Below are 461,373 nucleotides of genomic sequence, written 5' to 3'. Positions count from 1 at the left end.
AATCGGGCTGCCTACCGGCGTCATGTTATATCTTACCCGTAAAGGTCAGGTGTTAGAAAATATCAGTTTGAACACCACTGTTTCCATTCTTGTAAACATATTCAGATCTATTCCTTTCATTATTCTGATTGTATGGATGATTCCTTTTACCAGAATGCTGGTAGGGACGTCTATTGGTGTAGAGGCGGCGTTAGTTCCTTTAAGTATTGGTGCAGCGCCTTTCATCGCAAGAATGGTAGAAAATAGTCTGATCGAAGTGCCCGGAGGACTGGTGGAAGCTGCGAGAGCGATGGGAGCGACTCCATTTCAGATTGTAGTTAAAGTTCTTTTGCCTGAAGCCCTGCCTTCACTGATCAATACGGCTTCTATTACACTAATTACATTAGTGGGTTATTCTGCTATGGGCGGTGCCGTGGGTGCTGGTGGATTAGGCCAGATAGGTTATCAGTACGGCTATGTAGGATACGATGTAGTCGTGATGAATACCGTGCTGTTATCCCTGGTTGCACTTGTGTTTTGCATACAATTTGCAGGTGATGCTATTTCTAAACGTGTAGACCACAGGAAATAATCCTGTTTTATTATAATAACAATTCAATGAAATCAAAAATTCAATTATTCGCAGCTATTACTGCTATGATTACCTTGTTTGGCTGCGGCAGAGGTAACAAAACAAACAATCCTGACCATATTAAAGTAGGTGTGGAGGCCGGACCGGAATATGTGGTTGCACAGGCGGCGCAGAAAGTAGCAAAAGAGAAATTCGGACTTGAGGTTGAACTGATTCAGTTTAATGATTATGTGATGCCTAATGAAGCGCTGCATCAGGGAGATATAGATGCGAACGTTTTCCAGAACAAACCATACCTGGATGTACAGGCTAAACAACGCGGGTACCAGTTTTTTATCCAGGGAAATACATTTGTTTATCCTTTGGCAGGTTATTCCAAGAAAATTAAAAGTCTCAGTGAGCTGAAAGACGAAAGCACTGTTATCATTCCTAATGATCCTACAAATGAAGGCAGATCACTGCTCTTATTACAGAAAGCCGGCCTCCTGAAATTAAAAGACGGTGTAGGGCTTCTGCCTACAATAAATGATATTGTAGATAATCCTAAAAAATTGAAAATTGTGGAGCTGGAAGCACCACAGTTACCACGATCACTGGATGACCAGAATGTAACTATTGCTATCATCAACAATACGTTTGCTACCCCTGTGGGATTAATTGCCAACCGTGACGGATTGTTTGTAGAGGACAAAAATTCTCCTTATGTGAATATCATCGTGTCCAGAGAAGACAACAAAAACGAAAGCAAAATCAAAAGGTTCGTTCAGGCATTCCATTCTGATGAAGTAGCCGCCGCTGCTGCAAAAGAATTTAAAGGTGGTGCGGTAAAGGGCTGGTAATCTCAGGAATTTATTTCTTCATAACGGAGTACCCTGTTTTTATACAAGCTGTCTATCTTGAATACATATGCTAAAATGATCAGCAAAGTTACCGGCAGGGTCACATATTCAAAAATGTCAAACTTCCACAAGCCATAACTGAGGAGCAAGATTAATCTTAAGCATTCGAGATAGAAAATCCATTTTCTCTGCTCAAGCAGTGCTCCGCAGTTGATGAGCGTGAGCAGGATGAACAAAGTAATAAATAATTTGTCATCAGTCCCTAATATAGCATAAAGGGAGGTGATCACCGTAAGTAATACAACTGCAGCTATAACCTGCAGGTTCAGATAGGTTTTGAATTTAAATCTGTATCTTGATGAAGACTTGTGCTGGAGATATTTTTGCTCCAGTGCGGGTCTTATCTCCTGATCCAGTGTTGCTGGTCCGCCGAATATTATCTTTGCCTTTTCTTTATATCCTGAAACCCTTTTACAAGCTTCGATGAGCTCAAGATAATAATGAAAGTGCTGCCAAAGGAAACTGTAACTTTTTACAGGATGCGTCAATCCGTATTTGGGACTTTCTTCTTCGCTTTGGAAAGTGCCGAAAATTTTATCCCAGAAAACAAAAACATCCCCGTAATTTTTATCCAGGTATTTTTCATCACTGGCGTGATGTATGCCATGCAGGGAAGGGGTAATCAATACATTTTCCAGCCATTTCACCTGACCAATTAACTGCGTATGGGTAAAGAAGGAATAGGCGCCATGCACAACCAGAATGGTGATGACCATATTAGGATGAAAACCCGCCAATGGCAGCACGCACCAGAAAACATTCCTGATGATGGCCTGAAAAACCGTAATTCTTGCCGATACTGTAAGATTGAACTCTTCACTCTGATGATGTACAATATGTGCTGCCCACAAAAAATTCACTTCATGGCCCAGTCTGTGATACCAGTACCAAACCAGGTCCGTAGCCATAATCAGTAATACCCATACCCACCAGACATTAGGGATATTGAATACCGCGTGATGGCTATAAATCCAATAAAAAAGTGAATAAAAACTACCTGCAATAAATAAGTTGAGCAATCGCTCGGCAATACCAATGCTTACATTAGCGATCGAACTTTCATATTTGAATATATCTGGTCTTTTCAAATGTACGGCGAGCATATATTCTAAATAAAGAAAGATAAAAAATCCTGGGATTGCAAAGGCCAAATAATTAATGTTTAGATTGAGCAGGGTATTCATAATCAATATTTTAGCTATTTTTAATTTCGGACGTTTAATTTATGAGTATCTAAATGATTTCTAACGCCTATGAAGCCTGCAGCTTATATTCATCTCTTTTGTATGCTGACGCAGGAATCATTAGAACGATAGTGGAGGCAAGATAATAAAATCTATAAAAATAGTAGACATTAATTTGTGTTATTATTGTTTATATTGTTTTTCTATTTATATGAAAAAAGAAACAGTAATTGTAATTGGGGCCGGAATAGCAGGTTTAGTTGCTGCAAAGGAATTGTCGGCGTATTTTGATGTAGTTATTTTGGAAGCTTTGTCTCGTTTTGGCGGGAGGATTGACACCATCACAGACAGTGGTTTTTCCCTGCCAGTGGAGTCAGGTGCAGAATTTGTTCATGGCCAGGCCGAAAATTCTATTGAGCTGCTGGAGGAGGCGAAACTGAGTTATCAACCTGTTGAAGGAACGTTTTATAAGATCACTAAAGGCAGATTAATGAAACAGGAAGAAATGGTACAAGGCTGGGATATTTTATTGAGCAAAATGGCTGGCTTAAGGGAAGACATGACTTTGCAACAGTTTCTTTCTACTTATTTTGAAGGAGAAAGAAACGCTGAGATAAGAAAACAGGCTATTGCATTTGCAGAGGGCTTTGATATTGCAGCCATTGAGAAGGTGAGTGTTCAGTCACTCTATAAGGAATGGTCTGATCAGAGCGGAGACAATAGAGTAGATGGCGGGTACAGTAAATTAGTGGAATACCTTGTTGAGGAATGCAGAAAAATGGGATGTACGCTGATTACCAATTCAATTGTTAAGGAGATCGACTGGACCGGAGAACAAGTTTTAGTGAAGACGCTAAATAACATCATATATGGTGGCGAATATTGTGTCGTAACAGCTTCAGTCGGTATTTTACAGTCTGCCACTTCAAAATCGGCGATAACCTTTACACCTGCTCTGCCGGAATATATGAGCGCTTTTCATCAAATCGGTTTCGGTAATGTTGTAAAAGTGGTCCTGGAGTTCACCGAGGTGTTGTGGGATAAGGACGCGGGGTTCTTTTTTAGTGACGAACAATTTCCTACGTGGTGGACTCAACTCCCAATGGAGGTTCCGCTTTTAACAGGATGGGCTGGGGGACCTGCTGCGGATCTGCTCAAGGAGCTGAATGAGGCAGAGCTGCTGGATGTAGCGATCAGGTCTGTATCTTCAATATTTAATTTAAGTATCGAAGACATACAAAAAAAGATAAAGGCAGCTCAGGTTTTTAACTGGCATAACGAGCCATTTACAGCTGGTGCGTATAGTTATCATCTGCCTGAGACACCTGAAGCACTCGATATCCTAACTCTTCCGGTTGGTGGTAAATTGTATTTTGCCGGGGAAGGATTGTATTCAGGGTCGCATCCGGGAACCGTTGAAGCAGCAATAGTTAGTGCTAAAGACGTTGCAGGTCGTTTAAAAAAAGATAAATTCAATTCAATAGCCTCATTCATTTAATATCTGGCATATCCTGAGAATTCAAGTTTCCCGACATTTTAAACCCTATCAGTGAAGTTAAAAAAGGAATCCGGGTTGATAAAATACAGCGGCACAGATGACTGATACAATCAGGACAGGTATGCAGAAGTTTCGATAAAAAGAAAATAATAATCTTAACTTTCGAATACCTGTCATATAGAAGCAAGTGAGCAATTTACCAATTAGATCGATTTTTTAGTCGTGGGGATTTTATATATTTTTTCAGGGTAAATCTCCCAGTCGCCCTCAAGGTCGAGTTGTAGTTTTTTTACAAATGATTCTTTCACATGTAAAAGGGCGGAATGGGGCAGAAGGCTGTCGTCCATGATCCGGGCATGGTGAACAGTCAACACTTCCGTAAGTTTTTCCATATCCGGCTGCTGATCTCCTTTATATTTTAGAATGAAGTTCATTGTTGTAATATAACATTCCTTTCCCCTCAAAGTTTGCGCCAAATCCCATTGGTTTTATATGCAGCGCAAGAAATTTGAGCATCTCCACTGACCTGTCCTGATTTCTTTTCATTTCATAAAAGCCTGGCATGTTCGATAATAACCGGGCTGCCATTCCTGTTGCTGCCGGGCAGGCCATGCTGGTGCCATCCATAATTGCATAATAGTCGTTAGGATAGGTAGATATAATACCTACACCTGGCGCTGTAAGGTCAGTTTCCAAACCTATATTTGAAAAATCTGCAATGAAATTATTTTTGTCGGTACCGAAAGGTTCCTGAACAGCACTTCCTTCTACAGCACCTTCAGGAAAAGTGCCAATCGTGCCCAACGCTGAAATAGCTACAGATAAGCTGTAGGCTGCCGGGAAACTGACCGCACTTCTACTGTCATTTCCATTTGCAGCAAAACAAAGGATGCCTTGGTTATAGGCATCTTTGATATAACTTGTTAAACCTTCATCATCCTCAGCCTCGCCCAAACTCATATTAATCAGGTCGCATTTGTCGGAAATTGCCTGTGCAATAGCCTTCATGATATCAAAGTTAGAAGCCCCCTCACCTTTAGGAAAGACCCGGTAGCTCATGATTTCAACACCTGCAGCAACTCCCTTTATGCCACCAGACGCTCCTATAATACCGGCGACATGCGTGCCGTGACCTTCACCATTATCCTTATAATTGTCCTCATCCTCTCCTTTAACAAGATTTTTGCCACCTAGAACGGCAAGATCTTTATGCGGGCCGACCCCTGTATCTATGATACCCACCCGTATTTTACGGTTTAACTCAGGCCAGTTTGCGGTATCATAAAAATACCGGAGACTGTCTGTATAATCAGTTTTTACCGGTTGCAGCGTAAATTTTAAATTACTGGTGAGTCTTACATTTTCCTGGAAGTAGCCCCAATAACTGTGGTCCGCATAAATATAAATGCGCTCTGCATTGTCTTTATCCAGTTTCAACTTCACCAGACCGTTTTTATCTGTTATACCCGATGCGCCTCTGCTCAAGGCAAAATCTGTAAATACCACTACCGTAATGCCTTCAATTGGCTTTTGTTCCAGGTCATTGATCGTTATCATGATTGGGCTTGCTGCCTGGATATTTTTCACTTTTGCACTAATTCTTTTTCTCTGGCACACTGCCGGACGGTAAAATTTTTCCGGAATGATACGCAGTCCCGGATAGTTGAACTTAAAATCAGGGAGTTTTACAGGATTAATCTGTATAAGTTTAGCACCATCCGTATCAATGGAGTCCAGTACTTTAACTTCTAGGTCCTGTTTTAACTTTAATTCTTTAGCTTTCTGTAATTTAGTGAGGAAATCTGCCACTTTAGGACTGTCCTCTTCATTGATCCTTGTTTTCGATACAGGAAGCAAAATGAAATTTTCTGAGGTCTCGATTTGTCGTTTCATCTCTCTGTCAATTAATCAGTAGATAATTTAAGTTAATCAATTCATGTGAAAAATCAATATCAAAAAGCGCAAACTATAACTTTAACAAGCTGTAGTAAATGTTGTAATTTTCAGCATCCAAACAGACAAATATTACCTTTTCGAGATCGTTTTCCTTTATTAAAAAATCACTTACGCTATGGAAAGCAATCTCGGCAGCTTCCTGTTTTGGGAATCCGTAAACTCCTGTACTGATATTTGGAAAGGCGATCGTCTTTACACCGTTGTGTACCGCCAGTGTTAAACAACTTTTATAGGCAGAACTGAGCAGTCTCACTTCTCCGTGTATTCCTCCGTTCCAATACGGCCCTACGGTATGAATGACAAATTTTGCAGGCAGGTTACCTGCTGTGGTGATCACTGCACGGCCAACATTGCAGCCGCCCTGTTCTCTTCTGATACGGAAACACTCTTCTACTATCGCTTTGCCACCTGCACGATGTATCGCTCTGTTTACATCTCCACCTCCTAATAGTGAAGTATTTGTCGCATTTACAATGGCGTCTGCGTAGACATTAGTAATGTCTCCCTGTAAAAGTTCAATCATATGGGCTGTTTTTCCGGATAACAATAAGTTTCGGTTTTTGATTGTTAACTCAGTTTTATGAGTCAATTGTCCCTGTAGGCCCCTGATTTTTTATCTATTTAATATAGATTTATTACGCTTTGTATACGAAATGAGCAAGAGCCGTTATAAATAAAATATAAGGCATGGATAATATCTAAGTGGAGGTAGCGCTATTTTTAATAAATCAGACTTTGGGCTTAAATCTTTAACAATGGAACCATAATTGTAGTTATTTTTACGACATATACAGAATGATAGCTTAGATGAGTAAAGTATTTACGATTGCTGAAGGACTCGAAAACATGGGTGCATTGCGCACTGGTGGTCAGGGGTCAGTTTATAAAGGAAGAAGATTCGGACCAATTATTACGGCGGTAAAAATACTGCCCACACCTGTACACGTTGAAAGTGAGGATGATAAGAATTTCAAGAGCTTTCAGAACGAGGTAGAAAAGCTGAAAAAAGTGAATGAGGAACCTAACCCAAATGTGGTTAAAATATTAAGTTCTGGTCTCACTGAAAGCGGATCTTTTCCATTTATAGAGATGGAATATATAGATGGACCTGATCTGGAAGAGTTGCTGAAAGAGCCGCACGAAAAAATATTTACCGTCAAAGAGGTGATCAGGGTAGCAGATCATTTGGCAAATGCGTTAGCGCATTGTCATAAAGTCGCGGTGAAACATGGTGATATCAAAAGTAATAATGTAAAGTTTAACATCCATACCGGTAATTATGTATTGCTTGATTTTGGTCTTTCGGCCATGTCAGACGAACAGCGCAGAACGAGTATCAGGCATGCGGGGGCTATAGAATTTATGGCACCGGAGCAGGGAGAAGGAGCAATGTTATTCGAAACCGATATTTATAGTTATGGTGTGATATTGTACGAATTATTGGCTGGCCAGGTTCCTTTTCCACTACTTGACAACGGACAGAAATCACGTAATGATGTCATGTTAGGTCATCTGGAGTTACAGGTGCCGGATATTATTGCATTGCGTAAACAGCATTTGCCGGAGAACTGGCGGGACGCCAAAGCTATCAATGAAATGCAGGTGCCCGGATGGCTACTCGCTATGATAGCCAAATGCCTGGAGAAGGATCCTGCTAAAAGATATGCTGATGGTGTAGCACTGCAGGACGCTATCGTACATAGCAGTACAGCTGATAGCAGCGGTTATGCAGCTGATCTGGCGGGCAATTCTTTGCTGCAGTTAGAAAATGAGCGTTTACAAAATCTGGTTTTGCATTATCAGGAGGCTGGAAGCGGTGAAAAAGTGCCGGATAGAAATGCTGGCTTGGTGGTGATTTCCAAACCTGTCTTTGCAGTGTTGGTTTTAACCGTGGTATTTATGATTGCTTTACTGAGTTATTTTTTGTTATTCAGGGAACCTGAAACTAAACCGGAAAAAGAAAAACCGGCTAATAGCTTCATCGTTCCGGATACAACTGGTCAGAATAAGGATAGGGGATATAGCTGGGATAAAGGTCAGGAGCCCGCTGATACTGTGCCGGAAGCAGATACACCGGTGCAACTGAAGCCGGTGCCCCAACAGCAGCCAGCGGATACGACGGTTATGGATTTAGACACTACTTTGCACTTTTAGGGGTATTAAATATAAGATATGGCAGAGAAATCAACTTTCTGGAAGAAAACGGGTCTGCAGGATCTGTTTCTGCCCAGTACTAAAAATAAAGCAAAAGAAACTCCGGTAAAAAGTTTAACGCCTGATGAAGTTTACAAATATATACTGGAAAAATTCAATGAGTCCATAGGGCAACTTTCTTTTGCCAACAGGATTGTATTTTATCACGAGTATATTATCTGCTTCAATGAGGAAGATTATAAAGAGTTCCTGGCACATAAACAAGGGCTGTTTGGCATCATCGTACATGAATCAGTCAACCAGTTCTATCAACTACTGGCAGCTTACCGTAAAGCGGGTAAAACTGTGGAACCCTCAGGATCAAAATGGGTATTCAGACTGGTGTCACATCCGGATTATCAAAGGGGGGATAAGGGTTTTATTGGCAAACTGCTCCCTGGTACCACGCAGAAAGACGAGAATTTACGGGTTACTTTTATTCCCAGACACACAGGGATAGCGGAAACACTTGATGTAAATAAAGAAATCCTTAATGGGTTTACCTACTATAGCGAAGGTTATTATGAACTGCCTTATACGAATGACTTTACTGAGCAGTCTGTTTCTGCTAATAAAGCGGAGGCTGGCGGGGGACAAAAAACATATGCCAGGTTTGAAACTATTCTGCCTGATCACAGTTTCAGGGGTAAGAAGCTGGAATTCTTAATGAGATCTGAGGAGATTACTATATCCGGGAATGAAGAGGACAGGGTAGCGCCTCATATCTTTACTATCCCCTCAGAGTGGGTCAATACACCTCATTTGAGCATTCGTCACAATCAATCGGATGGTAAAACTTACCTTGCCTCCTATGGGGAGAAAACGATTGTGAATGAGAAAGATGTACCACGCAGCGAGATCAATGCTCCACAATGGATAGAACTTCCTTTTAATTCAAGGATACTGCTCAATGGCATTATCGGCATTAATATTTTTAAACCTTAGTACCATGTCACAAATGTTATCGGTTGCTATGCTTGCTATCGCAATTCTTTTGCTATTCTGGCATTTTGCAGCTATAAAAAAAACTAAAGAATAATGGCAGATCAACTGTGTGGAATTACTCATCCTGGCCAGGTCAGATTGAATAATGAAGATGTCTTTATTGCGCAGAAATCGAATGACGGACAATATATGATTGCCGGCGTGATTGATGGTGTAGGGGGTTACGAGGGTGGAGAGATTGCAGCTGCAATCACAAAGGAAATTGTACTGAATGAACTTTCCGAGATTGGCAAAGATGTGACCGCTCAGCTGGATATCGCCTTTTTGCTGGCCAATGAGGAGATTATAGCTAAAAAAATTGGAAATAGAGATTTGGCGGAAATGGCCTGTGTGGCCACTGTTGCAGTGGTAGATACGGAACAAAATCAATTGTATTATATCCATGTTGGTGATACCCGCTTATATCTTTTCAGGGATAACTCTCTGGTTAAGATTTCTCACGATCAGTCATTTGTAGGGTTTTTAGAGGATTCCGGTCGACTCACAGAGGAAGCTGCCATGCAGCATCCCAAGCGTAATCAGATTGATCAGGCTTTGGGGCTGACCAGTCGTGATGGCATGACGAATCCCTATTTTGAAACAGGATCGTCTCCTTTTCTGCCTGGTGATATGATTCTCGTTTGCAGTGACGGCCTTACGGACCTGGTAAATAAAGAAGCAATAGTTCGTGTGCTCAGTAATACAGACGGTCTGGAAGCTAAAGCAGGTCAGTTGGTAGATCTGGCGAATGCTGCGGGTGGAAAAGATAATATAACAGTTGTTTTGTCAAGGAATGATAAGCCTGTGAAAGTTCATGAAAGTTCCCGCCCGGTTGCGGAGCTGAGTAAACCTATTATTGCGGCGCCACTACAGGTGGAACAGGTGAGTACGAACAGTGCAGCGGTAAAGGAAGAATTTCTACAGCAACCGAAAACCAGCACACATAAAGGCTTGATATTACTTTCGCTCTTATGCCTTATTTTGCTGGCATCCACGATTTTCTTGTTTGTGAACAGGCCAGATGAACCTACTACAGAAGTGAAAAATGCTGTTATACCCGTTATCAATATACAAGAAAAACTTCTTACAGATACGCTTGCCAAATTTACAGGGGATACCTTGTTGCTTTCAGCAGCTATTTTTAAGGAGCCGGTAAGGTTGACAAAGCCTTTGAACTTTACTCAGGATACATTAATTATCAGGACTAAAGGGAAGATTACTTTCGTGAGTGATTCAGCTTATAAAGGCCCGGCAATGGTTTTCGCTCCTGCCTGTAAATATATCTCCATAGATAGTATTGCGTTCGAAAACTTCGAAACGGCGATAGTTTCTTATAATAATGCCCTGGATTTAAACAATACCCGTTTCAATAACTGTAAACATGCATTACAGGTTTTGTTTGAATTTCCTGATCAGTATTTTGTGAACGGAAGGATTTCAAAACGTGCTTACCAGGCAGATTCTACGTCAAAAAAATAAGATGGATAAACAAAATATTAAATCCTCCAGGGGAAGAACACAGGAACGACTGTTTTTGGGATTGATTGCCGTATTACTGCTCATCCTGTTCATCAGACTCTTTGGCGTTCTTCAGGAGAGAATGAAAGACGTAGACCTTCGTTTGAAAGCGGGTACAATTCTTAATCTGAACGCCCCGGACCCGGCTGATGGAATAAAAGCATTATTGAAAAAAGGTTACTATCTGGAAGATCCATTGGATATAGAAGTAATTAGTGAGAGTATAACAGCTCAGCAATCACCGGCTAAAACTTTCAGTAATATCGGAGAGCTGAACAAAAGAAAATACAATGTGCTGGCTGATGATGCTAACCGGAACGGTGGCGTCTCTTTCAAAAAGAGAGTAGCAGTATCCAGAGCATTACTTGGTTTCACGGGAGCTGATGAAGGCCGGTTCAGGGAAGAAAAGAATAGCCCTCCTCCGTATCCTGCGGTGAAAGACGTGGGGATGGGTACAGCTACAATCAGTGGCGTAGTTGCCAATAAAGGAGTTGGGGTAAATGGAGTTCTTGTACGCTTAAGTACAGTTTTGCCAATAGATAGTGTAGAGTCGAAATCATTGACTGCCTATGCCAGAACGGATGCTGAGGGGAAATATGAGTTCATTAATTTGCCTGACCAGGTTGCATACGAGGTTATTCCACTTAAGCCAGGCTCAGAATTTGGCCAGACAAAAGGAGTGGAAGAATTAAAAGGCAGTAAAAATCTGAGCTTTTCGGAACAGCCGCATCAGATCAGATTACTTTCTACACGTGATTTTAATACGCTTAAAGCAGATGGAGCATTGGTCGTGCGTACCCCGGCACAGTTCAATAGCTGGTACTGGTATATCGCGGGCGGTTTCTTCCTGGTATTCCTGGTTCTGCACATTCTCTTGTCTATCCGGTTTCCGCAGGCAGATCAACTGTTGCTGCCCTTGCTGATGCTCCTGACGGGAATATCTTTTCTAACCTTACTCAGTTTACAGGATCCGGTTCGTGATCGTTTTCTGGCGATTGACAGTTTGTTGTTTTTAGTAATCGGCGCCTTGATTTTCAGTATATTACTATTCCTGGATATCAAGCGTTTCAATGCCGATGCTAATTTATACAGGATGTTTATTTTTAAAGACCGTTCTGCGGCGAATGGGTGGCCATGGATAGCACTCGCAATGGTTTTGCTGCTTACCACACTGTTATTCGGTGGCGGTCCGGAAGGAAGCGGTGTAAAAGTAAATCTGTTGGGAATACAGCCAAGTGAAGTTGTCAAATATATTGTAGTGTTATTTCTCGCCGGATTTTTTGCTTTAAATGAGCAATTTATTTCTGCTTATTCCAACTGGAAAAAACGGTGGTCTTTCTTTTCTTTCGCACTGGGTGCGATATTTTTTACGCTTTTATTGTTTCTGATGCTGGGCGACCTCGGGCCTGCTATTGTGATCTGCTTTACTTTTATCATCCTTTTCTCTTTTTCGAGGGGGGACTTTATGGTGATGGCAGGTGCTGTTCTGCTCTATGTTATAGTCGCATGGCTTGTTAAAAATGTTTGGCTGGACGCACTGATTACTTTTGGCGTTTTATTTCTTACAACGGTACTGAGGAAAAAGACATTAAGTGAATCCGCAGTGATGGCTTTACTGGTAATTACCGCTTTTCTTACGATTGATAAAATTCCTTACATCGATAAAATTGTTCCCGGACCTGTACAGCGGCTTAGCGATCGTAAAGCGATATGGCAGGATGCCTGGAACAACGAAGTTTATGGTGGCGATCAGGTGGCAAATGGTCTCTGGGCTATTTCGAGCGGTGGAATAAGCGGACAGGGAACCGGGGAAGGATTTGCTAAAACTATTCCAGAAGCACATACTGATATGATTCTTCCGGCTATCGGGGAAGAATTTGGCTGGACGGGTATTACCTGTATTTTTATCCTCTTTTTAATTTATCTGCACCGGTCAATTATTATCGGCCGGCAGACGGGGACTCCATTCCTGTTTTATATTTGTGCTGGTATTGGCATCTGCACCTTTGTGCAATTTTTATTGATTGCCGGCGGTTCTATCGGGGCGCTGCCCTTATCTGGTGTATCACTGCCATTTGAAAGTTATGGCGGATCATCACTGGTCATCAACTTTGTAGCGGCAGGGTTTCTACTATCTGCTTCATCTGTAAGTGGAACCGAAGTACAAATGAAGTATTTAACTGCTCAGCAGGACAGGAACCTTGTCCCTGCATTGTTGTCTGCCTGTGCTGCAATATTACTCTTAGTGGTCAATATTTCACGTTATAGTTTTACCAATACTGCCTGGATAGTCAAACCTGCATTGGTGGCTGATAAAGGGGGAAGCAGGATGTTCAGCTATAATCCGAGGATAGGTATCCTGATGAAAAAACTGGAAGCAGGGACTATCTACGATAGATCCGGTCTGGTTCTGGCCACCAGTAATCCTGTGCTGATCAGGAAGCAGCTGCAAAAACTAAATGCAGCCGGTGTTCCCGGTTATGATCTTGATTCTGCTGTACATAAACGCGTTAACAGGTATTACCCTTTTGAAGAACAACTGTTTTTCTGGACAGGTGATGCGAATACGGGAGTTTTTAACGGAAGTATAAATGGTTACTTTGCTGAATATGAGCATGCAGCCGAACTGAGGGGTTTTAAAATGCCCTTAACGAGTTATACATTAACCGCGTCGCGCTATAGGGAAGATCGTTTTCTTCCGAGGGGGCCTAAAGAAATGACTGTGCTGAAAAAGGACTACACTGCGTTGGTGCCTTTACTGATTTCAGGATTGGATACGGCTGAAATTGCTGTGTTTAAGAAAAGAAACAGAGATGTTAAACTGACAGTTGATGCTGATCTGCAAACGCATATTCAGTCTGCTTTAGCAGCTGACCCAGCGCTGAAAAAAAGCAGGGTATCTGTGGTCGTGATGGAATCTAATACCGGAGATGTGCTCGCGTCCGCTGTATATCCACTGCCACCAGTTAAAAACTGGGAGCAATTGACGATGAACAGTGCCGATCAAAACAAACTTACAGGGTTTATAACTACTGCTGATGCCGGTTTTACAATTGCAACACAGCCGGGTTCAACCGCAAAACTGCTTACAGCGATGGCTGCGTTTAATAAATCAGGTATGGCTGCTGCGGGTCAGACTTATCTTGTGAGGCCAGATGAAAGGATCCGCACAGGAGGTCCGGAGCCCGATGAAACTGGGCAGATTGATATGGAAAGAGCAATTGTGAAGTCGAATAATGTCTACTTCATTAAGCTTGCAAACCAGCAGCATCTTCAGGAGTATATGGGGAATTTGTACCTTAAAACGGGAATGTTCCTGCGTGGGGTAGGTGGTTATTATTATAACAGAAAATCGGTTAATCAGGACCAGGATGAACGATGGATGGATTTATGGAGAAAAACAGAATTCAAAAGCACTTATAGTGCAGATAATATTTACCGTAACAGGGCGGCAGGCATTTCAGGAATGTCCTGGGGGCAGGGTGAGCTGATTGCTACCCCCGCTGCGGTAGCACGATTGGCTTCCGGGATCGCAAACGATGGGACGTTGTTGCCTAACCGCTATGTATTGAAATTGAATGACTCTTTAGTACAGGTAAAGGAAGGCGTATTACTTGCCGATAAACCCGCCTTTGCAGGATTACTGAAGAAGTATATGATTGAACAAAGTGCTGGTAAAGCCGGGCTGTTGGGTATTGCAGTTGCAGGTAAGACGGGTACTCCTGAACGGATGCTGAAAAAACGAAAAGTAAATGATGGCTGGTATGTTTTCTTTGCACCTGCACCATCCGGTAAAGGTTATACAGTGGTTTGTATCAGAATTGAGGTGACTAAAGGATCTTCAGAAGCAGTCCGGGTAGCCGGAGCAGATGTAATCCCTTACCTCGTTCAGAAAGGTTATATGGAAAGCATTGGCAGGGTAAATTGATAATATTAAAGAAGAACAGGATGTTTGATTTTTTTAAGAAGAATAAGGACGATAAAAATCTGGATGTAAAGGGCCTGCGCGATGAGGTATTACAGTTTATTAAGGAAGAATTACAGCGGTTAGATGGAGGAGAGGGCGAAGGAATTGCTTCTTTGCAGCTTTTTGTAAAGCCCGGGGCTGGTCAGCAGCATCTTTTTGAAACTGCGCTGTATACCAGTAATCCTGCTCAACTTCAGGAAGAAATACAGCGGATAGCCGATAATTTTGCATTGAATTTACCTGGGGAATGGAAAATGGACGTACAGTTTGTGGAAGAAATACCTGGCGGAGCAATCCATAGTATTCATCAGCCTATGGGTTTAATGATCAAAAATGCTGTTGTACAAGTATCTGTTACAGTTTCAGTAACTTGCTATTTAAAGGTGTTGAACGGGCAGGCAGAAGAAAGGATATATCAGCTGGATGCAGGTGCGAAAAGAATAAATATTGGCAGGGAAAAAAATGTGCAAAGCGGCGACGGAGGATTTCGGGTAAATACCATTGCTTTCTTTACTGAAGCACATGAAAGTAATAAATACATCAGCAGGCAGCACGCACATTTGGAATGGGATCCGAAAGCAGGTACATTTCAATTGTATGGCGATGAAGGTGGTGTACCGCCGGCAAATAAAACTAAGGTTCGTTCTGCAGCTGACGAGACATTACACAAATTAAATTCAACGCAGGTAGGTTATCCTCTGCAAAATGGAGATCAGGTTATTTTGGGCGACTCTGCTGTTTTGGAATTTACTTTAATTTTAAAATAGCTAATTCTTAGTCAAATAAAAACAGATATGGGTAAAAAAAAATCTAATTAGGTATTGGGGATATTATTGCCCATTTTTTTAGGTAGTTTAGGCAATATCTTCCGGAACTATGGTTTTAAAAGCTACCTGCCTTTTATCGATTCTTATCTTTATGGCTGTTTTCACAGTCAGCGCCCAGACAAAACATACAGTTAGCGGTTATGTTAAAGATGCTGCTACCGGTGAACAATTAATTGGTGTAACGGTCCGCCTGGAAGGAAATGTCGCGGTAACAACCAGCTCCAATGAATATGGCTTCTTTTCACTTACTACTCAAAGCGGTAATTACAAACTGATAATTGGTTCTGTGGGCTATGCCATTGATAACCGCAGTCTCGTATTGAACAAAAACTTCCAGCTCAAGGTCAGTGTGACGAAACAGGACAACAGCCTTTCGGAGGTCGTTATTTCCAGTACGAGAAATGATGAACATGTGAAATCGGCTAAAATGGGGGTGGAAAAGCTGAGCATGAAAGAAATAGACCACGTACCTGTTATTTTTGGAGAAAGAGACCTGATCAAAGTAGTACAGCTTTTGCCCGGTGTAAAGGCTGCCGGAGAAGGCAACAGTGGTTTCTTTGTGAGGGGCGGGGCGGCAGATCAGAATCTGATTCTATTAGATGAGGCGGTAGTTTATAATCCATCTCACTTGCTGGGATTTTTCTCTACTTTCAATTCTGATGCGATTAAGGATGTGACCTTATACAAGGGCAATACACCCGCACAGTATGGAGGGCGATTGTCTTCAGTAATGGACGTAAGAATGAATGATGGCAATAACCAGAAGTTCAGTGTAAATGGAGGAATAGGAATTATTGCATCAAGACTAACCATTGAGGGGCCGATAGTGAAAAATAAAGGATCATTCCTGATCAGTGCGCGCCGTACTTATGCAGATATCTTCCTGAAAGCAAGCAAGGATACTATTGTTAACAAAAGTGCGCTGTATTTTTACGACATCAATCTGAAAGCAAATTATCAGTTCGGTGAAAATGATAAAGTTTATTTATCCGGCTACCTGGGGAAGGATAAACTGGGACTGGGCGATTTATTTGGCATCAACTGGGGAAATAAGACGGGTACCTTGCGATGGAACCACCAGTTCAGTCCAAAATTATTTTCAAATACATCACTGATCTATAGCGATTATAGCTATAATATTGATTTAAATACTTCTTCCAGCTTCAAGGGCAGTATCATGTCCCGTATCAAAGACTGGAATGCAAAAGAAGAATTCAGCTTTTTTCCGAATTCAAATAATACCTGGAAGATGGGTATCAATTCTATTTACCACACCATCAGGCCGGGAGAGTATACTGGTAACCTGACTTATACCAATCAGGCTTTTAATTATAGCTGGGAGAATGCTTTTTATATCAACAATGAATGGAGAGCGTCTGATAAGCTGAAGGTAGAGTATGGTGTGAGAGTAAGTGCATTTTCTGTTCTGGGCGGACAGAATAACTTTTATACGCTAAATGATCGCGGCGCAATCATAGATACGATGAATTATGCCAGGGGAAAGATCGTTAAAACCTATCTGAATCTTGAACCGAGAATTTCTGCTTCTTATCAAATCAATGCTTTCTCTTCTTTGAAGGCTGCTTATTCCCGCAATACACAGTCATTACACCAGTTATCAAGTTCTGCGACAAGCAGCCCTACAGATAAATGGGTTTCAACAAATAATATTATCAAACCTGAACTGGCCGATCAGGTCTCCCTGGGATATTTCAGAAATCTGGCTGATAACAACTATGAGTTCAGTGCAGAAACCTATTATAAAAAGCTGCAGAACCAGGTTGACTATAAAGATGGAGCCAATATCAGGAGTAATGATCCTATCGAACCACAATTGTTGTTCGGCAGGGGCAGGGCTTATGGTATCGAGTTATTGCTCCGTAAAAAAACGGGCCGGCTTACCGGCTGGATAGGTTACACTTTATCAAAAACTGAAAAACAGATAGATGGCATTAACAATAGCGAATGGTACGCAGCGAGACAGGATCGTACACATGATATTTCTATCGTAGGGATGTATGACCTGAATAAAAAATGGTCGCTCTCAGCAACTTATGTTTACTATACAGGTAATGCGGTGTCTTTCCCAAGTGGAAAATACTATGTAGACAATCAGGTGGTGTTTTTATATACTAAAAGGAATGCCTACAGGATGCCTGCATACCATCGTCTGGATTTGAGTGCTACCCTGAAGTTGAAACAACGCGAGCATTTCTCCTCCGAACTGGCATTGGGACTGTATAATGCATATGGACGTGAAAATGCATACGCAATTACTTTCAGGGATAATCCTGATGATCGTTCACGTACGCAGGCCGTACAAACATCTTTATTCCGGTTTGTACCGTCAATCTCTTATAATTTTAAATTTTAATTTCATGGTTTACAGCAAAAAAAGGTATTTCTGGATGTTTTTAATTGCGGTGATCTGCAGTTCTTGTGAGAAGGTAATTGAGGTGACTTTGGATGATTCGACTTCACAAATTGTGATAGAAGGTGAAGTAACAAACGTTAAAGGTCCTTATACGGTTACCGTTACTGAATCCAAGAATTTTGAAGAAAACAATAGTTTTCCCGGTCGTAATGACGCTGTGGTAACGATTAAAGATATGACATCAGGTATCACGGAAACACTTAAAAGTAAAGGTGCAGGTGCTTATCAGACTGCTGTTTTATTGGGCGTTGCAGGTCGTACTTATGAACTGAAAGTTGTGCTGGATGATAAAACCTATACTGCATCCTCCAGAATCCCTGCTACTGCAGTTAAACTGGACCGCATATTTGCCAAACGTTTCACGCTGGATTCTAAAGATATCTTCATTGTACCTAATTTTAAGGACCCTGTGGGTAAAGGCAATTATTACCGGTTGAGACAGTGGGTGAGAGGTATGCAGGTGAAGGGGTCTTACGTAAGAGATGATGAGGCTTCTGATGGCAGAAATTATGATACTTCGTTGTTTTACGATACCGATCCCAAGGCGGGAAATCCGCTGATCAATAATGAAGATGCAATAATGGTCGAGCTGCAATGTATTGATAAGGGAGTATATGATTTTTACAGAACCTTAAATACAACCATTGCACAAGATGCTGCTACGCCTGCAAATCCAATTAGTAACATTTCCGGTGGTGCTTTGGGTGTATTCAATGCCTGCCGATCTGTTAAATTAACAAGTAAGGCGAAGTTTTAAGAGATAAATTGCCCATTTTTGCAGCAAAAAAAGGATTGATAAATGAACAAGTCGGATGTGGAGCAGGTAATGATCTCAGTGAAATCTGGTAAAGAGGAAGCACTGAGCATTAAAATTTATAAAAACGGAATTATTGCCAGAAGGGGAAGTGGAGGTTTACCGGGAGTAAAGATTTCAGGAATGAGTTTTACGGAGAATTCGCTCTATTTTGATAAGCTCATGCAATCAGTTTCCCAGCAGATTCTTGATGACGGAATCAATCATGAGGAGAAAATTCTCAGTGGTTCCCTCGAATATATTGCGGCGTTTTACGGTGTCAGCAAAAACGAAGATCATGGCGAAAGAGCAGAATGGGCAGAATCAACAGTTATAAGGTTCTTCATGGATGAGGGCACGACGTTCAGGCATAATTTGCTTGGTTTTGTCGATGGTCTTGCCATCGAAGCGATGAAGCTTACCGATTCATGGTATTTTGATATCGTAATGCTCGCATTAGAGAACAGAAAATCAAGTGAGTTGCCAGAACAGACTATAGTCAGCGCCACGGATAAGGAAGAGGATCTGGAGAAAGATTTTCAAAATTATTTTCAGCAGGTGAACAAAAAAGAATTGCCTGTGTTTGCGAAAGACAAGACTTATGCAGATGGAGAAGGAAATGTCTCCCATTTGTCCTTCGAGAGTGACGAGGCTTCTTTAACCTACAAATTTGATCCTGTAGTGCAATTTTAATCTAGCTGAAAAGACCGAGCAGGTCGGTTTTCGAAAGTGATTTCAAAATTGAGGTGTCTGTCTGTATGATATCCCCTACCAGCTCTTTCTTTGTTTCCTGAAGCTTCATGATTTTTTCCTCTATCGTATCCGGGCAAATTAATCGTACTGCCACCACATTTTTTTGCTGTCCGATACGGTACGAGCGGTCTATAGCCTGGTTTTCTACAGCGGGATTCCACCATGGGTCTACGAGGTAAACATAGTCTGCTTCTGTCAGATTCAAACCTGTGCCTCCTGCTTTGAGACTGATGAGGAAAACTCTGATGTTTTCATCATCCTGGAAATTTTTCACTCTTTTTGCCCTGTTGGTCGTTTTCCCTGTAAGATATTCAAATGGTATTTGTTTTTCCTGCAGCTCTTTTTTAATGAGATCCAGCATAGACACAAATTGGGAAAATACGAGAATCTTATGTTGCGGGGAATGACTTTCAATCTCCTCAATCAGCGTATTAATTTTAGATGAGGAAACACCGTGCAGTAAATCGTCTTTCAGGAGTGATGGAGAATTACAGATCTGTCTGAGTTGCGTTAAACCTTTCAATATATGCAGTGCATGTTTTGGCAAATCTTCTTCTTTTTCACCTGAAAGGAATCTCGTATATTCCTCCTTACAGGCATCATAGGCATTTTTCTGTTCCATACCCATTTCACAATAAATCACCATTTCTGTTTTATCAGGAAGTTCTACCGCAACCTGTTTTTTCGTTCTGCGTAAAATGAAAGGACTAACCTTCTTCTTTAGTGCAATGGCCCTGTTATTATCTTTAAAACGATCAATTGGTGTTGAATAATGATCCCTGAAAAACTGTTTAGTACCCAGAAGACCGGGACATGCGAATGAAAGCTGTCCATAGAGATCAAATGTATTGTTTTCTATAGGTGTACCGGTAATTGCGATCTTATTTTTTGACTGCAGCAGTCTCACCGCATGATACCTTAAGGAATCGGGATTTTTGATCGTTTGCGATTCATCAAGAAAAACATAGTTGAATTTATACTTCCTGATCCATCCGATATCATACAACAATGTTCCATATGAGGTGAGAATAACTTCATACCGATCAAAGTCCACCGCTACCTTTGTTCTGTCTGCACCGTAGATCGTGAAGATTTTAATGTCAGGTGCAAACTTGTTCATCTCTGCCTGCCAGTTAAAGATGAGTGTGGTGGGCACGACAATCAGATTTGTATTTTTAACTCCTTTTTCACGTTGTGAAAGTATAAATGCGATGATCGTAATCGTTTTCCCAAGACCCATATCATCCGCAAGGCAGCCGCCAAATCCAAACTCATCCAGAAAATTCAGCCAGTTCAGCGCCTCTTTCTGGTAATCCCGCAGAACACCATTTAAGGCATCAGGTACCTGTACCTTTTTAATATCTTTAAATGCTGCAATGCGGTCTTTGTAAGCAGACAATTCCAATTTTACTGTTTCCGACAGCACGTCCTGTTCATATAACTCAGTTATTGCTGAAAAATTGACCTTAGGCGTTCTGATTGCATCATCATGAATCTCTCCCGCATGGAAATACTTCGTTAACTGATCGATCCACGTTTGAGGCAGGATACCCAATGTGCCATCTCCAAGCTTAATAAATTTATTTTTATTGCGAATGGATTTATGCAGATGTTTAAGTGATACCTTTTGATTACCGAACTTAATATCAAATTCGGTGTCAAACCAATTCAGTCCGCTAACTACCGCAATTTTAATTTTAGCTTTATTTGGATTCAGGTTACTGCCCTTTAAGTCGCTGAAGCCTAAAATAGTAATGTTTTGCTTATTCCATTCCTCAAAAGCATCCAAAAACCAGTTCTCATCCAGAAAGCGTTTTTTATCGAGATAAAAATAACCTTCATTTAACTGTTCTTCGAAATACGGATGCTGACGAATCAGTGTCGTAACCATTGTCAGCTCATCTTCTTTGTTACGCTTCACTAAAAAGGCATTGCCAGCCTGGTCTGTTGCATAGATCTGTTTTCTGGAGAGCACCGGGACTTCCACATTTCCATATCTCATCACAGGATTGATCAAGACATAGTTATCTGAGTTGGACAGATAAATGATTTTTTCGGTCGACTGATCAAATTTTTGTTCAATCAGCTGCTCTTGTGTAGCGGGTTTGACATAGGAGTAATTGATGTTGATTTTGTTTTCCAGCCTGGAGAGAATATCCTCCTGAAATTCGCTGAATTTAGATTCATGTATCACCAGGTGATTATTGTTCTGGCTAAAAAAATCAATCACATTCAATAAGCCGGCATTATCAATTAAGTTGAGCACATCATTATAGTATAAAAAATATTTATACTTAATATTCAGCATTTTCAGGTCGTAAGTCTTATTGTCCAGTAACAGTTCCCCGTATATTGTATAAAAATTATCTTTAAGGTCTACAGACAAGGTGATCTCAATTTCGGTGTTCCTGATTCTTACAGGTACGAGAGAACCTGCCGTGAGGTTAGCTGATTTCTTTGCATCATGAAAATAAACATCCAGGTCTAGCGGGTTCTTAACTAATGCTTTCAATCCATTGATGTCTGCCGGTGATTTTTCCGCTTCGTAACTATTTTGAAATTTTGATACTGCAGTATAAAATTTAATTTCATCCGCATTTTCGGTCGACCAGATCAGGTCTGCCGCACTAACCTCTTTCAGTGGATTTCGTATTTTTCCCGTTGACGTTAACGCGCATTCCAGTAGGTCTGCCTGAAAATGTCCGTAATACCGGTGTTGCTTTAAAACAAGTATAGTCCGGGTGTCCAAACTGTCGCTCATATTTTTTGGCAGCAGGCTTGCCGTCTTTGGCAATAAGAAATCTCTCAGGAAGTTATTCTTTTCCTTACTTACCGGTAATAAGTCTTTGATTACAGGTATGATTTCGAGCTGTTTTTGTACATAGCTGATCATGAAGAAATCATCCGGATTTTCTTCTTTGTCCAGTCCGTAGGGCACAGCAAATATCTTTATTTTTTCATGTCTCAATTTATAGTCAAAGAAAATGCGGATTTCAGTTCTACTCATCAGATTAAAAAGTAGTCTTGACTGGTGTTCACATAATCTTTTTTTTATTGCAGGACAGGTGCAAAAAACTTTTAATTCACCGTTTTCCAGTACCATTCCTCCTTCGGGAAATTTTATCTGACTTTTGTAGTCCCGGAATGTTGCATAATTAAGATGGATTTGTTGTGGTTCAAGATCAAAATAGCCATCTGCTTCTGTATCGACAGCTCCCGCACTATGTTTGAGTATAAATACAGTACTCAGATTTGCAATATTAAAATCTTTTAGGATATAAGTGCTTTCGTGTGATATAATCGTCTCAAAGTTTTTTTTGTTTTCCTGCATGCTACGTAATCGGCTCGCCGTAAATGTCTTATTTTATTCCCGGAAGGGGACAATAAAAATAATTTAAAATAAATACTACTATTTAAGTAGACATTATTATATTTGCTGCTGTTAAGCGCAATACGCTTAAAAATAGTCATGTGGCCGAGTGGTTAGGTGTGGGTCTGCAAAACCCTTTACGGCGGTTCGAATCCGCCCTTGACGTCAGATAATGCGAAGACATTAATAAAGTACTAGATTTTTGGTTAGATCTAAGTTTTGTTTTGTTGATACTCCAGGTTGGATGGCCTGGAGTATTTTTTTGCGATGAACAGAAACTTTAATTACTTCGGACGCTTTACGATCATTATCATTCTTCACTGATGTTCTTCAATGCGTCAACTGGCTGGTCACGGACAGGTTGTTATTTCTGGATAACCTCATCATCTGAAATTTATCATAAGAAGAGGGGAGGAATAATGGGAAGAGTACAGGACGATTTCTAAATCAAATTCTAAAAACTAAACAAAATTGGGCTTTTTTTGGCTTTTCGTGTACGGAAAAGGCACTTTGGTGTAATAAAATTCTATTAACCGTACAAGTTACCTACATTTACATAGAAGCTAAATTTATCAGGTTTATCTAATGTTCCTATATCTAAATTAGCTCTCTAAATTGGTGTGTTTGATATACTGTAGGGGAATCGCATTCCCCTACAGCTATATGCTTTAAGCAATTATTCATTTGGATGCTTCGTTACTATCCTGATTTGGACTATATTGCATAGTCTAAGCTCATGAAAAATGAAAAACATACTTAAATGTGTTATAATAGATGATGAACAGCACGCTGTAGATCTGTTAACAGATTATATTTCGGAGCTGCCTTCACTCTCTCTTTATAAAACTTATATTAATCCGATACTTGCACTGGACGATATTAAAGCTGAAGATGATATCGATATTATCTGGCTGGATATAGATATGCCGGGTATTTCTGGTTTAGAACTTGCCAAATCCCTTCGCCATAAAACAAAAAAACTGATTTTTACCACCGCACATACGCAATACGCTGTCGAGGCATTCGAGGTTAAGGCAGATAATTACCTGCTTAAACCGATTAAGTTAAGCAGATTTGTTTCATTGGTCAGTGAACTCACTGAAACGCTGTCGCAGCCCGAGGTGGTGAAATCCAATTTTTTCTTTATCAAGGGTGATGAAAAGGGTAAACTTATTCGTTTAGATATGGACTCTATCATTATGATTGAAGGGTTGAAGAATTACATTGTGATATATACAAAGACGGAGAGATTTACAACCTATCTCACTATGCTCGAAGCAGAAACAGCATTGCTGAATGATGGAAAATTCATGCGTATTCACAAATCTTTTATAGTGAATTCGGACGAAATAAAGAAGGTTAACGGGAGCACAGTATACCTCACTAATGATATTGAAATTATGCTGGGGACATCTTATAAGGAGAGATTTTACGATTATTTAAATGAAAATACGATTAAAACCGGGCGAAGATAGCCCGGCTTAGAAATTACAGCCCAAGGACTGTGCTTGTACCGGTCGTAGTCGTCGGCGGATTTGTAGGATCGCTCATTAGTAAATCAGTCACGCGTTGCGACGATTTAAAGACAAAAAGGGTTTTCTTTCTGAGTTTTAAGTGGTGTGTTTTCATGGTGTGGGGTTTTAATTCTAAGAAAGATAATTAAAATAAAAAAGTGATGCCAATGATATTACACCAATTTAAAATATATTACACCAATTTAATCCCAGCTTACACCAATTGAATATTTCAGTTTTAAATAGAATTACAGGTTTTATAAGTGCAAACAGGATACATTTCCTTGTTTGGTTTTTATTCATTTTTTATGAGACAATAATAGTGGGTATGTCCTCTGGTTCCTTTGGCAGGCCTGGGAACTATATTGTACATTACTTTTTTAATATCCTATTATTTTATGTGCATGCCCTTATTGTATTACCTGCCGCTTTCGAGAATCCAAAACACAAATTCTGGAAAATTCCGGTGTTGATTTTACTGGAACTATCCATGTTTGTTTTGATTTTATTAATCATTGATTCTTTACTCATCAGATATACCGATTTCATTGAATTTACACTGAATATTCAGTTTTATTATAGAATTGCTTACAGAGGATCTTTTTTCATCGGTATAGGTACCGGCTACTACTACCTGCTAACCTTTTTAAAACAAAAGGAGATTACGGAAGAGTCCGAAAGGAAACATCTCAGCAGTATCATTGCACATCAGGAAACGCAAAATGAATTGAACATCACGGTGAATGCCTATTTGAAAGCACAGATCAATCCTCATTTTTTATTTAATACACTTAATTTCATTTATAATAATGCAAGGAAAACGGCCCCAGCCGCAGCTGAAGCTATTATGACTTTATCAGACATGATGCGATATGCAATTAAAGCCCAGGATGCCGGAGAATTTATCTATTTATTGTCTGAAGCGGAACAGGTGGATAACCTGATACGTTTACATCAGCTACGTCAGAATGACCAGTTGTATATTAAATTTGATTATAGTGAATGTGGTGGGGAAACTAAATTTATTCCTTTGATCCTGATGACATTAGTGGAGAATATATTTAAACATGGAAATTTGAGCAAAGAATCAAAACCTGCGGAGATTATGATCCGTTCTGATGACAATGTGCTTGAGATCCACACAGCTAATCTGGTTAACGAAAATCAAAATAGTACCTCCGATGGTATCGGGCTTGAAAATATTAGTAAAAGACTAAATATTACCTACGGAGAAAGGGTTAAATTCGATTATTTTATCGAAGATAACCTATTTAAGGTCAGGATACTTCTACAAAATAAAAATTCAGTCTGAATTTGTTTAGGAGTTGCTTTATTTGCGTATCAATTTATATACATGTATTATATAATCTGTTTATTTAATAGTACTTAAATGTCACATTTAAATGTTGAGTCATTTGTTTTCTGAAGAATTTCAATTCTAACCAGATTGGTATGCGTTTTGTAAATATTTTTCTATCTAACCTGAAAAATAAAAAACATGAGTACAAACGATTTTAATTGCCAGCTTTATAGTTACAAAGATTCATTACAATCATTTGCCTTCTCTTTTACCAGAGACAATGATGATGCTAACGACCTGGTTCAAGATACCATGTTAAAAGCGATAAACTATGCAGAGCATTTTAAGCCTGGAACCAATTTCAAGGCATGGTTGTATACCATCATGAAAAATACTTTTATTAATAATTATCGCAGGAATACGAGGACAAATTCAATCCTGACTGTTACTGATGAGATCACTTCTGATAAATTGCATTACAGTGCCAGTGTAAATGACAGTGACGGGAAGTTTGTAATGGAAGATATATATAAAGCGTTAGGAAAATTACAGCCAGAGTATTACGTTCCTTTCCTGAAATACTTTGAGGGATACAAGTACTATGAGATTGCTGAACAGCTGGATATCCCTATTGGTACGGTTAAGACAAGAATCCATGTTGCCCGCCAACTACTTAAAAAAAGTTTGAAAATGCATCAGCAAACTGTAATGGATGCCAAAGTAGCTTAGCTATGCATTCATATTTATATATTAAAAATGATTACAATTGTAATCATTTTTAATATATAAATATGAATATTTCAAGACTTGATGCCAATCATAAATTATACTTTTCTTTAGCTATTTCGCTCATCTGTTTGATGCTGACTTACAGTAAACTATCTCCCGCAACAGGTACTATCCTGATCTGGATCTGTTTTTCTGTGACTTATATCAGCCTTTCTCTCATTACAGTCTTTTCGGTACATCCCATTGAAATGAAACAGATAGCCAAACTGGAAGATGGAAGCCGTACTTTTATATTTTTATTTGTACTTTTCGCTGCCGTGGCAAGCCTGTTTGTCGTATTGTTATTACTAAAAACTACCAGTACATTAGCTGGTACCCCCTTATTTCTGCATATTTTATTGTCTGTAGTTGCGGTAGTCAGTTCCTGGGCGATGGTTCATATGGTTTTTGTATTCCGTTACGCTCATCTGTATTATCATGCCTCTGCAAAAAACAATGTCTCATCGAAATATGCTGAAGGGCTGAAATTTCCAGAAGAAGATCAGCCGGACTATCTGGATTTTGTTTATTTTGCTTTTGTGATAGGGATGACCTTTCAGGTTTCGGATGTTGAGATAAGTTCCAAAAGAATCAGAAGACTGGCTTTGATGCACAGTCTGATTTCTTTTGCTTTCAATACAGTAATTGTAGCACTGAGTATCAATATAATTTCGGGACTTTTGGCTAAGTAATGCGACCTCTTGTTGTCAATTATTGAAAACCATTTATAGAGGGCGATGTTTTTCTTAAGTAATAAGAATTCATCCCAATCTATCAGCATATGGAAAATCAAGAATTATCAAAAAATCCGCAGGATAAATATCCAAAACCTCCATTTCCCAGACAAGAACAGGAAGTGCCGGGAAATGAAGATCAATTGAAGCCAAAAGCAGATCATGGAGAACATTCCTATAAAGGATCTGGTAAACTTATTGGAAAAAAGGCAGTGATTACTGGAGGAGATTCCGGCATCGGCCGTGCTGTTGCCATAGCCTTTGCTCGTGAAGGTGCTGATGTTCTAATCAGTTATCTGGATGATGCAGAAGATCATGATGCAGAAAGCACCGCTGAGCTGGTAGAAGATTGTGGCAGAAAAGCTATTTTATTTAAAGGCGACTTAAGGGATGAAGACAATTGTAAGGCTTTAGTCGCGAAAGCTGTTGAATCATTTGGCAGGATTGATATTTTGGTGAACAATGCTGCTTTTCAAATGGGCAGGCAAACTTTAAGGGAAATACCCTCTGAGGAATGGAGGAAAACTTTTGATACTAATATTACGGCAATGTTTTATCTCTGTAAGGCTGCCGAACCTCATATGGAACCGGGGAGCAGTATTATTAATACGACATCAATCAATGCTTATTCTCCTAATTTACAGTTATTACCCTATGCGGCTACAAAAGGCGCTATTCAGAATTTCACCGCCAATTTAAGTCAGCTGCTGTTAAAAGATAAAAAAGGGATCAGGGTGAATGCGGTTGCACCGGGACCTATCTGGACACCCTTGATTACTTCTACGATGCCCGAACCGGAATATTTTGGTGCTGATACGCCAATGGGGCGTCCCGGCCAGCCTGTAGAAGTAGCTGTTGCCTATGTCTTCCTCGCTTCTGATGAGGCAAGTTATATAGCAGGTGCAACTATTCCGGTTACGGGTGGCCGGATTGCGATCTGAGCTAAATTTCTTCAGCCATTGCTGTGGATTGTAATCTTATAATTTCCCGGTGCTCAATATTTCCCTGATCAGAATTGAAGTTTGTATGTAAGTTTAACATTTCTTATGCAGGACAAACGGGTTTTACAGATTTTTGTTTGTATAATTGGTTATTACGTATTAATCATTAAATAAATGGAAAGCACGGCACATAAAATACTTTTTTTTGACATTGGCGGGGTATTACTCACCAATGGATGGGGACATGATTCACGGAAGCTTGCAGCTAAAAAATTCGGGCTGGATTATGATGAAGTAAATACATTACACAATTACATCTTTAACATTTTTGAAATTGGTAACATCACGCTTGACCAGTACCTGGACACGGTGATCTTTAACCATACGCGTGAATTTACAAGGGAAGATTTTAAGGAATTTATGTATTCCTGCTCAAAAGAACTTCCTGGTCTGTTGCAATGGCTTAAAGACTGGAAAAAGAGCTGCGGCTTCAGGATTATATCAATCAATAATGAAGGAAGAGAACTCAATGATTACAGGATAAAGAAATTTAAGCTGCATGATTGTTTTGACGCATTCGTTTCTTCATGTGATGTAAAAATGAGAAAACCGGATCCTGGTATTTTTCAGCTGGCATTGGGAATTGCACAGGCACATCCTTCTCAGTGTTATTATTTCGATGATCGGATTTTTCAGGTAGAAACAGCCATAAGTATGGGGATTCATGCTTTTCATCATACCAGTTACGAAGATACCAAAGCGACTCTTGAAAAGATAAAAGCAGCCATTTAAGCTGCTTTTATTTTAATTTTCCGTTTCGACCAATCCTTTTACCAGGCTTTTCCATTGTGGGTAGGAGAGGCCGATTGCCGCAGTCCAGCCTACGATTCTGTTTCGCCAGTTGTCGCCGGTAGAGGGAGTAGCTGTATTTGGGACTTCATTTCGTCCATGTTCTTCAGCCCATACCTCGTTACCAATTTGCTTTACCTGAAAGGTTGAGGTTGCTGCATCTGTAAAGAAATGAGCGATAGCGCTATCATCACCCGAAGGGTTGACAGCAGGTCTTGCCTGTAAGGAGATCAAACTATTTGTGCCGTCAGATTCTTCAGTTATTTTTTCTATCCTTACCCAGTCGAAGCCATTGCCGGCATCCGTTCCGGGACCGGGAATGTCAATCTTCAAATAATCACCTTCTTTTGCTTCCCTGCAGATAGTTGCCCCTGTATCATCAGTCAATGTAAATACTGATAAAGGTACTTTGCAAATCTCTGCCCAGTTGGAAACATTTAATAGTCTGCTTTTTGCAATACCATAAAACTGCCTGGCTGCTGCTATAGATGGAAAAATGGCTTGTGCTGTGGTATCCATTTTTCTGCCTTCATGCTGTTCGGGAACTTCATTTTTCATAGCTGTGGGTTTTAAACCTTAACCACTATGCTAAGAAAAAGTTTGAAAGGCGAATAGAATTTATTTCAACACCCAATAACCAAGTGCTAGCCAGATCAGACCTTTCACCAGAAAGAACATAAATCCCCAAATCCCGATCCGTTTGAACCATTTGAAAAATATGTCCTTTTTTGACTCCTTATTCTGACTACTCATTTCTTTGATTGTCTAGTTATGTCGGCAATAAAATTAAACATTCTTCTTTAAAAGAACTAAAACATATAAATATTTATCTCTGAAAAGTCTAAAAAATCGTTTTATACATTTTCCTGCGGATTTTTAAAACTTTATGGCACAGCCCTTGTTTTCAAATGAGAAAAAACACCTCCATTACCATGAAAGATCAAAATAAAAATCAAGTTACCAGCCCTAAATCGCAGCAAGACATTATGCTTATCGCAGATTCCCTTCAAAACCTTGATCAGGTAGAAACATCAATGTTTAAAAACAATGAAATGGGTAAAAAAAATGCGCCGGCAGGAATATTGAAGAAAAGTAATCCAAGACTTTTTATTCTCTAATTTTAGCTGTAAGCATCTAAATTATTTCTCAGTCACACGACATATAAAAAAGGAGTTTCCAAAAGATGCTCCTTTTTTTATTGGAAATATTTTCCTCTTGTATCAGATTTCCTGTTTTGATGAGCTCTCGTTATTTTCTATACTTATCAACATCCAGATTTTTTCTTTCGCTACCGCGCTGACGAGTTTTGATCATTTCAAAATGATATTTTTTTTCAACACGGCTGGTTGGGCTGATTCTCCAGATCATTTAAAATCCTGCTAAAATGTTAAATTATCTCTCTTTTTTTTGCAACCTTCTTCATTTGAGAATATTGCAAAAGACTGCTTACTATTTTTACCTAAAAAAAATGGTTTTTCAGTAAGTTATTCGTCATAAAAATATACCTCTTTTCCACCGGTGTTGATAACCTCCAGAATCATTCTAAAGAATATTTCTGCAACTTCGTGCTCCGTCAAAATAATGGTTTGGCGGATATACTCATTAAAAATCCTACGCAATGAAGAGAATTATAAAATTTGAAAAAGACGACTGCAGTCCATGTAATATGGTTTCAGAATACCTGGACAGAAAAGGTATTGTTTATGAAACAATTAACCCGTTTGATCAGCCTGAATTAGCGATGCAGTTCAGGGTGAGATCTGTACCCACGGTAATTTTGCTGGAAAAAGAACAGGAACTTTCGCGGGTAATAGGATTTAAGCCAGAAGAATTATTAGCGCTGGTAGCTGTTTAGGTAAATCATATTTAATGCGGGCTTATGACTTGGATTTATTACGATAGTAAAACAGGAAATGTAGAACGTTTCGTTAACCGCCTTAAGGAGCATCGCAATTGGAACATTCAAAAGATAGATGATTCGCTGCAGCTTATTCATCCGGGGCATCTGATAACTTATACCACCGGAATAGGGGAAGTGCCGGCATCCACATTACGTTTTCTGGAAGTGAACAGCAGTTTTATTGAGACCGTTACCTCCAGCGGAAATAGGAACTGGGGAGCCAACTTTGCGGTAGCGGCAACTAAAATTTCTCAGGAATTTAAGCTTCCCGTGCTGATGCAGTTTGAGCTTTCGGGAACAATGACAGATTTACAAAAATTTATAGATAATATAGAGGGCAATATATATGGTAACTAAAAAATGGATCTTGCTGAACAACGAGATCATGGTAAAAAAAGACGACGAATTCAGCCTTCATAAAGACAAAGATGCAGTACGTTCGTATTTTCTCGATTATGTAAATAAAAATACGGTCTTCTTTTATACATTGAAAGAAAAGATTGACTACCTGATAGAGCAGCAGTATTATATTGATTTCTATCAATGGTATACTTTCGAACAGATGGAAGAAGTTTATGATTTAGTGTATGCTAAAAAATTCAGGTTCCAATCTTTCATGAGTGCATTCAAGTTTTTTCAAAGTTATGCTTTGAGAGATGACAGCGGAGAGAAATTTCTTGAACGTTATGAAGATCGGGTTGTAGCTGTTTCTTTATTCCTGGCAAGAGGAAATGTGGCACAAGCCAAAGACTATGCAGAAATGCTGATCAACCAGGAATATCAGCCTGCAACGCCAACCTTCCTGAATTCAGGTAAAAAACGTTCTGGCGAACTGGTTTCCTGTTTTCTTGATGAAATAGGCGACAACTTAAACGGTATTGGCTATGCGATCGATTCTGCCATGAAATTATCATCTATTGGTGGTGGCGTTTCTTTTAATTTGTCAAAAATACGTGCAAGAGGTGAGTCCATCAAAGATGTTGAAGGGCGTGCCGGGGGAGTTTTGCCTATCATGAAAATTCTGGAGGATACGTTTTCTTATGCAAATCAGTTAGGGCAGCGTCCGGGTGCTGGTGCGGTATACCTGAATGTCTTCCATACGGATATTGAAGAATTTCTGGATTGCAAGAAAATCAATGTAGATGAAAAAGTGAGAATAAAATCACTTTCTATCGGTGTAGTAGTTCCTGATAAGTTTATGGAGCTGGCTGAAAAGGATGAGGCCTGTTATTTATTCTATCCGCATACGGTATTAAAGGCCTATGGCAAATACCTGGATGAGATGGATATGGATGAGATGTATGAGGAACTTGTTACCAATTCTGCAGTTAAAAAGAAAAAGGTGAATGCAAGGCATCTGATGGTGAAAATTGCACAGACACAGAAGGAGAGTGGTTATCCCTATCTGTTCTTTAAAGGGAATGCAAACAGAGGTCACGCATTGAAAGATTTGGGTAACGTTAAGTTTTCAAATCTGTGTACTGAAATTATGCAGATCTCTGACGTTTCTGATATTGAAATTTATGGCAGGGAAGATAAAATTCGCTACGGCATCTCCTGTAACCTGGGTTCTTTGAATATTGCTACAGTGATGGACAATAAAAGAATTAAGGAAGCTGTTAAAACCGCAATGATGTCGCTCACTGTAGTATCTGATATCACTAATATTGCAATGGTACCATCTGTACAGAAAGCAAATAAAGAACTGCATAGTGTTGGTCTGGGTGCAATGAACCTGCATGGTTTCCTGGCGAAAAATTTCATCATGTATGAAAGTAAAGAAGCACTGGATTTCTGTAACGTTTTCTTCATGATGGTCAATTTCTATTCGATTCAAAGTTCGATGGAGATTGCGCGCGACAGAAAAGAGACTTTTGTAGGTTTCGAGCAGTCTGAGTATGCAAATGGAAATTATTTTACGCCTTATCTGGTAAAAGATATTACTCCGGTAAATGATAAAATTGCTGTACTGTTTGAAGGGATGAGCATTCCTACTGCTGCTGACTGGGCTGAATTGATGAGCCAGGTAAAAGAATTTGGTTTGTTTCATGCTTACAGGCTTGCAATAGCGCCAAATCAGTCTACATCTTATATTATGAATGCTACGGCTTCTGTAATGCCGGTGGTAGATGTAATAGAGGTGAGGGAGTACGGTGATAGTACTACTTATTACCCGATGCCATATCTGGATAATGACAATTACTTCTTTTATAAATCCGCCTATGATATGGATCAGAAGAATGTGCTGCGATTGATTTCAGTCATTCAGAAACACGTTGACCAGGGTATTTCTACTATCCTGCATACCAATACGAAAGACAGTACACGGGACATTGCCAAGTATTACATCTATGCACATAAAATGGGACTGAAGTCGCTGTATTACACAAGGACACGCAAAGCTTCTATTGATGAGTGTGTTTCCTGTTCAGTTTAATGAATGATCAATAATTAAAGAAATTAAAATGACTAACTATAAAGCAGTAAACTGGAATACGCCTGAGAATGATTATGCGGGTATGTTCTGGGAGCAAAACCTGCGTCAGTTCTGGATAGATACAGAATATATTCCTTCTAAAGATATTGACAGCTGGAAATCCCTGACGCCTGAGATTCAGGAGGTATATAAAAAGGCATTGGGTGGGTTGACCTTATTAGATACCCTGCAAAGTCACACCGGAATGCCAAAATTGCTGGATCACATAGAGGGATTGCAGAATAAAGCAGTCCTTTCTTTCATGTGCATGATGGAGTCTATTCATGCTAAATCCTACTCTACCATTTTTACAACGGTAAACAGTACACCGGAAATTAATGAATTATTTGAATGGGTAGAAAACAATAAACTTTTACAGTTCAAGGCCGGTACGATAGATAAGTACTACAGACAACTGGATGCACATAAGGTGTCAGATGAAGTGCTTTTTATGGCGCTGGGTGCATCAGTTTTATTGGAAACATTCCTTTTTTATAGTGGTTTCTTTATGCCACTGTGGTTATCAGGGCAGGGGCAAATGGTGGCAAGTGCTGATATCATTAAGAAGATTGTAGCAGATGAATCCATTCATGGTGTATTTGTCGGACTTCTTGCCCAGGATGTGTACAAAAAATTGCCAAATCCGCAGAAAGCAAAAGATGAACTGGTAGAGCTGTTAATGGAGCTTTATGAGAACGAATTAAAATATACTGATGAATTGTATACGGAAGTAGGGTTGACTGCTGAGGTAAAGGAATATCTGCGCTACAATGCGAATAAAGCAATGATGAACCTGGGCTTTGAAGAGCTATTTGAAGTAAAGCCAATCAATTCAATTGTATTGAATGGCTTAAACGGTGAAACTACACAGCATGACTTCTTCTCTAAAAAGTCGACAAATTACGAGAAGAGCACGGAGATGATTTATCTTAGAGATGAAGATTTCCAGATGGATGCCGATCCGGTCTTTTAGTGCGCTAAAAAATAGCTTTTACAAAAGCCCCGCCAGCATCTGTATAGAATGCAGGCGGGGCTTTTTGTCTTTCATTGCTCATCTAGTTGAAGAGTTTGCTCAGGTTTGGTTTTATGCCAAAGGTTATTGGCACAGCGTTGAAAGGTCTGTTCTGTATTTTTCCAAACCCATGCATGTAACTACTTTCTATAAAAAGGTTGGCCCCTCCGATATTATACTCCATTCCTGCCCCGGGTTCAATTATTCCGATATGGTTGGTTCTGTTATTCAGCGTCGCAAAATTATTTGCAGGATCAATCAGTATTCTGGGCGTAAGGATAAACCCTCCGCCTGCACCTACAAATCCGTATAACGCAAATTTGTCCATGATTTTCCTATAGCCTAATGCTACATTAAGCAGGTATGTAGTAGACCTTCCCCTTTGCAAAGAATTGTTATATCCATTCTCCGGAGAGAGCTCGTCATAACCAAAAACATGGAGACTGATTTTTGGATAGAGGAACAGACCTTTGTCGCCTAATCCTAAATTGGCACCGAGTGTTGTTGAAAATTTAGGCCGCATGAAACTGCTGCTTTCTCCGACTGGAATTGAAAACCCGGCCCCGCTCATGGTGTAAAATTTGTCTTTTCTTTTAATCATTTCCTGTGCGTAACAGGTGCTTGTCAGCGCTAAGAAAAGTAGGGCAGTGAGCGAATAAAAATAGGGGTTCTTCATGTAGATTTTTTTGTAATGGTATAACTTGTATGGTGTGATAATTGTTTAAATTGGAGTACTCCCTAAATGTTTAATGCCGGTTACTTCCGGCCGGGCAGGTTATAACTTTTAAGAGGATTTTTTAGTTATTTATATAAAACAGAATATTATTTGGTGATTTTCGGCTACCAAATAATGTATTGTTATGTTTAATATTATTCAGAAAATCAGTGTAATATATTATTTATGGTAAACTAAAGCTTTTTATTAAGTCCTTTTTTATGAGTTTTAATGTCGATTAGTTGATTTATTTCAGAATATAATTCTGAATAGATAGATAAGTATTTGTTTGCTAGTATTTTAGTGTTTGAATATTGATTAATATTGCTGTCTTTGGTAAGCGGCCGAAAAATCGATTCTCATCGTTTTAAACCGCTCTACAACAGTGGCGATAAATGCTTCATCAAGTAGCTGGAAGATCTCATTTGCCCCGCCCCCACTCAGGTCCAGTTCCGATAATTTATAACTTTGTTCCAGCGTACCCTGCTCAAATTTTACAATATACTTTTGGTTCATGTTGAACAAAGTTATCTTACATTCCGGGTGTGGCAATTCTGCTATTACTCTCATATTTCTGGATGTTTTGGATTGTTAATCTCGCTGTAAATTGTCAAACTTAATGAATTTTATTCATTGCTTTTACACCTAAATTGCTTGAAAGCTTATGCTTTTCTTATTTTAGCTGCGTAAATAAATAGAGAAATGGCTGAGGACCTTACAATAATCAAAGGAGAGAGTAAAGAAGAACAATATGATTCGCTTGTGCCGCAGATCCAGGCTTTGCTGGAGGGGGAAGATGACCTCATTGCTAATCTTGGAAATATAGCTGCTGCCTTAAAGGAGCAGTTTGCATGGTTATGGGTAGGTTTTTATCTCGTGAAGGATGAAGAGCTTGTTCTGGGGCCATTTCAGGGGCCCGTTGCATGCACCAGAATCAGAAAAGGCAAGGGGGTATGTGGTGCAGCATGGGCAGAAGCTAAAACATTTATAGTAGATGATGTAGAGGAGTTCCCGGGACATATTGCCTGTAGTTCTGCTTCAAGGTCTGAAATTGTATTGCCAATAATAAAGGATCATATTGTAATTGGGGTATTAGATGTAGACAGCCAGGAACTGGCTCACTTCGATCATATTGATGAGTTGTACCTTAATAAGATAATTGCAATGATCAATGCCTGATCAAACAATTCTTTGATTCGTGATGTTTAATGAAGCAATATATAACATCCTACATATCATGAAAAACGAGAAAAATATCGAAATATTAAAGAGCAAGGTCGAAGAAGTAAGAATCTGTATGTTTACTACTCTGTCAGTTAAAGACGAGTTTTCAAGTCGCCCTATGGCTACAGCTAAAGTTGAAGAAGATGGTAGTATCTGGTTCTTTACCAATGAGTATTCTTTAAAATCTGCTGAAATTTCTAAAGAAAATCAGGTTACGTTAGGTTATAGCAGTCCGTCTGATAATACCTACATATATGTTAATGGTAAAGCAGAACTGGTGGATGACAGGGTGAGAAAAGAAGCATATTTTTCGGCACCGGTTAAAGCCTGGTTCCCTGATGGAATTGATGATCCTGCATTGATATTGATTAAGGTAACCCCTGATTTCGCAGAATACTGGGATGGAAGTTCATCAAAAATGGTTGTAGCATTCAATATGCTGAAAGCCATTGTGACCGGTGAAAAATCAGATCAGGGTAGTCATGACAAGATAAACTTTTAATAAGTTTTAAGCTGAAGAATTCAAAAAGGCAGATAGATTTATTTATCTGCCTTTTTTTATGATATTTGAATTGATGAATTTTGAAAACACTTTAGCATTTGCAACCAAACAGGATGAGCTGGATCCGCTGCGTAAGTTCAGAAATGAGTTTCTATTTCCAAAACATAAAGAAAATGATTTTATCTACCTGTGTGGTAATTCTTTAGGACTTCAGCCGAAGTCTGTGCAGGAAGTGATGAAAGTACAGCTGGACAATTGGCATAACCTTGCTATTGAAGGCTGGTTTGAAGGCGATAGCCCCTGGATGTATTACCATAAGGAACTGAAAGAACTGATGGCACCAATTGTTGGCGCTAGTGCGGTTGAAGTTTGTCCTATGAATACCCTTACAGTAAACCTTCATCTGCTGATGGTAAGTTTTTACCAGCCCAAAGCAAAGAAGTTTAAAATCATTATGGAAGCAGGTGCTTTTCCCTCAGATCAGTATGCGATAGAGAGTCAGGTACGCTTCCATGGATATGATCCAGCAGAAGCGATCATCGAAGTAAGGCCAAGAACAGGAGAATATATCTTAAGAACAGAAGATATTGAGGCTGCTATTGCTGAAAATGGAGAGCAGATCGCGTTAGTTTTATTTGGAGGTGTCAACTACTTCACTGGTCAATTCTTCGATATGGAAGCTATCACTGTTGCTGGTCATGCGGCGGGTGCGGTAGTGGGTTTTGACCTTGCGCATGCGGCAGGAAATGTGCCATTGGCTTTGCATAACTGGAATGTGGATTTTGCGTGCTGGTGTTCTTACAAATATCAGAATGGCGGACCTGGTGGTATCAGTGGCATTTTTGTTCATGATAAGCATTTTGGAGACCTAAAATTAAATCGCTTCGCAGGATGGTGGGGTTATCAGGAAAAACAGCGTTTCAAGATGGACAAGGGTTTTGTGCCTGAGCGTGGCGCAGACGGATGGCAGGTGAGTTGTACGCAGGTAATGCCAATGGCGCTATACCATGCATCACTGAAAATATTTGAGGAAGCAGGATTCATCACCCCGCTAAGAACAAAAAGTGAAGCCTTAACTGGCTATCTGATCTATCTTATCCATGAAGTAAACAACGCTTTAGGTCAGCTACTTTTTGAGGTGATTACTCCGGCTGCTGCTAGTGACCGCGGCGCTCAGGTTTCCATTATTGCTAAGGTAAATCCTAAGCAGATTTTTATGGAATTAGTTGCAAATGATGTGCTTGGTGACTGGAGAGAACCGAATGTAATCAGATTGAGTCCGGTGCCTTTATACAATTCATTTACAGATGTTTTTCGCACAGGTGAATTGTTAATGCGTATCGGAAGGGAGGTGCTGAAATGATAAATTATAATCCCAAAGATTGGTTTACATTTATATTTCATATTCATAAAGCAGATACATTCAGGAAGTTGTGGCCGCTGATGTTAACCGTCTCTATATATTCGGGTATCATTGCATTTCTCGAACTTCACTTTTTTAAATTGTCCGAAAGCAGCTACGTGAAGAACATTGGGATGATGCACAACTTACTTGGATTTGTGATTTCAATGCTGCTGGTATTCCGGACAAATACTTCGTATGACAGGTGGTGGGAGGGGCGGCGACTCCTGGGGTCATTGACCAACGTTAGCCGTAATTTATCGATCAAGCTAAAATCACTGAAACTGGATACTGTGGATAACGAATACTTTATTTATGCGATTCCTAAATATGCTTTCGCGCTTAAAGAACATTTGCGGGAGAAGCTGTATTTCGGTAAAGACAGTTTTCTCATTGAAGTAGACGGAGGTAAACATATTCCGAATCAGGTTGCTGCAAGTATCTCTGCGAGGATCTATGAGTTGCATTCGGACGGAAAAATTACACCTGAACAGCTCATCATTTTAAGCGGCGACATCAACCAGTTCACCGACATCTGCGGGGGCTGTGAAAGAATTAAGAAAACACCGATCCCTTATTCCTATAGTGCATTTATTAAAAAATTCCTGTTCATCTATGTCATTACTCTTCCATTTGGCTGGGTATTTAGCCTCGGTTATTTCGTGGTGCCTATAGTGCCTTTTATCTTATACGTGCTGGCCAGTTTGGAGCTGATCGCGGAAGAGATAGAAGATCCCTTTGGTTATGATGCAAATGATCTGCCTGTAGATGATATATGTAATAATATTGAGAAACATATAGGGGAGATTTTACACTGATGCTAAAGATTGCCTGGCATCCCATATATGCGCATCCTCTGCCGGAAGGCCATCGTTTTCCCATGTTAAAATACGAGCTTATCCCTGAACAACTCCTGCATGAAGGGGTGATCGGGACAGAGAACTTGTTTGCACCGGAGCCATTGGAAGAGGAAATTATTCTGCTGTCTCATGATAAAGGATATTGGACTGAGCTCAGGGATCTCACACTTTCTCCAAAAGCGCAGCGCCGGATTGGTTTTCCGCTTTCTGCACAACTGATAGAAAGAGAGGTAAGGATTGCGAGAGGGACTATTGATGGCGCAATGTATGCTCAGCAATATGGTGTGGCTTTCAATGTAGCGGGAGGAACCCATCATGCAGGTTCAGATTGGGGAGAAGGATTTTGTTTGCTGAACGATCAGGCGATTGCAGCCAACTATCTACTAAACAAAAAAATAGCTGAGCGTATATTAATTATTGATTTAGATGTCCATCAGGGTAATGGTACGGCAGAAATACTTGCTGATGAGCCCCGTGCGTTTACTTTTTCCATGCATGGTGAAAGGAACTTTCCATTCCGAAAAGAGGTTTCAGATTTAGATATTGGCCTGGATGATGGTGTAGGTGACGATGAATATCTTTCGATCTTATCAGATAGTCTGTATCAGGTGCTTAAAAAACATAAGCCGGATTTCGTGTTCTACCTTTCCGGGGTAGATGTGTTAAGCAGTGATCAGCTGGGGAAGCTGGCCATGACAAAGGAGGGGTGCCGGGAGCGGGACAGAATCGTACTGCAATGTTGTAAGGATCACCAGCTACCGGTTCAGGTGAGCATGGGAGGCGGGTATTCACCGATGATCAGGGATATTGTGGATGCGCATTGCAATACCTTTAAAACAGCGTTGGATCTGTTTTTCTAGTCCTTTATCGTTCAGGTCACTAAAATCTGTGCTGACCAATTCTACATTTTTTGCGTGATTACAGATAATTATGATGAAATTTATCGGTTCAACAGGGAAGATATTTAATGAAGATAGTAATTGCAGAAAAGCCCTCCGTTGCACGGGAATTAGCTAAAGTGTTTGGAGCGACGGTGAAAAAAGATGGATATATTGAAGGTAAAGGATATTCGTTTACCTGGGCTTTCGGGCATCTGCTGCAATTGGCACCTCCACAGGAATATGGATTTATAGGATGGCGCCGGCAACATTTACCGATGCTGCCTCCTAAATTCAAACTGGCCATCAGGAAAATCAAAACTAAAGATGGTTTTGTTGAGGATCCCGGAGTACGCAAGCAACTGGATATCATTAAAAAGCTGTTCGATGAATCTACCGAAATCATCGTTGCTACGGATGCCGGGCGTGAAGGTGAACTCATCTTCAGGTATATCTATTACTTCTTAAAATGTAAAAAACCCTTCAAGCGTTTATGGATCTCTTCTCAGACTGATGAAGCTATTAAAGAGGGCTTCAGAAATCTGAAGCCTGGTACTGATTACGATACGCTGTTTAATTCTGCACATTGCAGATCGGAGTCTGACTGGCTGGTGGGTATGAATGCCACACAGGCATTGAGTATCTCTGCCGGTTCCAGGTCGGTTTTGTCTCTGGGCAGGGTGCAGACACCTACGCTGGCCATGATCTGCTCCAGGTATTTGGAAACAAAGAATTTTGTTCCTCAATTGTATTATCAGCTGGGCATTCAGCTTGATAAGGACGGACAGCTATTTAAAGCGGTGTCTACTGTAAATTTTAATGTGAAAGAAGAGGCGCAGGTGCTGTTCGATAAAATTGAAGATGTGCCTTCAGGATTTCCTAATGGCGGAAAGATCATCGATGTGGAAGCCAAACCCAGAAAAGAACCTCCTCCATTATTGCATGACCTGAGCAGTCTGCAGCAGGAAGCGAATAAACGTAAAGGATTTACTGCAGATCAGACACTGAACTTACTACAGAACTTATACGAAAGCAAGCTGGTTTCCTATCCACGTACGGGTAGCAGGTATATTGGTGATGACGTTTTTGCCGGTGTTCCGGCGTTGATTGCGCAGTTGAAACAACACCCTGAATTCGGTAAACAAGCAGAATTTCTGGGGACTGTTCCGCTGAATAAGAGGAGCGTGAATGCTAAAAAGGTAACAGATCACCATGCGGTTTTACCAACAGGCGTTGCGCCATACCACCTGAGCAGCGACAAACAGGCAATCTATGATATGGTGGTAGGCCGTATGCTGGAAGCCTTCCATCAGGAATGTGTGAAAGAGGTAACTAAGATCACTATAACATCCGGGTCAACATTTATCGCAAATGGTACGGTAATTCGTTCGGCCGGATGGCGTTCTGTGTTGAATGATAAAGAGGACGATAAAAAAGAGGAGGATAATCCATCCCTGCCAAAGGTCAAAAAGGGAGAAGAGCTTCCTATCGTCGCCAAGGCATTTCTCGAAAAGCAGACCAAGCCTAAGCCCTTGTATAATGAAGCATCATTGCTGAAAGCCCTCGAAACTTCAGGTAAAGAGATTGAAGATGAAGAACTGCGTTATGCAATGAAAGATAGTGGTTTAGGTACTCCTGCTACGCGTGCGTCTATTATCGAGACACTTATTACAAGGGAGTATATCCTGCGTGAGAAAAGAAACCTTGTGCCTACTTTTAAGGGGCTGGCTGTATACGATGTGGTGAAGGACCAGAAGATTGCCCAGGCAGAACTCACAGGAAGCTGGGAAAAGCGTTTGGAGGAGATTCGCACCGGGGCATCTGTCACAGCATTTAAATCGGAGATCTCAGATTATACCAGGGCCATTACTAACGAACTTCTTGCTGCGGGACTCGGGCTGGCGGAAAAACTGGTGCCGAAGAAAGAAGAAGCGCCTGCGGCGGCTGAATAGGTTTAATGTATTATTATTACTGGTAAAGAAATTATCTTTCTTTTTTTTGTATTTTGCGTTTTATGGATGGCGGTAATGTCATTCATTTAAAACGTTTAAGCTCAGCTTGATCAAAAAAATGAAGATCTACAAACATTACTCATTCGACCTCTGGTTGACTTTAATTAAGTCGAATCCGCAATTCAAGCAGGAGAGGGCAAAACTTTTTCATTCGAAATACAACACGCTCAACAAATCTTTTGATGAAGTTGCAACAATTGTCCGTCAGGTTGATCTAATGGTCAACAGTATGAACGAGAAGACCGGTAAAAATATCGATGCAGATGAAATGTGCCTGATGGTGATCAGTATTATCAATGACTATCATCCGGATTTCGGCGGAATGGATATGGAAAGCCTGTATAGTGAAATGGAAGCACTGTTATTCAATTACATGCCGCTCGTCTATTGTGATCATACTAAAAATACACTGGCCAAACTAAAAGAATCAGGAAGTTCTACGCTAAGTATCCTCAGCAATACAGGATTTATCAGGGGAAAGACGTTAAGGAAAGTATTAACGGCACTGGAGATCGCTCCTTTGCTTGACTTTCAGTTATATTCTGACGAGGTAAAACTGTCCAAACCTAATAAAGCATTTTTCCAACTGATGCTTGATACCATAGACCGTAAAAAACATACTGATATTGAACTGCACGAAATCGTTCATATCGGAGACAATCCCGTAGCTGATATCCTGGGTGCGACTTCCGCCGGAATTAAAAGTGTGCTTATCAATTCAAATCAACAAACTATATCCTGCCTCATATGAGTTTACATAAATCATACGCGCTGCATAAAATCAGCAGTACAGAGGAATTCGGATTTGATCCGGATGACTACAGCCGTTTCAAATTTGGTGATGACCTGGTAGCGAAAGACTTTGGTGAACAGCTTGCGGATGGTTTTATTTCAGATTATCTGGAACAAAATTTCGTGGAACAGCAAATGGTAGTTATCTCCAGTCCCTATTCTTTTATTCCTACAGCTACTTTTGCCATGAAAAACTATTTTATGCACCAGCTCAACCGCTGGCTGGTAGAAAATGGTGGTCTGGTAGTGCAGGAGGCAAAGGTACACCGCACCATTACCTACAAGGAAGATTATGGGGAATTATCTGCAGAAGACCGCTTAAAACTGATCGGTAATGATTCTTTTCACATTGATAAACATTTTCTGGAAGGAAAAACGTTATTGTTTCTGGATGATATCAGGATTACGGGAAGCCATGAGCGCATGATTCTAAAGATGGCGGGGGAATATGGCCTGGACAATGATATGCATATGATTTATTTTGCTGAGCTGATCAATAAAAATATTCATCCCAATGTGGAGAATGCACTTAATTATCACCAGGTAAAGTCGGTATTTGATCTGGATGATATTATTAAAGGAGGGTTCTTCTGCTTCAATACACGTATTGTGAAATACATTCTGAATGCTGATTTCAATAGTTTCTCTATATTTATAAAGAATCAAACAGATGAATTCATTAATATGTTATATAATCTGTCTCTTGGTAATGGTTATCATATGATTGATGCCTATGCGGAGAACTTAAACTTTATTAAATCACATATTAAAATAAAAATTATAAACTGATATAACATGGCTATTAACTTGCAAAAGGGGCAACGTGAAAACATTGATGCTCCTAAATTTACAATCGGTCTGGGCTGGGACACAAATAGTTCTTCTACAGGTAGTGCGTTCGACTTAGATGCTTCCTTATTTATTTTAGGTGATAATAAAAAAATCATTACTGATGAACACTTTATCTTTTATAATAACCTCGTTTCTCCGGATGGCGCTGTAGAGCATACCGGCGATAATCTTACCGGTGACGGGGATGGTGATGATGAGCAGGTAAAAATCGACCTGTCCAGAATTGACGCTAAAGTGAGTGAGATCTGTGTGGTGGTTACCATACATGAAGCTGAGGCAAGAAGACAAAATTTTGGACAGGTAAGAAATTCATTCATCCGTATTTTTGATACCGTGTCGAATCAGGAGATCCTGAAATATGAATTGGAAGAGGATTTCTCAATAGAAACTGCTGTGGAATTCGGAAGAATCTACAAGCGTGAAGGTAAGTGGAAATTTGAAGCTGTAGGTGTAGGAATGAAAGGTGGCTTACAGGATTATTTAAATAAATATCAATAAGAAATTATATGGCAATTAATCTTCAAAAAGGACAGCGTATCAGTCTCGAGAAAAGTAATGGTACTAAACTGCAAAATGTTTGTGTAGGTATAAACTGGGGTGCTATTGAGAAAAAGGGACTTTTTGGTTTCGGAAGTAGTAAAGAGGCTGTTGATCTGGATGCAAGTTGTGCAGTATATAATGCAAATAAACAACTGATAGAAGTAGTTTATTTCGGTAATCTGGGTTCAAAAGATGGAGCAGTAAAACATAGTGGTGATGACAGGACAGGCGATACCGGCGGTGATGATGGCTTGGATAATGAAGTGATTACGCTTGATTTTTCACGGTTAACTCCTGGCGCAGAGTACGTAGCTTTTGTACTGAACAGCTTTCAGGGCCAGGACTTTGCTACTATTCCTTTTGCTTCTATTCGCATCTATGAAGGTACGCCTAAGCGTGTAAATGAAGTTTTTGCTACTTATGATATTGCTAACGGTTCTGGTTTCGCAGGCCATGTATCGATGGTGCTCGGTGTATTCTATAAGAAAAACGGGGAGTGGAAATTCAATGCAATCGGAGAGCCTACAAAAGATAGAAAGCTGGAGCAAACGGTTCAGACAGTAACCCAAAATTATTTATAAATTCTGTCATTATGGAAACTAACGCTGAAAATAATAACCTTACACCGGTAAAACTGGATAAGGAGGGAAATGTTGATCTGACGACGATCTCTGATCAGGAGAAGCAAAAATATAGTGAAATCGGTAAGTCACTTGAACCGGGTGACGTAAATTCTATTCTGAATTATGGTGTGGAAGCACAAAATTCAATGGAAAAGTACAGTAATGATTTCCTTACCTCTGTACGAACTTACAATAGCGGTGAAGTGGGCGGTCTGATCAATGAATTGCTGACTGAGCTGAATTATATTAATGTTGATGAACTAAACCAAAGTAAGTTTACTTCATTTGTATCGAGTATTCCTTTCCTCAAGAATTTTGTTGTCGACGTAAAAAAACTGTTCCAGAAATATGATGTTGTTGTGAATAATATTGACAAAATCACAAATAAGATCAAAGCAGGCCGGTTAAATTCCATTAAGGATAACAGCTCCCTGCAAACTATGTTTGATAACAATGTCGGTTACATCAAACAGATGGAGGAACTCATTATTTCCGGCCAGCTGAAGTATGAAGAGTTAAGTGTTAAACTTGCAGAAATGGAAGGCAGGCCTGCGGATTATGAAGACTATCAGATAGCCGATCTGAGGGACTTTGTGAGCAGGCTGGACAAAAGACTGGCTGACATGAAGATTGTTCGTTTTATCATGCTGCAGTCGCTCGCCCAGATACGTGTAGTGCAGAACAACAATACTTCAATCGCTGAGAAAGCACAGTCAATCATTTCCACAACCATTCCTGTCTGGAAGAATCAGCTTACTATTGCTGTTGCATTGCAAAGACAGAAGGCTAATGTGGAGATGCAGAAGAAGATTTCTGATACAACGAATACTATTTTGCAGAAGAATGCGGAAATGCTGAAACAGAATAGTATTGATGTAGCGAAAGAAAACGAGAAAACGGTCGTTTCTATTGATACATTGAAGAAAACCACACAATCGCTGATAGAGACACTGAATGAAGTGAAGAAAATTCACGAAGAGGGAGATAAGAGCAGAAGAGTGCTTGATGGTGAACTAAAAACCCTGGAAGCCGAATTAAAGAAAAACGTTACTCGGGTTAATTAATTTTAACTATGGATGAGCATGTTGCCAGTGTGTTAGGGGAATCAAAAAAGATAATCAGTCGTTTACAACTTCTTTCGGTATTTTTTCAGGAAGAAGTTGTTTACAAGATTTATCTGCGGAGTCAGGTGATTCATCAGTTGTTCGAGAATAATAGTGAGCTGCCTATTGATAAACTGGAGCTTTTCCATATGCAATTTACGGCCAGTGTGATTGACTTGCTGAAAAAGATCAAGAAAAACAATGAAAAAAACGTGACGCTCATTTATGATGAGATCGCGTTGAACAGGGAAGTGATCGCTCAGCTGAATTCCACGGCACTTAATGAAGCGAATTTCATGGAAGGAAAAAAAAGTCAGTCGCTCAAAATCAACATTTCTCTTAGAAACTTGTATGAGGTATTATCTGATCATTCTGTCGATTTCCCCTTTGTAAAGAATGTCACCAGGCTCAGTGCACGTTATGCGAAAGATTTCTATTATACCATTACTGAGGAGCAGCTGGGCCGGCTGATTGAATACAAGGAAGCTGAAGTATATGAAATCAGTTATGCAGTAATAGAGCGAAAACTGATGGGAATGCTTTGTAAACACGATTTTAAGACCGAGTTTGTGTATGGTTTAAAATCGGGAATGCTGATTATTGAGATTTACAGGTTTTTGTCTTTGGACCAGTATTTTCTTTTTTTTCCGAGCAGAAACTTATTCCTGTTTTGCACGTTAGATGATTTAGCAGGTATAGATCTGAACAGTAATCTTTCCGAAAAGTCCCGCATTATCCAGGAACTCTCTTATAATAATGATAAGCTGGAAAGTAAGGCGGCAACGGCTAAGACATTTATTCCTGCGGAGATTATTAATTTGCTTGACGAAAATTATAATAAGATATCAGATCTTAACTTCTTGAATGAACTCAATAATTTTGATGTTCAGGCTAATATACTGAAGGCGATGCTGAATACTGACATGATGTAATAACCAAAAATAAAGGAATACCGTATGGATAACATGATTTACCACCCCGGACTGATTATCAGTTTTGCTATTATCGTTACAGTGATGCTTTTATTGGATCTTGGCGTATTCAACAGGAAAAGTCACGCTGTATCAAGCAAAGAAGCAGCGATATGGTCGATAGTCTGGATTTCCTTATCCATGGCTTTTAGTGGAGTAATCTATTACTTTGCAGGGTTTGAAAAGTTTACGCAGTTTCAGTCGGCCTATTGGATAGAAAAAGCCTTGTCAGTAGATAACCTCTTTGTTTTTATTTTGGTATTTGGCTTTTTTAAAGTACCCAAGGAGTTACATCATAAGGTCCTCTTCTGGGGTATCATCGGTGCGTTGATATTCAGAGCCATCTTTATATTTTCGGGCGTAGGTTTGATCAATCTGACCTACCTGCCTGAAATGGAGCTGTTCGGTAAAATTGTTAAGATCAATGCGGTTTTACTGGCCTTTGGTATATTCCTGATATATGCAGGAATAAAATCGGGATTTGGTAACGATGATGATGAAGAAAACAAAGACTTTACGAAAAGTGCAGGGGCGAGACTTGTGTACCGGTTTTTTAAAGTGAGCAAAGATTTTGATGGTGATAAGTTTTTCACGATTGAAAATGGTATCAAACTCGCTACGCCTTTATTGGTGGTGGTTGGTGTGATAGAGTTCACTGATTTGCTCTTCGCAGTAGATTCTATCCCTGCTATTTTCGCAATTGCGCCAGATGATCCATTGATTTTATATACCTCCAATATATTTGCCATTCTGGGATTGAGAGCCTTATATTTTCTGTTGGCGAATTTTATACATATGTTCAGTTATCTGAAATATGGTCTTGCCATTATTTTAACTTTCATAGGTATTAAAATGGTGATTACGCCCATTTTTCATATCTCTTCGCCTGCTTCATTATCGGTAGTGGGAGGGGTACTGATATTATCAGTTATTGTTTCTATCCTGTTTGCTCCTAAAAAAGACGAGGAGGCGAAACCCGAAAATACTTTTAAAAGTTAAGCGGATCAAATCGTAAGTCCAACATATTAAGCTTGCTTCCTGACTTGGTTAAGCAGTAAGCTGGCGAGTTGTTGAGTGATGAGTCCTGGTTTGCCTTGGGAAAGGTGTTTCCCATCTATGCTGACTACAGGCATGATGTGTTTTGTCGTGCTGGTGATAAAAGCCTCTTTCGCATTTTGAAGATCTGCCATGGTAAAATCACGTTCGCTGATGGTGAAATCCGGATGAGCCAGTTTAAGGATGTTTTTGCGGATAACCCCCTTCAGGACATTGCTCTTTGCGGTAATGATTTCATTCTCTTTTGTGATGATAAAGAAGTTAGCCCTGGGACATTCCTTGACCAGGTCATTATGATGGTACAAGACATCATCAGCATGCTGTTCTTTAATAAATGGCTGCAGCCATATGGCCATCAGATAATCCAGCGTTTTTATTTCCGGCAGTTGACGTTGATGCGCATAAGTGACCAGACTAATCCCTTTTTGATCCATGGATAGCTTAATGTCTAACGGCTGTTGTGTGATCAATAAATTAGGTTTGCCTATCATATATCCATCAGGAGAATAACCACCGGTGAGTGTAATCTTAATTCCTGAGTCGCCCATATTGTTCTTTTCAATCAGTCTCATCAGGATAGCTTCAAGTTCTGTAGCACTATAGCCGGGATCCAGGTGCATTTTCGACGCCGAATGAAAAAAACGCTCCAGATGATCATAAAGAAATACAGGTTTATTGCCTATAGTTTTACAAAAATCAAAAATACCATAACCGCGCTGAATAGCAAGATCTGTAATGAACAATGAGGCTTGCGCGGCCTCAACATACCTATCGTTAATAAAAACATAATTCGTATCCATAGTGCTACAGCTTATTCTGCAATAATACTGAAATTCCTGTTCAGACTGTAATCTGTGATTGCCTATATTCGCCCGATATTTAGTTTTGTCAGGTAAACAATAGCCTTATCCGAATGTTATAGCTATTGACTAAATTAATTAAAGATGATCAAGACAGACCTTATTGAAATTTTCCAGACTATCAGGGCAACTTTACAGCCCTACGCCACTTTAGGTTTTAATAACAGGGTGAACAGCGAGCAGGAGTATGATTTATGGGCAGACAAAAATGTAAGGATTAAAGGTGAGGAGCGGACAGAGGTTTTCTTTGTAAATCTTAAGATTGAAAATACAGTGGTCTCACTCAACATCCTTCCCGATTATCTGAGTGAGCATGAATCTCCTTTACTCATCAGGGAACTGGATGATGTTGCGCTGAACCAGATTGAAGGCCGGATTGCTGCGGGCTATAAAATATTTAAAGAAAACGAGTGGGTATAAAAGAATTTAGCTGGGAAGATGAATTGATCACGGCATTAAGTCATATCGGAGCAGAGACTGAATTTTTACCTTCTGCTACCTACAGACTGCTAAAGTTTAAGGATTCAGACCAGCTGATTATTCATCTGATATCTATTCATCATCCATATTCACCTGAAGCATTGGTTGCCCTTGCACAAAATCAAGATGAAAATAGAGCGCAGGTGATCCATTTATGGGAGGATATCTGGCGTACCAGATCAGCACAGGTATTGAGCCGCATCACTTCTATCCTTGGCAAAAATGTAACTGTATATGGACGCAAGACTAAAATAGTTGAGGTTACACAGCCGGAGGCTGATGAATTTTATAACAGGTATCATCTGCAGGGGACAGCCGGATGTAAATACAGATATGCACTGGTCAACGGGGAGGGTATAATTGCTATCGCTGGTTTCAGTGCTAAACGCAGAATGACACAGCAGCCGGGAGAATATTACTCGGTGGAGTTGATCAGGTTTGCGACAATAAATGGTATTACGGTCACCGGCGGTTTGAGTAAGCTGATCAGGCATTTCATTAAAGTCGTGCAACCAAATGATGTGATGAGCTACGCAGATCTGGATTGGTCACGCGGTAAAGGATACTTAAAACTAGGTTTTACGCAAGTATCAGTTTTGCCTCCCATGCAGATTTTTCTAAATTTGCATACGCTTGAACGTTTCTTTCTGCAAAGACTGCCCCGGGAGATTAAGGCTGAAATGATGACGTTACAAGATTCAGAACGGGATGTTTATCTTAGGCAATTAAATTATATCCCTATTTATAATACCGGGAACCTCAAATACATCTTATACCTATAATGAATAGAAATCCTTTATTAATCATTTTGGGGCCAACTGCCTCCGGAAAGACAAAGCTTGCTGTAGGCCTGGCAGATCAGCTGAATGCTGAAATCATCAGTGCGGATAGCAGGCAGCTGTTTAAGGGGATGGATATTGGTACCGGAAAAGACCTGAAGGAATACAATATAAATGACAGAACCATCCCTTATCATTTAATTGATATCAAAGAAGCAGGCGAGCAGTATAACGTTAATGAATTTAAGGAGGACTTTTACAGCATTTTCGAAAGACTAACCGCTGAGGGTACTTTACCCATCCTTTGCGGCGGGACGGGGATGTATATTCATAGTATTTTGCAAAACCAGCAATATACGGCAATCCCCTCGGATCAGGAATTCAGGGCAACACTTCCGATACATAATATTGACCATTTAAGGAATAAACTATTTTTATATCCGGCAGCATTTACCGCACATGCGGATCTGTCTTCGTCCAAGAGACTTGTCCGCGCTATTGAAATTGCGGAATGGTTATCCAAAAACAAGCTGGCGGAAAAACAATGGCCTGAGCTCCATCCATTAGTCATAGGACTTACAAGTGATGTTACGCTGAGAAGGGAAAAAATCTTTAAAAGATTAGATGAACGTTTTGATGCGGGGCTTATAGCTGAGGTGGAGCAGCTCCTTTTGCAAGGAGTAAGTACTGAAATGCTGACCTTCTATGGATTGGAATATAAATTCATAGCTGCTTACCTTAATAAAGAGCATACTTTACCAGAATTGAAAGAAAAACTGTTCATTGCAATTTGTCAGTTCGCCAAAAGGCAGATGACTTTTTTCAGGAAAATGGAGAAAGACGGTGTGAAAATAAATTGGTTTAATACTGATCAGGATCCGGCTCAGATGAAAAAAGATATACTAAAACTATGGGGCTCATCTTTCTCGCCTGAAATAGCCTAATTCCCTGTAAATAAAGTAACTAACAGGTCTGATGACAAGGGTGCCACATTTCTTCAATTAAATAATTGTTTGTATGATTTTACAAAATATTAATCCTCTCCTAATGTTTTTTTAACATTATTATGTTGAAATAACAGAATTGTATTTTCAGTAATGGCATGCAATTTGTAAATGACCACATAATTAAAACACAAATATTTAACAAATGAAAAAATCTACTAAATTTTTTGCTTCCGCAGTAGCTGCAGTAGCAATATTCTTTACCACTAATGCAAGTGCACAAAAAATAGGTATCGGCGCTAACTTAGGTATACCAACAAGTGATTCATACAGTTTTGCTGCTGGTATTGATGCAAGAATTCAATTTGATGTAACAAAACAATTATCAGTTCCCGTTGCTACTGGTTATACTCACTTTTTTGCAAAAGATAATGTTGGCTATTTACCAGGAGAAAACCTTCCTGATTATGGATATATCCCTGTGAAAACTGGTTTGAAATATTTCTTCGATCCAAGTGGTTCAGGTATATATGCAATGGGTGAAATAGGTGCGGCTATAGGTGTATCTGATCACGCTAAAACTACATTTTTATATGCGCCTACATTAGGTTATTCATGGAGTAATGGTTTAGACCTTGGCGTTAAATATGAAAATACAGGTAAAAGTGTAGATTTCAGAGGAAGTAACACTGGTCAGGTTGCGTTACGTATTGCATACGGTTTTAAATTATAATATATCACAATATAATTTAATTGTGAAAATTTGAAAAAAGCCCCCGAATTATCGGGGGCTTTTTTATTTATTTAAAATTAAAATGGTATTTTGAGCAAAAAACGAAATTCATGAAGAAATATCTAGGAATAGCAATTTTATCCACAATGATCGCCTGTACTAATTCAGCGCATAAAGGTGAAAGTGCCACAGACAGTACCGCCAGTACTGAAAAAACTGATGCAAGTGTTAAAGTTGAACTTGCAGATCCGAAAATTGAAAAAATATACGCCAGTTATATCACGGTAAAGAATGAACTTGTTGCTGCAAATGCAAAAGCAACACAGGGTGCCGCGGCTGAATTGTCTACTGCGCTCAAAGCTTTTGAAGGATGTGAAAATACCGCTCTAATTTCAGATAAGATCGCTGCTACTGCCGATATTAAAGTTCAGCGTAAAGAGTTTACTGCATTAAGTTCAGATGTAATTGCTTTATTCAAACATGCCGAAGTTAAAAATGGAGCAATCTATGTTCAGCATTGTCCGATGGCCAATAACGGCGATGGGGGTGACTGGTTATCATCTGATAAAAAAATCAGAAATCCATATTACGGCGACGAAATGCTGGAATGCGGCGCAGTCCTGGAGGAGCTTACTGCAAAGAAATAGGTTCGATCCTGGAGATTATGACCCGCACTTAACAATAATTTAACAGCTTTGTTATGTTTGTTTGGATGCTATTAGAGTTAGAATAGTTATTTTTGTTATTTATAAATTAGAAGATATATGTCAGATATTGCAGAAATTAAGATTGATGGTAAAGTATACGAATTTCCCATTGTAACTGGTACTGAAGGAGAAAAGTCAATTGATATTTCGAAATTAAGAGAATTAACAGGCCACATTACGCTGGATTTTGGATATAAAAATACAGGATCAACAAAAAGCGCAATTACCTTTTTAGACGGAGAAAAAGGTATATTAAAATACAGAGGATACGCTATAGAGGAACTTGCCGAAAAATCTTCATTTCTTGAAGTTGCTTATTTGCTTATTTACGGAGATTTACCAAAAGAAAAACAACTGGTTGATTTTCAGTCTCAGATTACAAAGCATACGCTGATCCATGAGGATATGAAAAAATTCCTGGACGGATATCCTTCCAAGTCTCATCCAATGGCACAGCTGGCTTCACTGGTATGTTCATTATCTACATTCTATCCTGAATCCATTGATGCAAATTCTTCTCCGGAAACGATGAATCATGAGATGATTAAACTGCTGGCTAAATTCCCAACAATTGTATCATTTATTTATAAAAAGTCTTTAGGTCATCCACTAATCTATCCGAAAAACAAATATGATTACGTTAGCAATTACCTGAACATGACTTTCGGTCAGCGTACTGAAGAGATTGAAATCGATCCGGTAGTTGTTAAGGCGATGAATACTTTATTGATTCTTCATGCTGATCATGAGCAAAACTGTTCTGCATCTACTGTCAGAATGGTCGGCTCGTCTGACTGTAACATCTATGCTTCGGTTTCTGCTGGTATTGCTGCCTTATGGGGCCCGCTTCACGGTGGTGCTAATCAGGCAGTGATTGAAATGCTGGAGCGTATCAAAGAAGATGGCGGAGATACGGAGAAATGGATTAATAAAGCGAAAGATAAAAATGATCCTTTCCGTATGATGGGCTTTGGACACAGGGTTTACAAAAACTTTGATCCACGTGCTAAAATCATCAAAAAGGCATGTGACGATATCCTTGAAAAATTAGGTATCAATGATCCTGTTTTAGAGATTGCTAAAAAACTGGAAGAGGCTGCTTTAAGTGATCCTTATTTTGTGGAACGTAAATTATATCCAAACGTAGATTTCTATTCAGGTATTATTTATAGAGCATTGGGCTTCCCAACTGATATGTTTACTGTATTATTTGCACTGGGACGTTTACCAGGTTGGATTGCACAATGGAAAGAAATGCATGAAAACAAAGAACCAATTGGTCGCCCTCGTCAGATTTATGTTGGGCACACCAACAGAACGTTTGTTGAAGTAGAAAAACGATAGTAAAACATGTCTTACGCATATAAAAAAGGCTTCTGGAGATTTCCAGAAGCCTTTTTTATGAAATTACATCTTCGGAAAAACCAGGAGATGTGATCCTTCCGGATAAATATTACATTAGTATTCCCGCTATTGATGCCGACAGATAAGAAGCAAGTGTTCCGCACATCAATGCTTTCAATCCTAGTTTGGCCAGATCAGCACGGCGTTCCGGCGCAAGCTCTCCAATACCGCCAATCTGCATACCCACACTACTGAAATTCGCAAATCCACAGATTGCTATACTGATGATCAGCACACCTTTTTCAGTTACGATAGGCACAGCTTTAGTCGTCAGGTTCTTGAAAGCTAAGAATTCATTAACAGTTAATTTCTGACCCAATAGGGTTGCTGCATTGCTTACATCAGTGTCAGGAATACCCATAGCCCATGCAAACGGGTAAAACAATTTACCGAAAATCCAGTCGAGGGACAAAGTAAAATCAGGATTTGCAATATGACCTATATGTATCAGCGTATAATCAACCAATGCGATTAACGCGATAAATCCAATCAGCATCGCGATGACATTCATGGCGATTTTGAAACCTTCACCAGCACCATGAGAAATGGCGTCAATCAGGTTGGTATACTCACTTTTAACTTCCAGTTTTACCTTTCCCATTGTCTGAGATACTTCCGTTTCAGGAAAAACAATTTTTGAAATAATCAAAGCCCCAGGAGCAGCCATCAAACTGGCCATAATAAGCTTCGGTGCGAGATTTAAACCTGCCTGAGCACCCATATTCGCATAAACGATCAGGATTCCACCGGCGATACAGGCAAGGCTTCCACTCATAGAAGCCAGCAACTCACTTTTTGTCATTCCCTTCAGGTAAGGCTTGATCATTACCTGTGCTTCAACCTGCCCTACAAAAGCGCTGGCTACATTGCTTAGTGCTTCAGCACCGCTTACACGCATTACGAAGTTCATACCTTTGGCAATTACGGCCACAATACGCTGCATAATTCCGAAGTGATAAAATATCGCAACCAGCACGCAAACCAGGATGATTGTTGCGGTTACATTAAATGCGAATACAAAATTTTCTGGTGCATTATAATTATGCGGCTGTCCATCAAAACCGATTACTGCCACACCACCGTATACAAAATCGACACCTTTTTTAGCGAACTGCTCAATCTTCTGCATTCCTTTTCCAAGAAATTCGAAGAAATGTTGTACGGGTGCTACACGTAATACTAAAATTGCGATCAGGAACTGAAGCGTGAGGCCACTCAAAACGAGTCTGTAATTAATCTTTTTCTTATTGTTTGAAAATAGATAAGCAAGGCCAAGTATAAACAGGATGCCTATGATTCCGTGAAAACGCTCCATAAAAATTATTCAGGTAAAGAGTTGATATAAATAAAGGTGTATTAAAATTTAATAAAAAGCTATTGGGACGAGTTTCTTTTGTTCAGCTCATCTCTGATACGTGCTGCTTTTTCATAAGCTTCTTCAGCAATAGCTTCCTGCAATTTCTGATTCAACTCTTCTAAGCTGAGTGCTCCATAATTAGATCCCGGAATAGAAGTATCAATATCTTCCTGTCCATGTTCTTTACTGAGGTTATCCATATTTTCGAGGAAGAGGAAGTCGTTACCTTCTATCACTATTCCCGCAGAAGACAGGATAAACTCATAAGTGTATATTGTTGCGCTAAAACGTACTGCCAATGCGATAGCATCAGATGTTCTCGCGTCGATTTCTTCTGTTTGTTCGCCATTTGTACAAATTAACTTAGCGAAAAACACACCGTCTACCAGATTGTAGATCAGGATCTCCTTAATATCAATTTTATAGGTCTGGGCAAACGTCTTAAACAGGTCGTGCGTCAGCGGTCTGCTAGGCGTCATTTTCTCTATCTCTATGGCAATGGCCTGAGCTTCGAACGCACCGATGATGATAGGCAAACGTCTTCTGCCGTTTACTTCTCCAAGCACCAAAGCATAAGCTCCGGATTGGGTTTGACTATAGGATAGACCTACGATATCTAGTTTTACTTTTTTCATATGAAAGAATACCAGGCCTGACTTACATCAGGCCCAATATTATATTAAGCCTGATGTGCTTTTAAAGCTTCTATTAATTTTGGAACCACCTCAAAGGCATCTCCAACAATACCATAATCTGCAACCTTAAAGAACGGAGCTTCCGGATCTTTGTTGATGACAACGATGACTTTTGATGAGCTTACTCCAGCTAAATGCTGAATTGCTCCTGAAATACCTATTGCAATGTATAAGTTTGGACTGATAGCGATACCCGTTTGGCCAACGTGCTCTGAATGCGGTCTCCAGTCAGCATCTGACACTGGTTTTGAACATGCTGTCGCAGCGCCTAACAAACCAGCAAGCTCTTCAATCATACCCCAATTTTCCGGACCTTTTAATCCTCTGCCTGCAGATACAACCAATTCTGCGTCAGGTAATGAAACTTTATCAGTGGCCCTGATGATATCTTTCACGATAGCAAGCAGATCCGTTGATTTAACAGCCGGGCTGAAGCTTTCTATACTGACTTCAACAGGTATATCTTTAACGCCAAAGGCATTCGGATTTAATGCGATTACTTTAACTGCTGAAGTTAATTCTGTAGTTGCGAACGCTTTTCCGGAGAAAGCAGTTTTTTTAACCGTGAATTTTCCGCCATCTAACTGTGGAAGCTCAGTAGCACCATCAATTAATCCGGCTTTCAACTTAACCGCTACACGTGGTGCCAGACCTTTTCCTGAAAAGGAGTTAGACAAAACCACTACGTCAGCACTTTCTTTGGTTGCTGCTTCTGCAATCACTGCAGCATAAGCCTGGTTCACAAAGTTTTTCAACTCTTCAGCCGCTACGTTCAATACTTTTGAAGCACCATAATTACCAAGTGCATTCAGCTCACTATCCGCTACATTCCCGATAGAAATAGCGGTAAGCGTAGTTCCCAGTTTATCTGCGATGGCTTTAGCGTAAGAAACTGCCTCAAAAACAGACTTCTTGAACTTGCCTTCTACTTGCTCTACATATACTAAAACTGACATAAATTCTTTTCTTAGATTTAAATAATTGGACAGGAACGGCTTAGATTACTTTTGCTTCTTCATGCAGCAAACCAATAAGCTGAGCTGCATCTTCCGCCGGAATTAACTTAACGGCACCACGTGGGGCAGGGGTTTCAAACTGAATTACTTTCGCTAATTCCTCAGTAGCTACAGCTTCGATCACCTGTAAAGGTTTTGTTCTGGCTGACATGATACCTCTCATGGTTGGAATCTTAGGTTCTGAAACACCTTCTGCACAACTGGCTACGAATTTACCAGTTACAGAAACAACTTCCTTACCACCTTCAATTTCACGTTCTATTGTAGCCGTTGTACCATCATAATCCAATTTCTTAATAATGGAAATAGAAGGGATGTCCAACAATTCACCGATCATGGCTGCCACCTGTGCACCATTATAATCAATAGACTCACGTCCGCAGAGAATCATATCGAAATCTGTCGTTTTTGCGTATTCAGCAATTTGGAATGCCGTAAAATAGGCATCGCGCGGGACAGCATTAATTCTCACTGCATCGTCTGCACCAATAGCCAGTGCCTTTCTTACCGTAGGATCTGTTGCACTTTCGCCCACATTTACTACCGTTACTGTGCCTTTACCACCTTCACAAAGTTCTATAGCTTTCGATAAGGCAATTTCATCATAAGGGTTAACAATATATAAAACTCCTGATGTATTGAATTGTGTATTATCGTTAGTAAAAGTTATTTTTGTCGTTGTGTCGGGCACATTACTGATACAAACTAATATTTTCATAAAAATTGTCTTTTTGCAAATCTAATTAAAAAAGCAGGGATTTAAAATGCAAAGTACCCGATTGACCAAGTTATTAGCGTTTTTAACAACCGAACCTAACGATCCATTTATATTATATGCTTTAGCTACCGAATATAACACTTTGAATGATACCGAACAGGCATTTTATTACTATTTAAAGCTTGTTGAAGAACATCCCGGTTATGTGGGTACCTATTATCATCTTGGCAAACTGTATGAAAAACATCAGCAGTCGGAAAAAGCCATCGAAATTTATCAGTTGGGTATGGAAAATGCACGTCAGAAAGGTAACAGACACGCATTTTCAGAATTACAGGGCGCTTATAACCACGCAACCGGTTTAGACTACGAGGACGATTAGGGAAGAATGGCAAAGCGACAGTTATTATTTATCAAAGATGTTTTCCTGTTTACCCTCACTGCTTTTGGCGGTGCGCAGGCACATATATCATTACTGCTGAAATTCTTTGTAAAGAACAATCATTATATTTCAGAAGAAGAACTACTGGAATTGAATGCTTTGGCGCAGGTACTGCCCGGGCCGGCTTCTACGCAAACATTAGTGGGAATCGCCTATAAAGTAGGAGGGATCAGGCTTTCTATCCTGACCTTTCTGATCTGGATCATTCCTTCTGCAGCGGTGATGACTTTCGCTGCCATCAGCTTTGCGGCGCTGGATCAGAAAGAAAAATTTATTGTGATACTAAAGTATATACAACCTATCGCATTGGGTATCGTAGCTTTTGGTGCTTATAATCTCTCCAGAAAGGTATTGGTTTCGCAGGTAGCTGTTTTTTTAGCTGTAGCAGCAGTTATAGCCACTTTAGTATTAAGGAATGCCTATGTTTTTCCTCTTGCCATATTAATTGGTGGGATGATCTCTTCTGCTCTGGAAACGCCCAGGGAGGAAAGCGATATCAGGGTCAGGTTATTCTCGAATGTGAATCCGAGGAAACTGATTTATTTTATCGGACTCCTGTTATTACTGGCTTTGCTCGGTGCAATTATCAACAGAACTTCACCATTCAGCCTGCCGATCCGTCTGTTTGAGAATTTTTACAGGAACGGGATCCTGATCTTTGGCGGGGGACAGGTGCTGGTGCCTTTGATGTTTACCGAATTTGTACAGATGAAACATTACCTTACGGCTCCGGAATTTCTTTCCGGATTTGCCTTACAGCAGGCATTACCCGGACCAACATTTTCATTTACCAGCTATCTTGGTACTTTAAGTATGAAGAACTTTGGTTACGGTATTTATGGACAGCTAGTGGGGGGGATTGTGGGCGTAATCGGTATTAACCTGCCAGGACTGATTTTGGTCTTGTTTATCGTCCCTTTCTGGGAAGACCTGAAAAAAATAACCCGGATAAAGCATTCCTTATCCGGGATTAATGCGGTAAGCGTAGGTTTCATCATTGCGGCATTTATACTGCTGATGAAACCTGTAGGTTTAGATATTTTATCAGTAACCATTATCGCTGTTACTTTTCTTGTGCTTAATTTCACTAAAATTAGTCCGCCTTTTATTGTGCTTGCGGGAATTCTTTTAGGGTATTTTATCTGATAAGGTAGCTAAAGCAATTTCAATTAAAAAGGAGCATCATCGTCATGCATATCATCCATGCGCGATGGTTTAATGATTACATTTCCTGCCGGTCTGTCAAAATCAGCAGAGGGCATCATGCCGGCACTCGGGCTGTCCATTGAGAAGGAACTAGGCGGCATAAAATCCTCTTCAAGGTCAGTAAACTTAACATACTTACCGATAAAGCGCAATGGAACAATACCTGTTTCACCATTCCTGTGTTTCGCAATAATTACTTCACCAACACCAGCCTGTGAACGACCGTTCTCATCTTCTGTGATTCCATAATATTCAGGACGGTACAGGAAGAGCACCATATCCGCATCCTGCTCAATGGAACCAGATTCCCTTAAATCGGATAGTAATGGTCTTTTACCGTTTACCCCGGGTCTTGTTTCTACCGCACGACTCAACTGTGATAGTGCGAGTACAGGAACGTTTAATTCCTTCGCCACAGATTTCAGTGCACGGGAGATACTACCGATCTCCTGCTCCCGGTTACCACCACCACTCTGGCCTTCACCTTTACCATGCATCAACTGCAGGTAATCGATAATAATCATTTGTATATCGTATTGAGATTTTAACCTTCTGCATTTTGCCCTGAACTCAAAGATATTCAATGCCGGCGTATCATCAATCAACAGGGGGGCTTCAGTCAGCGTGCTAATCTTGCTGTGCAGCTGTTGCCATTCCCAATCTGCTAAATTTCCTTTTCTTATTTTTTCCTGTTCAATTTCAGTTTCTCCTGATATCAAACGATTCACCAATTGCACAGATGACATCTCCAGGGAAAATACAACTGTCGGCTTTTTAAAATCCACTGAAGCATTCCGTGCGCAGGTTAATACAAAAGCTGTTTTACCCATCGCAGGACGGGCCGCGATAATCACCAAATCTGAAGGTTGCCATCCGCCTGTTATCCTGTCCAATGCCGTAAATCCGGAAGGTACACCCGTTAAACCATCAGACTTTGTTCTCAACTCTTCCAGCGTAGCCAAAGATTGTTTAATGATCTCGTCCATTTTCTGGGTGTCCCTGCGCAGATTGTTCTGCGCAATGTCAAACAGTCCTTTTTCAGCAGTATCCAGCAAATCGAAAATATCCGTAGTGTCTTCATAAGCATTCTGGATAATTTCTGAAGAAATCCTGATCAGTTCCCGCTGAATATATTTCTGTGAGATAATACGTGCATGGTATTCGATATTTGCAGCTGAAGCCACACGGTTGGTCAGATTGGTTACATAATAAGCTCCCCCAACCATTTCCAGTGTGCCTAATGTTCTTAATTCAGAAGTTACCGTTAATATATCTACCGGTTTAGACTTCTGGAACAACAATGCAATGGCTTCAAATATCTTTTTATGTGCCTCATGATAAAATACATCAGGCTTAAGAATATCAATTACAGTTGATAGTGCATCCTTTTCCAGCATCAGTGCGCCAAGAACAGCTTCCTCCAGATCAATTGCCTGCGGGGGAATCTTGCCTCCCATGTTCATTGTCGGATTGTTTAACCTGTTTTTTCTTGAAGATGTGAAATTTTGCCTGTCTTGTCCCTGTGTGCCGTTATCCATATTCATAGGTGCAAAAATAAAGAAAAATTTACTCCTGTCAGGATTTCTTTATACACATTTTGCAGCATGATGAAGCTGTCATTTCAGCCGGATGCTTAAATTTCCGATATTTCATCTATTTTTGCAGGCTAATTAGAATCAATGGAAAACTTTAGAAGGTCATCCAGACCTAAAGAAAATAACGAGTTTGTATTCGGTATCAGAGCTGTAATAGAAGCAATTAAAGCTGGTAAGGATATTGAAAGTATATATATTCAGAGAGGGTTAACAGGAGATATCATTCCAGAGTTAAAAGGCCTTATAAAGACCATAGATGTTCCGGTACACAATGTTCCCGTAGAAAAGCTGAACAGAATGACCCTTAAAAATCATCAGGGTGTCATTGCCGTTATTTCTGCGATTACCTTCCAGAAGATAGAGGATATCATTCCTGCAATTTATGAAAAAGGGGAGACGCCGCTGGTGCTGATTTTGGATGGCATTACTGACGTTAGAAATATGGGTGCTATTGCAAGGACTGCTGCCTGTACAGGTGTTCATGCCATTATAGTGCCGACTAAAAACTCTGCACAAATCAATGCGGATGCGATCAAAACATCGGCAGGCGCCTTATTTACCATACCGGTTTGCCGACATGAAAACCTGCATAAAACGGCATTGTTTTTACAGGAATGCGGATTGCAGATTGTAGCATGTACCGAAAAAACAAGCGACCTGATTTATGCACCTGATTATACTGTACCTACAGCGATAGTAATGGGTGCAGAAGATGAAGGAATCTCGAATGAAATTATGCGGATGGCCAACCACTTAGCAAAGATCCCAATGTTTGGTGAGATAGGTTCGCTAAATGTGTCGGTTTCCACTGGTGTGATTTTGTACGAAGCCATCAGACAACGCACAAACGGTTAAATAAACTTATTTCCGAAATTAGACTTTACATCTGCCACAATCTGTTTAACACTCTGCTCTTCTGTTCTCGGGCAAATCAACAGGGTGTTATTAGATTCCACTACAATATAGTCGTGTAAACCCTGAAGGATAACCAGTTTATCCTCAGGTACATTTACCATACAGTTCGAGGAATTGAACATCATTACCTGTTCTGAGGGAATCACTGCATTGCCTACATAATCTTTCTCTGCCATATCATAGATAGAAGCCCAGGTGCCTAAATCTGACCAGCCGAAGTCGGTAGGCAACACATATACATTATCTGCCTTTTCCATAATTGCGAAATCAATAGATATGTTAGTGCATTGCAAATAAGCATTATTGATAAACCCTTTTTCTTCTGCCGTATTGTATACAGAACTGCCTAAATGGAAAATATCATACATATCCGGCAGGTGTTTACTGAATGCATTGTTAATTGCGGCGGCCGACCAGATAAAGATTCCCGCATTCCAGAGAAAGTCACCGCTCTGTACAAATGACTTTGCCAGTTCCAGGTTAGGTTTTTCTGTGAAAATCTTTACCTTATGGATTTGCTGATCAGCGGGGAGCGTATTTTCCATATACTGGATATAACCATAACCTGTATCCGGTCTGCTTGGTTTGATACCCAATGTGATCAGGCAGTCGTTTTCAGATGCTGCCTGCAACGATTGCTCAATCGCGGCTACAAAACCGTCGATATCAGAAATCGTATGGTCAGATGGCGCAACAACAATATTTGCATTGGGGTTGATCTCGGCAATTTTCATAGATCCATAAGCAATACAAGGTGCTGTATTCCTCATAATGGGTTCAGCCAGAATTTGGTTATCATCCAGATTTGGCAACTGCTTTTTGATCAGGTCCGTATAGATTTCATTGGTTACAATGAATATATTTTCAGGTGGGCATATTCTTAAAAAACGTTCGTATGTACTTTGGATAAGTGTTTTTCCAACACCAAAAAAGTCTATGAACTGTTTTGGATGTTCTACTCTGCTTACCGGCCAAAAGCGGCTTCCAACGCCACCGGCCATGATTAATGCAAAATTGTCTTTATTCATTTTAGAATTAGAGATAAATTAAATTAAACCTTCCTGTAAAAGGTCATGTAAATGTACGATACCAACGTATCCATCAGCATCAGTAACCAGTAATTGTGTAATGTTGAATTGCCTGATCATCTCGAAGGCAGTGGCGGCTAAAATGTCCTTGTCTACAGTCTTAGGATTTTTATTCATAATATCATTAGCTGTGATGCCGGTTAAGCTGGGATGGTTTTCCAGCATTCTCCGGATATCGCCATCCGTAATGATTCCCATCACATGATTCCCATCAGTAACAACTACAGCACCCAAACGGTTTTTGCTAATTGCGATAATTACATCTTTGACCGAAGCATCTGCTGAGATGACTGGTTTTGGATTCCGCTCAGCCAGTTCCCAAACCTTCAAATACAGTTTTTTGCCCAATGAACCACCCGGGTGGAAGCGTGCAAAATCTTCGGAGTTAAATTCACGTGCATGTAAAAGGGCTACAGCCAATGCATCACCCATAGCAAGCTGTGCGGTAGTACTTGTTGTCGGGGCCAGATTATTTGGGCAGGCTTCTTTGTCTACTGTAGTATTGAGGATAAGATCTGCCTGTTTCGCCAGTTCAGATTCGAGCTGGCCCACCATGCCGATCAGCAGGTTGCCGGACTGTTTTAAATGCGGAGCAAGAACCTTGATTTCAGGGGTATTTCCACTCTTGGAAATGCAAATAATGATATCACTTTTCTGGATCATTCCAAGGTCGCCATGAACAGCATCTGAGGCATGCATATAGCTTGCCGGCGTGCCAGTAGAATTGAAAGTTGCCGCTATTTTCTGCGCGATAATGGCGCTTTTACCTATTCCGGTGATAATCACACGACCTTTTCCAGCTATAATATGGTCTACAATAGCAGCAAAATCATCATTTATGTGCGGCAGCAGACCTAGAATTGCCTGCGCTTCCAACTGTAAAGTGTTGATTCCAGCCTCTATAATCGATTTTTTACTTTTCAAAGAGAATTTTTTAGTATATTAATGCTTTAATTAATGCAAAATTATGTTATTTTGAATGAAAAATAGCACTGAATATTTTATACACAAAATGGACGTGAAAAAGTCGTTGTTTGACAACTTGCAAACCTTTTTTGGGTTTGACAATTTTAAAGGTGATCAGGAATCTATCATAACTAATATTCTTGAGCGTAAAAACACCTTCGTAATTATGCCGACAGGGGGAGGGAAATCCATATGTTATCAACTACCTGCATTGATGAACGAGGGCACAGCTATCGTTATTTCTCCGCTGATTGCCCTGATGAAAAATCAGGTTGATCAGCTGCGTGCATTTGGCGGTAATGATAGTATTGCACACTTTATGAATTCTTCCCTTAATAAATCCGAAATCACCCAGGTGAAGAGTGATTTGTTAAGCGGGCAGACTAAATTATTATATGTAGCACCAGAGTCTTTGTCTAAAGCAGACAATATTGAATTTCTGAAGCTCATAAATATTTCTTTTGTAGCGGTTGATGAGGCGCACTGTATCTCTGAATGGGGGCACGATTTCCGTCCGGAGTACCGTAAAATTCGTCAGGTGATCAGTGGTCTTGGCGCTGACATACCTATTATCGCCCTAACGGCTACTGCAACGCCAAAAGTTCAGCAGGATATCATTAAGAACCTGCAAATGTCTGATGCTACTTTATATAAATCTTCATTTAACAGGCCAAACCTGTTTTATGAGATCCGTCCAAAAAGGGACGTGCTTAAAGAGATCATCAGGTATATCAAGTATAATACGGGTAAATCAGGCATCATTTACTGCCTGAGCAGAAAAAAGGTAGAAGAAGTTGCAGAAGCATTGAATCTGAATGGGATCAAAGCGCTGCCTTATCATGCCGGTCTGGAACCGAAAGTGAGGGCCGATACGCAGGATAAATTCCTGATGGAAGATGTAGAAGTTATTGTTGCTACTATTGCTTTTGGAATGGGAATTGACAAACCTGATGTAAGATTTGTAATTCACCACGATATCCCAAAAAGTATGGAAGGTTACTATCAGGAGACCGGGAGAGCCGGAAGAGATGGTGGTGAAGGTGTTTGTATAGCTTTTTACGCGCAAAAAGATGTTGAGAAGTTAGCGAAGTTCATGAAGGATAAGCCTGTGGCCGAGCGTGAAATCGGAACGCAGATCCTGAAAGAGGTAATAGACTATGCGGAGTCGGGTGTTTGCCGAAGGAAGCAGATCCTGCATTATTTTGGTGAAAACTTCAATGAAACAGGATGTAATTGTATGTGTGACAATTGCAAAAAGCCTAAGAAATTATTTGAAGCAGAAGAGCACCTGAAGACTGTTCTAGCACTGATTAGAAATATAGGGGAGAAGTTTGACGATACACATATCCTGAATATCCTGATGGGTATGGAAACCGCGCAGACAATTGCTTATGAACATAGTAAACTTTCAGAATTCGGGCATGGTAAGGTTGAAGGAGAAAACCTCTGGAAATCGCTGATCAGGCAGGCGGTACTCAATAACTTTTTATCAAAAGATATTGATAATTATGGCTTGCTGCGCTTAACCAATTCCGGGAACGATTACATTGATAATTCCTATGCACTGAAGTTCATTCTTAATGAACCTATTGAGAGCGCGGCCGATGATGATGAGGACGATGTGAAACATGGTTCAGGAACACTGGATAACCAGTTACTGCTGCTGCTAAAAGATTTACGTAAGAAGATTGCTAAACAGAAGAATGTACCTCCATTCGTTGTTTTTCAGGATCCTTCGCTGGAAGAGATGTGCACGCACTATCCTATAGCTATGGATGAGCTGAAACAGATTTCTGGTGTAGGTAATGGGAAAGCACTTAAATTTGGTGGTCCTTTTATTGAGCTGATCAAGAAATATGTGGCTGATAACGATATAGAGCGACCAATTGATCTGATTATCAAAACTCAGGCAAATAAATCGCAGTTGAAGGTTTCGATTATCCAGAATGTAGACAGGCAGATTGGTCTGGAAGACATTGCGAAATCAAAAGGGATCACTTATTTTGAGATCCTGAAGGAAATTGAGGCAATCGTAAATTCGGGAACAAAGCTTAATCTGAATTATTTTGTGGATGAAATGTTAGATGATGACCGTCAGGATGAGGTATTTGATTACTTCCGCTCTGCAGAAAATGATTCTATTGATGAAGCACTGAAAGATTTAGGAGAAACCGATTATACCCGTGAAGAGATACAATTAATGAGAATCAAGTTCATGTCTGAACTTGGAAACTAAAATATAGAATGATCAATTTCGAACTAGATAAATTAAAACATACAACATCGGGTAATTTCTTTTTAATGGCTGGTCCCTGTGCTATAGAGGGTGAAGAAATCGCGATGAGAATTGCAGAGAAGATTATCACCATTACAGATAAGCTGGAAATACCTTTGATCTTTAAAGGTTCTTACCGAAAAGCAAATCGGTCTAAAGGCGATTCTTTTACTGGAATAGGAGATGAAAAAGCGTTGAAAATATTGGAAAAGGTTGGTCACACTTTTGGCGTTCCTACAGTAACAGACATTCACGAAAGCGATGAAGCTGCCATGGCTGCAGCTTATGTTGATGTATTGCAGATTCCTGCTTTTTTATGCAGACAGACGGACCTGCTGATTGCTGCGGCAAATACAGGTAAGGTAGTTAACATTAAAAAGGGACAGTTTTTGTCTGCCGGTTCCATGCGGTTTGCCGTAGAAAAAGTTCAGGAAGCCGGAAACAATAAAGTGATCCTGACGGATCGCGGAAATACATTCGGTTATCAGGACCTGATTGTAGACTACAGAGGTCTGCCAGAGATGCAGGGATTCGGTGTGCCGGTTGTGATGGATGTAACACATTCACTTCAGCAGCCAAATCAAAGCAGTGGTGTAACCGGTGGTAAACCACAACTGATTGAAACCATCTCCAAAGCTGCAATTGCAGTAGGCGCAGATGGGCTATTCATAGAAACACATCCTGATCCTGCTAATGCAAAATCTGATGGTGCAAACATGCTCCACCTCGATTTGCTGGAGGATCTGCTGGTAAAGCTGATAAGAGTTAGAAAAGCGGTGATTTAATCACCGCTTTTTTTATGGATCTTTAAACGGCTAAAACACTATTGTTCTATTAAATCCTGGTAATTATAAATGAGGTCCTGCGGTTCTGCTTACGACCGGCTTCAGTTGCATTTGGGGCAATTGGTTTGGAAGAACCAAATCCTTTGAAGCTTAAACGATCCACATTGATTTTATTGCCGGCTAAATAAGTATAAACTGCCTGCGCCCTTTGCAGCGAAAGTTTCTGGTTATCTGCTATATTTCCAACGTTATCTGTATGTCCCTGAATTTCGATGGCGACAGCAGCATTGTTCTGCATCATCTCTAAAAGGCTGGTTAGCTCTGTAACCGATGAGGGCAGCAGTTCAAATTTATTGGTATCAAAGAAGATGTTTTTCAATACTACATTAGCACCTGGCTTTAACTTTTGCAGGTTAATTTCCAGAAGGTATGGCTGATCACTTTTCACATTGTTAAGTTCAAAGTTATCCGAATAAAAAAGATATCCGTCAGCTACGGCATTAAAGGAGTAAGTACTGCCCATAGGCATTACTGCCAGAAATTCCCCCGTCTCGGGAGAGGTATGATCACTGAACTTATTTTCTTTGGTTTTTAGGTTGACCACCTGGACTTTCGCTTCCAGGAATTCACGCGTTACAGCATCCCGCACTATGCCCTTCACATAAGTAATAGGTAAAGGTTTGGCTGATGAAGGCATCAGGAAACTATAAATATCCATGTCCCCGAAACCATCTTTCAGGACGGAAGAGAACAGACCCTGCGTTCCATCTGGTGTCACAATTAAACCTGTCTCTTCATTAAATGTGTTGATGGGATAACCGATATTTACCGGTTGAGCCCATTTTCCACTATCAGCTCTGCGGGTAAAGAAAATATCCATATTGCCCATTCCCGGCCATCCGTTAGAAGAGAAATACAAGGTTTTTCCATCAGGATGCATAAATGGTGTATTCTCATCATATGCTGTATTTACTTCCGCACCTAAATTTTCTGGTTTACTCCAGTCTCCATCAGTACTCAATACCGTCTTCCAGATATCATAACCTCCCAATCCGCCAGGGCGGTTACTCACAAAATATAAGGTATTTCCATCCGGACTAATTGCTGGTTGTGAATCCCATGAAGATGAATTTATTCCCGGACCCAGGTTAAAAGGTGTATCCCATTCTTTGCCAATTTTATGGCTCACATACAAATCACAGCTTCCCATCCCATCTTCACGGTTACAGCCGGTGAAGAAGAGGTACATGCCGTCAGGAGAAATAGACTGCGCACCTTCATTGAATTTAGTATTGATTTTTTTGCTGAGCGGCACAGCTGGTTTCCAGGCTTTATTTACCAGCTGAGAGATGTAAAAGTCTTCGTTCCCGTTCACTGTCCTGCTGAATATTAAACTGGATCCATCAGCTGTCAGGGCTGGAAAATATTCTCTGTCTTTGGTATTAATGGCTTCGCCCAAATTGAGGGGGATATATTTTTCTGGCTTGCTCAATGCGAGTACCGCATAGTCACAGTCCTTTATATATTTATCAGCTCTTCCGAGAATAACCTGGTCTTTTCCCTTGTATTTTTGTTTAAACAATATAAAGTTGGATTTCGCAGCAGCATAGTCGCCCGTGTTTAATAATACATCCGCAAGCGAGTAGTATGTTCTTGCATCCGCAGACACTGTTGTAACAGCAATTGCCTTAAGATAAAATGGTTTTGCACGGTCATACTCTCTTTTGTATCTATATACATCACCAAGCTGCACATAGGCCAGTTGAAATTGGGAATCGGCCGAAACTGCATCTTCCAGAAATTTAACAGCCGCAGTATAATCCTTATCCTGCAGAGCGCGCTGAGCGTATTCGAAATTCTGCTGCGCTTTTTTATTAGTAGATTCCTGCGCGCTGGTTAGCGTAAAACTGAAAAGACACAAAAACAATAGAACTATATTTTTCATAATTGTCCGCTATAAGGGAAGGGTAATCTGACCGGATAAACTTAATAAAAAAAAGCTATACCTTATTCGGCCACCATACGTTTTGTTCAAAAGAATGGTGGCCGAATAAGGTATAGCTATTATTCAGGAGTTCACTACTCCTGAAGGGATCGCTCAGGCGATTAAGGAATGTTCAGATATTTATGTGTCTGCAATGAAATTTCCCATTTTGGGTTGGCCATTACATAATCAATAATCATTGGAGTAATCTCTTTTGATTTAGACCATTCCGGCTGCAGATAAAGTTTACAAGCAGGAGAAACTGTCTCTGCGTATTTCTCCGCCCATTCAAAATCACTTTTGTTGAATACGATTACCTTCAGCTCATTAGCAAAAGGAGTGATGTCCGGACGAGGCGCTTTAAACTTTTTTGGTGAAAGACAGATCCAGTCCCAGTCGCCCGACAATGGATAGGCACCAGACGTTTCTATAAAGGTGAGTATATTCCTCTCATGCAGCTTTTTTGTCAGGTAGTCCATATTGTAGATCAATGGCTCACCACCAGTAATCACAACAGCTTTACCTGGAAAAGTATCCGCTTTTGCGGCAATATCATCAGCAAGTGTTAACGGGTGAAGTTCTGCGTCCCAGCTTTCTTTCACATCGCACCAGTGGCAACCCACATCACAACCTCCAAGCCGAATAAAATAAGCTGCTTTGCCTGTGTTAAAACCTTCACCTTGTATCGTGTAAAACTCTTCCATTAAAGGAAGCAATGTGCCGTCTGCGGGAATATTGTGTGCCATATATTAATTGGCAAAGTTAAATAAAATATGAACGGGAAAAGGGAATATCTGTATATTCGATTGGTTTAAATGACCAAGTTATGAATAAAGCAGGCACTAAGGATAATTTGCGGTGGTATAAAATCGAAGAAAAACTGCCAGAGGGTGACTTTGTGATGCAGGTACAGGTAGGCGGTAAAAAACGCTGTTTACTCCGGCATGAAGGACAGCTTCATCTGATACAAAATTATTGTCCCCATGCGGGTGCGGTGCTTAGTGGGGGATGGTGTAAAGATAAAATGATTATCTGTCCAGTTCACCGGTATGCTTATCATCTTGACGATGGGAGGGGAGCTGAGGGACAGGGAGACTACATTGAACTCTATGCAGTGCGTGAAACGTCAGATGGTATTTACGCAGGCTTTAAGCAAAGCCTGTTTAGCCGCCTTTTCGGTAAAAGCTATTTCTGACCGCATAAAATAAACACCTTAAAAATAAAAAGCCGGCAAAACAATTTTGCCGGCTTCATTATGTTTTAATAAATTAGGCGTAGATCTCTTTCTTCGCAGAGGCTAAAGTGTTTTTCAATAAGCCAACGATCGTCATCAATCCAACTCCACCCGGAACAGGAGTGATCCAGGAAGACAATGGTGCTACGTTTTCAAAATCTACATCTCCATATAATTTATATCCGGATTTCGTAGTTTCGGAAGTTTCCCTGTTGATACCCACGTCAATAATTACTGCACCTGGCTTAACCATGTCTGCCGTTACAAAGTTTTTCTTACCGATAGCTGCAACAATAATGTCTGCCTGAAGGGCAATCTCTTTCAGATTGGCTGTTTTACTGTGCGTCAGGGTTACTGTACAGTTACCAGGGTTTGCATTCCGCGCCATCAGGATACTCATCGGGCTGCCTACTATGTTACTACGGCCTACTACAACGCAGTGTTTACCAGTGGTATCGATCTCGTAAGCCTTTAATAATAATAAAATCCCATAAGGCGTAGCAGGAATAAAACAAGGGAGGTTACGCATCATCCTGCCCAGATTTACCGGGTGGAAACCATCAACATCCTTCCGGTAGTCAATCGCTTCAGTAACTTTTTCCGGATCTATGTGTTTCGGCAAAGGAAGTTGTACAATAATGCCGTCAACGCCGGCATCACTATTGATCTCTGCTATTTTTTGCAATAACTCATCTTCAGTAACCGTAACGTCATAACGGATCAGGGAAGACTGAAAGCCTACCTTTTCGCAGTTCTTCATTTTACTGGCTACATAAGTTTCGCTGCCACCATCATTTCCTACTAAAATAGCGAGTAAATGTGGTTTGCGACCGCTTGATGCTAAAAAGTCAGCAGCCTCAGCGGCGATCTCTAATTTTATTTTTTCTGATGCGAATTTTCCGTCCAGTAATTGCATATCAATTGTATTATCTATTGCTAATCTAATTTTAAAACTGCCATAAAAGCAGTCTGTGGAATTTCAACATTACCTACCTGGCGCATGCGTTTCTTTCCTTTTTTCTGTTTTTCCAGTAATTTACGCTTACGGGAAATATCACCACCATAACATTTAGCAGTAACGTCTTTACGCAAAGCTTTAACTGTTTCCCTTGCAATAATTTTTGCACCTATAGAAGCCTGGATAACAATCTCAAACTGCTGGCGGGGAATCAATTCTCTTAATTTCTCGCAAATCCTTTTTCCGAAGTCATATGAATTACTGCGGTGAATCAGGGAAGAAAGTGCATCAACTGGCTCTGCATTTAATAAAATATCCAGCCTTACCAGGTCAGATTTGCGGTAACCGATCTGATGGTAGTCAAATGAAGCATAACCTTTGGAAATTGTTTTCAGCCGGTCATAGAAATCAAATACAATCTCACCCATAGGCATCTCAAATACCAGCTCAACGCGGTCAGATGTTAAATATGATTGGTTAGCAATAATTCCTCTTTTCTGAATACAAAGCGACATTACTGGTCCGACGAACTCAGATTTAGTAATGATGTTTGCTTTAATGTAGGGTTCCTCCACATATTCCATTTTACTTGGATCCGGAAGATCAGAAGGATTATTGACGATGATCAGCTCGCCTTTGGTTGACATTGCCTGGTAAGACACATTGGGTACAGTAGTGATTACCGTCATGTCAAACTCGCGCTCTAAACGCTCCTGAATAATCTCCATGTGCAGCATGCCCAGGAATCCGCAACGGAAACCAAAACCAAGCGCGGCAGAAGATTCCGGCTCAAAAACAATCGAAGCATCATTCAGCTGCAATTTGTGCATTGCCTCTCTGAGATCCTCAAATTCATCTGTGTCTACCGGGTAAATTCCGGCAAATACCATCGGTTTAACCTCTTCAAAACCTTTAATAGGCTCCAAACTCGGTCTGTCTTTATGTGTGATTGTATCACCCACTTTAACTTCTCTGGCTTCTTTGATACCGGATATGATATAACCTACATCACCTGTTTTGATGACATCTTTAGGAGATTGTTTAAGTTTCAATGTACCTACTTCCTCCGCAATATATTCTTTTCCGGTAGCTACAAATTTCACTTTATCTTTTTTACGGATTTCTCCGTTTAGTACCTTGAAATAAGCTACGATTCCACGGAAAGAATCAAATACAGAGTCAAAGATCAAAGCTTGCAGCTCACCTTCAGGATTTCCTACAGGTGCAGGAACGCGTTCTACAATAGCCCGAAGGATATCATGTACACCCAATCCGGTTTTACCAGATGCAGGAATAATTTCTTCTCTCTTACAGCCGATTAGTTCAATGATCTGATCTTTTACTTCCTCAGGCATTGCACCCGGCAAATCCATTTTATTGAGGATAGGAATGATTTCCAGATCATGCTCTAAAGCGAGATAAAGATTGGATATTGTCTGTGCCTGAATACCTTGTGAAGCATCTACAATCAGTAATGCGCCTTCACAGGCAGCGATAGAACGGGAAACTTCGTAAGAGAAATCTACGTGTCCCGGAGTATCAATAAGGTTAAAGATATATTTCTGACCATCTTGTTCGTAATCCATCTGGATAGCGTGACTTTTGATGGTAATACCACGCTCACGCTCTAAATCCATGTCATCCAGCAGCTGAGCTTGCGACTCACGCTGGGTGATTGTATTAGTGTATTCTAATAAACGGTCGGCTAAAGTGCTCTTACCGTGGTCAATATGTGCAATTATGCAAAAATTACGTATGTGCTTCATCAGTGCCGCAAATATAGAATTTTACCCCGACTATTTAGCAAGTTCGGCCAGTTCAAGTAAATTTTTGACCAGATCACTGTTTGTAAGCGAATAACTGTATTCATCAGCATCTGCTCCCATATTCAGATTTTCGTTGCGGAACAGCATTTTACCAGCAACAGGCAACCTTGCGGAAGCATGGAAAACCCGGGCACCCGTCAACCTGATTAAGGCAGTCACATTAGCTGTATTCACACCTGCACCTGGCATGATCTCGATACGGCCGCGCGACTGTACAATTAGACCTGCAATCACCTCAGCGCCTTCAAGTGCTGAAGCTTTACCACCAGAAGTGAGGACTCTGATCACACCTAAAGAAATGATATCTTCAAGTGCTTCCTTCAGATCAGCAGTCATATCAAATGCCCGATGAAAAGAAACATCCATTGGATGGGCTAGTTTGATCAGTTCAGCGCAACGTGCCTTGTCGATTTTTCCTTCAGCTGTTAATACACCAATTACAACCCCTTCACAATTTAACTCTTTACAAATGCGGATATCTTCCTTCATTGATTCAAACTCAATGTCCGAATATAAAAAATCACCACCTCTGGGTCTGATGATAGGGAAGACCTCGATTGTCAGCAGTTTTTTTGCCAGAGCAATTTGAGAATAACTGGGAGTTGTACCCCCTTCTGTTAAACTGGCACACAATTCAATACGTTTAGCGCCGCCTTTCTGTGCCTCTATTCCAGAGCTCACAGAATTAGCGCAAACTTCCATATTTATCATATCTGCTAATAATAACTTTGTCCCGGAATCAGCAAATCCTGATTTTCGGCATTACAAACTGCGTAACTAAACCCTTTTTGTATAGCATAGGCACCATATTCTCCTTTTTTGTTGAGTGCCAAAAATCCTACCTGTATATTTTTAGCGATGTCTGGTTTCTTTTTAATAATACGCATTACCGCTTCCTTACAAGCTGCCTCAGGTGCATATCCCTGGCGCATCAGTTCGACAACAAGAAAGCTTCCTACATTGCGGATCACTTCTTCACCAACACCGGTGGAGGTGGCACCGCCCACTTCATTATCTACATATAATCCTGCACCGATAATAGGACTGTCGCCCACACGGCCATGTAATTTAAATGCCATACCGCTTGTGGTACAGGCACCAGATAAATTGCCCCTGGCATCTAATGCCAGCATACCTATGGTATCGTGATTATATTGATTGCCCGGTAATTTTGTAGGTGCGGCTTTATCATATAATTTATTTTCTATATTCATCACCGGCTCATATTTAGCCGTTTTCAGCCATTCCTTCCAGGCTTTTTCACTTTCAGGAGTCAGCAGGTTGGTTTTTTTGAAGCCATTCTCCAGCGCAAACTGTAAAGCTCCGTCGCCAACAAGCATCACGTGAGGAGTTTTTTCCATCACCATTCTGGCTACGGAAATTGGATGTACGATATGCTCCAGTCCTGCAACTGATCCACAATTACCCAGATCATCCATTATACAGGCATCCAAAGTTACCTTGCCATCTCTGTCCGGCAAACCTCCATAACCTACGGATTGGTTTTTAGGATCAGCTTCGGGCACCTGAACGCCTTTTTCTACTGCATCTAAGGATCTGCCTCCAGCGGACAATACTTTCCATGCATCATGGTTTGCTGCAATTCCAAAGTCCCATGTAGAAATTACAATAGGTTTTGCAGCAGCGGAATTTAAGGGAGTAGAGGGAAGCACAGCGGCGATCCCGGATTTATCAATAGCCAGCAGGGAAGCTGACAGGGCAGAGGCTTTTAAAAATTTCCGACGGTCGAGCATATTTTGTTTTAGTTGTTTATAGTAAAGTCATCAGCATCTTTAAGGAAGGGAAAACCCTGGCGGACTTTCACCAATTCTTCGTAACTGATACTGAAAGTATATAAATCTTCATCTTCTGGTTTGTAATATACCGTATTACCAAATGCATCTATACACATGGAATGGCCGCTATAATACACTTCATTGCCATCATGACCCACGCGGTTAGCTGCAATCACATAACTTTGATTTTCTATTGCACGTGCAGGAATTAATGCTTTCCAATGCGGAATACGCCTATCCGGCCAACTAGCTATTACAAGTAGAATATCATAAGCGGCGTCAGTATTTCGCAGCCACACAGGGAAACGCAGATCATAACAGATGGCCAATCTAATTTTCCATCCTTTGAGTTCTACAATGATCTGATCACTTCCGGCAGTGTAGGTTTGATCTTCCTGACCCATACCGAAAAGGTGTCTTTTATCATAGTATTGAAATTCACCGCCAGGCAGCATCCAGATCATCCGGTTATAATAAGCATCGTTTTCTTTAATGATCAGACTACCAGTAATGACACAGTTGTATTTTGCGGCAGAGTCCTTCATCCAGGTCATTGTTTTACCATTCATTTCTTCAGCAAGTGCTTCGGCATTCATGCTGAAGCCTGTATTAAACATTTCCGGCAATACAATAAGATCTGTTTTTTCCTTTACCCCGGAAGATAACCTTAGTGTTAAATTCTGCAGGTTTTTATCAATATTTTCCCAAAATAAATAAGCCTGAAAAATAGTAATTTTTAGATTATTGATTTTGAGGTAATTCGGACTTTCCATATGATAATATTAACGTAAGGGCATGTAAATTAAAGTTTCATTAATCTTTCAACGGCTTTTTCAAGCGTATCTTGCTTCTTGGCAAAACAAAAACGAAGCACCTGATGGTCTGTGTTTCTGATGTAGAATGCTGATACCGGGATGCTTGCAACTCCATAGTCTGTGATTAACCGCTTCGCGATTACGGTATCCGCTTCGTCACTGAAATGCGAATAGGTAACGCATTGAAAATAAGAACCGTTACAAGGTAATAATTTAAATTTGGTTTGACCGATCAGAGAGCGGAATAAATCACGCTTTTCCTGAAAAAAACCGGCTAAATCCATATATACAGCAGGATCTTTAAGATAATGGGCAATTCCCACCTGCATTGGCGTGTTGACACTGAAGACATTAAACTGATGAACCTTTCTGAATTCTTTCATCAGGTTTTCCGGCGCAAGGCAATAACCTGTTTTCCAGCCTGTGGCATGAAGCAGTTTACCGAAAGAGGCAACAATGAAAGCACGTTCACGCAGTTCCGGGTACATGGCAATAGATTTATGTTGCTGACCATCATAAATCAGATGTTCATACACCTCATCGCTGAGTATCAAAATGTCCGTATCCTTTGTGAGTTTGATGAGTGCCTCTATATCTTTATCACGCAGAACAGCACCTGTTGGATTATGGGGACTATTCAGAATGATCATTTTCGTATTTGCTGTAAATAGTTTTTTAACCATTTCCCAGTCGATATCATAATCCGGGGGAGCCAGCTCATATGGTTTTACTAACCCACCCAGCATTTTTATAGTCGGTGCATAAGAATCATAAGCCGGCTCGAAAATGATGACCTCATCACCTGCTGTAATATAGGCGCTCAGTGCGGTAAATATAGCCTGCGTACCTCCTGCGGTTACGGTAACTTCTGTATCGGGATTGTAATCGGCACCATAAAGGTGATTCACTTTATCTGCAATTAATTCCCGCAAAGCCGGAATACCTGTCATGGGCGCATATTGATTATGTCCATCTTTCATTGCATCAGCCACGAGATTCACCAGCTTAGGGTCAATATCATAATCAGGAAATCCCTGCGAAAGATTAATTGCTTTGTGTTCTGCTGCTAATTGGGACATCACTGTGAAAATTGTAGTAGATGTACCCGGAAGTTTAGAGTATGTAGATATCATGTGTTGACGAAAATAGAAAATATTTCAAAACTTATATTATTCCGAATATATTTAATAATTTCATCAGCTATGACTTTTAAAACAAAAGAGAGCAAATTGCTGCTCGTTCTAGGGGCATTTTTTGTGGCCAATGCGATACTTTCTGAATTTATAGGAGTTAAAATATTCAGTGTTGAAGGTACACTGGGGTTGAAGCATTTTGATATCAATTTGCTTGGCGTCCCTAACTTATCTTTTAATATGTCTGCCGGTGTAGTGACCTGGCCTGTTATATTTATCATGACTGATATCATCAATGAATACTTTGGAGTGAAACAGGTTCGTTTTCTATCGATCCTGACTTCTGTTTTGATTGCTTATGCATTTCTGGTCATCTGGGGTACAATGCATCTGACAGCTTCAGATTTCTGGGTCAATCAAACCATTAATGGTCAGCCGGTAAATATGAACAATGCCTTTACAGGAATTTTTGGACAAGGAATGTGGATCATCGTTGGCTCTATAGTCGCATTTTTGGTCGGTCAGATTGCAGACGTATTTATTTTTCATAAGATAAAAAAGGTAACAGGAGAAAGGGCATTATGGCTACGGTCTACGGGTTCAACCTTAGTTTCACAACTGATAGATAGTTTTGTGGTTATCTTTATTGCCTTTTACTTGAATCCGCAATACCATTGGAGCTGGCAGATGGTTGCTGCCATTGGTCTGGTTAATTATACCTATAAATTTGTGGTGGCCATACTGATGACACCAATATTATACGTTGTACATGCTGTTATTGATAAATATTTGGGCAAGGAGTTAGCTGAAAAGCTCACCAGTCTCGCCAGCAGGGGATAGGTTAATGGTATCGCTGTAGTAAGTTATTAAAACAACAAAAGGCCGTAAAGGCCTTTTGTTGTTTTAATAACTACAAATACTGTTGCCTATTTAAGCGTTACATCAACAGATGCCCTGGTTTCATCATAAAATAGTTTCAAAGCTTTAGGTTTTGCGCCCGCTGGTAAACGGTAAGTTATATTTTCAGATTCCTTAGTAGATTCTGCTTCTGCGCTTACGTAACTGCCATTTTGTTGAGATATCGAGCTGTTATTATCAAGTAGCAACCTGAAATCACTAGGACTTATTCCTACCGTATTTCCGCCAATTTTATTCTTGTTTGTCAAGCTAAGTTTAAAAGTCATTTCAATGCCTTCCGCTTTGCCATCAGGATCGCTCAGTTCTGTTGCCGTTCCAGAAAGAACTTTAATTGCAGCCTCCTGGCTTTTACCCAAAACGGCACTATCAGGAGTAAAGGTGACGATATAAGTTTTAGGCGCATTGCCTACAGGCTCAGTCGTTTTAGCTGTAGTTTCAGTTGTAGTTGCTGCTGCTGTGCTATCAGATGCTGCTGCATCCCCGCTTTTCTCGGATTTTGACTTGCAGGAGAACAGTAGGGCAACCGCCATTACGCCTACTAAATAGATCTTTTTCATATAGATGTTTTTGATTTAAGAAAATCCTAAATTATATATTTTATTTATATATTTCCAAATCAAGTTTTTTTTAAAAGGAAAGGGAATAGTAGAAGGAATTTCAAAATATTTAAACCGTACTTCTTAAAGAATGGTCAACACAAGTCAGGTCTATAAATCGCACTCTGGATGTGCTATAGATGTACTCGGGAAGCACTCGGGAATAATCCGTAGCTGAGGCGAGGTAGCAAAGTGGCAGGAGCATGCCATTTCGACTAGTTAGTTTATCACGCTCCTACCACGGAGTTTCCACGGTATTACCACGGACTTACTATTAGTACGTGTCGAGCGTATATAGAGCGCATATTGGGCAGTGTCTTCACCTGATATAGGATGAATAGCCAAATTGACGAGTTTTCTTCATAGGATAAATTTAAACAATTTTTAATGTGCGGCTGTTATACAGAGGAATAGAAAAATAAACGCTCTTAATCAAATCATTTATGAACAGTGCTGAACAGCTTTTAAAAGCTGAAAACATTTTTATTGGAGAAGAAATTATCGGGGGTATACCTTGCCAGATAGGATATATTAAAAAATTCAAATGGAGCTGGTTTGCTACTCAGCTGAACCTGTTCGTCATCATTGGACAGACAGAAAAAGCGGTTGACCGGCAAATGATAGAAACTTTTTCAAAAAACTGCTTTGATTATTCTATTAAAAATAACCGTGGTTGGTTCAGAGGTTTGCAATCAGGCGTTGGATCTATCTCGATGCTGCAGGCTAGTAAATTTGATGAAGGAGCTATAGATTTCTGTGAGAAATTATCAAAATCACATTGGTCGGCCTTTGAAATTCCAGTATTATATGATACATCAGCGAGAGAATTAATCCGCTATAAAAAGAACCCGCTGTGGGGAATGATATATTTCCCGTTCTTTAGTAAAACCATTGATCATATAGCAGCCAGATTATAAAAGGTTTTCATACGGGATGAAATATTTGGCATATACCTGAGGCCCGGTGCTCATTTTGTTATTTTTTTCCATAAATTTAAACCTTGTTGATTCAGGCAAATTATTGAAAGAACCTCCGGGTGCTGTATAAATGGAAAATAATAAAATACCAACTATAAAGGAGATTGCTAAGAAACTCAATATATCACCCTCCACTGTTTCCAGAGCATTAAATCACCATAAAAGTATTGGTGCGGTGACCACTATGCGGGTGCATAAAGTGGCACAGGAATTAGGTTACGAGGTGAATAAATCAGCATTATTTTTCAAACAACAAAAAACGCACACCATAGGAGTAATCATCCCGAATCTTGCTGAACCGTTCTTTTCTTCGGCACTGACAGGAGTGGAAGATTTTGCAGATAACCTTAATTATACAGTAATCATCGGGCAGTCGCTTGATAGTTTGGAACGTGAAAAACGTATCATAGACAATATGAAGAATCATCGTGTAGATGGTATCCTCGTGTCACTTACTAAGGATACCAGTACGTACGACCATTTTGAAAGTCTCAAAAAATATAAAATACCAATTGTCTTTTTTGATAGAGTACCTAAACGAAAAGATATCCACTATGTCGCAGGTAATCTATATTCGGGAATGCTGCAGTCCGTCACAAAACTCTGTGACTTAGGACATCGTAAAATCGGATTGATCAATGGGCCCGCCAACCTGGCTGCAACACTCCAGCGTTTGGAGATTTACCTGAAATGTCTGCGAATAAAAAGCTTGGACGTGGACTATGACAGTATTGTCTCCACTTCGCTCACTAAAGAAGACAATAAAAATGCTATGCTCCAGCTACTCCGTCTGGAAGAAAAACCAACAGCAGTAATCGTATTTAACGATTATGTTTTGCTCGACTGTATAACCACTATTAAAGCGGAAAATCTTATTGTTAATAAGGATATCAGCTTTATTAGTTTTGCGAATTTACCACTGTGGGAATATATGGATACTATGCCGATCGCCTCAATTGAACAATTCCCTTACGAACAGGCGTCAAAAGCCACAGAATTTTTGTTTAAATTGATTGAAGAAAGAAATTCTGCCAAAGAAGGCAATGCAGAATACCTGCAATGCATCATTGATTCTGAAATGATAAGTTATACTTCCTGATTCTTTGGTTTTTTATTGCAGATCTATTTCATTCTATTATAAACCTTCCACAATATTCGTTCTTTTCCAATAATCTTCTTCCTTTTTTACGCTTTTCATAAAAATACAACAAACGTTTGCGTAGGCTAATCAAACGTTTGCACGGCATTTTGATAAATATGTACCTGTCAACAGGTTTCTTTTATCAGTTTTTTATTTCAATTTAGAATTAACAATCAACAAACCGAATCTTACTAACCACCTAAACAACCTTATGAAAAAAGTTGTACTTCTCTGTTGTTGCCTTTTATTTAGTATTGCAGGGTTTAGTCAGACCGCTGCAGTAAAGGGCATAATTAGTTCAGGCACTGATAAAAGACCTATCATCGGTGCAGCAATTTCAGTAAAGGGAACCAAATTGAGCACGGTCACAGCCAATGACGGAACTTTCTCCATTACTATTCCCGGGCAAACGGCAACACTTATTTTTCGCTCAATTGGATTTCTTACCAAAGAGATACAGGTAACTGCAAATCAAAGCGTTGATATTGTGCTCATGGAAGATGTCAGTCAGCTGAATGATGTTGTGGTAGTGGGTTACAGCAGCAAGAAACAAAGCGAGCTGACCAGCGCTGTAGCTGTGGTATCCGCAGAAAAACTGAAAGATGTAACGGCAAATAATGTCGGTACCATGTTACAGGGTAAGGTGGCTGGTTTGCAGGTGGTAAACAGTTCTGGTGCGCCAGGCTCGGCACCAGAAATCAGGCTTCGCGGTGTATCTTCAGTGAACGCTAACCAAAGTCCTTTGATTGTTGTTGACGGTGTAATCGGAGGGAATTATGACCCGAACGATGTAGAAAGTATTACTGTTTTAAAGGATGCGGGAGCAACTTCATTATATGGTTCACAGGCTAATGCAGGTGTAATTATCGTGACAACAAAAAGTGCTAAGCCGGGAAATACAAAATTTGAATTTAAAGCCACGTCAGGATTTAGAACGGCCGACTTTGGAAAGATGAACCTGATGAACAGCAATGAATTGTATGATTATCAAAAAGAGTTTTACAGAGACTATATTGTAGGGGCAACTGATAATTCTTATAAAATCGATCTGATCAAATTTTATGCAGAGCGCCCGCTTGATTTGCGGAATCAGGACTACGACTGGTCGAAAGAGTCCTTTAAACCGGCTGCGATAAATAATTTCTATTTGTCAGCCAGTGGGGCAACAGAAAAAAACAATTATTATATTGGCGCTTCTTATTACAACGAAAAAGGTACGTTTCTGAATACAGGATTCCAGCGGATAAATCTTCGGGCAAACTCTACTTATCATTTCTCTAAAAAATTGAGTGTAACCAACAACATCAATTTAAGTGCTTCGACAGGTAAAAGCTACGACTATAATGATATCTACTACGCGTTTTTAAACCTGCCGTGGGATAATCCTTACGATGAGAACGGTGGTGCGGTATATGTAGATGGTAATTCTGCGTTCAAGTGGTGGTCACGTGATAAGGTGAACCCAATACACACTGTTCAAAATTCCGAACATCCGTATAAAGGTTTTGATGTAAACTATGATTTTGCACTAAACTATAATATCACAAACTGGCTTACTTTTTCCAGTACCAACCGTGTGTCTGCCGCTTTTAATAAAGCCACTAACTTTTTCTCTCCCTTAGTTGCAGGCACGTATCATAATACTGGTTATATTGATGAATTAAATACGCTTAACTATGGAGGTATCTCCAATAACCTCTTGAAATTCAATTTCAAATTCGGCGATCATTCAGTTAGCGGACTTGCCGGGGTAGCGTTTGAGGGTGGACAAACCGAATATTCAGGTGGTTCAGGTAAAGGTCTTCCGGAAGGATTGAAAGTGCTGAATGTTGTTTCAAATAGTCAGCTTGTTAACGGATACAACGACAAAAGATATTTACAATCCTTGTTGTCTCAGGTGAACTATAATTATAAAAGTCGCTATTTCTTATCAGGATCGTTTCGTGTAGACGGATCATCTGCATTTCCCGAAGAGAACCGTTACGCACCTTTTCCTTCAGTATCAGGCGCATGGCTGATGAGTAATGAAGACTTCATGAAAGACAGCAGAGTGATCGATAACCTGAAATTTAGATTAAGCTACGGAATTACAGGAACACAGGACATAGGGTCATCAAGGTATTTAGGTCTCTACTCGCTGACTACACAGTACAATTCACTGATTGGAGCTGTTCCTTATCAGCTGGCTAGTCCGCAGTTAACCTGGGAAAGCAAACACCAGATCAATGCAGGGGTAGACATTGGCTTGTTTAAACGCTTAAACCTAACTTTAGATGTTTACCGAAACAATACCAAAGATTTGCTCTTACAGGTTTCTCAGCCTTTATCGGTTGGATTTGAAACCAAATGGGAAAATGCAGGTAACGTAGTCAATAAAGGAATTGAGTTGGGCTTGAATTCTACCAATATTAAAACTACAGATTTTGAATGGAGTAGTGACTTTACTATCAATTTTAACAGCAACAAGCTCTATGGTTTACCTTCAGATATTGTCAAAACAGGTGCATGGAGTATTTCGCAGATTTACCGGAATGGGGGAGATCTTTATGAATTCTACATGCCGAAATGGCTGGGTGTAAACAGTCAGACGGGGGCACCATTATGGGAAAAACAGAATAAAGATAACCAGGGAAATATTGTCTCTACAGAAGCGACGTCAAACTACGCAGAGGCCACGATACAGGAATCGGGTTCGGCGCTTCCTAAATATCAGGGAGGTTTCAACAACAGCTTTAAATATAAAAATTTTGGCTTGCGCGTAAGTACCTATTTCAATTATGGCAATAAAGTATATAGTAATAACCTCCGTTTCATGATGAATGACGGTCATGAACCATATTACAACCAGATCAGATTGCCTGATGACGCCAAAATATGGAGTCAGCCAGGAGATACTGAGGCCACCGAACCTAGCCCTCAGAATTCTGCGAACTCAACAGAAACCTCAACCCGTTATTTAAGAGATGGCAGTTATTTCACCATCAGAAATATCGCCCTGAACTATTCTCTTCCTACTGCATTTGTCAACAGGATGCATTTCCAGGCCATCACGGTGGGGATTACCGCAGACAATGTAGTTACTTTCTCTAAATTTCTGGGTCAGGATCCGCAGACTACGATTACTGCAGGAAGTTTTGCCACACCGGGTGTTTCAGATTTCAAATATCCTAATAACAGGCAATATCTGTTAACTGTTAATTTCAACTTTTAAAGACATGAAAAAATCGATATCCACTATATTCATTCTCCTGCTGATTTCGGCCAGCAGTTGCAAAAACCTTAACGTTGAACCTAGTGATGCCATCAGCACCAATACATTGGTCACTACGCTCGATGGTTTAACTAATGCATTAAACGGCTCTTATGCATTAATGAAAGATCATATCAGTTTCAATGGATCTATTGATCAGAACAATATGTACCTGCGCCAGTTCTTTCAGCTGTCAGATTTTGCCAGTGATGACATTGTTTGCGGACAAATTACCGAAGACCCTTTTTTCGCCAGTTTTAGTCTTGATCATTCTCCTGCGCAGGCTAATACAAGATATTACTGGTATGTTTCTTATAAAATCATAAATGGGTTGAATACGGTAATTGATGCTGTAGAAAAATCGGGAGCCACAGATGCTAAGCGGCAGCAACTTCTGGGAGAATGTTATTTCCTGCGTGCTTTTTGCCACTTTAATTTGGTCAGGTTATTTGGTAAACCATATAGTGCAGATCCGGCTTCACCAGGAATTATCCTGCGCACATCTGTTACAGAAGAATCTAAAAAAGCGAGGGCTACAGTTGCAGAGGTCTATGCTTCGGTGCTGACAGACGCGGAAAAAGCGGCAAGTTTGATGACGATTTCCAGAGGCGTGCAATATGCATCCAAAGAAGCAGCATGGGCTTTATTGTCACGGGTAAACCTATATAAGGAAGATAATCAGAAAGCAATTGATTATGCTAATCTGGTGATTAATTCGGGCAAGTTTACTTTAGAAACAGCAAGCACTTATCCATCTTTGTTTGCAAATGCGCAGACTGCTAAGGAGACTATTTTTTGTGTAGCATTTACAGAGGTAGACGACTATGGTAAATTCGGTTCAATAGCTTCAATGATCTATTCCGATGGAAATTCGGGCTGGGGGGAAGAGTACGCTTCTTCTTCACTTCGTGGTTTGATGGCGAGTCACCCGGAGGACGTTCGATGGTCTTATATCGTGCCGCTTAAAGACGGAAGTGGTACTGTACAAAAGAAAAATGGTATCGAAGTATATTATATCAGCAAGTTTTCCTTTCAGGCAGGAAGACCAAATCTGAGTTCACCAATCATGTTCCGTCTGTCGGAAATGTACCTGAATAAAGCAGAAGCAGAGGCGAAGATGAACAATGCCGGCCTTGCGCTTGACGATGTAGATATGATCCGTAAAAATCGGGGACTCGAAACTGCTCTGTACAATAAAGTGGTTCCTTCCGGTTCTACTGCTCTTGATGCTGTACTCAACGAAAGAAGAATGGAACTTGCTTTTGAAGGCCACCGTACCTACGATGTTTTCAGAAATAAAAGACAGCTCAATAAAACGTATTGGGGTTATCATTTGAGGGGATTGAAAGAGACGGATGTGGATCTTTCTAAATCACCTTCAGGTTATCCTAACATGGTTGTTGACTATACCAATCCAAGGGTGATCTATTATCTGCCGGTTGATGAGGTTTTAAGTAATCCATTGGCCATCCAGAATCCATAATGATTATTTATCTTAAAATCAATTTCATGAAAAATATAAAAACATTGATCTGCTGCTGCCTCGTAATGTTATCTACCTTGTTTAATTCCTGTAAAAAGGATAAAAATGAAGCATTAACCGATTTGGTTTATGAAGTAGCAGTGGACGGTAACCAGGTTACTTTTACCACTAAAACAACAGGCATATCAAATTATAGCTGGGATTTCGGCGATGGAGGGAGTTCTACGGATCAAAATCCTGTACATACTTATGCAGGTAAAGGGAAATATGTACCCACACTTTCTGCTACCATTAACGGAAAAGTAGTCGAAGCTTCAACAGTATTAAGAATAGCGAAGGCTTCTCCGGTTAAAATAAATGATAACTCATTGGCTGACTGGGATAACGTGACCGCTAATGTGATTACGTCCGGGCCAAAAGGCGGTATTTTCAGAAAAGTGAAATTCGATTATGATGGTAATTACATCTATGTATATTTCGAGATGGCTTCCGCAAAGGCTAATGATGATATATTAGACTTCTATATTGATTCCGATAATAATGCTGCCACGGGTTTATCGAGTCCATTTCCTGATGGCGGATATGATATTCTGCTGGAAGGACACTTGCTGACCACAGGATTAGATATTTTCTACCATACCGGCGCGCAGACGAGTTTTACTTTTGATCAGCAATCCATCTCAGAAGCGTATCAGGTAGGCACAATTGTGGAAACAGGGGGAATACTCAAATACGAAATGAGAATAGCGCGTGGAAAGTTGAAAGGCCTTACAGGTACAGGGATGCGCATTGGTTTCGTGGCGACTAAAAGCGATTGGTCAGTTACGCTTGGCTATGCGCCAGACGAAGGAGCATCCTCGTTTTTACTGGACATGAATGAATAATCAGACGCTGAGCAAATGGAAAAAACAATAAACCAGGCTAATCCTGGCCGATTGCTGTCTCTGGATGTCATGCGGGGCATGATCATGATCCTGCTTTGTGCAGAAAGCTGCTTGTTATTTGTCGCGTTAAAGGACTTAAACCCCGCTCCGCCTGTCGGGAGTCTGGTAGACCAGTTCTTTCACCATCCATGGCACGGCCTGCATTTCTGGGATCTTGTGCAGCCGGCATTTATGTTTATGGCGGGTGCGGCACTTTATATTTCCTATAGCCGTAAACTCGAAAAAGGCATTACGTGGAAGAACAATTTGCGTCACATCCTGATCAGGAGTCTAAAACTTCTGGCCTGTGGCGTCGGTTTACATTGTGTTTACGCAGGTAAACCGGTATGGGAATTGTGGAATGTACTATCGCAGTTAGCTTTTACTACTTTAGTCGCCTATCTGATCATCCAGTGGTCTGTGAGCTGGCAGATTACATTTTCTATCTTGCTGCTGTTACTTACAGAGCTATTATACAGGTACAGTTCAATACCAGGTTTTGATCAGCCATTTGTACAGTCTCATAACTTCGGTGCTTATGCGGATACTCTCCTTATGGGAAAAATTAATACCGATGGCTGGGTGGCAATTAATGCTATTCCCACTGCTGCACATACCATCTGGGGAGTACTTGCAGGGAAGCTGCTCATTTCTAAACACAGCGCTGCGTATAAAATTAAGACCTTAATTGTGGCAGGGATTATTTTGTTGATCATAGGATTTGCACTCGATATTTTACACCTCACACCAATTATAAAAAGAATCAGTACCAGCGCTTTTGTTTTTGCTTCGGGAGGATGGATACTGATAATCCTTGTCTTAATTTACTGGCTGGTGGATGTGAAACAAAATATCAGGCATGTATGGATTTTTACCGTGATAGGAATGAATGCAATTTTCATCTACCTTTTCTTTGAAACTGCAGGTATGGAATGGCTCAATGAAACCGTGGCCATTTTTACCGGCGATATGCTGCATCAGTTTCTGAACGCCGGCTTAAAAACTGCGCACCTGATTTCCGCAATATGTACCTGGGTATTGGAATGGGCGCTATGCTACTGGCTATACAAACACAAAATATTTTTCAAATTATAAAATCAATTCATTTCTAAACTAGTATACTTTGCGAACTGTAGAAAACATATCAGAGATAGTCTCTAATTTCAATTGTGTGGTCGATATTGATTCTCTGAAAACTTATGGTTCAGGCCATATTAATGATACATATTTTATAAAAAATATGAATTCCTCAGGCTGTGACTATTTATTGCAGCGTATTAATCACCATATTTTTAAGGATGTTCCGCAACTATCCTCAAATATGTGTAAGGTGATAGATCATCTGAAGGACAAGTTGCTTTTATCCGGCTCGGGAAATCCTGAAAAGGAAGTAATGACTTTAGTTCCGGCAAAAGACGGGCGCTATTTTTACCAGGATATCAATGGCGACTACTGGCGACTGAGTTACTTCCTGAAAAACACCAAATCATACGATGTTGTCGAAACGGAAAAACAGGCTTATGAAGGTGGAAAAGCCTTCGGAAAGTTTCAAGCCATGTTAGCTGATTTACCAACGGGTATCCTATATGAAGTCATTCCAGATTTTCATCACATCGGCAGAAGGTTAGAACAATTAAATGATGCAATTGCGAAAGATGCAGCAGACAGATTGGTATCAGTGGCTGCAGAACTGGATATTATAAAGGCATATGCAGACTCTATGTCGTATTTTCAGCAACCCGAACAAATTATAGGATTACCAAAAAGGGTAATACACAATGATACTAAATTCAATAATGTATTACTGAATATGAAGGATGAAGCGCAGTGTGTGATTGATCTGGATACGGTTATGGATGGTTATATAGCCTATGATTTTGGTGATGCTGTGCGCACAATTATCAATACGACTGTTGAAGATGAAAAAGATCTTTCAAAAATCAGGCTCAACATTCCTCTTTTCAATGCGTATACCAAAGGCTATCTGAAAGAAGCAGGCCAGTTTATCACCAATACAGAGTTAAACTCGCTTTTCAAAGGCGTTTTGTTGTTACCCTATATGCAGTCCGTCAGGTTCCTCACAGATTATCTTAATGGAGACCAATATTTTAAGATCAAGTTTGAAGGTCACAACTTGCAACGGACCCGTGCACAATTACAGCTGTTGAAGATGCTCGACCAGAGCAGCGAAATGCTGCAGCATACCATTCTTAGCGAAATGGAAAAAACAGAAGGGTAAAATCGCATTAACAAATAAAAATATCAATTTTTACATAATTAATAACCAAAAACTATAAACTATGGATCGCAGACATTTTGTTAGAAACGCCGCTGTGGGAGTCGCAGGGCTAACAATTTTGCCTTCAGGATTACTATTCGCAAAAAATGCAGATAAGATAAGATTGGGTTATATCGGTGTAGGCTTACGTGGCCGTAATCATATTGGCGAGGGCTTGCTCCGGTCGGATGTGGAGATTGTAGCCATCTGCGATACTCAGGAAAGCTCCCTGAAATATTGCAGGGCACAATTTGTAAAAGCGGGAAAAAAATTGCCTGTGGAGTATACAGGCGGTCTGGACGCATACAAAAAACTGCTTGACCGAAAAGATATAGACGGCGTGGTCATCGCAACGCCCTGGCAGTTTCACAAAGAGCAGTCAATAGCTGCCATGCGTGCAGGCAAATATGTAGGTTGTGAAGTCATTGCTGGTATAACAGTAGATGATCATTGGGATATTCTAAAGGTATACGAAGAAACTAAAGTTCCGTACATGACGCTTGAAAATGTGTGTTACCGCAGAGATGTGATGGCAGTACTGAATATGGTAAGGCAAAATGTTTTTGGCGAAATTGTTCATCTGGAAGGCGGTTATCAGCATGATTTGCGCCAAGTATTATTTAATGATGGTAAGCGCTTTGATGGTAAGGGTGCTGAATTCGGACCTCATACAGTAGGAGAGGCACAATGGAGAACTCAGTTCAATGCGGATCGCAATGGGGATATTTACCCGACACATGGTGCTGGTCCGGTAATGAATTATATCGATATCAACAGGGGTAATCAATTCACTAACCTGGTATCATTCGCGTCAAAATCTCCGGGCTTAAATAAATACATAGAAAAAGTATCACCCGGTAATAAAAATGCGGCTATTAAATTCAAAAATGGTGATATCGTTACTACCATGCTCAACTGCGCTAATGGCGAAACAGTTACGCTCACACATGATACCCATTTACCGAGACCCTATTCCTTAGGCTTCAGAGTTCAGGGGACTGAAGGAATCTGGATGGATGTGGCAGAATCCGTATATATAGAAGGGAAATCGAAATCATATGATGAATGGGACAGTGCAAAAATCTGGACGGAAAAGTACGATCATCCACTTTGGAAAAAATATCAGCATCAGGCAGACGGGGCAGGTCATGGAGGGATGGACTGGTTTGTATTCAATGCTTTTGTAGAGTCTGTCAAACAGCGTAAACAAACACCGATTGATATTTATGATTCACTTACTATGAGCGTAATTACACCACTGTCTGAAAAATCAATCGAAGAGGGAAATATGCCACAAAAATTTCCTGATTTCACCAGAGGAAAATGGAAAGAGCGTAAGAATACCTTTGCGTTGGGGGATAGTGGTTTTTAGCAAATCATTCAGTTATATCATGATATCAGGCTTGCTGATATCATGATATTTTAATTCTTCTATTGCGTATTCTTCTCGAAATTAACCATCCAGTAAATGCCATATTTATCTTTGAAGCTGCCAAAATAAGCACCCCAAAATGTATCTTCCAAAGGCATTTCTACTTTTCCTCCAGCAGAGAGTCCATTAAACAAATATTCCGTTTCTTCGCGGCTCTCCGGATGAAGTGATATCTGCATGTTATTACCTTCCGCAAGCACATGTCCATATGACGGCATAATATCAGATGCCATCAGCGTGGTGTGCTCATTAACAGGTAATGAGATATGCATGATGTGATTTTTTTCATTTTCAGGTATATTCTCTCCACCGGGCATTTCACCCATCCGGTGGACTGCGCTGAATTCGCCACCAAAGACAGATTTATAAAAGTTAAACGCTTCTTCGGCCTTGCCGTCAAAGTTGAGGTATGGGTTCATTTTAGCCATTATAATTATTGTTTTATTTCTTCATGTAATCAAATGCACCTTTTCGGAGGTTGATGCCGTATTCTGTATATGCCTTCAGGCAGGCGAGGAAATTTGCCCAGCCCTGAGTATTTCCCTTGAGCCACTCTATATCCGGAACCGTATTTTTTGAATCCTTTTCAGTAATGACTACGATAGTATCATTGCCAGGAGCAGGTTTAAATGTGATTTCTACTAAGTGGCTATATCCATTAACGTCCCAGCTATAGCAGATCACCTCGTCCTTTACTACCTTACCTAACCGGATTTTGAACTCATCATCAAATTCCGGGAACTTCCATACCAGCTCTTTTTCTTCTTCCATACGTCCTGAACTTTCTGAGATAAAATAATTTGTCATTTTATCAGGGTCGGCGATGGCTTCAAAAACTTCACTGACAGGTTTCTGTATCTGAATGGCCACTTTGATCTCTAACAGTTGATTTTCCATGAGCTTTGTTGATTTATAAATAAAATTACTTAAACCATATTTTTAGAAAGGTGTGTGAATACGACAATGAACGGGGTAGTTCGTGACAACATTTATCTGACTATATTGACCTGACAGAAGAAATTTAAAAATGATAGTAGATGCAAAATTCAATAAAATATTTTGCTATAATTTGAATCCGGAAATACCTAATTAGTTTTTTTTAGTTTTTGTATGCCCTTGTTAGGCTCAATATTGTTGTTTATTTGAAATTCGCAAATAATGGATTGATCAGCGCAAACAAGGGAATTGATTTTGCAGGCATATTTGTATTACAAAAAATAAAAATATATGTCAACAACGAATAAAATTGTACTGATCACCGGCGGAAGCAGAGGCTTAGGTAAAAACATGGCTTTAAACCTGGCTAAAGAAGGACTCGATGTAGTCCTTACTTATCACAGTAAAAAAGAAGAGGCATTAGCTGTAGTAGCAGAGATTGAGCAGTCCGGACAAAAAGCCGCTGCGCTGCAATTAAATACTGCTGATGTAAAAAGTTTTGGTGATTTTTTCCGTGAGCTTTCGATCTTGCTAAAAAACACTTTTAAAAGTGGTACTATTGACTTCCTGGTAAATAATGCAGGTATAGGTATCAATGCTGCCTTCGCGGAAACGTCTGAAGAGGTTTTTGATGAGTTGCTTAATATTCACTTTAAAGGTGTCTTTTTTCTAACACAGGCTGCTTTACCGATATTAAGCGATGGTGGCGGAATTGTAAATATTTCTACTGGTCTTGCCCGTTTTGCTACCCCGGGCTACGCTGCCTATGCAAGTATGAAAGGAGCAATAGAAACCTTAACCAAGTATCAGGCAGCGGAATTAGGTAGCCGTGGAATCAGGGTGAATATAGTTGCACCGGGTGCCATCGAAACTGATTTTGGTGGCGGAGTTGTGAGAGATAATGATCAGGTAAACAAACACATTGCCAGCGTAACAGCTTTAGGTCGTGTGGGTCGTCCTGATGATATTGGCAGCGTAGTAGCATTTTTGTGTACCGACCAGGCTAAGTGGATCAATGCACAAAGAATTGAAGTATCTGGTGGCATGAACCTGTAAGTCATTAATTTTGTCAACCGTTAAGCGGATCCTTCTTTACGGTTGACAAACTTATTGAGAACAATTGATTATAATTGAATTTTATAAATAAAGCAATGGAAATTATCTCCCTGGAAGAGTTCTATCAAAATACTGCGGGTTTTGTGCCTTCGGATATCAATAAAGAGATTGGTCATTTCAACGTATTTAAGTCGGATGAGTTCAATGCAAGAATGCGTAAGACCGATACCATGTTGTATAACCGCAGAGCTTATTATAAGATCAGTTTTATCAGTGGGAGGAATAAAGCCGAATATGCCGATAAGGAAATCAATATTGAGAAAAATGCTTTGTTGTTTGCTACGCCGAAGATCCCATACAACTGGACACCCCTGGATGAAAAACAGTTTGGTTATTTCTGTATTTTTACAACCGAATTTTTAATCCAGTCTAAAAGTGGAGTTATTTTGGACGATCTGCCTATATTTCAGCCGGGAGGATATCCAGTCTTCCAGGTTACTGATGAGGAAGCACTGTCAATTGAGAGCATTTTCAAAAAGATGTACAACGAACTGAACTCAGATTACGCCTATAAATATGATTTATTGCGAAATTATGTGCTGGAATTAATTCATTATGGTCAGAAACTTCAACCCGCGGTGCTGACCCATCCTTTACATACTGCCTCTGCAAGGGTATTATCTTTATTTGTAGAATTACTGGAGCGTCAGTTTCCAATAAGCTCACCTCATCATAAATTGAATCTTCGCACGGCAAAGGATTATGCAGACAGATTATCTATTCATGTGAATCACCTTAATAAGGTTCTGAAGGATAATACCGGTAAAACCACAACAGCTATGATTAGCGGCCGCATCGTTCAGGAGGCTAAAATTATGCTAAAGCAAACTGACTGGAATATTTCCGAAATTTCCAACTGCCTCGGATTTGAGCAGGTTGCTCACTTCTCCAATTTCTTTAAAAAACAGACCAGTACATCACCGCTGAATTACAGGTTGTGAAACGCAAATCTATTTAATTAAGTTTTTGCCATAGTAGTCACTTCCATCTGCAACTTTCTCCTTTACAAAATCTCCATAGGTATAATTTGCTTTTTTATTTCTGCGTTTTGCAGCAATATAATCTCCGTAATAACCAAAACCGCCTCCCATAAAGTATTTATATAATAATGGGTAATTGTTACTTACGACATGTAGCGAGCTTGAAATAGTCTTTACCCCATTATAAGAAGTAGTCCCGTTTACTTCAAGAAAATAAGTAACCTCCTTATTTTCCCATATACGGAAGCTCATTCCATCGTGTTTATAGTGAAATTGTGTCTTTCCTAATTTTTTGTCCAAAGCTTTTTCCAGTTTCGCTGTTTCATCTGTAGTCTTTATATCCAGTTGATACGCTTCCGCTTTGTTTGTCTTTTTATCGATAAAAAATATTACCTGATTGGCCAGATAAGAGGTATTCGGACTGTTATTGATACTCCCGTATAAGGATTCTCCTTCGAAATACAACGCTTTTTTCTCCAGCGATGTAAACCTTTCGGCATCTCCGATAGACATTTTATCATCTTCAAGGGGAATTTTGGCTAATAAAAGGTCTTTACTGATGGGAAGGCTGATTTTTGCCAGATCAAAATCGGGCGGCGCGCAGGCCTGTAAGATGAATGCTAAACTAAGTGTTGTAAATATAGTAGTCAAAACAGATTTTGTGGTCATATCAGGTTTAGGCTTAAATGTTATTTAATGGTTGCGTCTTTCATCTCCTTTTGCCTGGCGATATTGAAATTGAAAAGATCTTCAGTGTTCACTAATTTTCTAGTACATTTTTCGATATCCGTACCTTCTTCGCTCCACAAATAAGGGTGGAAACTATACGATTTGTTACCATCAAGATTTGCAATAAACTGATTCCATGTAGACCATCTCAGACCTTTATAAAAAGTAGAAAGATCGCTGTCAAAACAGAAAAGGATAAATTCTCCGTAACCGATATTCAACGGTTCCCAGTTCAGGCTGTTTGGAGCGAGATAATAAATGTTTTTCAAATCCTCACCAAATGCGCCATAATTGATAGCAAAAAAGCCACCTACAGCATCATCTGCCACCAATAGATAAGCAGGCTTATCTCCGTATTCATTGATAGTTTTTCCTTTGTTCCAGTCAGACACAGAACGTGTAAGTCGTGTACTTCCTGAGCCCAGGATCCTCAGCCAGCCATTGTCGACCATAATTCCGCCAGTATTATAAATTACGGCTCCTAAGGTAGAGTAAGTGGAAACCTGCGTGTTATACAATACTTCTTTACCTTTTACAGAATCAATTTCCAGTATTTCAATTTTGTTTTTCGCAGAATCAATCCATTTTTGAACAAGCGGCCATGCCGGGTCTGTTTTATTAATTAATTCATCCAGGCTTTGCATCTTATTTTGTGCAGACGTAGTTAAGGAAAGAAGGCTTAAACCTAATATAGCAAGGGTTTTAATTGCACTTTTCATGAAATGGTATTATGTAGTGCAAAGATAGAATGATAAATTGATCATTCTATCTTTATAACTAATATTTCAGCTATTGATCAGCTTCGGGTGCTGTAGCCCACCAGTGAGATTCTGGCATAATGCTATCCAGGATTACCTGCTCTCCGATAAGAGGGGTAATAACTTTTAGATCCAGTTCTTTAGCTTTTTTCAATACACGCCCGATGGATTCGTCCCAGGTATGGGTAGCGAGTGCAAATTTTCCCCAATGCACCGGAAGCAGCACCTTTGCTTTCAGGTCGCGTGCTGCCATAGCAGTCTCCTCCGGCATCATATGAATATTGGCCCAGAAAGCGTTATACTGGCCGTCTTCTAAAATAGCAAGATCAAACGGGCCATAGTTTTCACCAATTTTAGTGAAGTGTTTATCATAACCTGAATCGCCACCAAGGTAAATACTATATCCACTTGTTTTAAATATGAAAGAAGACCAGAGGGTTTTGTTTCTGATGAAGCCCCTGCCAGAAAAATGCCTTGCGGGAGCTGCGGTAAACTGAGTTTCTGCATTGATAGAGGTAGATTCCCACCAGTCTAATTCTCTTATTTTGTCTTTTTGAACACCCCAGTATTCAAGGTGTGCACCAACGCCCAATGAGGTTACAAAAAGACCTACCTTATCTTTTAATTTTTTAATTGTTTCATAGTCAAGATGGTCGTAGTGATCATGTGTGATGACCATTACATCTATCGCCGGCATATTCTCAGCCTTATAAACATCAGCACCATTAAAAGCTTTGGTGCCCGCATAACTCACAGGAGAAGTACGACCACTAAATACCGGATCCACTAAAATATTAAGGCCATTGATCTGTAGCAGATAAGAAGAATGGCCAAACCAGGTAATTTCTGGTTTTAAAGAAGGTTTCAGTGTCAGATCGCGCACCACAGATGGCAGGTTATAATCAGGAGATTTACGCTCGTGTTTACCGAATATGAAATCAGACATTACAGATAAGAACGTGCCGCCGCCTGTAAAGGTGGGAGTGGGCGATTGATTCTGGAATGCACCATCATTATATTGGGGAGATTTTTTGATACGCTCCAGTCTGGCTCCTGAAGGAGATTTCCCAAAGGATGCCTGTTGCATAAATAAAAAAACGATCAGGGCGGATATGCCGATAATTAAGAACAGAGCTATCATAGTTTTTTTTAGTATTCTTTTCAATTTCATTCTAAAGAATGACTGGTCAGTGGCCAGACATTATGTTCAAAAGTACACTATTTTTCTACACGTTATTTTGTTTAAAAGCTCTTTTTTGTTTGTTACATGGCTCATGTATCTGATAAATAAAAATTACAGATTTTATATGAATTACTCAAATGATATATTCTTCGGGATAACTGGTATATTTGTCATAATTATGGGTTACGCAAAAGAAAGAGGAAAGCTTGAAAAGCTAATGAAGATCGTTGGTCTGAATGTTTATAATGAGAAAAATTTAGCAATTATGGTGGATAGTCATGAGAAATATTCTCATACCATCAGAATTTTAAAAAATAAAGAACCTGAAGCATTTACTGTAATGTATACAAATGATTTGCAGGAAGTCAAAGATGGTAGAAAAGCTGTTAAAGAAAGTGAGACAGATGAAATACGCCAGAGTAACTTTATCATTTATCGGGATGTTCTGCTGCGCGCCCTGGAGAAAGCAATAAAAGCTACACAGGAATTTGTATAAAAAAAATTATTAAATGATAGTTGTCTGATCAGATTGCTATCATTTAATAAAAGATCAATTTTATTTTCTTTATAAGGATCCAGGCCCTGATGCCTGCAAATGCTGGTTCTGTTTTGCAACTATGCTGATTAAATAACTTCTTCAACTAGCCCCATCAGATGGATTTTTTGCAAGTTGTAAATAGCAAGAAACGGATTTGCTGTCAACAAAATTTTTTGATATTTGCAGGGGTGATTACTTATTCCCTTTAGCTATAAATTTATGACCGGTGTGATCACCGCAATCAATTTGAATATGGATCTTTTTAATGATGAACCTGCTGAAAATAAAAATCTATTGCCTTCTGATGGTATCGTAAATTATTATGGACCAGTGATGACGCCGGTAGAGGCCGACTACTATTTTGATCGTTTAATAAACGCAATTGAATGGAAGAATGATGAAGCAGTAATTTTTGGTAAACATCTTTTTACCAAGAGAAAAGTGGCCTGGTATGGTGATACGAATTTTGAATATACCTATTCAAATATCACAAAAAGAGCATTGGCCTGGACGCCCGAATTAATGGCATTAAGAGAAATTGCAGAGCATAAAACGGGGGAGAAGTTTAATTCTTGTTTGTTAAACCTGTATCACAATGGTGATGAAGGGATGGCATGGCACAGTGATGCAGAGAAAGATTTAAAAAGAGATGGAGCTATAGGTTCTATGAGTTTTGGTGCCGTCCGCAAGTTTGCTTTCAAACATAAGATAACGAAAGAAACCATCTCTATCATGTTGCAGCATGGTAGTTTACTCGTCATGAAGGGGGCGACTCAAACAAACTGGCTTCACCGGTTGCCACCAACCAAACTTGTTAGCAAAGCAAGGATCAATTTAACATTCAGAACAGTAATCAGCTAATTCCCCCTTTGATTTTAATAGTATTAAAGGCATTAAGTCAATTTCAATGCTAAATGCTACATTTGGCAATAAATTGCCCATCTGGCAACCCTTTATCCATGGCACATAGAATCTATTTATATAATTTCAATTATGCTCAGGTGGCAGATGCCGCTCCAAACGAAAAAAGCGTAAGTAATCTGGGGGGCATTTTAGCTGGTATTGGTACCACGGACAAAGAAAATCTGACAATGGTAGAATGGAATTATGAGTTCCCTATTTTTCTGCATTCCTTACTGATTGACAATCCTTTCATCAGTACACCTCTGTATAACGGTGATGAAGGTGGTATCTATGCACCTGCACCTGAAGGTAAAGTGCAGCTGAAGAAGTTCTATAATTTTATTGAGCGCCATGCAGCTGTTTTAATTGATGATCAACAGGCATTTCTAAAAGCCAGGCAGAAGATATTCGAATTCCTGGATCAGCGTGTAATACATAATTTCTTTCACCTGGATGCATGGGACGTATTCAATATGGATGATGATCACCATGAAGATCAGGCGGTTGATCTACTGGAAGATATCGAAGTCAGCAATGCCATAATTACTGAAGCTATAGCTAATGACGATCCCAAATTACTTGATAGACATCCTGATTATGATCCTGGCCAAAGTAGCTTCCAAAGCTTTAGAGAGCAGCTCAACTTTGAGGGTTACAACTATGGCTGGCGGGTAATTCAGTCGGGCGTATATGATGATATTGATGACGAAGCTCAATATTTTATTATAGAAGAAAATGAGCTGTTAGGAATTGAAAATTTTGCAGAAGAGCTCATTCTTCCAATTGCCTATACCAGTATTGAGGAAGTTGATGATCTTGGATTTGTGATCATGCAGAATGACAGATTTGGATTTTTTATCCCTGAAGAGGGAATAGTTCAGGAATGTGATATACCTACTGCAGAGGAAATGGAGGAATGGATAGAAAATTACAGAATTGCGGCTGCGGCTAAAGCTTTTGAAACCTATGGAGGCTCACTCAAAGAACCCGAAGCTGCGGATCTCCATAATATGGCGATAGATGCAGTAGAAGAGGGGGATATGGAAACCGCATTTCATTATTATGAACTGGCCGCAGAACTTGGTCAGCCGGAATCAATGAATGACCTGGGCTGGTATTATTCTACACCGGATTATTTTAATGAGAACAAAAGCTATTACTGGTATCGGAAGGGGGCAAAAGCGGGATTTCCAATGGCAATGACAGGTTTCGGCCTGTGTCACATTGATGGGATAGGTATACAGCAAAATACGGAAAAGGGAATAGAGTGGTTGCTTAAGGCTGCCGATTTGGGTGAAGCAGAAGCATATAAGACCTTGATCAGTATATATCGTACTGACCCTGCTTTTAAAGATGAAATTAAAGTTACCGAGATGATTGAGCTGGCAAAAAAAGCAGGAATAGAATTGAAGGATTAAGTTTTAATCCTCTTAATTTTCTTCAAAATTGTCAAAATAGCTAAAGTCTTTTGTAATTAGTCCATTTTCTATAGTGAAAATTGTACAAATCGGTAATTCAAATTTGGAATGATCAGGAGCGGTTCCGGTCGAAATAAATTCTACTATAATATTTTTCTCACCAGAAGGGTAAATGCTTACAATCCTGTCATTAATATCCGGAAAAACTTGATTCAGTTCGGTGTATTTTTTAATGATCTGGGATCTTGTCTGTTGGACCATTCGCGTTCCCAATGAAGGATCTTTAAAATCAGCATTCTCCATATACATTCCGGCCATCTTTTCCCATTGATGATGATTAAAGTAGGTGAAATATTGCTTCACCACTTTTTCGTTATTACTTGTTTCCATATTTTTAGGTGTCTGATTAGTGCAGGACAGTATTACAAGGCTTAATAACAAAATGATTGTAAGCTGTTTCATCGCTATTTTATTTAGGCGTTAAACTACTAATATAATAATTTATGTTTATTTCTTCTATCTTTAATCCATGAGTCACAGTAATATACCGTTTCAAAGCATAGACTGGTCATTAATTCCCAAAACTGAACATCTGGGGGAGACTGGAATTGCCTACTGGCGAACCAAACAATACAAAGGGCTAAGAATAAGAATAGTCGAATATTCTGCAGGATATATTGCCGATCACTGGTGTCAGAAAGGTCATATTGTACATTGTCTGGAAGGGGAATTTATTTCGGAACTCCAGGACAGGGAATGTTTTGTGCTTACTGCGGGAATGACTTATATCGTGTCTGATGATTTGAGCTCACATCGATCAGTTACTAAAGAAGGAGTAAAACTGATGATTATAGATGGTGATTTTTTGAAATAGGTATTTTTAGTCAATAAAAATGCCCCTAAATTTGTCAAAATTTTGAGGGTTTTCCATATTAGGGGCATTATGGTTTACGGGATATTCTTAAAGATGTATTATCCGCCTTTTCTAACATATTTAGTGAGGATCACGATCAGTTGTCCTTCAACTCTCCCCTCTATCTGATCCGAATTATCTTCTACTAAACGAATATTTTTCACCACAGTACCCAACTTCGCACTGATAGATGACCCTTTTACATCCAATGTCTTTGTAATTACAACCGTATCACCTGTCTGCAGTAAGTTTCCGTTGCAGTCCTTGTGTATTTCTACGATTGCTTCTTCTTCATCTTCTCCGGCAGCTTTGGCCCAGGTAAGTGTTTCATCATCCAGATACATCATATCCAGGTTATCCATTGCCCATCCTTCACTGCTCAGTCGGTTCAGCATTCTCCACGAAACTACCTGTACTGCAGGTACATCGCTCCACATACTTGTAGAAAGACAACGCCACATATTTTTGTCCAGTTCTTCTCTTTTTTCAATTTGCGCAAGACAAGCTTCACTGATCATGATACAATTTTCCTCGGTTTTTGCTGACTGGGGAGGTACGGCATACATTACCAGAGGTCCTTCTGCCTGACTTAATTCACATTTGTTTCCGCTCCTTGCTAGCAGTTGTTCTTCGAGTTTCATATCTAATTTTTTAATAATTCGCGAAGATAATTATTTTACAATTGGTTTAGGTAGCGGAAAGAGGAAGAGTTTACACAAATACTTGTTTTTGCCTACTTTATTTGACTAAATTAGAAGCTTATAGATTTTTATGAAGTATTTAATATCTGCCTTTCTGCTTTTTACGTCACCCATATTCCCCTTATCGGCACAACAAACACAAAAACCCGTACTGCATGGGCGAAACTGGATGGCCATTACTGGTAAACCACTGGCAGCTACAGCCGGGGCAATGACCTTCCAAAAAGGGGGAAATGCTGTAGACGCAGCATGTGCAATGCTGGCTGCAACCTGTACTATGTGGGATACCCTGAGCTGGGGTGGAGAAACGCAGGTACTGATCTATAATCCTACAACAAAAAAAGTAATTGCCATCAATGCGATGGGCGTTGCACCAACAGGGGCAACGGCTGACTTCTTTAAAAAGAAAGGATATAATTTTCCTCCTGAATATGGTCCCTTAGCAGCTACCACTCCAGGCACACCCGGCGGATTAATCTATATGCTGATTAATTATGGTACGATGAGTCTGGGACAAGTGCTGGCGCCTGCTATGGAGCTGGCAGCCGGATATCCTATCGAAGCGCAGGCCGCTAATAGTATGGAGCGTGGTAAGACCCAGATTAACCAATGGCCATATAGCAAAAAAGTCTTTTTTACACATCCTGGTGAGAAGAGAGAGGCGCCCGAAGCAGGAGAGATCTTTGTACAAAAAGATTTGCTGGAGACATTAACCAAAATGGTGGAGGCAGAAACAATTGCATTAAAGTCAGGAAAGAATCGTAAGCAGGCCTTAATGGCCGCATATGATCGTTTTTATAAAGGAGATATCGCTAAAGAATTTGTACGTGGTTGTCAGGAACAAGGCGGACTAATTACCATGCAGGACCTGGCTAACTGGAAGCCTCTGGAAGAAGAACCCTTGATGGTCAATTATAAAGGTATTGATGTTTACAAAATGCAGCAATGGACACAAGGTCCGGTGTTATTACAGGCGCTGAATATCCTGGAGAACTTTGACCTGAAAAGCATGGGCTATAATAGTCCTAAATATATTCATACGGTTTATCAGGCCATGAACCTTGCTTTTGCTGACCGTGATTTTTATTATGGTGATCCATATTTTGCGCCTTTAGAGCCCATGAAAGGGCTGTTGAGCAAAGATTATGCGAAACAGCGCGCAAAGCTGATTAAATATGACAGAAATAATCCCGATATCGGGCCCGGTAATCCCTATCCTTTTGAGGGGAAGAAAAACCCCTACACCGATCTGTTAAAAACAAGAGGCTTTGAACTGGACACGAGTAAAAGGAACTTTGCACCTAAACATGATTTAGGTTACAATACATCTCCGGCTGAGCTTTATCAGGACAGACTCTGGCGCGGCACTACGTCTGTAGAAGCAGCGGATAAGGAAGGATGGGTAGTTTCTATTACACCCAGCGGTGGCTGGCTACCAGCTTGTATTGCTGGTCATACAGGTGTCGGGATGAGTCAGCGTATGCAAAGTTTCGTATTAGATTCTGCTATTAATCCATTTAACTTGGTAGCGCCGGGAAAAAGACCAAGGGTAACCTTATCCCCATCTCTGGCATTAAAAGATGGTAAGCCATTTGTAGCTTCAGCGGTACAGGGAGGTGATACACAAGATCAGAACCTTTTGCAATTTTTTCTTAATATGACTGAATTTGGAATGAATGTGCAGCAATCTGCAGAAGCTGCAAATTTCAACACGAATCAGTTATGGCTCTCATTGGGCGGGACTAAAACAGACGATCGTAAGCCTAAACCAGGACAAATCCTGCTGAACAGTAATACATCGGAAAATACGCGTGAGGAGCTTAAAAAGTTGGGGTATACGCTAAGTTTTGGTGACCGGACAAGTGGCCCTATCAATGCCATCTATTTCGACTGGAAACACAATAGTCTGTGGGGTGGATCCAGTAACCATGGTGAGGATTATGGAATAGGCTGGTAGCACTTCGGATAAATATTCAGAACCTTTTATGACTTCGGCTGTTTTTGTGGAAATATAAATCATATACCTATGAACAGCATTAACAACAATCAGCCAGAAGACAATCATGAAGATTTAAACAGAGAAGATGCGCTGAAAAAGATTAAAGAATTAATAGCACAATCAGACACGTGTTTTTTCTGTACTGAAGACGGTACGGGACCCTCAAAAGGGGTGAGGCCGATGAGTATTCAGGAAGTGGATGAGGCCGGATTCCTTTGGGTGCTGTTAGCGAATGACAGCCATACTTATGAGGAAGTTACTGCAGATCCTAATGTGCAACTGTATTTCCAGGGCTCCAAACATTCCGACTATTTGTACCTGACTGCAGCAGCGGCTGTCGTAGACGATAAAGCTAAGATCAAGGAATTATGGAATCCAATTCTGAAAACCTGGTTCACTGAAGGGGAGGATGATCCAAGGATCGCCTTATTGAAAATTACTCCCTCAGAAGGTTATTACTGGGATAATAAACATGGTAACCTCGTCGCAGGAATTAAGATGATGGTGGGCGCCGCAATAGGCAAAACACTGGATGATTCCATTGAAGGCAAAATCAATCCTGCCGTTTAAAATAATTGCAAATTTACTGTCTGCTGAGTCTCCGAAGACTTAGCAGGCTTTACCTGCAATTTATGCTTATTGATCCATGCTGTATAATCCTGAGGTCTTACAGCTTCTTTTAGTAATCCAGAAGCAAACTCCATCAGATAAATTCTGTGTTCTATCACTTGCCTGTATTTTTGAAACAGGTGCTGTATCTGTTGCTGAACTTTGTTTTTGGGTTTTACACGAATGTTTTTATTCAGGGGATTGATCAGTAATACAGTAATTTCTTTTTTAAAATAATCGCGGGCAGACTCTATCCGGGCCTGCAATGCGGCCTGATCTTTAAAGCCGGTTTGTTTATGCAGATTTTTTACCTGATTCTGAAAACGGTCAGATAGCGTTATCAGGTCGTTCACCGCTTTGTTAAACTGCGCAAATAACGATTTAAACTCTGGAAGATTAGCTTTAACAATTTCAGGATAGGTTACAATGCTGTCCAGTCCTGAAAGCAACCTGTTGAAAGCGAAATGATCAAGTACTAATTGTAAGATGAACTTTTCCTGTTCAGTAACTAAGATCTGATCCAGCTCGGCCTCATCTGCAGGTTTCATATAACTAATTACTTCCGTATTTGATCTCAGGCTTTCTGTGCTGATTTTTGATTTTAAGATCAACCCGTTCAGTGTTCTTACGCGACTCAGAGCAACATAAACCTGTCCGGCAATAAATGATTTTCCGGCGTCAATGATTGCTGTGTCAAACGTTAGACCCTGACTTTTATGTATGGTTACTGCCCAGGCCAGCTTAACTGGATATTGTGAAAACTCTCCCACCTGCTGCTGCACGATCACTTCTTCCGGATTTGTTTTATATTCAAAAGATTGCCAAGAAGATTTTTCCAGCAACAGGTCTTCTTCCTGCGGGAATGATATGTATATCTGACCATCTTTTATCGACTTGATCTTACCGATCTTCCCATTGTAGAATTTCCGGTTTTCTCCGCTATCATTCTTGATGAACATAATTTGAGCACCTTCTTTCAGTTTAAGACTTTGCTCTGCCTGTACACCAGCTTCTCTGAACTCTCCGCTGATTTCGCCGTCAAAAGTATATTCAGTACCCGGTAATTCATCCAGTTTCCCTTTGTTAATCGTATTTGCTTCCGCATTATGGGAAGTAATGATAATAGGGTTTAGCTCATCAGATGAACTAAATAGCGGATCATATCTTTTGTTTAATAAAGTGAGGCTGCTATCACTGATCTGATTGTTTCTGATGCTATTCAGGATATCTATAAATTCTGGTTCTGTTTGACGGAATACCGTTGTCAGCTCAATTTGTAACACGGGATTCCTGCGGATCACATAGGCTTCAAAAAAGTAAGGAGAAGCATAGGCTCTGCTTAAAAAAGTCCATTCTTCTCTTTTCGTAACCGGAGGCAGCTGAAATAAATCTCCAATCAGCAGTAATTGCACGCCTCCGAAGGGGCTGCTGTTTTTCCTTACTGAACGGAATATAGCGTCAATTACATCAAGTAAGTCACACCGTACCATTGATATCTCATCAATAATCAGCAGCTCCAGCTCATTCAGCAGGTTCTGTTTTTCCTTGCTATAACTTAAATCTGACACCAGGGATTGTATAGATACTATACCAGACTGCAGATTTTCAAGACTGATATCTCCAGGAAAAAAGGAACCGGTAGGTAACTGGAAAAAGGAATTAATGGTTGTGCCTTTTGCATTCATAGCCGCAACCCCGGTAGGAGCTACCACTACCATCTTTTTTGAAGACTCTTCTTTAATTCTTTTGAGCAGTGTTGTCTTTCCCGTTCCAGCCTTTCCGGTAAGAAAAATATTCTGGTTGGTAAAGTCTATAAAGGATAAGATTTTGTCGAAAATTGAATGAGCAGGGGCACCGTTAGTCATGATGCAAATTTAACCGTTTTTTTTAAGCGCTTTCCAGGTCCTTGATAATTAATTTTTTCATTTTCATTAGTGCTTCCATTACCCGCTGCGCCCTTGCCGGATCTTTTATCAGCTGAGTCAGTGATTTCGGTATAATCTGCCAGCTGATACCAAATTTATCCACCAGCCATCCACAAGCCACTTCTTTTCCTCCAGCGGAGGTCAGCGTATCCCAATAACGATCTATCTCATCCTGTGACTCACATTCTACAACCAGCGAAACTGCGTCGTTGAAACTGGAATTGTGTGCTGCGGAACTATCCATAGCCATCATAATGAAATCATAAATCTTGAATTGTGCATGTTTAATAAATTCAGGGCTGTCACCTTCTCCTTCATTGTATCTTAATTTCCCTACGACGCTGGATTTTGGGAATAATCCGGTATAAAAATCTATTGCATCTTCCGCTTTACCAACATTTACGCCCGTAAACATTAAAGTAGGGCAGAACTTTTGCGGCGTATCTGCCCGACTACCTGTAATGATTTGCCACGACACACCATATTTGTCTTCTACCCATCCATACCTGCTGCTCCAATCATAACTGTCTAATGGCATCATGATTTTGCCATCCTCAATGAGTTTATTCCAGTATAGTTCCGTTTCTTCTACTGTTTCACTAATCACCATAAATGAAATAGCGATATTGGGAGAGGAACTCGGTCCTTCATTAAGGAGCATAAATTTTTGTCCGCTCAATTCAATTTGGATTACATATGGTGAAGTTTGAGTAATTCTTCCGTCGCCAAATGTGCTGATGTAAAAATCTGCCGCCTCGGTAACTTTACCCTTAAGCGTGAGACATGGATAGATCGTATGATGCATACAGGTTTGAATTATGTTTAATATTGTTGTTTATAAATGGTAAGGTGAATATACAAATTATTGTTTTTTTATAAAAAATCATTAAAATGTTTAGGCGAAGCAAATGCTGGAAAGATGTCGTGTTTGCCAATTTTATTTGTCACGAATACACTCCATTTATCTAATTAACTATTCTATTTTTATCACACCTTAACATTCAAACAGATGAGCAGAGAAAAGATAGCAGACCAGGATTTAGTTACTGAACTTATAAAAAATCTGTCGCCGGATTTTATGGAAATCATCACCTCTTTAAGAGAAGTCATTCTTTCTGCAGATGAGCATATCAGCGAACATGTTAAATGGAATTCTCCGGCATTTTATTATAACGGGCCAATGCAACCATTTAATCCCAAAGAATATAGCAGAGATATTGCGGTTATACATGTGCGCAAAGCAAATATCCTCATCGTGTTTCCCACAGGAGCTAAGGTTGAGGATACGACCGGCTTGCTCCAAGGAAATTATACCGACGGCAGGAGAATTGCAACTTTTAAAGATCTGGATGATGTTCACGCAAAAGCTGAGGATTTGAAAAAAGTAATCAGGCAATGGCTCAGCCTGGTAAACAAATGAAAAACGATGCCTGCAATTTACAGGTGTGAATCCTTATCTTCGCAGTTGATTTACACAAAACCTTATGCAAAGAGTGCCGGGATATTTACAGGTTTTTTTTAAAGTAGTGCTTCAAATTATAAAAAATGAGTATTTCTCCGATGCCCTCCGCACTACTTTAAGTATTATCGTCCCTTTTGCCGCGCTATATTACTTTACAGATCCGCATATTGCAATTACTGTGGGTGTAGGTGCACTTTTAGTGAGCCTTACAGATTCTCCCGGTACGCTCGGCGATAAAGTTCTGATGTCCGTGAGCAGTTTGTGCCTGTTTTTTTTCATTGCTATCATTACGGCATTATTAATCAAAAAGGTGATGCTGTCAGGAATGCTGATTTTGGTGTTCTGTATGATTTTTGGTTTGTTTACTGCATTTGGAAAGCGATGGTCGTTATTAGGTACAATGGCATTGATACTGATGACCTTTGTGCAGGGATTAAGACCAGTAGATCCATTGTCATTCAGCCTTTACATCGTCGCAGGTGGCGTGTTTTATTATCTGGTCAGCCTCGTGCAAACAAGCCTATGGCCTTTAAGTTCTGTGAAACATGCTCTGGGAGAATGTATTATCTCGACTTCTGATTTCTTACGAGCTAAAGCTGCATTTTATGATGCGGGAAGCAATCTGCAACAAAATTATCTGCAACTGATTAAACTCCACAACAAAGTACACGACAAGCAGGAGCAGGTAAGAGATCTGTTGCTCAGAAATAAGTCGTTGATGCGCAACGGGCATGAGCAGGGGCAAAGGTATCTATTGGCCCTAACGCAGGTTATTGATTTATATGAACGTATCGGTGCTATACAGTATGATTATGAGCTACTAAGAGAAAGTCTGAAAGATACCGGACTGCTCGATGCTGTTACACGAGTAATTGGCTGTCTGGCAAATGACCTGCAATTGATAGGAAACGCTTTATATGGTAAATCTAAAATAAAATCTATAGATACAAGTGCTGCGGATATACAGTTTGTAAAACAGCAGATTGCGAAGCTGAGCGCAACCGATAATAACACCCGTATTTTAAATAAACTGGAGATCAATATCGATGAGATTTATACCTTGCTGAGGAAGATCAGTACCACACTTACATTTAAATTCGATCAGATAGATTTTCCTGCAGATTTACCCGCTTATCAGTTTTTTATTTCAGCTGAACTCATTACTTTCTCTGTGCTCAAAACACAGCTCAACTTCCGGTCGCCCGTATTCAGATTCGCATGCAGGTTATCAGCAGCCTGTCTGGTTGCCTTCAGCTTTACTTTACTGCCTGTAGGTTATTACAGTTACTGGATTTTGTTAACCGTTATTGTAGTTATTAAACCCGGTTTCGGACTTACTAATAAAAGAAATTTACAGCGATTAAAAGGCAGTTTGCTTGGCGTAGCAATAGGTATGATTTTGTTGTTACTGATTGGGAATATAACAGTAAAACTGATGCTGGCCGGCTTATTTTTATTGGGATACTTTGCCTATCTGCGCATCAATTATATGTTAAGCATTGTGTCATTAACACCTATGATCATTATCTGTTTAAATATATATACCGGCAATCAGTCCATTGTGCTGGAAAGAGTTGTAGATACCCTTTTAGGATGTGCAATAGCTTTCGGCGCTTCCTATTTGTTCCCATCCTGGGAGATCAGGAAACATAGCATGTATATCGGGGATGTAGTGCGGGCTAACTTGAGTTACCTGAAAAAGCTACATGACCAGACTGCCGGTATTCCATCCGACATCACTTCATTTAAGCTGGCCAGAAAAGAGGTTTATACAAAACTAACCATCCTTTCTTCAGGGATACAAAACATGTTGCTGGAGCCTAAACGCGCGCAAAGTCAGGTAAAACATCTTTACGAATTTGAAGTGTTGAGTCATCAGTTATCTTCTACCATAGCCTCTTTCTTTCCTTTCTCCAATGTGCAATTGGTTGAGGTAACTCAGCAGCTCAATCGTGCGATGGAGATACTGAAAGAGACATTAATGATTGTCGATGACAGTACAAATGAAAGTAAGGCTACAGTACCTGCTATTTCATACAATCAGCTTGATCTTAACCATCCAGACCATGTGGAACAGCATAAAGTGCAGCAGATTCTGAGGATTGCAGAAGCAATCAGGCAGCAAGTTTATCAATATAGTTGTTGCAAATAAATTGATCTCTCTATAATTATGGATATTTTTGCATACAAATAAGACACCATTTTGAGAACTGATCTTTTCCTCATTACGCCACCTTTTACTCAACTGAATACCCCGTATCCTGCAACTGCATATATTAAAGGTTTTTTGAACACCAAGAATATCTCCTCCACTCAGGCAGATTTAGGTATTGAAGTGATTTTAGCGTTGTTTTCTAAAAAAGGTTTGGCCGATCTATTTCTTTACGCAGAGGAGCTGGGCCAGCCAAAAAGCTTAAATGCGAAGCGAATTTTTGCATTGAAAAACGAATATATTAAGACGATAGATGCTGTTATTGCTTTTTTGCAAGGCAAAAACCCAACCCTGGCATTGCAGATTTGCCAGGAAGATTATTTACCTGAAGCTTCCAGATTTACGCAGTTGGATGAATTGGACTGGGCCTTTGGTACAATGGGAACGCAGGATAAGGGTAAACATTTGGCGACTTTGTACCTCGAGGATATTTCGGATTTTATTATTGAATGTATTGACCAGAATTTCGGTTTTAGTCGTTATGCCGAAAGGTTAGGCAGAAGCGCAAATTCTTTTGATGAGCTTTATGGAGCTTTAAATCAGGAGTATACCTATATGGATAAAATCCTGATGGAAATTCTGGAAGAAAAGATCTCCGTTGTTCAACCTAAGCTTTTCTTAATATCTGTTCCTTTTCCGGGAAATTTATATGCAGCATTCCGATGTGCGCAGTATGTGAAAATAAATTATCCTGAGATTAAAATATCAATGGGCGGCGGTTTTGCCAATACAGAGTTACGTTCTCTTTCTGATGAAAGGGTATTTGAATTTTTTGACTTTATTTCATTAGATGACGGGGAATTACCCGTTGAGCTGATCTATAATTCAATCATAAACGCCGGGGAGCTGAATTTGTATAAGAGAACCTTTTTATTGGAAAATGGAATTGTTACTTATAAAAATGATACCCTGAGAAGGGATTACAAACAGGCTGAAGTCGGTACACCAGATTATAGTGATCTGGAACTGGATAAATATATTTCAGTTATAGAAATCGTAAATCCGATGCACCGCATGTGGAGTGATGGTCGCTGGAACAAATTGACAATGGCACATGGATGTTATTGGGGTAAATGCACTTTCTGTGATATTTCTTTGGATTACATTAAGGTTTATGAACCGGTCGCGGCTAAATTAATTGTAGACCGGATCGAAGAACTGATTGAAAAAACAGGTCAGAATGGATTTCACTTCGTAGATGAGGCTGCCCCACCAGCCCTGATGAGGGAAGTTGCCCTGGAAATTTTAAGAAGGAATATTACAGTCAGCTGGTGGACTAACGTACGATTTGAGAAGAGCTTTACCGGAAATTTATGTCTTTTACTGAAGGCCTCAGGCTGTATAGCCATATCAGGCGGCTTAGAAGTAGCTTCCGACAGGTTGTTGCAGCTAATTGATAAAGGTGTATCGGTTGAACAGGTCGCTCAGGTTACCCGAAACTTTACGGAAGCAGGAATACTGGTGCATGCTTATTTGATGTATGGTTATCCCACGCAGACCATTCAGGAGACGGTAGACAGTCTGGAAATGGTTCGACAATTGTTTGCAGCAGGTGTTTTACAATCTGGCTTCTGGCATCAGTTTGCAATGACCGCACATAGCCCTGTCGGTATGTATCCGGAAAGATTTGGAGTAGTAAAAGAGACTGAAACTATAGGGCGTTTTGCCAATAATGATATCAACTATATTGACAAAACAGGAATAGATCATGATAAATTTAGCTTCGGCTTAAAGAAGTCACTTTTTAATTTCATGCACGGCATTTGTTTAGATTACAAATTACAGGATTGGTTTGATTTTAAAATTCCAAAAGTGACGGTTCCTTCGGATTTTATTGAGAAAGCGTTAAGGGAAGAAAGCAAGTTTAATACTAAGCCAGCAGCTAAGATAGTTTGGCTGGGAGGGAAGCCTGATATGGAGAGTTTTTCCAAATATAAGAAGGGTAAGCCTTTGGAAATGATGCTGCTGACTTTCTATGATAAAAAAGAGACTTTCACTGTTCAGCTAAACAAAAGTGAGGGGGAATGGTTAAGCACAATTTTGCAGAAGATATCGGTTTCCCAGGGAAAAGTTTATACTTTTCAGGAGCTTAAAGCTGATTTTGAGACGACGATGGAGCACTTTGAGCTTTTATGGTATTCACAACCTATTTATGATTTGAGGGACTTCGGGTTATTGGTTTTGTAGCCATTTTATTCAACAACAAAGCCCTGCAGATCGATCTGCAGGGCTTTGTTGTATTCCGGAAAATTTACCAGGCGTAATTTTGTACCAGGTTCGGATCTTTATCTATCTCAGATTGCGGAATAGGCATCAGGTAATGTTTGTCTGTAAATACCCGGTTTTGCAGCGTTACCGTTTTGTAGAAAACTGCTACACCCGCAGCCTCTGAAGATACATCCAGACCAGTATTTGCAAGTTCTGCTGCAGAAGGGCGGGCATTAAGACCAAGGGCCGGTACATTATCCACGGTTTTTGCAATCAGCCATCTCCTCACATCCCAAAAGCGGTGACTTTCAAATGCCAGCTCCACCCGGCGCTCATTTTGAATACGACTGCGCATTCCGGCTTTCGTATTGTCATCAGGTAAAATTGGCAGGCGAGGCATTGAAACACGGCTTCTTACCATATTAAGATATTGATAAACTGATTGATCCGGCGCTTCCAGGTACTCATTCATCGCTTCAGCATAACTCAAATACATTTCGGCCAGGCGAAAGATGGGGAAGTTGCGTGTACCCGTGCCCGAATTTGCGTTCCGGTCATATCCAGGTGCTAAAAACTTACGGACGTTATAGCCCCATGGATTGGTTCCCGGCTTTCCTGTGGCCCAGCCATCGGTTATTCCATTGCCTGCACCAAACCAGGCCAGTCGTACAGGTCTTTTGGTTGCATCCAAGCGCCAAACATCGTACTGGAAAAATACACTGGCATAAAAGCGGGGATCGCGGTCTTTATACATATTCGAGATATTGCTGACGTTTTGAAACTTCAGTCCATCCCATAATTGTCCATTCCAGACGCCGCTATTGGTATAGCCCGAGCCCTGAGTGTTTATCGGATAACCGTTCTTCATTTCATAAGCATCTACAAACTGCTGCAGGGGAGTCAGTTTCCCGTTCCCTTTAAATGGAGAGCCATTAGGCAGGTAATTGCCATCTATATCTGTGGAGTTACCAATTATCCTTGGCATGATGGTTTCTGTATAATCACGGGTATAGAACTGAGCGGCATAATTCTGTACGGGATTGTCGGGAAAGGGACTGTATAGCCTGTAAATTCCCATGTCTATCACCGCCTTTGCAGCATCGGCAGCTCTTTTCCATTTTTCCTTGTCATAAGCACGGCTGAAAAGTCCTTTACCATCTTTGTTCTGTACACCGGCATACAAAGGGTTTCCATTAAATAAAGGGCTAGCAGCATATAGTAGTGTACGTGCCTTTAGTGCTAGTGCTGCACCTTTGGTGATTCGTCCGGTTTGCGCATCTTCTTGTGTTAAGGGCAAAGTATTTGCTATTTCATCACATTCTGTAGCGATAAAGTTCACCACCTCATCAACTGAATTCCGGGCAACCTGGGTGTCTTCCAGATTGTCTGGATTTACATCATTGGCACTGGTGATCAAAGGTACCGCCCCGTAGCGTTTAAAAAGTTCAAAGTAGAAAAATGCACGTAAAAAGCGGGCTTCTCCTTTGTAACGTGGCTTCCAGATCGTATAATAACTTTCGCGGTCTAACGGTACCGGTACATTGTCTATACGATTGATAAAAATATTGGCCCGCCTGATGTCCTGGTATCTGCCCGACCAGTTTCCGTAGGGATTGTCATTTGTGCTCCAGCTGCCCAGGTTGTATTTGTAGGCATCAATTGCTTCGCCATTGTCAAACCAATGATGGTAGGTTTCATCTGTGGCAGCGGTCAATGGCGAGGTCAGTTCGTTCGGCATCGCGTTGTATAAACGTGCGAGGGCCTGCTCAGTGAGGTTGATATTTTTATAAACATCATCTTCACTTGAATATTCTGCGGGTACAACATCCAGGTATTTCTTGCAGGATGTGCTGCTGATCAGGAGTACTGCCAACAGCAGTTTATATATATTTTTCATTTTATTACAGTGAAGCATTTAATCCAAAATTTATAACACGCATTTGCGGATAGTCGCCAAATCCATTCGTTCTTTCAGGATCGAAAATTTTCATTTTAGTCCAGGTGTAGAGATTCGAGGCGGTGACGAAAGTCCGGATATTGGTCATGCCAATCTTTCTGATCCAGGTTTTAGGTAGTGTGTAGCCAATCTCTGCGTTCTTCAACCGGATATAATCGGATGACCTGAGCCAGAACGTTGAGTTTTGATTGTTATTCACATTGTTAGATGAAGATAACCTTGGCCATACTGCATTAGGATCGGGATTTTCGGTAGTCCAGCGTCCCTCCATATAATCAGCCAGCACAGAGCTGTTACTGGAGAAAGCCCATGCTGAAGTACCAGTTAACCATAGTTTGCCACCAGTGGCGCCCTGAAAGAGCACATTAAGATCAAAATTCTTATAGGTATAGGAAATGGTTAAACCGATAATAGATTTCGGAGTGGTGACTTTTCCCAGATATCCTTCATCCTGACTATTGATCACGCCATCGCCATTACGGTCAAAATATTTAATATCTCCCGGTCGTACTGCGCCAAATTGCTGGATCGGGCTTGCCGCAATATCTGCATCGTCTTTAAATAAACCGAGTGCAGTAAGACCATATGCTTCATTGATCTGGGTTCCCTTTCTTGCACGATAGGCCAGATTGAATACAGGTTCTGCGGCATACTGGATCCGGTTTGTAGCATAAGAATACGATCCCCTGATCATCAGGTTATGGTTTCCACTACGTTTGCGCCAGGTGAGTTCGCCCTCAAAACCTTTATTATCTACAATCCCCGCGTTTATGGCCGGCAAGTTCTGCACCCCAGTTACATCAGGGATGATGGTAGCTGTTGTCAGAATCTGCGAGCGTTTTTCACTAAATACATCAGCTGTAAAAGCAATCTCGCTTTTAAATAATTCCAGGTCCAATCCGATGTTGGTTTTTTTTGATTTCTCCCAGGTAAGGAACGAATTTCCCGTAGCACTTTCCTGTGCACCAGCATAACCATCACCGTCGGCGGCCAAACCAAAACGGTAGCCACTGCCGTTTCCTGTTTGCCAGGTACTGAGGTAAGCAAAACGGCCTGCACTGTTATCTACGCCCACTATGCCGTATGATCCTCTCAGTTTTAACAGATTTACAAACTTTGAATTTTTCAGGAACGCTTCGTTAGATATCACCCAACCCGCGGAAGCTGCAGGGAAGAAACCCATACGCCTGCCTGCCATAAAGTTTTCGGAACCATTATATCCGGCATCAAATTCCAATACATAGCGCCTGTCGTACGCATAGTTAACCCTTCCTACTAAACCCAGTTGTTTATAAGGCAGGGCAGCTATTGCACCATCATCGTTTGAAGTAGCCAGAAAACTTTGTGACTGGTTATACCTCAGCATGCCGGAGACTGCATGTTTCTGCGCAAAGGTGTGGTCATAATTCAGGTAACTTTCAAAGGTAGATTTCCGGCTTCCATTAGCATTGATTTCAAAACCCAGCAGACCGTCGCCGGTACTTAATTCTTCATATCTGCCTTTGCTCAGATCAGGTTCGTTTTCATCGGTGATGAACCTGTAGGTAGAATAATTGCGCTTTCGGCTGATGTTACGAAAGTTCTGCGCGTCATAAGCGAAACGCGTTCTGAAGCTCAACCCTTCTGTGACGAAAGGTAATTTAAGTGTAAAGCCCACAATTGAACTAAGCGTGTTCTCGAAAAATCGTCCGTATCCGAATTGTGTAAGTCGCCCGTAAGGACTGGCCGGTGAATCCTTTTGTCCGGGTACCGAACCGTCAGGATTAGTTAAGGGATACAAATAGGAGGGAGTGTTACGTATTTGGGCCCAGAACGCGCCCGAGGTTTCCGTTGGATAATTTCTGTCGCGGACAATGTCTGACAGGTTGAGCTCCAGTTTTAAGATGGGTGTAAGGTCTATATCAATGTTGCTGCGGAAATTGTACTTGTTCATGGAGGCATTGATATTGTAGGCATTCAGATCATCATATTTATATAGGCCATCCTGTTTCAGATACGCCATAGATACAAAATACCGGGCCGTTGATGAACCTCCGTTCACATTCAGGTTGGCCTGGTTCATCATTGAGGAAGGTTTAATCAGCTCTTTTGTCCAGTTCACATTTGGATAGAGATACTGATAAGTAGGGTTGCTGCGATCACGAAATTTATTGAGATAGGCATCTGTGTACAAGTTGGCATTGAGACCGTCGTTGTTAAGTGCTTCCCTGAACAACGTCAAAGCATCAAATGAATCCAGATATTCAGGCATGTTAAAAGGCCGCTGTTGAGCCGACTGCATGGTGAGTGATATAACAGGTTTGCCTGTTTTACCCCTTTTGGTAGTCACCAGTACAACACCATTGGCACCTTTCATCCCGTAAACTGCAGTAGCAGCAGCATCTTTCAGTATACTTACGGTTTCCACGTCATTCGCATCTATACCGTCAATGCTGTTTTCAATTCCGTCGACCAGTATCAGGGGACTCTTACCCTGATAGGTACCAAAACCACGTATGTACAGTTCTGATCCGTCGGCACCGGGTTCACCGCTGCTCTGTATGGTTAACAGACCAGGGAGCCGGCCGGCCAGGCTGTTGGTAAGACTGGCAGTTGGCGTTCTCAGCAGCTCTTTGGAAGTTACTGAGGTGAGCGCTCCGGTCACGTTATTTTTTTGCTGCGTGCCATATCCTACCACCACCACATTGTCCAGCATCTCAAAGTTCTGGCGGAGCTTTACTGCAATAAATCCGCGCGAGTTTACCGCTACATCCTGCTTGATGAATCCAACCATACTGAAGACCAGCGTGGCTTCTTCGGGTACAGTGATCCGATAGCTTCCATTCACATCCGTCACTGCGCCAAATCCGCTGCGACCTTTAACGGATACAACAACGCCTGGTAAGCCAACTCCACTGGTATCGGTCACGGTGCCCCGCACTTCAATATCCTTAAAAGCTATTATTCGTGGCACCGCACCGGGCGTGGATACCGCTATGTTACCCGTATGGGCAAACGCCGGCATACTGCATATCATCATGATGATGAACAAAGCATTACAAAGGATAACCCCAAAAGAAGTTCCTGCTTTATTGTAGTATAAAAGTTTTCTCATAATTGTTTTGTTGACTATTTAAATAATTGGTTGGCTGAAATTTTTCATGTTAAGTTTTTGAGTATTTATAATCGCATCTATTAGATCGCATCGTCAAAAAATCGCGCATAGTTATCCATTCCTGCCCTTTTGAGGGCACAGTAGCACAGGAAATGCTTTTCGCTATAGCTTATTGTTCACTGATAGGACAGGGAATATTTACTCCGATACTGATGGGAATGCCGAAGTTAGGCGAACCATCGGTGTTCCAACTGAGTTTTTGCATCCTGGATGTTCTTGCCTGGTTTGGTTCATTTGGCGTATTGCGCGCGTGGTAGATAAACCAAAATTCAGCTACTGCATTGCCTTTATCATTCGTTCCGGCGCTGGTGAAAAAGCCATTGTGGCCCGGACCGTACACCGCATTTTTCTCACTCTTTACAAATGCCTGTTTCTTATTGATCCAGCTTCCTGCGAGTGCGGGATTGCTATTGGCTTTGAGCTCAATCTGACCAAGACAATAGTTATCACTACTATAGCGGCTTGCGGAAAAAATCAGAAATATCGGGCTTTTTGAATCCCGTTGCAGTACAATGGGCGCCTCATTCACCCCCGCACCAAGAAAGCCGGGTTCCCATTTTTCCCAATCATTGGTGGGAGAAGATATTTTTACCCTGGGCCCGCTCAGTGTCCATGGATCAGACATCTCTGCGATGTAGATATATTGTTTATATTTTTCGGTTTCATTTTCCCAGCCAGACCAAACAAAGTAATTTTTGCCCCCTGCGGCAAGGATAGAACCATCTATTGCCCATTGATCATTAGCAGGGTCGGCTATTTTACCTTTAAAGATCCAGGTTCCCTGAGTAGGATCGGGGTTATTGTTTTCCAATACGAACATGCGGTTGCTATCATTTACACCTGTTTGAGCTGCAGCGAAATAGACGTACCATTTACCGTCAAAAAAATGTAATTCTGGTGCCCATAAATCTGAGGAGTGATCTGTATTTACAGGAGGGGTCCATATCGTTTTTTCTGTAGCAGCAGATAACTGTGACATGGAATTAGTTTTTGTGATGGCAATCCGGTTTCCTTTTGTAGAAAGGAAATAATAATTTCCGTCTCTATACGTCACGAAGGGGTCCGCCTGATCGCCCTTTATGATGGGGTTTTGAAAGTACTTTACATTTCTTCCGCTTGTATCAACATGAGTGATAGTGATGTCCTGCGTTTCTTTTTGACAGGCGAGGGAAAAAAGGGGTGCCAAAGTTACCAGCAACAAGAGTAATTTGTTTTTCATACAGGTTTTCTAAATGGTTTTATAATTGGTTGATCAAATGTAGCTAACAATAAAGTGCCTGATATAAAACATCACCATACCGAATTCAAAATCAAAACTCGTGAAAATGTAAATAATTGATTATCTGAATATTGAAAATATATTTAGTATGCAAAATCTAAGATTTGATGGCGTTTTCTGCAAATTTTAAGCTCCTGTACTGACTCAGTAGAATGTTGTGCGTCCAGCTATTTATGGGGGAGCATATTTTATTGTATGTTTATGGTAGATGCAAATTAAGGCTTATAGATTACCAGATGAAACCTGCATGATTTGCGGAACCACAGCGGGTAAATCATGACAGCTTCAGCAGAAATGAAGACCAATTTAAACGGATGAAAAAAAATATTTTAGTGTTTATTGTTTCGCTTGTAAGCATCGTTTCAGCTTATGGGCAGAAGGTGAAGGTTGACAGTTTGTGGCAGGTACTGAAAGAGGAGCTGGCAAAAGAAGGCCGCTATATTAAACATAAAGAAAAACACATCCTGTCCGTAAAACGCCGGTTGCAGGCGGTTGATCAACATCAGACTGACATGCGTTATCAATTGTTATCTGACTTGTTTAAGGAATATTCCTCGTTTCGTTTCGATTCTGCAATTACAGTGGGGCACGAATTGATCGACCTTTCCCGACAATTAGATGAAAAAAAATATCTGATCAAAGCACAAATGGGCCTCGCTACTGTTTTGCTTAAATCGGGTTTTTATAAAGAGGCTTTTGAAACAGTCGGGGAGATAGATACTACACACCTGACCACAAAATTTCGCTACGACTATCTGACTTTACGTGGATTGTTAAACGCCGAAATAAGTGCCTATAACAATGATGCCTATTTTGCCAAGCGCTATCATAAGGCTGCACAAGCCGATTTTAACAATGCCGGACGTATGATTGATCCGGATGAACTTGAAAAAACGATTAACCTTGCTTTTTTACCCGAAGCTGAGAAAAAAAAGAAGCCCGCTGCAGTTTTTTTCTATCATTACCTTTTGTCTCATCAGCTTTCTGAGCACCAGATTGCCATATGCGCGACCAGGATCAGCCATGCCTACGCCGGCGATGATAAGCTCCTGCTTTTAACCCTTGCCGCTATCAATGATATCCGCTCTGCAACAAAAGAAACATTCGCCATATTTTTATTAGGACAAGAGTTATTCAAAAATAACAAGAACGACGATGCCTATATCTGTATGCAGGAAGCCCTCAATAACGCTGCATTTTATGGTACCAGAAACCGTGCAGCACAGATTGAATCAGTCTTACCGCTTATTGCAAGCCGGCTGATTGAAGAAAAACAGCATGAGAAAGATATGCTGTGGATAGGGATTATCATCTTTATACTCGTAGCATTAGTACTCCTTTTCCAGCTGGTGCTTATTCGTAAACAGGTTATGCTGATTAAAATTAATGATAAAATCATTGTAGGGAAAAATAGTGAACTGGAGCAGGTAAACAATAGACTGTGGGAATCTTCCAGGATAAAAGAAGAACTGATTGGCTTATTCTTTAAAACCTGTTCCTCCTATATAGAAACGCTGGACAAAGTAAAACGTAAAGCGCAGCACAATATCAAACTAGGTAAATATAGCGATGCTACACAGGTGCTCGGTAACGTACAGATACAGCAGGAGAAAACACAGCTTTACAACACGCTTGATAATGTCTTTTTAACGCTTTTCCCGAATTTTGTGGATTCTTTCAATGCGTTGCTGAGAGAGGGGGAGCAAATTACATTGAAAGAGGGAGAAATGCTCACGGCTTCATTACGTATTTTTGCGCTGATTCGTTTAGGCGTCAATGATACAGAGACGATTGCCAAAATACTGGATTATTCTTTAACTACTGTTTATACCTATAAAGCACGTATCAAGGCCAAGGCCCTGGTTACACCTGATCAGTTTGAGCAAAAAATTATGGAGATCAAATTTACCGATGAGTATTAATGCGGACGTTAGTGTGTTTCATGGTATCTACCAGCAAAAGAAGCATCATGGAGTTTTTTCTGCTCCATGATGATCAGCTTATATTATTTTTTAGTTGTTTTTCAATTGGTCGAGCTGTTCTTCAAACCATTTCACATTGTCTTTATTCGTGGTTTCTATAATTGCCTGTGACAGGTTGCTGAACTGACTTTCAAAGTAGCGCAGGTTTTTATAGAACTGCGAAGGATAATAAGACAAACTTCGGTTGGTTTCTTCGCAGCGTCCTACAAGCTCCGGTAAAATAATATCTGCGTCTTTGAACTTTAGGGCAGTGACAGTTTTGCTCAGCTGACGGAACTTTTTTACCAGGCCGGTATTTACATCGATTTTATCATTTTCATCATATTGAACGGTGATGCGTTGCTGCCGGGCGCAATTTGTTTCAGGTAATGAGATTTCTACAGACAAATCTTTACCATTGTAATTCCATGTATTTATACCCGGTTCAACAGCATAGTTCATTTTTTTATTGTTTACTAAAATAGAACGCGGCATTTCTGCACCTAACAAACGCACTACATATGTTCTTTCCAGGGGCATATTCGGGTAAGTACCTTTACGCGGCCTGATCGTAATCTCCTGCTTTCTGCCCGACAGGTACTTAGATATAATTGATGTTGATGCATACTCCGTTGCATATTTTTTTGAATTACCAGCATCTTCATAAACATTAGCAGATCCATCTGCGCCAGGGAAAATAGCTATCACTGATTTATCTGGCTGAACTGACAGGTTTTTGGTCTGCTTGTAGGCAGGAACCACAGCTCCGGCTTTTACATAGATCGGATACTCTTCTAAAGAGAAACTGCGTTTAACCTTTTGTCCGCCTTTTAACAAAGTGCCTGTGTGCCATTCAAACCAGTTATTTCCCTCAGGAAGCCAGACTTTAAGTTTTGATTGTCCTTTGTCCATCGCCTCAACAATAGGTGCAATCAGCATATCATCTCCAAACATGTATTCTGACTGGAATTGATATGCCTCTTCATCTTCCGGATAATCATAATAGAGTGGTCGGCAGATTGAAATACCTGTTTCGTAAGTTTTGCGAGCCATGGTATAAATGTATGGTGCCAGTTCATATCTCAGATTGATTGCATTTTTCAGGGCGTCATAGTATTGGCCGCTAAAATTCCAGACTTCCTTGTTCAGATTTGCATTTTTGGAGGAATGCGAGCGAAAGATTGGACTGAGCGCACCATATTGCATCCAGCGTACGTACAATTCAGGGTCAAGTTTTTGATCTGAACCTGGTCCAAACTGGTGCCCGCCGATATCATGGCTCCAGTATCCGTAAAGCACATTCGATGCGCTGCTGGTAAAATAAGGCTGAAAGGCCAACGACTTCCATGAAATTACGGCATCTCCGGAAAAACCTAACTGATAACGGTGATTGCCCAGTCCACCCCAACGGTGATACAACAGCGGACGCGTGGTATTCCTGCGTTCCATATCAGTAAAGAACACATAGTTGAGCCACCAGGTATTGTTGAGTTCAGGAATTTTTTTATCATTAGCCCATTGTTGCCAGTCGAGCCACCAGAAGCTTACACCTGTTTTTTCCATCGGGTGCAATACCTGATCAAACAGGGAAGACATAAATTTTTTATTTGAGCCTTCATAAGGGATATTCGCCCTGGTGCTGGTATCAAAGTTCAGCGCTCTGGCCATTCTTTGGTACGGCTCTTCAAAAGGGGCAATGCCCGATGCAGGGTGCAGGTTAAGTGTCACCTTCAGATCTTTTGTTTTCATCCAGCTCAACGCATTCGCAGGATCCGGGAAGAGACGCTTGTTCCAGGTCCAGCCGGTCCAGTGTTTCGTTTGGTCGAACACATCATATTTTGTACGCAGACTATCAGTCTGGTGCCAGTCCATATCAATCACAAACACATCCAGCGGCACATTGTGGGATTTAAAGTTTTCTACCACATCCCGCATTTCATTGTCAGAGTAACTCCAGTAGCGCGACCACCAGTAGCCAAAGGCATAACGAGGGGGCAGGGGTACACGTCCCGCAATCTGTGTATAATCGTACAAAGCTTTTTTGTATTGGTGACCGTAACCAAAGAAGTAAAAATCCTGATAATCTTTAGCAGGATGGTTAGTTACCCATGGCCATTCAGAATTATCAAAAAGAAGCTTTTGAGCATCATCAATCACTGTCCATCCGTCGGTAGCCAACAGACCATCTTCCAGTTCCATCTTCTTTTTATCCCAGATGTGATAGTCGCCGTCATAATTATCCAGTGTTCTGGAAGTCCCCTTTAAGTTGCCTTTTTGGGCCTTGCCTGGCGACCAGCTAAAGAAATGAGGTGGAGTTAAAGCCTTGACCACTAAATTATCTGCGTTGAACTTCCCTGATCCGGTTTTATAGCGTAACTCGAGCTCCTCAGTGCGGATGACCAGATCATTATTCTCCACACTGGAGCTGAACTTTGGTACAGGTAAGTTCCTGTTGATAACGGTTAAGGTAGGCTTGTCCATAAATGGCGCAGTAGACGTCCACTCCATGCGGATTAGACGGGGGGTCAGTACTGTGAACCGAGCCTGTCCCGATTGTATCACTGCCTTTGCATTGGCCAGCGGATGCATCGTTGTTTGTGCACAGGTTATACTCATTTGTACGGAGGGCAGTAACAGCAGCAATGCTATTTTGAATAAATAAGTACTATTTACATTAAAGCGGAACATATTGTAATGATATTTGATGAGATTATTTTATATTGATGCGAACGCCATGCTGAAGGTCGCCATTACCTATAAATTGCTTACCGTCCTGAATGACAAAGACCTTAACTGATCGGATTTCCTTCGCAATAGGATAGCTGCCTGCGTCTGTAAGAAGCGAAATAGCAACGATGTCATTTTCAAGTTTGGCATGAAGCTTCAGCAGCTTATAATCTCCTTTTCTGAAAGCCCATCCTTCTCCGGCATCCCAGTATAATTCCCCGCTTGCAGTTCCTTTATGATCCAGGTTGATATATAAGGAAAGATTAGCAATCGAGTTCTCCAGGGTATGCTGAATTACCTCTCCGGCCGGGATGATGGCGCCACTCTTGAGCAGTAATTTAGCCTGGTATTTATCATGCTCTTCGCCTTCTACCAGGTGTAGTTCTTCCCATTTACCCTTGGGTAAATGTGTATTTTTTGCAAAAGCAGGCACTACCATGAGATTTTTGCCCAATAAAAACGCCTGTTCCTCATTTCGCAGGGTGGTGTCTTTCGGATTATCAAAAAATAATGGCTGCATAACCGGCATACCTGTCTGATGCGCCTGATAAAACAAAGTATACAGATAAGGTAATAGGCGGTAACGACGGTTTAAAGCAATTCTGGAAGTTTGCTCCATTTCAGGTCCGAATGCCCAGGGTTCTTTATCGTTTGTGCCTGCACAGGCGTGCCCCCTGGTAAAGGGCAGAAAGACCCCAAAACCCAGCCACTGGCCCCAAAGATCGGCAGAGGTGTTGCCCAGGAAACCACCAATGTCAGGGCCGCTGAAGGGTTGTCCGGATAAGCCAAGGGTTAGGGACATAGGTACAGATAACTTCATGAAACGTTCATCCGCGTAATTATCACCCGTCCAGGTAGCTGCATAACGCTGTCCGCCTAATAAGTTAGCTCTTGTTAATACAAAGGGACGCTTTTCCGGATTCACCGCCAGCACTCCGTCCCTCGTTGCCTCAACCATTAGTCGTCCGTAAGCGTTGTGATAAAGCAGGTGAGGTCCTGCAGGCAGATTTCCGCCACCGCGATGCGGTGTGTTGTAAGGCATAGTGCCGAGTTGTAAATCTTTTGCAAATTCACTGTCGTTCACAGCCGGCTCATTCATATCATTCCATACTCCATCAATACCGGTGGCTAAAAAGTCTTTATATAATCCGGCCCACCATTTTCGTGTTTTGGGCATCGTAAAATCCGGGAAAGCGCAATCACCCGGCCACACCTTGCCATGATATTCTTTTCCAGATTGATCTTTTACCCATATATCATTGGCAGAACCGGATTTGTAGACTGAATAGGAGGGATCAGCTTTTACCCCGGGATCAATCATAAATACTGATTTGAAACCTTTTGAATGAAGGTCTGCATTTAACTGTTTTGGATTGGGAAAGTTTTGCTGATTAAATGTAAATACCCGATAACCTTCCATATAATCGATATCCATCCAGATCACATCACATGGCAGCATCCTGGTGCGGAAGGTGTTTGCAATTTCTTTGACGCGGGTTTCTGATGTATAAGAAAATCGACATTGCTGATACCCTAATGCCCACCTTGGCGGCATCTCCATTGTGCCGGTCAGTTCTGCAAGGCCTTTTACTACTTCCTGCGGCGAGTTTCTGTCGATTACAAAAATACGAAATACAGGACCTTCGCTTTCAAATTCCACCCTGTCATTTTCGGTAGTCATTTCAGCTTTCCAATAACTATCGAAGAGAATGCCGAAGGCACTTCCATCTGCTCTTACTCCCATTACCCAGGGATGCGTTTGATACAATCTTGAGCCTTCATCAACACCATAAGCACCACTATCAGTATTCCAGAGTTTGATTTTTTTGCCATTGCGCAATAGCGGTCCGGTTACTTCGCCGCCACCATACAGACTAATGTTTCCACTAAACATCACTGTTGCATTGGTTTTGCCATTTGCCACCGTAAATTCCGGCCTGATTTTCCAGGTCGGAGGTACAGGTCCTGATATGGCGCGTTCTTTTTTCAGCATTAGAGTTGGTGTCTTTTGCTGATCGTAGCCCTGAGGGATGAAAACTGCTATGCCCTTACCTACAATACCAGATTTACTGATGGGTACATTAATAGCGAATAAAGGGCTGGAGCAGATTATAGTAAGAATAATAAATAGATATAAGTATCTGGCATATGGTTTGAATCTAAAAGATTGCTTTTGTAAATGAAATTCAGACTTAGACTGCATGGTTGTAAATTTGGTTAAGCGTATTTAAACGTTGTCACAAAGTAAAAGAACAGCTAACGTTTTTAAGCCATGAAGATATCAGAGGAAAAGAAAATCAAATTGATATTATCTTCATCTAATTATAAATCAATGGAATGCGTTGTTTTTAGATATTGAAAATCAAACACGGAATAAATTAGCTTTGTTCATGTCTCTACTGTCAGTCCAGTCTTTTTTTTGCAAAAAGAGATCATGTACAATTCTGGAAATCCTTAAAAAACAAAAACCCTGCTAATCGTGTGATTGCAGGGTGATATGTTGTGATAGTCTTAGATGTGATCCCGCTGGGATTCGAACCCAGGACCACTACATTAAAAGTGTAATGCTCTACCAGCTGAGCTACGGAATCATTTTCCTTGTTTAAGGAGGTGCGAAGATAGAAAAATAAATCATGTTGTCACAACTTATTCTAATAAAAATCGGATTGAAATCAGGGTTTATGCTTAATGTATAGTATATCAATAGGTTAAAATAAATTAATCTTTATTTTTTTTCACTGCAACCAATTGGCTATTTGTATCATCTTTAACAGATGAAACATCTCATAATAATTTTCTTTACCACAATTCTTTTCTCTTTTAACCTCTCTGCTCAAAATCGACCAGTAAAAATGGCTGACAGCGTAAAAGTATTTATCGATAAGAGTTTAGCGCTGATTCAGGCGAATTCAATAAATAGAGATAAAATAGACTGGCAGATGCTGAAAAAAGATGTTTACGACAAAGCTGATGGCGCAGATGATTACGCAGCTGTAGCAGCTATATTTCCTTATATATTCGAGCATATTGACGACCATCATGGAGTACTGAAATATAAGGACAAGTCCTATTACTGGAAAAGCAATGAACCTTATCTCAACAAAGTTGTGATTAATGCCATAAAACGGTATGATACGCTGGTAGTTAAGTTGCTGGATAAACACACCGGATATATCCTGCTGCCAGGCAATAATGATTTTAGTGGTAAAAATATTAATAAAGAAGCGCAGGCAATTCGCAGAGCGATTGCAGCAGTGAACACCAGGCAGATCCGGGGATGGGTATTGGATCTGAGACTAAATACAGGGGGGAGTATGTTTCAGATGCTCGCGGGTTTGTCCGAATTAATAGGGGAAGGGAAAATCGGCAGCTTTGTGAATCAGCATGGTGAAGAGGATGGAGAATGGATACTAAAGGGAGGAAATATTTATCTGGATCAGCAGCAGGTATCTACACTGCCCTCAACCGGATTACAAAAGAATGAACTGATTCCACTTGCAGTATTGATTAGTGGCAGAACAGCCAGTTCTGGTGAAGTTGTGGCAATCAGCACCATTGGCCGGAAACGTTCCATTTTAATCGGTGAAAATACTGCAGGATATACTACAGCAAATGAAGGTTTCAAGATTAATAGTCTTGCCGGTTTAAATCTGGCTGTAGATTACGATGCAGATAGAAATGGCAAAATATATAAAAAGTATATTTCGCCGGATGTACTGATTAATGGTGAGGATAATTTTGAAGATATCAATCTGGATATGAAAGTTAATCAGGCTTTAAAATGGCTCAAAAAACAGCAATAATCCTTGTTTGTAAGTCAGATAATAAATTAGCGCATGCGTTTAATTAGGATTGTGTACCAAAGATAGAGCTGCTGATAAATACACGAAGAATAAAGCTATTTTGTCATGTTATTCAAGAACAGATCAAATGAAATATAAAAAACTTGTATTGAAAAATACATGTATAATAGCAGTATGTTGCGTCTTTTTATCCCTTGAGGGAAAGAGCCAGGACACAGGTATTTATAAACCATCAGAAAATGAAAAATTAAGCACCATTGCTTATGATGTCTTTAAAACGAATAAGTTCCTGAATTTCAAGGATGTAGATACTTTGAAGGAATATGTAAGTGGTATAGCATTTAAATCAACGGGACTTGATACTTTTTTTGACCGAAAAAAAGACTGGGAAAAAATCAGCGATGAAGACACTTCATCTTATCGGAGCAATGCTGAAAAATACAGCTATCAGTATACGGATTCTTCGATGACAGAAGAGTATAGCAAATACGGTTCATATGGCGTACACCGGGAATTTAAAACGGTTTACAATCCAAAAGGATTTATTATTTACCTTGAAGAACAGGTTTTTTTGAATGATAATTTGACGGAAACCAGGAGCACGAGGAATACTTTTGATCAGGATTACCGTGTGATAAAAATTATCAAAAGTATCAGGAAGAGAGGGGGAAAAGATATTTCAGGTGACATTATTACGGTATCCTATAACGGGAACTCCGTTCTAATCAAAAGTCAGAAAAATGGTGCCGTTCAATGCATGTTCATTAATAAGCGTAATAGATAGGCAAGATTAACACTGCAGCAAACAAATTAAATCGCTGGTAGAGTTCAGCTAGCGAAGATGTGCAGTTGTAACGGGTATAATGAGTATTACAGTTGTCCCTTCATTCCTCTTACTTTTAATAGAAATGCCGGCAGGTAATCCACTCTCTTTAGCGATTATGCTCAAACGCTCTTTACTAATGGTAGTAGAAAGAGATTTATGAGATTTATCACTTTTGTGATCGTCTATCCCCTTACCATTATCCGTAATGCTTACTTTGATCATCTTTTCACTAAGGTCAAAATCAATATCGATCCTTCCATTTTTACTACCCTGATCAAAACCATGTAATATTGAATTTTCAACAAATGGTTGTATCAGCATAGGAGGGAGGTAAATACTTTCAGTATCTTCATCTTCCTGGATATTAATTGAATAGCTAAAAGCATTGTCATAACGCATCTGCTGCAGACTGAGGTAGTTTTCCAGGGCGGATATTTCTTCGCTTAAAGGAACCTGACTTTCTCTTGAAAGCTCAAGACTGCTGCGCAGCAGTTTGCCAAACTGATTAAGATATTTTAGCGTTTTCTCTTTTTCGTCAAAACGCACAAAACTCTGTAAAGCGGAAAGTATATTGAAGATAAAATGAGGCTCCATCTGCGTTCTTAACAGGCGCTGCTCTAATTGTATCCTTTCTGTTTCGTTTTTTTGCTTACGCTGTTTCTGAAAGTAATACAGTAAAAAGAGTACACTAATGGACAACAGGGCAGCTAAGGTGGTAATCAACAGCCACAATCTATTACTTTGTAGTCTGCTCCTAGTCTCACCAACGGTTTCATTGAGTGTATGGATAGATTTATCTTTTGCAATTAATTGATAGACTGTCGCCATTTCTGCCACTGTTGCAGCATTTTCATTTTCATAGAGGGACTTATATTGTTGCATCAATAGGTTTTGCTGCTTTTCTGCACCTGCATAATCTTTACTAGCGAACAGATAATTAATCAGGTTTTGCCTATATACAATAAAGTTTCCTTCATCTGCTTTTCCAGGATATTTGAGTTCAAATTTTTCACATAAATCCAGGTATTTTCCTGCACTGTCTACCTGGTTGTTTCTCAAAAAAGAAGCTGCAAGATCTGCATAGCTGGTATATAAATTCGCTGTTTGCACACAGCCTGCCATCTTACCTAATCTGGACTCTTCTTCTTCATCTATCATAAGCGCTTTTTTACGGTAAAAAATTGCCTGGGTACTTTGATTCACCTGATCAAAATACACCGCTTTTCTATCATACAAAAAGCGGGCTTTTGCTTCGTCTGGTTCCTGTTTATAGATGCGCTCCATCTTTTGGAGGTAATGCAAAAGGGAATCCGGATGGTTTTGTATGTGACTAAAACAACTTGCCATTTGACTGTAAGCTCTGAATTTTGCGGGACGGTCATCAGGAATCTGTGATAAAAGTTCCATTGCCCTGTAATTCCATGCAAAAGCATTATCAAATTGTTTAAGGTGATCACAGGATTGTGCAGCAGAAAAATAGATACCTACTTTTTGCCTTTTCGCCAGACCCACCGCAGTATCTGCATTCAGCATCTGTGCAGCCTGGTTGTAATAATAATTCTCCTGATGTAATTTCTCCTCCATATGAGCTACATTACCTAATCCAGAATTAAGTAATACCTTGATTTCATCATATCCTGCTTCTCCTTCCATAAGCTCCCAGGCAATTTCCATATGTGTTTTAAGGGAATCAATTTCATTCATCGCATAATATACACCCGCCATATTGTAGTGAATCTTGGATAAGATCACCTGATCCCTGACGTATTTTGGATTTAGGAGCTGTTTTTTCCAAAAGATGAGCTTCGGTAGTGGCGACGAACTCTTCATGAGTTCCTCATTTGCCATTTTCAAAGTATGCAGCATTTCCTTTGTATCAGTCTTTACTTTTTCCTGATTTTGCTGCTTGCATGACAAAAAACACAGCATAACTGAAGTGATGAATAAAAGAGGAGCAGTTTCTCTCATTATTTAATCATCATCATTCGCTGCATAATATATTCTTTCCTGCGTGTAGATACAGGTATCTCCTTTTTGTTTTTAAGAATTAAGTCGCCAACTTTCATGTATTTATCAACGTAGATGATGTTCACCAGATAAGATTGATGTGGCCTCAAAAACCATTCTTCCGGCAGCAGTTCATCATAAAACTTAAGTGGTTTTGAAATCAGTATTTTCTCGCCACTTACTAAATAGAACCAGGTATAACCCCCGTCACTCTGACAATACACAATATCTTTAAGCTGTATCACCTGTAATGATTCCTGTGTGGCCAGGATCATCCTGCTTTCCAGGTTGCTTTCATCAGGCTGATTTTGGCTGGCAGCGATTGATAGCTTTTGTTGCTGAGTATACAGGTCGTCATCCTGCTTAATTACTATACTTTGCATCACTGCTTTAAGCTCTGATTCGTCCAGGGGCTTCAGCAAATAGTCTAATGATCCATATTTGATCGCTTTAATTGCAAAGTGATTATAGGCAGTAATGAAAATGATTTTGAAGGTAACCTCATTCAGCTGATCCAGAATGTCGAATGCTGTTCCGTCGGTCAGCTGAATATCCATCAATACCAGGTCAGGTTGCGTATCGCCAATTAGTCTTAGTGCATCTTTCACGCTTGCTGCTGTTCCCAGTAGCTTGAAATTAGTTTGCTGGTTGACCAGGTATTCTATTTCCTTACGGATTGCTGGCTCATCCTCTATAATCAGTGTACGAATCATCGATGTTATTTTGTGGGTGAAATATACAAATAGTAAGTTTCTTTTGCGCTTATGCCAGTGCCTTGATTTTATTCAAAATTGAGGTTACTTTCTCTTCCTGTATAATAGGCATTAAAAAACTACCCAGGGAATTTGGAATATAAGGCGCAAGTACAAATTTGTAAGTATTGCCATTTTTTAGCTCAATCACATGTTTAGCCATTATATTTTTTTTGAAAGACACGATCTCATCTCTGGTAAAAAAAATGCGCTCACCTAACTGCCAGTTCCCGTTTTCGTTATCATCATGAAGGGTGAACAAGACAAACTTATCAAAACTATCATTGTAGGCCAAAACGTAATTATGCCATACGGTTATAATCAGCAGCTTTTTTGTCTGGTTATAACCGTAGATAAAATTATTATACTCTGCTGGATTTTGTACTGAAGTAGCAACCAGGTTTTTTAAGATCTCGTTGTGTTTATCACTGTCTTGTTGTTTTGGTTTAAACATAATGTAGATGATTTAAGGTTTATGAGTAGTATACAATTTTATTTTTCCCTCTTCTTTTCGCAACTGATTGTAAGGAGTACTGACTTCTTTTCCATTAATTTTCCTGAAGCCGGTACTTTCACAGAAACAACTCCCAACCGGTCCAAACATTCCCCAATTATGAGATGCAATAAAATCAATCCCATTTAACAGGTATAAGCGATTATTAATAGATACGGTGATGGTATCATTTTTTAAAAAGCTGTTAAAGGGAATGGTAACGTTCTCGTTTTTTCTGATCATTTTTGGCATAATACCAATTAATTTTTCCTGCCTTACTTTTCCATTCCTAATAAGCTGAAATAGTATCGTTTTTACTTCATTTGGCTTGAAGCCTGTGGGCTGAACAGCAAATCCATCGGTAATTGTTTTAATGGTATCACATACTCCTTTTTGATAAGCGATGGCCTCCCTTTTCTTGGAATAACGGCCGTAATTTACAATTCCCCAAAATATCAGTATAAACAATACAACAGCAATGACGCCGGCAATTGTAATCATTCCTAATGTCTTTAATATTTTGACTATCATCGGTTGTTATTATGGTGAGGCTGGTTAATCTTGTCTTAAGATATTACTTTTTAAAGGAATACCGCTGATAAACGTCAATATCTGCTACTTTACCGAAAACAGGTCCTTTACTGCTCAATAGTTGTTGTGCTTCCACGCAAATATCATCCAGATCAAAACCTTGTACCGTACGTCCCAGTAAAAAGGATACGGTGTAGTCTGTCCAGTCTTTTCCTATTTCGGCCGCTTTTTCTGCTGCTGCATCAATTAGTGACCAGGCTTCTTTTTCGGTGAAGTAACCAACCCAGTAACACCATTTTGTTAAAGAAACGGCTCTGCAGAGATCCCAAGCGTAAGCAGATTTTGTTTGAAGGACAATATTTATGGGGATTTGCAGCTCCTTGCCGATCTGCCTTTGTATTTTATTAAGCTCAAGAGAAGGATGCTCAATTAATGGAATGAATTCAGTACTTCGTTTCAGTGCAATTAGTTCAGTTACGGTTTCTTTAGCCTCTGACGGGTTGTTAATTTCCCACTGATTTCTCAACCCTTCTATATATTCATAAATGTTATTTGAAGGCGAAAATCCAAGTATTTCTTCGTCTCTGTAGTAAAATAACATTGCGCCAAATGTCAATGCTCTTTTCTGGTCTTCGTTAAGTAACGCTGGTGTAGTTTGGGGCACATTTGGAGAAGGCTCGAAATTAGTTTTTTTGTTCATCATTTTATATATTGAATAGATGATGTAAATTAGAATTGCCGCCCCAGCGGCCATGTAAACGTATGTCTTTACCATTTTTATACAGTTAATAGCGATTGATCAATCCAAAATAACTCATTGGTAGCTCTTATAATATCAGATTGATTATTTGCTTGATTTCAAAACCTATCTGCTGCTGTTAATTGATTATTTGTATGTTGTTATTTGGCTAAAAGAACATTAACTTCGGTATAAATCATTCTAAATTATCTTATGAAGAAACTACAACTTTTGCTGCTATTGCTTTTTACAGGCATTAGTTTAGCTAATGCTCAGGAAAAATCATTTATTGTCAACAAAAGTTTCGAAAAAACTATCAGTTTAGTGAGCGATTTTCAAAGTAGTCTCATGAAAGATGAGGGTGGTTTTGACGCATCTATGGGAGATAATTCATTCAAAACAGACCTCATCATCAGAAAGGAAAAATATTCTTCACGCACTGGTAATAACTACCTGATTGTCAAGAATCAAAGTAATAAAGCTGATGTTATTTTATCCAGTACCTGGGATGTTACCATTGAAAAACTTGAGGCAAATAAAAGTAAAGTTTCCCTGTCGCTCCTAAAAATAGATTCAGAGGGTAAATCGCATATTGATGTTAATAAAACTGTTTCCAGCGGAAAACTAGAAAAACAACTCAAGGGATATATTACATCTAAGAAATAATCAGGAATAGTGCATTAGATTTCATGAAATTAAATAGATGGGGGAACAGCTGGACGATAGTGTGACGAATATAGGACGATGGTATATTAAGCCGTACTGTAGGCGATTTGACTCCGACGTAACTCCGACCATTTTTAACTAGTTAAATCACATGGAGTAGCGACGGGGCTGATATGACGCCAAGTCGTAGTAATTTACCAGCGTCTTACTATCAATAACATTTCTATCCTGACCCGATTTGATCTGCTTCAACCGGAGAGTCCTGCCTGAGCCACTGGTCTCCATTTTTATCATCAGTATTACACCTTTATTTGTGTACAAATTTTGATTATATTTAACTATGCGTACCGCGGTATACAATAAACAGTCATTATTATCTCTATTTCCACAACAAAAAAGCTATGATACTTTTATGGATTTGTTATTCTTTATTGAAGACCTGTTAGGAAGAGAGTTGAAGTGGTCACCCCCCGCAATGTGTCACTAAATACAATGACCTGCATATTTTAAAACAAGCTGAAAATGTTTGCATCTAATGTTGAATTGCTAACGCAGATTTTGTAATTATTGAAATAGTTACAAAAAGCTATCTTATAGATGTAAGCAGCAATTTCTATTTATCAGACTTAATGAGATCTCCGCGTGGATGGTATATTCGATCAATTCTTTGATTTTTTTCTAACGCAAAATGCCCCAGATTTCTCTGAGGCATTTCGTGATCCCGCTGGGATTCGAACCCAGGACCACTACATTAAAAGTGTAATGCTCTACCAGCTGAGCTACGGAATCATTTCCTTTGTTTAAGGAGGTGCGAATATAGAAAAAATTATATTATGTTGTTATAAATAATATAATAAATTATATAAAATTCATAAAATGATCTTTTTACAAATAATACCTGTTGATTATTTGTAGTGATAAACCCATACGTAATCAATATACATACCCGGCCGGTAGTTTATTTTCAGTGACGATCTGACCAGGAAGAATACCACCAACCGCTAAATTTAAGATGGTGAAAAATGGCTTTTGAAACTCATCCTTACTGCTGATTATGGAGCTATTATAACTACATTTTTCATAAGGGATATTTTCGCTCTCTAATTTATCCTGTAAATTTTGGTCTTTCCAATATGCAATGCGTGTTTGATTTCCGGATCTCCTTTATAGCCGATCTTCGAATCACCAAATGAAGTAATCTTAATCAGATCTGCAGCATTCAGCTGGAGTTGTGATTCACCGTAAAGTGTTGCCTTTGTAATATTATTATTTATGGCCAGTGCATTGACTTTACTCTCTCCATAGGCAACGAACTTTTGCTCGGTAATATCGCCCGACTTCATTTCTAAATAGCTTTCACCATAAACTGTAGTATGCATATTTTTAAGCAGAACTTCATCCATATACATTTTGCAGGTGCCATACATCGTCAAACCAAAACGATCCTGCTCCAATTTTCCTTTAAATAATATCTTTTCTTCTCCTCTTACAGAAAGATCCTGAATAGTTTTATAGGTAATGATAACGGTCAGTATAGTTCCATCATATAGCGGGCGTTTCGCATTTCCGCCATACTCACTGTCTTTCTCATTTTTCGTTACTTCTTTGGCACCATCAAGATAAACCCTTAAAGTTTTACCCTTCAATATGATATTCACCTTGCCGGTGTCTACTTCACAATTTTCAATGGCAACACTTTCTGTATTACCTTTTACAAAGGTAACCTTCACATGCGGACTAATGATTACCTTATCAAATGATTCAATAGCCTTAACTTGCTGGGCTATACTATTCTTTAATAGGGTAAAGGTAAACAAGACAGTAAAAAGTAGAAATTTGTTCATGGTGATCTGCATAGCTATGTTTTTTTTAATTCTTTTTTTTATTACCAATAGCAAGCCAATTAAGAGTTATTACTTAATGTATTGATTATTAATGTAGTAAACAAATATAGTTTTTATTCATTGTACAATACCGATATAGGCGTTCAGAAGCGGACGGATGTTTATTGAAAACAAGAGGGTAAAAATCAGAGCGGATCGGAAATCCGGTTGTTTATTCTATTTCTTCAGTTTCTTTGACCTTCGTCAATGCCCGTTCAGCAATTTTTCTCTTAGCTGTTGTAATCTGTTTGGGTAGTGCAGGTAAAGCGAATTTTCTGGGCGACTGACCTTCCTGATAGTATTCAATTGCACGCATTTCATGTGATATGAGCACCTTTTTACCAGGAATTCCTTTTTCACAGGGTTGATCATATGTTTTTCTTTCTACCCAGTTGCCCATTTGATCATAAATGTACTCAAAGTGATCAATTGAGGAAGGACTGCCGGTATAGTCGACACTCTGCTGGAAAATCAGATCATCGTATTGATTGTATCTCCTGGTTGTCTTCAATGACTTTTCTGTTCCCTTCATATGATATAGCTGTTCAATTCTTTCCTTGTAATCTGGAGCATATGCATAGGTCGTCTGGTTTTCAAGAACACCCTCTGGCTTATGCCAAATTTCGGAAATGATAAAGCCCTTACTATCATATTTAAAATCTACGTATCTGTCATCAAATATAAATCCGCGGGTCTCTACAGGTTTATAATTACCATTGAAAAGTTCAAACTTTTGAAAATGAGATTGATATTGAGGCAGATCTTTTGTTATGGATGAAGGGGTGAAAATATAAGTTTGTAGAGGACTTGCGATCGAATCACTATCATATTCCGTTACAGCGATCTTTGTCCGGTTCTTCAGGTATTCAATGTTATATTTTATATAAGTCTGAATGTTAAAATTATTTTTCTGATCCGCGCTATAATCAAATTCTTCTATCAGGTTTTCTTTGGCATCATAAAACAGCCAGTTATAATAAAACACTTTATTGTTTTCATTCACTTCATAAAGCCTCAGGTGTTTTAGCCCGGCATCATAATGATATTTTTCGATACGTTGTGTCTTCTCGTAATTATAACGTTCATAAAGCTTCCTTCCATCTGGCAGGTATTCAGTATGAGTATCCAGATAAAATGTCTTTCCTCTAAAAACTTTGGTCTGCTGGTTTGAGTTTGCCTTTTTAATAGTGCTGTAGTGCTGAACTGTGTAAATATTTCTGGTTCTGAAATTGACGGTGTCTTCATACGACTTTGTAATCTTGTAATTGTTCAGATTAGCATTGATATCCGTATTCTTCTCCTGCGCATGAGCGTATGAAGTAAAAAATGATATTATTAAAATCCAGCAGTTTTTGGTTGATTGAGGCATATTCATTGATTAGCTATTCATCACGACATCTAATATACCATAGTTCATCTATAAATAAGGAATTGTCTTTTATCCGCTGGTTAGATTCTGTTATTCGGGCCTGATATTAAAGTCTCACAAATTTATGGAAGAATAATTTTTATGGTCTTTTTTATAATTATTAGATTTTAGTTTTGGGAAAAATCTAGGCTTTTTCACTAGATTCGGCTCCCTGGATGATTAGCGTAATAAGCCAGCTGGAAATATTAACCATTTGCCCCTCATGAGATCAATTTTTATCAGTATAGTACTAGTCATTTGCCTGTTTTCGGTTAAGGCTCAGGATAGCAGTGAATTGAAGCAGAAAGGAAAAAGTACTCATCCTTCAGGATTTCACTTAATTAACTCTAAAAATGATAAGATTAAGGGGACAATTATGTTACTCCCTAGGGCCGGTGCAGATGGGAATGTAATGAAGAATGCAGAAATAATAACCATCAAATTCTTCAACAAAGAAGGTTTCAACGTGGCTATGGTGGATCGTGATCAACAAAATAGCAACAATCAGCATAGGTTAAAGGAGTTACTAAGTATTTACCGCGTTTTAAAAGCGGAACACTTAAAAAATAACAGAGCTGGTAAACGTTTTGATGTGGCGGGTTTTCAAACAGGGGCTGTTTTTGCAGCAAGATTAATAGAAAGGCTGGAAGAAAGTGAACAGCCGGATAATGTCCTTTTAATCGCACCATCTTCATTCAATGAAACTGTTCCAGGTACTGTAATTCCTCAGATTGTTCCTCCTGTATATCCAAAAGCGAAGTTGTATGCGCTTTTTGCCGGAACGAATAAAACCTGGAATGAAGCCGGTATAGATTATGTGAAAAAGTATAAAGGTTTTGACGGAAATACGCAGTTCAAAGTGATGCCGGAAGTAAATACGTTCACAATGGAAATTGTAAAATCTGCTTTTCCGGAATTCTTTAGCAGTAAACTGGAGATGGACATCAGGAAATCAGATATCCCCAACCCTGCTGCAATCGCTGCTGAAGGATATAGCAGAGCTCGGCATGACGAAAAACTTGTATTGGTGGCCAAAGAAAAATTCGGACTGATTATGATGGGCAACTCCATTACGAACAATTTTGAGAAGCCCGAGTACCAGCCGGTATGGAATCAATTTTTTGCACCAAGAAAAGCAATTAATTTAGGTTTTAGCGGATATCGTACCGAGAATCTGCTATGGAATATAGCGCATGGAGAATTAGAAGGACAATCGCCAAAAGTACTGGTGCTCGAGATTGGCACAAATAACGTGGATGAGAAAAATTATCCATTGAGACATACAGCAGGCCAGCTTGCTGGTGGGATAGCAGCTATTGTAAAGCTTGTCCGCCAGAAACTACCTGATACGAAAATCATTTTGCTGCGCTGTTTTCCTGGAAGTTATGATGGTGCAAATCCTACCTCACACCGGGCTATTCTGGAGAAGGCTTCAGACATCGTGTCGAAACTTGCTGATGAGAAAGATGTTTTTTACTGCGACGTAAATCATGTTTTTCTTAATCTGGATGGTAGTATTAATCATCAGATGATGGGCGATTACCTGCATCCAACACCTGCCGGAGCGAAAGCCTGGGCACAAGCCATGGAACCATTACTTTCAAAGCTAATGGGAGACCAATCGCTTGATACAGCTCTTCCAGTTAATACGGCGATTGTGCCAGCTGGTAAACTTGAAAATGATAGTTACGATTGGTATAAGCGTCATGCTGAGGTTCTTGCTGTCAAAGATTCAATCAATCCGGAGATTATATTGATTGGAAATTCTATCACCCATTTTTGGGGCGGTGTTCCGGCAGTGAGATATGCCGACGAAAAATTCAGAATACCGAATGGACCACAGTCTTACGCAAATCTATTTGGATCTTATCGTGTGTTAAATATGGGTTTCGGCTGGGATCGTACACAGAACGTTCTGTGGCGTCTTGACCATGGCGAACTTGACGGACTGCATCCACGTCTGGTTGTCATTAACATTGGTACAAATAATACAAGCGAAACTGAAAATGCAAGGATAAATACCGCTTCAGAAATAGTAGAAGGAATTGAAGCTGTCTGCAGGCGCGTTCGGTCCAAAATACCGAATACAAAGATTTTGGTAATGGCTATTTTCCCAAGAGAAAAAGATCCTGCAGCTTCCAGAAGGATCCTTATCAATGAAATTAATAAACGATTGGTGAATTTTACCACGACACAAAAAATATCATTCCTGGATGCCGGACCAAAAATGCTGAATGCTGATGGAACTTTTGTGGAAGGAATGATGCTTGATTTTACACATCCAAGTGAGAAAGGATACACTATTTGGGCAGATGCCCTGCGTCCGGTTATTCAGACCGAATTACTCAAATAGTGCTCCTTCATTATTTGGGCAATTTTTTATTGTCAATGCTGACTTTGTGTGTTTCATAAAAATCTCCTTTAACCCATTGCATTTTACCAATGTTCATTACTTCGGGGGCAATAATATATGCTCCTGTTTCACTATCTAAAATAACAATACCTTTTTCGCCAATAACAGTTCGGAATTTACCACTATCTGCTTCATGCCTGTCTTTAAAGCTGATTGTTGAAAATATAATACCTGCACTCAATAAGCCGATTATTACTGATTTAATGTCTAATGTGATTTTCATGATAATATCTATTATTTTTAAAGGTTAAATGTATAATTTATCATGAGTTTTTTTGTTACTGTTTCCAGGTGCCGAGCTCATGATGGTCTCATATTTGAATTCAGCTCGCATAGATATACACTTTATAGCTTTCGATTTTGTCTTTCAATCTGTTTTCAAGGTAACTATTTCCACCTTTCAATTCCTTTAGCAGAAAAGTGGCTTCCTCCCTGTAGGCTATCTTTTTAGCAGTTTCCCAATGTGCGGGCGGCACCTGGAGATTTGTTATCCTGTCTGCTAATTTCACTGCCCATACTTCTTTTTGCAACCTTTTAATACGTTGAATGCTATCATTCATTTTATCAGTTTTTGGCAGATGATCATTTTTAGTCAATGCAAGCACAGCAAGCGCGATGTCATTACCAAAGCCTTGAGAAATCTCTTCCAAAGTAGCATTTGTATCTTCCATGGTATCGTGCAATAAGGCTACCTTCAGCGCAAAATCTAAGTTGAACTCAGCAGAGTGTTGAGCGGCAATCATAATTTCCATAGCCACATTACTTAAATGAACCACATATGGCAGATTTGTTCCCGGTATAGTCTGGTTAATTTCTGCATGCTTTGCTGCCGCAAATCTGATCGTTTCCTGGTATATAGATTGTATCTCCATTTGTTCAATAGTCATTAAGCTAAATTTGTGGTATCTGTCTGTCTGATCTTTCAGTCAATCAGCAATTATTTTTTTACTGTTAATCATTAAACGACAAAATTCAATTAATTGTCTCCGATATCTTTCTTTATGCATTCTGTTTTGATTCCATCATTATTTTAACGTACATTAAATCGTCATTAGCTAATGATTGCTCAAACAGCATATCTTTAGATATATTGATGGTAAAACGTTAAACCAAATATTCCTTATGTATTATTTTTTAACTAGCTGCTGATTATGGATAACAATACGTATGACGCAATTGTAGTAGGTTCCGGCATCAGCGGAGGCTGGGCAGCAAAAGAGCTTTGTGAAAAAGGCCTAAAAGTATTAATGTTAGAGCGTGGAGGGCCGTATGATCATATCAAAGATTATAAAATGGCTTCAAAAAATCCCTGGGAGTTTGAACACAGAGGAAATACAACTGCCGAGCAAAGAAAGAAATATCCTGTTATTCACCGTGGGTGGGCAGCTTCAGAAGCGGTGATGGATGGATGGGTTAACGAAGAAGACTGTCCTTATACCGAAACGAAACCTTTTACCTGGTGGCGCAGCTATCGAATGGGTGGCCGTTCCATTTTATGGGGCAGGCAATCTTATCGCTGGAGCCAGATGGACTTTGAAGCAAATGACAAAGATGGTATTGCCGTTGCATGGCCTATTGGTTATGATGACCTTGCTCCCTGGTATGACCATGTGGAGAAATTCGCAGGTATCAGCGGTGCTAAAGATCATCTCGCCCATTTACCAGACGGTCATTTCCTGCCACCAATGGAACTCAATTGCGTAGAAAAGGATGTAGCAGCAAGGATTAAAAAAGCATACGGCGAAAAGAGACATCTGATTATCGGGAGAACGGCAAACTTAACTGCCGAAATCCCCGGCAGAACGAAATGCCAGTTCAGAAACAGATGCTGGGAAGGATGCCCTTTTGGTGGTTACTTCAGTACGCAATCTTCTACTTTACCAGCAGCCATGGAAACCGGCAATCTTACGGTCAGACCATATTCTCTGGTTAAAGAGGTATTGTACGATAAAAACACAAAAAAAGCGACAGGGGTGGAGGTACTGGATACAGAAACGAACCAGACCATTGAGTTTAAGAGTAAGATCGTCTTTTTATGCGCTTCTACTTTAAATACCGCCTGGGTGTTGTTTAATTCCGCGACTGATGTCTGGCCCGGTGGTCTGGGCAGCAGCAGTGGTGAATTGGGGCACAATGTGATGGACCATCATTATAATCTGGGTGCTTCCGGAACTGTAGAAGGATATGAAGATCAGTATGTTTACGGCAGAAGGGCCAATGGGTTTTATATTCCGCGGTTTGTGAACCTTGGGGGAGACAAACGGAACTATCTGCGTGGCTTTGGTTATCAGGGGAGTGCAAGCAGACAGGGATGGAGCAGAGAAATAGCAGAGCTGAATATAGGTGGTGATTTTAAGGATGCCCTCACTGAACCGGGTGGCTGGAGCATAGGCGCTACCGCTTTCGGCGAGATCCTTCCTTACCATGAAAATATGGTTTCATTGAACAAGAATAAAAAAGATAAGTGGGGACTTCCTGTCCTGGCGATGGATGCAGAGATGAAAGAAAATGAGTTTAAAATGCGTAAGGACATGACCGAGGAGATGAAAGCTATGTTTGACGCGGTAGGTATAAAAAATGTTCAGACCTGGGACAGTGGTCATGCTTTGGGTCATGGTATACATGAAATGGGAACGGCCAGGATGGGTAAAGATCCGAAGACCTCAGTATTAAATAAATGGAACCAGGTATGGGATTGTATGAATGTATTTGTTACTGACGGTGCTTGTATGACCTCATCGGCTTGCCAGAATCCATCACTTACTTATATGGCACTCACTGCGAGGGCGGTTGATTATGCTGTGGCTGAATTAAAGAAAAATAATATCTGATCATGGAAAGAAGAGAACTTTTGAAAATGATTGCCGTGCTCACTGGTGGCGTGATGATCGGCGGCAATGCTTTGCTTGTAGGTTGCAGGGAAGGCAAAAAAAATAGCGAGGTAACATTTAGTAAAGAAGATCATGATTTTCTGAACGAGGTGGCAGATACCATATTACCAGCCACTAAAAGTCCCGGGGCTAAAGCTGCGCATGTTGGTTCTTTTATGGCATTGATGGTGAACGACTGTTACGAAGAAAAAGATCAGCAAACTTTTAGGGAGGGAATCGAAAAAATCAATGCAGCGTCTGAAAAAATGCATGGCACCGGATTCATGAAAGTTACGCCTGAACAAAGACACAACTTATTAGTTGTACTGGATAAAGAAGCGAAAGACTACCAGTCCAGGAAAGCTGGCCTGGAAGATATTGAGCGTAAGAAAGATAAAAACTTCCAAGGCCTGCCTGATCATTATTTCACGATGATGAAACAGCTTACGCTTTTAGGATATTTTACTTCCGAAGCCGGATGTAAAGAGGCATTGCGTTATATTGCTATTCCCGGAAGGTATGAAGGATCTGTTCCATATAAAAAAGGGGATAAGGCCTGGGCTTAACATAAGGTTAAGCTCAATCTTCAATTTTATTGATCAAATATTTTTTAAAACCATTCTCGATTCCTACATAGTCTTCCTCATACGTTATATAATAGATTTCATCATGTAGCTTGATGAATAGTGGTGCATTCATACGTTCGTAATTAATTTTAGTCAATCCGATCTTGTTTTTATATGTAAGCTCATAATAAATCAGATATACCGGGGAATACTGATATCCCCAGGGATGATTTGCACCTCCGGTAATATTGCCATCAGAAGCAGTGATGGCCGATGAAAAACGATGGAAATAGTCAAGGTTTTCCACTTGTTCCTGTGGTCTTGATTGCCAGGATTTAAAATCAACAGGGGTTTCTGAAGGATCCCTATGTAGTCCTTCAACTTCATCAAACTTTTCATAGTTCGTTTTTATCAGGTATTTCCTTTTTCCGGCAGTAACGTTATGATCTTCATCAACACTCAGGTTAATGTCGAAATCACCGTCTGACCATCTGATATGTTTTTTAACAAGATCCTTATTCGTTATAATGATTAGGTCGACAGTGTAGTTATCATTCAAAACAATTTCGGGAAATTCAGTATCAGCAAAAAAGGTCATAATGTATAATGCGTCATCTTTAATCACATACTTGAAATAATAGTCCTTCTCTTTATATCTTACTGTTTTACCTAGTGTAATTTTGATGGTGGATATATTTTTGGATTGGAACACCCGATCTTTAAATTCGGGGAAATCAGGAATTTCTGGATGTTCATCCTTCTCGGTCTGAACATTGTCCCCACAAGAATTTAGAAGCAGTAAAATGGCCAGACATATGGTTTGAAGTTTTCGCATGATCTAAAAGCTGGGTGAAAAATATTGAGTGATTAACAAAGTATGTTGATCAAAACTAAAACAATATCTGGTTATAAAGCTATAATTTATTTTCATGCAATTTACCTTTTACCTGGCTTTTTAATTTTTCTAATGTCTGTTGGTCGAAAAATTACAGGAGTTGGTCGGCTGTTACAGCGTAGTGGTATAATACGGGATAATTTCCTGAAACGTTTGTGGGGTGTTGACGTCTTATATACAAACAATTAAGAAAAAGACATTTATAAAAACCTCAAACAAAAGATATGAAAACTTTATTCAACACCGTATTAAAATCAGGTTCAATTGCTATCATTTTATTAGCTTCAGTATTTAGCCTTACTGCAACAGCGGCAACCTTTACAGCAGAAATGGGAATTAACAATCAAGACATTAAAAAGGTAATCATAACCGGTAACACAAAAGTAATTTTAATACAAGGTCCTAAAGAGCATGTTACTATGGATGAACTTGATCTGGAGAAGGTATCGCTGAAACAAGTTGGCAATACTTTAACCATCAGCTCTAATGAAAGCAGCCCGGTAACAGTATTCGTATACGTTAAAGATATCTATCGTATAGATGCTTCAGATAATTCGAGCGTCAGAACTTCAGGTAATTTCAATTTAGAAAATCTTCAGGTGATGCTGAAAGATGATGCAAGTGCACGTGTGAAAGCAACTACTGGTAGTTTATATACTACAATTAATGACCGTGCTAAATTAGAATTAATCGGTACTTCAGAAAGCCACGTATCCAGATTGGCTGGTGTAGCAAAAATGGATATTGATCAATTCGCAGCAGTCAACACTGATTATGTTGCTGTTTCTGATGAAGTTATTGCATTCAATTCACCAAAAAAATAGTTCTCATTCTCAAGCTTAACTTGATGGCGGTATTTATACTGCCATCACCTCATCCGCCATTAGAAGAGCCACTATCATCCACTGCCCACATACCAATCGGGCTTGTAGTCTGCCTCACTAAATATAGCTGCAAATTTTTTACCCCATGCATTTTCCACATCAAGTGCAATAACATAGAGTAGAAACCTTTCAAATAGTGCTGGAGTGAGTTAGTGTCCATTTACTACTCGTAACTACCCGGGGGAATGATAATATTCTGGTTACCAATATAAATGGTATTACTTGCGGCACCAGCCTCATTAATCCAATTTAAGATTTTACCCAGATGCTGGTATCCGGATTTTTAATGAAACTTGATCCGCTGTTCATTTCTGCTATTGTTTTTACAGATGGATCTATAGTTGCCAATTGCGCTAATGTAATAATTACCGCCTCTTCCATTTCGGCTTCATCATTACTCAGTGCCTCGATGTCACCCTCATTATCAATCACTATACTAATCAGGGGAGAATATTTTTCAGTAACAAACGTTGTAGTCACAACAGGCTTGTCTGCAGGATAGTCGGTAAATCTCATGTTTAACTTTTTTTAAATAATTAGAATATGTCTAAATGATATCTTTAGTTTCCATAATTGTTTGTTCTTAAGAACATTTTATGAAATGCTGGAAGTATAACAGCGACTAGCTGGAAAAGGTTGTCAAATCCCTTATTATTTAAACACTAAATATTTGTTCATTAATTCTGAGAACCAATTTTAAATATTGATCAATACCATGTCACAACAAGATCCCTGGCCAAAAGGAAAAGATACGATCCCCGAATTGGAGCACAAACCGGGTGAATGTATGTGGCGGCTAACTGTAATGGCTGGTCGTATGGACATAGATATTCAGGAAGCCTTCGAAAAATTTCTGGTAAAGACGGAAAAGTTATTAGACAAATAAAAGCTTGCATTTAGTCGTAATCAAATAATTTATAATAGAGAAAGATTGACGCATTTCCGGATGAGCAAATAGTCGATTTATAATTGTAAGATTGTAGATTAGTATTAATTAATATAATGCATTTACTTAAAAAAATCCGCAAGGCAATTTTATATCTGGCAGCATCGCTTTGTGCTTTTATCTTGCTTTATGCGGGTCTGACTTACCTCTTGTTTTTTATCCCCGTAAATCGTGATGCTGCACAACATGGTGCTAAAGAAATTTCTATTTATGTGATGACCAATGGCGTACATACCGATATTGTAGTTCCGGTAAAGAATGAGATCATGGACTGGAGTAAAGTAACCCGATTCGAAAATACGCAATCAAAAGATACAACTTTTAACTATGTTGCATTCGGTTGGGGCGATAAAGGTTTCTATCTGCAAACCCCGGAGTGGTCTGATCTCAAATTTAGTGTGGCCTTTAATGCGATGTTTCATCTGGGGAGCACGGCTATGCATGTAGATTTTATTCACGGCATGCGCCAGAATCAGCATTGTAAAGAAATCAGGATCAGTAAAAGCCAGTACCAGCAATTGGTCGGCTATATTAAAGACAGTTTCAGGTACAACGAAGAGGGACAGGTGATTCAGATAGCGCATATCCATGCCGGTTACGGTCCGGATGATGCATTTTATGAAGCAAAGGGTGCCTACGATCTATTTAATACGTGTAATACCTGGGCTAATGGCGCATTGAAAGCTTGCGATCAGAAAGCCTGTTGGTGGACACAGGTAGATAAAGGTATTTTTCGCCAGTACAAATAATGAAAAATCAAAGAAACTATCAATTTAAATAAGCTTAATTTAGATATGAATGCAACTATCATGTCTTTCCTGTGTCTTATTGTAATGATGGCTTCGGCTGATAAATCCGGACCAGCTATATACTCGTCATTTAATCAGGAATCATGAAAACTAAACTACTGTTATTTATCATTCTTTCCATGTTAAGGAGTCAGGTCGCATTTGCCTGCACTGTAATTTCCTGCTCACTAAAAGGTGAGGTCTTTGCAGCGGCAAATGAAGACGATTACATAGGTTTTGCACGGATGTGGTTTAATCCGCCTACTGCAGAGCGATATGGTTCAGTCTGTTTCGGCTTACCTGATTTACAGGCACAGGCGGCAATGAATGAATACGGATTATTTTATGATTTTACTGCACAGAATATTGATCCTTCAAAATACCACTTTAAGAATACGTTTAAAGGTGATCTGTTTTTTGAGCTACTGGGTAAATGCAAAACAGTAAATGAAGCACTTAAATTTTTAGAGAAATATGATTATTCCAATAGTGCCCAGGTACTTATTGCTGATGCTCAGGGAAATTCTGTAATCATTAATGCGAGAACAAAGGTCCTAAAAAAGGGTAATTATCAGATCAATACGAACTTTGATATCTCGAAGGTCAAAACAGGCGATTATTCCTGCAGAAGATATGATATTTCTAAGGATGCACTGAAAGATGTAAAAACATTGGATGTGCCATTTTTCAGGGACATGCTCAGCCTTACCAGGCAGGAAGGAAAATTATCCACTATCTACTCTAATATTTATGACCTTAAGAGAGGTATAATCTATGTATACAACTTCCATGACTTCAATAAACCTTATATCATAGACCTGAAGAAGGAACTTACCAAAGGGTATAGATTAGATAAAATAAGTAATCATTTTCCCATGAGCTTCGCTTATGAGAGTTTTTTAAAGCTTGATCCTGCTATGTATCATAAAGAAATGATATTAGATGAAATAGATAATAAAGGATTGAATGTTACGCTGGATCGCTACATCAACAACAGGAAAGACACTTTGATAAAAGACAATAAGATGAATTCGGTCCTGCTCGAAGTGGGGATTCAATTGGTAAAGGATGCTTATAATCGCCATGCAGGTGGAGGATTATGGGAATACTGGTTCAGTCTGCCTGGAGGATTTAAAAATGAATATTTTAAAGACCAACGTCTGGCAGGAGCAGCGCGTATTCTTGAATTCCTCAAAGAACAGAGTGATACCGACCAAAAAACAAAAAACTTCATCTATGAGCTCCTCGCTTATGTGAACATGTTGGAGCAAAACAAAGATGTAGCCATGAATTATTATCAGCAGGCGAGTGCTGATCGTGAAAATACGTGGCCTGTTTCTTATAACAGGTCGCAAAAAATGCTAACCCTATTAGCTGGTAAATAACATCATAGATTGTTTTTTTATAAAAAATCTCTGTGAATGTACTACGCACAGGGATTTCTTCTTTTTACCAACAGAAAGTTATACCAAATGCTTTTTTTATCAAATGATTATTGAGTTTTATCTTAAATCTGAAATTTGCGTTACAGTAAAACAAATTCACTGTAAAAATTGTAATTATTTTATCAGACTTTAAGATATGACAGAACCTTCGGAAGATACTAAAAACAAAGCTGCCTTATTTGTCTCCCAGAATAGAAAACTGGAAGCTGTTAAATTAATTTATGAAGCTACCAAATGTGGTTTAAAGGAAGCTAAAGACTATGTCGATAATTTGGAAACTGTTTATGTTTCAAGCAATATTGACGAGTTAAATTCTGACTATAAAGATTTGGATTCGGGTTTAATGTCTTTAATGGCGCAGGGAAAAAAGCTGGAAGCAGTGAAATTATATAAAGATATAACCGGAGCCGGACTTGCAGAAAGTAAAGATTATGTGGAAGATTTGTATGAGAATCGTGCAGCAGCAGATAATACCAGAACGGCTGAACCCTTGAGAAGCAGGGAAACTGAAATAGACAAGATTTTAACTGAACAGCATTTTAAACCAGGAAACAAGAATGCTCAGGCAAATGGTTCTTCAGGATTTTCTTTTCTCAAACTGCTGATTATCATTCTGACTGGTATAGGCTTTCTGCTTTTTGTATTTACTATATTTAAATAAGCTTCACGCTATCTTAAGGCTGAACATTAAGCACTCTGGAATATATGTATAACGAGATAGGCGTAGAAAAAGCAATTAACCGTGGAAAATGGCTGGTTAACATCACATCAATGGGGATTGTAGTTTTTGCTTTAGTACTGTTCGTGATGTTTCCCTTGTTGAACATCAATATCATGTTCATATCGTTTGCAATACCAGTGGGCATATTAATTGCAATCATTTATCGTGGATTTATGGTTACATACTGGAGATTATGGGCATTTGAACGCGTGAGGAATGTACATGAACTGAAACATAGAGCTGAGCAGGTATCGATCATATTAGGCACCGGGGAAAGAAACCTCGGGAAGATGGAATTCCGTACCAGTGCTCAGAATGCCAGATGGGACGAATTGCTTCCAAAATTTAAAACTTCTGATCTTCTTGTCGACGATCCTGATCTCGCTGATGAGCATAGGATCCACTTTTCCCAACTTAAAAAGGTTCTCATCATGTTAATGAGCATCTTGTGCATAGGATTTGGACTGGCACTCATTTTTATGCCGCAGAAAGAGCCTTTTAGCTTTAGTGCAATATGGGGATATGTTTTTGGCACTTTTATAGTATTTGGGATGTGCTGGCTTTTTTACGATTCCTTAAAGGGATTGCGCAATCGAGCCCCTCAGATCATCTTGAATAACAATGGCTTGCAAACCTCAGACACCCATTTTTACAGTTGGGCAGAGATCTCGGATGAAAAGGTAATCAGCAGGGGAACAGGAAAATCAAGGAGCTCCTATTTGATTTATGATATTCAGGCTGGCAGAAAAGAATTTTATATTGATGACTTTGATCTCAGCGCTGGCAGGATAGACCGTTTACTGAGAGCTTACCGGTCAAGATATGAACACAGGAACGGTGGGAAAAAGAGAATTACTAATATCATTCGCTACGGCAATTTTTTTACTTTGCTGTTCGTCATTATCATATTAGACATAACGACTGGCCTGGCGCAAGGACAGCCACTCAAAATAAGCCCGAAGCCTGTTCCGGGAGCCTTTCCTCTCATCACATCCGGGAAAGTGGCTACCATTGTCACTGATGACGATGGGGTTGAAGTAACCGGAATTGCCGCCAGGGCATTAAAAAACGATCTGATGTTATTGTGTGGATTAAATGCCGATATCGTAAGTCGCATTCAGGGAAAACACATGCCGGTGGTAATCGGTACGCTGGGTAAATCAAAGATTATTGATCAGCTGGCATCAAAAAAGTTAATTCCTGCAACGCAGATCAAGGATAAATGGGAAACTTTTTGTTTAACGGTTATTAAAAACCCAAAGGATCCCGGCTCCAATATGCTCGTAATCTTCGGTAGTGATCCGCGTGGTACGGCTTTCGGGGTTTTCGAATTTTCTAAAATGCTGGGAGTATCACCGTGGGTATGGTGGGCGGATGTGAAACCACAGCCAGTTCAGCAGATTTTCGTAACCGCCGGGAAAAGTATTGTTGGTCCTCCATCAGTAAAATACCGTGGGTTTTTTATCAATGATGAGGACTGGGGTATACGTCCCTGGGCGGCAAAAAATATGGATAAGGACCTGAAGGATATCGGTCCGCGTACCTATGAGAAAGTGTTTGAATTGATGTTACGCTTAAAGGCCAATTATCTGTGGCCAGCCATGCATCCTGGTACCAAAGCCTTTTGGTATTATAAAGAAAATCCCGTGTTAGCCAGGAAATATGGAATTATTATGGGATCCTCTCACCATGAACCTATGCTGAGAGATACCGAGTTTGAGTGGAATGAGAATTTCAGGGAAGAATATGGTAAAGACCATGGTGAATGGCGTTACGATACGAATAAGGATGAAATCTATCGTTTTTTTGATGACCGTGTAAAGCAGTCTGTAAACAACGAGGCTATTTATACGATCGGAATGCGTGCAACCAAAGACGGGAGTATGGAAGGGGCTGGAGGCATGCAGGGTAAAATTAAAATATTAGAGGAGGTAATTCGTGATCAGCGGCAAATTTTGCAGCATCGTTTGGAAAAACCGGCCAACCAGGTTCCGCAGGTATTTTGTCCTTACAAAGAAGTGCTGGAAATGTACCAGGCCGGCCTTAAGGTTCCGGAAGATGTAACGATCACCTGGGTGGATGATAACCATGGTTATATCCGTCAGTTACCGAATCCGCAGGAACAGAAAAGGATAGGAGGGGGAGGCGTATATTACCATTTTTCTTACTGGGGATTACCTCAGGATTATCTCTGGTTATCTTCTACTTCTCCGGTGCTCACCTCTTTCGAAATGAGTAAAGCTTATGCTTTGAATGCCAGGAAAATCTGGATGTTTAATGCAGGTGACATCAAACCTGCTGAGCTTGAACTGGAATTTGGAATGGACCTTGCCTGGAATGTTAACTTCTGGACACCTGAAAAGGCTTATCGATATGCCGCGCATTGGGCAGGACGGACCTTCGGACAGCAGTTTGGCAAACGCATAGGAGATATCAAATCAAGATATTATCTGCTGGCAGCTTCAGGAAAACCGGAACATCTGAGCGGAACAGATTTCACTCCTGAAGAAATAGCGGCCCGCTTAAAGGAATACAGTAGTCTCGTGCAGGAGAGTAGGTTGGTGGCAAAATTAATTCCTGAACGCTTGCAGGATGCCTATTTTCAATTGGTTAGTTATCCTGTGGAAGCGGCATGTAGTATGAATGAGAAAATATTCTATTCCAACGAAAGCATGCGCCTCACCAGAGCAGGTAATCCGCAAGGTCTTGTGGCAGCACAAAAGGCGAAGGCTGCTTATGCCAATATTGCCCGGCTGAGTGCAAGATATAATCATGAGATTGCCGGCGGGAAATGGGACGGGATGATGGACGATCATCCACGGGGACGTGATATTTTTAATATGCCAGATCTGGCAAAAGTTGCACCGGTAGAAAAGACCACTATGGATGCCGGACTTCAAATTAGGCATCGCGTCATAATTTCCGCTGATAGTTATCAATCTTCAGGTAATGACAATGGAAAATTCAAGATCATCAATGGTTTAGGTAGCAGTGGAAAGGGACTTACTATACTGCCAATGGAGATCAAAACGTTTTCAGCGAAAGATATTAATCGTGCACCCTTTGTAGCATACCAAATTCCTGTTAAGAGGGGTAAGAACTATATACAAGTTAAATGTCTGCCTACTTTTCCAATCTATAAGGGTATGCAATTACGTTATGCTATTTCCATCAATGGCTCTAAACCAGTATTTATGGATATCGCTAGTTTAGCAGAAACCAAAATATGGTCATTGAACGTACTTCGAGGCTTCGCAATGGGTGAATCAACGTATGATAGCAAGGTTGATAAAAAGGTTACAGTAAGAATTTATTTTCCCGATCCGGGTCTGGTGCTTAACGCTGTTTCAGTTGAAAGCTCTCGCCGATAAATCACTTATTGCCGATGCGGAATCACTACTTTTTGTTAATCTTAAACAGCACTCTTCTCAATTGTATCATACCGTTCGTTAACTTCCGTTTTTTACCAACTATCGGAATGCTCAGCACCGCAAGCAGCGAGATACAGGCTGAAGTGCCCAATGCACCTCCATAGCCATTGAAAAATCTGCTGGTATGCAGAAAGATCAGACAGAAAATAATGCCGGCAACCCCAATCAGCAGATAGCTGGACACTAATCTGGCAGATACCATCCCTATAAAAGAGGCACCAATGAATACCAGAGGGATATTTTTTGCAAGGTAACTGTCCATCGCTCCTGCATAATAATGAAAATAAACAGCCACAATCAAAGAAAGAATAGCGGATGAACGCACAGGGCCTTGTTTCAGCTCTTCGTTTACATAAAAGGTGAGCATGGCACTGATAAAGCTTACGATGATCAGGATGATCGTATTATACATAAGAGGAAATCAGAAAGTATACAAATGAAGTGATGACCACACCAGCAAAGGCCATAGTTCCCAATTTACCGCCAACACCTGCAAACAGATTTTTGGATAATATAAGTAGTATGGCGGTGAAAAAGCTGGCAGTGAGCACAAATGAAATACCGGGTGCCACACCTGTGCTGGACATACCGATGAACGCACCGCAGTAGATTGCAGCGGGGAGCTGCTTCAGGTAATGTGATCTCTTATTAAAACCGGGAATAAAAGAGGCAGTGCTGCCCACTGCGGCAGCCGAAATAACGGGGCCGAAATGTAAAAAATGATTCAGATAAAATGAGGCGACCGCACCGATAGGGATCCAAAGTACAACTAAGATATGTTCGTATTCGTGGTCTTCATGGTGGAGCTGTCCCTTTAAATAAGTCACCAGAATGAGTATACAGAGGATAAACATGGATGCAATGGTCCACCAGGATTGTAAGTTCTCCCTGAATATGGCAAACAAAAAAACTACCTGAATAATTAACAGAAAGACAATGAAAAATTTTCTTATAGTGCTATTCCGGTTCATGACGTTTTTCCATCTCTCAGCTTTTTTGCAAAGTTAGACGAAGCACTATCAAAATAAAATTTAATTGTTCTTGTGACGTTTTAATGAAATGACTGTACCATCTGATCTGTTATCAGGCTTGTGGGTTGGTTATCGTGGTATTAGTGGTTATGTAGAATAAGTCCCTGATCATCGCGCATTCTTTGCATCAGTTTTTCCAGATAAGTCTTTATACTAACCGGCAGTTTTGCAAAATCCTTATCCCGGGATAAAGTGCGGCAGTCATCCAATACACATTCTGTCGCACGAATAGCATATTTTTTACCTTTATACACCGTGATTATTCTAATTCTCTGATAGTTATCTCCATCCTCTGGTGAGGATGCTGATGCGTACACAATTACGGGGTCAATCCTTTTATCGCCATCAAGATCAGTTGCCGTACAGTATCTTGTCCAGAAGACGAGGCTGATTTCTCCGGATGATTTATCAATGTAATCATTGATATCCCATTTAACCAGGTTTCCACCATGATCCTCCATGAAACAGATAGCCCTGATACTGTTATGTAAGGTGTCTTTACCATTGATCTTACTGATTTTTTCCATTAAAGCCAATTGATAATCGCCACTCGCATCGCTCAGATAATACACCCTGCGTATGTCTTTTGGATTTTCTTCCAGTTGGGTTGCAATAGCTGTATGTTCACTTTTCTGTAATATCGAACTGCTACTGCTCTGTGCAAATGATATTTTGAAAGTGCAAAGCAACATAAGGAATATAAAAAGGAATTTTTTTGAGTTCAATATCAAATGAATAGGAGAGTCCATGTTAAGTCAGGTTTTATAATTTGGCGTTAAATTAAGTATTCGGCTCTAATTTTTTTAACAAATCCTAAAATAGGATTGTAAAAACTATAATCTTAATCAGAAAAATAACGGATGAACTGTCCTCATCAGTTCGGTGAATTAAATGAAGCCCTGAATTCCAGCGGTGATACACTGGTTTTGTTCTTAAACAGCTTGCTGAATGACTGCGGATGTTCAAATCCCAAATCATATGCAATTTCACTAACAGATAGGCTTGTTGTAGATAGTTTCTCTTTCGCTGTTTCTATAAGCTTTTGATGGATATGCTGCTGGGCATTTAGTCCGGTCAGCACTTTTAGTGAACTCCCCAAATAATTGGATGATACGTTTAATTCTTCGGCAATTTGTGCAACGGTTGGCAATCCTTGTTTAGCAAGGATATCACTTTTAAAATAGTTGGCAAGAATATCTTCCAGCCGATCAAGCAGTTGATGGTTAGCCTTTTTACGTGTCAGAAACTGACGGTGGTAAAATCTTTCTGAATAGCTCAGCAGCAGTTCTATTTGCCTGATAATGATATCCTGACTAAAAGCGTCAATATTAGAATGGTATTCCTGTGTGATGTTTTGTACAATACTATTCAGTATTCCCTCTTCCTTGTCTGAAATAAATAAGGCTTCATAGACCGAATAGCTAAAAAACTCATACTGTTTGATCGCTTTTGCCAGCGGTGTATTCCATAAAAAGTCGGGATGAACCAATAACATCCATCCCGACTGATTAATTAATGCATCTGTTTCAAATTCAAGTTTTAGCAACTGGCCGGGCGACATGAAAAACATGACTCCCTCATCAAAATCATAAGATTGCTGTCCGTACTTCACCTTATAATTCATATTCTTTTTCAATGAAATGGAATAAAAATCCTTGATCATATTGATCTCCTTACCCGGCGAATGTTTTACCGTCTCCAAATCGATCACACTGATCAATGGATGCTCAGGTTTTGGTAAGTGACGGTACTGATGAAATTCGCTGATTGTTTTAAAACGGTGGGGTTGAACAGTTGCCATAGTACAAGATAAACAAATTATAATGTGAAGTAATCACCATTTTCCAGGTCGGCAATCAAACCGCGTTGCACGGGTTGCCATCCCAGTTTTTCCTGCGTCTGACTGCTTGAAGCAGGGCAGTCTAATCCGGCAAAATGTGCAAACCAGCCAAAATGAGCATCAGCATCTACAGTTGATTTGCCGGCAACAGGAATATGCAGTCCCTCGCCAATAGCTGTGGCTATTTCATGAAAAGCAATACCTTCTTCAGCTACCGCATGAAAATAGGTTCCGCCGGCCAGATTTTTTTCCAGTGCCAGTCTGAATAATAATGCAGCATCCAGCCTGTGTACTGCCGGCCATCTGTTCAGCCCTTCTTCTTTGTATACCGAAATTCCTTTTTCACGTGCTATGCCGATCAGCATGGGCACAAAGCCATGATCACCATGATCATGCACCGTAGGCGGAAGTCTAACTACCGAAACATGCACACCTTTTTCAGCAAGGGCATCTGCTGCCTGTTCTGTAGCGATACGGGGAACAGGGCTGGAAGGCGAATACTTGTCTCCTTCTGCTATCAGGCTACCTGATTTTGCAGCGATGGCGATACCTGAAGTGATCACAATAGGTCGCTCGGAACCTATCAAAACTGATCCCATCGCTTCAATAGCGCGCCTGTCTTTTTCACAACTTTCTTTATAATTAGAGAAATCGTGAATAAAGCCAGTATGAATTACGCCATCTGAGGCAGCGACCCCACTTTTCAGACTTTCCAGATCTTCCAGGTCACCCCGATGAACTGCTGCACCTGCCGAGGCAAGCGCTTTCGCACCTTCATCTGAACGGGTAAGACCCAGTACTTCATGCCCTGCTTTGATTAATTCCTGAACTACGGCTGAGCCGACGAAGCCTGTGGCTCCTGTAACGAATACACGCATATGATTTAATTTAGGTTTTTATTACTTGTTTATACAAATGTCCGCAACAACTAAATAATGCCTGTAGCCAAATTCATTATTGTTGTAGTCAAAATAACTTATCTTAGGCTCGGAATAACAAAACAACTATGCTGATTTCTACACCATTAAAAACTATTTACGTTCTATTGCTGATCACTACCTTATTTTCCTGTAATAACACTCAGAAAACTGAGCAAGAAGCAACTGCGAAGGAGGAAAAGCAGGGAATTAATTCAACTGACACTGTAAATGTAAAGGCAGAAAGTAATCCGGTCACCTGGATAGACGATTTCAAAAGCTTCCGTGATGCTGCTTATTATAATGATGTTACCAAGCTCAAAGGTTATTTCAACTTTCCGGTAAACACGGATTCTGCTAAACTATTTTTCGGCGTAGCCCTATCTGACGAGAAGGCAAGGGAAGCGATACGTAATTTGAAATTCTTTACCGAAGCAGATTTAAAGCGCTATCATAAAAACTTATTTCATCCTGCGTTCATGAAAAGCCTGCTTAAAATAAAATCTGCGGAACTTTTTAAGAACGGAGAAAGCTCAAGTCCAAAGTTCAGCGATAAGGATGGGGACTATCAGATGTATGTCACTTATAACAGGGATAACCATACACTCACATTAAATCTTGCTTATTCTAACGGAGCGGATGAAAACGGAGAATATGTTAGTGAAGGCGAGTACAATTTAATTTATGAGTTTGATGTGTTAGATGATAAATACATACGGTTTAAAAAAGTGGATATGGCAGGATAACACTACAACAGGGGGCTTCGTAAATCCGAATAATTTACTTATTCTTACAGGCGGATAACTACACCTAAACCATGCACGAATATAGTCGTTTAACCGATTTTGAATTGGCAGATATGCTAAAGAAAGGGGAGGAAAAGGCTTTCAGGGAGATATATAACCGTTACTGGGATCGTGCATATATCAAGTCATATAAACGTATCAACGATGCTTTGGAAGCTGAAGAGATTGTTCAGGACATTTTTTGTAATCTATGGCGTAAGAGAGATACCTTTAGTTTAGTAAAAGGTTTTGATAATTATTTTGCCGGAGCGGTAAAATTCGAAGTGATTAACCGTTTTGCAAAACAGGCAAGGCAGGCTAAGCTTAAAAATCAAGCCATGTCCTCTTTTTCCGAAATAGACAATTCTACAATTAATGATATCGATTTAAAGGAGTTTCAGCATCAGCTGCAGCAATCTATTCTAGAATTGCCCGACAAATGCGGTCAGGTTTTCAGGCTGAAATTTGAAAAAGACTATACTCAGCAACAGATCGCCGAGGAATTGCAGATTTCTGAAAAAACCGTAGAGGCTCATTTGTCAAAGGCCCGCAAACTGCTTAAATCTAAATTCGGTCGCTTATTAAACCTGCTCATCTGTTTTCTGTAGCACATTCTTTAATCATCAGCCAATAAGTAAGCATTTTCTTTCCATGAAGCGTACAAGAGTTTATTCCCCTAAAGAATACAAATTAAAAATAATTTGGGCAGGACTAAGGGATTTTTATTTGATGTTTGGCTATCTATAAAATAACCAAATATAAGCTAACAGCATGCAGGAGCAGAATACGAACTGGCAGATGAAAGAACTGGCCAGAAAATGGCAGGAGGGGACAATCAACGAAGCGGAAAAAGAGCTGTTCAATCAATGGTATCATTCTTTTGATGATACCCCCATCGAAGCCATCACTACAGAAAATCCTGCGCAGTTAAAAACGCGTTTGTATAACAACATCATCCAAAGAGAAGAGATTCCACTGCCGCGCACATGGTTCAGCAAAAATATATCCTACATTTATGCTGCTGCAGCAATGACACTTATTTTTTCCATCGCTGGTTATTCATTTTATAGCAGGAACAATGTTCAGCAGAAAGAACAGGCAGCAAGGCTGGCAAAAAATACTATTCTTCCTGGTAGCAATAAAGCGGTGCTTACGCTGGCTGATGGATCAGATGTTATACTGGATCAAACCAGCAATGGTATTTTAGGTAGTCAGGGCAATGTCTCTATCAAAAAGAGTATAGACGGTAAAGTGAGTTATGAGGCAGCTCAGAACAATACTTATACCGGTAATGCCATAGCCTATAACAAAATAGCTACCCCCCGCGGTGGTCAGTATCAGGTCGATCTGGCCGATGGTACAAAAGTATGGCTAAATGCGGCATCTACACTTAAATTTCCGGTAACTTTTAGCAAAGCTCAAAGAGTAGTGGAGTTAACCGGTGAAGCGTATTTCGAGGTGAACCCTGAACCTGTTGCAGGGAACAGGAAAGTCAGAATTCCTTTTCTTGTTAAAACCAGAAATCAGGTGGTGGAAGTATTAGGCACACATTTCAATGTAAACGCTTATGATGATGAGCCTGATATCAAGACAACACTTCTTAAAGGTTCAGTTAGGGTAGTGCAGTCGGCAGCCCGTCAATCAGTCTTACTGAAACCCGGTCAGCAGTCTGCCGTAGCCGGAAATATTGCAGTCGCCGATGTCGATGCTTCCCAGGCCATAGAATGGCAGAAAGGCTATTTCCTGTTTGATAACGAAACAGTGGAGAGCATGATGAGAAAGATTTCCCGCTGGTACAATATTGAAGTGGAATTTAAGGGGAATATCCGTTACAGGAAGTTCGCCGGGAAAATATCAAAGTTCGGGAACATTGTACAAATTCTGCAGGTGATGGAAAAGACACAAGTGATTCATTTCGAAATAGAAGGAAGGAGGGTGATCGTTATGCCATAGTATCTACCCATTCAGCAAAATCATCCGGCAGGGATTCAAACTGTCATATATAACCAAATATAATTAAATCTGAGATTGATGAACAAAAACTACATTAGATTAGTGTGCAGTTTAAAAGACTGTATGCCTTTCAAATTTCTTCTCTCCGTGAAACTGACCTCTGTCATACTCCTGGCCACTCTCCTCCAGGTGCAGGCCAGTGGATATGCTCAGCGGATCACCATTACAGCACGCAACATCAGGCTGGAGCAGGTATTTAAGGAGATTAAAAAACAAACCGATTATAACTTCTTTTACGACCAGGAAATGGTCCAGGTGGCACCGCCAGTAAGTATTTCCGTAAAAAATGCAACTGTTGAAAAGGTGCTGGAGCAATGTTTTGCGGGTCAGTTCCTGACCTACGAAATCGAAAAAAATACCATTACCATTAAGAGGAAAGCAAATGCCGCCTCATTGCTTAAAGCGTTAAATCAGGGCGTAGTGATTACCGGAAAGGTGACTGACGCAGCAGACGGAGGTCCGGTACCCAACGTAAGTATCCGGATCAAAGGCGCAACCGGAGGAGCAAGTACAGACAATGATGGAAAATTCAGCATCACTGCACCAGATGCAAATGCTGTACTGGTTTTCACTTTCGTTGGTTATGTAACGAAGGAAGTACCGCTGAACGGGCAGAAAGTTATCGCTGTGCAGCTTTCAGCAGATCAGCGTGCATTGGATGAGGTCGTGGTGGTTGCCTATGGTACTCAGCGCAGAGCAAGCGTAGTAGGGGCGATAGACCAGGTCAAGGCGAGTCAGGTGGCAGACCGGCCGGTGGGTAATTTAACGCAAGCCCTGCAGGGAACATCTCCAAGTATTGTTATTCAGCAGCGCAGTATGAATCCGAACGACAATTCAATGAATATCAACCTGAGAGGGATTGGCACCTTCGGTAATAACTCTCCACTACTGGTCATTGATGGTGTAATCAGTAATGATATCAGTAATTTAAATAACCTGAATCCCAATGATGTGGAAAGTATCTCTGTACTTAAGGATGCTGGTAGTGCCGCTATTTATGGTTCACGTTCGGCAAACGGCGTTATTTTGGTGACTACCAAACAGGGACAGCTGAATATGAAACCAGTGATCCGATTTTCGGGTTTGCTGGGTGTTCAAACACCGGAAGTGCTGGTACATCCCCTTAAGGGATATCAAAACGCTTTGTTAAGAAATGATTCCTATGTAAATTCAGGGGCAAACCCGATCTATTCTTCTGCACAGATTGACCAGTTTGCAACGGGCGACAGTGAATATTTCCTGAAAGGCATTCTGAAAGATGGGTTGCAGCAGAATTACGATGTAAACGTACAGGGCGGATCCAGCAATTCTACCTACATGATATCCCTTGGCTATTATGATCAGAAGAGCAATTTCAAAGGGCCTGATTACGGGCTAAAACGTTATAATTTCCGTTCTAACCTGACTACCAATATTGGAAGGTTAAAACTGAATACTATTTTATGGTATGACAGAAATGAGGGCAATGCCTATCAGGGCGATACAGGTTTCCTTATCGCTGATGCTTCAAGGCTGCCTGTATACAATAACTATGTGCTGAAAGATGAGAACGGTCGCTATTATAGCAACGATGTACTCACCGGAGGTAATCCGCTCGCTTCACTGGAACAGGGTGGTTACACAAAAACCAATAACGATCATTTCCAGGGGAGTTTGAATGGAGAACTGAGACTGTTCGACGGATTGAAAGCTAAAGGCCTGGTGGGCTTTGACCTTCGTCCGGAAAACAGGCTGATCAGGAGATTTTACTGGCCTGTTTATAATCTATCTGGAGATCCAACACCGATCAATGCGAGCAGTTCGAAAAACTATAGTATAGAAGATTACACGGGAAAATCAACCTTAATGAACTTGCAGGGTTTGCTGGATTACAATAAAACCTTTGGAAGGCTCCATAATGTCTCTGCCCTGGTAGGATATTCTAATGAATCTTACCGCCAGACCCGTCAGGAACTCAAAAAGAACTTTGTAGATCCCGTACTTGGTATACCCATTGAAGGTACGATCATAGACCCTACCAGCTACAATACCGTAGGTGGGACTACCGAAAGAAGTATCAATTCATACTTTGGCCGTGCTGGTTATTCTTTTGCTGATAAATATTATGCGGAGGCAAGTTTTCGCTACGATGGATCGTCAAAATTTGCGAAAGACAACCGATGGGGATTTTTTCCTTCAGCTTCACTGGGCTGGCGGATCACCGAAGAGGATTTCTTTAAATTCTGGAAAAACAAGGTGGGCGACATGAAGATCAGGGGCTCGTATGGTCAGTTAGGGAATCAGAATATCGACGATTACCAGACTTTTACTACCTATGATATTTATCCGAATCAATATGGATTTAACAACGTGGCTTTACCTGGAACAGGTTATACTTTTGGTAATCCAGATCTGAAATGGGAAACAACTACTTCTTTTAACATTGGTGCAGATGCAACATTTTTTAAGAACAGGCTGAGAGCTACATTCGACTATTTTCACAAAACCACTAAAGACATCCTCTTAACGCCACAAACTCCACTCGTGCTTGGCGGAGCAGTGCCGAAAGCGAATCTGGGAGAAATGGCTAATCAGGGCTGGGAGCTGAGTATCAACTACGACTTCAATCACGGTGATTTTCACCATAGCGTCGGCTTTAATGTAGGTGATTCCTGGAACAAGGTCACCAAGTTTGAAGGAAACGAGCAAATCAGCAAGTCGGACGAGATTGAACGGATCATCCGTGTGGGCCTGCCATTATATAGTTATTACGGGTATAAAACTGCAGGTTTATTCAGGAATGAAGACGACATTAAAGATTCGGCATTGCCTATCGGGGTAAAACCACAACCCGGTGATGTGAAGTATGTTGACCGTAACGGCGATGGTATCATAGACGACAATGACCGTTTCGTATTGGGGCATGCCTTTCCACGACTAAACTTCGGTTTTACTTATGCACTGAGCTGGAAGGGTTTCGATATGAACATGTTATGGCAGGGTGTAGGTAAACGTGATATGGCATTGCGCGGTGAAACCATCGAACCTTTCCATGGCGGATATTCTTTTGTGATGTTTGAGCACCAGCTCGATTACTGGACACCCTCAAATCCGGATGCACAATGGCCTAGACTGACTGCACCGGGAACGGCCTCTACCATCAATAACTATGGTAAAGGATCCGACCGGAATATCTTTAATGCAGCGTATCTGCGTTTAAAAAATATTCAGATTGGTTATACACTGTCACCCACCCTCAGCAAAAAGATCGGTATGAGTAAATTACGTGTTTTTGTGAGCGGGCAAAACCTGCTTACGTTCAGTAAAAACTCATTCATTGATCCGGAATCTACGGAGTTTGGTGGAAGTATGAACGCCAGCGGTGCCAACAGTGCACGTAATTATCCGCTGCTGAAATATATAGGCGGTGGTTTCAACGTGGAGTTTTAATGTATATAAAAGGGGAATCATGAAAAGGAAATTTATACTATTTAGCCATCTGCTGTTGATGATGGCAGGCTTATTTGTCGCTGGCTGCGTTAAAATGGATGTAACGCCTACCAATAAGTTTACAGATGAAACATACTGGCAGTCAGAAGATAAAGCCAATTCTGTTTTAAATATGGCTTACCGCCAGATGTTTAGCAGTGACTATCTGCTGGCAAATGAGATACTGAGTGATAATGTCTACAATGGATACGGTACTACCAATGAGAAAGTGATTTCTAACGGACTCGCAGATGCGTCAAACGGCCGTTTTGAAGGAGAATGGGGTAACTGTTACGGGGGCATAAAAACCTGTCACACTTTCCTGGCCAATGTAGACAGGGTAACAGCTATGGATCCGGCCCTGAGGGAAAAAAGAAAAGCTGAAATACGTTTTATCCGTGCTTCACTTTATCTGGAACTTACTACCTGGTATGGAGATATTCCGCATTTCACACAGGATATCAGTCTGGACGAATCTAAAAGCATTACCCGTAAACCACAGGCAGAAGTACTGGCATGGATACACCAGGAACTGGATGAAGTTGCTGCTATTTTACCCACCCGGGAACAATATGCTGCGGCTGATAATGGCAGGATTACAAACGGTGCGGCTGTAGCACTGAATGCCAGGGCTTATTTATATGAAAATAACTGGGCAAAAGTAGCTGAGTACTGCGAGAAGCTGATCAATAGTTCTACATATGGCGCATACAGCTTATTTCCAAATTACGAACAGTTATTCTGGGTGAGGAATGAATACAATAGCGAGATCATATTGAGTATGCAGTATGTTCCCGACCTGAGAACCTGGGGTAATCTGGTAGATTATGCACCGATTTCGGCTAATGCAAGACTTTGCCTGGCGGGACCAACACAAGGATTGGTAGATACTTACCTGATGAAAAATGGGAAGAAGTGGACTACTGCAGATCCGGATTATGCCGATCGCGATCCGCGTATGAATGCCACCATTGTTTACGATGGCTCAAAATGGACAGACCGTACTGGTTTGCAATATACTGTGGTTATCCATCCTGATGGTACGCCAACACCCGGCAAGCCATCTGATAAATATACAGGTGCAGGTACTGCACAGACACCAACCGGCTATTACTATCGTAAATACGCTGATCCTTCTCCTGCAGCTTATACAGGAGGCAGCTGGGACTCTAATCTTAACCTTCCGCTGATCCGTTTCGCCGATGTACTGCTCATGTATGCAGAAGCAAAAAATGAGCTGCAGCAGATGAACAGCAGCGTGTGGGACCTCACTATCAGGAAACTGAGACAGCGGGCTGGTTTTGATGATACGGGCGAAGCATTAAATCTTCCCGCTGGTGATCAGGCTTCATGGCGTGAACTGATTCGCAATGAACGTCGTACTGAACTGGCATTGGAAGGATTAAGGATATTCGATATCCGCCGCTGGAAGACAGCCGAGACCGTACTCACACAGGCGCCCAGAGGTGCAAAGTTTGATAAAAGCAGCGGTTCATATGACTATATCAAACTACCAGCGGGCAACTTCAGCAGGAACCGTGATTATCTGTGGGCAATACCCAGAAAGGAACGCCTTTTAAATCCAGGTCTCACACAAAATCCAGGTTATTAAACATTTTTTAACAGAACAACGATGAAAACAAATATAATTAAAGCATCACTTTCCATTCTTGTCTTATTTGCCTTCACCGGCTGCAAAAAGGATAAAGAATTTAAACAGGTTAACGTAACGGAGGTAAGTACACTTTATGCTCCGGACGACGCCAGAAATATTGTACTGCAAAATTCTTCTACAGCCAGTCTGTTTTTTGAATGGGAAAAATCTATAGCAGAAGATAATGGTCTTGTTTATTACGATGTCCTGTTTGATAAAGAGGATGGTGATTTTTCCAAACCGCTTTACAGCGTTTCCGCTGATAACAATGGCATCAGTACCAGTGCGAGTGTTACGCATAAAGTCCTCAATAGAATTGGCGCCCTTGCGGGTTATAAAGCTACGCAGGAAGGTGTGCTGAAATGGACTGTGGTGGCTTCCCGTGGACTGGTCAAAGTAAAATCTCCGCAAGTGCGTAAAATCAACATCACGATGTTAAGCGGAATAGAGGCACCTGTGTCCCTTTATCTCACAGGAGAGGCTACTGAAGGAGGCGCAGATTTGTCTAAGGCAATGGCAGTCAAAGCACTGGCAGGCGGTAATGAATTTGAGATCTATACCCGCCTGACAGCAGGTAAAACCTACACTTTTGTCGATTCAAAAACTAAGGTATCCAGAACATTCTCTGTAGATGCCGGTGGTACAACTTTTAAAGAAAATGCAACAGGTGGAACGGTACAAAAGGATGGTATCTATAGAGTAAAACTGGATTTCAGTGCTTCTTCTGTTACGGTTAACGAGATTACCAAACTGGATTTCTTCATGTGTACTCCACAGAAAAGGAATACGCTAACATACCAGGGTGCAGGTATATGGAGAGTTGATAATGTGGTGCCGGACTTCACCACTAACTTTGGAGATGACAGGTACTTTTTCTGGATGACGATAGGTGGAACAGAACAAAAACTGGGCAGTGTAAATAAAGATAATCAACCACCATCGGTTAAAACTGGTGCGTATTTCAATCTGGTTTTCTATCCAACAGACAAAAACCAGTGGGACTATTCTTTCAAATTCCCTAACAGAAATATTAAGACCTGCAGTATCATCGTAAACATGAGTAGCGATAGTGAAAAAAATACACATGAAATAGTTTTTTAATTGAGGATGAGCAGGAATATAAATCAATCACTTATGAAGATATCAACTTTGATGATCGCGGCTGCACTGATTAGTACTTCATGTGGCAAAATAGAAGATGAGTATGTTGACAGGAGCGTTAAGTATAATATCAACTGGACAACGGCAGCAGATAGTAGCAGCACAGCTTTTGCGAATGTCTACTGGAACTCTACAAAACACCATTTTAACGATGATAACCTGGGCACAATCAGTCAGTTTGATTACTGGCCGGAAGCGCATGGCCTTGATGTGTTGGTAGATGCTTATCAAAGAACGAAGAGTGAAGTCTATAAACAACGCATCTATGATTTTTACGAGGGGGTAAAAGCTAAGAATGGCGGTCGTTTTTACAACAATTACTATGACGATATGGGTTGGCATGGTATGGCACATTTACGTGCGCTTGAAGCAACAGGTGATGTCCGTTATGAGGAATCGGCCAGAGAATTGTGGAAAGATATTGTCGCAGGCTGGAACCTGGATGATGGGGGAGGAATACCCTGGAATCACGAGAACAATGCACAGGGAAAAAGTAAGGGCATTCCTTCCAACGGTCCGGCAGCAATTATTGCTGCCAGACGCTGGCAAAAATATAAAGAAGCGGAAGTCGTAAATGGTCATAATGACCTGGAATGGCTCTCAATGATTTATAGCTGGATGAAAGAGAATCGCGTAGTGCAGCAGTCGGGCAGGGTATTTGAAAATATCAATGACAAAAACGGCGACTGGACATATAATGCTGGTACGTATATCGGCGCTGCTATAGAGTATTATAAAATCACTGGCAACAAAGTTTATCTAAATGATGCGATTAAAACCGCAGACTGGACAACCAGTACACTAGTAAATTCTAATAATAAGGTGCTGAGCGATTGGGCTGAGCAGGAAAACCATGATGTTAATTTATTCAAAGGTATTTTTGTCCGCTATCTCACAGAACTGATCAGGCTGAAAGATTTACCGGAATCATCCAGAAAAAGGTACGTGAATTTCCTTAAAAACAGTGGTCAGATTTTGTGGTCAACCGGTACTACCAAAAGTCCTTTTGTGTTATTCGGCTATCATTGGTGGGAAGCTCCACTGAGTGGAAAAGCAGGATTGCGTGCTGAATTAAGTGGCGCAATGCTAATGGAAGCAATGGCAACGCTCAATAATGAAGGATATTTAAAATAAGTTTTTCGAGAAAACAGGTACCCGGTTCCAGGTACCTGTTTTCTCGAATTATTTTGCACGCATCCATATTTTAGTTTAAAAGCCCTATTTCAACCTCTTCCTGATATAATTCAACACAGGATCATTCCCTGTTGCAATATCCTTTTGTCTCGTTTTAATCTTAATATCAGGAACAATCCCTTCGTCAGTTCTTGACATGAGCGGTGCCTGATACACGATGGGGATGTCAATTTCAATTCCGGTATTCGGTAGTTTGAGAAAGAAAAATTGCCCTCCGTTAATCCCCTGCTTTGTTCCGCCGGTCGTTTCCCCAATCAAAACAGCTGCCTTTGTCTGCTGAAGGATATCAGCCATGAAGAATGAGCTGGAACTGTTTATTGCTGCAGTAAGAAGATAAATCTGACCTTCAAAATGATTGGCTTTTGGTTGTATGGTATCTGCAGGATGGATATTCTTCTTGTAAAACAGACCATCGTTATTCTTTATATAATCAGTTGCAGTTTTAGGCTTTTTAAATGACTCATCCCAGGTATCTAAGTAGGGCAGTAGACTATCCCTTACGGAGAGAAACCGGTAGTATCTTTTTATCGGATAACCGAATGGCCTTTCTAATAGATAACTCAGCACTTCATTTCTCACCTCATCATCTCCACCTTCATTATTCCGGATGTCGACAATAAGTGTGGAAGCCTGATGCGTACGAAGAACATTAAATGTACTGTCCAGATACTGTTTGTAGGCAGATTTCCAGCCCTGTTGACTAAATTGCTCAATCTTTAAATAGCCGCATCGCTCTGTAAACCAATTAAATGTAGCAGTAGGTTGTGCGTATTCGGCTAAATAACGCTGCTTAAAAATTGCCTGCCTTGTTAGCTTCGAAACTGCAGGTATCTTCACCAGTTTTTTTTCACCCCGAAAGGGTTTAATGATCAGTTGATATGCGTTATCCTGCCCCGGGTTTGAAAAGAATAAAGGGAAATAGATATCAAACAGCGCATATTGTTTTGCATCAGCAAAGTAGGGTGAAATAGATATATTATCCAATTGTTTATTCCGTCCGTGCATGCCATCAGCTCTGCTCACCGTCAATAAAGAGTCTATAATTTTTTTGGTGCCGATACCATTGATACTCACAATTTCATCACCTTTTTTCAGGCTTATGTTCTCAGAAAGGTTATGCGTGATAATAAACTCATCGTTAATCGTCTGGAATAGGATTGGCATGACCCGATCGGCAAATACCTGCTTAACAATTGTTTTTTTCTGATTGTAGGGATTTACATAAGTGTGGCCGCAGTGGAGTTTTACACTTAACTGCGAAAGGCTGATGTAAAACTGAGTCAGGGGCAATGGTTGCGCTGTGATGTGCATTATCTCCTCAAAATACTGGTCCAGCTGAACTGGCGTAGTGTAGCGGTAAACACCAGGATGGAGTTGTTTATACGCTGCTTTTAAAATAGCCAGATCTTTATGCATTTGGTTTACTGTGAGCACCTGTCCACTTTGTGCATGGGCAGTTAAATACCATAGGAAGCAGACTGACAATAGTAATTTTTTCATCATAGCAGCAAAGGAAGTGTAAATGACTATTTCAATCGCTGCAAATGATAATATGAGACCTATTCTTTATGTGCTATATATTGTTTTGGAGTTTTACCGGTATGTTTTTTAAAAGCTCTGTTAAACGTAGCCTTAGAATTGAAGCCGCTTTCGAGCGCAATACCCAGTAGTGTAATATTCAGCTGATCTTTTGCCGTTAAACGCTTTATCACTTCCTGCGTTCTGTAGCCATTAATGAAATCATTAAAATTCAACCCGAAACCATCATTGATCACTTTCGACAATATCGAAGTATTGGTTCCTATCATTTTGGCCAGCTGCCCGGAAGTAATGTCGCATTGCAAAAAAGGTTTTTCCTGCGCCATCAAAACCCTCAACTTGTCCACCCATACTTTCAGATCAGGCAGTTTAGCCTGGTCAGTAGCTCCGATCTCAGCTGAAATGAATACTTCCTGTTCAAAATGTAATGCAGGTCTGGAAACCATTTGTATCTGATAACCTTTGATACTGATATAATAAATAAGGATACCCAAAAACAGGTAACTGTACCAGTCCGTTTTATAAGACAGGGGACTAATCCAGCTGACGAACTGGTAGATAAATAGTATACCAATACTTGCTGCAATAGCATATATCACCCTACGTATCCATCTGAAATCAATATTCTCCAGCGTAGAGAAGTGCTGGTCGGCATATTCACGGTAGTTCCCGTAAGCGGCAAGAGTGAGCCAAAGGTAGTATACAAAAGATAAATAAGAGATCACATTGAACATCATTGTTTTATCTAATTCTGCCCATGGCCCCCTGGTGCCGAACTGATAAGCTGGCGTTTGCAGAAAAGGATAATAACCAGCAAAGTCAATTATCGGCTTTCCAATCATCACTATCAGCCAGCCTATCGGTAACCACAAGTGAGCAATTTGTTTTTTCGAAAATTTGAAATCTTCATTCGTAATTGCTAAGAAATAAAAGTAGAGCAGGGGTCCTATCAGCAGCGTAACGTTAAATGGAAAATAAAACATCAAACTTGTCAGCCAGTTGTGTGAGTCATACCATCCTGCAAAGCCCAGCATCCAGTAAGCCACCTTAATACATAGCAGGATTAAGATGATGCCAAGGATACCATTAGCAGTACCATTTCTTTTCTGAGTTCCGGCGAGCAGCAGCATACCAAACAACAATCCTTGTAAAAAAGGCGGTATCAAAAGTGAGCTGTAAATATTAAACTGGAAGAGCATATAGGCTGAATATATTAAAATCAGTTGATTTATTTTTATTTGCGGCCAGGGGCCTTGTCATAATATGATTTTTATGCGGGGAGGTACCCGCATATTTTACTGTATAAATCAGCAACCTGTTCATTGTCGTCCATGAAAAATAGCAGTTTGATCTTCTTACCAATTTTAGGGATTAAATAGATAGCGTTGCCTTCCCAGTAAGATTCCTTAAGTTCTGCGGAGGATAGTTCATTGTAGGGGGTAAAACGCCAATCATCGGTAAAATAAACTGATAAGGCATTCATTGTTGACTCTCTGTCGCGTCTTCCCCGGCTATACCATTTAATAGGTTTATGGTAAATGCCTTTTGGTGTAATTTTCAGTTGCAGTATTGATTTTCTCTTCACAAAAAATACCACACTTTGATATACCAGCATACAACCGGTTAAGATAAAAACTAATGCTCCTGCTTTCGGGAAAAAACCGCTGAGCGAAAAAGCCAATATTCCGATTCCCGAAGTAACAACCCCGATAAAAATGAATACGAAACTCAAAGTTATTACCCTGGCAGGTGTTACATATACTTTGAAAACCTCCAGTTCATTTATGGCGTCATTGACCAATGCCTTGTTTTTCCTGTTCTTCCAATAGAAAATAAAAAAAACAATCAGTATTGACAGGAAGATAAGGATTGGAGCAGCAAGAGAAGTATCCATTGTAATCTATTATAATGGTAAGGTAATGTTTAAGGGTAATATTTTATATGATAAATTACTAAACAACAGATAACCGATGAATCTAAAACCTTAACATGTTATATTAGGCTCACAAGAAAAATGAATTGCTTTCGGAACAACAGCTATTATGGAAATAAGTAAGTATAGTAAAGTCAGAAAAATTATTCTCATTGCGGGACTCGTCATTGGTTTAATCAACCTGTGTATTGTTTTTCCTGGAGAATACGCCAAATCTTCATATATAACCGATTTTGTCTTAACATATATATGTCTTGCTATATCAGTCTTTTTCGTCCTTTACGGTTTTACCGGCCGGAAATTCTTCAACTATTTACTATTCATGCTTTTAAGTGCTATCATAGGCGCAGTGTGCTGGTTCTTTGTTTTTTACGGCGAGTTGTGGCAAACGTTATTAATGGTTTGGATTGGTATCCCCACAGGGCTTCTTACCGCATTGTTATTTTTTCCTCTGCGCTACTACATTTTTTGTCGTAACAGCATGCTTCCTATTGAAAAAGGTAAAAAGAGGATGCGCTATTTAAAACAGGCTATACTGTACTTTATCCTGCTATTTGTCGTGTCCATACTCTTTTTCTACGGAGGAGATTGGATAGATGCACTTTTAACGATGAATTGAATTCCGGGACTTCTTCGCCAGTCTATCAGATCAGGTTCATTCTTTCCGCAATGCGGCAGGCTTCCAGGGAATTACTCACCCGCAGTTTTTCCAAGATATTTTGCCGGTGCCTGTTCACCGTATTTAAACTGATGTATAACAGATCGGCAATCTCCTTACTCATTTTGCCCCTTCGGATCAGTTGCAGGATCTCTTTTTCACGGGCAGATAATAACTTACTGCAGTCTTCCTTATCGGGAATGATCTTAACGCCGGTTGCAGAATTTAAAATTACACCAGCTGATGGCCCGGCTGTAACTTCGTTAGATGACAGATTATAAAGACATAGTGCCAGCCAGAAGCTGCCCTTTGATCCACTGCTGATGTAAAACATACGGTGTTCTATAGCGATGTACCTGCCGGTTTTGTTTAGCATACGGATATTGCTTTTAACATAATAATCAGCTCTCTCGTCAATAGGAACAGCTTTCAGCATAGTGAAAAACTGCAGTTCCAGTAAGTGTTTCTCTACAAGGTCATCCGGATGGATTTTATTAAATATATCTTCTTCCCAGATAGAGTTGATCTCTTCCAGACTATCATTTGTAGCAAAGCCCAGTTCCCTTGCTACCCCTCCGTTATAGATATAACTTTTGTTAGCCTTCATGTCACTCAATACAGCGATAGAATTTTCTATCCTGGCATACATCAAAGCCATATAACGGTATTGTGTGAGGTTTAAAGGTTGATGTGGATCGGCATCAAAGGCTTGTTTTAATAGTTTATCATTTAGTGTAAGGGCGATATTTTCTTCATTATGGTTATTAATCAGTATTGCTGAGCCATTCATGTGATTCTACATTTGTAATTCAATCTAACGTATGGTTATTTACTCAAAACAGCAAATGAAGACAATAATTTTAGGCATCTCCAGCTTATTCATCGCACAAACAGGTTTTTCACAGCGACTGGAAAAGATGACCTGGTTCAATGAGCCGCAAAAATGGGAAATTAAGGATAAGACCCTGACGATGTTCGTGACCCCTCAGAGCGACTACTGGCGGATTTCACATTATGGTTTTACCGTTGACGATGCTCCATTTTATTACAGTACCTATGGGGGAGAGTTTGAAGTGAAAGTAAAAATCACTGGGGCCTATCAGGCACGTTTCGATCAGATGGGCTTAATGCTGCGTACTGATCATGAGAATTATATTAAGGCGGGTATTGAATTTGTGGATGGTAAATATAACCTGAGCACGGTGGTTACACATAAAACGAGCGACTGGAGTGTAACCACCCTGGATAAAGTACCCGAATTTGTATGGATCAAAGCAGTGAGAAGACTGGATGCAGTGGAGATATTTTATTCTTTCGATGATAAAATATATACCATGATGCGCAATGCCTACCTGCAGGATAACCGCCCGGTAATGGTGGGGTTCATGGCTGCTAGCCCGGATGGAAAGGGATTTAATGCTAAATTTGAAGGTTTTGCAGTAAAACAGCTGCCAGATCAGCGCAGACTGGAGTGGCTGAAGAAAAATTCGGAAAACGAATAGTCAGGTAGCTGCAAGTGTTTTTTTATATCTTTGCTGGATCAACCAGACAAATGTTAAAAGAAGAACGCTTCAGTTATATTCTTAACGCCTTAAAAAAGAAGGGAAAGGTTGCTTTCGGCACTTTATCCAAAGAGCTGAAAGTGTCTGAAGATACCATCAGGAGAGACATAGAGTCACTGCATAATAATGGTCTGTTGATAAGAGTGCGTGGCGGAGCAATCTCTCCTTCAAAGAACCCGCTCAACTTTCAGGACAGAACGGCTTATTTTTCTGAAGAGAAGAACATTATCGGCCTGAAAGCACAGCAGCTCATCAAAAACGGGCAGACCATATTTATGGATGGCGGTACTACCATTTGTTCCATTGCACAAAATTTACCAGCAAATCCCAGTTTTAGGTTAATCACCAACAACCTTGCTGTAGTTCCCGTTATATCCAAATTTAAGGGGATAGAGCTGATTATACTGGGCGGAACTTATGACAGGAAAACCGAGATCAATACCGGCTTTCAGGCTTGTGTTGAAATAGATAATTATGTGGCAGATCTTTATTTCATGGGTACCTGTGCATTGCACAGGGATTTCGGCATCACAGCCGCCTTTCAATCCGACGGTGAACTCAAACAAAAAATGCTTAAAAATGCGGTTAAAACTTTCGCGCTTGGAAACGGTGCTAAATTAAATTTAACAGAACATTATAAGGTTTGTGAATTGACTGAAGTTCACGGACTGATTACCGATCTTTCTGTAGCTGATGCGGCGCTTGATCAATTCAGAGACCTTGGTTTGTTACTTATTTAGCCTCTTTTCTGAAACTGTAGGTAATACCCACCAGTAACAGCAGAAACCCTGTAACTCCCAAGGCAGCCGGAAGGGAGGCCTGATGAGCAATAAACCCTAAAGTCGCCGGTCCGGCCAACTGCCCGGCATAACCTAAGGTCGAAATTGCAGTAATGGCAACTGTAGAAGATACATCTTTTAAACGGCCACCCTCGCTAAAAAATACAGGGACAATATTCGCCGCGCCTATACCCAATAATACAAAACCCAGTAATGACGTTAACAGCCAGGGCGTTAAAACAACTGTAAAAAGACCAGCTGCTGCGATCAGACTTCCATAAACAACAACCTTTTTACCACTAAATTGCGAAACTATTTTGTCGCCCAAAAGGCGCATAGTGGCCATCGCGACAGAGAAAGCAGCATACCCTAGTCCGGCGAGTGCTACATCAACGCCTCTGTTTTCCTTCAAAAACACAGCGCTCCAATCCAGCATAGCACCTTCAGATAAAAATACGACAAAACACATCAACCCTAGGTAGATTACACTTCCTTTTAACCAATGTTTTCCTGCGCCGGATTTATCGCCCGATTCCATGTTGCCCTCAAATTTTTCACTCAGCTCTTTTTCATAGCTGGCTGTTAGTAAGGATCCGTATTGTACACCCACGATCAGCAGTAACAGCGCCGCAATACTAACTGCTGCAACTACGGGCGACAAACCCAGTTTGATCAGGAAACCCAATCCCAGCGAACCTAATAATCCGCCAGCACTAAACAAGCCGTGTAACGATGACATGATCGGTTTGCCATACAAGTTTTGAACCTGCACGCCATGTGCATTCATCGCAACATCCACTGTACCTATTGCAGAACCAAATACAAACAGGACCACGCCTAGAGAAATCACTGTATTCATCAGCATGAGCAGGGGCAGGGTAATCGCCACCAGGATTGACGCGATCAAAATGACTAACCGGCTCCCAAACTTATGAATCAGCACGCCGCTTACAGGCATCGTGGAGATTGCTCCTGCACCTAATAAAAGTAACAGCAAACCTAAACTCCCATCATTCAGCCCCAGTCTGTCTTTTGCAAAAGGTACCATGATTGCCCAGCTGGAAATGCCGACACCACAGATAAAAAAAATAGCCTGAGTTGCCCTTTTAGGTAATTGGGTATTTATAGGATTGATATCTTTCATGTTGATCTTTATGCAATAATATGCAAATTTGCATGTTGTTGCAATAGGCAGTGCTTAATCTTTATCATTTGTCAATTTACGAACCTAATATTTGCCATTTCCTAGCACTCTATCTTTTCACCGTTCACCGGATTTTCAAGGATTCTCCTGTCGGCCCATTGTCTTAGGGTGTCAATGATCGGGATCAGCTCTAAACCGGCGGGGGTGAGGGCGTATTCTACTTTAGGAGGCACCTCCAGATAAACCTTTCTGGAAACTAAGCCATCCTGTTCCAGCTCCCTTAACGTTTGCGTCAGCATTTTTGTCGTGATTCCTTTAAGCAGGCGCTTAAGTTCTCCATAGCGGAGTACTTTATCTTCATTTAAATACCATAATGTTCTGCCCCGGTATTTCCCGCCAATGCGCTGGAAGGCAAAATCTACAGCACAGTAAGCTTTATTCTCGTCGTTTTTCATTGGATTTATTTGTCAAAAGTTATGGAAGCTACCAAAAGCCTCGTTTATAGGCACCATGCCAGAGCCGATGTAATTAATAAAAAAATAATCTACTGATAATCAGCATTAGATTATAAAAGGTATGTAGGTTACCTATAAGTACATACTTGATGCAAATATACCATTAGCCTAGTTTTGAAAGAAAAAAATATGAACAGAAGAACAGCTATCAAACAATCTGCATTAGTCGCCATGTTAGGCCTTACTGATATCAGGAGTTTATTTGCCGCAACAGCAACAACAGGTCGTGGAAAAGAAGTCAGGGGATTTCACAGGTTCATGTTGGGAAAATTAGAGCTTACGGTAGTAACCGACGGGCATATTCTCATGAAACCTGTCCAGCCTAACTTTGCTCCCGGTATAGCCGCAGCTAAAGTAGAACAAGTATTAAAAGATAACTTCGCTTCCAGGTCTGAGGTAGATCTTGGGATCAATATTCTCCTGGTAAGATCGGCCGACAAGTTGATTATGATCGATAGTGGGTGTGGCTCAAATTTCGGAAAAGACTCCGGTTGGTTGATACAAAATCTGGCGAACGCAGGTATTAAAGCAACAGAGATTACCGACGTGGTGATTAGTCATGCTCATCCCGACCATATCGGGGGACTCACTGATCAGGATGGAAAGGTGGTATTCCCAAATGCCGATATTTACCTCTCCAGAATTGAGCATGATTTCTGGATGTCTCCTTCGCCTGATTTTTCAAGAAGTAAGCTGAAGGATGAAGCACTCAAAAAGCTGGTGGTAGAGGTAGCCAGAAAGAATATCCTTGCCATCAGACCACACCTTCATTTAGTAGATGATGGAGAGGAAATTCTCGATTGCATAAAAATGCAGCTTGCTGCCGGCCATACACCTGGTCATTGTATTATACATGTGTTTTCCGGCGCAGAACGTCTTTGTCATATCGCAGACCTTGTTCATTCAGCAGTACTTGTTATTGAACATCCCGAATGGGGATTTGAGGGGGATACCGATTTTGACCTTGCTGTAAAATCCAGAAAAACCGTTATGGAAGCACTTGCGGCATCAAGGACCACGATATTTTCTTACCATCTTCCCTGGCCGGGGATTGGACACGTCAGAAGAAAGGGAGAGGGCTTAGAATGGGTACAACAGCCATCTGCATTACCATATCCATAATTAATATAAATAATTATCATAGATCAAGTTCAATATCAAATTACAATCCTATTTTTGTTTTAAATAAATAAACAAAATTATGAAATTAAAAATCACTTCCATCTTTGCAGTAGTAGCTATACTTGCATTATCAGCCTTCAAAAACGGCAGCAAACCAGTTACTTATACTGTTGATGCAGCTAAATCAACTATTACCTGGGTAGGTAAAAAGGTATCAGGTTCTCATAACGGAACTATCGCTTTAAAATCAGGAACGTTAAACGTTGACGGTAAAAAAGTAACAGGCGGTACATTTGTGATGGATATGACTGCAATTAAAGATGCAGATGGCAGCGAGAAATTAGAAGGACACCTAAAAGCTGATGATTTCTTCGGTTCAGCTAAATACCCAACTTCAACTTTCGTGATCACTAAAGTTGCTGGAGCAGGTGCTAAGGTAGTTGTTTCAGGTAACCTTACTATCAAAGGTATTACTAAACCTTTAAGCTTCCCGGCTACTGTAACTGTTAATGCAGACGGTACGGTTTCTGCGCTTGCAGGTAAAATCTTAGTTGACAGAACTAAATATGACATCAGATACGGTTCAAAATCATTCTTTGACAGCATTGGCGACAAAGCTATTGATGATAACTTTGAAATCGGTGTGAATCTGGTAGCTAAAAAATAATCCATTTAACGGATTGAAATTTAATGTAGTCCCGGTCATTGTACCGGGACTATTTGTTTTATATCCTATCGATTTCGTCAGGATCGCTTTACAGCATCTTTTTCATCATGATATCGGTCTGCTCATCATCACCAAACATAAAGCTGTGTTTGTCAAACTCAACGAAACCGTTTTTTTTGTAGAAACTAATGGCTCTTGGGTTTTCTTCCCATACGCCCAGCCAAACATAATCAGCAGATAGCTCCACTGCAGTGTCAATGGCTTTTGCATAAAGCAATTGCCCCACTTTTTTACCGTGATATTCCTGCAGGACATAAATCCTTTCTATTTCAAGCGCTTTATCATCTTTCATTTCTGTTTGAGACTGACCTGAGTTCAATTTCAAATAACCAATTACTTTGCCTTCTAAAACTGCAAAGTAAAATTCCGAATCTTCATTACGGAGTTCAGTACTTAGTTTTTCAGCAGAGAAGCTTTTTTCCATATACTTGTTCATATTATCATCATTGTAATCTGATGAAAATGTTTTCGCAAAAGTATCCCTGCTGATTTGCTGAAGGTTTTTAAGGTCGTCTATAGTTGCTTTTATGATCTCAATATTTTCCATTAATTTATAATTTGCAGCGTGTTTTGGTCTTCAAAATGTCTTCTGATTGATTTAGTGAGTTGTCGCTCAAAGCAATCAATACATGTTTTTCCTGGTACAAAAGTATTGAAGAGGATTAGATTTAAATTTTACAAATGTTAAAAAATTACTTCCTCAGTCATACAGGTAATGAGCATTTAGGCTAATGGTGAGAAGAAGTAAAAGCGCTTTAGCGCTAATATATTAGCTTCTGATTTATTTGTTGTATTTTCGACTCATGAAATTAACGTTAACTCTTCTTTTATTACTTGCAGCAAGCACTTCTGTTTTTTCTCAGGAAATCCAGAAATTAGAATTCTGCCATTGTGTGGATAAGGTGGATCAGGTTTCTCCTGTTCTCAATGGCAAATATGAGCGGACCTGCAACGGAAAAGTCAATGAAACTGGTACGTTCAAAGATGGTTACAAGGATGGGGAGTGGATAACCTATAGTGCTAAAGGCGGATTGATTAAGAAGATTAATTATGCTGATGGCAAGTTGAATGGTAAGATTGAACTTTTCTACTTCGATGGAAAAACAAAACTTATAGCAACTTTTAAAGATGGAAATCCCGATAGTGACTGGATTTTTTACAGCAGTAATGGGAGCATACTCATTGAAGGTCAATACGATAATGGCAAGCCAATAAATAAATGGAATATTTATAATAAAAGCAAAGTTGCGATAGCGTATGATTTTACCACATCTGAATATATCATGCAAGGCAAACCTAAATTGCAAAAATCTGGTTACTTTATGCGTAATGATAATTCAGGTGGGTATTTCTTTTTTTATTTTCCTGAAGAAGAAGCTATTGGTAAAACAGCACCATTAGGTGGGCATCAGTTTGCTATTAATATGCTTTTGGATTTATATGAGATGCCGGCCGACTATTGGGACACTTGTGTGCGTTATGAATATTTGGCAACGGTCTCACTATCGCCTGATCATCACAGTACTTTCTCATTAAGGCGTCTCGAAGGAGAGCTGAAAGAACTAAAAAAGGAAGTTGCCTACCCATTTTTGGTGAAAACAAATCCCGATTCTAAAATCACAAAGATAGATCATACCGAGTTATCGAGGAAGTTATTAGATTTCAAGATCCAGGAGAGTTTTAGTTTCTTACCCCCGTGGATCTTTGCCGGAGATGCTGAGGTCAAAATCCGTTTACCTTATGTCATTAATGGATTAATTGATTTTAGCAAGCCACCAGTACGGGAATATAATTAATCGGAATTGCCATTTTAGCTTATATTTAATTACTCTGATTTTATGTCCTTGCTCATGTTTGTTCGACGCTCTTCCCTCTTTATCTCCTTACTGTTTCTTTTCATCAATGCCTCTGCCCAGGATATTCAATTCAATATCCATGATAAAAATATGCGCGAATTCATTGATCTTGAGCAAAAATTGGGTGGTAAATTATTTGTGGGGAAAGATGACTTCGTTATACCAGAAGGAATGTCAGCCCCATTAACTTATAAAAGAAAGGAAAGTGGTATTCCTGATTTAGTCGTTACTTACACCTTTACCAGTAAAGACTCTTTAATTGATGGGATCAGTTATGAATGGGAATTGAGCAATTTTGAACAGCTGCCTAAAAAGCAATTGCTGGGCTTACAGCAAGCGATGATCAAAAAACACCAGGTGCTTGCTGATCAATTGCATCAGAGAATAGGTGAAGGCAGAAAGAGCGGAAACCTAAACGATCTCCATAAAATGAATGTGAAAGGCGGGTTAAGGAGCAGTGAGTACTGGAAGCCGAATGATACCTTAATGGTTGATCTTTTTGCCTTATTTAGTAACTACAAGGATGAGGAGCCACCAATCTTTGCAGGTCCGAAGAATACTATCAGTGTTTTTGTGTCGAAATCCGCAAAGCCGGTAAATCCTGTAACAGGAGCTGCAGCACTCGATAAAGCAATGAAAAATTTCAACGAATTTGTCGTAAAACTGAGCCAAGGAGATGAAGACGGTGCTAAAACATTGATTTCTTTGCAAATCCGGGATAGGATGACTGCACCTATGTTGAAAACGATCAAGTCATTAATCAAATCTGAACCTTTTAACCTTTATGATTACGATGCAGTACTCCTTAATAAAGTCAGTTATCTGATCATTGATTATGCCTATGCCAATGATAATGCAGAGCCTGCACAAGTGGTGAGGGCTACATTTGACAACACCGGTTTGATCATTGCAATGCAATTGAGAACCCGGCAGAAATAAATGTATTCAGCATAGATGGGCAATAAAGGTGTGTTTCTAGTCTTTTCTGGTAATACATTTCCTGTGTGTTTCACCCCATTCTCCTAGTGTGATGATGACCGGTTCAATGGATTTACCGTATTTGGTCAATTCGTAGGTCACAGTGATTGGCTGCGTGTCAGAAACAATCCTGTCAACCAACAGATTAGTCTCCATTTCTTTCAGTTCCCTGCTTAACATCTTGCCGGATATTCCCACTACATCCCGAAGTATCTCGGAATACCTTCTTGGTCCAAACAGCAGAGATGCTACAATTGAGATTTTCCATTTTCCGCCCAATACATACATCGCATCATGCACGGCTTGAATAGATTTTTTACATTCCTGAGTGGGATGTTTCGTGATTTGTGCCATAGGTGGTTACCTGTATGTTACCATTACTTTTTGTTTCTTAGTGACAAAAGTAAACTAATATTCAGAACTTTGATCATCATAAAAGAAATATAAAAATGAATTTAATAGAAAGTCTCAACTGGCGTTATGCCACCAAGAAATACAGCGACCGCAAAGTATCTGCCGATGATCTGAACAAAATTATAGCAGCCACAAACCTATCTGCATCTTCTGCCGGATTGCAACCTTACCGCCTTTTTATTGTAGAGAACCAGGAACTGAGAAATAAACTTGGAGAAGGTTCTTTCAATGGACAAATTGCAGATTCATCTCATCTATTGGTATTTGCTGCTTTTGAGAAAATAACCGAAGAACATATTGAAACCTATATTAATCATATCGCGAGTGAGCGAGGTCTTCCTGTTGAAGCTTTAGCCGATTTTAAGGCTGCATTAGTCAATGGTATCTTGAATCGAACCGATGAGGTTAATTTCACATGGGCGGCGAGACAAGCATACATCGGGCTCGGAACAGCACTTATTGCGGCTGCGGATCTACAGATAGACAGCACCCCAATGGAGGGCTTTGATGCGGATAAATTTGACGAGTTGCTGAACCTGAAAGAGAAAGGGTTAAAGTCCGTAGTTACTTTGGCTTTAGGTTACCGTGATGAGGAGCAGGACATGTATGCGAAGTTCAAGAAGGTGAGATTGGCTAAGGACGATTTTGCAAGTGTAATCAGTTAGCTTACCATAAATGACCAGGCCTGCTTCGTTAAGATGCAGGCTATTCTTTTTTTTCTAATCTATTCTATCAGACTATCTGATTGAATTTGGGTAGCGGATCCTTAAAATTAACCGCGGTCAAATTGAAAAGTGCAATAACTAATTAGCTTACCATCGAAATCAATTTTATATTTATTCCTGTTGAAGTCTGTTAATGCAATATGGTCACTCTCTAATTTAAAAGGATCCTCATTATCTATAGAAACAAAAATATCAGCGCCACCAAAGCTCCAGATAATATTTCCTTCTCTATCAAGCCTTGATATTGTAAGTTCTCCGTAAACTATATAGTCGTTTTCCAATTGATGAATAGTAAAACAAGTCGCCTCATCAGCCATCGTTTGCCATTTAAGTTCAAGATTGCTCAGCGACAAACAGAAAACTGTATTACAACAACATACTAAAACTTCATCACAATTGACAATTGTGGAGTTATCGTAAATCCCCGTTCCACCTCCAGATCCAATAACAATGCAATCATTTATAAGTACGCCTTCACTATAGATTTTAATACCATGTTTTGAGGTTTGATATTCAGGGGCACCACCCCCGTAATAACATTTCGAATATTGGAATACATTATCAGTGGAGCCAGAGGTAAACAATGGGTCATTGAGAATTTCAATAACCAGGTTCTTGTATTCGTATCTGTTCATTACACTTTTTTATTCAGTTGATTCCAATTATGTATTCTGTCATTTCAGTAATATAGCTCAAAGTTATCACGAATTCCATTACTCTTCTTTATAAACGTACGTTATTTTAGCAGCCGACTTCTGTTTTAAAGCTATACGTTTGATGTGTTCCTGAAACGTCCCAAATTCTGCCTGACTTATTGCGACTTGCATAGCCTTTTCATAATGCTGTTTTGCAGTATTAAAGTCCTGTTGTTGTTCTGCATTACTCCCGAGTAGCTCATAGAGTTCTACTAATGGTACTCCCGGTGTCAGCTTTGCTTTTTCAGCAATCTGAGCGATAGTTTTATGCATTTTGAGCGTAACTAAAAGTCTCAAATAATCAATGTAGCTATCAGGAAATGCCGGCTCCAGCTCAATACATTTTTTAAAATGATATCCAGCCGTTTGATAATTTTTAAATTCATAGAAATAACAATAGCCTAACTGATAATGTGCCCTGGCATAATTAGGATCAGTGTCTATTATTTCGTTAAATAAATGAAGCGCTTTAGGCAGTTCGCCAAAAGTCAGTTCATGTACTGCTTGCAGATATTTCTCATCTACAGTGTATAAGATCTCCATAAGGATATGTTGTATTCGCAAGGCAAAAAAAGACCTTACAAATGATTATTAATAATTAATAAATATTGATGCGGGTGAAACCCCTGTTGACTAATAATTCTGGTATTATTTCATACCAGAAACCGCTGGCAACGATAAGTCGCAGATGGGGTGGAGTGCTATATGTATGATAGATAACATAGTAGTATTTTTTTACAAAGATATAAAAGAAAATGGAAAATGCTGTTTTCTACTGATTCCCGGTTTAAATGACCACATCAATATAAGTCAACAGCATAGCAAAATACAATCTTCAGCAGCTTAAACCGATAAAAATTTTTAATCCCGCAGATTGCTCATCGCGTCTAACAGTTAATGAAAGTTAAATGAAATTCCTTTATTGTTACGATTGACATTTTGATGGTTCGGTTAATTTGTTAAATTTGATTAACCAACTATATACCTTATGCCCAAATCTTTGCCGGACCTAGATGATTTGAAAACTCATATAGCCTTGTACGATAGCGAGAGTGCATATCAGCAACTTTTTAAATACCTGTTTCCTTCGTTGTACCGGTTTTGTTATTGCATCCTAAAATCAAGGGAGCTGGCCGAAGAAGCTGCAAGTGATGTGATGATTACCTTGTGGCGCAACCGTTTAAAGATGCTGGAGATCAATAATATCAAAGTATATGCTCTGGTTATTGCCAGGAATGTATCGTTAAATATCCTCAACCGGAATAATAAAGAAGAATTGATATCACTGGATGACATTCAGATCGATATTCTCCTGGATGCGCACAATCCGGAACAGCTGCTGATTAATGACGAGCTGAAGAAAAAACTGGAAAGTGCTACCAAAAGCCTCCCCAATAAATGTAAGCTGGTTTTTAAGCTGATCAAGGAAGATGGCCTGAGTTATAAGGAAACAGCTACCATTCTCAATATTTCTGTGAAAACGGTAGATGCACACCTGGTTACTGCAGTGAAAAAGCTAAGTACGATCCTCAAAGCTGAATTCAATTTGATGTAAGGCTAAATTGTTTTTTCAAAAAGACTAGGGAGTTTTTCAAATTATGGTGTCCTATCTGTACAACCAGGTATAAATAGAACGGACATCTGTATGGATAAAAGTCTAATCATCGCATTGCTCAGCAAGAAAATGGCTGCTGAAGCTACTCAGGAAGAGCTTGAGCAGTTAAGGCTGCTTATGGAAAAGTATCCTGATGCGATTTATTACGAGGAATTTTTACAGGAACTGTGGGAAAATAATTCCGGCGGTCAGGTGCCGCAGTCCGATCTTGCCCAAATCTATGCCTCGCACCGGCAGAAATACAAAAATGATTTTACGAGTAACCCCGCAGAAGAGATTTATGTAGACACACATACTTCTCTGCGCCTGTCCGGTATACTGCTCGGGATTGTTGTTTTGGCTTTATTATGCTTCGGCCTCTGGCAGAAAAATGATCAATTGCCTGATCATCCCACTCACATCGTTTCCGGTAAGGGTATCCGCAAAAAAGTTGTCCTTCCAGATGGCACACTCGTTTGGCTCAATGCCGGCAGTAAACTGTCTTATGATACCGGATTTAACCAGCAAAAAATCCGTCAGGTATTTTTAACAGGAGAAGCATTTTTCGATGTGGCCCACCGCAAATCACAACCTTTTATTGTGCATACAGAAAAGATTTCTGTGAAGGTATTGGGCACTGCTTTTAACATCCAGGCCTATCCCGGAGAGCAAAAATCCGAAGCTACACTGATCAGGGGGTCTATCGAATTGTCGGTCAACGACCAATCCGGACAAAAAATCACCTTAAACCCCTCAGAGAAGTTTGCCTTCAGCACCGAAAAAAAGACGATGGTAATCAACCACGTGGAACCTGTGAAAATTGGTAACGATGAATATATTGAGGAAACTTCCTGGAAAGATAACCAGCTGGTTTTTCAAAATGAAACCCTGGAAGACCTGAAACCCAGACTGGAACGCTGGTTCAACATCCAGATCAGTATCCGTTCCGAACAACCAAAGCATTATCGCTTCACGGGCGTGTTTAAAAATGAGACCATCAATGAAGCCCTGGTAGCGATGCAATTAATCAAACCATTCACCTTTAAACTGACAAGATATGACGTGATCATTTACTAATATAAAGGGGAGAATGCGGCAAACATTCTTCCCCTTTATCCTTCCTACGGTAGCATAACACTACCATTATCAGATTTTTAACTTGAAATTGACAAATCTATGAAAAAAAAAGGATTGTACAAGGAGCTTCCTTGTGCCTGCTTTTCTAAAAAAACGATAGTATTAATGTTGAACTGGATCTTCATTTTATCATTTATCGGCTGCCTGCAGGTCTCTGCTGCGGGTTATTCTCAGTTTAAAAAAGTTGACCTCGAACTCAGGCAGGTCAGGCTGAAGGATGCGCTGCTGATCCTGGGCGACAAAGGAGGCTTTCGCCTGCTGTATAGCGAGGAAGACCTGCCACTGAATAAAATGATTACGCTGGTGGAGCATAATATCATGACCTCTGAGGCATTGGAAATGATGTTAAAAGATACCGGACTGCAATACCAGTCGCTCAATGATAACCTGGTAGTACTGCGCCCTAAGCTCAGTTATGCAGATATTGTGATCAAAGGGCAGGTAACCGATGCCAAAGGTGCCGGCTTGCCGGGTGTAAGTGTGAAAGTAAAAAATACGACTATAGGTGCCAGTACGGATGCCGATGGACGATATAGTTTAAAGGTTCCTGACAATGGAACCCTCGTCTTTTCTTTCCTGGGTTATGTAAGCCAGGAAGTGCCGGTCGGTGGGCGAACCACCATCAATATCAAACTCCTGGAAAATAGCCAGGCACTCTCAGAGATCCTGGTCGTAGGCTACGGCACGCAAAAAAGGGCTGTCGTTTCCGGCGCAGTAGCTTCTGTGAAAGGGTCAGAACTTGCCAAAACACCTACGGCTAATCTTTCCAATTCCCTCGCTGGTCGCCTGCCCGGCGTAACGGCCGTGCAGGCTGGCGGGGAACCTGGCTATGACGGTTCGACCATCCGGATCCGTGGGGTAAACTCACTCGGAAATAACAATGCGCTGATCGTTATCGATGGGGTGCCCAACAGGGCAGGGGGACTGGAAAGGATCAATCCCAATGATATAGAAAGTGTATCGGTGTTGAAAGATGCCTCTGCCGCTATTTATGGTTCAAGGGCGGCAAACGGGGTCATCCTCATCACCACCAAACAGGGTAAAACGGGTAAACCAGTGTTATCATACGATTTTAGTTATGGTTTGCAGCAGCCCACAAGAACACCTAAAATGTCTACCTCACCACAGTATGCAGAAATCCTGAATGAACTGAAAATCTTCGGGGCGGGTCTGCCTACCAACCAGTGGAATGCGGCCTGGCAGGATTTTAAAAATACAGGGGCTTATCTGCGGACGGACAATGGCGAAACGGTGAATGCCGCTTACCGCCCGGATGAAGTGCAGAAGTTCGTTGACGGTTCCGATCCGCTCCGTTATCCCAATACAGACTGGTTCGGTACTACCCTAAAAACATGGTCGCCGCAACAGCGCCACAATATGCAGATCAATGGCGGTGCAGAAAATATCAAATACCTGATCTCGATGGGTTACCTGGATCAGGACGGTTATTATGAAAAATCCGCGACAGGGTATAAACAGTATGATCTGCGGGTCAACCTCGAGGCCAAAATCAGTAAATACGTCACCACCAGCCTGGGGATTACCGGCAGGGAAGAATCACGTAATTACCCTACAGTAGCCGCTACAGATATTTTCAGGATGCTGATGCGGGGGAAACCTACCGAGCAGGAAGTATGGCCTAATGGTTTACCGGGACGAGATATTGAGTATGGATTTAATCCTTATGTGATCACGACCGACCTGACCGGCTATAACCGTGATACGAGGGATTATTTTCAGTCGACGGGCAAAGTGGAAATCCTGGTGCCGGGTGTAGAAGGATTGAAATTAACTGGTACAGCGGCTATAGATAAGTTTTCGGGACGACAAAAGAACTGGCAAACACCCTGGACCTTGTACGACTGGGATAAGAAGACCTTTGAGGCAGACGGGGTAACGCCGGTACTGGTAGGTTCTGTGCGTTCTCAGCGTACCGATGCCAGCCTTTCTGAAACGGCAGGTGGACAACTGGCCATCAACTTAACGGGACTAATCAATTACGACAAAAAAGTAGGGAACCATACCCTCAACCTGATGGCGGGTGTAACTAAGGAAAAGGTTGATAATGATGCTTTCTCTGCTTCACGGCGATATTTCCTTTCTACGGCCCTGCAGGAGCTCATTGCGGGAAGCGACAGGGAGCAGACGATCACCAATCCTACTACCGAGCCTTACAGCTTATTTAAACGTGCACGCCTGAGTTATTTCGGCAGGGTAGGCTACAACTACAAAGAGAAGTACCTGGCAGAGTTCCTCTGGCGGGCAGACGGATCTTATATATTTCCGGAAGACAAACGTTTTGGTTTCTTCCCCGGGGTTTCTGCGGGATGGAGACTGTCTGAAGAGGATTTCTTTAAAGACAATGTAAAATTCGTGAACAACCTGAAATTGAGGGCTTCGTGGGGTCAGATGGGTGCTGAAGCCTATTTTGGCGATGCCCTCGCAGAGTACCAGTACTTAAGTACAGTGGGTTTTGGCAATTATGTCATCAACGACCAGCTGGGACAAACCTTATTTGAAAGCCGTGTGCCCAACCTCAGCTTTGGCTGGGAAGTCGCCAACAATGCCAACTTTGGTCTGGATGCTGCCTTTCTGGACAGCCGGTTAAGCCTGGAGCTGGATTATTTTTATAATAAACGTACCAAAATTCTGATCAGTCAGGCCAACTCCGTTCCGGGAAGTTCTGGTATTACGGACAAACTTCCGCCGGTAAACTTAGGGAAAGTAAACAATAAAGGGTTTGAGTTCAAGCTGAGCTATAACGATAAAGTAGGAGAGCTGAATTATGGAATCAGCGTGAATGGGGGTTATTCTAAGAACAATATCGTGTTTTGGGATGAAACGCCGGGTGCGCCCGAATGGCAACGCTCTACGGGGATGCCGACAGGCACAGAGCTGGCCTACCAATATACAGGGGTATTCAGAGATCAGGCGGAGATTGATGCGAACAGGATCGACTATAGCGCTTTTACAGGAAAGCTGTTGCCCGGTGACATGAAGTTTGAGGATGTTAACGGCGATGGTAAACTGAATGGCGATGATCAGATCAGGCTGGACAAGACCAGCACACCGAGATTTACGGGGGGCTTTAACCTGAACCTGCAATACAAGGGTTTTGATTTGTCTGCCCTGATACAAGGCGCTGCGGGTGGTGTACAAAGTGTGGGGTTAACTGAGTCGGGCGATATCGGGAACTTCCTGGAATGGTCCTACACCAACAGGTGGACGATTGAAAACCCCAGCTCAGAATTCCCAAGATTGTCCAACCGCGGTCAAACCTATTTTACTGATCTCAACATTGCCGGCCGTAATACGTACTGGATCCGCAGTAACAATTATATCCGCTTAAAGAATGTAGAACTGGGTTATACCCTGGCACCAGAGCTGTGTAAAAAGATAGGTCTATCTGTTTTGCGTGTTTATGTTAACGGACTTAACTTATTGACGCTGGATAAAATAAAGATATGGGATCCGGAGTCAACCAATGCCAGTGCGCAGTATTATCCGCAGGCAAGGGTGATCAATACAGGTATCAAAGCAACATTTTAAACAGCATTGTAAAGCGTTAAATATTATGAAACCAATCATCAACTCTATATACATCTTCAGCTTGTCTTGTCTGGTGCTGCTGGCCACAGGCTGTAAAAAAGACTTCCTTGCGGTAGATCCGCCAACACAAATCCCGGCAGAAATGGTGTGGAAAGATCCGGCACTGGCACAGGCTTTTGTGAGCGATATCTACAATGGCCTAGGGGTAGGCGGCTTCGGCGAGCAGATGTTATCATCTGTGTCTGACGAATCTTTGTTTACGCACCCCAACCGGGGGATCGACCTGGTGAATGCAGGTACCATCAATCCGACAACCCTGGGCTGGGTGGACGATACCTGGGGATATAACCCGATGTACATCAAAATCCGGGCCTGTAACCTCACTATAGAAAAGCTTTCCGGTACAGACAATGGCATTACGGATCAGGGCCTGAAAGACCAGTTGCTGGGCCAGGCACATTTTCTAAGGGGCTACTTTTACCAGCAGCTGCTGCGTTATTATGGGGGCGTTCCGCTGGTGGATAAAGCCTATGCTTTGGCAGATAATTTTGCGGTTAAACGTTCCACTTATGAGGAGTGCGTCAACTTTATCGTCAAAGATTGTGATGCTGCAATTACCTTACTGACCGGCAAGAGTCTGGAGAAAGGCCGTACTTCCGCACTGGCTGCGATGGCCTTGAAATCGCGCGTATTGCTCTATGCGGCGAGCGACCTGCATGATATCCCGACCGTCAAGGGGAAGTCGGCCGTCATCACAGGTTTTGCACAGCCGGAGTTGCTGGGTTATTTAACGGGCGACCGTAACGCGCGCTGGTTAGCGGCGCAGGCTGCAGCTAAAGCTGTGGTTGATATGGGAACTGGTTATAAACTGAATTTGAGTGCTCAGGTAACTCCTGAAGAAGGGCGGTTGAATTATAAAAGTATTGCCATGGGTGGTGGAAGTAAGGCACCGGGTATCGATGCCAGTGCCGCCTCCGAACTGATACTGGCGCGTTATTTTGTCAGCCTTAATGATATGCGTTATGGTCGTTTCAACGGACCAAATGGTTACCATAACTGGGCAGGAAATACACCGATCGGCCTGCTGGTGGATGATTATGAAATGCTGGACGGTACTAAATTCAGCTGGAGTAATCCAGCTGAAAAGGCGGCACCTTATGTGAACCGCGACCCGCGAATGTATGCCACTATTCTATTTGACGGTGCCGCATGGAAACCAAGAGATAAGGTCTCCGGCAATGTAGATCCTGCCAACCAGATCCAGACAGGGGAGTACGATCTGCAGGAAGGCAGCAGCGTGATTACATTTAAGGGTTTGGATACCCGCGGCAGTTCTATCGAGAACTGGAACGGCAGCTGGACAGGTTATTATACCCAAAAGTTTATAGATCCGGATCCGGCGATTGCAGATGCCAATATGCCACAGTTTGTACCCTGGCCTTTCTTCAGGTATACCGAAGCGGTCATGAATTACATTGAGGCGAGTATAGAGCTGGGACAGTTGGATCAGGCTGTATTATGGCTCAACAGGATCCGGTTCAGGTCGGGAATGCCAGCGTTGACAGTCACCGGTCAGGCAGAACTGCGGGAAGCCTACCGCCAGGAACGAAGAATCGAAATGGTTTATGAAGAACAGCGTTACCATGATACCCGCCGCTGGATGATTGCCCCGGCAGTATTGGGACGTAAAACCACCTATATCAGGATTTCCGGTAAGTTTAAACCCGGTAAAACCATGTCGGCACCTTACCATTATGACCCTTCGGTGTATGATTACACCTATACACCAACAACAGAGACGGCTCAGGAAGACCGGAGATGGGATGACAAAATCTATTTCCGCCCTTTTAGTCGCGACGAAATCAACAGAAACAATTTACTCACACAAAACCCAGGTTATTAAATGAAGATCAAATGGTTCTCTATCCTTAAGGTCCTGCTCCTTGTCCCGGTCATTGTCGGGGCGCAGCAGAAAAACGTTGCAGCTCAGCAGCAGCAGTTTCGCGCTTACAAGCAGGACATCACCGGTACTGCTTTAAGTTTCACCATGGAGGCTATTCCTGCCGCCGAGTTCCTGATGGGGAGCGCCAGCGGCAAGGCAGATGAAAAACCTGTACACCGCGTTAAACTGGATGCCTTCTGGATGGCGAGTTATGAGCTGACCTGGGATTTGTATGAACCATTCCTTTATAAGGACTTTGAATTGAGCCACAGTACCAGTCCCGTAACGGCGGAGGTGGATGCCGTAACAAGACCCACCAAACCCTACCTGGATATGACCTTCGGGATGGGCAAAGAAAACCATCCCGCACTGGCGATGACGCATTACAATGCCATTCAATACTGCAAATGGCTGTATAAACGGACGGGCGTATTTTACCGTTTACCTACAGAGGCCGAATGGGAATATGCCTGCCGGGCAGGAAGTACCGGCAACTATGCTTTTGGCGATCAGGAGCAACAGCTCGGAGAATTTGCCTGGTTCAGCCAGAACAGCGGCGGTAAAACCCATCCGGTAGGGCAGAAGAAGCCCAACAAATGGGGCTTGTACGATATGTATGGCAATGTAGCAGAGTGGACTTACGATCAGTATATTCCTGATTTTTATGCGCGTCTAAAAGCAGGCGCTGTGAACCCTGTGGCTACACCAGATAAGCTCTACGCTCATGTGATCAGGGGTGGTTCCTATGAAGATAAGGCCGGCGACCTAAGATCAGCCGCTAGAGCGGCTTCAGATCCTTCCTGGAAACAACTCGATCCGCAGATCCCCAAAAGTAACTGGTGGTTCCCGGAGGCTCCCTTTGTCGGAATGCGACTCGTCAGGCCGCTTAAGGTGCCAACAGCTGCGGAAATCACTGCCTATTATGACCAACCTTTTATACCTGACTATTAATCATTAAAAATTGACTATGAACACGAACGATTTGCGCGAAAAGCGCCGTGAATTTATCAAAAACTCTGCTTTGCTGGCAGGGGGTGTACTCTTAAGCCAGGTTGCCTTTGCAACAGGACATTCCGGGGCAGACGATACGATTAAGATTGCCCTGATCGGCTGCGGCGACCGTGGCACAGGCGCAGCTTTCCAGGCTTTAAGCACCACTGCAAATGTGAAGCTGGTGGCTATGGCAGATGCTTTCCAGGATCGCCTGGACGGCAGTTATAAAGTGCTGTCCGATAAATTTAAAAACAAGGTAGACGTCCCAAAAGACCATCAGTTTGTGGGATTTGATGCCTACCAAAAAGCCATGGCACTGGCCGATGTGGTGTTATTGACCACGCCGCCGGGATTCCGTCCCATCCATTTTGAGGAAGCTGTAAAACAGGGCAAGCAAATCTTTATGGAAAAACCGGTAGCTGTAGATGCACCCGGCATCCGTAAAGTACTTGCAGCCGCTGAAATAGCTAAACAGAAGAAATTAAACGTGGTAGTCGGCTTACAGCGCCGCTACCAAGCCAATTACCGCGAAGCACTGAAAAGAATACAGGACGGTGCCATAGGAGATATTTTCGCTGGTCAGGTGTACTGGAACAGTGGGGGAGTCTGGGTAAAACAACGTCAGGCCAGCCAATCCGAAATGGAATACCAGATGCGCAACTGGTACTATTTTAACTGGTTATGCGGCGATCATATCGTAGAACAGCACGTCCACAACATTGACATTGCCAACTGGGTTAAAAATGCCTATCCCGTAAGTGTACAGGGAACCGGCAGCCGCGCCTGGAGAACCGGTAAAGATTATGGAGAGATCTATGATAACCATTCTGTAGAACTCACCTATGCAGATGGCTCCGTGATCCATAGCCAGTGCCGTCATTTTGAAGGTACCGCTAATCGTGTAGATGAAAGCTTTCAGGGAACGAAAGGTCGCACTTATTTATCAGGTGGCAACCAGGCCGTACTCTGGGACCATACCGGCAAAGCGCTCTATAACCATCCCTCCAAAGGCAATGCAAATCCATACCAGACAGAGCACGATGAACTCTTTGCAGCGGTAGCAAAAGGGGAGTATAAATTCAGCGATGCAGAACGTGCGGCGAAGAGCTGTTTCACTGCCATCATTGGTCGTTATGCTACCTACTCGGGACAGACAATCCAGTGGGATGAAGCACTAAAAGCAGACAATAGTTTGATGCCGGAAACACTCAGCTGGACGGCACAGCCGAAGGTGCTGCCAGATGCAAATGGATTGTATCCGATTCCGACTCCGGGAAAAACTAAGGTGATTTAAAAACATAAATTCAGCGAAAAAGTGTTGATCAGGACCGTCCTTTTATGCTTCAGTTTGCTGCTGGCTCTTCTTGTAAAAGAGGAGCCGCAGCAGCAATTTGTGCTTCGTGGTTTTGCGCAGGGAACGGAATATTCTATCAGGTACTTTGCTGTAAAGCTCAAGGTGTCTGAAGGTGAAATAGACAGCCTTTTGTCGTTGGTAGATTCTTCTATGTCACTATATAAATCTTATTCTCAAATCAATACATTTAATCACTCAACAAAAGGTTTAATGATCGATCGGCATTTTAAAGCTGTAATGGAACGCTCATTTGAGATTTCAAAAGACACCCGTGGCAAATTTGATGTGACCGTTGCACCGCTGGTAAGGGCCTGGGGATTCGGTCCCGATGGTCTGCAGCAATTTCCAGACAGTGCTGCAGTGAAGGGATTGTTAGAGAACGTCGGGATGGAGCATTTACAGCTGACAGGAATGCAATTGAACAAGCTGAAGCCGGAGGTAACGGTCGACCTTAACGGGATTGCCCAGGGATACACTGTTGATCTCCTTGCTGATTTTTTAGCACGTAAAGGCATCAGTTCTTTTGTCGTGGAAATTGGTGGGGAGCTCCGGGTAAGGGGTGTAAAACCGGATGGCAATATGTTCCGGATTGGGATAGAAGGACCACTGGAAAATGACGCATCCGGAGTAAAGATCAAACACGTCATCGGCTTTACAAATGCGGCGCTGACCACCTCTGGTAACTACCAGAAATACCTGCAGTTTGGTGGCAGAAAAATCTCTCACCTGATTGATCCGAAGACAGGTTTTCCACTGGATACCGAAATGATCAGCGTGACTGTTTTTGCGAAAGATGCCATCACTGCTGATGGCTACGACAATGCCCTGATGGCGATGACTGTGCCAGAAGCACTGGCTTTTGTAAAGGCCAGAAAAGATATGGAAGCCTATATGATCTATCAGCGGAAAGGTCAGGCAATAAAAGACACGATGACCGTGGGATTTAAAAAAATGCTGGTAAATTAGACCGGCGAACAATTAATAAAATTAGATATGAACAGGATAGATTTTCTAAAACATAGTTTGATTGCAACCGGTACTGTACTGGCAGCTCCGGCGCTGGCTGGTACTCACCCTGCAGGCCTGGTTAGTCAGGATGCCCTGAGAAATCAAGACGCAGGTACAGCAGCCGGTAAAACCTTCAACATGGATTATGCCCCTCATGAGGGGATGTTCGCCGGTCATGCCGGCAAAAACTTCCTCGACCAGATCAGGTTTATGTATGATCAGGGTTTCCGCTCCATTGAAGACAATGGTTACCTCGGTCGTGCTAAAGATGAACAGGAAAAAATAGGAAACCTGCTCGCTAAGCTTGGTATGCGCATGGGGGTGTTCGTTGTGGATGGAGGCGACAACTGGAAAACTTCACTCACTACCGGAAAAAAGGAGTTCAAAGATAAATTTATAGCCACCTGTAAAAACTCCGTAGAGGCCGCCAAACGCTGTAACGCCAAGTGGCTGACAGTTGTACCCGGCTTTTATGAAAGGAAGCTGCCATACGGTCTGCAAATGGCTAATGTGGTAGATGCCATGCGTGCTGGTGCCGAAATCTTTGAGCCTCATGGCCTGATCATGGTATTGGAGACCTTAAGTGATACACCAGAGTTATTCTTACAACAGACGCATGAAACTTACAGTTTGTGTAAAGCCGTCAACAGCCCTTCCTGTAAAATCCTGTATGACATTTACCATATGCAAAAAACAGAAGGTAACCTGATGGTCAATATCGACCGCTGCTGGGATGAAATTGCCTATATACAGATTGGTGATAATCCGGGCAGAAAGGAACCTACCACCGGAGAGATCAACTATAAAAACTTGTTCAAGCACCTCTATGAGAAAGGTTACAAAGGGGTAATGGGGATGGAGCACGGCAATTCATTAGCTGGTAAAGCCGGAGAACTGCGCGTGATTCAGGCCTATAGGGAAGAAGACAGCTTCATGTAGGATCAGATCGCTTTATTTGAGTAGAAAGTAAGGCATTTAAGATGATGCGAAAATACTATTTAAGCTTTTCTTTCAGTGTTTTAAGCATTTTCTCCTATAGATGCCAGGTAGAAACTGTCAATCTGAGCAATATATCCTGTCTCATAATCCGTTAAACCATCCACGAAGCTTGCTTTCTCCATTCTTTCGTAACTCAGTCTGCTTCCAAGCCGGTCTTGCAAATTTTTGATGGCATCAGTAAATGCCAGTTCTGAATAGTTCATCTTGAAGAGTTTAATACGCTAAATTACGGTTAATTCTTATGTTTTGTAATGCATACTAACGATCTCCATTTACAATTGCCAATAATTGCAAAACAATCGAACATTTGCATCTTTAAAATGTCTGGTTAGCAAAAATATCAAAGAACAGTTTTCGTTTCTATTTAGATTTTCATTAAATTTACTCTTATGAATATACAGGCAGAGAAACTTAATGTTTTGCAGCAGATTATCAATTCTAATGATGTTAATCTTATCAAAGATATTAAATCACTTATTAATAGCAGAGACATGGATTGGTTTGATGGCTTAAGTAAGGGTCAGCAGAATGATGTTACAGAAGGATTGAATCAGCTTGACAACGGAAATTTTTTTAGTCACGAAGAGGCAAAGAAAAGATTTGGATATAAATAATGACAATCATTTGGTCCCAAAAGGCTGGTGAAACTTTTCAGCGAAATATCGATTATCTCAGAAATAATTGGACTCAGACTGAAGTTGACAAGTTTGTTGCTAAAGTATTCCAATATCTCGACATTTTGGGTGCTGAACCTTTTATTGCTCGCAGAACCTACAAAACTAAAAATACTTATATTGGTGTAATTATTCCCCATATTTCGGTAATTTACCGGATAAAACCTAAGAAAGGTTTGCTTGAACTAGTGACTTTTATCGATAACAGGCAAAGTTTGAAGAAGAATAGGCGTTTTCTTTAATACTACCATCTATGCCAACAATATATCTAACTACATTTATTCATGCAAAACCAGAGATCTTATTTGATCTTTCCAGAAACATCGATTTACACCAGATTTCTACACAGCATACCCATGAAAAAGTTGTGGCCGGTAGAATGTCTGGATTGATAGAACTTGGTGAATCTGTTACCTGGCGCGCTAAACATTTCGGCTTTTTTCAGGAGCTGACGTCCAGGATTACTACGTTCGATAAACCAAATTCGTTTACTGATGAGATGGTTAAAGGTGCATTCAAATCATTCCAGCACGTACATCAATTCGAACCCGCAGGTAACGGAACAAATATGATTGATATTTTCTCTTATACATCGCCGTTAGGAATTCTGGGGAAGATTGCTGATTACCTTTTTCTTAAGAAATATATGAAAGAGCTGCTGATCAATCGTAATACCATCATAAAGGAGTATGCAGAAAATCAGAATAATAAAATTCTTCCTTGAAATGTTGTATTTCAATCCTATGGCTTGATGATTTTATTCTACTCTTCAGCTTTACAACAAATTCAGGTGCATAACACATAACTTCACAATAGCTTAACAAGCAATCTCTATTTTTGCATTTTATAAATTACTAAAATGCCAAAAACAGTATTGACCAGTATAGGCTGGCTGGGGGCTCTATTATGTACCTTAGGTTATCTTTTAGTAAGTGCCAAGATGATCAGTGCAGAATCTCTGGCTTTCCAGCTACTGAATATCTTCGGTGGATTTTGCCTCAGCGTCACCGCTATAGACGCCAGCGATCTTCCCAATGCAGCAGCGAACTTACTTTGGATGTTTATCGGCATCTTCACATTAGGCAGATTGTTCTGGAACAGGAGAGGTAGCAAACAGTAGGTGTGCAATACCTAAAGTTTCATACGCCTTTTGCTTGTAATAATCCAGTCGTTCTGCATAGGCTACTTTATCACTTTCGAGCGACAGGTAAAAATAGGCACCGTCTACCATCACAAAAATATAATCAGCGGTAGTTTGCGGATCTGCTATTGTTGTTAATCCCCCGGCATTACACTGTTCAATCATTGTCGCCAAACCTGCCCGCAGCGAATCCAGGATCACTTTATATTTGGATTTTATTCTTTTTTCACGGAAACACAGGGCATAGAAAGTGTAGAACAGACCATCATCAAAAAGCAGATTCCATTTTTTTGAAAACAACATCTCTATCGTATGCTGTAAGTCCTCCAGCGTTACCTGCTCCCGGTGTTTGATCGTATAAATCAACAGGTACCTGTCCAGTATATGATCAATCAGGGCGTAAGTTAAATCTTCCTTGGTCTCAAAGTAGTGTATAATCAGGCTGGGATTAATATCCATCACTTTGGCAATCTTCGCTATGGAGGTATTTTCATAACCTTCCTTTTTCGCAACCTTATAGAATATCTTGATAATCTCCTGTTGTCTTGTTTCCTTAAGACTTTTTCTCCCCATTTCGTTCCGTTATTATTTGGATTCGACAAACTACTGAAAAGAAATCTGCAAATCCAAATAATAATAGATTGACTGTATGTTCAATTAATCTTTTAATTTTTTGGTAACCTCCCATTAACATGATATAGGCAATTTTACTGCCGTTAAAAGACATGTCAAATCAAAAGCCAATCATTTGCACACACCAATATCACACCTCCGGAAGCTTGAAAAAGCTTCATGACCCTAAAAAAAATGAATCATTATGAAAAGAAAACTACTTTGGATGCTCTTCCTCCTGTTCACCTCAGCATCTGTCTTTGCCCAGGGCATCGCCGTAAAAGGCGTGGTCTCTGATGAAAAAACAGGAGAGACTATCCCTGCCGTAAACATAAATGTAAAAGGAACCAATGTGCGCCTTGCTACCAACATCGATGGCGCATACACCATCAGTGATCTGAAATCAACCTCGGTTCTGGTGTTTTCCTATATGGGCTATAAACAGCAGGAAATTACCGTAGGCACCCGTACAACAATTAATGTAAAGATGGCATCCGACTATGCGAACCTTGACGAGGTAGTGGTGGTCGGTTTTGGTACCAAGAAAAAAATAAACATCGCAGGTGCAGTCGACCAGATCTCTGGAAAACAGCTGGAATCCAGACCCCTGGTTAGTGCTGCCGCTGGTTTGCAGGGGATAAGTCCCGGTTTGAACATCACCTATGCTGGTGGGGGACCGGGAGCTGTGCCCAATATCAATATCCGGGGTTTTACCTCCATCAACGGCGGATCACCACTCATTGTGATTGATGGAATCCCTGCAACAAGTAACGACGATATGCTAAGGTTAACGCCTTCAGATATTACTTCATTTACAGTATTACGGGATGCCGCATCGGCAGCTATCTATGGTGCAAGGGCTTCATTTGGCGTTATCCTCATTACTACAAGGCAAGGGCTGGCCGGCCACAATGTAGTCAGTTATAATACTTTCACTTCATTCGGAAGACCAACTTTGCTTCCAAAACCAGTAACAGATCCATATATTTTCTCGCGGGTACTGGAAACATCTACCGATAATACGCCCTGGGATTATGTAAATTATTCAGACGAATACTATCGCTGGGCAAAAGAACGCTCTGATAACCCTGCTATTCCTGATACAAGGATCAATCCCAATGATCCTACTAAATGGGACTATATGGGCAGTAACAACTGGTATGATTACTTCCTAAACAACTCCAGTATGTCTACCAGTCATACCTTAACCCTGTCTGGCGGAGCCACCATCAATGAAAAACCTTTAACCTATTACCTGTCTGCAGATTATAGCAAAGACAACGGTTTGAATAAATTAACCGATGATTACTTTGCCCGTCACGGGCTGAGATCACGCGTAGGTTTCTCGCCTGTTTCCTGGTTGAAATTAGACAATAACACCAACGTATACGAAACGAAAAGAGCGCTGCCGAACTCGAACTTAACGGATATCTATTACCTGAGGCCTACAGATGTGGTGAAAAACCCTGATGGCACCTGGGCTAACAATACCACAGGCCGGCTTGCAGCCAAATTGGTAGATGGCGGAATTAATCTCCAGAATATGGTGGGATTCCAGAACATTACCAGCGCTACTGCACTGTTTTTAAACGGCGACCTGCAGGTAAATGCTGATGCATCTTTCAAGCGTGAATTATGGAAAACGCATATGGACGCCCGGAAATATAAAATAGGTTACGGTCCCAATGATGTGCGGGAAGAAGGAGGCATAGGTTCCGTGAGTGAAAGCAATAGTTACCTGTATAATAATGCTTTCAACGTATATACTACCTACAGGAAAACGATCGGCGATCATGCCTTCAGTGCGATGGTTGGTTTTAATAGCGAAGATTACAGTTATGCTACGGCTACTGCGGCTAAAGACGGTCTGATTTCATCTCTATTGCCATACTTATCCTTAGCCAGCGGCGCTGCAACGGCAAATGGCGATTACGCAGCTTACGCTACCAATTCTGCATTTTCAAGATTAAATTATACCTTCAAAGACAGGTATATCCTGGAAGCGACAGGTCGTTATGACGGTTCATCACGCTTCCCTGTACAAAACCGCTGGGGATTCTTCCCGTCCGGATCAGCTGCGTGGATAGCCAGCCAGGAAGAGTTTTTCAAACCCCTGGCACCAGTACTGTCCACTTTCAAATTAAGAGCTTCCTATGGTGAACTGGGGAACCAGAACGTGGGCAACTTTAACTATATTCAATCGCTGGCAACAGGAACGTCACCGTACCTGATTGGTGGGGCCGGACAAAATCAGGTCATCACCGGAGCTCCCGGATTAACTGTAGATCCGCAAACTTATACCTGGGAGCGCGTATCTACCTGGAATATGGGTACTGATATCGGCTTGCTGAATGACAAGCTTTCTTTCACTTTTGATTACTTTATTCGTGATACCAAAGGCATGCTGACCGCTGGTCAGGAGTTACCTGGAGTATTGGGTACGGGTGTACCTAAGCAAAATTCGGCCGATTTACGGACAAAGGGATGGGAGCTTTCGGTAAGCTATAAAGACAGGTTCAACCTGGGTGATAAACCCTTCAGTTTTGATGCGAAAGTGTTTGTTTCCGATTCAAAATCGAAGATTACACGTTTTAAAAACGAACAGCAGCTGTTTTCCGGATTCCGTGAAGGACAAACTATCGGAGAAATCTGGGGACTTGAAAATGATGGACTGTTTCAAAATGCCGCAGAAATTGCGGCGCTTGATCAGAGCGCAATTGTTCCCTGGGGTGCATTATCAATCGTAAATGGCTGGCCGAAATATAAAGACCTGAATGGCGATGGTAAGATAGAGAAAGGGCTGAGTGCCAACGATCCTAAAGATATGAAAGTGATAGGTAACAGTACCGACCGCTATACGGTGGGTGCTAACCTGAATATGGACTGGAGAGGATTTGACCTTTCAGTTTTCCTGCAAGGCGTATTAAAGCGTGACTTCTATCCGCATAATTATTTGTTCTGGGGACCATACCAGCAGCCTTATGCCAATGTGTATCCATGGAACCTGGACTACTACCGTGCAGTGGCCGACTCGCCGGAGCAACGTGCCAAGCATTCGGCTTCCTATATCGCTGCCGGCCTGGCCGATGCCAATACTGATTCTTATTACCCCGTATTACAATCGTGGCTTGCGGATGCCAATTATGGGTCCGGACTGGACATCCCGCAGACCAAATATCTGTTGAATGGCGCCTACCTGCGTATCAAAAACGTTTCCCTGGGTTATACCTTTCCTTCACAATGGACCAAAAAGTTCAGCATCTCCCGCCTTCGTTTGTTCGCAACGGCTGAAAATTTATATGAATTCTCTGCCATCAAGAAATTTGTTGATCCGGAATCAATTAACAAAGGAGCAGATGCTGCGGCTTACCCGTACCAGCGCCGTTATGCTTTTGGTTTAAACCTGGACTTTAATTCATAACCCTATCATTCAAAACATATCAAATGAAGAATTATATATATATCCTGGGCCTTGCCGCATTAAGTATCGTTGCAGCCTGTAAAAAAGGTGGTCTGGACCGTTACCCGCAAACATCCATTTCACCGACCCTGTTTTTTAATACGGAGGATGATCTTACCTTATACATTAACGGCTTATTGTCGCAGCCGGACCGGAATTCGTATGCAAATGATCAGAATACAGATAACGCAGCAACTACCGGGGCTGTGGAAGTCAAGAACATCATGCTGGGAAATATCACTGCGATGAACATTGACTCAGCCGGCTGGGGCTGGAGCAGGTTACGCAACATCAACTACTTTCTGGAAAACTACCAGAAGGCTGATGTAAATGCCGCCTCAAAAAATCATTATGCCGGCCTCGCAAAATACTATCGTGCCATGTTTTACCTGGATAAAGTTAAACGCTATTCTGATGTGCCATGGTTTTCCGGCACATTAGGGCCTAACAGTCCGGATCTGAAGAAAGGTCGTGATCCACGCACACTCATTGTAGACAGCATTATGGCAGATCTGGATTTCGCTTATAAAAATGTACGTGAAACAGTTCCTCTAGGTACTCCGGGAAAATGGGCAGTTGCGGTTTTTTATGCACGAGCAGCCTTATATGAAGGAACGTTCCGTAAATATCACGATGAACTGAACCTGACTGCTACAGCAAATACCTATCTGCAAACTGCCTCCAGAATAGCAGGAGAGATGATAGACGCAAAAAAGTTTAGTATTTACACTACCGGTAAGCCTGAAGAGGATTACGGCACTTTGTTTAATAGTCAGGATTTGACCGCTAATCCCGAGGTGATCCTGGTGAATATCTTCGACCTGACCAAAGGTAAAGGCCAGGATGTGCAAAGGGCTGTGTTTGGTGATTATGAACAGGGGCCTTCGAAAGACCTGCTGCAGACTTACCTGATGAAGGACGGAACCCGGTTTACCAGTTTGCCCGACTACGCACAAATGACTTTTGTTGAAGAGTTTAAAAATCGTGATCCCCGCATGGCACAGAGCATTGTGTATCCTGGCTGGGTAAGTGTACCGGACCCGACGCCATATATCCAGCGCTTAAATAAAAATTTTACGGGTTATCATCAGCTGAAAGGGTATGTAAACAGTACAGACAACAATACCATCAATGGTGTAGATTTTCCGGTGTACCGCTATGCGGAAGTCTTGCTTACCTATGCCGAAGCATTAGCCGAGTTAGGTACGCTAACACAAGCACAGCTGGATCAGTCGGTCAATTTGCTGAGACGCCGTGCAGGTATTCCCGATCTGAACCTTGTTGTGGCTAACGGAAACATCGATCCGCTATTACAGCAGCAATATCCCAATGTGACTTCCAATACAGGTGTCATTCTCGAGATCAGACGCGAGCGCCGGATAGAATTCGCTTTTGAGAACACCCGCTTTGATGACCTGATGCGCTGGAAAGCAGGTAAATTGTTAACCAGGATCCCAGAGGGAATGTATTTTAAAGGATTAGGGAAATATGACATGACCGGAGACGGTGTTGAAGATATTATCCTGATAGACCGATCGGCAACAATTCCTGCAGAGGAAGCCAAGGAGAAAAATTCACTGGGCAAAGTATTGATCTATTACCGCGCCGGAACAATTGGCAGTGATGCTACAGTGTACCTTAAAAATGGAAACAGCGGGGGAAATATAGTGACCGAAAGTACCGTCCGTACTTTTGCAGAACCCAAGTATTATTACAGACCGATCCCGCAGCAGCAGGTTATCTTAAACCCGAACCTCAAACAAAACTTTGGCTGGTAATTGTATGGAGATCAAAAGAAGAACCCCGCCCGGCTATGCCATCCTCCAACTCTATGCGGACGGAACAATTGAAAATCAATATATCCCACATTCTTTTTAACTTTAAAACAAGAAAATCAAGATGATCAAAATAATTATTTCTGCCGCTTGTATGGCCTTAGCCTTAAATGTTTCGGCACAACAGCGTACCAAAAAAGTAGTTTACATTATTGCCGATGGTATCGCGGCAGATGCATTTGAACGTGAAAACCTCCCTAATTTTAAGAAGATTATACAAGCTGGATCGTACTCACGCATGCATGTTGGCGGAGATAAAGGTACCTATAATGAAACCCCAACCATCTCCGCAGTAGGTTACAATAGCTTGCTCACAGGAACCTGGGTGAACAAACACAATGTGCCTGATAATGACATCAAGGATCCAAATTATAATTATCCAACCATTTTCAGGTTGTTTAAAGAACAATACCCTGCCAAAAAAACAGCCATTTTTTCCAGCTGGACAGATAACCGTACGAAGCTATTAGGTGCTGATTTGCCTGAAACCGGTCACTTCAAGCCAGACTATGCCTTTGATGGTTATGAACTCGATACCGTACGTTTCAAACACGACAAGCTTTCGGCCTATATGCACCAGATTGATGAAGAAGTAGTTAAACAGGCTGCAAATACCATACATACAAACGCACCTGATCTGTCCTGGGTATATCTTGAATATACGGACGATATGGGACACCGCTATGGTGATAGCCCGGAGTATTCCAAAGCAATTGCCATGCTGGATCTACAAATGGGCAAGATCTGGGATGCAATCAGCTACAGGGAGAAAAATTTCAAGGAAGACTGGCTGATTGTGATCACTACTGATCATGGCAGGGATGAAAAATCCGGTCGCGGGCACGGCGGACAGTCAGACCGCCAACGTTCCACCTGGATGGTGAGCAACTATAAAAACCTGAACACCTATGGTCAGTATTTCGACCTTGGTATTGTTGACATCATGCCATCCATCGCACAGTACCTGAACGTCAAATTTCCGACGCCTGTAGCAAGGGAAGTGGACGGTACTACCTTTATAGGACCGGTTTCAATCACTGGTTTAAAGACTATTTATACCCAGGGCCTGATAGATATCAGCTGGAAAGCGCTGGAGAAAAGTGGAAAGGCGAAGATCTGGATCGCGAAAACAAACAACGTTAAATCAGGAGGAAAGGATGATTACCGACTTTTAGGCGAAGTTGATTTAGCGCAACAGCATTACCTTGCTGATGTTAAACAATATCCATCCGCATTTTATAAGGTGGTGGTTGAAGCACCGAATAATAGCGTCAATCAGTGGATGATCATTAAATAGCGTTTTTTTTAGATATGCGACCCGCTTTAATTTATTAAAGCGGGTTTTTTTTTGATTTTAAAGGATCACTTATTGGGTCATCTAACACATTTCTATCCCTTGATTATCAGTATATTAATATCAATAAATTGTATGCTAAATATTTAACCGCACTCAAATGAATATTAAAAGAAGGGATTTTATCAGAAACTCATTTATATTGACAGGTGGATTCTGCTTACCATCAAGTTTGGCAGCTCTTGGTTTCAATACACCCGGGCAACTACTCCGAATCCGTAAAGACGTCAACACACTTGGCCCTGCTGATCCGGATTTGCTTGCCTACAGAAACGCTGTCGAGGTGATGAAGGCAAGACCCGCCAGCGATCCTACCAGCTGGGCTTTTCAAGCTACTATACATAACCAGTTTTGTCCACATCAAAATTGGTTTTTCTTACCATGGCACCGCGCTTATATTTTGAAATTTGAGGAAATCTGCCGTCAGGCCTCCGGAGTTCCATCTTTCAACCTTCCCTACTGGGATTGGACGTTAAACCCAACAATCCCGCAACCCTTTAAAGATACGTCAAGCCCCTTATATGAAAGTTCCAGAAGGGCAGCCGCGAATGGTAATGGTTCTGCTCTGGCAGAATTTGTGGGCCAAAACGCAATTAATTCCATATTGAATACATCTCCCTTCCAGGACTTTGCAAGTGCCAAGACCAGTATACAAAAGAAGCGGGTTGCTTCAGGAAGACTGGAGGGCGGTCCACACAACCATATCCATAATTTTGTGGGGGGTAAAATGGCTGATGCAAAAACCGCAGCGCTCGACCCGCTTTTCTGGCTTCATCATGCCAATATAGACCGTTTATGGAATGCATGGAACATCTTGGGGCATTTAAATTCCGTTGATACTGTTTACACCAATCATTTATTTCAAGCCAACTTTTACGGCGCGGATGGGCTTCCGGTTGATTTTACCGTTAGCTCGCTTTCTTCGGTGGCAGCACTTGGCTACACCTATGAAGGGCAGTCTGCTCCTGTGGCGCCTGCAAGAACAGTCCCTGGTACCTTTGCTCTCCTGGATAATTCTTCGATAAAAAGCAATGAGGTTGCCAGGCTACAAAAATTCCAGTCAGCCTCTTTGGGTGTGGAGGGCTTCAGCCAGCTTTTTGAAAAGGCATTTGTTAGCCCTACGTCCAGGTGGAAGCCAAAGTCCAGGTGTGTAACGGCAATTATTAGTGGTGTGCCTACAAATGAAGAGGATTTTTATGTGCGGGTATTTATCAATGGAAAACACATTACAAAAGATACGCCGATTACGGATCCACATTATCTGGGGAGCTTTTCATTTTTCGCATCAAATCATGACCACGGGGACGGAGAAATGATGGAACATCACGAAAAACAGAGACTGTATTTCTCTTTCGATATCACTTCAAAACTAAAAGAACTTTATGGTGTTGGCCGGAAAACCAGCAGTCAGAAAAAAGCTATGGATAGGATTAATTTTCAACTGCTCACTATACCCTATATAGATGGAGGCAAAGCGGAATTTTTGGATGCACAAGTGGAAATTGTTGTTACGCAACAGGCATAAGGTTTTTCAATTCCTTTTGCTGGCAGTAGGATTCATTCTGGCTGGAAAAGTGCGGACACAGGTGCCTGGCAACAGGCGACCTGTAGTGATTTCTATTCCATACCGGGATTTGACAACCGCCAATGGCCACTATAAACAACTGATTCTGGAATTTAACGGCGGAGTTAAAAGAGCCTGTCCCCACGCATTTCGCGTTTTTTTGCTGAAACCCGGACAATCTCCGGACTATAGCACGCGCTCAGTTCAGTATGCAGGCAGCTATGCAGTTGGTCAGGACGATTGTCATGAACGGTTTCTGGTTGATTATCCAAAAAAAACAAATGATATCATCATTCACATTGTTCCAATAGATATCCGTGGACGGGAGATCAATATTGATCTTAGCAAAAACTTCCGCTATTTTTTAAAGCCCTGAATTGCTTTCCATCGATGATTCAACCCATTCCTTCAATACATTAGTTCAGCTAATATAGGATTTTAGGATTTGCACGATAGCTGACCTGATAATAGTTTTCTTATCGTTTATTGTTAATTTAGAGTACTTAAAAAAATAAAAACTATAGCTAGCGCATTTATGAAAGTCAACAATGAAATTACCTTAGCACTATTTGCAGATTATTTTCAGTTTTATATTCAGGATGAGGGAGCGGAAGGTGATTTAAGTGCTCAGTGGACAACGGAAGCAGTAGACCGGCTTTTAGCAATAGCAGATGGAACCATAGGCATTGGAACGGTAAGGAATGTTACTGTTCCAGTTATAGTGAAGATATTTGAAAGTGAACCGCCTGTTTACACTAACAATGAAAACGTAATTAGCCAGATCAATGAATGCGATATTGAAGTTAGTTCGGGAAAAATTGTAATTGCAGGATGCACGGACTATTTTCCAGAAGCCAAAAGGATTGAACTTAAGAATGGAATTTACAGAGCAAGGATTTATTATTTCAATCTTGATCAAATAAGTGATGATGGGCTCGACGGTTCGGACTTTTATGAAATCCATTTGTGGTTGACAGATAAAAAGCAGGACATAATGATCAGAAAAATGTATTAACACTCAAACTGCATCGCATCAAACAATGAGTTATTTGAAAATGTTAATCCTATTTGATCACATATCATGAAATACCTCATTACTATACTTATCATCGCTACGTTTCTCTCTTGTCAGTCTGGAAGAGCCCGGGAATATAATAGCCTTCTTGATTCAACAGACCGTAAAGTTTTCCGCGTACTCGTCGCTGACAGTTTGGAGAGCAATCGTCTGGAGGCCCTGGTGGCCAGAAAACCTGAGTTAGCACTTTCTATAGGAAAAAAACAGGCCAGTAGACTGGAAAGCATTATCCAGGAAGTTGATCACACAAATGTGATGGGCATAGACGATGCAGATCGACTAAAGAAAAGCACAACAAGTTACTATAAAAACATACTTTCACTCAAGGAACTTGATATACTGGAAGCTCAGTTGATGACCATCACCCTTCAAAAGGATACTGCAAAAGCTAAAAAAGCAGCAATGGATATCTCAGACTTGCCACGCAAACGCCTGACCTTACATAAGGCCATCAGTGACAGCGATCAGGCAAGGCAAAAAGCAAGGTCAACATTTTTGCAAGTGAATCATATCCATTAGCAAACCCCAGCTCTGTATCTTTCTTTACTATATTACGCGTTATGCCAACCAAATTTCCCTTTATGAAAAAAACGATTAAAATTTGTCTTCTTTTAGCTTCATTCAGTGCTGCTTCCTGCCATTCTCAAGATCAAAAATTTGTTGATTTAACACAAATATCGAATGATTTCGATGTCTCCGCATTTTATCATAACAAAGTGAAAAAGACCAATGAAACTATTGCCACAGACCCTAAAAGTTTGGATAAAAAAAAAGCATTGGCGCTTTTAGATGATCCATTTTTTATGAAAGACACTTTAGGTTATTTTAAAACGGATGGAAGATTACCTGCAGATTTATCGCTGGAGCCAACAAATGACTGGATGGTAAGAAATAAAAACCCAACAGAAATATTTGGTTACCGTTATAAGACAGTTGCATACAATACGGAAAAAGACACGCTGGCTATATTAAATACAGTCCCATTCCCTAAAATGGATATGGTCGAAGACCGAAAAGGAAACCTGATGTATCTGGAAGTGGGCAAAACTTCGAAAAATATCGCCGAATTCAACAAAATTAAAGATTATATCAGTAAGGTCGGTAAGAAAATTGCGGTTGATGACAGCACTCCAAATGCTTCTTATTGGGAAGGGGAATTATTCTATTATATGTTGTCTAAGAGAGACAATAAAGAGGAAGAAATAGCTTACGATTCACAGGGAAACAGGATAGCTAAATCGATGTATGTTACAGAAATAACATTAGCAATGTATGATAAGTCATATATAAAAAAGATGGAAAAGCTTCATATTTATTCAGCAGGGAATCAATTTTGGAAAAAGCAGCTATAGTAAAAATGATAACTACCTTTGCTAAGCATAGATCTCACAACAGTGCAATTAGCTGATGAAAGGCCATTAATGGCTTATTAAGGATGCCTAAATTAGAAAGCATGAATTTATTCAGAGTTCTTTAAAAGGAGTATGACGGAAATTAATAAATTTTATGATCAGTATGTACACGGCATCCACCCAACAGAAGACGGTTTCCTGGGGCACTTCGATTTCCTGTTATGGAAAAATCTGCAGAAAGACCTGTCAGCCTGCGAGCGGCTCCAAAGGAAACCCTTTTACAAAATAGCGCTTGTCAGGGGGAGTGCCATGTACGAATCAAAATCCCTTAAGATCAATATCTCCGGTTATAACATTATTTTTAGTGATCCATTAGCCAGATTTGCTTTTACTACTGACGACAAACAATTTGATGGAAAATACTGTGTTTGCAGCGAGACGTTTCTTCGCGGGATGAGTCCGCTTAGTTTTGCCACGCTTCCTATTTTTCAAAAGCGGGATATCTATGTGAAGTCCTTAGCTGAAGTGCAATACAATGACTTGATGCTGCTGTTTGATCAGGTTGAAAATGAATATCTGTCACCTTATCCCTATAAAGAACAATTGATCAGGAACCGGATTTTTGATATTATTCATTATGTGCAAAAGCTGGATGAGCAATTCTATCATACGCTGCCTGCCGCAGAGGGAAGTCTCGAAGAACGCTTTTTCAAAACGCTGGAAGATGCATTCTCCAGGATTAGTAACAGTACAATACTCGAAAGCAAATCGCCCGCTTATTATGCAGCGCTGCTCAGTACAACAGTAGATCATCTGAATAAGGTACTAAAAGCTTCAATGGGCAAAACTACCCAAACCATCATACAGGAAAGGATAATAGAGGAAGCAAATATACTGTTAAAACATACTGCTCTCAGTGTCAAAGAAATTGCCTGGTGCCTCCATTTTCAGGAAACTCCTCATTTCCAAAACTTCTATAAAAAACTCACGGGAGCTACGCCTGCCAAATACAGAAACGGATAGTTGTTTTGCAACTATTAACGGTTTGTTTGTACCTGAACATCAATTTCATCACTATAATTTTGCATTAAAATTTATTATAGTTATGGAAAAATCATTTTTAGTTATTGGTACCGGTGAAGTGGGCATTGCTATGCTTGACAGTCTTTATAAATACAGGGAAGCGAATAGTCAGCACTTTAAGATAGGAGCATTGGTTCAACCTTTGCATGCCGTAATTGGAAGCGGCCCGGATTTGAGGTTTGCTGATCTTACTATTGAAGCGGTAGACCTGGTTGCGGAAAGTATTGAAAACCTTGCAAACGTTTTTAGAAAGTATGACACTGTGATCTGTTGCAGTGGATTTTCAATCGGAGCAGGTATGCAGTTAAAGATTACCAAAGCAGTCCTGGAAGCCGGTGTAAGAAGGTATGTGCCATGGCAATTTGGAGCCGATTATGATAAAATTGGCCGCGGAAGTGCACAGCCGGTATTTGATGAGCAACTGGATGTCAGAGATCTGCTTCGGGCACAAAGTAAAACACACTGGATTATTGTTTCTACAGGTATGATCACAAGCTTCCTGTTTCGTGAAGATTTCGGTGTGATAAATCTGTCACAGCAGGTCATCCATGCGCTGGGAGACTGGCAAAATTCTTTAACCTTAACAGCTTGTGAAGATATTGGCGCCCTTACTGTTGAGGTGTTATTTCATCAGCCAGAAATACTGGATCAAGTGGTATTTGTTTCCGGAGATACCGTAACATTTGAAGAAATAGCAGATAAAATGGAAGAGGTGTTCGATGTTAAATTTGAGCGGGTTTTATGGGATTATCAATTCCTTGAAAAAAAGTTGAACGATGAGCCAGATAATATATTTAACAAGTACCGGCTGGTATTCACGCATCCTGGCGTAACCTGGCCTATGGAAGTAACATTTAATGACCTCAATAACATTCCGACAACGGGAATTGTAGAATGGGCTAAAGCGCATGTGACAAGTTAGTAGATCCGATTAATCTGCACTTTTGGATTAAGCAAGAAGAGAATCTAAATTGTAAGCGCTATCAGCATACCACTTATGGTCCAGATACTGCAGGCAAGCCCAAATAACAAGCAGTACAATACAATATCTGCTTCCTTTCTCAGCTTAATCCAAAATACAGCAATAAACATCAGCGGGCAGGTTGCCAGAAAGATAAAAATAATGCTCGCTATGGTCTCAAAGATATCAGGGCTGTACTTGATGAACAAGACGTTCAAACCGAAGTAGGAGAGCCAGACAAAAATTGGAGCAATCAGGCACAATAACCATTTCCAATACTGCTTCAGCACAAGATGCTCAGGGTAAGTCTTGCGGTAATTTCGGCGTAATACCAGGATAATGCCGGCCATGCACATAACCAGCATTCCGATCTTGATATAGATATTCCTGATGCTGTCCGCGCGGGTATTGATACCTGTTGACGAAACCAGCTTACCATTCCGGAATTCATCAACCCTGGTGCGCTCCCCATTCACAATGGTCTCCTTAGTCATCATATTGCTGCTATTCCTAAAGGTCCAGATGGAGTCTTCAATGCCCATCTTGTAGAAACCTTCCATAATCAACTGGCCATTTTTCTTCCTGCTGAACCTGCCGTCCAGACGCCCGCCCTTAAACCTTAAAGCATCTTTTCCCTGTGCGTTTTCTATAGTCAAAGCAGTGATTACTCCCGGCGGCATCAGGCTTACGCTGTCAGCTAGTCGCTGCTGGGTACTGATATCAAGGTCTACCAGGGAACGATTTTTATTGTAATCATCATCCATCACAGGGCGGCTAATGTATTGATGGTTGATCTTTACCACCAGCAAAGAGTCCTTCCTATAAAACTGAAATTCATCATAAAGTGTGCTATCCGGCGTTACGTCAGATCGCAAAAGCACATATTGTGGATGGTCAAAAGATTGGATATACCGTTGCTGGCTGGTGGCACAGAAGGAGAAAATCGTAGCGAGTCCAATAAACGAAGTGCCCAATCGGGCCAGCAGTGGGTTGCTGATGACGAGCTGCGTTTTGCCTTTGACATATAGCCAGCCCAGCAACAATACAGGTAAGGCCAGCAAATCGGTAGGGTCAACAGTCCGCGCGACAGGAAATACGGTATTCATTAACTCAATCAGTCCGGAAGCATACTCACTTTTCCAGAAAACGAACAGTATGCCGCTAAGGATAAATACCCATGATTTAAATTTAGGAAAGATGGCCGACCAAAAAACAGGGAAAATAAATAGCCCGCATACATCAGAGATTTTGCCCGTAAGCACATTGTGGAAAGCAGCTTTCAGCAGCAAATCGTTGACGATCAGGAGCACGAGGCAAAAGATGAAAGGCGGCGACAAGAGATTTTTCAAACGGTTATACATGCTTCCTGAGGTTGGTTTATCTATTAATACGAATCAGGCTGTTTGGTAACCTTGTAGCAACCCCATTAGTTCATACCATTGCGATACGGGCAAGGACTATCTATCAATTAGAATCCATGTCCGAATACCAATCCTCAGAAATTCTTGTATATTCGGTTGTTAACTATTAAATCTCTCAGACACCCTGGAGTTACCTGTAATTTATGACAGCAGCCTTTCCTAAGAAAACAACAGTATTTTTTGTAATCAGTTTAATTTCTATACTGGGAATTATAGTTTCCTCAGTCATTATGATCAACCAAAATGGAATGAATCAAAGACTGCAGGGGTGGGTAAACTTGCTCTGGTTGCCTCTGCCAACTGTGATACTAATTATTGACCGAATTTGTGTTCGGAAATTTGAAGTGAAAGATGTGAACAGAATTCAGTTCTACATTTTTGGAACGTTAATTTTTCTTTTTATTATTAATGTGATTAGATTGCAGCTACAGTAAAAATTGAATAGTATTTCACCTGCCTCATTCCCGCAGGAGAAAATTATTGATATTATAAAACACGGATGAATAAACTCAAAAAGAATGCAACTCACATTCGCAGAGGTCTTTGCTTCTCTGTAATGGTTGGTTTGGTCTTCCTGGTAGTTTCAGGCTGTAATTCAGGTCGCCATGATGATCCGAAAGTTAGTCTGACCGATACGGCTGAGACCAGGAAAGATTCCATCCCGAAAAAGGTTGAAAATTCGCCCGACACCATAAAAAGGGGGGCCTATGTTCCGCCTGAAATCAGCGAGGAAGCTATGCAGAGAGCTGTGATTTCAAAACGTGACAGTATTTTTCATGTGCAAAGCAATATCCGCGCTGACTATCGGATTATAGGGTACCAATCTCCTGATACCAATGCCAGGAAGATGGTCTTATTTTCTGTTTTTACTTCCGATGTCAAAGACAATCCTTTTAACTGTCCATACGGATCTTATTATGATTCTGCGCAGCGGGATGAGTTGATCATTAAATATGTTGGTGAGCAGGAATCTTTTATCGAAGCCAACATCAGTGGTAACGGTAAGAAACCTGCGACGGTTTATTTCGAGAAAAAATGGGTAGAGTTTGATGAATAAAGTAAAGTGCAAACGTGCAAGTGTCCTATCTTCGAATGCTTGGTCAATCTACCTGTTAAGTGGAATGCTCTGCTTACTGATAGTTTCTTGTGGTGGCGATGCTGATCAATCTTTGAAGGATGCGGCACAAAAGAGAAATAGGGCAGTGCAGGTAAGCGACAGCCCAAAATCGCAGACTTTGAAGATTTCGGGAAATAAAGCAAAAAGGGATACTGCAATAGAAGTGCTGGATGAAAAAGAAATCCGCTTTAATGGCAGATTAAAACGTTATTTCTCTTATAGTGAATTCCGTTCTGTCCTGGGCGAGCCGGATAGCACTAAACTATTGAGCGATGAAGAACCTTGCACTAACATTTTTCAGGAAGCCGATGGTTCAGTTGATCCTGATGCCCGATATTTATATAAAAATGGATCGCGCTTTGAATGTTCCCGGGGAAAGGTGGCTATCGATGAGGTCAGGTTCAGCGACGGCGATTTCATTGTTTTTCATAAGTTAACCCTTAATAAGTACACCACGCTCGCTGAGCTGAAAAGCTTATTTCCCAATGCAACTGAACACGTGGGTGATATGGATGTAGCAGGGGAAGGCGTGGTTCAGGTAGTCAATTGAGAGAAGATAAAGACAATATTTCTGAGGGACACGTCAACATTTTCATCAAGAACGGTAAATTATATTCGCTACACTGGTGGTTTCCATGTTAGCAACAAAACCGTCTGGGTTTAGACATTACGAAACGACATGAGGTAGCTGGCATATCTGTCATTTAAAAGGTATTTAAAGCAGAACAGAATGGTAATAAGGTCTCTTATCAAACAATACAGTTGTCGAAACCAATTATACTGCTTTTTATCATCCAGCCCAGTCTCATGATACGGTTGGATCCATGAGTAAATATTATCAGGCTTATACTTTTAGTGAAAGTTTGATCCAAATGGCTTAAAAAAAAATGAAAAGAATTAGATTTATTTTAATGATGTCTATATCGTTGCTTTTTTCATGTTTCGGTAATGAATTTGAAAAGGAAAAGATAATCGGTAATTATTATTTAACAACTACTGATAATTATCACAGGGATATTTATATTGACTTTAAATTGGAAACCGGAGATTTTGTTGGCGTGGTTTCGTCAACAATTTTTTCTTTCGGATATAACAATAAATACATTGTAGCTAAACAGCATCCGTTTGATTATCCAGCGAAAGTTGACAGTATCAGAACAACATACTATATAATTCCTATATATAATTCAACCTTTTCGCCTGAAAAGGGGGTGCTTGGGCCTTTGACCCAAGTAGAATTTGAACTTAAAAAAGCAGAATTGGGAATATTAGATATTAAATTTAATAGGAATATTGAATAACGGCAGACCTGTGGAATGAGAACATTTACGCCATGTAATTATTTCACTGGCAGGAGCGAGTCTAGAAATAGTTATAGGTAGTAGTAAACATACTGCAGTTACTGCAGTAAATGAAGCAATTTATGATGAAATTGCATGAATACCAGATAAAAGACAAAAGAAATCATATGAATTTTAAACATTTTTTTACTGGATTCATTTTTTTTAATAGCGCACTATCTAATCTATCGAACTGTTAAAAATGAAAAACATTAATGAGAAAGAAAATAAGCCATAAAGGTTATTTGGTATTTACATATAATAACTTGATTCTTTTAACAATATTATTGTGGAGCTCTTGTAATCAGCAAGTAAAGTTTGATAAGAATAAATGGAACGAGCAGATAGACCCACTTTTTCCATCTCGATACCGGGCTAAAATGCTTAATGATCTCACCGTCCATAATAAGTTAGTCGGCTTAAATTATCGTCAATTGATTGAAAGTTTGGGCACACCGGATAATAAAGATAGTAATGTCGCAAGTTATAAAATTGTAGTTGAATATGGTAGTGATATTGATCCTGTTTATACAAAGCAATTAATGTTATCGTATTCGAAGGACTCAGCAATAACTTCATTCAAGATAGTAGAATGGAAAAATAACTTAAAGTAAGTAATTTATTATGTATAGATTTAGCTTATGGAGCTAGGTTCTATGATCCGGCAAGAAGCCCTTTTAATACCAATAGACCCGCTATCTAAAATTGCTGGAAGAAATAGCTCCTAGAGCTTTGCGCCTAATAATCCCATACTTTTCAGGCTATTCCTGATACTTTAACAATGCAATAAATGTGATAATACAGTCTTACATAATGAGGAATTTTATTATTGGAAGATGGAAAGATGACCTCATAAAAACGCATGCTAAAAAAATGGAAAACAGAGTATTGAGAACTAAATATAGAATAACCAGTCCTTTAAATGATCTTACGTTTATCCGAGATCTTTCAAAGATCTCGGATAAACTCGAAATATATGACGATTTTGAACTGGAACCTTTTGCAACCTTCTCTTTAGAATTTCAAGCCGAATATTGGTATCTAAAATATGTTTTATTACGAGACAAACAGATTTTGATTACGGATGAATTTAAAGTCTTCTTTACTGAAAACAACCTAAATATCATATGTCTTAAATTGACTGATAGAAAATCATTTGTTTGCGAATTTATTGACGGAACAGGGTTTGTTAGTTTTATCAGCGAGAATATTCAAACGAGATTGTATTTTGAGACGTTAGCTCTGGTGGAAATTTAACCGTCTTTAATCTTATGACATTTATCGAAATATATGGGCTAATAGAATGGAATTTAATATTGAAAATTTAGTAGAGATAATCAAAGAGCAAGTGCAGATGTTTTTGCTGGATTCTGGTGAGTTTTATCCCTTTGGAACTTGTGTTGATGGTGAAATCATATCATTCCTATATCCGCATGAAGAAGATACAAATTATGATGCTATTGCTCATTGAGTCGAGTGAAAAAAGATCCTGCATTTGGTTCTTATCGAAAGCAGATAATTACTTTACATAGGTTAAATTCTCTAATCAATAGAAGGCCTTTATAACAATTATAATTTGGTGATGACAAGTTCTTTATCTGGCATAAAGGTAACATCATGTGGTCGGCTGCTCTGCTTATACTTAAATTTCCCTTTCCTAGAATTCCAAAGCTTCCAATTCTGTAGCTGTAGGCAAAATTGTATTGTATTTCAACCAGAAATCCGGAGAGAATTTATTGCCATTATTGTAAATATTGTACTTTTTGTACACGGCAGGTACAACCTTTGGATTCTCTGTCAGTACTACCGGACTTAATTCGCTATTGCTCGCCAGAATTTCAGCAACAGAGCCTAATAATCCTTTTTTGCTACCTAACTTAAAACGAATGTCCTGTTCTATTCGGCAATACCTTAAATAGGGAATAGACCCTTCACTATAAATCGCTGTCATGTTATCCTTCTCGCAAGAGTAAGCCATAAAAATCAGGTTCACCTTCGGCATATACTTCAAATTTGAGATATAACCATACTTTACTTTTAGAATTCTGTTGCTGACCGTGTTAAAATAAATAATAGCATTTGGAAGATATTGTTTAAGATCAGGTTTTGGATCTACGCTAATCTTTGTGACTGGACCTGAAGTTTCCATTTTGTAATTGAATTTGTCTGTATTTTTAGGGTTAACCAGTTTACTCAGATAATCCAGATTGTAATAAGACTTCATCGCCTTATCAGATTTAATTAATGACTCAATGTCCGATTTCCACTTGTTTTCATTTGTTAATGAATCTTTCTTAATGCGTGATTCAATAACCTGCATTTCTACTTTGGTCTTTTTGTTTTTATTGTCAACAGTGTACACCACGGCTGCGTCTGCGAACTTAAACAGCTCCTGATCCAGGTAAGCAAATTCTTTATAGTAAGCATTTAGTCGATTTTCGGGCTTGATAAGCTTTTCCGTAGTGTCGATCGCTTCCTTCAAAATCGCAACAAGCGACAAAGGCTTAATGACAACTTCGTCCAGCACAAATACCTCCGGCTCTAAATAAATTGTCTGACTTTGATCAGATGTGAATCGACCAGCACGTTCTACTACTGATTGGTAACCCACGCAGCTGATCAGGATGCTGTCTGCATCAGCGATATTGTTTTTAAGCAACATAAACTTTCCTTCCATATTTGATACTGTACCTATCTGTTTATGAAGAACAGTCAATGATACCTCTGCGAGAACCTTCTGCGTTGAATGATCTGTAACAGTACCGGTTAGGTAGGTTTGTTGTGCAGAAAGACGACTAATTGAAAGACAAAAAAGTAAGGTTATTAATATTTTCACGGAGCTGATTTAATGACATAGTTACTTAAATTAATCTGTAGTTTCAATCCTTTAGAAAAATTGATTCAAACATTTGATCAGTTCACTGAGGTCTAAAAATAAAAAGAGGTGCTATACAAGCTTCTGTTAAAATTTGACCTAAAGAAGGCAGTGATATTAAAGGCAATGGCTTAGCTTGTGAATTGAAAAGGGATTTAAGGATCACCAACAATATCGGGTCTAACTCAATATTTTACAAGACCGGGATATTTCAAACAACTAATTTTGTTGTATATAAAAAGAAAAATATGCCATTTGTAAATATCTACTTACCTGAGGTTTTCCCCAGGGAATTAAAAAATAAAATATCTCTTTCAGTGCATGAAAGCCTGATGGAGATATTCAATATTCCTGAAGATGATTACTTTCAGGTCATTCATCAGGTATCGTCAGAAGATCTTATTTTTCCTGATTGCTATCTGGGTATTCCTCATACCCCTAACCTGATGTATATCCAGATCATTTGCGGTCCCGGTCGTACGGCAGAAATGAAGAAATCACTTTATTCAGTTATTTCAACGAAAATAAGTGAACGAACACACGTGCTCTCCAATGATATCATCATCGTTTTAAATGAAACGTCATTGGAAAATTGGTCATTCGGCCAGGGGAAAGCGCAAATGATAAAATAAGAGATACAATTCATGAAAAAGACAGATCATAAAGAAACCGTCACCTTACCCGCGCCTCAGAAATATATTCGGGGAGCAGTATGGATTAACAGTTTGGTCAATGAACCTAACGCGGGCTGCACTTTATCCAGCGTCACATTTGAACCTGGAGCTATCACACACTGGCACTATCATCCCACAGTACAAATCTTAATGGCAGAAAAAGGTACCGGCTATGTACAGAAACGCAATGAGATCAAACAATTAATGCGGCCGGGAGACGTGGTGGTGATTTATGCAGGTGAAGAGCACTGGCATGGGGCAACGCCGGAAAGCATGTTTTCCCACCTGGCAATACAGATGGAAAAAGACGAAGGGATTGTCATAGACAAGGTGACAGATGAAGAATATTTCACATTCTAATCTTAATGAAAATAGTTATACTTTTGAATTCCTATAGGGCAAAGGTTAAATGATGAAGAGCTGGAGAAGTTTGCATTTAGATAATATTAGTTTTACAAGCGCTGATAATTTTACACATAATTTTCCTGATCATTTTCATGAAGAGTATACCATAGGTGTATCTGTTAAAGGAATTCAAAAGTTCGATGTACAAGGTAAGAGCCTTGTCGTTGAACCTTATTCCATTTTCCTTATCAAACCGCAATTGATGCATGCCCATTATCCGATAGCTGATCTGGGCTGGAGTTTTAAAAGTCTTTATCTCAGTACAGATTTGATGAAATATCTGCTAAAAGATACTGCAATGAAGAAAATGAATGATCATCCTATTTTGATAAAAGACAGGGATTTGTATCAGCAATATATTCACATTCATACAAATAAGCTCATGACGGATGACGCATTACTTGCAGATTTTATCCGGCAATTATCGAACACAGCTATTCAAATGGAGAATAATACTGCAAATGTTCTGCCCGAAAAGATTATAGCTATAAAGCAGCATTTATATGAACACTTTAATCAAAAACTTGCGCTGAAGAATATAGCCAAAATCTACCAGATCGATAAATATCAAATGATCAGACAATTTAAGCAATACTTAGGAGTAAACCCAAACACCTATTTAACGATCATTAGAATTCAAAAAGCAACAAAAATGCTCAATAATGGATATCCTATTGTTGAAGCAGCGTTGGAGGCTGGATTTTACGATCAGAGCCATTTTCACCATAGCTTTCTGTATTACACAGGTGTGACACCCGGTAACTTTAATAAACGTTACTGAAATGAATTACAATAATGCAGCCCACTTCCTCAATACATTAGCTCTAAATTCTTCTATGTCTTCCGCTAAAATATAGAGCACAAACCCGATTTCCTTCAGGTAATTTATCACTTCATCTGCAAAACAGGGTCATACTTTTGTGCTCCTGGGTCGATAACCACATTCTCACCGGCGGTTAATAGCCATTTTCCTTTTTGTTTTACAAATACCAGCAATGCGATGTTATCACTGCCCGGCATTTTCTGCCCGGAGGGAGTCGTAAACTCGCTGACGAAACTTGTAAAGTGTACCAGGGCCGTAGATGGGTTGAGCAAACGAACAGCAACTCCTTTTTTTTTCATGGTGGTATGCTTAAACATATTGTTATGATAGAACTGATGGCTGTATTCTACTTCCTTTCGGTTCTTCCATACCATGCCTACTATATTAACCCAGCTGCAATCCTCCGTAGCATAGGTTTTCATATCACTGTAGTCGTGTTTGTTCCAACTGCCAACCATTGCGTCAACCTGCTTTTCAATTGCCGTGACGGCAGCATTTTCTGTTTGCGCCCTGGAGGGTAGTCCTAATAAAATAAATCCTAATAATGCGAGTGTGTATTTCATAACTATGTTTTTCTGTAAAACTAGTTCAATGCAACAGGCATAAATAGTAAGAAAACGACATCTTAGATCCGCAGATGTTCCTGTAACAGCGCAGGTGCCTTATTGATCTGTTTGGCTACTGTTCCGGGAAGTGCATTAGTAAAATCCTTAAAATCCCTGATCAAATGCATCTGGTCGAATATCCGCAACTATGGGCAATACTTGTCCAGTTCAACCGGGGTTGCTGCTCTTTTAGCCGGTACGCTTTGGAAAAACGAACAAGCCTGGAAAAGATCTTTGGTGAATATCCCATAATTTCTTTCGTCCTCCGTTCATATTGCCGGAGACTGAGGCAGGCTAAGGAAGCTGCACTTTCTATGGTCATACTTCCTTGTAGTTGCGCTTTCAAAGCATGTTCCCAAGGCAGCAGCGAAGAGTGATCTAGTTTGTACATAAAAAAATGCTCCACCACATTTTTCATTTCCAATGCAGTTTGTGCTTCCTGTAACCGTTCGTTCACCTCGGCGATTTCGCGGCCTAATAACAGGGTCGCATCAAAAGGTTCATCATACAGTTCATGCATAGGCATCTTTAGCAACCTGTGCATACCACCAGGCATGAATGCTACAGAAACAATAATGTGATGCATGCCCATTGCAATATTCACCTGACTTACCTGCGGCCCTACAATGATACTCCCCGGGTGTTTTTGAAGCCCGTTTTTATCATTAAAAACGGTAACCGCATCTCTTGGGTAAAAATGTATGGCATGCTGAGGCGTTGGCGGAAAAGGACTGAAATTGAGTATAGCCTGATCAGACTTAGCTTCAACAACCATAATATGACTGATATGGTTTCTTAACACAGGATGAGGAACGTAAAACGTTGGTACCATGTTCATTAGTTCAAGGTACGAAACGAAATCTAAAATGGCAATAATAGTTATACGTCTGAATCAGCAGTCGAACGGGATCACGACCAAGCCCAAAATTTGATCCCTTTGATCAAATTGGTGATACTAATCCGCAGCTGTATTCGTTTTTTTATATAACTAAGCATTAAATACTAACGTATGGCTCAGCATGCTATAGAGGATCTTGTAGAAGATACTGTTTTTCTGATTGATTCGGCAGACCTGCCCAAATTAACAAAGCGTGACTATCTGGCTGCGGTCTACCGCATTCAAAACCTTTTTGACACCGGGTATACGCATTTTAGGGTAATCGATATCCTTTTGAAATATAACTTTGTGTATCGTATTGCTTCCAACGACTATCCCGGATATGCAAATAAAGCAGGGGCTAGGACAGGATGGATAGAAAATGAAAAAACCGGTGAACTTGCTTATGCCGAACTGGAAGAGGGCCAAATCTATCTCTATATTGATGCGGGAAGTACAAGCTGGGAAAAGCTATGTTCGGAAAAGATATTGGCTGGTACGGATTGCAAACCCGTATCGGCTATTTCATTGCCACAGCTCATAGACAGCTTGTTGCAGGAGGCAGAAAAGCAAAACCAATACATATTGCTGACCCAATGGTATGGCTTGCTGGTGAACGGATACCTTGGCGGAAGTTTTGGTAGAGAGGATGTGTTAGCCGATAACTTCACTGGTCTGCTCCAAAACCCGGATCTACTCTCTATTAGAGCAACTGCACAACGTAATCAGGTAAAGCGGCTGCGTAACGCTGATGAAAGTATTGCACTGCCTTTACTCGCTGACGAAGTACGGCTGGCCGGGGGGATAGAAAAAGAGTTTGCCGCCCGCTTTTTTTTAGATCTTAAAAAGTCGCCTGAAAAATTGAAAGCAGCCTATACCAAGGCGATTAAAGTAATGTCGGGTGCCGGCAAATTAATTGAGGATCTAATTGATGGTCAGTTAGCTGAAGGTTTGACCGTTCAGGGATGGACTATGATCCAGAATCAGGAAGCAAACGCCTGGCACTGGTATAAGGATACGCCATCGGGCCGGAGATTTTTATGGATAGTCCTTGAAAAGGAAGATAAGTTTTTGATGTGCCATCTGGGCATACAGCACCGTGTGCTCTTGGACTGGCAGCAAAGAGCAGCTAATACAAGGCTGGCCGATGTCCACTTTTATCAGATGGCCATCGCATCTCTTCCGGAAAGCAGGCTGGAGAACAAAACGATCATTCATCCATACGGTGGGTGGAAGTTCGACCTTAAAAGTCCCAGGAAAACCCTAACAGCCCAGATCGGAAATTTGATCGAAGACATTCGGACGGCTGAAACTAATTATTTCAGCTCTATCGAAGATGAGTTTCCGGAGGATTTTTTTAAGCGTAACCCTGAACAATTGTTATACCTTATAGAAGAAGGGGAGGAGGGCACAGGCATCGTTCCCAATTACGTATTGTTTGACAGTCCTTACACTATATTGTTAAGTTTCGCTTTCCATTACCACAAGCAAGGCGACAGCACAAAAGCAGCTTCAATGCTTAATATCATCAGGGAGAAACTAAATAGCAAATCGAAATTATCTGCTTATGATGACCGTTATTTAGTGCCATTTCTTTCGGCAGCAAATGAAAGTGTTTTTAATCTTGCCATGCCGCCTGTTTATCATTACTTACTTGTGCAAGATTTGAAGGTAGTAAGTCAAATATAACACACAGAAGAACAATGCATTATCAAAAAATAGTAACTCAGATCATTTCTTTGATATGAAACTGGCAAGGCGCTAACAATAGATTAGCGCCTTTTAACATTAGTGTTTATATATTTTATAGCATTCGATCTTTTTCATCAATGGCCAGATCATTGATGCTTGCGAACCGTTTCTCCATTAGTCCGAATTTATCAAATTCCCAAAGCTCATTCCCAAAGCTGCGGAACCATTGCCCTTGATGGTCACGCCATTCATATTCAAAGCGAACTGCTATACGGTTGTCATTAAATGTCCACAGTTCTTTTTTAAGCTTGTAGTCAAGTTCTTTCTCCCATTTGTTTGCTAAAAATACTTTGACTTCTTCACGGCCAGAGATAAATTCCGACCGATTGCGCCATTCTGTATTCAGGGTATACGCCATGCATACTACTTCAGGATTGCGGCTATTCCATGCTTGCTCTGCAAGCATCACTTTCTTCACCGCTGAATCGTAGTTAAACGGTGGTACTGGGTTTTTAATTTCCATCATTTCATCTGATTTATTTGTTATTTGCGAAAAGACCGGCTAACCATCCTCTCCAACCTCCCAACTCCAAATCCAGAGGCTTAACATTTAAGCATTATTACAGCCAAAAACCTTATTTTGGAAGGGTGGAGAGAAATTTGAGTATGTCATTTCCTATCTCTTGTACATGCGTTTCTAACGCAAAGTGGCCGGTATTATAAAACTTTACTGTTGCGTCAGGAATATCTTTTTTATAGGCCTCAGCTCCGGCTGGAAGAAAAAATGGATCTTTATCTCCCCATACAGCAAGCAATTTCGGTTTATTGGTTCTAAAATACTTCTGAAAGGATGGATACAGCTCAACATTTGTTTTATAATCTTTCAAAAGGTCAAGCTGAATTTCTGCAGATTCCGGCCTATCCAGAAAATGCTGATCCAAAATATAAGCTTCGGGGGCTATAAGCGATGAATCGGTCACACCAGTAAAGTACTGGAATGCTGTTCCCTCTTTACTATAAAAAGACCTTAGCGCATCTCTGTTTTCCTGGGTGTCATTTTCCCAATATTTCTGAATTGGATTCCACCCCGTACTCAATCCTTCTACATAGGCATTGCCATTCTGCGAAATAATCCCCGTAATTTTCTCTGGATTTGCAAGTGCCAGACGAAATCCCGTTGGCGCACCATAATCGAATACATAAATTGCAAACGTTTTTAAACCTAATTCATCTATAAAACCCTGCATTGTTTTGGCCAGATTTTCAAAAGTATAGGTATAAGTTTTACGATCTGGCAAATCAGTATTTCCAAATCCAGGAAGATCAGGGGCTATCACGTGATATTTTTTGTTCAACATCGGTATCAGATTGCGGAACATATGCGATGATGTTGGGTAACCATGTAATAATAATATGATGGGCGCTCCAGCCGGGCCAGACTCTCTGTAAAATACGCCAAGTCCGTTTACATTTACTTTGCGGTGATGAACAACTCCAACTTCTAAAGCAGGACTTGTTTTAACTGTAGTTGATTGTGCCATGATTTCTGTTCTCCCTAATAAGCCAGTCAAGATGATCGTGAAGGCTATGTTTAGTCTTTTCATTTTTCTTTTTATTATTCAAAAGTAAACCTGATATTTAATCTTTCAAAATGATTTATAAAGATACCATGTATCTCAATTTAAGATGTATGAATGCAAATGACCTTAATTTATTTGAAGCCGTTGCGCATTATGGCAGTTTTACCAAGGCTGCTGAAGCAATGTTTACAGTTCAATCAAATGTAACTACCCGTATAAAAAATTTGGAAGAGGAGTTTGGCGCACTGCTTTTTACCAGAAACAACCGCAAGGTCGAATTAACTCCGGAAGGCGAAAAACTTATTCGCTATGCCAAGCAAATCAACCATATTTTGGATGAGGCAAAAAGGTCTATTGGTAAAAGTGACATCGTAAAGGGTCAGATTAAAATTGGATTTTTGGAAACCATGATGACCCTCAAAGGGCCTGAACTTGTCAATGAACTTGCTGTTAAATTCCCTTTTGTTGACCTGGATTTTAGATCCGCGATGAGAGCCAGCTTAATCAGTGATGTGTTGAATTATAAACTGGATGCAGCATTTATCCCTGCTCCACTTGACATACCTGAGCTTGAACAAATTAAAATAAAGGACGAACAGGTGGTAATTGTTACTCCGGCAGCTTGTGAAAACCCGGACATTCTACTTAAAAATAATCCGCTTAAAACAATAGTTTTCGATCAGGGCTGCGTCTTTAGAGCTAAACTTGACTCCTGGCTGGTGAGCAAAGGTATTGCCCAATATCATAAAACAGTAATGAATTCCATCGAAGGCGTTGTAAATTTCATTGAGTCCGGCATTGGATTTAGTGTGATGCCAGAAGAAATCATCAGTACGTTTTATAGTAATAGAAATATAAAAACGTTCCCGCTGCCAAAGGAGTTGGGCCTGATGACAACCATTTTGGTCTACAGAAAAGATGTGCCACTTTCCCCTGCTTTAAAAGCCTTTATCAGCATCAGTGGCGGAACAAAACCAGATGACTAGCGGTTGTGATCAAGTCTATCCAATTCGCTCCCGATATTCCTTCGGTGTAAGACCAATCACTTTTTTCACATAGCGGGTGAAGAACGAACGGCTCGAAAAATCCATTTCATCGGCTATTTCCGAGATATTAAGGTTCTTATTTTGCAATAGAATAATAATCCGCTCTTTTACGTTACGCTGTATCCATTCAGAGGCGGTTATTAAGGTATTGACTTTGCAGATATAGTTGAGGTATTTAGGCGTAATATTTAGCTGTTCACTGTAAAAACGCACTTCCCGCTGTTTCATGCAATGTTCCTGTACCAACTGTATAAACCTTTCGTACAAGGTTCCGCTTTGCAGACTTCGTTTTCTTCTGTCGAGCTCGTCTTCAAAAATGTGCCACATCTCCAATAAGAAAATTTGCATTTGGAGTTTAAGCGCTTCCTCATAAAACCGATGGTTTGTTTCCTGTGACATACCGTACAGCAAATGAAAATTTTTCAGGATTTTCTCTTTGTCTTTTCTATCCGGATGCAAAATCGGATATTCTTTGGAATGTATAATGCTATCGATACTCGCGGTGGCACTCGGCAAACTTGCGGTCAGCAGATCATTGTCAACAAACAAAACTGTCGCTTTAAAATTGTTTGAAAAAGACAACTCAGAAACCTGCAGCCCCGCCAACCAAAATATAAACTCGCCTTTGTTACTTTGATAGTGCTGGCCATTAAAAACAAATTTTAAGCTCCCACTTTGACAATAAATATGTGTATGAAACCGGTTACTAAAATCCCCTGGAAATTCCGTTCCAGATACCACTTTGCAGAATATAACTTTTTGATTTGCTGACATATCAGGTAAAAATAGAACAAATAATTAATAATAGGTGATATGTGACATTAATTGAGAAATAAATGTAATATAACACCTTTGAAATCCTTTTACCTTTGTGCTTATAAAATTATGACCATGAACACAAAAGATATTTTCCAGAGGTTACGCAATGGGGAAACCATTTCAGCAGATGACCCCGAAGCATACAGAATGCGTGAAGAATCGTTTGTCACCAAAAAACTGGTAGTTGAAATGAACAACACACCAGATCCTGATGAAATAAGAAATTTTTTAGGCCAGATAACAGGTTCGGAAATTGATCAAACTGTGGTGGTTTTTACTCCTTTACACATCAATTACGGTAAGCATACCAAAATCGGTAAAAATGTATTTATCAACTTCGATTGTGTGTTCCTGGATATGGGCGGAATTACCATTGAGGACAATGTGTTTATTGCTCCCAAAGTAAGTCTATTATCCGAAGGACATCCAACCTCAATCGAAGACCGGCATTCGCTTGTACCCAAAGCTATCCATATCAAAAAAAATGCCTGGATCGGTGCGGGGGCAACCATACTTCCGGGAGTAACGGTTGGAGAAAATGCCGTCGTTGCCGCTGGAGCAGTCGTTTCCAGGAACGTTGCCCCAAATACAATTGCAGGAGGAGTTCCGGCAAAATTCATCAAAAACATTTAGTATGAAAAAATTAATTTTTATTGCACTGACTGCGATCTTTTTTTATGGTACAGCCCACGCACAATCCACATCAAATCTTTTTCAAATGAAAGAAATATCAGCGAAGGACTATACCACGTTTAAGGTAAGTGACAAGGTCGCCCTCTATGCCGTAAGTTTCAAAAACCAATATAACCTGCAGGTGGCCGGACATCTTTTTATACCCAAAAACATGGATAGGAAAGCAAAAAATGCGGCCATAATTATTGGCCATCCAATGGGCGCTGTAAAGGAACAGAGTGCGGATGTCTATGCTTCAAATATGGCTGACAGGGGCTTTATCGCCCTGGCAATCGATCTTTCTTTTTGGGGCGAAAGTGAGGGTTCACCTCGTAATGCCGTACTTCCGGATATCTATGCCGAAGATTTCAGTGCTGCTGTTGATTTCCTGGGTACCCGTGAATTTGTGGACAGGGAGCGTATAGGCGTGCTTGGTGTATGCGGAAGCGGGAGCTTTGTGATCAGTGCGGCAAAGATAGACCCGAGGATGAAGGCCATTGCTACGGTGAGCATGTACGACATGGGCTCCGCCAACCGCAATGCACTTCACCACTCGCAGAGCCTTGCGCAAAGGAAAAAAATCGAGGCTGAAGCGGCAGAGCAACGTTATGCCGAATTTTTGGGTGGCGAAACCAAATATACAGGAGGCACTACCCATCAACTGGATGCAAACACCCATCCGATACAGCGTGAGTTCTTTGAGTTCTATCGCACGCCCAGAGGGGAATATACGCCTAAAGGTGGCTCGCCAAAAACCACCACTCACCCTACACTCAGCAGTAATACCAAGTTCAATAACTTTTATCCGTTCAATGATATTGAAACCATTTCTCCCCGACCTATGTTGTTTATTACCGGAGATGAGGCTCACTCCAGGGAATTCAGCGAAGATGCATACAAACGTGCAGGGCAGCCAAAAGAACTGGTTATTGTTCCAAATGCCGGCCATGTGGATCTTTACGACAAGACCGACCTGATTCCATTCGATAAGCTGGAGGCCTTCTTTATCAAACACCTGAAGGAACAGAAATAGTCAGACCCAATACCAAAACATATGGAAGTATTAACAATAACCGTAATTGCTAATTTAGCATCAAATAGATGTGTTGTTATTATAACCTAAATCTGCCAGTCAAATGGTTTTGTACAAGGGTCGCATTCAAATTTTAATACTTTACCTAAGCTTCGCGCTTTTTTACCTTTTTTCACAAATACATAGGCAAGGTCTACATATTCTTCAACATCCTTCCCACTTTCATCCTTACCCTTTAATATGACCGAATAATACTTTCCATCACTATCTTTTTTATAAAACACTTCGTTAACGGTGATTTTTTTAGGTGTTTCATTATCGCAACAGCTGCACCACAATATAATAACAGGTTCTTTTTTAAGGTATGTAACAGCAGCCTCAGCCTGTGCTTGTGTTAAAGCCTGTAGTTGATCTGCTTTTGAGAAAAGAGCAGTACAGAGCAATACAAAAAGTAAAATGGTCTTTTTCATATGAAATAATTTAAGTTTTAAAGAATTCGACGAGCAAATACTATGCCTTCATCCCACACCTTATATCCGATTTTAAGTCTATCATACTGGCTGCATTTAATTGTCGGAATGCAACAAAGGAATTCAAGGAAAAGATTCGGGTCATAACGTTTTTCATGAGAATTTGTAATCAGCACATTATTTTGTTCATTTATTACAAAGGGCATTTAATTTATATATTTACCCTCCTAATACATGGAAGTTCTATTGGAAAGCTATTCGCATTGTTTACTGGTAACTGGAAGCAAATTGGAAACTAAACCACAAATTTATATTGATGAAAAAATACTCCATTCTTTTAACGAGCATTATACTGATGACGTTTGTCTCCTGCAGAAACCTTGGCAGATTAGTGGACCAGAAAAAATCGGAGTCTTATTTTATCACTTCAGACCAGCAAATACTTTTTTGTCAAAATGGTAATTGGTTTGAGCTGGGTGTTGATACATTGCAAGCAGATGCAAAAACTTTTAGGATTTTATCCAGCAATATTGCAGCGGATAAGAACTTCGTATTTTTTAAAGGTCAACCACAAAAACATGTTCAACGTAACTCTTTTTATATCGACAATAAAATACCAAAAGATCAATTACACGCTTACTACATAGATGAGGTATTGGGTTTCATCATTATAAAAAATGCGGATCCAAAAACTTATGAAAATTTAAAAGGCAACGGACGTTGGGCACGAGACAAAAATCACTATTTCCTTGATTGGAAAATGATAAACGTTGACCGTAAAACGTTTGCTTTCATAAACACCGTGTTTTCCGAAGACAAAGATTCCATTTACATTAGCCCTGATTTCCGCAATTTTCGATCAGTCATGCCAAATCCCGGGGATCCTAAATCCATAAACGATCAATATATAAAAATAGGGAAAAACATATACTTCGTTTACGTCCATCCTGACCCGAAACTCATGACCAGTACTTTTGATACCATTCGTCAGGTTCGCAGTATAAATCAGAATGTCATCTGCGTGAACAATAAGACGATCATCTCCTACGGTGAAAAATTTAAGTACGAGCAGGTCGATATCAGTTCTTTTCAGCTATTTAAGCCCCTTAAAGAGGATGATCAGCAATTCTATTTCTTAAACGACAGATATTCAAATGATAAGAACAATGTTTACTATGACGGTGAGTTAGTCTCCAAAGCCGATGTGAATACATACACTCCACTTAAATATGGTTTTGGAAAAGATGGTAAAAATGCTTTCTACAAAACAGCCCCACTAGTAGGGGTCGACGTTCAGAGTTTTGCAGAGTCAGACACCTTATACCAGGATAAACTTGGTAATAGGTATAACTATAAAACAGGCCAGAAAATGTAATTGTCGTTTATCCGGCACAAGCAAAGATGGGCATCGGACCATCCAAAGGTGAATCATCCAGAATCATTACTCCGTCTGAAATTTTGCATGCATCGGACGTTTGATCGATCTGTAAAACATGCGGTTGATTGAGAGCATCATATTGCGTGGATTTGGTGAACTTGTATAGATAATTGGTATTGTTCTTTGTCCGCGAAGAGACTGGTCTCCATTCCTTCTAATATTGCGAAATAACCCTCATCTATTTGCACGGATGTTCATGGTCGAGCAAATTGGTTCGGGCATCAGCAGAATGAACAAACTAATGAATGAAGCAGCATTACCTTTACCAGAATATAGGATTAAAGGAATATTTACAGTAAACTTCAGGCGACCGGTAAAAACTGGGGTAAAATTTGATGATACTGTGGTAAAAACAGAGGAGAACACGAGAAATGTCAGAAGCTACAAGCCATACTCTCAGAGGCATTAAATACCAACTTAATAAGTTAAAGAATTCAGGTAAGATTGAAAGAGTCGGCCCTACAAATGGAGGGTATTGGCGATTACATGATTTCACTAGTGATAGTACTTGATATTGGAAATACTATGCATTTTAATATAAATAAAATTCATCACTAAATAATATATGTCATCTCTATCATTTATTCAGATGTTTATATGTTAAAAAATGTAAAAACATTACATAGTAAATTATAATATTCCCCATAAATCCATATAATTCTCATGAGAAAACAAGAATATTCTGAGATTTCTCATCCAAATTTACAGATTTTTATGTAATATTTTTATTACAAATGCATTATTTTTAGGTGTCTGGTTAAGATTTTTTACTCATTATTTAGCTAAAATCGACATCATTTTCATAAATATTTTTCGTGAAGTTCAACTATCTAAAAAATGCCTTTTTTGATACCATAAAACCAGTTTTCGACTGTGTTTGCCCTAGTTTAGACCCACATTTGAAGTTTTTTAAAACCCCCTTTAAAGCCGGTTCAATGCCCTTTTTTAGCCTGATGGGTATAGCAACCCTATAGAAACCCCTCGGAAAGACGCTAGAAGGAGGGATGGAGCCAAGATCTAAGGTAGGTTCAGTTAAGAATTGTCTAGTATGAAATCTTAAAATAAATTATTAAATTAGAATTATAATCTACCTATTAAAATACTATCTCATGGCAATACTAAAGGGATATGATGACAACTTCAGAGGTAAGCTCAATGGCTGTACTATCTATGATCTGAATGGTCAGGTTGTCAAACGCAGTAACGGCGTAAGAGTTAAACCATTTTCTGATTTGCAGAAGGCCAATCAAAAAGCATTGGCTGATATGACTGCAGTATTAAAGCCTGTGAAGGAATTCTTAGAAGTCGGTTTTGAGAACGCAGGGAAAGCTGCTCGTCAATCTGCTTATAACACGGCTTATTCCGTAAATTACCATCAGGCCTTTACCGGAGAACATCCTGATAAGATCATTGATTTTAAAAAATTACTGTTCAGTAAAGGTAAGATGCCCGAAACAGAAGATTTGTTTGCGGAGAGGGTGGAGAAAGGAATACTTTTTACCTGGAACCCTGCCTTGACTTCAGCAATATTCAAGACCAGTGACCAGGCGATGTTTATGGTATATTTTCCGCAGCGGCAGTTCGGTATTTATCAGTTGAGTGGTGCAAGAAGAACCCAGGGTAAAGAGCTGCTCATGCTACCTGAATCAAACAGACCCCTTGTTGCGGAGACATACATCTCATTCATCTCGGCTAATCATAAAGCTATATCAGATAGCAAGTATGTAGGACAATTTATCTGGCAATCTATATAAATAGACCTGGTTATGCTTGCAGAGATCTCTCACTGGATAATGGAACTCGTAAAGAAAATCGACTACCTGATACTTTGTTTAGGTTTTCCGGCTTATGGTGCGAAACCCCACGAGGTTGAAGAAAAATTTTATTCACGGAAGGAAGCAGCCTACCTGCTTAATATCAGTGTCAAGACTTTAAGAAGACGTGTCCTGGATGGAAGTCTTAAAGAGGATAAAAATAGTTTAGGCATCATTTACTACCAGAGCTCCATAGATGATTTTAAAAAATCAGTAAGAGAACCACGTAAAAGAAAATCATAACAGCACACCACAATTATATCTGATCTGGCTGTAGATCAATTTTAGACACATGCGATTTAACAACCGCATGTGTTTTTTTTTTGCCCTGAATGCAACAGATAATTTTATTTCGGGATTAATGCAGATGAGAATTTGCAGAATTATCCATGATCAGTACTTAGATCAGGAAAAGTAATTATTTTCTTGAAAGGACAAATAGGGACAGCATAGCGACGTAATTGTGCTGTGATAAATCTACAGTGGACAAATAGGGACAACTCATTTAATTCGTTATTTTATTGTGAATAAGCTACTTATATTCGTTCAATGAGTGAGAGGTAACCGGTGACCAGACCACTCGAAATAACAGAATAATTAATCTTTAAATTTAAAATCATGTCTAAAATTAAGCCAGGCCAGATCGGCCGTTTCAATGGTAAAATCGGAGATTTAGTTGTCTCCAAATTTCGTAAGATGATCATTGGTAGAAGTACTCCAAGTCCATCTTCTAAACTTCCAACTGCTAAACAAAAGCAGATACGTGCAATATTTGCCCTGATCACTACTTTTATAAGCAAGTTTGCGGATTACATAGCAATTGGTTTTCCTAAAGCTGTGGGGAATCAGGGAGGAAGAAACCTAGCCACCAAATATCATATTGAAAATGCTGTGGTTATTACTCCTGATGGTTATGAAGTAGACTACGAAAAAGTGGTACTCAGCAAAGGCAATTTAGTAGCTGTTTACGACGTGGTGGTAACCAGTTTACCTAATCGTGAACTATCAGTTGCATGGAAGATGGAAACCTTCGTGGACGATAAAAATAAAGCGACCGATACGGTAGCATTTGTTGCTTATTCCCCGGATCTGGGTTTCAGCATAGGATCCACTAATCTGGCGAAAAGGAGTGACTTGGAAGGGAGCTTGACTTTGATGAGGGCCTTTGCAGGTAAAAAAGTGCATGTATACATGTTTTTAGTCGGTACCGATGGCGAGAATACCTCTCCAAGCGAATACCTGGGTGAGTATACCATCCTGTAGTAATTGTTGGAGCCGGCTGGAATGAACCAGCCGGTTCTTTATCTCTTTTAATTCTAATCCTACTAACATGATTACTTTAGAAAAAATACTGGATGGAACTGCTGGGGTTCAGCGTCCAGAAAATAAAACTCACAAAGGTGGTTTTATCCCGAAAATGATAAAGTGGCAGCCGGTATTGCTGTTCATCGCTTTAGTATTGCTATGGATACTAAGTCCGGTATGGCTGCGTCAAATTGATGCTACTACAGCAGGTATTGATCAGTCTATATGGCTACTGATTATTTTAAGTCTCACTGCATTTCTGCTCATATCAGCCATGTGCTGGTGGTTATTGCAGCTATTCTGGCTGATGGCTGGTTTGACTCCCTTAAAAATTATGGTTTCACAATTTCATACTTTATCGCTATGGCAACAATTAAGCTTTTATTTGGCATCTTTCTCTTTACTGTTAGTGGTAGCATCGGTATGCTTAAGCGCAATTTGTTAGGAGCGGGTTTGACTATTCCTGTTGCTATTTCCAGTATGGAAAGCGTGCATAGAAATCGGCTGGTTGCCTTGGCAATGGCTGAGGTAGGAGTGAGGGAAGCCACAGGCGAGAATGACGGCAAACGTGTTGAAGAATATTTAGCTGTTGCCGGTTTGAAAAAGGGTTTGCCCTGGTGCGCCGCTTTTGTAAGCTGGGTCTATGCGAAAGAAGGTTTTAAAAAACCAAGAACGGGTTGGTCGCCTGATCTCTTTCCGGCCTCCAGATTAGCAAGATCAGCTTTACCCGGCGATGTGCTCGGGATCTATTTTCAGGAGTATAAGCGGATCGCACATGTTGGCCTTGTAGAAAAAGTGGAGGGCGACTGGTGTTTTAGTTACGAGGGCAATACGAATAACAATGGCAGCAGGAATGGCGATGGTGTTTATTACAGGCGAAGACATGTCAAGACTATCTATAGAATATCTAACTGGATTAAGGAAGGAGGAACCTCGAAATGATAAAATGTTTTGTAGCTGCAGGATTGGTTGTTTTTTTTGCCTCCTGCAGTGTTTTAAAAAACACAGATAGTAGTTATCGCAAATCTGACCAGGAATCATCTTATCAAATCAACAAGAGCTTATTGGAAAAGCGAGACTGGTTAAATAAACGCAGCGGGATAACTCTTTATGCAGACTCCAGCAATCAGGATTATACCATACAGCTATGGCCGAAAGGCAGGTTTAGTTATTCTGCAGAAACAGGTTTTACAGGGGAAGCAGATCAAGTACTGATCAGCGGTAGATCTAAAAGCGGTTCATCATCATTAGTGAAGGTTGATGCCGAAGAATCAGATCAGGGTAAAACAGAAATTCAGACCAATTTGAAAGAAGGGGCAAGCAGTTCCCAAAAAGACAAATTAAAGAAAAGCTCGGTTTCCTGGAAAGTGGTACTGGCCTTCACTGTGCTGATTTTGATTGCAGCCTGGGCTGCCTATAGAAAAATAACAAAAGTCATTAAAACTTAAATTTTAAAATCATGAAAAGAATAAACAGAATATCCCATCAGTTCTTTCCATTTGGAGTATTCAAGTACAAAAGGAAACGTGGCCCATCCCAGAAGCCGCCAACAATTGCACAGTTGGAGCAACGGAAAAAGTTTGGTATTGCTGCAAAATTTCTAATGCATGTAAGATCCGCAATTCCTGCGATTACCTGTAAGAGAAAGAGACGCGATTATGATAGCTATCTGGCCAAAATGGTTCATGGCTGTGGTTTCACTGGCGTTTTTCCAGACTATGAGCTTGATTATACAAATTTGAACCTCACATCTTCCAGACTGGAAGCTGCGATATACGAGGCGATATGGTGTGCGGAAGGGGTAGTACAAATCAGTTGGGAAATGTGGCAATTTCAGGATAATGACGATGTTTTTCTTTTTGCCTACAATGCTACTGCTGAAAGATCTTACACTTTATGTAAGATAGCTGTGAGATGCGATTTAAAAGTGCAGGTAGAAATTCCAGGTTATTGCGTAGGGGATATTGTTCATCTATGGGTGTTTTTTAAATCGACTGATAATCGATCTTCATCCGAAAGCGTGTATTTTAAAATGGATACATAAAGCACAAGATGCTTCTCTTTACCGTAGGTCTGTTTAGGGTCTACGGTAAAATCAACAAAATTTCAAGCTTAATATTTAAAATTATGGGAAAAAGCCGTAAAATGGAATCGCTATGGCCAATTGTATACGCTGGTCGGCGAAAATGTGACACATCTTCAATAATCAGAACTGTTTCACAAAAGGAGCAGCGGGCTAAGTTTGCCGCTGCAGTTCAGTTTTACTACCATGTAAGGTCTGTAAATTCCATGATCACATGTAAGGGTGAAATACCAGATTCTGCAGCAACACTTTTCTGGTATATTTATGATTGTGGTTTCACCGGAACATATCCTGATTATGAGATTGATTATGAAAAATTTCTCCTCACTGCAGGCGAATTAGTTAATACGTTGTGGAAGGTGAAGTGGATGAGAAAAGGAATGATAGATATCGATTGGGAGTATGAAAATGATAAGATGTTTGGCTGTGGAGAAGACGAATTGTGTGTGTTTATTTATAATTCCACTACCAAGCGATCTTTTAGCTTTAACAGGATAGCCAAAAGGCGAAATCACTATGGGCGTATAGAAATTCCGGGACGAGATGAACGTGATAAAGTGCATGGCTGGATGTTTTTTAAATCGAAGGATAACAGAAGGTGTTCCTTTAGCAGATATTTCAAATTGGATGGGGATGGAAGTGTGATCCCTCCACGGGTGAATAAGATGGATCAGTTTTTAAGGAATTGGAAGAAAAGTCTATAGAAGAAAGAGTTTTGGTTGGGCTCAAATTAGATTTATCGAATTAAGATTATTCCTAATTCTTGACCTGCTAATAATATCGACTTGGATTTAAAGAATAGTTTTTCTGAAAGTCATGGATACCCGAAGGCCTCTATTAACACGTACTCCATCAATCTCATCGGCAAGGCGGGCTGGAATTCCGTGCGACCACTGATAACGGGACTGTTCTGATATGGCTACAACACTGCGAGGGTGGAGGATGAATTCCTGTTTGGTTTTACTGGATAACTCTATAAAATTCATTGCGCAGGCTGATCCCAAGCTTAGGGAAATAATTGTATTGCCAAAACAAGGCTCACAGTCAACATGATTAGCTATGCCCTGACCTGGTTTATATTCATTGATGATAACCTGATCTGGTTCTTCCTGTATGAGCTTCTCCTGAACAAGCTTTTCTGCAATAAATTTGATCCATGCCGGTAAAGGCCCTAGGTACATGTCATAATTCAGGGTACGGGCGCGATAATCATATTTCCATCCATAATGCTGTACCCTGCGTTTAAGGTCGCCAAGCCAAGGCTGTTCAGCTATACTGGACAACAGAGCTAACTCCTGATCGACAGTAATAAAACCACTTCTGTACTCCAGACCAGGAATCAGTACAGGAATTGGCAGGGTGCTTTCCGCTACGACACTATGGTACTCTGGTGCTGGATTAAATAGATCAAAAGGCGGGAGGTTTTCCATAATCTCTTTTTCAAAGGTAATGAATGCAGTTGAAATGCAAGGCTCATTTAATGTTAATCAAATATACTAAAAATATTAGTAATTAGCAAATAGTTTGTTTTTTTTTAAAAGAGCTACTCAATTAGGGATTCTGGATTTAAATTTTACTTTTGTATTAAGACTTTGACGTACAGCTAAATTTGTTAGGTCGAAGCGAAATTTTTAACGCCTCAAAAAAAGATCCAATGCCGGAATTTAAATTTAACCTGCCAGCCATCACTGCGCTCAACGATGACCAGCAGCTTGCCTATGACCCCAGGATTTCCATGCTTATCACCGGTGGACCGGGTAGCGGAAAAACCGTAGTTACTATATACCGCTTCTTAAGGGCGGTGCAAGAAAAGAAACATTTAATGCTTTTCACCTATAACCGGGCACTGATTTACTCTATAAAAGGAACTTTAAGGGACCGAGCTGAAGAGCTCTTCGGCGGGTTTAACGAGGAAGAGGTCAATAAAGTTGTGGATGAGCAGCTATCCACATTTTACAACTGGCACTATCAACAAATCAAATATTTCGATGCGGAGGCCAAGGAGGAGGAGGTGAAAAAAAATTTCAAGTCATATGCGGAGGAGAATATGCGCTTCGACGAAATTCTTTTCGACGAAGGTCAGGATTTGCCTCGTACCGTTTATCAGAATGCCTTCATTCTTGGTGAATGTATTTCCGTTGGCGCAGACCGTGCACAGAACTACCGCGGACACTATATTTCCGAAGAGCTAGAGGATACCATATTTGAAGGGCTGAAAAAACAAAATACAGATACCGAGCGCCAGTACCTGGAGGCGAATTATCGGAACACAAAGGAGATTTTTCAATTTGCCAAAGCTTTTGTACCCGAGGATCCTAGGGTGCAGCAGATGGATACTGAACATTTGCGTCGGGGGAACAATCCCGAGGTCAGGGATGGGCTGGCCGTGGATGCGCAGTTGGAAGTACTCAAGGAAATTATTGAGGCCAACCTAAACAGTAATATCGGTATCCTTGTTCATTCCCCTGAAGAAATTACGACCATACGGCTCTTTCTGCAGAAGCATGAGTATTCTTGCAGTGAAAATGCACCATTAGATCGCTCTTTTTCTTATTATTATCACAAGATGAGTATTTCTGATGAAAAAGCGATGCAGAAGCGTTTAAGTTCGCCATTCATTACTACATTTGAGTCTTGTAAAGGACTGGAGTTTGATGTGGTAATTTTGCCATTTTTCGAACGGTCGGACATTGCAACGAGTACAAAAAATGATGACGGTCGTTTCAAAGCAACACCGAGCCACTATTATGTGGCAGTTACCAGGGCAAGGAATGATTTTATTGTTCTTTGTAATAAAAAACCACTGGTATTATCCTTTTATGTACCACCAGCAAAATCCGGCGAAGATGATGACCTTCCATTTTAAAAATTATTATGGCTAAAAGCAGTAAGAAAGATAACCAAGGAACAGAAGAAACGCCGTCTGATGGTCACTTGTTTAGTTCACAAGATTTGGATAAACTGATACACCAGCAGGGGAGTCCATCTGAGCAATCCGATCAGGAAAAAAGGCAAAAAGGTAAGATGGGAGTGGCAAAGTCTGCAGATAGAAAAGGAGGGAAAGCCTATACAAAAGCCCTCCAGCAGAATCCAAAGGACATTCCTCTCGAGTTTGCGGGAGAAAATACCAGCGGAGAATCGATATCGGGAGCATTTGCAGCGGAGCCTGTTCAGTTCTCGCGGGAAGAAAACGCAGCAGGAAAATCGGCTGGATTGCATATAGATATCGAGGATGAAACTCAACGAGAAGCTCAGGCATCGGAATGGACTTTTCCGCGTAATTCGATTTCATCGATCGAGGCACCGGCCAATGAAATCCGTAATGAAAATCATGCCACTACCTCTTTAAAAATCCCCGAAGTGAAAGATGAGTTACGAGGGAGTATAGAGACCCCTAATGCTGAGGGCTTCGATCCAGATAAACCCATTTATCTGGAAATTCACAGAGCGAATATTTACCATTATTTTTCCAGGGGAATGCTCTTGCCCTCATGTTATTTTTCCAACCGAGCTTTTTCAGATCTTCAGTCTGTTGATTCCCATCAGCTTATACTGGCTAACAGTGCCTCGACTGGAGATACTGAAATGGTGCTGATGGAAGTATTGCTCCAAGCGCAGCAGCTTTCGCAGTTAAGTCTAAATGGTCGCATTGCCTTGATGGATTTTCCGCTTCCCATTACCAATGTTAAGACCATTATTACCCGGGATGAAAAAGTGAAAGCAACTATTTTAAGTGATGCAGGACTGTTTGACGGCGGATTTATCCCTGAAAACCTCATTTCCATTGCCCAAGTGCAGGTAGGGAAGCTAGATTTTGAAAACCTGAAGAGTAGCAAAAAAGCTGAGGATTACAGCCGCAGAATTGATAAATTCGACCGGATCCTTGGGCTTCTAGCCTACATTAAAAACTACAGTTACCTTACTTCATCATCAACTGGAATATATAAATCCATTGCAGACCATTTCTTTTTGGCGATGCAGGCTATTGAACCGGCATTCGGTTCATCCATAGTATCTAACCCAAATCTATCGGAATTCTACAGTTTCTTATTTAATGAAAACTGTCCAGATGATAAACCGCTACTAAAATGGCTATTTTCAAGGATACAGACTGATGAAAACTTTAATGACAGAGATGTGAAGGAATTCATGGGAATTCTGGCCAATATCAAAGATGAAGCGATTCCACAAGATCGCCTAAGGGAAGTCAACAGTAATCTGAGAGATGCAATTAAAAGAAAAACTGCAATCCGCCTGGTGGAGGGAATCACCGCAAAATCGACTTCAATTTTACCACTCTATATCTTTGCCTACCTACGCAATTATGCTCAGCAGAGCAATCTGCTTATTGCTAGGCGCGATATCACCGGACAGCATTCTAGTGCCTATGGTGAATATGCTTTCGGACTTTTAGGCTATTTTTACGGCTACGCGGCACAAAGCAACAGTGAAGAGCGTCTCTCGACTATTAGTGCTGCTGCTGCTCAAGCGGTGACTGTAAAGCGAAAACCAGAAATCAAATTCAGAGACAATACATTTGACAGGGCGGTTATCGATATTGTTTTCAATTATGTTTTTCCCATCGCCATAACCAATCAGGAAAACCTCAATGGTGTCTTGATTGAGGAAAAACACATGAACTCGGCTGACAGGGAAAAAGAGATAGCGATACGCATCGTAGAAATCCTCAGCGAAACCTACGAAATGATCCAGGTTAAATCGATAGTTTCTGAACTTGATACCCTTATTGCCCAGATTTCTAAGGCAGAGGTGTGGATCAGGTATCACTCTGAACTTGGTTTTCTGTGCCAGAAACTTTTGATGGTGCCCGAATTCTCAGCCAATGCAGCTAGACGTTTATTGAGTCAGGGTCTGACGGAAGCCCTCACAGAACTACGTTTTTCCAAGGCAGAACTTATAGAGAAGTTAAAACAACCGACGATGAAAATCAAAACCGAGGAACTTCGTATCAGAATTTCACTCGCTAGAGAAAACAAAGAGCTATAGCATGGATATTGAGGATCTCTTAGCCCATTTCGTACTGCTTTCAACGGAAGAAATTATAGATTTCGTTTCTAATCACCGACGCGAACTTCAGCTCCTTTTTATTCAGGCGGATGCTGAGTCCATTCAAATAAGCCAGTTTCGCAGGCTGCTCAGACACCTTTCTCAGACAAATGTAACGGCCAGCGATATTCAGAAAGCTTCTGTTCATATTCAGTTCCTTTACGGGCAGCTTGGACTGTTCTTTAAAAGAGCAAACAACCGTTCTGGGGTCTCCAATTGCATTGGTAAAATCAATCCCTCTGTTTTGCGAAATCGGCTGGATGCCTGGATGCACTACCGTTTATACAATGATTATCGCCATCATATCAGTTCACTGCCAAAATATCTCCAGAAAATTTCCACTGTATTGTATGAAGGAGACGAAAGCTATGAAAATGAGGTTATCCGAGATATTCACAGCTACTATGAATATGCCTGCCAAGCGATACGGAATTTCGGAAAGTTGGTGGAGCTCGAGGAATTTACCGCCCTGTTTTCTTCTGAGGCTCTTGCCCAAGATTATCCAATCCTGATCTTTTATAGGGAGAATCTCGACCAGTTTGAAATCAATCTTGAACCTAACGCTCATGTAGAAAAGATAGCAGAACCAAGCTTATGGGCTGAAAATTTATTCCGGGAAAAGATAATAAATCCTATTAAAGGACATCCCAAGACATGCTGGGTTGAGCTTCTAATGGGTTATTCCTTTGATGAAGTCAAGCGAGAAATTATCAACTTTGGTCAAACGAATTTTGATAAGCCAGTTGACGGACTCTCGGGTCTGGATATGGTCCGTCTATATGCATATTGCAACATGAGGATGCATTTCTTCGCAGCTCAATACCTGTTTGAGCGTGCTGATTTATTTTTGACACTCTACAAGAGTCCTGGCACAGTAAAATTTATCGATATCGGCTGCGGTCCGGCGACAAGTGCCCTGGCTTTCATCGACCACATTCACCAGCATACCGGCGAGCCGGTGGAATTTGACTATATTGGCATAGATTACTTTGGTAGCATGAGAAACGGTGCAGAATATTTCATGAATAACGATCTTTTCAATCCGAAAAAACATGCTATATACTTAGAAACGCTGGAGGCATTGGATTTTGAAGTCATGGATAAAGCAAACAGTATCTTGATCAATGCTAGTTACCTGTTTTCCAGCCCATATCTGGATCCGGTAGCGCTGGCACAAGCGGTGCTCAATATCCGGAAAAGCCAGCCTGAATGTCCGTGCTTTTTTGTTTTTCAGAATGCCATTGGCAGCCATCGCAATGCCAAATATGATGAATTCAGAAAGCACCTTGGCAGCTATCAAACCATCTATAACGAAACCAGAAATATACCTTACTCCAATTATCGAAACAGCTTTTCTTCGACAAATCAGCAGGTATACCAGCAAATTCTCAAACTCAGCTAATCGGACTCTGCCGCTTCAGCACACATTAGTAGATACTGACATTCCCAGCTTGCTTATGGCGCCTTGCTAAGTTAGTACTTGAATTGTTCAGCACTTTGAAAACTTTCAACTTTGCATGAGATGTATTGAATACCTACCGTATATTTAGCAGACAGATTTCTGTCATTTCATTTTTTCCTTTCCTTCCCCTATCATATTTTCACCTAATTTTTGGGATCAGAAAGATTAAGATGCCCAATTAATCCCGGCGTTCAAAACAATATTTGTATACTTCAAAACACCTATTATGTAAATAATTTTTATTTGGAGATAACCGTCAATTAGAAATCTAAGGGCTTAGGGCTGTCTTCATCACTTGGGATATTCATCTCAACTCTTGGTTTCAGTATAAAGTTTCCATCCTTCTCCGAGAATTGCTCCACGATATACTTTGTGAATTCTTCAGGAAACTTTCCGTAACCGGTTGTCAGAATTACCTGAAAGTCTTTGATATTACCTTCCTGATCAGCACCTAGTGCAATGGCATCTTCCAAAAGTAAGAGGTTGAGATTAAGGTGATCGGCATCGATTCCTGAGTCTTCAGGAGTATCAATTAGCAAGAACCGAGGATGCTTCACTGAATTCATCTTTAGAGCTAAGCTTAATATCGTAAAATAGTACATCAAACGCTTAGGAACGTCGCTACTGTTAGCTTTGTATTCACGGTTGTCAATAGAGGGCATATAGTTGTCGTCGATATACGCTTCTTTACTCTTATAAGATGATTTTGCCAAAAGAGCGCTATAAACTTTATTGAAAGAAGAGATGGTATCAGCGTTGTTTTTTTCATGGGCTTCCATAGCTCTGTTTAGACTTCCTTGGGTAAGCCCAAATATTCTATTCTTCTCGATGAAGTCCGCTTGTAGCCTTAAATATTGATCACTGTTTTTCATACCATAATTTATTTGAAGTAGTTCTTCTTTAACCTTAAAGATGCGGTCATTGAGATCGTCGATTACAGTATTGTTTCCAGCGTACTGTGCTGTGTTTATAATATTCCTAAGTTTGAGTGTATATTCGTCAATTTTATCATTCGTAGTGGCTAGTCTATCAGAAATTTTCTTCACATCGCTACGGTAGGCAAGGTCGGCAACAGTGATCGCTTCGATCCCTTTCTGTTTTCGTGTCAGAATATCTTTATATTCATTTGAATTGTAAACGAACTTTTCGTAATCATCATCGTTGAACGGCGAGCCACATATGCAAAAACCTTGCTTAACGTCCTTTCTGGCCATACAGAATGGACAAACCTCCATCGCAAAAAGATCCAATTTATCATGGGTAAAAATAATCTTCTCGATCTGCGCAATTTCCTCAACCAACCCCTGATGTAGCGCAGATACTTTATGCTGTTCATTGGAAATATTAGCTAGCATGACCCTATCCTGAGAGGCTTTCAGCTGAAAATCAACGAGTTTGGCCTGTACGTCTGCCAATTCTCCTACCTTGTCGTCAACTGTCGTATTCTTTTTGAGCTCGCTGTTTCTCTTTTCTTCTAATTCGGCCAAGTTTTTCGAAGATTCAAGCTTTCTGGAAGTTAGTTTTTCGAAATCATCGGAAATTTCATGATTATCCTTAAAATTTTCGAATAGCCCCTTTGCAACGTCACGAGCTTTCATAGCGGCCCTAGCCTCATCTTGCTTTTTAAAAAACTCTACGGAAGAAATCCCCAAAAGTATTTCAAAGATAGATTTTCTTATCACAATTGAATCCGCGATAAAATTTTCTGCGACAGGTTCTTTGTATATTTTTCTAGTTTCAGTATTCTGGTCATAATTTAGTAGACGAAAGAGGTCGTTGAAATTAAAAAACCAGTGTGTTGCTCCAAGGTATAGTTCAAACACTGCAATCCCTAACTTGTCCAGTAGCCAATCGGAAAAAATGTACTTAGCAGACTTTCTATCTAATGCAAATGTATCGACATGCCCTCCATGTTCAATAAATATATCTTGGGAGTTAATGAATCGTTTGAGCGAATAAGGAACCTGGTCGATTAAAATTTCAAGTTGCACATAGTTGTTCGTGTCATTAAGTATGAGCGAATATCTTGCATCAACATCATCGTTCATGAAAGGTTTAACTTTTCCTCCAAAGCCGTATTCGATAAAATAACTAAAAGTACTTTTTCCAGAACCATTGTCCCCTAAAATGATATTGATGCCAGTATTCAGTTCAGGAGAATTATAAACATAATTTTCCCCAGCATAGATTATTTTTTTGACAATTAGACTTCCCATGTCAACACATTATTTTGTTTAAATATTTTGTCCGATAGCGTTTTCATCGTAAAACCCTTGAAAGTTCCAAGTGTACTTTTTAATGAATTAATATTCGAAATCTCTCTACTAAAAAACTCAGCATTAAGAAAATCCTCAGGAACTGATTCCTTGTTCAACCATAGATCGATTGTCTTTGTGGAGCCGTTGACCGAAACACCAATAAGTTTTCTGTTCTTAAGAATGATCAATAAATGGTGCAAGAGCTTCTTTTTAATCTGTGCACGTTGGTATATTCTGGATAGTTCGGATTGGTCGAATGATTCTGGATTCCCACCCTCATTTATAAAGTCGATAAGGTATGCAATTTTCCTGAAATCTTTAAATTTCCGTGTTTCAGAGGTGCAGCCTAGAACGTCCAATAAAAGGATAGTGTTGTAGGCTAAGAAGTTGTAGTCCTCCTTTTGGATGAACATCAGCCTTTTTTTTGCCGCATTTTTATTCTGCATAAATTCCCTCTTCGTCAAATGAAATATAACATTCGTTGATCAAATCCAGAACTATTTTCTGCATCAGGTCATCATCGATCACTGGATACTTATAACTCTGTGATTTAACCTTTACGATGTTTATGGCACGTTTGGTGAACCGGCCTATCATTTCGGCAATCGTATCATTGGACATCTGATCATTTTCACTCTGATCTAAAAATTCGATTAATTCTGTCTGGCACTCTTCGAATACCCTATATTTTATCGCACTTAGGTCGCGTTGATCGATATTTGAGAGTTCGGACTTCCCTAGTGCAAGGTCCCTGCAATATCGCTGAATACGTCGATCTGACATCAAGCTATTGACAGCCTTGATTTTTTCTATTAGGTTCCTTGAATCTGTGATCTCAATAGCTCCAAACTGTTCACTGGCCCAACCATCACCAAAGGTTTCTGTTGATATATCGAAAGCATTAATACCGATCTTCTCAGCAATATCAACCATTGGGCAACATTTGACATCATTGTTGGATGCCTCATCCCCATGTACACTTTTAAGAATTCCTGCTAGATACAACTTACCGTCGTTGACAATAAATGCCCCACTGCCCGAAAGTCCCTTCGCATCATCGACACCCGCCTTGAAGCTGTCCTGACCTGACAATGTAATCCTGAACTCATTGTTAGACGTTGCATTTAAAACACGTCCCTTAAATGGCCTCGCCTGATCGCGGTTGATCGATTGAAATCCCATGAAACCAATTGGGGTTTCCGCTTTGAAGTTATTGCAAACCAAGATATCTGGATAGGTACAGTCAATGTCATCATAGTTTACCTTTAATAAGGTCCAATCTGCATTCTCGTCAAAGGCTATAATTTCCGTACATCTAATTCGTTGGAAAGGCGAATTAAAACTATCCTGCTTATCGATAGCTATGGTAGTAAGATCAAGGCTTTCAGGCTTGCTATCTCCTAAATGTACGCAATGGTAGGCGGTGACGATAAAGAAACCATCAGCACCCTTGATCATCGTGCCACTTCCATGGCTAACCTTCTTGCCATTGACAATGACAGATACTCTAACGCAAGGTTTGGTTAATAATTGCTCACTCATGCTGAAATATATTTGTTTTGTCCCTCAACTCCCAATTCCCAGTTTTAAAATCGTTATCCTCTACGAATATGCCTGCCCTACCTTCAATTGATTCGATGGGATAATTGAGATAGATTTTTCTTGTTTTCTCATATCCATAGTTGACTCGATAAGGGTGATGAACAACTCTGGCAATTGTTTCTCTGTCCGGATGGGTGTGATCTGAACTTCCACCGTTGGTGGAGATGATATAGCGATCACAATCCAAAACATCCAAAATGCAATTCATTGTATTGTTCTTGCTTCCATGATGGGATATTTTTACCAAATCGACAGAAAGTTTGTTTGTTATGGAATAGGTCTTATCCAGTTCTAGCATGATCTGATGGGGATGCGAATCCCCAAGAAAGAGAATTTTGAGATCGAAAGTTCTAAGAACAAACGCTATGGACGAGCTATTAAAGACATCGGCCAGGATTGTTTTTTCAGGTGTATCGTCCGCGTTAGCTAGTTGCAGCAATTCACCTCTAGGAATTTGGGAAGGCTTTGACTCGGAAATCTGCCTAGTTTCAAGTTTCGCTTCATATTCGTCGGACAATCCTAGCCATTTCTCTTGGAGCTTGTCCAATATCACCGACGTTGGAGATAACAACTCGATCTCTATGCCATCTGGCAATACTGGCACACTCCCAACATAGATATCTGTTTTGATTTTTTCAAGCGGCACTTCATTGTCAATCAATAGTTCCTCCAATGTCTTTGCCTGCCCATAGCTAATATTACCACCATCTTCGACAAAATGAAGATTTTTAGAATTGAACCAAAACTGCCCCACCTTTTCATGATCAAAACTTGAGCTCTTGATGTATTTTATAAGTCCACCGATATGGTCCGAATCGATGTGCGTTAGTACTATCACATCGATATGTTCCAATTGCCTAATCTCCCTTTTAAGGCGAGCATCAAAAGTTGCCGCTGTACCACCATCTATTAGCATAATGAACGGATTGCCAGATCGATCAAATGTTTTCATAATTAGGCAATCTCCATTGAAAGCTGGAAGCACCAGTAACTGGCTTTTGTTATTTTGGTTTTTGTCTTCTTTCAAGTATTTATTTTCGAGAATGTTAATCTATGTTTTCAGTATAAAGCTATATAAATTTAGCTTAAAAACCAAAATATTAAAAATATGAACATTTTTTATCTCACTTCCATCGGCGCATGACCATTGTCAATGCGCTTATTCAGTATGTTACCGAGTTTATTGATGGAACTACAAAAAACGTAATTAAATTGGGTGATATCGAGTAGATGTGTGAATAGCTTGGGATTGCTAAGCTTGAAGGTAGTAAACATGTTACAGAGTATTTTCTAAAAAATCCTAAGAATTGCTTGTTGATGAGAGAAATATTTTCCTAATTGATGTGTCGCACGTATCTATGGTCTGAACTGATATCATCTAATTTAAGGACGCGTTTGAAGACTTACAATGAGGATGTTAACTTAACATTGCGGTAGACAATTCATCTATGCCCAAGAGAAATCTGGATAACAGCGCAAATTTTACATCTGCTGAACTGAAAGTAAGTTGATCCTCTTTTTAAAGGGGAGGTTTACACTTACTCGTTTAAAATTGATCAGCAACAATATATATTTTTTTTTGTGCAATTTTAATTGTTACAATAATTTATCGTTGAATCTAAAACGATTTGTAAATAGAAGCAGTTAAAGGAGATAATGATAAGTCGCTAATTACGATCAAAATATTGGCTCATCAATATTGGCGTGAATGGTTATCTTCTCTATAAAGGTGTTAAAATGAAAGAGAATATTTCAAAGCTTGATAATAAAATCGCGTCTCTTGTATTCATTATTCCTTGTATTTTTCCAGTTGCATTTTTCATCTATTCAATTTATACTGGCCCAAGTACAGTTGAGCTAATATTAAGAGATACATTGGCTGAAAATGTACATGGTAAAGTCGATAGTTTATATTTTGATATAAAGAATCACAATGTCAAATATGCTGTATTGAAAAACAATGAGAAATTCTCAATATTTAGAAATTGGGAGCGATATATAGATGTCGGAGATTCATTATCTAAGAATAAGAATTCATTTTTATTAATGATTTATAAGAAAAACAAAGCCTTAATGACTTTGAATTATAAAGATAATTACAAGAAAACCAAATAATAAGTTAGCAGATGTCTCTTTTATATCGCTCTTTGCTAAAATACCACTTCAAAGGATCTCAGCTGCGTTCCCATACCATTTCTTTTTTTGCATCGACTGTAGACCATTCAATTTTGAAGATTTTAGCCCGGGAGTTGACGAGATTTAAGATGTTTGGTATCTTTTTTATTGTAGATCAGAAATTCAAACGTATTTGATGAGTCATGTATAACTGCAAATCTAAGCATCGTGCCAATCTACTTATAGGATCACTCACATTTCATAAGGTAGGGCGTGAAAGATGCAATTCCGTTTTAAAACAAAAACCTGCTAATCTTTCGATTTGCAGGTTTCTGATAAGGCTTTGATAACCTTGGCGGAGAGTGGGGGATTCGAACCCGCGGACCCTGTTACAAGTCAACAGTTTTCAAGACTGCCGCAATCGACCACTCTGCCAACTCTCCGCGACAAAAGTACAAATACTGCTTGATTCTGCAAATAATGATGTTGATTTTTTAACGGTTAATTTATAACTGATTAACACAGAGACAGAAAAACTTTTATTTCCTGATATTATTGCCCTCTAAAGGCGCTTTTTTGAACAAATTGAAAGGCTGTTTGATGATTTTAACACTCCTTTTAGAGAGGTCAACGCTGGCATTCAGCTCAAATCCGAGTAAAAGTATAAAAGAATTGAGGTACAACCAGATCATCACGACGATCAAAGTGCCAATAGAGCCGTATACTTTATTATAAGATCCGAAGTGGTTAATGTAGAAGGAAAATCCCCAGATGGTCAGGAAGGCGAGGATAGTGGCCAGCCATGACCCCGCACTAAAGAACCGCCACTTTTTGGTATTGGCCGGACCATAACGGTAAAGAATGGAAATGGTCACGAAATAGAGGATGCCTAATAATCCCCATCTGGACAGGTCTATAATAAAAGTGGTAAAATAACCTTTGATGTGCAGGGTGGTATTCACATGGCGCAACATGCGCTCGCCGATATACATGGCAGCGATTGTCACGATTAGAGAGCAGGCAATCACAAAGGTAAGCACCAGCGCAATAAAACGCTGTTTTAACCAACTGCGGGTTTCTACGATTAATGACGACTTATTAAAGGCCCTCATCAGGTTATGCACGCCATTGGTGGCAAAAAAGACAGAGAGGAAGATACCGAAGGAGAGTAACTTTCCGTTTTGGATCTTCACGATCTCTATTAAGGTAGCTTCAAAGGCTTCAAATGCCTGTGAGGGCAGGATGAGCTTAAATAAAACCATCAGCTGATCCTGGAAGCCGATACGCTTCGGGATAAAGGGTATAAGGGTAAAGAGGAAGATGATTCCGGGAAAGATAGCGAGCATGAAGTTATAGGCGAGGGAAGAAGCCTTATTCACGAGTGAATCTTTACCGATCTCCTGAAAAAAGAAGGATGCAATGGTATATAACGGTAAAGGGCTAAAGCCCGGCAGCACGTAGACTTTAGTCCAGTCTATAAATAAAGAATAGAGTTTTAGCTTTAATAATTGATGATGTACCCAATTCATTTACCAAATATACACTAAACATAGTATTGTAGGATTCTATCCATAAAATAGGCAGGGGGCTGGCAGGGTCTTTTCTTCTCCATATCGAAAAACACCAGGGTAGTGGAACCGATATTGATCAGCTCCTCGGCTTCGTTAAAGATCTCATAGTCAAAGATAATCCTTACGCCGGGTAAATCTTTAACCGTGGTTTTGATGGTCAGCTCCTGGTCGTATAAGGCCGGTTTGATAAACTTACATTTCAGTTCGAGTAAGGGCATCATCACACCGTATTCTTCCATACCGCCATAAGTCATCCCAAGGCTGCGCAGCATTTCTACGCGGCCTACTTCATAGTACTGGGCATAGTTACCGTTATAAACGTAACCCATCTGATCTGTCTCGCTGTATCTTACTCTTATTTTGGTACTGTGTGTATGCATCTTATCTGAATATATTGCGCTTGTTTAAAGCGGCGCGGTATCTGTTAGCATTTTTCTCATGCTCAGCTTTAGTCTCTGCAAAGGCATGGTAGCCTGAAAAGTCTTCTTTAGCGCACATGTAGATATAGTTGTTGTCGTTTTTGTTCAGTACGGCATCAATGGCATTAATACTGGGCATCATGATCGGTCCCGGAGGCAGGCCTGCGTATTTATAGGTGTTGTATTTAGACTCTGTTCTCAGCAGGGCATTGGTTACCCTTTTTACGGTAAAGTCGTCATTAGCGAAGATTACTGTAGGATCTGCCTGTAAAAGAATGCCCCTGTTTAAACGGTTAAGGTACAGACCGGCAATGATAGGCATTTCTTTATCATAGATGGCTTCACCGTCTACGATAGAAGCCAGAATGGTCACTTGCTGTGGTGTCAGGTTTAAAGCGGCTGCTTTTTGTTTACGTTCAGCGTTCCAGAATTTGGTATATTCTTTTTGCATCCTGTCGAAAAATTCAATAGGGGTGGTAGTCCAGTACATCTCGTAAGTGTTGGGCACAAACATGGTGTAGATATTATCGGTAGTGAAACCGTATTTCTCTACGAGTGCAGCAGAATCCAAGACTTTTAAAAAGCTTAAAGAATCTGCTTCCAGGCTTTTGGATAAATAACCGGCAAAGTTTTCTTTTTTCCTGATGTTCTGGAATTTCAGTTTCACAGGATCCTGATTACCGGATTTGATGGTATTGATCAGGGTTCTGTTGTTCATATTTTTAGTGAGTTTATAACGACCGGGTTTAAGGCGTTGGTTCACGAGATCCATTTTTGCTGCAGCCTCCACAAAACTGCCCTCATCTTTGAGCAGGTCTTTCGTCTTGATCTCATGCATCAGATCATCCATCGTACCGCCGGTTTTGATATACAGGTATTTCTCTTTGCCTGTAATGTTAGGGGAGAAGAACAGTTTATAGAAACTGAAGCCATAAAAGCCCCCACCGATAAGGAGGACTAATAAAATGATCAATACAATTTTAGTGGTTGGTTTTTTTTTGCTGGTCGTGTTTTCGGTAGTCATGAGATTGGTCGGAATCTAGTTTATTTTTTTATTTGAGAGGGTGATATTTACTGCAGTACCTATTTTTACAGTAGCTACCGTATCCGAAAGCACGGGACTCTGTGCTACAATAACGGCATTTGCGGTATCGGTAATATCTCCATCATAAGTAATTTCGCCTAATTTCAGGTTAGAGCCTCTTAAAGAGAAGGCAGCCTCATCTTTGGTAAAGCCAAGCAGGTTAGGGATTTCTACTTCCTCATTTCCGCCACCATCGCCCAATAACAGGTCTATCTTACTGCCTTTAGGGATAATGTCTCCTGGTTTGACAGGTTGACCGCCAAAGGATACATCCAATACCACATCTCTGCTCACATCTGCTTTATAAACGGTATCGCCTACTTTTAAGCCGAAACTGCTAATGATAGACTGTGCTTCAATAAATGATTTAAATTGTATATCTGGAAATTTAACGGTAGGTGCAGTAGCACGGTTAATGGTTAAATAGATTGTTCTGTTATCTTTTACAAAGGTATCGGCTTCGGGATCCTGATCTATCACAGTACCTGGGGGCATATCCATAATATAGGCAGAATCTACTTCGTATCGCAGGCCAAGCTCTTCGAGTTTAGCTACAGCCTGACTAAATGCAAGACCTTTTACTGCAGGAACATTCAATCCCTGGCCATGTTTGGTATAATATCTTAAGCTGAAGAATGCAGTAATGAGCAAGACTACAACAGTGATAATGGCGACGAAAAGGTTGTTTCTGAAGGATTTAGTCCGTAAGTAGGTGATGAAATTAGCCATTTATTGATTTGATGTGTTAGGTATTTTTGTTCAAATTTAGATTAAAAAAATATTTTATCGGAATTTAAATCATATCTGACTGAACTATTTAATATTTTTGGGGCATATCTTATATATATTCTGATGAAGAAAACAATAGCCTTATTAACTGGTGGTACTACGGGAGAATGGGTAATATCGATAAAAAGTGCTGCAACAATTGCGCATAACCTTGATACTGACAAGTTTGATGTTTACAAAATAATGCTGACAGATCTGACCTGGTATCATGAACCTGTAGACTCTATGAAAATAGAGGTGGACAGAAATGATTTTTCAGTGACGATCAAAGGGCGCAAGATCACGTTTGATGGGGTGTTTATCGCGATCCACGGTTCGCCGGGAGAAGATGGTAAACTACAGGGCTATTTTGATATGATTGGTCTGCCTTATACGACTTGTGATGCGCTGACTTCAGCAGTAACCATGAACAAGGGTTATACAAAGTCGATTGTACAGGATATCCCTAATCTGTTTGTGGCTAAGTCTATGCAGATTTTTAAGAATGGTAAATACAGTCTGGCGGAAATTAAGGACACACTGCAGTTCCCTTATTTTGTGAAGCCGAACAATGGTGGCAGCAGCATTGGTATGAGCAAGGTGAAAAATCCTTACGACTTGCAGTCGGCATTGGACAAAGCGTTTAAGGAGGACAAACAAATCCTGATTGAAGAGTTTATCGAAGGTCGTGAGTTCACGGTAGGGGTGGTGAAGCTGGATGGAAAAGTGACTGTTTTACCGGCGACAGAGGTAGAGACGGCTAAGGAGTTTTTCGATTTTGAGGCGAAATACACACCGGGGGTAGCTACAGAAACTACGCCTGCACCGATCAGACCGGAAACGAAAAAACGTGTGGAAGAAATTGCTACGGCGATTTATATGAAACTGAACTGCAGGGGAGTGGTGCGTATTGATTTTATCCTGACGGGTGATGAAGAAGATTTCTATTTTATTGAGATCAATACGATACCGGGTCAGACAGCTACGAGCTTTATTCCTCAGCAGGTAGCTGCTTCGGGCATGAAGCTGAATGACTTTTATACAAAACTGGTGAAAGAAACGATTGGCTAATTGTTCTTGCCCTAAGGGTGATAGCGGATGTAGTTTGACCTGTTAAATAAATAAGGCCTGCAAGATTGATTTCTTGCAGGCCTTATTTATTTTAATCTTTAGCTTACAGCTAAGGAAATTCTCCGACAGCTGATGGAATGATCAGATTGATCAGGAAATGTTTCCTCTGGGTTTTAGAATCTGAAGCCTAGGTTAAGACCAGCTCTGGCACCTGCCCATGGACCTTTAAAGTCGATATTAGCACCATTGCCATCTACGTTATAAGTGGCTTTAACAATCGGAAGATCGTCTACAAAATCGCCAATCTGCTTTCTGAGTTCTTGTTGCTCTAAAGCATTCAATGATTTCTGTGTAGCTATTCCTCCTTTAGAGAAACCATAACTCGGACCAAGGATCCACCAGTCCAGGTAAACGAGTTTGCTCAATTTCCATTGTGCACCAATTAGCACACCGCCTGTGTAAGTATTTACACCACCTTTAAAGAATACCGATTGAGTGAAGGTTTGTGTATTGGTACCATTCGTTAAGGTAACGTCAAAATCAAAGGGTCCTTCGGCGTTGTATTTTGCATAGCGTAAGAAGGGCGCCAGGTAAAATCCTTGAAATACACCTTTGCCCATATAAAATCTTACCTCAGGGGTAATGGCAATGTTAGAAGTTTTAAAGGTTTCAATTGTATTTTTAGTCTGCTCATCGTCTACCAGATCTTTGATACCTCCTTTAAAGGGAATGTCTCCTTTAGGCATGAAACGGAAGCCCATGGCCACTGACATTTTGTTTCCTATGGCACGTTCATACTGGAAAGAGAAGTTTTTCAATGCCAGTGCAGCAACGTTCATCTTTACCAGGTTGTTTCCGTCTGGTACGTAATCAGGACCCTCAGCAGAAACCTGCGCGTGCAATTGCAAAGAAGTTCCTAATAAAACTACAACTGATAAGGCAGTCAGTTTTTGAGTAAGCGTTTTCGTCATAAATTATTTGATTTTAGGGTTTTGTAGCGTAAAAGTATCTTATTTTTCCGCTCCAGCGTTAAGTATGATTAATATTTTTTTTCCGTCAGCGTTGTCAAATCGCCCATCTTGCCTACTTTTGATCCATGTTCAGTAAATATCTAGCAGATCATCATTTTAAAACGAGTCGCCATAAAAAGGGAGAGGTGATTTATGAACCGGGACATCAGCCGAGGTATGTATACTTTATCGTGACTGGCGAAGTGCGGATGGTCACGGTAAATGAGGAAGGGAAGGAGTTTATCCAGGGCATCTTTAAGGCAAAGCAATATTTTGGTGAGCCGGCCTTACTACTGGATCGCCCTTATCTGGCTTATACGATTGTGTCTAAAGACTGTGAGCTGGTGATGGTGGACAAAGGAGGTTTCCTGAAATTCCTGGAAGAGGACCGGGATTTTAGCATGAACCTGATCCATACTTTGAGCAATCGCTTGTTTTATAAATCGATGATGCTGGAGGAACTGGCGAATGAACAGGCAGACCATCGTCTGCGTACGCTGATCACTTACCTGTGCCGCGACCTGGAAAAAGATGCAGTGCTGAAGATGACGCGGCAGGCGCTGGCGGATATGAGCGGACTAAGGGTGGAGACGGTGATCAGGACGATCAAAAAACTGGCAGAGGCAGGGGAGATCAAACTTATCCGGGGTAAGATTGTTAAAAAATGAATATGACATAGGTCATAAATTTGGGTGCAACTATAGTGTACCTTTGTATTGTAAATACGAACACCATGAAACCGATCTCAAAATTCGAAGCCGTAGTAAAATGTAAATGTCCACGATGCAGACAGGGTGATATCTTCACCGGGAATATGTATTCACTTTCTTTTAAGGGGCAGATTACAAATGAATACTGTCCGCACTGCGGACTGCGTTTTGAAAGAGAACCGGGATTCTTTTATGTATCGATGTTTATCAGCTATGCGATGAATGTAGCGGAGATGATTACGGCGAGCGTGGCTACCTATATTCTGGGGCTACCACTGGTTTATGATAACTTATGGTATTATGTAGGCATCCTGCTGCTGACAGTTTTTGTCTTTGCCCCGTTTAACTACAGGTATTCCAGGGTTTTCCTGTTACACTGGTTAACACCGGGACTGGGATATATCCCGGGCAGCGGTGATAAAGTGGCTTAGATAGAATAAGCTTTTATCATCTCTTCGTTAACTTTACAGCCTTTACCGGAATTGATGTCGATCAGGACATAATCAAAATAACCGTCTGACGCAATTTTTCCGGTACGTACAGCTTCAATTTCGAACTGAACCCTGCAGCCTTTTTCATTGATAGTGAGGATACCGGTGCGTACTTTAATGACATCGCCGAGAAGGAGGGGACGTTTGAAATCTACATGTGCGGTGCGTACTACCCAGCCAAAACCACTTTCAAGGAAGCTTTCCATAGGCATTTTGTAAAAGGCTTCCATCTGATCGTAACGGGCAGCGAGTACATAGTCGAAGTATTTACTGTTATGGACATGGTTAAACATATCTATATCATCTGGTCTCACTTTCAGCTCGCTCTCGAATATGCTGTATGCATTCTTTTCCATTCTGCAAATGTAAAAGAATTCTCATTTGTATATACTGAAAAATACGCTATCTTTGCGCTCAATTATTAATCCATACACTTTAGTATAATTCAAGAATGTATTTAAGTAAAGAAGTAAAAGCCGAAATTTTCATTAAACACGGCGAAGTAGAAACCAACACTGGTTCTGCAGAAGGTCAGGTAGCGTTATTCACATACCGTATTGCGCATTTGACAGAACACTTAAAGAAAAATCGTAAAGATTTCTCTACTCAGTTATCACTTCAAAAATTAGTAGGTAAACGCCGTGGTATCCTGGCTTATCTATTTAAAAAAGATATCAACCGCTACCGTGCTATTATCAAATCTTTAGGCTTGAGAGATATTATCAAACCAATTGGTACGACAAGAGACAGCAAATAAGCGTTACAATATCAGGAAAAGCCATTCTTAGGGATGGCTTTTTTAATTGCTAAAATAAAATATAACTATATAAATCAGGTGTGTAGAAAGAGGAAAACACACCACAACAAATTGTAAATGAATGTAATAAAAAAATCGTTCGACCTGGGAGATGGTAGAATAATTGAAATTGAAACAGGTAAATTAGCTAAACAGGCTGATGGTTCTGTAGTAGTAAGAATGGGTGATACCATGTTATTAGCTACTGTAGTTTCTTCGGTAGGTGCAAAATCAGGTGTTGATTTTTTACCTTTATCTGTTGATTATCAGGAGAAATATGCTGCTGCGGGACGTATTCCGGGTGGATTTCTTCGTCGCGAGGCAAGATTATCTGACTATGAGGTTTTAATCTCACGTTTGGTAGACCGTGCTTTACGCCCGATGTTCCCTGAAGATTATCACTCTGATACGCAGGTAATGATCACTTTGATCTCATCTGACAAAAATATAATGCCGGATTCACTGGCTGGTTTAGCTGCTTCTGCGGCTATCGCGGTTTCTGATATCCCTTTTAATGGCCCGATCTCTGAAGTTCGTGTTGCTAAAATTGACGGTAAACTAATTATCAACCCTTACGTAAGTGATTTAGAGCGTGCAACAATGGAATTCCTTGTAGCAGGTACGGAGAACGACATCGTAATGGTGGAAGGTGAAGCTGACGAGATTTCTGAAGAGGAAATGGTAGAAGCGATTGAATTTGCACACAAAGCAATCGTAATCCAGGTTCAGGCACAGAAAGAACTGGCTGAATTAGTGGGTAAAACGGTAAAACGTACCTATTCTCATGAAGACAGCAACCCTGAGCTGAAAGAGCAGGTATATGCTGCAACTTATGATAAAGTATATGCAGTAGCAAAAAGTCAGACTTCAAAAGGCGAGCGTGGTGATGCTTTCGGTGCAATCTTAATGGATTTCATCGCAACATTGGGCGAAGGCATTGATGATGTAACTGGTTTCCTGTCTAAAAAATATTTCCACGATGTACAGTACGATGCCATTCGTAACCTGGTACTGGATGAAGGCATGCGTTTAGACGGTCGTGATGTACGTACGGTACGTCCTATCTGGTCTGAAGTATCTTACCTGCCATCTGCGCACGGTTCAGCAGTATTTACACGTGGTGAAACTCAATCGTTAACGACTGTTACTTTAGGTTCTAAGGATGATGAGCAAATGATTGATGGTGCTTTCATCAATGGTTACAACAAATTTTTATTGCATTACAATTTCCCTGGTTTCTCCACTGGTGAAGTTCGCCCTAACAGGGGTGCTGGTCGTCGTGAAATTGGTCACGGTAACCTGGCTATGCGTTCATTAAGAAAAGTATTACCCGGATTAGAAGAAAACCCATACACCATCCGTATCGTTTCTGATATCCTGGAATCTAACGGTTCTTCATCTATGGCGACTGTTTGTGCGGGTACATTGGCACTGATGGATGCCGGTATTAAAATCAAAGCGCCTGTATCGGGTATCGCGATGGGATTAATTACTGATGAGAAAACTGGTAAATATGCAATCCTTACGGATATCCTGGGTGATGAAGATCATTTAGGTGATATGGACTTTAAGGTTACTGGTACTGAAAAAGGTATCGTGGCTTGTCAGATGGACTTAAAAATCAATGGTTTGAAATGGGAAGTGTTAACTGCTGCCCTGAAACAAGCTAATGAGGCACGTTTACACATCTTAAATGAGATGAAGAAAACGATCTCTGCTCCACGTGAAGATTACAAGGATCACGCTCCGCGTATCGTATCCCTGAGTATTGACAAGGAATTTATAGGTGCTGTAATTGGTCCGGGCGGTAAAATTATCCAGGAAATGCAACGTGAAACTGGTGCTTCTATCTCTATCGAGGAAGTTGGCAACAAAGGTATCGTTGAAATTTTCGCAGATAATAAGGCTGCAATTGATGCTGCTGTGAAACGTATCAACGCAATTGCTGCTAAACCGGACATAGGTGCTACTTACGATGGTAAAGTGAAATCAATCATGCCATTTGGTGCATTTGTTGAAATCATGCCGGGTAAAGATGGTTTACTGCACATCTCTGAGATTTCTCATGAGCGTTTGGAAACTATGGATGGCGTGCTGAAAGAAGGCGACAAAATCCAGGTTAAACTACTGGACATCGATAAACAAGGAAAAATGAAGCTTTCAAGAAAAGCTTTACTTCCACGCCCCGCTAAACCGGAAGGCACGCAGGAAAACAAACCTGCTTAATATATGACAACGAAACCCCGCAATTTGCGGGGTTTTTTGTTTTAGAAATAACTTTATTTTTTAACTTTACCAGATGAAGCACCTGATTGCCCCTTCTGTACTGGCTGCAGATTTTGCCAATTTACAACGCGATATTGAAATGATTAATGCCAGTGATGCAGACTGGTTTCATGTAGATATAATGGATGGTGTGTTTGTACCTAATATCTCTTTTGGTTTTCCGGTCATGGAAGCGATCAGCCGCTATGCAGCGAAGCCGCTGGACGTACACCTGATGATCATCAATCCGGATCATTACATCGAGCGCTTTGTTGCCGCAGGTGCAGCAAGTATCACGGTACACTATGAAGCCTGTACGCATTTACATAAAACGATTCAAACGATACATGCCGCAGGAGCAAAAGCTTGTGTAGCACTGAACCCGCATACACCGGTAGCACTGCTGAAAGATATTTTGCATGACCTGGACATGGTGCTCATCATGTCGGTTAACCCGGGTTTCGGTGGACAACAGTTTATCGCGAATACCTACCGTAAAATCCAGGAGCTGCGTAGCATGGCTGCCTCGCTGAATCCCGGCCTGCTGATTGAAGTGGACGGGGGAGTGAGTCTGCACAATGCAGCTGAGCTGATTGCCGCTGGTGCCAACGTGCTGGTAGCGGGAAATGCTGTATTCGCAGCTCCCTCGCCGCAGGGGATGATCACGTCGATGAAGCAGATTTCGGCAGGCATTACAGGTTAGTATACAACATCTACGATCTTAGTAGATAATTGCTAAAATCTGATCATTATTTCGATAAAACAATTACATTTACAACCAATAAATAGCATATAAAATGAGACATAATTTTGGAGCAGGTCCCTGCATTTTACCTCAGGAAGTATTTAAACAGGCGTCACAGGCTGTTTTGGATTTTAAGGACGGTTTATCGATCCTTGAAATGTCGCACCGTTCCCCTGAGTTCGAGGCAGTTATGGAGGAAGCTGTTAAACTAGTGAAAGAATTGTTAAATGTGCCTGAAGGTTACTCCGTTTTATTTTTACAAGGTGGTGCAAGTCTGCAGTTTGCAATGGTTCCAATGAACTTATTGAATGCAGGTGAAACTGCAAGTTACCTTGAAACGGGTGTTTGGGCTAACAAGGCAATTAAAGAGGTTAAGAATTTTGGTACGGCTAATATTGTAGCTTCTTCAAAGGAAGCTAACTTCACTTATATTCCTAAGGATTATGTGGTGCCGGCAGACAGTGTTTATTTCCATTGCACGTCTAATAATACGATTTACGGTACTGAAATGTTTGCTTTACCTGAAACTGAAGTGCCTATTGTTTGTGACATGTCGTCTGACATCATGAGCAGGGTAATTGATGTATCCAAATATGACCTGATCTATGCTGGTGCACAGAAAAACATTGGTCCGGCTGGTGCAACGGTAGTGATTGTAAAAGATTCGATTTTAGGTAAAACAACGAATAAAATCCCTTCTATGCTGGACTACAAACAACATATTGATGGCGGATCGATGTACAATACACCTCCTGTATTCGCGATCTATGTGGCGATGCTGAACCTGAGATGGTTAAAATCTAAGGGTGGAGTTGCTGAAATCGAAAAAGAAAATATCGCTAAAGCGAATGCACTATATAAAGAGATCGACAGAAATCCTTTATTCAAAGGTACCTGTGCGGTGGAAGACCGTTCAAGAATGAACGTGTGTTTCGTTATGGAGAACCCTGAACTGGAAAAACCATTCCTTAAATATGCGGAGGAAAATGGAATGGAAGGCATCAAAGGACACAGAAGTGTAGGTGGTTTCAGAGCATCGATTTACAATGCTTTGCCGATTACGAGCGTACACAGATTAGTGGAATTAATGCAGGATTTTGAAGAAAATAACAAAAACAAGAATTAATGATTAAGATACTTGCCAACGACGGGATTGATCCTATCGGAAAGAAATTATTAGAAGAAGCCGGTTTTATTGTGGATACGGAAACTGTTGCACAGGATAAATTAGTGGAAGCATTACAGCATTACGATGCGATCACGGTGAGAAGTGCAACTAAAGTGCGTAAGGAACTGATTGATGCAGTGCCTAATTTGAAATTAATTGGACGTGGTGGAGTTGGAATGGATAATATTGATGTAGAATATGCCCGTGAAAAAGGCCTGGCTGTAATCAATACACCTGCTGCATCTTCATTGTCTGTAGCTGAACTGGTATTTGCTCACTTATTTACGGGTATTCGTTTCCTGCAGGATGCGAACAGAAAAATGCCTGTTGAAGGGGATACCAATTTCAATGCTTTGAAAAAGGCATATGCTAAAGGAACTGAACTGAGAGGTAAAACTTTAGGGATCATCGGTTTCGGCAGAATAGGCAGAGAAACAGCTACACTGGCTTTAGGTCTGGGTATGAATGTGCTGGCTTATGATCTTTATCCTTTTGATGGTCAGCTGACCCTGAAATTCCAGGGTGATCTTTCTCTGGATGTACCGGTGAAAACAGTGGCACTGGAAGAAGTCATTGCGAACAGTGATTTTATTACTTTACATACGCCTTTTGCAGACCGTCCTATTTTAGGCGCTGCGGAGTTTGACCAGATGAAACCGGGTGTAGGTATTGTAAACTGCTCAAGAGGGGGTACAATTGATGAACAGGCATTGATCAATGCACTGGACAGCGCTAAGGTTGCTTTTGCTGGTTTGGACGTGTTTGACAATGAGCCAACACCTTTACAGGCGATTTTAAAACACCCTAAAATTTCATTGACACCGCATATTGGTGCGGCTACAAATGAAGCACAGGAGCGTATTGGTGAAGAATTAGCTTCACTGATCATCGCATTTTTTAAGAAATAAGTTAAATGGTTAGGGATTTGATTATATTGAGTCCCTAACCAAATGACAATTTTTCATGCCGCTAATCAAGCCCTTTAAAGCGCTTATTCCAGCTGCACATCTGCAGCGTGACGTGGTAACATGGCCACTCGAAAATTACAGTACCGGAGAGGCAAAACTCATTGCGTCTGAAAACAGCTTTAGTTTTCTCCACCTCATTAACCCTGCTTTAGAACATCCTTATCTACGGGGGAGTCGCCAGGACCTGATTTATAAAAAAATTCAGGAAAATTTAGAAGATTTCCTTCATTTAGATGTGCTGGTGCAAGTTTCGCAGCCAGCTTACTATATCTATCAGATCAGTTGTAATGGTTTGGTACAGCATGGGATATGGGCCTTAAGCGAGGTGAGCAGCTATCTGGACGGAAGCATCAAAAAACATGAGCTGACGGTAGAGCGGAGAGAAAAGCAGCTGAGTGATTATATGCAGCAAACGGGACTGGATGCGAATCCTGTGCTGATCACTTACCGGCCGGATCAGGTGATTGACGGACTGACGAAAGAATATATGGAAACTCAGCCTGTAGTTGATTTTGTGCTGAAGGACAAAAGTCTGCACCGCGTCTGGGTAGTGGATGAGGAAGCGGACATCGATCTGATCACTTCAGCATTCCGGAATATGGATGCTGTGTATATCGCAGATGGCCATCACCGGGCAGCGGCGATGGCAAAAATGGATTGTTTTTCTACGGTATATATGAGTACGGAAGAGGTGAGGATTCTGCAGTATAACCGGCTGGTGAAGGACCTGAGCGGCCTGGGAAAAGCGGGGTTTCTGAAGCTGCTGGAGGAGGATTTTGAAGTGGAAAAATCACCGGGCAGGGTAGAGCCCGACGCGTTGCATGTGATAGGGATGTACCTGGAAAATGAATGGTATTATGTGCGACCAAGAGCCGGACTGTTTGATGAGCAGGACGCGGTTGCTTCGCTGGATGTCAGTATTTTACAGGAACATATTTTGGAGCCGCTGCTGAAAATTAAAGATCCCCGGACAGACACCAGGATTTCCTTTGAAGGAGCTGTGGTAGCGGTGGAAAAATTGCAGGAAATGGTAGACAATGGTTTGTATGTGATCGCGTTCACGCTGCACGCAGTCACAGTGGATCAGCTGATGAAAGTAGCTGATGAGCATAAAGTAATGCCGCCTAAATCTACCTGGATAGAGCCCAAGTTTTTAGTGGGATTGCTGACGAACAGGATTACTTAAGCGAGTTGGTCAGTGCCCAGTACCTGTAGCCGATTATGGCTTTCTGGAGGTTGCTGAGTTTGGAAAGGTCATGGTCATAATAGCTTGGTAAAATGGCTTTATTGAGTCTGACCAGGATCTTGAAGAATGATTTTTTCATACGCTTGGCTTCAGTTTGGTATAGAAAAAAATCCCTCCGCCAACAATAATCAGGGATAAAAGGATGATGATGTAGGTGGAAGTATTGGTTTTTGCTTCTACTTTATCGGCGCGTTCTTTTAACATCTCATTTTGTTCCTGCAGGTTTTTGATCGATAGCATATAACCTGCGATACGTTTCTTTGTGCTGCTCGCAGTGCTCTGTACTTGCTGTACCTGCTGGTCTTTATAATTCATCAGGATCTTCAGCTCCCTGAAAATATTATTGTCGTTCAGAATAATGGCCCTCAGGATCTCGTTTGAATTTTTCAGATCCTGTTTGGTCTGCAGGCCAAATATGCCCGTTCTGGCATTCAGGCTCAGGTCGTATTGTCCGAATCTCGCACTACGGTCTGCAAGTAAGGAATTGATTTTGAGTCGCTGGGTCAGGTAAGCACTTGTGTCATTCGACTGTGCAACAGCCCCGTAACTGAAAGTCAGACAAAATAATAAAAGGAAAATTCTGATCATGTCGCTTTTTATTTTAATCAAAGCAAACTCCATGCCTCAGCTGAGGTGAATGCAGCAGGAAGCTTAAGGATGGAACTGGATCCGGACGATATCGTTGAGGTGCAGACCGAGCAAACCGCTGGCCTTGCCCTTATTGATCGCAATTTCCAGGTGATTACTGATCCCGAATAAACAGAGTTTTTCCCCTTCAGGAACTTCGTTATAATGCCAGCTGAGCTGTGTGATGGTTTCGCTTTTACGGAAAAACAAGGTGAAATCCCTGTTGCGCTGGATCTTGGTGAACAGTTCTTTGGTAATATTGGTAATGACATTGCAGAAAGTATCGATATAAATCACGCTGCCGCGGATCATATCTTTTTCAATCACCGGATTCAGGAGCATACGTTCCTCGATGCTGTCGGTCGGCAATCCGATATCTTTCAGCTTGCCGCCTTTGGCGAGATGGATAGCTGCCTTTACAAAAATGTCTACCAGCGGGAAGTGAAGATACTTCAGGTCCTGCATAATATTGAGCTCTACAATTTCATCGGGCTTGCCATCAAAGAGCAGGGAAAAGATCCCGTTATCGGCCCCCACAAAAAAGTGGTCGTTATGTTTGAGTCCCACGTATTTGGTGTTTTCGCTGAACACGGAATCTATACCGATCAGGTGGACAGTACCTTTAGGAAAATAAGGATATACGTTTTTGAGCACGAATGCCGCATAAGAAATGTCGAACGAAGGAACCTCATGGGTGATATCAACAATATTAGCTGTAGGCAAGATCGTCAGTATACTGCCTTTGAGGGCAGCCTGATAAAAATCTTTGGAACCTAAATCTGTTGTTAAAGTGATAATGGCCATTAAAAATTGAATATTTATTCTTATTCTTGCGTAAGCGGCAAATCGCCTACAAATATTCAACTTTTATATCAAAATATACACCTCTATCTAAAAAACAATATTTTGAACGAACTGAAATTAATATTAGAAACAGTAGATCCGGCACAATTCTGGGGTGCAAATAATGAAAATTATGAGCTCATCAAACGTGCTTTCCCGAAGCTTAAGATAGTTGCCAGAGGCAATGAGGTTAAGGTGTTAGGTGACGAAAGTGAACAAAAAATCTTTGACGCGAAGTTCAGTATGCTGATTGAACAACTGGACAAATACGGCTCCCTGAATTCGGGTGAAGTAGAATCTATTCTGAGTGTCAAAAAAACTGCTGAGCCAAATGGTACAGCTGCCCCCACTGCTGAAAAGGTAAACGGAGGTGGTGGTGAGGTGATCGTATTTGGCAACAACGGGATGATGATCAAAGCCCGGACTGCCAATCAGCGCAGGATGGTAGACAGCATTGTGAAAAATGACGTGGTGTTTGCGATTGGTCCTGCAGGTACGGGTAAAACCTATACGGCAGTAGCCATGGCAGTACGTGCGCTGAAAAATAAAGAGATCAAAAGGATTATCCTGACGAGACCTGCGGTGGAAGCGGGGGAAAGTTTAGGCTTCCTGCCGGGTGATCTGAAGGAAAAGGTGGATCCTTACCTGCGACCGCTTTATGATGCGCTGGACGACATGATTCCGGCAGAAAAACTGAAGCTTTACCTGGAGAACAGAACAATAGAAATTGCCCCTCTTGCTTTTATGCGGGGAAGGACACTGGACAACTGTTTCGTGATCTTGGATGAGGCACAGAACTCGACAGATCTGCAGCTGAAAATGTTCCTGACAAGGATGGGGCCAACGGCGAAATTTATTGTAACGGGCGACGTAACGCAGATCGATTTACCGAAAAAACAAATGTCAGGTCTCTTCAATGCCTTGCGCATTCTGGATGATATACCTGGAATAGAAATTATTTATCTGACAGGGGAGGACGTGGTTCGCCATAAACTGGTGAAAAGAATATTAAAGGCATACGGAGATATACAGTAATTTTTAACAATAATTGATGTGATACATCAACAACATGAAAGCAATAAGAGAAACAAATTTTAATTTTCCAAAACAGAGCAATTTTTATAAGGGTAAGGTACGTGATGTATATACCATAGACCACCGTTTAATGGCGATGGTGGTAACGGACAGGATTTCTGCGTTTGATGTAGTCCTGCCAGAGGCAATTCCTTTTAAAGGACAGGTGCTGAACCAGATTGCAGCAAAGTTTTTAAAGGCTACGGCTGACATTGTACCCAACTGGGTGCTGGCCGTACCTGATGAGATGGTGACCATAGGCAGGATTTGTGAGCCTTTCAAGGTAGAAATGGTGATCCGCGGCTATTTAGCTGGTCATGCATGGCGTGAATACAGCGCTGGTAAACGTAGTGTTTGCGGTGTGAGTCTGCCAGAAGGACTGAAGGAAAATGATAAATTACCTGAGCCGATCATTACGCCAACTACCAAGGCACATGTTGGACATGATGAAGATATCTCCAGGGCGGATATTCTTGCTAAGGGTATTGTTTCGATGGTGGACTATGATAAACTGGAAGAGTTTACGCAGGCACTGTATAAAAGAGGAACTGAGATTGCTGCAGAACGCGGACTGATCCTGGTAGATACCAAATATGAATTTGGTAAGGTAGGGGATGAAATTTTCCTGATTGATGAGATTCACACACCGGATTCTTCGCGTTATTTTTATGCTGAAGGTTACCAGGAAAGACAGGATGCTGATGAGCCGCAAAAACAGCTTTCCAAAGAGTTTGTACGCAAGTGGTTAATTGAGAACGGATTTCAGGGTAAGGACGGACAGGTAGTGCCGGTAATGACGCCAGATATAGTCGCATCAATTTCTGACAGGTATATTGAGCTGTATGAGCAGATTACGGGTGATACTTTTGTGAAAAATGATCATGATAACATCCCTCAGCGCATAGAACAAAATGTTTTAAAGAGTTTGAATACGCTTTAATTCAAATAAAATACTTAATTTGTTACCATCTAATAAATGTAATTATGAAGTTTTCAGTAGATAAACACGAAAAGTATGTGGTGATCAAACTTGATGAAAACAAGTTTACGAATGACAATGCACCCAGATTGAAATCGGAATTCATTCTGTTAAATGCAGAGGGCTACTGTAATATTGTACTTGATTTATCGATGGTTACTGAATGTATTGATTCACAGGACCTGAGTTGTTTGCTGGTAGGGGACAGACTCTGCAAAAAAGCAAACGGCTTATTTATTATAACAGATATTGCCCCTTGTATCCATCAGCTGCTGGAAATGTCCAGTCTGGACCAGTCGCTGAACATAGTGGGCAATCTGAGTGAGGCAGAAGACCTGATCTTTATGGAAGAAATTGAAAAGGAGTTGCTGGGAAGTTTTGATCAGAGTAATTAATGAAGTTTGAAGTCACTATTTTAGGGAGTAGTTCCGCTACTCCTGTTTTTAACAGAAATCCTACCGCACAGCTGCTAAATTCCAATGAGAAGTTCTATCTGATTGACTGCGGTGAAGGTACACAGCAGCAACTGATCAGATTCGGTATCAAAGCGAGTAAAATTGATATGGTTTTTATCAGTCACCTCCATGGTGATCATTACTTTGGTTTGATTGGTCTGCTGTCTACAATGCATTTGAATGGCCGGATCAAGCCCTTCCTGATCTTTGCACCGGCAGCGCTGAAGGATATCCTGGAGATACAGTTTAAGTATTCAGAGACTCACCTGAAGTATGAGCTGGAATTCTATGCAATTGACGCGGATGAGCCTAAACTGATTTACGAAAATACAGACCTGACGGTAGAAACAATTGTGTTGAACCACCGTATACCCTGCACCGGATTCAGGTTCACGCAGAAGAAACGTTTGCGGAGGGTAATTGTGGAGAAACTGGAAGCAGAACAGATCCAGACGGAATATTATCCAATGCTGAAAAGAGGACTGGACATTACGATGCCGGACGGAAGAGTGCTGTTGAATGAAGAATATACGATAGATTCTGACGCACCAAGGTCTTATTGTTACTGTTCGGATACCTTAGCGGATGGTACTTATGAGCATATGCTGAACGGATGTACCACGCTGTATCATGAAGCCACGTTTATGGATGATATGCTGGAGCGTGCGAATATCACACATCACAGTACGGCATTACAGGCAGCGCAGATTGCAAAGAGAAATAACGTAAGGAATCTGATCATTGGTCATTTTTCATCAAGGTATAAGTCGTTGGCACCCTTACTGGAAGAAGCGAGGACGGTCTTTCCGGAGGTGGAATTGGCGATCGAAGGGGAAACATACACCATTTAAAGAGCTGTCTAAAAATAATTGATCCTTGTATTTCTGACTCAACATTTTGCGAAATGCAAAATCTTGCAGGTCAGAAATACAAGGATCAATTATTTTAAGGACGTTTCTGTAAAGGTTCCTTCATCCGGGCAGGGTGCATATCCCTCATTGCGGTTACCTTTGAAGATTTTTAGCTCCTGGCTTTTTAACCTTTCAGGTGTTTATCCCTGCGGGATACTCTGGGCAGGGTGCGTATCCTCATTGCGGTTAACTGTTAAGATTTTTATCTATTCTACTGGCTTGTTAACCTTTCGGGTGTTTGTCCCTGCGGGATACAGTATTATCCGGGCAGGGTGCGTATCCCTCAGTTTACATATTGTTCAGGATGTGTATTCAATGTTTGTAGCTGGGGTGATATACTTTTGACCGAAATCATTTGAATAGGTTACAGGCAAGTCTGAATGCTTTTTCTTTGTTGTTTTCCGATCTGCTTTTATCTCTGTAATGTCTGTATTGGTTCCGTGAAAATAGTCTCCACCAAAAAATTGTCAGTGTTCTCATATGCGCTGTATCTTGCTTTTACCGATTATCCCCTGCTCAAATGTGTTGTATGCGGAAAGATACAATACATGTTTTCCATCTGTTTCTTATTTTATTAATTAACTAAAAAGGCGTGGCATATGTTTTAGCATTTTTCAGTATACCGAATATAATGTTTTCAGCCTGATTAGCCTTGTTATATTTTACTACGAGAATTTAGGTTTCAGGGTTTTCTTTTTTGATGTTTTTTTTGCTGTATAAGTTTAAACAGCTGATTTTTGCGCGGTATTGGCCGGCTGATAGGACTGGCCTGTCTTGTTTACAGACAATAATTTGTGTTCTAAATGGCAATATACTTTTGCAGGCGGAGATTATTTTAAATAAAATAGTGTATTATTGTGGTGTACAACTATTAACGCTATGAAAAAATACCTTTCTCTCCTCGCATTTAGTTTGATGCTGTTTTCCGCCTGTAAGAAAACAGAATTATCCAAATCTCCTATAGCTCTGCTCACAGCCAAGCCCTGGAAATATGCTAAAACCGACAGAACACCAGAAAAAAATCCTGCTAACAGCATCATCTATCCGGCACAGGATTGTGATGCAGATGACGTTTTCCAATACACCACTTCCGGCAAGATTCACCTTGACCGCGGCGCTGTGCAATGTGATACCGATGAGGAAAAAACTGAAGTTGTAGATTACAAAGTCAACGAGGATGGTAACAAGATCACGATAGAAGGCGAGACCTTTGACATTCTTGAACTGTCTGCTACGCAATTAAAATACTATGCACCAGTTAGCATCATCATAGATGAAAATACCACCAATACCGGCGTATTCATCGTAGTGGTTTTTGAACACTAGTTCAAATCAACTGAATAACAAACAAAAAAAGCGATGCCGGAGGTTATACCGGTATCGCTTTTTCTTTTTATAAATATATTTTGTTTATGTATCGTACTATAAAAACCTGCAATATGCACCTCGCTGCTAATAATGGGGTTATTTGCAATCTGTGTTATTTGTAGTCTGTGTTATTTGTAAGCTGAAATATGCATCCGCTTAAGATCCTGCTACAGGCATCTTCAAAGGTTTGCATCATGCTAAACGGACCATCTCTCAGAGTACGTCAATAAAAAGGAAGGTAATTTCTGACCTGCAAGATTTTGCCCTTCAGCAAAATCTTGCAGGTCAGAAATTACCTTCCTTTTTATTGATTACTTATCCTTACCACCTCCCCCGAATACCGAGAAGTGTACATAACGTTTTGGATTTTCTTTCAGGTCTATAATCAGATTATCCAGGTTCTTAGAAGCATTATTCAGGTTATCATACATTTTCGTATCGTTAACCAGTAATCCTAAAGTACCCTGTCCATTATTTACTTTGCTTACGATACCCTGCAAATCAGCCACAGCTTTATTGGCATTGTCTATCGTTTGTTTAAAGTTCGCAGCAGCCACCTGATCAGTAATGGTGTTGATATTGGTCAGGATTGCATTGATCTTCTGATTGTTGTTTTTAAGGTTAAGCGATATCGCCTCTGCATTGGCAAGGATAGCGGAGATCCTTTTACCTTCGGTACCTACTAAACCATCAACTTTTTTGGATGTGCCTTCTAAAGAGGTTAGGGTAGCAGCAATACTGTTAAAGCTTTTATTTACGTTTTTCTGGAAGTCCGGATTAAGGATTGAGTTTACACTTGTTAAAATAGAATCCATCTTTCCGATAATCAGCTCTGCTTTTTTCTGCACCGGCTCAACAGCTTCCATCAGGTTTTTCTCTACGTTGGCATTCAGCGTATCGCCATCAAGTGCGAAATCTCTCCCGGTTCCCAAGGCCATGACGATGGCTTTGCTACCTAAAAGATCGGTACTTTCCAGGCGTGCGATACTGTTCTTAGGGATATCATATTTGCCTTTGATTTTCAGGGTAGCCAGGATAGTACCATCTGGCTGCAGTTGTAACTTGTCGACCCTTCCGATCTGGTAGCCATTAATCAGCACTGGTTTGGAAACGGCAAGACCATCTACATGCGAATAGCGGGCATACAATAAGGTTTCACTTGAAAAGATAGCGTTTCCTTTAAGGAAGTTATATCCGATGATTAATAGGGCGATGGAAAAGGCTGCTAGTATGCCTACTTTGGTTTCGTTTGTTATTTTCACTTAGTGCGTGGTTTACTTAATTAACTTCTGTTTCTCTTTTATAAGTTTTTACAGCCTTGAAAATTGCGTTCACAATTTCCGACTGTCCGCTTGCAGAGTTCAGGTAATCTTCTTCCGTAGGATTTGAAATAAACCCTATCTCTGTTAAGACTGCGGGCATCCCACATCTTTGTAAGATCAGTATTCCCTGCTCTTTTACCCCTCTGTCTACTCGCTGGTTATCTCTTGCGTAATTGTTCTGGATCAGTCTGGCTAATTTCAGACTCTTGTCCCTGTATGTATTCTTAAACAAAGATAGTATAATAAATGTTTCGGGATCCTTCGGATCATATCCATCATAGTTCTTTTTGTAGTCCTTCTCCAGGGCAATATCGGCATTTTCCCTTATTGCGGCATCCTGTTCATGTAAACGGTGACTACCAGCGACGAATGTTTCTGTCCCCCTTGTGGTCTTGTTTTTCACATAACCATACTTAGCAATTCTTTTGCCACCTTTTTTGGTATAGCCCACTACAACCCGGTTATCGGGCATGGAATTGCAGTGAATAGAAATGAAAATATCGGCTTTTGCATCATTGGCAATTGCAGCTCTCCGGAAAAAGGCGACATCAATATCTGTTTTCCTGGTATAGCGGATTTTTACTTCAGGCATGTCCTCTTCAAATTTCCGCCCCAGTTTTAAGGCAACCTGGAGGGCTACATTCTTTTCTACTGAATAACTCCCTGCTGCACCGGGCTTATCTCCGCCGTGTCCTGCGTCAATAACAATCGTTTTTACTCTATATCCCTGTGAAAATAATGTGGTTGAACTAAAAATTAATAAAGTAGCTAACAGGAATATATTTCTTGATAATCTCATTCGTTTTATTTTGTTGTATCCAAATTAATTTGTGGCGGCCAACAGGCTTTAGCTAAATCTGAAAATGATGAAATGGCCTTAATCACCACAAAGATAGTATAATAAAAATTTCACACCTCAAATTTGGAGCCGGAATGCCATATCACAGTACAAAGGATGCATTTTATTGCATGTTAAGGGCTTGTTATTTCTGGGCGTAGCGGATGTTAAATAATGTGAAGATATGATTTATTAGTGCATATAAAACGTTGTTTATCAGTGTTATAGGTGAGATGCTTTATTTTATTCCCTGCAAAAGCGAATTTGCCGTCAGCAATGCTATATTTTTCATTAATTTTGAACGTTTTGGGTTAAATGCTTTGCTATTGTTACATTCACACACAGATTTGAAATTTTTACGGATTATATTTTTATTGAGCACTATCTTTCTGCTGACGGTGGCTGGTCATACTGCGTTTGCATTTTCCGGATTTGCGATGCGCCAGGTATTGCAACAGCAGGACACTTCGGGAAGGGATACGCTGAAAACGCGTACAAATCCGGGGGGAAAAAACAGCGTGGGTAAAGGACCCGATTCCAAAATAGAGTATTCTGCGGTCGATTCCACCAAATACAGTAAAGACAAAAGTATCATTTACCTGTATGGTAAGGCAAGGGTAATTTATCAGTCTTTCGAGCTTGATGCCGATTATATTACTTATAACTCAAAAACGAATACAGTTTTTGCCAGCGGCAGAAAAGATGCCAAAGGTAAATATGTAGGCAAGCCGATCTTTAAAATGGAACAGCAGGGATCTTCTGTAGCAGATTCACTGTTTTATAATACGAGAACCAGCAAGGGAACAGTTTTTAATACGTTTACGGAGCAGGAGGGTGGATTCTTTTCGGGGGGACAAAGTAAGCGGCAGCCTGATAATGAGATTCACGTAAAGGGGATGACTTACAGTACTTGTAATTTGCCACACCCGCATTTTGGCTTGTATATTACTAAAGGTATTGTAACTGATAAACAAATTATCACCGGACCGGTTTACCTGAAGATTGAGGATATCCCATTGCCGCTTGGATTGCCCTTTGCATTTTTCCCCAAGCCAAACAACCGTACTTCCGGGATCATTATGCCGAGTATAGGGGATGATGCCACAAGGGGTTTCTTTTTAAGGGATGGTGGTTATTACTTAAATCTGAATGATTACTGGGATGCTAAAATACTGGCAACGGTTTATACATACGGTTCTTATAGTGCGTCCTTAAATACAAATTATACAAAACGTTATAAATATAACGGGAGCATCAGGCTGGATTATGCAAATAACCGTTATGGTGTAGAAGGAACGCCGGAATATGCGCCTAAAAAGGATTATAGTATCCAATGGTCACATTCGCAAAATGCAAATGCAAACCCGGGAACCAGTTTCGGCGCGAGTGTAAATATCAAAACAAGTACTTACAATAATAACACGGCCGGATCGAATACTTATAATGCGTATGCGATTACGGAGAATTACCTGAATTCAAATATTACTTATGGTAAGGTATTTGGCGACGGACTGTTTAATTTAAGTGCGGGTGCTTCACATTCACAGGACACAAGAACGAGATTGGTTTCCATTTCATTGCCTACGGCTTCATTGAATATGTCGACCATTAGCCCGTTCGACTCCAAGAAACGTCTGGGCGAGCAAAAATGGTATCAGAAGTTAACGGTAGGTTATAGTTTACTGACCGCGAATTCAATCAATACGCCGGACAGTCTTTTGTTCCGGAGAGAATCTTTGAATAAGTTAAGTAATGGTTTTAGTCATTCCGTACCCGTAAGTATCAACTTCACGGCACTGAAATACTTCAACTTTAACGCCGGCGGGACTTATCTGGAGAAATGGCATTTTCAATCCACGCGCCAGACCGCTGTGAGAGGTGGGTTACTGGATGGTGTGGTGCAACCTTATACGGTGATCAGAGATACCGTAAACGGATTTAACAGGTCGGGCGAATACAGCTTTAACATGGGGGTATCTACCAAGATCTACAATACGGCGCAGTTCAATAACCTGGGAAATCTGAAAGCATTACGTTTGGTGATGACACCTACGGTAAGTTTCAATTACCGTCCTGATTTTTCAGATCCTTCGAAAGGCAATTACAAAATTTTGCAGTATCAGGATGGTGCAACGGTTTGGGATCCTGTATATAACCGGGCTAAACGTTATTCTATTCACGATGGTTTACTTTACGGTGGTCCGGGTGAGGGAAGAAGTGCAACGATCAATTTCGGTCTGGACAATACACTGGAAGCGAAAGTTTTCTCAGCAAAAGATACGACAGGTACAGGCATGAAAAAGGTGCCAATCATCCAGGGGCTGGCATTTAATGGTACTTACGACTTTCTGAAACCGGTTAATAAGTTATCTGAACTGAGCTTTAGCGGCCGTTCTCAGTTCACGGATAAATTCGGGATTACCTATGACGGTTCATTTAACCCGTATTTTGTGCGTGACTCTGTGTTGAATAATGTGAGGGGCAGGGCCCTGACCAATAATTATACGCTTCCCCAGTTAACGAGGTTCAGTTTATCATTTGGCTATAGTCTGAATGCTGACGCTTTCAAAAAGCGTAATGAGAACCTGGACGATGCAGCAAAACAGGCACAACAAACGGGGATGACGGCAGAACAGGCAGCTCAGCTGGCATTGGTCAGCAGTGATCCGAATGCCTTTGTCGATTTTAAAATTCCATGGAACTTCACCTTCTCTTATCGTTTTGACTATAGTAAGGCACCCACAGCTTTTGTGTCTACTTTAACCAATACGCTGAACTTTAACGGCGATTTCAATGTGACGCCACTGTGGAAAGTACAGTTTACGTCAGGATACGATTTCCAGAGTAAGGGACTTTCACCTACATCCTTCTCTATTTACAGGGATTTGCATTGCTGGGACATGAGTATCCACTGGATTCCTGTCGGACCATACAGAAGTTATAACCTGACGATTAAAGTGAAGGCTTCGATCCTGCAGGATTTAAAACTAAGCAAGCAACAGGCTTATTATACACGTTTTTAATAGAAATTTATGTTAGCTGAAATCATAACCATCGGTGATGAAATCCTGATTGGCCAGATCGTAGATACCAATTCTGCCTGGATGGCAAAATCGCTGAATGCGATAGGTATTCAAGTAAAACAAATCACTTCTGTATCTGATGATGCAGATCATATTATGGAAGCCATCGCCCAGGCAGAAAAGCGGGCAAAGATTATCCTCATTACCGGGGGACTGGGGCCGACCAAAGATGATATCACCAAGTTCACACTGGCGCGTTATTTCAATATGGGGATGCGTCGTGATCAGGCCACGCTGGATCATGTCACAGAGATTTTCAGAAAGTATAAACGTCCGATGATAGACGTAAATATTCGTCAGGCAGATGTGCCGGATGGCTGTGAGGTGATCCAGAACAAAAATGGGACAGCACCATGTATGTGGTTTGACCGCGGCGAACATATTATCGTGTCTATGCCCGGTGTGCCATTTGAAATGATGTACCTGATGGATGAAGAAATTCTTCCACGGCTTAAAAAATCATTTGACCTCCCTTTTATTTACCATAAAACCATATTAACAGCCAATATTGGCGAGTCTTTCCTGGCACAGGAAATCGCTGGAATTGAAGACAGTCTGCCGGCGGGGATCAAACTGGCTTATCTGCCTAAACTGGGACAGGTAAGACTGCGTTTGAGCGCGTCGGGCACGGATGAGCAGCAATTGAAACAGGAAGTGGATTACTGGTCTAAGCAGATTGTAGCACAGATTAAACCATTTGTAGTGGCAGAGGATGATATCGCCCTGGAAAAAGCGGTACTGGATATCATGAAAGCACGTCAGCTGACCTTATCAACGGCGGAGAGCTGCACGGGCGGATATATTGCGCACCTGATTACGCAGCATGCGGGTTGCTCTGCAGTTTATGATGGAGGAGCGGTTACTTATTCCTACGATTTGAAACAGTCTGTTTTAGGGGTGAGTGAGGAAACGCTGAATCAATTTGGTGCGGTCAGCGAGCAAACGGTAAAGGAAATGGCGCTTGGTGCAATTGCTCATTTTAAAACGGATTATAGTGTGGCGGTAAGCGGAATTGCTGGTCCTGATGGTGGCACGGAAGACAAACCTGTCGGAACTGTCTGGATAGCAGTGGCAACCAAAAATGGGGTGGTAGCGAAGCTCCATACTTTCGGGAATAAAAGGATTCAGAATATAGAGCGATCTGCCACAGCAGCCCTTACCATGATTTTAAATCAGTTGAATCTGGATGCCAATTAACTATAAAAAAGCCTTACTTTTGTGCGTGACACCAAATTTATTGTAAACTAAATGGCTCAATACGAATTATTATTACCTAAAATGGGTGAAAGTGTTGCAGAAGCAACTGTGATCAAATGGTTAAAACAACCAGGTGATATGATCAGTTTGGATGATACACTGCTGGAAATTGCAACGGATAAGGTAGATTCAGAAGTACCTTCTCCTGTAGCCGGAAAATTGATTAAACAATTATTTGGCGAGGATGAAGTCGTACAGGTAGGTGCTGTCATTGCACTGATCGAAACAGAAGCAACGGCAAGTAATACTGTTGCAGTTGCTGAAGAGCAGGTTGTGCCTGTTGTTGAAGCAGCAGCTGCACCTGTGCCGGAAGAAAATATTCCTGGTACAGCTTTATTAAATGAGAAAGTTACCACGTCTGAGAAGGAAACGCTAACAGATGCAGACCGCTTTTATTCACCACTGGTGAGAAGCATTGCTGCACAGGAGAAAATCAGCACGGATGAACTGAAAGGCATCAGTGGAAGCGGAGCTGAAGGGCGGCTGACGAAGGATGATCTTTTAAATTATATACAAAACAACAGAAAAGGTAACGCTCCTGTTCAGGAGGCTACCGCTGGCTCACCTGTAGTGAGTAAAGCTGCGGCACCGATTGCTGCGGCTGCACCGGTGATCAGCGCACCAGCGGTTAGTGTGAGTGGCGGCGACGAAATCGTGGAGATGGACAGGATGGGCAAGCTCATTTCAGACCATATGGTGATGAGTAAACATACTTCTGCACATGTGACTTCATTTGTGGAAGCGGATGTGACGAATATGGTACTTTGGCGCGAAAAAGTAAAAAAGAACTTTGAGAAAAGGGAAAATGAAAAGATCACTTTTACACCCATCTTTATAGAGGCGGTCACGAAAGCAATCAAGGATTACCCGCTGATCAATGTTTCGGTAAACGGAACGCAGATCATCAAAAGGAAAGATATCAATATCGGTATGGCTGCTGCCCTGCCAAGTGGTAACCTGATTGTTCCTGTAATTAAAAGGGCTGATCAGCTTAACCTTGTGGGCCTGACCAAAGCAGTGAATGATCTGGCCAACAGGGCAAGAGCTTCGAAGCTTAAACCGGATGAAACGCAGAGCGGAACCTTCACCTTAACTAATGTGGGTTCTTTTGGTAATGTAATGGGTACACCAATTATCAATCAGCCACAGGTCGCTATACTCGCAGTAGGGGCAATTAAAAAGAAACCTGCAGTATTGGAGACAGAATACGGTGATGTGATTGCGATCCGTCATATGATGTTCCTGTCGCTTTCTTATGACCATAGGGTAGTGAATGGCGCGCTGGGTGGCATGTTTGTACGTCGCGTAGCGGATTACCTGGAGAACTGGGATGTGAACCGCGAGATTTAAGAAAAAGAATCATCAGCTAAGGATAGCATCCAAAGCAGAGACAGCTTGATAATATCAAAATATACTATATGCAAAAGGCCGGATAATTATCCGGCCTTTTGCATATCAAAACAAAAATTAAAAGGGATTAGTTAAATAAAACTTCCTCGCCTGCAATCACCTGGATCTGCTGATCTGTATAGGTAAATCTGCCGGTATGGGCAATGAAAACATCTTTTTGTACGAGCAAGTCTTTATTTGCAATCAGCGATTTCAGGCTGACACTACCGATCACGTATTTGTAGTCGTCGCGCGAAAAACGTTCTACTATATTTTCTATTTTCAGCTTTTCAACAGTATACTCGTGTACATATCTCAGGTAAACTTCAATGTTTACATTGTCTGTATGGATTAAGCCGTTTTGCTGATGGTACTTTTTATATTCATATCTGTAGCCATAACGTAAAGCCGCAATGTCTGATAATACAGCTGCACCGGTAGGGTGACCGCCAGCACCTTTTCCAAAGAAAAACTGTTTGTCTGCAAAGGCTGCCTGCACGGTTACGCCATTGTACTCATTCTCTACGTTAAACAGAAAATCGTCTGATTTTACAAACTTAGGGAGCACATAGGTCACTACCTGTTTGGTGCTGATCTTACGCGCTGTAGGTACCAGTTTAATCTTGAAATTCTTCTCCCTGGCATATCTGATATCATGCTCTGAGAGGTTCTGGATACCCACGTTCAGGATCTTGTCCGGATTGATAAACAAACCATAAGCATGTGCCGTTGCGATAGCAAGCTTGAACTTCGGATCGTAGCCGCCTACGTCCATGATCGGGTCAGTCTCCGCAAAACCAAGGTCTTGCGCTTGTTTAAGGGCTACTGCATAAGGAAGGTCTTCGTTGAAGATCTTGGAAAGAATGTAGTTGGATGAACCATTGAAGATACCGCTGATTCCGTGCAGCAACTCATTGTCATAGTACTCTTCCAGGTTTCTGATGATGGGAATACTTCCGCATACCGCACCTTCATAAAGGAGAGAAGTGCCGTGTGCTGCCTGTAATTCCACCAGTTCTGCCAGGTGATTGGCAATCATTTTTTTATTGGCAGAAACGACATGTTTGCCACTGGTTAAAGCTCTTTTAGCAATGTCGAAAGCTGCATCTGCATCATCAATTAATTCTACAATCGTATTGATCTCCGGATTATTCAGGATCTCATTATGATCGGTCGTAAACAGTTTGGCATCCAGGCTCCTTTTTTTATCAGGGTTTTTAATCGCTATTTTAATGATCTCCAGATTAAGGTCCTGTCCCTGAATGATGTCATGTAATCCCTGACCTACTACTCCAAAACCAAATATTCCAATTTTTAGTCGCTTACTCATTATGCTGTTTTATGCAGTTTTATAATCTTTTTATTTACGCTTTCTTTTAAAAAATTACCAATGATATTGGTAAGGATGTCCGTCTCAATCAGGAAACCATCATGTCCGTAGGCAGATTTGATACTATGGAACGCTGCACCCGGAATGTGATCGCCCAGGTATTTCTGCTCAGCAATAGGGAAGAGGAAGTCGTTCTCAATTCCTATCACCAGTGTGTTGGATTTAATCGCAGCCAGTGCATCAATGACACTTTTCCTTCCGCGGCCAACATTATGGCTGTCCATCGCTTTGCTGAGGTACCAGTAGCTGTAGGCATTGAAACGCTTACATAATTTTTCCCCCTGGTAATTCTGGTAGGAGGAAGCTCTGAAACCACCTGTTTTGTCATTTACGCTTTCTACCTGCGTTGCTCCATACGCTTCATAGGTACGGTAAGAAAGCAGGGCTATGCTTCTTGCTACTTTTAAACCCTTGATGCCGCCATCTGGCTGCTGAGCGTAAAAGGTACGGTCGGCCGTAATGGCTAAACGCTGACTCTCATTAAATGCAATTCCCCATGGCGAATGAAAGGCATTGGTAGCTACGAGGATCAGGTTTTGTATTTTATTGCTTTCTGCAATGGCCCATTCTGATGCTTGCTGTCCGCCTAAAGAACCACCAATCAATACCCTGATCTCTTCTACACCCAGATGTGCCGCCAGTAACTGGTGTGCGCTCACGAAATCCCTGATGGTAAACTCAGGAAAAGCCAGGTAATAAGGCTGTCCTGTGACAGGATTAATGCTGAGCGGATTGGTCGTTCCATAATTGGAACCCAGTACATTGGCACAGATGATATAGTGATCTTCAGGATTAAATAAAGCATTCTGTCCGAAAAGGCCGCTCCACCAGTCCAGCACATCAGCATTTGCCGTCAGTGCGTGACAAGCCCAGATTACATTGTCTTTTTTGGCATTGAGCTTCCCGTAAGTATGGTAGGCAATTTGTAACCCGCGCAGTTTCTTTCCGTTTTCTAATTTAAATACTTTAGGATATTGATATATATTCGTTGATGGCATTGTTGTAATCTTAAAATAGCGTTGTCTTAATTTCCTGCTGACTGAATTTTTGCAAATGCCTGCTCCAGGTCTGCCTTGATATCATCAATATGCTCTATTCCTACAGATATGCGCAGCAGTTGCGGTGTTACCCCGGCCGCTAATTGTTCTGTTTCGCTCAACTGCTGATGTGTGGTAGCTGCAGGCTGGATAATCAGCGTTTTCGCATCGCCAACATTGGCCAGGTGACTGATGAGCTGCAGCTCATTGACCAGCTGTGTTGCGTTTTCTTTGCCACCATGCAATTCAAAGGATAAGACAGCACCGAAGCCGTTCTTCAGGTATTTTTTTGCATTCTGATGATAAGGGCTGCTTTCCAGACCCGGATAAAGTACAGTTTTTACGGCTTCATGGTTTTGCAGCCAGGTGGCCAGTGCCAGTGCGTTGTCCACATGACGCTGTACCCGTAGCGATAGCGTTTCGAGACCCTGTATCAGGAGAAACGAATTGAAAGGGGCAAGGGAGGGACCGAAGTCGCGCAAGCCCTCTACACGTGCTCGGATGATGAACTGGATATTGCCAAAGTCGCTGTTAATACCAAAGACATCACTGAAGACCAATCCATGGTAACCTTCCGAAGGCTCAGTGAATTGTTTAAACTTGCCGTTTCCCCAGTTGTAATTTCCGCCGTCTACGATGATCCCGCCAATACTTGTACCATGACCGCCGATCCATTTGGTGGCCGACTGTACTACGATATGGGCACCATGCTCCAGTGGTTTGAATAAATATCCTGCTGCACCAAAAGTATTGTCTACAATTAATGGCAGGTCATGTTTCTGGGCAATCAATGCGATATTTTCAAAGTCAGGGATGCTGAAAGAAGGATTACCAATCGTTTCCAGGTAGAGTGCTTTTGTATTTGCGTCGATCAGCGACTCTAAAGCCGCCAAATCATCAGGATCTGCGAATCTGACTTCGATTCCCAGACGTTTAAATGCAACTTTAAACTGGTTGTAACTCCCACCATACAGGTGAGAAGAGGAGATAAAGTTATCACCCGCTTCGAGGATATTATTCAATGCAATAAACTGTGCGGCTTGTCCGGATGCTACAGCAAGTCCGGCGACTCCACCTTCCAAAGCGGCTACACGTTTTTCGAAAACGTCTGTAGTAGGATTCATGATCCTGGTATAGATATTACCGAACTCCTTTAACGCAAACAGGTTCGCACCATGTTCTGAGCTTTTGAACCCGTAGGAAGTAGTCTGGTAAATAGGTACAGCTCTGGATCCTGTTGTGGGATCAATTTCCTGACCTGCATGCAATTGTAATGTTTCGAATTTATAGTTGGCTGACATAATATTTGTGTTTGTTGTGAGAATGATGCATAAGTATTTACGTACCTCTTAAAAGAGGCCTTCCGTCTGATTAGAAAATGAGGAGGGAAGATTTTTAAACTAGCCTATACAACAACACATACAAACGCATGCAGCCTGCTGAGGATTAAAAGTGTTAGCCGAAATGATTTCGCCAGATAGCGATTGGTTGATTGTTTTCATTTTGTTTTAATTTATCTTTCCAGGAAGCAATAGGCTAACTGGTCAGGAATTGGCACCTTCTCCTTTCGGGAGGGTTGCCAGTGGGTCTTAGAGCCTGTCTCTCGCCACTTCTTTATAAATCAAAGCCTCTAAAGAGAGGTGTTGACTTTAACAGCTTTCGCTATTATGTTACAAATGTAGATTTATTCTGTGAATCTCCAAAATAATATTCTGAAAATTAGTCAAATGTCTGTAGATGAATGGTATAAAATCAAATTTATACCATTCAATTTACTGTGCTGTTAAAGATTATACACGCAGCGCCTGCTCAAAATCCTGAATAAGGTCGTCTATATGTTCCAGTCCCACAGATATCCGAATTAAATTCTGCGGGGTTTTGGTGTCTGGTCCTTCTACAGATGCCCTGTGTTCTATTAAACTTTCCACAGCGCCCAGACTGGTGGCCTGAGCGAATAATTTCACCGTATTCACCACCTTTTTTGCACGTGCTCCATCACCCTTTACCAGAACAGATAACATTCCGCTGAAACCGGTCATCTGCTTTTTGGCAATTTCGTACTGCGGATGGGAGGGCAGGCCCGGATAATATACAGCTTCAATCTCAGGGTGATTTTCGAGGTAAAGCGCCAGCGCCATGCCGTTTTCATGATGGCCTTTCATCCTGTAGGGCAAAGTTTTGATGCTGCGCAGTAACAGGAAACAATCGAAGGGAGAAGGCACAGCCCCGCCAATTTGCTGGATATTTCTGATCTTTTCCCATAACTCTGTATGTGCTGCAGTAATCAGTACGCCGCCCAGCACATCGCTATGGCCACCAATATATTTGGTAGAAGAATGCATGACCAGGTCGGCCCCATATTCAATAGGATGCTGGAAACAGGGAGAGGCAAAGGTACTATCGCATGCCAGCGTAAGTCCGTGCTGTTTCGTTATAGCAGCGACAGCAGCAATATCGGTAACCTTTAATAATGGATTAGAAGGAGTTTCGATCCAGATCATGACCGTATTCTCCCGGATATAAGCAGCTATGTTGCTGACATCGGTGAGGTCAACGAAATCAATCTCCAGTGTACCTTTAAAAATAGAGAGCAGTTGTTTTTTGAATCCCCAGTACATATCATCCGGCGCAATGATGTGGCTGCCCGGCAGTAAAGCCTGGAAAACTGCCATGCCAGCGGTATTACCAGACGAGAAAGCGCAGGCATCTGCACCTTTATCCAGCGCCGTGAGTACTTTTTCCAATGCAGAACGGTTGGGATTACTGACACGGCTGTACATATGTCCGCCAGGATAACCGCCATTTTCATCTCTGAAAAATGTGGTGGATAAACTGATAGGTTGTGTAACATCGCCTGTTACACTGCGAGTTAAATTTCCGGCATGTATTGCAATAGTTTCGGTCTGCATAGAATTTTGTATTTTAATATTTTTGGCAGGATTTATGTAAGTTGTATTCGAAAATACAAGTATATGAAAAGAATATTAGTTATAGCTGCCATTTTATGTAGTTCATTAATGGTGTTACAAAGTTGCTCATCTACAAAAAATGCATCAGCAACAACAAGTTTAAGAAGGGGTAATGTATCTGGTAACTGGGTTTTAAACGATATTACGTTTGAAGGCGTACCCGCCGGAGCAGTAAAATCACTTTTTAGCGAAGCTTCTTACAAATGTTTTATTGGAAGTACCTGGAATTTAACAAATAGCGGAAACGGAACTTATGTTTTACCCGGAACAACTGACTGTCCGACAAGAACACAAAGTATTTTCTGGTCGGTAAGCACTGCTGACGAAACTTTCCAGTTTAAAAAATTGTATGAAGGTGATAAAGCTAAAAATGTAACGGAAGGATACAGATTGATTCTTTCTTCTGCTACGGGCGACAATATGGTGTTGAAATCTCCGGTAGATTACGGAAGCTCACCAGCTTATATTGTGATGAACTTCTCTAAAGCAGTAAAATAATTTAACAAATACACATTGAAACTATAGAAGCCAGCTTAGCGCTGGCTTTTTTTATTGGTAAAATTGGCGTTAGGTAGCTGTTTTTATCCCGGAGTATGATATATAATTGGTATTTTCATGGCCTTGCTGTCAGGAATACAAATCTTTTTTGATGCAAAGAATCTTTTTATGGCTAAAATTTCAATAATTGGTAGTGGTTTTTCGGGACTGGCAGCATCATGTTTTATGGCGCAGGCCGGGCATGAAGTGAAGGTGATTGAAAAAAATGAGGGTATCGGCGGAAGGGCAAGAATGTACAAAGCTGATGGTTTTACATTTGATATGGGGCCCAGTTGGTACTGGATGCCGGATGTGTTTGAGAACTTCTTCAGGCAGTTTGGGAAGTCGGCGGCCGACTATTACGAGCTGCAACAGCTTGATCCGGGATTTCAGATGATATTTGAGGGGAATGAAGTGGTGGAAATTCCAGCGCGCCTGGAGGAGCTGTATCAGACTTTTGAGCAGATCGAAAAGGGCAGTGCTGAGGCTTTGAGAAAATTCCTGAAGGAAGCGGAATTCAAATATACTGTAGGGATGCAGGACATGGTGTATAAACCTGCATTTTCCTGGCTGGAATATGCCAATATTGATGTGGTGAAGGGGATGTTGAATGCCAATCTGTTCAGCTCAGTAAGCAGTTATGTACGCAGTTATTTTAAAGATGAACGCCTGATAGCACTCATGGAGTTTCCTGTCCTGTTTTTAGGGGCAATGGCGAATAAGATTCCTGCCTTATATACCATGATGAACTATTCAGCACTGGTGCAGGGTACCTGGTATCCTAAAGGTGGAATGTACCAGATTGTGAATGGAATGAAGGAACTGGCAGGCTCTCTGGGAGTGGACTTCCATACGGGCGTACAGGTTGATCAAATAAAGATAGCTGGTCAGCTCGTTACGGGACTGGATACCAGTATGGGACATATCACTGCGGATGGCATCATTGCCGCTGCGGATTACAACCATGTGGAGCAGCAGCTGCTGGAAGAAAAGTATAGAAATTATGATGCTAAATACTGGGAGAAAAAAACTTTTGCACCTTCCTGCCTGATCTATTACGTAGGGGTAAGTAAAAAACTGAAGAAACTGTTGCACCACAATTTATTTTTCGATGCAGATTTGAATAAACATGCTGAGCAGATTTATAACGACCCGCAATGGCCTGAGCATCCGCTCTTCTATGTTTGCTGTCCTTCAAAGACAGACGATACGGTAGCGCCTGATGGTATGGAAAACATATTTATCCTGGTGCCCGTTGCTACAGGGCTTATTGACACAGCAGCTGTCAGGGATAGCTATTTTGACGGTCTGATCAAAAGGATGGAAAGCTTTTGCGGAGAAAGTTTTGCAGCCGAGATTGTCTACAAAAGAACGTATTGCATCAATGATTTCGTAGAGGATTACCATGCGTTTAAAGGAAATGCCTATGGATTGGCTAATACGCTGAGTCAGACCGCTGTGTTAAAACCATCTTTACGAAACAAGAAGGTAAATAACCTGTTTTATGCAGGTCAGCTTACCGTTCCCGGCCCTGGCGTACCTCCCGCATTGATTTCGGGACAGGTTGCTGCGGCAGAACTGAATAAATACCTACATAAAAAATAAGATGAAACAACTGTTTGATCAGATCTCTATCACCACAAGTAAAATCGTGACAAAAACTTACAGTACAAGTTTTTCGCTCGGTATTGGCTGCCTTCACAAAAAATTCCATGATGCGATATATAGTATTTACGGTTTTGTGCGTTTAGCTGATGAAATTGTTGATTCTTTTCATGGTTATGATAAGAAAGAGTTATTGGTTGAATTTAAAGCTGCTACCTATAAATCTATAACACAGGGGATCAGCCTGAATCCGATATTGAATAGTTTTCAGCATGTAGTGAATGATTATGGAATTGACTTGGAGCTGATTGATTGTTTCCTGGCGAGTATGGAAATGGATCTGCAGGAAACCTGTCATACTTCGGGCTCTTATGATACCTATATTTTAGGCTCGGCGGAAGTAGTCGGATTAATGTGCTTGCGGGTGTTTACTGAAAATGATAGCACTATGTATCAGGAACTGAAACCTGCAGCGATGAAATTAGGTGCTGCTTTTCAGAAGGTGAATTTTCTGAGGGATATGAAAAATGACTATGAAGTATTGGGAAGAACGTATTTCCCGGCAGTTGACTTTACGGTATTTTCTGAGGCGGAGAAAAAGGAGATTGAACATGATATACAACAGGACTTTGATGCTGCACTGAAAGGTATAAAAGCTTTGCCGCGTTCGTCAAGATTTGGGGTGTATGTAGCTTATATCTATTATAAAAGCCTGTTTAACAAAATCAAGTCGGTCTCTTCTTCCAACATACTCTCCCAGCGGATCAGGATTCCAAACGCACAGAAAATAGGCTTGCTGGCCGGTTCTTATGTGAAACATAGTTTTAGAATGATATGAGATTGATCTTACTGTTTTTATTTTCTTATAGTGTTTCTTTGCCTGATACAAAAGAATGCAGGGAGCTGATGGACGCTTCAGTAGAAAATAAGGCTGTGGCTCAGAAATTTTATGATCGGCTGAAAACGGTGAAGGAAACTGATCTGCCCGTATTGGTCGGCTTCCGGGCAATGTCAGAATTTCTGTTGTGTAAACATGTGGTTAATCCTTTCAGTAAGTTATCACATTTTAACAAGGGCAGGGATTTACTGGAGAATGTGATCAAAAAGGATAGTGCCAATCCGGAGTTACGTTTATTCCGGCTAAGCACACAAAGTAATGTGCCTGCACTATTGAAATACAATGACGCGATCGCCAGGGATAAAAAGGCACTGATCAGCTGGCTGGCGCATAATAAAAGTAAAGACACTGCAGATGTGGTGCTGCATAAAAGAATAAAGACTTATCTGCTAATTAATAAATATTGTACTGCGGGCGAGAAAACACTGATAAAAACATTATAGAATGATAGAATATGTCTTGCTGGTAGACGAAGAGGATAATGAAATTGGAATTATGGAAAAGCTGCAGGCGCATCAGGAGGCTGTTCTGCACCGGGCAATATCTATTTTTGTTTTCAATGATCAACATGAGCTGCTGCTACAGCAGCGGGCGGCAGAAAAATACCATTCGCCTCTGCAGTGGACTAATACTTGCTGTACCCATCCCCGAAAGGATGAAAATGTGATGGAAGCGGCTGTGCGGCGTTTACAGGAAGAAATGAATATGTCCTGTGAACTGATTTACCAGTACAGGTTTATTTATAAAGCTGTTTTAGCCGATGGCCTGACCGAGCATGAACTGGACCACGTCTTTTTTGGACGGAGTAATGTATTGCCGGTGCCGAATGCGGAGGAGGTAGCCGGATGGAAGTATATGAGTTTAGAAAATATTGAAGCGGATATTGCTGTACATCCGGAAAATTATACAGAATGGTTTAAATTAATGTTGAATAGAATTAAACAGATACGTGATGAACATATTGATTAATATTGGCATAGTATTGCTGACTTTTTGTTTAATGGAATGTGTAACATGGCTTACGCATAAATATATTATGCACGGACTTTTCTGGAACCTGCATGAGGATCACCATAATAAATCAGATCACTTCTTTGAAAAGAATGACTATTTTTTTGTCATCTTCGCCTTCATCTCGATGACTTTTTTTGTGACCGGTACCTTTGTGACTGACCTTGGGTTTATGTTTTATATCGGCATAGGCATTACACTTTATGGTTTCGCTTATTTCTTTGTGCATGATATCTTTATCCATCAGCGCTTTAAACTTTTCACGCGCACTGATAACTTCTATTTCAGGGCTTTAAGAAAAGCGCATAAAGTACATCACAAACATTTGAATAAGGAAGAAGGGGAATGCTTCGGTATGTTATTTGTGCCGTTGCGGTATTTCAGGGAAGCGATTAAGATGAAAAAACCGCAGAAGCAGGATTTACCTTTGACATAACCCTGACAGCTTAAATGTATTGTTTCACGGTCTTCTGTTGATTTTATCTTACTTTTGGAGTATAATAAATCATAGATGGATACTACTGCAAAATTGGATTTTATTTTGAACGATACGGGCCTTGCTCAGTCGTTGAAGGATATTGCCCTTAAAGTTCAAAATCAACAGAGAATAACTTTTGATGAAGGTGTTTATTTATATGAACATGCCGAACTTGGTTATCTTGGTGTTTTAGCAAATTATATCAGAGAACAAAAACACGGGGACAAAACTTATTTTAACCGTAATTTTCATATTGAACCTACTAATTTATGTGTTTACAGTTGTAATTTCTGTTCTTACTCACGTTTGATCAGGGACAGGGAAGATGGCTGGGAAATGAGCGTGGATGGTATGATCGACATCCTGAAGAAATATGACAACGAGCCGGTAACGGAAGTGCATATTACCGGTGGGGTAGTACCAAAACAGAACCTGGAGTTTTATGCTGATTTTTTCCGTAAAGTGAAAGCTCACCGTCCTGACCTACACATCAAGGCCTTAACGCCTGTTGAATACTACTATATTTTTAAGAAGGCAAAACTGAGCCACTACGATGGAATGAAATATTTCAAAGAAGCTGGTCTGGATTCTATGCCGGGCGGTGGTGCGGAAATTTTTCACCCTGAAGTGAGAGAAAAGATTGCGCATGATAAATGTAATGCTGAACAATGGCTTGATATCCATGAGCAGGCGCATAAATTAGGCATGCGTACGAATGCAACGATGTTATATGGCCATATTGAACAGTTTTGGCACAGGGTAGACCATATGGAACGCCTGCGTCAGCAACAGGACAAAAGCGGTGGCTTCCAGGCCTTTATTCCATTGAAATTCAGAAACCAGAACAACCAGATGGACAACGTTCCTGAGGTATCTGTAATTGAAGATCTGAGAAACTATGCCATTGCAAGGATCTATCTGGATAATTTCGACCATATCAAAGCGTATTGGGCCATGATTAGTCGCCAGACTGCCCAGTTATCTTTAAACTTTGGTGTAGATGATATTGACGGTACGCTGGATGATACGACTAAAATCTATTCGATGGCTGGTGCTGAAGAACAAACTCCCGGCATGAGCACCAAAGAATTGGTGGAGCTCATTAAGCAGGTGGGCCGCAAACCTATAGAAAGAGACACTTTATATAATGTAGTTACGGATTACTCGGATTTCATTTTTGAAGAGCAAGCTAAACCCCAGTTTTATAAGTTACCGGTAATCAATTAATGGATAAAGAATTATATATCATTCGTCATGGCGAAACAGATCTAAACAAACAGGGAATTATACAGGGCAGGGGAATTGACAGCGATCTGAACGATACCGGTCGCGCCCAGGCTGCCGGGTTTTATGAAATGTATAAGGATATCCCTTTTGAAAAAGTATATACATCAGAACTGAAACGGACACAGCAGACCGTGCAGCGATTTATTGATGCTGGTATTCCATGGGAGAAACAGGCTGGTCTGGATGAGCTTGCCTGGGGAGAATGGGAAGGGAAGCAGACCAGTGAACTTGCCATTGGCGCTTTCAAAGACATCACTGAAAAGTGGCAGGCGGGCGATTATGATGCCCATTTCAAAGGCGGCGAAAGTCCGAATGACGTAGCCATCAGGTTAAAAGAAACCATGGAGCTGATTAAAAGCAGAACAGGTGAGAAACTGATTCTGATTTGTATGCATGGTCGCGCCTTGCGTTTACTCATGTGCCTGTTAACAAATAAACCACTCTCTGATATGTATGACTTTCCGCATCAGAATACGGGCTTGTACAAATTACAGCTTAGCGGTGACCAGTTCACCATTTTAGAGACAAACAATACCAACCATATAAAATAGCCATTGCCTTGGATAAGATTAAGATTTCTGCTGTTGCCTATACCAATACCAAGCCCTTTATTTACGGAATCAGTCATTCAGCAGTGCTGGATCAAATCGATTTGAGTTTAGATATCCCATCAGACTGTGCCGCTAAGCTGATAGACGGAACGGTAGATGTAGGATTAATTCCGGTAGCCGCAATTCCCGGTGTAACAGATGCGCATATTATTTCTGATTATTGCATCGGCTCTGTAGGTGCAGTGAATTCTGTTTTTATTTTTAGTAATGTACCGGTTACGGAGATCAGATCTGTGCGATTGGATAGCCATTCCCGCACTTCGAATAACCTGGCTAAGGTATTGCTGAAGTTTCATTTCAAACAGGAAGTTACCTTTACCACCGATGCGGATGCAGTTACTGATGCGATTGTGCTGATTGGTGACCGTACATTTGGTAAAAAAGATGATTATGCTTTTTGGTATGACATGGGGGAAGAGTGGATGAAATTTACCGGTTTACCTTTTGTATATGCTGCATGGGTGGCCAATAAACCAATTCCGGAAGCGTTTGTAACTGAATTTAATGCCGCTTTAAAAATGGGTTTAGCATCACGCGCGACAGTGATTGCAGCATTGCCGGAGCATCCGCATTTTGATGTGGCTGACTATCTGATGCATAAACTTGATTTTGACCTTACGGAAAAAAAACGCGAGGCACTTACTTTGTTTTTATCCCTTATCAAGCAGTTATAGGCTTATAAATTTTAAAAAAATAACCAAAGCTATACGCATTGGTAGTATATTTACAATTTGTAACATAAATATATTTTGGCTAAAGATAATACGAAGGCAACACCATTAATGCAGCAGTACAATGCGATCAAAGCAAAGTATCCGGGCACATTATTACTGTTCAGGGTAGGGGATTTTTACGAGACTTTTGGCGACGATGCCATCAAAACATCTCAGATATTAGGCATTGTTTTAACGCGGAGGGGAAATGTTGCTTCCGAAAATAGTGAGCTTGCCGGTTTCCCGCACCATTCATTAGAAAATTACCTGTCTAAACTGGTCCGTGCCGGACAAAGGGTGGCCATCTGCGATCAGTTAGAGGATCCAAAATCTACCAAAACCATTGTAAAACGCGGCGTAACTGAACTGGTTACACCGGGAGTGGCTTACAATGATAATATACTGAGCCAAAAATCCAATAATTACCTCGCTGCTATTTATTTCGAGAAGAACATGTTAGGCGTGTCTTTTCTGGATATTTCTACTGGTGAATTTCATGTAGCACAGGGTAACGCAGAATATATTGATAAATTGTTACAGGGTTTTAAACCCAATGAAGTGATCTTCCAGAAGAGTAAAAGGCAGGAATTTGTGGAGCTGTTTGGCGATCGGTTTTATACTTTTCCGCTGGATGACTGGGCTTTTACGGGCGACTATGCAAATGAGATCCTGACTAAACATTTCGAAGTAACTTCGTTGAAGGGCTTTGGGGTGGATAAAATTCAGGTTGGGATTGTAGCTGCAGGGATCGTATTGCATTACCTGGGAGAAACGGAACACCGGAATTTAAAACACATCAGCACCATCTCCCGCCTAGAAGAAGACAACTGTATGTGGCTGGACAGGTTTACGATCCGTAACCTGGAACTGGTAGGCTCAGCAAATGAAAATGCAACGACCCTTTTTCAGGTGCTTGACATGACTTCCACGCCTATGGGTGCCAGGATGCTGCACAAATGGATTATCATGCCGCTGAAGGACCTCAAGCCCATCCAGGAACGTTTGGGGATGGTGGAATACTTCACGGAGCATGAAGATTTGCTGGAAGAATTTTTAACACATATTAAACAGATCGGTGATTTAGAGCGACTGATTTCAAAGGTTGGCTTGCAAAAATGCGGACCAAGGGAACTTTGTCAGCTGAAAAAATCATTGTATCATATCGAAAGCATCAAAGAAATCTCCCTTGCATCCGGAAATCAGTTTTTAATGCAGCTGGCAGAAAATCTTGACGTTTGTCTGAGTATCCGTGAGAAGCTGGAAAGAGAGTTGCAGCAGGATCCGCCGGCTTTACTGATCAAAGGAAATGTAATTGCTGCGGGAATTCATGCAGAACTGGATGAACTGCGTGGTATCTCAGGAAATGGTAAGGATTTCTTACTGGAGATACAGAAACGTGAAGCTGCGGCTACGGGCATTCCTTCTTTAAAGGTAGCTTATAATAATGTTCACGGCTATTATCTGGAGGTAACTAATACGCATAAGGATAAAGTTCCGGAAAGCTGGATCAGAAAGCAAACGCTGGTGAACGCTGAAAGATATATTACACAGGAGCTGAAAGAGTACGAGGAAAAGATTTTAGGTGCTGAAGATAAGATCCAGCAGATAGAATTTAAACTCTATGAAGAACTGATCCATCAGGTCATCATATATATCAAACCGATACAGCGCAATGCATTTATTACTGCCCAGCTGGATGTGTTATTGTGTTTTGCGCAGCTGGCGGTGAAAAACCATTATGTAAAACCTGAGCTGAACAAATCTAAGGTATTGGATATCAAAGGTGGCAGACACCCTGTGATTGAAAAAAGACTGCCTGTTGGTGAAGAATATATTACGAATGACGTGTTTCTGGATAGCGATAACCAGCAGATCATTATTATTACCGGTCCGAATATGTCGGGTAAGTCCGCCATATTAAGACAGACCGGCCTGATCGTGCTGATGGCCCAGATGGGATGTTTCGTGCCTGCTAAGGCAGCTACTATCGGTATAGTAGATAAAATATTTACCAGGGTAGGCGCCTCAGATAACTTATCCTCAGGAGAAAGTACCTTCATGGTGGAGATGAATGAAACTGCCAGTATCCTGAACAATATTTCAGACAATAGTCTGATTTTACTGGATGAAATTGGTCGCGGTACAAGTACCTATGATGGTATTTCCATTGCCTGGGCAATCGCAGAGTTCCTGCATACGCATCCCACATCAAGACCCAAAACCTTATTCGCCACGCATTACCATGAACTGAACGAACTGGCCAATACCATGGGCAGAATCAGGAACTTCAACGTGTCTATAAAAGAAATTGGAAACAAAGTAATTTTCCTGCGTAAGCTGATTCCCGGTGGGAGCGAGCATAGTTTTGGTATACATGTAGCAAAGATGGCCGGAATGCCACCAAAACTGATTTCGAGAGCTAATGAAATCCTGAAGAAACTGGAAATTGACCGGACTGAAGGACAAAGTATAAAAGACAGTATCAAGAAAGTACAGAACCAGGCTTATCAGCTGCATATGTTTGCAGTGGAAGACCCGGTGCTTGTACAGATCAGGGATATGCTCAATAATCTGGACGTGAATGTGTTAACGCCTGTTGAAGCCTTGCTGAAATTGGATGAAATACAAAGAATAATCAAAAATTAATATGAAAAGCAACCATCAACGCCATCATAAATTTGTTCTGCTGATCATGGTTTGTGCGCTGATTTTGTTATCGTCCTGCGGGTCAAGAAAGCCGGCCTATACTTCTTCCACCAAGGCGGCCAAAGCGGCTGAGGCGATGGCAAACCTAAATAATAAAGCATTATACCGTTTTATTACGGATTGGACAGGGGTGAAGTACAGACTGGGTGGTCTGGACAAACGCGGTATTGATTGTTCCGGTTTCGCCTTGCTGTTAAACAAAGAGATTTATGGTTTGAATTTACCCAGACGCTCAGTGGAGCAGGCGGGTGTAATTAAAGAGAAAAGTCAGGCCCAGCTTAAAGAAGGGGACCTGGTATTCTTTTCTTTTGGAGGCCATGGTGTTGATCATGTAGGCGTTTATCTGAACCATGGTTTTTTTGTTCATGCCTCTACAACCAGGGGTGTAATTGTGGATGATTTGAATTTACCTGCCTATCAGCAGGTGCTGGTAAAATCAGGTACGGTGAACTAGCTATAATTAAATGATGAAGCGAAGATGAAAAACCCCGATAAAGACATGTCCTTTTGGACAAAATATAAAAAATTCGCATCTACTGAAATATTGATGTATCTTATAATGATCATTGGTATTACATTAGGTATTATATTCCTGAGTTAAAACAAACCCTGAGGGGTTCAAAAATTTATAAATAGAGATGAAATTAAATCTAATTCGCCCACTTGCTTTTTTCGATCTGGAAACGACTGGTGTTAATGTTGGTTCAGACCGGATTGTGGAAATTGCAATTTTGAAGGCTATGCCGGACGGTTCTGAAGAGATCAAAACTATGCGTATCCATCCTGAGATGCCCATCCCGCTGCAATCTTCATTGATTCATGGTATTTATGATGAGCATATTGCTGAAGCACCAAAATTTAAAGATGTTGCTGCGGAAATTGCTGCATTTATCGGCGACGCTGATTTGGCAGGATATAACTCTAACAGGTTTGATATCCCTGTTTTACTGGAAGAATTTCTGCGGGCAGGAGTTGATTTTGATATGTCTGACAGGAAGTTTGTGGATGTACAGAATATTTTCCACCAGATGGAACAACGTACCCTACGTGCTGCTTACAAGTTTTATTGCGAAAAAGATATCGTTAACGCGCATTCTGCAGAAGCAGATATCACTGCTACCTACCATGTGCTGCTGGCACAGCTGGACCGTTACGAAGGTGCTGATTTCGAGGATAAACAAGGTAATATCACACAGCCGGTTAAAAATGATGTTGAAGCATTGCATGCTTTTACCAACATGAATAAACCTGTGGATTTTGCCGGAAGAATGGTATTCAATGAAAACGGTGAGGAAGTATTTAATTTCGGTAAGCATAAAAATAAAACGGTAGAACAGGTATTTGATACGGAGCCGAGTTATTATGCATGGATGAAACAGGGAGATTTCCCCTTGTATACGAAGAAAAAGCTGGAAGAAATCTGGACCAGGTGGAACAAGAAAAAAGCACCAAAAGCGGCTGCTCCTGCCAGGCCAAACCCTGTAAAACCAGCACAGCCTGCTCCGGCAGCGCCATCACAGCCGAGAAAGCCTTATCAGCAGAACCAGCCTAAAAAAGAGGTGCCTGCGGAAAATGTGACGTCGGACATGCTGGAGCAGCTGAAAATGAAATTCGGTAAATAACCATATTCTTTATGAAAAGATTAGCGGTTTTATCGATGTTGTCGGTCATGTCACTGGGTGCCGTTGCACAACATACATTACCTGTTGCAGCGGAGTTTCAGCGTGCATACAAAAACAATACACGTGCTTTAAGCGGAGCGCCTGGTACAAAATACTGGCAGAATACAGCCGATTATGAATTGAAGGTGGACTTTAGTCCGGCTTCCAGGATCATCAAGGGAACAGTGGACATTGTCTACAAAAATAATAGTCCGGATGCACTTGATGAGATCTGGTTTAAATTATATCCTAACCTGTATAAAAAGGGGACACCGAGGGTGTCTAAAATTTCGGAAAGTGATCTGAATGAGGGGGTGAAAATTACCGGGATAACAGTGAATGATAAAGCGGTAACTGAAGGCAGCTGGGTAATTGATGGCACTAACATGCATCTGCCTGTTGCTGCATTGGCACCGGGTAAGAGCATGAAGCTGAAGCTGACTTACGCGTATGTACTGAATGAAGGATCACATGTCAGAACAGGGCAGGTGGATAAAGGCTCCTATTTTGTAGCTTACTTTTTCCCGCGTATTGCTGTTTATGATGATGTGGACGGATGGAACAAATACCCTTACCTGGGCGATGCTGAGTTCTACAATGATTTTTGTAATTTCAAAGCAGAGATTACTGTGCCCAAAGGTTATGTATTATGGGCGACAGGAGATCTGCTGAATGCGAAAACGGTGTTAAACAAAACGATTGCAGAACGCATTAGCCTGGCAGAACGAGTAGATAGCGTGGTCAATGTAATTACGGACGCAGACCTGAAAAAACAGGAGATCACGAAAGACCAGCCTTTTAATACCTGGAAATTCGATGCCCGCAATGTAGCTGACTTCGTCTTTGCAACGAGCAATCATTATTTATGGAAATCGTCAAGCCTTGAGGTTGACCCGAAAACAAAAAGACGTACAAGGGTTGATGCTGCTTTTAATCCGAAGCATAAGGATTATTATGAGGTGATCGACTTCGCACGTAAATCTGTGCATTCCATGAGTTACGATTTCCCAAAATGGCCTTTCCCTTATGCGCATGAGACCGTTTTTGATGGCCTTGATCAGATGGAATATCCAATGATGGTCAATGATAATCCGGTTGATAAACGGGAAGATGCCATTACGCTTACGGTTCATGAGATCTTCCATACGATGTTCCCTTTTTATATGGGAATCAACGAAACGAAATATGGCTGGATGGATGAAGGATGGGCCACAATCGGCGAGTGGTTAAATTCACCCTTGATTGATACCACCATGGTGGATGAATATGGCGTGCAGCCTACGGCCTCATCATCGGGTTCGAAAAATGATACACCTATTATGACCTTCACGCCGGACCTGAAGGGCTCGGGTTCTTTCACCAATTCTTATCCTAAACCTGCTTTGGGTTACCTGTTTGTTAAAGATTACCTGGGAGATGAACTGTTTACTAAAGCGCTGCATCACTATATTGAAAGCTGGAAGGGAAAACATCCGGTGCCATATGACTACTTCTATAGTATGAATGAAGGTTCGGGAAAGAACATGGACTGGTTTTGGAAAAGGTGGTTTTTTGAGGAAGGAGTGACTGATATGGGCATTGTAGCGGTAGATGCCGCTGCCGATGGCTATGTGGTAAAGATTGAAAACAAGAGCAACAAACCGATGCCGGTATACCTCACATTGAATTACAATGACGGATCAACAGCGCAGCTGCATGAAACGATCGGTGTGTGGGAAAAAGGGGATAAACAGATTTCATTGACGGTGAAAACGAACAAGAAGCTGAAAAAAGTTATTCTGGGCGGGACTTACGTGCCTGATAGAAATACGGCTGACAATAGCTTTTCTGTAAAATAAAGATATATAGGCAGATCTGATCTGCCTGATGGATGACAAGATAACAACCGGTTAGACGCAGCGTTTAATCGGTTGTTATGCGTTTAATGAAATCTATATTCCTGACGAGACCTTTGAATTTTGTGCGTTTAACGGCAGAATTTTTAAAGATCTGTTTGAAAACATCTTCTGTGATATCCATCCAGTCGTCTTTTTTCATTTGCAGCAGATTTTCATGCGGTTTAAAGGCCGGTTCTGTATGCGGCACGGAAAACCTGTTCCAGGGACAAACATCCTGGCAAATATCACAGCCAAACATCCAGTTCTCCATTTTTTCATCGAAGGATTTCGGAATTTCCTCCCGCAGTTCGATGGTGAGATAGGAAATACATTTTTTCGCATCAATGATAAATGGGTTCAGAATGGCATCAGTAGGGCAGGCGTCTATACATTTGGTGCAGGTGCCGCAATGATCTGTGGCAAAAGGGGTATCGTATTCCAGCTCAAGATCAATGATCAGCTCTGCCAGAAAAAAGAAAGATCCGCTTTTTTTACTGATGATATTGCTGTTTTTTCCTACCCAGCCGATTCCCGCACGTTTTGCCCAGGCCCTGTCCAGTACCGGCGCGGAATCTACAAAAGCACGACCACTGACTGCACCGATATGCTCTTCAATAAAACTAAGTAACTGGAACAGTTTATCTTTGATGACCAGGTGATAATCCGTTCCATAGGCATATTTTGAAATCTTTGGCGAATCGGGATCAGTCTGGAATTCTTCAGGGAAGTAGTTTAAGGTAAGCGAGATAACCGATTTCGAATCTTCTACCAGCAGGCGCGGATCGAGGCGTTTATCAAAATGGTTTTCCATATAGGCCATCTGCCCGTGGTGTTCATTTTTGAGCCATGTTTCCAGTCGCGGTGCCTCTTCTTCCAGGAACCCTGCCTGCGCAATACCACATTGCATGAAGCCCAGTCGCATGGCCTCATCTTTAATCATCTGGCTGTATTTTGCAGGGTTATTGTACATCAGCTTTGCAAAGGTAAGCTTTAGTCATCAAACCTTTTGTCAATTCTTTTGTTCTCTAGTGATAAACACCAAATTATAAGACCATGGAAAATACAGATCCTAGACATCAGGAAAATCCAGAAAAAACACCAAAACCCGTAGAAACAGATTATGCTCACCATGAACAGGATCCGGGGCCATCGCCTCAGGCCGTGAATGAAGATAATAATAACGGGGCAGGTCCGGTAATGAAATGGATTATTCCAATAATTATTGTGGTAATGCTCATCTACTGGTTTCTGATCAGAAAATAATTAAACGCAAATAAGGCCCTTAAGAGGCCTTATTTGAATATATTATGATCTATGTTAATGCAGATTATTTCAATAATCTAACCTCATAAAGATCGCTTCGGCGGTCTTTTAATATTTTAACGGTTCCGAAGTGGTGCAGCTCATCCAGCAAATGCAGATCTACATCCACTACCAGCATCATTTCTGTATTTGGTGTCGTTTCTGCTTTGACCGCATTGGTAGGGAAGGCAAAGTCGGACGGCGTGAAAACAGCCGACTGTGCAAACTGTATATCCATGTTGTTAACTTTAGGTAAGTTACCTACACATCCTGCGATAGCCACATAACATTCATTCTCAATCGCCCTGGCCTGTGCACATCTTCTTACACGGGTATAACCATTCTGCGTATCTGTAAGGAAAGGAACAAAAAGAATCTGCATTCCCTGATCGGCATAAATCCTGCTCAGTTCAGGAAACTCTACATCGTAACAGATCAGGATGCCAATTTTACCACAGTCCGTATCAAATACCTTGATCTTGTCGCCACCGACCATACCGTAATATTTCTGCTCATTCGGAGTGATGTGAATTTTTCTGTATTCCTCCGTTTTTCCGCTTCTATGACATAAATAGGTAGCATTATACAATTTATTGTTTTCCAGGATAGGCATACTGCCTGAAATGATATTTACATTGTAGGATACCGCGTATTCCTGTATTTTATGCACAATATCTGCCGTCAGTTCTGCCAGTTTGCGCATGGCTTCCATCTCCGGAAGGTGATTGTAAGGCTGTAACAGGGGCGTATTAAAAAATTCAGGGAACATGATAAAGTCCGATTTGTATCCACTCACCGCGTCTACAAAAAACTCCACCTGCTCATAAAAGGTTTCCATATCAGGGAATAACCTCATCTGCCATTGCACCAGTCCGATGCGTATGGTCTTTGCAGAACGTGCAGATGCATCAATGCCCTGGTAATAGATATTATTCCACTCTATTAAGGTAGCAAAGTCCTTCGACTCATGGTCGCCCGGCAAATAGTTTTTCAATACTTTCCTGACGTGGAAATCATTGGAAATCTGAAAGGTAAGGGTAGGGTCGTACAGTTCTTTTGCTTTAACTTTATCAATGTATTGCCTTGGACTTAAGGTTTCTGCATGTGAGTGGTAACCCGGAATGCGTCCCCCGGCAATAATGCTTTTCAGATTGAGACTTTCGCAAAGCTCTTTTCTGGCTTCATATAAACGGCGTCCTAAACGTAAGCCGCGGTACTCCGGAGAAACGAAAATTTCAATTCCATATAAGGTATCGCCGTTAGGGTCATGCGTTGAAAAAGTATAGGCACCGGTGATCATTTCATAAGTGTGTTTATCACCATACTCATCATAATCTACGATGATTGCTAAAGAACAAGCTACCACTTTATCATCCACGGCTATACATAACTGGCCTTCAGGAAATAGCTTTAATAACTTCGCAATTGTTTGCTTGCTCCATATAGATCCACCTAAGGTATCATATGCTTGTTCCATTGATTCCTTAAGGTCGTCATAATCCTCAAGCGTCAGTTTTCTTGTTTCAATATTCATGTGTATGCGTTATTATTTAACTAATTATCTATGTCCTTACACACAAATAGTGCCTAAAAGGCGGGTATTAAAATAACCTTCCCGACTGGGCAAGGTAGTCTCTTTTCAAATGTCTGTAAGCGGCTTCTGTAACTTCCCTGCCCCTGGAGGTGCGCATCAGGTATCCTTCCTGAATCAGGAAAGGTTCATACACTTCCTCAATGGTGCCTTCATCTTCTCCTACTGCAGTGGCAATAGTTTTGAGTCCGACCGGGCCGCCTTTAAATTTATCAATAATGGTGATCAGGATTTTATTGTCCATCTCATCCAGGCCATGTTCATCCACGTTTAAAGCGGTGAGGGCAAACCTGGCAATAGCGGTATCAATAGTTCCGTTACCCTTGATCTGCGCAAAATCACGTGTTCTCCGAAGCAGGGCATTGGCGATCCTTGGCGTACCGCGACTCCGGCGGGCAATTTCATAGGCGCCTTCTTCAGTAATGGGGGTATGGAGAATCTGTGATGAGCGCAATACAATGGTGGTCAGAACTTTAGCGTCATAGTAAGCCAGTCTGGAATTGATCCCGAATCTGGCCCTTAACGGTGCAGTGAGCAAGCCTGATCGTGTGGTTGCACCTACCAGCGTAAAAGGGTTCAAAGTAATTTGTACCGAGCGTGCATTAGGGCCACTCTCAAGCATAATATCGATTTTGAAGTCCTCCATTGCCGAATACAAATATTCTTCTACCAGGGGACTCAAACGGTGAATCTCGTCAATAAACAGTACATCGCCTGTCTCCAGATTCGTTAACAAACCGGCAAGGTCGCCGGGTTTATCGAGTACCGGTCCGGAGGTCACCTTTATGCCTACGCCCATTTCATTGGCAATGATGTAGGAAAGCGTAGTTTTACCCAGTCCCGGAGGCCCGTGTAATAAAACATGGTCTAAAGGCTCTCCGCGCATTTTTGCTGCTTCAACGAAGATCTTCAGGTTCTCCATTATTTTCTCCTGACCTGTAAAGTCTTCAAATTCCTGCGGGCGGAGGACTTTCTCTATATCCCGCTCTAAGGGCGAAAGGTTTTCTGAAGAAGGATCAAGGTTGTCATTCATATGGTAAAGATAATTATAAAAACTTAGCTGCTACTGTAGCCTCTTTAGGCCCATTCGCATAATTGTAAAAGCCTTCGCCGGATTTGATTCCTTTTTTGCCCGCCATGACCATATTGACGAGGAGCGGGCATGGTGCATATTTGGGCTGCCCAAAGCCATCCTGCAAAACTTTCAGTATAGCCAGACAAACGTCAAGTCCGATAAAGTCGGCCAGCTGCAAAGGTCCCATCGGATGGGCCATCCCTAATTTCATCACGGTATCGATTTCAGTTACTCCGGCAACACCTTCATATAAAGTATAGATAGCTTCATTGATCATGGGCATCAGGATACGGTTGGCGACGAAGCCCGGGTAATCATTTACCTCCACCGGAACTTTATCCAATTTTTTGGAGAGGCTCATTACCAGTTCCGTAGTTTCATCTGATGTACAATATCCGCGGATGACTTCTACCAGTTTCATCACCGGAACAGGGTTCATAAAATGCATTCCTATTACATTTTCTCCACGTTGTGTAACGGAAGCAATCTGGGTAATAGAAATAGATGAGGTATTACTGGCGAGGATAGCGTCTGCTTTAGCATAAGCATCCAGATCTCTGAAGATTTTTAACTTCAGTTCCAGGTTTTCGGTAGCGGCTTCAACAATCAGGTCAGCCTGGGCGACACCTTCTTTTAGCTCTGTATGCAGGGAAATCAGCTGCAATGTATCTGCTTTCTGATCTGCTGTTAACGTTCCCCTGACCACCTGACGATCCAGGTTTTTATCGATCGTATCTAAGCCTTTGTTCAGGGCTTCATGGTTAATATCAATCAGGTTTACGCGGTAGCCAAACTGTGCAAAGGTATGCGCAATACCATTACCCATGGTTCCGGAACCGATTACTGCGATTATATTCATTTTCAATTGATTAAGGTGCTAACCTGTTAATGATCCATGCGCCATCCACTGCTTTATAATTTATGCGGTCATGCAGTCTGCTTGAGCGTCCCTGCCAGAATTCTATGAGGTCAGGTTTTAATCTGTATCCTCCCCAGTTTGTCGGGCGTGGTACTTCTTTCTCGCTGAACTCTTCTGTTAATACCGTTACGCGGTCTTCCAGCACTTCACGGTTGGGAATGACGCTGCTTTGCGGAGAGGCGGTAGCACCGATCTGGCTGCCTTTTGGTCGTGAATGGAAGTAGGCCGTAGATTCTTCTGCATCTAATTTGGTAATCGTTCCTTCAATACGCACCTGGCGTTCCAGATCTCCCCAGAAAAATACCATGGCTGCCTGTGGGTTTTCTGCCAGTTCTTTTCCTTTTTTGCTGTCATAGTTGGTAAAAAACACAAAGCCATTTTCATCAAATCCTTTTAAAAGGAGAATTCTTGCAGAGGGTCTGCCCGCAAGATCTGCTGTGGCGAATGTCATTACATTTGGCTCAAAAAGCCGGGCATTTACCGCTTCTTTAAACCATTTTTCGAATTGAATAAAGGGATTCTGATCTACATCGCTTTCTGCAAGCGAAGCACTGCGGTAATCCTGTCTCAGATTTTGAATATATTCTTTTGTCAGCTCCATTTTACAAAAATAGGTTTTAGTTTATTCAAAATTATCAGTAATTTACCTAAATGCTAACCCGACTAGAACCCTCAGCAGGTAAACTGCTTATTTCAGAACCTTTTATGAAAGATCCTAATTTTACACGGTCTGTTGTATTTTTAACAGAGTACGGAGATAACGGTACACTGGGTTTTGTAATTAACCAGCCTGGTAGTGTGATACTGAAAGACTTAGTGCCGGAGTTTGGAGATGCAGACTTCCCTGTGTATTATGGCGGCCCCGTGGCTACTGATACTTTGCATTTTATTCATCGCTGTTATGATAAGATGAACGACGGTGAGGAAATTGCAAAAGGTATTTACTGGGGTGGCAATTTTGAGACGCTGAAAGTGCTGATCGGCAGCGGAGCTATTGCTGAAGATGAGATCAAATTTTTTATCGGTTATTCGGGCTGGGGACCCGAGCAGATCAAAGAAGAGATGAAAGAAAATACCTGGATCGTATCAGATCAATACCATCCAGATACCATATTTTCAAATAGTGAAGAGCAGATGTGGAGGGATGTAATTGTTAACCTGGGCCCTAAATATGCGCATGTGAGTAACTTCCCTCAAAATCCGAATCTGAATTAGCTGTTCTCTAACTCTTCAGCTGTTTCTTCTACTTTTTTACGTAAATCATCTTTGTAAGCCTGCATTTTTACCGCCAGATCCGCATGAGCTGTAGAAAGAATCTGCACAGCCAGTAAACCAGCATTTTTTGCTGCATTCAATGCCACAGTAGCCACCGGGATACCATTTGGCATTTGCAGGATAGAAAGGATAGAATCCCAGCCATCAATAGAATTAGATGATTTTACCGGTACGCCGATAACCGGCAAAACGGTGATGGAAGCGACCATGCCTGGTAAATGTGCAGCACCACCAGCGCCCGCAATAATCACTTTCAGTCCCCGTGCTGCTGCTTCCTTAGCATAACTAAACATCCTGTCGGGTGTACGGTGTGCGGAAACAACCGTCATTTCGAATTCAACCCCAAATTCCCTTAAAATATCAGCAGCATCATTCATGATGTTTAAATCAGACTTGCTGCCCATAATTATGCCTACCTGTGCGCTCATTAAGATATTACTTTTAGTGTGTTTTTAATCAAATTAGCTTTTTCAATTGCTCCTTCACGGTTCTGGTCCACGATAGTAATGTGGCCCATCTTACGGAAAGGCTTAGTATATTTTTTACCATAAAGGTGAACATATACACCGTCTATGGCCATGATTTTTTCCAGTCCCTGGTAAACAGCAACACCATCGTGTCCTTTTTCACCCAGGAGGTTAATCATCACTGCATTATTGATAGCCCTGGTATCGCCCAGTGGCAAATTGAAGATAGAACGTAAATGCTGCTCAAACTGAGATACATAATTCCCTTCTATGGTATGATGACCGCTATTGTGTGGTCTTGGAGCTAATTCGTTCACAAGGATATCACCATTTTTGGTAATAAACATTTCAACCGCAAGTAATCCGGTTACATTTAATGCTGCTGCAATATTTTTTGCAATGACTTCCGCTCTTTCCTGTACACTTTCAGGATAAGTGGAAGGAGAAATCAGGAATTCTACCAGGTTAGCTTCTGCATTGAATTCCATTTCTACCATAGGGAAGGTTTTAACCTCTCCCTTTGAATTACGGGAAACGATGACAGCAATTTCTTTTTCGAAATCTACCAGTTCTTCCACTAAACAGGGACTGTCAAATGCCTTATCCAAGTCGGCCACAGCATTAATCCGCATCACGCCCTTACCATCATAACCATCTTTCCTTTGTTTCAGCATATAAGGAAAAGGGAAATTTGAATTGAGCAGGTCTTCCTTGGTATTCACCAGCTGAAATGGTGCAGTAGGGATATCATTTTCTTTGAAAAATTGTTTCTGAACACCTTTATCCTGAATCAGCCTGATTACTCTGGCCTGAGGAAAAACCATTTTTCCGTCTTTTTCCAGCTGTTCTAATGCTTCAATATTTACTTTCTCTATTTCAATTGTAATTACATCTGCTTTTTTGCCAAACTTATAAACGGTGTCGAAATCAGTAATAGAGCCGCATTCAAAATAATTAGCGATGTTTTTACAAGGAGCATCTGCATCCGGATCCAGCACCAGGGTAGCGAGATTGTAATTGATTGCTTCCTGAATTAACATTCTGCCCAATTGTCCCCCTCCTAAAATGCCCAATTTTAAATCACTTATCTGTTTTGCCATATCGATATGAAAAAGTATTGCTTATTTTGCACAAAAATAACAATATAAACGGATTTGATGGATGCAGATGCTATAATAATTGGGGCAGGGGCTTGTGGGTTGATGTGTGCAGTGCAGGCTGGATACCTGGGAAAGAAGGTGATATTGCTGGAAAAGGGGAATAAAGCGGGAGCTAAAATATTGATTTCCGGTGGGGGAAGATGTAATTATACCAACCTTGGGGCGACTGACGAACAGTTCATTTCTACGAATAGACATTTTATTAAATCTGCATTTACACAGTGGACTGTAGAGGATACTATCAGTTTTTTTGAAACGTATGGGATAAATGGCAGGGAAAAAACTTTAGGACAGCTCTTTCCTGAAGACAAAGATGCCAGAGCAATTGTAGAAGTATTTACCAGCATTTGTGCTGACTTCGGACAGGAAATAAGGTGTGATGCAGAGGTGACGGACATTGTTTTACAAAATGATTCATGCCTGGTCAGCTATATAAAAAATGGTAAGACTGTGCAGTTAACTGCACCAAAACTGGTAATCGCAACGGGTGGTTTACCTATTCCAAAGATGGGGGCAACAGACTTCGCATTGCGTTTCGCCAGAAAACATGATCTTAAAATTATTGAAACTGCACCGGCGCTTGTTCCTTTAACCATTACTGGCAAGGATGAGGACTGGTATGCTGCCTTATCTGGTAACGCCGTATTTGTGGAAGTCAGTAATGAAAGGATCTCATTTGAAGAAAACCTGCTTTTTACTCATTGGGGATTAAGCGGTCCGGCTATATTACAGCTATCTTCTTACTGGAGGCCGGGAGAAAGTATCAATATTGACCTGCTGCCCCATCAGGATATTACTCAACTCATAGCGGAGGAACGCCAGCATAATGGTAAAATGGTATTGTCATCGCTGTTCAACAGATTATATACGAAGAAATTTACCGATGCCATGCGCAAGTTCATGCCTATGGATAAAACGGTTGCCGACTTAAATAAAGCAGAACTGGAAAGTATCCACCAGTATATTCATTTGTTTAAGGTTAAACCGGCTGGCGATAAGGGTTATGACAAAGCTGAGGTAATGCGTGGTGGTATAGATACCAATGAACTCTCTTCAAAAACGCTGGAATGTAAAAAGCTGCCCGGAGTTTATTTTGGAGGGGAATGTGTGGACGTAACGGGATGGCTTGGGGGCTATAATTTCCAATGGGCCTGGGCCTCTGGTTTTGTAATTGCGCAGGGAATATGAACGAAATTGAGGTGTTGAAACACTATTGGGGATTTAATTCTTTCAGGCCTTTGCAGGAAGAAATTATCCAGTCTGTTTTAAGTGGACAGGATACCCTTGCGCTATTGCCGACGGGTGGAGGGAAATCGCTGTGTTTCCAGATCCCGGCATTGGTGAAGGAGGGAATATGTATTGTTGTATCGCCATTAGTTGCCCTGATGAAAGATCAGGTAGAGAATTTAAAGAGTAAAGGGATCAATGCGGTGGCCATTTATGCCGGTATGGGCAAAAGGGAAATAGACATTCTGCTGGATAACTGTATTTATGGAAAGATCAAATTCCTTTATATTTCTCCGGAGAGATTAATGTCTGAATTAGTCAGGGTAAGAATCTCTTATATGAATGTAAACCTGATTGCAATTGATGAAGCACATTGTATTTCTCAGTGGGGTTACGATTTCAGACCACCTTACCTGAAAATCAGTGAGCTGCGGGAAATCCTTCCGGAGGTTCCGGTTATTGCGCTGACCGCGACTGCCACCGCTTTTGTGCGGGAGGACATTGTAGAAAAGCTGGCATTTAAAAATCCAAAGGTCTTTGTACAGAGTTTTTCTCGTAAAAACCTGAGTTACGTGGTGTTTGATCTTGATGATAAGTATAAAAAACTGATGGATATAGTGACCAATGTACGCGGGAGCGGATTGGTTTATGTGCGTAACAGAAGAGAAGCAAGTGAGGTTGCCCTCTTTCTGCAGCGAAATGGGATTGCTGCCGACTTCTATCACGCAGGTCTTGAACGTGATGAACGTTCCAGAAAACAGGAGGAGTGGAAACGTAATCAAATCCGGGTGATGGTTGCGACCAATGCTTTTGGAATGGGAATCGATAAACCTGATGTGCGTTTTGTTGTTCACCTGGATTTACCGGAAAGTCTGGAAGCCTATTACCAGGAAGCAGGCCGGGGGGGAAGGGATGAACATCGTGCGTTCGCTGTTTTACTGGCGAATCAATCAGATCAGCTGGCTTTGCGGGCAAAATACACAGACAGTTTCCCGGCTGTGGAAGAAATCAAAAAAACATACCATTACCTGGGCAGTTATTTTCAGCTGGCATACGGGGCAGGGGAAGGACTTAACTTTAATTTTGACCTGGCCGATTTCTGCAAGCGTTTTAAACTGGGCGTCATCAAGACGATTGCTGCGTTGAAATTTCTGGAACATGATGAATATATCACACTATCTGAAAACATATTCCTGCCGTCGAGAGTAATGTTTACTGCCGGAAATGAGGATGTATATCGTTTCCAGATCGAGAATGCGGGTTACGATCCCCTGATTAAAACCATATTAAGGTCTTATGGCGGTATGTTCGACCATTACGCGAATATTGTTGAGAGCGATATTGCGAAAAGATTGAGTATCTCATATAATGATGTGGTGCGGATGTTAACGAATCTGCAGGAGATGGGCTTGTTATCTTATCTGCAGCAAACAGATCAGCCCCAGCTGCAATTTATACGTGCGAGGGTTGACTTACAGCACTTTGATATTGATGTGAAATACATTGAATTAAGAAAAAAGATCCAGCTGGAACAGATCAATGCGGTATTGGCATATGCAGAAACACCTTTATGTCGCAGTATCCAGTTACTGGCTTATTTTGATGAACCCAATGCGGATAAATGCGGGGTTTGTGATATCTGTCTGGCAGAAAAGAAAAATGAAGACCTTGCCGAACTGAATGATAAGATAGATTTTGAAATTGCCACACTTTTACAAACGGGGCCTCATGCGCTGGACGAACTGGTGACTGCGATTAAAACCGGGAGCGATAATGAGAAACTCAACCAGATCAGGGAATTGCTGGATGCAGGGAAAATTAAAACTGATGGTAAAAACTATTATCTTTGATTATATGTTGATCTAATATGATAAAGAAATTTGCCCTCTATGTTTTTGCAGCCCCGTTGGTGTTTGCTGCATGCCAGTCTAAATGCGTGGAAGATCTTGGGATCCACACCACAAGGGATCAGGTGGTAAAACCCTATGATGAAATTAAGGTCAGCGGCCCTATTAAACTGATTCTTCGTCAGGATAGCTCGTTCAAACTGAATGTGGCTGCCGATTCGAGTGTGATAGACCTGGTTAAAACGGAGGTAAGCGGACATGAATTATCGGTAAAACTCGACCCGTCGAAATACTGCGGTAAAGATTCTGTCATGGTAACTGCCAGTATAGGCGATCTTCGCAAGATCACTGCCTCTGAGGCGGTTAAGATTTATTCCTCTTCAAAAATAAATCTGAATGATATTACCCTGAAATTGTCGGGTGCCACAGTGGTTAACCTCGACCTGAATGCAGGCAAACTTACGCTGGATAATGATGGTTCTACAAATATCAATTTGATAGGACAGTCGGGTAGTTATGACCTGAACAGCAAAGGTTCTATCAATCTGAATGCATTTGATTTTGTAACCGGCATTTACGATATTGATATCGAAGGAGCTGGTAAGTCCAGAATAAATGTGTTAAATGAGCTTAAAGTTAAAACCAGCGGTGCTACAGAAATCTTCTATAAAGGGAACCCTAAGAAAGTTGACGAAAAGAAAACTGGTATAGCAAAACTGGAGAAGGTAAATTAGACCGCTTTTTTTCTTACTTTCGTTTCCTCATTCAAGACATGGAACAGAAAAACGACAAAAAGATTATCCGCTCTTGGGCATTCTTCGACTGGGCAAATTCGGCTTATAATCTGGTCATTACTTCAACAATATTCCCCACTTACTATGCTGTTATCACCGCTGATAAAGATGACAATACCATAGATTATGTGACATTCCTGGGCAGAAAATTCATCAATTCTGCCCTGTACAATTATGCATTGGCTTTTGCCTTTCTGGTGATCGCCCTGCTTTCTCCCGTGTTATCCTCTATTGCTGACAGCAGGGGAAACAAAAAAGTATTCATGCAGTTGTTTACTTATCTGGGAGCGCTTTCCTGCTGCGGACTTTACTTTTTTGAAATCGAAACATTGCAGCTTAGTATCTTCTTATTTGTGCTGGCGGCTATAGGGTTCTGGGGAAGTCTGGTTTTCTATAATTCATATTTGCCGGAAATCGCGACGCTGGACCAGCAGGACCGTGTGAGTGCCAAAGGTTATACCTATGGTTATATCGGGAGTATTATCCTGCAGCTGATCTGTTTTGTATTTGTATTCTTTCCGCATGTTTTCGGACTTTCAGGGGAGGGACAGGCTTCCAGGCTGTCTTTTCTGCTGGTTGGCGTATGGTGGATTGCTTTTGCACAGATTCCCTTTAAATACCTCCCTAAAGGTGTTGCGGCACAACCTAAAGTGAATACCAATGTACTCACCGAAGGATTTAAAGAACTGAACAAGGTTTGGCAGCAGGTAAAAAATATGCCTTACCTGAAAAGATTTCTGATGGCTTTTTTCTTTTATTCTATGGGCGTGCAGACCGTGATGCTGGTCGCCACCATCTTCGGAGAAAAGATTCTGCATCTGCCTACATCTAAACTGATTGCTACTATATTGTTATTGCAGATTGTGGCTATTCCGGGTGCCATGCTGATGTCCTGGTTATCCAGGAAACATTTCGGTAACGTACGTGTTTTAATCGGCGTTGTACTCATCTGGGTACTTGCCTGTATTGCGGCATACTTTGTGTATACTGAATTACAGTTTTACTTTTTAGCAGCAACTGTTGGATTGATCATGGGAGGAATACAATCACTTTCCCGATCTACCTATTCAAAGTTTTTACCGCAGGAGAGTCCGGATCATACTTCGTTTTTCAGCTTTTATGATGTTACGGAGAAAGTTGCCCTGGTTATCGGAATGTTCAGCTTTGGATATATTGAGGAGTTTACCGGCAGTATGCGGAACTCATTGATTGTGCTTGCTGCCTTTTTCGTGCTTGGGCTGATCTTTTTGTTTTCGCTTAAGCGCGTTGAGCCGAAGTCTGTACAGGCCGGAGCGGAGTAAAAAACAATTTATATACACGAAGAATCAGATACATTAATGAAGATAGAATTATTTATTCCCTGCTTTGTAGACCAGCTATATCCTGATACAGCATTCAATACAATAAAGCTTTTAGAGAAAGCGGGATGTGAGATCATATATAATCCTAACCAGACCTGCTGCGGTCAGCCTGCCTATAATGCCGGCTACTGGGAACAGGCTAAAGATACAGGTACCAAATTTCTGAGTGATTTTTCTGAAGCGAACTATATTGTTGCACCTTCTGCCTCCTGTGTGGGCATGGTGAAAAATGGCTTTAATGATCTGTTCACCAATACAACGGTACATAATAAATGCCGTACCATCCAATCTAATATATTCGAACTTTCTGATTTTCTCATCAATGTTCTAAAAAGGGACTATTTTGGTGCAGAACTGGAAGGAAAGGCGGTTTATCATGATTCATGCAGTGGACTCAGGGAGTGTAAAATCAAAGAGGAGCCGCGTCAGCTTTTGTCTAAAGTACATGGACTGGAAATGCTGGAGATGAAGGACACCGATATGTGCTGCGGATTCGGGGGAACTTTTGCAGTGAAATTTGACGCGATTTCATCTGCGATGGCCGAGCAGAAGGTGAACCATGCGCTTGATCAGGATGCTGATTATATCATTTCTACCGATCTTTCCTGCCTGATGCATTTACAGGGATATATAGACAAAAACAAACTTTCTATCAAAACAATGCACCTGGCTGATGTACTTTCCAATGGCTGGCTGGATTATTGATGTTTTTTTATTTTTAAGTACTAAATACAATTATTGACCAATGAAGACCTTATTGATTTCTTTTTTTGCTTTAGCTGTTGCTTCAGTGCATGGTATTGCACAACCTAAAAAATCTGGCGCTATTCAGTTTCAAAGTAATTTTGATCCGGCAGCAATGGCTGCAGCTAACGGAATCAAATTAAGTGATGATATCATTGCGAGAATGCCGAAAAGTTCAGCTACCAGTTTTGAATTGCTGTTCAACTTAACAAATGCCAGTTACATGCGTGTAGAGGACATAGAAGATAGTAACGAAGGTGGCGGTAATGGAGGTGGAATGCGCTTCGGTGGTTTTGGCGGCGGAAATAAAGATTACTATTATAATTTTGCTGATCATCAGCTGACTGAAGTTTTCGACCTGAACGATACGACTTATTTTTTACAAAGTAAACTTGGGGAAGCGGCTGTTAATGGATTGATGAATCCGCAGACTCCGCCGGTAGTGGAATATATTAAAACTGATGAGACAAAAAAGATCATTGGTCTGGAGTGCAAAAAAGTCATTATAAAAGTCACCAGCAAACGCAGGATCAAGGATGAAGAGAAGGAGATTACCGATCAGAGCAGCGTCTGGTATACCGATCAGCTGGGTTTTGATTTCTCTCCTGTACCCTCGTTATGGACAGCAGGAACGGTACTGGCAATTGAAGGAAAAGGTACCAGCATAATTGCGAAGAGCATAGAATACCGTAATGTGAGTTCAAGAGATGTTAACCTGCCAAAAAAAGGCACACCTATTACAGCAGAAGCCTATAGAATTAAAATGGAACAACGCATGAAAATGCGGGGTAACAGGACTCGTGGTCAGGTGAGAACCATGACGATCAATTAAAATATTTTAGGTCAGGGTCCTTGATCTTAATTTGAAAAGCGCGCAGGTGGCTGATTTTCATTGCAAAAGAAGAGCAGCACCGGACATAAATCGGCTTCAAACGAAAATACAAATAACACAATTCCCTTTTTTTTGTAATACGACGGCAATAAACAAAGTAATCACTATGTTTATTGCCGTTGTTGCTTATCTTTGTACCAGGCTTATTCTTACAGGCGTTTGTCGCCCCGAAGAATAATTTCATAAATTGAACAAAGATGGAAAAAGATGATGAAATGCTGGAACAACTGGCAAACCGCGAATACGAGTTTGGCTTTGTTACAGATATTGATATGGATATTTCAGAAATCGGGCTTAATGAAGACACTGTCCGGTTTATATCTGCAAAGAAAGACGAGCCACAATGGCTGCTTGACTGGAGGATGAAAGGTTATCATGCCTTTATGAAACAGGAAATGCCCGAATGGCAGAACTTCAAAATGCCTGAGATCGACTTTCAAACTATATCGTATTATGCAGCACCAAAACAGCAGGCTAAGTATGCTTCACTGGATGAGGTAGACCCTGAATTGCTGCGTACTTTTGAAAAACTGGGTATTCCCATGTCAGAGCAAAAGCAGCTGGCAGGTGTGGCCATGGATGTCGTATTTGATAGTGTATCTGTTACGACTACTTACAAAAAGCATTTAAACGAACTGGGAATCATATTTTGCTCTATGAGCGAGGCAGTAAGGGAACATCCTGAACTGGTTCAGAAATATCTTGGTTCTGTGGTACCGCATACAGACAACGTTTTTGCTTCTTTAAATACCGCCGTATTCTCTGACGGATCTTTTGTTTATATCCCTAAAGGTGTACGTTGCCCGATGGAATTATCAACTTATTTCAGGATCAATGCAGAAAATACCGGTCAGTTTGAACGTACACTGATTATTGCTGATGAAGGTAGTTATGTAAGTTACCTGGAAGGCTGTACTGCGCCTATGCGTGATGAGAATCAATTACACGCAGCTGTAGTAGAGCTCATTGTGATGAAAGATGCTGAAATTAAATATTCTACAGTTCAGAACTGGTATCCGGGCGATAAAGACGGTAAGGGTGGTATCTTCAATTTTGTAACTAAACGTGGTGCATGCCGCGGTGAAAACTCCAAGCTTTCATGGACACAGGTGGAGACTGGTTCTGCGATTACCTGGAAATACCCTAGTATTTTATTGCAGGGAGATCGTTCTGCCGGAGAATTTTACTCTGTAGCGGTAACCAACAACAAGCAGATTGCTGATACAGGTACTAAAATGCACCATATTGGCGCAAATACCAAAAGCCGGATTATTTCCAAAGGTATTTCTGCCGGCGAAGGTCAGAACAGTTACCGTGGTTTAGTACAAATGGGAGCCAAGGCTAAGAATGCACGTAACTTTACACAGTGTGATTCATTGCTGATCGGTGATCAGTGCGGGGCACATACTTTCCCTTATATAGAGTCTAAAAATAACTCAGCTACAATTGAGCATGAGGCCACAACGTCGAAGATTGGAGAGGATCAGGTATTTTATCTGAATCAGCGTGGTATTGATTCCGAGCAGGCTATTGCGCTGATTGTGAATGGATATGCTAAGGATGTTCTGAACCAGTTACCAATGGAATTTGCTGTTGAAGCGCAAAAGTTACTTTCTCTTACGCTAGAAGGTAGTGTAGGATAAATCATAAAATAACCAGAAAATATAATATGTTATCAATAAGAAATCTTCATGCTAATATTGAAGGAAAAGAAATATTAAAAGGTATAAATTTAGAAGTAAATGCTGGCGAAGTTCACGCCATCATGGGTCCTAACGGATCTGGTAAAAGCTCATTGGCATCTGTTTTAGCAGGCCGTGAGAATTATGAAGTAACAGAAGGAGAAGTTTGGCTGGATGGCAAAAACTTATTGGATATGAAACCTGAAGAACGCGCAAGAGAAGGTGTGTTTCTTGCTTTTCAGTATCCTGTGGAAATTCCTGGTGTATCTAACATCAACTTTTTGAGAACTGCTTTAAGTGAAATCAGAACGCATCGTAATTTACCTGCGCTTACGGCAAAGGAATTTTTGAAAATGACCAAAGAAAAACAGGAACTGGTAGAGTTTGAAGCTAAATTAGCTAACCGCTCATTAAATCAGGGTTTTTCTGGAGGAGAGAAAAAAAGGAATGAAGTATTCCAGTTGGCAATGCTTGATCCTAAAGTATCTATCCTTGACGAAACTGATTCTGGTCTTGATATTGACGCTTTACGTATCGTTTCCAATGGTATCAACAAATTACGTTCTCCGGATAATGCATTTGTGCTGATTACGCACTATCAGCGTTTACTGGAATATATCGTGCCTGATTTCGTGCATGTATTGTATAATGGTCAGATTGTCCGTTCAGGAACCAAAGAACTAGCGCTGGAACTGGAAGAAAAAGGATACGACTGGTTAAAAGAAATTCATAACAGTGAATCAATTAAAGGATAATGGGTATGTTAAATCAACTTACATCGCCATTGTACCAGAAACTGGTTTCGGAATTTGAAGGCTCCGGAAATTATGTAAACGGTGATTTATCAGCGTTAAGAAAAGATGCTTTTGAATTGTTCAAATCAAAAGGTTTTCCTACACAAAGAGATGAGGAGTGGAAGTTTACTAATCTTACCCCTTTCCTTACTCAGGATTATGGTTTCCAGCAAACTGAGCTTACGGAAGATCACTTGCGTGAAGCAGTGCAAAATGCGCTGATACCCGATCTTGATGCTTATACACTGGTATTATTGAACGGTAAAATTCAGGCAGGACTTTCTGTACTTCCTGATGCTGGCCAGGTTACTGTTGATGCACTGGATAAGATCACAGGCACTGCAATTTATAACGAATATGTAACCCTTGGCGAATCTGACAAAAATGCTATGCTTGCCCTTAACACCGCAATGTTTAAGGATGGCTACTTTTTCGAAGTGAAAAAGGGTGTTGTTTTGGATAAACCGGTACAGGTAATCAGCATTTTTACGGCTGATGATCATGCTATTTTCCAGCCACGTAACCTGGTTATTGTAAACGAGTTTGCAAATGCAGAACTGATAGAAACATCGGTTGTATTGCATGAGGCGAATCACTTATTCGTTAATAGTGTCTCTACAATGGTTGTGAAAGAAAATGCACAACTGGTTCAGTACAAAATACAGAACAATGAGACTTCTGAAAGATTGTTAAGCTACAATCAGATTTTTCAGTCGCAAAACAGCAGGTATGATAACTTTACTTTCTGCCTTCCGGGAGCGGAACTGATCCGTAATAACCTGCATGTAGTGCTTAACGGGACGGCTACTGAAACACACCTGATGGGATTGTATCTGGTTGGTGATCATCAATTAACGGATAATCATACTGCTATACACCATAAATTCCCGCATTGTGAGAGCAACGAGGTATATAAAGGAGTATTGCTAAATAATGGTAAAGCCGTATTTAATGGTAAGGTTTTCGTGGAGCGCGCTGCGCAGAAAACAAATGCCTTCCAGCAAAACAACAATTTATTGCTGAGTGATAAAGCTCAGGTATTTGCTAAGCCACAGTTGGAAATATTTGCAGATGATGTGAAATGTAGCCATGGTTGTACTGTAGGCCAGTTTGATCCTGAATCTTTATTCTATTTACGCTCAAGAGGAATTAGTGAAGCTTCTTCGAGAAAATTATTAGTAGAAGCATTTATGTTCGATGTAACTGAAAAAATCAGTAATGAAGCATTGAAACAATATGTACAGAATTTGATTTACAGCAAAATGGAAAACTCATTTATTTCCATTGCTTAAAATATAGAGATATGGGCAGTTTATTAGATATTGCAAAAGTAAGAGCAGATTTTCCATTGCTGGACACAAAAGTTTATGGAAAAAACCTGGTTTACCTTGACAACGGTGCAACTACGCAAAAACCATTGTCAGTTTTAGCTGCGGTGGAGGAATATTATACCGAATATAATAGTAATGTGCACCGTGGAGTTCACTTATTAAGTCAGAAGGCAACTTCCGCTTATGAAGAATCACGCAAGAAAGTAGCTGCTTATATCAATGCTGCCCATAGTTACGAAGTTATTTTTACCAAAGGTACTACTGATGCCATCAATCTGGTTGCATCATCTTTTGGCAGGAAATACCTGAATGCCGGAGACAGTATCCTTATTTCTGCAATGGAACACCATTCCAACATTGTTCCATGGCAAATGATTTGTGAAGAGCGGGGAGCTACGCTGAAAGTAATTCCAATGGATAAAAACGGTGTGCTGCAACTGGATTTGCTTCCATCTCTGCTGGATGACAAAGTAAAGCTTGTTTCTTTTACTTATGTATCAAATTCACTTGGCACCATCAATCCTGTTAAAGAGGTCATCAGACAGGCGCACGGGAAAAATATTCCTGTAATGATTGATGCCGCACAGGCTATCCAGCATATCCCTGTGGATGTACAGGCGCTTGATGTTGATTTCATTGCTTTTTCTGGTCATAAAATCTACGGCCCTATGGGGATTGGTGTTTTATATGGCAAGGAAAAATGGCTGAATGCTATGCCGCCTTATCAGGGTGGGGGCGACATGATCAAAACTGTTACTTTCGAGAAAACAATTTACAATGAACTGCCCTACAAATTTGAAGCGGGTACACCTGATGTATCTGGTGCAATCGGACTGGGCGCAGCAATTGATTATGTAAACAGTATAGGCCTGGATGCCATCCAGATTGCAGAACATGAGCTGCTGAGTTATGGTTTGGAAAAACTGGCGGAAATAGAGGGTATACAGTTTATTGGGAATGCTGAAGAACGTTCGGGTGTGATTTCCTTCCTGCTGGAGGGTATACATCCTTATGATCTGGGAGAACTGCTGGATAAACAGGGGATAGCGATACGTACAGGGCACCATTGTACTGAGCCTGTAATGCATTTCTTCGGGATTCCGGGAACGTGCCGCGCTTCTTTCGCTTTCTATAATACCAAAGAAGAGATTGATCTGTTAGTAGCAGGTATTAAAAGGGCAGCTGCCATACTTATTTAATAAACACATGACTATTAACCAAGAACAGGACGAAATTATTGAGGAGTTTGAATTGTTTTCTGACTGGATGGATAAATATGAAAATATCATCGAGATTGGAAAGGAACTCCCTCTAATTGATCCCAAATATAAAATACCTGAGAACCTGATCAAAGGCTGTCAGTCTAATGTATGGTTGCATCCCGAATTTGAAGATGGTAAGATATTTTTTACCGCGGATAGTGATGCAATCATCACCAAGGGATTGATCAGCATGATGATTAAAGTATTATCAGGTCATACGCCGACAGATATCGTAAATGCCGAGCTGTATTTCATTGATACCATAGGCCTGCAAAATCATTTGTCGCCCAACCGTTCTAACGGACTGCTTTCCATGCTGAAACAGATGAAAATGTATGCGGCGGCTTTTCAAACACAGGAATCAAAATAAGGAAATTATGACTGAGCTATCATTAAGAGATAAAATCGAGGCAGCCTTACATACGATCTATGATCCTGAGATCCCGGTTGATATTTTTGAACTGGGTCTGATCTACAAGATTCAGATGATGGAAAATGACGGTGTGCATATCTATATGACACTGACAGCACCGGCATGCCCTGCAGCGGGAGAAATCCTGAATGAAGTGGAGACTAAAGTAAAGGCTATTGACGGCATAGGTGAGGTAGAAGTACGTCTTACTTTTGATCCGCCATGGGATAGAGAGATGATGAGTGACGAGGCCAGACTGGAATTAGGTTGGTTGTAATGGACAGTAAACAGCGGCCATTTAAAGAACGTGCGGTCGACATGCTGAAGGCAAGCGGGCCACAGCCTTTGTCTGCACTGGCTGGTGAACTAAAGGTTACTGTAGAAGGTGCCCGTTCTCAAATGCTTAAACTGGCTAAAGAGGGACTTGTGACTTCGACAGTTTCGGTCATAGGCAGAGGCAGGCCCCAACAAGTATGGTCATTGACCGATCTCGGCCATATGCGTTTCCCGGATACACATGCTGCCCTGACGGTAAGGCTGATGGAAGTAATGAAAGAAACGCTTGGCGAACTTGCTGTTGCACAGGTAATCAGTGCTAATGGTGATAAAGGTACCAATAAGTATCTTCAGGAAATGACGGGTGTAACAGATCTGGAAGGCAGGATCAGCAAATTTGTTGCGATCAGAAGCAGGGAAGGATATATGGCCCAGTATATTAAAGATGAAGATGGTTTTATTCTGATTGAAAACCATTGTCCAATTTGTGCAGCCGCACAGGCCAACAGGGAAATCTGCCAGGCTGAATTAAAAACACTGCAGTCTGTATTTTCCGATACGATTATCCGCAGGATTGAGTACATCATTGAAGGAGGCAGAAGATGTGCCTACCGGATCAATGAGAAACTGAGCAATTAAGCTGAATTGCCTCTGCATATCTTCCTTCCGCTTAAAAATCTGATGATGCCAAAATAACTTAATGATTGGATAAAATTATAAGTAAAGTCACTGAAGAATACCTTTTCTTTGGCTAACCAAATAGGTTTATCTACTTAAAAATGCCAATTACACAGTTTATACAAATTCACCCGAAGGACAATGTTCTGGTCGCCCTCACCGATTTGCCACAGGGATATATAGTCAATTTTGCCAGTCAGTCTTTTACATTAGCTACTGCGGTTTCTGCCAAACATAAGTTTACCATGCAGGATTTACATCCTGATGAGGAAATTTTTATGTACGGCGTACTTGTAGGAAAAGCAGCTTCCGCAATTGCACAGGGGTCTGCCATTACGGTAGATAATGTTTACCACGCCGCAGAAGGCTACCAGCTGTCTGAACGTAAAACAGCGTGGCAGCAACCGGACGTTTCCGCATTTAAAGACAGAACTTTCATGGGTTTTCACCGATCAGATAATACTGTCGGAACAGCTAACTACTGGATTGTAATTCCGCTGGTATTCTGTGAAAACAGAAATGTGGAAGTTTTAAAAGAGGCACTGACAAGCAAGCTTGGTTTTAAGAAAGCCAAAAGCTATGAAAATGAGGTGGAGAGTCTGATTGAACTTTATCAGACCGGTAAAAGTATTGAAGATATCTTGTCGGCCGACCTGCAGCATACCGCTGAAGCGGCCCAGGCCAATAAATTATTTAAGAATATTGACGGGATAAAATTCCTGACACACGATATGGGATGCGGGGGTACGAGGATGGATTCTGATACACTTTGCGGATTATTAGCAGGGTATATTACCCATCCGAATGTAGCAGGTGCAACGGTATTAAGCCTCGGTTGCCAGCATGCTCAGGTAAGCATCCTGCAGGATGAAATTACCAAGCGGGACCCTCAGTTTAATAAACCTCTGGTTATACTGGAACAACAGAAGACCGGTACCGAGAGCATCCTTTTACAAGAGGCATTGAAACAAACCTTCGCAGGACTGATCAGGGCAAATGAGCAGGAGCGCAGCCCGGCAACATTAGATAAATTGTGTATCGGACTGGAGTGTGGTGGTTCGGACGGTTTTTCCGGTATTTCTGCTAATCCTGCTTTAGGCCATGTATCAGATATTCTGGTTACCCTGGGCGGTAGTGTAGTGCTCGCTGAGTTTCCTGAACTCTGCGGTGTTGAACAGGAGCTGAGCGACAGGTGTGTGGACGAACAGACTGCAAATGAATTCATGCAGCTCATGCACAGGTATAATGAACTGGCAGAAGCCACAGGGTCAGGTTTTTATGCCAACCCTTCGCCGGGAAATATCAAGGACGGTCTGATCACAGATGCCATAAAATCAGCCGGGGCGGCAAAAAAAGGTGGAAATTCGCCTGTAACTGCAGTGCTGGATTATCCAGAAAAAATCACTAAACCCGGATTAAATTTATTGTGCACCCCGGGGAGTGATGTAGAGAGCACGACTGCCGAAGTGGCTTCTGGTGCAAATATAGTATTATTTACTACCGGCTTGGGGACGCCTACAGGAAACCCGGTTGCACCCGTAATCAAGATCTCTACCAATACCAATCTATTTCATAAAATGCCTGATATTATCGATATCAATTGTGGTACGATCATCGAAGGTGTAGAATCAATTGAGGAGGCGGGAGAAAGAATTTTAAATTATGTTATTGAAGTTGCCAGTGGAAAAATTAAACCTAAAGCTGTACTTTTAGGTCAGGATGATTTCATTCCCTGGAAAAGAGGTGTATCATTATAAAATTAAATATGTTTAGTTTAAAAGGAAAAATAGCTGTTATTACAGGTGGTGGAAGTGGTATTGGAAAAGCAATATCCCTGCTTTTTGCGAGACAGGGAGCTACTGTTCATATCATAGAATTGAATGCCGAAGCAGCAAACCAAACGGTGGATGAGGTGACACAAGAAGGTGGCAAAGCCTTTGGACATGGTTGTGACGTTAGTAAACAGTCGCAGGTCATACATACCTTCCAGGCGATCGGTGCAATAGACATCCTGGTAAATAATGCCGGAATAGCACATATTGGTAAAGCAGATACGACCAGTGAAGAGGATTTTACTAAAGTATTTGACGTGAATGTGAAAGGTGCTTACAATTGTCTGTTCGCAGCAATACCTGTTTTCAGAGAAAGGGGTGGGGGTGTAATCTTAAATATGGCTTCCATTGCTGCGATTGTGGGTATAACAGATCGCTTTGCGTATTCGATGAGCAAAGGTGCAATTTTTGCGATGACACTGTCTGTAGCGCGTGATTATATCAGCGAAAATATCAGATGTAACAGTATCTCACCTGCGAGGGTGCATACCCCTTTTGTAGATGGGTTTATTGCAAAAAATTATGCAGGTAAAGAAGAGGAGATTTTTGAGAAGCTGAGTAAAAGTCAGCCAGTTGGCCGTATGGGCAAACCTGAGGAAGTTGCCGCTCTGGCACTGTATCTGTGTTCTGATGAAGCCGGTTTCGTTACTGGTAACGATTACCCGCTGGATGGAGGTTTTATAAAATTAAATAACTAAAAAAAAGAGAATGAAATTAATAAGATGGGGTGCTGAAGGAAAAGAGAAAACTGGTGTAATTATAAATGATATCTGGTATGATACTTCTGCTTTCGGAGGCGATTACAACGAACAGTTTTTTGAAGATAACGGACTGGAAAGATTAGCTGAGTTTGTAAAAGCAAATGAAGGTAAACTTATTCCCGTACCTGAAGGTTCCCGTTTAGGATCTCCTGTAGCGAGACCTTCAAAACTGATCTGTATTGGTTTAAATTATGCTGACCATGCGAAGGAAACCAATGCACCACTTCCACCGGAGCCGGTTATTTTTATGAAGTCTACCACGGCTTTAACAGGTCCGTTTGATCAGATTACCATACCTAAAAATTCTGTTAAGACTGACTGGGAGGTTGAACTGGCGGTGGTTATCAGTAAAAAAGCATCTTATGTTGAAGAAGCCGATGCCCTGAATTATGTAGCAGGATATGTTTTGCACAATGATGTTTCTGAGCGTGAGTTCCAGATTGAACGCAACGGTACCTGGGATAAGGGAAAAGGTTGTGATACATTTGCACCTTTAGGTCCGTTTCTGGCTACTCAGGATGAGATTAAAGATGTAGATAATCTTCGTTTATGGCTAAGCGTGAATGGTAAAATAATGCAGGATGGAAATACATCCAATTTTATATTTAATGTGCCTTTCGTTATTTCGTATGTGAGCCAGTTCATGACACTGTTGCCTGGTGATGTGATTTCAACAGGAACCCCGGCAGGCGTAGGGCTTGGTTTCAAACCTCCTGTTTATCTTAAAGCAGGCGATGTGGTAGAATTGGGTATTGATGGTCTGGGTGTTTCCAGACAGGAAGTATTTGATTATGTGAAATTAGCAGATTAATAATGGATCTTCAGTTAAAGAATAAAGTAATCATCGTTACCGGTGGTGCAAAGGGGATAGGTGAAGGTATTGTTAAGGTACTGGCAGCCGAAGGTGCGGTTCCGGTCATCATTGGCAGGAATGAAACAGATAACATGAAGCTGGTGAACGAGCTTAAAGGCCAGGGATTGAAAGCGCATCAGCTGGTGGCTGAGCTCACTGATCCTGCCGCTGCAGAGCGCACAGTGCAGGCGGTGTTGCAAGAGTTCGGACAGATAGACGGGCTGGTAAATAACGCAGGAGTAAATGATAATGTGGGATTGGAAAGTGGAAACTATACATCTTTTATGGAGAGTCTCCATAAAAATGTGGTGCATTATTATTTGATGGCACAAAGCGTATTGCCTTCACTTAAGCTGTCGAAAGGTTCGATTGTTAATATTGGCTCAAAAGTAGCAGATACAGGTCAGGGTGGCACTTCCGCCTATGCGGCTTCGAACGGAGCAAGAAATGCGTTGACCAGGGAATGGGCTGTTGAATTGCTTCCATATGGCATCAGGGTAAATGCTGTTATTGTTGCGGAATGTTTTACCCCGCTTTATCAAAGCTGGATCAGCTCTTTACCAGATGCTGAAGTGAAACTGGCAGGAATTATCGGCAAGATCCCCTTGGGAAACAGGATGACTACTGCAGAGGAAATTGCTAACGCAGTAGTATTTTTACTGTCACCGCGCTCCAGCCATACTACCGCGCAGCTGGTGTATGTGGACGGCGGTTATGTGCATTTGGACCGTGCGATAGATGCCGTGAAAAAATAACTTCCCTTTTTTTATCATCTCATTATCTTTTCTTGTTTAAAAACAAAGATTGGCTTTTTATTTGTTTGATGTATTGTAATGACTGTTATGACGTTAATGCTAACAGTTATTACAACACAAAAAATAATAAAATCTGATTATGAAAACGATGAATTTTTTAAAAGCCAGTACTGCTTTCCTTTTATGTGCAGGCATACTATTATCTGGAACTGTAAATGCACAGGAGAAAGAGCAAAAGAAAATTGAGGCTGCTACCACGGTCCTTTCTGATTTTAGTAAGATGAAGGAATCGATTCCTTCGGAATTGCTTGCCGTAACACAGGGAATTATCGTTGTCCCGAAACTGATCAATGCTGGATTTGTAGTTGGTGGAAAGCGTGGTAAAGGGCTGGCCATGGTTAAAAAAGCTGATGGAACCTGGAGCAACCCGGTTTTTGTTACGATTACAGGTGGTAGTATAGGTGCGCAGATAGGTGTGCAGTCGGTAGACCTGGTATTGATATTCAAGAACAGCAAAAGTCTGACAGAAATTAATAAAAGCAGTTTTACCTTAGGCGGTGACCTTTCTGTTGCAGCAGGTCCGCTTGGCAGGAACTCCACAGCAAACACAGATTATAAGCTGGAAGCTGAAGTATATTCATACTCACGCAGTAAAGGTCTTTTTGCAGGAATCTCTTTAAACGGTGCTTCTCTGGCAATTGATGCCGCTGCAAATACAGATTTTTATGGAAGTGCGATGAGTGCAAATACAATATTTAAAGCCTCAGCAAGTTCATCAGCGGAAGTGAAACAACTAAAATCTACCTTAGTATCGATGAAATAAATCGGTTCTTTTGAAATAGCAGCGGCCGTATCATTCTTCATGATGCGGCCGTTGTTTTTTAGGTTATATTTTTATATCCAACATTTTTTTCGCAGGTGGTAAACATTTAGTTTCGTCGCAAGTCTGATAAAATAATCCGCACCTGATGACCGAACCTGGTTTGCTGTCCTGATAGTATACTTTGATCTTAAACGATGCCTTATCTTCGAAGATAAACACCCCTTTGTTTCCCGGATAGGGGCTTGCCGCTGAAATTTCCCAGTCCTTATCGGCATGCGCTCCTTCTGGTAATTCCAGCAAAGGTTCTGTTTGTATAAAGGGACTATCTTTATCCACATACGCATACATATGCCATCCTTTCAGAATTGAAGCCCTGATTATCAGATCTCCGGATTTTTTTCCTTTTAGAGGAATAAACTGAGCAGAGATTACAACAGGTTCATCTGCTGTAGGTTCAGGTATTACGCTATGGTCATTCACTCCCGGCCCCTCAACTTCAACGGTTTTAGCCATTTCTTTTTTGCCAAAAGTATTCACGATAAACTTGAATCCGCCCGCTTCAGTATAAAAAAGACTGGTTTTATTCAGTTCATACCAGTTTCTCCATTCTGCCGCGGTGGTATAGTTCATCATAGTATACCTTTCCAATAATCGCTGTGCCATCGCTGTTTCTTTCCCGCTTTCCAGGAGTTGAATACACTTTTCAAGTAATGCTGCTTTCCTGTTACTGAGTCCTAAATGCTGTGCATCTTCATCCAATTGGAGTGCATATCCATCTAAAGGGTAGAAGTATTCATAATTATCATGGAAATATTTACGGTATAACTTCGTATCCGTGCCAAATTTTGTAAATAAAGCTGTTCCTGCCTGATTTTTAAGGTAACTCTCAAAGCTCTCCACGTCATTGGTTACGGGCATCTTTAAGAACATTTCATTGCTTCTGCCAATATCTTCGCCGGCGGCTTTTCTTTTTAAAAGGTCCGACTGCAGTTTTAACATGCGTACATTTCCTTCACGGCGGGAGAGAATAGCCTTTTTATATAGCTGCTCATCTATCCGGTATACCTGTTCATCTATGCTACTGCGCGTGGCTATCTGTGTTTTCTTGACGATAGCGGGCATATGATCATATTTTTTAATATAAGATACTACATTGACGAATACTTCTTTTGCCTCATCGGTCATATAATCCGGAGAAGCAGAAAAACCCCACATAAAATAATTGCCCTGTCTGCCCAGCGCTACTGCCTCTGCATTTTTCAGGCACACGCCTCCGGAAATAGATTCTGCATCTGGTGAATCGTTAAAACCTTCACCATGAGCAACCATGCCAATAATATACTTGCCATTTGCTGAAGCACCCGATTTTACCACGCGCCACATCGGCATCTCTTTTGGTGTGGTCAGTCCTTCATGACCATTAAAGAATGAAGCGGGGGTAGCTTGTTTTACCATCGTTAGCTTCACCTTATTCGGCACGTTGAATATCTCATGTTTGGTATTGATATTTAAGGCTTCATCTTCAAGACACTGACAGTACCAGTCAAATTTTAAGCCTATGGGCAGGCCAACGTTTGGTGCCATTGCATGCATCAGGATCATAGGGCGGTCGAAATCTGCGGGAAGTTTCACAGGACCGGCATCCATGATGGTCACATCAGCGGCGTCTGACAATGCAGGGCTATAATCTCTGACATCTATTACTTTCACCTCTTCAAAATGACTTTCCAGGAACACCTTAAAATCGGCCATTCTGGCCTGATAAACTTTTGCAACTACTGCCGGAGCAGTGCTGTAATAAACCACATCTGCCGGCATTTGTCTTTCTGGGTTATATCCTACGTATAACACTTTCAACGGAAGCTTTTCTTTTTTTGAAAAAGCTCCGGCATGGAGTGCGTATATCAGCAGCAGGACGGAAAAGATCGTTTTCATATTAAAGGATTTCAGCTAATTTCTTGTTAAGCGATTCTCCCCGAAGGCCCATTCCAATGATTTTCCCATCCGGGCTCACGAGGAAACTTGCCGGAACAGCTCTTACACCGTACATGCGCCCAACCTGGTTATTCCATCCTTTCAGGTCAGAGACGTGCAGCCATGGCAAACCGTCTTTTGCGATCGCATCAGCCCACTTCGCCTTGTCGCTATCTAAAGAGACAGCAAGTACCTCGAATCCTTTTTCTTTGTATAAATGGTATTGTTTTACCAGATTTGGATTCTCTGCACGGCAAGGGCCACACCAGCTTGCCCAGAATTCTACCAATACGGTTTTACCTTTCAGATCGGCCAATGAAACTGGTTTGCCATTGATATCAGCCTGCGTAAACACAGGTGCAACAGCACCCATTGCAATTGTACGGGCAGCCTTCATTCGCTGATTCAGTTCCTTTCCGGTATCCGAATTTCGAAGTTCTTCACTTAAGGAATTGAATACAGGTTCAATTTTAGCCACATCGAATTTACTGCCTGCTGACTCAGAGAGGGCAACAACAGCAAAATAAGAAGAGGGATGTTCTTTAGCGAACTGAAACTGGCGATCTGCCCGATCGGCAATTTTTTTACGGTATCTCGTGTCTACTGCTTTTATGTAAACAGTATCTTTTTGCTGTGCTGCAGTACCACTGGCGAAATCCAGGTTGACAGCTTTGGTCAGCTCCATTATTGTTCCACCAATGACCTTATTGTAGGCCTGGTATTCATCGTATACTTTTGATCCCTCAAATGTTGCATTACTTAGTGAATCTTTAGCGTTGATACTGAACTGCTCTTTACCGAAATAAAAATAAATTACATCTCCGGTATATACTGCGCGTTGTTTACCGTCCCCTTTAGGAGCTAAAGCCATTCGCGCATAGGCATTGCCATTGATATGGCCACTAAATTTGAATACACCATTGACCAGTGCAGTAGAGTCTTCATGACTTACACCATTATCCATGTAGTCAATATAAACCATCGCAGGGGCACTTAGTGATCCTATTTTGCCGGTCATCGTAAAGTTGTTGGACTGTGCTGTCCCCATAAAGGGGATCAGGGCAGTCATTAGTAGCAGGTTGAGTTTCATATTTAATATTTTTTATTCCGGCTGAATTACCGGATGATGAGGTGAGAATTTATTTGCCTGAACTGGGTGGACTGGTATAGGTAACATTTGGAAAATCTTTCTGCGCTTTGACGAACGCGGCTTCCAGTTCGTCAGTCCAGCCAAAGGCAATGGTAGCCTGTTCTTTCAGGTTCACGCCGGCAGCACCGCTCCAGAAATGTATAAATTCGCCCCAGTTCATGTCCCGCGTATAGGTTTTATTGACCTGAGGAAAATTTTTAGAGAGCAGCACAAAATACCTGCTCAATACAGCTCCTTTCCCATATTTGGAGTAAATGGGATAAAACCAGTTTTTAAACCATGCTGTACCTGCGCGGGGAAAAATATCTGTACCGGCCATGCACTCGTCATATGCTCTTGCTGCTTCATCCTCCCTGCCAATATTCATCAGCACATCGTAGTTGAAAATTTCCATAATCTTACTATCACCCCAGATCGGGAATGAGGGTGATCCATGAACGCCGTTATTGGCACCTTCAACGATATGACCAATTTCGTGAATACAGATACCGATCGGCTCACCAGTAGGGTAGGTCCAGTTACCCAGGCCAACGTCTATTGCATTGTGAAAATCATGGCTGGCATCAAGATAGGTTGCGGGGTGACCACCACCACCGGGGATGGAGAAGTCGACTACCCTGTGCAGGATCGCGTAGAGGCGACCATCATCACCGAATGCGCCATAATTTTTCTTCACATAGATCCATGAGTCCGCCAGCGTTTTATTGACCCAGGTAACGGATCTCAGCATGTCATTATCATAGTATACCACAAGATTATCATCGTAAAAAGTACGTGTCACCAGCATATCATGGTTTGGCCAGTGTTCCTGCCAGGTTTTTGCCGGCGCACCTGGAGGGTCAGCCGGTTCTTGGTCCACAGATTTGGATTTACTGCATGATAATGTTAACAGCGCGAGCGAGCAGCTTAGCGCTAATATGATATGTTTTATTGATTTCATAATTGTTGGTAGGTAATTTTACTTCTTAATGAATATATCGATAGGTGATCCTGGAATGCCTGTAACAGTTTTCGTGATTACGCCGTTAATGCCTACGGAAACATCTACAGTGATCACAGCGCCTTCCACACCTGCCGTAATGGTATCATTATCGGCATTGAGCTGTATCATAGTTACTTTTTTACCGCCAAAATCTGCATTTAATGCACGGAGATCCTCGTTGAGCGGATTGTAACGGTAGATCTTATCATTTGATGTAAAATAAAACACATCTGCCGGTGATTTTTGCCATTTTGTATCTGGCTGAACCAGCGAGGATCCTTTAAACAAGCGCTTATATTTCGGTGTGATTTCTTTTTTGTTGATATAATCAGTCATATCAATGCCAAACGATAATTCATAGATCGCACCGGCAGCATCTTTAAAGAAGGCATAAGAGGTACCCGGAACAGCCTTCATATAAATCAGATCTGTCATGCCAATATTTTTTGGATTGAAAGCATCACCTGTTACGATATAATTTGCTCCGGAATAATCTCCGCCGCTATTGAAAGAAACAAAGCCGGTAGATTTTTTGTCGAATCCAAAATAGAACTGAGGGGTATTGGAGTAGAACTTAGATAACACATAATCTCCTGCCTGCGGATTAGAAAACTTGCCATAATCTGGTGCAAAAGGTGCTGTAGAGGTCACTGCGATATATAATTTACCATTGATTATTCCTGTTGCAAAACCTTTTGCAGATTCAAAACCTTCTGCAACGAGTGAGGCTGGGGGATTAAAAAAGTGTTCAGGGAAGTATTTCTTTCTTAACATGGTATTTCCATCTATGATTACGCTTTTCTGCGTAGGATCCGGACTGATTACCCAATAATCCTCTGCCACCGTAGGCTGATAAGGGCTCGGGCGACCAAATAACTGAACTGCATTTGCTGGCAGATCTTCTCCATTTAATGACTTATACAAATCAGCAAGTACAGTTTTGTTATCAGGTTTAATAAACGATAATTTAGTGATACCATTTTCAACACTCAACACTGTCTGTCCGAGAGCGAACTGCGTACCTCCCTGAATTTTGAAAGAGATAAAATACTTCATTCCTGTTTTGTTATTGCTGACTGTTAATTTAGCAGTACGCAAACCCGGGGCAAGGTTATAAACAATCTTCAAAGGATAGCCGGTATATTTATCCACTCTCGTTTCTTCAATCACCAGTATTTCCCAGTCAAATTTGAGGTCTTGCATCGCAACACCATCCGGAAGATCTATATAGGGGCGGACAACCAAGGTGTCTCCGACAGTAGCTTTGAAAGTAGCGTTTTCGAGGTTAACTACGGTCGGTTCAGCAATTGGAGTATAGTCATAATTACCTATATCTTTTTTACAGGAAAAAAGCGAAAAGATAATCAGCGTGTATAGTAGTATATTTTTTAATTTCATTGTCTTCGGGTATAAGCATTATAAAATAATCTGACCATTATTCTCATCGAGGAATATGTACTTGTCTGCCTGTTTGAAATATTTCAGGTGAAATTTCTGGCCAGGGGACTTGGCATTATAGAAATCGTAATCACCTGTGCCGTCTGTCCGCATTGTCAGCACATATCCTTTTTCCGGATGATCCTTTACCCATTCAAAGGGACGGTTTAAAAATGACCTTGTATTTTCAATATAGTACAATGTTCTAGGTATCTCCAGGTACCAGTTTGGATTCGTTCTTACCGGAAGGTCTACTGTGCCGGAGCTGATCAGGAACAGCTGATGTTTCACTCTTGTGTAAGCTCCCATTTCTGCCCAATACTGCCACCATATCGGCAATTCTAACCGATTAGAAAATAAAATCTTTTTACTCCTGATCGTGTCTGGCAGGTTACTGTTAAAATCGCTGCCGCCAGAGACACGCAGTGTGAGGTACACTGATTTATTTTGAAGTTCAGGATCTGTATTTTTCAGAATCAGGGGAACATGGATCAAGCCTGAGTCGCCCGGCAATGTATAAAAAGGTTTTAATGGCTCATAGTGCAAGCCTTCCGTTGCTGTAGTTCCGGATTTCACAATGTCCATCACAAAATTCCGGTCTTTATCTGTTCGTTTTCCGGAAACTTTTACCGGAATCCACAGCGTGTCTTTTTCTACTCCAATACTGTAAGCAAAAGTGTAGATCAGACTGTCTATATTGCTGTAATTCAGGTAAATGTTGTCCGTTGAGTCATAGGTGAGTTTATCATCCTTTTTACAGGCTAATACTACACAGCAGAGCACAAAGGCAAAAAATATATTTTGTTTCATAATTTGTCGGATTAATTATTTCTATAAGCTTCCTCATCCACCGGGAGAGGAAAAACGAACACTTTGTCGGAGGCTGGCGTGACTTGTGTTGCTGAAATCCTAACAGGATGGTTCAATCTCTTATACATGAAGAAAAGCTGGCTCTCTCCGTAAAATTCTTTTCTTGCTTCGGTAATCAGCAACTCTATAAATTCTTGTTTATCCGTCACATTGGACACATCATCTCCTATACCACGATTTCTCCTCACGATGTTAAAATACTCCATTGCCATCGCAGGATCTGTATCGAAAGTCGCTTCTGCAGCGATATAATAGATTTCGCTTAAACGTAAAGCTGGCGCAACCAGCGGATGACGATTAGGTATGGGTGAAACATTAGACAGGTATTTTTGTAAAATAGCTCTTCTTGGTCCGCTCAATGCAGTCCGGTCTATAAACCATTGTTTAAATCTCAAATCGTCGGCACCAACTTCGGCCTTTTCGTATATTTCTTCAATTTGTGGCAGGGTAGGACTATAAGCAGGATTATCCTTGGTAAACAAGTCTATGAGTGATTGCCTTTCTTTGGGGATAGCCCAGCATGCGAGTAGCTCTTTGTAAAAAATCCTGTCTTTTTTTGTCACATCCGTTTCCAGGAAATCGGCCGAATTTGTCCATGGAAACTTATTAGTGAGCATAATTAATTCCGCATTTAACAAGGCATTTGCCATGTCATTTTTATACAAATAAACTCTCGCCAGTTCTCCTGTAACAGCTAAATAATTGAGTCTGTGTCTCCTGTTCTGCAGGAACAAATCTGGTGTATTTACTTCCGGATTGCCGTTATCTCCGGGATAACCTACGGCGTAATCCTGAGAAAGAATGGGATCTGACGTTCTGAGCAATACTTTTGCTTCGTTGAGATCAAGCAGCGTTTTATCCAGTACCTCGGTTACAGTTGAAAATGGAGTACTGGTTGTGGTGACTGTAGTCACATATGGGATAGCTCTTGCTGTGGGAGAACTTTTAAAAGAAGGAGCAAACATGCGCAGCAAGTCAAAATGCAGGTATGCCCGCAAAGCGAGGGCCTCTCCTTTAATAAGGTCATGATTCTTGCTGGTCAAAATACCTTTTTTCTCATCAATTACCGCTAGTATATTATTGCAGTTAGCAATTGCGCGATAAGCAGATGACCAGATCTCATTGTTCTTATCCACCACATCAATAAAGGCATAGTTAAAATTCGCAATTTTCTGATACCCGGCGTCACTAAACTGATAATTCTGCGCCAGGATATCCAGGTTGCTGAAAGTCAGGTTTCCACCATATAATTTCGGCGAGGCACAAAGTGTGTAAATACCATTCAGCGCTTCCCTGAATCCTTCTTCTGTAGTAAATAACTCATTTTTGTCAATCTGTGATTCTGGTTTTACATCCAGAAACTTCTTGCATGATGTCAGTGCCATCAGCAATACGATCATATATAAATATTTCTTCATCTTTTAATGTTTAAAATGTGGCCAGTAGAGAAAAAGTTAAGCTGCGTGCAAAAGGGTAGGTGATCCCTCTTTCCACCTCTATACTAGATGTGCGAAAGATATCATTAGCTGTTATAGCGGTTCTGAGCGACTGGCAACCGAATCGCTTTGCGACGTTCTTTTTGAGGTCGTACGACAAATAGACAGATCTTAGCTCTATCAGGTTATCTTTTTGTATAAAACGGGAAGAGGCAAAGCTCTTGTCCGTACTCATGATATTTTTATAAAAGGTAACATCACCCGGATTGATCCACTTCTCCTCTAAGGCACGTGAATCAACATTAAATCTCGGATCGGCATTTTCTACACGGTCTACTAATGTCTGGTTGTAGATATCACCGCCAAATCTGTAAAAGAAACTAAAGCTCAGCAGAAATTGCTTATAGTTGATGCTACTGCCAAAACTGCCTTCAGCTTTAGGTGTGGTGTTTCCGACTGGCTGTGTATCAGCAATATCGTACTCATAAGTAAGCGATCCATCTCTTTTTACATAAATCTCTTTGCCATTTTCAGGATCAATGCCCAGTGATTTCACTGCATAGATCGTATTCATGGATTGTCCTTCCATGTAACGGGGCAGAGGAGTAGATTTAAGGTTGTTTTTTTCATTCGCCTGAGTAGTGTCCACCCTGTTGTTATAGGCTTTTAAAGAGTTGGAAATCTTAACGATCTTATTCTTATTGTGGGCAACATTAGCAGTAACGTTGATGTTGAGGTCTTTGGATTTATAGGCTGTGGCCATTAAAAAGACTTCAAAACCTTTATTGGTAATATCGCCGAGGTTGGCTTTATAGGTCGTAAAACCAGTCGAAGGCGCAATATTGATATCAGTCAGAATACCTTTTGTCAATTTGGAATAATACCTTGGGTTGATCATCAGTCTGTTATCAAATAATCCCAGATCCAGCGCATAATCATAACTGATCGTTTTCTGCCATTGCAAATCTTCATTACCGTAACCGTCAACAGTAGCACCTATTCCGGTAGAATACCAGTTAGCGGTTTGGTAAGTATAAATAGATTTCGCAAGATTGGCTGGAAATTCCACTGAGCCGGTTTGTCCGGAAGTAGCGGTTAATTTAAACCGGGATACTGCGGGAAGCGCCTTCATGAACGCCTCGTTATGTACGTTCCATCCTATGCCGGCCGACCAAAACGGGGCGAAACGCCTGTCGCTTCCAAATTTCGAAGAGCCGTCTACACGAAATGAGGCATCCAGGAGGTATTTATTCTGGAAGGAATAATTGCCCGTAAAAAATGAACCTACCAGTCTGTCCAATGCGATGCCACTGATAGGGGCTGCATCCTCTTTATAACTTCTGGCAAAACCTATATTCGTAAATCTGTCGTTTGTAAAACCGATAGCCTGAAAGGTTTTGATATCACTTTTTTTGGAAGTAACGTTGGCACCTGCAACCACATTAAAGATATGACTGCCCAGTTGTTTATTGTATTGCAGCGTCACATTTCCATCGATATTCAGCAGATCATCACTGCCATAATCATAACTTCCGCGGTTCTGAATCTCATCTAATGGCCCTTCAATAAAAGTATTGCTGAGGGGTGAAACAAATCTGTCCGTTACTGCTTTTGTTTTATTCAAACTCACCAATCCCCTTAACCGCAAATCTGGTAAAATCTTCCAGTCGGCAGAAAAAGCATCGATAAACTCCAGGTAATTGTTTTTGCTGAAATTACCCAGACTCGCTTCATAAAGCGGATTGTACACAGGAACATTTTTGTATTGATCTGCCCCCTGCGCATGTGTGTCAATTTTCCAATTGGCAATTTCCCTGATCAGGTTGCCGGATGCGTCTGTTTTTGGGTAATACGGGTTCATGTAGACATAAGTCTCAAAATCGCCATAATTGGAATTCACTGCGTTCACCTGTGTGATGGTGATTTCATTTTTAAATAATAAACGGCGATTCGGATTATAATTAAAACTCATACCAGCACTATACCTGTCGCGGGAAGAGCCTTTCATTACGCCCGGGGAAGTCTGATAACGGAGGTCCAGCCCATATCTGAAAGTCGAGTCACCTCCCTGTGCATATAATGAATGCTTTTGACCATAGGTATTTCTTAGTGGCTGTGCTAACCAATAGGTATTTACCCCGCTTGCCACATTCTTCAGTTTTGCATAATACTGTTTGTCCAGCTCTTCCTGAGTTGCTGCGGTAGAATTACCGGTGACATACAGACCGGCTAGTTTTTCATATTCCAGTTTCTGCGCTCCATTCAATACATGGTAATCTGATAAATCAGGTGCTGTGAAGTTGAGCTCATAATTATACGAGAGCTGTAGCTTACCCGGAATCGGTGCTTTGGTGGTAATGACCAATACGCCATTGGCGGCTCTGGATCCATATACTGCAGTTGCGGCGGCATCTTTCAGTAAGGTAATGCTCTCTATTCTGTTGATATCCAAATCTGATACTTTCTGAAGCGGAACCTCGAAACCATCCATGATAAATACTGGCAGGTTGTATGCACTTGACAGGTTATTACGATCCAGAATATCGTCATTTATCGAGGGAAGAGCAGTTGCACCCCTTACATTAATTTTTGGCAATGCATTGGGATCTGATCCCAGAAGATTGTTATCAATCATTCTGAATGAAGGATCGAAAGACTGGATACTTTTTAAGATATTTTGAGGATTTAAACGTTTTAGCTCTTCGCCCTTAATAATGACGGCACTTCCCGTATAGTTATCTTTTTTAATAGATTGATAACCTGTGATTACTACATCTGTCATGGAGTTTACCTGTGCATCAAGTCTGATTGTTAAGTATTTAGCACCGTTAACTGAGATTTCCTTCGGTTTGAAGCCAATGTAAGTGAATACAAGTACATCACCTTCTTCTGCTTCCAGTTGAAATTCTCCTCTGGCATTACTTTGCGTTCGTAAATTCTTGCTGCCTTTTATCGTAATATTTACACCAGGAATAGGTTCTCCCTTGTCATTATCCAGAATTTTCCCTGTGATGGTGAGACTTTTATCTGCTGATAAGGCTGTGTTTTGAGCGCTATTGACCTTATTTCTGATCACAATTGTATTATTAACAATGTTATAGGTCAGATTATTATTTGCCAGGCATACCGCAAGGGCCTCGTTCAATGGCACATTTTTTAATTCAACATTGAGGAGCTGACTGGTAGTATTTACCTTTCCGTTATAAAAAAACAAATAACCGGTTTGCTTTTTAATGTCTTTAAAGACGGTTTCCAGAGTGGTATTTCTTCGGGAGATCGTTACGTTCTGCGAATAAACGGCAGCTGATAAATGCATTGCGCCGAACAGGAGTAATATAGCAGTCAACTTCATGACTAAAAGGAATTTAGACTTTACCCTCCGGATTTGACATACGGGGTTGTAAAGAAAAGTTAATTTCATACTTTTGGGATAAGATTAGGTGAATAAAATGCAGTCCTGTTTTCAAAGAGGGGACTGCCGACCTTTTGTGCCGGGAGTGGTGAGACACTTCCGGTTTTTGATCTGTCGTGGTTCTAGCGGCTGAGTAGATTTTTGATCATCATAAAGGGGTTTGGTTTCAAAATTTAGTTGATTGTATTTACTGTTTAACAGGAGATCCGTGGTTAGGGGATACCTTTATTGTCTTACCTTCTACATCGAAATGCACATTATTGAGCTCAAGGATTTCAAATACTTCGCCCAGTTTACTGTTTTTGGAAATCTCACCATAGTATTTTTCATCCGATGAGACACCTGTATAAATAACTTCTACATTATACCAGCGTGATATCTGACGCATAACCGATTTCAAGTCTTCATTTTCAAAGGAGAAAACACCGTTTTTCCAGGCAATAACCTTATCTGTGTTTACTTCCGTAATAACGATTTTATCTGCAGTATTTTTGTTTAAAATAGCTTGCTGCCCTGGTTTGATTACTTGTGTAATCATTCCTGCTGATATTTTTACAGCACCTTCTAAAAGCGTTGTTCTGATAGCACCCTCGTCAGCATAAGCATTGACATTAAAATGTGTCCCCAGCACTTCTACTGTTTGCTGTCCTGATTTTACTCTGAAAGGAAGGAGTTTATTTTTCGCTACTTCAAAATAGGCTTCACCGTTCAGCTCTACTAAGCGTTCCTTATCCTGAAATGCGGTGGGATAGCTTAATGTTGAAGCCGCATTCAGGTATACCTTTGTGCCATCAGGCAGTATCAACTGATATTGTCCGCCTTTGGGCGTAGAAATTGTGTTTTGAGCTACTGGTATGGCATTATCACCCTTTACTGCGGTATAAACGAGCTGGCCATTACCGCTTTTGGTGATCCTGATGCCTGCTTGTTGTGCAATTTCTCCGTTCGCAACATCATCAAGCGATATTTTCTGACCATTGGAAAGTGTAAGGGTTGCCTTGTTTGTGCCAGGAAGAATATGGCTGTATTCCTGGCCAGGAGTATCCACGTGGTCAGAACTGGTTGTGAAATAATATGCAGTAATGGAAACAGCTAGAAAGATAACTGCAGCTACCATATATCTGGTCCGTGAAGGAGTTAAGCGAAAAGTTTTTTGGGGTAAGATGATCTGCTGATCTATATTATTTTTGATGAGCTGTTTTACCGGTGCAAACTCATGTTGGTTCTCCACAGTAATCAGTTCTTCATTGGTTTCGAATACGTTATAGTAGGCTTCAAGGAACGCAATTTCTTGCTGTGTAGCATTGCCTAACCTGTATTGCTTCAAAATTTCAATAAAATATTCTCTTTGAGCGTCCTTCATGTCTGTGCTTTATACATACATGAGTCAGAATTTTCAAAATAGCCCATGCAATTTGAAAATATTTTTAATTTTCTTTTCTAAGTCGTATTTAAGTACGCGGAATTGCTTTTTTTTTGATGGTGAAAGGAGAATATAGATAGGAATAAAAGAAATTATCTAAACTTTTCCAGTAATTACAAGCTGTCCTTTTCAATCAGATCATATTTAACAGGAAATATAGAAAAAGCGATGATCTTAATTTACTTAGTGCTTTTCCAAGTTGATTGCGTACTGTTTTTGGAGATATTTCCAGCAAATCCGCAATTTGCTGACTATTCAGGTCTTCTTCAAAGCGCATTTTGAAAATAATGCGCTGCTGTGCGGGAAGTGCATCGACCAGTTCATTAAATGCCTTTAGAAATTCTTCATGCAATAAATCTGCATCTGCTCTGTCTAAAGGATCTTCGAGTTGTTCTGCTGTTTCAGGTAATGCGGAGTATTTGCCTTCTTTTTCCAGGTGTTTGAAGACACTATTCCTGGCTGCAACAAATAAATAGGCGGGCAAATTCTCTATCGGAGATTGATTACCCCTGATCCATAACTGCACAAAAACATCCTGCGCAATATCTTGTGCCTGCTCAGATTTATTTATACGTTTATAGGCAGCATTATATACCTGTTGCCAATATTTATCATATAAAATATCAAAAGCGTGTTTGCTTCCCTCGCTCAATTGTAGCAGAAGTGTGGTGTCTTCTGCGGAATGAAAACTATCCTGATACATGCTAACCCTTATAAATCAAATCTATAAATAATATGGATAGATATTGGATTAAAATGGATATTAATTTGATTTAAGTATATGCTTTAGCCCTTTATCATAAAAAAATGAAACACTATAACAATGGCTTTGTTTAATCTTCTGTTTCAAACTAACTCATTATAAAATGGCCAGGTATTCAAAAAAAGCGGGAGAGAAAGTAGAAGAAGTGATGCATGAAATGAAAGAAGGAAAACTGAAATCAGGTAGCGGAAAGAAAGTAACTTCTAAAAAACAGGCAATAGCAATCGGACTTTCGGAAGCGAAGAAAGAAGGGGCTAAGGTTCCTAAAAAGAAATCTTAAAACGGGGCTTTTTTTTAACATGATGTCCTATCTTTGCCGGCATGTCCAGGAGCGTTATTGCTTATTTTTTAATTCTAGCCACAATTGTTGCAAATAGCAGTCAGCTTTTTGTATATGCCGGCTTTGAACTGAACCAGAAATATATCGTTTCCGAGTTATGCGTTAACAGAGACAAGCCACAACTGCACTGTAACGGTAAATGTTACCTGATGCGTAAACTCAAACAAGCGGAAGAAAAAGAAAAAAGTCGCGAACGTGAAAACCAGAGAGGCTTTTTCCAGCAAGCTATAATTACAGCGTCTTTATCACTTAAACCTCATTCCTTTGATTTTGTTAAGGGATATCCTGCTGAATCCTCCTTTTGTTTATCTCAGCATATTGCTGATATCTTTCAGCCACCAAAGGCCTGATCATTTTTTATTAAGGCAAGCGGCGATGCCGCTACCATTTTCTTAATACAGCATCCATTTTTGTACGCATAGATGGGCTGATATTTATAATCAGGATTTTTACTATTTAAATATAATAATGAAGTTATTCAGCTATTTTATGCTGTCTGTTATCTGCGTGTTTTTATTTCATGCAGCACAGGCACAATATATACCTGTAAAAGGTATGATATACGATTCACAGACTAAACAGGCATTAGGCGGTGCAAGCATTAAGACTATCGACGACCAGACTTTAACGGTGTCAGACAAAAAGGGTTATTTTGAATTGCCAGCAAACGATACCAGTCAGGAACTAAAAATTGTGCTGATAGGTTTTAAAACGCAAGTTATCAGTTATAAAAAACAAAACGGGCTGCTCAACATTCAGCTGGATGCTGATGAGGCAAACCTCAATGAGGTGCGGGTAACAGGTTTTGCCGGAAACAGGACAAAAAAAGAAACCGCCGGTTCCATTGCACTGATCACAGGAAAAGATATCAACCGTGGGAGTGGAGTCTCTTTTCAGGCAGCATTGAATGCTGTTCCGGGTGTAAGAATGGACCAGAGTACACTCTCTGAAGCAAGGATCTCCATCCGCGGAAATGGTGTGCGCTCTTCTTTTGGCATCAGAAATATTAAAATATACTTAAATGATATTCCAGTAACGGAGGCAGATGGTACCACCCGTATCGAAGCCTTGGATGTAAATAGTATCGGCAGGGCAGAAGTAATCAAAGGACCGGCATCGAGTATATATGGGGCGGGCACCGGTGGAGTAATCAATTTTCAACTTCAGCGCTCTCCTTACCAGGAACAGAGTCTTGAAGCAGTAGGTCTGGCAGGTAGTTATGGATTACATAAACTGGCCATGACCTACCGGAATGGTGGTGATAAAATCAACAGTTATGTTTCTTATGGATGGCAGGAATATGATGGTTACAGAGATCGTAGTAATGACAGCAGAAGATTTCTGTCCGGTAATTTCCAGCTGTTTCCAGATAAAAAAAGGATTATTACGTTATTGTTAAACCGCACCACTCAAAACTCACAGATCCCGGGAGCTCTGACCGCAGATCAGGTGGCAGTAAATCCGGAACAGGCTAACGCCAGTAATCTTGATAAACAGGCCGGACGTTACCAGACATGGACAAGGATAGGATTAGGTCAGCAATACCAGATCAATGATCAGTTTTCAAATAGTACAAGTGTATTTACCTATTCTTATGATCTAAACCATCCTTTGCCTTACGCATATCTTCGTAATTTTTACCAGAGTTATGGTGGTCGTAGCCGATTTAGTTATAATCCGGGTTTCTCCGTATTACCAACACAATTTATTATAGGTGGGGAATTTAATGAGGGATTGACGAAAGGCACGCAATATGTTAACAATAAAGGTGCAGAAGGTGCTATCATAGCAAATATAGATTACCGGAATACACTTTATTCCCTATTTTATCAATCTGAGACCAAACTGGATGACAAAACGTTACTCACCTTTGGTATTAGTTATAACAGCTTGAAGTATGATGTTTCAAATTATATCTTACCTGCACAAAGTGGAATAAAAAGGTTTAAACCGCAGGCAACGCCCAGAGTTGCGATTAGTCATAACTTCGCGGAGGCATTGACTTTACATGCAAGTGTAAGTTCTGGTTTCTCTCCGCCCTCCAGTTCGGAAGTGAAAAATGTGGACGGTTCGATCAACCCCTTATTACAGGCGGAGAAAGGAATTAATTATGAGATCAATGCCAAAGGGAATGTTCCTGGCTCAAGGTTGAGTTATGATCTGGCAGTATTTAAAATGGACATGAAGGGAGAACTGATCGGACAGTCGGTTCAGCAGGGGATTACCATCTACAATAATGCAGGTAAAACTACACATGATGGTGCAGAACTGGCAGTGTCATGGCAGATTTTGAGACCGGAAGACAATAACCAGGTTTTAAGTTTAAGACCTTTTGTTGCGCTAACTTACTCGGATTTCAAGTTCAAAGATTATAAAATATTGAATGCCAATAATGAGGTAACCGCAAATTTTGATGGTAATGAGCTGACCGGTGTATCGCCATGGGTGTTTAACGGCGGGATCGATTTTGAAACGCAATATGGCATATATATCTATATGAATTATTATTTCAATGATAAAATGCCGCTAAATGATGGAAACACAGCATATAACCCTTCATACCAGTTGCTTAATTCAAAGCTAGGCTACAAGAAAAGGCTGGGTAAGTCTTTCGAACTGAATATCTATGGGGGGATAGACAATATTTTTAATGAAGCTTATAGTTCCATAGTCTCATTAAATGCGGTGGGATTTGCTGGTGCACAACCAGCCTATTTCAATCCCTCACCAAAGCGCAATGGTTATGCTGGTTTTGGTTTTAAGTATCTATTTTAATAAGACGTAATCAAATAAATCATAGCGCTTCTACTGTGGTAAAGGCGCTATGATTTTATTGATGAATATAACTTTCCAGCTGGGAAATAATTTGCTTTTGGTCTTCAATGATGAATTTTACAATATCTCCGATAGATACCATGGCAATTATTTTCTTTCCTTCGACAACCGGCAGGTGCCTGATATGTTTGTTGGTCATCAGCGTCATGCAATAATCAATAGAATCAGCGGCCGTTATAGTGACAGGATCTGGAGTCATTACCTCCCGGATTAACGCTGATTTGGAAGACTTACCCTGAAGAATTACTTTTCTCGCGTAATCCCTCTCTGTAAAAATTCCGGTCAGTTCTTCATTGTCTATAATGAGTAATGCACTGATGTTTTTATCCATCATCATTGTGAGTGCATCAAAGACAGATGTTATTGAGGCTACAGCATATATTTCTGCTGATTTTGAAGCGATAATTTGTTGTACTGTTTTCATAATGAAATATTTGGCTTATTGAAGATACCATATATTTCCGAATAAAAAAAGGGCCGCTCTTCCGAAGAAGCCGACCCTTTTTGTTATATATGAGCTATTAGTTATGTACGATCTGTGTTACGTTGATGTTGGCAGTGGTAGAACCTGTGACATAAACAGTGTAAATTTTTCCAGCCGTAAAAGCAGAAAGATCGAAGTTAGCAATGCTGGTAGGACTTCCTGTTGCGGTAACTTGTAATCTGAGAATACCAGGTGCAACATTTAAGTAAGCACTTGAATTATCACGGGCAAGATTAACAGCAAGGTTCTCACCAGCACCGTTTTTGATATCAATATTGGCTGGTGCTGCGTCGCTCAGGTGAATGAATTTCACTTTTGCCTGTCCGCTTGGCGGAGCTGAAAGGTCATCTTCAAAAAGTTTAACTCTCGAATTTTGTCCGTCTCCTGCTAAATATACCGTGTAATAATGTCCATTGTCTAAGTCAAATTTTCCTGTTCCATAGGCTGTTGTTGTTCCTGCGTTTCTGAATTGTGCTTCAAGGTTATTTCCTGAGTTCGCTGCAATATAAGCAGTCGCATCTCCGAAATCAAGACCACCATCTACCACCGTATTGTTAGCCAGAAAAAAACTTTGTGCTGAAGAATTCGGTGCTGCATTCACTACTTTTAAATTAGCTGAGCCCGATTCATCCACGTCATTCTTTTTACATGAAGAAATAAGCGTTGCAAATGTTAAAATTGCCGTTCCCGTTAAAAGTGTTTTAAAAATTGATTTTGTTTTCATGGTAATGATTTTTTTTTATAGGTATGTGCGATGATGTTATCGTACAATGTCTTTTTACAATAACTAAACCATTGCAGCAGCAAAAAATCAATATTTGAACATCATATATGCTTATGTAATAGATTGCCAGTGTGTTATCCTGCTGTTAAAGCATCCGGATTTTCCTCAAAATTATTCCCTATAGTTGTATAGATTTTAGTACATATCGGAAAGGTGATATGGCTGTTCCCTTGATATTCTATATGATTTTGATGTTAAAAAAACGTATATTTAATGTAACCAAATTATCAGGCCATGAGCAGGCTAAAACATCTACTTTTATCATTAGTATTTTTATTTCCATTTCTTTCGGCTAAAACACAGTCCAAAGAGCTGCGGGTAGATTTTTTTACAGCTATTTTTGAGATCCAAGTGGATTCAACACTATTGATCCGCTTTCCATCACAGGTAAGTGATGTTGCTTTGCACGATGGCTATGAGCAATTGAACACTGCTAACTTTCATCCCTTGCTAGATTCTTTATTGTTTTATAAAAAGCAGCATGAACTCAATGACTGGTTATATTATCAGCTGGTGCGAAGGGTAGCACAGGAACTTTGTCCTAAAGAAGTGAATTATGCGGCATATACACTTTACAAGTGGTTTATACTGGTTAAATCAGGTTACGACGCGCGACTGGCCTTATCGCACCAGAAGATTATTTTTTATGTTTTTAATGACGAGGATATAGAAGATATTCCGTTTTTTATGATCGGGGATAAAAAATACATGTGTTTGAATTACCACGACTATGCCAGGGTAGATTTGAATGATGATCCTCCTGTTCCTGTTAACATGAACGTAGCAAATGCAGATCAGGCTTTCTCCTACAAAGTTACCCGCATGCCTGATTTTAAACCTGCGCAGGATATTGAAAAGAAACTTGAATTTGTCTACGACCGTAAAGCTTATCATTTTAGTATCAAGCTGAATACAAATATTCGGGCGGTATTTGCAAATTATCCCGGCGTGGACTTCGAAAGTTACTTTAACATCCCGATGACGAGAGAAACTTATAGCTCTTTGATTCCGCTACTTAAAAAAAATGTAGCCCGGATGAGTGAGAAAAAAGGGGTGGATTACCTGATGCGTTTTACACGCTATGCATTTTTATATGAGAACGACCAGGAGAATTTCGGAAAAGAAAGGCGCATGTCACCCCAGGAAACGTTAATGTCAGCTTATAGTGATTGTGATGACCGTGCAGCACTATTTTTTTATCTCGTAAAAGAAATCTATAATCTTCCTATGATCGCTCTTTTATACCCAACACATATCACAATGGCAGTGGAGTTCAGTAAACCGGTAGGTGAGCCGATTGTATACAAAGGAAAGGTTTATTCACTATGTGAACCTACGCCCGAACTGGAAGATCTGGGCATAGGTCAAATTTCAGCTCAATTGAAAAATATACCTTACCGTATTGTATACCAATACGAACCGCATTAAATTTATTCCCTTATTACAACGAAGCCCGGTTAATCCGTATTGGAAACAACTTCCCATCCACTGAGGCGGAAACATTCATATATAAATGATATCGACGATAGTTTGATTGATATTTTACCTGACGGTCCTGTTAATCTTCAAATTGATGACAGGTACATATGAGCTATCGTTTACAGATATCTGTAACTGCAACCCTCTATGCTGAAAAAAATAATGAAATGCTGGATTCAGCTCTTGTCTGCTTTAAGATAAAAACGTATGATTGCACAAGATGGAAAATCAGCAACAAATGCGGCCGGTGATGTTTGTAGGCACCTCTTCTGATGTAGGCAAAAGTGTAATCACAGCCGGCTTCTGCAGAATTTTTAAACAGGATGGCTATGCTCCGGCACCATTTAAAGCGCAGAACATGTCGCTCAATAGTTATGCAACGCCAGAGGGACTCGAAATAGGAAGGGCCCAGGCCGTACAGGCAGAAGCGGCCGGGATTCCCTGTCATACAGATATGAACCCGGTACTGTTAAAACCAACCACTGATCAATCTTCCCAGGTGATACTCAATGGTAAGTCGATCGGTAACCAGTCGGCCGCAGCCTATTTTATGTCGGACGACCGTGCTATTTTATTTGAAGAGGTGAAGCTTGCGTTCAATCGGCTTTCTTCACGTTACTCACCTATAGTAATGGAGGGGGCCGGCAGTATTTCGGAACTGAATTTAAAAAAAAGGGATATTACCAATATGCGGATGGCCATAGCTGCGGGTGCTGCGACCTATTTAATTGCTGATATTGATAAAGGGGGAGTTTTCGGCAGTCTGTATGGTACGCTATTATTGCTTGAACCCGAAGAAAGAGCTTGTATAAAAGGCATTATCATTAATAAATTCAGAGGAGATGCACGTTTGTTTGATGATGGCAGAAGAATAATTGAAGAACTGTGCGGAGTACCGGTGATTGGAGTGGTTCCATATTTCAGGGACATTTTTATTGAGGAAGAAGATGCTGTTGCTTTACAGCAAAAGCAGCGTAATTCAGTTGATGGCAAGGTTAATATTGCCGTGGTTCTGCTGGGGCGGATGTCTAACTTCACGGATTTTGATCGTTTGGAAAAAGATCCCAGGGTGAATTTATATTATACTGCTACCAGCGAAGGACTGAAAAATGCGGATATCATTATTTTACCAGGCAGCAAAAATACGATAGAAGATCTGATCACACTAAAGAATAATGGATTAGCGGCAGCTATTACCAGCGCTTTTAAAAAGGGGAAAACGGTAATAGGTATTTGTGGCGGCTACCAGATGTTAGGCGAGTCAGTCAGTGATCCGCTACAGATAGAATCTGCTATTACCGAGGTAGCCGGATTGGGGATCCTGCCCGTTAAGACTGTATTATTAGCGGAAAAAATTACAAGACAGTGCAGCTTTAGCTATCGTAACCGTGAGGAATGCTGCAAAGGTTATGAAATACATATGGGAGAGAGCACAGCACTCACCGTTATGCAGCCGCTTAATTATTTTGAAGATGGTAAAACCGATGGCTATTTGCTGTCTGATAAATGCTGGGGAACTTATTTACATGGTATTTTAGATAATCAGCTGGTTATTGACGACCTCATTGCGCCCTATACGGATGTGCGAATAGAAGCAACCGATTACGAGGAATTTAAAGCGCATCAATACGATCAGCTCGCCGCATTATTGCGGGCCAATCTGGATATTGACCAGGTATATCAATCTATAAAATATTAAGGTCATGTTGAACGGGCACGGAGATGATGGATACAGGCACAATAAGCAAATTGTGGCCGATTTTAGTACGAATGTTTGGTATGGTGGTTCTCCTGACGGATTGAAGAGCCATCTTTTTGCTAATTGGGATAAAATTCATAAATATCCTGAGGTAACAGGAGAATCCCTTACTGATAAGATTGCTGCACATTATGGCATGAATAGCGATCAGTTTCTGGTTGCGAATGGAAGTACGGAGAGTATTTATTTAATAGCACAGACTTTTAAGGGAAAAAAATCTGCTATTGTGATTCCCGCATTTGCTGAATACGAAGATGCCTGTGTGATGCATGAGCATCAGGTCAGTTATATCGCATGGGAAGATTTGAGACCCGATATGGCGTTGGAGACCGATGTGCTCTTTATTTGTAACCCTAATAATCCAACAGGGGCTGCGATCGACTGGCTTCCTGATTTGATCATTGGGAATCCGGAGACGGTTTTCGTGGTAGATGAAGCTTTTATCGAGTTTACTGTGCTGGTTGAATCGGTTGTAAGGCTCACGAAAAATTATAACAACCTGATCGTGATGCGTTCCATGACCAAAGCTTATGCCATTCCAGGGTTGAGATTGGGGTATATCGTTTCCTCAACAGAGCTCATTCAGCATTTAAAAAGATTGAAATTACCCTGGACAGTGAATGTGCCGGCACTTGAAGCGGGACATTTTATCTTTGATCACTATGATAAACTTCAGCTCCCTATAGAAAGCTTATTGCAGGATAAAGAAGCGTTCATCAAAGGCCTGTCGGCTGTAGACACTTTAAAGATTACAGCAAGTAAGACCCATTTTTTTATCGCTGAAACCACGATCAGGAATGCTCCTATGCTCAAACTGTTTTTATTGAAAGAATTCAATATACTGATCAGGGATGCAAGTAATTTCCGGGGATTGGGCACCGGATGCATACGTTTAGCGACTTTGGATAAGGTGAAAAATGAATTACTGATCAAAGCTTTGTTGCAATGGAAATAAAGTATATCCTGTTGATCCCTTTGCTTGCAGGTTATCTGTTGGATCTGATTATTGGAGATCCACAGAAGATGCCCCATCCGGTCAGGTTTTTTGGAACATTGATAGGTAAAGCAGAAAAAACGCTGAATAAGGAGCCTTATCGTTTATGGAAAGGCGGATTGATGGTGTTAGTTTTATGTGCCGCTACCTATGTTTTTTTTGCCGCTGCACTCCATTTGCTGTTAAAGACCAGCTTACCAGTTTATCTGATCTTTTGCAGTGTTTTCGTTTGTTACGGACTGGCGAACAAGAGTTTGATTACCGAAGGTAAAAAGGTTTTTGATGTGTTGAATGCTGAGGGGCTGGAAGCAGGGCGGGACCGGCTATCCTGGATTGTTGGCCGTGATACTTCGGCTTTAAACCATCAGCAGATTCGCAAGGCTGTTTTTGAAACCATGTCAGAAAACTTAAGTGATGGGGTAGTAGCCCCCTTGTTTTATTATCTGATTGCTGGATTGCCCGGAATGATGACCTACAAGATGATCAATACAATGGATTCTATGGTCGGTTACAGAAATGACAGGTACGAATGGTTTGGCAAATGTGCTGCGCGGCTGGATGATATTGTTAATTTCATTCCATCACGTTTAACGGCATTGCTGATGGTGATCGTGACTTTAAGCTATAAAGGTCTTAAATTTATATTTCTTTACGGTCATTTGCATAAAAGTCCAAATTCAGGTTACCCGGAGGCGGCCCTTGCAGGTATTATCAACGTTAGGTTTGGCGGTCCGAATACCTATCATGGCATAGTGGTAGATAAACCTTTTATCGGAATAAATGACAGAGATATTGCTCATCACGAATTTGCAACCATCAGCCGTATCAATCAGCTGACCTGTCTGGTGATGGTACTGTTGATCAGCTCTTTATTTCTGGTTGATTTTAAAGGAATTTTTATATGACTGATCCTGTAAGATATATTATTTCGGGTGGTCCGGGTTCGGGGAAAACAACACTTATTGATGCATTGAAACAGTCAGGTTATGACTGCTCACCTGAAGTGTCGCGAAGGGTTATCATGGAGGAAGTAGTCGGGGGGTCTGACTGTTTACCATGGAAAGATATTGTCTGTTTTTCTGATAAAGTGCTGGCTGGTATGCAGGATGCACTTGAGCTATCGGTTTCTTCACCCCTTACTTTTTTTGATCGTGGCATTCCTGATATCATCGCTTATCTCCGCATTGCGGGATTGCCTGTACATGATAAATTTATAGAAGCGATGAAAAAAAATCCCTACCAGCCACGGGTATTTATTCTGCCTCCATGGAATGCTATCTATATTAATGATCCTGAGCGCTGGCAATCTTTTGCGGAAGCTACAACTATTTATCACGGTATCCGGGAATCATATAGCAGTTTCGGATTTGAGCTGATTGAGGTGCCGGAGGGGGCTCTTGCCGGTCGGATGGCCTTCGTACTCGATAATTGTAAATAAAAAATAATTTCTAATAGGTCATTCTTTATTTTTTTCTGTTAGGTTTGCACCTGCAAGGTCGTATTTCTAAGGAAATACTTTAATAGGGAATACCGGTGAAAATCCGGAACAGTCTCCGCTGCTGTAAACCTCTTTGAAAAAGCTGCTCTTTTTACGCCACTTTCCGAAAGGATGGGAAGGCTGCAGCTTGAGGAAGTCAGAATACCTGCCTGCAAAAATATTGCTAATGCTTTCGGAAGAAAGGCTGACTCTATGATGAAAACAAAAAAACGCCGTTCAGCAACAAGGTTAATGCCCTGTTTGTTAATTTTCGGTTTGCTCATTGCTTCCTGCGGGCAGCGTACAGCCGAGAAAAAACAGCATGACCTGAAAACAGGTAGTGCTGAAATAAAATATGCCAAAGGTTTTAATATCGATTATTATAATGGATATAAGCTGGTCAGTATTTATTCGGGCTCCGGTACAAAAAAGGACACTATTCAATATGTATTGCTGGGGGAAGGGAAGACTCCTCCATCCGGATACAAAAAATCGCAGCTTATCCATATTCCGCTTAAAAAACTGGTAGCAATGTCATCCATGCATGTTGCCCTGGCAGATTTTGCCGGTTCCGCGGATGCAATCGTTGGATTGGGCAGTCTCAAATACGTTTCTTCACCTATTGTGCGGGCAAATATTAAAGCTGGTAAAGTTAAAGAGGTGGGGATAGACGGAACCATGAATGATGAGGTGCTGATCAGCATGAAGCCTGACCTGCTGATGGTGATGGGAAATCCTGATGCTAAATTCAGTAAATATGAAACCCTGAGCGGAGCAGGAGTTCCGGTAATGCTCAATTCGGAGTGGCTGGAAACTACACCTTTGGGAAGAGCAGAGTGGGTGAAGTTGATGGCTGCGCTGATGAACAAAGAATCACAGGTCAACGCTAAGTTTGCTGCTGTAGAAAAAGATTATAACAACTTGGCGGAAGTTGGACGCAAGGCAGTGAATAAACCTGTTGTGATTTCCGGAATGCCCTATAAAGGTACCTGGTATGTGCCTGACGGCGATAGTTATATGGTGGCCTTTTTGAAAGACGCAGGTACTACTTATAAATGGGGGAATGTGCATGGAACAGGAAGTTTGGCACTGAATTTCGAAACTGTGGCACCGGAGGCACTGAAAGCTGACTTTTGGTTAAATATAGGTTATGTGGACTCAAAAAAAGATATTAAGGCGCAGGATGCCAGGTATGCTGCCTTTAAGCCTTTCAAAACAGGAAAACTATACAATTATAATAAGCGGGTTAATGATATTGGCTCAAATGACTACTGGGAATCAGGCGCTGTTAGTCCGCATATGATTTTGGCTGATTTAATCAGGATATTACATCCGGAATTATTGCCTGATCATCAGCTGGTTTACTATAAACAGTTAAACTAATTTAAAAGACTTGAACAAGATAAAAGTTTCGGTATTGCTTGCGCTTTTAGTGTTTGCATTCTTGCTGGATGTTGCCCTGGGATCCATTCATATCCCATTTAAAGCGGTATTGGGAATACTGATCTCTCCCGATACGGCAGATACGACCTGGTTATATATCATTCAGCAAATCAGATTGCCTAAAGCATTGACAGCTGTTGTAGTTGGATGCGGTCTTTCAGTAAGTGGTCTGCAGATGCAGACCCTTTTCCGCAATCCGCTGGCTGGCCCTTCTGTTTTAGGAATTACTGCAGGTGCAAGTTTAGGCGTAGCGCTGGTCATGCTTTCAGCAGGAACAATTACAAGCTTATATTCGATTAAGGAGCTGGGGATCTCCGGAAGCTGGCTGATTATCCTTGCGTCGTCAATTGGTGCAGCGATGGTCATGTTACTGGTTGTAACGATATCTTCCTCACTAAAAGATAATGTGATTGTACTGATTGTAGGCGTAATGATAGGAAATATTACTTTTTCAATTATTAGTATCTGGCAGTATTTTAGTGCGCCGGAGCTGATCAAGGATTACCTGATCTGGACTTTCGGGTCACTGGGAGGAGTGACGGGCGACCAGCTCCTGATTCTTACTATTGTGGTAATCATAGGTACCGCGATCTCTTTTGTATCCTCAAAACTATTAGATGCATTGTTGCTGGGAGATAACTATGCACGCAGTATGGGGGTCACCGTGAAACGTGCAAGACTGCTGATTATCGGCAGTACCAGTATCCTCGCAGGCGGTATCACAGCATTCTGCGGCCCGATTGGTTTTATTGGCATTGCAGTTCCGCATTTAACACGGGCATTGTTTAATACGTCCAATCATAGAATACTCATTCCGGGCTGTTGTCTGGTAGGTACATTGCTGATGCTGGTTTGTGATATAGTAGCACAACTTCCGGGGAGTCAGACAGTATTACCTATTAATGTAATTACTGCTCTGGTAGGTTCTCCTGTAGTCATCTGGATCATAGTGGGTCGTAATAAATTAAAGGGATTCTGATGGAACAGTTAAAAACGACCGCTGAAGCGGAGCGAAAACTTTTATTACAGACTACAGGACTAAGTATAGGCTACAAACAAGGCAGAAATAACTTGAAGGAAGTAGCAACAGGACTAAATCTGGAAATGTTTGCGGGTGAAGTGATCTGCCTGTTGGGGCCCAATGGTTGTGGTAAATCAACTTTATTGCGTACCATTGCCGGTTTGCAGGAAACTGTCCTCGGGACGGTGGAGATTGAGGGAACTGAACTTGGGCAACTGAAACCGGCACTGCTGGCGAAAAAGATCAGCATGGTGTTAACAGATAATGTGCGTTCCGGCGATCTGGATGTATATTCGCTGATCGCTCTGGGCAGGTATCCGCATTCCGGCTGGCTGGGAAGACTGACTACGGAGGACAAGTCGGTGATCGATCAGGCTATTCTATCTACAGCTACCGGCGAATTTGTTGACCGTAAACTGGCTACCTTAAGTGATGGAGAAAGCCAGAAAGTGATGCTGGCAAGAGCGATTGCACAGGATACGCCGATAATCATTTTGGATGAGCCAACGGCACATCTTGACCTGCCGAGCAGAATTCAGCTGATGCGTTTATTACACCGTTTAGCAAAGGATACAAAAAAAGCGATTTTGATTTCTACACATGAGCTGGATCTCGCACTTCAGGTAGCTGATCAAATCTGGCTGATGCAGGCAGGCGGACATATGGCCACTGGCTTGCCTGAAGAATTGGTGCTGAACGGATCTTTTGCGGAGGCTTTCAATAAGGATGGGATAATGTTCGATCCGGCTACGGGCAGTTTTAATATGCACGCCTCTGGTGTAAAAAGTATTACTGTAAATGGCGATGGTACCGCTGCGTTCTGGACCAGAAAAGCTTTGTTAAGGAAAGGCTTCCATATTTCAGGGGCACAAAAAGAGTCGCTGGCAGTTACTGTGCTGGAGAATGCAGGTCAGCCAAGATGGACATTGGAAAAAGATAGGAAAATAACTACTTATCATACTTTGCGTGACTTTCTGAAAAATGTAAACCTTATAGAACCTACCTAGAGAATTGTGAGACGCTTTTCTTTTATCAACTCAAATCATACGAATATTATATAATTTAATACAATACATGAAGAAAAAGCTACAATTTTTATCTTTTCAGCACTTGCTGATCGGAACTGTTTTATTCAGCAGTCCCGCATTAGCACAAAAGAAAAGACCTGATTCCTTAAAAAATAACTCGCTGGAGGAAGTGGTCGTAACTTCTTTGCGCACAGACACGAAGCGGCGCAATGTTCCACAAAGCATGACGGTAATTGGAAAATCTGCGATTGAACTGACACCTGCTCAGGAAGTAACAGACCTGTTAAAGAAAAACGCGAGTGTAAATATTATTCAATACCCGGGATTATCTGCTGGAGTAGGAATAAGAGGATTCAGACCGCAGTTTAATGGTTTAAATCAACGTTCTTTGTTGCTGGTGGACGGTCGCCCGGCCGGAACTGCAAACATTGCGACAATCAATCCGGCAGATATCGAACGCATAGAAGTTCTGAAAGGACCAGCATCCGCACAATATGGCTCATCTGCAATGGGTGGCGTAATCAACATCATTACGAAAAAATCACGGGGAGCAATTCATGGGAATGTTTATGCTGAATATGGCTCCTACGAAACAGTTAAGCTTGGCGCCGCTGCCGGGGGAAATATCACTGATAAACTTGATTTTGATATCTCTTATTTGTCGTTCGATAGGGGAAAGGATATGAAGTTAGGTAAGGGGAATGTTTTCAGAAAGTGGTTTGACGGAGACATGGCGACTAAAAACTATACTGATGGCGCAATACAGGTCGATGATGCACGTTCTGATGGCTTGAGACGTACTTATACAAAACTAAATTATAATACCGGAAGTCTGCGATTAGGTTATCAGTTAAATGATAACTGGAGGATAGATGTTAGGGGCGAACGCTTTGTTGCCAATAATGTAGAATCGCCTAGTGATATCTTTTTTGGCAACGGACAACCAAGCACAAAGGATATTGAAAGGCATAATGAAGAGGTAACGATCTCTGGCAAAATTTTGAAGCATGCCTTATCAATAAAAGGATATACATCGGAGGAAAACAATGCAAATAAAACACTGAATACGAATGGAATTGCTATTGTTCCTTATGTCTCTTACGAAAGTTCGGCAAGCTGGAAAGGTATTCAGGCAAAGGACGCATTTACTTTAGGTCAGCATACGCTTATCTTTGGTCTGGATTATAATCATGCGGGCATTACCACACATTCATATAATGCAAATAGTACTGAAAAAGCCCCGTTCTCACCGAATTATAACCTTTCTACAGGAGCGGCTTATCTGCAAGGACAATTTAATTTTCTGGATAGCAAATTGATTATTAATCCAGGCGCACGTTTGGACCTGATTACTTACGATGTGAAAGAAACACCACTGCTGACTACATATGCCGCTGGCAAACAGACCAATCCATTTTTTAGTCCAAGTCTGGCTGTGCAGTACAGCCTGAGTAAAACATTAACTGTACATGCGACCACTGGGCGTGCTTTTGTGAATCCTGACGCATATAATGTTGCAGGTTATTCAGAAGTATTAACTTCGAATGGTAAGGCAACCGTAACACAAGGAAATGCAGACCTTAAAAATGAGAACAGTATTTCATGGGACGCAGGTATCAGATTTGCTAAAACTGAAGCAGGATTGACCTTTGATGTTACTTATTTCAATACTTATGTAAGAGACAGGATTACCACCCAGCGTACCGTACCAACTGCGGTAGAAATGACGCCGAGCGGTAAAGAGGTGGCCACCAGGATAACTTATATCAACGCAAACAAAGCTAATATCAATGGTTTTGAAGCTGAACTGGCCTGGGATTATGGTACATTTGCCGCGAAGGATTACTCGCTTCGTTTATTTGCGAATGCAACGAGGACATCAAAAGCTGAAGAGGTTACAGTTGGTAATGATGGTGCGAAAACTTATAAGGATATCTTAAATGTGGCAGATTTTACATCCACCTATGGTGTAGAGTTTAACAATTTAAAGGGCATCGATTTAAGGCTGAGTGGTCGTTATGTGGGTAACCGAAAGGATACGGATTTCAATGATGACAGATCGCCTGAAATTGTATACCCTGAATTTATGGTGGTTGATTTTGCTGCAAGTTATACTTATCAGCAAAAACATACGCTGAGCTTTTTGATGAATAATTTGACGGATGAGAATTATTATGAGAAGAGAGGGTATAACCTTGCAGGAAGAAACTTTTCTCTGCGTTATATGCTTCGCTTCTAAAAAAAACAGGCAATCCTTTTACTACTCAATCTTTGCTGAAGAGCAAATATTGGAAGGTAGTAAAAGGATTGCCTGTTTTTTTACATTTTGCTCTGGTATATCCAAGAGAAAAGATATTACCATGGAAGGTTAATTTGGGGAGGGATCCGGGTGCTGAAGAGGACATATTGGAAGGTAGTAAAAGGGTTGCCTGTTTTTTTACATTTTGCTTTGGTATATTCAGTAGAAAAGGTGTTAACATGGAAGGTTAATTTGGGGAGGGATCCGGGTGCTGAAGAGCAAATATTGGAAGGTAGTAAAAGGGTTGCCTGTTTTTTTACATTCTGCTTTGGTATATTCAGTAGAAAAGGTGTTAACATGGAAGGTTAACTGGGGGGAACGGTCTGTTTCGCAGATTGGCTTTCAGGAGAAATTTGGCTGGGTATGTTTCGGTGTTGCTATTTTAGTATTTTAGGAGAATTGTTTTTAAATATATTTTGATGAAGATTTATACAAAAAAAGGAGATAAAGGTACTACTGGTCTTTTCGGTGGTAGAAGGGTTGACAAGGATGATGTGAGGGTAGAATGTGTGGGTACACTTGATGAAGTGAATTCTACGATAGGTTTGCTGCGGGTGAAACTGGGAGAGCAGCATGATTGGCAGGCTAATCTTCATAAAATTCAAAAGGATTTGATGGATATGATGTCACATTTGGCACGACCTTCGGATGCTGTAAAGATAAATACGAACCCTATGCCATTAGATGGCGCGGAATTCTGTGAGCTCTGGATTGATGAACTGGAGGGTGCAATGACACATCCTTCGGATTACTTTATATTGCCGGGCGGAAATGAAGTTTCCGCACTTTGTCATATGGTGAGAACGCAGATGAGGAGGGGTGAAAGAAGATTAGTGACTTTAAGAAAAGCGGATGAAGTTCATGAGGCAATACCGGCTTATATCAATCGTTTATCTGATTTGTTCTTTACGCTTTCGCGTGCAGAGATGGATAAGGCAGGTGTGGCAGAAGAGAAATGGCAATTGTTTTTGTATAAACGGTTCAAGAAAACAGAGCCTGAGGTTAAACCGTAATTATAGTAGGAATGCTGATTTTCGTGACGGGTGGAGTAAGAAGTGGTAAAAGTAGTTATGCACAGCGGAGAGCAAAGGAATTGTCGGATGCCCCAATATATGTGGCTACGGCTAAGATATGGGATGATGATTTTCTAGAGCGTATAAAAAGACATCAGGAAGATCGCGGTCCTGAATGGACTACCTATGAGTCTTATCATGATTTACACCTGCTGCCGATCGAAGACAGGGTAGTGGTAATTGATTGCGTCACTTTGTGGCTGACCAATTTTTTTATGGATCATGATAGTAATGTGTCTTTATGCCTTTCCTCTTTTAAAAAGGAAATTGATCAGCTGTTGCGGCTGAAAGGTAAATTTATCATTATTTCGAACGAGCTTGGTATGGGATTACATGCCGATACAGAGTTAGGGCGCAAGTTTGCGGATCTTCAGGGTTGGGCCAATCAGTATGTTGCTGAAAAGGCAGAGGAAGTAGTGTTTATAGTTTCTGGCCTTCCTTTACATTTAAAGAAAGCTGAAATATAAACAGACCAGTTACTGTTAACTGGTTCGATACTATATTTATTGGTGTTACTCTTTTTTAGAATATATGATTGATAAAGAATTAAAATATAAGATAGACCACAAGACTAAGCCTTTAGGGGCATTAGGGATATTGGAAGATTTGGCATTACGGATAGGAATGGTGCTTGGTACTACTTCACCTGAATTGCATTTGCCGCACCTCATCGTTTTTGCTGCGGATCATGGTATTGCGCTTGAGGGTGTGAGTGCCTATCCACAGGAAGTAACGAGACAGATGGTTCTTAATTTTCTGGCTGGCGGAGCGGCAATAAATGTTTTTTGCAGGCAGCATGACATTGCGCTACTGATTGTTGATGCAGGGGTTAATTTTGACTTTGAAGAAGGACTTAAGTTAATCGACAGCAAAATAGGCATGGGCACAGACTCCTTTTTAAATGGTCCGGCAATGTCGCCTGAACAGGCAGAATTATGCTTGAAGTACGGATCGGACATGGTGAATAAAGTTGCTGATGAAGGCTGTAACGTGATCGGATTTGGTGAGATGGGCATTGGTAATACATCCAGTGCAGCGGTGCTGATGAGTGTTTTATGTGATCTGCCTCTGGTGGATTGTATCGGCAGGGGAACGGGATTGAATGATGAACAGCTGAAAGAAAAACAACGGGTTCTGGAAGCCGCATTGAATCATTATTCCGGAAATTATGATGTACTTGATTTAATGGCTCATTTTGGCGGATTCGAAATTCTGCAGATAGCTGGTGCTATGCTCACTGCGGCACAACGTGGTATGATAGTGATGGTTGATGGATTTATTGCTTCCGTTGCTTATTTATGTGCTTTCAAAATCAATCCCGGAGTAAAGAATAATGCCGTGTTCACACATCAGTCGGATGAAAAAGGGCATTCCTCATTATTGGCACATCTGTCTGCCACTCCACTATTACATCTTGGCTTAAGGTTAGGTGAAGGAACAGGTTGTGCTTTGGCTTATCCTTTATTGCAAAGTGCTGTTGCTTTTCTAAAAGAAATGGCCAGTTTTGAAAGTGCCGCCGTTAGTCAGAAATCGTGATGAAGCGGCAATTACACCTGATGTTATCAGCCTTGTCTTTTTACACCAGGTGCCCCGTACCCCAGGGCATACATGATCATAACGCAAGGTTGTTACCGGATGCAATAAGATATCTGCCTGTTGTGGGATGGATCTCCGGTGCTATTTCGGCTATGGTTTATCTGGCAGCTGCTTGCCTGTTTGGTTCTGCCATTGGAACTATAATGGCTTTAATAGGCGGGATATTATTTACGGGTGCTTTTCACGAGGACGGATTTGCTGATGTGTGTGATGGCTTTGGTGGTGGATATACAAAAGAGCGGATCCTTGAAATCATGAAAGACAGCCACCTGGGTACTTACGGAGTGATGGGACTGCTGTTGTTATTGGGCTTGAAGTTTGCAGCATTACAGCAGGTGCTGGAGCGAATATATAAACCATCTTTCTTGAATTGGGCTGCGATTTCTACTGTTTTATTACTGTTTATTGTAGCACATTCGTTAAGCAGGTTCGCCGCGGTTACACTTGTTTTTAGCCATAATTACGTCCGGGTTACCGGGAGTAAGGTCAGTAGTGCTGTGGAAAAGGGGAGAGTTAAAAATCTTTTACTTGCCGCGCTGTTTACGTTGTTACCTTTAGCATTGTTAGTGTTACAAACCGATACTCCACTTTTTTCAACAATAATTATTCCGGTGTTTTTGGTTGCTTTAGTGGCGGGCAGCTATTTTAAAAAACACATAGACGGCTATACAGGCGACTGTTTGGGGGCGATGCAACAAATTGCTGAAGTGATAATTTACCTTTCTTTTATAGCGATATGGACGTTTATCTGATTCGGCATACTACCCCGCTCATTGAAAAAGGCTTCATCTATGGCAGGACAGATGTGTCATTAACAGTTGATTTTCCTGAAGAAAAAGCCTTGGTGTTAAAACAACTTCCTGCGACTGTTGACAGGGTATATTCTAGTCCTTCGGACAGGTGTTTACAGTTGGCAAAGGCGATTGCGACTGACTGTAAAGTAGAGCGCGATCTATATGAACTGGATTTTGGTGAATGGGAGGGAAAGACCTGGGATACGGTTGACCGGGCAGTTAGCGAGGTCTGGATGAATGATTTCGTCAATTTGTCGCCGCCTAATGGGGAAAGTATGCTGCAGATGCAATCGCGCGTGATGAAATTCTGGAACTCGCTGGCGGAACAACCGCATCGGTCGGTCGCCATTGTAACCCATGGCGGTGTGATCCGTATTATTCTTGCGCATCACCGGTTGATAGCATTAAAGGATGTTTTTGATATTAAGGTGAGCTTTGCAGAAGTTTTTAAGCTTCAGCTTTCCAGACCGTAACGTACAGCTGGTCACCTGTATGAACCATACCTGCTCCCTTATGGATCAGATTTTGTCCGAACATTACTTTTTTATTAATCGTGCGGTATCCTGCTAAAGTTTTTAAAGGCTCGGCAGTTCTTTCGGCTGTTTGCTGATCTACGGTAGTCAGCACACACCTTGCACAAGGTTTAACAGCACTGAACTGAACATCGCCTAATATGAATGTATCAAACTGATCTTCGAGGTGTGCATGACCCCCGGTAAAGACAAAATTGGGCCTGAATCTGTCCATTGGAACCGGCTGGGAGAGCCGTTCATTTAACCCATTCAATGCGGCCTGACCAATAATGAGAAAAGGATAACCGTCAGAAAATCCAACCAGCTCTTCATTTTTAGCATACCTGGGATCCACCACTCTTCTCTCATTTTCAGGCATGATGACCAGTCTGACACTTTTACCCATGAATGCAGAGAACCACTCGCTAACCTCCGGACTGACTTCAATTCCTGTCGATAGATCATCCCAGATCGTAACGGGTATCGTTTCGCCATTATTTTCTGCAATAGGGAAAGAAATCTTATTGGCAGGATCATGTTTGTGTTGCACTGTCAATTGATTTTCAATTAACATTACGTCCAGTAAAGCCAGTATGGCATATTTTCTTTGGGTAATAAAAATGCCTTCATCATCTATAAGCATCCATCTGCGATCAAATTCTAAACCTTTTGATGTTACTTTTGATTGTTCAAGGCTGATTCCGCCAAGTGATTTTATCGGGTAAATATAGATTTCGGAAAGCCTGAGGTCATTCATGTTTTAAAGATAAAAAACTTATTTTATTTATGGTGGTGTAGAGTAACAGTTGTGTTGCTGTTCATGTCTTAAGTGTTGCTATTTTGTATATTTGTATAAAGTTAATTTTGAGGCAATTTCGGGTCAGGAATTATGATATCAGATGAGATGCCGGCTGGATTAAATCATCACAGCTGCTGAATGGTTCTTTTTCAGGAAAGAGTTCTCAATTTTTAATAAAACGAGCGGGAGCTTTAGCAAGCTTCATTTATGATCAACAAACCAAAATATATTAAAATGAGCAATTTATTTAATGGAATTCTGGCGGGTGCTGTGCTGATGACAGTATCCTTCTCTGCTTCGGCACAGAAAATCGATGAGCGTGAACTTAAAGTGAATGTGGAGGAAATTTCAAACTCTGCAACAAAACTGACAATGTTAAAGCCAGTTACGTTTCAGTATGACTTGAAAAGATATCCGGGTTTAAAGCTGGCGGAAGGTAAACAGTATGGATTTATGGCCAGTGATGTGAAAACACAGTTCCCGGACTTTGTATATGAGTCTGCCAACAGTGTGGCCGCTGGTAAAAACAATAGCCGTATTGTTAAACATGATGAAGTACAGTACGACAAATTAATCCCGTTATTGGTTCAGGCTTTAAAAGAGCAGCAGGAAGAAATTAACGATCTTAAAAGAGCTATCAAAGAGATGAAGTCTGTTTCAGCAGAATAAATATACTTCTTGTGGTTGCATTATTGGCAGGATGTCTCTGTTTGACTTGATAAGTGTGATTATAAATACCTATTTTTGATTCATTATCAAGCTAGCTATAATATAAAGAGAATGGGTTTATTCGATATTTTTAAGAAGAAGGAAACTGTAACTGATGCACCAGCCCCGAAATCGGTGGAGGAAAGTGTTAAAGCTGGTAAAGGCATTGCTCCTGACACGACTATAGTTAATGAGATTCCTGCTGATGCAAGTACTGAAAGTAGTAACGAGCAGCAAGATGGTTACTTTGGCGACCTGGAAAAAACAGCGCAATTGCATACACTGGTGCTTGTGCCGAGAGAAGAGCGGGATGAACAGTGGGTAAGAGAGTTTCTTGCTCATCTGCCATTGGCAAGTATGATTTGTGGTACGCCGCAAGTTATTGCAGGACCGGATGGTTTTCCTTATTTTAAGCTGTCGTTACCCAAACCCAATGAAGTATTTCAATGCTTTGTAATTGATCACATGACAGATGATTTTCTGTTGGAAAGGGGATATGGGGTGGTAATCAACGCAGATGAGGGGCAGCCTGACTGGGTACTTTCCTATGGTGATATACTTAATTATCATTTGACAGGCGACTTTTTTATCCCTGATGCATTATTAAGTAATCAAAGTGAACAGGATGAAGTAATTGCCGGCGAGGAGCAGGTAATGATAGGTCAGCCTTCTGAGACTTACCTGCCTGTGGAAACCAGGAAATTGCTGAGAGAGTTTTTTCAGCTGAATGGTATTCCTGATCCTAAAGTATTACTGATGATGCGCACACAACAGGAAGAGGCGTCTCAGGAGCTGGTGTTTAATATTACTCCGACACAGTTTGACGATGAGGAACAATTCAGAAACATGATGCGTACAGTTACCTGGTATTTACCAAGACATTACATTATCACAGGTATGAACGAAGGCGCTGTTAATGGCTTTCTGCCGCTTTAGTAGTTATCCAGTTTTTCCCTTCCGTAAAACGTGTGATCAGCATCGAAGCTACGGTATCACCGGTCGAGTTGAGTAGTGTAGCCATCGGATCTACCAAAGTACCGATAATCATTGCAGGAGGTAAAGCTTCTGGCGGGAAACCATAGGCGGAAATAAACAATAGTTCTCCTACATATCCGCCATTGGGAATTCCTCCTTCAACAATACTGACGAGCACAGTCATTCCTAAAGCAAGGGCTACAGTATCTATGCTGTCGAAACTTTTTCCAAACAATGCAAAGACAACAGCCATTTTAACTATGGACGAGATGCTGGAACCGTCTTTATGTAAGGTGGCACCCAACGGAATGGTTACATTGGCAATATATTCCGGGATGTTCATTTTTTTTGCCGCATCCAGATTAGCCGGGATATTCGCAATACTGCTGCAGGTACCGATCGCCGTAGCTGTAGGAATAATATTGTTCTGCCAGTATTTTTTTATTCCGGTATATCCTCCTGCAACAAAAGCATAGAGACTGAAAAATACAATAAAGTAAAAGGCACCCACTCCGTAATAAAGACCTAGTGATCTGGCATAGGTGCCGAATAACTGGGGACCAAAAACGCCGACCTGATAGGCAAAATAGGCTCCTAATCCTATAGGCGCCATTTTCATGATGAGAATAAAAACATTTTTGAAAACCTCATTTCCTGCATTCAGAAATTTGGCAAAGCCAAGTCCCATCTCACCTGATCTTAATGTTGCGAAACCAATAAGCACAGAAAAGATGATCATAGCGAGCATGCTCTTTCTGGAAAGCAGTTCATAAAATTCTCCTGTAGTCACTAATTGCGTAATCTGGTCTCCAAAAGGTTTTTTAACTATAGTTTCGGTTAAGGTAGCTGTGCCCAGCTGTTCATGTATGGGAAATAGCTTAACAGCAGCGATGGTCAGCAAAGCAGAAATCAGTACCGTCAGGAGGAAAACGGCAGACATTACACCCATCATCCTGCTCAGCTTGTTGGTTGTTTTTAACCCACCAATAGCTGAAGAAATAGAGAAGAAAACCAACGGTATGACTGCCGTAAACAGAAAGTTGAGAAAAATATCGCCAATAGGCTTCAGCACCTGAACACGTTCTCCAAAAAATAAACCGGCAATACTGCCCGCAATGATCCCTGCTATTAACCAGATAATGCCTTTATAATGCTGATAGAAATTGCCCATAAGCGAATATAATTTAAAAACACTAATTAGCAACCTGGTAATCAGCTTAATTTTATACGAGGTAGTCACGTTTATGAATTAAACGTTTTAGGAATTGATATATCTATTTGTATTTATAGTTTTGTGGGATAAAATTATGCATTATGCTATTTATTAAACCGATAAAGTTGTATGCCAGTATTATTTCTGTATGGATAGCAGGAATGCTTCATTATCCTGCCTGTGCTCAGGGAAATTTATTCAATCAGGATAGCCTGAAACTGATTTTAAAGGACTTTGAATTTACAGAAGGTCCGGCTGTAGACAAAAAAGGAAATGTATTTTTTACAGACCAGCCGAATAATAAGATCTGGAAATACAGTATTGACGGAAAAGTTTCCTTATTCATGGATAAAGCTGGTCGTTCTAATGGTTTATACTTTGATAAACGCGGTAATCTGATCGCTTGTGCGGACGAGCAAAATCAGCTTTGGTCCATTTCCCCAGAGAAAAGAGTTAAGGTTTTAGTCGGACTCGTTAATGAAAAAAAGCTAAATGGGCCTAACGATTTATGGATTGATCCTAAAGGTGGTATTTATTTTACGGATCCGTTTTATCAGCGCGACTATTGGACCAGGCAGGGACAGGAAATGGATGGGCAGAAAGTTTACTATCTTCCGGCAGGCAAAAGCAGGAAAGTTATCCTTGTTGCGGCTGATATGATCAAGCCTAATGGGATTGTAGGAACGCCGGATGGTAAATATTTATATGTCGCCGATATTACTGGTAATAAAACTTATCGTTATTCAATCACTAAAGACGGTATGCTTATTGATCAGAAAGTTATCATCAATCAGGGTGCAGATGGAATTACACTTGACAGTGATGGAAATATCTACCTGAGTGGCAAAGGTGTTTTTATCTTTAGTCCTGAAGGTGTGCTGAAAGGACATATTGAAGTGAATGAACCCTGGACTGCGAATCTTTGTTTCGGCGGTAAGGACCGTTCGGATTTATTTATTACAGCTTCAAAAGCAATATATACAATCCCTATGCATGTTAAGGGAGTAGAATAACCAAGGAATGAAAAGAAGATCTTTTGTACAAAAGGCGGGAATACTTACGGCGGGTTTATTGTCAGGCCGGTTAATGGCACTGGCGGCCGATCCGGAATTTCCATTGGTCAGAAAACCTTTAGCTATGCGGCGCTTCAATAGCCGTTCAGTAGAAAATGCAATCACTGAGTTTAATGCAAAGGTGAAAAATAAAGAATTGGGTTGGTTATTTAACAATTGTTTCCCTAATACACTAGATACAACAGTAACTTTTACGCAGATAGATGGTAAACCGGATACGTATATCGCATCTGGAGAAACTGATGCGATGTGGTTGCGGGACAGCAGCGCACAGGTATGGTCATACCTGCCTTTTTTAAGGAGAGACCGCGCCCTGCGTGATATGGTTGCAGGCGTAATCAACCGGCAGGTAAAAAATATATTAAAAGACCCTTACGCAAACGCATTTTATAATGACCCTCTGAAAGTAGGCGAATGGAAAGAGGATTTGACAAGCATGCTGCCGGGGATTCATGAGCGTAAGTGGGAGATAGATTCACTTTGTTACCCGATCAGGCTATCTTACCGTTACTGGCAGCAGACAAAAGATACAAGTCCTTTTGATAACGGCTGGCAGGATGCAGTCAAACTAATTCTGAAAACGTTTAAAGAGCAGCAGCGTAAGGAAAACAACGGGCCTTATCATTTCCAGCGTACTACCGCATGGGCTACAGATAATTTGCCGATGCAGGGATTTGGTTACCCTGTTAAACCTGTCGGGTTAATTTGTTCTGCCTTCAGGCCAAGTGATGATGCCACCATTTATTCCTTCCTGGTGCCGTCCAATTTCTTTGCAGTAATTAGCCTGAGGCAGGCGGCAGAATTATTCAGACTGATAAAAGCGGATAGCAAGGTAGCTGATGAATTAGAGGAACTTGCTATGGAAGTGAGGCAGGCCTTGCAGAAACATGCAATAATAGATCATCCGGTGCACGGTAAAATTTATGCCTACGAAGTCAATGGTATGGGTAGTTATAACCTGATGGATGATGCAAATATCCCGGGACTGCTTGCCCTGCCTTATTTGGGTGCAGTTTCGATGACCGATCCGGTATACCTGAACACAAGAAAAATGATTCATAGTGATGACAATCCTTTTTATTATAAAGGAAAAGCTGCTGAGGGGATAGGGGGACCACATATTGGAAAAGATATGATCTGGCCGCTAAGTATCATTGCCCGCGCATTAACCAGTACGGACGACGATGAAATCAAAATGTGTATTGATGTTTTGCGGAAGACTCATGCTGATACTGGTTTTATTCACGAGTCCTTTCATAAGGATAATCCAAAACAATTTACCCGTGCCTGGTTTCCCTGGGGCAATACCATCTTCGGCGAGTTGTTATGGAAAACTTATCAGGAAAGACCTCATTTGTTAGTCTGATATCATTATTTCTGATATTCTATGGAATTACTAGAGTATTGTTTAGTTTTGGTTTTTATAAAGAATTGATATCAAATGACCACGGGCATTCCGCTTAAAAAAGGTTGAGATGATCGCAGCAGCTTTATATAAGATAAAAAACAAATGCTCATATGAAAACATACTTAAGTATACTGTCATTGCTTGCGTGCACGGCGGCTACCTTTGCACAGGGAAATAAAAACTTTGAATTGAATGGCCATATAAATGGTTTGTCTGCTGGTAAAGTTTACCTTCAGCGTTTTGATAACAAGGCCTTCATCACTATAGATTCTGCTGAAATAACAGGAGGGAATTATCAGTTTAAAACCAGGTTGAAGCTCCCGGAACTGTATGGTTTAACTATTGATCAAAATACCAGTCCTGTTTACATATTTCTGGAAGACAGGAAGATTACAGTAACTTCTGACACTTCTTCATTTAATAAATCTACTCAGGTAACAGGGTCTGCATCTAATGACCTCTTTTATAGTTATAAAAAACAAAAAGACGTGAATATTAAGGATTTTATTACTGCTAATCCTTCCTCTATCGCATCTGCCTATATTCTTTACAGAGACTATTCTTATCTGCTGAATTCGCAGGAACTCCTGGCAGACGTTAAACTATTGGCACCATCTCTGCAAAATTCAAGTTATGTTACTGCTTTGAAAGAACTCGCAGAAACCAAAAGTAAAGTAGAACCCGGACATAAGGCATTAGATTTTGAATCTACCGATCCTGATGGCAAAAGGGTGAAGCTTTCCGATAATTATGGGAAGTATCTTCTGGTTAGCTTTTGGGCTGCATGGTGCCCGGATTGCCGAAGGGAAAATCCTGAACTGGTAAAAACTTATCAGAAGTATCATGATAAAGGCTTTGATGTGCTTGGTGTATCGCTGGATAAAGATAAGGCGACCTGGTTAAAAGGAATTAAGAATGATAACCTGACCTGGAAACATGTATCAGATCTGGCTTACTGGAATAGTTCTGCGGCGAAGCTTTATGGTGTAAGATGGATTCCGTCAAACTTTTTGATTAGTCCGGATGGCACTATCGTAGCACAGAATTTGCAAGGTGATGAGCTTAATCAGCAGCTTGAAGAGCTCCTTAACAGCAGTACAGCCGCTAAATCAGGCAAAAAATAGCAATTTGTCATGATAATGAAATTAAGATGCTTTCTTAACGTTAATTTAACATTGGGATAGCATCTTTGCAATATGTTTTTAACAACACTCGCTGGCGTATTTTACTTGTTTACATTAATTGCTGCTTTTAAAATGGAAACGCCTTTAAAGGGATTTCTTTTTATTCTGGCTGTAGCTGGTGTAAGTGGCCTTTTGTACCTGTTTATCTTATTTCCTGGAATCTCAGGTATCGCTGTTGCATTGATGCTGGGTGCCTTTATTCTGAGACAAGGCAACAGATAAAAAAAAGCCACCTGGATTTTTAGGTCCGGGCGGCTCTGAAATATTTAGGTAGTTAATAAATCCTGATTAATGCATGTCTACTTTAATAGCTAACTTTTGCGCGTCAACTGTTGTGGTAGATAAACCCTTTGCCCAAACTGTATAGAATCTGTTCTGATCAATCTGCACATCCGCTAGAGTAGCAACAGGCGTGCCAGTTATTCTGTTTTTAAGTGTGAGGGTATACTTTTTAGCCGGCACACTTTTGAAGGCTGTACGTCCTTTAAAAGCAATATTGTTGAAGGTTGTTGTATCTGTTTCAAACACAAGGTCTAAAGCCGGAGAGTCTGAGGATAAATTCATAAATCTTACTTTTGCCTTTCCTGTTTCTGTCTGTGTGAACTCATCCCTCAGGAATACATAAGAAAGTGTATCTTTCTGTGTTGTTGCGTTTTTCTGACTAATTATATACAAGGAGTGGTAATAGCCTTCGGTGATCTCGAATTTCTTGCTGTAGGCGTCTGCAGTTGTTCCTGTAAATCTAACTTCACCGGTTCTTGAACCAGGATAAGTACGGAAATAAATAGTTTTTGAACCGAAAGTCAATGCACCATTGTTTACTTGTTTACTATCAATAAGAAAGTCGACAGACGATGGGGATGCATTTGTCACCGCAAGCATGCCAATCGCCTCTGGCTCTATCACTTCATTTTTACAGGCAGTAAATGCAACAGCTATACCAAACACTGCAGCTGCCAATGTTGTTCTTCTCGCCAGTTTTGAAAAAATAGTAGGATTAGTTTTCATTCTTTTAGTTTTAAATAATAATTATAAATTGTTTTAATAACTGTAAAACGCAACAGAAATGCAGAACGCTACACTCGTTTTTATTAATTTCGTAAATGATTCTTTCGAATGATTTTTATAGAATTAATTTGACAAGGCTGTAGCGTTTTGTAAATGAGATGCGTTTACGTCTTTATCGGGATATTCCTGAACGGAAGAAAACACGTCTGCGTTTTACGAACAACATAAAGACATACATTGATTGATCAGTTAGGCTCAGAGAAGCGTGGGTAATAAAAGTATACTATTCCAGGAGATCATTGCGGGCTTAGATGCGCGTGATGAACGTATACAAGAACGTATATATATACACTATTGGGGTTACCTGATGGGGGTGGCTACACGATATATCAAAGACAGGAATATTTCGAGAGAGGTGGTCAACGATAGTTTTATGAAGGCATTTAAAACAATGTATGATTTCCGTCACGATAATGATCTGGTCGCTTTTGAGAAAACGTTTAAATCCTGGCTCGCTACCATCACTGTGCGTACTTCGCTGGACAGGATAAGGGCGCAAAAATCTACACTGGTATTGGTGGAGGAATATGAAGATGGTCCTGTCAGTTATGTGGAGGTAGAAGACAAATTATATGCCGAGGATATTATGAAACTTTTATATGAACTGCCGGATCTGCACAGAACTGTTTTCAATTTATATGAAATTGAAGGATACAGCCACGATGAAATTGCTTCACTCATGAATATTCCGGTAAGCTCCAGCAGAACATACCTCACCAGGGCAAAACATAAGCTTAGGGAACTCTATAAAAACAGTATTGAAATTAATTGATGGAACCAGCTAAAAAAGAATTAATCAAAGAAATTAAAGATCTTTTCGAAGATTATGAGGAGGCCTACGTTCCGGGGGAATGGGAAGCATTTTCAAAAACGAAAAGCAAAAAGCGCGTGCTCTTTCCTCAATGGTTAAAAATTGCTGCGGTGCTGTTCATGATTGCTGCGGCATTACCTTTTGCAGTTGGTGAGTTTTTTAAGGATAAAACATTCCGGGAAACTGTCAGCGTGAAAAGAAGTGCAGTAAATAAAGCCGAAAACAAGGCTGAAGACAGGATAGTCCCAAATCCTTTGAAAGCATCCGGAGACCTGGCTAAGGAGAAGTCCGCTGAAGTAGCGAAAGGTACTTCCGGCGCTATTGGTGTGTCTAAAAATGCAGGTATTTCTGAACGAATTGTACAAAATAGAACGGGGCAAAAAGATGAGTCCGGGGCGGACCAGCCGGGTATAGCTTTAACATCCGGACCTCAAGCTACTGATGTGATTACAGCAACGTCAGGCAATTCAACAGCTACCATACAAAAGGGGGAAATAACAAGAGCATCGGCCAATGTTCCCGGCACTGAGGTAAATACAGTACCTGGAAAGCAGGAACAAAGTACAATGGACTTTTTATTAGCAGAAGCTAAATCTGGCAGAACGGCAGATATAAAGAAAAAAGTAAAAACGGACAAATGGAATTTCGGTCTGGAAGTAATGCCTACTGTGATGAAATCAAATGTTAACATAGGTGCAGGAATTACTACGGCATACCGTTTGTCTGAGAACTTTTCAATCAGTTCTGGTATTTCAATGGTGAAATTAGAAAGCGGCGCAGTGTTGCCGCAACAGACTCCAAATAGTCAGGCTGCTCCAGGCAATCAGGTTTCATTTGCAAGTCAGTCTTCCAGGACGCTGGTCTCAGTAGATGCCAATATCAGTGCAATAGATATTCCTATTGGCATAGTATATAATGTAAGCAAGAGTTTTTATACAAGTGTTGGTATTTCTTATTTTAATATCCTTAGGGATAAGCGGAGCAATACTTATGAAACGACTTCTTCTTTTTACAGGATGGATACTGATCCGTCTACAGGATTTTCAGAGAATTATCAGGCAGTGAAAAGCGAGGCTATTGCCGAGCCCGCAGTTGAGGCGCCCATGAAAGGTAACAGTTATCTGGGATTTTTCAATTTATCGATAGGAAGAGATCAGCGTATCTTTAAACAGTACCATATTATGGTAGAGCCGTTCATCAAAATCCCTGTGGGAAAATTATCAGCCGAAGACCTTAACCTGATGAACAGCGGTGTTAAATTCAGACTGGCCTTTTAATAAATATTCATTAGAATATTTAAATTTTTAGATTCCTATCACAAAAATCTGACGTCAATCAGGAATTTCAGGGCTTCTCCAGCCCTTTTTACACGCTGTTTTCGACTATTTCCAGCCAAAAATAAGTTATGTTTTGTCAAAATTTGGTAGTTTCCTTAATAATTCATTTTTTTTAATTCTTTAAGGGATGATGCAATTAATGGCTTTAATATGCTTTTAAGGCACTTAAAAAGCCTTTTAAGGTAATTAATTAATAAGATCCAATCAGTATTGATAAAGAAATAACATTATTTAACATTTTATGAAATAATAATATAAAAGTATTGTTAAATAATTCTTAATTTTATTTCAAACAAATCCACACCAATAAAATATTATAAAATGAAAACATTAGGACAGAAATTCAAAATCCTTCGTCAGAAAAAAGGGGTTAATCAGAAAACTATGGCTGATCTTTTAGAGGTATCTATTCCGGCTTATTCAAAATTGGAAACTGGAATTACAGACCCTAATTTCAGCAGACTGAATCAGATTGCTGAAGTGCATGGACTTAATATCAGACAACTGCTGAATGTTGGAGAAGATGAAAAGACCGAACAGGCTGAAGAGCTTGAAGGTTTAAGAGCAAAAGTAGAAACACTGGAGCTTTCAGTTATTCGTTTGCAATCGAAACTTATCGATTTGTATGACAGAGAAGACCAGAGACTGAAAGCAGCCAAATAAATATCAGGCATGTACTCTTACCTTTATTTAACTGTAATTGCTTAATCGAATCTGCTTCACGTTAATTTAACATGAATATCATCTGATTGTCGAAAAATCTGCAGAATGATAGTATTCAACTTATTTGTAATACTTTTGGACCGGATTTGGATTCTGGTCTGCTTATTTGTATGTTGAATGGAAAAAGATGAAATTGTAATTGGGGAGATATTGTCAGGGGCGAAAAAGCTTTTTGGAAAACATGGATTGAAAAAAACAACCATGGAAGAAATTGCTACAGCCGCTGGTAAAGGTAAGAGTACATTATATTATTATTTTCCCAGTAAAAACGAAATCTTCGAAGCTGTTGTTGAAGATGAAATGAAGAATGTAGTGAAACGGATCCGAGAGGCCGTAAACACTTCATTAACTGCAAAAGATAAACTTAAGGCTTTTCTAAAAAGCCAGATTACGTCTATTATTGGTTTTAACAGCTTTCGGGAGGTATTATTCGATGATATGGTGGAAAGCATGAGAATGCTGATCTGTATCAAAACTCAATACGAACAGATTCAGATAGATATGATCAGAGAGATTCTTCTGGGCGGCAGCCAGTCTGGTGAGTTTAAAGAAATGACTGTAGAACGTATGAATAAAATGTCGTTTATCATTGTAACCTTTTTTCGCGGTTTGCATTTTCCCCTGACTAAGGATCTGGCGGAGTTACAGACAAATGAATATTTTGATGAGATGATAGATATCCTTATCGAGGGGATTGGCAATAGCATTGGAGGAAAAAGATTGGACTAAAAAACGGAACTGATCGGATATTTATAGTAAATTCGTCCCGGTACTTTGAGTAATTAATATAAATTCGATTGTAACATTAATATTTGACAATAATATTATAGACTGAAATACGATTATGGTCTAGGAATAAATTACTTTTGTCTTATCTTAAAATTAACATATTTTTAATATATTAGATCATATTTCATAGCTGTATTCTAATAATAATACGTATATGAAGAAAATAAAATTTATGAATCTATCTGAAGTAAACATTATACAATTCAGGCATGCGTAAAAAATTGGGTGATAGGATTGCAGCATTTAAAGATGCTAATGCAATTAAGGAAAAAGGATTATATCCATATTTCAGATCTATTGAGTCCGCACAGGACACAGAAGTGATGATAGGGGGTAAAAAAGTGTTGATGTTCGGATCAAATTCGTATCTGGGATTAACAAATCATCCGAAAATAAAAGAGGCTGCCAAGATCGCTGTTGATAAATATGGAACTGGTTGTGCCGGATCAAGGTTTTTGAACGGGACACTTGATATTCATCTCGAATTGGAAAGAAGGCTTGCTGCCTTTGTAGGTAAAGAATCTGCCGTACTTTTTAGTACAGGTTTTCAGGTTAATCTGGGTGTGATTTCCTGCTTGCTGGAACGCAATGACTACCTGATACTGGATGAGTATGACCACGCTTCTATCATTGATGGTAGCCGTTTGTCATTCTCACGCTCTATTAAATATGCACACAATGATATGGAGGATCTGCGTAAGAAATTAAGCAGGTTACCTGAAGATGCTGCGAAGCTGATTGTGGCAGATGGAATTTTTAGTATGGAAGGCGACATTGTTAAGCTTCCTGAAATCGTTAAGATTGCAGAAGAGTTCGGTGCAAATATCATGATGGATGATGCCCACAGTTTGGGTGTGATCGGCTTTAATGGTGCAGGCGTATCTTCTCACTTTAACCTGACGGATAAGGTTGATCTCATCATGGGTACTTTCAGTAAATCACTTGCCTCACTGGGCGGTTTTATTGCAGCGAATGAGGAGACGATTGAATTTATTAAACACAGGGCAAGATCGCTGATGTTCAGCGCAAGTATGCCACCGGCTTCCGTAGCTAGTGTAATCGCAGCACTTGATATTATTGAAACGGAACCAGAGCGCATTGATAAACTTTGGGATAACACAAACTATGCAAAAAAGCTACTTCTAGAAGCAGGATTTGATATCGGTCACACAGACAGTCCTATCATTCCTGTATATATCAGAGATAATGAAAAAACATTCCTGATTACTAATATTTTACATAACAACGGAATTTTTGTAAATCCGGTTGTTTCACCTGCTGTACCTTCAGATTCATCACTGATCAGATTTTCACTGATGGCAACGCATACTTTTGCGCAAATCGAAGAAGCGGTTGAAAAATTATCTGCTGCTTCGAAAGAAGTACAGCTCAGTCCGGTTAAGGTTAGTATATAATGTTATACTAAATCTGGTATGAAAAAGAGAGTATTGATTACCGGGGCGAGTGGTTTCGTTGGATATCATTTGATTACTGCAGCGGTAGCTTCCAATCTGGAAGTTTTCGCTGCAGTAAGGCCTGGTAGTAAGATTCAGCATCTTAAAGAGTTTGATATCAAGTATGTTCACCTGGACTTTAGTGATATCACACTTTTAGAAAAGGAGCTGAGGGATAAACAATACCATTATATCATTCATGCCTCTGGTATTACTAAAGCAAAAACCAAAGACGAATACAATCTTGTAAATGCGACCTATACCAGAAATCTTGCGCTGGCTGCAAAATCGGCCATTGTCAATCTGGAGAAATTTGTATTTGTCAGTAGTCTGGCTGCAGTAGGTCCGCTCACAGATTTATCTTCTGTGATAGGGGATGACAGTCCTGCTCATCCGGTAACAAATTACGGCGCAAGTAAGTTACTGGCAGAAGAATACCTGGCAGATATCACCAGCCTGCCTTTATTAATTATCCGGCCAACCGCAGTATATGGGCCAAGAGAGAAAGATATTTTTATTTTACTGCAAACAATCAATAAGGGATTAGAACCCCATATCGGTAAATTTAGTCAGCAGATCAGTTTTGTTTACGTGAAAGATCTTGCGCAGATTATTGTCAGTTCACTCTCTTCAGCTGTAACAAATAAGAGTTATAATGTGTCTGATGGTCATATTTACAACCGTTATGCACTTGCAAACGGGGTAAAAAAGGTACTTAATAAAAGGACATTGAAATTTCACCTGCCGGTTTTTATAGTCTCAGGACTGGCCGGCTTAATGGAAGTGTTATACAAGAATTCAAAAAATACTCCGGCATTGAATATGGAGAAAATGAATGAGCTCACCGCTGTAAACTGGGCATGTGATATCACTAATGTAAGTGAAGATTTAAAATATGTACCGGTCTACAATCTTGAAAAAGGATTGAATGAAACTATAAACTGGTATAAAGAGAATAAGTGGTTATAACAACAGGATAATAAAATATAAAAGATCATGTTATTTCATAAGATTACATCAACTAGCTTCGGAATAGGCTATATCGGAAAGGGTGCCGGAACTGCTGCTGCAGTGGCTACCTGCGTGGTATGGTACTATGCGCATGCTGATGGATTTAATTTTATGCCAGCTGTTGCTGCTACTATTCTGATTACGGCTTTAGGGATCTGGTCGGGAAATGTAGTTGAATCAATCTGGGGAAAAGATCATAATCGGGTAGTGATTGATGAGGTGGCAGGTATGTGCATCACCTTATTATGGATACCGGTAACGCCCCTGAACATTCTGCTCGGGTTAATCCTGTTCCGTTTTTTTGACATTGTAAAGCCATTGTTCATCAGAAAGCTGGAAGATTTACCAGGTGGATGGGGAGTGATGTTTGATGATGTTCTTGCAGGTGTTTATGCAAACATCCTGCTACAGTTAATTGTAAGATTTATTATTATATAAAATGGCGACTTTTGTAAAAGCACAGGTCGCGTCTTTGTCGGCCTCAATTATTGACTTTCTTACCACATTAGTCTGTACTCAGGTATTTCATCTGTGGTATGTATTTGGAAGTGTGGCTGGTACAACCGCCGGAGGAATCGTCAATTTTATGATGGGCCGTAACTGGGTGTTCGATTCTAAACAAAGAAATGTTACTTTACAGATCTTCAAATATATTTTAGTTTGGGCAGGGAATCTGGCATTGACCACAGGGGGAGTATATCTTGTTACTCATTATCTGCATGTCAATTACATTTTGTCAAAAATATTGGTTTCCCTGACAGTTGGAACAAGTTATAACTTTTTGATGCAGAAGAAATTCGTATTCGTATAAAAATCAGGAGAACATTAATGCGGATTAACTATAAATGATCACTTAATGATAACCCTTAGCCGGTAAAAATTAAATAGATAAGATGAACAATCAATTTAAAAAAATTATATATATCTGTACCTTCCTGTTGCCATTTGCATTTCAGGGTTCAGCACAGACTCCAGTAGCACGTACTATTATAACGGGGGTAGTGACTGACGCCGCAGATAAAGATCCGCTGCCCTATGTAACTGTTCTTTTCAAGGGGACAGGAATTATTACCAAGACTGACGTAGATGGTAAATATACGCTGGTAACTTCGGAGACACATCCTCAGGTGCAGTTTAGTTATGTAGGTTATAAATCTGCTTATGCAGATATAAAACCTGGACAAACTCAGGTGGTGAATATGAGTTTGCAGTCGGAATCTCAAAGTTTGACAGAGGTGGTGATCAGCACAAATAAAAGGCCTAAATACAGGAATAAGGACAATCCTGCTGTTGAACTGATCCGTAGGGTTATTGATAATAAATCAAAGAACCAGGGACAGACCTATAATAATATTGAGTATCAGCAATACGAACAAATGGTATTCTCTTTGAGTAACCTTTCTGATAAATTCAAAAACAGAAGGATTTTTAAAAATTACCAGTTTTTATTTGAAACACAGGATTCTACGAAAATAGGAGGTAAGCTTACACTTCCTGTTTATATGGAGGAAAAGGTCTCACAGAATTATTTGCAGAAATCTCCTGAGAAAAAGAAAACCATTCTTGTAGGTGATAAACATGTGAATTATGACAGCAAATTTATTGACACTAAAGGACTGAGCAAGTACTTCGAAAGAATGTACGCAGATGTGAACATATACAATAATAATATTTCTTTGGTTAGTAACCAGTTTTTGAGTCCCATTGCTGATGCTGCGCCAACATTCTACAAGTTTTTTATTACAGATACCATAAAAACACATAGCCCTCAGTTAATAGAGCTGTCATTTATTCCCCGTAATAATACAGATTTGTTATTTGAAGGTAAGATCTATGTAACTATGGATGGAAATTACGCTGTTCAGGATGCATTTCTTACCGTGAATAAAAACATCAACCTGAATTTTGTACGTGCTCTGGAAGCGAAACTGGATTTTGATAAAAATCCGGATGGCAGATATCATTTGTCAAAAACAAACCTGATTATCGATTTCGGGTTGAATCAAAATAAAGGCGGAGGTTTTACAGGACAGCGTACCGTAATTATCAAAGATTACCAGGTGAATAAACAACAGCCAGACACCCTCTTTAATGGTCCGGCCCTGGCTGTATCTCCCCAGGCAGAAACCCAATCGGAACAGTTCTGGACAGGTCAGCGTCAGGATACACTGGTAAAGGCAAATCTGAATATTTACAGAAATATCGATACCTTGCAGACTATACCGTCCTTTAAAAGGACAGCAGATCTGGTTACGCTGCTATTTGCGGGGTATAAAAACTTTGGTCCCTTTGAAGTAGGTCCGGTAAATACATTTTATAGCTTTAACAATACAGAGGGATTCAGATTACGTTTAGGCGGACGTACCACGCCCGAGCTGAGCAAAAGATATTATTTTGAGACCTATGCTGCTTATGGTTTTAAGGATGAAAAATGGAAATATTTCCTGAGCGCTACTTACTCACTGAATAATAAATCTATCTACGCCTTTCCTCAGAATTATATCAGGGGAAGTTTCCAGAGAGATACTAAAATTCCTGGTCAGGAATTACAGTTTGTTCAGGAAGATAACTTCTTGTTATCCTTCAAACGTGGTCAGAATAATATGCTCTTATATAATGATTACTACAAGATAGATTATGTGAAGGAGTTTGAAAACCATTTTTCTTACGGTGTCACCCTGCGTAAATGGACGCAGACACCTGGTGGATCTTTAACATATAATAATTTTGAGAACAATACACTAAACCCGGTCAATCAATTGACAACGTCTGACGTAAGTGTGAATTTACGCTATGCACCAAATGAGAAGTTTTACCAGGGAAAAATATACAGAGTACCCATCATTGATAAGTATCCTATCTTTAATTTAAGATATACCCAGGCTTTTAAAGGTGCATTCGGTGGTCAGTACAGCTACCAGAACATTATGGGAAGCATCGACAAAAGGTTTTATTTATCCCAACTGGGTTATTCTGACGTAACTGTTGAAGGTGGTTATATTTTCGGAAAGGTTCCTTTCCCTTTGCTGACCATTCATAGGGCAAATCAGACCTATTCCTACCAGCTTGCTTCTTATAATTTGATGAACTTTCTGGAATTTGTAAGTGATCATTATGCAAGCTTAAATATTGATCATAATTTTAACGGATTCTTCTTTAATAAAATACCTTTGATAAAAAGATTGAAATTAAGAGAAGCTGTATCATTTAAATTGCTTTATGGTGCTTTACGTGATGAGAACAATCCGGATAAAGATCCATCTTTACTTCAGTTTCCAAGAAATGGGGCAGGTGTAGCTACAACTAATGCCCTGGGCAATGAGCCTTATATGGAAGGAAGTGTGGGAGTTGGAAACATTTTCAAGGTATTGCGTGTAGATGTGGTGAAACGTTTCAATTACCTGGATAATCCGGAGGTCTCTGAGTATGGTATCAGAGCCAGAGTTAAATTTGATTTTTAATAATAGTATAGAATATATTTATGAAAGCTTTATCATTTCGGGATCGTTTACAGCAAATGATTTACAAGGTCATTAACCCATTCGTTAAAGGCCTGATCAAAATCGGGCTTACGCCCAATGCAGTAACCACTATCGGATTAATATTGAATATTGGCGTAGCTGTTATCTTTATTTTCGGTGCCGAAAAGACAAATAGGGGCGACCTGTCATTTGTCGGATGGGCTGGTGCCCTGGTTCTCTTCGCCGGATTATTTGATATGCTGGATGGACAGGTCGCACGTTTAGGTAACATGAGTTCTACTTTTGGTGCATTATACGACTCTGTACTGGACCGTTATAGTGAACTGGTCATGTTTCTGGGTATCTGTTATTACCTGGTTTCACACCATTATTTTTTAAGTTCTCTGTTTGCGTTTATCGCCTTAATGGGCTCAATGATGGTAAGTTATACAAGAGCAAGAGCTGAAGGGTTGGGGATTGAATCTAAAGGAGGCTTAATGCAAAGACCTGAGCGTGTGGTAACGATTGGAATCTGTGCAATGGCGAGCGGTATTGCTGGTCATTATATTGGTGGTGACTACAAAATTTTTATTCCTGGGGTATCCTTCCATATATTTGAGACGATCTCTATCTTCACCATTCCGATTACTATCATGGCCATCATGACCAATATTACGGCTGTGAACAGGTTAAGAGGTGCAAAAAAAGCTTTAGAGGCAAAAGATTTTCAGGCAAAAAATAAGGCTGCCTCATTGGTCGTAACAGGTACTGTACTCATGGTGTTGTTATTTGGTGCTGTAAATCCTTTATCTTCCTATGCACAGGCGAAAGATGTAAGTAATCCTTCGCCATTAAAATTCCCTACGCCAAAAGGAATTGCTAATCAATTATTTTATCTGCAGCGCGATCCAAATACGAACACTATTATTTGTGCGCTGAACCAGGATAGTAAAGGAGTGATTGACAAGGATGAACCAGTTAATGTTTACTGGATTCGTTATGCTGATGAAGGCGAAAAAAAAGAACTGGGCTATGTTCAACGTAAGTTTGCTTATGGCATTGAATCCAAAGCGCTGGGCAAAGATCAGTACGAACTAAGATTTGTATCGCACAAGAAATTGCCTATGTACCTGACTAAATCAGAAGATGATAAAAAATATCATGTTTACGTGACAGTCAATAATAAGAAAATTCAAATAGAACGCATATTTTTGCGCATAGAAGGCGGGTCGTTCTGGCTGCCGAATGTTAAGTATGTTGATATTAAAGGAATCAACACTTCTACAAATGAATTAACTACAGAACGTATTAAAATTTAAACAAACATGAGCAGGAATTTCGTTTCTAATTCTTCTGAATCTATCAGAATGTTCAAAAACGGACTTTTGGAAAGTCTGTCTAAAGTTCATTATTTTGTACCCCTGATCGTTTATGTTCCGGTAATCCTATTTTTAGGCTGGATATCTTTTTCTGATGCGCACATGGACCTCCTTTCTTTTATTGGCTGGTTTGCGGGTGGATTATTTGTATGGTCATTCTCTGAGTATGTGATGCACAGGTACGTTTTTCATTTTTACCCAAAGTCTAAAATCGGTAAAAGAATTCATTTTATTTTTCATGGGGTACACCATGATTATCCAAATGATGCAAAGCGACTGGTAATGCCTTTATCGGCTAGTATTCCTATGGCTTCAGCATTATATTTTCTATTCCTGTTTCTCCTGCCGGCCGGTACTATTTATGCTTTCTTTTGCGGATTTCTCCTGGGCTATCTGGTGTATGATATGATGCATTACGCATTGCACCATGCCAACTTTAAAAGCGCTTTCTGGAAAAAATTGAAAAAACACCATATGTTACATCACTATTCAGATTCCACAAAGGGATACGGTGTGAGTTCTACGATATGGGATAAAGTATTAGGTTCAGATTTTATGAAAAAGAATGATGCCGGATAAAAAAGATATTATTGCTGCCACGACCGTATCTTTATTTTATCTTCTTTTATCTTATTTTGTAGTCGGGTTTAAATCTGATCAGCTTGTGCTGATTTTAATTTTCAATAGCCTTTTTTACGCGTCTTCTATCACCAGGAAGTTTATATTGGGTTTTTCTATTTTCATTGTATACTGGATTTTGTTCGATTACATGAAGGCATTTCCTAATTATAACTTTGGCAAAGTGCATATTGCTGAATTATATCATTTGGAAAAATACCTGTTTGGTATCCATTCGAACGGGCATATCCTCACACCAAATGAATTCTGGAGAATACATGGTACCACTTTTACAGATGTGGCCACGGGTATTTTTTACCTGATGTGGATTCCCGTACCGTTGGCATTTGCGGGTTATATGTTCTTCAGGAACAGAAAACAATTCCTTTATTTTTCACTGACCTTTGTACTGGTTAACCTGATCGGATTCGTGGTTTATTATATTTATCCCGCTGCTCCGCCCTGGTATGTGCAATATCATGGATTCGTATTTCATGCACATACACCTGGAAATACTGGCGGGCTGATTAAATTCGATCGTTTCTTTAATACACCTGTATTTCAATCTATTTACAGTAAAGGCTCTAATGTCTTCGCTGCAATGCCTTCGTTACACTCGTCTTATCCGGTAATAGTAGTATATTATGGAATCAAAAACAGACTTGGATTGGTTAATGTTTTCTTCGCAGTGGTGATGTTAGGTATTTGGTTCACTGCAGTTTATGCCAGTCACCATTACGTTTTAGATGTTATTTTTGGTATTCTTACCGCAATCGTAGGTATTAATCTTTTCAACTTGCTCATCAGAAAAACTTCATTAAATCTTCTGGTGGAAAAATACGCTGCCGTCATCCGTTAAACTCCTGTTTGTTTTTGATCAGCAGGAATTTGATTTAGAATGCCTAAATTACCATAAATAAAAATTGAGTATTGACACCGCAGGCATCTATTAAACTATCAGAGCTTACTGGCCACATCAGCAGCGTCATCAGTGACGTATTTGGTGCTAAAACCTATTGGGTAATTGCAGATATCACCAATTATACTTTTAAGGCCCAATCCAACTATCATTATTTTGAACTGGTAGAAAAGGAGAAGTCTTCGGCCAGGATTCTTGCAAAAATCGCAGGTCGCGCCTGGGGCAACGCATCTGTCAACATCGCTAACTTTGAACGCGTAACTGGTCAGCAGTTCAAAAATGATATTAACGTCTTGGTTCAGGTCAGTGTCCAGTATACGCCTTCTTTCGGCTTACAGCTCAATCTGCTGGATATTGATACAACTTTTACGCTGGGTAAATTTGAGCAGCAACGGAAGGAAACATTGGATAAATTGCTGCGTGATAATCCCTCGTTTATTCAGTTGGTTAACGGACAGTATATCACGAGAAACAGCCAGTTGCCGCTAAATAGAGTCCTGCAGCGCATTGCCGTGATATCTTCTGATACCTCTGCCGGTTATCTGGATTTTAAACATACACTGGAAAATAACGCTTTTGGTTATAATTTTGAGATCGACGATTATTTTGCGCTTGTTCAGGGGGAGGGGAATGCAAAACAATTTTTAACGAAACTGATTGCTGTTTTTGAATCCGGTATCGCTTACGATGCGCTGATTATTATTCGCGGAGGTGGTGCACAGCTGGATTTCCTGATTTTCGATAATTACGAATTGAACCGGGCTATTGCCAAGTTCCCCATTCCTGTCATTACCGGGATTGGTCACCAGAAAAATGAAACCATTGCCGATCTGATGGCACATACATCCACCAAAACACCTACAAAAGCTGCGGAGATGCTGATTGCGCATAACAGGAATTTCGAGGAATCAATTTTATCAGCACAGCAACAGATGCTGATCAAAACTTTTCAGTTATTGTCACACCATAAAGAGCAGCTGGGATGGCTGAATCAGGTAACCATCAACTCCGTAAAAAATCAGCTGAACAGCCAGCACCGGAGGATTGTGGCGCTTTCCGGAATGATCCTGACCAATCCGAAAATGAGCTTGTCCAATAAGGCAAAGGATCTTAGTAATATAGTGGCGAATATGAAGTCCTTTAACAGGATGTATTTTGCCAATAAACGCGTATATATTGGCCATTTTGAATCGGTAGTCAGATTGATGAGTCCGCAGAATATTTTGAATAAAGGTTTTGCAATCATAAAAGTTAACGGTACTATTGTGAGCAACGGCGAAGAATTGTCGCCCGGAACTGAGATGACCATCAGCATGGCTTCTACAGAAATTAAAGCAAAAGTTTTATCTAAACTACAGAAAAATGGAAAAGAATTTGAACTATGAGGCTGCTTATAATGAGCTGGCACTGATTGCACAGGAAATTGAGACAGAAGCGGTGTCTGTAGACGTACTTGCTGAAAAGGTGAAACGCGCGTCGGAGCTGATTTCCTTTTGTCAGACCAAATTAAGGTCGACCGAAAACGAAGTCAACAAGATCATAAAACAGATGGAAAACCAGTCCATATAACTATATTCGCGAATGTCACAACAACTCATATACACACCAGAACAGGAAGAGGTTTTTTTTGATCAGATCGATCAGGTCTATGCACTTGCAGAAGATTTAAAATTTGAAGAAGCAGAGCAGCTTTTGCTGGAGATTGAAGATTCTATTCTTGATCCGAAAGAGAATTGCAGTGTTGGCGGCATTTTACTGGACAGTATCTTTGCATTCTATGAACAAGCTGGTCAGGTAGAAAAGGCTTTGCCTTATTTTATTAAAGAGACTGACTACCTGCAGGAGAAGATAAAAACGGAGTCCATCAAAAGTATCAGCCACTTTATCACCACAGGTGCAATTTATTATGCGCTTGCAGATTTGGAGCTGGCAAGAAAGTATTTTAAGCTAGCACATAAATCAGGGAAATCAGGTGATTTTCAGGATTATAATCCTGACTTTTTACATATAGCACTGATTTCTGATGCGGAATTTATTGAATTCAGCAGGGATTTTGTCCCTCAGACCAATATGGACCAGGAAGATCTTTCCGAGGAACAGCAGGAACTGATTGACGATTATAGTGAGAAAGGAAACCTGGCAATGGACAATGGAGAATATACCGTGGCTATCAGCTGGTTTACGAAAGCAATGGAAGTTTTACCTGAACCGGCGGGCGACTGGGAAGCATCAGGATGGCTTTCTGCCTCTATCGGTGATGCTTACTTTAGCGCAGGAAAATACAAACAGGCACTGGAAAACCTTCATTCAGCGCTCCAGATTTATGGAGAGGGGGAAGATGCAAATCCATTTGTTTTGCTGAGGTTAGGTGAAACTTATTTCGAGCTGAACGACCACAAAAAGGCTACTGATTATCTTTTGATGGCTTATAAAATGGAAGGTGAAGCCATTTTTGAGGAAGAGAAAAAATACCTTAATTTTCTGAAAAAACAAACAAAATTATAGGTGCCTACGCTGAGATCAGCTGTTCCTGAATTGCCGAAACCAGATGAGAAAGGTCGAATGGTTTCGGCACTACTTCATCTGCGCAAATTTCTTTGATTATATGAGCCTTAGGATGGGTAGAGAGCACCACTACCGGAATATGTGACGTATCCTCCGCTGCTTTTATTGCTTCGCATAAGGCGGTGCCTTCCGCTGTTGGATTAATCACATCCAGCAAAATTATGTCCGGCTGAAAAGATTTGATTTCCTGAAATACGAGTTCATTTCTTGATAAAAGAAGAACTTCGTAACCTTCTTCCGTAAGTAGCAGGTTGATCAGTTCAAGGATATCCTTGTTTTTCTCTAGTACAAGTACTTTTTTCTTCATGACTTACAAATAATCCCTGTAAGGCCTGAGGACTTACAGCGTATAAATGTAGCTATAAAATTGTTCTTTTCTAAAAACAAGAGGATCAATATTATTATAATGACAATTGTTTGGTTACTACAGCCAGAAATACATTTATGTCGAAGGGTTTACTGATGAAATCTTCTGCACAGGCTTCTTCCAAAACAGATTTTTCTGCTGCATGTGCCGACATGATGATTACAGGGATTGTACTTTTTTGCGGATTTTCTTTGAGATTTCTGCATAGCTCAATCCCATTTCCATCTGGCAGCATTACATCCATTAGAATAAGATCTGGCTCTGCTGAAGTGATATAGTTCAGAAATTCCTTAGCCGTACCCGATTCAGTAACGGTGTATCCGCTGTCGGTCAAAATGTAATAAATAATAAAACGAATATCCTCGTCGTCTTCAACTATATGTATCCGTTTCCCCATGTATGCATTTTTGTGTTATGACAGTGATTAAACGAGCAGGATTAATAAAAGGTTTTGAAAAGATTATAATTTCTGATTAATTCGCAATTTAATGCAGGTTATGTTTGTTTTTTTCCTAAAAGTGATATATTTGGGAGCTAATAAAAATTTAAACATGGAAAAATTTACAAAATTAAAAGAACTGCTATCTTCGGTAGAGGCTGATGCAGAGAAATTTTACAATGCTGGCAACAGTGCTGCTGGTACGAGAGTACGTAAAGCAATGCAGGATTTAAAAGTTCTTGCTCAGGACATCCGTACTGAAGTAACTGAAAAGAAAAATTCAGGTAAATAGTATTTCAACCTAACCAAGAAGAAGGCATGTCAGATCTCATTTGATATGCCTCTTTTTATTTAAACCATTCCTATGAATTATATTGCCAGTGCTAATCGTTATAAAGAAATGACCTATCGCCGCTGTGGTAACAGTGGATTAAAATTATCGGCTGTCTCTCTTGGCTTATGGCATAATTTCGGACACGTAGATCAGCTGGAAAATTCCAGGAATATTATCAGGCTGGCTTTCGATAGCGGAATTACGCATTTTGACCTTGCTAATAATTACGGGCCTCCTCCGGGTTCCGCTGAAGAAAATTTCGGACGTATTTTAAAACAGGACTTCCAGTCATACCGTGACGAACTGATTATTTCATCAAAAGCGGGATACACCATGTGGGATGGACCATATGGAGATTGGGGATCTAAAAAATACCTGGTATCCAGTTTAGACCAGAGTCTTAAACGGATGGGCCTGGATTATGTTGATATTTTTTATCACCACAGACCAGATCCTGAAACTCCGCTGGAAGAAACGATGGCAGCACTGGATCTGATTGTGCGTCAGGGAAAAGCTTTATATGCCGGGATCTCCAATTATGCAGCGCCTGAGGCAGCAAAGGCGATTGCGATACTTAAAGATCTGGGAACACCTTGTTTAATCCATCAGCCCAAATATTCCATGTTTGAAAGATGGGTAGAAAATGGTTTACTGGATCTTCTGGGTAAGGAGGGGGTAGGATGTATTCCTTTTTCTCCGCTTGCACAGGGACTGCTGACTGATAAATACTTACATGGCGTTCCTGCAGATTCCAGAGCGGCAAAATCTCATGGTGCCCTGCAGGAAAATCAGATCACTGAAAAAGTATTACAGCAACTGAATGCCTTAAATGCAATAGCTGTTGAACGTGGTCAGACTCTCGCACAAATGGCGCTGTCATGGGTTTTACGCCATGAAACCGTAACGTCAGTACTTGTTGGTGCGAGCAGGCCAGACCAGTTAGCAGATTCGATAAAATGCCTGGACCGTCTTTTATTTACTACTGAAGAGCTTCAGGATATAGAACAGATCCTTAAAAAATAAGATATCTTTGTAACCTCAAAGCAGGCGGGCACCCAATGTTCCGCCTGCTTTTTTTTAAACGATATCCTTATTTGTAAAATGACAGTAGAAGAAAAGATCAAAGCGTCTGAGACCCGTATTTTTAAAGCCGTATTCCCTAATACGACAAATCATTATGACACACTTTTTGGAGGCACAGCAATGATGCTGATGGATGAGGTTGCATTTATTACAGCAACGAGGTTCAGCAGGCAGCGTATGGTGACCGTAAGTAGTGACAGAATAGATTTTAATCATCCTATTCCGGCAGGTACAATTGTAGAGCTGATAGGTAGTATCAGTCATATCGGGACGACAAGCATGAAGGTGAGAGTGGAGATTTTTGTGGAGCAGATGTATTCTGAGGATAGAGAGAAGGCGGTTAGTGGGGAGTTCTCCTTCGTCGCAATTGACGAGCATAAAAAACCAACTAAGATTTTAAAATAGATAGTACTGATAAAAAAACAGGTCTGCTATTTTTCGCCTGCCTATCTTTTGCTGCGCAAAACATAGAAGGTCGAAAAATAGCAGACCTGTTTTTTTATGCGTATGCTGATTGGGTGGAGACTGGGTTGCTTTGTCAGGAGAATCGCTATTTCAACTCAGTCGTGGGGAGAAAAGCCGGTAAACATACAATTTACCGGCTTGTTGATTCGCATCTGTATAGCTGTTTGCCTAGAGGCCTAGTTTTTTGCTGATAGCTGAAGGGATACCGCCTTTGTTTAGCAGGAAGGCGGTTGTTTTATATTTTACATAGTTTTTAGTGACGTACAGGTAGCCTTTGTAATCGTTTGTTGCACCCCATGAGTTTTTTACAATGTAATATTCTTTACCATTTTGGTCTTTTGCAAGTCCAACGATGTGCATACCATGATCGTCTGTGGTCTGATAGTTATCAAATGCAAGCTGACGGTTTGCTGCTGTAATTTCCATTTCTGGTTGCGGATCACTGAACAGGTTAGCGGTTTCCTGGGGAGTCATTTCATCGAATGGTTTTGCCGGTACGAAAGCTACTCCGTTTTTATAAGAGAATGATTTTTCACTTACATCTGTCGCCCATGCTACGGAGTATCCTTTTTTAAGTGCGTTGTCAATGATGTCGGTAATTTCATTTACCTGTACATTGTATACCTGATCAAATGACCAGTTGTCTGGTACCAGCAGGGTGAATTTGCTATAGTAAGGGTGATCGTTAAATGAGGAAAGCTCTACATATTCGTCCGGATTGATGCCCACAACATCTTTAGCAAATGACTGTGGTGTGTAGCTTTTGCCTTTATAGTCGAAATTTTTTGGCACTTCACCCAGGTAAGAGTCGAGGATAGCCGTGTAGGCTTTTAACCAGTTTGGCGTAAGTGTTCCATTTGGGTTTTTGACGATTGCTTCAAGGAAACCACTGGTCAGGCCGCCCATTTCAGCGAATTTGTTTGTTTTTGTACCGTAGTTTAGTCCGGTATAGTTGATTTGCGGCATTGCACCGTATAGTCTGAACATATTGATCACATCATGCAGTGCACCACCGTCGCCCAAAGTTACGGCGCCATGCATGCGCACATAGTTTTTACCTTTTTCCACATAGGCATTGCGTGCGGAAAATATTTCAGATAAAGCTACCGGCTCCTTACCCATACGGATCATTTCAGATTCCAGGAAAGAATTGGTAGAATAACTCCAGCAGGTTCCTGAAGAGCCCTGATTTTTTACAGGTGTGTTTTCAAGGTTAATCAGCTCTGTGAATTTAAATCCCGCGGTACTGTTAGCAGACTGATTGTTTTTAAGGGAGTTAACCAGGTTGTCCTGGGCATAGCCAAAAGTAACAGTCATCATTAGTCCTGAGGCAAGGACCAATGGTTTCAAGAATTGTTTAGTCATTTTGTGTGTTAATTAATATTCAAACATAATAAAATATTCGCAACAGTATTGCATTTGCTTATATTTGCTGGGCAATCTACGGTATTTGTACAATTTTTAAAAAAAATATACCGGGAAATTTTATAATGGAAGAAGGCTGCACAGCATTAAAACTGATCAATCTTGCTAATTTTATATGGAGTATAAGTGTGCGCAAATCAAAAAATATATGAAGGCCAAAGAAGTAACATTGCTCACCGGATTTCTGGGCGCAGGAAAAACAACAATATTAAATGCGATGATTGCGGGGAAAAAAGATACCCGGTTTGCCATCATTGAAAACGAGATTGGTGAGGAGAGTATCGATGCCGGATTGATCATTAAAGGTGAGGATGATATCATGGAGCTCAATAACGGATGTTTATGCTGTACGCTGAATGATAACCTTTATGATTTGCTGAATAGTTTATGGGAGAGAAGGGATTCCTGGGATCATCTGATTATTGAGGCAACAGGTATTGCGGATCCTGCCAATATTGCACATCCATTTTTGACGAGTGACCAGGTAAAGCGCGGCTTTCAGTTGAAACGGGTAATTTGTATTGTTGATGCGGAGCTCATCGAAGATCAGTTAAAAGAGCGTCCTGAAGCCATTCAGCAAATCGCTTTCAGCGATATTATTCTGCTGAATAAAGTAGAGCAGGTGAGTGCCGCCTATGTTACAGAAGTGCAGGCAGTGCTGAAAACGATCAATCCTTTTGCAGAAACGCTGATTGGTACGCAACAGGATTTCCAGATCAGAAAAATGTTCGCCAGGGAACGTTTCGCTAATTTCTACAGTAATCCGAAGCCCGTAGTTACACCAAAAGGCGTGTTCAGCTTAAGTAACCATACAGATGAAACGCGAACCATCATTGCTTCATCGTCTTCACATCATCGCCACGAGCATAGCGATATTGAAACTATTCTGCTAAAGTATAAAGAGAGTATGGATATACAGGAACTGGAATACCGTATGATGGTTTTCCTGATTGCGCAATCGGCTAATGTATATCGTGTGAAGGGGATTATTTACAGTCATGAGTTCCAAAGTCGTATCGTATTGCAGACCGTCGGTAAATCGCTGGCCATTACCATAGGCGAAACCTGGCTGCCGGATGAAATCAGGGAGACTAAAATTGTAGTGATCGGCAAGAAATTGAAGGTATATGGATTTGACAAGATGTTCCGCACCTGCCTTTATCCTGATCAGCTGAATCCCCTGATTTAAGGGTGATCCATACAGCTTTAATTCCTCCGCTTGGAACAACAATATCCTCCGCAGGGAATCCCGGATCTGCTGATTTTAGTGGCCATCATTCAACAGCAACGGCAGGGTCATCTCAATCTTACAGGTGGCATCGTCGCAGTTTTCAAAGTTAAACAGTACGGTGCTGCCATACAGATCGATATAATCTTGTCCATATTGTTTGAGGTCAGCCACCAATGCCTCGCCTGCGGTTTTGTCATAGCGGATCGTCAACAGTAAGGTCGCTGTTAAAATCTGTATGCTGAGCTTTAAGTCGGCCGCCTCATCGGGAATAACTTTACAGAAAGGTTCCAGTACATTGATTAGTGCCAGTGCTGCAACATCTTTGCCGGCAGGATCACCAGTTATCTGCAAATCTGCTTTTAGGTTATTGTGTAACTGATCGTAATTAATAAAATTGATGAATGTTTTTAAAGCTTCAATTTCTTCACTAAGAGGTGTTTGCTGTTGTTTACCCCGGTATAAACGGTAGCGCAGCAATTCAGAAAATGTAATTATTGATTCCGGCGTATAGGGTTCAGGAACGGTCGCTGCCCTTTTTAACTGTGATAAAGAGCGCATCATAAAATCCGGACTGATATTTGTTTTGAGCAGGTCAAGTTTGACCAGTTCTATTGCTTTTTTCTCCTGCTCCAGCTCCACCACCAAATTATTTTCTTCATTTTTCTCCATGAAAAAGAGCATCATACTAAAGAGCATGAAATTGCCTAAGTAGAGATAAGTTGTATTCAGATAGGCCGGCCAGAAATCTGTAGGTAAGCGCTCATCTGCCGGCATGTAGTTATTGAGATAAGTTAAATTAAAAAATGTATCTGAAACAGGTAACAGAAAGAAAATGAGGAGCAACAACAACCAGAATTGTGTGTTTTTGTTCCTTTTAAAAAAATAGGGGATCAGGTAAAGACAATATAGGTAGAAAAATACAGCAATATGCAGATTGGCCAGGAAAAAGTTTACAAAGATTACTGATGGCGTAATTGGTTGTTCTAATCGCCCAAGAGTACCGAAAAACAAAACCCAGGCCCAGTATAGGGCATGAGCAATCCATCGGCCTCTGGTAAAATAAACCCATCGGTTTCTGTTGTTGATTTCCTGTTGTACGAAAGTGCTCACGCTTAAAAGTCTATCATTAAATTCACCTCAAATCTATCCTTCATATTTTTTACCTCCAGTTCATGTTTACCAGGGTACAGGATTTCCAGCCTTCTTTTCACGTTTTTAAGTCCGATTCCTCCCTTATATTCTGAGATAGGCTGATTCGTGGAGATATGTAATGGCTTGCTGTTCTGCAGGTTGAAATGCATCGATTCCGAATTTACACTCACCGCCATATTAATCCATGATTTACCGAAACTTGTTTTCGTCCCATGTTTAAAAGCATTTTCAATGAAATTAATCAGTAATAATGGCGCAATATATTGATAGTTAACATCTCCTGTAATGTTCACATTCACTACACACTGGTCCTCTCTGTGGCGCAGCTTTTCCAGCGCAATATAGCTGTTGGTAAAGGTAAATTCATCTGCTAAAAGCACAGTGTCAGCTTTACATTCGTATAACATATAGTGAAGTAAGGATTCCAGCCGGTCTATGATGACGGGTGTCTGATCTGATTTTTTCAGACTTAATGCATAAATATTATTTAAGGTGTTGAATAAAAAGTGCGGATTTACCTGCGATTTCAGAAAGCTGCTCTCCAATGCAATTTTTTCTGTTTTGAACTGTGAGAGTAACTGAATCTGCCTTTGCCGTTCGTAGATATCCAGAAAGTAGCAAAAAGCGATAAAAGTGCCAAATAAGGCGATAAAGGTAAACAGATAACGCTGAGCCATCCCCCATATACTCATGTCCACCGACTGGCTGCTGATTGGGTAATGGAGATTAACCAGTTGTAATCCTGCAATCTGTATCGCATATCCGATCAGCATGAGAAGTATCGTCTTCCACCAGAAACCGAACTTGGTTTGATGGTAGACAGGCATTACAAAAAATGAAAAAGTATAGGATAACAGAAATATGGTCAGTAATCGGGTTGATCCTGCTAAAATTGAACGTTCCAGCGGATAGTTTAACGAATTCGCACTACTGATCAGCGTGTAAAAAAGAATAATGCCGATAATTACCCAGAATGCCATATGAAAGAGCCACTTATAGCCTTTAAAATTAGAGTCAAACTGATTTTTTAGTGTCGTGGGATTCAATTCCGGATTGTATTTTTATTTATGCTTTAGCAAATATGGTATTTTTTAGCGAAATCTCATTAAATTGGCAACATGGTTCATCTGCAAAAATTACTGCTTTTATCTTTTTTTTTCCTGGTCTCCTGTGCATCACATAAAATAAATACTGATCCGGGATTAGAGAAAGGCGTGAGTCTCAAATTAGCGGTTTCGCGTAAAGCCTTACTTTCAGCTATCAATTATACGCTGGATTTTGATATCCCCGCAGAAAGGAATAAGCCAGTTCCGGCAAACGAGATTTTGACGTTTGAGCTGAGTGCCACAGTACTGCCTTTACTACTTGACTTTAAAGAAGATCCCGCCAAAATTAAAAGCCTGCTGGTGAATGGAATAAAGGTGCCGGTTACGCACAAAGAAGAACATCTCATCCTCCCTCCTGAATTTTTAAAAAAAGGAAGAAATGAAGTGCGGATAGCTTTCGAAGCAGGAGAGGGTGCTTTAAACAGAAATGCAGATTATTTATATACGCTGTTTGTGCCCGATAGAGCAAGAACTGTTTTTCCTTGTTTTGATCAGCCTGACCTGAAGGCTACCTATTTGCTGAGCCTCCGGATTCCGTCCGACTGGTCGGCATTAGCGAATGCAGACCTGATGGACAAAACGGCGGAAAAAAACGCGACTACTTACCGATTTAAAAACTCTGATCTGTTGAGTACCTATTTATTTGCTTTTGCAGCTGGTAAATTCCAGGAAGTAACAGGTCTCGTAAACGATAAAAAATCTGAATTTCTGTACCGGGAGACAGATACTGCCAAAATCAGGCATAGCATTAAAGATATTTTTGCCATACATACCACTTCACTGCAATATTATGAGCGCTGGACAGGCATTCCTTATCCATTTCAGAAATTCGGATTTGTTGCTATCCCGGACTTTCAGTTCGGAGGGATGGAACACCCGGGTACGATCCAGTATAAAGCGGCTACACTGTTTTTGGATGGCGGGGCAACAAAAGATCAGGTAAATGCGCGGAACAACCTCATCGCACATGAATCTGCCCATATGTGGTTCGGCGACCTGGTCACCATGAGCTGGTTTTCTGATGTATGGATGAAAGAAGTTTTCGCTAATTTCATGGCTGATAAAAGTACAGGTGCTGCAGGTAGTCAGGAAGCATATGATTTAAAGTTTCTTGTAGACCACTTTCCTGCAGCCTATGCGGTGGATCGGACTAGCGGTGCAAACCCCATCCGTCAGTCGCTCGCCAACCTCAAAGATGCCGGCTCGCTATATGGTAATATCATTTATCACAAAGCGCCTGTCATGATGCAGCAGCTGGAACAATTAATGGGGAAAGACAAATTTCAGGCAGGGGTACGCGAATATCTGGGTAAATTTGCAAACAGCAATGCTTCATGGCCCGACCTCATCAGGATCCTCGACCGTTATACGGAGGCCGATCTTCAGCAATGGAACAAGGTCTGGGTAAATGAAACCGGCAGACCGGTGATCGATTACCACATCAGTTATGAGCAGGGGAAAATCACCAGATTCACTTTCCTTCAGCAAGCAGAATATGGCAAAAATCGCATCTGGCCACAATTTTTTGATATTACCCTTTTTTACCCTGATGCTACCAAAGTTGTTCACATTGACCTGCATGCAGCTAAACAAGATGCGGAGCAGGCTAAAGGTTTAGATAAACCCCTGTTTGTTCTCTTTAATTCCTCCGGGAACGGTTATGCACAATGGCCGGTGGATCCGGCATTGCCCGATCATCTGTTCACGATGAAAAGCCCTTTACATCGCGCAACAGCCTATATTTCATTGTATGAACGTGTACTCAGTGCGAAGACGATGCAGCCGCCAGCGTTGTTAAAATTGTTCAGCGAGGGACTGGCGCAGGAGCAGGAGGAGTTAAATATCAAACTGCTGACTGGATATATCAGCTCCTTATACTGGCAGTTTATCAATGCTGGTCAGCGCCAGACAATTGCTGCTGAACTGGAAACGGTATTATGGAAGGCGATGCTGCTGCAAAAGAGCGCTAACAACAGGAAGCTGTTATTTAAAAGCCTGCAGGATATTTTTCTCAGCAAGGCTGCGCGGGATCGTTTGTATACCATCTGGAAAACGCAGAAGGCGCCTGAAGGAATTAAACTCACCGAAGATGATTTTACCAGTCTCGCCCTTTCACTGGCAGTCAGGGATGATGCGGATAAAAGTATTTTAATTTTGCAAAAGGGTCGTATTACAAATCCTGACCGTAAACAGCGCTTTGAATTTATAATGCCGGCCGTATCAACTGATCCGCTGCAGCGGGATCAGTTTTTCAGCAGCCTTAGTCAGCAGTCAAACCGTACAAAGGAATCTAACGTACTGGCAGCCTTATATTATCTCCACCATCCTTTAAGGCAGCAGGAATCCGTTCGTTACCTGGCAAAGAGTCTCGCTTTACTGGAAGAGATACAGGTAACGGGCGATATCTTTTTTCCGCAATCCTGGTTGCAGACTACATTTGGCGCCTATCAGAGTAAGACAGCGGCAGCTATAGTAAGGGAGTTTATTAAAACTCATCCCGGTTATAATCCTAAACTCAAAGCCAAAATACTGCAGGCAGCAGATAATTTATTCCGGGCAGAAAATATTTGAGAATAATTTCGATATCGATATTGAAATTATTCGTATATTAGTATTTTAAAATCAGGTATTATGGCTATTCAACCAGTATTACTTTCAGATAAAAGGACAGAGACACTCCATATTAAGTTTAACGCGATAGATGTGAGCGATGATATGAAGGTCTTTCAATATGCCAGGCAGGGCTTAAAACCAGGTTTGTTTTATGATTTTGCTGAAGCGATCAATATTTCTAATAAATCATTAGCAGATCTGCTGAATATCTCCTCCCGTACCATCAGCAATTATAAAGAGCAAAAAAAACTACTGGAACCCGTTTATGGGGAGCATCTCCTAAAACTGATCGGTTTATACAAAAAAGGTGTAGGGCTGTTTGGCACCGTAGACGAGTTTAGCTACTGGCTGAATAAACCGTTCTGGAATTCAAAAGAACGGCCTATGGATTGGTTGAGCACCCCGGGAGGTGTAGACCTTGTTGCTGATGAATTAATGAAAATCGCCTATGGCGATGCAATGTAGTCAGCGCAATGATTGCATTTAGAATCGGACACAAAAATTATGCAGCTGCACTGGTGGCTTCCGGCGTAAACGGCAGATGGGCCTCTGCAGGGAAACATGTAATATATTGTGCAGAAAATATCCCGCTGGCATTTCTGGAAAGCATGATCAGGCGACAGGGCGTTGGTTTTAACGATGATTTCAAAACGGTATTCATAGACATACCTGATGACCTGCACATCGAAGCCGTGGATGAAAACGCGCTGGATCCCGACTGGCGGAACGCCTACAATTACAGCCATTGTCAGCCCACAGGAAATAAATGGTTTGACGATATGCGGGTACCTGTATTGAAAGTCCCCTCAGCGGTAATGCCGGGTTGTTATAACTACGTGATCAACACACTCCATCCAGATTTCAAACATATCAAAATAATTGCCGTTACGGCATTGGTTCCTGATGACAGGATCGAAGAAATACTTAAAAAATAAATATGAGCACAACGAACAAAATAGGGTGGATAGGCTTGGGAAACATGGGCAATCCTATGGTTAAAAACCTGGTGAAAGCTGGTTTTGAGGTCACCGTATATAATCGTAATCCGGAAAAATCAAAAGCATTGCAGGCTGAAGTAAAGGTGGAAATTGCAGCTTCCCTTGCAGAACTTGCAGGGAGCTCAGATTTCATCTTCACGATGCTGAGTGATGATGCTGCGCTGAAAGAGGTTTACCAGAGTGAAACCGGTCTGCTGGCCGCCGTACAATCGCATAAGTTCATCGCTATAGACATGAGTACGGTCTCTCCCGAAACCACAAAAATATTAGCTGCGCTTTGCCGCGAAAAAGGTATAGATTACCTGGATGCGCCTGTGTCAGGTAGCGTAAAACCTGCAGAAGAAGCACAACTGATTATCCTTGCCGGGGGAGAAGAAGCGGTATACGAAAAGGCAAAGCCAATGTTTGCTGCCATGGGCAAACTATCTACCTTACTTGGTCCTAACGGGGCTGGAAATGTGGCTAAACTGGCAATCAACCTGTTTCTGGGAATTACGGCCCAGGGATTGGCCGAAGCGGTAATATTTGCAGAAAAAAATGGAATTCAATCCTCGGCACTGCTCCCTTTAATCAATGCCGGCGCAGTAGGCAGCGGTCTGACCAAATTGAAAACAGAAAACATTGTCAGCAACAACTATAAGGCGGCATTTGCACTTAAGCTGCTCGCTAAAGATATCAGGCTGGCCACAGCAAACGGAATGGATACACCTATTGGCGGGGCATTAAGCCAAACCCTTGCCGGAGCGGTGGAAAAAGGTTTTGGTGAAGAGGATATGATTGCCGTGCTCAGGTATTTAAAAGCATAAATAATTTCCTTCCTCAGCAACAGGCATAATGGGATTAAAATTCATCAGGTTTATATTTTTCGGAAACTATTTCATAGGCCTGCTCGCTGTAGCATTAACTATAGAGTCTACCTTACAGCTCAGAATTCCCTTTAATTCCCTCAGCTATTATGCTTTGTTATTTGTTGCGCCCATCGTATACTATACCTATGCCTATATGGGTGCAACAAATAGTCAGGCACAAAACCCACGTACACAGTGGTACGCCAAACATAAAACATTCATCAAATGGAGCCAGCTATTATTGAGTATAACCACTGTTCTGCTGGTCTTGTATCTGGCCATAGCTAACTGTCAGGGGATCTTTCATCTTCCCCTGAAATACTGGTTGATCGTGCTCACCATGCTTGGGATGGCTGTACTGTATTATGGACTCGTTCCGGTGTTCTTCTTTAACCTCAACTTAAGGAACACCGGCTGGTTGAAGCCTTTTATTATTGGTTTTGTATGGGCTACGACAGCTAATTTGCTGCCTATTATATTATTAAAGATAGAAAGCGGTGTTGATGTACCTGAATCCACCCTTTGGGGATTCCTGTTTGTGAAGAACTGGATGTTCTGCACAGTTAACGCCATCATGTTTGATATGAAGGATTATGCAATAGACTCCAACAGACAGCTCAAAACTTTTGTCGTCAGAATAGGACTAAAAAAAACAATATTCTACGTTCTCCTGCCATTACTATTCACGGGAATGCTTTCTTTATTGTTGTTTTTTTCCCTGAATCACTTTCCTTTACAGCGGATTTTACTGAATCTTTTCCCCTTTTTGCTCACTGCAGTCGTGGCCTATTCCATGAATAAAAGGAAGAATATATTTTACTATCTCATCGTGATTGATGGGTTGATCCTGGTTAAAGCCCTCTGTGGTATCTGCGGAATGCTGCTGATTTAATCCTGCTCCTTATGCCTAATAATTACGATCCTATAGCCAGCGTTTATGATACCTTAAGCAGGATGGTTTTCTTCCGTTCACAGGTGAAAGCGCAGCTCCACCAGCTGCATTATCTTTCAGCAGGCCAAAGAATTCTGATCGTTGGCGGGGGCACAGGCTGGATTTTAGAAGAGATTTCCAAAGTACACCGTACCGGATTAACCATTACTTATGTAGAAGTTTCTGCAAAGATGCTGGAGTTATCGAAAAAAAGAAATACAGCAAATCATGCAGTCACCTTTATTCATTCCCCCATAGAAGAATTCAGCATCGGGGGGATGTACGACGTGGTAATCACCGCATTCCTGTTTGATAATTTTATGGAAAAAAAGGTGGTTCAGGTATTTCATCAGTTGCATACACAACTCAACAGCAAGGGATTCTGGCTATTCACTGATTTTTATTATACAAAAAGATCAGGCAGAATATGGCAGCTGTACCTGCTTAAATTGATGTACTGGTTTTTCAGACAGGTGTCTGATGTGGAAGCAAAAGCACTGATCCATACAGAAGGGTATTTTGTTGACAAGGGATACCGGGTTCTGCAGGAGCAATACTATTATGGTAAATTTATTCAGTCTATCGTTTACCAAAAACCGTAAAACGAACTGGTACAGGAATCAGTACGGGTATATTGGTTTTTTTATTTATCCAGCCCAGCTCATTGAACCATTGTGCAACAGGTAGTTCTTTACTTAATAATTTGGTAGTTTTCAAAAATTGCGGAGTAAACAACTTATTTACTGCTGAACTGGTAGCCATTAAAATATATTGATATAATTTCATATGCTTATTGAACCATCATAGTAGATATTCATGATGCAGCTTGCAATTATCGATCCAAGACTTGTATTTCGCACTCCTGTCCTGCTGTTTATATCAACGCTCATATGATTTAGCTTTAATCTCATTTTAATGTGGATTATTTGATTTTAATAATAATTGATTTGAAAAGAATATTTTCTTAGACCTGTTACCGCATAAATTTGCTGTGTACAACAAACACGAACCCACATACACACAAATTAATTTAACAAGATTGAAGATGTCCAAAATATCTTTCTCTACGCTTGCCTTTTCTTTCTTCTTTTATCATTCGCTGTCAGCGCAAACGCTGAATATGAAGGAAGCCATAAATACTGCCCTGACCAATTATGGTACGCTAAAAGCAAAAAGTAATTATGTAAATGCATCCAAAGAAAGCCTGAAGCAGAGTAAACGTGAATATTTGCCTAACCTAACCCTGTCCGCACAACAGGATTATGGTACTATTAATGGTGTAAACGGTCCATTGGGTGCAATAGGTGGCGGTTTAAGTACAGCCTCCTCCGGCCCGGCGCTGGCGCAGCAAAACTGGAGCGCTGCTTTCGGCGCCTTATATCTCAGCAATATCAACTGGGATTTCTATACATTCGGCAGAATCCGTGAGCGGATCAATGTGTCAAAAGCAGTGCTGAAAAGGGATGAAAACGATCTGGGACAGGAAATTTTCCAGCATGAAATCCGTGTTTCATCCGCTTATCTTAACCTGCTCGCGGCACAACGGCTGACCAGGTCGCAGCAAAAAAATCTGGAGCGGGCCATTATCTTTAAAAATAACGCAGCGATACGTGCTGCAAACGGATTGATCGCTGGTGTCGATTCATCTTTGGCGAATGCAGAAGTTTCCAGTGCAAAGATTGCATTAACCAAGGCCATTGATCTGCAGCAGGAGCAGGCCAATAAATTGGGCATATTGATGGGGCTGAGTTCCACCAGTTTTACAGTAGATACTGCGTCGATTAACCATGTTCCCCAATCGATACTGGTTAATGATACTGCTGCCAATCTGAGTACGCACCCGCTGTTGCAGTTTTACAGGAACAGGGTAGATGTCAGCAACCAGCAAATCAACTATTACAAAAAACTGGCTTATCCTACCTTGTCACTGATCGGGGTAATGCAGGGCAGGGGTTCTGGTTTCAGTTCAGAATATATCAATAATCAGCATGCATTTACACAAAATTATAGCGACGGTATTAACCCCACACGCGGTAACTACCTTATTGGTGTGGGCCTGACCTGGAACCTGACCACTATCTTGCGCAATGCGCCGCAGGTACGTGCGCAACGTTATACTACTGCGGGGCTGCAAAATGAATATGAGCAGGCAGATCAGCAACTGCATGCACAGCTCGTACTGGCAGAAAGTAAAATCAGGAATGCGATGGACAATTATAACGAGGCTCCGGTGCAGGTAAAAGCTGCCAGTCAGGCCTATCTCCAGAAAAGTACGCTGTACAAAAATGGTTTAACCACTATTGTAGATCTCACTCAGGCATTGTATGCGCTCAACAGGGCAGAAACCGACCGTGATATTGCCTATACGAACGTTTGGCAGGCTTTATTACTTAAAGCCGCCGCAACTGGAGATTACAACATTTTTATTAACGAATTTTAAGCCGCCCATCCATGAATTTAATACGTTTCGCACTCCGCAAGCCCATATCCATAATGGTGTTCGTCGCGGGCCTGCTGTTTTTCGGTATCAGCGCGATGAGAACCATCAAAGTCGATATCCTGCCGCAGATGAATCTTCCGGTAATTTACATTGCACACCCCTTTGGTGGTTATACACCAACACAAATGGAATCGTATTTTGCTAAAAACTATATCAATATCCTGCTTTTTGCCAATGGTATCAAAAGCATTGAAACCAAAAATACCCAGGGATTGATGCTGATGAAGCTCACTTATTATGAGGGAACCAATATGGCCCAGGCCGCCTCAGAGTTAAGTGCTTTGTCCAATCGTGCCCAGGCAATTTTCCCTCCGGGATCCCAGCCGCCTTTTGTAATCCGTTTTGATGCTTCTTCATTGCCGGTCGGACAACTGGTGCTGAGCAGCCCCATCCGCACAAATAATGAACTGCAGGATTTAGCGAATACCTATGTGCGTTCCTCCTTCACGGCAATTCCCGGATTACTCGCGCCGGCACCTTTTGGTGGCAGTCCGAGGACAATAGAGATTAACGTAGATCCGGGTCTGATGCGTTCGCATAACCTGACGGTCGACCAGATCGTGGAGGCCATCAAGGTAAATAACCAGACTGCGCCTCCGGGAAATGTGCGTATCGGTGATAAAAACTACCTCACGCCAACTAACTATACCATCCAGAAAGTCAAAGATTTCGAGAATATCCCTTTGTTTAAAGGTGGTGTCCAAAACCTGTATCTCCATGATGTGGCAACGGTAAAAGACGGTGCAGATGCGACCGCCGGTTATGCGCTGATCAACGGAAAACGGTCCGTTTACCTCAGTATCGCGAAATCAGGAGATGCTTCCACCTGGGAAGTAGTTAAAAAATTGAAAGAGAACCTGCCTGTTATACAAAACTCGCTTCCGGAAGATGTAAAACTATCTTACGAATTTGACCAGTCAGTTTATGTCATCAATGCCGTAAAAAGTCTCATCAGTGAAGGTGCCATCGGTGCAATCCTTACGGGATTAATGGTCTTGTTATTCTTAGGGGATAAAAGAGCAGCTTTTATTGTGATCTTGACAATTCCTACCTCAATTATAGCAGGTGTACTTTTCCTCAAATTATTCGGACAGACCATCAACATTATGTCGCTCAGCGGCCTGGCACTCGCCATCGGTATTCTCGTGGATGAGTCGACCGTAACGATAGAGAACATTCACCAGCATTTTGATATGGGTAAACCGAAGGCACTCGCCATCTGGGATGCCTGTAAGGAAATTGCCTTTCCCAAACTCCTTATCCTGCTGTGTATCCTGGCGGTGTTTGCGCCTGCATTTACAATGACGGGTATCCCAGGGGCCCTGTTCCTTCCATTGGCACTGGCCATCGGTTTCTCCATGATTGTGTCCTTCCTGTTGTCGCAGACTTTTGTACCTGTGCTGGCCAACTGGCTGATGGTCGCTCATCCTGCCAAACATGTGAAGACGGATCCTGCGATCACAGATGACGAAGATGCTTTCAATCAGACGGGACTTACACTGGAATCTGAGCAGGCTACATTGAACCAGAAAAAGATCCTGGTAGAGCGTAATGATTTTAATAACGATGGTAAGATTACTTTATTTGACAGGTTCAGAACAGGTTTTATGAAAATGCTGGACCGTCTGTTTGTCTTCCGCAAAGCGGCAGTGATTATCTATGTGGTTGTTATTATCGGCGCTGCGGCTTTATTACTGCTCAATATCGGTCGTGATGTACTGCCTAAAGTAAATTCCAGCCAGTTTCAGCTGCGCTTAAGACTGCCCGACGGAACCAGGCTGGAGCGTACTGAAGAGAAAGCAAATGAGGTGCTGGCAGAACTGAAAAAAATGGTAGGACCAGAGCATGTAGGCATTTCCTCCGTCTACGTCGGTCAGCATCCCGCCTTGTTCTCCGTGAACCCGATCTATTTATTCATGGGCGGTCCGCATGAGGCAGTATTTCAGGTCTCACTGAAAGATTACCATGCCAATATGGACGAGTTCAAAGATGAATTGCGTGCGCATATCAGGAAAATAATGCCCGAAGTGAAGCTGTCATTCGAACCGATCGAGCTGACAGATAAAGTACTGAGTCAGGGATCGCCAACGCCTGTCGAGGTCCGGATTGCCGGAAAAAACAAAAAGCTGAACGAAGAATACGCCGCTAAGATCATGGCAAAACTGAAGGAGGTCGACTATATGCGTGACGTACAACTGGCACAGCCGATCAAGTACCCCTCACTAAACATTAATATCGACCGTATCAAGGCAGCACAGCTTGGGGTTGACCTTAACGATATCTCCCGGTCACTGATTGCTTCCACCTCGTCGTCCCGCTATACAGATAAAAATAACTGGGTAGATGAAAAAATCGGTCTTTCTTACAGTGTACAGGTGCAGGTGCCCTTCAACCAGATGTCCAGCATAGCGGATATGGGAGAGATACCTGTCTCGAGAAATAACAGCAGGCCTACACTGAGTGATGTGGCCACGATCACGCCAGACACAACATATGGTGAAAATGATAACGTAGGTGCAATGCCTTATCTTTCCGTTACCGCCAACCTGAATCAAAAAGATTTAGGTGCTGCAAATAAGGATGTGGCTGCAGCGATAAAATCTATTGGCGAACTGCCGAGAGGATTAACGATCAGCCAGATCGGACTGGGAAAAGTGCTGGATGAGACACTGGACAGCCTGCAAACAGGATTACTCATCGCCATCGTCGTGATTTTCCTGATGCTATCAGCTAACTTCCAGTCTTTCAGGGTACCACTGGTGATCCTGGCGACAGTCCCTGCGGTAGTGCTGGGCTCTTTAATTCTGCTCAGCTTAACAGGATCTACGCTTAACCTCCAGTCTTATATGGGGATTATCATGTCAGTCGGCGTTTCCATTGCAAACGCGGTACTGCTCATTACCAATGCTGAAGAACTCCGGAAGGTGAATGGCAATGCATTGGAATCTGCCAGGGAAGCTGCAGGGTTAAGATTACGACCGATTATCATGACCAGTGTGGCAATGGTAATGGGGATGCTCCCTATGGCTATCGGCCATGGAGAGGGGGGCGACCAGGTATCACCACTGGGTCGTGCGGTAATCGGCGGACTGATCTTTTCAACTTTCGCCGTATTGATTATATTACCGCTGGTATTCGCGTGGATCCAGGGGAATGTAGGCACCAGCTCACCTTCATTAGATCCTGAAGATGAAGAAAGCACCCATTTTATAAACGGTTTATCAGCACATAAATAAGATTTTAAGCACATATCACAAGATGAAGACAATACTATTCCGAAGCGCAGCCATCATATCCATCAGTACAGCGGCTCTGTTCATGAGCAGCTGTGGACATGACGAGAAAAAAGAAGCCACCGCTGTAGAAAAAACACCAGAGATAAAGACTTTTACACTCCAGAGTCAGAGAATGGCGACTGCACTGCAAATGCCGGGTGAGCTCATTGCTTATCAGCAGGTGGATTTATATGCGAAAGTGAGCAGCTTTGTAAAATCGCTGAAAGCGGATATTGGTACAGAAGTAAATAAAGGTCAGTTGCTGATGACCCTGGAGGCTCCCGAGCTGACTTCACAACTGGCCGCGGCAGAGTCGCGTCTGAAATCCCAGGAAGCAGTTTATACGGCGAGTAAAGCCAATTATGACCGTTTATTTGAAACCAGTAAAACTCCGGGTACGATCTCCAGGAACGATCTGGACCAGGCTATCGCAAAAAGGAACTCAGATCAGGCTCAGCTGAGTGCAGCCAGGGCATCGTATAAAGAAGTGGGCAGTATCCGGAACTACCTCGAAATCCGTGCACCTTTCAGTGGTATTATTTCTGCCAGAAATGTGAATTTGGGCGCATTTGTTGGTCCTACCGGAAAAGGGTCCGAATTGCCGCTGTTTACTTTACAGGAGCAGAAACACCTGCGACTGGCGATATCCATTCCTGAATTATATACGGGCTACCTTAAAGCAGGAGATGCCATCACCTTCACCGTCAAATCAAAACCATCAGCCTTGTTCACTGCGAAAGTCAAACGTTTATCAGGTGCGCTTGATGCACGTTTACGTGCTGAGCGGGTGGAGATGGACGTGCCCAACCTGACAAAAGAGCTTTTACCGGGAATGATTGCTGAGGTATCTGTTCCGCTACCTGCAAATGCCGGTACATTTGTTGTCCCTAAGTCCGCCATTGTAGAAAGTGCCGAAGGAATCTATGTCATCAGGTCAGAAAATAACAAAGCTGCGAAGGTTACAGTCAAAAAGGGCAGAGAAAATGGAGATAAAATCGAAATATTCGGCGATTTAAAAGAGGGAGACCTGCTTGTAACCGAAGCAAACGAGGAAATTCATCCGGGAATGGTAATCAAACCATAATATTACAATAAAAAATAAAACACGTCTTAGAATTTTTGCAATTTTAAGGCGTGAAAAAAAGCATGTCTCTGTTAGAATTTTATGAAATGTTCTCGACCAACAGGCCGGATGTTACTATTCCAAGCCTGAATGGAGTGACCAACACGGGGCATTTCAATGTTTTTAAACGTTTCGGTTATTGTTCACTCAATCCTTCTCCCTATAACAGGAGAGATTTTTACAAAATTTCCCTAATCATTGGAAAAGGGGTTTTACACTATCCCAACCAACGGATTGAAGTGGACGGCACGGCGCTTTTATTCAATAATGCAACGATTCCCTATTCATGGGAAACGACTTCAGAATTTCAAAGCGGATATTTCTGCCTGTTTACGGAGAACTTTATGCGGCAACGGGCAGCGCCTTTTCACGAATCTATCTTATCAAAGATCCAGGATAATCCTGTGCTTTTTGTGAACAGGGAACAGGAGCAGCATATCAGCAAGATTTTCGAAAGAATGCTGACGGAGATTAATTCCGACTATATATATAAATACGACCTGATTCGTAATTATGTCAATCTGCTCATCCATGAGGCCATAAAAATCCGTCCTGCAGAGGGCCAGGTGAAACTGGTAAATGCCTCCTCGCGCATTGCCTCGCTGTTTTTTGAATTGCTGGAAAGACAGTTTCCCATTTATTCTGCAGACCACGTGCTGGAACTGCGAACGGCGAACGACTTTGCGGAGAAGCTGTCTATCCATGTGAATCACCTTAACCATGCGGTAAAAGAAGTGACCGGAAAAACTACATCAGAACATATTTCAAGCCGTATCGCCAATGAGGCTATTGCATTACTGAAACATACGGAGTGGAATATTGCTGAGATAGGCTATAGCCTCGGTTTCGAATATCCTGCTAATTTCAATACCTTTTTCAAGCGCCATACCCTGACCATTCCAAAGTCATTCCGCGAAAAAAATGTGCTTGTCCGCCAGGAAAAAAACTAATTCATACGTTTTAACGTTAATTAACAACAAAATGTGTAATTATTTTGTTTAATTAGCGTTGTTGTCGCACATTACAATTTAAAAAGACTTAGGGTTAGGCGTTTTCCATTATGATTGATATTCAAAAGAAGTCTTTTTACTCATTAGCTGCATTATTATTTATCTTTTCCACCAAAGCTGCAGCACAGCATACAGTGGTTTCAGGTATCGTGACTGATGCTAAAGATAAAAGTACATTGCCATATGTTACCGTTTCGTATAAGGGTTCAAAGATTGCTGCGAAAACCGATGCCGAAGGTAAATATAAACTAAGCAGTGCTGCTCCTTATAACCAGATCCAGGTCAATTACGTGGGATATAAATCACTCGTGCTCGCTGTAGTACCGGGAAAAACCCAGGTCCTGAATATCAAACTCCAGGAAGAGGCACAAAGTCTCCATGAAGTCAGTATCAGCTCGGCTAAAAAAGCACGTTATAAAAATAAAGACAATCCTGCGGTGGAGCTGATTCATAAAGTGATTGCGCATAAACCATTGAACAGGATGCAGAGTGATCTTGCTGTACAATACCAGCAGTATGACTGGATGCAGTTTTCCCTCAGTAATCTCTCGGATAAATTCAAGAACAAAAAGGTCTTTCGTAAATACCAGTTCCTCTTTGATGAGCAGGACTCTACACAGGTAGGTGGTAAAACCATTTTGCCTGTTTACCTGAGGGAGCGGCTTTCGCAGAATTATTACCGGAAAAATCCGGAGAAGACAAAGGTTATCATGCTGGCGGATAAACATGTGAATTTCGACGCTAACCTGGTCGACAATAACGCATTGGGCAATTACTTCGAAAGGATGTATGCTGATGTGGATATCTACAAAAACAATATCGTATTTACCAATAGCCAGTTCCTGAGTCCCATTGCTGACGGTGCACCTGCTTTTTATAAATTTTTCATTACAGATACCATCAAAACGCATTCACCGCAGCTGATAGAACTATCTTTTATTCCCAGGAATGAAAACGCACTCTTGTTTGAAGGCAAGATTTACATCACAATGGATGGAAATTATGCCGTACAGGATGCTTTCCTGAAGATCGGAAAAAATGTCAACATGAACTTTATCAGGGCACTGGAAGTGAAGTTGAACTTTGAGCAGGACTCTTCCAAAAAGTATCATTTGAATAAAAGTCATTTACTGATGGACTTTGGTCTTGGTGCCGAAAAGGGCAGGGGCTTTGTCGGCGAAAGATCGGTGGTCATCAAAGATTACCAGACCAATGTGCCGCAGCCGGATACTTTATATAAAGGTGAAGCGCTGGTTGTTGCTCCTGATGCAGAAAAACGTTCCGATCAGTTCTGGGCCGCAAACCGGCTGGATACGGCAGCAAATGTAAAGCTGAAGATTTACGGCAATATCGATAGTCTCGGACAAATGAAGTCATTCAAAAGAATGATGGACGTGGTCTCCATATTATTCATCGGTTATAAAAAATTCGGACCTGTAGAAGTAGGTCCTTTCTACAGCTTTTACAGTTTCAACAAAGTAGAAGGTTTCAGAATGCGACTCGGCGGCCGTACGACAACAGATTTCAGTACGCGTTTTTATTTGGAGGGTTATGGTGCCTACGGATTTAAGGATGAAAAATGGAAAGGTTTATTCAGTGGGGCGTATGCATTCAACAATAAATCGATCTATACCTTTCCGCAAAGTTTTGTCCGTGCCACTGTACAGCGGGATATAGATGAGCCCGGCGACCAGTCCAAAACATTGGTGCCGGAAGACAATTTTGTTTCCTCATTTACGCGTGGACAGAACAACCGGTTTTTGTACAATGACTTCTATAAGGTGGAATACATGCAGGAATATGCGAACCACTTCTCTTTCAATGCAGGTTTCAGAAAGTGGACCCAGCGACCAGCAGGGGTGCTGACTTATTCCAATCTGGTCAACGGTCAGGAAAATGGTATAGAGCAGATTACCAGCTCAGAATTAAACCTCGAATTGCGTTTCGCACCAAAGGAGCGGTTTTACCAGGGTAAGCGGTTCCGTGAGCGACTCGTGGAAAAATATCCTGTATTTGAACTGAATTACAGCCGGGGTTTCAAAGGATTTTTCGGGGGTGAATATAACTTCCATAACCTGGTCGGGACAATCGATAAACGTTTTTATTTATCTCAGCTGGGCCGTTCGGACGTTAGGGTAGAAGGCGGATATGTATCCGGTAAAGTGCCTTTCCCTTTGCTGACTATCCATCCGGCCAATCTGACTTATGCTTACCAGGTATATGCTTATAACATGATGAACTTCCAGGAGTTTGTGAGTGATCATTACGTAAGTCTCAATATAGACCATAATTTCAATGGCCTGATCTTTAACAGGATTCCATTGTTCAGGAAATTAAAGTGGAGAGAGTATCTCACCTTTAAAGGTCTTTATGGCGGTTTAAGGGAGGAGAACAATCCTTATAAAAATCCGGAACTGTTACAGTTCCCGGTTAATGAAAACGGTGTGCCTATTACCTATTCACTGGGCAAAAAGCCATATATGGAAGCCAGTGCCGGGGTTGGTAACATCTTTAAGGTTTTACGTTTTGATGTGGTCAGACGCTTCAATTACCTGGAAAACCCAGATGTTTCGAAATGGGGTTTGCGGGCAAAGGTACAGTTCGAATTCTAGAAAACTTCGTTGAGTCCCACGAATACGCCTTTAGAATGGTAATTGCCAAATCCGTAGTCCAGGCAGAGATTGGTACGTGTGCTTTTGTTAAAGAGTATCCTTAAACCCGCGCCCATTCCGGGCTCCAGGTGTTGGAAGAGCTTTGTGCCCGACTGGTCGCTGGCCGTCTCTGCATTGAAAAACGCCACACCGCTGATTAATTTATTGCGGGTAAGCGGATAACGGTATTCTACTTCATTGATCATAAAAGACGGCCCTTTGAAACGCCCTATCGTATAACCTCGACCCGTACGCTGATCGTTGTCGCTTCCCGTTCCGGGCAACTCCAGGTAGGGAATCGATCCATTCAAAAGATAAGAGCCCCATAACCAGTACGCCAGCACATGCTCCGGATTTTTAGCAGAAAGGCTCCAGTATTTCCGCAGTTCCGTCCGCAGCTGTACGGCGTTCCTTTCACTGCCCATCCAGGTCCGGTTGCTGCGCAGCAGGACATTCAGATAGATTCCCTTATAGGGGCGGTAGGGCTGGTCGCGCGTATTGTACTGGAAGTTCAGCAACATCCCATTGGCAAAATAACTATCTGGCGAATAACTATTTTTAAGGCTGTAGGCAGCATTGAAACTTTCGGGATGAGTGCTGTCCTGCGACTGATTATCTATTTTTGTATAATAATTGAAAGAGATACCCACACCTGCATAAAAATGATCAAACAGTTCCTTGTAAGCATTCTCATTCAGGTTCAGAAATCTGTAGCGTAAAGTGAAAAGTCCCGGGTCAGTACCGGTTGTACCAATCCCGTGATCCAGCATGACCGTTTTCCCCAGGTTCCAGTTTCCCTGTAAGTTCCATGTGTTCCCTGAAGAATAAATGTTGTGTTTGATCTGCAGAATCGCCATGCCACCGGTAGATAGTGCCGCATAGGCATCAAAAACTGAAAGGGTAGTCGTTTCCGGATTTCCAAAATAACGTGTGCCGGATACGTCGGCACCAAACTGAAAGCCCGTACTGGGCGTATAGCCTATGGTGGGCAATAAAACCAGGCTGCCCGCCGGTTTTGCCGTTGTATCTGCAGGTTTTTTTCTCTTCAAAACCCTGTTAAAAACATCAGCTATATCTGTCTGTCCCCGGACAGTGCCGGCAGTCAGCACCATGGATAAGAAAATCAGCGCTGACAATGTTATTTTTACGTAATGCTGTAGTCTCAAAATAAGCGCATATTGAGCGATAAAACTACAAAAATACTTTACAATCCTGTAACTTTAGGCCATGCTTTTCAACCCGTCTCTATATCCCGGATTCTTTTTAATCGCGCTCGGTGTTATTTTCAGTATCTGGAAACAGAAATTAACGCCTGCTGCTGCGATTACTGGTGCCTGCTGCGGACTCATTATTTACGCGGGCAGTGGCTACACGGGCTTATTATTGCTCACCGCCTTTTTTATGATGGGAACCCTGGCCACAGGTATAGGCAGGGCAGACAAGCAAAGTTTTGAACGCAGGGAAGATCAGGTACAACGGAATCCTGCACAGGTACTCGCCAATGCAGGAATGGCAACACTGCTGGCTTTGCTGGCATTCCTGTTCCCCGTACATGCGGCTGTATTCCAGCTGATGCTCGCAGCAAGTATCGCCTCTGCCACGGCGGATACCTTGTCTTCAGAATTGGGTATGTTATATGGCAGATCATTTTATAACTGTATCACCTGGAGAAAGGAATCGCGGGGCCTTGATGGTGCCGTCAGCCTGGAAGGGACCATGCTCGGCATTGCAGGGGCAATAGTCATTGCGATCATGTACAGTATTGGTTTCGGCTGGGATATCAGTAATTTTATGATCATTGTGCTTGCTGCAGTGGTTGGAAATTTTGCAGATTCACTATTAGGCGCGCTGCTTGAACGACGGAGATATCTGGGTAATGATGCCGTCAATTTTCTGAGCACCCTGGTCGCGTCGATTTTCTGCCTGTTAATCAACTATATGATCACTGTGTAATTAAATTTTGACTTTAATCGTCATCTTAAATCTATATCTTGCCGCAATTGTGAAAATCATTCCTTAAATTAAGCTTAAAAAGCACGGTTGGGTGTTTTTTTAAGCTGGTTCTTCCCGGATATGAGATAAAAACAAGGTAAACTTTATTAAATGAAACATACACTAAAAATAGGATTAGATTCTGCCGCTCCCTTTCCTATGCACAGCGATTATAATTCTGATTTATTTGAAGGGTTCGAGGTAGATCTGATCAAAGAATTGTCAGCATTGCTGGATCTTGAATTACATTATGAAGTTTCATTGTGGGCAGATATACTGGAAAAGCTTTATAAAGGAGAGCTTGACATGATCTGTTCCGCCGTTACCATGACCACATCGCGCCAGATGATCCTGGAATTCAGTAAACCTTATCTGGCTTTCCAACTCTGTGCGGTCATCAAAAAAGGAAATATTTTAACGGATATCAAAAGCTTTCAGGGCAAAAAGATAGGCATCAGGACAGCTACTGAAGCAGAAAAGTATGTGATGGCACAATTTCCGGGAAATGTAACCGTTCATGCTGAAACAAATAACGAATTATACCAGAAATTACTGGCAGGCAGGATAGATGTACTGATAGATGATTCGCCAATTGCAGGAGGTTTCCTGAAAAAACATCCCTCACTTCACATAGGTATGTTTATGCCCGAAACGGAGTCGAATTATGCAATTGCGATGAAAAAAGGGGATGTTGAACTGAAAAATGAAATTAATGCTAAACTGGAGCTGCTGATGGCGAATGGAACGTACCAGACCATCCATGATAAATGGTTTAAGCAGATTCAATTAGTGATCTGATGATCACTAAATAAAAAATAAGAGCGTGGGAAATAAATCGGGAGATAAGAAGAAGTCGAAACACGACGATAAGTCTAAAAAGAAAAAGACTTGCTGTGAAAAGTACAAAAGGGGTAAGCGATGTAAAAATTGTCCGCTTGGCTAGGAACTACAACGCCCTAATTTCTTACTTTCGAATCCTTAATCGCGCCAAACACAATTGCGTTCAGCTGTACCATGTTATCCAGCTGCGCTTCTGCAACCCATAAAAAGTTATTCATCACGACGTCAAAGATAGCTGCTCTCGGACCGTGTCCCGGACCTAACCGGTCAAAATAATTGTAGCATTCCAATACAGAATGGCATCTGTAAAACCATTCCTGGTCTAATTTACTGTTGATGTTTATGGCTAAGTATCTCATCATATTTATAAATTTGGTGATGGTATTAAAGTTATAGCATGGTATTTCAATAAAAAAATATTTTACACGAAGGGCCTGTTTCATTACACGAACGTATAGGATTAGGAGGACGAACGCTTATTTTCACAGGGCTAAAATTCAACTGATTACCGGCGAAATGTACAGATCCCGCAAACAAAGAGACCCCTTTTCTGCTTATATGGATGTTATTTAACATTTATATACAATGGAAAAAATGATTCAGGCTTTGTTTCTCAATGAAACAGATGCATTTAAAGGGTTAAAGGCAATTCAGGAATTAGCAGCCGGGCAGGATATCTCTCTGGGCGAAACATATGTCTTAAGCAAAGATGCCAGCGGCAGTGTGGCTATTCGCTCTGCTAAAGACCAGGCGGAAGGTTATAGTGCAATCGGGGGAGGTATTATTGGTGGTCTGATTGGTCTGCTGGCCGGACCATTGGGTTTCCTGGTGGGTATCGGAGCGGGAATGGTTGCCGGTGCTGCGGGAGATACAGTCAGGGCAGAAGGAGTTTCAGACTACCTGGACCGGGTTTCTGAAAATATCCCTGCTGGCGGATCTGTTCTGGTGGCGCATGTTTGGGAAGATTGGGAAACACCTGTAGATACAGCGTTGCAGCCGTTTACGACTGATATATACCGGATGCCGATTAATGATGATGTATTTGTTCATGCACAGTCAGAACTTGACCAGGTAAATGCGGAAATTGTTGATGCGGAGACCGGATATCTGGGAGCGGACGAGAATGATAAATCTGCATGGAATGAGAAGTTGCTGCTGTTAAAGATTAAAAGGGAGTCATTACTGGATAAGTTTAATGGTAAGAATGAACACCAGGAGCGTCAGTATACGGAGTGGGTGGATCAGCATCACCATCATCTGGATCGCGGTGTAGATAAGGTGTTGCATGATAAAGAGAAGCATGACAGGCTGGAAAGTCGTATAGCAGAACAAAAAGCCAGGTTAGCACAGTTGAAGGAGAACAGGTAATAATTTATTGTAAGCTGCTTGCTGACGATTAAGAATAAAAAAAGGCTTGTGTTAAATTTCGTCTCAACATTTTGCTGAAGGGCAAAATCTTGCAGGTCGAAATTTAACACAAGCCTTTTTTTGCGTATTGCATACCTGTACAGTGCCAGGTTTTAGAGGGCCAGGCATGCATAATTATCATAAAATAATTACCTGTGGTAATGATGCATCCGGGTCTGTGTAACCAGACATTTTATACGTATTTCATATTAATACTACTTATTTAGTAGAATTAATTGTATGTTCTTAATTATTCTTCTATATTTGGTTCCAGAACCACGGTTTAGCGGGATGTACCGCCAGATCAAATTGTAATCATTACCCTTTGAACCACTATGGAAGCACAATTACTTAAGCTTAATGTTACGCTCTTTCAACACAGATCTGTGTACTGTTGTTGTTCTTTTTGTTGTTGCTGATGTTCTTCAGCATAGGTATCTCCAGATAGGTATCATTACTATTTTTCTGTTTATGGTTTAGCGCTGAAATAGCGGAGTGCAGGGCTATGTCCTGATTTTATCAGCATGCCATCAAACAGGTCAAATCAACAACAGAAATTACGGCAGGGATTACAGCAGGTGATCCATTAATCAATATTGAAATGGCAACAATAGATCAGCCTGAGCTTACAGGCGCTGAATGGAAGGGATGGCAAAAAGTACTTTTCAGGATAAGTTTTATCTATTTCTTTTTACAGGCGGTACCGCTGGACTGGAAATATTACCGGCACCTGCTGGGGATAGACTGGCTCCACCTGAGCTTCAGGGATATTTTCAATATCGCTAAGTATACACCACAATTTACGAGTTCAGATTATGCTGCGCAGGATTGGAGACAGGCGGGTTTTGCCGACTGGGGTTTTATCTTTTTACTGGCCCTCGTGGGCGGCTTAGTGTGGTCGTTGAGGGATAAACAGCGTGTTAATTATGCAAGGCTTTATTATTATTTGCTTGTTTTGGTGCGCTACCGGCTGGCGGTTGCGGTGATCGCTTACGGATGGCTGAAATTGTTCGCACTGCAGGCACCTTATCCTTCTGTCAGCAGTTTAAATACACCTTATGGTGATTTCACCAGCTGGAGGCTTTTTTCGCTGAGTCTGGGTATTGTTCCGGGCTATCAATCCTTTCTGGGAGCAATAGAATTACTGGCAGGTCTGTTCCTGCTGTTCAGGAAAACAGCTCCGGTTGGTGCAATTATTATCGTCTTCTTTACGGGCAATGTTTTCATGTCAAATCTGGCCTATGAGGGTGGAGACGTGGTATATAGCTTTTATCTCGTGATACTGGCTTTGTTTATTGTTGCGTATTATGCAGAACAAATTATCAACCTGCTCATCTTAGCTAAACCAGTTGCACCGGTAGTCGTTCCTGTTCAGTGGAGCGGCAGGGCGAAAAAACTGCGTTTGGGCCTCAAATCCATTGTAGTCCTGGTTTTTGTAGTTTTTTATGGCATTGGCGTTTACCGTTCAGCGGTAAGGGGCAATTATCATTTCAGCACATCACCCGGACTGAAAGGACTGGCTGGATTGTATACGGTTAATAGTTTTAGTGTGGATGGACGTGTTTTACCTGCTTCTTTGATCGATACCATTTGGCAGGATGTGGTTTTTGAAAAATGGGCTACACTCAGTATTAAGATCAATACCTATTATTCGCCTGTAAATGATAACAGGGAAGGGATTCCTGCGCAGGATGGAGGGGACGCTTTTGAGTCGACCGCCACAACAGGCCGCCACTATTACAGCTATCAGGCTGATACCGTTAAAAAGGTGCTGATCCTGAAGGATCTGACCCATTCCGGGGAAAATGCCGGCCAGCTGTCTTATGCACTTCAGCCAGATTCGACCGTCATTCTTAAAGGTAATGTGAATGGTAAAGCAGTAGCAGCGATCCTTCAAAAGAACCATAAGATATATTTACTCAAGGCTTCCGAAAAGGGGCGCAGAGGTAGTTTGAAACTTTAATTTTTTTATAAGATGTCTGCCACAAACATAACGGCTGATGCGTACAGCCAGCCACCTTTGATCTGGAAGCCTTATCAAAAGGTATTGTTCCGTATCTCTTTTATATTTTTTATCCTGATGTCCATCCCCGAAAATCCGGGCTGGTATACACAGGTGTTTACGTTCGACTGGACAAGTCTGCATTACAGAGATTTATATGATATTGCCCGTTTTCAGCCTTCACTCACCCGGGGGGCTGGTTATTACGGTTATGCCGACTGGCTGATTCTCCTTGTGGCAGCGATTATCGGTGGCACTATCTGGTCGCTGGCCGATAAAAAGAGGAACGAGTATAATGTATTATATTACTGGTTAACGGTCATCATCAGGTACAGGGCGGCTATCGGGATCATTGGTTTTGCCTTTACAAAGGTATTGCCGGTACAAATGCCCTATCCGTCGACGGGTATATTAAATACCAATTTTGGTGATCTGACCGCACAGAAAATTTACTGGCTTTCGATCAGTATTGTGCCATGGTACCAGGTATTTGCAGGAGTTGTGGAGCTTAGCGCAGGAGTTTTACTCTTTTTCCGCAAAACGGCTACGCTGGGTGCAATTATCTTATTCGGCGCATTGGGCGATATTGTGTATGTGAATTTCGCTTATGATGGCGGTGTACATGTTTACAGTTCCTATTTTGTGCTCTTTGCGGCATTCCTGATTGCGAAGGACATTCCTAAAATTTATAACCTGTTGATCAGGGAACGTTATACTATTCCTGTTAATTTTAATATTCAGCTTCAGCAACGCTGGCTGCAACTTACGCGCATCTTTCTCAAAACGGGTGTCATTGTTTTATTCCTTTTTGTATTTTTCTATGTCCAGCTCAACAACTTTATTTATGACCCCTACAAACAGCCGGCAGCAAAAGGTATTGCTAAGCTGAGGGGGTATTACCAGGTGAAAGAATTCAGGCTCAACAATGTCAGCATACCTTATAGTCCGCAGGACAGTCTCAGGTGGCAGGATGTAACCTTTGAAAAATGGACCACCCTCAGCTTTAAGCAGCATAAGCCTGTGGTGCTCGACCTTTCCAACGGTGGCGGTTCGCCAATGCGGGATATTAACCGTACGTTCGAACTGGCAGGAGTTGCCGGTGGCAGACGGGTTTTTTATTATGAAGCAGATACGGTCAACCAGGTATTGTATCTCCAGGATAAAAACAGGGGAGCGAATGAATTTGCGCTGGCAGCTAAGACTTCGTTGAAAAAGAAGAAAAGTACCTATAAAAACTTTTTATCAGATCAGCAGGAATATGAACTGCTGGAGCCTGATGGACTCACCGGCAGGAGAAAGAAAGGGATTACGAGTGAACGTGCCCAGGAAACGGACAGGAATACGATGGTATTGAACTATAGGACAACAGATGGTAAAGAAGTTGTACTCAGTGGAGTGGATGAGCATAAGGACTCGGTATACGTTGTGCTCCGGCGTCTGGATAAAAAATATGCCTTAAAACCTGGTCAACTGAACGCAGGAAAATATTAAATGGGAACAGCGAAATAATGGGAGCAGGACAGAAAGAATTTGATGCGGTGATTGTAGGATCAGGACCGAACGGACTGGCAGCAGCGATTACGATGCAGCAGGCGGGGCTGAGCGTGTTACTGATCGAGGGCAAAGCAGAGATTGGTGGTGGTTTAAGAACTGCCGAACTCACTTTGCCCGGCTTCAGACATGATATCTGCTCAGCAGTTCATCCTATGGCGGTGGCATCTCCATTTTTTCAGTCTTTACCGCTTGCTGCACAGGGACTGGAATTTATACAGCCTGGCTTTGCCGCAGCACATCCTTTTGATGATGGTACTGCAGCGGTATTATCCAGATCGCTCGCACAAACGGCAAAATCTTTAGGGGCCGACGAGCAGGTTTACCTGGATCTGATTGGCCCGCTCACGGAACATTGGGACAAGCTGGTGGCTGATATTCTTTCTCCGCTGACGATACCGTCCCATCCTTTACTGATGGCTCAGTTCGGATGCAAAGCACTGCGCTCCGCCGAAAGTATTTCCCGAAAATTCAGCACCAGAAAGGCAAAAGGTTTATGGGCGGGGATGACTGCACATGCGATACAACCCCTCAGCAACCTGACGACCGCTGCGATTGGGATGGTACTTTCTGCTGTCGGACATGTGCATGGCTGGCCTATTCCAAAAGGCGGTTCTTCATCAGTGGCAGCTGCTTTAGGTGCACATTTCATTTCCCTGGGCGGAAAGATCCAGACAGGCCTGATGGTCAAAACACTGGATGAATTACCTGCTGCGCATGCCGTACTGCTTGACGTGACCCCTAAACAGCTGCTGGAAATCGCAGGAGATAAATTATCATGGCTGTATCAGCGCCAGTTGCGTAAGTATGATTATGGGATGGGTGTTTTTAAAGTCGACTGGGCTTTGTCTGATCCTATACCTTTTACGGCGGAAGAGACCAGGCAGGCGGGAACCGTTCATATCGGCAATACTTTCGGGGAGATTGCACATGGAGAAAAGCTGTCTTCAGCCAATATTCATCCTGAACAGCCATTTGTATTGCTCGCTCAGCCCAGCGTATTTGATGCCTCCAGGGCACCTGAGGATAAACATACGGCCTGGGCTTACTGTCATGTACCCAATGGTTCTTATGAAGATATGACGGCAGCCATAGAAAACCAGGTGGAGAGGTTTGCACCAGGTTTTAAGGACGTGATATTGGATAAACATGTAATGAACACCCGGCAGATAGAAGCCTATAATCCCAATTATATTGGCGGTGATATCAATGGGGGCATTATCAACCTTGCCCAGCTGTATACCCGTCCCGCCCTGCGGATCTCGCCTTACCGGACTTCAGCTAAAGGAATTTATATCTGTTCTTCATCCACACCGCCCGGAGGAGGGGTACACGGCATGTGTGGTTACCACAGCGCGCGACAGGCATTAGCGGATGTCTTTCATATGAAAATTCCTCATTTACCGCAGAAAATTGAATAAAATAGCACACCAATACCTAAAAAAATGACCACAAAAAACAAATCTTTCCAACTCCATGAGGATTGGGCCGTAGTTATCCTCGGCGCACTAGTCATCGTGCTGGCCCTTTTTCTCTACGTAGTGCCTGTTCCGGTTTACAAATGGAGCAGCAGTGCAGAATTGAGCGCTAATGTGTTCAATGGTAAAAACCTCCGGGTACTGCTGATCCAATTCCTGTTCACCCTCACTATAGGGGCAATCGGGGCATGGCTCACAGGTAAATCTGTACGTAATTTCATGCTGGGCTTTCCGGCAGTGTATTTACTGACTATTTTTGCCCTCGTTCTTGCAGGCAATACATTCATCAAATCCATCAACCTGGAAGCGGTGATTTTCAGTCTGGTGATCGGACTCCTGATCGGTAACTTTTTTAAGCTTCCCCAATGGTTCCGCGATACTTTGTCGACCGAATTGTTTGTTAAAATCGGATTAGTCCTGCTGGGTACCACGGTGATCTTCTCGGATATTCTTAAAGCAGGTTCACTCGGACTCATTCAGGCACTGGTTGTGGTACTCTCAGTCTGGTATTTCGCTTTCTGGCTGTGTAAAAAGCTGAAAGTGGATGATGAACTGACCATGATGATCTCCAGCGCGGTATCTATCTGTGGCGTTTCTGCAGCAATTGCCACATCAGGCGCCATCAAAGGCGATGCGAAAAAGCTGTCTTACGTCATCTCCATGGTGCTGATCACAGCGATCCCGATGATGATCTTCATGCCTTATATCGCTGCGTACTTTAATTTTCCGCAGCAGGTAACCGGTGCATGGCTGGGTGGTAGTATTGATACAACCGGTGCTGTTGTGGCATCCGGCAGTCTGGTGGGCGAAGAAGCACTGAAAATCAGTACCATCGTTAAGTTTTCTCAAAATGTACTGCTCGGTATTGCGGCTTTTGCCATCAGTATCTACTGGTCCTATAAAAAAACGGAGGCGGGCGACGAAAGTCGGGAGAAACCAACCTTAAAAGTGATCTGGGAACGCTTTCCAAAGTTTGTACTTGCCTTTTTAGCCGCATCTGTTTTGTTTTCATTCTTCCTGCCTGATACCCAGGTGGCACAGGTGAAGGATAGTTTAAAAAACCTGCAGAATGCCTGGTTTACTTTGGCATTTACCAGTATCGGACTGGAAACCAATTTCAGGGACCTGTTCAAAAACGAAAATAAAAAGCCCTTATATGCATTTCTGCTGGCGCAGCTGTTCAATGTCATTGTCACACTGATCATCGCCTGGTTATTATTTGGAAGATAGGGAAAGCTGTCGGCTATACCGAGGTATCAGAATAAGAAGAGTGGATATCACATCATAACTCAAAGGTTTATAAACAGATCTTAGCATCTCCCGGAGGTGGCGAAATGATCAGCATAAAGAGGAGGATATAAAAAGAGAGATTTACAATAAAGGTCGTTGAGCGGAGCAGTTCAGCACCTGCAAACAAACGACAAAGAACAAAAGAAAACAAGGGGAATACCAAGTATCCCCCCAGGGTTTAAATTAAAGAAGCAGGATTTCGCTTGGACCCGACGCCTGCCTCCATCCATAAATTATTCCATCTGTAAAAGTATGCAAAGTTTCAGAATAACAAAACTGACAGCGAAGGTCAGCGGCTTGTTCATCTTATACCTGTTTGTGCCCCTGATATTGGCTGCACAGACAAAGCCCCTCATCAATTCTACACTCAACGGGAGAGTGCTTGACGCGAAAGCAAGAACACCACTTCCCGGCGCAAGGGTGCATATCAAAGGCACCACACATGAAGTATCCGCAGATGCGGATGGTAAATTCAGCTTCGTCACCGGGCAGAAATTCCCTTATACGCTGATCATCAGTTTCGTTGGTTATCAGCAAAGGGAAGTGACCGCAAATGGTGCCTACATTGATGTAGAGCTCAAAGAGTTGCAGAATGACCTGAACGACGTTGTTGTTGTCGGTTACGTCACCCAGCAGCGCAAAAATATGATCGGCTCCATCACTAAGGTCGACCTTGCTGATACCAAATCCATTCCCGCGGGCAGTTTCGACGCGCAGTTACAGGGTAAGGTAGCGGGTGTACAAATCTCTTCCAATACGGGTGTTCCCGGCGAAGCAATCAATGTCCGTGTACGTGGGGCTACTTCTATCAATGCAGGAAACGGGCCTTTGTATGTCCTGGATGGTGTGTTCATGAACAGCCGTAGTCTCCAGACAATCGGGACAGGCGGTAAGGCAACCTCACCCATATCAGATATCAACCCGGAAGATATCGCTTCAGTAGAAGTCCTGAAAGATGCGGATGCAACAGCATTGTATGGCTCACGTGGCGCAAACGGGGTGATCCTCATCACCACGAAAAGAGGGAAATTCAACCAGAAGCCGAAAATCAATTTCAATACCTCTTTCGGCTGGTCAAAGGCAGAGAAATTATGGGAGCTGACCACTGGTCCGCAACATGCTGCGCTGGTCAACGAAAACTGGATAAATACAGGTAATCCTTTTGCTACGCGACCTTTTCGTCCTGTTGCGGAAGGTGGACGAGGTTTGCCTGAAGAGCAGCAGACTTACGACAGGCTGGATCAGGTTTTCAAAACAGCCGGCCTCCAGAATTATGACCTTTCCTTATCGGGCGGTTCTGCCGAAACAAAATATTACATCGCTGCCGGTTATAACAAACAGGAATCCATACTGAGTCCCATTACGTTCGACCGTGCCAGTTTTAAGGTAAACCTCGATCAGAAGATCAATGATAAAGTTACCATCGGTGTCAGCAATACTTTCGGCCGTACACACCGGAACCAGGCCAGGGCAGGTGATGGTCCCGCAGGTGGTCTGCTCCAGGCAGCACTGCATACGCCAACCTACCTTTCACCGGTAAATGAGCTGGGGGTATCTGTAGGCCGTGCAGGTTTCGATAACGTGGATCTGCTGCTTAAATATTACGATGTCAACTCAACGAGTTTACGTTATATCGGGAACCTGTATGGGGAGGTTAAATTTTCGCCGAACCTGAGTTTCCGTTCCAGCGTTGGGGTAGATTACAACAATTACAATGAGTCAGAATACTGGAATACATTTTTGATTTCCGGCAGTCCTAATGGTCTGGCTACCTCAACAATAAGCCAGTCTACCTCACTTATTAATGAACAAACACTGACCTATAGAAAGACCGCCGGAAAACACGGTTTCGGCTTACTGGTGGGTAATACTTTGCAAAGTGATGTGGCCACTTTCACCGGTGCCACAGGGAGAGGTTTTGCGAATAATTCGTTCAAACAAATCTCTTCTGCTTCTACGACAACGAGTAGCCAGGGATGGTCAAAAAATACCCTGGCTTCCTTCTTTTCCAAAGCAGATTACAGTTTTGATGGAAAATACCTGTTTGATTTAATTATCAGGGCAGATGGTTCGTCCCGCTTTGGCGACAATAACCGTTGGGGATATTTTCCTTCTGCGGGTGCGGCATGGCGACTAAAGAAAGAGAACTTTTTGAAAGATGTGGCTTTTATCAGCGACTTTAAAATCCGTACCAGTTACGGAATTACCGGGAACCAGAATGGCCTGGGCGACTTTGCTACGCTCGGACTCTGGAACGGCGGAAGTTCCTATCAGGATAATCCGGGTATTGCGCCACAGCAGCTGGCCAATCCGGACCTGAAATGGGAGCGTACCAAACAGTTTAATATAGGAACTGATCTGTCGCTGTTCAACGACCGTATAGGGATTGAATTCAATTATTACCGAAAATATACCGACAACGGCCTGCTGCAGGTAGCACTGCCGGCTACTACAGGTTTTGGTACCTACACCAGCAATGCTGCGGAAATCAGTAACAAGGGTTTTGAGTTGAATATCAGTGCTGTTAATATTAAAACAGATGATTTCAGCTGGAGCACTTCCTTCAATGTTGCGCAAAACAAGAACAATATTGAAAAACTCAGCACAGCACTGAAATACGGCAGTCGTGATCTCATCCTGCAGCAGCAGGGCTCGCCTTTATATTCCTTCTGGCTGTACAAAGAATTGTATGTGGATCCTCAGACGGGTAATTCGGTTTACGAGGATGTCAATAATGATGGAAAGATTACCGTGGCAGACAGACAGATTTATGGTAATATCTGGCCTAAATTTTTTGGGGGGCTCACCAATAGTTTTACTTATAAAGGGTTCGACGCCAACCTGTTTTTCTCTTTCTCTTATGGCAATAAGATTTATAACCATAACCGCTTTTTTGGTGAAGGCGGAGGGGCGAGGGATGCGGCAAGGGTGATTTTTGCCAGTAACCTGGACAGGTGGCAGCAGCCGGGTGATGTGACTGATACCCCTCGTCCGGATGGTATCAATATCAATAACTACAAAGACGGTGGCAGCCGGTGGCTGGAAGACGGTTCATTCCTTCGTTTAAAATCGCTCACCTTCGGTTATACCTTACCAAAGTATGTCACACAAAAGGTTAAAATTGAAGGCCTGCGCTTTTTCGTGATTGGTACCAACCTGCTCACCATGACCAATTATACCGGTCTTGATCCGGAATCCAGTGTCTCCAGTAATCAGAATGAACAGGGAATAGATCTTGGCACACCTCCGCAACCCAGGGGAATACAGATCGGGCTTAACGTTACTTTATAAATGAGGCGACATCAACATCATTTGTTCAATAAAATTATAACATCATGAAATTAACCTATATCATTCCCATAGTACTGCTCATCGCTACCAGCTCCTGCAAGAAATTTCTGGAGGTAGAACCACGCGCATCTATATCCGATGAGGCGACTATCACCGATAAAACATCCGCCGAAACTGCGGTGAGGGGAGTATACAATGCGGCAAGAAATTATTACAGCATCAGCTTCCAGTCTATCGCCTATTTGTCGGGCGACAATGTGCAGTGGACCGGATCACAATCCCAGATCCAGGAATTCATCAACCATAAAGTCAGCCCCGAAAATTCTACAATAGACTCCGTATGGCGCGGTGCATACGTCAGCATCAACAGAGCCAATAACGTACTCAGCAAAGTGCCTGCCGTGACTGATCCTTTGCTTACTGATGTGCTTAAAAATCAATATCTTGGTGAGGCTTACTTCATTAGGGCATTGAATTACTTTGACCTTGCCCGTATCTGGGGTGGCGTACCTTTGATCACCAGATCAACCCTCAGTGCAAATGATAACCGGGGCATTGCGCGCAGCAGTCAGGAGGCCACCTATGCACAGGTATTGGCAGATCTTGAAGCGGCCGAGCCCTTATTGCAGGAAACTACAGACCGTTTCCGGGCCACGCGCAAAACCGTCTGGGCATTAAAGGCAAGGTTTTACCTGTATCAGAAAAACTGGGCTAAAGCGGAAGAGTATGCCACTAAACTGATCGGTGACAATGCCGCTTATCAATTGCTGAAACCCTATAACGCTTTCTATTTTCCGGCGGATAAACGTGGTACCAATGAATCAATTTTTGAGTTCTTCTACAGTACAAATGAGACCAATGGACACCGTAATCAATGGCAGCCGCAGCAGAATGGCGGTACCAGGCAATGGGCACCAAACGATGCTTTTGTCGCGCTCGTCAACAATCCTTTGATCGGTGGTACCAGAAGTGCATTGGTGGCACTGGACAATCAGAATCGCTGGTACGGCACCCTTTATTACAGGAGTCCGGCTACTGATCCTACTTATGTATTCAGGATCGCCGAACAATACCTGATCCGTGCAGAAGCAAGGGCACAGCTCAACAATACTGCAGGCGCAATTACCGATCTGAACGCCGTGCGCGATCGTGCCGGGCTCACCGGGACAACCGCTGCTACAGTTCCGGAGGTATTGCTGGCTATCGAAAATGAAAGAAGGCTTGAATTTGCTTTTGAAGCACACCGTTGGTTTGACCTGGTTCGTACCGGTCGTGCTGCCGCGGTGTTGAACATTACCGACCAGACAAAATTACTTCTGCCTATACCTATTGCACAATTACAACTGGATAATGCGTTAGTTCAAAACCCTGGATATTAATATGTTTAAGTCCGTCAAAATAAATATTTACTTTATTTATGGACTGGCCTTCCTGATAGGAGGCGGACTGCTTTATGGCGTCGGCCTCCTGCTGGAAAAAGACAAAGTGCAACCTGCCCGTTTCGGGTTTGGCAGAGCAGCCAGACCGGAAGAAATTACGGCATGGGATATCGATGTGATGCCTGATGGAAGGGGACTCCCCGCCGGAACCGGTCGTATTAAAACCGGTCTGCTGATCTACCAGTCGAAATGTACTTCCTGCCATGGTCATGGTGATAAAGCGAGCCTTGAGCTTCCGGGTGGCCCGTTATTTCTGGATCATCCAACAGAAAAAACAAAAACGATAGGTACTTACTGGCCTTACGCGACCACCATATTTGATTATGTGAGAAGAGCAATGCCTTACAATGCACCAGGCTCCCTCAGCAATCAGGAAGTATATGACCTCACCGCATTTTTATTATTTGCCAATAAGGTGATTCCCGAAAACGCGGTCATTAATCAGCAGAGCCTCCCAAAAATCGTCATGCCCGCTAAAAAGCGTTACGTAACAGACAACAGGCGGGGCGGTAATGAGATCAGATAATATCAAATTCAGAACTTATTCATTAACACAATGGAAGACGATAAGGATTATAAAATAAGTCGCAGGTCACTTTTAGGTGTTGCAGCCACTGCTGCGGTCGTACTGGTTCAAACCTCAGTGGGTAAAGTGGTACAGGCTGCCGTGCCGCAACCGCTCATTATACCTCCCGATCCCACCAAAATCACCGGAGCAGGTCCCTCATTATCGGGACAGGTTTCAACATTTGAAAAGTCAGCGCGACTCACCTCTGCTACTGCTTCAAGAACACCTTTGCAAGATCTTTATGGTACAATCACACCTTCAGCATTACATTTCGAACGGCATCATGGTGGTATTCCAATCATTGACCCGCAGAAATATGAACTGCTGATTCACGGGATGGTAGATCGCCCGCTGGTATTCAGCCTGGCCGACCTCAAACGTTTTCCGTCAGTTACCCGTACCTGCTTCATCGAATGTTCCGGCAACTTCAGAAACGGCAGGGAAGAGATGACGCCACAGGAGATTTGTGGTCTCACCAGCTCAAGTGAATGGACAGGAGTGATGCTATCCACCATTTTCAGGGAAGTGGGCATAAAGCCTAAAGCAAGCTGGTTCCTGGCCGAAGGTGGTGATGCCGCAGTAATGACGCGCAGTATTCCTGTCAGCAAGGGCTGGGACGATGCCATGATCGTATATGCGCAGAATGGCGAAGCCATCCGTCCTGAGCAGGGATATCCCGCCAGACTGTTACTCCCCGGATGGGAAGGGAATACCTGTATCAAGTGGATCAGAAGGATTGAGGTGTCAGACGCACCTTTTATGACGCGGGAGGAAACATCGAAGTACACGGAAACCGTCAAGGGTATGGTCAGGCAGTTCAGTTTTGTGATGGACGCAAGGTCCATCATCACATTTCCGGCTTATCCGGTGAGATTGGAAAGAGGCTGGATAGAAATCCGCGGCATTGCCTGGAGTGGGCGCGGGAAGATAATGAAGGTCGAAATCAGCGTGGATAATGGCAGGTCATGGTCGCAGGCCGATTTGCAGGGACCAGTGCTGGATAAGGCACATACCGGTTTCAGGTATTTGTGGGAGTGGAAAGGGAATGAAACCGGAATTATGAGTCGTGCGGTTGATGAAACAGGTTATGTGCAACCGCTATATGAAGATCTTTGCAAGGCGAGGGGAAGTAAGGGAGGATATCATTTTAATCCGGTGACGCAGTGGAGGGTGGCTAAAAGTGGTGAGGTGTTGCTGGGCAACACATAAAAAAAGATTGTATTGTATTCCTCCTCAACATTTTGCTGAAGGGCAAAATCTTGCATGTCGTCACACAACACAATCTTTTTTTATCCAAACCTCCAGCTGGGAGGTGATCCGGTATGGAGGTTAGTTTTTTGCTGAAGGGCAAAATCTTGCATGTCGTTATACAACACAATCTTTTTTTATCGACATGCTCCAGTAGGGAGGTGGTCCGGTATGGAGTTTTTTTTTACCTTAAATGCAAAAGCAAACCTTTTTCAGGTTTGCATGCCGAAAATTAGTGCGGATTTATTTCGCAAAAACAACCCGCATGCTGGTTACCTGTTTGATGCAGCGGGCAGGTTTCTTTTCATCCTGAACAATGATTCTGAAGGGACCGTCGGCAGGTGGAAGAGGTTTGTTATCCATTTTGTCCGCCAGAATGATTAGACGATCGGTGAAGCTTTTATCCAGTTCTGCAAGAGCGAACATCACCTGATAGCCGTCACTTGCCTCTACGAGCAGATATTTGCTGAGGTTTTCTCCTTTCAGCTGCGGGCCCACGGTGGCACCTGCTTTTTGCAGGATCTCAGCCAGTATTACTCCGGAAAAATTATGGTCATTGCCATCTTTATCTTTCCTCACTACCGTTGTCTGATTGAATTTTTGTAGTTCCTTAAGGTTGATTTCCAGGGGGCTGGTCACTTCTCCGGTAATTTTTACGGTAGCTTCACGCGCAATTGTCTGGGCCTTTGCAGAGAGCGGTTTAATCGTATGGAGAGTGATTATGGCGAAAAGGAGAATGAGTAATTTTGTTTTCATCGGTTTATTGTTGGAGCTGCAAATTTAGGATTATTTATAAAAGCACTATCGGTTAACATTTTTAAAAAGGCGATCAGTTCCGATTTTTCCTGCGGGAGTAAATTTAAGTTGTTTTGAAGGAAGCCACTCCATGCGGGTGAATTTTTGATTGCACTAAAAAGTCCCGTCAATAGATAAGCTCTGCCAGTAAATCGCTTTCTCCCCATTGTCTTCAAATCAGATCATATCAAACTATACCGCTAATATCAATCATCATGGCGATATAGCTTCATAAATTTTCCTTACACCCGACACCAAGCCCTGGATGAAGCAGCATTGATGACGTAAAATAGCTGTAATAGGATTCCGCTCAATCCAATTGCAAAGGGCCTATGAAAGAGCTTAACACACCCTGCCGGTTAGAATTCGTTAAAAACATGGGAATGTTTTTCTGACATGCAGGATTTTGCCCTTCAGCAAAATGCTGAGGAAGAAAAATGTTCCCATGTTTTTAAACCAGCGCTTCTGCTGGAGCGTTAAACTCTTTCTCGCTCTTCGCAATAACTATTGTAGCAACCCCATTGCCGATAATGTTCGTAATCGCCCTTGCTTCACTCATAAATTTATCAACTCCCAGCAAAAACGCCAATCCCTCTACCGGAATTTTATGAATCGCCGTCAGTGTACTCGCCAGGATGATGAACCCACTGCCCGTAACCCCTGCAGCACCTTTAGACGTCACCATCAGGATGCCAATAATGCTTGCCATTTCACCGAGACTCAGCTGTACATTGTATAACTGCGCTAAAAATATGATGGCCATGGACAAATAAATAGAGGTGCCATCAAGATTAAAAGAATAACCTGTGGGTACCACGAGGCCGACTACCGATTTACTGCAACCCATCTTCTCGAGTTTATTCATAATAGAAGGTAATGCCGATTCAGAAGAAGAAGTACCCAGTACCAGCAGCAATTCCTCTTTTATATATTTCAGGAACCTGAATATACTCATCTTATAAAATCGCAGTATCGCACCAAGCACCACAAAAACAAATAAGAACATGGTCAGGTAAACTGTTCCCATCAGCTTCGCCAGGGGAATTAAGGTATGGAGGCCGAACTTTCCGATCGTATAAGCCATGCCGCCAAAAGCACCCAGCGGCGCCAGGTACATCACATACTTCAAACCTGTAAATACTATTTTCGATGCCTTGCCAAGCAGAACTATTGTTTTCTCCCGGTGTTTAGAGAAATTCAGGATGATTCCCGTAATAATGGCTACAATCAGCACCTGTAAGGTGAAGTTGGATAAAAAGAAGGCTGTCCAGCTGAATCCGGAGGTTTCGGCCGACTGTACATATTTCGATGGATCTTCCACCTCGAGACCGGTTTTGCTGATTTTTCCGGGTTCAATGATGACCGCTACCAGGATCCCTATGGCCAGGGCAAAGGTTGTCAGTACCTCAAAATAGATCAGCGATTTGAGACCAATCCGGCCTACCTTTTTCAGGTCACCCATACCACTGATCCCCAGCACAATCGTCAGGAAGATAATCGGGCCGATGAAAAGCTTGATGATGTCAACAAATGTTTTACCTGCAACTTCCATTTTTACGGCAGTAGCAGGGAAGTAATGACCCAGCAGGATACCGGCAATAATAGCGATGAGCACCCAGAAGGTGAGGTTTTTCAAAACAGCTTTCATTCGGAGATTTTAGATACGAAATCCGTAATTATACAGATAATTTTAAAGTTTTTATCACAACAACGTGGTATTTGCACAAATATCGGCCATATCGAAGGTCGCTTTTCGCGTAAAAAGCATAATTATCCTGAAACTACTGCTGTGAAATAATTTATACATTTGAAACATGAACCGAATAGACCGCTTGTCCGCCATACTTATTCAGCTGCAATCGCGGAAAATTGTCAGAGCCGCTGATATCGCCCTGCGTTTCGACATTAGTCTCCGGACTGTTTACCGCGACATCCGTTCGCTGGAAGAGGCGGGCATCCCGATTATCGGGGAAGCAGGATTGGGCTATTCCCTGATGGATGGTTACCGTTTGCCACCCGTGATGTTTACCAGGGAAGAGGCTACCGCATTTATTACCGCAGAGAAACTGGTGGCCACCCTCACAGATTCCGTTAACGGCACCAGTTACAGCAGTGCATTATATAAAATCAAGGCCGTATTGCGTAATGCGGATAAGGATTATCTCGAGAGCCTCGAGGAGCGGATTCATGTGGTGAAAGCAAACCGTTCCTTACCTTACCAGGCCAATCTTAATCCCTTGCAGCTGATTCTCAAAGGTATTGCGGAAAAACTGGTACTGAAGCTCGATTATTTCTCCTATTACCGGCAGGAACAGACCAGCAGGTGCATCGAACCGATTGGCGTATTTTATATGGATAATTACTGGCATCTCATTGCCTGGTGCAGGGAGCGCAAAGCCTGTCGCGATTTCAGGTTTGACAGGATCACCGGAATAGATTGCTGCGATGAAACCTTTGAGGATGTTCATCTTACCATGAAGGACTACCTTAAAGATTTTTATAAAGAAATGAAACTGCATGAGGTGACCATTCATGTGAAACAGCAGGCCTATCTGAACCTCGGGGAACAGAAATATTACCACGGTTACCATGCTGAAGAGGAATGCGAGGGGGGATATGAGATGCATTTTCTCACCATGTCGCTCGAAGGTTTTGCCCGCTGGTTCATGACTTTCGCCGATTATGCCCATGTGGTTAAACCCGCAGAACTGGATACGCGCGTAAAAGAAATTTATTTTGCTATCGGTCAGTCCCTGCTGACATAGGGCTGTCATTCGGCTATGTTACTTTTGAATCAAATCAAAACAAACAAAAGATGACAATTCTTCAAAACTTTTTACAGGAACTCGCAGCGGAAACAGTGACTACGCGCAAAATGCTTTCACGGATTCCTGAGGACCAATACGATTATCGCCCGCATGAAAAAAGCATGCGTCTGCAAGACCTTGCCGGCCATATTGCAGAGTTACCGGGCTGGGTTTCCATGGCTTTTGCCACTACAGAAATGGATTTCGCGACCAGTCCTTATTCGCCGCCGGTATGGCATAACAATGCTGAGCTGCTTGACATCCTCGAAAAATCTGTAGCAGGGGCAGAAGCTGCACTCAAAAATGCGGCGGAAGAAGATTTATCACCCGAATGGATCCTGAGAAATGGTGACCAGGTGCTGATGAAAACCACAAAAGCCGGTTTGGTGCGTGTAGCCCTGAGTCAGACGATCCACCACCGCGCACAATTAGGCGTTTACCTTCGTTTACTGAATGTGCCTATACCGGGGAGTTACGGACCAAGCGCAGATGAGCAGGGCTTTTGATCAGCGCATTCAACAACGCAGCAGATTTTTAAAATGAAGATCAGCTGATCATTAATAAAAATCCTGTTATAAAAAGATAGGTTTGCTTGAGGCATACCTGTCTTTTTATTAACTTTGGACGCATGACGATAGAAGAATTAGAAGGTTATTTTACCGGTATTGAACTGCCCGACCAGATTGAGCTGGAGACGGGTGTAGTAATTGTAGATGTGCCGCTTTTTCTCCAGTCTCATTTCGAGTATATCAAAGATAATCCCACCCTGAAATCCATCGATGTGTTTATCCTGCGCCTGCACAAGGCAATGGATGTGATAGAGGCTAAAAATCAGGCATAAAAAAACCTGCAGGAATCCCCTTTCCTGCAAGCTGAAAAATAAACTATTAAAAATCAATCAAACCTGATTCGAAAACAAGAAGGAAATGACCCGCATCCACGGGGCATTTCCAGATTAAAACAACAATTAACATTATGAGGGTTCTTATTACGTGAATAAGCTCTTGATATGCCGCCTTACAATTCCATCAGCAGCACACCCACAAGTGCTACCAGTGTAAGGCAGATATTTACTTTAAAATGTTTGCGCCATCCCAGGCGACCAAATAAACCACCGCAGGCACAGGGATACCGTTCATAGATATGGAAAACTGCGCCACCCACATAGAGTGTAAACAGCCCCATCAGGAAGAAAGAAACATACATGCCCAGCAATCTTGTCTGGTCAAATACCAGCAGGCCCACAATGGCCAGTTCTCCTACGGGCAGTAAATAGGTCAGTATTTTCCCCATCCATCTCGGGAATACCTGCGTTAACATTGCTTGTTTAAAGCGTTGCATCGCCAGTAATTTTGACAGCGATGAATAAATCCACAGGATACTTAGTAATCCGCTAACGATGATTATAAAAGGATGTGTATTCATAAAAATTATCATTAAAGGGGTAAAGATTTCACAGGAACATAGTACCAAGTTACAGCAGGTTTTTGAAAAAGAAAAGGGCCATTTGACCCAAATAGATATTGGTAAATGGCCCTTTCAGGGGATTTTTTGCTGTTTAGGTAAGGGCGTAGATGGCCCTGCCGGAAATTAATGCCGGCTTGACTGTTCGTAGATATGGATTATAAAATCGGGGAAAGAGCTAATAACGAAGAGAGCGGGAATGGCAGTTAATTTCTCAGATTTTTCGCTCTGATACGATTCAGTGTTTTCCGGGAAATTCCCAGATAGGCAGCAATACTTTCTACAGATGCTTTTCTGAATAAAGCAGGCGTAGTTTTCATCAGCATCCGGTAATGTTCTTCAGCAGAGCAGGCAAGCGCTAAAATACGCTGTTCGCTTTTTTTCTGGTAGTCTTCCAGGATCGACTGAATATAACCATTGGTTTCCGGAAATCTGTCCACCAGCTGCATCACATACTCATGTGATATAGACAGCAGGATACTGGGCTCCAGTAATTCTATATAGGTTTCTGACGGTGCCTGTTTAAAAAAGCTGTGTACATTCAGTACGATGTCGCTTTCATTCCAGAACCAGTAAGGCACTTTTTTGTCATCCTTGTAAACGTAACCCATTGCGGCTCCCTTTTCAATAAACCATGTCCGGTTAGATACCTGACCAGGACTCAAAATAATTTGATTTTTAGCGTATACCTCCCGTTTGATCATCCCATCAAGCGTTTCCTTCAATTCGAGTCGCAATGGGGTATTACCGGCTAGTAATTTAAATAAATCCTCATTTCTCATCAGTAGATAATTATTTAGCTGTTATAAAGCTACCACGGCCATCGTACTATTATATTTGGCGCATATGTTCGCGGCGGTTTTATCTTTAAATTTTTAAATTAGACAATTCATAATGATCGTTTGATTCAGTGAAGCTTCCTGCTCCGCTGTAAATCAACTCAAAATAACTTAATACTTTTTTTCAGGGTTGTTTGCTGTCATTTTTTCCATAGATATCTGATTAATTTAATTATCAACAAAATACAAAAAATCTGTCCTCAATAGTTGCAGGACGAGTACATAATATTAACATTCCTTCATTTATTCCGAGGCTGGTTTTATCATTTTAATTAAAGAAACGGCTGTCGTACCTGTTTTAAAAATTAATAAATAGTCTGCAAATTGTTGTTTACTATTCTCATAAAACTGAAAAAACCATTTCAATGCTATTACTTATTAAAAGTATTTAAAATTAATTTGTTATCAAAGAAATATTTAAAATTGTTTTGATATAAATAGTTGGTAGTCATACCTAAACAAAAATTTCATACTTTACATTCTCGTTTACGTCATCAAAAGCCCTTTTTTGGTATCTTGAGAGTTAAACTGTTTCGCCGGAATCTGCCCCCAAATGTGGATAACACTTAACAGCTAAAGGTCAAATTTCTGCTTTCCACCGTGTATTCTGACCGTTTTATCCTTCCAGATCAGTTCACCACTCAGCGGCAGGGGCAGGGTAATGTCCACGCCCAATACATCATTCGGCTTCTTTTTAAACCAGACCACAATTTCGCCCGAAGGGTGTGGCATTGTGCACCGCACCTCATCCAAATTTCCCATCGCAGGCCGGATCAGTACCTTCCTGAATCCTGGTGCATCAGGCATAATCCCGCAGATCGTGGCCAGGAAATCGTAATTCGGGCTCGCACTCCAGGCATGACAGTCAGAACGTGTAGGCTCCGGCTTCTCCGCGAAGGTGGTCAGCCCCATCTTCAGCATTTCCCGCCAGGGTGTAAGCTCCTTATAATACTGATCAGCCATACCGGCTTTTTTCATTGCCTGGGTCAGGTAAAAGCGGTAGAAAAAGGTAACCTGACCAATGGATTTATCCTCCAGCATCTTTTTCATCATATCACTGGCTTCCTTCGCGTTAACCGCATCACTCAATATGGCCCATATGCCCGCATGCTGACTGTAACTTGTCTTTTCCGGCGTATCTGCCATCAGTTGTTTATCCTCATCATAACAACGCAGGTAGGTATGGTTGCACACCTTTTTGGCCAGTTCCCGGTAACGGTCCGCCATATCTTCCTGTTCAAAATGGGCAAAAAGATCTGCTGCCTGTCTGAGTGTATAGGCATACTGCAGCGAGATAATTGCTGAATTGCCCGTTTCTGCGCCCGGCGCCGTTCCCCAGTCGTTAAAATTGTCCCAGTCAATAAAATTCCACCAGGTGAGCGGCCCCAGCATCTTCATCCGCTGATCTATCCGGTTTTCATACCAGGTCATTACCTCATGAATTGCCGGCAGAAATTGTTTCACAAATTCCTCATCTCTTTTATGCATCCAGTAGTCGTGCACCATAGACACCCAAAACAGTGAGAAGGTGGGGATGATCTGCAGGCGGTTACTCGGATACCTTCCCTGCGTCAGGCCTTCCGGTGTGCGCGAATGGTAAAAATCAAGAATTGACTTCCGCATCAGCCGGTCATCACCCGTAGTATACAAGGAAATCAATGCCTGAATCCTGCTGTCGCCCGTATACTGCAGCTGTTCATAATAAGGGGTGTCATAATAGGCTTCTCCCGCACAGTTTTGTGCTGTTCGCCAGCCTACTTTCCAGATGTCTTCCAGAGAGGCATCACTCGAGCTGAAGGTTGCTTTCAGGTCGAGCGGATAACCCGTTTGTATGCCACGCAGGCCTTCAATAATCAATGGTCTGTCCTGTGTGGTAATATCCAGCTGTACATAACGGTAGGCGCGGATCCACAGTGGACGGAAGGTCCGGTTTTCACCGCCGTCGGTAACAAAGACATCATAATTTCCTTTTATTTTTTTTCCTTCCGTCTCGTTCCTGTTCCCTTTATTTCCGGCGGAGTCAAACAGCGCTTCTGCATAAGTCATTTTTACTTCGGCCCCTTTCCCTTTACTCAGTACAAGTTCCGGGTAAGCGACTGTGTGGTAAGACTGATCCAGGAGGATACTCAGCCTGCGGTTTGCCGGGATGGCCAGTGTTTCCTTTCCCGTCAGAAATCCCGGGTCAATCTTCAATCCGCCATCCTTCCTGACCGCGCTGAAAAAAATTCTTTTTTCTTCCAGCAGAGGGATGCTCCGCGGCGCCAGGGTCCATAAATTATCTGTTCCGTAACCTACCGGCTGCGGTTTGCAGATCACCTTCGCATTTTTCCAGAGATGATCGTCAAATCCTGCTTTTTCCCAGTTCCAGAGATATAATTTCCCCTCCACGGCATCTCCGGGGCCGACTACCATATAGGCTTTCAGCCGCTCCATATTGTCCAGCGCGCAAGGCTGATAGGCCATGTTCTGCACTACTTTCCAGGAAGGATCGGTATCTGCTATTTTCTCTTCCCTGGTATCGCCCTGCAGCAGAAAGCCTGTCTGATTGGAAATTTGTCCCACCGGTGCCAGGTCACCCATATTCCATACCTGTGCAGCGAGCGTATTTTCGCCTTCCCTCAGGTAAGGGGCAATGTCAATGCTTTCGTAAAACCAGTTGAATAAATCCCCCCGGGCCGGACCAGCGCAAACCGGGCTTCCATTGACAAACAGGCGATAGCGGTTATCGGCCGTTACATGGATCCAGAATTTTGCGGGGGGGTGACTCAGGTTGAATGTTTTCCGGAAATGGTAGATCCCGTATTCCCTTTGTTTTGCGTCGGGGCTCGTGACCCAGGAGGCCGACCACGCCCGGTTGAGCAGTTGTTTATTGATCACGACTTCCTGGGTTTTCCCCAGGAAAATGCCGCTGAATACCATACTCATAGTAAATAGTAGTTTAATCCTCATCCAAAAGATGTGTTATAACAGTTAATTATATTTGGTTATAACAAAATTAAATAAAACTTTGTAATTAATACTGATAATCAAACAAAATTATTTATATTTAATATAAACTGACAGGAATTATGAAAAGTTTTTACTCTTTTTTGGAGTATTAAAAGCTTTTAGCTGATATGGGAGATTGGTATGTAAAACAACACTATGAATTTGGGTAAAACCGGAAAAAAAACCTTTTCGTAGATACCCGATATTTAAAGATTACACCTAAACATTATGTTATCAAAACAGGCAGCTTACCGTTCCTATGAAGATGAGGAACTAGTTAACAGGATGATGACAGGCGACAAACTTGCATTCGACGAAATTTACAACAGGTACTGGAAGAAATTGTATGATGATACCTACAAGCGACTCAAAAGGGCGGAGCAGGTAGAGGAAATTATCCAGGATGTATTTGCCGACCTCTGGGTCAAGCGTGCCGGAAAGGAGATTCTCAAACTTTATCCTTACCTGCTGATGTCTGTCCGTTACCATGTCTTTGCCATTTACCGGAAAGGGAAAACTGCTCCGCAATTCGAAGAACCACTCGAGAACATGGCATTTTCCACCCTCCAGGCAGATTCCCTGCTCAATGAAAAAGAACTGAAAGGATGTATCACCATCTGGCTCTCCATGCAACCCCTGAAGCGTGGAGAAATTTTCAAGATGAAATACGTTGATGAGATGAGTACCCGCGAAATCAGTGAGCTGCTGGGTATTGCACAAAAAACGGTGCAGAATCAGCTGCTGACCGCTTTTGCGAGTCTCCGGGAATTCGTCACTAAAATGATGATGATTTTTTGTCTCACTTAGGACAATTGTTTATTTTAATACACTATACGATAATATGACGAAGAAAGAAGAATTTTTAAAACTGATAGATGCCGTTAATAACCATACCGCTACGCCTCAGCAGAAGGCTGAATTAAAAGCATATTTAGTGGATGCCGATCAGAATGAGTTGAGCTATATTTCCACGCTGAGCCCCGCGCAGGTGGACGAACTGGAGATCAGCATGCGGAACGGGATTAACCAGCGTATTAGCGAAAGGGAAAATGAGGAAGAAATTTTAAGCACTCCACTGTACAAAAAATATCGGGCATATGCCGCGGCTGCGGCAATACTGGTCACGCTTTCTGTCGGCCTCTATTTATTTAAGCCAGAAAAGCAAAAACGTTTTGCAGGCACAGGAGCGAAGGTGAGCCGGGATCTGGCTCCGGGCGGAAACAAGGCGATCCTGACTTTGGCTAACGGTGCAGTCATTTCACTGACCGATGCCGCAAATGGTAAAATCGCGAGTCAGTCGGGCGCCACGATCAACAAAGCTAAAGCCGGACAATTGGTCTATACCGATAATGGTGTAGTTACAGCTGCAGATGAATACAATAGCATTGCCACACCAAAAGGGGGACAATACCAGCTCATCCTGCCCGATGGAACCAGGGTTTGGCTGAATGCAGCTTCTTCTCTAAAATATCCGGTAGCCTTTACCGGCACGGCGCGAAAAGTGGAGCTGACCGGCGAAGCTTATTTCGAGGTGGCCAAAAACAAAGCTAAACCATTTATGATCCATACCGCGAAACAGGACGTGACTGTTTTGGGTACGCACTTCAATATCAACGCTTATGCAGATGAGCCCAATACCAGGACTTCTTTACTGGAAGGCAGTGTTAAAGTGGCGAAACTGAATGACGCGGCTTCCGTGATCATTAAACCCGGACAGGCTGCTTTGGTGGGTGATGCAAGCAGTGCCGCCAAAATAAGGATTGCTGCCATAGATACTGATGAGGCAGTCGCCTGGAAAAATGGCTATTTTATGTTCGACAGTGAAAACCTGGAAAGTATCTTACGTAAGGTAGCTCGCTGGTACGATGTAGACATTACCTGGCAATCGAAAAACAGTGCGCAGAAAGAATTCAGCGGCACCATCTCCAAATACAGCAATGCCTCCCAGGTGCTCAAAAAACTGGAGCTGACCGAGGCGGTGCATTTCAAAATAGAAGGAAGAAAAATTATTGTACTTCCTTAACCATTATTTAAAAATAATCACAAAAAAAGATAGGACATCCAATTTTTTAAGACACTATTACACAAATAGATGTAATAACTATTGCCTATGGAATCGTATCTCAGAAATTTTTTATTCAGACTTCTTGTTAAGCTATTTTTAGAAAATAAGTGTAATGAGACAGCCAACAGGTTACTGGACCGTTATTTTGAACTCTTCGATGATGAAGCGGGAGATTTTTTCGCCAATATGTCACCCGAAGCAGTACAGGAAATGGAAACACGGATCTTAGCTAAGATCCATGAAATTATTGACCGCTTAGATTAACCTGCTGGTATTTATCGATCACCTCCAGCAACTGATCCAGATCGCGGTCAGTATTGTAAAAGTGGAAAGACACCCGTGTACCTTTACCACGGGCCACACAAGAAATTCGTGCTTCAAGCAGTTTTTCAACTAATTCCGGATCCGTCTTCAGGTTAAAAATCGACGAGTGTTTTCTTCCCGGGATCAGGTGCTCCAGTAATCCCCTTGCAGCAAATGCTTCCTGCGCCCGGGTTGCGAGCGACTCAATCCGCTGCTCAATCATTTCCATCCCGAATTCTTCCAGTAATAAGATTGACTGGTTCAGGCTGCCCAGCGACAGTGTATCCTGATGTCCCGGTTCAAAGCTGAGCGGCAGCAAATCATTTTTCATCTCATCTTTCATTAAGACAAAACCATTCCCGTATCCGCCCAGCATCCATTTATAGCCGCTGGCAATCAATACATCTATGCCCGAATTTTCAAAATCAAAGCGTTCTGTCCCGCAAAACTGGGTGCCGTCTGCAATAATGAGCAGCTGTGGATACATATTTTTGATTTTTCTGATAAATTCCAGGTCCATCCGGTAACCGGTAATATATTGTACCAGGCTAAAGGCAAACACATCCGGTCGGTAAGCTTTCAGGTTTTGCAGGATATTTTCCTCCAGCTGTGCATCAATCTCCTGGTACATGCAGTTAAACCTTCTCCTTTCCACCGCCACATTTACTGAAGGATAATCCTCCTTCAGCAATAAAAAACGTTTGTCCGTTCCCAGGCTGTTCAGATAGGTATTGAAACCATATGAAAAATTCGGCACCAGGAAAACGTTGCCTGCCTTTGCATTAAAAAACCGCGACAGCGATGTTTTCAGTTCCAAGGGTAAACCCACCTGGGCCGCGCGGAATTCACTCCCTTGTTCGAAGAACTCTAAATCGTGCTGCCTCCGCCATTTCAGCAGTGTAGTCGATAGAATAGAAGAGGAAGCGGTGTTCAGGTAAGTACAGGAATCAAGGATCGGAAAATGCTTTGCGAAGTTCATCGGACTAAAATCGTTAAAATATACTTATCGGTCAATAGTTTTATCCATCAGATGCGCCGGCAACTCCATATGGATACTTGATTCATCTGGCAGCGCTGTGAGTCTTCTTGTTTCCAGCGGGATAATGCCCGACCAGATCGGGAGTTCTTTGTCCTCCGCCTCATCATTAGGCATGCCGGTACGAATTTTAGCCGATGCCTGATCCAGTTCAAATGCCAGTACTGTTGTCTTCCTGATTTCACTTTTTGTTACCGGGCGTAAATAATCCCAGCTGTCCGGAACGGTTTTGTTCGTCAGCCATTCAAATGCTGCGGTTTTATCTTCCTCGCTTTCTATTTTTATCGCCTGTGCAAAGATCACTACGGAGCGGTAGTTTACATTATGACTAAAGGCTGATTTCGCAATCACCAGCGCATCCATCAGGGTAATGGAAATACAAACCGGAATGCCTTTTTCGATTTCGCGGATAAAGTGGCTGCCGACCGACCCATGGATATAAATCCTGTCCTCATAACGCACAAAGGCGGTCGGGATGGAAAATGGTCTGTTTTCAAAAACATAACTTACGGTGCAGTAAAAGGCTTCATCCAGAATAGGATAGATGCTTGCTGCATCAAAATGTGCACGTTTTGCCGCGCGGCTGGGGATCAGTTCTTTGTTCGGGACTTTCATAACGGGTGTTTTCATTTCAGGTTTTTGTTGATCATTTTTTTACAAATTTGTATCTTTACCGGACTATTCTAATCATCCGGTTTTTACAAATGCAGTAGTCCAATTTCCTGCAATACCTTTAAGCTATGCCATATCTTTACTCCAATCTCACAATTGACAAAACATCCGCTGTCCCGGTTTACCAGCAATTGAGTAATCAGGTCATTGCATTGATTAAAGCGAATCAACTGCATGGGGGACAAAGATTGCCCGGCAGCAGGCAACTGGCCGAAAATCTGCACCTTCACCGTAAAACGGTGATCAGGGCCTATGATGAACTCATTGCCCAGGGCTGGCTGGAAAGTCGTCCGGGCAGTGGTACCTATATTGCCGGGCATATTCCTAAAGCAGAATTGCAGCAGCTAAGCCGGAACAATCCTTCATCTTTGCCAGATCCATTAAGCACAGCGGGGTATCAACTGAAAGCATTCAGTCATCTCCAGCCCGAATTTGTGCCGGCACAAGCCTCACTCTATTTAGACGATGGTTTTCCAGACGCGCGGCTGGCACCTTTAAAAGATTTATCAAGGGCTTATCGTACACAGCTGCTTTTGGGGAATCCCTATGCCAGATTAGGTTATGCAGACCCTAAAGGATCAGCAAAGCTCAGGAATGAACTGTCCGCTTATCTCAATGAAACCAGAGGACTGAATACTACCGCGCGTAATATCCTGATTGTAAGGGGCTCAACCATGGGTGTTTATCTGGCCAGTATAGCATTATTAGGCGCGGGCGACGCTGTCGCGCTCGGCGAATCTTCCTGGTCGGGCGCCAGGCTTAATTTTATACAAGCAGGAGCGAAGGTAATTCCTGTTGCGGTCGACCAGTACGGTCTGGACCTCGAAGCGCTGGAAAAAATCTGTCGCAAACAAGCTTTGCGGCTGGTGTATATCACTTCCCATCACCATTATCCTACTACCGTTTCTTTGCGTGCCGACCGCCGTTTGCAATTGCTCCGGCTTTCGCAGAAATATGGGTTTATCATTTTTGAGGACGATTACGATTTTGACTTTCACTACGAGAATAAACCTATTTTACCACTCGCCAGTGCAGATGCCGCAGGGATGGTCCTGTATTCCGGTTCCTTCACCAAAATTATTTCCCCGGCGTTTCGCGTCGGGTATATCGTCGGTCCCGAAAATGTGATCAGTCAGCTCAGTCGCCTGCGCCGGATGGTCGACCGCCAGGGAGACACCATGCTCGAAAACGCAATAGCAGAATTGCTGCAGCAGGGAATTATTCAGCGGCATTTACGGAAATCCTTACGTTTGTACAGGCAGCGCAGAGATCTGGCCTGCCAGTTATTGTCGGCCGCCCTTCCGGATCAGCTCAGTTTCAAAATTCCTGAAGGCGGTATGGCCATCTGGGCACAATTTGATCCTGCGATTGATCTTACTGTCCTTTCCCAAAAAGCCTTAAAAAAAGGCCTGTACTTTTCCAGCGGTATTTCCCATAATCCACATGGCCAAACCCTCAATGCAACGCGACTCGGTTTTGCCTCCTCCACACCAGCAGAACTCGGGCAGTCGATCGAGATCATCAAAAAGCTCATTTAAAGAATCCTTACATTTGCAGTTCATTCAAGTTTATACAATGAAAAAATCACTCCTGTTTTTTGCCCTATTATTTACAGCCCATACTTTCACTTTTGCGAAGCAAATTCCGCTGAAAACGCAGCTCAAAACCATCATTCAGTCTAAAAATGCAACCATTGGTATTGCCGTTCAGGGTCCGGGCGATAAAAATGCTATCATCATCAATGGCGATCACCGTTTCCCTATGCAGAGTGTCTATAAATTTCCTTTGGCACTGGTAGTCCTTAAAAAAGTAGACGAAGGCAAACTGGCCTTAAACCAGAAAATCAAGATTACAAAAGCCGATTTACTTCCTACCTACAGTCCGATGCGTGATAAATATCCCCAAGGAGGTGTGGAGCTTAGTCTCGCAGAAGTTATTGGTTACAGCGTATCTCTGAGTGATAACAATGCCTGCGATATTCTTTTCCGTCTTATCGGAGGTACTGCTGTTGCTGATCAATATGTGAAAAGCCTCGGTGTAAAAAACATGTCAATTGCCACTACAGAGGAAGAAGCCGGAAAAGCCTGGGAGGTTCAATACAGCAATTACAGTACACCCGGTGCGATGCTGCAAGTAGTGGAATTGTTCAGGCAGGGCAAATTGCTGAGCGCGGCCAGCACTGCTTTTTTGAACAAGCTGATGACCGCTACTTCTACAGGTAAAAAGCGATTGAAAGGGCAGCTTCCAGCCCGGGCGGTTGTTGCCCATAAAACCGGAACTTCCGGAACCAACAAAGAAAAACTAAGCCCCGCAACGAATGATGCCGGTATTGTATACGGATCCGATCAGCGTAGTTTTTCTATCGTTGTCTATGTTTCTGACTCCAGAGAAAACGGTGATACCAATGAGGCTGTCATTGCTGAGATCTCCAAATGCGTATGGGATTATTATAAAATGAAATAGTTATATAAAAATAAAATAGTTTATTTATAGGCATTGATTGTATAACCCTGCTTGCGGAGCTCGCTGAAAAGATTGTATTCAGGACTCATTACATTTGTAATATCTATTGAGATTATCACAGCCCCTTTTTGCGTCGCCAGAACAATCTTTTCAGTCAGCATCGCTATTCTTTTATTTTCCAGCTCCTTATTTTTGAATCTCGAGTTCAGAAAGAAAGTTGATCCGTATAATTTTTGAATCCCCGCAATTTCCTCATCCGCATATAAGCTGGCTTTCGTTTTCAGCACCTCTTTGATCTTTTCCTCGTTTTCGACAATATCTTCAATACCCTGCACATAATAATCATTCCCATAGGCAGTAATAAAACTAAAAGCTTCCTCCAGCAGAAACAGGGATTTGACTTCATATTTACGCTGTAATGCATATGAACGGAAAGTCTCTTCTGTCTGGTTTACTTTATTACATTCGGGGGTGATCGATCTGGACAGGATATTGAAGATCATGAAAGGAGTGAAGCTGATCATTGCCTTTTCATCTACCTTCATTGCGGCAAGTTTAGTTTTTACTTTTTCATAAGATGCAGCCGGCAGTAAATCTGCTATATTTTTATCCCCCTGACCAACAAATGCAAATTTCTGTGCCTCCTTGCTGTTTTCAGGATCGTTTACATTCGATTCTGTATAATAGACATTTATTTTATCTGCTATTCCTGCTACTTTCTTTAATAAGGATACCTGTGTTTCACAAGTGTTTGAAGTCGTGAGCACAATGTAAGAGCTATTATTCATTCCTTTGCCAGACAATTCCCATACCAGCGAATTGTCCGATAGCTGAAGTTCCTGCGCCTGGCTATATGTCAAACATAAAAGAGAGAAGATTGTGCTGAATACTGTTTTTCTGATCATCATATTTTATCAATTAATTATTCAAATCTGCCGTTATTGTTCCAGGTGAATATCAATTCACGGTGCAGGATATATTTAGCGTACCTGGCATATTCCTGGTCATCAGAAAATCGTAAAACGATGTTTTTACCTTTTTCAGGCAGGGTGAAGGTCAGTGCTGCAAACTTGATATCGTCCTTCATCTTTTTCGTTGTTCCGGGTTTACACAGCTGCGTCACCAGTTGATCCATCATGCTATTAAAATCCGGCGAATACGTTTTGAATACTTTATCCTGAACAGCAATGAGTTTATTACCAGAAGAATTGAAAAAAGTCAGTTCGTTTTGAAAATAGCCTCCGTTGCTTCCTCCAATAGCAGCAAATCCTACCAGCTGTTTCTTGTTATAATTCCAGATACATACTTCAAAGCGCTGGTATCCCGATTGCCCGGCAGTATAAGACTGGTTAACCCTTATGAAGCCGGAAGTTTTTGCAATTTCTATCGTATATTCCATATCTTCTTTAATCAACGATCCTTCGCTAACCAGTTTTTTTCTTTCAGTGGTGCTCAAATCGTCAATTAGTTTAGCAGGTAGCTGATAAAACACGTCAATCACCGATTGTGAAAAGGCAAAGTTGGCGCTTAGCAGGAGTGTCAGGAGGGAGAGTTTGAATTTCATGTATATTTCAGATCGATTACGCTGTTTTACAAGTAAAGGAAAAAATATAATAAACGAATGCTGGTTGTATAAATACACCCTCTTTAAGAATCAATTTATTCATTATTTTTCGGAAAAAGATTTTTCAGGATGATTAACATCATTCCGATCACATTAATTGAAGTTGTAGTCAGTAATACAATCAAAACCTGATCTGAAATATTAAGCCCTAAAAGGTATTTATTAAAAAATAACGCTGAAATAACTGAGGCTAGCCAAAGAAAAATGACCAATGAAAAGATATAAGTTAAATGTGTTCTTAGCTTAGTATCCATTTCAAATCGATTTAATTTAGCATCCCCTAATTTATCTTCTAGTAAGTCAGTTTGTTCCCTGGCAACTAGAATATCTTCTACTTGTTGTTCTTCGACAGATGAAATTGAAGAGCGATCTAAATTATCTGATATTGTAGACATAAAATTTAGTTAGTGGTCTTTGGTTTTAATTTCTCATTATAATGCTCAAAAGTATCATCGTCTGATATAGCCGCATTAGTACCTTTTTTATATACTTTTTTCCAGGGGGTTCCATCTTTGTGCGTTAAAGCACTTAAATAAATTCCATCAAACCGGCCAAATAGATTCCAGATTTTATCTAAAAACTTTTTATCATCAGCGCTGATGGAATCGTCGCCCACGCGATTGGGAATTTTGTCTTTAATTATACTTCTTCCATAACCTTTCAGGCTTTCGTATAAGGAAGGAAACACCGGGCCAAAATCCCAGGCGAATGGTAATTCATCTGTGAGTCTTTCTTTTTTATTTGTTAAAGCTAAATACAAGCCATAAGCAATATAGGTAAGTTTAATTAACTTCATGGGCGTGAGATTTCCGTTGTCAGCATATTTTCTGATAAAATAATTAGCGATGGTTGTGGGATTATAAGCCATATGATTCTCAATAAGGAAATTTTACTAAATCAAATATACAATAGAAAATAATATAAAACAACAAATTAAATCTAAATAGTAGAATAAAATTAACTGATAAAGTTGGTGTTGTTTTTTTTGGCTTATTGATGATGTGATCTATGTTATTTACCGATTGATTGATAGGGCGGAATGCTCAAGTATGGCCTGATTTTTATTACCTTATACAAAAGCATCCGATACCAATGAGAATAGCCACATATAATGTTAACGGTGTAAATGGCAGGCTTCCTGTATTACTGCGCTGGCTCGAAGAAACCAAACCAGATGTGGTTTGTCTGCAGGAACTAAAAGCACCACAGGAGAAATTTCCCGAGCAGGCTTTGCTTGATGCCGGTTACAATGCCATTTGGCAGGGGCAGAAAAGCTGGAATGGGGTGGCTATCCTGGCGCGCGATATGGAAATTAAGGAAACCCGTCGTGGTTTACCCGGTGAAGAAGAAGACGAGCATAGCCGTTATATTGAGGCATTTATTAATGGTGTGGTCATCGGTTGTCTTTATCTACCTAATGGTAATCCTGCACCCGGACCTAAACTGGAATACAAATTACGCTGGCTTTCGCGATTAAATGCACATGCTGCGGAACTTCTCAAATTCGGTCTGCCAGTCGTGTTAACCGGAGATTATAACGTGATTCCTACCGACTTTGATGTGTATAAACCAGAGCGCTGGGTAGATGATGCGCTGTTCCGTCCGGAGGTCCGTGCTGCATTTCATGAAATCATTGCACAAGGGTGGACCGACGCGATCAGGAAGCTGTATCCCGAAGAAAAGATTTATACGTTCTGGGATTATTTCCGTAACGCCTACGGTCGTGATGCCGGTTTACGGATCGACCATTTTCTGCTGAGTCCGAATCTGGTGGACCGGCTTAAACAGGCAGGAGTAGACCGTCACGTGCGCGGTTGGGAGAAATCTAGTGATCATGGGCCCGTATGGATTGAATTGACATGAAATCCCTGAGTTAAATCAATTTTTTTGCACTTCATCATTAAAATTTTCCTTCCATTGTCCCTGCAGTAATGCAAGCTGCAGCGCAAACTGCTGCGAGGCCAGTATATTCTCACCAATTTCCAATCGTTCCAGCAGATCCAAACTTTGATCACCCGGACTAAACAAGGCTGCTTTCTGTCGTTCAGTCAGGTTGAAGGTAAAAAACTCCATGGAGGAGACCTTCCAGTATCTCTTTATTCCGCCCAGAATTCCGAAGGTGAGGTAGGCCGGATCTCTTTCGATAGCCATATACCTATCCAGATCGATGCCTATTGCCTTTGCCACTTCTTCAGGAGAAAGTCCGGCAGACTCCCTGATTTGTTTGATGATGATATTGATAATGTTCATATTCTTTTGCTGGAAAACAAACGTGAATACCTGCAGAGATGCCCCATACGGGTGGGCCTGTCAAAGCAAAACGAGCAGCATATTTTTGTTCAGGTTTTTTTATGATTTGGTTAACTAAAAATACAAACAAAATTTATATCTGCGTACAATTATTTGAATATTAGTCGATTAATGGTTTTAGCTCGGTAGTATCCCTGTGAAAAATTACACAGTACAATTCATTGAAAATTCACATAGGATGATTGTCTTTTTTACTACACTATTATGTTTTAACACCTGATAACAATCACAAAAATTGAACAAAAATAGTCAGTCAGCACCCAAAAGGTATACCGAGCTGGAAACGGCAGTAGTAGTTCTTATGCTCGATGAACTCTTTGATCACGACGAGTTTCTTCAGCTTTGTTCCATTGTAGGCGTTGAGTATCGCGCATTAGCCGGTAATGAAAAGAAAATAAAAGTGATAGATCTGGTCAGGTATTGCGAGGAGCATATGCTGACCGACATATTGGAAGAACAACTTCAAGCCCTGAAAAACCATGATAAAAAAGAGTCTCATTAACCATGATCTGCTGAATTTCTGTGCAGATAATGACCTTGTGCTAACCCGCTCGTCCGTTAAAGGTGTGATCAGCTATGTGCTGGAGCATGAAAGATGGGATTTATGCAGCTGGCATCCACAAGGATTTTTGAAAATTAAACTTGGTCAGGCCATGTTGAACGGCATTATCACTGAAGTTCAGGTGAATATATGGAGTGCTAAAAACAGGTATCCTCAAACAGATCCTTCGGTTTGTCATAGCCACAATGGCCGGCTCAGAAGTTACATTCTTTATGGGGAAATAGACAATCGTCAGTATCGTGTGCAGGAGAAGAGCAATCAGCGCTATGCCCTGTACAAGGTGAATTATGAGAAAAGTTCATCAAAATCCAAAAATACCAACCAGCAGGTATCTTGTGTATTGGTCGACTCTGATATCCATGTTGCAGGAGAAAAATACAGCGTGGATTCAGGAGAATTTCACTCTACCCATGTACAGGAAGGTACACTGGCCTGTACGCTGGTTTACAGACACAGGAATTTGGACTATGCTGCCTACAATGTGAGGAAAATTGGCAAAGAGGAGGTCTATACATTTGACAGACAGATTTTAGATAAACAAAAACTGATAGCTGTGCTTTACGAAGTGATAAATACTATCATTCCGTATAAGCCAATTATACATAATCCTTTTTAATGGTTTTTAGTTTACAGAATTCCTTAAACTCTTTACTAATTTTATTGGAACTTGTATAAATTCAGCGATTTGTTCATCATTTAATTTTTTCTTCGAGAGGAGATCTAAAACTTGTTTCTTTTGTAATTCCTTTTTACCTTCAACTTTGCCTTTTGATTTCCCTTCTTTAAAACTTAAAATCTTCTCATATTTGACCAATTCTTCCACAACGCCCATAACCTTAGTGTTTTTAGTTAATACTGCTAATTCATCGTCAAATATAGCTGATGTTTCTGAAAATTCAAAACTGATATAATTTAATATGAAATAAAGTATATCAATGAATTTATTATTATCGGGATTGAGCTTCATCACTTTCTTAATAAGTGCTATTTTTAAATCCTTAAGGTGCAAATCACGTAATTCAGATTTTCCAATGTTTTTGACACTATGATTTGCCCTAGCTGCCAATATGATAATTGCAAATGGGTTTTCACTGCATGTGAGCTCATGATCAGAAGCTGTTGAAATTTTATAGGTATTGAATTTATAGGACACTTCTGTTCCATGAAAGGAACTGGTAAATCGGTTAGGTCTTTGCTTCGTTGATGCTTCTGTAAAAATTGCGTATGCCGCTACGCTGCGTTTGTATTTATTCTTCAGCAGGTAATAGTACTGAAACATCCGCTCGCTAAAGTTAGCGCTATATCTTCCTTGTACTTCGATATGAAGTAAAATATAATCATCCTTACCTTCTTTGGTATAAACTTTTACCAAATGGTCTACAATTCGCTGCCCATATTTTCCATCTGTAAGTTGATCTGCCTGTTGTAGCTCCTTATCTAAGAATTCACATTCCCTGTCCAGATCTAACACATGTTCAATTTCCGGGTGTACTAACCGCATGAAATCCGGGAATAATTTGCTGACGATCCCTTTCCACAAATAATCTTGTTTCTGCATTACGCTGCTAACGTAATATCAATCCGCGGACTAATGGTAACAAATTTTAAAATAGTTAACTGTGTAATTCTTTAAACTAATTGCTCACTGTTATACAATCGTATTTCCCCGACGATGTTGGTTAATAAATTCATTAAATTAAGGTCATAAGGCTTTTGCCTGTCTACCTGTAAAAATGAAATTATGCCTCTAACTAAAAATTGGGAAGCAACAGCTTTCTCCGGTATCACTGGTAATGAAATTAAAGTGCAGGGTGAAGTTACTGATAGTCCTTCACCTGCCGTTCCACATTTGAGAAAACGAACACCGCAGGGATTTATAACGACCATTCTTCAGCTGGACCTGCTCAATGCCGGTGCTGCTGATCAGGAGAATTTCAGGAAAGTGAGCTATGCTGAAAAAATAGGCGACATCAGTACCTATACCCATGTTGAGATCTTTCTTGATAATGACAAGATTGAAGGTGTGCCTGTACAAATTGTAGGTAACTAATATGAATTAATCTGTCGGGCGATAGCATCACATAGCCGCCATTGACCCATTCCCGGATCAGCTCGCCCTGATCTCAATGCATCATTTTGTCCCATTTGTCCCAAAATGGGATTATCGTAGTGACAAATTTCCCTGAATGATGTTAATCTCAATTTTAATCGTAAAATTTATTCCTTAATGTGAAAATGCAAAGTAACAGCATGCTGCAAAACATGCTGTGCTGCGGTGGTGCCGGTATTATAATTATTATTAATCTGTTTGTGAAGTTAACGCGCTGCTTTTTTTTTCTTGCTAACAAATCACTTATCTATCTTTCAATGATTTCGACGATTAAAAAGGACAAAGAACTAACCAAAAGGAGGCTGATCAATGCGGTCGGCGACATTATCAGAGAACAGGGCTACCTGGGTTTAGGGGTCAATAAGATTGCGCGGCGTGCAGGGGTGGATAAACGGCTGATCTATCGTTATTTCACTAACGTGGATGGCCTGATTGAAACTTACGTAATGGAAAAGGACTACTGGATAAAAATCTTTTCCAGGCCACAGAAAGCAGAGCAGCCTGTCAATGAGGATTTGGACGCCTATATCGGTCGACTCATCACGGAGCAGCTGGATCACTTTTACGGAGAAAAAGAGATGCAGGGGCTGATTCACTGGGAAATCAGTCAGCATTATGACCTGTTGGACAGTATTGCTACGGCGCGAGAGCTGATGGGGAGCGACCTGCTTTCTAAAGTTGATGACCATGCCCCTCAACAGGCTGAAAATTTCAGATGTGTCAGTGCAATCATCATTGCAGGTATCTACTATCTTGTACTGCATGGAAAGGTAAACAAGAGCACATTGTGTGAAATCGATATCCATAATCCTGAAGACAGGGAACGTCTGAGTACAACAATCAAACATATGATCACCTGGTCCCTAAAAGGCCAGATTTAATCCGATATAGCCTATGTTTTACCTTCGTTTTTGTAGAAAGTTTGTTTTTCTGCTATTCCTCGTTCATACACTATTGCCTGCAAAAGGTCAGGAAATGAATTCTTTTATTCAGGCTTTAGCTCAAAAAGCCGTTGAGCTTGACCCTTCATTTCTAACCGGTCGGCCGACTGACATTCAGCAGCAGCAATCCTGGTCGAGAAAAATTGATATCGGTGATTTCAGTATCCTCGCAATAGGGGAACAGTCTCACGGAACGCATGAGTTTTTTAAAGCCCGCATTTCCCTGATCAGGCTGCTTGTCAAACAACAGCCTGTCACCAAAATTGGACTGGAGGCACCAATGGCCGAGGTGGAAAATTTAAATACCTACCTGCTCAGTGATAGCGGCGACCTGAAAATGATCCTGAAATCGTTTCAGTTGTATAGTTATGAATGTGAAGAATTTGTTGATCTTGTAGAAACGGTCAAAATCATCAATGCGCAGCACGGTAAAAAGATCAGTTTCTTTGGATTTGATTTTCAAAGTCCGTATCAGGTGTTAAATAATTTGAAACGCTATGGTAAGAACCATGAACTGGCCCAAACAGTAGATGCCCTGGTGTCCGATTATACGCAGCTCAATGCCTATGTGTCGCAGCATGCCATTAGTCCTGATGATTTCAGGTCGCTGGACTCCCTGAGTCAGCTGGTCATCAAACCTTTGGAGACTAATGCCAAAAGCAGCAGGATCAAAGATGGATTCCTTGAAAAAAACCTGATCCAGTACCAACAGTTCCTAAGCTTAAATGATCCTGAAAAAAATCGGGCTGATGTGCAGGTCATGTCGCAGATGAGGGATTCACTCATGGCACAGAATGTCCTGCGCGAATATAGCTCAGGACAGAAAATGATCTTACTGGCACATAATGCGCACGTACAGAAAACTGCTGATGCCTATTCCCGGACAATGGGACAGTTCCTGCTGCAAGCAATAGGAGCGATGCAATACCGCTGTATAGGATTAACCACGTCAAGAGGATTTTTTACAGCCTATAATCCGCAGCAGCAGAAAATAACTGCGACCAATAGCGTCATCCCTCCGCACAGCGATGCCTTCGAGTTTTACTTTTCAAAAATTGCTAAGCCAATATTTTTTCTCCCTACTTCGGGAATGACAGCGTTGAACCCGGATTCGGGACCCGATAAATACCGGCTGTTACCCTATGGCGTACCGAAAAATCAATTTATCCGGGGCAATCTGTTACAGGCTTTCGACTATATCATCCATATAGAAAACACGACAGGGAACAAGAGTTTCTACCTGCATTAACGGCAAAAGTAAAATATTATCGCATGTCACCACCAACTCCACTTATTAGCAATAAGTTTAAAAAGCCGGAATGTGAAGGCGCAGCAGGTGATGTCGACAGCCCGATGTGAATTTCAGTTAACAAGTCTTACATCCCCGGGATGAAGACTCCGGCAGGACAAAAATTAATTGATGTTTAACCAAAAGAATCATTATGAAAAAGTTAAAAAAGCTTTCTGTAAGCAAAGATGTGATCGAAACACTGGACAAAAAAATCATGAAAAATGTGATTGGTGGTATCACAGGAACCTGTAGCTCTGGATGTGCTACTGCTGCCTCTACTATTACTTTATGCAGTGGTAATCCTACTGGCTGCGGTACCTGTAGTAGCGGTTGCCCATGTTAAACTGAATTGGAATCAGGATGGCCTTGATCTATGGCCATCCTTTCCTGAAAACCGCTGGTCATACCAAATCATAGCCGAATGAAAGCAGAAAAAATACAACAATACGCGGAATCAATCGCAGCACATATTGAGGAACATGAATCTTTAATCAATAGACCGGGACTCTTCCTGGGCAGGTACGGGCAGCTTTTATTGTATGCTTACCTCTACGAGTTTTACCAAAAAGAAGCCTATGCAGAAAAGGTATATACGCTGATCGCCATTAGCCTGGAGGAGCTGGAGGACAGTATCAGCCGGCACGAAGCGATCGACATGACGCTGGGCAGCGGCCTGTCGGGATTTCTCTGGGTACTGCATCACCTGATTAGCAATCATATGCTGGACGAATCACTGGATGAACTCATTGATGAAAACCTGCAGAAATTGGTATTAAAGTCTACCGAAGTCGATATGGGGGATCACAATTATGACCCGCTGTACGGATATATCGGCAAATGTGCATTTCTGTTACAGCAAAAAGACAAAGACTTTGGCAGGAAAGGGCTGGAGCAACTCATCGCCAGTCTCCATGACACCAAAGTGCTGGATGAAAAGGGTAATTATACCTGGGTAGATGTACGCCGCCAGGACCGGAGCAGTATAAACTATTCCAGGCATATCATGTATGACTGCGGACTGGCACATGGCGTAGCGGGGATTATTTCCTTTTGCTGCGATATTTACCAGCAGGTGGAGGATGTAACACTGCGCGGACAGACGGAAGATCTGATCAGGAAAGCTTCCTTATGGTTGCTGGATCAGGAAAATCCCGAGGGTGATTTCAGGTTTCCCTATGCAAAATTCCAGGATGCAAAACAGCCAGAAAATGACCGGTATTATGCACGACTCGGCTGGTGTTATGGCGACATCTGTGTGGCCTTCACATTGTCCAAGGCAGGTAAAACGCTTTCTTCTGCTGACTTTACTGATCATGCATTGAGGATAGCCCTCAGCTCCACCGCCATTAAAAAGGAGATGTCAGGCGTTGTCAAAGAGGACCTGAGTGTAGATCCTTCTTTTTGTCACGGTACCTGCGGCATTGCTTATATTTATCTGAAGCTGTATGAGTCCCTGGCAGACGAAAGGCTCCACAAAGCCTATACCTACTGGAAAGAAATCACTGAAGAAGAAATGGACTATTGTCTGGAAAATCATAGCCTGCACAGTAATCTCTCTATGGCTCAGGAAGATTTTGGATTCCTGTATGGATATGTCGGACTGGGGCTGGTCAACCTCTCGCTGGAGCAGGAAAAAAGTGCTGCATGGGATAAATTATTGCTCCTGTAATGCAAATGCAGGGAATGAAACTGGGCCTGCTGGAGCTGGGCGATGTAACCATGGATACATACGATTATGGCGGATTGCTGGAGTATGTAAAAGCTGCTGATCGCCTCGGTTACCACCGGATGTGGTTTGGAGAACACTATACGGCAAACATACATTTCAATAATCCTGAGCCTCTTTTACCCCTATTTCTAAGCTTAACGCAACACATCAGAATTGGTCCCGGCGGCGTCCTGCTCAAATACCATTCACCTTACAGAATCGCTTCCTATTACAAAATTTTAGCTGCACTGTTTCCCGGGAGGGTAGAGCTGGGCATATGCCGCCCTTTCATTCCCTCCTATATGGGGCAGATCATCGCTGGTCACACTTATCAGCAGGATCCGGATTTCAGGGACCGGCTGCAGGAGCTGCTGGATTGTCTTTATGGAGGAAAGCGCGAGCAAAATCCGGCATATATATCCCCTCCGCCGCTGGCGAAGATCACTTTACCAGCACTATGGATGCTGAGCTCAACTTTTCAGGATATACAAACCTACCCGCATAGCGGAATGCATTATTGCCGTTCATTATTTCATTCCAGTTACGCCCTGGATCAGGAGGAGATCGGTATGTTAAGGTCGGCCGACAAAAAAACTTCCCTTGCCGTGGCAATAGCGGTCTATTGTGAAGCAAGTAAAGCAAAAAGAAATGCATTCCTGAAGATGATGCAGATGAGGGCAACCGCCGGTGCTAAAGTAATTTGCTGCAGGCCGGAAGAGTTTCCTGACATCGTTGGGGAGCGGCTGGCACATACCCATATCAAAGACATCATCATCGCCAATATGGGCAATACTTATGCAGAGAAAATCAAAATTATCCATTCATTAAAACAACAATATGACTGATATGCACACTTACGGGAAAGCCATGTTAAGGATCTCTGCTTTGCCTGTATCGCTTTTGCCTGAACTGGAAAAACAAATTATCAATGAAATCCCACTGGATGAAACGGTGCTTGCCATTTTAATGGAGGCCATCTATACTGCTTCGCCCGGCTTTTATGCCCTGCTGGTTAAAGCAGGTGCATTAAATGGCATTTTCCCCGGGGAGAAGCTAAAAATCAGCGTACTGAAATACCTGAACAGGATTTGTCAGCGCGGTACACCCTTCAGCACCATGTCGGCCGTTTCACTGATCCCGCTCGGCGAAGAGACGACCAGCATTGCACCAGCTTCTGCTCCGCTGCAGAAAATAGCACGCCTGGATGCCGCTGTGGCCAATGCGCTGATTAATAAGTTACAGTCAGGGTATAATTTTGACGATTCAGTCTTGCTCTATGCCAACAATTCGGTCTACCAGATTGATGGCAGATTAAGGTATATTGAATCGGTAGAAGAGCAGGGACTGCGAAAATTCAGGTTGTCGGCCGTCGATATCGATGAAGTCATTTTAGCAGTGCTGAATTATTGCAAATCAGGTCGGACTAAGCTGGCAGTGATCGCACTGCTCATCAGCGATGATGATGAGCTGGATCCTGCCGATGTAGCGGAGTATATTGATGACTTGCTGCAAAACGGGATACTGCTTTCTTCGCTTTCGCTGAAGAGCAGTGATGTTGCTATTTTGCCACAGCTGATCGCATTACCTTCAGGTGGTGCAGAATTCCCCGAGGTCCGGGAGCGACTTAAAGCGCTTCATGCAGCCATAGGGCATATTAAAGATACTACGCCTGCACAGACGATACCGCAGATACAAAAGATAACCACCATGCTTGGCGAACTGCTGGGTGAGCCGGGGTCTGAATCCTCCGTACTTCAAATTGATAGCTACAAAAACTTAGCCTGTGTACTCAACCGGCAGGTCGCACAACAGCTCGGAAAAGTGCTGCTCTCCATGAGCCGTATCATACCCGATTATGAATCACCTGATCTGAATGCTTTTAAGGAAGAATTTTCCCGGCGCTATGACCAGCAGGCCATACCCTTGCTGACCTGCCTGGATCCTGATCTGGGCATTGGTTATCCTGTCGGTAAGCGCATCACTTTCCCGGAGAATGATGAACTGCTTTCCCTGCTGGAAGTTAAGGGTGCGGCTGCTTCAGCCGGCCATAAAGTACAGTATTTTTGTAACGACTGGTTCAGGTTCCTGATTGATAAATACAAGCAGGCCAGGGTGCTGGGACTGAATGAAATCAACATCAGCCTGAAAGAAATGAAACCTTTCGAGCGTGAAAATGCGGCAAATGTACCACCATCCTTAACTGTTCTGGCTAAACTCAGCGCTGCCAGTGCAGCGGCAGTTGACAGGGGAGCATACCTGCTCTATCCCTTTGACCTTCACGCACCCTCCGCAGCCAATGTATATGCCAGGTTTTCACCTCTCCATCCTGAAATCAAGGATTTTATCGGCGAAATACTGGACAAGGAAGAAGAATACCATGAGGGGGCATTGCTGGTGGAACTGGAACATACCGGGCAGCTTAAAACTGCAAATGTGAACCTGAAGGATTTCAACAGGTCATGGCGATTGAACATTGCCGATGCGCCCGCTGGCACCGACTCCGGGTGTTACCTGGAACTGTCCGACCTCTATCTAAGGGTATTAAACAATAAAATTGTGCTCTTCTCCAAAAAAATGAGGAAACAGGTGATCCCTTTCATGACCACGGCGTATAACTACAGAATCGATGAGCTGCCGGTTATCAGTTTTCTGGGCGACCTGCAAAATCAGGGTAACCAGAACAGTCTTTTATGGGACTGGGGACTGCTGAGGGAATTTAACTATCTGCCCAGGGTGACGATTGAGCACAATATTGTCATCTCTCCGGCACAATGGAATGTAAAAAAAAGTCTGCTCCATACCGGCTCGTTTGAACTCTTCCGGGTCAGTCTCCGGGAAATCTGCAGAAAGGAAGCTATTCCCCAGCGGGTTTTTTACGGTGACGCAGATAACCTGCTGCTGCTTGACCTGCACCAGGACCTGTACCTTAAAATCCTGTATAAGGATCTCAAAACGAAGGATGACCTGCTTTTTCAGGAACACCTCAATGCGACAGAGAACCGTTATGTGTCTGACGGTGATAACAATTATGACAGCCAGCTGCTGTTTTCCTATTACCGTACAAAAGATCCTGCAGCCGCAACCGCCGATGGTCAGGCTTATACCGTTGTACCCTCCCTGACTTATCTGCCCGGCGAGGAATGGATATACCTGAAACTTTATTTCAATTCTTTCCAGGCGGAAGAAACCATTCTGCGCCAGCTACACGACCTGTTACCCCTGATCAGGCAGGAGGTGCAGTCGCTCGAAAGATGGTTTTTTATCCGCTTTACGGATCCTGAACCTCACCTGCGCCTCCGGTTTAAAATTGGTGATCCCGAAGACATTTCCACCCTGATCATTCATTTAAATAAGGCTTTCAAAGCACTTGTGCACAGCGGATTGATTCACCGTATTCATTACGATAGCTACCAGCCGGAAATAGAAAGGTACGGAGTGCAGCAGTTGCCATCCGTAGAAGAGATTTTCAGCGCCGACGCTGAGGCGATACTGGCCCTGAGAATAGCACTGTCCGGGAATTTTAAAGCCGATCAAATGAACTGGCTGATCGGGGTATATAATCTTGACTGGTACCTTTCTCTTTTTTATACCGGGGAGGAACATCACCTTAAAATGGCCTATGTCAAACAAATCAGCAAAAGTCTCAAACAGGAATTCAATTTTTCCGGTCAGGATTTTAAAAAGCTCAACAGCTTTTTTCAGCGCAATAAACCACTCATCACTGCCTTTCTGGAAGATCCGGATCAAAGGTACCATCAGCTGCACCTGATTTTTGCGCAGCGTGACCAGCAGTTACGTCGGTTTGCTGGTCAGCTGCAGCTCAGTACTGAATTGATTTTCAGTATCATACATATGTCCATGAACAGGCTCTTTCCTGTTGATCCCCGGAAAAAAGAGGCCCTTTGTTACGATCTGTACCCATCTGTTTTCCGTAAAAAACACCAGCATGCTTAAACAACCTATCCCCGTTTACGCCATCAATCTGAAAAAGAGGTGCGACAGAAAAGCGCATATTCTTGCGCAGTTCAGCTCCCGTTCGGAATTCGACTTATCCCTCGTTCAGGCTGAAGAAGATCCTTCAGGTGCCGTAGGTCTATGGAAAAGTATCCGTAAAATTATTCAGCGCGCGATTACTGCTGACCAGGAGCTGGTCATTATCTGTGAAGATGATCACTTATTTACCGATGCCTATCAGCCGGAAAAATTTATTCGGTACATCCGGGAATCACAGGAAAAAAATGCAGATCTGCTTTCCGGTGGGCTAAGCTGGTTCGACTCCGCAGTGCAGGTCGCCCCTGGTTTATTCTGGCTCAACCAGTTACGTGCCACGCAGTTTATGGTCGTTTTTCGTTCTTTTTATCAAAAAATAATGAATGCTGATTTTCTGCCCACCGACAGCGCAGATACCAAACTTTCCTCACTCACCAGTGCTTCCTTTGTCATTTTTCCCTTCATCTCTTACCAGGAGGAGTTCGGCTATTCCGATACGCTTGTCGCCGAAGCCTCGAGTCAGCGTGTAGTGACCGATTTGTTCAGAAAAACGGAATTGAAATTAGCCCAGCTGGTTAGCGTTAATACATTTTATCCGGTGCAGCAGCCCGCAGAAAACATCGATCGCAATACGCAAGAAAAGGACAGCTACGATGATTTTGTGCTTCCGGTTTATATCATCACTCACCATGCAGCTGTACCAGAAGCATTTACCAGCAGGCCGGAATTCACTATACAATTAGTTGCACCCGGTGATGGAGACCCGGAGGCGGCCATGAGCTGGGAAACCATTCTCCGGATTATCCGTATGGCAGGGGCTCGTGAAGATGAGGAGGTGATAATGATTTGCCACGATGACCTGCAGTTCAGTCCCCATTATTCAAAAAACAACCTATTTGAACAGATTATCCATGCTGGCAAAAAAGGAGCCGGGTTGCTGCTGGGACATGTCGCCGGATTTGATCAGGCCGTTGAGCTGCAACAGGGCCTGTTCTGGATCGATAGTTTTTACCGGCCCGGATTCCTGATTTTCTTTCGCAGCAGTTTTGATACCCTTCTGAATGCCTGTTTTGTGGCTCCTGCGTCGGTAGATTCTCAGCTGTGTGCCTTACTCAATGCCATCATGCTCGTGGATCCCGCCTTAAGCCTTGTCCTCAGCTCGCCGGAGGATCAGTTCGGGCATTCGGAATACCTCAGCCAGGTGACGGCAACCAGGCTGCAGCTTATCCATGCCGCTGCAGCGAAATATGGAACGCCACTTCAGTCGTCCGCTCCCTCGGAAACCATAGCACCCTCACCCGGAATAGATGATCTGATGCAGCTTTATTTTCGGGATTACCCTAAATATGTCCGGGCCATCAGTTATTACCAGGCACTTGACCTTCGCCTTTCTGCACAGCACTGACCCCCTTGAACCAATTTAAACCAGACCAAATGAGAAAATTTCCTTTTTTTAAGCAGCTCGACCAAATGGATTGCGGACCAACCTGTCTCAAAATGGTGGCGAAATTTTACGGCAGGAACTATAAAAATCAGCGTCTCCGCACTATTTCAAATATCAACAGGGAAGGGGTATCCCTGCTGGGGATCAGTGAGGCCGCAGAAAAAATCGGCTTCAGAACTACCGGGGCCAATATCAGTCTTGGCCAGCTTTCACAAATAGATTTACCCTGTATCCTGCATTGGACACAGAATCATTTCGTTGTGCTCTTTAAAATTGCCTCCGGTTTCCGCCAGCAGTCCGAATACCTCATTGCAGATCCTGCCAAAGGCATCATCAGGTATAACCAGCAGGAGTTTTTGGGCCACTGGGCTAATTCCGGCGATCCTGAAAATGCCAAAGGCATATTGCTCATTCTATCGCCCCGACCTGATTTTTACCTCCAGGAAGGAGATGCCGAAGAGGGACTTGACCTCAGTTATTTCCTGGGTTACCTCTTCAGGTTCAAAGGCATGCTTATGCAGCTCGTCACCGGTCTCGCTGTAGGCAGTCTGCTCCAGCTGGTCTTTCCATTTCTCACTCAATCCATCGTAGATATTGGTGTAAATACCCGCGATGTGGGGTTTGTCTATGTGATCCTCATTGCCCAGCTCATGCTTTTCCTGGGCCGTATGAGTGTGGATTTTATCCGTTCCTGGATCCTGCTCCATATCAGCACCCGCATCAATATTTCCATCCTGACCGATTTCCTGATCAAGCTCATGAAGCTGCCCATGAACTTTTTCGATACCAAAATGACCGGAGATATTATGCAGCGCATGACAGATCAGGGGCGTATCGAAAGTTTTCTGACCGGTTCATCCCTCAATACTATTTTTTCCCTTTTTACCCTCGTCATTTTCGGCGCTGTACTTGCCTATTATAATATCAGCATCTTCATCATTTTTTTGGTCAGCAGTATCCTCTACACCATATGGGTCATGATTTTTTTCAGGAAGCGGCGCGACCTTGATTTTAAGCGCTTCGATAACTCTTCACAAAATCAGAGCAATATTGTTGAGCTGATCAATGGCATGCAGGAAATTAAGCTCAATAACTGTGAACAGCAGAAGCGATGGGAATGGGAGCGTGTACAGGCCAGGCTGTTCAAATTCAACGTCCGCAGCCTTGCACTTGGGCAGTACCAGCAGTTCGGTACTTTTTTTATCAACGAAGGTAAAAATATCATTATTACCTTTGTGGTGGCCAAGCTCGTGATTGACGGGCAGCTCAGCCTTGGGGCCATGATGGCGATTCAATACATTGTCGGACAACTCAATAGTCCCATTGAACAGTTCCTCGGCTTCCTGCAGCATTTTCAGGATGCAAAGATCAGCCTGGAGCGATTAAACGAGATCCATGAGATGAAAGACGAGGAGCCGGCTGATCAGGAGTTCATCACCGAGCTGCCCATACAGAAAAGCATCCATATCCAGAACCTCAGTTTTTCCTATCCCGGTGCCGGAAATGAGCCCATTCTCAGGAATGTTTCGATCCATATTCCCGAAGGCAAAACTACCGCGATTGTTGGAATGAGCGGCAGCGGTAAAAGCACGATACTGAAATTGCTCCTTCGTTTTTACCAGGTGCCCAGCGGGACGCTGAAAGTAGGCAATACGAATCTCGACCTGATCAGTTTCCGTCACTGGAGAAACAGCTGCGGTATCGTGATGCAGGATGGTTATATCTTTTCCGACACCATCGCCAGGAATATTGCAGTCGGAGACGAATATCCCGACAGGGAAAAATTATACCATGCCATTGAGATGGCCAATATCAGCGAATTCATTTCCGAACTGCCCCTTGGCCTCAATACCAGGATTGGCGCATCAGGCAACGGGATTAGTCAGGGGCAGCGCCAGCGCATGCTCATCGCCCGTGCCGTCTATAAAAACCCTGAATACCTCTTTTTTGACGAGGCTACCAATGCACTCGATGCCAACAATGAGAAGGTGATTATGGAAAACCTCGAGCAGTTTTTCAGGGGGCGTACCGTGGTGGTCGTGGCCCACCGCCTCAGCACCGTTAGAAATGCCGACAATATTATTGTGCTCCATAACGGTGAGGTCATAGAACAGGGTTCACATGCCAGTCTGACTCACCAGAAAGGAGAATATTACCAGCTTGTCAAAAATCAACTGGAATTAAACGTTTAATCTGTCCAGCTATGCCATCAGTATCAACATCAAAACAGCAGACTTCAGCCCTGCATGAGATTAACAGCGATGAAGTTCAGGATATAGTGACCGCTGTTCCGTCCTGGATCCTGAGGAGAGGCATTAGTCTCGTCTTCCTGATTCTCATCTCCATTATCGCGCTGACCGCCTTCGTACAATATCCCGATGTGATCCGCACGGAACTCGTCGTCAGTTCCCTGAACGCTCCGAAAGTGATCTACGCCAAACAAACCGGTAAAATCGTCAGCATTCTCCTCAAAGAAGGCAGGGAGGCCCGGCAAGGTCAGCCTATTGCCTTTATGGAAAGCACTGCCCGGCATCGCGATGTCCTCCAGCTATCCGCCATCCTTCAGCAGCTCAATACCCAGCTCATCAGTAAAGGCACTGTCAGTCACCTTAACTTTAGCCGCCTTAACCTGGGTGAACTGCAGGCCGAATTCCAGGTTTTTTACCCTCAATACCTCCGTTACCTGTCTACACAAAGTGGCGGCTACTATCTCAGGAACCGTAATTACCTGCAAAGCGGGTTGGAAGAGATCAGGCAGATCGGCAAACAGATCGATGCGCAGCAGCAGGTCCAGGAGCGCGAATTTGCCAATATCAAACAGGAGTTCCAGGCTTACCAAAAGCTCTACAAAAAAGGGGTGATCTCCAACAGTGAATATAAACAGCAGGAGAATAAGTACCTGTCTGCCCAATATCCCCTGCAGCGCAGTGCAACCGAGCTGCTCAATAATAAAACCGCTTATGCTGCCAAACAGCAGGAGATTGTAGACCTCGAACATGTCATACAAGACGAAAAAGCAAATTTTGTACAGCATCTCAACAATATGATTACCGGCACCAATGCATGGGTCAAACAGTACATTTTAACCGCACCCATTTCAGGCACAATTAGTTACGCCGGTATTATCCAGCAGAACCAGAACGTTAATCTCAACGATGAGCTCTTTGTCATCAATCCCGGGCGAGGTGATTTTTTCGGTCAGATCACTATTCCCCAATACAATATGGGGAAAGTCAGGACCGGACAGCTTACCCTCATTAAACTCCGCAGTTTTCCCTTTGAACAGTTCGGGATGATCAGGGGAGAGGTCAGCTTTGTCTCAGATGTGCCCATAAATGATAGTATATTTTTGGCCCGCGTGCGCTTCGGACATTTTGAAAATACGGACCATCACCAGAAGATTGTGCTCAAACACGGCATGCGCGCTGATGCCGAGATCATCACCGAGAAAAGTTCCTTACTCATGCGCCTGTTCCGGAATTTTAGAAAAATGCTCCATAAAAATTAACCAGCTATGCATATCACCTATCTCATTTTGGCCCATAAAAACTTTGCCCAGCTCCGTCGGCTGGTCAATGTACTCCTTGACCAGGATGCATCCTTCGTGATCCACCTCGATAAAAAGGCCAGTCTCGCTGAATACCAAAATCATTTTCCTCCTGCAGAAAGTCAGCTGCACCTCCTTAAAAAACGCCTCCACACCAAGTGGGGCAGTTATGCATTGGTTCAGGCCACCCTGGAGGGCTTAAAATATATTCAAAAAGAGCTCCCTTTCAGCAAACGTATCGTACTGCTTAGCGGACAAGATTATCCCATTAAACCCCTGAAATTTATCAAATCCTTTTTTGCCGCTCATCCGCAGACCATCTTTATGCAGTACTTTCCCATTCCCTTTAAAAACTGGGAGTTTGGCGGTATTAGCCGTTTTCCTGCATATGAAGAATTCCGCGATGAGTTAAACCTGCACGGTGGTTCTCAATGGATGTCCTTTCCACCAGCTGTCAGCCAAATCATCTTTGAATTCCTGCGGATCAATCCCGGCTTTATGACCTACTTTAAATCCGTGCGCATACCCGATGAAAGCTTTTTCCAGACCCTTCTCCTGAGCTGTGACGAACAGTTCGTCAACACCCATCTCCTCAATAAAAACTTACACCTCATCAAATGGGATTTTCCATTTATGCACCCCCGTATCCTCACCAGGCATTATTTCAATGTCATCCAGCGCAGTAAAGCCCTTTTTGCCAGGAAATTTGACCAGGAGCTGTTCCCTGAAATTCTCGATCAGATAGACCGGGAGATCCTGAAAATCGTTCCTCCCATACCGGTTCCATCTGTCAGCAAAATAGATAAAGAAGCGGTGCTGATCTCCGGCGATCCACATGACCCAAATACGATTGCGCTCATATCTGCTTTACAACAGCATCAGCAGCCATTTTTCCTGAGTCCCGCTTCAAATCCTGCGGATAGCCATTTACCTTTATTTCAATTTTTTCAGCAGCAGCCCGGATGCGATTATTATTGGTACCTGCCAGATCAGGTCTCTCTTTCCACCCGGGAATGGCAGGTCTTCTTTGCTTTTTTCCGCGATCATGATATCCATGCAGATCTGGTGACCTGCCAGCTCTGCCAATATAAAGACCAGCCCTGCTGGTCCGGATGGGAGTGCCTGAGCCATCCTGAAGAAATAGACCTGCCACTCGCTATCCGGTACCGTTCCGTTCATCCCCTGTACAGAATTTCAAAAGCGGCTTTAAAATTTCTGCAACAGGAACTGACTACCCGCTGGTCCGGGCACTACGACATGCTTTTGCCTACCTTGTTGTTCCATGCCGGTTTTCGTATTAATGCCATCAGCGGGAAGGGACCTTTAGTGCTGACCCAATATCAAAAACTGCAGTTGCCCACTATCATTTGTACCACTCATTTGGCCAACCTTTAGTTCATTATGAAAAGAAAGTACCTGTTAATATCACCGGTAGGAAAAAAATCGCTCGACATTTGCCGGGGCTGGGATGCCCCAAACAGAGGCTTCGATATGCTATTTATTTACTACGATTCGTCAGGTTATGAAGATTTTTTCAGCATCAGTGATTATCTCCTGTTGCGACCCGGTTTTAAATATCCTTTATTACATCAGGTGTTAACAGAACAGCCATTTTTGCTCCTGAAGTATGACTATTTTTTCTTTCCCGACGATGATCTGAGAATGACGGCAAGAGACATAGAAAAGCTGTTCTCCTTCGCTCAGCAACAACACATCAACATCTGTCAGCCTTCCCTGTACCCTATAAATGTAGGCTGGCCCGTAACCGCCCATCATCCTCTTACTGCCTACCGTTATGTGAGTATGGTAGAAGTGATGTGCCCGCTTTTTTCCCGCGACGCTTTAAAAAAATGTTTGCCCTCCTTTATCGAAAGTCGGTCCGGCTGGGGTTTGGAGGTTGCCTGGTACAGGCTATTAGGCTCAAAAAAAGAACAATTTATCATCTGCGATCTTGTAATAGTGATTCACGAAGGTATTCGTGCCAATGGAAGTGTTTATTATGATAACCTTCAGCAAGCCGGAATTTCACCCTACTACGATCTTGACACATTAGAACAGAAGTACAAGCTGAAAACAGAAATTTCTGACGTTAAATACATCTATAAATCTGAATTTTAATTAAAAAAATAAACCTGCTTATGTCGTTCTGCATTTATTTTAAATAAATGCAAATTAAACTGCGCTTATCAGATAATCTAAAATGTTTTAGTAGAAATAAGCCCTTTTCGAGCTTGTTATTCAGGATTATTTCTATTTATATTCGTTCACTTTAACCTTCAGTACTAGATAATCAGGCGATCCAATTAGCTTTTTTTCTACGTGCTGGTACCGTTCATTATAAAACATTTTCGATGAAACCCAAAAACTTAGATGTGAGCTTTACCTTAAAAGGTGATAGCGGAGAGCTGGTGATTATACTCTCCGATGAAGAGATGATGAAGACCGTGAATTTGAATTACCGTCCCGATCCGGAGCATTGGAATGATCACAAGTGTGAGCTTTTGTGGGAAGATCCATACTATTTCACCATCAATGATATTTCAATGGGTCTCAAAAACAGCTACGCGCAGCGCTCCTCACCTGACGTTAATCCCATTCCTCAGCTTGCAGGAGAGCTCAGTACTCAAATCGAAGCATTAGGTTTATCCGGAATCGCCAGGCGAGATTTTGACCTTAAAAATGCGCCATATCACGTTCCTGCCTATGATCAGTTTATTCATGCCTTTAAACAATTCAGTGGTTTATCAGACGGTCAGTTTACGGCCACCTGTCTCGATGCCCAGCTGATCATCAAAGCAGGTGAGGAGGTATGGGAAATGGACACTTACGAAGGAAGGGCTGCCACCTTAAAAAACTATGTCGACCAGCATTCTTACGACGATATCTATACCGATACCAACGAACAGATCTGGAGTTTGATGTACCATGAAAACGAGGTAGACAGACAAAACCTGTATCCAATCGTGTTGCGCGAATGGCGTGATTATGCTGATACGCTCTCGGCAGCCAAACAAGATGATTCCTGGAAATACCTTGAGCAATTCCTGAGAAAATATGATCAGGCTGATGATTTAGTGCTTGTTGCCTATGAAATCGACGAATTCAGGATCTATCCCATTGTCGTTGTTGCTATGCTGCAGCTTTGCGATACTGATAATGTTTACATCAATTATTGTGCAGAAGAGTTTTTTGGCGGCAATGATGAATGGAAGCCCATCACAGACGATCAGGATCAGGCGTCCCCGGTGTTTTTCATCAGGCCACATCATTAATAACCGGAACAAAAAATATTCCCCTGCTGTTTTCAGGCAGCAGGGGAACTCCTCATTCTACCTCTATGCAACCTAAATAATCAGTATTCGAGACACTCTTTTTATCATGCGCTACAAAGAACATATACGCATAGATGATATCACCCTTCCTGGCACCAGAAAGTTCTATACTCGCTTCCAGATCCCTTCTTTTTGAAGTTTGGTAAGTAGCACATTGGATATCTCTTGTTCTGTTGTAAAAGATAAAATGGGGTTCATCGTCGCCGATAAGCGACATTTTAGCTGTTTTGGGCACTTCCCATTTCACCCTCACTTCATTTTCACTGTGCAGTGTCAATTTTGTAGCCCAGGCCGTTTCCCTTTTTCCTGCGCTGAATACCAATGCAGGGAAATAGATGTTATAAACGCGGTCACCACCACCTATTGCGCCGTTGATATTGCGACTCACTGCTTTATTAAATGGTGTAGTACGACGATCTCCATGCTCAAATCCCTTATTGATCTGATCCTTGAATAAAGATAAAAGTGGGGATACGATCCTCATTTTTTCCGTTTGCTCCGTGTATTTTGAACCAAAGTGATACAAATCGCTATAGCCATCTTTATCTTTGTAAGGCTTAGGTATGAGGTCTATGGCATCTTCCGTTTCTGCTGTCAATTTCAGGCGGTGATCTTTGGTTTTTACAGCTTCCGCGGGCTTTTTTTGTGCTGTTTCAGCTGTTGCCGGGATGATCAGCTGACCCAGATAAACGCTGTTTGATGCATTTTTACGGTCATCCGATACAAAAGCCATGTATGTTTCTACCTTTCTATCTTTGTTTGATCCCGGTATTTCCAGTATCTCTTTTTCCATTGTTCTGCGTGAACCACTGGCCATTACAATCGCTTTCTGACTTTCAGGAAAGTAGGCGAGGAGCATGACCTGATCCGAACTTTCAGCTCCTTCTGTTTGCAAATCTGCTTCCCAGCGATATTCAAGTTTATTATTCAGCACTTTTACCATTGGATTTTTTGGTATCGCTACCGTTCCCTGTGCTACGATAAGTTTAGAAAAATCAGTCTCCTGATTCGGATAGACCCCTTTTACGGCTTTTTCTTTATTAATAGATATGGAATGGTTCGTGTGACCTTGTTTGGTTGGGGCAGCTACAGCAGCGAATCCAAATTTCAGGAACTCCTGGATAACCGTTGATAAACTGGAGATCAGACCCATACGCTGGTAATTTGCCAGTTGTTTAGGCGTGTATTCACCATGAAAGGCCCCGATGGAACGGATTACATTGATTCCGTTCAGTATGTAGCCTATAGTATTTCCGACTCTGCCAATGAATGGCCCATTGATGCCGTATGGAACTTTTGCCATGATTCAAGCATTTATTGTTTAGGTAATAGGTTGTATTTAGTTTACGTTGTACTAATATATAAATAAAAGTAACTAAAAGCAATAATAAAAATATATGAAAAATAATATTTACACATATATGTGAAGTGATTGTTAATAGGTTAATTGTGGTTGTACGTGTGCAACCCTCTTTCAACCTTCTATTAACCCTTATATAGACCTTATTTAGTATTGTTTACAATATATTTACTATATATATTTCGCACGTTTGCTTATAAGGCGGCAAGTAGGTGGGATAAAGTTCTATCAATAGGTGGTTTCATTAAGAAGCCCCAAACTGTGTTAACATTTTGGGGCTGGTGTATATCAATGATCAATCCTCAATTAGTTTGAATTTCTGAAGGAGGGAAATCATCCTCCCTAGCAAATGGCGTTGGTTTCATTCTTACCCAAATTACTGCTCCCACAGGAAAGTCGGGTTGACATATTTGTCTTGCTATTCCATTAGCAATATAAGCTCTTATATTAGCTGAAATTACTGAAGGATTTGTACCTCCATTTGGTGCAGCGATGGCGCAGACTCTATCTCCAGCACAGCAGGATGGCCTAAAGGCGCATGAGCTCAAAGTGTAACTCGATGGAGAATAAACATCACCAGTTCCATTATAAACATACCAACAAACAGGCATAATAGGCGATGCATTTGTATATCAAAATGCATCATAAAACTTTAAGTGTCAGCTTACTCTATTTAAGGTTTTCAGCGATTCCTTCATTACATCTAAATTACATAAACTGCAACTTAGCTTTATGGTCATTTTGTCCTAAATGCCTAGTTAAATGACATAATCCCAGCGTTACTACCACGTTTTGACTTTTGTTTCAATAACTTTTGAGTCCGGATGTGACTAAGTATTAATTGGTTTTATCATTAGCTTGCTCGAAGAATTTGATACTTGTATTGTTAGGATGGAGCGTAGCCATGAATCCTTGATAGTAATCGTGTGCAAATACTTTTCCACCGTTATTTCTGATGAAGTCATCATCTTCTCCTATCTGCAGTCCCTTGAAAGGATGCTGTTCCCAGAAAGCTTTACGATAGATCAGACTTGCACCTGTGAGCCACGGTTTTCTGGAGTTCATATTTTTAGTCATCCAATATTTATTCTGCGTAGGCGAGTAGAACTGCACCTGATTTATGCCCGCTAAATCTGCGCCGGAATTGAGCAAGGCATGAACCTGATGCGTGAGCCAGTCAGCCGCATACCAGTCGTCATCATCCCAATGGGTGATCAGTTCTCCTTGGGCATATTCGATTGCTCTGTTTCTTTTGATCCCGAGAGGTTCAGATGATTCCAGGTAATAATAACGAATCCGCTCATCTTTAGGAATAATATCTTCAACGGGATACTGGCCATTATCAAAAATGATCAGTTCTTTATTAGTATAGTCCTGATGAAGAAAGAGATCTATTGCGGTAGGAATGAATTTGCGCCGGTTGGCTGTTGGCATAATGCAGGATACCAAAGGAGCATCTGTGCTAAAGGAGGGCAGCGAAGGAAGCTCGGTTTGATAAGGTTTTTCTATAACCTTGATCCATTTTGCCAGTTGATGTTTCTTTTTTGGATTTTCATATGTTGGCATACTCAAGTTTCTTCCATGAAGAATTCCCAGATATCCTTCCGTGTATTCATTGATACAAATCTTCGCCCCAGAATTCATGACAAAGTCATTGTCTTCTCCCAATTGCATGTGCTGGAAGTTGCGTTTTTCCCAGAAGCTTTTCCAGTAGGCGAGAGTAGGTCCGTACACCCATGGTTGCTCAGGTGTAGCGTCTGTGAAAGTATGTCTTTTGTTTTTGAAGGGTTCAAAAAAGTTGATTTTGTTTAAGCCACAGATATCTGCATTGGGATTAGTTAAAGTAGCAACTTGGCGTGTAATCCAGTCTTCTGCATACCAGTCATCATCATCCCAGTGGATAATGATCTGTCCCTGGGCTAAGCTGCAGGCAAGGTTCCGCACAGCGCCGATGGCTCCAATAGGTTGGTAGTAATAATACCTGATGCGTTTATCCTCTGGAATCAAATGCTGAACAGTGCTTTCTCCATCGTCCACTATGATGAGTTCTGCATTTGGATAGTCTTGATTCAGAAAGTACTCAATGGCATAAGGAACGATTCCCGGTCTGTTTGCTGTTGGCATTATACAGGAAACAAAGTAATTATTCATTTGCATGTTTTTTGTAAAAATAGATTAGCGGAATAAAACTTAGAAGACTTATGACCGTAAATTGTTTCGTTCTTAAAATCAATTCGTAATCGTGACAGAACAATCGATTAAGCTATCTCAACCTCTAGTACAATCAACTCGATTCCTATAATTTTGATCTTGGCATTTTGTAATAACTCTCTAATAATTATTTGGATCATGTTTTCAATTTATATCAGATTAATCACATTACTATTTAGCATGTGATTAATTTGATATAAAAAATATTGATTTTTAAAAGGCATAAATAAAATTACAAATAATAATGAAAGGAATCCATTTAAACTATCTTGAAATACTTACAATCTAAAATATCAATTAGTTCGATTTCATTCTCACATATTTGGTTGCACCGGCTGGAGATTGAGGTTGACAAATAAAAGTAGCGAGTGCATTTGATATGTAATTTTGTAAATTTAGAGATAATGGTGATGGATTAATATCTCCATTAAATGCATAATAGCACAAATTGCACCGCCTATACAACACGGTGGTGTACTGGAACATGAAGCTAGAAAATAACTACTTGGTTCTAGCACGTTTCCTCCAACATAAGAATACCAACATCCAGGCATAATATTAGTTTTTATACATCAAAAAACTTAAAAAAAATTAATTACGGCTTACTCTGTCTAGGTTTTCAGCTTATCCTTTTCTTATAAAGTTACTTATAACTTCAAAATTATGGGAACTCGGTTGACACATTATTAAAGGAGTAAGTGCATTTTGAGTCTTATGACCGGATTAAATTAAATAACAGCAACTAACTTTATTGCAATTTAATTTGAGAGTGTGTATCAAATAAACTATATGATAAATATGCTGAATACTATGCAGTAATAACTAATGACCGTGATTTTGAATAACAGTTAAATTGCATATGATCCTTATTTGACACTGACCGAAAATCTCTACTTTATAAAAGTCCGGTTTTGCGAGGGGGAGGTCAACTTGATTTGTATTAGAGATAGTAATTCGTTGCATATTTTTTAGTGAATTTATGGGCGAAATTATGTGACATAAATTCAATGATGTCTATTACAGATTATTTATATTAGAATATATTCATTATTATAAATGAATAAGGGGAATCCGAAAACCTTTAAGAGTAGGAATTATTAAAAATTTGATGGTTTATTTTAAATCATTCATGATTATGGCTAGATGTTGGTATGGATTTCTAGACGGGGGTGGTAATTTCTCTCCATTAGATTCTTCAAAATATTTTAAAACGTCTATTGCATTTGGATGCTTAATTGGTACAAAAATTTGTACTGTTTATGTGCCTGATTGCGATTGGTACCCAAGTTCTTTTTTTAGTACAAACTTACAGAACTATATTTCTAATGCACTTATTTCTGGTATACCTCAGCCAACTTTTCCAATAGGTGCGAAGAAGTATGTATATTTGAAATTTTGATAGATAACTAAAATCAGAGTGATATTTTACCTAATTGTTAAAGTAAATATTACCTAATTTGATCAAATTAGGTAATATTTACTTTTTGACTTTACGCCCTTTTTTAGATACAATTTAAATACAATATGGCATCTGAAATTATTGCGCTTATTATCAATAACACATTAGCAGTAATTTGTGATACATCAGAATAGAATTCTTGATAGAGATCCCTAAAATAAGTGTGAAGGCAGTGGGCTTGCTAAGTTGGATTATTGATAAATATTTCGCTTATTTCATTTGCAGTAATTACTTTATATTTATGTGTACTCTAAAGATCTAAAATTTAGATTAATATTTATCGTCATTACTATAAATTTATTAAAGTTCAATTGCTAATCATATCATTACTTTCAATTTTTACGATCAACATTATTGTTCTATTGACGTTCGGAAATGTGATGTACTAAACGCACGAACCATCATTAATTCTGGAAAATGTTGCATCATCGATGTACTAAAGCTAAATTATTACAATCAACCAATTTTACCCCCAATTTCTTCGAAGAGTTTTATGCTTGTATTGTTAGAATGAAGTGTGGCCATAAAGCCCTGATAATAGTCATGGGCATATACACTGGTTCCATTATTCCTGATACAATCATCTTCTTCTCCAATCTGTAGACCTTTGAAGGGGTGATCAACCAGAATGATTTCCGATAAATTAAACTCGCGACGGTTAGCCAGGATTTTCTGGAATTCATGTTTTTAGCCATCAGTATTTATTCTGCGTAGGAGAGTAGAACTGCACCTGATTGATGCCAGCTAAATCTGCACCAGAATTGAGCAAAGCATGAACCTGATGCGTGAGCCAGTCAGCCGCATACCAGTCGTCATCATCCCAATGGGCGATCAGTTCTCCATGTGCGTATTCAATTGCTCTGTTTCTTTTGATCCCCAATGGCTCAGATGTTTTCAGGTAATAATAACGTATTCGCTCATCGTTTGGAATAATATCTTCAACCGGATCCTGACCATTATCAAAAATGACCATTTCTTTATTTGGATAGTCCTGCCGGAAAAAAAGATCTATCGCAGTAGGGATAAACCTGCGTCTGTTGGCTGTCGGCATAATGCAGGATACCAAAGGAGTATCGTTGCTAATAGAGAGCGGAGAAGGAAGCTCAGCTTGATGAGGTTTTTCTATAACCTGGATCCATTTTGCCAGTTGATGTTTTTCTTTTGGATTTTCATAAGTAGGCATGCTTAGGTTCCTGCCATGGAGAATTCCCAGATATCCTTCCGCGTATTCATTGATACAAATCTTCGCTCCAGAATTCATAACAAAGTCATTGTCTTCACCAAGCTGCATGTGCTGGAAGTGGTGTTTTTCCCAGAAGCTTTTCCAATAGGCGAGAGTAGGTCCGTAGACCCACGGTTGCTCTGGTATAGCATCGGTGAAAGTGTGTCTTTTATCTTTGAAGGGTTCAAAGAAATTGATTTTGTTTAAGCCGCAGATATCTGCGTTGGAATTTATTAAAGTAGCGACCTTGCGTGTAATCCAGTCCTCCGCATACCAGTCGTCGTCGTCCCAGTGGAGGATGATTTCTCCTTGGGTTAAACTGCAGGCAAGATTTCTTATGGCGCCAATGGTGCCTAATGGCTGACAGTAGAAATATCTGATCTTCGTGTTATCCGGTATTAATTTGTACACCGAATCCTCGCTGTCGTCTATAATGACCAGCTCCACATTTTTGTAACGCTGACTTAGAAAGTAATCAATTGCGTATGGAATAATTTCTGGCCTATTTGCTGTAGGCATTATACAGGACACTAAAGGATTATTCATCTGGTTTATTTTTATAAAAATAGAGGTGGATCTATTAAATAATGAAGGCCACCTGGCTCTTAATTAGATTTGTTTTATAATGTTTTGAAGTTTAGCTATTGACTGTAACTGCAGTTCACTAATTTAGTCTTATCGACAAAGTAGACTCCCAGCCAATGAACTACATGATTTTAAGATTTGCTAATCTTCAGTACTAAAAGTGATTGTCCAGCGTTTATTTTTATAATTAAACATAATCCTTCACGTTTGTGCTTAACCCGCGATAAACACAATTCATTAACACTTTCGTCAACTTGCTATTAAGGTGTTTCTAAATAAATATATTTTTTGGCGCCTAGGATGTTAGGCTGGGAAATGCTAGTTTATTAATCTATTAAGTAATATTAACAGATGAGCAAACCACTTAAATCAAAAATCTTTGGGATGAACTTTAATGGCGCAAACGTGAGGAATATTGATGAACAGATCATTAAGGTTTAGTGATCATTTTTGAGAAAGTATAGTCGTAGTGTTTAGAATTTTGTGTAAGTAGGAAAAAAGTCCCGCTAACCGTAGTATATTTAAAGAATCATCAAAAAAGGTTCCTTTTGTTTGATAAAATTCAGAACTTTAGATAAAAACATTAAGAAAGATAATAACTTATGATTACCGAAGGACTTTATAAAGCAATTCAAGTCCAGGGAACGTTGCAGAAATTTTTCCTGGAAATGTTCAAACAAGTTGGTAATGAAATCCTTCAGGGTGAACTCGATGATCACCTAGCCTATGAAAAATATGCTTCTAAAGGGCGCATCCAGTTCAAGATCCTTCATAATGGAAAGGTGGTTAACAAGTATATCTGTCCGGTCATCGGGCTTAAAAATGACTTTTTAAAAGAGATTTTAGGAATGTAGATCAATGAAACAGAAAGTGCTTCTTTCCGGCCGAACGTACTCACTGATTTTAAAGCAAGAGGCGTTGAGAAGATCTTAATCGCCTGTACGGATAACCTCACTGGTTTTATTGAAGTTATTGCGGAAATATTTCCACTAACCATTACCCAGCTCTTCGTGGTCCATCAGATACTGAACGTCTGTAAATATGTATCTTGGAAAGAACGCAAACTTTCTGCTGCTGACCTGAAGGAAATCTATGGCAGGGTAAACAGCGATTATGCCAGGTATGCATTGAATGACTTCGGCAAGAAATAGGGAAGTAAGTATGGCTATGCCGTTGCCAGCTGGGAAAATAACTGAAAACCAATGACCAGTTACTTCCAATTTCCACTGGAGATCCGTAAGATCATTTATACCATAAATATGATTGAAAGTCTCAACAGTGGCATCAGGAAATTCACCAAAGCCAAAATCCTTTTCCTGATGGTTAGGTTGCAATTAAACACGTATACTTATCGACAACGAATATCCAGAAAATAGATCGTGCCATCAGAGATTGGGGCATGATCATCAACCAGTTTAATATTACATTTGATAATAAATGTCGACTTTAAATGCAATACCTTTGGCCACTTATACAAAATTCCTCAGGAAATGATCAACAACAGTTAGATCAGCCAGAATCCGAGATAAAATTATCAGGACTTTAAATAAACGTATTTTTTTGCACCCGCTGGCGACAGTGGTTGAGGTACCGAATTAATTAGTGCGTTGCTGATGTAATTGGATAAGTTTATTGAAAATGGAGCGGGATTTATATCTCCATTATAAGCGTAAATTGCACATAAATTTGAGCCTGTTACACAGGATGGTTTAACTGTAGCTCTAAACCAGCTACTTGGTTCTTGAGGATTTCCGCCTACATATGCATACCAAATTCTAGGCATAATTGCTTAAGATTTTTTTAATCAAAAAATCGTTAAAAACTTTAAATTCTCCCTACTCTTTTAAGGATTTTCAGGTCTTCCTAAACACCAATTGGAATTGTGTAGTGCTGTATATAAATGTAACTATATAATTTTTCTATTTATAGTCCTTTTGACTCAAATATAATATACTTGCTAATCATCATCCGGCATAGCATTTATCATTATTAGTATGAATATTATTATACATTGACGTTTGTTAAGTGTATAACAATTACTGTACTTTTCTGAAATATCTATAATTTTTTGACTTTACTCTTTATTCTAAACAGTTTCAACTTAATATACAATATGCTCTGAAGTTCTATATTAATGTGTAACCCTCCCTTTTTTCGAACCGGTTTAGGAGGCGAGAATTCAAATTTATATATTATTTCTTATCCCTCAGCATGCAGTCGACTCCGCAGGAGTTGACTGCATGCTGAGGCTCCATTGTGCTCTATATTCCAGCGGTGTTTTACCTTCCAAAGCTTCATGTGGCCTCTTTGAGTTGTAATCGTTTACCCATTCCTCTGCTAGTAGCTGTACTTGCGTTATATCATCGAATAAATACGCATCCAGAATACTTTCCCTAAAGCTGCGATTAAAACGTTCTATATATCCATTTTGCATTGGCCTTCCAGGCTGTGTATATCGAATTTCAATGTGATTATCCTTGCACCATGTACTGAATTCCTTACTGATAAATTCTGGTCCATTATCAACCCTGATACATTTTGGTTTTCCTTGCTCGCAAATGACTTGTTCTAATATCCTGGTTACTCTTACCGCCGGCATAGAATGAGCAACTTCAATAGCAATGGCTTCCCGGTTAAAATCATCTATGACATTTAGTGTCCTGAACTTTCTTTGATTGGTCAGCACATCGTTCATAAAGTCCATAGACCACATTTCTCCAGGATTATCCGGACGTAACAGCGGAGTTTTTACCCGCGCTGGTAAACGCTTGCGTACTTTCCTTCTTTGATTTAATCCTAGTAATAGATACACGCGCCTGACTCTTTTATAATTCCATTTATAGCCCTGTGTACGGATTCTTCCATAGTATAGATCCTGTCCTTCAGTTGGATAAGCCAAAGACAGTTCCTGAAGTTTAGCTATTGTTTCTGAATCATCCTTTAACTTTTGATAATAATACATGGATTTCGGC

424 protein-coding genes, 4 tRNA genes, 1 pseudogene and 2 riboswitches (1 of these 431 only partly in view) are annotated in these 461,373 nt (G+C 41.2%); of the genes and pseudogenes, 285 read left to right on the top strand and 144 right to left on the bottom strand.

The features are described from left to right. Together metI and metQ are read left to right on the top strand one after the other, a co-directional pair. On the top strand, nt 1-571 hold the 3' portion of the coding sequence (gene metI, locus OQX62_RS20620) for a methionine ABC transporter permease MetI (RefSeq protein WP_265833532.1). 86 nt of this gene lie to the left of the window's left edge; the window shows 571 of its 657 coding nt (coding positions 87-657); its start codon lies off the left edge, out of view; its stop codon occupies nt 569-571. Nucleotides 572-597: 26 nt separating this feature from the next. Next, complete coding sequence (metQ, locus tag OQX62_RS20615) at nt 598-1,410, top strand: methionine ABC transporter substrate-binding lipoprotein MetQ (RefSeq protein WP_265833531.1); 813 nt, start codon at nt 598-600, stop codon at nt 1,408-1,410. A gap of 2 nt (nt 1,411-1,412) precedes the next feature. Here metQ and OQX62_RS20610 read toward each other — a convergent pair whose 3' ends face one another. Beyond that, complete coding sequence (locus OQX62_RS20610; protein ID WP_265833530.1) at nt 1,413-2,573, bottom strand: sterol desaturase family protein; 1,161 nt, start codon at nt 2,571-2,573, stop codon at nt 1,413-1,415. Between the two features lie 292 nt (nt 2,574-2,865). Between OQX62_RS20610 and OQX62_RS20605 the strand changes: the two genes are divergently transcribed. Next, the gene (locus OQX62_RS20605) at nt 2,866-4,152 is read left to right on the top strand and encodes a flavin monoamine oxidase family protein (protein ID WP_265833529.1); all 1,287 of its coding nucleotides are present in this window, start codon (nt 2,866-2,868) and stop codon (nt 4,150-4,152) included. Nucleotides 4,153-4,355: 203 nt separating this feature from the next. Here OQX62_RS20605 and OQX62_RS20600 read toward each other — a convergent pair whose 3' ends face one another. The 3 genes from OQX62_RS20600 to OQX62_RS20590 form a co-directional block, all read right to left on the bottom strand. After that, nucleotides 4,356-4,586, bottom strand: a complete 231-nt coding sequence (locus OQX62_RS20600) for a hypothetical protein (protein ID WP_265833528.1) — start codon at nt 4,584-4,586, stop codon at nt 4,356-4,358. Next, entirely contained in the window at nt 4,564-6,045 is a 1,482-nt protein-coding gene (locus OQX62_RS20595; RefSeq protein WP_265833527.1) for a S8 family peptidase, read from the bottom strand. The genes OQX62_RS20600 and OQX62_RS20595 overlap by 23 nt, the downstream gene beginning before the upstream one ends. A gap of 73 nt (nt 6,046-6,118) precedes the next feature. After that, nucleotides 6,119-6,631 carry a macro domain-containing protein gene (locus OQX62_RS20590; protein WP_265833526.1) on the bottom strand — a complete coding sequence of 171 codons (513 nt, stop codon included), beginning with the start codon at nt 6,629-6,631 and terminating at the stop codon, nt 6,119-6,121. Between the two features lie 284 nt (nt 6,632-6,915). On the opposite strand from OQX62_RS20590, the gene OQX62_RS20585 reads away from it, so the two are divergent. The 8 genes from OQX62_RS20585 (at nt 6,916) to OQX62_RS20550 (ending at nt 19,517) form a co-directional block, all read left to right on the top strand. Continuing rightward, nucleotides 6,916-8,262 carry a serine/threonine protein kinase gene (locus OQX62_RS20585; RefSeq protein WP_265833525.1) on the top strand — a complete coding sequence of 449 codons (1,347 nt, stop codon included), beginning with the start codon at nt 6,916-6,918 and terminating at the stop codon, nt 8,260-8,262. An 18-nt stretch (nt 8,263-8,280) separates the two neighbouring features. Further along, complete coding sequence (locus OQX62_RS20580; protein WP_265833524.1) at nt 8,281-9,246, top strand: hypothetical protein; 966 nt, start codon at nt 8,281-8,283, stop codon at nt 9,244-9,246. A 93-nt stretch (nt 9,247-9,339) separates the two neighbouring features. Further along, complete coding sequence (locus OQX62_RS20575) at nt 9,340-10,764, top strand: PP2C family protein-serine/threonine phosphatase (RefSeq protein ID WP_265833523.1); 1,425 nt, start codon at nt 9,340-9,342, stop codon at nt 10,762-10,764. 1 nt (nt 10,765) lies between these two features. Then, nucleotides 10,766-14,731, top strand: coding sequence for an FtsW/RodA/SpoVE family cell cycle protein (locus tag OQX62_RS20570; RefSeq protein ID WP_265833522.1), 3,966 nt, complete (start codon nt 10,766-10,768; stop codon nt 14,729-14,731). 20 nt (nt 14,732-14,751) lie between these two features. Beyond that, nucleotides 14,752-15,537: an FHA domain-containing protein gene (locus tag OQX62_RS20565; RefSeq protein WP_265833521.1), complete on the top strand. Its 786-nt coding sequence runs from the start codon at nt 14,752-14,754 to the stop codon at nt 15,535-15,537. Between the two features lie 151 nt (nt 15,538-15,688). Beyond that, a complete protein-coding gene (locus tag OQX62_RS20560) occupies nt 15,689-17,971 on the top strand; it encodes a TonB-dependent receptor (RefSeq protein ID WP_265833520.1) in 2,283 nt (760 codons plus the stop codon). 4 nt (nt 17,972-17,975) lie between these two features. Continuing rightward, entirely contained in the window at nt 17,976-18,788 is an 813-nt protein-coding gene (locus OQX62_RS20555) for a DUF4249 domain-containing protein (RefSeq protein ID WP_265833519.1), read from the top strand. A 42-nt stretch (nt 18,789-18,830) separates the two neighbouring features. Then, a complete protein-coding gene (locus OQX62_RS20550; protein WP_265833518.1) occupies nt 18,831-19,517 on the top strand; it encodes a hypothetical protein in 687 nt (228 codons plus the stop codon). 1 nt (nt 19,518) lies between these two features. On the opposite strand, the gene OQX62_RS20545 is transcribed toward OQX62_RS20550, so the two are convergent. Continuing rightward, nucleotides 19,519-22,908: a DEAD/DEAH box helicase gene (locus OQX62_RS20545; protein ID WP_265833517.1), complete on the bottom strand. Its 3,390-nt coding sequence runs from the start codon at nt 22,906-22,908 to the stop codon at nt 19,519-19,521. Between the two features lie 134 nt (nt 22,909-23,042). On the opposite strand from OQX62_RS20545, the gene OQX62_RS20540 reads away from it, so the two are divergent. The 7 genes from OQX62_RS20540 (at nt 23,043) to OQX62_RS20510 (ending at nt 28,996) form a co-directional block, all read left to right on the top strand. Beyond that, a tRNA-Cys gene (locus OQX62_RS20540) sits at nt 23,043-23,113 on the top strand. Nucleotides 23,114-23,690: 577 nt separating this feature from the next. Further along, nucleotides 23,691-24,422, top strand: coding sequence for a LytR/AlgR family response regulator transcription factor (locus OQX62_RS20535; protein WP_265833516.1), 732 nt, complete (start codon nt 23,691-23,693; stop codon nt 24,420-24,422). Between the two features lie 529 nt (nt 24,423-24,951). Continuing rightward, complete coding sequence (locus OQX62_RS20530; protein WP_265833515.1) at nt 24,952-25,773, top strand: sensor histidine kinase; 822 nt, start codon at nt 24,952-24,954, stop codon at nt 25,771-25,773. A gap of 186 nt (nt 25,774-25,959) precedes the next feature. Continuing rightward, nucleotides 25,960-26,490: an RNA polymerase sigma factor gene (locus OQX62_RS20525; RefSeq protein WP_265833514.1), complete on the top strand. Its 531-nt coding sequence runs from the start codon at nt 25,960-25,962 to the stop codon at nt 26,488-26,490. Nucleotides 26,491-26,552: 62 nt separating this feature from the next. Then, nucleotides 26,553-27,221, top strand: coding sequence for a DUF1345 domain-containing protein (locus tag OQX62_RS20520; RefSeq protein WP_265833513.1), 669 nt, complete (start codon nt 26,553-26,555; stop codon nt 27,219-27,221). Nucleotides 27,222-27,310: 89 nt separating this feature from the next. Beyond that, complete coding sequence (locus OQX62_RS20515) at nt 27,311-28,204, top strand: SDR family oxidoreductase (RefSeq protein ID WP_265833512.1); 894 nt, start codon at nt 27,311-27,313, stop codon at nt 28,202-28,204. 174 nt (nt 28,205-28,378) lie between these two features. Then, on the top strand, nt 28,379-28,996 hold the full coding sequence (locus OQX62_RS20510) for an HAD family hydrolase (protein WP_265833511.1): 618 nt from the start codon (nt 28,379-28,381) through the stop codon (nt 28,994-28,996). A 12-nt stretch (nt 28,997-29,008) separates the two neighbouring features. On the opposite strand, the gene OQX62_RS20505 is transcribed toward OQX62_RS20510, so the two are convergent. After that, on the bottom strand, nt 29,009-29,611 hold the full coding sequence (locus OQX62_RS20505; RefSeq protein ID WP_265833510.1) for a hypothetical protein: 603 nt from the start codon (nt 29,609-29,611) through the stop codon (nt 29,009-29,011). Nucleotides 29,612-29,985: 374 nt separating this feature from the next. Here OQX62_RS20505 and OQX62_RS20500 point away from each other — a divergent pair, with 374 nt between their 5' ends. From OQX62_RS20500 to nrdF, 5 genes are all read left to right on the top strand, one after another. After that, nucleotides 29,986-30,171 carry a hypothetical protein gene (locus tag OQX62_RS20500; protein ID WP_265833509.1) on the top strand — a complete coding sequence of 62 codons (186 nt, stop codon included), beginning with the start codon at nt 29,986-29,988 and terminating at the stop codon, nt 30,169-30,171. Between the two features lie 500 nt (nt 30,172-30,671). Then, nucleotides 30,672-30,908, top strand: coding sequence for a thioredoxin family protein (locus OQX62_RS20495; protein ID WP_265833508.1), 237 nt, complete (start codon nt 30,672-30,674; stop codon nt 30,906-30,908). Nucleotides 30,909-30,932: 24 nt separating this feature from the next. Then, the gene (gene nrdI, locus OQX62_RS20490; RefSeq protein ID WP_265833506.1) at nt 30,933-31,310 is read left to right on the top strand and encodes a class Ib ribonucleoside-diphosphate reductase assembly flavoprotein NrdI; all 378 of its coding nucleotides are present in this window, start codon (nt 30,933-30,935) and stop codon (nt 31,308-31,310) included. Beyond that, entirely contained in the window at nt 31,300-33,390 is a 2,091-nt protein-coding gene (nrdE, locus tag OQX62_RS20485; RefSeq protein ID WP_265833505.1) for a class 1b ribonucleoside-diphosphate reductase subunit alpha, read from the top strand. The genes nrdI and nrdE overlap by 11 nt, the downstream gene beginning before the upstream one ends. Before the next feature lie 28 nt (nt 33,391-33,418). Continuing rightward, on the top strand, nt 33,419-34,402 hold the full coding sequence (gene nrdF / locus OQX62_RS20480; RefSeq protein WP_265833504.1) for a class 1b ribonucleoside-diphosphate reductase subunit beta: 984 nt from the start codon (nt 33,419-33,421) through the stop codon (nt 34,400-34,402). A gap of 82 nt (nt 34,403-34,484) precedes the next feature. Here nrdF and OQX62_RS20475 read toward each other — a convergent pair whose 3' ends face one another. Both OQX62_RS20475 and OQX62_RS20470 read right to left on the bottom strand, forming a co-directional pair. Continuing rightward, complete coding sequence (locus OQX62_RS20475) at nt 34,485-35,117, bottom strand: hypothetical protein (RefSeq protein WP_265833503.1); 633 nt, start codon at nt 35,115-35,117, stop codon at nt 34,485-34,487. Nucleotides 35,118-35,474: 357 nt separating this feature from the next. Continuing rightward, nucleotides 35,475-35,726, bottom strand: coding sequence for a hypothetical protein (locus tag OQX62_RS20470; protein ID WP_265833502.1), 252 nt, complete (start codon nt 35,724-35,726; stop codon nt 35,475-35,477). A 132-nt stretch (nt 35,727-35,858) separates the two neighbouring features. On the opposite strand from OQX62_RS20470, the gene OQX62_RS20465 reads away from it, so the two are divergent. From OQX62_RS20465 to OQX62_RS20405, 13 genes are all read left to right on the top strand, one after another. Further along, nucleotides 35,859-36,335 carry a GAF domain-containing protein gene (locus tag OQX62_RS20465; RefSeq protein ID WP_265833501.1) on the top strand — a complete coding sequence of 159 codons (477 nt, stop codon included), beginning with the start codon at nt 35,859-35,861 and terminating at the stop codon, nt 36,333-36,335. A gap of 58 nt (nt 36,336-36,393) precedes the next feature. Next, a complete protein-coding gene (locus OQX62_RS20460) occupies nt 36,394-36,882 on the top strand; it encodes a pyridoxamine 5'-phosphate oxidase family protein (protein WP_265833500.1) in 489 nt (162 codons plus the stop codon). Between the two features lie 73 nt (nt 36,883-36,955). Next, on the top strand, nt 36,956-38,245 hold the full coding sequence (kynU, locus tag OQX62_RS20455; protein ID WP_265833499.1) for a kynureninase: 1,290 nt from the start codon (nt 36,956-36,958) through the stop codon (nt 38,243-38,245). Continuing rightward, on the top strand, nt 38,242-39,102 hold the full coding sequence (locus OQX62_RS20450) for a bestrophin family protein (protein WP_265833498.1): 861 nt from the start codon (nt 38,242-38,244) through the stop codon (nt 39,100-39,102). The genes kynU and OQX62_RS20450 overlap by 4 nt, the downstream gene beginning before the upstream one ends. After that, nucleotides 39,102-40,004 carry a histone deacetylase gene (locus OQX62_RS20445; RefSeq protein WP_265833497.1) on the top strand — a complete coding sequence of 301 codons (903 nt, stop codon included), beginning with the start codon at nt 39,102-39,104 and terminating at the stop codon, nt 40,002-40,004. Before OQX62_RS20450 ends, OQX62_RS20445 begins: the two co-directional genes overlap by 1 nt. A gap of 107 nt (nt 40,005-40,111) precedes the next feature. After that, nucleotides 40,112-41,974: a DNA topoisomerase gene (locus tag OQX62_RS20440; RefSeq protein WP_265833496.1), complete on the top strand. Its 1,863-nt coding sequence runs from the start codon at nt 40,112-40,114 to the stop codon at nt 41,972-41,974. 118 nt (nt 41,975-42,092) lie between these two features. Then, nucleotides 42,093-42,785 carry an HAD family hydrolase gene (locus OQX62_RS20435; RefSeq protein ID WP_265833495.1) on the top strand — a complete coding sequence of 231 codons (693 nt, stop codon included), beginning with the start codon at nt 42,093-42,095 and terminating at the stop codon, nt 42,783-42,785. After that, on the top strand, nt 42,782-43,615 hold the full coding sequence (locus OQX62_RS20430; RefSeq protein ID WP_265833494.1) for a phosphoribosyltransferase family protein: 834 nt from the start codon (nt 42,782-42,784) through the stop codon (nt 43,613-43,615). Before OQX62_RS20435 ends, OQX62_RS20430 begins: the two co-directional genes overlap by 4 nt. A 6-nt stretch (nt 43,616-43,621) precedes the next feature. Next, entirely contained in the window at nt 43,622-44,176 is a 555-nt protein-coding gene (locus OQX62_RS20425; RefSeq protein WP_265833493.1) for a TerD family protein, read from the top strand. 8 nt (nt 44,177-44,184) lie between these two features. Continuing rightward, nucleotides 44,185-44,799 (top strand): TerD family protein, encoded by a 615-nt coding sequence (locus OQX62_RS20420; protein WP_265833492.1) that lies wholly within the window; start codon nt 44,185-44,187, stop codon nt 44,797-44,799. Nucleotides 44,800-44,810: 11 nt separating this feature from the next. Continuing rightward, the gene (locus OQX62_RS20415) at nt 44,811-45,905 is read left to right on the top strand and encodes a toxic anion resistance protein (RefSeq protein WP_265833491.1); all 1,095 of its coding nucleotides are present in this window, start codon (nt 44,811-44,813) and stop codon (nt 45,903-45,905) included. A gap of 8 nt (nt 45,906-45,913) precedes the next feature. Beyond that, nucleotides 45,914-46,876 (top strand): hypothetical protein, encoded by a 963-nt coding sequence (locus OQX62_RS20410; protein WP_265833490.1) that lies wholly within the window; start codon nt 45,914-45,916, stop codon nt 46,874-46,876. A 24-nt stretch (nt 46,877-46,900) separates the two neighbouring features. Further along, complete coding sequence (locus tag OQX62_RS20405) at nt 46,901-47,914, top strand: TerC/Alx family metal homeostasis membrane protein (RefSeq protein WP_265833489.1); 1,014 nt, start codon at nt 46,901-46,903, stop codon at nt 47,912-47,914. Between the two features lie 26 nt (nt 47,915-47,940). On the opposite strand, the gene OQX62_RS20400 is transcribed toward OQX62_RS20405, so the two are convergent. Beyond that, nucleotides 47,941-48,771, bottom strand: coding sequence for an aminotransferase class IV (locus OQX62_RS20400; protein ID WP_265833488.1), 831 nt, complete (start codon nt 48,769-48,771; stop codon nt 47,941-47,943). Between the two features lie 144 nt (nt 48,772-48,915). On the opposite strand from OQX62_RS20400, the gene OQX62_RS20395 reads away from it, so the two are divergent. The 6 genes from OQX62_RS20395 to OQX62_RS20370 all read left to right on the top strand — a co-directional run bounded on the left by OQX62_RS20395 (nt 48,916) and on the right by OQX62_RS20370 (nt 53,818). Then, the gene (locus tag OQX62_RS20395; RefSeq protein ID WP_265833487.1) at nt 48,916-49,251 is read left to right on the top strand and encodes a hypothetical protein; all 336 of its coding nucleotides are present in this window, start codon (nt 48,916-48,918) and stop codon (nt 49,249-49,251) included. Continuing rightward, a complete protein-coding gene (locus tag OQX62_RS20390) occupies nt 49,242-50,093 on the top strand; it encodes a hypothetical protein (protein ID WP_265833486.1) in 852 nt (283 codons plus the stop codon). Before OQX62_RS20395 ends, OQX62_RS20390 begins: the two co-directional genes overlap by 10 nt. Beyond that, nucleotides 50,093-51,034 carry a tRNA (adenosine(37)-N6)-dimethylallyltransferase MiaA gene (gene miaA, locus OQX62_RS20385; protein ID WP_265833485.1) on the top strand — a complete coding sequence of 314 codons (942 nt, stop codon included), beginning with the start codon at nt 50,093-50,095 and terminating at the stop codon, nt 51,032-51,034. Before OQX62_RS20390 ends, miaA begins: the two co-directional genes overlap by 1 nt. 205 nt (nt 51,035-51,239) lie before the next feature. Next, nucleotides 51,240-51,767, top strand: coding sequence for a hypothetical protein (locus OQX62_RS20380; RefSeq protein WP_265833484.1), 528 nt, complete (start codon nt 51,240-51,242; stop codon nt 51,765-51,767). Nucleotides 51,768-51,877: 110 nt separating this feature from the next. Beyond that, entirely contained in the window at nt 51,878-52,414 is a 537-nt protein-coding gene (locus OQX62_RS20375; RefSeq protein WP_265833483.1) for a DUF3347 domain-containing protein, read from the top strand. A gap of 117 nt (nt 52,415-52,531) precedes the next feature. Beyond that, nucleotides 52,532-53,818 (top strand): citrate synthase, encoded by a 1,287-nt coding sequence (locus tag OQX62_RS20370; protein ID WP_265833482.1) that lies wholly within the window; start codon nt 52,532-52,534, stop codon nt 53,816-53,818. Nucleotides 53,819-53,927: 109 nt separating this feature from the next. Here OQX62_RS20370 and OQX62_RS20365 read toward each other — a convergent pair whose 3' ends face one another. Genes OQX62_RS20365 through OQX62_RS20350 form a run of 4 tightly spaced genes read right to left on the bottom strand, consistent with a single transcriptional unit; the run spans nt 53,928 to nt 57,664 of the window. Then, nucleotides 53,928-55,193 carry a NupC/NupG family nucleoside CNT transporter gene (locus OQX62_RS20365; protein ID WP_265833481.1) on the bottom strand — a complete coding sequence of 422 codons (1,266 nt, stop codon included), beginning with the start codon at nt 55,191-55,193 and terminating at the stop codon, nt 53,928-53,930. Nucleotides 55,194-55,252: 59 nt separating this feature from the next. Continuing rightward, nucleotides 55,253-55,870: a bifunctional nuclease family protein gene (locus OQX62_RS20360; RefSeq protein WP_265833480.1), complete on the bottom strand. Its 618-nt coding sequence runs from the start codon at nt 55,868-55,870 to the stop codon at nt 55,253-55,255. 44 nt (nt 55,871-55,914) lie between these two features. Beyond that, nucleotides 55,915-56,886, bottom strand: a complete 972-nt coding sequence (locus OQX62_RS20355; RefSeq protein ID WP_265833479.1) for an electron transfer flavoprotein subunit alpha/FixB family protein — start codon at nt 56,884-56,886, stop codon at nt 55,915-55,917. 40 nt (nt 56,887-56,926) lie between these two features. Then, nucleotides 56,927-57,664 carry an electron transfer flavoprotein subunit beta/FixA family protein gene (locus tag OQX62_RS20350; protein ID WP_265833478.1) on the bottom strand — a complete coding sequence of 246 codons (738 nt, stop codon included), beginning with the start codon at nt 57,662-57,664 and terminating at the stop codon, nt 56,927-56,929. 61 nt (nt 57,665-57,725) lie between these two features. Between OQX62_RS20350 and OQX62_RS20345 the strand changes: the two genes are divergently transcribed. Both OQX62_RS20345 and chrA read left to right on the top strand, forming a co-directional pair. Further along, entirely contained in the window at nt 57,726-58,046 is a 321-nt protein-coding gene (locus tag OQX62_RS20345) for a tetratricopeptide repeat protein (RefSeq protein WP_322973777.1), read from the top strand. 6 nt (nt 58,047-58,052) lie between these two features. After that, nucleotides 58,053-59,252 carry a chromate efflux transporter gene (gene chrA, locus OQX62_RS20340; protein ID WP_265833476.1) on the top strand — a complete coding sequence of 400 codons (1,200 nt, stop codon included), beginning with the start codon at nt 58,053-58,055 and terminating at the stop codon, nt 59,250-59,252. 23 nt (nt 59,253-59,275) lie between these two features. On the opposite strand, the gene dnaB is transcribed toward chrA, so the two are convergent. Then, nucleotides 59,276-60,850 (bottom strand): replicative DNA helicase, encoded by a 1,575-nt coding sequence (dnaB, locus tag OQX62_RS20335; protein WP_265833586.1) that lies wholly within the window; start codon nt 60,848-60,850, stop codon nt 59,276-59,278. A gap of 141 nt (nt 60,851-60,991) precedes the next feature. On the opposite strand from dnaB, the gene rlmB reads away from it, so the two are divergent. Next, nucleotides 60,992-61,762, top strand: a complete 771-nt coding sequence (gene rlmB, locus OQX62_RS20330; RefSeq protein WP_265833475.1) for a 23S rRNA (guanosine(2251)-2'-O)-methyltransferase RlmB — start codon at nt 60,992-60,994, stop codon at nt 61,760-61,762. Here rlmB and OQX62_RS20325 read toward each other — a convergent pair. Then, nucleotides 61,759-62,850 (bottom strand): mannose-1-phosphate guanylyltransferase, encoded by a 1,092-nt coding sequence (locus OQX62_RS20325; RefSeq protein WP_265833474.1) that lies wholly within the window; start codon nt 62,848-62,850, stop codon nt 61,759-61,761. The two genes, rlmB and OQX62_RS20325, sit on opposite strands and share 4 nt — an antisense overlap. A gap of 18 nt (nt 62,851-62,868) precedes the next feature. After that, the gene (locus OQX62_RS20320; protein ID WP_265833473.1) at nt 62,869-63,834 is read right to left on the bottom strand and encodes a KpsF/GutQ family sugar-phosphate isomerase; all 966 of its coding nucleotides are present in this window, start codon (nt 63,832-63,834) and stop codon (nt 62,869-62,871) included. An 88-nt stretch (nt 63,835-63,922) separates the two neighbouring features. On the opposite strand from OQX62_RS20320, the gene recQ reads away from it, so the two are divergent. Continuing rightward, nucleotides 63,923-66,112 carry a DNA helicase RecQ gene (gene recQ / locus OQX62_RS20315; protein ID WP_265833585.1) on the top strand — a complete coding sequence of 730 codons (2,190 nt, stop codon included), beginning with the start codon at nt 63,923-63,925 and terminating at the stop codon, nt 66,110-66,112. Between the two features lie 8 nt (nt 66,113-66,120). Further along, the gene (kdsA, locus tag OQX62_RS20310) at nt 66,121-66,936 is read left to right on the top strand and encodes a 3-deoxy-8-phosphooctulonate synthase (RefSeq protein ID WP_265833472.1); all 816 of its coding nucleotides are present in this window, start codon (nt 66,121-66,123) and stop codon (nt 66,934-66,936) included. A gap of 49 nt (nt 66,937-66,985) precedes the next feature. Here the strand turns inward: kdsA and OQX62_RS20305 are convergent, their stop codons facing one another. Both OQX62_RS20305 and OQX62_RS20300 read right to left on the bottom strand, forming a co-directional pair. Further along, nucleotides 66,986-68,881, bottom strand: coding sequence for an OmpA family protein (locus OQX62_RS20305; protein ID WP_265833470.1), 1,896 nt, complete (start codon nt 68,879-68,881; stop codon nt 66,986-66,988). Between the two features lie 161 nt (nt 68,882-69,042). Beyond that, nucleotides 69,043-69,666, bottom strand: coding sequence for a 7-carboxy-7-deazaguanine synthase QueE (locus OQX62_RS20300; protein WP_265833469.1), 624 nt, complete (start codon nt 69,664-69,666; stop codon nt 69,043-69,045). 80 nt (nt 69,667-69,746) lie between these two features. Here OQX62_RS20300 and OQX62_RS20295 point away from each other — a divergent pair, with 80 nt between their 5' ends. Then, nucleotides 69,747-70,115 carry a Rieske (2Fe-2S) protein gene (locus tag OQX62_RS20295; RefSeq protein WP_265833468.1) on the top strand — a complete coding sequence of 123 codons (369 nt, stop codon included), beginning with the start codon at nt 69,747-69,749 and terminating at the stop codon, nt 70,113-70,115. 73 nt (nt 70,116-70,188) lie between these two features. Here the strand turns inward: OQX62_RS20295 and OQX62_RS20290 are convergent, their stop codons facing one another. The 6 genes from OQX62_RS20290 to OQX62_RS20265 are packed head-to-tail and all read right to left on the bottom strand — an operon-like array spanning nt 70,189 to nt 76,682. Further along, nucleotides 70,189-71,070, bottom strand: coding sequence for a bifunctional 5,10-methylenetetrahydrofolate dehydrogenase/5,10-methenyltetrahydrofolate cyclohydrolase (locus OQX62_RS20290; protein ID WP_265833467.1), 882 nt, complete (start codon nt 71,068-71,070; stop codon nt 70,189-70,191). A 20-nt stretch (nt 71,071-71,090) separates the two neighbouring features. After that, entirely contained in the window at nt 71,091-72,878 is a 1,788-nt protein-coding gene (gene lepA / locus OQX62_RS20285; protein WP_265833466.1) for a translation elongation factor 4, read from the bottom strand. A 30-nt stretch (nt 72,879-72,908) separates the two neighbouring features. Continuing rightward, nucleotides 72,909-73,640 (bottom strand): copper homeostasis protein CutC, encoded by a 732-nt coding sequence (locus OQX62_RS20280; RefSeq protein ID WP_265833465.1) that lies wholly within the window; start codon nt 73,638-73,640, stop codon nt 72,909-72,911. A gap of 14 nt (nt 73,641-73,654) precedes the next feature. Beyond that, nucleotides 73,655-74,692 carry a N(4)-(beta-N-acetylglucosaminyl)-L-asparaginase gene (locus OQX62_RS20275; RefSeq protein WP_265833464.1) on the bottom strand — a complete coding sequence of 346 codons (1,038 nt, stop codon included), beginning with the start codon at nt 74,690-74,692 and terminating at the stop codon, nt 73,655-73,657. A gap of 8 nt (nt 74,693-74,700) precedes the next feature. Next, nucleotides 74,701-75,507, bottom strand: coding sequence for a nitrilase family protein (locus OQX62_RS20270; RefSeq protein ID WP_265833463.1), 807 nt, complete (start codon nt 75,505-75,507; stop codon nt 74,701-74,703). Between the two features lie 29 nt (nt 75,508-75,536). Beyond that, nucleotides 75,537-76,682 (bottom strand): methionine aminotransferase, encoded by a 1,146-nt coding sequence (locus tag OQX62_RS20265; protein ID WP_265833462.1) that lies wholly within the window; start codon nt 76,680-76,682, stop codon nt 75,537-75,539. Between the two features lie 69 nt (nt 76,683-76,751). Between OQX62_RS20265 and OQX62_RS20260 the strand changes: the two genes are divergently transcribed. Continuing rightward, entirely contained in the window at nt 76,752-77,522 is a 771-nt protein-coding gene (locus tag OQX62_RS20260) for a queuosine precursor transporter (protein WP_265833461.1), read from the top strand. A gap of 86 nt (nt 77,523-77,608) precedes the next feature. Here OQX62_RS20260 and OQX62_RS20255 read toward each other — a convergent pair whose 3' ends face one another. Then, a complete protein-coding gene (locus tag OQX62_RS20255; protein ID WP_265833460.1) occupies nt 77,609-78,157 on the bottom strand; it encodes a hypothetical protein in 549 nt (182 codons plus the stop codon). A gap of 482 nt (nt 78,158-78,639) precedes the next feature. On the opposite strand from OQX62_RS20255, the gene OQX62_RS20250 reads away from it, so the two are divergent. The 8 genes from OQX62_RS20250 to OQX62_RS20215 all read left to right on the top strand — a co-directional run bounded on the left by OQX62_RS20250 (nt 78,640) and on the right by OQX62_RS20215 (nt 89,620). Continuing rightward, nucleotides 78,640-79,113, top strand: coding sequence for a hypothetical protein (locus OQX62_RS20250; RefSeq protein ID WP_265833459.1), 474 nt, complete (start codon nt 78,640-78,642; stop codon nt 79,111-79,113). Between the two features lie 130 nt (nt 79,114-79,243). Then, a complete protein-coding gene (locus tag OQX62_RS20245) occupies nt 79,244-80,272 on the top strand; it encodes a LacI family DNA-binding transcriptional regulator (protein ID WP_265833458.1) in 1,029 nt (342 codons plus the stop codon). 253 nt (nt 80,273-80,525) lie between these two features. Further along, on the top strand, nt 80,526-83,525 hold the full coding sequence (locus OQX62_RS20240; protein WP_265833457.1) for a SusC/RagA family TonB-linked outer membrane protein: 3,000 nt from the start codon (nt 80,526-80,528) through the stop codon (nt 83,523-83,525). A 4-nt stretch (nt 83,526-83,529) separates the two neighbouring features. Continuing rightward, a complete protein-coding gene (locus OQX62_RS20235; RefSeq protein ID WP_265833456.1) occupies nt 83,530-85,047 on the top strand; it encodes a RagB/SusD family nutrient uptake outer membrane protein in 1,518 nt (505 codons plus the stop codon). Nucleotides 85,048-85,073: 26 nt separating this feature from the next. Next, nucleotides 85,074-85,931, top strand: a complete 858-nt coding sequence (locus tag OQX62_RS20230; protein ID WP_265833455.1) for a PKD domain-containing protein — start codon at nt 85,074-85,076, stop codon at nt 85,929-85,931. 15 nt (nt 85,932-85,946) lie between these two features. After that, the gene (locus tag OQX62_RS20225; RefSeq protein ID WP_265833454.1) at nt 85,947-87,065 is read left to right on the top strand and encodes an acyltransferase family protein; all 1,119 of its coding nucleotides are present in this window, start codon (nt 85,947-85,949) and stop codon (nt 87,063-87,065) included. 76 nt (nt 87,066-87,141) lie between these two features. Further along, on the top strand, nt 87,142-88,209 hold the full coding sequence (locus OQX62_RS20220; protein ID WP_265833584.1) for a phosphotransferase enzyme family protein: 1,068 nt from the start codon (nt 87,142-87,144) through the stop codon (nt 88,207-88,209). A gap of 61 nt (nt 88,210-88,270) precedes the next feature. After that, nucleotides 88,271-89,620 (top strand): Gfo/Idh/MocA family protein, encoded by a 1,350-nt coding sequence (locus tag OQX62_RS20215; RefSeq protein WP_265833453.1) that lies wholly within the window; start codon nt 88,271-88,273, stop codon nt 89,618-89,620. 59 nt (nt 89,621-89,679) lie between these two features. On the opposite strand, the gene OQX62_RS20210 is transcribed toward OQX62_RS20215, so the two are convergent. Both OQX62_RS20210 and OQX62_RS20205 read right to left on the bottom strand, forming a co-directional pair. Next, entirely contained in the window at nt 89,680-90,108 is a 429-nt protein-coding gene (locus OQX62_RS20210) for a VOC family protein (protein ID WP_265833452.1), read from the bottom strand. A 13-nt stretch (nt 90,109-90,121) separates the two neighbouring features. Continuing rightward, on the bottom strand, nt 90,122-90,577 hold the full coding sequence (locus OQX62_RS20205) for an SRPBCC domain-containing protein (RefSeq protein ID WP_265833451.1): 456 nt from the start codon (nt 90,575-90,577) through the stop codon (nt 90,122-90,124). Nucleotides 90,578-90,907: 330 nt separating this feature from the next. On the opposite strand from OQX62_RS20205, the gene OQX62_RS20200 reads away from it, so the two are divergent. Together OQX62_RS20200 and OQX62_RS20195 are read left to right on the top strand one after the other, a co-directional pair. After that, entirely contained in the window at nt 90,908-91,672 is a 765-nt protein-coding gene (locus tag OQX62_RS20200) for an SDR family NAD(P)-dependent oxidoreductase (RefSeq protein ID WP_265833450.1), read from the top strand. A 95-nt stretch (nt 91,673-91,767) separates the two neighbouring features. After that, nucleotides 91,768-92,673 carry a helix-turn-helix domain-containing protein gene (locus tag OQX62_RS20195; protein WP_265833449.1) on the top strand — a complete coding sequence of 302 codons (906 nt, stop codon included), beginning with the start codon at nt 91,768-91,770 and terminating at the stop codon, nt 92,671-92,673. A gap of 9 nt (nt 92,674-92,682) precedes the next feature. Here the strand turns inward: OQX62_RS20195 and OQX62_RS20190 are convergent, their stop codons facing one another. From OQX62_RS20190 to OQX62_RS20180, 3 genes are all read right to left on the bottom strand, one after another. Continuing rightward, a complete protein-coding gene (locus OQX62_RS20190) occupies nt 92,683-93,381 on the bottom strand; it encodes a hypothetical protein (protein WP_265833448.1) in 699 nt (232 codons plus the stop codon). A gap of 20 nt (nt 93,382-93,401) precedes the next feature. Continuing rightward, entirely contained in the window at nt 93,402-94,160 is a 759-nt protein-coding gene (locus OQX62_RS20185; protein ID WP_265833447.1) for a DUF2625 domain-containing protein, read from the bottom strand. Between the two features lie 70 nt (nt 94,161-94,230). Next, on the bottom strand, nt 94,231-95,340 hold the full coding sequence (locus OQX62_RS20180; protein ID WP_265833446.1) for an MBL fold metallo-hydrolase: 1,110 nt from the start codon (nt 95,338-95,340) through the stop codon (nt 94,231-94,233). A gap of 166 nt (nt 95,341-95,506) precedes the next feature. Between OQX62_RS20180 and OQX62_RS20175 the strand changes: the two genes are divergently transcribed. From OQX62_RS20175 to OQX62_RS20165, 3 genes are all read left to right on the top strand, one after another. Continuing rightward, nucleotides 95,507-95,878 carry a hypothetical protein gene (locus tag OQX62_RS20175; RefSeq protein WP_265833445.1) on the top strand — a complete coding sequence of 124 codons (372 nt, stop codon included), beginning with the start codon at nt 95,507-95,509 and terminating at the stop codon, nt 95,876-95,878. 261 nt (nt 95,879-96,139) lie between these two features. Then, nucleotides 96,140-96,781, top strand: coding sequence for an alpha-ketoglutarate-dependent dioxygenase AlkB family protein (locus OQX62_RS20170; RefSeq protein WP_322973774.1), 642 nt, complete (start codon nt 96,140-96,142; stop codon nt 96,779-96,781). A gap of 98 nt (nt 96,782-96,879) precedes the next feature. Further along, nucleotides 96,880-98,241: a tetratricopeptide repeat protein gene (locus OQX62_RS20165; protein ID WP_265833444.1), complete on the top strand. Its 1,362-nt coding sequence runs from the start codon at nt 96,880-96,882 to the stop codon at nt 98,239-98,241. 12 nt (nt 98,242-98,253) lie between these two features. Here OQX62_RS20165 and OQX62_RS20160 read toward each other — a convergent pair whose 3' ends face one another. Then, entirely contained in the window at nt 98,254-98,631 is a 378-nt protein-coding gene (locus tag OQX62_RS20160) for a nuclear transport factor 2 family protein (RefSeq protein ID WP_265833443.1), read from the bottom strand. 139 nt (nt 98,632-98,770) lie between these two features. Between OQX62_RS20160 and OQX62_RS20155 the strand changes: the two genes are divergently transcribed. Next, nucleotides 98,771-99,115, top strand: a complete 345-nt coding sequence (locus OQX62_RS20155; protein WP_265833442.1) for a DHCW motif cupin fold protein — start codon at nt 98,771-98,773, stop codon at nt 99,113-99,115. 98 nt (nt 99,116-99,213) lie between these two features. On the opposite strand, the gene OQX62_RS20150 is transcribed toward OQX62_RS20155, so the two are convergent. Further along, nucleotides 99,214-99,795, bottom strand: a complete 582-nt coding sequence (locus tag OQX62_RS20150; RefSeq protein WP_265833441.1) for a PhnA domain-containing protein — start codon at nt 99,793-99,795, stop codon at nt 99,214-99,216. A gap of 130 nt (nt 99,796-99,925) precedes the next feature. Here OQX62_RS20150 and OQX62_RS20145 point away from each other — a divergent pair, with 130 nt between their 5' ends. Both OQX62_RS20145 and OQX62_RS20140 read left to right on the top strand, forming a co-directional pair. Beyond that, on the top strand, nt 99,926-101,812 hold the full coding sequence (locus OQX62_RS20145) for a gamma-glutamyltransferase family protein (RefSeq protein WP_265833440.1): 1,887 nt from the start codon (nt 99,926-99,928) through the stop codon (nt 101,810-101,812). A gap of 69 nt (nt 101,813-101,881) precedes the next feature. After that, nucleotides 101,882-102,424, top strand: coding sequence for a pyridoxamine 5'-phosphate oxidase family protein (locus OQX62_RS20140; RefSeq protein WP_265833439.1), 543 nt, complete (start codon nt 101,882-101,884; stop codon nt 102,422-102,424). Here the strand turns inward: OQX62_RS20140 and OQX62_RS20135 are convergent. Beyond that, complete coding sequence (locus OQX62_RS20135; protein ID WP_265833438.1) at nt 102,421-104,328, bottom strand: ATP-dependent DNA helicase; 1,908 nt, start codon at nt 104,326-104,328, stop codon at nt 102,421-102,423. The two genes, OQX62_RS20140 and OQX62_RS20135, sit on opposite strands and share 4 nt — an antisense overlap. Nucleotides 104,329-104,350: 22 nt before the next feature. Further along, the gene (locus tag OQX62_RS20130; protein ID WP_265833437.1) at nt 104,351-105,193 is read right to left on the bottom strand and encodes a VOC family protein; all 843 of its coding nucleotides are present in this window, start codon (nt 105,191-105,193) and stop codon (nt 104,351-104,353) included. 204 nt (nt 105,194-105,397) lie between these two features. On the opposite strand from OQX62_RS20130, the gene OQX62_RS20125 reads away from it, so the two are divergent. The 3 genes from OQX62_RS20125 (at nt 105,398) to OQX62_RS20115 (ending at nt 110,249) form a co-directional block, all read left to right on the top strand. Further along, a complete protein-coding gene (locus tag OQX62_RS20125) occupies nt 105,398-105,808 on the top strand; it encodes a DUF1801 domain-containing protein (protein WP_265833436.1) in 411 nt (136 codons plus the stop codon). Between the two features lie 64 nt (nt 105,809-105,872). Continuing rightward, nucleotides 105,873-108,002 carry an FUSC family protein gene (locus OQX62_RS20120; RefSeq protein ID WP_265833435.1) on the top strand — a complete coding sequence of 710 codons (2,130 nt, stop codon included), beginning with the start codon at nt 105,873-105,875 and terminating at the stop codon, nt 108,000-108,002. A 51-nt stretch (nt 108,003-108,053) separates the two neighbouring features. After that, the gene (locus OQX62_RS20115; protein WP_265833434.1) at nt 108,054-110,249 is read left to right on the top strand and encodes a B12-binding domain-containing radical SAM protein; all 2,196 of its coding nucleotides are present in this window, start codon (nt 108,054-108,056) and stop codon (nt 110,247-110,249) included. 64 nt (nt 110,250-110,313) lie between these two features. Here OQX62_RS20115 and OQX62_RS20110 read toward each other — a convergent pair whose 3' ends face one another. The 3 genes from OQX62_RS20110 to OQX62_RS20100 form a co-directional block, all read right to left on the bottom strand. Beyond that, the gene (locus OQX62_RS20110; protein WP_265833433.1) at nt 110,314-112,167 is read right to left on the bottom strand and encodes a RagB/SusD family nutrient uptake outer membrane protein; all 1,854 of its coding nucleotides are present in this window, start codon (nt 112,165-112,167) and stop codon (nt 110,314-110,316) included. A 4-nt stretch (nt 112,168-112,171) separates the two neighbouring features. Continuing rightward, the gene (locus tag OQX62_RS20105) at nt 112,172-115,321 is read right to left on the bottom strand and encodes a SusC/RagA family TonB-linked outer membrane protein (RefSeq protein WP_265833432.1); all 3,150 of its coding nucleotides are present in this window, start codon (nt 115,319-115,321) and stop codon (nt 112,172-112,174) included. 169 nt (nt 115,322-115,490) lie between these two features. Further along, complete coding sequence (locus OQX62_RS20100) at nt 115,491-116,600, bottom strand: glycoside hydrolase family 43 protein (RefSeq protein ID WP_265833431.1); 1,110 nt, start codon at nt 116,598-116,600, stop codon at nt 115,491-115,493. Between the two features lie 374 nt (nt 116,601-116,974). On the opposite strand from OQX62_RS20100, the gene OQX62_RS20095 reads away from it, so the two are divergent. Further along, the gene (locus tag OQX62_RS20095; RefSeq protein WP_265833430.1) at nt 116,975-118,582 is read left to right on the top strand and encodes a DUF6377 domain-containing protein; all 1,608 of its coding nucleotides are present in this window, start codon (nt 116,975-116,977) and stop codon (nt 118,580-118,582) included. Between the two features lie 90 nt (nt 118,583-118,672). Here OQX62_RS20095 and OQX62_RS20090 read toward each other — a convergent pair whose 3' ends face one another. The 3 genes from OQX62_RS20090 to OQX62_RS20080 form a co-directional block, all read right to left on the bottom strand. Then, a complete protein-coding gene (locus tag OQX62_RS20090; protein ID WP_265833429.1) occupies nt 118,673-121,309 on the bottom strand; it encodes a glycoside hydrolase family 31 protein in 2,637 nt (878 codons plus the stop codon). A gap of 22 nt (nt 121,310-121,331) precedes the next feature. Beyond that, nucleotides 121,332-123,551 (bottom strand): TIM-barrel domain-containing protein, encoded by a 2,220-nt coding sequence (locus tag OQX62_RS20085; RefSeq protein ID WP_265833428.1) that lies wholly within the window; start codon nt 123,549-123,551, stop codon nt 121,332-121,334. 315 nt (nt 123,552-123,866) lie between these two features. Further along, nucleotides 123,867-123,939, bottom strand: a tRNA-Lys gene (locus tag OQX62_RS20080). Between the two features lie 183 nt (nt 123,940-124,122). On the opposite strand from OQX62_RS20080, the gene OQX62_RS20075 reads away from it, so the two are divergent. Continuing rightward, nucleotides 124,123-125,151 carry a S41 family peptidase gene (locus OQX62_RS20075; protein WP_265833427.1) on the top strand — a complete coding sequence of 343 codons (1,029 nt, stop codon included), beginning with the start codon at nt 124,123-124,125 and terminating at the stop codon, nt 125,149-125,151. Nucleotides 125,152-125,278: 127 nt separating this feature from the next. Then, a complete protein-coding gene (locus OQX62_RS20070; RefSeq protein ID WP_265833426.1) occupies nt 125,279-125,935 on the top strand; it encodes a hypothetical protein in 657 nt (218 codons plus the stop codon). A 48-nt stretch (nt 125,936-125,983) separates the two neighbouring features. On the opposite strand, the gene OQX62_RS20065 is transcribed toward OQX62_RS20070, so the two are convergent. From OQX62_RS20065 to OQX62_RS20045, 5 genes are read right to left on the bottom strand one after another with little or no spacing between them, the layout of a single operon-like run. After that, nucleotides 125,984-127,945 carry a sensor histidine kinase gene (locus tag OQX62_RS20065; RefSeq protein ID WP_265833425.1) on the bottom strand — a complete coding sequence of 654 codons (1,962 nt, stop codon included), beginning with the start codon at nt 127,943-127,945 and terminating at the stop codon, nt 125,984-125,986. Beyond that, nucleotides 127,945-128,697 carry a LytR/AlgR family response regulator transcription factor gene (locus OQX62_RS20060; RefSeq protein WP_265833424.1) on the bottom strand — a complete coding sequence of 251 codons (753 nt, stop codon included), beginning with the start codon at nt 128,695-128,697 and terminating at the stop codon, nt 127,945-127,947. Before OQX62_RS20060 ends, OQX62_RS20065 begins: the two co-directional genes overlap by 1 nt. A gap of 49 nt (nt 128,698-128,746) precedes the next feature. Beyond that, nucleotides 128,747-129,190, bottom strand: a complete 444-nt coding sequence (locus OQX62_RS20055; protein ID WP_265833423.1) for a hypothetical protein — start codon at nt 129,188-129,190, stop codon at nt 128,747-128,749. Between the two features lie 12 nt (nt 129,191-129,202). Then, complete coding sequence (locus OQX62_RS20050; RefSeq protein ID WP_265833422.1) at nt 129,203-129,760, bottom strand: hypothetical protein; 558 nt, start codon at nt 129,758-129,760, stop codon at nt 129,203-129,205. A gap of 43 nt (nt 129,761-129,803) precedes the next feature. Then, a complete protein-coding gene (locus OQX62_RS20045; protein WP_265833421.1) occupies nt 129,804-130,463 on the bottom strand; it encodes a DUF1266 domain-containing protein in 660 nt (219 codons plus the stop codon). Between the two features lie 249 nt (nt 130,464-130,712). Here OQX62_RS20045 and OQX62_RS20040 point away from each other — a divergent pair, with 249 nt between their 5' ends. Further along, nucleotides 130,713-131,165, top strand: coding sequence for a hypothetical protein (locus tag OQX62_RS20040; protein ID WP_265833420.1), 453 nt, complete (start codon nt 130,713-130,715; stop codon nt 131,163-131,165). A 716-nt stretch (nt 131,166-131,881) separates the two neighbouring features. Here OQX62_RS20040 and OQX62_RS20035 read toward each other — a convergent pair. The 3 genes from OQX62_RS20035 to OQX62_RS20025 all read right to left on the bottom strand — a co-directional run bounded on the left by OQX62_RS20035 (nt 131,882) and on the right by OQX62_RS20025 (nt 134,417). Continuing rightward, a tRNA-Lys gene (locus tag OQX62_RS20035) sits at nt 131,882-131,954 on the bottom strand. A 311-nt stretch (nt 131,955-132,265) separates the two neighbouring features. Beyond that, nucleotides 132,266-133,009 carry a GIN domain-containing protein gene (locus OQX62_RS20030; protein ID WP_265833419.1) on the bottom strand — a complete coding sequence of 248 codons (744 nt, stop codon included), beginning with the start codon at nt 133,007-133,009 and terminating at the stop codon, nt 132,266-132,268. Nucleotides 133,010-133,220: 211 nt separating this feature from the next. Further along, on the bottom strand, nt 133,221-134,417 hold the full coding sequence (locus OQX62_RS20025) for a hypothetical protein (RefSeq protein ID WP_265833418.1): 1,197 nt from the start codon (nt 134,415-134,417) through the stop codon (nt 133,221-133,223). Between the two features lie 262 nt (nt 134,418-134,679). On the opposite strand from OQX62_RS20025, the gene OQX62_RS20020 reads away from it, so the two are divergent. Continuing rightward, nucleotides 134,680-136,809 carry a GDSL-type esterase/lipase family protein gene (locus OQX62_RS20020; protein WP_265833417.1) on the top strand — a complete coding sequence of 710 codons (2,130 nt, stop codon included), beginning with the start codon at nt 134,680-134,682 and terminating at the stop codon, nt 136,807-136,809. 10 nt (nt 136,810-136,819) lie between these two features. On the opposite strand, the gene OQX62_RS20015 is transcribed toward OQX62_RS20020, so the two are convergent. Both OQX62_RS20015 and OQX62_RS20010 read right to left on the bottom strand, forming a co-directional pair. Next, nucleotides 136,820-137,092 carry a hypothetical protein gene (locus tag OQX62_RS20015; RefSeq protein WP_265833416.1) on the bottom strand — a complete coding sequence of 91 codons (273 nt, stop codon included), beginning with the start codon at nt 137,090-137,092 and terminating at the stop codon, nt 136,820-136,822. Between the two features lie 100 nt (nt 137,093-137,192). After that, nucleotides 137,193-137,756, bottom strand: a complete 564-nt coding sequence (locus tag OQX62_RS20010; protein ID WP_265833415.1) for an HD domain-containing protein — start codon at nt 137,754-137,756, stop codon at nt 137,193-137,195. A gap of 264 nt (nt 137,757-138,020) precedes the next feature. On the opposite strand from OQX62_RS20010, the gene OQX62_RS20005 reads away from it, so the two are divergent. Both OQX62_RS20005 and OQX62_RS20000 read left to right on the top strand, forming a co-directional pair. After that, nucleotides 138,021-139,700 carry a GMC oxidoreductase gene (locus tag OQX62_RS20005; protein WP_265833414.1) on the top strand — a complete coding sequence of 560 codons (1,680 nt, stop codon included), beginning with the start codon at nt 138,021-138,023 and terminating at the stop codon, nt 139,698-139,700. A 2-nt stretch (nt 139,701-139,702) separates the two neighbouring features. Beyond that, nucleotides 139,703-140,305: a gluconate 2-dehydrogenase subunit 3 family protein gene (locus OQX62_RS20000; RefSeq protein WP_265833413.1), complete on the top strand. Its 603-nt coding sequence runs from the start codon at nt 139,703-139,705 to the stop codon at nt 140,303-140,305. A 13-nt stretch (nt 140,306-140,318) separates the two neighbouring features. Here the strand turns inward: OQX62_RS20000 and OQX62_RS19995 are convergent, their stop codons facing one another. Beyond that, nucleotides 140,319-141,140: a hypothetical protein gene (locus tag OQX62_RS19995; RefSeq protein ID WP_265833412.1), complete on the bottom strand. Its 822-nt coding sequence runs from the start codon at nt 141,138-141,140 to the stop codon at nt 140,319-140,321. A gap of 284 nt (nt 141,141-141,424) precedes the next feature. On the opposite strand from OQX62_RS19995, the gene OQX62_RS19990 reads away from it, so the two are divergent. Beyond that, nucleotides 141,425-142,024, top strand: a complete 600-nt coding sequence (locus tag OQX62_RS19990) for a GIN domain-containing protein (RefSeq protein WP_265833411.1) — start codon at nt 141,425-141,427, stop codon at nt 142,022-142,024. A 309-nt stretch (nt 142,025-142,333) separates the two neighbouring features. Here OQX62_RS19990 and OQX62_RS19985 read toward each other — a convergent pair whose 3' ends face one another. Next, a complete protein-coding gene (locus OQX62_RS19985; protein ID WP_265833409.1) occupies nt 142,334-142,600 on the bottom strand; it encodes a hypothetical protein in 267 nt (88 codons plus the stop codon). Between the two features lie 199 nt (nt 142,601-142,799). On the opposite strand from OQX62_RS19985, the gene OQX62_RS19980 reads away from it, so the two are divergent. The 5 genes from OQX62_RS19980 to OQX62_RS19960 all read left to right on the top strand — a co-directional run bounded on the left by OQX62_RS19980 (nt 142,800) and on the right by OQX62_RS19960 (nt 149,355). Next, the gene (locus OQX62_RS19980; protein ID WP_265833408.1) at nt 142,800-142,970 is read left to right on the top strand and encodes a hypothetical protein; all 171 of its coding nucleotides are present in this window, start codon (nt 142,800-142,802) and stop codon (nt 142,968-142,970) included. 116 nt (nt 142,971-143,086) lie between these two features. Next, a complete protein-coding gene (locus tag OQX62_RS19975) occupies nt 143,087-143,779 on the top strand; it encodes a TIGR02117 family protein (protein WP_265833407.1) in 693 nt (230 codons plus the stop codon). A gap of 143 nt (nt 143,780-143,922) precedes the next feature. Continuing rightward, nucleotides 143,923-145,203, top strand: coding sequence for a hypothetical protein (locus tag OQX62_RS19970; RefSeq protein WP_265833406.1), 1,281 nt, complete (start codon nt 143,923-143,925; stop codon nt 145,201-145,203). Between the two features lie 196 nt (nt 145,204-145,399). Continuing rightward, nucleotides 145,400-145,924, top strand: coding sequence for a hypothetical protein (locus tag OQX62_RS19965; RefSeq protein ID WP_265833405.1), 525 nt, complete (start codon nt 145,400-145,402; stop codon nt 145,922-145,924). Nucleotides 145,925-145,968: 44 nt separating this feature from the next. Next, nucleotides 145,969-149,355 (top strand): glycosyl hydrolase 115 family protein, encoded by a 3,387-nt coding sequence (locus OQX62_RS19960; protein WP_265833404.1) that lies wholly within the window; start codon nt 145,969-145,971, stop codon nt 149,353-149,355. Between the two features lie 25 nt (nt 149,356-149,380). Here OQX62_RS19960 and OQX62_RS19955 read toward each other — a convergent pair whose 3' ends face one another. The 5 genes from OQX62_RS19955 to OQX62_RS19935 all read right to left on the bottom strand — a co-directional run bounded on the left by OQX62_RS19955 (nt 149,381) and on the right by OQX62_RS19935 (nt 153,164). Continuing rightward, nucleotides 149,381-149,827 (bottom strand): hypothetical protein, encoded by a 447-nt coding sequence (locus OQX62_RS19955; protein WP_265833403.1) that lies wholly within the window; start codon nt 149,825-149,827, stop codon nt 149,381-149,383. Further along, the gene (locus OQX62_RS19950) at nt 149,820-150,386 is read right to left on the bottom strand and encodes a hypothetical protein (RefSeq protein WP_265833402.1); all 567 of its coding nucleotides are present in this window, start codon (nt 150,384-150,386) and stop codon (nt 149,820-149,822) included. The genes OQX62_RS19955 and OQX62_RS19950 overlap by 8 nt, the downstream gene beginning before the upstream one ends. 140 nt (nt 150,387-150,526) lie before the next feature. Further along, entirely contained in the window at nt 150,527-151,138 is a 612-nt protein-coding gene (locus tag OQX62_RS19945) for a M949_RS01915 family surface polysaccharide biosynthesis protein (protein WP_265833401.1), read from the bottom strand. A gap of 182 nt (nt 151,139-151,320) precedes the next feature. After that, nucleotides 151,321-152,247, bottom strand: coding sequence for a helix-turn-helix domain-containing protein (locus OQX62_RS19940; RefSeq protein ID WP_265833400.1), 927 nt, complete (start codon nt 152,245-152,247; stop codon nt 151,321-151,323). 17 nt (nt 152,248-152,264) lie between these two features. Beyond that, on the bottom strand, nt 152,265-153,164 hold the full coding sequence (locus tag OQX62_RS19935) for an SDR family oxidoreductase (protein WP_265833399.1): 900 nt from the start codon (nt 153,162-153,164) through the stop codon (nt 152,265-152,267). A gap of 128 nt (nt 153,165-153,292) precedes the next feature. On the opposite strand from OQX62_RS19935, the gene OQX62_RS19930 reads away from it, so the two are divergent. From OQX62_RS19930 to OQX62_RS19900, 7 genes are all read left to right on the top strand, one after another. Next, the gene (locus tag OQX62_RS19930; protein ID WP_265833398.1) at nt 153,293-153,949 is read left to right on the top strand and encodes a hypothetical protein; all 657 of its coding nucleotides are present in this window, start codon (nt 153,293-153,295) and stop codon (nt 153,947-153,949) included. A 71-nt stretch (nt 153,950-154,020) separates the two neighbouring features. After that, nucleotides 154,021-154,596: an RNA polymerase sigma factor gene (locus OQX62_RS19925; RefSeq protein ID WP_265833397.1), complete on the top strand. Its 576-nt coding sequence runs from the start codon at nt 154,021-154,023 to the stop codon at nt 154,594-154,596. A gap of 163 nt (nt 154,597-154,759) precedes the next feature. Then, complete coding sequence (locus tag OQX62_RS19920) at nt 154,760-155,941, top strand: FecR family protein (protein ID WP_265833395.1); 1,182 nt, start codon at nt 154,760-154,762, stop codon at nt 155,939-155,941. 123 nt (nt 155,942-156,064) lie between these two features. Further along, a complete protein-coding gene (locus OQX62_RS19915) occupies nt 156,065-159,430 on the top strand; it encodes a TonB-dependent receptor (RefSeq protein WP_265833394.1) in 3,366 nt (1,121 codons plus the stop codon). Between the two features lie 19 nt (nt 159,431-159,449). Beyond that, nucleotides 159,450-161,081, top strand: a complete 1,632-nt coding sequence (locus OQX62_RS19910) for a RagB/SusD family nutrient uptake outer membrane protein (RefSeq protein ID WP_265833393.1) — start codon at nt 159,450-159,452, stop codon at nt 161,079-161,081. Nucleotides 161,082-161,102: 21 nt separating this feature from the next. Further along, nucleotides 161,103-162,224, top strand: a complete 1,122-nt coding sequence (locus OQX62_RS19905) for a SusE domain-containing protein (RefSeq protein WP_265833392.1) — start codon at nt 161,103-161,105, stop codon at nt 162,222-162,224. Nucleotides 162,225-162,257: 33 nt separating this feature from the next. Continuing rightward, nucleotides 162,258-163,418: a glycoside hydrolase family 76 protein gene (locus OQX62_RS19900; protein WP_265833391.1), complete on the top strand. Its 1,161-nt coding sequence runs from the start codon at nt 162,258-162,260 to the stop codon at nt 163,416-163,418. A gap of 84 nt (nt 163,419-163,502) precedes the next feature. Here the strand turns inward: OQX62_RS19900 and OQX62_RS19895 are convergent, their stop codons facing one another. From OQX62_RS19895 to OQX62_RS19885, 3 genes are all read right to left on the bottom strand, one after another. After that, nucleotides 163,503-164,981 carry a S41 family peptidase gene (locus OQX62_RS19895; protein ID WP_265833390.1) on the bottom strand — a complete coding sequence of 493 codons (1,479 nt, stop codon included), beginning with the start codon at nt 164,979-164,981 and terminating at the stop codon, nt 163,503-163,505. A 56-nt stretch (nt 164,982-165,037) separates the two neighbouring features. Next, on the bottom strand, nt 165,038-166,183 hold the full coding sequence (locus OQX62_RS19890) for a helix-turn-helix domain-containing protein (protein ID WP_265833389.1): 1,146 nt from the start codon (nt 166,181-166,183) through the stop codon (nt 165,038-165,040). Nucleotides 166,184-166,287: 104 nt separating this feature from the next. Beyond that, entirely contained in the window at nt 166,288-166,911 is a 624-nt protein-coding gene (locus OQX62_RS19885) for a hypothetical protein (protein ID WP_265833388.1), read from the bottom strand. 148 nt (nt 166,912-167,059) lie between these two features. Here OQX62_RS19885 and OQX62_RS19880 point away from each other — a divergent pair, with 148 nt between their 5' ends. After that, a complete protein-coding gene (locus OQX62_RS19880) occupies nt 167,060-167,569 on the top strand; it encodes a hypothetical protein (RefSeq protein ID WP_265833387.1) in 510 nt (169 codons plus the stop codon). A gap of 25 nt (nt 167,570-167,594) precedes the next feature. On the opposite strand, the gene OQX62_RS19875 is transcribed toward OQX62_RS19880, so the two are convergent. Next, nucleotides 167,595-168,398 (bottom strand): response regulator transcription factor, encoded by an 804-nt coding sequence (locus OQX62_RS19875; RefSeq protein WP_265833386.1) that lies wholly within the window; start codon nt 168,396-168,398, stop codon nt 167,595-167,597. Nucleotides 168,399-168,453: 55 nt separating this feature from the next. Here OQX62_RS19875 and OQX62_RS19870 point away from each other — a divergent pair, with 55 nt between their 5' ends. Next, the gene (locus OQX62_RS19870) at nt 168,454-169,110 is read left to right on the top strand and encodes a DUF1349 domain-containing protein (protein WP_265833385.1); all 657 of its coding nucleotides are present in this window, start codon (nt 168,454-168,456) and stop codon (nt 169,108-169,110) included. A gap of 50 nt (nt 169,111-169,160) precedes the next feature. After that, nucleotides 169,161-169,910 carry a DeoR/GlpR family DNA-binding transcription regulator gene (locus OQX62_RS19865; RefSeq protein WP_265833384.1) on the top strand — a complete coding sequence of 250 codons (750 nt, stop codon included), beginning with the start codon at nt 169,161-169,163 and terminating at the stop codon, nt 169,908-169,910. Here OQX62_RS19865 and OQX62_RS19860 read toward each other — a convergent pair. Both OQX62_RS19860 and OQX62_RS19855 read right to left on the bottom strand, forming a co-directional pair. Then, entirely contained in the window at nt 169,903-171,093 is a 1,191-nt protein-coding gene (locus OQX62_RS19860) for an MFS transporter (RefSeq protein WP_265833383.1), read from the bottom strand. The genes OQX62_RS19865 and OQX62_RS19860 overlap by 8 nt on opposite strands. Nucleotides 171,094-171,194: 101 nt before the next feature. After that, nucleotides 171,195-171,548: a winged helix-turn-helix transcriptional regulator gene (locus tag OQX62_RS19855; protein WP_265833382.1), complete on the bottom strand. Its 354-nt coding sequence runs from the start codon at nt 171,546-171,548 to the stop codon at nt 171,195-171,197. 189 nt (nt 171,549-171,737) lie between these two features. Between OQX62_RS19855 and OQX62_RS19850 the strand changes: the two genes are divergently transcribed. Together OQX62_RS19850 and OQX62_RS19845 are read left to right on the top strand one after the other, a co-directional pair. Then, nucleotides 171,738-172,730 (top strand): MBL fold metallo-hydrolase, encoded by a 993-nt coding sequence (locus OQX62_RS19850; protein WP_265833381.1) that lies wholly within the window; start codon nt 171,738-171,740, stop codon nt 172,728-172,730. Nucleotides 172,731-172,809: 79 nt separating this feature from the next. Then, nucleotides 172,810-173,397 (top strand): YceI family protein, encoded by a 588-nt coding sequence (locus OQX62_RS19845; RefSeq protein ID WP_265833380.1) that lies wholly within the window; start codon nt 172,810-172,812, stop codon nt 173,395-173,397. 88 nt (nt 173,398-173,485) lie between these two features. Here the strand turns inward: OQX62_RS19845 and OQX62_RS19840 are convergent, their stop codons facing one another. After that, nucleotides 173,486-174,004 carry a GNAT family N-acetyltransferase gene (locus OQX62_RS19840; RefSeq protein WP_265833379.1) on the bottom strand — a complete coding sequence of 173 codons (519 nt, stop codon included), beginning with the start codon at nt 174,002-174,004 and terminating at the stop codon, nt 173,486-173,488. A 256-nt stretch (nt 174,005-174,260) separates the two neighbouring features. Between OQX62_RS19840 and OQX62_RS19835 the strand changes: the two genes are divergently transcribed. Both OQX62_RS19835 and OQX62_RS19830 read left to right on the top strand, forming a co-directional pair. Continuing rightward, nucleotides 174,261-175,253 carry a toxin-antitoxin system YwqK family antitoxin gene (locus tag OQX62_RS19835; protein WP_265833378.1) on the top strand — a complete coding sequence of 331 codons (993 nt, stop codon included), beginning with the start codon at nt 174,261-174,263 and terminating at the stop codon, nt 175,251-175,253. Nucleotides 175,254-175,307: 54 nt separating this feature from the next. Continuing rightward, nucleotides 175,308-176,252 (top strand): hypothetical protein, encoded by a 945-nt coding sequence (locus tag OQX62_RS19830; protein ID WP_265833377.1) that lies wholly within the window; start codon nt 175,308-175,310, stop codon nt 176,250-176,252. A 36-nt stretch (nt 176,253-176,288) separates the two neighbouring features. Here OQX62_RS19830 and OQX62_RS19825 read toward each other — a convergent pair whose 3' ends face one another. After that, nucleotides 176,289-176,645, bottom strand: coding sequence for a winged helix-turn-helix transcriptional regulator (locus OQX62_RS19825; RefSeq protein ID WP_265833375.1), 357 nt, complete (start codon nt 176,643-176,645; stop codon nt 176,289-176,291). A 95-nt stretch (nt 176,646-176,740) separates the two neighbouring features. On the opposite strand from OQX62_RS19825, the gene OQX62_RS19820 reads away from it, so the two are divergent. Further along, entirely contained in the window at nt 176,741-177,370 is a 630-nt protein-coding gene (locus OQX62_RS19820; RefSeq protein WP_265833374.1) for an NAD(P)H-dependent oxidoreductase, read from the top strand. A 107-nt stretch (nt 177,371-177,477) separates the two neighbouring features. On the opposite strand, the gene OQX62_RS19815 is transcribed toward OQX62_RS19820, so the two are convergent. Continuing rightward, entirely contained in the window at nt 177,478-178,065 is a 588-nt protein-coding gene (locus tag OQX62_RS19815) for a hypothetical protein (RefSeq protein WP_265833373.1), read from the bottom strand. A gap of 78 nt (nt 178,066-178,143) precedes the next feature. After that, on the bottom strand, nt 178,144-178,668 hold the full coding sequence (locus OQX62_RS19810; RefSeq protein ID WP_265833372.1) for a hypothetical protein: 525 nt from the start codon (nt 178,666-178,668) through the stop codon (nt 178,144-178,146). Between the two features lie 445 nt (nt 178,669-179,113). On the opposite strand from OQX62_RS19810, the gene OQX62_RS19805 reads away from it, so the two are divergent. The 8 genes from OQX62_RS19805 (at nt 179,114) to OQX62_RS19770 (ending at nt 190,641) form a co-directional block, all read left to right on the top strand. Continuing rightward, a complete protein-coding gene (locus tag OQX62_RS19805) occupies nt 179,114-179,680 on the top strand; it encodes an RNA polymerase sigma factor (RefSeq protein ID WP_265833371.1) in 567 nt (188 codons plus the stop codon). A 90-nt stretch (nt 179,681-179,770) separates the two neighbouring features. After that, nucleotides 179,771-180,796 carry a FecR family protein gene (locus OQX62_RS19800; RefSeq protein ID WP_265833370.1) on the top strand — a complete coding sequence of 342 codons (1,026 nt, stop codon included), beginning with the start codon at nt 179,771-179,773 and terminating at the stop codon, nt 180,794-180,796. A 99-nt stretch (nt 180,797-180,895) separates the two neighbouring features. Next, on the top strand, nt 180,896-184,405 hold the full coding sequence (locus OQX62_RS19795; RefSeq protein ID WP_265833369.1) for a SusC/RagA family TonB-linked outer membrane protein: 3,510 nt from the start codon (nt 180,896-180,898) through the stop codon (nt 184,403-184,405). Nucleotides 184,406-184,430: 25 nt separating this feature from the next. After that, nucleotides 184,431-186,308: a RagB/SusD family nutrient uptake outer membrane protein gene (locus tag OQX62_RS19790; protein ID WP_265833368.1), complete on the top strand. Its 1,878-nt coding sequence runs from the start codon at nt 184,431-184,433 to the stop codon at nt 186,306-186,308. Next, the gene (locus OQX62_RS19785) at nt 186,309-187,298 is read left to right on the top strand and encodes a formylglycine-generating enzyme family protein (protein ID WP_265833367.1); all 990 of its coding nucleotides are present in this window, start codon (nt 186,309-186,311) and stop codon (nt 187,296-187,298) included. 16 nt (nt 187,299-187,314) lie between these two features. Next, entirely contained in the window at nt 187,315-188,634 is a 1,320-nt protein-coding gene (locus OQX62_RS19780) for a Gfo/Idh/MocA family protein (RefSeq protein ID WP_265833366.1), read from the top strand. A gap of 21 nt (nt 188,635-188,655) precedes the next feature. After that, nucleotides 188,656-189,660 (top strand): FAD:protein FMN transferase, encoded by a 1,005-nt coding sequence (locus tag OQX62_RS19775; protein WP_265833365.1) that lies wholly within the window; start codon nt 188,656-188,658, stop codon nt 189,658-189,660. A gap of 27 nt (nt 189,661-189,687) precedes the next feature. Then, complete coding sequence (locus tag OQX62_RS19770) at nt 189,688-190,641, top strand: hydroxypyruvate isomerase family protein (RefSeq protein WP_265833364.1); 954 nt, start codon at nt 189,688-189,690, stop codon at nt 190,639-190,641. 80 nt (nt 190,642-190,721) lie between these two features. On the opposite strand, the gene OQX62_RS19765 is transcribed toward OQX62_RS19770, so the two are convergent. Next, nucleotides 190,722-190,904, bottom strand: a complete 183-nt coding sequence (locus OQX62_RS19765) for a hypothetical protein (protein ID WP_265833363.1) — start codon at nt 190,902-190,904, stop codon at nt 190,722-190,724. 186 nt (nt 190,905-191,090) lie between these two features. Between OQX62_RS19765 and OQX62_RS19760 the strand changes: the two genes are divergently transcribed. The 4 genes from OQX62_RS19760 to OQX62_RS19745 all read left to right on the top strand — a co-directional run bounded on the left by OQX62_RS19760 (nt 191,091) and on the right by OQX62_RS19745 (nt 192,495). Further along, entirely contained in the window at nt 191,091-191,315 is a 225-nt protein-coding gene (locus OQX62_RS19760) for a hypothetical protein (RefSeq protein WP_265833361.1), read from the top strand. Further along, on the top strand, nt 191,315-191,617 hold the full coding sequence (locus OQX62_RS19755) for a type II toxin-antitoxin system RelE/ParE family toxin (RefSeq protein WP_265833360.1): 303 nt from the start codon (nt 191,315-191,317) through the stop codon (nt 191,615-191,617). The genes OQX62_RS19760 and OQX62_RS19755 overlap by 1 nt, the downstream gene beginning before the upstream one ends. An 11-nt stretch (nt 191,618-191,628) precedes the next feature. Continuing rightward, nucleotides 191,629-192,099 carry an SRPBCC family protein gene (locus tag OQX62_RS19750; protein ID WP_265833359.1) on the top strand — a complete coding sequence of 157 codons (471 nt, stop codon included), beginning with the start codon at nt 191,629-191,631 and terminating at the stop codon, nt 192,097-192,099. A 135-nt stretch (nt 192,100-192,234) separates the two neighbouring features. Beyond that, entirely contained in the window at nt 192,235-192,495 is a 261-nt protein-coding gene (locus tag OQX62_RS19745) for a CBU_0592 family membrane protein (protein WP_265833358.1), read from the top strand. On the opposite strand, the gene OQX62_RS19740 is transcribed toward OQX62_RS19745, so the two are convergent. After that, nucleotides 192,454-193,089 (bottom strand): TetR family transcriptional regulator, encoded by a 636-nt coding sequence (locus OQX62_RS19740; protein WP_265833357.1) that lies wholly within the window; start codon nt 193,087-193,089, stop codon nt 192,454-192,456. The genes OQX62_RS19745 and OQX62_RS19740 overlap by 42 nt on opposite strands. Nucleotides 193,090-193,333: 244 nt before the next feature. Here OQX62_RS19740 and OQX62_RS19735 point away from each other — a divergent pair, with 244 nt between their 5' ends. The 10 genes from OQX62_RS19735 (at nt 193,334) to OQX62_RS19690 (ending at nt 205,773) form a co-directional block, all read left to right on the top strand. After that, nucleotides 193,334-196,549: a SusC/RagA family TonB-linked outer membrane protein gene (locus OQX62_RS19735; protein ID WP_265833356.1), complete on the top strand. Its 3,216-nt coding sequence runs from the start codon at nt 193,334-193,336 to the stop codon at nt 196,547-196,549. Between the two features lie 23 nt (nt 196,550-196,572). Next, nucleotides 196,573-198,366: a RagB/SusD family nutrient uptake outer membrane protein gene (locus OQX62_RS19730; RefSeq protein WP_265833355.1), complete on the top strand. Its 1,794-nt coding sequence runs from the start codon at nt 196,573-196,575 to the stop codon at nt 198,364-198,366. A 121-nt stretch (nt 198,367-198,487) separates the two neighbouring features. Beyond that, the gene (locus tag OQX62_RS19725) at nt 198,488-199,720 is read left to right on the top strand and encodes an alkaline phosphatase family protein (protein WP_265833353.1); all 1,233 of its coding nucleotides are present in this window, start codon (nt 198,488-198,490) and stop codon (nt 199,718-199,720) included. A gap of 157 nt (nt 199,721-199,877) precedes the next feature. Continuing rightward, complete coding sequence (locus OQX62_RS19720) at nt 199,878-201,302, top strand: tyrosinase family protein (RefSeq protein ID WP_265833352.1); 1,425 nt, start codon at nt 199,878-199,880, stop codon at nt 201,300-201,302. Beyond that, nucleotides 201,265-201,717 (top strand): hypothetical protein, encoded by a 453-nt coding sequence (locus OQX62_RS19715; RefSeq protein WP_265833351.1) that lies wholly within the window; start codon nt 201,265-201,267, stop codon nt 201,715-201,717. Before OQX62_RS19720 ends, OQX62_RS19715 begins: the two co-directional genes overlap by 38 nt. Before the next feature lie 159 nt (nt 201,718-201,876). Further along, complete coding sequence (locus OQX62_RS19710; RefSeq protein WP_265833350.1) at nt 201,877-202,356, top strand: hypothetical protein; 480 nt, start codon at nt 201,877-201,879, stop codon at nt 202,354-202,356. 66 nt (nt 202,357-202,422) lie between these two features. Further along, a complete protein-coding gene (locus OQX62_RS19705; protein ID WP_265833349.1) occupies nt 202,423-202,935 on the top strand; it encodes a hypothetical protein in 513 nt (170 codons plus the stop codon). A gap of 62 nt (nt 202,936-202,997) precedes the next feature. Further along, the gene (locus OQX62_RS19700; protein ID WP_265833347.1) at nt 202,998-203,768 is read left to right on the top strand and encodes a hypothetical protein; all 771 of its coding nucleotides are present in this window, start codon (nt 202,998-203,000) and stop codon (nt 203,766-203,768) included. A gap of 132 nt (nt 203,769-203,900) precedes the next feature. Then, a complete protein-coding gene (locus tag OQX62_RS19695; protein WP_265833346.1) occupies nt 203,901-204,791 on the top strand; it encodes a helix-turn-helix domain-containing protein in 891 nt (296 codons plus the stop codon). 82 nt (nt 204,792-204,873) lie between these two features. Continuing rightward, on the top strand, nt 204,874-205,773 hold the full coding sequence (locus OQX62_RS19690) for an aromatic alcohol reductase (RefSeq protein ID WP_265833345.1): 900 nt from the start codon (nt 204,874-204,876) through the stop codon (nt 205,771-205,773). A 44-nt stretch (nt 205,774-205,817) separates the two neighbouring features. Here the strand turns inward: OQX62_RS19690 and OQX62_RS19685 are convergent, their stop codons facing one another. Next, complete coding sequence (locus tag OQX62_RS19685; protein ID WP_265833344.1) at nt 205,818-207,173, bottom strand: hypothetical protein; 1,356 nt, start codon at nt 207,171-207,173, stop codon at nt 205,818-205,820. 559 nt (nt 207,174-207,732) lie between these two features. Here OQX62_RS19685 and OQX62_RS19680 point away from each other — a divergent pair. From OQX62_RS19680 to OQX62_RS19655, 6 genes are all read left to right on the top strand, one after another. Beyond that, nucleotides 207,733-208,290 carry a hypothetical protein gene (locus OQX62_RS19680; RefSeq protein ID WP_265833343.1) on the top strand — a complete coding sequence of 186 codons (558 nt, stop codon included), beginning with the start codon at nt 207,733-207,735 and terminating at the stop codon, nt 208,288-208,290. Beyond that, on the top strand, nt 208,283-208,900 hold the full coding sequence (locus OQX62_RS19675; protein WP_265833342.1) for a hypothetical protein: 618 nt from the start codon (nt 208,283-208,285) through the stop codon (nt 208,898-208,900). The genes OQX62_RS19680 and OQX62_RS19675 overlap by 8 nt, the downstream gene beginning before the upstream one ends. Nucleotides 208,901-209,237: 337 nt before the next feature. Next, nucleotides 209,238-209,651, top strand: coding sequence for a hypothetical protein (locus tag OQX62_RS19670; protein WP_265833341.1), 414 nt, complete (start codon nt 209,238-209,240; stop codon nt 209,649-209,651). Between the two features lie 254 nt (nt 209,652-209,905). Next, complete coding sequence (locus tag OQX62_RS19665; RefSeq protein WP_265833340.1) at nt 209,906-210,304, top strand: hypothetical protein; 399 nt, start codon at nt 209,906-209,908, stop codon at nt 210,302-210,304. Between the two features lie 259 nt (nt 210,305-210,563). Then, entirely contained in the window at nt 210,564-210,947 is a 384-nt protein-coding gene (locus tag OQX62_RS19660) for a hypothetical protein (RefSeq protein ID WP_265833339.1), read from the top strand. A gap of 46 nt (nt 210,948-210,993) precedes the next feature. After that, nucleotides 210,994-211,161 (top strand): hypothetical protein, encoded by a 168-nt coding sequence (locus tag OQX62_RS19655; protein WP_265833338.1) that lies wholly within the window; start codon nt 210,994-210,996, stop codon nt 211,159-211,161. 186 nt (nt 211,162-211,347) lie between these two features. Here OQX62_RS19655 and OQX62_RS19650 read toward each other — a convergent pair whose 3' ends face one another. Continuing rightward, nucleotides 211,348-212,526 (bottom strand): carboxypeptidase-like regulatory domain-containing protein, encoded by a 1,179-nt coding sequence (locus OQX62_RS19650; RefSeq protein ID WP_265833337.1) that lies wholly within the window; start codon nt 212,524-212,526, stop codon nt 211,348-211,350. A 287-nt stretch (nt 212,527-212,813) separates the two neighbouring features. Here OQX62_RS19650 and OQX62_RS19645 point away from each other — a divergent pair, with 287 nt between their 5' ends. The 3 genes from OQX62_RS19645 to OQX62_RS19635 are packed head-to-tail and all read left to right on the top strand — an operon-like array spanning nt 212,814 to nt 214,425. Continuing rightward, entirely contained in the window at nt 212,814-213,197 is a 384-nt protein-coding gene (locus tag OQX62_RS19645) for a tautomerase family protein (protein ID WP_265833336.1), read from the top strand. A gap of 12 nt (nt 213,198-213,209) precedes the next feature. Next, on the top strand, nt 213,210-213,599 hold the full coding sequence (locus OQX62_RS19640) for a cupin domain-containing protein (protein ID WP_265833335.1): 390 nt from the start codon (nt 213,210-213,212) through the stop codon (nt 213,597-213,599). Between the two features lie 49 nt (nt 213,600-213,648). Further along, a complete protein-coding gene (locus OQX62_RS19635; RefSeq protein ID WP_265833334.1) occupies nt 213,649-214,425 on the top strand; it encodes an AraC family transcriptional regulator in 777 nt (258 codons plus the stop codon). Between the two features lie 107 nt (nt 214,426-214,532). Here the strand turns inward: OQX62_RS19635 and OQX62_RS19630 are convergent, their stop codons facing one another. Beyond that, nucleotides 214,533-215,030 carry an SgcJ/EcaC family oxidoreductase gene (locus tag OQX62_RS19630; protein WP_265833333.1) on the bottom strand — a complete coding sequence of 166 codons (498 nt, stop codon included), beginning with the start codon at nt 215,028-215,030 and terminating at the stop codon, nt 214,533-214,535. 160 nt (nt 215,031-215,190) lie between these two features. After that, nucleotides 215,191-215,904 carry a helix-turn-helix domain-containing protein gene (locus OQX62_RS19625; protein WP_265833332.1) on the bottom strand — a complete coding sequence of 238 codons (714 nt, stop codon included), beginning with the start codon at nt 215,902-215,904 and terminating at the stop codon, nt 215,191-215,193. A gap of 177 nt (nt 215,905-216,081) precedes the next feature. Here OQX62_RS19625 and OQX62_RS19620 point away from each other — a divergent pair, with 177 nt between their 5' ends. Continuing rightward, nucleotides 216,082-217,638, top strand: coding sequence for a hypothetical protein (locus tag OQX62_RS19620; RefSeq protein WP_265833331.1), 1,557 nt, complete (start codon nt 216,082-216,084; stop codon nt 217,636-217,638). A 115-nt stretch (nt 217,639-217,753) separates the two neighbouring features. On the opposite strand, the gene OQX62_RS19615 is transcribed toward OQX62_RS19620, so the two are convergent. Together OQX62_RS19615 and OQX62_RS19610 are read right to left on the bottom strand one after the other, a co-directional pair. Next, a complete protein-coding gene (locus OQX62_RS19615) occupies nt 217,754-218,167 on the bottom strand; it encodes a nuclear transport factor 2 family protein (protein ID WP_265833330.1) in 414 nt (137 codons plus the stop codon). A gap of 109 nt (nt 218,168-218,276) precedes the next feature. Continuing rightward, complete coding sequence (locus OQX62_RS19610) at nt 218,277-219,245, bottom strand: alpha/beta fold hydrolase (RefSeq protein ID WP_265833329.1); 969 nt, start codon at nt 219,243-219,245, stop codon at nt 218,277-218,279. 47 nt (nt 219,246-219,292) lie between these two features. On the opposite strand from OQX62_RS19610, the gene OQX62_RS19605 reads away from it, so the two are divergent. Beyond that, nucleotides 219,293-220,207, top strand: coding sequence for a LysR family transcriptional regulator (locus OQX62_RS19605; protein WP_265833328.1), 915 nt, complete (start codon nt 219,293-219,295; stop codon nt 220,205-220,207). Nucleotides 220,208-220,222: 15 nt separating this feature from the next. On the opposite strand, the gene OQX62_RS19600 is transcribed toward OQX62_RS19605, so the two are convergent. Continuing rightward, on the bottom strand, nt 220,223-220,816 hold the full coding sequence (locus OQX62_RS19600) for a helix-turn-helix domain-containing protein (protein WP_265833327.1): 594 nt from the start codon (nt 220,814-220,816) through the stop codon (nt 220,223-220,225). 342 nt (nt 220,817-221,158) lie between these two features. Between OQX62_RS19600 and OQX62_RS19595 the strand changes: the two genes are divergently transcribed. Further along, nucleotides 221,159-221,719 carry a DapH/DapD/GlmU-related protein gene (locus tag OQX62_RS19595; protein WP_265833326.1) on the top strand — a complete coding sequence of 187 codons (561 nt, stop codon included), beginning with the start codon at nt 221,159-221,161 and terminating at the stop codon, nt 221,717-221,719. Nucleotide 221,720: 1 nt separating this feature from the next. Then, the gene (locus tag OQX62_RS19590; RefSeq protein ID WP_265833325.1) at nt 221,721-222,791 is read left to right on the top strand and encodes an alpha/beta hydrolase; all 1,071 of its coding nucleotides are present in this window, start codon (nt 221,721-221,723) and stop codon (nt 222,789-222,791) included. Between the two features lie 86 nt (nt 222,792-222,877). Here the strand turns inward: OQX62_RS19590 and OQX62_RS19585 are convergent, their stop codons facing one another. Beyond that, entirely contained in the window at nt 222,878-223,261 is a 384-nt protein-coding gene (locus OQX62_RS19585; protein ID WP_265833324.1) for a hypothetical protein, read from the bottom strand. A gap of 316 nt (nt 223,262-223,577) precedes the next feature. Here OQX62_RS19585 and OQX62_RS19580 point away from each other — a divergent pair, with 316 nt between their 5' ends. From OQX62_RS19580 to OQX62_RS19535, 10 genes are all read left to right on the top strand, one after another. After that, entirely contained in the window at nt 223,578-224,636 is a 1,059-nt protein-coding gene (locus OQX62_RS19580) for a DKNYY domain-containing protein (protein WP_265833323.1), read from the top strand. A gap of 259 nt (nt 224,637-224,895) precedes the next feature. Then, nucleotides 224,896-225,108, top strand: a complete 213-nt coding sequence (locus tag OQX62_RS19575; RefSeq protein ID WP_265833322.1) for a hypothetical protein — start codon at nt 224,896-224,898, stop codon at nt 225,106-225,108. Between the two features lie 700 nt (nt 225,109-225,808). Continuing rightward, nucleotides 225,809-226,453, top strand: coding sequence for a DUF6266 family protein (locus tag OQX62_RS19570; protein ID WP_265833321.1), 645 nt, complete (start codon nt 225,809-225,811; stop codon nt 226,451-226,453). 39 nt (nt 226,454-226,492) lie between these two features. Next, complete coding sequence (locus OQX62_RS19565; RefSeq protein ID WP_265833320.1) at nt 226,493-226,756, top strand: hypothetical protein; 264 nt, start codon at nt 226,493-226,495, stop codon at nt 226,754-226,756. A 375-nt stretch (nt 226,757-227,131) separates the two neighbouring features. Beyond that, the gene (locus tag OQX62_RS19560) at nt 227,132-227,776 is read left to right on the top strand and encodes a DUF6266 family protein (RefSeq protein WP_265833319.1); all 645 of its coding nucleotides are present in this window, start codon (nt 227,132-227,134) and stop codon (nt 227,774-227,776) included. A 67-nt stretch (nt 227,777-227,843) separates the two neighbouring features. After that, nucleotides 227,844-228,263 (top strand): hypothetical protein, encoded by a 420-nt coding sequence (locus tag OQX62_RS19555; protein ID WP_265833318.1) that lies wholly within the window; start codon nt 227,844-227,846, stop codon nt 228,261-228,263. Continuing rightward, entirely contained in the window at nt 228,182-228,760 is a 579-nt protein-coding gene (locus tag OQX62_RS19550; RefSeq protein ID WP_265833317.1) for a peptidoglycan-binding protein, read from the top strand. Before OQX62_RS19555 ends, OQX62_RS19550 begins: the two co-directional genes overlap by 82 nt. A gap of 122 nt (nt 228,761-228,882) precedes the next feature. Next, nucleotides 228,883-229,266 carry a hypothetical protein gene (locus tag OQX62_RS19545; protein ID WP_265833316.1) on the top strand — a complete coding sequence of 128 codons (384 nt, stop codon included), beginning with the start codon at nt 228,883-228,885 and terminating at the stop codon, nt 229,264-229,266. A gap of 11 nt (nt 229,267-229,277) precedes the next feature. After that, nucleotides 229,278-229,862 carry a DUF6266 family protein gene (locus tag OQX62_RS19540; RefSeq protein WP_265833315.1) on the top strand — a complete coding sequence of 195 codons (585 nt, stop codon included), beginning with the start codon at nt 229,278-229,280 and terminating at the stop codon, nt 229,860-229,862. 83 nt (nt 229,863-229,945) lie between these two features. Next, nucleotides 229,946-230,605 (top strand): DUF6266 family protein, encoded by a 660-nt coding sequence (locus OQX62_RS19535; RefSeq protein WP_265833314.1) that lies wholly within the window; start codon nt 229,946-229,948, stop codon nt 230,603-230,605. Between the two features lie 87 nt (nt 230,606-230,692). Here the strand turns inward: OQX62_RS19535 and OQX62_RS19530 are convergent, their stop codons facing one another. After that, entirely contained in the window at nt 230,693-231,331 is a 639-nt protein-coding gene (locus OQX62_RS19530) for an alpha-ketoglutarate-dependent dioxygenase AlkB (protein ID WP_265833313.1), read from the bottom strand. Between the two features lie 224 nt (nt 231,332-231,555). On the opposite strand from OQX62_RS19530, the gene OQX62_RS19525 reads away from it, so the two are divergent. The 3 genes from OQX62_RS19525 to OQX62_RS19515 are packed head-to-tail and all read left to right on the top strand — an operon-like array spanning nt 231,556 to nt 236,370. Next, nucleotides 231,556-232,767, top strand: a complete 1,212-nt coding sequence (locus OQX62_RS19525; RefSeq protein WP_265833312.1) for a 3'-5' exonuclease — start codon at nt 231,556-231,558, stop codon at nt 232,765-232,767. A gap of 8 nt (nt 232,768-232,775) precedes the next feature. Next, complete coding sequence (locus OQX62_RS19520; protein WP_265833311.1) at nt 232,776-234,908, top strand: hypothetical protein; 2,133 nt, start codon at nt 232,776-232,778, stop codon at nt 234,906-234,908. Between the two features lies 1 nt (nt 234,909). Next, a complete protein-coding gene (locus OQX62_RS19515; protein ID WP_265833310.1) occupies nt 234,910-236,370 on the top strand; it encodes a hypothetical protein in 1,461 nt (486 codons plus the stop codon). 320 nt (nt 236,371-236,690) lie between these two features. Here the strand turns inward: OQX62_RS19515 and OQX62_RS19510 are convergent, their stop codons facing one another. The 4 genes from OQX62_RS19510 to OQX62_RS19495 are packed head-to-tail and all read right to left on the bottom strand — an operon-like array spanning nt 236,691 to nt 241,317. Then, nucleotides 236,691-238,646, bottom strand: coding sequence for an ATP-binding protein (locus OQX62_RS19510; protein WP_265833309.1), 1,956 nt, complete (start codon nt 238,644-238,646; stop codon nt 236,691-236,693). Continuing rightward, nucleotides 238,634-239,134: a hypothetical protein gene (locus OQX62_RS19505; protein ID WP_265833308.1), complete on the bottom strand. Its 501-nt coding sequence runs from the start codon at nt 239,132-239,134 to the stop codon at nt 238,634-238,636. The genes OQX62_RS19510 and OQX62_RS19505 overlap by 13 nt, the downstream gene beginning before the upstream one ends. Continuing rightward, nucleotides 239,124-240,230, bottom strand: a complete 1,107-nt coding sequence (locus OQX62_RS19500) for a trypsin-like serine protease (RefSeq protein WP_265833307.1) — start codon at nt 240,228-240,230, stop codon at nt 239,124-239,126. The genes OQX62_RS19505 and OQX62_RS19500 overlap by 11 nt, the downstream gene beginning before the upstream one ends. Further along, a complete protein-coding gene (locus OQX62_RS19495; protein ID WP_265833306.1) occupies nt 240,223-241,317 on the bottom strand; it encodes an MBL fold metallo-hydrolase in 1,095 nt (364 codons plus the stop codon). Before OQX62_RS19495 ends, OQX62_RS19500 begins: the two co-directional genes overlap by 8 nt. 710 nt (nt 241,318-242,027) lie before the next feature. Between OQX62_RS19495 and OQX62_RS19490 the strand changes: the two genes are divergently transcribed. Continuing rightward, nucleotides 242,028-242,405, top strand: a complete 378-nt coding sequence (locus tag OQX62_RS19490; protein WP_265833304.1) for a hypothetical protein — start codon at nt 242,028-242,030, stop codon at nt 242,403-242,405. A gap of 353 nt (nt 242,406-242,758) precedes the next feature. Here the strand turns inward: OQX62_RS19490 and OQX62_RS19485 are convergent. The 5 genes from OQX62_RS19485 to OQX62_RS19465 all read right to left on the bottom strand — a co-directional run bounded on the left by OQX62_RS19485 (nt 242,759) and on the right by OQX62_RS19465 (nt 246,208). After that, nucleotides 242,759-242,848 (bottom strand) — tRNA-Ser (locus OQX62_RS19485). 96 nt (nt 242,849-242,944) lie between these two features. Then, nucleotides 242,945-243,934, bottom strand: coding sequence for a YihY/virulence factor BrkB family protein (locus OQX62_RS19480; RefSeq protein ID WP_265833303.1), 990 nt, complete (start codon nt 243,932-243,934; stop codon nt 242,945-242,947). A gap of 14 nt (nt 243,935-243,948) precedes the next feature. Next, complete coding sequence (locus OQX62_RS19475; protein ID WP_265833302.1) at nt 243,949-244,356, bottom strand: acyl-CoA thioesterase; 408 nt, start codon at nt 244,354-244,356, stop codon at nt 243,949-243,951. A 1-nt stretch (nt 244,357) separates the two neighbouring features. After that, nucleotides 244,358-245,419 carry an endolytic transglycosylase MltG gene (gene mltG / locus OQX62_RS19470; RefSeq protein ID WP_265833301.1) on the bottom strand — a complete coding sequence of 354 codons (1,062 nt, stop codon included), beginning with the start codon at nt 245,417-245,419 and terminating at the stop codon, nt 244,358-244,360. Nucleotides 245,420-245,434: 15 nt separating this feature from the next. Beyond that, entirely contained in the window at nt 245,435-246,208 is a 774-nt protein-coding gene (locus OQX62_RS19465) for a PASTA domain-containing protein (protein ID WP_265833300.1), read from the bottom strand. Between the two features lie 123 nt (nt 246,209-246,331). On the opposite strand from OQX62_RS19465, the gene OQX62_RS19460 reads away from it, so the two are divergent. Next, nucleotides 246,332-247,318 carry a D-alanine--D-alanine ligase gene (locus tag OQX62_RS19460; RefSeq protein ID WP_265833299.1) on the top strand — a complete coding sequence of 329 codons (987 nt, stop codon included), beginning with the start codon at nt 246,332-246,334 and terminating at the stop codon, nt 247,316-247,318. Nucleotides 247,319-247,491: 173 nt separating this feature from the next. Here the strand turns inward: OQX62_RS19460 and OQX62_RS19455 are convergent, their stop codons facing one another. After that, nucleotides 247,492-248,289 carry a DUF3575 domain-containing protein gene (locus tag OQX62_RS19455; RefSeq protein WP_265833298.1) on the bottom strand — a complete coding sequence of 266 codons (798 nt, stop codon included), beginning with the start codon at nt 248,287-248,289 and terminating at the stop codon, nt 247,492-247,494. 125 nt (nt 248,290-248,414) lie between these two features. Here OQX62_RS19455 and OQX62_RS19450 point away from each other — a divergent pair, with 125 nt between their 5' ends. Further along, nucleotides 248,415-248,996 (top strand): Crp/Fnr family transcriptional regulator, encoded by a 582-nt coding sequence (locus tag OQX62_RS19450; protein ID WP_265833297.1) that lies wholly within the window; start codon nt 248,415-248,417, stop codon nt 248,994-248,996. 65 nt (nt 248,997-249,061) lie between these two features. After that, nucleotides 249,062-249,469, top strand: coding sequence for a DUF983 domain-containing protein (locus tag OQX62_RS19445; protein WP_265833296.1), 408 nt, complete (start codon nt 249,062-249,064; stop codon nt 249,467-249,469). On the opposite strand, the gene OQX62_RS19440 is transcribed toward OQX62_RS19445, so the two are convergent. Further along, nucleotides 249,466-249,885 (bottom strand): acyl-CoA thioesterase, encoded by a 420-nt coding sequence (locus tag OQX62_RS19440; protein WP_265833295.1) that lies wholly within the window; start codon nt 249,883-249,885, stop codon nt 249,466-249,468. The genes OQX62_RS19445 and OQX62_RS19440 overlap by 4 nt on opposite strands. A 95-nt stretch (nt 249,886-249,980) precedes the next feature. Here OQX62_RS19440 and rpsO point away from each other — a divergent pair, with 95 nt between their 5' ends. The 6 genes from rpsO (at nt 249,981) to OQX62_RS19410 (ending at nt 256,657) form a co-directional block, all read left to right on the top strand. After that, nucleotides 249,981-250,286, top strand: coding sequence for a 30S ribosomal protein S15 (gene rpsO / locus OQX62_RS19435; RefSeq protein ID WP_265833294.1), 306 nt, complete (start codon nt 249,981-249,983; stop codon nt 250,284-250,286). Between the two features lie 117 nt (nt 250,287-250,403). Then, the gene (pnp, locus tag OQX62_RS19430) at nt 250,404-252,551 is read left to right on the top strand and encodes a polyribonucleotide nucleotidyltransferase (protein WP_265833293.1); all 2,148 of its coding nucleotides are present in this window, start codon (nt 250,404-250,406) and stop codon (nt 252,549-252,551) included. Nucleotides 252,552-252,624: 73 nt separating this feature from the next. Then, nucleotides 252,625-253,293, top strand: a complete 669-nt coding sequence (rpe, locus tag OQX62_RS19425; protein WP_265833292.1) for a ribulose-phosphate 3-epimerase — start codon at nt 252,625-252,627, stop codon at nt 253,291-253,293. Between the two features lie 94 nt (nt 253,294-253,387). Next, on the top strand, nt 253,388-254,461 hold the full coding sequence (gene serC, locus OQX62_RS19420; RefSeq protein WP_265833291.1) for a 3-phosphoserine/phosphohydroxythreonine transaminase: 1,074 nt from the start codon (nt 253,388-253,390) through the stop codon (nt 254,459-254,461). Continuing rightward, nucleotides 254,461-255,411, top strand: a complete 951-nt coding sequence (locus OQX62_RS19415; protein ID WP_265833290.1) for a D-2-hydroxyacid dehydrogenase — start codon at nt 254,461-254,463, stop codon at nt 255,409-255,411. The genes serC and OQX62_RS19415 overlap by 1 nt, the downstream gene beginning before the upstream one ends. 55 nt (nt 255,412-255,466) lie before the next feature. Then, nucleotides 255,467-256,657 carry a DUF1015 domain-containing protein gene (locus OQX62_RS19410; protein WP_265833289.1) on the top strand — a complete coding sequence of 397 codons (1,191 nt, stop codon included), beginning with the start codon at nt 255,467-255,469 and terminating at the stop codon, nt 256,655-256,657. On the opposite strand, the gene OQX62_RS19405 is transcribed toward OQX62_RS19410, so the two are convergent. The 3 genes from OQX62_RS19405 to OQX62_RS19395 all read right to left on the bottom strand — a co-directional run bounded on the left by OQX62_RS19405 (nt 256,650) and on the right by OQX62_RS19395 (nt 258,148). Continuing rightward, nucleotides 256,650-256,796: a hypothetical protein gene (locus OQX62_RS19405; RefSeq protein ID WP_265833288.1), complete on the bottom strand. Its 147-nt coding sequence runs from the start codon at nt 256,794-256,796 to the stop codon at nt 256,650-256,652. The two genes, OQX62_RS19410 and OQX62_RS19405, sit on opposite strands and share 8 nt — an antisense overlap. Then, nucleotides 256,793-257,305 carry a hypothetical protein gene (locus OQX62_RS19400; protein ID WP_265833287.1) on the bottom strand — a complete coding sequence of 171 codons (513 nt, stop codon included), beginning with the start codon at nt 257,303-257,305 and terminating at the stop codon, nt 256,793-256,795. Before OQX62_RS19400 ends, OQX62_RS19405 begins: the two co-directional genes overlap by 4 nt. A gap of 63 nt (nt 257,306-257,368) precedes the next feature. Beyond that, nucleotides 257,369-258,148 (bottom strand): SAM hydrolase/SAM-dependent halogenase family protein, encoded by a 780-nt coding sequence (locus tag OQX62_RS19395; protein ID WP_265833286.1) that lies wholly within the window; start codon nt 258,146-258,148, stop codon nt 257,369-257,371. Nucleotides 258,149-258,250: 102 nt separating this feature from the next. Between OQX62_RS19395 and OQX62_RS19390 the strand changes: the two genes are divergently transcribed. From OQX62_RS19390 to OQX62_RS19370, 5 genes are all read left to right on the top strand, one after another. Next, complete coding sequence (locus tag OQX62_RS19390) at nt 258,251-259,222, top strand: PhoH family protein (RefSeq protein WP_265833285.1); 972 nt, start codon at nt 258,251-258,253, stop codon at nt 259,220-259,222. Nucleotides 259,223-259,256: 34 nt separating this feature from the next. Further along, nucleotides 259,257-260,201 (top strand): phosphoribosylaminoimidazolesuccinocarboxamide synthase, encoded by a 945-nt coding sequence (locus tag OQX62_RS19385; protein ID WP_265833284.1) that lies wholly within the window; start codon nt 259,257-259,259, stop codon nt 260,199-260,201. A 44-nt stretch (nt 260,202-260,245) separates the two neighbouring features. Continuing rightward, nucleotides 260,246-260,635, top strand: a complete 390-nt coding sequence (locus tag OQX62_RS19380) for an STAS domain-containing protein (protein WP_265833283.1) — start codon at nt 260,246-260,248, stop codon at nt 260,633-260,635. Beyond that, nucleotides 260,635-261,546 carry a ribonuclease Z gene (locus OQX62_RS19375; protein ID WP_265833282.1) on the top strand — a complete coding sequence of 304 codons (912 nt, stop codon included), beginning with the start codon at nt 260,635-260,637 and terminating at the stop codon, nt 261,544-261,546. The genes OQX62_RS19380 and OQX62_RS19375 overlap by 1 nt, the downstream gene beginning before the upstream one ends. Before the next feature lie 939 nt (nt 261,547-262,485). Then, a complete protein-coding gene (locus OQX62_RS19370; protein WP_265833281.1) occupies nt 262,486-262,932 on the top strand; it encodes a hypothetical protein in 447 nt (148 codons plus the stop codon). A 353-nt stretch (nt 262,933-263,285) separates the two neighbouring features. Here OQX62_RS19370 and OQX62_RS19365 read toward each other — a convergent pair whose 3' ends face one another. Continuing rightward, a complete protein-coding gene (locus tag OQX62_RS19365) occupies nt 263,286-264,236 on the bottom strand; it encodes an MlaD family protein (protein WP_265833280.1) in 951 nt (316 codons plus the stop codon). A 16-nt stretch (nt 264,237-264,252) separates the two neighbouring features. Next, a complete protein-coding gene (locus tag OQX62_RS19360) occupies nt 264,253-265,095 on the bottom strand; it encodes an N-acetylmuramoyl-L-alanine amidase family protein (RefSeq protein WP_265833279.1) in 843 nt (280 codons plus the stop codon). Nucleotides 265,096-265,508: 413 nt separating this feature from the next. On the opposite strand from OQX62_RS19360, the gene OQX62_RS19355 reads away from it, so the two are divergent. The 3 genes from OQX62_RS19355 to OQX62_RS19345 are packed head-to-tail and all read left to right on the top strand — an operon-like array spanning nt 265,509 to nt 270,824. Further along, nucleotides 265,509-268,157, top strand: coding sequence for a putative LPS assembly protein LptD (locus tag OQX62_RS19355; RefSeq protein ID WP_265833278.1), 2,649 nt, complete (start codon nt 265,509-265,511; stop codon nt 268,155-268,157). Nucleotides 268,158-268,166: 9 nt separating this feature from the next. Next, nucleotides 268,167-269,414, top strand: coding sequence for a competence/damage-inducible protein A (locus OQX62_RS19350; RefSeq protein WP_265833277.1), 1,248 nt, complete (start codon nt 268,167-268,169; stop codon nt 269,412-269,414). A 51-nt stretch (nt 269,415-269,465) separates the two neighbouring features. Continuing rightward, nucleotides 269,466-270,824 carry a dihydrolipoamide acetyltransferase family protein gene (locus OQX62_RS19345; RefSeq protein WP_265833276.1) on the top strand — a complete coding sequence of 453 codons (1,359 nt, stop codon included), beginning with the start codon at nt 269,466-269,468 and terminating at the stop codon, nt 270,822-270,824. 127 nt (nt 270,825-270,951) lie between these two features. On the opposite strand, the gene OQX62_RS19340 is transcribed toward OQX62_RS19345, so the two are convergent. The 4 genes from OQX62_RS19340 to OQX62_RS19325 form a co-directional block, all read right to left on the bottom strand. Further along, nucleotides 270,952-272,193, bottom strand: coding sequence for a homoserine dehydrogenase (locus tag OQX62_RS19340; protein ID WP_265833275.1), 1,242 nt, complete (start codon nt 272,191-272,193; stop codon nt 270,952-270,954). After that, entirely contained in the window at nt 272,193-273,251 is a 1,059-nt protein-coding gene (locus OQX62_RS19335; protein ID WP_265833274.1) for a homoserine O-acetyltransferase family protein, read from the bottom strand. Before OQX62_RS19335 ends, OQX62_RS19340 begins: the two co-directional genes overlap by 1 nt. A gap of 26 nt (nt 273,252-273,277) precedes the next feature. Further along, nucleotides 273,278-274,591, bottom strand: a complete 1,314-nt coding sequence (locus OQX62_RS19330; protein WP_265833273.1) for an O-acetylhomoserine aminocarboxypropyltransferase/cysteine synthase family protein — start codon at nt 274,589-274,591, stop codon at nt 273,278-273,280. A gap of 209 nt (nt 274,592-274,800) precedes the next feature. Continuing rightward, a riboswitch (SAM riboswitch) is annotated at nt 274,801-274,913 on the bottom strand. A gap of 167 nt (nt 274,914-275,080) precedes the next feature. Beyond that, nucleotides 275,081-276,199, bottom strand: coding sequence for a trans-sulfuration enzyme family protein (locus OQX62_RS19325; RefSeq protein ID WP_265833272.1), 1,119 nt, complete (start codon nt 276,197-276,199; stop codon nt 275,081-275,083). A gap of 63 nt (nt 276,200-276,262) precedes the next feature. Here OQX62_RS19325 and OQX62_RS19320 point away from each other — a divergent pair, with 63 nt between their 5' ends. The 13 genes from OQX62_RS19320 to OQX62_RS19260 all read left to right on the top strand — a co-directional run bounded on the left by OQX62_RS19320 (nt 276,263) and on the right by OQX62_RS19260 (nt 289,604). After that, nucleotides 276,263-276,757, top strand: coding sequence for a hypothetical protein (locus tag OQX62_RS19320; protein WP_265833271.1), 495 nt, complete (start codon nt 276,263-276,265; stop codon nt 276,755-276,757). 168 nt (nt 276,758-276,925) lie between these two features. Further along, nucleotides 276,926-278,401, top strand: coding sequence for a phytoene desaturase family protein (locus OQX62_RS19315; protein ID WP_265833270.1), 1,476 nt, complete (start codon nt 276,926-276,928; stop codon nt 278,399-278,401). Nucleotide 278,402: 1 nt separating this feature from the next. Next, entirely contained in the window at nt 278,403-279,239 is an 837-nt protein-coding gene (locus OQX62_RS19310; protein WP_265833269.1) for a phytoene/squalene synthase family protein, read from the top strand. Then, nucleotides 279,236-279,742 carry a hypothetical protein gene (locus OQX62_RS19305; RefSeq protein WP_265833268.1) on the top strand — a complete coding sequence of 169 codons (507 nt, stop codon included), beginning with the start codon at nt 279,236-279,238 and terminating at the stop codon, nt 279,740-279,742. The genes OQX62_RS19310 and OQX62_RS19305 overlap by 4 nt, the downstream gene beginning before the upstream one ends. A 1-nt stretch (nt 279,743) precedes the next feature. Further along, a complete protein-coding gene (idi, locus tag OQX62_RS19300; RefSeq protein ID WP_265833267.1) occupies nt 279,744-280,268 on the top strand; it encodes an isopentenyl-diphosphate Delta-isomerase in 525 nt (174 codons plus the stop codon). After that, nucleotides 280,252-280,746 carry a sterol desaturase family protein gene (locus OQX62_RS19295; protein WP_265833266.1) on the top strand — a complete coding sequence of 165 codons (495 nt, stop codon included), beginning with the start codon at nt 280,252-280,254 and terminating at the stop codon, nt 280,744-280,746. Before idi ends, OQX62_RS19295 begins: the two co-directional genes overlap by 17 nt. 75 nt (nt 280,747-280,821) lie before the next feature. Further along, a complete protein-coding gene (mqnE, locus tag OQX62_RS19290) occupies nt 280,822-282,015 on the top strand; it encodes an aminofutalosine synthase MqnE (protein WP_265833265.1) in 1,194 nt (397 codons plus the stop codon). Then, complete coding sequence (locus OQX62_RS19285) at nt 282,015-282,626, top strand: histidine phosphatase family protein (protein ID WP_265833264.1); 612 nt, start codon at nt 282,015-282,017, stop codon at nt 282,624-282,626. Before mqnE ends, OQX62_RS19285 begins: the two co-directional genes overlap by 1 nt. Nucleotides 282,627-282,634: 8 nt before the next feature. Beyond that, on the top strand, nt 282,635-283,360 hold the full coding sequence (locus OQX62_RS19280; RefSeq protein ID WP_265833263.1) for a menaquinone biosynthetic enzyme MqnA/MqnD family protein: 726 nt from the start codon (nt 282,635-282,637) through the stop codon (nt 283,358-283,360). Between the two features lie 75 nt (nt 283,361-283,435). Further along, entirely contained in the window at nt 283,436-286,045 is a 2,610-nt protein-coding gene (gene mutS, locus OQX62_RS19275; protein WP_265833262.1) for a DNA mismatch repair protein MutS, read from the top strand. Between the two features lies 1 nt (nt 286,046). Beyond that, nucleotides 286,047-286,559 (top strand): NlpC/P60 family protein, encoded by a 513-nt coding sequence (locus OQX62_RS19270; protein ID WP_265833261.1) that lies wholly within the window; start codon nt 286,047-286,049, stop codon nt 286,557-286,559. Nucleotides 286,560-286,743: 184 nt separating this feature from the next. Then, nucleotides 286,744-287,727: a 3'-5' exonuclease gene (locus OQX62_RS19265; RefSeq protein WP_265833260.1), complete on the top strand. Its 984-nt coding sequence runs from the start codon at nt 286,744-286,746 to the stop codon at nt 287,725-287,727. An 11-nt stretch (nt 287,728-287,738) separates the two neighbouring features. Next, a complete protein-coding gene (locus OQX62_RS19260) occupies nt 287,739-289,604 on the top strand; it encodes a M1 family metallopeptidase (RefSeq protein ID WP_265833259.1) in 1,866 nt (621 codons plus the stop codon). A 64-nt stretch (nt 289,605-289,668) separates the two neighbouring features. Here OQX62_RS19260 and queG read toward each other — a convergent pair whose 3' ends face one another. Then, the gene (gene queG, locus OQX62_RS19255; RefSeq protein ID WP_265833258.1) at nt 289,669-290,613 is read right to left on the bottom strand and encodes a tRNA epoxyqueuosine(34) reductase QueG; all 945 of its coding nucleotides are present in this window, start codon (nt 290,611-290,613) and stop codon (nt 289,669-289,671) included. An 83-nt stretch (nt 290,614-290,696) separates the two neighbouring features. Between queG and OQX62_RS19250 the strand changes: the two genes are divergently transcribed. Further along, nucleotides 290,697-290,906, top strand: a complete 210-nt coding sequence (locus tag OQX62_RS19250) for a hypothetical protein (RefSeq protein ID WP_265833257.1) — start codon at nt 290,697-290,699, stop codon at nt 290,904-290,906. 64 nt (nt 290,907-290,970) lie between these two features. On the opposite strand, the gene OQX62_RS19245 is transcribed toward OQX62_RS19250, so the two are convergent. The 4 genes from OQX62_RS19245 to pdxH all read right to left on the bottom strand — a co-directional run bounded on the left by OQX62_RS19245 (nt 290,971) and on the right by pdxH (nt 295,131). Then, nucleotides 290,971-292,479: a bifunctional GNAT family N-acetyltransferase/carbon-nitrogen hydrolase family protein gene (locus OQX62_RS19245; RefSeq protein ID WP_265833256.1), complete on the bottom strand. Its 1,509-nt coding sequence runs from the start codon at nt 292,477-292,479 to the stop codon at nt 290,971-290,973. 67 nt (nt 292,480-292,546) lie between these two features. Beyond that, on the bottom strand, nt 292,547-293,569 hold the full coding sequence (ruvB, locus tag OQX62_RS19240; RefSeq protein ID WP_265833255.1) for a Holliday junction branch migration DNA helicase RuvB: 1,023 nt from the start codon (nt 293,567-293,569) through the stop codon (nt 292,547-292,549). A gap of 13 nt (nt 293,570-293,582) precedes the next feature. After that, the gene (locus OQX62_RS19235) at nt 293,583-294,470 is read right to left on the bottom strand and encodes a 3-hydroxyacyl-CoA dehydrogenase family protein (RefSeq protein WP_265833254.1); all 888 of its coding nucleotides are present in this window, start codon (nt 294,468-294,470) and stop codon (nt 293,583-293,585) included. Nucleotides 294,471-294,480: 10 nt separating this feature from the next. Further along, the gene (gene pdxH, locus OQX62_RS19230; RefSeq protein ID WP_265833253.1) at nt 294,481-295,131 is read right to left on the bottom strand and encodes a pyridoxamine 5'-phosphate oxidase; all 651 of its coding nucleotides are present in this window, start codon (nt 295,129-295,131) and stop codon (nt 294,481-294,483) included. Between the two features lie 104 nt (nt 295,132-295,235). Between pdxH and OQX62_RS19225 the strand changes: the two genes are divergently transcribed. Continuing rightward, nucleotides 295,236-295,745: a YqgE/AlgH family protein gene (locus OQX62_RS19225; protein ID WP_265833252.1), complete on the top strand. Its 510-nt coding sequence runs from the start codon at nt 295,236-295,238 to the stop codon at nt 295,743-295,745. Here the strand turns inward: OQX62_RS19225 and purE are convergent. Continuing rightward, nucleotides 295,742-296,233 carry a 5-(carboxyamino)imidazole ribonucleotide mutase gene (purE, locus tag OQX62_RS19220; protein ID WP_265833251.1) on the bottom strand — a complete coding sequence of 164 codons (492 nt, stop codon included), beginning with the start codon at nt 296,231-296,233 and terminating at the stop codon, nt 295,742-295,744. The two genes, OQX62_RS19225 and purE, sit on opposite strands and share 4 nt — an antisense overlap. Then, the gene (locus tag OQX62_RS19215; RefSeq protein ID WP_265833250.1) at nt 296,233-297,372 is read right to left on the bottom strand and encodes a 5-(carboxyamino)imidazole ribonucleotide synthase; all 1,140 of its coding nucleotides are present in this window, start codon (nt 297,370-297,372) and stop codon (nt 296,233-296,235) included. Before OQX62_RS19215 ends, purE begins: the two co-directional genes overlap by 1 nt. A gap of 57 nt (nt 297,373-297,429) precedes the next feature. Between OQX62_RS19215 and OQX62_RS19210 the strand changes: the two genes are divergently transcribed. The 18 genes from OQX62_RS19210 (at nt 297,430) to OQX62_RS19125 (ending at nt 315,756) form a co-directional block, all read left to right on the top strand. Beyond that, nucleotides 297,430-298,620 carry an NAD(P)/FAD-dependent oxidoreductase gene (locus OQX62_RS19210; RefSeq protein ID WP_265833249.1) on the top strand — a complete coding sequence of 397 codons (1,191 nt, stop codon included), beginning with the start codon at nt 297,430-297,432 and terminating at the stop codon, nt 298,618-298,620. Continuing rightward, nucleotides 298,617-300,509, top strand: coding sequence for a RecQ family ATP-dependent DNA helicase (locus OQX62_RS19205; RefSeq protein ID WP_265833248.1), 1,893 nt, complete (start codon nt 298,617-298,619; stop codon nt 300,507-300,509). The genes OQX62_RS19210 and OQX62_RS19205 overlap by 4 nt, the downstream gene beginning before the upstream one ends. A 17-nt stretch (nt 300,510-300,526) precedes the next feature. Beyond that, entirely contained in the window at nt 300,527-301,240 is a 714-nt protein-coding gene (locus OQX62_RS19200) for a head GIN domain-containing protein (protein WP_265833247.1), read from the top strand. Nucleotides 301,241-301,278: 38 nt separating this feature from the next. Next, complete coding sequence (locus tag OQX62_RS19195) at nt 301,279-302,601, top strand: MFS transporter (protein ID WP_265833246.1); 1,323 nt, start codon at nt 301,279-301,281, stop codon at nt 302,599-302,601. 36 nt (nt 302,602-302,637) lie between these two features. Continuing rightward, nucleotides 302,638-303,366 (top strand): (Fe-S)-binding protein, encoded by a 729-nt coding sequence (locus tag OQX62_RS19190; protein WP_265833245.1) that lies wholly within the window; start codon nt 302,638-302,640, stop codon nt 303,364-303,366. Between the two features lie 40 nt (nt 303,367-303,406). Further along, entirely contained in the window at nt 303,407-304,237 is an 831-nt protein-coding gene (locus tag OQX62_RS19185; RefSeq protein ID WP_265833244.1) for a hypothetical protein, read from the top strand. A gap of 257 nt (nt 304,238-304,494) precedes the next feature. Beyond that, nucleotides 304,495-305,940, top strand: a complete 1,446-nt coding sequence (gene sufB, locus OQX62_RS19180; RefSeq protein WP_265833243.1) for a Fe-S cluster assembly protein SufB — start codon at nt 304,495-304,497, stop codon at nt 305,938-305,940. 26 nt (nt 305,941-305,966) lie between these two features. Further along, nucleotides 305,967-306,734 carry a Fe-S cluster assembly ATPase SufC gene (sufC, locus tag OQX62_RS19175; RefSeq protein WP_265833242.1) on the top strand — a complete coding sequence of 256 codons (768 nt, stop codon included), beginning with the start codon at nt 305,967-305,969 and terminating at the stop codon, nt 306,732-306,734. 5 nt (nt 306,735-306,739) lie between these two features. Next, entirely contained in the window at nt 306,740-308,065 is a 1,326-nt protein-coding gene (sufD, locus tag OQX62_RS19170) for a Fe-S cluster assembly protein SufD (protein ID WP_265833241.1), read from the top strand. An 11-nt stretch (nt 308,066-308,076) separates the two neighbouring features. Next, nucleotides 308,077-309,303, top strand: coding sequence for an aminotransferase class V-fold PLP-dependent enzyme (locus OQX62_RS19165; RefSeq protein ID WP_265833240.1), 1,227 nt, complete (start codon nt 308,077-308,079; stop codon nt 309,301-309,303). A 7-nt stretch (nt 309,304-309,310) separates the two neighbouring features. Beyond that, nucleotides 309,311-309,736, top strand: a complete 426-nt coding sequence (locus OQX62_RS19160; protein ID WP_265833239.1) for a SufE family protein — start codon at nt 309,311-309,313, stop codon at nt 309,734-309,736. Nucleotides 309,737-309,743: 7 nt separating this feature from the next. Further along, nucleotides 309,744-310,055: an iron-sulfur cluster assembly protein gene (locus OQX62_RS19155; protein WP_265833238.1), complete on the top strand. Its 312-nt coding sequence runs from the start codon at nt 309,744-309,746 to the stop codon at nt 310,053-310,055. Next, the gene (locus OQX62_RS19150) at nt 310,055-310,693 is read left to right on the top strand and encodes a helix-turn-helix transcriptional regulator (protein ID WP_265833237.1); all 639 of its coding nucleotides are present in this window, start codon (nt 310,055-310,057) and stop codon (nt 310,691-310,693) included. Before OQX62_RS19155 ends, OQX62_RS19150 begins: the two co-directional genes overlap by 1 nt. A 140-nt stretch (nt 310,694-310,833) precedes the next feature. Next, nucleotides 310,834-312,489: a UxaA family hydrolase gene (locus OQX62_RS19145; protein ID WP_265833236.1), complete on the top strand. Its 1,656-nt coding sequence runs from the start codon at nt 310,834-310,836 to the stop codon at nt 312,487-312,489. 8 nt (nt 312,490-312,497) lie between these two features. Continuing rightward, nucleotides 312,498-313,262 carry an SDR family NAD(P)-dependent oxidoreductase gene (locus tag OQX62_RS19140; RefSeq protein ID WP_265833235.1) on the top strand — a complete coding sequence of 255 codons (765 nt, stop codon included), beginning with the start codon at nt 312,498-312,500 and terminating at the stop codon, nt 313,260-313,262. Nucleotides 313,263-313,272: 10 nt separating this feature from the next. Then, complete coding sequence (locus OQX62_RS19135; protein WP_265833234.1) at nt 313,273-314,136, top strand: fumarylacetoacetate hydrolase family protein; 864 nt, start codon at nt 313,273-313,275, stop codon at nt 314,134-314,136. Between the two features lie 2 nt (nt 314,137-314,138). After that, complete coding sequence (locus OQX62_RS19130; RefSeq protein ID WP_265833233.1) at nt 314,139-314,933, top strand: SDR family oxidoreductase; 795 nt, start codon at nt 314,139-314,141, stop codon at nt 314,931-314,933. Between the two features lie 139 nt (nt 314,934-315,072). Further along, nucleotides 315,073-315,756, top strand: a complete 684-nt coding sequence (locus OQX62_RS19125) for a lipid-binding SYLF domain-containing protein (RefSeq protein WP_265833232.1) — start codon at nt 315,073-315,075, stop codon at nt 315,754-315,756. A 63-nt stretch (nt 315,757-315,819) separates the two neighbouring features. Here the strand turns inward: OQX62_RS19125 and OQX62_RS19120 are convergent, their stop codons facing one another. From OQX62_RS19120 to OQX62_RS19080, 9 genes are all read right to left on the bottom strand, one after another. Next, nucleotides 315,820-317,691, bottom strand: coding sequence for a protein-disulfide reductase DsbD domain-containing protein (locus OQX62_RS19120; RefSeq protein WP_265833231.1), 1,872 nt, complete (start codon nt 317,689-317,691; stop codon nt 315,820-315,822). Between the two features lies 1 nt (nt 317,692). After that, nucleotides 317,693-318,820, bottom strand: coding sequence for a TlpA disulfide reductase family protein (locus tag OQX62_RS19115; protein WP_265833230.1), 1,128 nt, complete (start codon nt 318,818-318,820; stop codon nt 317,693-317,695). A gap of 49 nt (nt 318,821-318,869) precedes the next feature. Next, nucleotides 318,870-319,739 (bottom strand): hypothetical protein, encoded by an 870-nt coding sequence (locus OQX62_RS19110; protein WP_265833229.1) that lies wholly within the window; start codon nt 319,737-319,739, stop codon nt 318,870-318,872. Between the two features lie 99 nt (nt 319,740-319,838). Then, the gene (locus OQX62_RS19105; RefSeq protein WP_265833228.1) at nt 319,839-321,260 is read right to left on the bottom strand and encodes a PKD-like family lipoprotein; all 1,422 of its coding nucleotides are present in this window, start codon (nt 321,258-321,260) and stop codon (nt 319,839-319,841) included. An 18-nt stretch (nt 321,261-321,278) separates the two neighbouring features. Next, nucleotides 321,279-322,109 (bottom strand): DUF4843 domain-containing protein, encoded by an 831-nt coding sequence (locus tag OQX62_RS19100; RefSeq protein WP_265833227.1) that lies wholly within the window; start codon nt 322,107-322,109, stop codon nt 321,279-321,281. Between the two features lie 11 nt (nt 322,110-322,120). Then, complete coding sequence (locus OQX62_RS19095) at nt 322,121-323,587, bottom strand: RagB/SusD family nutrient uptake outer membrane protein (protein ID WP_265833226.1); 1,467 nt, start codon at nt 323,585-323,587, stop codon at nt 322,121-322,123. 10 nt (nt 323,588-323,597) lie between these two features. After that, complete coding sequence (locus OQX62_RS19090; protein WP_265833225.1) at nt 323,598-326,957, bottom strand: SusC/RagA family TonB-linked outer membrane protein; 3,360 nt, start codon at nt 326,955-326,957, stop codon at nt 323,598-323,600. Between the two features lie 247 nt (nt 326,958-327,204). Further along, nucleotides 327,205-328,380, bottom strand: coding sequence for a FecR family protein (locus OQX62_RS19085; protein ID WP_265833224.1), 1,176 nt, complete (start codon nt 328,378-328,380; stop codon nt 327,205-327,207). A 193-nt stretch (nt 328,381-328,573) separates the two neighbouring features. Further along, nucleotides 328,574-329,143 carry an RNA polymerase sigma factor gene (locus OQX62_RS19080; RefSeq protein WP_265833223.1) on the bottom strand — a complete coding sequence of 190 codons (570 nt, stop codon included), beginning with the start codon at nt 329,141-329,143 and terminating at the stop codon, nt 328,574-328,576. Nucleotides 329,144-329,306: 163 nt separating this feature from the next. Here OQX62_RS19080 and OQX62_RS19075 point away from each other — a divergent pair, with 163 nt between their 5' ends. From OQX62_RS19075 to OQX62_RS19065, 3 genes are all read left to right on the top strand, one after another. Beyond that, nucleotides 329,307-329,483 carry a DUF6496 domain-containing protein gene (locus OQX62_RS19075; RefSeq protein ID WP_265833222.1) on the top strand — a complete coding sequence of 59 codons (177 nt, stop codon included), beginning with the start codon at nt 329,307-329,309 and terminating at the stop codon, nt 329,481-329,483. A 41-nt stretch (nt 329,484-329,524) separates the two neighbouring features. Then, nucleotides 329,525-329,893, top strand: a complete 369-nt coding sequence (locus OQX62_RS19070) for a hypothetical protein (RefSeq protein WP_265833221.1) — start codon at nt 329,525-329,527, stop codon at nt 329,891-329,893. A 118-nt stretch (nt 329,894-330,011) separates the two neighbouring features. Continuing rightward, nucleotides 330,012-332,318 (top strand): TonB-dependent receptor domain-containing protein, encoded by a 2,307-nt coding sequence (locus OQX62_RS19065; protein ID WP_265833220.1) that lies wholly within the window; start codon nt 330,012-330,014, stop codon nt 332,316-332,318. Between the two features lie 55 nt (nt 332,319-332,373). Here OQX62_RS19065 and OQX62_RS19060 read toward each other — a convergent pair whose 3' ends face one another. Together OQX62_RS19060 and OQX62_RS19055 are read right to left on the bottom strand one after the other, a co-directional pair. After that, a complete protein-coding gene (locus OQX62_RS19060; RefSeq protein ID WP_265833219.1) occupies nt 332,374-332,802 on the bottom strand; it encodes a CBS domain-containing protein in 429 nt (142 codons plus the stop codon). A gap of 97 nt (nt 332,803-332,899) precedes the next feature. Further along, complete coding sequence (locus OQX62_RS19055) at nt 332,900-333,586, bottom strand: DUF4397 domain-containing protein (protein ID WP_265833218.1); 687 nt, start codon at nt 333,584-333,586, stop codon at nt 332,900-332,902. Nucleotides 333,587-333,880: 294 nt separating this feature from the next. Here OQX62_RS19055 and OQX62_RS19050 point away from each other — a divergent pair, with 294 nt between their 5' ends. The 14 genes from OQX62_RS19050 (at nt 333,881) to cobC (ending at nt 349,082) form a co-directional block, all read left to right on the top strand. Continuing rightward, entirely contained in the window at nt 333,881-335,074 is a 1,194-nt protein-coding gene (locus tag OQX62_RS19050; protein WP_265833217.1) for a hypothetical protein, read from the top strand. 271 nt (nt 335,075-335,345) lie between these two features. After that, complete coding sequence (locus tag OQX62_RS19045) at nt 335,346-336,824, top strand: cobyric acid synthase (protein WP_265833216.1); 1,479 nt, start codon at nt 335,346-335,348, stop codon at nt 336,822-336,824. A 4-nt stretch (nt 336,825-336,828) separates the two neighbouring features. Continuing rightward, a complete protein-coding gene (locus OQX62_RS19040; RefSeq protein WP_265833215.1) occupies nt 336,829-337,839 on the top strand; it encodes a pyridoxal phosphate-dependent aminotransferase in 1,011 nt (336 codons plus the stop codon). After that, nucleotides 337,830-338,783, top strand: a complete 954-nt coding sequence (gene cbiB / locus OQX62_RS19035) for an adenosylcobinamide-phosphate synthase CbiB (RefSeq protein WP_265833214.1) — start codon at nt 337,830-337,832, stop codon at nt 338,781-338,783. The genes OQX62_RS19040 and cbiB overlap by 10 nt, the downstream gene beginning before the upstream one ends. After that, nucleotides 338,780-339,316, top strand: coding sequence for an AAA family ATPase (locus OQX62_RS19030; RefSeq protein WP_265833213.1), 537 nt, complete (start codon nt 338,780-338,782; stop codon nt 339,314-339,316). Before cbiB ends, OQX62_RS19030 begins: the two co-directional genes overlap by 4 nt. Before the next feature lie 38 nt (nt 339,317-339,354). After that, a riboswitch (cobalamin riboswitch) is annotated at nt 339,355-339,544 on the top strand. A 24-nt stretch (nt 339,545-339,568) separates the two neighbouring features. Then, nucleotides 339,569-340,738: an ABC transporter substrate-binding protein gene (locus tag OQX62_RS19025; protein WP_265833212.1), complete on the top strand. Its 1,170-nt coding sequence runs from the start codon at nt 339,569-339,571 to the stop codon at nt 340,736-340,738. Between the two features lie 10 nt (nt 340,739-340,748). Continuing rightward, nucleotides 340,749-341,777: an iron ABC transporter permease gene (locus OQX62_RS19020; protein ID WP_265833211.1), complete on the top strand. Its 1,029-nt coding sequence runs from the start codon at nt 340,749-340,751 to the stop codon at nt 341,775-341,777. Then, entirely contained in the window at nt 341,777-342,826 is a 1,050-nt protein-coding gene (locus OQX62_RS19015; protein ID WP_265833210.1) for an ABC transporter ATP-binding protein, read from the top strand. Before OQX62_RS19020 ends, OQX62_RS19015 begins: the two co-directional genes overlap by 1 nt. Nucleotides 342,827-342,893: 67 nt before the next feature. Continuing rightward, on the top strand, nt 342,894-345,086 hold the full coding sequence (locus OQX62_RS19010) for a TonB-dependent receptor (protein ID WP_265833209.1): 2,193 nt from the start codon (nt 342,894-342,896) through the stop codon (nt 345,084-345,086). A 479-nt stretch (nt 345,087-345,565) separates the two neighbouring features. Beyond that, entirely contained in the window at nt 345,566-346,159 is a 594-nt protein-coding gene (locus OQX62_RS19005; RefSeq protein WP_265833208.1) for a cob(I)yrinic acid a,c-diamide adenosyltransferase, read from the top strand. 11 nt (nt 346,160-346,170) lie between these two features. Then, nucleotides 346,171-346,686, top strand: coding sequence for a bifunctional adenosylcobinamide kinase/adenosylcobinamide-phosphate guanylyltransferase (cobU, locus tag OQX62_RS19000; protein ID WP_265833207.1), 516 nt, complete (start codon nt 346,171-346,173; stop codon nt 346,684-346,686). Between the two features lie 64 nt (nt 346,687-346,750). Then, nucleotides 346,751-347,755 (top strand): nicotinate-nucleotide--dimethylbenzimidazole phosphoribosyltransferase, encoded by a 1,005-nt coding sequence (gene cobT, locus OQX62_RS18995; RefSeq protein WP_265833206.1) that lies wholly within the window; start codon nt 346,751-346,753, stop codon nt 347,753-347,755. Further along, the gene (locus tag OQX62_RS18990; RefSeq protein ID WP_265833205.1) at nt 347,755-348,567 is read left to right on the top strand and encodes an adenosylcobinamide-GDP ribazoletransferase; all 813 of its coding nucleotides are present in this window, start codon (nt 347,755-347,757) and stop codon (nt 348,565-348,567) included. Before cobT ends, OQX62_RS18990 begins: the two co-directional genes overlap by 1 nt. After that, a complete protein-coding gene (gene cobC, locus OQX62_RS18985; protein WP_265833204.1) occupies nt 348,552-349,082 on the top strand; it encodes an alpha-ribazole phosphatase in 531 nt (176 codons plus the stop codon). Before OQX62_RS18990 ends, cobC begins: the two co-directional genes overlap by 16 nt. On the opposite strand, the gene OQX62_RS18980 is transcribed toward cobC, so the two are convergent. Next, nucleotides 349,057-349,878 (bottom strand): MOSC domain-containing protein, encoded by an 822-nt coding sequence (locus tag OQX62_RS18980; RefSeq protein WP_265833203.1) that lies wholly within the window; start codon nt 349,876-349,878, stop codon nt 349,057-349,059. The two genes, cobC and OQX62_RS18980, sit on opposite strands and share 26 nt — an antisense overlap. A 276-nt stretch (nt 349,879-350,154) precedes the next feature. On the opposite strand from OQX62_RS18980, the gene OQX62_RS18975 reads away from it, so the two are divergent. After that, the gene (locus tag OQX62_RS18975) at nt 350,155-350,589 is read left to right on the top strand and encodes a tail fiber domain-containing protein (RefSeq protein WP_265833202.1); all 435 of its coding nucleotides are present in this window, start codon (nt 350,155-350,157) and stop codon (nt 350,587-350,589) included. A gap of 111 nt (nt 350,590-350,700) precedes the next feature. Beyond that, complete coding sequence (locus tag OQX62_RS18970) at nt 350,701-351,564, top strand: hypothetical protein (protein ID WP_265833201.1); 864 nt, start codon at nt 350,701-350,703, stop codon at nt 351,562-351,564. Here OQX62_RS18970 and OQX62_RS18965 read toward each other — a convergent pair. Beyond that, nucleotides 351,542-352,774, bottom strand: coding sequence for a dicarboxylate/amino acid:cation symporter (locus tag OQX62_RS18965; protein ID WP_265833200.1), 1,233 nt, complete (start codon nt 352,772-352,774; stop codon nt 351,542-351,544). The genes OQX62_RS18970 and OQX62_RS18965 overlap by 23 nt on opposite strands. A 143-nt stretch (nt 352,775-352,917) precedes the next feature. On the opposite strand from OQX62_RS18965, the gene OQX62_RS18960 reads away from it, so the two are divergent. The 4 genes from OQX62_RS18960 to OQX62_RS18945 all read left to right on the top strand — a co-directional run bounded on the left by OQX62_RS18960 (nt 352,918) and on the right by OQX62_RS18945 (nt 356,703). Continuing rightward, entirely contained in the window at nt 352,918-353,829 is a 912-nt protein-coding gene (locus OQX62_RS18960) for an SMP-30/gluconolactonase/LRE family protein (protein ID WP_265833199.1), read from the top strand. A gap of 7 nt (nt 353,830-353,836) precedes the next feature. Then, complete coding sequence (locus OQX62_RS18955) at nt 353,837-355,255, top strand: glycoside hydrolase family 125 protein (RefSeq protein ID WP_265833198.1); 1,419 nt, start codon at nt 353,837-353,839, stop codon at nt 355,253-355,255. 152 nt (nt 355,256-355,407) lie between these two features. Beyond that, nucleotides 355,408-356,421, top strand: coding sequence for a TlpA disulfide reductase family protein (locus OQX62_RS18950; RefSeq protein WP_265833197.1), 1,014 nt, complete (start codon nt 355,408-355,410; stop codon nt 356,419-356,421). A 72-nt stretch (nt 356,422-356,493) separates the two neighbouring features. Further along, nucleotides 356,494-356,703 carry a hypothetical protein gene (locus OQX62_RS18945; protein ID WP_265833196.1) on the top strand — a complete coding sequence of 70 codons (210 nt, stop codon included), beginning with the start codon at nt 356,494-356,496 and terminating at the stop codon, nt 356,701-356,703. 66 nt (nt 356,704-356,769) lie between these two features. Here OQX62_RS18945 and OQX62_RS18940 read toward each other — a convergent pair whose 3' ends face one another. Beyond that, complete coding sequence (locus tag OQX62_RS18940) at nt 356,770-357,489, bottom strand: DUF4397 domain-containing protein (protein WP_265833195.1); 720 nt, start codon at nt 357,487-357,489, stop codon at nt 356,770-356,772. Nucleotides 357,490-357,754: 265 nt separating this feature from the next. Between OQX62_RS18940 and OQX62_RS18935 the strand changes: the two genes are divergently transcribed. The 15 genes from OQX62_RS18935 to OQX62_RS18865 all read left to right on the top strand — a co-directional run bounded on the left by OQX62_RS18935 (nt 357,755) and on the right by OQX62_RS18865 (nt 372,556). Next, on the top strand, nt 357,755-358,321 hold the full coding sequence (locus OQX62_RS18935) for an RNA polymerase sigma factor (RefSeq protein ID WP_265833194.1): 567 nt from the start codon (nt 357,755-357,757) through the stop codon (nt 358,319-358,321). Beyond that, on the top strand, nt 358,321-359,637 hold the full coding sequence (locus OQX62_RS18930) for a hypothetical protein (RefSeq protein WP_265833193.1): 1,317 nt from the start codon (nt 358,321-358,323) through the stop codon (nt 359,635-359,637). The genes OQX62_RS18935 and OQX62_RS18930 overlap by 1 nt, the downstream gene beginning before the upstream one ends. Before the next feature lie 381 nt (nt 359,638-360,018). Beyond that, on the top strand, nt 360,019-360,360 hold the full coding sequence (locus OQX62_RS18925) for a helix-turn-helix domain-containing protein (protein WP_265833192.1): 342 nt from the start codon (nt 360,019-360,021) through the stop codon (nt 360,358-360,360). A 177-nt stretch (nt 360,361-360,537) separates the two neighbouring features. Then, nucleotides 360,538-361,149 carry a TetR/AcrR family transcriptional regulator gene (locus tag OQX62_RS18920; RefSeq protein WP_265833191.1) on the top strand — a complete coding sequence of 204 codons (612 nt, stop codon included), beginning with the start codon at nt 360,538-360,540 and terminating at the stop codon, nt 361,147-361,149. Nucleotides 361,150-361,418: 269 nt separating this feature from the next. Beyond that, nucleotides 361,419-362,624, top strand: coding sequence for a serine palmitoyltransferase (gene spt / locus OQX62_RS18915; protein ID WP_265833190.1), 1,206 nt, complete (start codon nt 361,419-361,421; stop codon nt 362,622-362,624). 18 nt (nt 362,625-362,642) lie between these two features. Continuing rightward, complete coding sequence (locus OQX62_RS18910; protein ID WP_265833189.1) at nt 362,643-363,632, top strand: NAD-dependent epimerase/dehydratase family protein; 990 nt, start codon at nt 362,643-362,645, stop codon at nt 363,630-363,632. Nucleotides 363,633-363,659: 27 nt separating this feature from the next. Further along, nucleotides 363,660-364,112, top strand: a complete 453-nt coding sequence (locus tag OQX62_RS18905; protein WP_265833188.1) for a phosphatidylglycerophosphatase A — start codon at nt 363,660-363,662, stop codon at nt 364,110-364,112. Between the two features lies 1 nt (nt 364,113). After that, complete coding sequence (locus OQX62_RS18900; protein ID WP_265833187.1) at nt 364,114-364,485, top strand: GtrA family protein; 372 nt, start codon at nt 364,114-364,116, stop codon at nt 364,483-364,485. Nucleotides 364,486-364,567: 82 nt separating this feature from the next. Then, complete coding sequence (locus OQX62_RS18895; RefSeq protein WP_265833186.1) at nt 364,568-367,135, top strand: DUF5686 and carboxypeptidase-like regulatory domain-containing protein; 2,568 nt, start codon at nt 364,568-364,570, stop codon at nt 367,133-367,135. Between the two features lie 20 nt (nt 367,136-367,155). Then, nucleotides 367,156-368,454: a DUF4833 domain-containing protein gene (locus OQX62_RS18890; protein ID WP_265833185.1), complete on the top strand. Its 1,299-nt coding sequence runs from the start codon at nt 367,156-367,158 to the stop codon at nt 368,452-368,454. Nucleotides 368,455-368,460: 6 nt separating this feature from the next. After that, entirely contained in the window at nt 368,461-369,093 is a 633-nt protein-coding gene (locus OQX62_RS18885; protein ID WP_265833184.1) for a sterol desaturase family protein, read from the top strand. After that, nucleotides 369,080-369,991 carry a phosphatase PAP2 family protein gene (locus OQX62_RS18880; protein WP_265833183.1) on the top strand — a complete coding sequence of 304 codons (912 nt, stop codon included), beginning with the start codon at nt 369,080-369,082 and terminating at the stop codon, nt 369,989-369,991. Before OQX62_RS18885 ends, OQX62_RS18880 begins: the two co-directional genes overlap by 14 nt. A 71-nt stretch (nt 369,992-370,062) precedes the next feature. Continuing rightward, nucleotides 370,063-371,436, top strand: a complete 1,374-nt coding sequence (xseA, locus tag OQX62_RS18875) for an exodeoxyribonuclease VII large subunit (RefSeq protein ID WP_265833182.1) — start codon at nt 370,063-370,065, stop codon at nt 371,434-371,436. Further along, entirely contained in the window at nt 371,414-371,620 is a 207-nt protein-coding gene (gene xseB / locus OQX62_RS18870; RefSeq protein WP_265833181.1) for an exodeoxyribonuclease VII small subunit, read from the top strand. Before xseA ends, xseB begins: the two co-directional genes overlap by 23 nt. Before the next feature lie 12 nt (nt 371,621-371,632). Continuing rightward, the gene (locus OQX62_RS18865) at nt 371,633-372,556 is read left to right on the top strand and encodes a tetratricopeptide repeat protein (RefSeq protein WP_265833180.1); all 924 of its coding nucleotides are present in this window, start codon (nt 371,633-371,635) and stop codon (nt 372,554-372,556) included. 4 nt (nt 372,557-372,560) lie between these two features. On the opposite strand, the gene OQX62_RS18860 is transcribed toward OQX62_RS18865, so the two are convergent. Further along, nucleotides 372,561-372,923: a response regulator gene (locus OQX62_RS18860; protein ID WP_265833179.1), complete on the bottom strand. Its 363-nt coding sequence runs from the start codon at nt 372,921-372,923 to the stop codon at nt 372,561-372,563. Nucleotides 372,924-373,017: 94 nt separating this feature from the next. Continuing rightward, nucleotides 373,018-373,380, bottom strand: coding sequence for a response regulator transcription factor (locus OQX62_RS18855; RefSeq protein ID WP_265833178.1), 363 nt, complete (start codon nt 373,378-373,380; stop codon nt 373,018-373,020). Nucleotides 373,381-373,534: 154 nt separating this feature from the next. On the opposite strand from OQX62_RS18855, the gene OQX62_RS18850 reads away from it, so the two are divergent. The 3 genes from OQX62_RS18850 to OQX62_RS18840 all read left to right on the top strand — a co-directional run bounded on the left by OQX62_RS18850 (nt 373,535) and on the right by OQX62_RS18840 (nt 375,244). Then, nucleotides 373,535-373,714, top strand: a complete 180-nt coding sequence (locus OQX62_RS18850; protein WP_265833177.1) for a histone H1 — start codon at nt 373,535-373,537, stop codon at nt 373,712-373,714. A gap of 72 nt (nt 373,715-373,786) precedes the next feature. After that, nucleotides 373,787-374,779, top strand: coding sequence for an L-glyceraldehyde 3-phosphate reductase (mgrA, locus tag OQX62_RS18845; protein ID WP_265833176.1), 993 nt, complete (start codon nt 373,787-373,789; stop codon nt 374,777-374,779). A 78-nt stretch (nt 374,780-374,857) separates the two neighbouring features. Further along, on the top strand, nt 374,858-375,244 hold the full coding sequence (locus tag OQX62_RS18840) for an acyl-CoA thioesterase (protein WP_265833175.1): 387 nt from the start codon (nt 374,858-374,860) through the stop codon (nt 375,242-375,244). A 228-nt stretch (nt 375,245-375,472) separates the two neighbouring features. On the opposite strand, the gene OQX62_RS18835 is transcribed toward OQX62_RS18840, so the two are convergent. Continuing rightward, nucleotides 375,473-376,669, bottom strand: coding sequence for an aminopeptidase C (locus OQX62_RS18835; protein WP_265833174.1), 1,197 nt, complete (start codon nt 376,667-376,669; stop codon nt 375,473-375,475). Nucleotides 376,670-376,877: 208 nt separating this feature from the next. Here OQX62_RS18835 and OQX62_RS18830 point away from each other — a divergent pair, with 208 nt between their 5' ends. Further along, nucleotides 376,878-377,918 (top strand): CobW family GTP-binding protein, encoded by a 1,041-nt coding sequence (locus OQX62_RS18830; RefSeq protein WP_265833173.1) that lies wholly within the window; start codon nt 376,878-376,880, stop codon nt 377,916-377,918. A gap of 75 nt (nt 377,919-377,993) precedes the next feature. Here OQX62_RS18830 and OQX62_RS18825 read toward each other — a convergent pair whose 3' ends face one another. Both OQX62_RS18825 and OQX62_RS18820 read right to left on the bottom strand, forming a co-directional pair. After that, complete coding sequence (locus OQX62_RS18825) at nt 377,994-379,070, bottom strand: histidine kinase (protein ID WP_265833172.1); 1,077 nt, start codon at nt 379,068-379,070, stop codon at nt 377,994-377,996. A gap of 2 nt (nt 379,071-379,072) precedes the next feature. Continuing rightward, nucleotides 379,073-380,092 (bottom strand): sensor histidine kinase, encoded by a 1,020-nt coding sequence (locus OQX62_RS18820; RefSeq protein WP_265833171.1) that lies wholly within the window; start codon nt 380,090-380,092, stop codon nt 379,073-379,075. Nucleotides 380,093-380,230: 138 nt separating this feature from the next. Between OQX62_RS18820 and OQX62_RS18815 the strand changes: the two genes are divergently transcribed. From OQX62_RS18815 to OQX62_RS18790, 6 genes are read left to right on the top strand one after another with little or no spacing between them, the layout of a single operon-like run. Then, nucleotides 380,231-382,789: a M1 family metallopeptidase gene (locus tag OQX62_RS18815; RefSeq protein ID WP_265833170.1), complete on the top strand. Its 2,559-nt coding sequence runs from the start codon at nt 380,231-380,233 to the stop codon at nt 382,787-382,789. Nucleotides 382,790-382,849: 60 nt separating this feature from the next. After that, the gene (locus tag OQX62_RS18810; protein ID WP_265833169.1) at nt 382,850-383,296 is read left to right on the top strand and encodes an antitoxin Xre-like helix-turn-helix domain-containing protein; all 447 of its coding nucleotides are present in this window, start codon (nt 382,850-382,852) and stop codon (nt 383,294-383,296) included. A gap of 8 nt (nt 383,297-383,304) precedes the next feature. Beyond that, complete coding sequence (locus OQX62_RS18805; RefSeq protein ID WP_265833168.1) at nt 383,305-383,766, top strand: RES family NAD+ phosphorylase; 462 nt, start codon at nt 383,305-383,307, stop codon at nt 383,764-383,766. Between the two features lie 2 nt (nt 383,767-383,768). After that, a complete protein-coding gene (locus OQX62_RS18800; RefSeq protein ID WP_265833167.1) occupies nt 383,769-384,635 on the top strand; it encodes an NAD(P)-dependent oxidoreductase in 867 nt (288 codons plus the stop codon). A gap of 28 nt (nt 384,636-384,663) precedes the next feature. Then, complete coding sequence (locus tag OQX62_RS18795; RefSeq protein WP_265833166.1) at nt 384,664-385,569, top strand: hypothetical protein; 906 nt, start codon at nt 384,664-384,666, stop codon at nt 385,567-385,569. Nucleotides 385,570-385,580: 11 nt separating this feature from the next. Next, nucleotides 385,581-386,210, top strand: a complete 630-nt coding sequence (locus OQX62_RS18790; protein ID WP_265833165.1) for a class I SAM-dependent methyltransferase — start codon at nt 385,581-385,583, stop codon at nt 386,208-386,210. Here OQX62_RS18790 and OQX62_RS18785 read toward each other — a convergent pair. Continuing rightward, nucleotides 386,188-386,394 (bottom strand): hypothetical protein, encoded by a 207-nt coding sequence (locus OQX62_RS18785; protein ID WP_265833164.1) that lies wholly within the window; start codon nt 386,392-386,394, stop codon nt 386,188-386,190. The two genes, OQX62_RS18790 and OQX62_RS18785, sit on opposite strands and share 23 nt — an antisense overlap. Before the next feature lie 259 nt (nt 386,395-386,653). Here OQX62_RS18785 and OQX62_RS18780 point away from each other — a divergent pair, with 259 nt between their 5' ends. The 5 genes from OQX62_RS18780 to OQX62_RS18760 all read left to right on the top strand — a co-directional run bounded on the left by OQX62_RS18780 (nt 386,654) and on the right by OQX62_RS18760 (nt 396,128). Beyond that, nucleotides 386,654-388,048, top strand: a complete 1,395-nt coding sequence (locus OQX62_RS18780) for a TolC family protein (protein ID WP_265833163.1) — start codon at nt 386,654-386,656, stop codon at nt 388,046-388,048. A gap of 11 nt (nt 388,049-388,059) precedes the next feature. After that, entirely contained in the window at nt 388,060-391,344 is a 3,285-nt protein-coding gene (locus OQX62_RS18775) for an efflux RND transporter permease subunit (RefSeq protein WP_265833162.1), read from the top strand. Between the two features lie 22 nt (nt 391,345-391,366). Further along, nucleotides 391,367-392,467, top strand: coding sequence for an efflux RND transporter periplasmic adaptor subunit (locus OQX62_RS18770; RefSeq protein ID WP_265833161.1), 1,101 nt, complete (start codon nt 391,367-391,369; stop codon nt 392,465-392,467). A gap of 62 nt (nt 392,468-392,529) precedes the next feature. Then, a complete protein-coding gene (locus tag OQX62_RS18765) occupies nt 392,530-393,456 on the top strand; it encodes a helix-turn-helix domain-containing protein (protein ID WP_265833160.1) in 927 nt (308 codons plus the stop codon). Between the two features lie 110 nt (nt 393,457-393,566). Further along, nucleotides 393,567-396,128, top strand: coding sequence for a DUF5686 and carboxypeptidase-like regulatory domain-containing protein (locus OQX62_RS18760; RefSeq protein WP_265833159.1), 2,562 nt, complete (start codon nt 393,567-393,569; stop codon nt 396,126-396,128). Here OQX62_RS18760 and OQX62_RS18755 read toward each other — a convergent pair. Continuing rightward, a complete protein-coding gene (locus OQX62_RS18755) occupies nt 396,125-397,303 on the bottom strand; it encodes a BamA/TamA family outer membrane protein (protein ID WP_265833158.1) in 1,179 nt (392 codons plus the stop codon). The genes OQX62_RS18760 and OQX62_RS18755 overlap by 4 nt on opposite strands. Before the next feature lie 91 nt (nt 397,304-397,394). On the opposite strand from OQX62_RS18755, the gene OQX62_RS18750 reads away from it, so the two are divergent. After that, complete coding sequence (locus OQX62_RS18750; RefSeq protein WP_265833157.1) at nt 397,395-398,120, top strand: DUF92 domain-containing protein; 726 nt, start codon at nt 397,395-397,397, stop codon at nt 398,118-398,120. Nucleotides 398,121-398,270: 150 nt separating this feature from the next. After that, nucleotides 398,271-398,957 (top strand): substrate-binding periplasmic protein, encoded by a 687-nt coding sequence (locus tag OQX62_RS18745; RefSeq protein WP_265833156.1) that lies wholly within the window; start codon nt 398,271-398,273, stop codon nt 398,955-398,957. A 158-nt stretch (nt 398,958-399,115) separates the two neighbouring features. On the opposite strand, the gene OQX62_RS18740 is transcribed toward OQX62_RS18745, so the two are convergent. Beyond that, nucleotides 399,116-399,361 carry a hypothetical protein gene (locus OQX62_RS18740; protein WP_265833155.1) on the bottom strand — a complete coding sequence of 82 codons (246 nt, stop codon included), beginning with the start codon at nt 399,359-399,361 and terminating at the stop codon, nt 399,116-399,118. Between the two features lie 223 nt (nt 399,362-399,584). Here OQX62_RS18740 and OQX62_RS18735 point away from each other — a divergent pair, with 223 nt between their 5' ends. From OQX62_RS18735 to soxC, 9 genes are all read left to right on the top strand, one after another. After that, nucleotides 399,585-400,367 (top strand): DUF1269 domain-containing protein, encoded by a 783-nt coding sequence (locus tag OQX62_RS18735; protein WP_265833154.1) that lies wholly within the window; start codon nt 399,585-399,587, stop codon nt 400,365-400,367. A 640-nt stretch (nt 400,368-401,007) separates the two neighbouring features. After that, a complete protein-coding gene (locus tag OQX62_RS18730; protein WP_265833153.1) occupies nt 401,008-402,369 on the top strand; it encodes a DoxX family protein in 1,362 nt (453 codons plus the stop codon). A gap of 12 nt (nt 402,370-402,381) precedes the next feature. Further along, complete coding sequence (locus OQX62_RS18725; protein WP_265833152.1) at nt 402,382-403,899, top strand: hypothetical protein; 1,518 nt, start codon at nt 402,382-402,384, stop codon at nt 403,897-403,899. Between the two features lie 17 nt (nt 403,900-403,916). Further along, complete coding sequence (locus tag OQX62_RS18720) at nt 403,917-405,380, top strand: phytoene desaturase family protein (protein ID WP_265833151.1); 1,464 nt, start codon at nt 403,917-403,919, stop codon at nt 405,378-405,380. Between the two features lie 24 nt (nt 405,381-405,404). After that, nucleotides 405,405-406,667, top strand: a complete 1,263-nt coding sequence (locus tag OQX62_RS18715) for a YeiH family protein (protein ID WP_265833150.1) — start codon at nt 405,405-405,407, stop codon at nt 406,665-406,667. A gap of 312 nt (nt 406,668-406,979) precedes the next feature. Continuing rightward, nucleotides 406,980-410,018, top strand: a complete 3,039-nt coding sequence (locus tag OQX62_RS18710; protein WP_265833149.1) for a SusC/RagA family TonB-linked outer membrane protein — start codon at nt 406,980-406,982, stop codon at nt 410,016-410,018. A gap of 44 nt (nt 410,019-410,062) precedes the next feature. Further along, entirely contained in the window at nt 410,063-411,397 is a 1,335-nt protein-coding gene (locus tag OQX62_RS18705; protein ID WP_265833148.1) for a RagB/SusD family nutrient uptake outer membrane protein, read from the top strand. Nucleotide 411,398: 1 nt separating this feature from the next. After that, a complete protein-coding gene (locus OQX62_RS18700) occupies nt 411,399-411,983 on the top strand; it encodes a c-type cytochrome (RefSeq protein WP_265833147.1) in 585 nt (194 codons plus the stop codon). Between the two features lie 30 nt (nt 411,984-412,013). Next, complete coding sequence (gene soxC, locus OQX62_RS18695; RefSeq protein WP_265833146.1) at nt 412,014-413,234, top strand: sulfite dehydrogenase; 1,221 nt, start codon at nt 412,014-412,016, stop codon at nt 413,232-413,234. A 282-nt stretch (nt 413,235-413,516) separates the two neighbouring features. Here soxC and OQX62_RS18690 read toward each other — a convergent pair whose 3' ends face one another. Both OQX62_RS18690 and OQX62_RS18685 read right to left on the bottom strand, forming a co-directional pair. After that, a complete protein-coding gene (locus tag OQX62_RS18690; RefSeq protein ID WP_265833145.1) occupies nt 413,517-414,029 on the bottom strand; it encodes a molybdopterin-dependent oxidoreductase in 513 nt (170 codons plus the stop codon). 490 nt (nt 414,030-414,519) lie between these two features. After that, nucleotides 414,520-415,716 carry a cation:dicarboxylate symporter family transporter gene (locus OQX62_RS18685; protein ID WP_265833144.1) on the bottom strand — a complete coding sequence of 399 codons (1,197 nt, stop codon included), beginning with the start codon at nt 415,714-415,716 and terminating at the stop codon, nt 414,520-414,522. A 166-nt stretch (nt 415,717-415,882) separates the two neighbouring features. On the opposite strand from OQX62_RS18685, the gene OQX62_RS18680 reads away from it, so the two are divergent. The 3 genes from OQX62_RS18680 to OQX62_RS18670 all read left to right on the top strand — a co-directional run bounded on the left by OQX62_RS18680 (nt 415,883) and on the right by OQX62_RS18670 (nt 417,716). Continuing rightward, on the top strand, nt 415,883-416,833 hold the full coding sequence (locus OQX62_RS18680) for a helix-turn-helix transcriptional regulator (protein ID WP_265833143.1): 951 nt from the start codon (nt 415,883-415,885) through the stop codon (nt 416,831-416,833). Nucleotides 416,834-416,883: 50 nt separating this feature from the next. Next, a complete protein-coding gene (locus tag OQX62_RS18675; protein ID WP_265833142.1) occupies nt 416,884-417,381 on the top strand; it encodes a DinB family protein in 498 nt (165 codons plus the stop codon). 122 nt (nt 417,382-417,503) lie between these two features. Beyond that, a complete protein-coding gene (locus OQX62_RS18670) occupies nt 417,504-417,716 on the top strand; it encodes a DUF6965 family protein (protein WP_265833141.1) in 213 nt (70 codons plus the stop codon). A 176-nt stretch (nt 417,717-417,892) separates the two neighbouring features. Here the strand turns inward: OQX62_RS18670 and OQX62_RS18665 are convergent, their stop codons facing one another. The 3 genes from OQX62_RS18665 to OQX62_RS18655 all read right to left on the bottom strand — a co-directional run bounded on the left by OQX62_RS18665 (nt 417,893) and on the right by OQX62_RS18655 (nt 422,103). Then, the gene (locus OQX62_RS18665) at nt 417,893-418,300 is read right to left on the bottom strand and encodes a MauE/DoxX family redox-associated membrane protein (RefSeq protein ID WP_265833140.1); all 408 of its coding nucleotides are present in this window, start codon (nt 418,298-418,300) and stop codon (nt 417,893-417,895) included. Nucleotides 418,301-418,545: 245 nt separating this feature from the next. Beyond that, entirely contained in the window at nt 418,546-419,121 is a 576-nt protein-coding gene (locus tag OQX62_RS18660) for a Crp/Fnr family transcriptional regulator (RefSeq protein WP_265833139.1), read from the bottom strand. A 630-nt stretch (nt 419,122-419,751) separates the two neighbouring features. Beyond that, nucleotides 419,752-422,103 carry an alpha-L-rhamnosidase C-terminal domain-containing protein gene (locus OQX62_RS18655; protein WP_265833138.1) on the bottom strand — a complete coding sequence of 784 codons (2,352 nt, stop codon included), beginning with the start codon at nt 422,101-422,103 and terminating at the stop codon, nt 419,752-419,754. Nucleotides 422,104-422,394: 291 nt separating this feature from the next. Between OQX62_RS18655 and OQX62_RS18650 the strand changes: the two genes are divergently transcribed. The 3 genes from OQX62_RS18650 (at nt 422,395) to OQX62_RS18640 (ending at nt 424,495) form a co-directional block, all read left to right on the top strand. After that, entirely contained in the window at nt 422,395-422,973 is a 579-nt protein-coding gene (locus tag OQX62_RS18650) for an RNA polymerase sigma factor (protein WP_265833137.1), read from the top strand. A 34-nt stretch (nt 422,974-423,007) separates the two neighbouring features. Beyond that, nucleotides 423,008-424,189, top strand: coding sequence for a FecR family protein (locus OQX62_RS18645; RefSeq protein ID WP_265833136.1), 1,182 nt, complete (start codon nt 423,008-423,010; stop codon nt 424,187-424,189). An 87-nt stretch (nt 424,190-424,276) separates the two neighbouring features. After that, nucleotides 424,277-424,495 (top strand): hypothetical protein, encoded by a 219-nt coding sequence (locus tag OQX62_RS18640; RefSeq protein ID WP_265833135.1) that lies wholly within the window; start codon nt 424,277-424,279, stop codon nt 424,493-424,495. Here OQX62_RS18640 and OQX62_RS18635 read toward each other — a convergent pair. Continuing rightward, the gene (locus OQX62_RS18635) at nt 424,476-425,513 is read right to left on the bottom strand and encodes an aminotransferase class V-fold PLP-dependent enzyme (protein WP_265833134.1); all 1,038 of its coding nucleotides are present in this window, start codon (nt 425,511-425,513) and stop codon (nt 424,476-424,478) included. The two genes, OQX62_RS18640 and OQX62_RS18635, sit on opposite strands and share 20 nt — an antisense overlap. Nucleotides 425,514-425,537: 24 nt before the next feature. Continuing rightward, nucleotides 425,538-426,200: a pyridoxamine 5'-phosphate oxidase family protein gene (locus OQX62_RS18630; protein WP_265833133.1), complete on the bottom strand. Its 663-nt coding sequence runs from the start codon at nt 426,198-426,200 to the stop codon at nt 425,538-425,540. A 110-nt stretch (nt 426,201-426,310) separates the two neighbouring features. Here OQX62_RS18630 and OQX62_RS18625 point away from each other — a divergent pair, with 110 nt between their 5' ends. Next, the gene (locus tag OQX62_RS18625) at nt 426,311-427,780 is read left to right on the top strand and encodes a PLP-dependent aminotransferase family protein (protein ID WP_265833132.1); all 1,470 of its coding nucleotides are present in this window, start codon (nt 426,311-426,313) and stop codon (nt 427,778-427,780) included. Nucleotides 427,781-427,817: 37 nt separating this feature from the next. Continuing rightward, complete coding sequence (gene bla, locus OQX62_RS18620; RefSeq protein WP_265833131.1) at nt 427,818-428,705, top strand: class A beta-lactamase, subclass A2; 888 nt, start codon at nt 427,818-427,820, stop codon at nt 428,703-428,705. Between the two features lie 20 nt (nt 428,706-428,725). On the opposite strand, the gene OQX62_RS18615 is transcribed toward bla, so the two are convergent. The 4 genes from OQX62_RS18615 to OQX62_RS18600 all read right to left on the bottom strand — a co-directional run bounded on the left by OQX62_RS18615 (nt 428,726) and on the right by OQX62_RS18600 (nt 431,197). Continuing rightward, nucleotides 428,726-429,613 (bottom strand): TraB/GumN family protein, encoded by an 888-nt coding sequence (locus OQX62_RS18615; RefSeq protein WP_265833130.1) that lies wholly within the window; start codon nt 429,611-429,613, stop codon nt 428,726-428,728. Between the two features lie 14 nt (nt 429,614-429,627). Then, nucleotides 429,628-430,269 carry a hypothetical protein gene (locus OQX62_RS18610; protein ID WP_265833129.1) on the bottom strand — a complete coding sequence of 214 codons (642 nt, stop codon included), beginning with the start codon at nt 430,267-430,269 and terminating at the stop codon, nt 429,628-429,630. A 95-nt stretch (nt 430,270-430,364) separates the two neighbouring features. Continuing rightward, nucleotides 430,365-430,724 carry a hypothetical protein gene (locus tag OQX62_RS18605; protein ID WP_265833128.1) on the bottom strand — a complete coding sequence of 120 codons (360 nt, stop codon included), beginning with the start codon at nt 430,722-430,724 and terminating at the stop codon, nt 430,365-430,367. Between the two features lie 5 nt (nt 430,725-430,729). After that, entirely contained in the window at nt 430,730-431,197 is a 468-nt protein-coding gene (locus OQX62_RS18600) for a Panacea domain-containing protein (RefSeq protein ID WP_265833127.1), read from the bottom strand. A 224-nt stretch (nt 431,198-431,421) separates the two neighbouring features. On the opposite strand from OQX62_RS18600, the gene xth reads away from it, so the two are divergent. Further along, on the top strand, nt 431,422-432,192 hold the full coding sequence (gene xth, locus OQX62_RS18595; RefSeq protein ID WP_265833126.1) for an exodeoxyribonuclease III: 771 nt from the start codon (nt 431,422-431,424) through the stop codon (nt 432,190-432,192). Between the two features lie 15 nt (nt 432,193-432,207). On the opposite strand, the gene OQX62_RS18590 is transcribed toward xth, so the two are convergent. Continuing rightward, nucleotides 432,208-432,579 (bottom strand): helix-turn-helix domain-containing protein, encoded by a 372-nt coding sequence (locus OQX62_RS18590; RefSeq protein ID WP_265833125.1) that lies wholly within the window; start codon nt 432,577-432,579, stop codon nt 432,208-432,210. A 295-nt stretch (nt 432,580-432,874) separates the two neighbouring features. On the opposite strand from OQX62_RS18590, the gene OQX62_RS18585 reads away from it, so the two are divergent. Next, complete coding sequence (locus OQX62_RS18585; protein ID WP_265833124.1) at nt 432,875-433,141, top strand: hypothetical protein; 267 nt, start codon at nt 432,875-432,877, stop codon at nt 433,139-433,141. Further along, on the top strand, nt 433,119-433,817 hold the full coding sequence (locus tag OQX62_RS18580; protein ID WP_265833123.1) for a hypothetical protein: 699 nt from the start codon (nt 433,119-433,121) through the stop codon (nt 433,815-433,817). Before OQX62_RS18585 ends, OQX62_RS18580 begins: the two co-directional genes overlap by 23 nt. A gap of 6 nt (nt 433,818-433,823) precedes the next feature. On the opposite strand, the gene OQX62_RS18575 is transcribed toward OQX62_RS18580, so the two are convergent. Continuing rightward, on the bottom strand, nt 433,824-434,759 hold the full coding sequence (locus tag OQX62_RS18575; protein WP_265833122.1) for a hypothetical protein: 936 nt from the start codon (nt 434,757-434,759) through the stop codon (nt 433,824-433,826). 183 nt (nt 434,760-434,942) lie between these two features. Here OQX62_RS18575 and OQX62_RS18570 point away from each other — a divergent pair, with 183 nt between their 5' ends. The 13 genes from OQX62_RS18570 to OQX62_RS18510 all read left to right on the top strand — a co-directional run bounded on the left by OQX62_RS18570 (nt 434,943) and on the right by OQX62_RS18510 (nt 451,504). Further along, nucleotides 434,943-435,251, top strand: coding sequence for a hypothetical protein (locus OQX62_RS18570; RefSeq protein WP_265833121.1), 309 nt, complete (start codon nt 434,943-434,945; stop codon nt 435,249-435,251). A gap of 317 nt (nt 435,252-435,568) precedes the next feature. After that, nucleotides 435,569-436,192 (top strand): TetR/AcrR family transcriptional regulator, encoded by a 624-nt coding sequence (locus OQX62_RS18565; RefSeq protein ID WP_265833120.1) that lies wholly within the window; start codon nt 435,569-435,571, stop codon nt 436,190-436,192. Nucleotides 436,193-436,286: 94 nt separating this feature from the next. Next, nucleotides 436,287-437,501 carry an erythromycin esterase family protein gene (locus tag OQX62_RS18560; protein WP_265833119.1) on the top strand — a complete coding sequence of 405 codons (1,215 nt, stop codon included), beginning with the start codon at nt 436,287-436,289 and terminating at the stop codon, nt 437,499-437,501. A gap of 193 nt (nt 437,502-437,694) precedes the next feature. Beyond that, entirely contained in the window at nt 437,695-437,886 is a 192-nt protein-coding gene (locus tag OQX62_RS18555; RefSeq protein WP_265833118.1) for a TIGR04149 family rSAM-modified RiPP, read from the top strand. 78 nt (nt 437,887-437,964) lie between these two features. Continuing rightward, on the top strand, nt 437,965-439,212 hold the full coding sequence (locus OQX62_RS18550) for a lanthionine synthetase LanC family protein (protein ID WP_265833117.1): 1,248 nt from the start codon (nt 437,965-437,967) through the stop codon (nt 439,210-439,212). Then, complete coding sequence (locus OQX62_RS18545; protein WP_265833116.1) at nt 439,212-440,096, top strand: LLM class flavin-dependent oxidoreductase; 885 nt, start codon at nt 439,212-439,214, stop codon at nt 440,094-440,096. The genes OQX62_RS18550 and OQX62_RS18545 overlap by 1 nt, the downstream gene beginning before the upstream one ends. Then, nucleotides 440,089-443,205 (top strand): lantibiotic dehydratase, encoded by a 3,117-nt coding sequence (locus OQX62_RS18540; protein ID WP_265833115.1) that lies wholly within the window; start codon nt 440,089-440,091, stop codon nt 443,203-443,205. Before OQX62_RS18545 ends, OQX62_RS18540 begins: the two co-directional genes overlap by 8 nt. After that, nucleotides 443,198-444,646 (top strand): hypothetical protein, encoded by a 1,449-nt coding sequence (locus tag OQX62_RS18535; protein ID WP_265833114.1) that lies wholly within the window; start codon nt 443,198-443,200, stop codon nt 444,644-444,646. Before OQX62_RS18540 ends, OQX62_RS18535 begins: the two co-directional genes overlap by 8 nt. A 29-nt stretch (nt 444,647-444,675) precedes the next feature. Continuing rightward, complete coding sequence (locus OQX62_RS18530; protein ID WP_265833113.1) at nt 444,676-446,877, top strand: peptidase domain-containing ABC transporter; 2,202 nt, start codon at nt 444,676-444,678, stop codon at nt 446,875-446,877. An 11-nt stretch (nt 446,878-446,888) separates the two neighbouring features. Continuing rightward, the gene (locus OQX62_RS18525) at nt 446,889-448,193 is read left to right on the top strand and encodes an HlyD family secretion protein (RefSeq protein WP_265833112.1); all 1,305 of its coding nucleotides are present in this window, start codon (nt 446,889-446,891) and stop codon (nt 448,191-448,193) included. A gap of 6 nt (nt 448,194-448,199) precedes the next feature. After that, nucleotides 448,200-449,627, top strand: coding sequence for a beta-1,6-N-acetylglucosaminyltransferase (locus OQX62_RS18520; protein ID WP_265833111.1), 1,428 nt, complete (start codon nt 448,200-448,202; stop codon nt 449,625-449,627). 6 nt (nt 449,628-449,633) lie between these two features. Continuing rightward, nucleotides 449,634-450,350 carry a hypothetical protein gene (locus tag OQX62_RS18515; protein WP_265833110.1) on the top strand — a complete coding sequence of 239 codons (717 nt, stop codon included), beginning with the start codon at nt 449,634-449,636 and terminating at the stop codon, nt 450,348-450,350. A gap of 233 nt (nt 450,351-450,583) precedes the next feature. Beyond that, nucleotides 450,584-451,504 carry a hypothetical protein gene (locus OQX62_RS18510; protein ID WP_265833109.1) on the top strand — a complete coding sequence of 307 codons (921 nt, stop codon included), beginning with the start codon at nt 450,584-450,586 and terminating at the stop codon, nt 451,502-451,504. Nucleotides 451,505-451,556: 52 nt separating this feature from the next. Here OQX62_RS18510 and OQX62_RS18505 read toward each other — a convergent pair whose 3' ends face one another. The 3 genes from OQX62_RS18505 to OQX62_RS18495 form a co-directional block, all read right to left on the bottom strand. Next, nucleotides 451,557-452,867, bottom strand: a complete 1,311-nt coding sequence (locus OQX62_RS18505) for a DUF6266 family protein (protein WP_265833108.1) — start codon at nt 452,865-452,867, stop codon at nt 451,557-451,559. An 894-nt stretch (nt 452,868-453,761) separates the two neighbouring features. Beyond that, nucleotides 453,762-455,075, bottom strand: a complete 1,314-nt coding sequence (locus tag OQX62_RS18500; protein WP_265833107.1) for a glycosyltransferase family 2 protein — start codon at nt 455,073-455,075, stop codon at nt 453,762-453,764. 2,213 nt (nt 455,076-457,288) lie between these two features. Continuing rightward, a complete protein-coding gene (locus tag OQX62_RS18495; RefSeq protein WP_265833106.1) occupies nt 457,289-458,362 on the bottom strand; it encodes a glycosyltransferase family 2 protein in 1,074 nt (357 codons plus the stop codon). A gap of 641 nt (nt 458,363-459,003) precedes the next feature. On the opposite strand from OQX62_RS18495, the gene OQX62_RS18490 reads away from it, so the two are divergent. Further along, a complete protein-coding gene (locus OQX62_RS18490; protein ID WP_265833105.1) occupies nt 459,004-459,255 on the top strand; it encodes a hypothetical protein in 252 nt (83 codons plus the stop codon). Next, nucleotides 459,256-459,777: pseudogene (locus OQX62_RS25210) on the top strand (IS256 family transposase). 830 nt (nt 459,778-460,607) lie between these two features. Here the strand turns inward: OQX62_RS25210 and OQX62_RS18480 are convergent. Continuing rightward, nucleotides 460,608-461,373 (bottom strand): IS3 family transposase (locus OQX62_RS18480; protein ID WP_265833103.1); only part of this gene is annotated, 766 nt, incomplete at its 5' end.

The sequence above is a fragment of the Pedobacter sp. MR2016-24 genome (assembly GCF_026239655.1).
In the GTDB taxonomy this organism is placed as follows: Bacteria; Bacteroidota; Bacteroidia; order Sphingobacteriales; family Sphingobacteriaceae; genus Pedobacter.
Note: the sequence above shows the minus strand (reverse complement) of the source record. Positions and strands in the feature narration are given on the sequence as shown.

Coding starts and splice junctions, on each gene's coding strand:
- metQ (WP_265833531.1), top strand. CDS start 598: ATGAAATCAAAAATTCAATTATTCGCAGCTATTACTGCTATGATTACC.
- OQX62_RS20610 (WP_265833530.1), bottom strand. CDS start 2,573: ATGCTCGCCGTACATTTGAAAAGACCAGATATATTCAAATATGAAAGT.
- OQX62_RS20605 (WP_265833529.1), top strand. CDS start 2,866: ATGAAAAAAGAAACAGTAATTGTAATTGGGGCCGGAATAGCAGGTTTA.
- OQX62_RS20600 (WP_265833528.1), bottom strand. CDS start 4,586: ATGAACTTCATTCTAAAATATAAAGGAGATCAGCAGCCGGATATGGAA.
- OQX62_RS20595 (WP_265833527.1), bottom strand. CDS start 6,045: ATGAAACGACAAATCGAGACCTCAGAAAATTTCATTTTGCTTCCTGTA.
- OQX62_RS20590 (WP_265833526.1), bottom strand. CDS start 6,631: ATGATTGAACTTTTACAGGGAGACATTACTAATGTCTACGCAGACGCC.
- OQX62_RS20585 (WP_265833525.1), top strand. CDS start 6,916: ATGAGTAAAGTATTTACGATTGCTGAAGGACTCGAAAACATGGGTGCA.
- OQX62_RS20580 (WP_265833524.1), top strand. CDS start 8,281: ATGGCAGAGAAATCAACTTTCTGGAAGAAAACGGGTCTGCAGGATCTG.
- OQX62_RS20575 (WP_265833523.1), top strand. CDS start 9,340: ATGGCAGATCAACTGTGTGGAATTACTCATCCTGGCCAGGTCAGATTG.
- OQX62_RS20570 (WP_265833522.1), top strand. CDS start 10,766: ATGGATAAACAAAATATTAAATCCTCCAGGGGAAGAACACAGGAACGA.
- OQX62_RS20565 (WP_265833521.1), top strand. CDS start 14,752: ATGTTTGATTTTTTTAAGAAGAATAAGGACGATAAAAATCTGGATGTA.
- OQX62_RS20560 (WP_265833520.1), top strand. CDS start 15,689: ATGGCTGTTTTCACAGTCAGCGCCCAGACAAAACATACAGTTAGCGGT.
- OQX62_RS20555 (WP_265833519.1), top strand. CDS start 17,976: ATGGTTTACAGCAAAAAAAGGTATTTCTGGATGTTTTTAATTGCGGTG.
- OQX62_RS20550 (WP_265833518.1), top strand. CDS start 18,831: ATGAACAAGTCGGATGTGGAGCAGGTAATGATCTCAGTGAAATCTGGT.
- OQX62_RS20545 (WP_265833517.1), bottom strand. CDS start 22,908: ATGCAGGAAAACAAAAAAAACTTTGAGACGATTATATCACACGAAAGC.
- OQX62_RS20535 (WP_265833516.1), top strand. CDS start 23,691: ATGAAAAACATACTTAAATGTGTTATAATAGATGATGAACAGCACGCT.
- OQX62_RS20530 (WP_265833515.1), top strand. CDS start 24,952: ATGTTTGTTTTGATTTTATTAATCATTGATTCTTTACTCATCAGATAT.
- OQX62_RS20525 (WP_265833514.1), top strand. CDS start 25,960: ATGAGTACAAACGATTTTAATTGCCAGCTTTATAGTTACAAAGATTCA.
- OQX62_RS20520 (WP_265833513.1), top strand. CDS start 26,553: ATGAATATTTCAAGACTTGATGCCAATCATAAATTATACTTTTCTTTA.
- OQX62_RS20515 (WP_265833512.1), top strand. CDS start 27,311: ATGGAAAATCAAGAATTATCAAAAAATCCGCAGGATAAATATCCAAAA.
- OQX62_RS20510 (WP_265833511.1), top strand. CDS start 28,379: ATGGAAAGCACGGCACATAAAATACTTTTTTTTGACATTGGCGGGGTA.
- OQX62_RS20505 (WP_265833510.1), bottom strand. CDS start 29,611: ATGAAAAATGAAGTTCCCGAACAGCATGAAGGCAGAAAAATGGATACC.
- OQX62_RS20500 (WP_265833509.1), top strand. CDS start 29,986: ATGAAAGATCAAAATAAAAATCAAGTTACCAGCCCTAAATCGCAGCAA.
- OQX62_RS20495 (WP_265833508.1), top strand. CDS start 30,672: ATGAAGAGAATTATAAAATTTGAAAAAGACGACTGCAGTCCATGTAAT.
- nrdI (WP_265833506.1), top strand. CDS start 30,933: ATGACTTGGATTTATTACGATAGTAAAACAGGAAATGTAGAACGTTTC.
- nrdE (WP_265833505.1), top strand. CDS start 31,300: ATGGTAACTAAAAAATGGATCTTGCTGAACAACGAGATCATGGTAAAA.
- nrdF (WP_265833504.1), top strand. CDS start 33,419: ATGACTAACTATAAAGCAGTAAACTGGAATACGCCTGAGAATGATTAT.
- OQX62_RS20475 (WP_265833503.1), bottom strand. CDS start 35,117: ATGAAGAACCCCTATTTTTATTCGCTCACTGCCCTACTTTTCTTAGCG.
- OQX62_RS20470 (WP_265833502.1), bottom strand. CDS start 35,726: ATGAGAGTAATAGCAGAATTGCCACACCCGGAATGTAAGATAACTTTG.
- OQX62_RS20465 (WP_265833501.1), top strand. CDS start 35,859: ATGGCTGAGGACCTTACAATAATCAAAGGAGAGAGTAAAGAAGAACAA.
- OQX62_RS20460 (WP_265833500.1), top strand. CDS start 36,394: ATGAAAAACGAGAAAAATATCGAAATATTAAAGAGCAAGGTCGAAGAA.
- kynU (WP_265833499.1), top strand. CDS start 36,956: ATGAATTTTGAAAACACTTTAGCATTTGCAACCAAACAGGATGAGCTG.
- OQX62_RS20450 (WP_265833498.1), top strand. CDS start 38,242: ATGATAAATTATAATCCCAAAGATTGGTTTACATTTATATTTCATATT.
- OQX62_RS20445 (WP_265833497.1), top strand. CDS start 39,102: ATGCTAAAGATTGCCTGGCATCCCATATATGCGCATCCTCTGCCGGAA.
- OQX62_RS20440 (WP_265833496.1), top strand. CDS start 40,112: ATGAAGATAGTAATTGCAGAAAAGCCCTCCGTTGCACGGGAATTAGCT.
- OQX62_RS20435 (WP_265833495.1), top strand. CDS start 42,093: ATGAAGATCTACAAACATTACTCATTCGACCTCTGGTTGACTTTAATT.
- OQX62_RS20430 (WP_265833494.1), top strand. CDS start 42,782: ATGAGTTTACATAAATCATACGCGCTGCATAAAATCAGCAGTACAGAG.
- OQX62_RS20425 (WP_265833493.1), top strand. CDS start 43,622: ATGGCTATTAACTTGCAAAAGGGGCAACGTGAAAACATTGATGCTCCT.
- OQX62_RS20420 (WP_265833492.1), top strand. CDS start 44,185: ATGGCAATTAATCTTCAAAAAGGACAGCGTATCAGTCTCGAGAAAAGT.
- OQX62_RS20415 (WP_265833491.1), top strand. CDS start 44,811: ATGGAAACTAACGCTGAAAATAATAACCTTACACCGGTAAAACTGGAT.
- OQX62_RS20410 (WP_265833490.1), top strand. CDS start 45,914: ATGGATGAGCATGTTGCCAGTGTGTTAGGGGAATCAAAAAAGATAATC.
- OQX62_RS20405 (WP_265833489.1), top strand. CDS start 46,901: ATGGATAACATGATTTACCACCCCGGACTGATTATCAGTTTTGCTATT.
- OQX62_RS20400 (WP_265833488.1), bottom strand. CDS start 48,771: ATGGATACGAATTATGTTTTTATTAACGATAGGTATGTTGAGGCCGCG.
- OQX62_RS20395 (WP_265833487.1), top strand. CDS start 48,916: ATGATCAAGACAGACCTTATTGAAATTTTCCAGACTATCAGGGCAACT.
- miaA (WP_265833485.1), top strand. CDS start 50,093: ATGAATAGAAATCCTTTATTAATCATTTTGGGGCCAACTGCCTCCGGA.
- OQX62_RS20380 (WP_265833484.1), top strand. CDS start 51,240: ATGAAAAAATCTACTAAATTTTTTGCTTCCGCAGTAGCTGCAGTAGCA.
- OQX62_RS20375 (WP_265833483.1), top strand. CDS start 51,878: ATGAAGAAATATCTAGGAATAGCAATTTTATCCACAATGATCGCCTGT.
- OQX62_RS20370 (WP_265833482.1), top strand. CDS start 52,532: ATGTCAGATATTGCAGAAATTAAGATTGATGGTAAAGTATACGAATTT.
- OQX62_RS20365 (WP_265833481.1), bottom strand. CDS start 55,193: ATGGAGCGTTTTCACGGAATCATAGGCATCCTGTTTATACTTGGCCTT.
- OQX62_RS20360 (WP_265833480.1), bottom strand. CDS start 55,870: ATGAAAAAAGTAAAACTAGATATCGTAGGTCTATCCTATAGTCAAACC.
- OQX62_RS20355 (WP_265833479.1), bottom strand. CDS start 56,886: ATGTCAGTTTTAGTATATGTAGAGCAAGTAGAAGGCAAGTTCAAGAAG.
- OQX62_RS20350 (WP_265833478.1), bottom strand. CDS start 57,664: ATGAAAATATTAGTTTGTATCAGTAATGTGCCCGACACAACGACAAAA.
- chrA (WP_265833476.1), top strand. CDS start 58,053: ATGGCAAAGCGACAGTTATTATTTATCAAAGATGTTTTCCTGTTTACC.
- dnaB (WP_265833586.1), bottom strand. CDS start 60,850: ATGGATAACGGCACACAGGGACAAGACAGGCAAAATTTCACATCTTCA.
- rlmB (WP_265833475.1), top strand. CDS start 60,992: ATGGAAAACTTTAGAAGGTCATCCAGACCTAAAGAAAATAACGAGTTT.
- OQX62_RS20325 (WP_265833474.1), bottom strand. CDS start 62,850: ATGAATAAAGACAATTTTGCATTAATCATGGCCGGTGGCGTTGGAAGC.
- recQ (WP_265833585.1), top strand. CDS start 63,923: ATGGACGTGAAAAAGTCGTTGTTTGACAACTTGCAAACCTTTTTTGGG.
- kdsA (WP_265833472.1), top strand. CDS start 66,121: ATGATCAATTTCGAACTAGATAAATTAAAACATACAACATCGGGTAAT.
- OQX62_RS20305 (WP_265833470.1), bottom strand. CDS start 68,881: ATGAAAAATATAGTTCTATTGTTTTTGTGTCTTTTCAGTTTTACGCTA.
- OQX62_RS20300 (WP_265833469.1), bottom strand. CDS start 69,666: ATGGCACACAATATTCCCGCAGACGGCACATTGCTTCCTTTAATGGAA.
- OQX62_RS20295 (WP_265833468.1), top strand. CDS start 69,747: ATGAATAAAGCAGGCACTAAGGATAATTTGCGGTGGTATAAAATCGAA.
- OQX62_RS20290 (WP_265833467.1), bottom strand. CDS start 71,070: ATGCAATTACTGGACGGAAAATTCGCATCAGAAAAAATAAAATTAGAG.
- lepA (WP_265833466.1), bottom strand. CDS start 72,878: ATGAAGCACATACGTAATTTTTGCATAATTGCACATATTGACCACGGT.
- OQX62_RS20280 (WP_265833465.1), bottom strand. CDS start 73,640: ATGGAAGTTTGCGCTAATTCTGTGAGCTCTGGAATAGAGGCACAGAAA.
- OQX62_RS20275 (WP_265833464.1), bottom strand. CDS start 74,692: ATGCTCGACCGTCGGAAATTTTTAAAAGCCTCTGCCCTGTCAGCTTCC.
- OQX62_RS20270 (WP_265833463.1), bottom strand. CDS start 75,507: ATGGAAAGTCCGAATTACCTCAAAATCAATAATCTAAAAATTACTATT.
- OQX62_RS20265 (WP_265833462.1), bottom strand. CDS start 76,682: ATGATATCTACATACTCTAAACTTCCGGGTACATCTACTACAATTTTC.
- OQX62_RS20260 (WP_265833461.1), top strand. CDS start 76,752: ATGACTTTTAAAACAAAAGAGAGCAAATTGCTGCTCGTTCTAGGGGCA.
- OQX62_RS20255 (WP_265833460.1), bottom strand. CDS start 78,157: ATGAAAAAGATCTATTTAGTAGGCGTAATGGCGGTTGCCCTACTGTTC.
- OQX62_RS20250 (WP_265833459.1), top strand. CDS start 78,640: ATGAACAGTGCTGAACAGCTTTTAAAAGCTGAAAACATTTTTATTGGA.
- OQX62_RS20245 (WP_265833458.1), top strand. CDS start 79,244: ATGGAAAATAATAAAATACCAACTATAAAGGAGATTGCTAAGAAACTC.
- OQX62_RS20240 (WP_265833457.1), top strand. CDS start 80,526: ATGAAAAAAGTTGTACTTCTCTGTTGTTGCCTTTTATTTAGTATTGCA.
- OQX62_RS20235 (WP_265833456.1), top strand. CDS start 83,530: ATGAAAAAATCGATATCCACTATATTCATTCTCCTGCTGATTTCGGCC.
- OQX62_RS20230 (WP_265833455.1), top strand. CDS start 85,074: ATGAAAAATATAAAAACATTGATCTGCTGCTGCCTCGTAATGTTATCT.
- OQX62_RS20225 (WP_265833454.1), top strand. CDS start 85,947: ATGGAAAAAACAATAAACCAGGCTAATCCTGGCCGATTGCTGTCTCTG.
- OQX62_RS20215 (WP_265833453.1), top strand. CDS start 88,271: ATGGATCGCAGACATTTTGTTAGAAACGCCGCTGTGGGAGTCGCAGGG.
- OQX62_RS20210 (WP_265833452.1), bottom strand. CDS start 90,108: ATGGCTAAAATGAACCCATACCTCAACTTTGACGGCAAGGCCGAAGAA.
- OQX62_RS20205 (WP_265833451.1), bottom strand. CDS start 90,577: ATGGAAAATCAACTGTTAGAGATCAAAGTGGCCATTCAGATACAGAAA.
- OQX62_RS20200 (WP_265833450.1), top strand. CDS start 90,908: ATGTCAACAACGAATAAAATTGTACTGATCACCGGCGGAAGCAGAGGC.
- OQX62_RS20195 (WP_265833449.1), top strand. CDS start 91,768: ATGGAAATTATCTCCCTGGAAGAGTTCTATCAAAATACTGCGGGTTTT.
- OQX62_RS20190 (WP_265833448.1), bottom strand. CDS start 93,381: ATGACCACAAAATCTGTTTTGACTACTATATTTACAACACTTAGTTTA.
- OQX62_RS20185 (WP_265833447.1), bottom strand. CDS start 94,160: ATGAAAAGTGCAATTAAAACCCTTGCTATATTAGGTTTAAGCCTTCTT.
- OQX62_RS20180 (WP_265833446.1), bottom strand. CDS start 95,340: ATGATAGCTCTGTTCTTAATTATCGGCATATCCGCCCTGATCGTTTTT.
- OQX62_RS20175 (WP_265833445.1), top strand. CDS start 95,507: ATGAATTACTCAAATGATATATTCTTCGGGATAACTGGTATATTTGTC.
- OQX62_RS20170 (WP_322973774.1), top strand. CDS start 96,140: ATGACCGGTGTGATCACCGCAATCAATTTGAATATGGATCTTTTTAAT.
- OQX62_RS20165 (WP_265833444.1), top strand. CDS start 96,880: ATGGCACATAGAATCTATTTATATAATTTCAATTATGCTCAGGTGGCA.
- OQX62_RS20160 (WP_265833443.1), bottom strand. CDS start 98,631: ATGGAAACAAGTAATAACGAAAAAGTGGTGAAGCAATATTTCACCTAC.
- OQX62_RS20155 (WP_265833442.1), top strand. CDS start 98,771: ATGAGTCACAGTAATATACCGTTTCAAAGCATAGACTGGTCATTAATT.
- OQX62_RS20150 (WP_265833441.1), bottom strand. CDS start 99,795: ATGAAACTCGAAGAACAACTGCTAGCAAGGAGCGGAAACAAATGTGAA.
- OQX62_RS20145 (WP_265833440.1), top strand. CDS start 99,926: ATGAAGTATTTAATATCTGCCTTTCTGCTTTTTACGTCACCCATATTC.
- OQX62_RS20140 (WP_265833439.1), top strand. CDS start 101,882: ATGAACAGCATTAACAACAATCAGCCAGAAGACAATCATGAAGATTTA.
- OQX62_RS20135 (WP_265833438.1), bottom strand. CDS start 104,328: ATGACTAACGGTGCCCCTGCTCATTCAATTTTCGACAAAATCTTATCC.
- OQX62_RS20130 (WP_265833437.1), bottom strand. CDS start 105,193: ATGCATCATACGATCTATCCATGTCTCACGCTTAAGGGTAAAGTTACC.
- OQX62_RS20125 (WP_265833436.1), top strand. CDS start 105,398: ATGAGCAGAGAAAAGATAGCAGACCAGGATTTAGTTACTGAACTTATA.
- OQX62_RS20120 (WP_265833435.1), top strand. CDS start 105,873: ATGCAAAGAGTGCCGGGATATTTACAGGTTTTTTTTAAAGTAGTGCTT.
- OQX62_RS20110 (WP_265833433.1), bottom strand. CDS start 112,167: ATGAAAAATATATATAAACTGCTGTTGGCAGTACTCCTGATCAGCAGC.
- OQX62_RS20105 (WP_265833432.1), bottom strand. CDS start 115,321: ATGAGAAAACTTTTATACTACAATAAAGCAGGAACTTCTTTTGGGGTT.
- OQX62_RS20100 (WP_265833431.1), bottom strand. CDS start 116,600: ATGAAAAACAAATTACTCTTGTTGCTGGTAACTTTGGCACCCCTTTTT.
- OQX62_RS20095 (WP_265833430.1), top strand. CDS start 116,975: ATGAAAAAAAATATTTTAGTGTTTATTGTTTCGCTTGTAAGCATCGTT.
- OQX62_RS20090 (WP_265833429.1), bottom strand. CDS start 121,309: ATGTTCCGCTTTAATGTAAATAGTACTTATTTATTCAAAATAGCATTG.
- OQX62_RS20085 (WP_265833428.1), bottom strand. CDS start 123,551: ATGCAGTCTAAGTCTGAATTTCATTTACAAAAGCAATCTTTTAGATTC.
- OQX62_RS20075 (WP_265833427.1), top strand. CDS start 124,123: ATGAAACATCTCATAATAATTTTCTTTACCACAATTCTTTTCTCTTTT.
- OQX62_RS20070 (WP_265833426.1), top strand. CDS start 125,279: ATGAAATATAAAAAACTTGTATTGAAAAATACATGTATAATAGCAGTA.
- OQX62_RS20065 (WP_265833425.1), bottom strand. CDS start 127,945: ATGAGAGAAACTGCTCCTCTTTTATTCATCACTTCAGTTATGCTGTGT.
- OQX62_RS20060 (WP_265833424.1), bottom strand. CDS start 128,697: ATGATTCGTACACTGATTATAGAGGATGAGCCAGCAATCCGTAAGGAA.
- OQX62_RS20055 (WP_265833423.1), bottom strand. CDS start 129,190: ATGTTTAAACCAAAACAACAAGACAGTGATAAACACAACGAGATCTTA.
- OQX62_RS20050 (WP_265833422.1), bottom strand. CDS start 129,760: ATGATAGTCAAAATATTAAAGACATTAGGAATGATTACAATTGCCGGC.
- OQX62_RS20045 (WP_265833421.1), bottom strand. CDS start 130,463: ATGATGAACAAAAAAACTAATTTCGAGCCTTCTCCAAATGTGCCCCAA.
- OQX62_RS20040 (WP_265833420.1), top strand. CDS start 130,713: ATGAAGAAACTACAACTTTTGCTGCTATTGCTTTTTACAGGCATTAGT.
- OQX62_RS20030 (WP_265833419.1), bottom strand. CDS start 133,009: ATGAACAAATTTCTACTTTTTACTGTCTTGTTTACCTTTACCCTATTA.
- OQX62_RS20025 (WP_265833418.1), bottom strand. CDS start 134,417: ATGCCTCAATCAACCAAAAACTGCTGGATTTTAATAATATCATTTTTT.
- OQX62_RS20020 (WP_265833417.1), top strand. CDS start 134,680: ATGAGATCAATTTTTATCAGTATAGTACTAGTCATTTGCCTGTTTTCG.
- OQX62_RS20015 (WP_265833416.1), bottom strand. CDS start 137,092: ATGAAAATCACATTAGACATTAAATCAGTAATAATCGGCTTATTGAGT.
- OQX62_RS20010 (WP_265833415.1), bottom strand. CDS start 137,756: ATGACTATTGAACAAATGGAGATACAATCTATATACCAGGAAACGATC.
- OQX62_RS20005 (WP_265833414.1), top strand. CDS start 138,021: ATGGATAACAATACGTATGACGCAATTGTAGTAGGTTCCGGCATCAGC.
- OQX62_RS20000 (WP_265833413.1), top strand. CDS start 139,703: ATGGAAAGAAGAGAACTTTTGAAAATGATTGCCGTGCTCACTGGTGGC.
- OQX62_RS19995 (WP_265833412.1), bottom strand. CDS start 141,140: ATGCGAAAACTTCAAACCATATGTCTGGCCATTTTACTGCTTCTAAAT.
- OQX62_RS19990 (WP_265833411.1), top strand. CDS start 141,425: ATGAAAACTTTATTCAACACCGTATTAAAATCAGGTTCAATTGCTATC.
- OQX62_RS19985 (WP_265833409.1), bottom strand. CDS start 142,600: ATGAGATTTACCGACTATCCTGCAGACAAGCCTGTTGTGACTACAACG.
- OQX62_RS19980 (WP_265833408.1), top strand. CDS start 142,800: ATGTCACAACAAGATCCCTGGCCAAAAGGAAAAGATACGATCCCCGAA.
- OQX62_RS19975 (WP_265833407.1), top strand. CDS start 143,087: ATGCATTTACTTAAAAAAATCCGCAAGGCAATTTTATATCTGGCAGCA.
- OQX62_RS19970 (WP_265833406.1), top strand. CDS start 143,923: ATGAAAACTAAACTACTGTTATTTATCATTCTTTCCATGTTAAGGAGT.
- OQX62_RS19965 (WP_265833405.1), top strand. CDS start 145,400: ATGACAGAACCTTCGGAAGATACTAAAAACAAAGCTGCCTTATTTGTC.
- OQX62_RS19960 (WP_265833404.1), top strand. CDS start 145,969: ATGTATAACGAGATAGGCGTAGAAAAAGCAATTAACCGTGGAAAATGG.
- OQX62_RS19955 (WP_265833403.1), bottom strand. CDS start 149,827: ATGTATAATACGATCATCCTGATCATCGTAAGCTTTATCAGTGCCATG.
- OQX62_RS19950 (WP_265833402.1), bottom strand. CDS start 150,386: ATGAACCGGAATAGCACTATAAGAAAATTTTTCATTGTCTTTCTGTTA.
- OQX62_RS19945 (WP_265833401.1), bottom strand. CDS start 151,138: ATGTTGCTTTGCACTTTCAAAATATCATTTGCACAGAGCAGTAGCAGT.
- OQX62_RS19940 (WP_265833400.1), bottom strand. CDS start 152,247: ATGGCAACTGTTCAACCCCACCGTTTTAAAACAATCAGCGAATTTCAT.
- OQX62_RS19935 (WP_265833399.1), bottom strand. CDS start 153,164: ATGCGTGTATTCGTTACAGGAGCCACAGGCTTCGTCGGCTCAGCCGTA.
- OQX62_RS19930 (WP_265833398.1), top strand. CDS start 153,293: ATGCTGATTTCTACACCATTAAAAACTATTTACGTTCTATTGCTGATC.
- OQX62_RS19925 (WP_265833397.1), top strand. CDS start 154,021: ATGCACGAATATAGTCGTTTAACCGATTTTGAATTGGCAGATATGCTA.
- OQX62_RS19920 (WP_265833395.1), top strand. CDS start 154,760: ATGCAGGAGCAGAATACGAACTGGCAGATGAAAGAACTGGCCAGAAAA.
- OQX62_RS19915 (WP_265833394.1), top strand. CDS start 156,065: ATGCCTTTCAAATTTCTTCTCTCCGTGAAACTGACCTCTGTCATACTC.
- OQX62_RS19910 (WP_265833393.1), top strand. CDS start 159,450: ATGAAAAGGAAATTTATACTATTTAGCCATCTGCTGTTGATGATGGCA.
- OQX62_RS19905 (WP_265833392.1), top strand. CDS start 161,103: ATGAAAACAAATATAATTAAAGCATCACTTTCCATTCTTGTCTTATTT.
- OQX62_RS19900 (WP_265833391.1), top strand. CDS start 162,258: ATGAAGATATCAACTTTGATGATCGCGGCTGCACTGATTAGTACTTCA.
- OQX62_RS19895 (WP_265833390.1), bottom strand. CDS start 164,981: ATGATGAAAAAATTACTATTGTCAGTCTGCTTCCTATGGTATTTAACT.
- OQX62_RS19885 (WP_265833388.1), bottom strand. CDS start 166,911: ATGGATACTTCTCTTGCTGCTCCAATCCTTATCTTCCTGTCAATACTG.
- OQX62_RS19880 (WP_265833387.1), top strand. CDS start 167,060: ATGGAAATAAGTAAGTATAGTAAAGTCAGAAAAATTATTCTCATTGCG.
- OQX62_RS19875 (WP_265833386.1), bottom strand. CDS start 168,398: ATGAATGGCTCAGCAATACTGATTAATAACCATAATGAAGAAAATATC.
- OQX62_RS19870 (WP_265833385.1), top strand. CDS start 168,454: ATGAAGACAATAATTTTAGGCATCTCCAGCTTATTCATCGCACAAACA.
- OQX62_RS19865 (WP_265833384.1), top strand. CDS start 169,161: ATGTTAAAAGAAGAACGCTTCAGTTATATTCTTAACGCCTTAAAAAAG.
- OQX62_RS19860 (WP_265833383.1), bottom strand. CDS start 171,093: ATGAAAGATATCAATCCTATAAATACCCAATTACCTAAAAGGGCAACT.
- OQX62_RS19855 (WP_265833382.1), bottom strand. CDS start 171,548: ATGAAAAACGACGAGAATAAAGCTTACTGTGCTGTAGATTTTGCCTTC.
- OQX62_RS19850 (WP_265833381.1), top strand. CDS start 171,738: ATGAACAGAAGAACAGCTATCAAACAATCTGCATTAGTCGCCATGTTA.
- OQX62_RS19845 (WP_265833380.1), top strand. CDS start 172,810: ATGAAATTAAAAATCACTTCCATCTTTGCAGTAGTAGCTATACTTGCA.
- OQX62_RS19840 (WP_265833379.1), bottom strand. CDS start 174,004: ATGGAAAATATTGAGATCATAAAAGCAACTATAGACGACCTTAAAAAC.
- OQX62_RS19835 (WP_265833378.1), top strand. CDS start 174,261: ATGAAATTAACGTTAACTCTTCTTTTATTACTTGCAGCAAGCACTTCT.
- OQX62_RS19830 (WP_265833377.1), top strand. CDS start 175,308: ATGTTTGTTCGACGCTCTTCCCTCTTTATCTCCTTACTGTTTCTTTTC.
- OQX62_RS19825 (WP_265833375.1), bottom strand. CDS start 176,645: ATGGCACAAATCACGAAACATCCCACTCAGGAATGTAAAAAATCTATT.
- OQX62_RS19820 (WP_265833374.1), top strand. CDS start 176,741: ATGAATTTAATAGAAAGTCTCAACTGGCGTTATGCCACCAAGAAATAC.
- OQX62_RS19815 (WP_265833373.1), bottom strand. CDS start 178,065: ATGAACAGATACGAATACAAGAACCTGGTTATTGAAATTCTCAATGAC.
- OQX62_RS19810 (WP_265833372.1), bottom strand. CDS start 178,668: ATGGAGATCTTATACACTGTAGATGAGAAATATCTGCAAGCAGTACAT.
- OQX62_RS19805 (WP_265833371.1), top strand. CDS start 179,114: ATGCCCAAATCTTTGCCGGACCTAGATGATTTGAAAACTCATATAGCC.
- OQX62_RS19800 (WP_265833370.1), top strand. CDS start 179,771: ATGGATAAAAGTCTAATCATCGCATTGCTCAGCAAGAAAATGGCTGCT.
- OQX62_RS19795 (WP_265833369.1), top strand. CDS start 180,896: ATGAAAAAAAAAGGATTGTACAAGGAGCTTCCTTGTGCCTGCTTTTCT.
- OQX62_RS19790 (WP_265833368.1), top strand. CDS start 184,431: ATGAAACCAATCATCAACTCTATATACATCTTCAGCTTGTCTTGTCTG.
- OQX62_RS19785 (WP_265833367.1), top strand. CDS start 186,309: ATGAAGATCAAATGGTTCTCTATCCTTAAGGTCCTGCTCCTTGTCCCG.
- OQX62_RS19780 (WP_265833366.1), top strand. CDS start 187,315: ATGAACACGAACGATTTGCGCGAAAAGCGCCGTGAATTTATCAAAAAC.
- OQX62_RS19770 (WP_265833364.1), top strand. CDS start 189,688: ATGAACAGGATAGATTTTCTAAAACATAGTTTGATTGCAACCGGTACT.
- OQX62_RS19765 (WP_265833363.1), bottom strand. CDS start 190,904: ATGAACTATTCAGAACTGGCATTTACTGATGCCATCAAAAATTTGCAA.
- OQX62_RS19760 (WP_265833361.1), top strand. CDS start 191,091: ATGAATATACAGGCAGAGAAACTTAATGTTTTGCAGCAGATTATCAAT.
- OQX62_RS19755 (WP_265833360.1), top strand. CDS start 191,315: ATGACAATCATTTGGTCCCAAAAGGCTGGTGAAACTTTTCAGCGAAAT.
- OQX62_RS19750 (WP_265833359.1), top strand. CDS start 191,629: ATGCCAACAATATATCTAACTACATTTATTCATGCAAAACCAGAGATC.
- OQX62_RS19745 (WP_265833358.1), top strand. CDS start 192,235: ATGCCAAAAACAGTATTGACCAGTATAGGCTGGCTGGGGGCTCTATTA.
- OQX62_RS19740 (WP_265833357.1), bottom strand. CDS start 193,089: ATGGGGAGAAAAAGTCTTAAGGAAACAAGACAACAGGAGATTATCAAG.
- OQX62_RS19735 (WP_265833356.1), top strand. CDS start 193,334: ATGAAAAGAAAACTACTTTGGATGCTCTTCCTCCTGTTCACCTCAGCA.
- OQX62_RS19730 (WP_265833355.1), top strand. CDS start 196,573: ATGAAGAATTATATATATATCCTGGGCCTTGCCGCATTAAGTATCGTT.
- OQX62_RS19725 (WP_265833353.1), top strand. CDS start 198,488: ATGATCAAAATAATTATTTCTGCCGCTTGTATGGCCTTAGCCTTAAAT.
- OQX62_RS19720 (WP_265833352.1), top strand. CDS start 199,878: ATGAATATTAAAAGAAGGGATTTTATCAGAAACTCATTTATATTGACA.
- OQX62_RS19715 (WP_265833351.1), top strand. CDS start 201,265: ATGCACAAGTGGAAATTGTTGTTACGCAACAGGCATAAGGTTTTTCAA.
- OQX62_RS19710 (WP_265833350.1), top strand. CDS start 201,877: ATGAAAGTCAACAATGAAATTACCTTAGCACTATTTGCAGATTATTTT.
- OQX62_RS19705 (WP_265833349.1), top strand. CDS start 202,423: ATGAAATACCTCATTACTATACTTATCATCGCTACGTTTCTCTCTTGT.
- OQX62_RS19700 (WP_265833347.1), top strand. CDS start 202,998: ATGAAAAAAACGATTAAAATTTGTCTTCTTTTAGCTTCATTCAGTGCT.
- OQX62_RS19695 (WP_265833346.1), top strand. CDS start 203,901: ATGACGGAAATTAATAAATTTTATGATCAGTATGTACACGGCATCCAC.
- OQX62_RS19690 (WP_265833345.1), top strand. CDS start 204,874: ATGGAAAAATCATTTTTAGTTATTGGTACCGGTGAAGTGGGCATTGCT.
- OQX62_RS19685 (WP_265833344.1), bottom strand. CDS start 207,173: ATGTATAACCGTTTGAAAAATCTCTTGTCGCCGCCTTTCATCTTTTGC.
- OQX62_RS19680 (WP_265833343.1), top strand. CDS start 207,733: ATGAATAAACTCAAAAAGAATGCAACTCACATTCGCAGAGGTCTTTGC.
- OQX62_RS19675 (WP_265833342.1), top strand. CDS start 208,283: ATGAATAAAGTAAAGTGCAAACGTGCAAGTGTCCTATCTTCGAATGCT.
- OQX62_RS19670 (WP_265833341.1), top strand. CDS start 209,238: ATGAAAAGAATTAGATTTATTTTAATGATGTCTATATCGTTGCTTTTT.
- OQX62_RS19665 (WP_265833340.1), top strand. CDS start 209,906: ATGAGAAAGAAAATAAGCCATAAAGGTTATTTGGTATTTACATATAAT.
- OQX62_RS19660 (WP_265833339.1), top strand. CDS start 210,564: ATGGAAAACAGAGTATTGAGAACTAAATATAGAATAACCAGTCCTTTA.
- OQX62_RS19655 (WP_265833338.1), top strand. CDS start 210,994: ATGGAATTTAATATTGAAAATTTAGTAGAGATAATCAAAGAGCAAGTG.
- OQX62_RS19645 (WP_265833336.1), top strand. CDS start 212,814: ATGCCATTTGTAAATATCTACTTACCTGAGGTTTTCCCCAGGGAATTA.
- OQX62_RS19640 (WP_265833335.1), top strand. CDS start 213,210: ATGAAAAAGACAGATCATAAAGAAACCGTCACCTTACCCGCGCCTCAG.
- OQX62_RS19635 (WP_265833334.1), top strand. CDS start 213,649: ATGATGAAGAGCTGGAGAAGTTTGCATTTAGATAATATTAGTTTTACA.
- OQX62_RS19630 (WP_265833333.1), bottom strand. CDS start 215,030: ATGAAATACACACTCGCATTATTAGGATTTATTTTATTAGGACTACCC.
- OQX62_RS19625 (WP_265833332.1), bottom strand. CDS start 215,904: ATGGTACCAACGTTTTACGTTCCTCATCCTGTGTTAAGAAACCATATC.
- OQX62_RS19620 (WP_265833331.1), top strand. CDS start 216,082: ATGGCTCAGCATGCTATAGAGGATCTTGTAGAAGATACTGTTTTTCTG.
- OQX62_RS19615 (WP_265833330.1), bottom strand. CDS start 218,167: ATGATGGAAATTAAAAACCCAGTACCACCGTTTAACTACGATTCAGCG.
- OQX62_RS19610 (WP_265833329.1), bottom strand. CDS start 219,245: ATGAAAAGACTAAACATAGCCTTCACGATCATCTTGACTGGCTTATTA.
- OQX62_RS19605 (WP_265833328.1), top strand. CDS start 219,293: ATGATTTATAAAGATACCATGTATCTCAATTTAAGATGTATGAATGCA.
- OQX62_RS19595 (WP_265833326.1), top strand. CDS start 221,159: ATGAACACAAAAGATATTTTCCAGAGGTTACGCAATGGGGAAACCATT.
- OQX62_RS19590 (WP_265833325.1), top strand. CDS start 221,721: ATGAAAAAATTAATTTTTATTGCACTGACTGCGATCTTTTTTTATGGT.
- OQX62_RS19585 (WP_265833324.1), bottom strand. CDS start 223,261: ATGAAAAAGACCATTTTACTTTTTGTATTGCTCTGTACTGCTCTTTTC.
- OQX62_RS19580 (WP_265833323.1), top strand. CDS start 223,578: ATGAAAAAATACTCCATTCTTTTAACGAGCATTATACTGATGACGTTT.
- OQX62_RS19575 (WP_265833322.1), top strand. CDS start 224,896: ATGGTCGAGCAAATTGGTTCGGGCATCAGCAGAATGAACAAACTAATG.
- OQX62_RS19570 (WP_265833321.1), top strand. CDS start 225,809: ATGGCAATACTAAAGGGATATGATGACAACTTCAGAGGTAAGCTCAAT.
- OQX62_RS19565 (WP_265833320.1), top strand. CDS start 226,493: ATGGAACTCGTAAAGAAAATCGACTACCTGATACTTTGTTTAGGTTTT.
- OQX62_RS19560 (WP_265833319.1), top strand. CDS start 227,132: ATGTCTAAAATTAAGCCAGGCCAGATCGGCCGTTTCAATGGTAAAATC.
- OQX62_RS19555 (WP_265833318.1), top strand. CDS start 227,844: ATGATTACTTTAGAAAAAATACTGGATGGAACTGCTGGGGTTCAGCGT.
- OQX62_RS19550 (WP_265833317.1), top strand. CDS start 228,182: ATGGCAACAATTAAGCTTTTATTTGGCATCTTTCTCTTTACTGTTAGT.
- OQX62_RS19540 (WP_265833315.1), top strand. CDS start 229,278: ATGAAAAGAATAAACAGAATATCCCATCAGTTCTTTCCATTTGGAGTA.
- OQX62_RS19535 (WP_265833314.1), top strand. CDS start 229,946: ATGGGAAAAAGCCGTAAAATGGAATCGCTATGGCCAATTGTATACGCT.
- OQX62_RS19530 (WP_265833313.1), bottom strand. CDS start 231,331: ATGGAAAACCTCCCGCCTTTTGATCTATTTAATCCAGCACCAGAGTAC.
- OQX62_RS19525 (WP_265833312.1), top strand. CDS start 231,556: ATGCCGGAATTTAAATTTAACCTGCCAGCCATCACTGCGCTCAACGAT.
- OQX62_RS19520 (WP_265833311.1), top strand. CDS start 232,776: ATGGCTAAAAGCAGTAAGAAAGATAACCAAGGAACAGAAGAAACGCCG.
- OQX62_RS19515 (WP_265833310.1), top strand. CDS start 234,910: ATGGATATTGAGGATCTCTTAGCCCATTTCGTACTGCTTTCAACGGAA.
- OQX62_RS19510 (WP_265833309.1), bottom strand. CDS start 238,646: ATGGGAAGTCTAATTGTCAAAAAAATAATCTATGCTGGGGAAAATTAT.
- OQX62_RS19505 (WP_265833308.1), bottom strand. CDS start 239,134: ATGCAGAATAAAAATGCGGCAAAAAAAAGGCTGATGTTCATCCAAAAG.
- OQX62_RS19500 (WP_265833307.1), bottom strand. CDS start 240,230: ATGAGTGAGCAATTATTAACCAAACCTTGCGTTAGAGTATCTGTCATT.
- OQX62_RS19490 (WP_265833304.1), top strand. CDS start 242,028: ATGAAAGAGAATATTTCAAAGCTTGATAATAAAATCGCGTCTCTTGTA.
- OQX62_RS19480 (WP_265833303.1), bottom strand. CDS start 243,934: ATGAATTGGGTACATCATCAATTATTAAAGCTAAAACTCTATTCTTTA.
- OQX62_RS19475 (WP_265833302.1), bottom strand. CDS start 244,356: ATGCATACACACAGTACCAAAATAAGAGTAAGATACAGCGAGACAGAT.
- mltG (WP_265833301.1), bottom strand. CDS start 245,419: ATGACTACCGAAAACACGACCAGCAAAAAAAAACCAACCACTAAAATT.
- OQX62_RS19465 (WP_265833300.1), bottom strand. CDS start 246,208: ATGGCTAATTTCATCACCTACTTACGGACTAAATCCTTCAGAAACAAC.
- OQX62_RS19460 (WP_265833299.1), top strand. CDS start 246,332: ATGAAGAAAACAATAGCCTTATTAACTGGTGGTACTACGGGAGAATGG.
- OQX62_RS19455 (WP_265833298.1), bottom strand. CDS start 248,289: ATGACGAAAACGCTTACTCAAAAACTGACTGCCTTATCAGTTGTAGTT.
- OQX62_RS19450 (WP_265833297.1), top strand. CDS start 248,415: ATGTTCAGTAAATATCTAGCAGATCATCATTTTAAAACGAGTCGCCAT.
- OQX62_RS19445 (WP_265833296.1), top strand. CDS start 249,062: ATGAAACCGATCTCAAAATTCGAAGCCGTAGTAAAATGTAAATGTCCA.
- OQX62_RS19440 (WP_265833295.1), bottom strand. CDS start 249,885: ATGGAAAAGAATGCATACAGCATATTCGAGAGCGAGCTGAAAGTGAGA.
- rpsO (WP_265833294.1), top strand. CDS start 249,981: ATGTATTTAAGTAAAGAAGTAAAAGCCGAAATTTTCATTAAACACGGC.
- pnp (WP_265833293.1), top strand. CDS start 250,404: ATGAATGTAATAAAAAAATCGTTCGACCTGGGAGATGGTAGAATAATT.
- rpe (WP_265833292.1), top strand. CDS start 252,625: ATGAAGCACCTGATTGCCCCTTCTGTACTGGCTGCAGATTTTGCCAAT.
- serC (WP_265833291.1), top strand. CDS start 253,388: ATGAGACATAATTTTGGAGCAGGTCCCTGCATTTTACCTCAGGAAGTA.
- OQX62_RS19415 (WP_265833290.1), top strand. CDS start 254,461: ATGATTAAGATACTTGCCAACGACGGGATTGATCCTATCGGAAAGAAA.
- OQX62_RS19410 (WP_265833289.1), top strand. CDS start 255,467: ATGCCGCTAATCAAGCCCTTTAAAGCGCTTATTCCAGCTGCACATCTG.
- OQX62_RS19405 (WP_265833288.1), bottom strand. CDS start 256,796: ATGAAAAAATCATTCTTCAAGATCCTGGTCAGACTCAATAAAGCCATT.
- OQX62_RS19400 (WP_265833287.1), bottom strand. CDS start 257,305: ATGATCAGAATTTTCCTTTTATTATTTTGTCTGACTTTCAGTTACGGG.
- OQX62_RS19395 (WP_265833286.1), bottom strand. CDS start 258,148: ATGGCCATTATCACTTTAACAACAGATTTAGGTTCCAAAGATTTTTAT.
- OQX62_RS19385 (WP_265833284.1), top strand. CDS start 259,257: ATGAAAGCAATAAGAGAAACAAATTTTAATTTTCCAAAACAGAGCAAT.
- OQX62_RS19380 (WP_265833283.1), top strand. CDS start 260,246: ATGAAGTTTTCAGTAGATAAACACGAAAAGTATGTGGTGATCAAACTT.
- OQX62_RS19375 (WP_265833282.1), top strand. CDS start 260,635: ATGAAGTTTGAAGTCACTATTTTAGGGAGTAGTTCCGCTACTCCTGTT.
- OQX62_RS19370 (WP_265833281.1), top strand. CDS start 262,486: ATGAAAAAATACCTTTCTCTCCTCGCATTTAGTTTGATGCTGTTTTCC.
- OQX62_RS19360 (WP_265833279.1), bottom strand. CDS start 265,095: ATGAGATTATCAAGAAATATATTCCTGTTAGCTACTTTATTAATTTTT.
- OQX62_RS19350 (WP_265833277.1), top strand. CDS start 268,167: ATGTTAGCTGAAATCATAACCATCGGTGATGAAATCCTGATTGGCCAG.
- OQX62_RS19345 (WP_265833276.1), top strand. CDS start 269,466: ATGGCTCAATACGAATTATTATTACCTAAAATGGGTGAAAGTGTTGCA.
- OQX62_RS19340 (WP_265833275.1), bottom strand. CDS start 272,193: ATGAGTAAGCGACTAAAAATTGGAATATTTGGTTTTGGAGTAGTAGGT.
- OQX62_RS19335 (WP_265833274.1), bottom strand. CDS start 273,251: ATGCCATCAACGAATATATATCAATATCCTAAAGTATTTAAATTAGAA.
- OQX62_RS19330 (WP_265833273.1), bottom strand. CDS start 274,591: ATGTCAGCCAACTATAAATTCGAAACATTACAATTGCATGCAGGTCAG.
- OQX62_RS19325 (WP_265833272.1), bottom strand. CDS start 276,199: ATGCAGACCGAAACTATTGCAATACATGCCGGAAATTTAACTCGCAGT.
- OQX62_RS19320 (WP_265833271.1), top strand. CDS start 276,263: ATGAAAAGAATATTAGTTATAGCTGCCATTTTATGTAGTTCATTAATG.
- OQX62_RS19315 (WP_265833270.1), top strand. CDS start 276,926: ATGGCTAAAATTTCAATAATTGGTAGTGGTTTTTCGGGACTGGCAGCA.
- OQX62_RS19310 (WP_265833269.1), top strand. CDS start 278,403: ATGAAACAACTGTTTGATCAGATCTCTATCACCACAAGTAAAATCGTG.
- OQX62_RS19305 (WP_265833268.1), top strand. CDS start 279,236: ATGAGATTGATCTTACTGTTTTTATTTTCTTATAGTGTTTCTTTGCCT.
- idi (WP_265833267.1), top strand. CDS start 279,744: ATGATAGAATATGTCTTGCTGGTAGACGAAGAGGATAATGAAATTGGA.
- OQX62_RS19295 (WP_265833266.1), top strand. CDS start 280,252: ATGAACATATTGATTAATATTGGCATAGTATTGCTGACTTTTTGTTTA.
- mqnE (WP_265833265.1), top strand. CDS start 280,822: ATGGATACTACTGCAAAATTGGATTTTATTTTGAACGATACGGGCCTT.
- OQX62_RS19285 (WP_265833264.1), top strand. CDS start 282,015: ATGGATAAAGAATTATATATCATTCGTCATGGCGAAACAGATCTAAAC.
- OQX62_RS19270 (WP_265833261.1), top strand. CDS start 286,047: ATGAAAAGCAACCATCAACGCCATCATAAATTTGTTCTGCTGATCATG.
- OQX62_RS19265 (WP_265833260.1), top strand. CDS start 286,744: ATGAAATTAAATCTAATTCGCCCACTTGCTTTTTTCGATCTGGAAACG.
- OQX62_RS19260 (WP_265833259.1), top strand. CDS start 287,739: ATGAAAAGATTAGCGGTTTTATCGATGTTGTCGGTCATGTCACTGGGT.
- queG (WP_265833258.1), bottom strand. CDS start 290,613: ATGTACAATAACCCTGCAAAATACAGCCAGATGATTAAAGATGAGGCC.
- OQX62_RS19250 (WP_265833257.1), top strand. CDS start 290,697: ATGGAAAATACAGATCCTAGACATCAGGAAAATCCAGAAAAAACACCA.
- OQX62_RS19245 (WP_265833256.1), bottom strand. CDS start 292,479: ATGAATATTGAAACAAGAAAACTGACGCTTGAGGATTATGACGACCTT.
- ruvB (WP_265833255.1), bottom strand. CDS start 293,569: ATGAATGACAACCTTGATCCTTCTTCAGAAAACCTTTCGCCCTTAGAG.
- OQX62_RS19235 (WP_265833254.1), bottom strand. CDS start 294,470: ATGAATATAATCGCAGTAATCGGTTCCGGAACCATGGGTAATGGTATT.
- pdxH (WP_265833253.1), bottom strand. CDS start 295,131: ATGGAGCTGACAAAAGAATATATTCAAAATCTGAGACAGGATTACCGC.
- OQX62_RS19225 (WP_265833252.1), top strand. CDS start 295,236: ATGAAAGATCCTAATTTTACACGGTCTGTTGTATTTTTAACAGAGTAC.
- purE (WP_265833251.1), bottom strand. CDS start 296,233: ATGAGCGCACAGGTAGGCATAATTATGGGCAGCAAGTCTGATTTAAAC.
- OQX62_RS19215 (WP_265833250.1), bottom strand. CDS start 297,372: ATGGCAAAACAGATAAGTGATTTAAAATTGGGCATTTTAGGAGGGGGA.
- OQX62_RS19210 (WP_265833249.1), top strand. CDS start 297,430: ATGGATGCAGATGCTATAATAATTGGGGCAGGGGCTTGTGGGTTGATG.
- OQX62_RS19205 (WP_265833248.1), top strand. CDS start 298,617: ATGAACGAAATTGAGGTGTTGAAACACTATTGGGGATTTAATTCTTTC.
- OQX62_RS19200 (WP_265833247.1), top strand. CDS start 300,527: ATGATAAAGAAATTTGCCCTCTATGTTTTTGCAGCCCCGTTGGTGTTT.
- OQX62_RS19195 (WP_265833246.1), top strand. CDS start 301,279: ATGGAACAGAAAAACGACAAAAAGATTATCCGCTCTTGGGCATTCTTC.
- OQX62_RS19190 (WP_265833245.1), top strand. CDS start 302,638: ATGAAGATAGAATTATTTATTCCCTGCTTTGTAGACCAGCTATATCCT.
- OQX62_RS19185 (WP_265833244.1), top strand. CDS start 303,407: ATGAAGACCTTATTGATTTCTTTTTTTGCTTTAGCTGTTGCTTCAGTG.
- sufB (WP_265833243.1), top strand. CDS start 304,495: ATGGAAAAAGATGATGAAATGCTGGAACAACTGGCAAACCGCGAATAC.
- sufC (WP_265833242.1), top strand. CDS start 305,967: ATGTTATCAATAAGAAATCTTCATGCTAATATTGAAGGAAAAGAAATA.
- sufD (WP_265833241.1), top strand. CDS start 306,740: ATGTTAAATCAACTTACATCGCCATTGTACCAGAAACTGGTTTCGGAA.
- OQX62_RS19165 (WP_265833240.1), top strand. CDS start 308,077: ATGGGCAGTTTATTAGATATTGCAAAAGTAAGAGCAGATTTTCCATTG.
- OQX62_RS19160 (WP_265833239.1), top strand. CDS start 309,311: ATGACTATTAACCAAGAACAGGACGAAATTATTGAGGAGTTTGAATTG.
- OQX62_RS19155 (WP_265833238.1), top strand. CDS start 309,744: ATGACTGAGCTATCATTAAGAGATAAAATCGAGGCAGCCTTACATACG.
- OQX62_RS19150 (WP_265833237.1), top strand. CDS start 310,055: ATGGACAGTAAACAGCGGCCATTTAAAGAACGTGCGGTCGACATGCTG.
- OQX62_RS19145 (WP_265833236.1), top strand. CDS start 310,834: ATGCCAATTACACAGTTTATACAAATTCACCCGAAGGACAATGTTCTG.
- OQX62_RS19140 (WP_265833235.1), top strand. CDS start 312,498: ATGTTTAGTTTAAAAGGAAAAATAGCTGTTATTACAGGTGGTGGAAGT.
- OQX62_RS19135 (WP_265833234.1), top strand. CDS start 313,273: ATGAAATTAATAAGATGGGGTGCTGAAGGAAAAGAGAAAACTGGTGTA.
- OQX62_RS19130 (WP_265833233.1), top strand. CDS start 314,139: ATGGATCTTCAGTTAAAGAATAAAGTAATCATCGTTACCGGTGGTGCA.
- OQX62_RS19125 (WP_265833232.1), top strand. CDS start 315,073: ATGAAAACGATGAATTTTTTAAAAGCCAGTACTGCTTTCCTTTTATGT.
- OQX62_RS19120 (WP_265833231.1), bottom strand. CDS start 317,691: ATGAAAACGATCTTTTCCGTCCTGCTGCTGATATACGCACTCCATGCC.
- OQX62_RS19115 (WP_265833230.1), bottom strand. CDS start 318,820: ATGAAACTCAACCTGCTACTAATGACTGCCCTGATCCCCTTTATGGGG.
- OQX62_RS19105 (WP_265833228.1), bottom strand. CDS start 321,260: ATGAAATTAAAAAATATACTACTATACACGCTGATTATCTTTTCGCTT.
- OQX62_RS19100 (WP_265833227.1), bottom strand. CDS start 322,109: ATGAAACAAAATATATTTTTTGCCTTTGTGCTCTGCTGTGTAGTATTA.
- OQX62_RS19095 (WP_265833226.1), bottom strand. CDS start 323,587: ATGAAGAAATATTTATATATGATCGTATTGCTGATGGCACTGACATCA.
- OQX62_RS19090 (WP_265833225.1), bottom strand. CDS start 326,957: ATGAAGTTGACTGCTATATTACTCCTGTTCGGCGCAATGCATTTATCA.
- OQX62_RS19085 (WP_265833224.1), bottom strand. CDS start 328,380: ATGAAGGACGCTCAAAGAGAATATTTTATTGAAATTTTGAAGCAATAC.
- OQX62_RS19080 (WP_265833223.1), bottom strand. CDS start 329,143: ATGTATCAGGATAGTTTTCATTCCGCAGAAGACACCACACTTCTGCTA.
- OQX62_RS19075 (WP_265833222.1), top strand. CDS start 329,307: ATGGCCAGGTATTCAAAAAAAGCGGGAGAGAAAGTAGAAGAAGTGATG.
- OQX62_RS19070 (WP_265833221.1), top strand. CDS start 329,525: ATGTCCAGGAGCGTTATTGCTTATTTTTTAATTCTAGCCACAATTGTT.
- OQX62_RS19065 (WP_265833220.1), top strand. CDS start 330,012: ATGAAGTTATTCAGCTATTTTATGCTGTCTGTTATCTGCGTGTTTTTA.
- OQX62_RS19060 (WP_265833219.1), bottom strand. CDS start 332,802: ATGAAAACAGTACAACAAATTATCGCTTCAAAATCAGCAGAAATATAT.
- OQX62_RS19055 (WP_265833218.1), bottom strand. CDS start 333,586: ATGAAAACAAAATCAATTTTTAAAACACTTTTAACGGGAACGGCAATT.
- OQX62_RS19050 (WP_265833217.1), top strand. CDS start 333,881: ATGAGCAGGCTAAAACATCTACTTTTATCATTAGTATTTTTATTTCCA.
- OQX62_RS19045 (WP_265833216.1), top strand. CDS start 335,346: ATGGAAAATCAGCAACAAATGCGGCCGGTGATGTTTGTAGGCACCTCT.
- OQX62_RS19040 (WP_265833215.1), top strand. CDS start 336,829: ATGTTGAACGGGCACGGAGATGATGGATACAGGCACAATAAGCAAATT.
- cbiB (WP_265833214.1), top strand. CDS start 337,830: ATGGAAATAAAGTATATCCTGTTGATCCCTTTGCTTGCAGGTTATCTG.
- OQX62_RS19030 (WP_265833213.1), top strand. CDS start 338,780: ATGACTGATCCTGTAAGATATATTATTTCGGGTGGTCCGGGTTCGGGG.
- OQX62_RS19025 (WP_265833212.1), top strand. CDS start 339,569: ATGATGAAAACAAAAAAACGCCGTTCAGCAACAAGGTTAATGCCCTGT.
- OQX62_RS19015 (WP_265833210.1), top strand. CDS start 341,777: ATGGAACAGTTAAAAACGACCGCTGAAGCGGAGCGAAAACTTTTATTA.
- OQX62_RS19010 (WP_265833209.1), top strand. CDS start 342,894: ATGAAGAAAAAGCTACAATTTTTATCTTTTCAGCACTTGCTGATCGGA.
- OQX62_RS19005 (WP_265833208.1), top strand. CDS start 345,566: ATGAAGATTTATACAAAAAAAGGAGATAAAGGTACTACTGGTCTTTTC.
- cobU (WP_265833207.1), top strand. CDS start 346,171: ATGCTGATTTTCGTGACGGGTGGAGTAAGAAGTGGTAAAAGTAGTTAT.
- cobT (WP_265833206.1), top strand. CDS start 346,751: ATGATTGATAAAGAATTAAAATATAAGATAGACCACAAGACTAAGCCT.
- OQX62_RS18990 (WP_265833205.1), top strand. CDS start 347,755: ATGAAGCGGCAATTACACCTGATGTTATCAGCCTTGTCTTTTTACACC.
- cobC (WP_265833204.1), top strand. CDS start 348,552: ATGGACGTTTATCTGATTCGGCATACTACCCCGCTCATTGAAAAAGGC.
- OQX62_RS18980 (WP_265833203.1), bottom strand. CDS start 349,878: ATGAATGACCTCAGGCTTTCCGAAATCTATATTTACCCGATAAAATCA.
- OQX62_RS18975 (WP_265833202.1), top strand. CDS start 350,155: ATGAGCAATTTATTTAATGGAATTCTGGCGGGTGCTGTGCTGATGACA.
- OQX62_RS18970 (WP_265833201.1), top strand. CDS start 350,701: ATGGGTTTATTCGATATTTTTAAGAAGAAGGAAACTGTAACTGATGCA.
- OQX62_RS18965 (WP_265833200.1), bottom strand. CDS start 352,774: ATGGGCAATTTCTATCAGCATTATAAAGGCATTATCTGGTTAATAGCA.
- OQX62_RS18960 (WP_265833199.1), top strand. CDS start 352,918: ATGCTATTTATTAAACCGATAAAGTTGTATGCCAGTATTATTTCTGTA.
- OQX62_RS18955 (WP_265833198.1), top strand. CDS start 353,837: ATGAAAAGAAGATCTTTTGTACAAAAGGCGGGAATACTTACGGCGGGT.
- OQX62_RS18950 (WP_265833197.1), top strand. CDS start 355,408: ATGAAAACATACTTAAGTATACTGTCATTGCTTGCGTGCACGGCGGCT.
- OQX62_RS18945 (WP_265833196.1), top strand. CDS start 356,494: ATGTTTTTAACAACACTCGCTGGCGTATTTTACTTGTTTACATTAATT.
- OQX62_RS18940 (WP_265833195.1), bottom strand. CDS start 357,489: ATGAAAACTAATCCTACTATTTTTTCAAAACTGGCGAGAAGAACAACA.
- OQX62_RS18930 (WP_265833193.1), top strand. CDS start 358,321: ATGGAACCAGCTAAAAAAGAATTAATCAAAGAAATTAAAGATCTTTTC.
- OQX62_RS18925 (WP_265833192.1), top strand. CDS start 360,019: ATGAAAACATTAGGACAGAAATTCAAAATCCTTCGTCAGAAAAAAGGG.
- OQX62_RS18920 (WP_265833191.1), top strand. CDS start 360,538: ATGGAAAAAGATGAAATTGTAATTGGGGAGATATTGTCAGGGGCGAAA.
- spt (WP_265833190.1), top strand. CDS start 361,419: ATGCGTAAAAAATTGGGTGATAGGATTGCAGCATTTAAAGATGCTAAT.
- OQX62_RS18910 (WP_265833189.1), top strand. CDS start 362,643: ATGAAAAAGAGAGTATTGATTACCGGGGCGAGTGGTTTCGTTGGATAT.
- OQX62_RS18905 (WP_265833188.1), top strand. CDS start 363,660: ATGTTATTTCATAAGATTACATCAACTAGCTTCGGAATAGGCTATATC.
- OQX62_RS18900 (WP_265833187.1), top strand. CDS start 364,114: ATGGCGACTTTTGTAAAAGCACAGGTCGCGTCTTTGTCGGCCTCAATT.
- OQX62_RS18895 (WP_265833186.1), top strand. CDS start 364,568: ATGAACAATCAATTTAAAAAAATTATATATATCTGTACCTTCCTGTTG.
- OQX62_RS18890 (WP_265833185.1), top strand. CDS start 367,156: ATGAAAGCTTTATCATTTCGGGATCGTTTACAGCAAATGATTTACAAG.
- OQX62_RS18885 (WP_265833184.1), top strand. CDS start 368,461: ATGAGCAGGAATTTCGTTTCTAATTCTTCTGAATCTATCAGAATGTTC.
- OQX62_RS18880 (WP_265833183.1), top strand. CDS start 369,080: ATGATGCCGGATAAAAAAGATATTATTGCTGCCACGACCGTATCTTTA.
- xseB (WP_265833181.1), top strand. CDS start 371,414: ATGGAAAAGAATTTGAACTATGAGGCTGCTTATAATGAGCTGGCACTG.
- OQX62_RS18865 (WP_265833180.1), top strand. CDS start 371,633: ATGTCACAACAACTCATATACACACCAGAACAGGAAGAGGTTTTTTTT.
- OQX62_RS18860 (WP_265833179.1), bottom strand. CDS start 372,923: ATGAAGAAAAAAGTACTTGTACTAGAGAAAAACAAGGATATCCTTGAA.
- OQX62_RS18855 (WP_265833178.1), bottom strand. CDS start 373,380: ATGGGGAAACGGATACATATAGTTGAAGACGACGAGGATATTCGTTTT.
- OQX62_RS18850 (WP_265833177.1), top strand. CDS start 373,535: ATGGAAAAATTTACAAAATTAAAAGAACTGCTATCTTCGGTAGAGGCT.
- mgrA (WP_265833176.1), top strand. CDS start 373,787: ATGAATTATATTGCCAGTGCTAATCGTTATAAAGAAATGACCTATCGC.
- OQX62_RS18840 (WP_265833175.1), top strand. CDS start 374,858: ATGACAGTAGAAGAAAAGATCAAAGCGTCTGAGACCCGTATTTTTAAA.
- OQX62_RS18835 (WP_265833174.1), bottom strand. CDS start 376,669: ATGACTAAACAATTCTTGAAACCATTGGTCCTTGCCTCAGGACTAATG.
- OQX62_RS18830 (WP_265833173.1), top strand. CDS start 376,878: ATGAAGGCCAAAGAAGTAACATTGCTCACCGGATTTCTGGGCGCAGGA.
- OQX62_RS18820 (WP_265833171.1), bottom strand. CDS start 380,092: ATGGCATTCTGGGTAATTATCGGCATTATTCTTTTTTACACGCTGATC.
- OQX62_RS18815 (WP_265833170.1), top strand. CDS start 380,231: ATGGTTCATCTGCAAAAATTACTGCTTTTATCTTTTTTTTTCCTGGTC.
- OQX62_RS18810 (WP_265833169.1), top strand. CDS start 382,850: ATGGCTATTCAACCAGTATTACTTTCAGATAAAAGGACAGAGACACTC.
- OQX62_RS18805 (WP_265833168.1), top strand. CDS start 383,305: ATGATTGCATTTAGAATCGGACACAAAAATTATGCAGCTGCACTGGTG.
- OQX62_RS18800 (WP_265833167.1), top strand. CDS start 383,769: ATGAGCACAACGAACAAAATAGGGTGGATAGGCTTGGGAAACATGGGC.
- OQX62_RS18795 (WP_265833166.1), top strand. CDS start 384,664: ATGGGATTAAAATTCATCAGGTTTATATTTTTCGGAAACTATTTCATA.
- OQX62_RS18790 (WP_265833165.1), top strand. CDS start 385,581: ATGCCTAATAATTACGATCCTATAGCCAGCGTTTATGATACCTTAAGC.
- OQX62_RS18785 (WP_265833164.1), bottom strand. CDS start 386,394: ATGAAATTATATCAATATATTTTAATGGCTACCAGTTCAGCAGTAAAT.
- OQX62_RS18780 (WP_265833163.1), top strand. CDS start 386,654: ATGTCCAAAATATCTTTCTCTACGCTTGCCTTTTCTTTCTTCTTTTAT.
- OQX62_RS18775 (WP_265833162.1), top strand. CDS start 388,060: ATGAATTTAATACGTTTCGCACTCCGCAAGCCCATATCCATAATGGTG.
- OQX62_RS18770 (WP_265833161.1), top strand. CDS start 391,367: ATGAAGACAATACTATTCCGAAGCGCAGCCATCATATCCATCAGTACA.
- OQX62_RS18765 (WP_265833160.1), top strand. CDS start 392,530: ATGTCTCTGTTAGAATTTTATGAAATGTTCTCGACCAACAGGCCGGAT.
- OQX62_RS18760 (WP_265833159.1), top strand. CDS start 393,567: ATGATTGATATTCAAAAGAAGTCTTTTTACTCATTAGCTGCATTATTA.
- OQX62_RS18750 (WP_265833157.1), top strand. CDS start 397,395: ATGCTTTTCAACCCGTCTCTATATCCCGGATTCTTTTTAATCGCGCTC.
- OQX62_RS18745 (WP_265833156.1), top strand. CDS start 398,271: ATGAAACATACACTAAAAATAGGATTAGATTCTGCCGCTCCCTTTCCT.
- OQX62_RS18740 (WP_265833155.1), bottom strand. CDS start 399,361: ATGATGAGATACTTAGCCATAAACATCAACAGTAAATTAGACCAGGAA.
- OQX62_RS18735 (WP_265833154.1), top strand. CDS start 399,585: ATGGAAAAAATGATTCAGGCTTTGTTTCTCAATGAAACAGATGCATTT.
- OQX62_RS18730 (WP_265833153.1), top strand. CDS start 401,008: ATGGCAACAATAGATCAGCCTGAGCTTACAGGCGCTGAATGGAAGGGA.
- OQX62_RS18725 (WP_265833152.1), top strand. CDS start 402,382: ATGTCTGCCACAAACATAACGGCTGATGCGTACAGCCAGCCACCTTTG.
- OQX62_RS18720 (WP_265833151.1), top strand. CDS start 403,917: ATGGGAGCAGGACAGAAAGAATTTGATGCGGTGATTGTAGGATCAGGA.
- OQX62_RS18715 (WP_265833150.1), top strand. CDS start 405,405: ATGACCACAAAAAACAAATCTTTCCAACTCCATGAGGATTGGGCCGTA.
- OQX62_RS18710 (WP_265833149.1), top strand. CDS start 406,980: ATGCAAAGTTTCAGAATAACAAAACTGACAGCGAAGGTCAGCGGCTTG.
- OQX62_RS18705 (WP_265833148.1), top strand. CDS start 410,063: ATGAAATTAACCTATATCATTCCCATAGTACTGCTCATCGCTACCAGC.
- OQX62_RS18700 (WP_265833147.1), top strand. CDS start 411,399: ATGTTTAAGTCCGTCAAAATAAATATTTACTTTATTTATGGACTGGCC.
- soxC (WP_265833146.1), top strand. CDS start 412,014: ATGGAAGACGATAAGGATTATAAAATAAGTCGCAGGTCACTTTTAGGT.
- OQX62_RS18690 (WP_265833145.1), bottom strand. CDS start 414,029: ATGAAAACAAAATTACTCATTCTCCTTTTCGCCATAATCACTCTCCAT.
- OQX62_RS18685 (WP_265833144.1), bottom strand. CDS start 415,716: ATGAAAGCTGTTTTGAAAAACCTCACCTTCTGGGTGCTCATCGCTATT.
- OQX62_RS18680 (WP_265833143.1), top strand. CDS start 415,883: ATGAACCGAATAGACCGCTTGTCCGCCATACTTATTCAGCTGCAATCG.
- OQX62_RS18675 (WP_265833142.1), top strand. CDS start 416,884: ATGACAATTCTTCAAAACTTTTTACAGGAACTCGCAGCGGAAACAGTG.
- OQX62_RS18670 (WP_265833141.1), top strand. CDS start 417,504: ATGACGATAGAAGAATTAGAAGGTTATTTTACCGGTATTGAACTGCCC.
- OQX62_RS18665 (WP_265833140.1), bottom strand. CDS start 418,300: ATGAATACACATCCTTTTATAATCATCGTTAGCGGATTACTAAGTATC.
- OQX62_RS18660 (WP_265833139.1), bottom strand. CDS start 419,121: ATGAGAAATGAGGATTTATTTAAATTACTAGCCGGTAATACCCCATTG.
- OQX62_RS18655 (WP_265833138.1), bottom strand. CDS start 422,103: ATGAGTATGGTATTCAGCGGCATTTTCCTGGGGAAAACCCAGGAAGTC.
- OQX62_RS18650 (WP_265833137.1), top strand. CDS start 422,395: ATGTTATCAAAACAGGCAGCTTACCGTTCCTATGAAGATGAGGAACTA.
- OQX62_RS18645 (WP_265833136.1), top strand. CDS start 423,008: ATGACGAAGAAAGAAGAATTTTTAAAACTGATAGATGCCGTTAATAAC.
- OQX62_RS18640 (WP_265833135.1), top strand. CDS start 424,277: ATGGAATCGTATCTCAGAAATTTTTTATTCAGACTTCTTGTTAAGCTA.
- OQX62_RS18635 (WP_265833134.1), bottom strand. CDS start 425,513: ATGAACTTCGCAAAGCATTTTCCGATCCTTGATTCCTGTACTTACCTG.
- OQX62_RS18630 (WP_265833133.1), bottom strand. CDS start 426,200: ATGAAAACACCCGTTATGAAAGTCCCGAACAAAGAACTGATCCCCAGC.
- OQX62_RS18625 (WP_265833132.1), top strand. CDS start 426,311: ATGCCATATCTTTACTCCAATCTCACAATTGACAAAACATCCGCTGTC.
- bla (WP_265833131.1), top strand. CDS start 427,818: ATGAAAAAATCACTCCTGTTTTTTGCCCTATTATTTACAGCCCATACT.
- OQX62_RS18615 (WP_265833130.1), bottom strand. CDS start 429,613: ATGATGATCAGAAAAACAGTATTCAGCACAATCTTCTCTCTTTTATGT.
- OQX62_RS18610 (WP_265833129.1), bottom strand. CDS start 430,269: ATGAAATTCAAACTCTCCCTCCTGACACTCCTGCTAAGCGCCAACTTT.
- OQX62_RS18605 (WP_265833128.1), bottom strand. CDS start 430,724: ATGTCTACAATATCAGATAATTTAGATCGCTCTTCAATTTCATCTGTC.
- OQX62_RS18600 (WP_265833127.1), bottom strand. CDS start 431,197: ATGGCTTATAATCCCACAACCATCGCTAATTATTTTATCAGAAAATAT.
- xth (WP_265833126.1), top strand. CDS start 431,422: ATGAGAATAGCCACATATAATGTTAACGGTGTAAATGGCAGGCTTCCT.
- OQX62_RS18590 (WP_265833125.1), bottom strand. CDS start 432,579: ATGAACATTATCAATATCATCATCAAACAAATCAGGGAGTCTGCCGGA.
- OQX62_RS18580 (WP_265833123.1), top strand. CDS start 433,119: ATGATAAAAAAGAGTCTCATTAACCATGATCTGCTGAATTTCTGTGCA.
- OQX62_RS18575 (WP_265833122.1), bottom strand. CDS start 434,759: ATGCAGAAACAAGATTATTTGTGGAAAGGGATCGTCAGCAAATTATTC.
- OQX62_RS18570 (WP_265833121.1), top strand. CDS start 434,943: ATGCCTCTAACTAAAAATTGGGAAGCAACAGCTTTCTCCGGTATCACT.
- OQX62_RS18565 (WP_265833120.1), top strand. CDS start 435,569: ATGATTTCGACGATTAAAAAGGACAAAGAACTAACCAAAAGGAGGCTG.
- OQX62_RS18560 (WP_265833119.1), top strand. CDS start 436,287: ATGAATTCTTTTATTCAGGCTTTAGCTCAAAAAGCCGTTGAGCTTGAC.
- OQX62_RS18555 (WP_265833118.1), top strand. CDS start 437,695: ATGAAAAAGTTAAAAAAGCTTTCTGTAAGCAAAGATGTGATCGAAACA.
- OQX62_RS18550 (WP_265833117.1), top strand. CDS start 437,965: ATGAAAGCAGAAAAAATACAACAATACGCGGAATCAATCGCAGCACAT.
- OQX62_RS18545 (WP_265833116.1), top strand. CDS start 439,212: ATGCAAATGCAGGGAATGAAACTGGGCCTGCTGGAGCTGGGCGATGTA.
- OQX62_RS18540 (WP_265833115.1), top strand. CDS start 440,089: ATGACTGATATGCACACTTACGGGAAAGCCATGTTAAGGATCTCTGCT.
- OQX62_RS18535 (WP_265833114.1), top strand. CDS start 443,198: ATGCTTAAACAACCTATCCCCGTTTACGCCATCAATCTGAAAAAGAGG.
- OQX62_RS18530 (WP_265833113.1), top strand. CDS start 444,676: ATGAGAAAATTTCCTTTTTTTAAGCAGCTCGACCAAATGGATTGCGGA.
- OQX62_RS18525 (WP_265833112.1), top strand. CDS start 446,889: ATGCCATCAGTATCAACATCAAAACAGCAGACTTCAGCCCTGCATGAG.
- OQX62_RS18520 (WP_265833111.1), top strand. CDS start 448,200: ATGCATATCACCTATCTCATTTTGGCCCATAAAAACTTTGCCCAGCTC.
- OQX62_RS18515 (WP_265833110.1), top strand. CDS start 449,634: ATGAAAAGAAAGTACCTGTTAATATCACCGGTAGGAAAAAAATCGCTC.
- OQX62_RS18510 (WP_265833109.1), top strand. CDS start 450,584: ATGAAACCCAAAAACTTAGATGTGAGCTTTACCTTAAAAGGTGATAGC.
- OQX62_RS18505 (WP_265833108.1), bottom strand. CDS start 452,867: ATGGCAAAAGTTCCATACGGCATCAATGGGCCATTCATTGGCAGAGTC.
- OQX62_RS18500 (WP_265833107.1), bottom strand. CDS start 455,075: ATGAATAATTACTTTGTTTCCTGTATAATGCCAACAGCAAACAGACCG.
- OQX62_RS18495 (WP_265833106.1), bottom strand. CDS start 458,362: ATGAATAATCCTTTAGTGTCCTGTATAATGCCTACAGCAAATAGGCCA.
- OQX62_RS18490 (WP_265833105.1), top strand. CDS start 459,004: ATGATTACCGAAGGACTTTATAAAGCAATTCAAGTCCAGGGAACGTTG.